This window comes from Paenibacillus sp. FSL H8-0048 (genome assembly GCF_038002825.1).
In the GTDB taxonomy this organism is placed as follows: Bacteria; Bacillota; Bacilli; order Paenibacillales; family Paenibacillaceae; genus Paenibacillus_AQ.
Genome location: NZ_JBBODF010000001.1, coordinates 1 through 461,373, shown reverse-complemented (window position 1 = coordinate 461,373; position 461,373 = coordinate 1). Strand labels below are relative to the sequence as shown.

The 461,373-nt window shown below is 51.6% G+C and carries 437 protein-coding genes, 1 tRNA gene and 1 pseudogene (1 of these 439 only partly in view); 94 read left to right on the top strand and 345 right to left on the bottom strand.

The window, feature by feature from the left end:
* From NSU18_RS02180 to NSU18_RS02150, 7 genes are all read right to left on the bottom strand, one after another.
* On the bottom strand, positions 1-363 hold the 5' end (the start) of the coding sequence (locus NSU18_RS02180; RefSeq protein ID WP_341022274.1) for a carbohydrate ABC transporter permease. The gene continues 486 nt to the left of window position 1, outside the view; 363 of the gene's 849 nt are visible here — the first part of the coding sequence; its start codon is at positions 361-363; the stop codon falls past the left edge of the window.
* A complete protein-coding gene (locus NSU18_RS02175; protein WP_341022275.1) occupies positions 347-1,261 on the bottom strand; it encodes a carbohydrate ABC transporter permease in 915 nt (304 codons plus the stop codon). Before NSU18_RS02175 ends, NSU18_RS02180 begins: the two co-directional genes overlap by 17 nt.
* Positions 1,262-1,279: 18 nt before the next feature.
* Complete coding sequence (locus tag NSU18_RS02170; RefSeq protein ID WP_341022277.1) at positions 1,280-1,972, bottom strand: hypothetical protein; 693 nt, start codon at positions 1,970-1,972, stop codon at positions 1,280-1,282.
* An 86-nt stretch (positions 1,973-2,058) separates the two neighbouring features.
* Positions 2,059-3,348 (bottom strand): ABC transporter substrate-binding protein, encoded by a 1,290-nt coding sequence (locus tag NSU18_RS02165; protein ID WP_341148075.1) that lies wholly within the window; start codon positions 3,346-3,348, stop codon positions 2,059-2,061.
* 130 nt (positions 3,349-3,478) lie between these two features.
* Positions 3,479-4,246 (bottom strand): response regulator transcription factor, encoded by a 768-nt coding sequence (locus NSU18_RS02160; RefSeq protein ID WP_341022280.1) that lies wholly within the window; start codon positions 4,244-4,246, stop codon positions 3,479-3,481.
* Positions 4,239-6,029, bottom strand: coding sequence for a cache domain-containing sensor histidine kinase (locus NSU18_RS02155; RefSeq protein ID WP_341148074.1), 1,791 nt, complete (start codon positions 6,027-6,029; stop codon positions 4,239-4,241). The genes NSU18_RS02160 and NSU18_RS02155 overlap by 8 nt, the downstream gene beginning before the upstream one ends.
* Positions 6,030-6,248: 219 nt before the next feature.
* Complete coding sequence (locus NSU18_RS02150) at positions 6,249-7,244, bottom strand: helix-turn-helix transcriptional regulator (protein ID WP_341148073.1); 996 nt, start codon at positions 7,242-7,244, stop codon at positions 6,249-6,251.
* A gap of 101 nt (positions 7,245-7,345) precedes the next feature.
* On the opposite strand from NSU18_RS02150, the gene NSU18_RS02145 reads away from it, so the two are divergent.
* Positions 7,346-8,299, top strand: coding sequence for a Gfo/Idh/MocA family protein (locus NSU18_RS02145; protein WP_341148072.1), 954 nt, complete (start codon positions 7,346-7,348; stop codon positions 8,297-8,299).
* A 713-nt stretch (positions 8,300-9,012) separates the two neighbouring features.
* On the opposite strand, the gene NSU18_RS02140 is transcribed toward NSU18_RS02145, so the two are convergent.
* The 5 genes from NSU18_RS02140 to NSU18_RS02120 form a co-directional block, all read right to left on the bottom strand.
* Positions 9,013-9,501 carry a flavodoxin domain-containing protein gene (locus NSU18_RS02140; RefSeq protein WP_341148071.1) on the bottom strand — a complete coding sequence of 163 codons (489 nt, stop codon included), beginning with the start codon at positions 9,499-9,501 and terminating at the stop codon, positions 9,013-9,015.
* Between the two features lie 11 nt (positions 9,502-9,512).
* On the bottom strand, positions 9,513-10,412 hold the full coding sequence (locus NSU18_RS02135) for a hypothetical protein (protein WP_341022290.1): 900 nt from the start codon (positions 10,410-10,412) through the stop codon (positions 9,513-9,515).
* Position 10,413: 1 nt separating this feature from the next.
* The gene (locus NSU18_RS02130; protein ID WP_341148070.1) at positions 10,414-11,046 is read right to left on the bottom strand and encodes a TetR/AcrR family transcriptional regulator; all 633 of its coding nucleotides are present in this window, start codon (positions 11,044-11,046) and stop codon (positions 10,414-10,416) included.
* Between the two features lie 184 nt (positions 11,047-11,230).
* The gene (locus NSU18_RS02125) at positions 11,231-12,286 is read right to left on the bottom strand and encodes a hypothetical protein (RefSeq protein ID WP_341148069.1); all 1,056 of its coding nucleotides are present in this window, start codon (positions 12,284-12,286) and stop codon (positions 11,231-11,233) included.
* Between the two features lie 33 nt (positions 12,287-12,319).
* A complete protein-coding gene (locus NSU18_RS02120) occupies positions 12,320-12,829 on the bottom strand; it encodes a GNAT family N-acetyltransferase (RefSeq protein WP_341022295.1) in 510 nt (169 codons plus the stop codon).
* 135 nt (positions 12,830-12,964) lie between these two features.
* Here NSU18_RS02120 and xerS point away from each other — a divergent pair, with 135 nt between their 5' ends.
* From xerS to map, 4 genes are all read left to right on the top strand, one after another.
* Complete coding sequence (xerS, locus tag NSU18_RS02115; protein ID WP_341023351.1) at positions 12,965-14,059, top strand: tyrosine recombinase XerS; 1,095 nt, start codon at positions 12,965-12,967, stop codon at positions 14,057-14,059.
* Between the two features lie 49 nt (positions 14,060-14,108).
* On the top strand, positions 14,109-14,978 hold the full coding sequence (locus tag NSU18_RS02110; protein ID WP_341148068.1) for a pentapeptide repeat-containing protein: 870 nt from the start codon (positions 14,109-14,111) through the stop codon (positions 14,976-14,978).
* 142 nt (positions 14,979-15,120) lie between these two features.
* Positions 15,121-15,747 carry a TetR/AcrR family transcriptional regulator gene (locus tag NSU18_RS02105; RefSeq protein WP_341148067.1) on the top strand — a complete coding sequence of 209 codons (627 nt, stop codon included), beginning with the start codon at positions 15,121-15,123 and terminating at the stop codon, positions 15,745-15,747.
* 43 nt (positions 15,748-15,790) lie between these two features.
* Positions 15,791-16,540, top strand: a complete 750-nt coding sequence (gene map, locus NSU18_RS02100) for a type I methionyl aminopeptidase (protein ID WP_341148066.1) — start codon at positions 15,791-15,793, stop codon at positions 16,538-16,540.
* A gap of 598 nt (positions 16,541-17,138) precedes the next feature.
* Here the strand turns inward: map and NSU18_RS02095 are convergent.
* The 8 genes from NSU18_RS02095 to NSU18_RS02060 all read right to left on the bottom strand — a co-directional run bounded on the left by NSU18_RS02095 (position 17,139) and on the right by NSU18_RS02060 (position 23,613).
* Positions 17,139-18,413, bottom strand: a complete 1,275-nt coding sequence (locus NSU18_RS02095) for a molybdopterin molybdotransferase MoeA (protein ID WP_341148065.1) — start codon at positions 18,411-18,413, stop codon at positions 17,139-17,141.
* Positions 18,414-18,596: 183 nt separating this feature from the next.
* Positions 18,597-19,103: a DUF4178 domain-containing protein gene (locus NSU18_RS02090; protein ID WP_341148064.1), complete on the bottom strand. Its 507-nt coding sequence runs from the start codon at positions 19,101-19,103 to the stop codon at positions 18,597-18,599.
* A gap of 41 nt (positions 19,104-19,144) precedes the next feature.
* Complete coding sequence (locus tag NSU18_RS02085; protein ID WP_341022306.1) at positions 19,145-19,555, bottom strand: DUF350 domain-containing protein; 411 nt, start codon at positions 19,553-19,555, stop codon at positions 19,145-19,147.
* 129 nt (positions 19,556-19,684) lie between these two features.
* Entirely contained in the window at positions 19,685-20,350 is a 666-nt protein-coding gene (locus NSU18_RS02080) for a PspA/IM30 family protein (protein ID WP_341022308.1), read from the bottom strand.
* Between the two features lie 68 nt (positions 20,351-20,418).
* Positions 20,419-20,769, bottom strand: a complete 351-nt coding sequence (lpdD, locus tag NSU18_RS02075; protein ID WP_341148063.1) for a prenylated flavin chaperone LpdD — start codon at positions 20,767-20,769, stop codon at positions 20,419-20,421.
* Between the two features lie 87 nt (positions 20,770-20,856).
* A complete protein-coding gene (locus tag NSU18_RS02070; RefSeq protein WP_340753374.1) occupies positions 20,857-21,789 on the bottom strand; it encodes a dihydroorotate dehydrogenase in 933 nt (310 codons plus the stop codon).
* Positions 21,782-22,486, bottom strand: a complete 705-nt coding sequence (locus NSU18_RS02065) for a dihydroorotate dehydrogenase electron transfer subunit (RefSeq protein ID WP_341022315.1) — start codon at positions 22,484-22,486, stop codon at positions 21,782-21,784. The genes NSU18_RS02070 and NSU18_RS02065 overlap by 8 nt, the downstream gene beginning before the upstream one ends.
* A gap of 86 nt (positions 22,487-22,572) precedes the next feature.
* Positions 22,573-23,613: an NADH:flavin oxidoreductase/NADH oxidase gene (locus NSU18_RS02060; RefSeq protein ID WP_341150968.1), complete on the bottom strand. Its 1,041-nt coding sequence runs from the start codon at positions 23,611-23,613 to the stop codon at positions 22,573-22,575.
* A 136-nt stretch (positions 23,614-23,749) separates the two neighbouring features.
* Here NSU18_RS02060 and NSU18_RS02055 point away from each other — a divergent pair, with 136 nt between their 5' ends.
* Positions 23,750-24,646, top strand: a complete 897-nt coding sequence (locus tag NSU18_RS02055; RefSeq protein ID WP_445321784.1) for a polysaccharide deacetylase family protein — start codon at positions 23,750-23,752, stop codon at positions 24,644-24,646.
* Positions 24,647-24,864: 218 nt separating this feature from the next.
* On the opposite strand, the gene NSU18_RS02050 is transcribed toward NSU18_RS02055, so the two are convergent.
* The gene (locus NSU18_RS02050) at positions 24,865-25,548 is read right to left on the bottom strand and encodes a 3D domain-containing protein (protein WP_341148062.1); all 684 of its coding nucleotides are present in this window, start codon (positions 25,546-25,548) and stop codon (positions 24,865-24,867) included.
* Between the two features lie 300 nt (positions 25,549-25,848).
* On the opposite strand from NSU18_RS02050, the gene ppk1 reads away from it, so the two are divergent.
* Positions 25,849-27,969 carry a polyphosphate kinase 1 gene (ppk1, locus tag NSU18_RS02045; RefSeq protein WP_341022321.1) on the top strand — a complete coding sequence of 707 codons (2,121 nt, stop codon included), beginning with the start codon at positions 25,849-25,851 and terminating at the stop codon, positions 27,967-27,969.
* Here the strand turns inward: ppk1 and NSU18_RS02040 are convergent.
* The 4 genes from NSU18_RS02040 to NSU18_RS02025 form a co-directional block, all read right to left on the bottom strand.
* Complete coding sequence (locus NSU18_RS02040; protein WP_341022323.1) at positions 27,917-29,443, bottom strand: Ppx/GppA phosphatase family protein; 1,527 nt, start codon at positions 29,441-29,443, stop codon at positions 27,917-27,919. The two genes, ppk1 and NSU18_RS02040, sit on opposite strands and share 53 nt — an antisense overlap.
* 108 nt (positions 29,444-29,551) lie before the next feature.
* Positions 29,552-30,274: an amino acid ABC transporter ATP-binding protein gene (locus NSU18_RS02035; protein ID WP_341022324.1), complete on the bottom strand. Its 723-nt coding sequence runs from the start codon at positions 30,272-30,274 to the stop codon at positions 29,552-29,554.
* Positions 30,261-30,920: an amino acid ABC transporter permease gene (locus tag NSU18_RS02030; RefSeq protein WP_339314715.1), complete on the bottom strand. Its 660-nt coding sequence runs from the start codon at positions 30,918-30,920 to the stop codon at positions 30,261-30,263. The genes NSU18_RS02035 and NSU18_RS02030 overlap by 14 nt, the downstream gene beginning before the upstream one ends.
* 135 nt (positions 30,921-31,055) lie before the next feature.
* On the bottom strand, positions 31,056-31,880 hold the full coding sequence (locus tag NSU18_RS02025; RefSeq protein ID WP_341022326.1) for a transporter substrate-binding domain-containing protein: 825 nt from the start codon (positions 31,878-31,880) through the stop codon (positions 31,056-31,058).
* 234 nt (positions 31,881-32,114) lie between these two features.
* On the opposite strand from NSU18_RS02025, the gene NSU18_RS02020 reads away from it, so the two are divergent.
* On the top strand, positions 32,115-33,878 hold the full coding sequence (locus tag NSU18_RS02020) for an alpha-glycosidase (protein WP_341148061.1): 1,764 nt from the start codon (positions 32,115-32,117) through the stop codon (positions 33,876-33,878).
* Entirely contained in the window at positions 33,871-34,242 is a 372-nt protein-coding gene (locus tag NSU18_RS02015) for a nuclear transport factor 2 family protein (RefSeq protein WP_341022329.1), read from the top strand. The genes NSU18_RS02020 and NSU18_RS02015 overlap by 8 nt, the downstream gene beginning before the upstream one ends.
* Positions 34,243-34,596: 354 nt before the next feature.
* Here the strand turns inward: NSU18_RS02015 and glgA are convergent, their stop codons facing one another.
* Positions 34,597-36,033 carry a glycogen synthase GlgA gene (gene glgA / locus NSU18_RS02010; protein ID WP_341148060.1) on the bottom strand — a complete coding sequence of 479 codons (1,437 nt, stop codon included), beginning with the start codon at positions 36,031-36,033 and terminating at the stop codon, positions 34,597-34,599.
* Positions 36,034-36,078: 45 nt separating this feature from the next.
* Entirely contained in the window at positions 36,079-37,995 is a 1,917-nt protein-coding gene (gene glgB / locus NSU18_RS02005; protein WP_341022332.1) for a 1,4-alpha-glucan branching protein GlgB, read from the bottom strand.
* Between the two features lie 216 nt (positions 37,996-38,211).
* On the opposite strand from glgB, the gene NSU18_RS02000 reads away from it, so the two are divergent.
* Entirely contained in the window at positions 38,212-39,432 is a 1,221-nt protein-coding gene (locus tag NSU18_RS02000; protein ID WP_341022334.1) for a glucose-1-phosphate adenylyltransferase, read from the top strand.
* Positions 39,433-39,539: 107 nt separating this feature from the next.
* On the opposite strand, the gene NSU18_RS01995 is transcribed toward NSU18_RS02000, so the two are convergent.
* The 5 genes from NSU18_RS01995 to NSU18_RS01975 all read right to left on the bottom strand — a co-directional run bounded on the left by NSU18_RS01995 (position 39,540) and on the right by NSU18_RS01975 (position 44,965).
* The gene (locus NSU18_RS01995; protein WP_341022336.1) at positions 39,540-40,961 is read right to left on the bottom strand and encodes a sensor histidine kinase; all 1,422 of its coding nucleotides are present in this window, start codon (positions 40,959-40,961) and stop codon (positions 39,540-39,542) included.
* Positions 40,958-41,656, bottom strand: coding sequence for a response regulator transcription factor (locus tag NSU18_RS01990; protein ID WP_076079320.1), 699 nt, complete (start codon positions 41,654-41,656; stop codon positions 40,958-40,960). The genes NSU18_RS01995 and NSU18_RS01990 overlap by 4 nt, the downstream gene beginning before the upstream one ends.
* A complete protein-coding gene (locus tag NSU18_RS01985; protein WP_341148059.1) occupies positions 41,649-42,956 on the bottom strand; it encodes a hypothetical protein in 1,308 nt (435 codons plus the stop codon). The genes NSU18_RS01990 and NSU18_RS01985 overlap by 8 nt, the downstream gene beginning before the upstream one ends.
* A 33-nt stretch (positions 42,957-42,989) precedes the next feature.
* Positions 42,990-43,715: a phosphonate ABC transporter ATP-binding protein gene (locus NSU18_RS01980; protein WP_036726471.1), complete on the bottom strand. Its 726-nt coding sequence runs from the start codon at positions 43,713-43,715 to the stop codon at positions 42,990-42,992.
* A gap of 89 nt (positions 43,716-43,804) precedes the next feature.
* The gene (locus tag NSU18_RS01975) at positions 43,805-44,965 is read right to left on the bottom strand and encodes an MFS transporter (RefSeq protein WP_341150966.1); all 1,161 of its coding nucleotides are present in this window, start codon (positions 44,963-44,965) and stop codon (positions 43,805-43,807) included.
* Positions 44,966-45,125: 160 nt separating this feature from the next.
* Between NSU18_RS01975 and NSU18_RS01970 the strand changes: the two genes are divergently transcribed.
* From NSU18_RS01970 to NSU18_RS01960, 3 genes are all read left to right on the top strand, one after another.
* Entirely contained in the window at positions 45,126-46,043 is a 918-nt protein-coding gene (locus NSU18_RS01970; RefSeq protein ID WP_341148058.1) for an ArsR/SmtB family transcription factor, read from the top strand.
* A gap of 24 nt (positions 46,044-46,067) precedes the next feature.
* A complete protein-coding gene (locus tag NSU18_RS01965; protein WP_341022340.1) occupies positions 46,068-46,820 on the top strand; it encodes an HAD family hydrolase in 753 nt (250 codons plus the stop codon).
* A 109-nt stretch (positions 46,821-46,929) separates the two neighbouring features.
* The gene (locus NSU18_RS01960) at positions 46,930-47,667 is read left to right on the top strand and encodes a DsbA family protein (protein WP_341148057.1); all 738 of its coding nucleotides are present in this window, start codon (positions 46,930-46,932) and stop codon (positions 47,665-47,667) included.
* A 515-nt stretch (positions 47,668-48,182) separates the two neighbouring features.
* On the opposite strand, the gene NSU18_RS01955 is transcribed toward NSU18_RS01960, so the two are convergent.
* From NSU18_RS01955 to proS (NSU18_RS01940), 4 genes are all read right to left on the bottom strand, one after another.
* The gene (locus NSU18_RS01955) at positions 48,183-50,459 is read right to left on the bottom strand and encodes a type IA DNA topoisomerase (protein WP_341148056.1); all 2,277 of its coding nucleotides are present in this window, start codon (positions 50,457-50,459) and stop codon (positions 48,183-48,185) included.
* A gap of 103 nt (positions 50,460-50,562) precedes the next feature.
* Entirely contained in the window at positions 50,563-50,787 is a 225-nt protein-coding gene (locus tag NSU18_RS01950) for a hypothetical protein (protein ID WP_341148055.1), read from the bottom strand.
* An 18-nt stretch (positions 50,788-50,805) separates the two neighbouring features.
* Positions 50,806-50,976: a hypothetical protein gene (locus tag NSU18_RS01945; protein WP_341148054.1), complete on the bottom strand. Its 171-nt coding sequence runs from the start codon at positions 50,974-50,976 to the stop codon at positions 50,806-50,808.
* A gap of 64 nt (positions 50,977-51,040) precedes the next feature.
* Positions 51,041-52,321 carry a proline--tRNA ligase gene (gene proS / locus NSU18_RS01940; protein ID WP_341148053.1) on the bottom strand — a complete coding sequence of 427 codons (1,281 nt, stop codon included), beginning with the start codon at positions 52,319-52,321 and terminating at the stop codon, positions 51,041-51,043.
* Between the two features lie 527 nt (positions 52,322-52,848).
* Here proS (NSU18_RS01940) and NSU18_RS01935 point away from each other — a divergent pair.
* Positions 52,849-54,849 (top strand): methyl-accepting chemotaxis protein, encoded by a 2,001-nt coding sequence (locus NSU18_RS01935; RefSeq protein ID WP_341148052.1) that lies wholly within the window; start codon positions 52,849-52,851, stop codon positions 54,847-54,849.
* A 438-nt stretch (positions 54,850-55,287) separates the two neighbouring features.
* Here the strand turns inward: NSU18_RS01935 and NSU18_RS01930 are convergent, their stop codons facing one another.
* The 8 genes from NSU18_RS01930 to pdhA all read right to left on the bottom strand — a co-directional run bounded on the left by NSU18_RS01930 (position 55,288) and on the right by pdhA (position 64,031).
* Positions 55,288-55,569, bottom strand: coding sequence for a hypothetical protein (locus tag NSU18_RS01930; RefSeq protein WP_445321884.1), 282 nt, complete (start codon positions 55,567-55,569; stop codon positions 55,288-55,290).
* Positions 55,570-55,619: 50 nt separating this feature from the next.
* Complete coding sequence (locus tag NSU18_RS01925; RefSeq protein ID WP_341148051.1) at positions 55,620-57,107, bottom strand: glutamate synthase subunit beta; 1,488 nt, start codon at positions 57,105-57,107, stop codon at positions 55,620-55,622.
* Positions 57,108-57,263: 156 nt separating this feature from the next.
* Positions 57,264-57,755: a dihydrofolate reductase gene (locus NSU18_RS01920; RefSeq protein ID WP_341148050.1), complete on the bottom strand. Its 492-nt coding sequence runs from the start codon at positions 57,753-57,755 to the stop codon at positions 57,264-57,266.
* A complete protein-coding gene (gene thyA, locus NSU18_RS01915) occupies positions 57,752-58,546 on the bottom strand; it encodes a thymidylate synthase (protein ID WP_036726453.1) in 795 nt (264 codons plus the stop codon). Before thyA ends, NSU18_RS01920 begins: the two co-directional genes overlap by 4 nt.
* A 242-nt stretch (positions 58,547-58,788) precedes the next feature.
* A complete protein-coding gene (gene lpdA / locus NSU18_RS01910; RefSeq protein WP_341022350.1) occupies positions 58,789-60,201 on the bottom strand; it encodes a dihydrolipoyl dehydrogenase in 1,413 nt (470 codons plus the stop codon).
* Positions 60,202-60,204: 3 nt separating this feature from the next.
* Positions 60,205-61,860 carry a 2-oxo acid dehydrogenase subunit E2 gene (locus tag NSU18_RS01905; RefSeq protein ID WP_341148049.1) on the bottom strand — a complete coding sequence of 552 codons (1,656 nt, stop codon included), beginning with the start codon at positions 61,858-61,860 and terminating at the stop codon, positions 60,205-60,207.
* Between the two features lie 110 nt (positions 61,861-61,970).
* Positions 61,971-62,948, bottom strand: a complete 978-nt coding sequence (locus NSU18_RS01900) for an alpha-ketoacid dehydrogenase subunit beta (protein WP_341022352.1) — start codon at positions 62,946-62,948, stop codon at positions 61,971-61,973.
* Positions 62,949-62,963: 15 nt separating this feature from the next.
* Positions 62,964-64,031 (bottom strand): pyruvate dehydrogenase (acetyl-transferring) E1 component subunit alpha, encoded by a 1,068-nt coding sequence (gene pdhA / locus NSU18_RS01895; RefSeq protein ID WP_340753349.1) that lies wholly within the window; start codon positions 64,029-64,031, stop codon positions 62,964-62,966.
* 265 nt (positions 64,032-64,296) lie between these two features.
* On the opposite strand from pdhA, the gene NSU18_RS01890 reads away from it, so the two are divergent.
* A complete protein-coding gene (locus tag NSU18_RS01890) occupies positions 64,297-65,028 on the top strand; it encodes an alpha/beta hydrolase (RefSeq protein WP_341022354.1) in 732 nt (243 codons plus the stop codon).
* 176 nt (positions 65,029-65,204) lie between these two features.
* Here NSU18_RS01890 and NSU18_RS01885 read toward each other — a convergent pair whose 3' ends face one another.
* A complete protein-coding gene (locus NSU18_RS01885) occupies positions 65,205-65,669 on the bottom strand; it encodes a low molecular weight protein-tyrosine-phosphatase (protein ID WP_341023357.1) in 465 nt (154 codons plus the stop codon).
* A 166-nt stretch (positions 65,670-65,835) separates the two neighbouring features.
* Between NSU18_RS01885 and NSU18_RS01880 the strand changes: the two genes are divergently transcribed.
* Both NSU18_RS01880 and NSU18_RS01875 read left to right on the top strand, forming a co-directional pair.
* Positions 65,836-66,477, top strand: a complete 642-nt coding sequence (locus NSU18_RS01880) for a thiamine diphosphokinase (protein WP_341148048.1) — start codon at positions 65,836-65,838, stop codon at positions 66,475-66,477.
* Positions 66,478-66,757: 280 nt separating this feature from the next.
* Entirely contained in the window at positions 66,758-67,297 is a 540-nt protein-coding gene (locus tag NSU18_RS01875) for a C40 family peptidase (protein WP_341022357.1), read from the top strand.
* 75 nt (positions 67,298-67,372) lie between these two features.
* On the opposite strand, the gene NSU18_RS01870 is transcribed toward NSU18_RS01875, so the two are convergent.
* The 18 genes from NSU18_RS01870 to NSU18_RS01785 form a co-directional block, all read right to left on the bottom strand.
* On the bottom strand, positions 67,373-68,131 hold the full coding sequence (locus tag NSU18_RS01870) for a winged helix-turn-helix transcriptional regulator (RefSeq protein ID WP_341148047.1): 759 nt from the start codon (positions 68,129-68,131) through the stop codon (positions 67,373-67,375).
* A gap of 133 nt (positions 68,132-68,264) precedes the next feature.
* Complete coding sequence (locus tag NSU18_RS01865) at positions 68,265-68,570, bottom strand: Dabb family protein (protein WP_341148046.1); 306 nt, start codon at positions 68,568-68,570, stop codon at positions 68,265-68,267.
* A gap of 14 nt (positions 68,571-68,584) precedes the next feature.
* Entirely contained in the window at positions 68,585-69,652 is a 1,068-nt protein-coding gene (locus NSU18_RS01860) for a ThiF family adenylyltransferase (RefSeq protein WP_341022361.1), read from the bottom strand.
* A gap of 80 nt (positions 69,653-69,732) precedes the next feature.
* On the bottom strand, positions 69,733-71,289 hold the full coding sequence (abc-f, locus tag NSU18_RS01855) for a ribosomal protection-like ABC-F family protein (protein ID WP_341022362.1): 1,557 nt from the start codon (positions 71,287-71,289) through the stop codon (positions 69,733-69,735).
* A gap of 143 nt (positions 71,290-71,432) precedes the next feature.
* Positions 71,433-72,956 (bottom strand): serine/threonine protein kinase, encoded by a 1,524-nt coding sequence (locus NSU18_RS01850; protein ID WP_341148045.1) that lies wholly within the window; start codon positions 72,954-72,956, stop codon positions 71,433-71,435.
* 127 nt (positions 72,957-73,083) lie between these two features.
* Positions 73,084-74,151, bottom strand: a complete 1,068-nt coding sequence (locus NSU18_RS01845) for an SAM-dependent methyltransferase (RefSeq protein ID WP_341148044.1) — start codon at positions 74,149-74,151, stop codon at positions 73,084-73,086.
* Positions 74,148-74,930: an ABC transporter ATP-binding protein gene (locus NSU18_RS01840; RefSeq protein ID WP_341022367.1), complete on the bottom strand. Its 783-nt coding sequence runs from the start codon at positions 74,928-74,930 to the stop codon at positions 74,148-74,150. The genes NSU18_RS01845 and NSU18_RS01840 overlap by 4 nt, the downstream gene beginning before the upstream one ends.
* Positions 74,930-75,253, bottom strand: a complete 324-nt coding sequence (locus NSU18_RS01835) for a thioredoxin family protein (RefSeq protein WP_341022369.1) — start codon at positions 75,251-75,253, stop codon at positions 74,930-74,932. Before NSU18_RS01835 ends, NSU18_RS01840 begins: the two co-directional genes overlap by 1 nt.
* The gene (locus tag NSU18_RS01830; RefSeq protein ID WP_341148043.1) at positions 75,250-76,107 is read right to left on the bottom strand and encodes a deoxyribonuclease IV; all 858 of its coding nucleotides are present in this window, start codon (positions 76,105-76,107) and stop codon (positions 75,250-75,252) included. Before NSU18_RS01830 ends, NSU18_RS01835 begins: the two co-directional genes overlap by 4 nt.
* The gene (locus NSU18_RS01825; protein WP_341022372.1) at positions 76,097-76,912 is read right to left on the bottom strand and encodes an Fpg/Nei family DNA glycosylase; all 816 of its coding nucleotides are present in this window, start codon (positions 76,910-76,912) and stop codon (positions 76,097-76,099) included. Before NSU18_RS01825 ends, NSU18_RS01830 begins: the two co-directional genes overlap by 11 nt.
* A 45-nt stretch (positions 76,913-76,957) precedes the next feature.
* Complete coding sequence (locus tag NSU18_RS01820) at positions 76,958-77,746, bottom strand: TIGR01457 family HAD-type hydrolase (RefSeq protein ID WP_341022374.1); 789 nt, start codon at positions 77,744-77,746, stop codon at positions 76,958-76,960.
* Positions 77,747-78,039: 293 nt separating this feature from the next.
* The gene (rnz, locus tag NSU18_RS01815) at positions 78,040-78,990 is read right to left on the bottom strand and encodes a ribonuclease Z (protein ID WP_341148042.1); all 951 of its coding nucleotides are present in this window, start codon (positions 78,988-78,990) and stop codon (positions 78,040-78,042) included.
* A gap of 233 nt (positions 78,991-79,223) precedes the next feature.
* Entirely contained in the window at positions 79,224-82,601 is a 3,378-nt protein-coding gene (gene metH / locus NSU18_RS01810) for a methionine synthase (protein ID WP_445321843.1), read from the bottom strand.
* A gap of 169 nt (positions 82,602-82,770) precedes the next feature.
* Positions 82,771-83,157 (bottom strand): FixH family protein, encoded by a 387-nt coding sequence (locus tag NSU18_RS01805; RefSeq protein WP_341148040.1) that lies wholly within the window; start codon positions 83,155-83,157, stop codon positions 82,771-82,773.
* 260 nt (positions 83,158-83,417) lie between these two features.
* A complete protein-coding gene (locus NSU18_RS01800) occupies positions 83,418-84,203 on the bottom strand; it encodes an HAD family hydrolase (RefSeq protein WP_341022380.1) in 786 nt (261 codons plus the stop codon).
* A 35-nt stretch (positions 84,204-84,238) separates the two neighbouring features.
* A complete protein-coding gene (locus NSU18_RS01795; protein WP_341148039.1) occupies positions 84,239-84,766 on the bottom strand; it encodes a hypothetical protein in 528 nt (175 codons plus the stop codon).
* Positions 84,767-84,813: 47 nt separating this feature from the next.
* Positions 84,814-85,023, bottom strand: a complete 210-nt coding sequence (locus tag NSU18_RS01790; protein WP_036695465.1) for a DUF896 domain-containing protein — start codon at positions 85,021-85,023, stop codon at positions 84,814-84,816.
* A gap of 109 nt (positions 85,024-85,132) precedes the next feature.
* Positions 85,133-85,549: a LysM peptidoglycan-binding domain-containing protein gene (locus tag NSU18_RS01785; protein ID WP_341148038.1), complete on the bottom strand. Its 417-nt coding sequence runs from the start codon at positions 85,547-85,549 to the stop codon at positions 85,133-85,135.
* Between the two features lie 197 nt (positions 85,550-85,746).
* On the opposite strand from NSU18_RS01785, the gene lexA reads away from it, so the two are divergent.
* Both lexA and NSU18_RS01775 read left to right on the top strand, forming a co-directional pair.
* Positions 85,747-86,373, top strand: a complete 627-nt coding sequence (gene lexA / locus NSU18_RS01780; protein WP_036695466.1) for a transcriptional repressor LexA — start codon at positions 85,747-85,749, stop codon at positions 86,371-86,373.
* A 187-nt stretch (positions 86,374-86,560) separates the two neighbouring features.
* On the top strand, positions 86,561-86,899 hold the full coding sequence (locus tag NSU18_RS01775) for a L,D-transpeptidase (RefSeq protein WP_341148037.1): 339 nt from the start codon (positions 86,561-86,563) through the stop codon (positions 86,897-86,899).
* A gap of 78 nt (positions 86,900-86,977) precedes the next feature.
* Here NSU18_RS01775 and NSU18_RS01770 read toward each other — a convergent pair whose 3' ends face one another.
* From NSU18_RS01770 to NSU18_RS01755, 4 genes are all read right to left on the bottom strand, one after another.
* Complete coding sequence (locus NSU18_RS01770; protein WP_036726416.1) at positions 86,978-87,196, bottom strand: hypothetical protein; 219 nt, start codon at positions 87,194-87,196, stop codon at positions 86,978-86,980.
* Between the two features lie 110 nt (positions 87,197-87,306).
* Positions 87,307-87,528 (bottom strand): hypothetical protein, encoded by a 222-nt coding sequence (locus tag NSU18_RS01765; protein ID WP_036695469.1) that lies wholly within the window; start codon positions 87,526-87,528, stop codon positions 87,307-87,309.
* A 92-nt stretch (positions 87,529-87,620) separates the two neighbouring features.
* Positions 87,621-87,980: a DUF4359 domain-containing protein gene (locus NSU18_RS01760; protein ID WP_341148036.1), complete on the bottom strand. Its 360-nt coding sequence runs from the start codon at positions 87,978-87,980 to the stop codon at positions 87,621-87,623.
* Positions 87,981-88,007: 27 nt separating this feature from the next.
* Entirely contained in the window at positions 88,008-88,262 is a 255-nt protein-coding gene (locus tag NSU18_RS01755) for a hypothetical protein (protein WP_341148035.1), read from the bottom strand.
* A 436-nt stretch (positions 88,263-88,698) separates the two neighbouring features.
* Between NSU18_RS01755 and NSU18_RS01750 the strand changes: the two genes are divergently transcribed.
* Positions 88,699-89,952, top strand: coding sequence for a S1 family peptidase (locus NSU18_RS01750; RefSeq protein ID WP_341148034.1), 1,254 nt, complete (start codon positions 88,699-88,701; stop codon positions 89,950-89,952).
* A 28-nt stretch (positions 89,953-89,980) separates the two neighbouring features.
* On the top strand, positions 89,981-90,331 hold the full coding sequence (locus NSU18_RS01745; protein ID WP_341148033.1) for a DUF3221 domain-containing protein: 351 nt from the start codon (positions 89,981-89,983) through the stop codon (positions 90,329-90,331).
* 124 nt (positions 90,332-90,455) lie between these two features.
* Here NSU18_RS01745 and glnA read toward each other — a convergent pair whose 3' ends face one another.
* From glnA to NSU18_RS01665, 16 genes are all read right to left on the bottom strand, one after another.
* Positions 90,456-91,784, bottom strand: coding sequence for a type I glutamate--ammonia ligase (glnA, locus tag NSU18_RS01740; RefSeq protein WP_341022418.1), 1,329 nt, complete (start codon positions 91,782-91,784; stop codon positions 90,456-90,458).
* 29 nt (positions 91,785-91,813) lie between these two features.
* Entirely contained in the window at positions 91,814-92,224 is a 411-nt protein-coding gene (locus tag NSU18_RS01735; protein WP_019910684.1) for a MerR family transcriptional regulator, read from the bottom strand.
* 260 nt (positions 92,225-92,484) lie between these two features.
* Positions 92,485-93,018, bottom strand: coding sequence for an AAA family ATPase (locus NSU18_RS01730; protein WP_341148032.1), 534 nt, complete (start codon positions 93,016-93,018; stop codon positions 92,485-92,487).
* A 60-nt stretch (positions 93,019-93,078) separates the two neighbouring features.
* Positions 93,079-94,332 (bottom strand): methionine gamma-lyase family protein, encoded by a 1,254-nt coding sequence (locus NSU18_RS01725; RefSeq protein WP_341148031.1) that lies wholly within the window; start codon positions 94,330-94,332, stop codon positions 93,079-93,081.
* Positions 94,333-94,507: 175 nt separating this feature from the next.
* Positions 94,508-95,797 (bottom strand): GTPase HflX, encoded by a 1,290-nt coding sequence (gene hflX, locus NSU18_RS01720; RefSeq protein WP_341148030.1) that lies wholly within the window; start codon positions 95,795-95,797, stop codon positions 94,508-94,510.
* Positions 95,798-95,829: 32 nt separating this feature from the next.
* Positions 95,830-96,804: an AAA family ATPase gene (locus NSU18_RS01715; protein ID WP_341148029.1), complete on the bottom strand. Its 975-nt coding sequence runs from the start codon at positions 96,802-96,804 to the stop codon at positions 95,830-95,832.
* Positions 96,805-96,894: 90 nt separating this feature from the next.
* The gene (locus NSU18_RS01710; protein WP_341148028.1) at positions 96,895-97,551 is read right to left on the bottom strand and encodes a YdcF family protein; all 657 of its coding nucleotides are present in this window, start codon (positions 97,549-97,551) and stop codon (positions 96,895-96,897) included.
* Positions 97,552-97,554: 3 nt separating this feature from the next.
* On the bottom strand, positions 97,555-98,109 hold the full coding sequence (locus tag NSU18_RS01705) for a DUF402 domain-containing protein (RefSeq protein ID WP_076079356.1): 555 nt from the start codon (positions 98,107-98,109) through the stop codon (positions 97,555-97,557).
* 158 nt (positions 98,110-98,267) lie between these two features.
* On the bottom strand, positions 98,268-100,919 hold the full coding sequence (locus NSU18_RS01700; protein WP_341148027.1) for a transglycosylase domain-containing protein: 2,652 nt from the start codon (positions 100,917-100,919) through the stop codon (positions 98,268-98,270).
* 139 nt (positions 100,920-101,058) lie between these two features.
* On the bottom strand, positions 101,059-101,298 hold the full coding sequence (hfq, locus tag NSU18_RS01695; RefSeq protein ID WP_036695479.1) for an RNA chaperone Hfq: 240 nt from the start codon (positions 101,296-101,298) through the stop codon (positions 101,059-101,061).
* Between the two features lie 19 nt (positions 101,299-101,317).
* Positions 101,318-102,298, bottom strand: a complete 981-nt coding sequence (miaA, locus tag NSU18_RS01690) for a tRNA (adenosine(37)-N6)-dimethylallyltransferase MiaA (RefSeq protein ID WP_341148026.1) — start codon at positions 102,296-102,298, stop codon at positions 101,318-101,320.
* Entirely contained in the window at positions 102,288-103,067 is a 780-nt protein-coding gene (locus NSU18_RS01685) for a class I SAM-dependent methyltransferase (protein WP_341022433.1), read from the bottom strand. The genes miaA and NSU18_RS01685 overlap by 11 nt, the downstream gene beginning before the upstream one ends.
* 41 nt (positions 103,068-103,108) lie before the next feature.
* Complete coding sequence (gene mutL, locus NSU18_RS01680; RefSeq protein ID WP_341148025.1) at positions 103,109-105,211, bottom strand: DNA mismatch repair endonuclease MutL; 2,103 nt, start codon at positions 105,209-105,211, stop codon at positions 103,109-103,111.
* 552 nt (positions 105,212-105,763) lie between these two features.
* The gene (gene mutS, locus NSU18_RS01675) at positions 105,764-108,622 is read right to left on the bottom strand and encodes a DNA mismatch repair protein MutS (protein WP_341148024.1); all 2,859 of its coding nucleotides are present in this window, start codon (positions 108,620-108,622) and stop codon (positions 105,764-105,766) included.
* A gap of 295 nt (positions 108,623-108,917) precedes the next feature.
* The gene (locus NSU18_RS01670; protein ID WP_341148023.1) at positions 108,918-110,078 is read right to left on the bottom strand and encodes a putative amidoligase domain-containing protein; all 1,161 of its coding nucleotides are present in this window, start codon (positions 110,076-110,078) and stop codon (positions 108,918-108,920) included.
* A 35-nt stretch (positions 110,079-110,113) separates the two neighbouring features.
* Positions 110,114-110,287, bottom strand: coding sequence for a hypothetical protein (locus NSU18_RS01665; protein WP_341148022.1), 174 nt, complete (start codon positions 110,285-110,287; stop codon positions 110,114-110,116).
* Positions 110,288-110,465: 178 nt separating this feature from the next.
* Here NSU18_RS01665 and NSU18_RS01660 point away from each other — a divergent pair, with 178 nt between their 5' ends.
* A complete protein-coding gene (locus NSU18_RS01660) occupies positions 110,466-110,648 on the top strand; it encodes a hypothetical protein (protein WP_341022441.1) in 183 nt (60 codons plus the stop codon).
* A gap of 493 nt (positions 110,649-111,141) precedes the next feature.
* On the opposite strand, the gene NSU18_RS01655 is transcribed toward NSU18_RS01660, so the two are convergent.
* The 7 genes from NSU18_RS01655 to NSU18_RS01625 form a co-directional block, all read right to left on the bottom strand.
* Positions 111,142-111,699 carry an outer spore coat protein CotE gene (locus NSU18_RS01655; RefSeq protein ID WP_341022442.1) on the bottom strand — a complete coding sequence of 186 codons (558 nt, stop codon included), beginning with the start codon at positions 111,697-111,699 and terminating at the stop codon, positions 111,142-111,144.
* A 282-nt stretch (positions 111,700-111,981) separates the two neighbouring features.
* The gene (locus NSU18_RS01650) at positions 111,982-113,001 is read right to left on the bottom strand and encodes an HD-GYP domain-containing protein (protein ID WP_036699042.1); all 1,020 of its coding nucleotides are present in this window, start codon (positions 112,999-113,001) and stop codon (positions 111,982-111,984) included.
* A 136-nt stretch (positions 113,002-113,137) separates the two neighbouring features.
* Positions 113,138-114,127, bottom strand: a complete 990-nt coding sequence (locus NSU18_RS01645) for an aromatic acid exporter family protein (protein WP_341148021.1) — start codon at positions 114,125-114,127, stop codon at positions 113,138-113,140.
* A 95-nt stretch (positions 114,128-114,222) separates the two neighbouring features.
* On the bottom strand, positions 114,223-114,975 hold the full coding sequence (locus NSU18_RS01640) for an ABC transporter permease (protein ID WP_445321842.1): 753 nt from the start codon (positions 114,973-114,975) through the stop codon (positions 114,223-114,225).
* Positions 114,976-115,055: 80 nt separating this feature from the next.
* Positions 115,056-115,835, bottom strand: a complete 780-nt coding sequence (locus tag NSU18_RS01635) for an ABC transporter ATP-binding protein (protein ID WP_341148019.1) — start codon at positions 115,833-115,835, stop codon at positions 115,056-115,058.
* Between the two features lie 14 nt (positions 115,836-115,849).
* Positions 115,850-116,860 carry an ABC transporter substrate-binding protein gene (locus tag NSU18_RS01630; protein WP_341148018.1) on the bottom strand — a complete coding sequence of 337 codons (1,011 nt, stop codon included), beginning with the start codon at positions 116,858-116,860 and terminating at the stop codon, positions 115,850-115,852.
* A 228-nt stretch (positions 116,861-117,088) separates the two neighbouring features.
* Positions 117,089-117,733: a hypothetical protein gene (locus tag NSU18_RS01625; RefSeq protein WP_341148017.1), complete on the bottom strand. Its 645-nt coding sequence runs from the start codon at positions 117,731-117,733 to the stop codon at positions 117,089-117,091.
* Positions 117,734-117,916: 183 nt separating this feature from the next.
* Between NSU18_RS01625 and NSU18_RS01620 the strand changes: the two genes are divergently transcribed.
* Positions 117,917-118,156, top strand: coding sequence for a hypothetical protein (locus NSU18_RS01620; protein ID WP_036699054.1), 240 nt, complete (start codon positions 117,917-117,919; stop codon positions 118,154-118,156).
* Positions 118,157-118,916: 760 nt separating this feature from the next.
* Here the strand turns inward: NSU18_RS01620 and NSU18_RS01615 are convergent.
* A complete protein-coding gene (locus tag NSU18_RS01615; RefSeq protein ID WP_179090468.1) occupies positions 118,917-119,054 on the bottom strand; it encodes a hypothetical protein in 138 nt (45 codons plus the stop codon).
* 328 nt (positions 119,055-119,382) lie between these two features.
* Here NSU18_RS01615 and NSU18_RS01610 point away from each other — a divergent pair, with 328 nt between their 5' ends.
* On the top strand, positions 119,383-120,009 hold the full coding sequence (locus NSU18_RS01610) for an FMN-dependent NADH-azoreductase (RefSeq protein WP_341022452.1): 627 nt from the start codon (positions 119,383-119,385) through the stop codon (positions 120,007-120,009).
* 233 nt (positions 120,010-120,242) lie between these two features.
* Here NSU18_RS01610 and NSU18_RS01605 read toward each other — a convergent pair whose 3' ends face one another.
* The 5 genes from NSU18_RS01605 to NSU18_RS01585 form a co-directional block, all read right to left on the bottom strand.
* Positions 120,243-120,548: a hypothetical protein gene (locus NSU18_RS01605; protein WP_341148016.1), complete on the bottom strand. Its 306-nt coding sequence runs from the start codon at positions 120,546-120,548 to the stop codon at positions 120,243-120,245.
* Positions 120,549-120,635: 87 nt separating this feature from the next.
* Positions 120,636-121,727, bottom strand: coding sequence for a ribosome small subunit-dependent GTPase A (gene rsgA / locus NSU18_RS01600; RefSeq protein WP_445321841.1), 1,092 nt, complete (start codon positions 121,725-121,727; stop codon positions 120,636-120,638).
* Positions 121,728-122,267: 540 nt separating this feature from the next.
* Positions 122,268-122,939: an HAD family hydrolase gene (locus NSU18_RS01595; RefSeq protein ID WP_341148014.1), complete on the bottom strand. Its 672-nt coding sequence runs from the start codon at positions 122,937-122,939 to the stop codon at positions 122,268-122,270.
* Between the two features lie 155 nt (positions 122,940-123,094).
* Positions 123,095-123,553, bottom strand: coding sequence for a DUF3939 domain-containing protein (locus tag NSU18_RS01590; RefSeq protein ID WP_341022457.1), 459 nt, complete (start codon positions 123,551-123,553; stop codon positions 123,095-123,097).
* Positions 123,554-123,673: 120 nt separating this feature from the next.
* Positions 123,674-124,270 (bottom strand): DUF2087 domain-containing protein, encoded by a 597-nt coding sequence (locus tag NSU18_RS01585; RefSeq protein ID WP_341022459.1) that lies wholly within the window; start codon positions 124,268-124,270, stop codon positions 123,674-123,676.
* A 199-nt stretch (positions 124,271-124,469) separates the two neighbouring features.
* Between NSU18_RS01585 and NSU18_RS01580 the strand changes: the two genes are divergently transcribed.
* Positions 124,470-125,456, top strand: coding sequence for a YpdA family putative bacillithiol disulfide reductase (locus NSU18_RS01580; protein ID WP_341148013.1), 987 nt, complete (start codon positions 124,470-124,472; stop codon positions 125,454-125,456).
* A gap of 20 nt (positions 125,457-125,476) precedes the next feature.
* Positions 125,477-125,920, top strand: coding sequence for a DUF441 domain-containing protein (locus NSU18_RS01575; protein WP_340753298.1), 444 nt, complete (start codon positions 125,477-125,479; stop codon positions 125,918-125,920).
* A 106-nt stretch (positions 125,921-126,026) separates the two neighbouring features.
* On the opposite strand, the gene NSU18_RS01570 is transcribed toward NSU18_RS01575, so the two are convergent.
* Positions 126,027-127,775, bottom strand: coding sequence for an ABC transporter ATP-binding protein (locus tag NSU18_RS01570; protein WP_341148012.1), 1,749 nt, complete (start codon positions 127,773-127,775; stop codon positions 126,027-126,029).
* 119 nt (positions 127,776-127,894) lie between these two features.
* On the opposite strand from NSU18_RS01570, the gene NSU18_RS01565 reads away from it, so the two are divergent.
* Positions 127,895-128,410 carry an ADP-heptose synthase gene (locus tag NSU18_RS01565; protein ID WP_341022464.1) on the top strand — a complete coding sequence of 172 codons (516 nt, stop codon included), beginning with the start codon at positions 127,895-127,897 and terminating at the stop codon, positions 128,408-128,410.
* Positions 128,411-128,586: 176 nt separating this feature from the next.
* On the opposite strand, the gene NSU18_RS01560 is transcribed toward NSU18_RS01565, so the two are convergent.
* The gene (locus NSU18_RS01560; RefSeq protein WP_341022465.1) at positions 128,587-128,889 is read right to left on the bottom strand and encodes a HesB/YadR/YfhF family protein; all 303 of its coding nucleotides are present in this window, start codon (positions 128,887-128,889) and stop codon (positions 128,587-128,589) included.
* 519 nt (positions 128,890-129,408) lie between these two features.
* On the opposite strand from NSU18_RS01560, the gene NSU18_RS01555 reads away from it, so the two are divergent.
* From NSU18_RS01555 to NSU18_RS01545, 3 genes are all read left to right on the top strand, one after another.
* The gene (locus NSU18_RS01555) at positions 129,409-131,157 is read left to right on the top strand and encodes an ABC transporter ATP-binding protein (RefSeq protein ID WP_341148011.1); all 1,749 of its coding nucleotides are present in this window, start codon (positions 129,409-129,411) and stop codon (positions 131,155-131,157) included.
* A gap of 22 nt (positions 131,158-131,179) precedes the next feature.
* On the top strand, positions 131,180-133,273 hold the full coding sequence (locus tag NSU18_RS01550; protein ID WP_341148010.1) for an ABC transporter ATP-binding protein: 2,094 nt from the start codon (positions 131,180-131,182) through the stop codon (positions 133,271-133,273).
* A 188-nt stretch (positions 133,274-133,461) separates the two neighbouring features.
* Complete coding sequence (locus NSU18_RS01545; protein ID WP_341150965.1) at positions 133,462-134,784, top strand: DNA glycosylase AlkZ-like family protein; 1,323 nt, start codon at positions 133,462-133,464, stop codon at positions 134,782-134,784.
* A gap of 712 nt (positions 134,785-135,496) precedes the next feature.
* On the opposite strand, the gene NSU18_RS01540 is transcribed toward NSU18_RS01545, so the two are convergent.
* The 5 genes from NSU18_RS01540 to NSU18_RS01520 all read right to left on the bottom strand — a co-directional run bounded on the left by NSU18_RS01540 (position 135,497) and on the right by NSU18_RS01520 (position 139,298).
* Complete coding sequence (locus NSU18_RS01540; protein WP_036724577.1) at positions 135,497-135,961, bottom strand: hypothetical protein; 465 nt, start codon at positions 135,959-135,961, stop codon at positions 135,497-135,499.
* A 35-nt stretch (positions 135,962-135,996) separates the two neighbouring features.
* The gene (locus tag NSU18_RS01535; RefSeq protein ID WP_341148009.1) at positions 135,997-136,707 is read right to left on the bottom strand and encodes a hypothetical protein; all 711 of its coding nucleotides are present in this window, start codon (positions 136,705-136,707) and stop codon (positions 135,997-135,999) included.
* The gene (locus NSU18_RS01530) at positions 136,704-137,705 is read right to left on the bottom strand and encodes an ABC transporter ATP-binding protein (protein WP_341148008.1); all 1,002 of its coding nucleotides are present in this window, start codon (positions 137,703-137,705) and stop codon (positions 136,704-136,706) included. Before NSU18_RS01530 ends, NSU18_RS01535 begins: the two co-directional genes overlap by 4 nt.
* 148 nt (positions 137,706-137,853) lie before the next feature.
* A complete protein-coding gene (locus NSU18_RS01525; RefSeq protein WP_341022476.1) occupies positions 137,854-138,201 on the bottom strand; it encodes a four-helix bundle copper-binding protein in 348 nt (115 codons plus the stop codon).
* A gap of 95 nt (positions 138,202-138,296) precedes the next feature.
* Positions 138,297-139,298, bottom strand: a complete 1,002-nt coding sequence (locus tag NSU18_RS01520) for a CobW family GTP-binding protein (protein WP_341148007.1) — start codon at positions 139,296-139,298, stop codon at positions 138,297-138,299.
* Positions 139,299-139,481: 183 nt separating this feature from the next.
* Between NSU18_RS01520 and NSU18_RS01515 the strand changes: the two genes are divergently transcribed.
* Both NSU18_RS01515 and NSU18_RS01510 read left to right on the top strand, forming a co-directional pair.
* Complete coding sequence (locus NSU18_RS01515; RefSeq protein WP_341023359.1) at positions 139,482-139,997, top strand: MogA/MoaB family molybdenum cofactor biosynthesis protein; 516 nt, start codon at positions 139,482-139,484, stop codon at positions 139,995-139,997.
* Between the two features lie 109 nt (positions 139,998-140,106).
* Entirely contained in the window at positions 140,107-140,322 is a 216-nt protein-coding gene (locus tag NSU18_RS01510; protein WP_341022478.1) for a hypothetical protein, read from the top strand.
* 100 nt (positions 140,323-140,422) lie between these two features.
* Here NSU18_RS01510 and NSU18_RS01505 read toward each other — a convergent pair whose 3' ends face one another.
* The 10 genes from NSU18_RS01505 to miaB form a co-directional block, all read right to left on the bottom strand.
* Positions 140,423-141,022, bottom strand: coding sequence for a DUF1349 domain-containing protein (locus NSU18_RS01505; RefSeq protein ID WP_341022480.1), 600 nt, complete (start codon positions 141,020-141,022; stop codon positions 140,423-140,425).
* Positions 141,022-142,230, bottom strand: coding sequence for an MFS transporter (locus NSU18_RS01500; protein WP_341148006.1), 1,209 nt, complete (start codon positions 142,228-142,230; stop codon positions 141,022-141,024). Before NSU18_RS01500 ends, NSU18_RS01505 begins: the two co-directional genes overlap by 1 nt.
* Before the next feature lie 252 nt (positions 142,231-142,482).
* Positions 142,483-144,789 (bottom strand): thiamine pyrophosphate-dependent enzyme, encoded by a 2,307-nt coding sequence (locus NSU18_RS01495; RefSeq protein ID WP_341022484.1) that lies wholly within the window; start codon positions 144,787-144,789, stop codon positions 142,483-142,485.
* A gap of 26 nt (positions 144,790-144,815) precedes the next feature.
* On the bottom strand, positions 144,816-145,826 hold the full coding sequence (locus tag NSU18_RS01490; protein ID WP_341023361.1) for a 2-oxoacid:acceptor oxidoreductase family protein: 1,011 nt from the start codon (positions 145,824-145,826) through the stop codon (positions 144,816-144,818).
* Between the two features lie 395 nt (positions 145,827-146,221).
* Positions 146,222-147,451: a glycosyl hydrolase family 8 gene (locus NSU18_RS01485; RefSeq protein WP_341148005.1), complete on the bottom strand. Its 1,230-nt coding sequence runs from the start codon at positions 147,449-147,451 to the stop codon at positions 146,222-146,224.
* Positions 147,452-147,812: 361 nt separating this feature from the next.
* Complete coding sequence (locus tag NSU18_RS01480) at positions 147,813-149,264, bottom strand: nicotinate phosphoribosyltransferase (RefSeq protein ID WP_341148004.1); 1,452 nt, start codon at positions 149,262-149,264, stop codon at positions 147,813-147,815.
* A gap of 57 nt (positions 149,265-149,321) precedes the next feature.
* Complete coding sequence (locus tag NSU18_RS01475) at positions 149,322-149,873, bottom strand: cysteine hydrolase family protein (protein ID WP_341148003.1); 552 nt, start codon at positions 149,871-149,873, stop codon at positions 149,322-149,324.
* A gap of 47 nt (positions 149,874-149,920) precedes the next feature.
* Entirely contained in the window at positions 149,921-150,691 is a 771-nt protein-coding gene (locus NSU18_RS01470; protein ID WP_445321783.1) for an NUDIX domain-containing protein, read from the bottom strand.
* Positions 150,692-150,833: 142 nt separating this feature from the next.
* Positions 150,834-151,286, bottom strand: a complete 453-nt coding sequence (locus NSU18_RS01465; protein WP_341148002.1) for a RicAFT regulatory complex protein RicA family protein — start codon at positions 151,284-151,286, stop codon at positions 150,834-150,836.
* Between the two features lie 25 nt (positions 151,287-151,311).
* Positions 151,312-152,862 (bottom strand): tRNA (N6-isopentenyl adenosine(37)-C2)-methylthiotransferase MiaB, encoded by a 1,551-nt coding sequence (gene miaB / locus NSU18_RS01460; protein WP_341148001.1) that lies wholly within the window; start codon positions 152,860-152,862, stop codon positions 151,312-151,314.
* Positions 152,863-153,030: 168 nt separating this feature from the next.
* Here miaB and NSU18_RS01455 point away from each other — a divergent pair, with 168 nt between their 5' ends.
* Both NSU18_RS01455 and NSU18_RS01450 read left to right on the top strand, forming a co-directional pair.
* Positions 153,031-153,810: a MerR family transcriptional regulator gene (locus tag NSU18_RS01455; RefSeq protein ID WP_341148000.1), complete on the top strand. Its 780-nt coding sequence runs from the start codon at positions 153,031-153,033 to the stop codon at positions 153,808-153,810.
* Entirely contained in the window at positions 153,803-154,279 is a 477-nt protein-coding gene (locus tag NSU18_RS01450) for a hypothetical protein (RefSeq protein ID WP_341147999.1), read from the top strand. The genes NSU18_RS01455 and NSU18_RS01450 overlap by 8 nt, the downstream gene beginning before the upstream one ends.
* Positions 154,280-154,357: 78 nt before the next feature.
* Here the strand turns inward: NSU18_RS01450 and NSU18_RS01445 are convergent, their stop codons facing one another.
* The 5 genes from NSU18_RS01445 to NSU18_RS01425 all read right to left on the bottom strand — a co-directional run bounded on the left by NSU18_RS01445 (position 154,358) and on the right by NSU18_RS01425 (position 160,413).
* Complete coding sequence (locus NSU18_RS01445) at positions 154,358-155,452, bottom strand: NADH:flavin oxidoreductase (RefSeq protein WP_341147998.1); 1,095 nt, start codon at positions 155,450-155,452, stop codon at positions 154,358-154,360.
* 119 nt (positions 155,453-155,571) lie between these two features.
* Positions 155,572-156,417, bottom strand: a complete 846-nt coding sequence (gene rhaD, locus NSU18_RS01440) for a rhamnulose-1-phosphate aldolase (RefSeq protein WP_341022499.1) — start codon at positions 156,415-156,417, stop codon at positions 155,572-155,574.
* Between the two features lie 71 nt (positions 156,418-156,488).
* Entirely contained in the window at positions 156,489-157,745 is a 1,257-nt protein-coding gene (gene rhaA / locus NSU18_RS01435; protein ID WP_341147997.1) for an L-rhamnose isomerase, read from the bottom strand.
* A gap of 15 nt (positions 157,746-157,760) precedes the next feature.
* Positions 157,761-159,233: a rhamnulokinase gene (gene rhaB, locus NSU18_RS01430; RefSeq protein ID WP_341147996.1), complete on the bottom strand. Its 1,473-nt coding sequence runs from the start codon at positions 159,231-159,233 to the stop codon at positions 157,761-157,763.
* Between the two features lie 28 nt (positions 159,234-159,261).
* The gene (locus tag NSU18_RS01425; protein WP_341147995.1) at positions 159,262-160,413 is read right to left on the bottom strand and encodes an iron-containing alcohol dehydrogenase; all 1,152 of its coding nucleotides are present in this window, start codon (positions 160,411-160,413) and stop codon (positions 159,262-159,264) included.
* Between the two features lie 264 nt (positions 160,414-160,677).
* Between NSU18_RS01425 and NSU18_RS01420 the strand changes: the two genes are divergently transcribed.
* Positions 160,678-161,433: a DeoR/GlpR family DNA-binding transcription regulator gene (locus tag NSU18_RS01420; protein ID WP_341147994.1), complete on the top strand. Its 756-nt coding sequence runs from the start codon at positions 160,678-160,680 to the stop codon at positions 161,431-161,433.
* 53 nt (positions 161,434-161,486) lie between these two features.
* Positions 161,487-162,542 carry an ankyrin repeat domain-containing protein gene (locus NSU18_RS01415; protein WP_341147993.1) on the top strand — a complete coding sequence of 352 codons (1,056 nt, stop codon included), beginning with the start codon at positions 161,487-161,489 and terminating at the stop codon, positions 162,540-162,542.
* Between the two features lie 30 nt (positions 162,543-162,572).
* Here NSU18_RS01415 and NSU18_RS01410 read toward each other — a convergent pair whose 3' ends face one another.
* The 7 genes from NSU18_RS01410 to NSU18_RS01380 all read right to left on the bottom strand — a co-directional run bounded on the left by NSU18_RS01410 (position 162,573) and on the right by NSU18_RS01380 (position 170,354).
* Complete coding sequence (locus NSU18_RS01410) at positions 162,573-163,865, bottom strand: L-cysteine desulfidase family protein (RefSeq protein WP_341147992.1); 1,293 nt, start codon at positions 163,863-163,865, stop codon at positions 162,573-162,575.
* Positions 163,866-163,965: 100 nt separating this feature from the next.
* Complete coding sequence (locus NSU18_RS01405; RefSeq protein ID WP_341022512.1) at positions 163,966-164,160, bottom strand: hypothetical protein; 195 nt, start codon at positions 164,158-164,160, stop codon at positions 163,966-163,968.
* Between the two features lie 555 nt (positions 164,161-164,715).
* A complete protein-coding gene (gene gnd / locus NSU18_RS01400) occupies positions 164,716-165,609 on the bottom strand; it encodes a phosphogluconate dehydrogenase (NAD(+)-dependent, decarboxylating) (RefSeq protein WP_341022514.1) in 894 nt (297 codons plus the stop codon).
* A gap of 68 nt (positions 165,610-165,677) precedes the next feature.
* Complete coding sequence (zwf, locus tag NSU18_RS01395) at positions 165,678-167,216, bottom strand: glucose-6-phosphate dehydrogenase (protein WP_341147991.1); 1,539 nt, start codon at positions 167,214-167,216, stop codon at positions 165,678-165,680.
* 174 nt (positions 167,217-167,390) lie between these two features.
* On the bottom strand, positions 167,391-167,621 hold the full coding sequence (locus NSU18_RS01390) for a hypothetical protein (RefSeq protein ID WP_341022518.1): 231 nt from the start codon (positions 167,619-167,621) through the stop codon (positions 167,391-167,393).
* A gap of 5 nt (positions 167,622-167,626) precedes the next feature.
* Positions 167,627-168,844 carry a Ger(x)C family spore germination protein gene (locus NSU18_RS01385; RefSeq protein WP_341147990.1) on the bottom strand — a complete coding sequence of 406 codons (1,218 nt, stop codon included), beginning with the start codon at positions 168,842-168,844 and terminating at the stop codon, positions 167,627-167,629.
* A gap of 1 nt (position 168,845) precedes the next feature.
* Positions 168,846-170,354, bottom strand: a complete 1,509-nt coding sequence (locus tag NSU18_RS01380) for a spore germination protein (protein ID WP_341147989.1) — start codon at positions 170,352-170,354, stop codon at positions 168,846-168,848.
* A 181-nt stretch (positions 170,355-170,535) separates the two neighbouring features.
* On the opposite strand from NSU18_RS01380, the gene NSU18_RS01375 reads away from it, so the two are divergent.
* The 3 genes from NSU18_RS01375 to NSU18_RS01365 all read left to right on the top strand — a co-directional run bounded on the left by NSU18_RS01375 (position 170,536) and on the right by NSU18_RS01365 (position 173,829).
* Positions 170,536-171,642 (top strand): GerAB/ArcD/ProY family transporter, encoded by a 1,107-nt coding sequence (locus NSU18_RS01375; RefSeq protein ID WP_341147988.1) that lies wholly within the window; start codon positions 170,536-170,538, stop codon positions 171,640-171,642.
* A 98-nt stretch (positions 171,643-171,740) separates the two neighbouring features.
* Positions 171,741-172,604 carry an AraC family transcriptional regulator gene (locus tag NSU18_RS01370; protein WP_341147987.1) on the top strand — a complete coding sequence of 288 codons (864 nt, stop codon included), beginning with the start codon at positions 171,741-171,743 and terminating at the stop codon, positions 172,602-172,604.
* 118 nt (positions 172,605-172,722) lie between these two features.
* Positions 172,723-173,829 (top strand): glycoside hydrolase family 88 protein, encoded by a 1,107-nt coding sequence (locus tag NSU18_RS01365; protein WP_341147986.1) that lies wholly within the window; start codon positions 172,723-172,725, stop codon positions 173,827-173,829.
* A gap of 820 nt (positions 173,830-174,649) precedes the next feature.
* Here the strand turns inward: NSU18_RS01365 and NSU18_RS32340 are convergent.
* Positions 174,650-174,805: a hypothetical protein gene (locus NSU18_RS32340; protein WP_445321840.1), complete on the bottom strand. Its 156-nt coding sequence runs from the start codon at positions 174,803-174,805 to the stop codon at positions 174,650-174,652.
* Between the two features lie 50 nt (positions 174,806-174,855).
* A complete protein-coding gene (locus NSU18_RS01360; RefSeq protein ID WP_341147985.1) occupies positions 174,856-176,973 on the bottom strand; it encodes a glycoside hydrolase family 52 protein in 2,118 nt (705 codons plus the stop codon).
* Positions 176,974-177,147: 174 nt separating this feature from the next.
* Here NSU18_RS01360 and NSU18_RS01355 point away from each other — a divergent pair, with 174 nt between their 5' ends.
* Positions 177,148-178,095 carry an AraC family transcriptional regulator gene (locus NSU18_RS01355; RefSeq protein ID WP_341022535.1) on the top strand — a complete coding sequence of 316 codons (948 nt, stop codon included), beginning with the start codon at positions 177,148-177,150 and terminating at the stop codon, positions 178,093-178,095.
* Between the two features lie 23 nt (positions 178,096-178,118).
* Here NSU18_RS01355 and NSU18_RS01350 read toward each other — a convergent pair whose 3' ends face one another.
* Positions 178,119-178,292 (bottom strand): hypothetical protein, encoded by a 174-nt coding sequence (locus NSU18_RS01350; RefSeq protein WP_341147984.1) that lies wholly within the window; start codon positions 178,290-178,292, stop codon positions 178,119-178,121.
* A 564-nt stretch (positions 178,293-178,856) separates the two neighbouring features.
* On the opposite strand from NSU18_RS01350, the gene NSU18_RS01345 reads away from it, so the two are divergent.
* Together NSU18_RS01345 and NSU18_RS01340 are read left to right on the top strand one after the other, a co-directional pair.
* Complete coding sequence (locus NSU18_RS01345; protein ID WP_341022539.1) at positions 178,857-179,609, top strand: YdcF family protein; 753 nt, start codon at positions 178,857-178,859, stop codon at positions 179,607-179,609.
* 61 nt (positions 179,610-179,670) lie between these two features.
* Entirely contained in the window at positions 179,671-180,492 is an 822-nt protein-coding gene (locus NSU18_RS01340) for an aminoglycoside phosphotransferase family protein (protein ID WP_341147983.1), read from the top strand.
* A gap of 91 nt (positions 180,493-180,583) precedes the next feature.
* Here NSU18_RS01340 and ybaK read toward each other — a convergent pair whose 3' ends face one another.
* The 4 genes from ybaK to NSU18_RS01320 form a co-directional block, all read right to left on the bottom strand.
* Positions 180,584-181,054 carry a Cys-tRNA(Pro) deacylase gene (gene ybaK, locus NSU18_RS01335; RefSeq protein WP_341147982.1) on the bottom strand — a complete coding sequence of 157 codons (471 nt, stop codon included), beginning with the start codon at positions 181,052-181,054 and terminating at the stop codon, positions 180,584-180,586.
* Positions 181,055-181,066: 12 nt separating this feature from the next.
* Positions 181,067-181,339 (bottom strand): YolD-like family protein, encoded by a 273-nt coding sequence (locus NSU18_RS01330; protein WP_268748447.1) that lies wholly within the window; start codon positions 181,337-181,339, stop codon positions 181,067-181,069.
* Positions 181,340-181,424: 85 nt separating this feature from the next.
* The gene (gene aspA / locus NSU18_RS01325; RefSeq protein WP_341147981.1) at positions 181,425-182,849 is read right to left on the bottom strand and encodes an aspartate ammonia-lyase; all 1,425 of its coding nucleotides are present in this window, start codon (positions 182,847-182,849) and stop codon (positions 181,425-181,427) included.
* 238 nt (positions 182,850-183,087) lie between these two features.
* Positions 183,088-184,767: a hypothetical protein gene (locus NSU18_RS01320; RefSeq protein ID WP_341147980.1), complete on the bottom strand. Its 1,680-nt coding sequence runs from the start codon at positions 184,765-184,767 to the stop codon at positions 183,088-183,090.
* A 190-nt stretch (positions 184,768-184,957) separates the two neighbouring features.
* Between NSU18_RS01320 and kduI the strand changes: the two genes are divergently transcribed.
* The 3 genes from kduI to kduD are packed head-to-tail and all read left to right on the top strand — an operon-like array spanning position 184,958 to position 187,375.
* Positions 184,958-185,791 carry a 5-dehydro-4-deoxy-D-glucuronate isomerase gene (kduI, locus tag NSU18_RS01315; RefSeq protein WP_341147979.1) on the top strand — a complete coding sequence of 278 codons (834 nt, stop codon included), beginning with the start codon at positions 184,958-184,960 and terminating at the stop codon, positions 185,789-185,791.
* 34 nt (positions 185,792-185,825) lie between these two features.
* Positions 185,826-186,581, top strand: a complete 756-nt coding sequence (locus tag NSU18_RS01310; RefSeq protein ID WP_341147978.1) for a DeoR/GlpR family DNA-binding transcription regulator — start codon at positions 185,826-185,828, stop codon at positions 186,579-186,581.
* 38 nt (positions 186,582-186,619) lie between these two features.
* The gene (gene kduD / locus NSU18_RS01305; RefSeq protein ID WP_341022554.1) at positions 186,620-187,375 is read left to right on the top strand and encodes a 2-dehydro-3-deoxy-D-gluconate 5-dehydrogenase KduD; all 756 of its coding nucleotides are present in this window, start codon (positions 186,620-186,622) and stop codon (positions 187,373-187,375) included.
* Positions 187,376-187,478: 103 nt separating this feature from the next.
* Here kduD and NSU18_RS01300 read toward each other — a convergent pair whose 3' ends face one another.
* Together NSU18_RS01300 and NSU18_RS01295 are read right to left on the bottom strand one after the other, a co-directional pair.
* Positions 187,479-188,903 carry a hypothetical protein gene (locus NSU18_RS01300; RefSeq protein ID WP_341147977.1) on the bottom strand — a complete coding sequence of 475 codons (1,425 nt, stop codon included), beginning with the start codon at positions 188,901-188,903 and terminating at the stop codon, positions 187,479-187,481.
* Positions 188,900-189,649 (bottom strand): ABC transporter ATP-binding protein, encoded by a 750-nt coding sequence (locus NSU18_RS01295; protein WP_341147976.1) that lies wholly within the window; start codon positions 189,647-189,649, stop codon positions 188,900-188,902. The genes NSU18_RS01300 and NSU18_RS01295 overlap by 4 nt, the downstream gene beginning before the upstream one ends.
* Before the next feature lie 169 nt (positions 189,650-189,818).
* Between NSU18_RS01295 and NSU18_RS01290 the strand changes: the two genes are divergently transcribed.
* Together NSU18_RS01290 and NSU18_RS01285 are read left to right on the top strand one after the other, a co-directional pair.
* Entirely contained in the window at positions 189,819-190,040 is a 222-nt protein-coding gene (locus tag NSU18_RS01290) for a helix-turn-helix transcriptional regulator (protein WP_340940141.1), read from the top strand.
* On the top strand, positions 190,027-190,479 hold the full coding sequence (locus NSU18_RS01285) for a hypothetical protein (protein ID WP_341147975.1): 453 nt from the start codon (positions 190,027-190,029) through the stop codon (positions 190,477-190,479). Before NSU18_RS01290 ends, NSU18_RS01285 begins: the two co-directional genes overlap by 14 nt.
* A 259-nt stretch (positions 190,480-190,738) precedes the next feature.
* Here the strand turns inward: NSU18_RS01285 and NSU18_RS01280 are convergent, their stop codons facing one another.
* Positions 190,739-191,269 carry a hypothetical protein gene (locus NSU18_RS01280; RefSeq protein ID WP_341022566.1) on the bottom strand — a complete coding sequence of 177 codons (531 nt, stop codon included), beginning with the start codon at positions 191,267-191,269 and terminating at the stop codon, positions 190,739-190,741.
* A 236-nt stretch (positions 191,270-191,505) separates the two neighbouring features.
* On the opposite strand from NSU18_RS01280, the gene NSU18_RS01275 reads away from it, so the two are divergent.
* Positions 191,506-192,129, top strand: coding sequence for an NUDIX hydrolase (locus tag NSU18_RS01275; RefSeq protein ID WP_341022568.1), 624 nt, complete (start codon positions 191,506-191,508; stop codon positions 192,127-192,129).
* A gap of 411 nt (positions 192,130-192,540) precedes the next feature.
* Here the strand turns inward: NSU18_RS01275 and NSU18_RS01270 are convergent, their stop codons facing one another.
* Positions 192,541-194,619 carry a beta-galactosidase gene (locus tag NSU18_RS01270; RefSeq protein ID WP_341022571.1) on the bottom strand — a complete coding sequence of 693 codons (2,079 nt, stop codon included), beginning with the start codon at positions 194,617-194,619 and terminating at the stop codon, positions 192,541-192,543.
* Between the two features lie 190 nt (positions 194,620-194,809).
* On the opposite strand from NSU18_RS01270, the gene NSU18_RS01265 reads away from it, so the two are divergent.
* Positions 194,810-195,682: an AraC family transcriptional regulator gene (locus NSU18_RS01265; protein WP_341147974.1), complete on the top strand. Its 873-nt coding sequence runs from the start codon at positions 194,810-194,812 to the stop codon at positions 195,680-195,682.
* 582 nt (positions 195,683-196,264) lie between these two features.
* Here the strand turns inward: NSU18_RS01265 and NSU18_RS01260 are convergent.
* Positions 196,265-198,004 carry an ABC transporter ATP-binding protein gene (locus NSU18_RS01260; RefSeq protein WP_341147973.1) on the bottom strand — a complete coding sequence of 580 codons (1,740 nt, stop codon included), beginning with the start codon at positions 198,002-198,004 and terminating at the stop codon, positions 196,265-196,267.
* Positions 198,001-199,740, bottom strand: a complete 1,740-nt coding sequence (locus NSU18_RS01255; RefSeq protein WP_341022576.1) for an ABC transporter ATP-binding protein — start codon at positions 199,738-199,740, stop codon at positions 198,001-198,003. The genes NSU18_RS01260 and NSU18_RS01255 overlap by 4 nt, the downstream gene beginning before the upstream one ends.
* 161 nt (positions 199,741-199,901) lie before the next feature.
* On the opposite strand from NSU18_RS01255, the gene NSU18_RS01250 reads away from it, so the two are divergent.
* Entirely contained in the window at positions 199,902-200,771 is an 870-nt protein-coding gene (locus NSU18_RS01250; RefSeq protein ID WP_341147972.1) for a LysR family transcriptional regulator, read from the top strand.
* 177 nt (positions 200,772-200,948) lie between these two features.
* Here NSU18_RS01250 and htpG read toward each other — a convergent pair whose 3' ends face one another.
* Positions 200,949-202,832 (bottom strand): molecular chaperone HtpG, encoded by a 1,884-nt coding sequence (gene htpG, locus NSU18_RS01245; protein ID WP_341147971.1) that lies wholly within the window; start codon positions 202,830-202,832, stop codon positions 200,949-200,951.
* Positions 202,833-203,065: 233 nt separating this feature from the next.
* Here htpG and NSU18_RS01240 point away from each other — a divergent pair, with 233 nt between their 5' ends.
* Positions 203,066-203,521 carry an AraC family transcriptional regulator gene (locus tag NSU18_RS01240; protein WP_341023366.1) on the top strand — a complete coding sequence of 152 codons (456 nt, stop codon included), beginning with the start codon at positions 203,066-203,068 and terminating at the stop codon, positions 203,519-203,521.
* A 540-nt stretch (positions 203,522-204,061) separates the two neighbouring features.
* Here NSU18_RS01240 and NSU18_RS01235 read toward each other — a convergent pair.
* Positions 204,062-204,958, bottom strand: coding sequence for a LysR family transcriptional regulator (locus tag NSU18_RS01235; RefSeq protein ID WP_341147970.1), 897 nt, complete (start codon positions 204,956-204,958; stop codon positions 204,062-204,064).
* Between the two features lie 119 nt (positions 204,959-205,077).
* Between NSU18_RS01235 and dapA (NSU18_RS01230) the strand changes: the two genes are divergently transcribed.
* Positions 205,078-205,983, top strand: coding sequence for a 4-hydroxy-tetrahydrodipicolinate synthase (gene dapA / locus NSU18_RS01230; RefSeq protein WP_341147969.1), 906 nt, complete (start codon positions 205,078-205,080; stop codon positions 205,981-205,983).
* Between the two features lie 110 nt (positions 205,984-206,093).
* Here the strand turns inward: dapA (NSU18_RS01230) and NSU18_RS01225 are convergent, their stop codons facing one another.
* The 19 genes from NSU18_RS01225 to sleB form a co-directional block, all read right to left on the bottom strand.
* A complete protein-coding gene (locus NSU18_RS01225; RefSeq protein ID WP_341147968.1) occupies positions 206,094-207,626 on the bottom strand; it encodes a DEAD/DEAH box helicase in 1,533 nt (510 codons plus the stop codon).
* 220 nt (positions 207,627-207,846) lie between these two features.
* Complete coding sequence (gene pduL / locus NSU18_RS01220) at positions 207,847-208,419, bottom strand: phosphate propanoyltransferase (RefSeq protein ID WP_036692683.1); 573 nt, start codon at positions 208,417-208,419, stop codon at positions 207,847-207,849.
* A 161-nt stretch (positions 208,420-208,580) separates the two neighbouring features.
* Positions 208,581-209,567 carry a dipeptidase gene (locus NSU18_RS01215; RefSeq protein WP_341022588.1) on the bottom strand — a complete coding sequence of 329 codons (987 nt, stop codon included), beginning with the start codon at positions 209,565-209,567 and terminating at the stop codon, positions 208,581-208,583.
* Positions 209,568-209,726: 159 nt separating this feature from the next.
* Positions 209,727-209,987 carry a stage V sporulation protein S gene (locus NSU18_RS01210; protein ID WP_019910496.1) on the bottom strand — a complete coding sequence of 87 codons (261 nt, stop codon included), beginning with the start codon at positions 209,985-209,987 and terminating at the stop codon, positions 209,727-209,729.
* A gap of 203 nt (positions 209,988-210,190) precedes the next feature.
* Positions 210,191-210,985, bottom strand: coding sequence for a TIGR00282 family metallophosphoesterase (locus NSU18_RS01205; RefSeq protein WP_341023368.1), 795 nt, complete (start codon positions 210,983-210,985; stop codon positions 210,191-210,193).
* Between the two features lie 223 nt (positions 210,986-211,208).
* Positions 211,209-212,750 (bottom strand): ribonuclease Y, encoded by a 1,542-nt coding sequence (gene rny, locus NSU18_RS01200; RefSeq protein WP_036692679.1) that lies wholly within the window; start codon positions 212,748-212,750, stop codon positions 211,209-211,211.
* Between the two features lie 309 nt (positions 212,751-213,059).
* Positions 213,060-213,794, bottom strand: coding sequence for a regulatory protein RecX (locus NSU18_RS01195; protein ID WP_341147967.1), 735 nt, complete (start codon positions 213,792-213,794; stop codon positions 213,060-213,062).
* A 161-nt stretch (positions 213,795-213,955) separates the two neighbouring features.
* Positions 213,956-215,020: a recombinase RecA gene (gene recA, locus NSU18_RS01190; protein WP_341022591.1), complete on the bottom strand. Its 1,065-nt coding sequence runs from the start codon at positions 215,018-215,020 to the stop codon at positions 213,956-213,958.
* A gap of 299 nt (positions 215,021-215,319) precedes the next feature.
* Positions 215,320-216,609, bottom strand: a complete 1,290-nt coding sequence (locus NSU18_RS01185) for a competence/damage-inducible protein A (RefSeq protein WP_341022592.1) — start codon at positions 216,607-216,609, stop codon at positions 215,320-215,322.
* Between the two features lie 58 nt (positions 216,610-216,667).
* The gene (gene pgsA / locus NSU18_RS01180) at positions 216,668-217,255 is read right to left on the bottom strand and encodes a CDP-diacylglycerol--glycerol-3-phosphate 3-phosphatidyltransferase (protein WP_340753219.1); all 588 of its coding nucleotides are present in this window, start codon (positions 217,253-217,255) and stop codon (positions 216,668-216,670) included.
* A 149-nt stretch (positions 217,256-217,404) separates the two neighbouring features.
* Positions 217,405-217,896, bottom strand: coding sequence for a YajQ family cyclic di-GMP-binding protein (locus tag NSU18_RS01175; protein WP_341022593.1), 492 nt, complete (start codon positions 217,894-217,896; stop codon positions 217,405-217,407).
* 231 nt (positions 217,897-218,127) lie between these two features.
* Positions 218,128-218,289: a hypothetical protein gene (locus tag NSU18_RS01170; protein ID WP_179090467.1), complete on the bottom strand. Its 162-nt coding sequence runs from the start codon at positions 218,287-218,289 to the stop codon at positions 218,128-218,130.
* Between the two features lie 83 nt (positions 218,290-218,372).
* On the bottom strand, positions 218,373-219,320 hold the full coding sequence (locus NSU18_RS01165; RefSeq protein WP_341022594.1) for a RodZ domain-containing protein: 948 nt from the start codon (positions 219,318-219,320) through the stop codon (positions 218,373-218,375).
* Positions 219,321-219,368: 48 nt separating this feature from the next.
* Positions 219,369-220,136 carry a DUF3388 domain-containing protein gene (locus tag NSU18_RS01160; RefSeq protein WP_341022595.1) on the bottom strand — a complete coding sequence of 256 codons (768 nt, stop codon included), beginning with the start codon at positions 220,134-220,136 and terminating at the stop codon, positions 219,369-219,371.
* 147 nt (positions 220,137-220,283) lie between these two features.
* A complete protein-coding gene (locus NSU18_RS01155; protein WP_036692667.1) occupies positions 220,284-220,544 on the bottom strand; it encodes a DUF3243 domain-containing protein in 261 nt (86 codons plus the stop codon).
* 132 nt (positions 220,545-220,676) lie between these two features.
* Positions 220,677-221,444 carry an elongation factor P 5-aminopentanone reductase gene (gene ymfI, locus NSU18_RS01150; RefSeq protein WP_036724753.1) on the bottom strand — a complete coding sequence of 256 codons (768 nt, stop codon included), beginning with the start codon at positions 221,442-221,444 and terminating at the stop codon, positions 220,677-220,679.
* A complete protein-coding gene (yfmH, locus tag NSU18_RS01145; protein ID WP_340753216.1) occupies positions 221,444-222,724 on the bottom strand; it encodes an EF-P 5-aminopentanol modification-associated protein YfmH in 1,281 nt (426 codons plus the stop codon). Before yfmH ends, ymfI begins: the two co-directional genes overlap by 1 nt.
* Before the next feature lie 2 nt (positions 222,725-222,726).
* Positions 222,727-224,007, bottom strand: coding sequence for an EF-P 5-aminopentanol modification-associated protein YfmF (gene yfmF / locus NSU18_RS01140; RefSeq protein WP_445321782.1), 1,281 nt, complete (start codon positions 224,005-224,007; stop codon positions 222,727-222,729).
* 146 nt (positions 224,008-224,153) lie between these two features.
* Positions 224,154-225,005, bottom strand: a complete 852-nt coding sequence (sleB, locus tag NSU18_RS01135) for a spore cortex-lytic enzyme (protein ID WP_341147966.1) — start codon at positions 225,003-225,005, stop codon at positions 224,154-224,156.
* A gap of 172 nt (positions 225,006-225,177) precedes the next feature.
* Between sleB and NSU18_RS01130 the strand changes: the two genes are divergently transcribed.
* Positions 225,178-227,157, top strand: a complete 1,980-nt coding sequence (locus tag NSU18_RS01130) for an AraC family transcriptional regulator (RefSeq protein ID WP_341147965.1) — start codon at positions 225,178-225,180, stop codon at positions 227,155-227,157.
* Positions 227,158-227,232: 75 nt separating this feature from the next.
* On the opposite strand, the gene NSU18_RS01125 is transcribed toward NSU18_RS01130, so the two are convergent.
* The 79 genes from NSU18_RS01125 to NSU18_RS00735 all read right to left on the bottom strand — a co-directional run bounded on the left by NSU18_RS01125 (position 227,233) and on the right by NSU18_RS00735 (position 308,577).
* The gene (locus NSU18_RS01125) at positions 227,233-229,908 is read right to left on the bottom strand and encodes an FtsK/SpoIIIE family DNA translocase (RefSeq protein WP_341022601.1); all 2,676 of its coding nucleotides are present in this window, start codon (positions 229,906-229,908) and stop codon (positions 227,233-227,235) included.
* A gap of 97 nt (positions 229,909-230,005) precedes the next feature.
* Entirely contained in the window at positions 230,006-230,221 is a 216-nt protein-coding gene (locus NSU18_RS01120; RefSeq protein WP_341147964.1) for a YlzJ-like family protein, read from the bottom strand.
* A complete protein-coding gene (locus NSU18_RS01115) occupies positions 230,218-231,012 on the bottom strand; it encodes a ClpP family protease (RefSeq protein ID WP_341147963.1) in 795 nt (264 codons plus the stop codon). The genes NSU18_RS01120 and NSU18_RS01115 overlap by 4 nt, the downstream gene beginning before the upstream one ends.
* 158 nt (positions 231,013-231,170) lie before the next feature.
* Positions 231,171-232,190: an anti-sigma factor gene (locus tag NSU18_RS01110; RefSeq protein ID WP_341147962.1), complete on the bottom strand. Its 1,020-nt coding sequence runs from the start codon at positions 232,188-232,190 to the stop codon at positions 231,171-231,173.
* A complete protein-coding gene (locus NSU18_RS01105) occupies positions 232,187-232,687 on the bottom strand; it encodes an RNA polymerase sigma factor (protein WP_341022607.1) in 501 nt (166 codons plus the stop codon). The genes NSU18_RS01110 and NSU18_RS01105 overlap by 4 nt, the downstream gene beginning before the upstream one ends.
* Positions 232,688-232,840: 153 nt before the next feature.
* Complete coding sequence (locus tag NSU18_RS01100) at positions 232,841-234,526, bottom strand: ribonuclease J (protein ID WP_036692641.1); 1,686 nt, start codon at positions 234,524-234,526, stop codon at positions 232,841-232,843.
* Between the two features lie 617 nt (positions 234,527-235,143).
* Positions 235,144-236,019 carry a 4-hydroxy-tetrahydrodipicolinate synthase gene (gene dapA, locus NSU18_RS01095; protein WP_341147961.1) on the bottom strand — a complete coding sequence of 292 codons (876 nt, stop codon included), beginning with the start codon at positions 236,017-236,019 and terminating at the stop codon, positions 235,144-235,146.
* A gap of 16 nt (positions 236,020-236,035) precedes the next feature.
* Positions 236,036-237,256: an aspartate kinase gene (gene dapG, locus NSU18_RS01090; protein WP_036692638.1), complete on the bottom strand. Its 1,221-nt coding sequence runs from the start codon at positions 237,254-237,256 to the stop codon at positions 236,036-236,038.
* A gap of 218 nt (positions 237,257-237,474) precedes the next feature.
* A complete protein-coding gene (locus NSU18_RS01085; RefSeq protein WP_341147960.1) occupies positions 237,475-238,071 on the bottom strand; it encodes a dipicolinate synthase subunit B in 597 nt (198 codons plus the stop codon).
* A complete protein-coding gene (gene dpsA / locus NSU18_RS01080; protein ID WP_341147959.1) occupies positions 238,072-238,968 on the bottom strand; it encodes a dipicolinate synthase subunit DpsA in 897 nt (298 codons plus the stop codon).
* Between the two features lie 179 nt (positions 238,969-239,147).
* Complete coding sequence (dut, locus tag NSU18_RS01075) at positions 239,148-239,600, bottom strand: dUTP diphosphatase (RefSeq protein WP_036724736.1); 453 nt, start codon at positions 239,598-239,600, stop codon at positions 239,148-239,150.
* Positions 239,572-240,837 carry a M16 family metallopeptidase gene (locus NSU18_RS01070; RefSeq protein ID WP_341022619.1) on the bottom strand — a complete coding sequence of 422 codons (1,266 nt, stop codon included), beginning with the start codon at positions 240,835-240,837 and terminating at the stop codon, positions 239,572-239,574. Before NSU18_RS01070 ends, dut begins: the two co-directional genes overlap by 29 nt.
* 79 nt (positions 240,838-240,916) lie before the next feature.
* The gene (locus NSU18_RS01065; RefSeq protein ID WP_341022622.1) at positions 240,917-241,903 is read right to left on the bottom strand and encodes a polysaccharide deacetylase family protein; all 987 of its coding nucleotides are present in this window, start codon (positions 241,901-241,903) and stop codon (positions 240,917-240,919) included.
* Between the two features lie 267 nt (positions 241,904-242,170).
* Positions 242,171-244,273, bottom strand: a complete 2,103-nt coding sequence (pnp, locus tag NSU18_RS01060) for a polyribonucleotide nucleotidyltransferase (protein WP_341022623.1) — start codon at positions 244,271-244,273, stop codon at positions 242,171-242,173.
* A 224-nt stretch (positions 244,274-244,497) separates the two neighbouring features.
* Complete coding sequence (rpsO, locus tag NSU18_RS01055; protein ID WP_019910460.1) at positions 244,498-244,767, bottom strand: 30S ribosomal protein S15; 270 nt, start codon at positions 244,765-244,767, stop codon at positions 244,498-244,500.
* A gap of 149 nt (positions 244,768-244,916) precedes the next feature.
* Positions 244,917-245,864, bottom strand: coding sequence for a bifunctional riboflavin kinase/FAD synthetase (locus NSU18_RS01050; protein WP_341022624.1), 948 nt, complete (start codon positions 245,862-245,864; stop codon positions 244,917-244,919).
* 36 nt (positions 245,865-245,900) lie between these two features.
* The gene (gene truB / locus NSU18_RS01045) at positions 245,901-246,815 is read right to left on the bottom strand and encodes a tRNA pseudouridine(55) synthase TruB (protein WP_341022626.1); all 915 of its coding nucleotides are present in this window, start codon (positions 246,813-246,815) and stop codon (positions 245,901-245,903) included.
* On the bottom strand, positions 246,812-247,789 hold the full coding sequence (locus tag NSU18_RS01040) for a DHH family phosphoesterase (RefSeq protein WP_341022630.1): 978 nt from the start codon (positions 247,787-247,789) through the stop codon (positions 246,812-246,814). The genes truB and NSU18_RS01040 overlap by 4 nt, the downstream gene beginning before the upstream one ends.
* A gap of 26 nt (positions 247,790-247,815) precedes the next feature.
* The gene (gene rbfA / locus NSU18_RS01035; protein WP_173133324.1) at positions 247,816-248,163 is read right to left on the bottom strand and encodes a 30S ribosome-binding factor RbfA; all 348 of its coding nucleotides are present in this window, start codon (positions 248,161-248,163) and stop codon (positions 247,816-247,818) included.
* Positions 248,164-248,181: 18 nt separating this feature from the next.
* On the bottom strand, positions 248,182-250,833 hold the full coding sequence (gene infB, locus NSU18_RS01030; protein WP_341150963.1) for a translation initiation factor IF-2: 2,652 nt from the start codon (positions 250,831-250,833) through the stop codon (positions 248,182-248,184).
* Complete coding sequence (locus NSU18_RS01025; RefSeq protein WP_036724725.1) at positions 250,826-251,149, bottom strand: YlxQ family RNA-binding protein; 324 nt, start codon at positions 251,147-251,149, stop codon at positions 250,826-250,828. The genes infB and NSU18_RS01025 overlap by 8 nt, the downstream gene beginning before the upstream one ends.
* Positions 251,142-251,450 (bottom strand): RNase P modulator RnpM, encoded by a 309-nt coding sequence (gene rnpM, locus NSU18_RS01020; RefSeq protein ID WP_036692616.1) that lies wholly within the window; start codon positions 251,448-251,450, stop codon positions 251,142-251,144. Before rnpM ends, NSU18_RS01025 begins: the two co-directional genes overlap by 8 nt.
* 30 nt (positions 251,451-251,480) lie before the next feature.
* Positions 251,481-252,578, bottom strand: a complete 1,098-nt coding sequence (nusA, locus tag NSU18_RS01015) for a transcription termination factor NusA (RefSeq protein WP_036724723.1) — start codon at positions 252,576-252,578, stop codon at positions 251,481-251,483.
* A 26-nt stretch (positions 252,579-252,604) separates the two neighbouring features.
* Positions 252,605-253,072 (bottom strand): ribosome maturation factor RimP, encoded by a 468-nt coding sequence (rimP, locus tag NSU18_RS01010; RefSeq protein ID WP_036724721.1) that lies wholly within the window; start codon positions 253,070-253,072, stop codon positions 252,605-252,607.
* A 202-nt stretch (positions 253,073-253,274) separates the two neighbouring features.
* Complete coding sequence (locus NSU18_RS01005; protein WP_341147958.1) at positions 253,275-257,606, bottom strand: PolC-type DNA polymerase III; 4,332 nt, start codon at positions 257,604-257,606, stop codon at positions 253,275-253,277.
* 178 nt (positions 257,607-257,784) lie between these two features.
* A complete protein-coding gene (proS, locus tag NSU18_RS01000) occupies positions 257,785-259,233 on the bottom strand; it encodes a proline--tRNA ligase (RefSeq protein ID WP_341147957.1) in 1,449 nt (482 codons plus the stop codon).
* 52 nt (positions 259,234-259,285) lie between these two features.
* Positions 259,286-260,560 (bottom strand): RIP metalloprotease RseP, encoded by a 1,275-nt coding sequence (gene rseP, locus NSU18_RS00995; protein WP_341022642.1) that lies wholly within the window; start codon positions 260,558-260,560, stop codon positions 259,286-259,288.
* Positions 260,561-260,708: 148 nt separating this feature from the next.
* A complete protein-coding gene (locus NSU18_RS00990; RefSeq protein WP_341022644.1) occupies positions 260,709-261,848 on the bottom strand; it encodes a 1-deoxy-D-xylulose-5-phosphate reductoisomerase in 1,140 nt (379 codons plus the stop codon).
* 23 nt (positions 261,849-261,871) lie between these two features.
* On the bottom strand, positions 261,872-262,675 hold the full coding sequence (locus tag NSU18_RS00985) for a phosphatidate cytidylyltransferase (protein ID WP_341022645.1): 804 nt from the start codon (positions 262,673-262,675) through the stop codon (positions 261,872-261,874).
* Positions 262,676-262,695: 20 nt separating this feature from the next.
* Positions 262,696-263,463, bottom strand: a complete 768-nt coding sequence (locus NSU18_RS00980) for an isoprenyl transferase (RefSeq protein WP_341022647.1) — start codon at positions 263,461-263,463, stop codon at positions 262,696-262,698.
* Between the two features lie 78 nt (positions 263,464-263,541).
* Positions 263,542-264,096: a ribosome recycling factor gene (frr, locus tag NSU18_RS00975; RefSeq protein ID WP_341022649.1), complete on the bottom strand. Its 555-nt coding sequence runs from the start codon at positions 264,094-264,096 to the stop codon at positions 263,542-263,544.
* The gene (gene pyrH / locus NSU18_RS00970) at positions 264,097-264,825 is read right to left on the bottom strand and encodes a UMP kinase (RefSeq protein WP_341022651.1); all 729 of its coding nucleotides are present in this window, start codon (positions 264,823-264,825) and stop codon (positions 264,097-264,099) included.
* Between the two features lie 102 nt (positions 264,826-264,927).
* A complete protein-coding gene (tsf, locus tag NSU18_RS00965; protein ID WP_036724710.1) occupies positions 264,928-265,578 on the bottom strand; it encodes a translation elongation factor Ts in 651 nt (216 codons plus the stop codon).
* A gap of 130 nt (positions 265,579-265,708) precedes the next feature.
* A complete protein-coding gene (gene rpsB / locus NSU18_RS00960; protein WP_036692565.1) occupies positions 265,709-266,410 on the bottom strand; it encodes a 30S ribosomal protein S2 in 702 nt (233 codons plus the stop codon).
* Between the two features lie 161 nt (positions 266,411-266,571).
* A complete protein-coding gene (locus tag NSU18_RS00955; RefSeq protein ID WP_341147956.1) occupies positions 266,572-267,171 on the bottom strand; it encodes a hypothetical protein in 600 nt (199 codons plus the stop codon).
* Positions 267,168-267,743: a hypothetical protein gene (locus NSU18_RS00950; protein ID WP_341147955.1), complete on the bottom strand. Its 576-nt coding sequence runs from the start codon at positions 267,741-267,743 to the stop codon at positions 267,168-267,170. The genes NSU18_RS00955 and NSU18_RS00950 overlap by 4 nt, the downstream gene beginning before the upstream one ends.
* Before the next feature lie 68 nt (positions 267,744-267,811).
* On the bottom strand, positions 267,812-268,120 hold the full coding sequence (locus NSU18_RS00945; RefSeq protein WP_341022655.1) for a hypothetical protein: 309 nt from the start codon (positions 268,118-268,120) through the stop codon (positions 267,812-267,814).
* A gap of 69 nt (positions 268,121-268,189) precedes the next feature.
* Positions 268,190-269,593: a DUF342 domain-containing protein gene (locus tag NSU18_RS00940; RefSeq protein WP_341022656.1), complete on the bottom strand. Its 1,404-nt coding sequence runs from the start codon at positions 269,591-269,593 to the stop codon at positions 268,190-268,192.
* 30 nt (positions 269,594-269,623) lie between these two features.
* On the bottom strand, positions 269,624-270,412 hold the full coding sequence (locus tag NSU18_RS00935) for a FliA/WhiG family RNA polymerase sigma factor (protein ID WP_341147954.1): 789 nt from the start codon (positions 270,410-270,412) through the stop codon (positions 269,624-269,626).
* Between the two features lie 78 nt (positions 270,413-270,490).
* Positions 270,491-270,901: a hypothetical protein gene (locus NSU18_RS00930; RefSeq protein WP_341022659.1), complete on the bottom strand. Its 411-nt coding sequence runs from the start codon at positions 270,899-270,901 to the stop codon at positions 270,491-270,493.
* A gap of 2 nt (positions 270,902-270,903) precedes the next feature.
* Positions 270,904-271,401 (bottom strand): chemotaxis protein CheD, encoded by a 498-nt coding sequence (locus tag NSU18_RS00925; RefSeq protein WP_036724701.1) that lies wholly within the window; start codon positions 271,399-271,401, stop codon positions 270,904-270,906.
* Positions 271,394-272,020, bottom strand: a complete 627-nt coding sequence (locus NSU18_RS00920) for a chemotaxis protein CheC (protein ID WP_341022661.1) — start codon at positions 272,018-272,020, stop codon at positions 271,394-271,396. Before NSU18_RS00920 ends, NSU18_RS00925 begins: the two co-directional genes overlap by 8 nt.
* 3 nt (positions 272,021-272,023) lie before the next feature.
* Positions 272,024-272,485 carry a chemotaxis protein CheW gene (locus NSU18_RS00915; protein ID WP_036692546.1) on the bottom strand — a complete coding sequence of 154 codons (462 nt, stop codon included), beginning with the start codon at positions 272,483-272,485 and terminating at the stop codon, positions 272,024-272,026.
* A gap of 27 nt (positions 272,486-272,512) precedes the next feature.
* The gene (locus NSU18_RS00910) at positions 272,513-274,603 is read right to left on the bottom strand and encodes a chemotaxis protein CheA (RefSeq protein ID WP_341022663.1); all 2,091 of its coding nucleotides are present in this window, start codon (positions 274,601-274,603) and stop codon (positions 272,513-272,515) included.
* Positions 274,604-274,637: 34 nt separating this feature from the next.
* Positions 274,638-276,026, bottom strand: a complete 1,389-nt coding sequence (locus tag NSU18_RS00905) for a protein-glutamate methylesterase/protein-glutamine glutaminase (RefSeq protein ID WP_341022664.1) — start codon at positions 276,024-276,026, stop codon at positions 274,638-274,640.
* Between the two features lie 35 nt (positions 276,027-276,061).
* Positions 276,062-276,943 carry a MinD/ParA family protein gene (locus NSU18_RS00900; protein WP_341022667.1) on the bottom strand — a complete coding sequence of 294 codons (882 nt, stop codon included), beginning with the start codon at positions 276,941-276,943 and terminating at the stop codon, positions 276,062-276,064.
* Positions 276,940-278,358: a flagellar biosynthesis protein FlhF gene (flhF, locus tag NSU18_RS00895; protein WP_341022668.1), complete on the bottom strand. Its 1,419-nt coding sequence runs from the start codon at positions 278,356-278,358 to the stop codon at positions 276,940-276,942. The genes NSU18_RS00900 and flhF overlap by 4 nt, the downstream gene beginning before the upstream one ends.
* Complete coding sequence (gene flhA / locus NSU18_RS00890; RefSeq protein ID WP_341022670.1) at positions 278,355-280,388, bottom strand: flagellar biosynthesis protein FlhA; 2,034 nt, start codon at positions 280,386-280,388, stop codon at positions 278,355-278,357. Before flhA ends, flhF begins: the two co-directional genes overlap by 4 nt.
* Before the next feature lie 20 nt (positions 280,389-280,408).
* On the bottom strand, positions 280,409-281,503 hold the full coding sequence (gene flhB / locus NSU18_RS00885; RefSeq protein WP_341022672.1) for a flagellar biosynthesis protein FlhB: 1,095 nt from the start codon (positions 281,501-281,503) through the stop codon (positions 280,409-280,411).
* 22 nt (positions 281,504-281,525) lie between these two features.
* The gene (gene fliR / locus NSU18_RS00880; protein ID WP_341022675.1) at positions 281,526-282,317 is read right to left on the bottom strand and encodes a flagellar biosynthetic protein FliR; all 792 of its coding nucleotides are present in this window, start codon (positions 282,315-282,317) and stop codon (positions 281,526-281,528) included.
* A 4-nt stretch (positions 282,318-282,321) separates the two neighbouring features.
* Positions 282,322-282,591 carry a flagellar biosynthesis protein FliQ gene (fliQ, locus tag NSU18_RS00875; RefSeq protein WP_036692523.1) on the bottom strand — a complete coding sequence of 90 codons (270 nt, stop codon included), beginning with the start codon at positions 282,589-282,591 and terminating at the stop codon, positions 282,322-282,324.
* Between the two features lie 22 nt (positions 282,592-282,613).
* A complete protein-coding gene (fliP, locus tag NSU18_RS00870) occupies positions 282,614-283,378 on the bottom strand; it encodes a flagellar type III secretion system pore protein FliP (RefSeq protein WP_341022677.1) in 765 nt (254 codons plus the stop codon).
* On the bottom strand, positions 283,375-283,905 hold the full coding sequence (locus tag NSU18_RS00865; RefSeq protein ID WP_341022679.1) for a flagellar biosynthetic protein FliO: 531 nt from the start codon (positions 283,903-283,905) through the stop codon (positions 283,375-283,377). Before NSU18_RS00865 ends, fliP begins: the two co-directional genes overlap by 4 nt.
* 9 nt (positions 283,906-283,914) lie before the next feature.
* A complete protein-coding gene (locus tag NSU18_RS00860; protein WP_036692515.1) occupies positions 283,915-284,280 on the bottom strand; it encodes a response regulator in 366 nt (121 codons plus the stop codon).
* A 26-nt stretch (positions 284,281-284,306) separates the two neighbouring features.
* A complete protein-coding gene (fliY, locus tag NSU18_RS00855) occupies positions 284,307-285,641 on the bottom strand; it encodes a flagellar motor switch phosphatase FliY (protein ID WP_341022680.1) in 1,335 nt (444 codons plus the stop codon).
* The gene (fliM, locus tag NSU18_RS00850; RefSeq protein ID WP_036692509.1) at positions 285,631-286,629 is read right to left on the bottom strand and encodes a flagellar motor switch protein FliM; all 999 of its coding nucleotides are present in this window, start codon (positions 286,627-286,629) and stop codon (positions 285,631-285,633) included. Before fliM ends, fliY begins: the two co-directional genes overlap by 11 nt.
* Before the next feature lie 40 nt (positions 286,630-286,669).
* Positions 286,670-287,137 (bottom strand): flagellar basal body-associated FliL family protein, encoded by a 468-nt coding sequence (locus tag NSU18_RS00845; RefSeq protein ID WP_341022681.1) that lies wholly within the window; start codon positions 287,135-287,137, stop codon positions 286,670-286,672.
* Positions 287,134-287,358, bottom strand: a complete 225-nt coding sequence (locus NSU18_RS00840; protein WP_036724671.1) for a flagellar FlbD family protein — start codon at positions 287,356-287,358, stop codon at positions 287,134-287,136. The genes NSU18_RS00845 and NSU18_RS00840 overlap by 4 nt, the downstream gene beginning before the upstream one ends.
* Before the next feature lie 73 nt (positions 287,359-287,431).
* The gene (gene flgG, locus NSU18_RS00835) at positions 287,432-288,250 is read right to left on the bottom strand and encodes a flagellar basal body rod protein FlgG (RefSeq protein ID WP_341022684.1); all 819 of its coding nucleotides are present in this window, start codon (positions 288,248-288,250) and stop codon (positions 287,432-287,434) included.
* 122 nt (positions 288,251-288,372) lie between these two features.
* A complete protein-coding gene (locus NSU18_RS00830) occupies positions 288,373-288,756 on the bottom strand; it encodes a TIGR02530 family flagellar biosynthesis protein (RefSeq protein ID WP_341022685.1) in 384 nt (127 codons plus the stop codon).
* Positions 288,753-289,286, bottom strand: coding sequence for a flagellar hook capping FlgD N-terminal domain-containing protein (locus NSU18_RS00825; protein WP_341147953.1), 534 nt, complete (start codon positions 289,284-289,286; stop codon positions 288,753-288,755). The genes NSU18_RS00830 and NSU18_RS00825 overlap by 4 nt, the downstream gene beginning before the upstream one ends.
* A 27-nt stretch (positions 289,287-289,313) precedes the next feature.
* A complete protein-coding gene (locus tag NSU18_RS00820; protein ID WP_341147952.1) occupies positions 289,314-290,789 on the bottom strand; it encodes a flagellar hook-length control protein FliK in 1,476 nt (491 codons plus the stop codon).
* A 22-nt stretch (positions 290,790-290,811) separates the two neighbouring features.
* Complete coding sequence (locus NSU18_RS00815; protein WP_341022690.1) at positions 290,812-291,756, bottom strand: MotE family protein; 945 nt, start codon at positions 291,754-291,756, stop codon at positions 290,812-290,814.
* A gap of 18 nt (positions 291,757-291,774) precedes the next feature.
* Positions 291,775-292,218, bottom strand: a complete 444-nt coding sequence (fliJ, locus tag NSU18_RS00810) for a flagellar export protein FliJ (protein ID WP_340940068.1) — start codon at positions 292,216-292,218, stop codon at positions 291,775-291,777.
* A gap of 6 nt (positions 292,219-292,224) precedes the next feature.
* Positions 292,225-293,538: a flagellar protein export ATPase FliI gene (gene fliI, locus NSU18_RS00805; protein ID WP_341023377.1), complete on the bottom strand. Its 1,314-nt coding sequence runs from the start codon at positions 293,536-293,538 to the stop codon at positions 292,225-292,227.
* Entirely contained in the window at positions 293,531-294,379 is an 849-nt protein-coding gene (locus NSU18_RS00800; protein ID WP_341147951.1) for a FliH/SctL family protein, read from the bottom strand. The genes fliI and NSU18_RS00800 overlap by 8 nt, the downstream gene beginning before the upstream one ends.
* Positions 294,372-295,388 carry a flagellar motor switch protein FliG gene (gene fliG / locus NSU18_RS00795; protein ID WP_036692485.1) on the bottom strand — a complete coding sequence of 339 codons (1,017 nt, stop codon included), beginning with the start codon at positions 295,386-295,388 and terminating at the stop codon, positions 294,372-294,374. Before fliG ends, NSU18_RS00800 begins: the two co-directional genes overlap by 8 nt.
* Positions 295,389-295,392: 4 nt before the next feature.
* Positions 295,393-296,982: a flagellar basal-body MS-ring/collar protein FliF gene (gene fliF / locus NSU18_RS00790; RefSeq protein ID WP_341022695.1), complete on the bottom strand. Its 1,590-nt coding sequence runs from the start codon at positions 296,980-296,982 to the stop codon at positions 295,393-295,395.
* 34 nt (positions 296,983-297,016) lie between these two features.
* Positions 297,017-297,325, bottom strand: a complete 309-nt coding sequence (gene fliE / locus NSU18_RS00785) for a flagellar hook-basal body complex protein FliE (protein ID WP_341022697.1) — start codon at positions 297,323-297,325, stop codon at positions 297,017-297,019.
* Positions 297,326-297,354: 29 nt separating this feature from the next.
* Positions 297,355-297,801 (bottom strand): flagellar basal body rod protein FlgC, encoded by a 447-nt coding sequence (flgC, locus tag NSU18_RS00780; protein ID WP_341022698.1) that lies wholly within the window; start codon positions 297,799-297,801, stop codon positions 297,355-297,357.
* Between the two features lie 6 nt (positions 297,802-297,807).
* Positions 297,808-298,215 (bottom strand): flagellar basal body rod protein FlgB, encoded by a 408-nt coding sequence (gene flgB / locus NSU18_RS00775; RefSeq protein ID WP_341147950.1) that lies wholly within the window; start codon positions 298,213-298,215, stop codon positions 297,808-297,810.
* A gap of 376 nt (positions 298,216-298,591) precedes the next feature.
* The gene (gene hslU / locus NSU18_RS00770; RefSeq protein WP_036724651.1) at positions 298,592-299,992 is read right to left on the bottom strand and encodes an ATP-dependent protease ATPase subunit HslU; all 1,401 of its coding nucleotides are present in this window, start codon (positions 299,990-299,992) and stop codon (positions 298,592-298,594) included.
* Positions 299,993-300,025: 33 nt separating this feature from the next.
* Positions 300,026-300,568, bottom strand: a complete 543-nt coding sequence (gene hslV, locus NSU18_RS00765) for an ATP-dependent protease subunit HslV (RefSeq protein WP_341147949.1) — start codon at positions 300,566-300,568, stop codon at positions 300,026-300,028.
* Between the two features lie 40 nt (positions 300,569-300,608).
* A complete protein-coding gene (gene trmFO / locus NSU18_RS00760; protein ID WP_341022703.1) occupies positions 300,609-301,997 on the bottom strand; it encodes an FADH(2)-oxidizing methylenetetrahydrofolate--tRNA-(uracil(54)-C(5))-methyltransferase TrmFO in 1,389 nt (462 codons plus the stop codon).
* A gap of 23 nt (positions 301,998-302,020) precedes the next feature.
* Positions 302,021-304,117 (bottom strand): type I DNA topoisomerase, encoded by a 2,097-nt coding sequence (topA, locus tag NSU18_RS00755; protein ID WP_341147948.1) that lies wholly within the window; start codon positions 304,115-304,117, stop codon positions 302,021-302,023.
* Positions 304,118-304,215: 98 nt separating this feature from the next.
* A complete protein-coding gene (gene dprA / locus NSU18_RS00750; RefSeq protein ID WP_341022707.1) occupies positions 304,216-305,334 on the bottom strand; it encodes a DNA-processing protein DprA in 1,119 nt (372 codons plus the stop codon).
* 205 nt (positions 305,335-305,539) lie between these two features.
* Complete coding sequence (gene sucD / locus NSU18_RS00745) at positions 305,540-306,469, bottom strand: succinate--CoA ligase subunit alpha (RefSeq protein WP_341022709.1); 930 nt, start codon at positions 306,467-306,469, stop codon at positions 305,540-305,542.
* A 66-nt stretch (positions 306,470-306,535) separates the two neighbouring features.
* On the bottom strand, positions 306,536-307,693 hold the full coding sequence (gene sucC / locus NSU18_RS00740; RefSeq protein ID WP_036724647.1) for an ADP-forming succinate--CoA ligase subunit beta: 1,158 nt from the start codon (positions 307,691-307,693) through the stop codon (positions 306,536-306,538).
* Between the two features lie 413 nt (positions 307,694-308,106).
* Positions 308,107-308,577, bottom strand: coding sequence for a MarR family winged helix-turn-helix transcriptional regulator (locus NSU18_RS00735; protein WP_341022710.1), 471 nt, complete (start codon positions 308,575-308,577; stop codon positions 308,107-308,109).
* A gap of 147 nt (positions 308,578-308,724) precedes the next feature.
* Here NSU18_RS00735 and NSU18_RS00730 point away from each other — a divergent pair, with 147 nt between their 5' ends.
* Positions 308,725-309,153, top strand: a complete 429-nt coding sequence (locus NSU18_RS00730) for an organic hydroperoxide resistance protein (protein ID WP_036692467.1) — start codon at positions 308,725-308,727, stop codon at positions 309,151-309,153.
* A gap of 102 nt (positions 309,154-309,255) precedes the next feature.
* On the opposite strand, the gene NSU18_RS00725 is transcribed toward NSU18_RS00730, so the two are convergent.
* The 11 genes from NSU18_RS00725 to NSU18_RS00675 all read right to left on the bottom strand — a co-directional run bounded on the left by NSU18_RS00725 (position 309,256) and on the right by NSU18_RS00675 (position 319,096).
* Positions 309,256-310,953, bottom strand: coding sequence for a YifB family Mg chelatase-like AAA ATPase (locus NSU18_RS00725; RefSeq protein ID WP_341147947.1), 1,698 nt, complete (start codon positions 310,951-310,953; stop codon positions 309,256-309,258).
* 208 nt (positions 310,954-311,161) lie between these two features.
* Positions 311,162-311,671 (bottom strand): phosphoesterase, encoded by a 510-nt coding sequence (locus NSU18_RS00720; RefSeq protein WP_341022717.1) that lies wholly within the window; start codon positions 311,669-311,671, stop codon positions 311,162-311,164.
* A 34-nt stretch (positions 311,672-311,705) separates the two neighbouring features.
* Positions 311,706-311,924, bottom strand: a complete 219-nt coding sequence (locus NSU18_RS00715) for a hypothetical protein (protein ID WP_341147946.1) — start codon at positions 311,922-311,924, stop codon at positions 311,706-311,708.
* 331 nt (positions 311,925-312,255) lie between these two features.
* Positions 312,256-312,642, bottom strand: a complete 387-nt coding sequence (locus NSU18_RS00710) for a YraN family protein (RefSeq protein ID WP_341147945.1) — start codon at positions 312,640-312,642, stop codon at positions 312,256-312,258.
* Complete coding sequence (locus tag NSU18_RS00705) at positions 312,639-312,941, bottom strand: EscU/YscU/HrcU family type III secretion system export apparatus switch protein (protein WP_036692460.1); 303 nt, start codon at positions 312,939-312,941, stop codon at positions 312,639-312,641. The genes NSU18_RS00710 and NSU18_RS00705 overlap by 4 nt, the downstream gene beginning before the upstream one ends.
* Entirely contained in the window at positions 312,938-315,355 is a 2,418-nt protein-coding gene (locus tag NSU18_RS00700) for a hypothetical protein (RefSeq protein WP_341147944.1), read from the bottom strand. Before NSU18_RS00700 ends, NSU18_RS00705 begins: the two co-directional genes overlap by 4 nt.
* 98 nt (positions 315,356-315,453) lie before the next feature.
* Positions 315,454-316,086 (bottom strand): ribonuclease HII, encoded by a 633-nt coding sequence (locus NSU18_RS00695; protein WP_341147943.1) that lies wholly within the window; start codon positions 316,084-316,086, stop codon positions 315,454-315,456.
* Positions 316,087-316,574: 488 nt separating this feature from the next.
* Entirely contained in the window at positions 316,575-317,438 is an 864-nt protein-coding gene (gene ylqF, locus NSU18_RS00690; RefSeq protein ID WP_341147942.1) for a ribosome biogenesis GTPase YlqF, read from the bottom strand.
* Positions 317,439-317,479: 41 nt separating this feature from the next.
* On the bottom strand, positions 317,480-318,100 hold the full coding sequence (gene lepB / locus NSU18_RS00685) for a signal peptidase I (protein WP_036701218.1): 621 nt from the start codon (positions 318,098-318,100) through the stop codon (positions 317,480-317,482).
* A 203-nt stretch (positions 318,101-318,303) separates the two neighbouring features.
* Positions 318,304-318,648, bottom strand: a complete 345-nt coding sequence (gene rplS / locus NSU18_RS00680) for a 50S ribosomal protein L19 (protein ID WP_036701215.1) — start codon at positions 318,646-318,648, stop codon at positions 318,304-318,306.
* A gap of 154 nt (positions 318,649-318,802) precedes the next feature.
* Complete coding sequence (locus tag NSU18_RS00675) at positions 318,803-319,096, bottom strand: hypothetical protein (RefSeq protein ID WP_341022732.1); 294 nt, start codon at positions 319,094-319,096, stop codon at positions 318,803-318,805.
* Between the two features lie 280 nt (positions 319,097-319,376).
* On the opposite strand from NSU18_RS00675, the gene NSU18_RS00670 reads away from it, so the two are divergent.
* The gene (locus NSU18_RS00670) at positions 319,377-320,324 is read left to right on the top strand and encodes a hypothetical protein (protein WP_341147941.1); all 948 of its coding nucleotides are present in this window, start codon (positions 319,377-319,379) and stop codon (positions 320,322-320,324) included.
* Between the two features lie 74 nt (positions 320,325-320,398).
* Here the strand turns inward: NSU18_RS00670 and NSU18_RS00665 are convergent, their stop codons facing one another.
* A complete protein-coding gene (locus NSU18_RS00665; protein ID WP_036701211.1) occupies positions 320,399-320,656 on the bottom strand; it encodes a hypothetical protein in 258 nt (85 codons plus the stop codon).
* A 228-nt stretch (positions 320,657-320,884) separates the two neighbouring features.
* Here NSU18_RS00665 and NSU18_RS00660 point away from each other — a divergent pair, with 228 nt between their 5' ends.
* On the top strand, positions 320,885-321,079 hold the full coding sequence (locus tag NSU18_RS00660; RefSeq protein WP_341022734.1) for a hypothetical protein: 195 nt from the start codon (positions 320,885-320,887) through the stop codon (positions 321,077-321,079).
* 349 nt (positions 321,080-321,428) lie between these two features.
* Positions 321,429-321,512 carry a putative holin-like toxin gene (locus tag NSU18_RS32335; protein ID WP_445321839.1) on the top strand — a complete coding sequence of 28 codons (84 nt, stop codon included), beginning with the start codon at positions 321,429-321,431 and terminating at the stop codon, positions 321,510-321,512.
* A 290-nt stretch (positions 321,513-321,802) separates the two neighbouring features.
* Here the strand turns inward: NSU18_RS32335 and NSU18_RS00655 are convergent.
* From NSU18_RS00655 to NSU18_RS00610, 10 genes are all read right to left on the bottom strand, one after another.
* Positions 321,803-321,876, bottom strand: a tRNA-Pro gene (locus tag NSU18_RS00655).
* 542 nt (positions 321,877-322,418) lie between these two features.
* Positions 322,419-322,547 (bottom strand): hypothetical protein, encoded by a 129-nt coding sequence (locus NSU18_RS00650; RefSeq protein WP_341022736.1) that lies wholly within the window; start codon positions 322,545-322,547, stop codon positions 322,419-322,421.
* Positions 322,548-322,799: 252 nt separating this feature from the next.
* Positions 322,800-323,588, bottom strand: a complete 789-nt coding sequence (trmD, locus tag NSU18_RS00645) for a tRNA (guanosine(37)-N1)-methyltransferase TrmD (RefSeq protein ID WP_341023378.1) — start codon at positions 323,586-323,588, stop codon at positions 322,800-322,802.
* Entirely contained in the window at positions 323,588-324,112 is a 525-nt protein-coding gene (rimM, locus tag NSU18_RS00640) for a ribosome maturation factor RimM (protein WP_341147940.1), read from the bottom strand. The genes trmD and rimM overlap by 1 nt, the downstream gene beginning before the upstream one ends.
* A gap of 102 nt (positions 324,113-324,214) precedes the next feature.
* Positions 324,215-324,445 (bottom strand): KH domain-containing protein, encoded by a 231-nt coding sequence (locus NSU18_RS00635; protein ID WP_020432321.1) that lies wholly within the window; start codon positions 324,443-324,445, stop codon positions 324,215-324,217.
* 22 nt (positions 324,446-324,467) lie between these two features.
* Positions 324,468-324,740 carry a 30S ribosomal protein S16 gene (rpsP, locus tag NSU18_RS00630; RefSeq protein ID WP_036701203.1) on the bottom strand — a complete coding sequence of 91 codons (273 nt, stop codon included), beginning with the start codon at positions 324,738-324,740 and terminating at the stop codon, positions 324,468-324,470.
* Positions 324,741-324,785: 45 nt separating this feature from the next.
* Positions 324,786-326,177: a signal recognition particle protein gene (gene ffh / locus NSU18_RS00625; RefSeq protein ID WP_341147939.1), complete on the bottom strand. Its 1,392-nt coding sequence runs from the start codon at positions 326,175-326,177 to the stop codon at positions 324,786-324,788.
* A gap of 21 nt (positions 326,178-326,198) precedes the next feature.
* A complete protein-coding gene (ylxM, locus tag NSU18_RS00620; RefSeq protein WP_341022739.1) occupies positions 326,199-326,555 on the bottom strand; it encodes a YlxM family DNA-binding protein in 357 nt (118 codons plus the stop codon).
* Between the two features lie 171 nt (positions 326,556-326,726).
* Positions 326,727-327,374, bottom strand: a complete 648-nt coding sequence (trhA, locus tag NSU18_RS00615; protein WP_341022740.1) for a PAQR family membrane homeostasis protein TrhA — start codon at positions 327,372-327,374, stop codon at positions 326,727-326,729.
* A gap of 147 nt (positions 327,375-327,521) precedes the next feature.
* Complete coding sequence (locus NSU18_RS00610) at positions 327,522-329,039, bottom strand: carboxypeptidase M32 (RefSeq protein ID WP_341147938.1); 1,518 nt, start codon at positions 329,037-329,039, stop codon at positions 327,522-327,524.
* Positions 329,040-329,271: 232 nt separating this feature from the next.
* Between NSU18_RS00610 and NSU18_RS00605 the strand changes: the two genes are divergently transcribed.
* The 3 genes from NSU18_RS00605 to NSU18_RS00595 all read left to right on the top strand — a co-directional run bounded on the left by NSU18_RS00605 (position 329,272) and on the right by NSU18_RS00595 (position 330,724).
* Positions 329,272-329,835, top strand: coding sequence for a beta-class carbonic anhydrase (locus tag NSU18_RS00605; protein ID WP_036701195.1), 564 nt, complete (start codon positions 329,272-329,274; stop codon positions 329,833-329,835).
* A gap of 164 nt (positions 329,836-329,999) precedes the next feature.
* Entirely contained in the window at positions 330,000-330,437 is a 438-nt protein-coding gene (locus tag NSU18_RS00600) for a hypothetical protein (protein WP_341147937.1), read from the top strand.
* A complete protein-coding gene (locus NSU18_RS00595) occupies positions 330,437-330,724 on the top strand; it encodes a YxcD family protein (protein ID WP_036701193.1) in 288 nt (95 codons plus the stop codon). Before NSU18_RS00600 ends, NSU18_RS00595 begins: the two co-directional genes overlap by 1 nt.
* An 89-nt stretch (positions 330,725-330,813) precedes the next feature.
* Here NSU18_RS00595 and NSU18_RS00590 read toward each other — a convergent pair whose 3' ends face one another.
* Genes NSU18_RS00590 through NSU18_RS00580 form a run of 3 tightly spaced genes read right to left on the bottom strand, consistent with a single transcriptional unit; the run spans position 330,814 to position 334,222 of the window.
* A complete protein-coding gene (locus tag NSU18_RS00590; RefSeq protein ID WP_341150962.1) occupies positions 330,814-331,773 on the bottom strand; it encodes a pectinesterase family protein in 960 nt (319 codons plus the stop codon).
* Positions 331,774-331,820: 47 nt separating this feature from the next.
* Positions 331,821-333,323: an extracellular solute-binding protein gene (locus NSU18_RS00585; protein ID WP_341022743.1), complete on the bottom strand. Its 1,503-nt coding sequence runs from the start codon at positions 333,321-333,323 to the stop codon at positions 331,821-331,823.
* A gap of 41 nt (positions 333,324-333,364) precedes the next feature.
* Positions 333,365-334,222, bottom strand: a complete 858-nt coding sequence (locus NSU18_RS00580) for an ABC transporter permease (protein ID WP_445321838.1) — start codon at positions 334,220-334,222, stop codon at positions 333,365-333,367.
* A 380-nt stretch (positions 334,223-334,602) separates the two neighbouring features.
* On the opposite strand from NSU18_RS00580, the gene NSU18_RS00575 reads away from it, so the two are divergent.
* Complete coding sequence (locus tag NSU18_RS00575) at positions 334,603-335,487, top strand: carbohydrate ABC transporter permease (protein ID WP_341147935.1); 885 nt, start codon at positions 334,603-334,605, stop codon at positions 335,485-335,487.
* A gap of 141 nt (positions 335,488-335,628) precedes the next feature.
* On the opposite strand, the gene NSU18_RS00570 is transcribed toward NSU18_RS00575, so the two are convergent.
* From NSU18_RS00570 to NSU18_RS00560, 3 genes are all read right to left on the bottom strand, one after another.
* Entirely contained in the window at positions 335,629-337,872 is a 2,244-nt protein-coding gene (locus tag NSU18_RS00570; RefSeq protein ID WP_341147934.1) for an AraC family transcriptional regulator, read from the bottom strand.
* Positions 337,873-338,054: 182 nt separating this feature from the next.
* Positions 338,055-338,423 (bottom strand): hypothetical protein, encoded by a 369-nt coding sequence (locus NSU18_RS00565; protein ID WP_341022750.1) that lies wholly within the window; start codon positions 338,421-338,423, stop codon positions 338,055-338,057.
* Between the two features lie 510 nt (positions 338,424-338,933).
* The gene (locus NSU18_RS00560; RefSeq protein ID WP_341147933.1) at positions 338,934-339,773 is read right to left on the bottom strand and encodes a DegV family protein; all 840 of its coding nucleotides are present in this window, start codon (positions 339,771-339,773) and stop codon (positions 338,934-338,936) included.
* 151 nt (positions 339,774-339,924) lie between these two features.
* Here NSU18_RS00560 and NSU18_RS00555 point away from each other — a divergent pair, with 151 nt between their 5' ends.
* Positions 339,925-340,155: a hypothetical protein gene (locus NSU18_RS00555; protein ID WP_341147932.1), complete on the top strand. Its 231-nt coding sequence runs from the start codon at positions 339,925-339,927 to the stop codon at positions 340,153-340,155.
* Positions 340,156-340,276: 121 nt separating this feature from the next.
* On the opposite strand, the gene NSU18_RS00550 is transcribed toward NSU18_RS00555, so the two are convergent.
* Positions 340,277-341,197, bottom strand: coding sequence for a phosphotransferase family protein (locus tag NSU18_RS00550; RefSeq protein WP_341147931.1), 921 nt, complete (start codon positions 341,195-341,197; stop codon positions 340,277-340,279).
* A gap of 78 nt (positions 341,198-341,275) precedes the next feature.
* The gene (locus NSU18_RS00545) at positions 341,276-341,965 is read right to left on the bottom strand and encodes a metal-dependent hydrolase (RefSeq protein WP_341147930.1); all 690 of its coding nucleotides are present in this window, start codon (positions 341,963-341,965) and stop codon (positions 341,276-341,278) included.
* 225 nt (positions 341,966-342,190) lie between these two features.
* Here NSU18_RS00545 and NSU18_RS00540 point away from each other — a divergent pair, with 225 nt between their 5' ends.
* A complete protein-coding gene (locus NSU18_RS00540) occupies positions 342,191-342,958 on the top strand; it encodes a PaaX family transcriptional regulator C-terminal domain-containing protein (protein ID WP_341147929.1) in 768 nt (255 codons plus the stop codon).
* A gap of 48 nt (positions 342,959-343,006) precedes the next feature.
* Here the strand turns inward: NSU18_RS00540 and NSU18_RS00535 are convergent, their stop codons facing one another.
* From NSU18_RS00535 to NSU18_RS00495, 9 genes and pseudogenes are all read right to left on the bottom strand, one after another.
* The gene (locus tag NSU18_RS00535; protein ID WP_445321781.1) at positions 343,007-345,109 is read right to left on the bottom strand and encodes a thioredoxin domain-containing protein; all 2,103 of its coding nucleotides are present in this window, start codon (positions 345,107-345,109) and stop codon (positions 343,007-343,009) included.
* A 432-nt stretch (positions 345,110-345,541) separates the two neighbouring features.
* Positions 345,542-347,341, bottom strand: a complete 1,800-nt coding sequence (locus NSU18_RS00530) for an ATP-dependent helicase (protein WP_341147927.1) — start codon at positions 347,339-347,341, stop codon at positions 345,542-345,544.
* On the bottom strand, positions 347,331-349,484 hold the full coding sequence (locus tag NSU18_RS00525; protein ID WP_341147926.1) for an ATP-dependent nuclease: 2,154 nt from the start codon (positions 349,482-349,484) through the stop codon (positions 347,331-347,333). The genes NSU18_RS00530 and NSU18_RS00525 overlap by 11 nt, the downstream gene beginning before the upstream one ends.
* 299 nt (positions 349,485-349,783) lie before the next feature.
* Positions 349,784-350,255: pseudogene (tnpA, locus tag NSU18_RS00520) on the bottom strand (IS200/IS605 family transposase).
* 522 nt (positions 350,256-350,777) lie between these two features.
* Entirely contained in the window at positions 350,778-354,794 is a 4,017-nt protein-coding gene (locus NSU18_RS00515) for a hypothetical protein (protein WP_341147925.1), read from the bottom strand.
* Between the two features lie 160 nt (positions 354,795-354,954).
* Positions 354,955-356,331, bottom strand: coding sequence for an ADP-ribosylglycohydrolase family protein (locus NSU18_RS00510; RefSeq protein ID WP_341147924.1), 1,377 nt, complete (start codon positions 356,329-356,331; stop codon positions 354,955-354,957).
* A 199-nt stretch (positions 356,332-356,530) separates the two neighbouring features.
* Positions 356,531-357,247, bottom strand: a complete 717-nt coding sequence (locus NSU18_RS00505; protein WP_341147923.1) for a HEAT repeat domain-containing protein — start codon at positions 357,245-357,247, stop codon at positions 356,531-356,533.
* A 238-nt stretch (positions 357,248-357,485) separates the two neighbouring features.
* The gene (locus NSU18_RS00500; protein WP_341147922.1) at positions 357,486-358,133 is read right to left on the bottom strand and encodes a hypothetical protein; all 648 of its coding nucleotides are present in this window, start codon (positions 358,131-358,133) and stop codon (positions 357,486-357,488) included.
* A gap of 81 nt (positions 358,134-358,214) precedes the next feature.
* Positions 358,215-359,156 carry a helix-turn-helix transcriptional regulator gene (locus NSU18_RS00495; protein ID WP_341147921.1) on the bottom strand — a complete coding sequence of 314 codons (942 nt, stop codon included), beginning with the start codon at positions 359,154-359,156 and terminating at the stop codon, positions 358,215-358,217.
* A 99-nt stretch (positions 359,157-359,255) separates the two neighbouring features.
* Between NSU18_RS00495 and NSU18_RS00490 the strand changes: the two genes are divergently transcribed.
* Positions 359,256-359,747, top strand: coding sequence for a GyrI-like domain-containing protein (locus NSU18_RS00490; RefSeq protein ID WP_341147920.1), 492 nt, complete (start codon positions 359,256-359,258; stop codon positions 359,745-359,747).
* A gap of 130 nt (positions 359,748-359,877) precedes the next feature.
* Here NSU18_RS00490 and NSU18_RS00485 read toward each other — a convergent pair whose 3' ends face one another.
* The 4 genes from NSU18_RS00485 to NSU18_RS00470 all read right to left on the bottom strand — a co-directional run bounded on the left by NSU18_RS00485 (position 359,878) and on the right by NSU18_RS00470 (position 363,870).
* Positions 359,878-360,414: a DUF1648 domain-containing protein gene (locus tag NSU18_RS00485; RefSeq protein ID WP_341147919.1), complete on the bottom strand. Its 537-nt coding sequence runs from the start codon at positions 360,412-360,414 to the stop codon at positions 359,878-359,880.
* 399 nt (positions 360,415-360,813) lie between these two features.
* Entirely contained in the window at positions 360,814-361,740 is a 927-nt protein-coding gene (locus NSU18_RS00480) for a hypothetical protein (RefSeq protein ID WP_341147918.1), read from the bottom strand.
* Positions 361,741-361,918: 178 nt separating this feature from the next.
* A complete protein-coding gene (locus NSU18_RS00475; RefSeq protein WP_341147917.1) occupies positions 361,919-362,557 on the bottom strand; it encodes a hypothetical protein in 639 nt (212 codons plus the stop codon).
* 26 nt (positions 362,558-362,583) lie between these two features.
* A complete protein-coding gene (locus tag NSU18_RS00470) occupies positions 362,584-363,870 on the bottom strand; it encodes an alpha/beta hydrolase family protein (RefSeq protein ID WP_341147916.1) in 1,287 nt (428 codons plus the stop codon).
* A gap of 146 nt (positions 363,871-364,016) precedes the next feature.
* Here NSU18_RS00470 and NSU18_RS00465 point away from each other — a divergent pair, with 146 nt between their 5' ends.
* Positions 364,017-364,616 carry a TetR/AcrR family transcriptional regulator gene (locus NSU18_RS00465; protein WP_341022807.1) on the top strand — a complete coding sequence of 200 codons (600 nt, stop codon included), beginning with the start codon at positions 364,017-364,019 and terminating at the stop codon, positions 364,614-364,616.
* A gap of 140 nt (positions 364,617-364,756) precedes the next feature.
* Here the strand turns inward: NSU18_RS00465 and NSU18_RS32330 are convergent, their stop codons facing one another.
* Positions 364,757-365,026: a DUF4275 family protein gene (locus NSU18_RS32330; protein ID WP_445321780.1), complete on the bottom strand. Its 270-nt coding sequence runs from the start codon at positions 365,024-365,026 to the stop codon at positions 364,757-364,759.
* A 49-nt stretch (positions 365,027-365,075) separates the two neighbouring features.
* On the opposite strand from NSU18_RS32330, the gene NSU18_RS00460 reads away from it, so the two are divergent.
* Positions 365,076-365,636 carry a helix-turn-helix domain-containing protein gene (locus NSU18_RS00460; protein ID WP_341147915.1) on the top strand — a complete coding sequence of 187 codons (561 nt, stop codon included), beginning with the start codon at positions 365,076-365,078 and terminating at the stop codon, positions 365,634-365,636.
* A gap of 5 nt (positions 365,637-365,641) precedes the next feature.
* Here NSU18_RS00460 and NSU18_RS00455 read toward each other — a convergent pair whose 3' ends face one another.
* Genes NSU18_RS00455 through NSU18_RS00445 form a run of 3 tightly spaced genes read right to left on the bottom strand, consistent with a single transcriptional unit; the run spans position 365,642 to position 368,378 of the window.
* On the bottom strand, positions 365,642-366,334 hold the full coding sequence (locus NSU18_RS00455; RefSeq protein ID WP_341147914.1) for a metallophosphoesterase family protein: 693 nt from the start codon (positions 366,332-366,334) through the stop codon (positions 365,642-365,644).
* Positions 366,335-366,348: 14 nt separating this feature from the next.
* Positions 366,349-366,882: a hypothetical protein gene (locus NSU18_RS00450; RefSeq protein ID WP_341147913.1), complete on the bottom strand. Its 534-nt coding sequence runs from the start codon at positions 366,880-366,882 to the stop codon at positions 366,349-366,351.
* A gap of 14 nt (positions 366,883-366,896) precedes the next feature.
* Positions 366,897-368,378 carry a serine hydrolase domain-containing protein gene (locus tag NSU18_RS00445; RefSeq protein WP_341147912.1) on the bottom strand — a complete coding sequence of 494 codons (1,482 nt, stop codon included), beginning with the start codon at positions 368,376-368,378 and terminating at the stop codon, positions 366,897-366,899.
* A 335-nt stretch (positions 368,379-368,713) separates the two neighbouring features.
* On the opposite strand from NSU18_RS00445, the gene NSU18_RS00440 reads away from it, so the two are divergent.
* The 3 genes from NSU18_RS00440 (at position 368,714) to NSU18_RS00430 (ending at position 371,373) form a co-directional block, all read left to right on the top strand.
* On the top strand, positions 368,714-370,564 hold the full coding sequence (locus NSU18_RS00440; protein ID WP_341147911.1) for a M28 family peptidase: 1,851 nt from the start codon (positions 368,714-368,716) through the stop codon (positions 370,562-370,564).
* Positions 370,565-370,670: 106 nt separating this feature from the next.
* Positions 370,671-370,991, top strand: a complete 321-nt coding sequence (locus tag NSU18_RS00435) for a MazG-like family protein (RefSeq protein ID WP_341022821.1) — start codon at positions 370,671-370,673, stop codon at positions 370,989-370,991.
* A 127-nt stretch (positions 370,992-371,118) separates the two neighbouring features.
* Positions 371,119-371,373 (top strand): VOC family protein, encoded by a 255-nt coding sequence (locus NSU18_RS00430; protein WP_341147910.1) that lies wholly within the window; start codon positions 371,119-371,121, stop codon positions 371,371-371,373.
* On the opposite strand, the gene NSU18_RS00425 is transcribed toward NSU18_RS00430, so the two are convergent.
* The 3 genes from NSU18_RS00425 to NSU18_RS00415 all read right to left on the bottom strand — a co-directional run bounded on the left by NSU18_RS00425 (position 371,348) and on the right by NSU18_RS00415 (position 376,884).
* On the bottom strand, positions 371,348-371,755 hold the full coding sequence (locus NSU18_RS00425; protein WP_341022826.1) for a VOC family protein: 408 nt from the start codon (positions 371,753-371,755) through the stop codon (positions 371,348-371,350). The two genes, NSU18_RS00430 and NSU18_RS00425, sit on opposite strands and share 26 nt — an antisense overlap.
* Positions 371,756-371,841: 86 nt before the next feature.
* The gene (locus NSU18_RS00420) at positions 371,842-376,401 is read right to left on the bottom strand and encodes a hypothetical protein (protein WP_341147909.1); all 4,560 of its coding nucleotides are present in this window, start codon (positions 376,399-376,401) and stop codon (positions 371,842-371,844) included.
* Positions 376,402-376,602: 201 nt separating this feature from the next.
* On the bottom strand, positions 376,603-376,884 hold the full coding sequence (locus tag NSU18_RS00415) for a DUF6809 family protein (RefSeq protein ID WP_341022830.1): 282 nt from the start codon (positions 376,882-376,884) through the stop codon (positions 376,603-376,605).
* Positions 376,885-376,996: 112 nt separating this feature from the next.
* Here NSU18_RS00415 and NSU18_RS00410 point away from each other — a divergent pair, with 112 nt between their 5' ends.
* Positions 376,997-377,221, top strand: coding sequence for a helix-turn-helix domain-containing protein (locus NSU18_RS00410; RefSeq protein ID WP_076083328.1), 225 nt, complete (start codon positions 376,997-376,999; stop codon positions 377,219-377,221).
* A gap of 150 nt (positions 377,222-377,371) precedes the next feature.
* The gene (locus NSU18_RS00405; protein ID WP_341022832.1) at positions 377,372-377,596 is read left to right on the top strand and encodes a helix-turn-helix domain-containing protein; all 225 of its coding nucleotides are present in this window, start codon (positions 377,372-377,374) and stop codon (positions 377,594-377,596) included.
* 265 nt (positions 377,597-377,861) lie between these two features.
* On the opposite strand, the gene NSU18_RS00400 is transcribed toward NSU18_RS00405, so the two are convergent.
* Positions 377,862-379,148 carry an amidohydrolase gene (locus NSU18_RS00400; RefSeq protein WP_341147908.1) on the bottom strand — a complete coding sequence of 429 codons (1,287 nt, stop codon included), beginning with the start codon at positions 379,146-379,148 and terminating at the stop codon, positions 377,862-377,864.
* A gap of 78 nt (positions 379,149-379,226) precedes the next feature.
* Between NSU18_RS00400 and NSU18_RS00395 the strand changes: the two genes are divergently transcribed.
* The 4 genes from NSU18_RS00395 to NSU18_RS00380 all read left to right on the top strand — a co-directional run bounded on the left by NSU18_RS00395 (position 379,227) and on the right by NSU18_RS00380 (position 382,561).
* Positions 379,227-380,222: a MerR family transcriptional regulator gene (locus NSU18_RS00395; protein WP_341022836.1), complete on the top strand. Its 996-nt coding sequence runs from the start codon at positions 379,227-379,229 to the stop codon at positions 380,220-380,222.
* A gap of 242 nt (positions 380,223-380,464) precedes the next feature.
* Complete coding sequence (locus NSU18_RS00390) at positions 380,465-381,277, top strand: inositol monophosphatase family protein (protein WP_341147907.1); 813 nt, start codon at positions 380,465-380,467, stop codon at positions 381,275-381,277.
* 304 nt (positions 381,278-381,581) lie between these two features.
* On the top strand, positions 381,582-381,935 hold the full coding sequence (locus NSU18_RS00385; RefSeq protein WP_341147906.1) for a hypothetical protein: 354 nt from the start codon (positions 381,582-381,584) through the stop codon (positions 381,933-381,935).
* A 26-nt stretch (positions 381,936-381,961) separates the two neighbouring features.
* The gene (locus tag NSU18_RS00380) at positions 381,962-382,561 is read left to right on the top strand and encodes an SMI1/KNR4 family protein (protein WP_341150961.1); all 600 of its coding nucleotides are present in this window, start codon (positions 381,962-381,964) and stop codon (positions 382,559-382,561) included.
* Between the two features lie 11 nt (positions 382,562-382,572).
* Here the strand turns inward: NSU18_RS00380 and NSU18_RS00375 are convergent, their stop codons facing one another.
* Positions 382,573-383,895 carry an ATP-binding protein gene (locus NSU18_RS00375; RefSeq protein WP_341147905.1) on the bottom strand — a complete coding sequence of 441 codons (1,323 nt, stop codon included), beginning with the start codon at positions 383,893-383,895 and terminating at the stop codon, positions 382,573-382,575.
* A gap of 2 nt (positions 383,896-383,897) precedes the next feature.
* On the bottom strand, positions 383,898-384,611 hold the full coding sequence (locus tag NSU18_RS00370) for a response regulator transcription factor (RefSeq protein ID WP_341147904.1): 714 nt from the start codon (positions 384,609-384,611) through the stop codon (positions 383,898-383,900).
* Positions 384,612-384,807: 196 nt separating this feature from the next.
* Here NSU18_RS00370 and NSU18_RS00365 point away from each other — a divergent pair, with 196 nt between their 5' ends.
* Positions 384,808-385,713: a S1 family peptidase gene (locus NSU18_RS00365; protein WP_341147903.1), complete on the top strand. Its 906-nt coding sequence runs from the start codon at positions 384,808-384,810 to the stop codon at positions 385,711-385,713.
* Positions 385,714-385,900: 187 nt separating this feature from the next.
* On the opposite strand, the gene NSU18_RS00360 is transcribed toward NSU18_RS00365, so the two are convergent.
* From NSU18_RS00360 to NSU18_RS00350, 3 genes are all read right to left on the bottom strand, one after another.
* Positions 385,901-386,317, bottom strand: coding sequence for a hypothetical protein (locus NSU18_RS00360; protein ID WP_341147902.1), 417 nt, complete (start codon positions 386,315-386,317; stop codon positions 385,901-385,903).
* An 84-nt stretch (positions 386,318-386,401) separates the two neighbouring features.
* Positions 386,402-386,698: a hypothetical protein gene (locus tag NSU18_RS00355; RefSeq protein WP_341147901.1), complete on the bottom strand. Its 297-nt coding sequence runs from the start codon at positions 386,696-386,698 to the stop codon at positions 386,402-386,404.
* Positions 386,695-387,273, bottom strand: coding sequence for a TetR/AcrR family transcriptional regulator (locus tag NSU18_RS00350; RefSeq protein WP_341147900.1), 579 nt, complete (start codon positions 387,271-387,273; stop codon positions 386,695-386,697). The genes NSU18_RS00355 and NSU18_RS00350 overlap by 4 nt, the downstream gene beginning before the upstream one ends.
* 169 nt (positions 387,274-387,442) lie before the next feature.
* Here NSU18_RS00350 and NSU18_RS00345 point away from each other — a divergent pair, with 169 nt between their 5' ends.
* Positions 387,443-388,429 (top strand): NADP-dependent oxidoreductase, encoded by a 987-nt coding sequence (locus tag NSU18_RS00345; protein WP_341147899.1) that lies wholly within the window; start codon positions 387,443-387,445, stop codon positions 388,427-388,429.
* 472 nt (positions 388,430-388,901) lie between these two features.
* On the opposite strand, the gene NSU18_RS00340 is transcribed toward NSU18_RS00345, so the two are convergent.
* The 9 genes from NSU18_RS00340 to NSU18_RS00300 form a co-directional block, all read right to left on the bottom strand.
* Positions 388,902-389,381 carry a DUF6756 family protein gene (locus tag NSU18_RS00340; RefSeq protein WP_341147898.1) on the bottom strand — a complete coding sequence of 160 codons (480 nt, stop codon included), beginning with the start codon at positions 389,379-389,381 and terminating at the stop codon, positions 388,902-388,904.
* 1 nt (position 389,382) lies between these two features.
* Positions 389,383-389,604: a hypothetical protein gene (locus tag NSU18_RS00335; RefSeq protein WP_341022857.1), complete on the bottom strand. Its 222-nt coding sequence runs from the start codon at positions 389,602-389,604 to the stop codon at positions 389,383-389,385.
* Between the two features lie 124 nt (positions 389,605-389,728).
* Positions 389,729-390,346 carry a CPBP family intramembrane glutamic endopeptidase gene (locus NSU18_RS00330; protein WP_341147897.1) on the bottom strand — a complete coding sequence of 206 codons (618 nt, stop codon included), beginning with the start codon at positions 390,344-390,346 and terminating at the stop codon, positions 389,729-389,731.
* A 320-nt stretch (positions 390,347-390,666) separates the two neighbouring features.
* Positions 390,667-391,893: a glycoside hydrolase family 5 protein gene (locus NSU18_RS00325; protein WP_341147896.1), complete on the bottom strand. Its 1,227-nt coding sequence runs from the start codon at positions 391,891-391,893 to the stop codon at positions 390,667-390,669.
* A 163-nt stretch (positions 391,894-392,056) separates the two neighbouring features.
* Positions 392,057-394,636, bottom strand: coding sequence for a glycosyl hydrolase (locus NSU18_RS00320; RefSeq protein ID WP_341147895.1), 2,580 nt, complete (start codon positions 394,634-394,636; stop codon positions 392,057-392,059).
* Positions 394,637-395,053: 417 nt separating this feature from the next.
* Entirely contained in the window at positions 395,054-395,608 is a 555-nt protein-coding gene (locus NSU18_RS00315; RefSeq protein WP_341022866.1) for a hypothetical protein, read from the bottom strand.
* 117 nt (positions 395,609-395,725) lie between these two features.
* Positions 395,726-396,460 (bottom strand): M56 family metallopeptidase, encoded by a 735-nt coding sequence (locus NSU18_RS00310; protein WP_341150960.1) that lies wholly within the window; start codon positions 396,458-396,460, stop codon positions 395,726-395,728.
* A complete protein-coding gene (locus NSU18_RS00305; protein WP_341147894.1) occupies positions 396,390-396,791 on the bottom strand; it encodes a radical SAM protein in 402 nt (133 codons plus the stop codon). The genes NSU18_RS00310 and NSU18_RS00305 overlap by 71 nt, the downstream gene beginning before the upstream one ends.
* 9 nt (positions 396,792-396,800) lie before the next feature.
* Positions 396,801-397,079, bottom strand: a complete 279-nt coding sequence (locus tag NSU18_RS00300) for a PqqD family protein (RefSeq protein WP_341147893.1) — start codon at positions 397,077-397,079, stop codon at positions 396,801-396,803.
* A 243-nt stretch (positions 397,080-397,322) separates the two neighbouring features.
* On the opposite strand from NSU18_RS00300, the gene NSU18_RS00295 reads away from it, so the two are divergent.
* Genes NSU18_RS00295 through NSU18_RS00285 form a run of 3 tightly spaced genes read left to right on the top strand, consistent with a single transcriptional unit; the run spans position 397,323 to position 398,778 of the window.
* The gene (locus NSU18_RS00295) at positions 397,323-397,829 is read left to right on the top strand and encodes a LytR/AlgR family response regulator transcription factor (protein ID WP_341022872.1); all 507 of its coding nucleotides are present in this window, start codon (positions 397,323-397,325) and stop codon (positions 397,827-397,829) included.
* Positions 397,772-398,077 carry a LytTR family DNA-binding domain-containing protein gene (locus tag NSU18_RS00290; RefSeq protein ID WP_341147892.1) on the top strand — a complete coding sequence of 102 codons (306 nt, stop codon included), beginning with the start codon at positions 397,772-397,774 and terminating at the stop codon, positions 398,075-398,077. The genes NSU18_RS00295 and NSU18_RS00290 overlap by 58 nt, the downstream gene beginning before the upstream one ends.
* Entirely contained in the window at positions 398,077-398,778 is a 702-nt protein-coding gene (locus tag NSU18_RS00285; RefSeq protein WP_341022877.1) for a sensor histidine kinase, read from the top strand. The genes NSU18_RS00290 and NSU18_RS00285 overlap by 1 nt, the downstream gene beginning before the upstream one ends.
* Positions 398,779-398,824: 46 nt before the next feature.
* Here the strand turns inward: NSU18_RS00285 and NSU18_RS00280 are convergent, their stop codons facing one another.
* The gene (locus NSU18_RS00280) at positions 398,825-399,994 is read right to left on the bottom strand and encodes an MFS transporter (RefSeq protein WP_341147891.1); all 1,170 of its coding nucleotides are present in this window, start codon (positions 399,992-399,994) and stop codon (positions 398,825-398,827) included.
* Between the two features lie 132 nt (positions 399,995-400,126).
* Here NSU18_RS00280 and NSU18_RS00275 point away from each other — a divergent pair, with 132 nt between their 5' ends.
* Complete coding sequence (locus NSU18_RS00275) at positions 400,127-401,041, top strand: LysR family transcriptional regulator (protein WP_341147890.1); 915 nt, start codon at positions 400,127-400,129, stop codon at positions 401,039-401,041.
* Here NSU18_RS00275 and NSU18_RS00270 read toward each other — a convergent pair.
* Positions 401,011-401,505 carry a copper amine oxidase N-terminal domain-containing protein gene (locus NSU18_RS00270; RefSeq protein WP_341022884.1) on the bottom strand — a complete coding sequence of 165 codons (495 nt, stop codon included), beginning with the start codon at positions 401,503-401,505 and terminating at the stop codon, positions 401,011-401,013. The genes NSU18_RS00275 and NSU18_RS00270 overlap by 31 nt on opposite strands.
* 200 nt (positions 401,506-401,705) lie before the next feature.
* Here NSU18_RS00270 and NSU18_RS00265 point away from each other — a divergent pair, with 200 nt between their 5' ends.
* Positions 401,706-402,689, top strand: coding sequence for a helix-turn-helix transcriptional regulator (locus NSU18_RS00265; protein ID WP_341147889.1), 984 nt, complete (start codon positions 401,706-401,708; stop codon positions 402,687-402,689).
* 89 nt (positions 402,690-402,778) lie between these two features.
* Here NSU18_RS00265 and NSU18_RS00260 read toward each other — a convergent pair whose 3' ends face one another.
* From NSU18_RS00260 to NSU18_RS00135, 26 genes are all read right to left on the bottom strand, one after another.
* On the bottom strand, positions 402,779-408,565 hold the full coding sequence (locus NSU18_RS00260; protein WP_341147888.1) for a tail fiber domain-containing protein: 5,787 nt from the start codon (positions 408,563-408,565) through the stop codon (positions 402,779-402,781).
* Positions 408,566-408,603: 38 nt separating this feature from the next.
* On the bottom strand, positions 408,604-408,786 hold the full coding sequence (locus tag NSU18_RS00255) for a hypothetical protein (protein ID WP_036701070.1): 183 nt from the start codon (positions 408,784-408,786) through the stop codon (positions 408,604-408,606).
* A 19-nt stretch (positions 408,787-408,805) separates the two neighbouring features.
* Positions 408,806-411,646, bottom strand: coding sequence for a tail fiber domain-containing protein (locus NSU18_RS00250; RefSeq protein WP_341147887.1), 2,841 nt, complete (start codon positions 411,644-411,646; stop codon positions 408,806-408,808).
* Positions 411,647-411,674: 28 nt separating this feature from the next.
* Positions 411,675-412,424: a phage tail protein gene (locus tag NSU18_RS00245; protein WP_341147886.1), complete on the bottom strand. Its 750-nt coding sequence runs from the start codon at positions 412,422-412,424 to the stop codon at positions 411,675-411,677.
* The gene (locus NSU18_RS00240; protein WP_341147885.1) at positions 412,421-413,293 is read right to left on the bottom strand and encodes a hypothetical protein; all 873 of its coding nucleotides are present in this window, start codon (positions 413,291-413,293) and stop codon (positions 412,421-412,423) included. Before NSU18_RS00240 ends, NSU18_RS00245 begins: the two co-directional genes overlap by 4 nt.
* Before the next feature lie 22 nt (positions 413,294-413,315).
* Positions 413,316-416,957: a putative baseplate assembly protein gene (locus NSU18_RS00235; protein ID WP_341147884.1), complete on the bottom strand. Its 3,642-nt coding sequence runs from the start codon at positions 416,955-416,957 to the stop codon at positions 413,316-413,318.
* Between the two features lie 11 nt (positions 416,958-416,968).
* Positions 416,969-417,364: a GPW/gp25 family protein gene (locus tag NSU18_RS00230; protein ID WP_341022900.1), complete on the bottom strand. Its 396-nt coding sequence runs from the start codon at positions 417,362-417,364 to the stop codon at positions 416,969-416,971.
* Between the two features lie 3 nt (positions 417,365-417,367).
* The gene (locus NSU18_RS00225) at positions 417,368-417,763 is read right to left on the bottom strand and encodes a PAAR domain-containing protein (protein WP_341022901.1); all 396 of its coding nucleotides are present in this window, start codon (positions 417,761-417,763) and stop codon (positions 417,368-417,370) included.
* A 15-nt stretch (positions 417,764-417,778) separates the two neighbouring features.
* A complete protein-coding gene (locus NSU18_RS00220; protein ID WP_341147883.1) occupies positions 417,779-418,498 on the bottom strand; it encodes a phage baseplate assembly protein V in 720 nt (239 codons plus the stop codon).
* A complete protein-coding gene (locus NSU18_RS00215) occupies positions 418,495-419,538 on the bottom strand; it encodes a phage late control D family protein (RefSeq protein WP_341022904.1) in 1,044 nt (347 codons plus the stop codon). Before NSU18_RS00215 ends, NSU18_RS00220 begins: the two co-directional genes overlap by 4 nt.
* A 12-nt stretch (positions 419,539-419,550) precedes the next feature.
* Positions 419,551-420,162, bottom strand: coding sequence for a CIS tube protein (locus tag NSU18_RS00210; protein WP_341022905.1), 612 nt, complete (start codon positions 420,160-420,162; stop codon positions 419,551-419,553).
* Entirely contained in the window at positions 420,162-421,712 is a 1,551-nt protein-coding gene (locus NSU18_RS00205) for a hypothetical protein (RefSeq protein ID WP_341147882.1), read from the bottom strand. The genes NSU18_RS00210 and NSU18_RS00205 overlap by 1 nt, the downstream gene beginning before the upstream one ends.
* Positions 421,712-422,188, bottom strand: coding sequence for a phage tail protein (locus NSU18_RS00200; RefSeq protein WP_036701048.1), 477 nt, complete (start codon positions 422,186-422,188; stop codon positions 421,712-421,714). The genes NSU18_RS00205 and NSU18_RS00200 overlap by 1 nt, the downstream gene beginning before the upstream one ends.
* An 11-nt stretch (positions 422,189-422,199) precedes the next feature.
* Positions 422,200-422,385 (bottom strand): DUF6760 family protein, encoded by a 186-nt coding sequence (locus NSU18_RS00195; protein WP_076083189.1) that lies wholly within the window; start codon positions 422,383-422,385, stop codon positions 422,200-422,202.
* Positions 422,382-422,750 carry a hypothetical protein gene (locus NSU18_RS00190; protein WP_036701224.1) on the bottom strand — a complete coding sequence of 123 codons (369 nt, stop codon included), beginning with the start codon at positions 422,748-422,750 and terminating at the stop codon, positions 422,382-422,384. Before NSU18_RS00190 ends, NSU18_RS00195 begins: the two co-directional genes overlap by 4 nt.
* Before the next feature lie 146 nt (positions 422,751-422,896).
* Positions 422,897-423,340 carry a phage tail protein gene (locus tag NSU18_RS00185; RefSeq protein WP_019910188.1) on the bottom strand — a complete coding sequence of 148 codons (444 nt, stop codon included), beginning with the start codon at positions 423,338-423,340 and terminating at the stop codon, positions 422,897-422,899.
* 23 nt (positions 423,341-423,363) lie between these two features.
* A complete protein-coding gene (locus NSU18_RS00180) occupies positions 423,364-424,902 on the bottom strand; it encodes a phage tail sheath family protein (RefSeq protein ID WP_341022909.1) in 1,539 nt (512 codons plus the stop codon).
* A gap of 214 nt (positions 424,903-425,116) precedes the next feature.
* The gene (locus NSU18_RS00175) at positions 425,117-425,689 is read right to left on the bottom strand and encodes a DUF4255 domain-containing protein (protein ID WP_036733350.1); all 573 of its coding nucleotides are present in this window, start codon (positions 425,687-425,689) and stop codon (positions 425,117-425,119) included.
* Positions 425,690-425,691: 2 nt separating this feature from the next.
* Positions 425,692-428,022: an ATP-binding protein gene (locus NSU18_RS00170; RefSeq protein ID WP_341147881.1), complete on the bottom strand. Its 2,331-nt coding sequence runs from the start codon at positions 428,020-428,022 to the stop codon at positions 425,692-425,694.
* Between the two features lie 179 nt (positions 428,023-428,201).
* On the bottom strand, positions 428,202-428,762 hold the full coding sequence (gene imm47 / locus NSU18_RS00165) for an Imm47 family immunity protein (RefSeq protein WP_341147880.1): 561 nt from the start codon (positions 428,760-428,762) through the stop codon (positions 428,202-428,204).
* A gap of 191 nt (positions 428,763-428,953) precedes the next feature.
* Complete coding sequence (locus NSU18_RS00160) at positions 428,954-429,409, bottom strand: DUF600 domain-containing protein (RefSeq protein ID WP_341022917.1); 456 nt, start codon at positions 429,407-429,409, stop codon at positions 428,954-428,956.
* Between the two features lie 11 nt (positions 429,410-429,420).
* The gene (locus tag NSU18_RS00155) at positions 429,421-433,461 is read right to left on the bottom strand and encodes a DNA/RNA non-specific endonuclease (RefSeq protein ID WP_341147879.1); all 4,041 of its coding nucleotides are present in this window, start codon (positions 433,459-433,461) and stop codon (positions 429,421-429,423) included.
* Between the two features lie 159 nt (positions 433,462-433,620).
* The gene (locus NSU18_RS00150) at positions 433,621-434,418 is read right to left on the bottom strand and encodes a DUF1906 domain-containing protein (RefSeq protein ID WP_341022922.1); all 798 of its coding nucleotides are present in this window, start codon (positions 434,416-434,418) and stop codon (positions 433,621-433,623) included.
* A 25-nt stretch (positions 434,419-434,443) separates the two neighbouring features.
* Entirely contained in the window at positions 434,444-434,710 is a 267-nt protein-coding gene (locus NSU18_RS00145) for a hypothetical protein (RefSeq protein ID WP_036700963.1), read from the bottom strand.
* Positions 434,711-434,820: 110 nt separating this feature from the next.
* Complete coding sequence (locus NSU18_RS00140; RefSeq protein WP_341147878.1) at positions 434,821-441,861, bottom strand: HYR domain-containing protein; 7,041 nt, start codon at positions 441,859-441,861, stop codon at positions 434,821-434,823.
* Positions 441,862-441,952: 91 nt separating this feature from the next.
* Positions 441,953-442,357 carry a hypothetical protein gene (locus tag NSU18_RS00135; RefSeq protein ID WP_341022929.1) on the bottom strand — a complete coding sequence of 135 codons (405 nt, stop codon included), beginning with the start codon at positions 442,355-442,357 and terminating at the stop codon, positions 441,953-441,955.
* 258 nt (positions 442,358-442,615) lie between these two features.
* Between NSU18_RS00135 and NSU18_RS00130 the strand changes: the two genes are divergently transcribed.
* The 4 genes from NSU18_RS00130 to cysC all read left to right on the top strand — a co-directional run bounded on the left by NSU18_RS00130 (position 442,616) and on the right by cysC (position 444,601).
* Complete coding sequence (locus NSU18_RS00130; protein ID WP_341022931.1) at positions 442,616-442,975, top strand: RNA polymerase sigma factor; 360 nt, start codon at positions 442,616-442,618, stop codon at positions 442,973-442,975.
* Positions 442,915-443,133 (top strand): helix-turn-helix domain-containing protein, encoded by a 219-nt coding sequence (locus NSU18_RS00125; RefSeq protein ID WP_341147877.1) that lies wholly within the window; start codon positions 442,915-442,917, stop codon positions 443,131-443,133. Before NSU18_RS00130 ends, NSU18_RS00125 begins: the two co-directional genes overlap by 61 nt.
* A 141-nt stretch (positions 443,134-443,274) precedes the next feature.
* Positions 443,275-444,039, top strand: coding sequence for a sulfotransferase domain-containing protein (locus NSU18_RS00120; protein WP_341147876.1), 765 nt, complete (start codon positions 443,275-443,277; stop codon positions 444,037-444,039).
* 34 nt (positions 444,040-444,073) lie between these two features.
* Positions 444,074-444,601 carry an adenylyl-sulfate kinase gene (gene cysC / locus NSU18_RS00115; RefSeq protein ID WP_341022935.1) on the top strand — a complete coding sequence of 176 codons (528 nt, stop codon included), beginning with the start codon at positions 444,074-444,076 and terminating at the stop codon, positions 444,599-444,601.
* 71 nt (positions 444,602-444,672) lie between these two features.
* On the opposite strand, the gene NSU18_RS00110 is transcribed toward cysC, so the two are convergent.
* The 3 genes from NSU18_RS00110 to NSU18_RS00100 form a co-directional block, all read right to left on the bottom strand.
* Positions 444,673-445,005, bottom strand: a complete 333-nt coding sequence (locus NSU18_RS00110) for a hypothetical protein (protein WP_341147875.1) — start codon at positions 445,003-445,005, stop codon at positions 444,673-444,675.
* Positions 445,006-445,752: 747 nt separating this feature from the next.
* The gene (locus NSU18_RS00105) at positions 445,753-446,319 is read right to left on the bottom strand and encodes a hypothetical protein (protein ID WP_341147874.1); all 567 of its coding nucleotides are present in this window, start codon (positions 446,317-446,319) and stop codon (positions 445,753-445,755) included.
* Between the two features lie 30 nt (positions 446,320-446,349).
* On the bottom strand, positions 446,350-446,604 hold the full coding sequence (locus NSU18_RS00100; RefSeq protein WP_341147873.1) for a hypothetical protein: 255 nt from the start codon (positions 446,602-446,604) through the stop codon (positions 446,350-446,352).
* A gap of 120 nt (positions 446,605-446,724) precedes the next feature.
* Here NSU18_RS00100 and NSU18_RS00095 point away from each other — a divergent pair, with 120 nt between their 5' ends.
* Positions 446,725-447,258, top strand: a complete 534-nt coding sequence (locus tag NSU18_RS00095) for a GNAT family N-acetyltransferase (protein WP_341022940.1) — start codon at positions 446,725-446,727, stop codon at positions 447,256-447,258.
* Between the two features lies 1 nt (position 447,259).
* Here the strand turns inward: NSU18_RS00095 and NSU18_RS00090 are convergent, their stop codons facing one another.
* A complete protein-coding gene (locus NSU18_RS00090; protein ID WP_341147872.1) occupies positions 447,260-448,849 on the bottom strand; it encodes a PucR family transcriptional regulator in 1,590 nt (529 codons plus the stop codon).
* 132 nt (positions 448,850-448,981) lie between these two features.
* Here NSU18_RS00090 and NSU18_RS00085 point away from each other — a divergent pair, with 132 nt between their 5' ends.
* Both NSU18_RS00085 and NSU18_RS00080 read left to right on the top strand, forming a co-directional pair.
* Positions 448,982-449,767, top strand: coding sequence for an acetoacetate decarboxylase family protein (locus NSU18_RS00085; protein WP_341147871.1), 786 nt, complete (start codon positions 448,982-448,984; stop codon positions 449,765-449,767).
* 13 nt (positions 449,768-449,780) lie between these two features.
* The gene (locus NSU18_RS00080) at positions 449,781-450,545 is read left to right on the top strand and encodes an SDR family NAD(P)-dependent oxidoreductase (RefSeq protein WP_341147870.1); all 765 of its coding nucleotides are present in this window, start codon (positions 449,781-449,783) and stop codon (positions 450,543-450,545) included.
* A gap of 364 nt (positions 450,546-450,909) precedes the next feature.
* On the opposite strand, the gene NSU18_RS00075 is transcribed toward NSU18_RS00080, so the two are convergent.
* The 5 genes from NSU18_RS00075 to NSU18_RS00055 form a co-directional block, all read right to left on the bottom strand.
* Entirely contained in the window at positions 450,910-451,524 is a 615-nt protein-coding gene (locus NSU18_RS00075) for a class I SAM-dependent methyltransferase (protein ID WP_341147869.1), read from the bottom strand.
* Between the two features lie 21 nt (positions 451,525-451,545).
* Positions 451,546-452,157 carry a pyridoxamine 5'-phosphate oxidase family protein gene (locus NSU18_RS00070; protein WP_445321779.1) on the bottom strand — a complete coding sequence of 204 codons (612 nt, stop codon included), beginning with the start codon at positions 452,155-452,157 and terminating at the stop codon, positions 451,546-451,548.
* 63 nt (positions 452,158-452,220) lie between these two features.
* Positions 452,221-452,613, bottom strand: a complete 393-nt coding sequence (locus tag NSU18_RS00065) for a VOC family protein (protein ID WP_341022956.1) — start codon at positions 452,611-452,613, stop codon at positions 452,221-452,223.
* A 37-nt stretch (positions 452,614-452,650) separates the two neighbouring features.
* Positions 452,651-453,115, bottom strand: a complete 465-nt coding sequence (locus NSU18_RS00060; protein WP_341022960.1) for a hypothetical protein — start codon at positions 453,113-453,115, stop codon at positions 452,651-452,653.
* 382 nt (positions 453,116-453,497) lie between these two features.
* Entirely contained in the window at positions 453,498-453,677 is a 180-nt protein-coding gene (locus NSU18_RS00055; protein ID WP_341147868.1) for a hypothetical protein, read from the bottom strand.
* A 113-nt stretch (positions 453,678-453,790) separates the two neighbouring features.
* Here NSU18_RS00055 and NSU18_RS00050 point away from each other — a divergent pair, with 113 nt between their 5' ends.
* Positions 453,791-454,162 carry an iron chaperone gene (locus tag NSU18_RS00050; RefSeq protein WP_341022962.1) on the top strand — a complete coding sequence of 124 codons (372 nt, stop codon included), beginning with the start codon at positions 453,791-453,793 and terminating at the stop codon, positions 454,160-454,162.
* Positions 454,163-454,251: 89 nt separating this feature from the next.
* Here NSU18_RS00050 and NSU18_RS00045 read toward each other — a convergent pair whose 3' ends face one another.
* The 5 genes from NSU18_RS00045 to NSU18_RS00025 form a co-directional block, all read right to left on the bottom strand.
* Entirely contained in the window at positions 454,252-454,629 is a 378-nt protein-coding gene (locus tag NSU18_RS00045; RefSeq protein ID WP_341147867.1) for a YcxB family protein, read from the bottom strand.
* A gap of 152 nt (positions 454,630-454,781) precedes the next feature.
* Complete coding sequence (locus NSU18_RS00040; RefSeq protein WP_341147866.1) at positions 454,782-455,705, bottom strand: DUF7638 domain-containing protein; 924 nt, start codon at positions 455,703-455,705, stop codon at positions 454,782-454,784.
* Positions 455,706-455,723: 18 nt separating this feature from the next.
* Positions 455,724-456,902, bottom strand: coding sequence for a PTS transporter subunit EIIC (locus NSU18_RS00035; RefSeq protein WP_341150959.1), 1,179 nt, complete (start codon positions 456,900-456,902; stop codon positions 455,724-455,726).
* A 63-nt stretch (positions 456,903-456,965) separates the two neighbouring features.
* A complete protein-coding gene (locus tag NSU18_RS00030) occupies positions 456,966-458,522 on the bottom strand; it encodes an ABC-F family ATP-binding cassette domain-containing protein (RefSeq protein WP_341147865.1) in 1,557 nt (518 codons plus the stop codon).
* Positions 458,523-458,717: 195 nt separating this feature from the next.
* On the bottom strand, positions 458,718-458,906 hold the full coding sequence (locus tag NSU18_RS00025) for a hypothetical protein (RefSeq protein WP_341022969.1): 189 nt from the start codon (positions 458,904-458,906) through the stop codon (positions 458,718-458,720).
* 133 nt (positions 458,907-459,039) lie between these two features.
* Between NSU18_RS00025 and NSU18_RS00020 the strand changes: the two genes are divergently transcribed.
* The 4 genes from NSU18_RS00020 to NSU18_RS00005 all read left to right on the top strand — a co-directional run.
* Positions 459,040-459,558, top strand: coding sequence for a hypothetical protein (locus NSU18_RS00020; protein ID WP_341147864.1), 519 nt, complete (start codon positions 459,040-459,042; stop codon positions 459,556-459,558).
* Between the two features lie 80 nt (positions 459,559-459,638).
* Positions 459,639-460,169 carry a GNAT family N-acetyltransferase gene (locus NSU18_RS00015; RefSeq protein WP_341147863.1) on the top strand — a complete coding sequence of 177 codons (531 nt, stop codon included), beginning with the start codon at positions 459,639-459,641 and terminating at the stop codon, positions 460,167-460,169.
* Between the two features lie 417 nt (positions 460,170-460,586).
* On the top strand, positions 460,587-460,901 hold the full coding sequence (locus tag NSU18_RS00010) for a helix-turn-helix domain-containing protein (RefSeq protein WP_341147862.1): 315 nt from the start codon (positions 460,587-460,589) through the stop codon (positions 460,899-460,901).
* A gap of 5 nt (positions 460,902-460,906) precedes the next feature.
* Positions 460,907-461,373, top strand: a 467-nt coding sequence (locus tag NSU18_RS00005; RefSeq protein WP_341147861.1) for an IS3 family transposase, incomplete at its 3' end; no start/stop codon positions are given.

The window sequence follows — 461,373 nt, the reverse complement described above, 5'->3', positions numbered from 1 at the left end:
GATCATCATGGCACTGAGCAGCACCAGAAATACGGCATTTCTTCCTGTGAAGGGAATTTTGGCAAATGCATAGCCGGCCAGCGAAGCGAAAAACACCGTTCCCGCCACGACGACAAACGAGATATAGACGCTGTTAAAATAGAAGCGGTGAAACGGAATCAGTGTAAAGACATCCGCATAATTCTGAAACTGGAATACCGGCGGAATCAGCTGCGGCGGGTAGGTGAAAATATCCTGCGGCCGTTTGAAGGATGTGGACAGCATCCACAGAAACGGAACAAGCATAATCAGCGATACCACCGTTAACGCGGCATACACTCCTGCAGCTGACCACTTTCGGCTGGACTTAAGCGTCGCTCTCATTGAATACCCACCTCTTTCGCAGCTGCCACTGCAGCAGAGTCAAGATCAATACGACAAAGAACAACACAAATGCGAGCGCCGAAGCGTAGCCCATCTGGAACAGCTTGAACGCTTTTTCCCAGATGTAGTAGACCAGTACCTTGGTGCTGTTACTCGGCCCGCCCTGGGTCATGACATAGATCTGGCCGAACACCTTTAGGGAGCCGATTACGGTCATCACCACGGTCAAAAATACGGTTGGTGTAATCATTGGCAGGGTAACGTTGAAGAAGGATTTGAACTTACCCGCCCCGTCCAGCTCAGCCGCCTCGTAGAGCGAACGCGATACCTGCTGGATCGCAGCGATGAAGAGCACCATATTTAGCCCCACGTTCTTCAGTACACTTGTCACAATAACAGCCGGCATGGCCAGTCTCTCGTCATACAGCCAGGCTGCCCCTTTAATGTTGAACAGCATCAAGAGCTGATTGATCAGCCCGGAATCGGTGGCGAACATATACTTCCAGACGATGGACCATACGATCAGCGAAGTCATTACGGGAACGAAGATCGCAGTACGGAAGATACCGATACCCTTTAAGCTTTTCGATAACAGCAGCGCCAGCATCAGCGCCAGCACGATGTTAAACGGCACCAGACCCAGTGTGAAATAAGCCGTGTTGCCGAAGACCTTCCAGAACAGCGGGTCCACCGCAATATCCTTGTAATTATCCAGACCGACGAACCGGTGCTCTCCAAGCAGCGGCCAGTCATTTAAGCTCATATAGAGCGCTTTCCCCATCGGAAATAACAATAACAACGTGAAACCGAGCAGCATAGGCGATATAAAAAGCCATCCGGTCACCTGTGCCTCACGGGCAAGCGGACCCTTGTTTCGTCTCTTGACCTTTCTGTTCATGCCGGAATTCACCGCCCCCTAGCTCAATTTGTCTATGGCACCACGGAACGAGCTAACCGCACGCCGCAGCTCATCTTCTGTCTTGCCCGTCACCACCGCACCTAACATGATCGCTTTCACTCCCGCGCGCTGCAAGGATAGTACATCTCCTGTAACCAGCTTGCGCTGGGAAGGCACCAGTACGGGAAGACCGGAATGGTCGGCCAGATACCGGTATTTCAGCAGGTCTGCTAAGCTGAGACCCGTGCCGTATTCGCTGCCAGGCACAATGGATGCTTCAAGCGCCGTGATCCCGAACCGCACCCCCGCCAGAACTTGATTGAGATCATAGGTATCATTAATGGCAAAGGTCCGGTCCAAGCCGTGATCCTCCAGCATGAAGGACGGCAGATGATGGGCATAGATCGAATAGAAATCGAACCCGAGCGGAGCAAGCCGCCTAATCTCTTCTTCCGACACACCTTCTAAGCTGCCTGAGGGCACTACCCCAAATGGACCGTCAAAGGCAGCCCGAATCTCGCTAAAAGTATCTTCATATCTATCAAGCGGACCGAAATGCGTACCGCTGGCCCGGTGGCCGACATTAAAATGAACCTTCAAAGCATCCGCGCCCTCCTCAAGCGCTGCCTTTGCCAATCTTACGTCATTGGCAGGAAGGCTGATGATCAAGGACAGGCCGCTTTGCTCCAATCTGCGCTTTAATTTACCCATTGTATTCCGCTCCCCATATCGGGCGGTCCGTCAAGCCGGACACTGCACTTCTCTGAATGCCGGTTGACGGCCCCAAGCCCGGAGTCTTATTTCAAAATAGCCTCGACATCGCTCTGCATCTTCGCCATATTGTCCTTGGCGGATGCGGATTGTCCGAACAGGCGGTCAAAGCCTTGCAGCACCGCATTGTCGATATCCTGCCAGCGGATGTGACCCGGAATGATGCGCGCCTTCGGCATTTCATCGATAACAGCTTGCACGATGTGCTCAGCAGGCGGGTTATTCGGCTGGTTCAGGAAAGCATCGGAACTCAGAACCGATGTACGCGGAGGTACGAAATAAGTGGATGTTGCCTCAATGCCTGACTGGCTGGCGAACAGCTTGAGCAGCTTTTTGGCTTCCTCCGGATGCTTGCTGTCCTTGAACAGCGTATAGCCGGCTTGGCCCAGCATCGGAACACTGCCTGCGGAGCCCGACGGCATAGGTGCAATGCTCCATTCAAAGCCTTTAATGTCACGCGCTTTCGAGACATAGCTGTAGTTGTCGAAGAACATGCCCAGATTTCCTGCGTCGAAGCTGATCTGCTCGCCAGCTTTCGGGTGGGATTCGTCCTTATACATCATCCGCTCCAGCAGCTCCATGGTCTCCACGCCGTACTGGTCATTCCAGGTGAATGCGGTCAGATCCTCATTGAACGGGCCGCTTCCATAAGACCACGCGTACGAGGACAGAATCGCCCAGGTCTTCCAATCACGGAAAAAGTTCGCGCCATATACCCGGCCCCCAGCGTCTTTGACAGCAATTGCTTTGGCCGATTCCTCAAAGGTCTTCCAGGTCCATTTCCCTTCAGAGGCCAGCGTATTCGGGTCGGTCAGGTTCGCCTTGTCGAACAGCGTCTTGTTGTAGAACATGACTACCGGCGGTGTCGAGAACGGCAGGCCAAGTAACTGATCCCCGTCCCGGAACAAATCTAGCGTACTCGGAATATAATCGTCCAGGTTAAAGGAAGCATCGTCTTTGAAGGAGGAGACATCCGCCAGAATGCCGTTGGCCTTGAACTGCGGGATCATCCGCTCCGAGACCCAGGCAATATCCGGAAGGGATTTCCCTGCGGCCAGGACAGATATTTTCTGCTGATAATCCGTGAATGGCACCGAATCCATAGTCACCTTAATGCCCGGATTGTCTGCTTCAAATTGGCTGATCAGCTTGTTGTACACATCCATATGCCCTTGATTGCCCCACATCAGAAACTTTAACTCCACATCTCCCTGTTTCCCGGAACTCTCAGCATTTCCGCTTGCTGCGGGCTTGGCACAACCTGCCGTTAAACCCAGCAGCATGGCTGAAAGAAGCACTGCCCCTGCTTTTTTCATGAATATCCCCCTTCGATATGTTAGTTTTAATGACTCTTTTAGTATAAAGGAGACGTATTGGGTGTAGAAATCATCCAAAATACAGGAATGGTTCGTTATATTTATGTTTTACGTTAGAATAATTAACATATCATTCTTGACTATTAAATTGATTGCGGTATTCTCCACCCGTCATCCCCGTCTGCTGCTTGAACACCAGCATGAAATGCTTCGGACTTTGATGGCCGGATAGCCGGGCGACATCATAGATTTTGAGCTGGGTATGGCTGAGCAGCCATTTCGCACGTTCCATCCGGGAATCGGTTACATAGTCTGAATAATTGCAGCCCGCCTCCCCCTTGAACAGCTGGCTCAGATACGTAGCGTTCAGATTGACATGGGAGGCTACCGTCTGCAGCCGCAGATCCCCGTCAATATGCAGTCTGACATATTCCTTAACATCCCGTATGATCTTGCGTGTATCTCCTCCGCTCTCCACCCGCAGCGGGTCTGGCGTCTGTTCCAGAGAAGATAGGCCATGACGCTTATCGAGCAGCAGCCGTGCTTTTTCCATCACGCTAACCAGCTCATGGCGTTCTACGGGCTTCAACAGGTAATGAAGAACACCGTATTCAATGGCTTTTTGGGCATATTCAAATTCGCCGTATCCGCTCACAATAATGACGAGCAGTCCGGGGTACATCGACTTCACCTTTTCGGCAAGCACCAGTCCGTCCATTTCCTTCATACGAATATCGGTAATCATTACGTCCGGCAGCTCGGACTTTAAGTACAGCAGCGCTTCCCGTCCACCCGGCATTTCAGCTGTCACCTCGAAAAAGGGCGCCGACCTGCTAATCAGCTCACGCATTCCTTGTCTAATCACGATTTCGTCCTCTACGAGCAGCACTTTATACATCCTTTTCTCCCCCTGCTTCCGGTATCGTTATTGTAATGGTCACAGCCAGCCCTTGCCCCGGACTTCCGTCAACCGTGAGGCTCCCGCCTTCCCCGTACAGCAGCTTGATCCGCTGGCCGATATTGCGCAGCCCCAGACTCTCCTCCTCGCTGCGCCGGAGCGAATCCATGGAGGGATCTTGCCCGATCTCCCGGTTCAGCGCCGTGAGTTCCTCCTCCTCTAAGCCGTTCCCGTCGTCGCGTACTGTAATTAATAGCTCGTTGTCAAAACGCAGCGCGGACACCCAGATCGTCCCTGCTTCGCGCCCTGCGATCCCGTGATCGATAGCATTCTCCACCAGCGGCTGAATGGTAAGCTTCGGTATGCGCAAATGCAGTACTTCTTCTTCAATCTCGTTATGCACCGTCAGATTCCCGCCATAGCGGATCTGCTGGATACGCACATAGGAGTCTACGAACGCAATTTCCTCTCCCAGCGATACAAGCCGGCCAGCCTTGTCAATCGTATAGCGAAGCAGCTTGCCCAGTGCGGATACCATGTCCGATACCTCTTCATGCCTGCGCTGGACGGCCATCATATTGATCGATTCCAGCGTATTATAGATAAAATGAGGGTTGATCTGACTCTGCAGGGCGGACAGCTCTGCCTCTTTTTCCCGTAGTCCAATCACGAGCACCTCATGAAACAAGCGGTTAATTTCGTCCATCATCTTATTGAATCCGCGGCCTAGCTGCCCGAATTCATCTCCCCCCAGCGGACTGACCCGCATGTTGAAATCGCCCCGCTCCACCCTGGACATATTGCTCTTGAGCTCCACCAGCGGGAGGGTAATCCGGTACGATACCGCATAAGCGAGCAGCAGCACCGTCACCAGGCAAAAGAGGGCAAGCCATAACGTGAAAATCATCAACGCACGCGACTCCTTCTGAATGACTCCGATCGGAGTCAAGCCGATGACGGACAAGCCTGAATACGGAGACCTATGGCTGATAAACAAATAATCTGTGCCTCCCAGCCTCTCCCGCTCCCCTCCATGCAGCTCATCGATCCGCCCGGAGCCCATAAGCTGGCCGTAGGCCGACTGCCCGTTATCCGGCTTTTGCTCATATAGCAGCCGCTGGTCTCCATCGATAATCATCAAATTCGTGGACTCTTCAATCTTCAGCTTAGAGAAAACGGAGCCGAAGGCCGATTGCTTAGCGTCGATAAGGATATAGCCCAGACGTCTCAGCGTCCTGGGTTCCTTGATAACTCTGGCCACCGAAATATAAGATGAGGGGTCGGTTCCGGCATAATATGACGGATGATGCGGAGGAAGAATGGTCCACTCGCCGTCCGACCGCTCCAAAGCGCTGAACCATTCATCGCGTCTTGCATCCCACGATGTATTCACAGCCAGCGGTTCCACGTTGGAGAACAGAGTTCCGCTGTTGCTCAGCAGATGGATGCCGCGGATTTCCGGGCGATCGTACGCCTGTGCAGAGGTATATAGCTTCATTTTCTGATAATCTTCAGACAGCGCCCATGTGCCTGAGCCCATAGGACCATCGTATTTAGCCAGAATAGATAACACCTGTTCATCATACAGAGGCATCAGTGACAACCGCTCCAGATCCTTCAGCAGCCTGTCCAGATTGGCGTTGGCCTGTCCGGCGACATCCACTGTATATTGCTTTGTTTTCTCGTTCAGGGTGGAGGAGAAATGACGGTACGTCACCATCCCCTGCACACTTAACGGCAGTAGCGTCAGCATGGTGAACAATAGCAGCAGTCTGGTACGCATTTTACTTCTTCTCAACCGTAGGATCAGCCCCCGCAGCATCTCAAGACCTCCTTTTGTTAAGTAATCTGACATCTAAACCTGTTTACAGTTTATCGTATAATGTTCTGTAATTGAATTCTATCCTCTTATGTTTGGAAAAGGTACGGTTCAACAAAGTCAATAAACCCCAAACCTGCTGAGAAGCAAGGCCTGGGGTTTATTATTGACACTCTTCGATGGTTAAGTAAGGTTAACATAATATTGATTATTCGCCTTGATGCGATTATATAATTTCTCCCACATTCGTACTTGATTACTGACGTACTCTCTCAGCTCCGGCGGCCCCACAATTTCAGCATGAACCAATAGCGGCAGCACCCTCGCACAGGCCGAGCAATAATCATACATATTTACCGTTACAAGCCGTGCTTCTCCATCAGCTTCTGTATCCATGACCTCCAGCCCCTGCAAGATCTGCTCATTCTTATCACGGGTACGGATGACCACCGGATAGAGCTCCCGTGCTCTGCTGGTCTGAACAAAGGCTTGCTCTGCTTGACTCCAGTAGCCTTGGAGAGAGAACTGTTCAGGAATGGCATAGGTCTCGTCCAGCAAAGTAACGGCTGTGAACCTTTCGCATTTGAATGTCCGCAGACCACCTGCCCGCTCGCAATAGGCCGCAAGATACCACTCCCCCTGCTTCACGATGAGTCCATAGGGCTGCAGCTTCCGCAGCGAGCTCTCCCCATTCACCTTACGGTAATCTGCCGTAATCTTCCGCCCCCTCCACACTGCAGTGCGCAGAGTCTCAAGATACGGCACCGCTGCCTGACCGCTCCACCACGGCGTAGCATCGAACAGAAACCGGCGCTGCGCAGTACGGATATCCTCCTGGTAGGGTGCGGGCAAGCTTGTTTCCAGCTTCAGAAGCGCACTCTTGAGCAGCAGACTGGTCTCTCCTGAACCGCCCGCCGGCATGCCCATCCCTGTCAAAAAGAGCTGAACCACCTCTTCCCCATGCAGCCTCCGCAGATTCACCGTATAGCCTTCCATGAGCGAAATCCCGCCGTTCGGCCCGGTGGCCGACACAAGTGGAATGCCCGATTCCGCCAGGACATCAACATCCCTGTAGACCGAACGGACAGAGGTTTCCAGCGCTTCGGCCAGCTCCTTGGCCTTCATTTTTCCCCGGGATTCAAGCAGTAAAAGTATTGCAATCAGTCGGTGCAGCCGCATATGTCTCCCCCAAATCTCATGATTTATCAGCTATTCTTGCCACTCAGTTGTCAACAATACTGCATTAAGATGAATGTATCAAATGTAAGGAGCTGCTGCAAATGAATATTGGCATATTGGGAACTGGATTCGGGGCGTATCACGCCTCTCTGTTGAAGCACATGGAGTTTGTGGACCGGATCGTGGTCTTCGGCAGAAATGAGGCCAAGCTGCTGAAGCTGAAGGAAGAGCTCGGGGTAGAGATCACGATGAATGCTGAGGACATTCTGTCTGATCCCGCGATTGACGTAGTGGATATCTGTCTGCCGTCTGCGTTCCATAAAACCTATGCGGTAGAGGCGCTGAGACGGGGCAAGCATGTATTTTGCGAGACACCGGTTGTTCTGGAGCCTGAAGAAGGCCGGGAGCTGCTGGATGCCGAACAGCGGTATGGCCGCAGAATCCTCGTCAACCAATTCATCAAATTCGATTATGCCTATGAATACCTGGAACAGGCGGTACGTGAGGAGACCTACGGGAAGCTTCTGCATCTGAGTATGCGCCGTGAGACCGCTCCGCTCTGGGGAGATCTGGGCCTCACGGCCATCGCTGCCAATCTGATGATTCATGAGCTGGATTTCATCGCCTGGCTGATGGATTCACCTGAACCTTCTGCGGTCTGGGGGACCTCCGGGGGTAAGGATGGACAGGCGCTGGTCCTGGCCTCCTTCCTGCAGCCCGACTGGAGTGCACAGCTCACCGTCTCTTCGCAGATGTCGGGGAGTTATCCTTTTACTATCGGGTATGAAGCCTATTTCGAGCAAGCGAAGCTGGAGTTCCGTGAGTGCAGTGGTCCGAATGGGGTGATCCAGGCCAGCCTTACCGGGTACACTTCTGAGGGACAAGTAGCCCTCCCGCTGATTCCAAGTGATACTTATGCCAAAAGCTTGCACCATGCCCTCCTGAGCCTCCGGGACGGGACAAATTCTACGCTGTCGCTGCGACAGTCGCTGAAATCTCTGAACATGGCCTTCCAATTGACGAATCTGCTTACGGCGGGGACAGTAGCTTTATGATTCTGCCGGCCAGACACTGGCCAGTGCAGACTTAATGAATCGGGCCGCCCGGTACTAAGCGAAGTTTGTAGAACGGAAGTAGTTGGATTTTCTACATTTGCTAATGAACGAATCGTCCCACTTGGGATAACAGTTGGAAAAATGGCACTTCTTCAGGCACTTTCCCGGCAAATACGCAACATCGCCTCCAGTAGATGCTCATTTTCCAATTGCTTCCGCTAATCTATTGGATATTGGTGAAACAAGATACATTTTTCCACGTGCTTCCTCCCACAGCTTCACCCGGCAACCCTCTGCCGGTTCCTCCCTCACTGCCTTGCCCCAATGGATTGACAACAAACGCCCGATTTGGCAGGGTTTTTCCTCCTTTTTCCGTGTGTTAGTCGCTAAGTTCAGATCAGAGTTTGATATTAGGGGTAGTGATTAGGGGAGCTTGTATTTTTGTTTTTTCTATTGTGAATTTTTCATATGTTGAAATGTGGTTATTAGAGAATGTAGAGTTGCTGTATTTCGTTTTGTGGGTTTTTGTTTTGTTACACTATCGTTAGCGACTTTAAGTTAACATAATATTTATTATGTTCTATCGATGTATTGCCGTCGATGTTTTGCCGTCTCTCTTTTCGTCTAATTCCCCTTCAATTTAACGCATTGCCGCTTCAAAATACTGCTGCTCCACCTCATTACATCGCCGCTAACCTTCGTTCTCCTCCACCCTACCCGCCTGCCGCCATCGTATGCGCGAAGCGTTCCAGCTTATCCATGGACAGCCCGCCTCCTGTCTTGTGCTCCTTGCCTTTTACCATACGTATAACCCACTTATCCAGCGCAGATATCCGGTCCGGGTAGATCTCATCGCCCATAATCTCCCTGGCAAGCGCCTTGCTGTACATGATCCCGGGATACGCCTGCTTAAGCTCCTGCTCCCCCTTCTCCCCTGTCATTCCTGCACAGATGAACAATCCCAGACGCTTGGTTAAAAGCTCCTGCTTGTGCTGGGCTGTGAATGCAGCCATCTCTTTACGGATTTTTCCATAGTAGATGGAGCCGCCTAGAATTACTGTGTCGTAGCCAGTCAGATCCGGCAACTTGCCAGATTTCAGATTGACCAATCCGGCCCCGTCCAGCCTGGCTTGCAGCAGTAATGCGGCTTTTTCCGTACACCCGTACTTGCTTGCAAATACGATCAATATCCGATTGCTCATTGCGTCCGCCTCTATTCTATGGGTAATGGGCCTGCGGGTTGTCCAGGTTCCTGCGCATTGCGCAGTACAACAATGAGACACCAGATGACCGCCAGATTAAACAATGGAAACAGAATCAACTCTACCAAGGAGACATAAACACCGGCCCTCAGCATTCCAATAATCATGGAGGAGATGGAGGTCAGCAGGGTTGCCGCTTTTACCAGGACAACTGGAGCCAGAAGATAACCGTAAGATTGCCTGCGGACGAGTAATGTCCCTGTCAGAACCATAAGCGGAAGGAGTACAGCTAAATCCAGTGCCTGAATTACCAGCGTGGTGTAATGCTCTAGCCCAGCAGGCACGGTTCCATCCCGCCAGGCACCGGCAATCCGGCCCAGCCATAGCATGATAATCAGGAAGGCGATCAGCAGCAGGATGAAGCCAATGCTTACCGCCGGAAGCTGTGACTTCATCACTACCCCGTCCCGTTCCACCGAGCGAAAGACCATAATAAATGCAAATAAGCTGGCCGAGAACAGCATGACATAGACCAGAAACAGATCATTATACATGGCCAGAAAACAGTATGAAGCATAGGTATAGGTGAAGTACCCAAGCGCTCCGGCCAGCAGCAGCCGACCCCGGATGGTTCCTCTAAGACTCAGCAGCAGAGATACGAGCAGCAAAGGAATGCCAACCACTAGAGTAATGCCATCCTGAGCGATAGCCTGAGAAGCTGCGGACAAAGAATCATCCTTGTAGATGCCGGTACCGTACAACTCAATCTTTTCTCCCCGGATGGAGGTATAGAATGGATGACTTCCCCCCTCCTCTGCCCCTTCACCTGAAAATAGCCCGATTGCTGACGCAACAATTCCAAGCACAATCACCATCCACGTTAAAATGCTAATGGTTCGTCTATGTCTCACCTTAATCCCCCGATCCTTGTGCAATCTGCACCATGGCTTCTATGTGCCGGTTAATCAAAGCCTCCTTCTGCACCTCAGGCAGACTCCCCTCCACCATCAGCCTCATAATCAGCCCGAAGGCTGCGCTCCAGATGATTTGGGCGGTGAGTTCAAGCTCCCTCTGCTCACAGGAGGCCATCCCGCTGAATTGACGGAGCGTCTCACAGAGACCAGCGATCCCGCTGCGTTCCAGGGCTGCTCCCTGATGCAAAACCCCGGTATGGCTAAGCACGGACGGCGAAACATTCAGCATCATACTCCGGTACTGTGAGCCTTCCGCTGTTGTCACCTTAATGAACTGTCTAAGCGTGCGTCTTAAACGCTCTTCTGGAGAGGTTTCATCCGGCGAAGCTTCCGATCCGGCAATCAGTCCGCCCATTAACTCCCGGTAGCCCCGCTGAAGAAGCTGTTCTACAATATCCTCTTTTCCCTGAAAATAGTGATAAATAATACCGGCCGAATATTCCATCCGTTCAGCGATTTTGCGGATCGACAGCTGCCTGATCCCCTTCTCCGCGAGCAGCTCGCCTGCCGTAGTAAGAATCAGATTACGCATCGCTTCGCGCTCCTGCTCTTGTCTCTCTACTTTGCCCATGATTGTCAGACTCCTTCTGTTAGGGTGTTTCTGCTTCGTTTCATTGAACACTGTAATGTTTTTGAACATCGTTCAACTTAGATTATAGACGCCGGTACTTCAGAAGGTTGTGATTATTTATACAGCAAAAAAGCCTGAAACCCCGCAGGAGTCTCAAGCTTTCGAGCTTCGGCAGGTACTCTGCCTAATCAATATTAGCGATTTTCCACTCCCCCTGCTTATTCAGCAGCAGAGAGATCTCATTGTTGCTATCCGTAATATAGCCCTCAGAGGTCATCTTCGTAAACTCTACTAAGAAGGCTGCCCGTTTGGTTCCCTCGACAGGAATTCCGACTACGGTCAGTTTATGGAAGCGGTAGATATTTTTATGATCCAGCAAGAATTGCAGCGCTTCCCCAAGCTTCGGATCTATCATCGCCTTAGCGAACTTCTCCTTGTCTCCGGCAGACCAGGCTGCGATACAGTCCAGTGTCTCCTGAAGCGCTTGCTTATTGCCCGGACTAGAGCCTACATCAGGTACCTTGAAGAAGATTCCCGGCTTAATCGGCGGTTGCTTCTCCATGTACTCCATACCACTCAGCATAGATGTGAAGAGGGGAAGCAGCTTATCCCGTTGCTCGTCCTGAATATGGATCTCGGCCCGGTAAGAATCCTCGTGGGCTGTGAAAATAAAGGCCTCAACCCTCCGGTTCCCCTCCACACTGCTCCCTTCATATTCCTTGAACTTCAGCAGTCCCGGGTCTATACCGGGTTCGAACCTTCCGCCAGTTGCACCCTTCTCAGAGCTTAGCTTAATTAACGTAATATAATTATGCTTGTCCGCTGTCCCCCACGCCGTTCTGCCATCCTGTTCAAAACGGATCATCGTCTCCGGCAGAAACACCCCGAGCGGTAAAGTCTGGTCTGCGGAGTAATTCGCTTGGACATTGACGCCATCCAGTTCGTAGCCACTGCCGCTTCCTGAATACTCCCGTACTTCGGGAATCAGCGACACGGATTTAACAGCAGTCGCTGCTGTGGCCGACGGAGTCGGAACCGCGGCTTCAGGAGCAGCTGCCGTAGCTGCTGCGGGCGTAGCTGACGGCTGAGCCGTGCGCTCTGCACCCGAAGACCCCTGATCCGCAGCATTGCTGCAGCCTGTGCTGATTGTAATTGCAGCAGCTAGACAGCCCGCTCCCCATAAGCTCATTCGCTTGGACAATCTAATCACCTCAGTTACCAGACGCTGGATATAATCCAAAGTTGCGCTGAAGCCTCCCAGGAATAGGTGAATTTATTTCTTAACTCTATTAGTATTTAATGTGCTGAAGTATTGGCTGGGATTGCCTTGGCGGGAGTTGAACCGCTCCTGGAAATCACCGCCGGTGTAAGCTCCGATGACCCGGTGCCAGAAATCCCGCGCCGGGGTGTTGGCACGAATCTGCGACACCTTCCAGCTTCCGGGGAACATGTCGAACAGCCGGTGAGCCGCCCAGGTTCCTACCCCGCTGCGCCGGTAGCGCTGCATTACAAAAAACTCCGTCATATAGAACTCGCCCTCCGGGTCGCGCAGCAGACGGTCGATCAGGGCAAAGCCTGCGACATTGCCGTCTACGGTGAACAGGTAGGCGAATTTATTTTTGCCGCTGCTCCAGTAAGCCTCAAGTCCCGGATAGGACGGGAACAATCCTTCACGGTCCACCTCCAGCTCCAGGTAGCGGGTAAAGTCATACAAATAGAACTGCATCAATCTGCTGATAATCTGCTTCTGCTCTTTAGGAACCAGCTCGATTCCAAGTTCCATTAAGGTTCACCTCTGCCGTTTTCGTTTACTACCCATCATATAACTTTGTCTCATCAGGAGCAAGGTTTGCCGGAAACATGGTAAGATAGAAGCACAGCCCTCCCCCTGGGGGAAACTATAAAGAAGGTGAAGCTCATCAGTATTCAAAAAGCTACCGACCGGGCAAACCTGGATCAGCGGCTGCCGCAGATGCCCTGGTTCGTCCAGCAGTTTATCGACTATAAACGGCCGGATCTGTCCCCCTCCACGCTGCTGGAGTATATCCGGGACTATGAATCTTTTTTCGGCTGGCTGCGGGGTGAAGGTCTGTCTGTTGCGGCCAGCAATGCTGACATTACTCTGCTTGAGCTGGAGACCCTGCATATGGACAGCATTGTCGGCTACCGTCTGTACTTAACCACCCGGGCTGAAAATGCGAATTCGCGGGTAACCGTATCCCGTAAGCTGTCTGCGCTGCGCTCCCTGTTCCATTACTTAAGCCAGATTGCTGAGGATGAGAACTTTTACCCGCTGCTGAAGCGTAACATTATGGCCAAGGTTGAGATCAAGCGCATTCACAAACCGAAGGATACCGCCGCCAAGCTCAAAGGTAAAATTCTGGAGGACGAAGAGCTGCTGGAGTTCGTAGGCTACATTTATGATGGATATGGGACAGATGTGGAAGCCAATAAGCAGGCTTATTATTCTTGGCAGCTTAACCGGGAACGGGATGCCTGTATTGCCAGTCTGATCCTGAATTCCGGTCTGCGCGTCTCTGAGGTAGTCAACCTGAACGTGGATGATCTGGATGTCAACAACAAGCTGCTCTATGTCTTCCGTAAGGGTCATAACGATGAGACGTTCAAGACCCCGGTCTATTTCCGGGAACAGTCGAAGGATGATCTCAGCTTGTACTTGAGCCTTCGCCAGAGCAGGTACAAGACGCCGAAACGTGAAAAAGCCCTCTTCATTGCCCTGCCCAACGGCAGCAAAGAAGGTAAACGGATGACCAAACGGGCGATCCAGGAGATGATCATCAAATACGCCAAACGGTTCGGCAAGCCTTATCTGACGGTTCATAAGCTGCGGCACTCTTTTGCCACTGATTATTACCTGCAGAACGATATTTACCGGACGAAGGAACAACTGGGCCATGCTTCTACGGAGACTACCGAGATCTATGCCCATCTCACGGATAAAACGATGTCTGAGGCGATTGAACGCCGTATGGACAATGAACCAACGCAATAATCTGCGTGAACCGCTATGTTAATCCCATTCATTTTTTGGAGGAATACGTTTGTTAGACAATCATTCATTTCCTGAATCCCATACTGCGAATCCCGGACTGCCGGAGCTGCAATCGGATTGTCTGAACTGCTTCGGTCTATGCTGCGCAGCGCTTCATTTCTCTGCTTCCTCAGACTTCGCTATTGACAAGCCTGCCGGACAGCCCTGTCCCAATCTGCGGGCGGATTTCCTTTGCGGCATTCATACGGAGCTTAGAGATCGCGGCTTCCGGGGATGTACGGTATACGACTGCTTCGGGGCCGGTCAGAAAATCTCCAATCTAACCTATGGCGGACGCGACTGGCGTCAGGCTCCTGAGACTGCGGGACAGATGTTCGAGGTTCTTCCTGTGATGCGCCAGCTGCATGAGCTGCTATGGTATCTGCACGAGGCACTGACACTGCGCGGGGCCGAGACCCTGCATGATTCGCTTGACAAAATGCTGGAGCAGACGCAAGCCCTCACCCTGCTCAGCCCGGAAAAGCTGCTTCAGCTCGATGTGCCTGTACACCGCGCTGACGTCAATGAGCTGCTGCTGCGTGCCAGCGAGCTAGCGCGCACCGCTGCCCGCAAGCAACTCTTCCCGGCTCCAAAGCGCCAGAAGAGCTATGGGCGCGGAGCCGATCTGATTGGGGCAAGGCTACGCGGGGCCGACCTCCGCTGCCTCAGTTTACGCGGCGCTTATCTGATCGCTGCAGATCTGAGCGGCGCTGACCTGCGGTTCGCCGATCTGATTGGCGCAGACTTCCGCGACACGAACCTAAGCGGAGCCGATCTGCGGGGCAGCCTCTTCCTCACTCAAGCGCAGCTGCAAGCTGCGCAAGGCAACCCGTCCACCAAGCTCCCGGAATCCTTAAGGCGTCCGGAGCACTGGGTCTAAGGAGAATAAACCGGATGATGTTCTATCCGGTTTATTTGTAATTTTCAAAGGGGTGGTTCAGATATTTCCCCTTGCCATATGACTGCCGTTGTTTTATATTGACATGACAGCAGGTCTAAAATAAATGAGGTGAACGGATAAAATGACTCCCCGCACGAAGGAACAGAACGAAGATATCCGGCTGCGGCGGCTGGTGCAGATCCGCAAAGCAGCAGCGGACGTATTTTTGAATAAAGGGCCTCTATTAGAAATCCGGGATGTGGCTGCGGAGGCAGGTCTCGGTTATGGTACGGTCTATCATTATTATAGCAATAAGGGCGATTTGCTTCACGACCTCTTATGGGATGCGCTCGACCGGGCAGCGGAATGGCTGAAGTCCCCGCCTATGGCAGAACCGGAGCTACCGTTAAAGATCCCGCTGGAGAGTTCTGCCGCCGGGGTGCGGCTGTTGCAGCTGTGGGCGGAGGATCATGCTATCTATCTGCTGTGCAAGCAGGCGGGTGAGGGATTCCCTACCCTGCCTGAAGCCCGCTCTTCCCCGCTCATTGCCGAGTTCCGCCGGGAGGTGCTGACCCCGCTGTCCACGATGCTTGGCACCGGACTTATGGAGAACTCACTGATTCCTGGAGGGATGGCAGACGACGCGCAGCATGAATTGCAGTACACGGAGATGCTGTTAGCCGCTCTCGTTGGCTGTGCTGCATTGTCCCTCCGCAGAGGGCAGCTGAATGAAGATGCAACGGAGATCGTCAGAGTTCTGAAACTATAAAAGACAGACACTATTGAAAGAAGAAGGAGTGGCTACAGTCAACATGCTTATTCTAAAATCCCCCAGAGAAATTGAAGAGATGAAAAAAGCCAGCCAAATTGTGGCCGACTGCTACCGTGAGGTGTCCAAACATATTGTACCTGGAATCACAACGCTTGAAATTAATGATCTTGTGGCCAAACATATCACCAAGCTCGGCGGCAAGCAGTTCACCAAAGGCTATAACGGATTCCCTGCCGAGACCTGTATATCTATTAATGATGTGGTGGCACATGGGATTCCATCCAGCAGACGGGTCGTGAAGGAAGGTGACTTGCTGAAGCTGGACATAGTGGCGCAATACGGGGGCTGGTTTGGAGATTCGTGCATGAGCTACGCTGTCGGTGAGATCAGCCCGGAGGCACAGAGATTAATGCAGGTAACGAAGGAATGCCTTGATCTGGGGATCGCCCGGGCTGTTCCGGGAGGACGGCTGGGTGACATCACATCAGCCATCCAGCAGCATGCCGAAGCACACGGTTATTCCGTCGTACGCGATCTGCTGGCGCATGGCATCGGACGAAGTCTCCATGAGGAGCCGAGCTACGTACACATCGGCACTGCTGGCAAAGGCATCCGCCTCAAAGAAGGCATGGTATTTACGATTGAGCCGATGATTAACGAAGGCACATATGAGATCACCATCGACGATGATGAATGGACCGCGAGAACAGCTGACGGCAAGCTCTCTGCTCAGTATGAACATACCATTGCAATTACTGCAGATGGACCGTTGATTTTAACGGCACAGTAATCATTGTAGTAGAACCCTCCCGTTTCTATTTAGGGACTGTCCCCTAATAGAGAACTGGAGGGTTTTATTTATTACCCTTTTAACCGGGTTTTCCGGATACGGCGATGGATGCTGCCGCAGGATAGGATGGTATTGCTTGCTGGTTGGTGTTTTGGGGTTAGGTTTTGAACTTACTATTATGAATTTTTCATGTGTTGAATTTTTAACTAATTTTGAGTTCAAAGCAGCAGTTAATCGGGTGCTGTAGACGCTGGAACGATAGCAACTGTATTTTGTACAATAGAACGCGGTAGAAACAGCTTCGAAAAAGAATCTATTGTATTCCGTGCAATTGAATGTTGAACAAATGCCATTTTTCATCCAAAACACAACATTCTACTGTATGAAGTACAATAGAATCTCCTTTCACGGTCAATTATGCGTTTTCTATTGCAGGAAATACAATCAGCTACCGTTATCAGATAAATGACCGGGTTTTGCGGTTCTATTATGAATTTTTCATATGATGAAATAGCATAATAAAAATTTAGTTGGTTAGTCCTTTGACTTACCGGTTTGCTGGCCGGCCGCTAATAGACATGCTTAGGCTTGCCGTGTCTCATCCCCTGATCTCACCCGGCAGCTTCAGCACAGTTACCTTATCCCCGGCAGATAATTGTCCACTGTCCGGCGGGATGACGATCAGGCAGTCGCTGTCTTTAATCGTAACCGTGACGGATGACTCGTCTACGGCGGCTGGATAAGCATAGAGCACTGCTTCGCGGATCTCCAGGCGGGCGCGGACATAGCGGGTGAAGCTGTTGGTCCGCTTATAATCTTCACCCAGCACCGCTGTCCACTCCGGCAGATACGGCCGGGCTGCACCCTGCATCAGCCCGATGACCGGGCGGGCAAACAGCTGGAATCCTACGAAGCAGGCGCCCGGGTTGCCGGATAAGGCAAGGAGGATGCTCCCGCCGCGAACGGCTGCCGTGGTAACGCTGCCGGGGCGCATGGCTATTTTATTGAACAGCAGCTCTCCGCTCTGCTCACGGACCAAATCACCCATAATATCATAATCCCCGACAGATACGCCGCCTGTAGTGATCACCAGATCATAGCTTTCCAGTGCCATCTGCACCTTACTGCGGGCCAGCTCCAGATCATCGATGATCGCTCCCAGCATCACGGGTTCTCCGCCCGCCTCCCGGATTAGCGCCTCAAGCATGGGCGAGTTGCTGTTGCGGATTTTACCCGGGACTAACGGCTCGTCCACCTCCAGCAGCTCAGTTCCGGTGGCGAAGACCGCCACCTTGGGTCTGCGGCGGACAGGAACCTCCGGCACCCCGAGCGCTGCCAGAACAGCAATTTCGCCAGCGCCGATTAGAGTCCCTTCACAAAGTACCAGGTCACCCGTTCTAAGCTCAAGTCCGCAAGGGGTGATATGCAGCCCCCGCTCTTGCAGCTTGCGGATACCGACATAGGTGACTCCGTCCTCTACCCGGCTCTCCGTAGCTTCCATCATAATCACGGTGTCTGCACCGCGTGGAATCTGCGCCCCTGTCATAATGCGCGCAGCAGTGCCAGCCGTAATCTCTCTGGAGGCTACTGCGCCGCAGGGAATGACATCGACGACTTCAAGCCACACCGTGTCAGGGGCTCCTGCCGCGAAAGTATCAGCCGCTATCACGGCGAACCCGTCCATACTGGAGCGGTCAAATGCCGGAAAAGGATGCGGTGCATGGACAGACTCAGCCAGATAACGCCCGCTGCTGAGATGCAGGGGTACAGCTTCCTGCGCAAGCAGCGCAGCATAAGGCTTCAGCCTGCCTTGCGCCTCTGCAACTTGAAGCGCTGCGCGCTGAAATTTATCATTATTGTATTCGTTAGTCACTTTTCAATTCACTCCTTCTGCTTCATCCGCTGGGTTGCTGCTCATTAAGCCAATTACGCCCTATTTTAACATGAAGACATGGCAAAAGGGATGCACAGGCCTGTAACAAGCGCATGCATCCCTTATTCAATCCCGATTCTATTCAGCTGTCAGCAGCGCAGCCGCAGCCTTGCTACATTCAGCTTAAGACGCGCGGATCACTCTTACATCAGCCGACAGGACGCTTTCACCCTCATAGAGCATGAACCGTCCATTCTGCCATTCCACCCGCAGCAGACGCGAATCATCCGACTGGTATTGCCAGACATGCTGCTCTCCGCCGTTCATGTAAGGGGTCTGCCCGGTAACGGCGGCATATCCTTCATATTCTTCCTCCAGATAAAAGGTCCGGTCATCCAGCTCCAGGGTAGCCGGAACCTCAGAAGGGCTGTCCAGACGTCCGTCTATCGGGTGATACAATCTGTATTGCAGCTCTTCCCGCTCTTCTATATACAGATAGGCGATCCGGCTCCCGTCGCGCAGTGTCAGTACAACGGCATTCCGGCCGCTCGTCTTCGTCCGGCCCGTCACTTCATAGGTGACCAGGGAGACCTCACAGATATCTCCGAGAGACAGGGTCAGCATGCTTGCGGGCGCTTTAGGCGCCTCCGGCTTCGAGAACAGATTGCCGATTCTTTTCCAAAGACCCAAAGCCATCATCCTCCTACAGATTGGTACGCTAATCCTTCTTCTTATCCGCGGATAAAGGCCGCAATAATCAATGCTCCCGTCACATGCAGCGAGCCTGCCATCAGGCCGTAGCCGACCTTGCCAAGCTGGGTGCCATGATCCAGTTCAAGGTTCCCCCACCGGCTCAGGAGCTGCTCTACCGCCTTCTCCAGCACGAATAACAAGACAAAAGATACTATTGAGACTATAAGGGCGGTCCCGAGCCGGTTCGCCGCAGCAATGGATGCCGATAAAATATAGCCTTGTGACAGCAGCTTCAACACCAGCCGGGTAGTCACAGCCATGTTCCCCGCCTTCAGCTCTTCCATATCATTATAACGGGTAAACAGCGAATCCACGAGCATCAGCACACACAGCAGCACTGCGCCGCTGACCGTCCATACTACCATGGACACCAGGGTATCGAAATCCATTACTCCAGCCCCCGCTTGTTCATATTTCCTAACAGGTAAGACAAACATAAAGCGAAGGGGAAACCGCGCGTTCTGTCTCCCCTTCGCCTGTGGACAATTGCCTAAAGTCCGGCTTCTGCCAATATGTTATTATTTCTCGTATTGCTTCATCAGCGCAGCCAGCTCATCTTCAACCGCCTGGTCTTTGCCCAGCTTCTCGAACTCATCATCCAGCGATTTGTTGCCCGAGCTCATCTCGTTGCTGGCTTCAGCCTGTGCTTCGGCCTGCAGCATCTTGTCTTCCATCCGTTTGAGTCCGGCAGAAGCAGAGTCGGAGCTGAAGCCGCTCATCGCTTTGTTGATTTCGGTCTGCGCCTTCGCAGCGTTGTAACGGGCAACGAGTGTCTCCCGCTTGTTTTTCATCTGGGTAAGCTGTTTGCGCATTTCGTCGAGCTTGCCGCGCAGGTTGTCTGCGGAAGCCTTGTTCTGGTCGAAGCTGGCCTTGTACTCTACAAGCTTGGCTTCTGCCGATTTCTTCTCTTCAAGGGCACGGCGGGCCAGATCGGCGTTACCGGCCTGAGCGGCTGCATGAGCTTGCTGATTACGCTTGTTCACCAGCGCTTCCTGCTCTTCGTACAGCTGTTTGAATTTCTTCTCAATAGCGATCTGGGCAGCTACCGCTTTCTCGGCATCCTCCAGATCCTCCGTCATGTCACGAATGTACTGGTCGGTCATTTTAACCGGATCTTCTGCTTTATCAATAATCGCATTCACATTGGACATGGTCAGATCACGCAATCTTTTAAATATAGACATGGTTCATTCCTCCAAAAGTAAAGTTAGTGGTTCAATGGTATCTTTTACGCAGGGAGATGGGGATCGTTTCAAAAATTTGTTCCGGCCTTCTGCACTAAATATCGCTCCACCTTATCATTCACAATATTTACGACCGCAAGAATGCCCTCTTTGCTCAGATCGTCATAGTGAATGCCCATCACAACCGTGACTGTCCGGTTCAATGCGGCAGCAGCCTTCAGCGCAATGGCTTCACTGATCGTATGCTCCTTATGATGGGGAACGGCAGAGGTCATCACCCGCGCGAGGTCTCCGTCCATGTACGCCGTGCTTGCCGCACCAATATGGCGTACTCCCCCGGTAATCAGCAGCAGCAGATCGCGGCCTACCTCGGTCTCGGACAGCACAATATCATCAGCATGCACCGGATTCGTCGTCAAGCTGAACTCCCCTCCCTTTATATTAACCATAGGCTGTAGAGATCTCTCATTCTGCGGCAAAAAGATCATTGTATACAGGCCTGCTGCCTATACAATACCACGGATCTCATCCAGTGAGGAAATATTCTCTTCCTTCATAAACTGCTGCAATTCTTCTACAAGCGTACTGCCCGCCCGCAAATTCATGAAGTTGTAGGTACCAACCTGTATTACAGTCGCCCCCGCCATAATAAATTCAATAATATCCGTAGCCGAAGTGATGCCTCCCATGCCGATTACCGGAATGGTAACCCTGCGGGATACCTGGTGCACCATACGCAGAGCCACCGGCTTAATCGCCGGTCCGGACAGTCCCGCATAGAGGTTATTGAAGACACTGCGGCGGCGGCGGACATCGATCTTCATCCCGGAGATCGTGTTGATCAGAGAGACGGCGTCCGCGCCCTCTGCTTCGCACATCACAGCCATCTCTGCGATATCCTCTGCATTCGGCGACAGCTTCACGGCCAGCGGCAGGCTTGTAGCCGCACGGACCGCACGGACCACTTCCTGTGCCGCAGGAGTCTTCACGCCAAAAGCAATCCCGCCCTCCTTCACGTTCGGGCAGGAGATATTCAGTTCAATCATATCCACGGCCGGCTTCCCGGCCAGAAGACGGGCATCCGCATCCCGCTGGATCAGCTCCGCACCCAGTACATAATCCGCCAGCGTGTTGCCGCCCAGATTCACGATACGTGCGGTATCCAGCGTCTCCCAATATGGCAGCTCCTTGGCCAGAAAGGCCTCTACTCCCGGATTCTCAAGCCCTACACTGTTCAGCATCCCGGAAGGGGTCTCATAGACGCGGATTCCGGGATTACCGGCTTTGGCATGAAGCGTAAGACCCTTGCCGGAGATACCGCCCAGCAGGGACACATCGTATAACCGGCCATATTCACGGCCGAAGCCGAAGGTGCCGGAAGCCATGACAATCGGGTTCTTGAAGGACACACCGGCAATCGTTGCAGTTGTATTAATCATGGAATAATACCTCCTCAGCCAGGAAGACAGGACCGTCCGCACAGGCTTTGCGTTGCCCGTCCTTACAAGAGACGCTGCAGACCAGGCAGGCGCCGATGCCGCAGGCCATCCGGTTCTCCAGGGACAGATAGACGGCGGGGCGCTTGCCCCCAGAATCTGGAGCAATGCCCTTGAGCTGTGCAGCCTTCAGCATCGGATGCGGGCCGCAGACGAAGATATGGTCATACGCCGAGAAATCCACGCTGTCCAGAATCAATCCGCCTACATCGACGGTCAGCTCAGCAGCCAGAGGACGGAAGGCTTCGGTACGGAAAGGCTCGCGGCTGAAGCCGAGATAGATATCACTTCCCGGAAGCTTTTGCGCACAATAATACAGCGGAGCAATTCCGATCCCCCCGCCCACTAGCGCTACCTTGCCTTCGACCTGCGGGAAGCCTGTACCGAACGGTCCCTCCAGCTCCAGCGGATCGCCCGGATTCAGTGCGGCAAGGATCTCTGTTCCTTCGCCCACTACGTGATACAAGAATTCAACACCGTTATCATTCACCTGATGTATGCTAAGGGGTCTTGACAGCAGCGGATAGGCTCCCCATGCCCGCAGCATGTAGAACTGACCCATCTCCCCGCTGTTTCCCCCTTCAACTACCAGGTGGTACACTCCTTCAGCCAGCCGCTCATTACTAATCACCGTCGCCACGTTATCAAGCTCCTTCAAATTTAATCTTATTAACCATGCCTTAGAAGGAACTTAAAATCTGTGACATTATTCACAAATGATGCCCTCTATTTCTTGTTCCAGATTCCGCGTACATAAGGTGCGGGCAGATCGGACGGATCAATACCGTCCAGTGCCTCAGCAGCATGAAGCGTCCAGTACGGGTCACTGAGCAGGCCTCTGCCTACAGCTACAAGCTCTGCCTTCGCCTCCGTTATCACCGCCTGCGCTTCCTCATAGGACTCCAGACGGCCTACAGCAATAACGGGGACCTGTAATCCGCTGCGTATGTATTCGGCAAGCCCCACCTGATAAGCTGACCCTGCATTCGGGCCGCCATTCGAGCCAATCGGCCCCTCCCCGCCCGAGGATACATGGAACAGGTCTACGCCTGCCTCCTTATAGCGGCGGCAGAATTCCAGCGCATACGCTTCATCATAACCGCCCTCCACGTATTCCTTGGCGGACACCCGCATGATTAGCGGCATTTCAGCCGGCAGCACCTCACGCACTGCCTCTACCACCTGTTCCCCGAACAAGATGGGGTCTTGTCCATACTCATCATCCCGGATATTGGAGAGCGGGGAATGGAACTGGTGGATGAGGTATCCATGGGCTCCATGCAGCTCAACCGTATCGAACCCCGCTTCAACCGCACGCCGCGCCGCTTCCCGGAAGGCGATAATCAGCTCCGTAATCTCTTCACGGCTAAGCGCCTTGGGCATCGCATAGGTATCATCGAACGGGATGGCCGAAGGTGCAACCGGCGGGGCAGCATCGACGGCCTTACGGCCGGCATGTCCGAGCTGGATGGCAATCTTAGCTCCATGGGCATGAACGGCATCCGTCAGCCGCTTGAACGCCGGAATCTGCCCGTCATCCCAGATCCCGGTGTCCCGGCTCGTAATCCGCCCATCAGGGTGAACTCCGCTCATCTCTACAATAATGAAGCCGCATCCCCCGACAGCCCGGCTGACATAATGCACATAATGCCAGTCATTGGGAATACCGTCCTGCTTCTCAACCGCATACTGGCACATCGGTGGCATGACCACGCGGTTCTTCAGGGTCAGAGCCTTCAGTTCATAAGGTGCAAACAAATCGGTCATTCTTGTCTCCATCCTTCCCGTATCTATGATCCATTTCAGTATACAACGATTCACGGCATAATTTCATGGCTGCTTGGAAATAACAACCCTTATATTCTAAAATAACCGGACCGTGGTTGGAGGAGGCTTCGTTCTGATGAAACTGGCAATATTCCGCCGAATTGTGCTGTTTATATCCGTCATTGCCCTGGCCCTGTCTGCACCGGCTGCGGAGCTTGTACCTGTCTCTGCAGCCGCGGCAGATAGTCCTGCGCCAGTGCCGGCACAAGAGATCCTGCCATCCTCCCGGCCAGAAGCTTCTATTGAAGAAGAAACGGCAGTACCTGCCGGATCAGCGGCCTCCCCTTCTTCAGTAAACCGCCATAAAAGAAGCAAGGGCCTCTCCCTCAGCCAATTACTGCGCAAATACCCGGAGACACTCAAGACCCAGGGACCACGCCATAAAATGATCGCTCTTACCTTCGATGATGTGCCTGATCCCCGCTACACCCCGCAGCTCCTGGATGTGCTGCGCAAATATAAAGTCAAAGCCACCTTCTTCGTGGTCGGCAGCCGTGCGGAGAAGCATCCCGCCCTGGTAGCACGCATGATCCGCGAAGGCCATGCCATCGGCAACCACTCCTATAATCACCCCCAGTTCAGCAAGCTGAGTATGAATGCGTTCCGCATCCAGATTATCCGTACGGAGAATATTCTGCAGCTGCTGGCCGGATACAAGCCGAAGCTGATCCGCCCGCCATATGGCGATATCAATGAGCCGCAGGTTAAATGGGCGAAGTCGCATGGCTATAAGCTGGTGAACTGGAACGTCGACTCCCTCGACTGGAGAGGCCTGTCCAAAAATCAGGTCAAGCACAACATTCTCTCCCAGGCTGGCAGAGGGGCCATTATTCTTCAGCACGGGGGCGGCGGCAGAGGCAGTAACCTCCAAGGGACGCTGCAGGCGCTGCCTGAGATCATCGGCATTCTGCGGCAGCGCGGATACAGCTTCGTGACCGTTCCCCAGATGCTACAGGTCAGCAAGAGCAAATAACCGCTTGATCATTAGAGTCCTAATGCAAGTGGAAACGGCTTTGCCGTCCTTTGAAGGACGGTACCGTTTCAGCGAGAAATAGAAGGATCATGTATAGCGAAAAACATATAAATCCTTATATTTTAAAAAGGAAACAAAACCGGCGGATGCTGCCTGGTTTTGTTTCCTTTTCATGATTACGTATTGTGCTTGATATGGTACAAAGGTTCATTATTGGTTTATTCAATAATATATAAATTTACATACTGAAAACCGAAATCGGCTACAAAGCTCTGGCTGCCCGGAATAAAGATATCGATCCGGTTGCCCTTAATCGCACTCCCCATATCCGTCGCTGTCGCTACGAAGGCTTGCTTCGGAAGGCCCGGATGGGTATACCCGGTTACGAGTACCTTCGTTCCCAGCGGAATCACGCTCGGATCAACGGCGATGGTTCCGAGCTTCAGCGCATTGCCGAAATAATCGACTGCGCCCCACTTGCCATTCTCGCTGGCTGCCGAGGAATAGGCGGAAGCCTTGACCTGCAGCACTTTGGCGTAATTGAATTCTTTGCCCCAGGCTTGAACGGTATTGGTCGCCGGCTGCACACTCAGGGCTTGAACTTCTGCTGCGTCCACAGCTTCTACTGAAGCTGCTGCAGTATTGGCTACTGCCACAGTCTTGGCTTGAACATCACCCGGAATGGTGAATTTCAGCCCGGGATAGATATTTAGCGCTGAAATCTGCGGGTTCGCATTCATAAGCTCATCAACGCTTATGCCATAATGATTGGATAGAGTATAATAGGTAGTAGTATCTCCAGCGATATGTACGCTGTCAGCTTGAACGGGAGCTGCGTGAAGCAAGGTGCCGAGTCCCAGTACGGCCGCCAGGGCGGTGATGGCTCTGATCTTGAGTTTCATGAATTGCCTCCTTCAATGGTGACGCCAGGTTTGTAAACTAACAGTAATGAATATATCACAACTTTGTAACCATTGGCTATGTTTTTGTGGCAATTGGAAATAATTATCCCAAATAAAGCGTTACCACCGATATAAATATTACATATTCTTAATCATTATTAAGGGACTCGGCATAAATATGCCATGTTTCCTGAATTTTCGCAAAAATTTTACACAGTTTTAACATTTCTCACGCAAGCAAATAGTAGAATGAAAGAACACGATATCTTAACTAGACATTGAAGCAACCTTGGAGGGTCCATGAACGTGAATACAGATGAGAAAAAAATCAACAATATTAGTCCTGCAACAGCCTATCTTAACCGTGACCTCAGCTGGATCGAGTTCAACCGCCGGGTGCTCGGCGAGGCACAGGACCCGGAGAACCCGCTGATTGAGCGGGCTAAATTCCTGGCCATAGTGTCCAGTAATCTGGATGAGTTCATCAGTGTCCGGGTAGCGGGCATTCAGGATCAGATCCGGGCGGGATATTCCAAAAAGGATTTCACCGGCTATACGCCCTCCGGCCTCTATAAACGCCTCAGCAAACGGGTGACCAAAATTGTCGCCGACCAGTACCGCACCTTCAAGGATATTTCTCGCAGCCTGCATAAAGAGGGCATTGTGTTCGTTGATTATGAAGACTTAACACCGGCACAGGAGCAGGCAATTGAGGAATACTACCGTGATATTATTTTCCCTGTGCTGACTCCGATGGCCGTCGACCAGAGCCGTCCGTTCCCGCTGGTCCACAGCCAGTTCATCTATCTGGCTGTCGTGCTGACAAGGAAGAACAGCCAGGAGGAGGAGCCTTACTTCGCCATTCTGCAGATTCCGTCCAATCTGCCGCGCTGCATTCCCTTGCCGCACCGCTCGAACAGCAAAAAACGGCAATTTGTATTCATTGAAGATGTGATCCGCCATCATATTCAGACCTTGTTCAGCGGTTATGATCCGGTAGCCGTCAGCGAATTCCGCCTGACCCGCAACTCCGACCTGACGATAGATGAAGAAGGCGCGGAGGATCTGCTGGAGGAGATCGAGAAGGAGCTCCGCAAACGCCGCCGCGGTGTGCCTGCCCGTCTGGAAGTACAGAAAGGTATCCATCCCTATGCACTTGAGCAGCTACAGGCTGAATTCGAGCTGGAGGACTTCGTCTTCGAGATCGAAGGTCCGCTTGATCTCGGCTTCCTGCGCAGCTTCACCAGCAGTCTGAAGGGCTTCAGCTATCTGCTCAATCCGCCTGTCGAGCCGATGTACCCGGCGGAATTCGATGAGAATGAAGATTTCTTCGAAGTGCTGAGCCAGCGTGATGTGCTGGTCTATCATCCGTACGAATCCTTCGATGCCATGACGGATTTCATTATCCAGGCCTCCGAGGATGAGCAGGTGATGGCCATCAAAATGACGCTGTACCGGGTCAGCGGCAATTCTCCGCTGATAGCAGCCCTCGCCAACGCAGCCGAGTCCGGCAAGCAAGTTACGGTGGTTGTGGAACTGAAGGCGCGCTTTGATGAGGAACGCAATATCGCCTGGGCGCGTAAGCTGGAGCAGTCCGGCTGCCATGTGGTTTATGGTCTCGTCGGTCTCAAGACCCATGCCAAGGTAACGCTGATCGTACGCCAGGAAGGCTCCGAGCTGCGCCGTTATGTTCATGTGGGAACAGGCAACTACAATGACAGTACGGCCAAGGCCTATACCGACCTTAGCCTGTTCACCGCCAATCATGAGATTGGCCTGGATGCGTCCGAGCTGTTCAATCAGATGACAGGCTACTCTGCCAATTACAATTGGAACTCTTTCATCGTAGCACCGACTAACATGAGCCTGTCGCTCCAGAAGCTGATTCTGCGTGAGGCGGAGCATGCGGCCGCAGGCCGGCCTGCACGGATTATCGCCAAGATGAACTCCCTGTCGAACCAGGAGGTCATTGATTATCTCTACAGCGCAGCCCAGGCGGGAGTGTCCATCGACCTGATCGTCCGGGGAGTCTGCTGCTTGCGTCCGGGAATTGAAGGCCTCAGTGAGCGCATTACGGTGCGCAGTATTGTGGACCGCTTCCTGGAGCACTCACGTATCTATTACTTCGAGAATGGCGGCGATCCCGAGGTCTACCTGTCCAGTGCCGACTGGATGACGCGCAACCTGACCCGGCGGATCGAATTGATGTGTCCGGTCAAGGATAACAGTATCCGCGATCAGATTGTCAAGATTCTGGAGCTGTCGCTGATGGACAATGTCAAATCCAGCTTCCTGCAGCCGAACGGATATTATGAACGGATCGACGACAAAAAGGCCCCGCTCCGGAGCCAGTTCGCCGCTATGGATGTTACCCGCTGGAAGGGAAGCCGAGCTTTACCTTCACCGACCAAGCATTCCTGAAGGCTTTGAGCGCATTCTCAATGTCCTCCAAGCCGATAAGCACCTGTCCGCCCTGAAGCTCCAGATCCAGCGTATGATTATGCAGACGGGACTTCAGCCCGCTGACAATGCCGATCTCGGTGCTGTCCAGCGCAATGCTTAACTGCACTAATGTACCCAGCTTATGAATCCATTCCTCGTCGGAAGGCAGCAAAATGTCCTTATGCATCAGGGACAATTTCTGCTTCCGGCTTTTTGTGCTGTAAGAAGCGATGTACGCGCTAAGAATCAGCTGGCGGTGCGTCAATCCGCGGATGGGTGAATTCATGAGCCAATAGTGGGTGTGCCGCTTGGATTGATAATAGTTAATGTTGGAGCCTGTCCGGTGCAGCATAATCGCCACATAGATTAGCATCTTCTGCTCGTCCCGGTCCCCTTCCGGCTCAAAGGCTCCCAGCAGGCTCAGCGCCAGCTTGTTGATATGGTCGAGATGCCGCTTAGAGGTGCGGATATCGAAGCGGATAATCGTATCCAGGCTGTATTCCAGCGCGCTGTCACGCACCGGCTGCTCCGGCTCCAGCAGATCATGCAGCATGCCCTCACGCAGGCCTTCCCCGCTGATCAGCGCCCGGCTGGCACCAATGTAATGATAGACGGTATGGAAAATAATCAGCCCGGATACGATGATATCCGCCCGGCTTTTGGACAGACCATCCAGGTCCTTACGCTTCTCAAAGGGGGTTACGGGCAGAACCTCCATAAACCGTTCGATCGTCTCGTTCTCCAGAACATAGCCATGGGAATTAGGCAGCGAATAATCGCGGTTCCGCTGATCGAGCTTCGCCAGTGAGCGCAGCGTTCCTCCCAGCCCGTATAGCGGAAGTCCTGTGCCCGCCGATAGCCAGTCATGCTCCACCAGCCTGCCGGTTACGTATAATTGCAGCTTGCGGATCTGCTCCGCGTTCCAGTTGCCGCCCTGGCTGAACATCTGATTCGTGTTAACCGCACCGAACGGGAACGAGATACTCTGCTGATAACGCCGTCCGCGGAATAAGGTCACCTCGGTACTCCCTCCGCCGATATCAATCACGAAGCCGTCCTGGACATCAAAAGCATTGATCACCCCAAGAAAGCCGAAATACGCCTCCTGATATCCGCTGACCACTTCAATAGGAATGGACGAGGCCTCGGACAGGTAGCTGATGATCTCTGCAGAGTTCGCTGCATTACGGATGGCGGCTGTGGCGCCTGCGCGGATTTTCTCTACTTCAAAATCATCACAAATCTCCTTGAACTGCTGAAGAACAGGTATGATCGTATTCATATCCTTCTTCTCCAGCCGGCCTTCCTTCGTAATCTTCTCGCTCAAACGGGCAGAGTACTTACATTCCTTGATGATTTTGTAGCCGCCTGCCTGTGTCGTGTCATAAATTACAAGTCGTATGGAGTTGGAACCAATATCAATAATGCCGATCCGGCAAAGATCATCTCTCATCTGTATGTACTCCTTTTCAAGTAGATTGATCATTTGTATACTATATCAAACATTGTGCACTCCGCCAAAATAAAATAACCCCATACGGTGGGGTTATTAGCCGGCCTGCTATAATACCTTGCTGAGAAAATCGCGCGTGCGGGCATGCTTGGGATGACCGAACACCTCTGCCGGTGTCCCCTGCTCCACAATCACTCCGCCGTCCATGAACAGGATACGGTCCCCCACTTCACGGGCGAAGCCCATCTCGTGCGTTACAATCACCATGGTCATGCCGTTCACCGCCAGCTGCTTCATAACCTCAAGCACTTCACCGACCATCTCCGGGTCCAGTGCCGAGGTTGGTTCGTCGAACAGCATAACATGCGGCTGCATAGCCAGCGCCCGGGCGATGGCGATCCGCTGCTTCTGTCCGCCGGAGAGCTGGGCCGGATAAGCATCGCGCTTGTCCTCAAGGCCTACCGTACGCAGCAGCTCCATCGCGAACTTCTCCGTCTCCGCCGCCTGTTGCTTCTTCACCTTAAGCGGGGCGAGCATTATGTTCTGCAGCACCGATTTGTGCGGGAACAGGTTGAACTGCTGGAACACCATGCCCATTTTCTCGCGGGTCACGTTGATGTCATGGCGCTTCGCGGTAATGGATTGACCCTCGAAGCTGATCTCGCCGCCTGTGGGCTGCTCCAGCAGGTTCAGACAGCGCAGAAAGGTGCTTTTGCCCGATCCGCTGGGGCCGATGACTACAACGACCTCGCCCTTGTGAATATCCAGATCAATGCCCTTCAGGATGTCCAGCTTCCCAAAGCTCTTCCGCAGGTTCTTAACCTCGATCATCCGTGTTCAGCCTCCGTTCCAATATACCCAGCAGCTTGGATAGTGTGAATGTCAGTACGAAATACATGATGGCAATAATAACATAGGGTGTCAGGCCCTCATACGTAATCGTTGTAATGGTCTTCGCCTGAAAGAACAGGTCTGCAACCCCGATCATAGACACAATTGAAGATTCTTTGATGATGGTAATAAATTCGTTACCGATGGCCGGCAGCACGTTCTTAATCGCCTGCGGCAGCACGATGTAGCGCAGCGTCATCCCCTGCTTCATTCCGAGTGAACGCGCTGCTTCAACCTGACCGCGGTCTACACCCTGAATCCCCGCGCGGAAAATCTCCGCCAAATAAGCTGAACTGTTGATGGTTAATGTAATCGCACCGGACTGGATCGGCGTAAACTCAAGTCCAAGCTCCGTTAACCCGTAGTGTATCAGAAACAGCTGTACCAGCATCGGCGTCCCGCGTAAGAATTCGACCCATGCGGTTGCGATAAAGCGCAGTATTCTCCATTTGGACATCCGCAGGAGCGACACCAGGATGCCGAGTACGAAACCGAAGAATACCCCCAGCACTGCAAGCAGCAGTGTGTACTGCAGACCGGATAAGAATAAATTGCGGTACTCATAAGCCATATCGAATACATTCATTGCCCTCAGACCCTCCTCTTCTCAAAAAAATAGAAAACGGCGGATCACCGCCATTTTCTTAATGGTAAAGCATGATCCCGCAGCCAGCTGCGGGCCTATCCTGATCTCTGCTATCCGCATACGCGGCTTCGCGTATTATTTGCTCTCCGCAAGCTCGCTTGCTGCCGCTACGAATTCATCAATCTTGCCTTCGGAGTTCAGGCGTCCGAGTGTCTTATTCACTTGATCGAGCAGCTCGGTGTTGCCCTTCTTCACGCCGATGGCATAGCCGTCATCTTCAACCTCAGGCTTGGCATCGGTGATTACAAGGCCCTTGACGTTCTTCACAAAGGACTTGGCCACAGGTCCTTCCATAATGGAAGCATCTACCCGGTTCGACTGCAGCTGCAGGACGATTTCGGAGATTTTGCTGAGGGAGGTCAGCTGTGCGCCTTCGATGCCCTTAGCGATACCCTCCTGGATGGAACCGGTCTGAATTCCGATCTTGGCGCCCTTCAGTGCGTCCATGGTAGCGAATTTGTCCTTGTCTGCTTCACGCACTACGACAGCCTGCTCTGCCTTATAGTAGATATCCGAGAGGCCTACAGCCTCAGCGCGTTCCGGTGTAGGGCTAAGTCCCGAGATGACCATATCGATCCGGCCGCTTGCCAGCTCATTCAGCAAAGAGTCGAACGGAAGATCCTTAATCTCCAGCTCCTGGCCGAGATCAGCGGCAATCTCCTTGGCAATCTCGATATCGAAACCAACAATCGTATCCTTACCTTCAACCATCTTGTGGAATTCATAGGGAGGAAAGTCAGCGCTTGTGCCCATAATCAGCTTCTTGGCCGGTGCCTCTGTGCTTGCAGCACCGCCATTCCCGCTTGCTGCGGTGTTGTTCTTATCGTTATTAGAGCCGCATCCGGCCAAGAGTCCTGCTGCCAGCAGCAGTCCCATTGAAAGTTTACCCCATTTGTTCATTTGTCCCGTCTCCCCTATTCTATTTATGTTCTCTCTACTGTTCCGTCTCATTGACCGATTTATTATAAATCACTTCGTATGAATATGCAAAGACAATTTTGTGACAAAAACCTGTTACAGCGACAAAAAAATGCACATCCTAAGAAGGTGGTATATAATACTATCTACTATAGATTATCTCCAATTACCGCATGAATCATTACAGCTTCCACCCAATTTGCAGGAGGTGCTACTATGCTGCTTGAAGCGATGTACCATGTTCCCCGTGACAAATGGGCCTATGCCTATGATACTGAAACGATTCATCTGCGTGTGCGCACCAAACGTGATGATGTGGACTACGTAGTCGCCCTTACCGGCGACAAGTACGATTGGCAGCATACTTCTTATGACATTATCATGGAGAAGGCTGCCTCCGATGACAAATTCGACTACTGGGAAGCAGCGGTCCGGCCCAAATATAAGCGGCTTAGCTATACTTTTCGCGTGAGTAAAGGTATGGAGACGGTCTATCTGCTTGATAACGGGATCCGCTCGGAATGCCCGCCCCCGCCGAATCACTTCTACGAATTCCCCTATATCCACGGGATCGACTTGTTCCGGGTTCCTCCCTGGGCGAAGGATGCGGTGTTCTACCAGATCATGACCGAGCGGTTCGCGAATGGCAATCCCCTGATTAATCCGGACGGCACGCAGCCCTGGGGCGGCAAGCCCGAGCTGAATAATTTCTTCGGCGGCGACCTTCAGGGCGTGCTGGACCATCTGGATGACCTGCAGGAGCTGGGCGTCAATGCCCTCTATTTCACCCCGCTGTTCGTCTCGCCTTCCAATCATAAATATGACATCGTGGATTACCGGAGAGTCGACCCGCATTTTGGCGATAATGAGCTGCTGAAGCAGGTCGTCGAAGAATGCCACAGACGGGGCCTGCGCGTCATGCTTGATGCCGTGTTCAACCATTGCAGCGACCAGTTCCCGCCCTTCCAGGATGTTCTGGCCAAGGGGGAATATTCGGTCTACCGGGACTGGTTCCATGTGAACTCTTTTCCGGCTGAGATTGTGGACGGCATTCCCACCTATGATACGTTCGGCTTCTATGGCAATATGCCGAAGTTCAACACCGCCAATCATGAAGTAAAATCCTATCTGCTGGAGGTGGCCGAATACTGGATTAAGGAGATCAAGGTGGACGGCTGGCGGCTGGATGTGGCCAACGAGGTGGACCATCACTTCTGGCGCGATTTTCGCAAGGTGGTCAAAGCCGCGAACCCGGATGCTTACATCGTAGGCGAGGTTTGGAGTGATTCCTTAACCTGGCTGCTCGGCGACCAGTTTGATTCGGTGATGAACTATCCCTTCTCGGGGACGGTGCTGGAATTCTTCAACGGCGGGATGGACGGCATCACCTTCGGTCACCGGATCGGCGGCCTGCTCATGCGTTATCCGCAGCAGACGAATGAGGTGGTCTTCAATCTGCTCGGCAGCCATGACACCCCCCGCCTGCTCACCGTGCTCGGTGAAGACAAACGGAAGCTGAAGCTGACGGTCGTCTTCCTGTTCACCTTCATGGGCACTCCCTGCATCTATTACGGCGATGAGATTGGCCTGACCGGCTATGAGGACCCGGATTGCCGCAAATGTATGGAATGGGAGCAGAGCAAGCAGGACCGTGAGCTGTATGACTTTTACCGTAGGATGATTAGTTTGCGCAAGGAGCATAAAGCCCTCCGCGAAGGCCGCTTCCGGATTCTTCAGGCCGGCGAGCATGACCCGTGCATCGTCTATGAGCGTGCAGATGAGCTGATCCACTTCACGGTCTGGATGAACAACTCACCGCAGCCACGCACACTCAGCCACCCCATGGAGACCAGTGACTGGCTGGATGCGCTAACAGGTGAAGCGGTTGCTCCCGAACGCGGGATGATGAACGTGGCGCTGGAGCCGTATGAGTACCGGATTCTTTTCCGGCATATTGTGGAGGTGGAATCAAATGATTGAACGTGAGCGGCGGATCAGGCAATATTTCGATTCATGGATTAACAAGGACAATTCTATATTAAGTACCATTTTTGATCCCAACATTGTATATACCGAAAGCTACGGCCCTCAATATCGGGGATTTGACACCCTGTTGTTGTGGTTCGAGGACTGGAATACGCGTGGTACGGTACTCAACTGGACGATCAAGCAATTTATTCATCAAGGCCATATGACTGTGGTGGAATGGTACTTTAAGTGTGAGTATGATGCTGTGACCGATGCGTTTGACGGAGTCTCTATAATCGAATTTAATCCCGGGAACCAGATCGTGAGCCTAAAAGAATTCCAATCCAAAATTCCGCATACTTATCCGTATACATGACTTGAATTTTGTTATTTCTTTAATGCTACTTGTTTAGTTGGAAAAACGTATCTTAATTTCGCCAATTCCAAGCGCTGGCAGTAAATAGTTGGAAAAAAGCATCTATTTTCGCTGAATTCCTTAAAATGAGGAAGTTTGGGCTAATTAAGTGTCTTTTTTCTATTTGCTTCGGAGGATGAGTTATTCCTTCCGTTAACAAGTGCCTAAAATCCAACTGTTCCCTCTGCCTATAGTACAATCCCCCTTGTAATTATAGTTCTTCATTATGTTAGGGAGCCATGTGCGACAGAAAAAGGCATCCCTTAGTTCCTGATGAACTGAGGGATGCCTTTTCCCATCTAAACCTTACTGCCCCTATTCCTCCGCAGCAACCGTAATCTTTTTATAAATATCAATGTACTGCTGTGCGGATACGTTCCAGCTATAGTCGCCGGAGAATGCGTTTTTGGCTACTTTTTTCCAGTGCTCAGGCTTGTGGTAGAATGATACGGCGCGGCGGAGCGTGTGCATCATATCATGGGCGTTGTAATCCTTGAAGGTGAAGCCGTTGCCCTCTCCGGTATATTCGTTGTACGCCTGCACGGTGTCGTTCAGTCCGCCTGTCTCACGGACCACCGGAATGCTGCCGTAACGAAGCGCGAGGAGCTGGCTAATGCCGCAAGGCTCGAATTTGGACGGCATCAGGAAGATGTCGCTGGCGGCGTAGATTTTGCGGGACAAGGCATCACTGAAGGTAATCTGTGACGACAGCTTGCTCGGATAACGCCACTGCGCCTCGCGGAACCAGCGTTCGTAGACCTCATCCCCCGTTCCCAGCAGCACGAACTGAATATCATCATAGTACAGCAGCTCATCCAGCACACGGGTCAGCAAATCCAGTCCTTTGGAATCCACCAGACGCGTAACCATAGCTACCATGGGAATATAAGGAGCCACCGGCAATCCAAGCTCCTGCTGGAGTCCCAGCTTGTTCTCGGCCTTTTTGGCCAGGTTGGAGCGGTACTTGGTGAAGATTGCCGTGTCACTGGATGGATTATAGCTCTTGGTATCAATTCCGTTCACAATGCCGCTCAGCGCGTCAGAACGCGAAGTCAGGAGACCATCGAGGCCATAGCCGTAGTATGGGGTCCGAATCTCATCGGCATATGTCGGGCTGACAGTAGTGACATGATCACTGTAGACAATCCCGCCCTTCATATAATTCACATTCCCGTAATACTCTACGCCCAGGAAATAGCTGTCATCCAGACCCAGCAGCTCACCCAGCACCGTATATGGAAAGACTCCCTGATACAGGAGATTATGTATGGTGAATACCGTACGCATCTCACTGTAGAACGGATTATGACGGTAGTGCGCCTGCAGCAGCAGCGGGACAACCGCAGCATGCCAGTCATGGCAATGGATCACATCCGGCTGGAAGCTAATCGCCGGCAGGCATTCCAGCACCGCCCGGTTGAAGTACGCGAAGCGCTCCCCGTCATCCATGTAGCCATAAATCCCGTCACGGCCGAAGTAATACTCATTGTCGATGAAATAGACGGGAATCCCTTCAAACACCACCCGTTCGATCCCGCAATACTGATTGCGCCAGCCAATCGGGACCTCCAGCGTAGCGACATGCTCCATCTGTGCGGAATACTTCTCAGGAATTCCTTTGTATTTGGGCAGAATTACCCGGACATCGACCCCAGCCGCCTTCAGGGCCTTCGGCAAAGCGCCGATGACATCGGCCAGTCCGCCTGTTTTGATAAATGGATGGGCTTCCGCTGCGGCAAATAATACTTTCATTCCATCTCCCCCTTATATAGTGGCTTTTTAGAATACTTCCTGACCTTAAACGGTCTTGCGGCCGGACTTCTTTAGCACCAAAAAGCTCAGCGGGGACAGCGTCAGCTCTATACTGTTCACCTGATTATGCCACTCCGTCTTGGTGCTCTTCTGCGGCTCATTATGGAAGCCCGATCCGCCGTATAGGGTGCTCTCAGAGCTGAATAATTCCTCATATACGCCCGGGCGCGGCACGCCGATGCGGTAATGGCGGCGCTCCACCGGCTGGAAGTTGATGATAATGAGCAGTGTATCTACCGGACGTTTGCCTCTGCGGATATAGGATACGACACTCTGCCCGCTATCATCGGCATCAATCCACTGGTAGCCTGCCATGTCATGATCGAGCTCCCACAGTGCTTTTTCGGCAAGGTATAGCTTATTCAGCGCAGCTGTATACGCCTGCATCTGCCGGTGGCTCTCATAATCCAGCAGCAGCCAGTCGAGCTGATCCTGATCCTTCCATTCAATGAATTGCCCGAACTCTCCGCCCATGAACAGCAGCTTCTTGCCCGGATGGCTGATCTGATATCCGAGAAGCTGGCGCAGACCGGCGAATTTCTGTTCATAGGACCCCGGCATTTTGTCCAGCAGCGATTTCTTGCCGTGAACCACCTCGTCATGTGACAGCGGCAGAGTATAGTTCTCGGCATACGCATAGCATATCGGGAAGGTCAACAAATTATGATGATACGGGCGTGATCCGAAGTCCCGTTCTATGTAGCCCAAGGTGTCATTCATCCAGCCCATATTCCATTTGTAGTTGAAGCCGAGGCCCCCTTCATGCACCGGTGAGGTTACGCCCGGCCAAGCACTGGATTCTTCCGCCATCATGAGCGCCTTCGGATAATACTGGAAAATCGTCTGGTTAAGCTGCTGAATGAACCGGATGGCTTCCAGATTCTCCAGCCCGCCATGCTCATTGGTCCGGTACTGATGGTGCTCCTTCTCGAAATCAAGCCGCAGCATACTCGTAACCGCGTCCACGCGCATGCCGTCAATATGATACTTCTCGAACCAGAACAATGCGTTTGAAATTAGGAACGATGAGATTTCCGGCTTGCTGAAGTCAAAGGACAAGGTGCCCCAGCCCGGCTTCTCCGCCAGCATCGGATCGGCATACTCATACAGCGGCGTTCCGTCGAAGAGGCGAAGACCATGGGCATCCTTGGCAAAATGGGCCGGAACCCAGTCCAGAATGACCCCGATGCCTGCCTGATGCAGCTGATCGATCAGATACATGAGATCCTGCGGTTCTCCGAAACGGCTGGTAGCGGCAAAATAACCGGTTCCCTGGTAGCCCCAGGACAGATCATAAGGATGTTCAGCCAGGGGCATGAACTCCACATGGGTATAGCCCATTTCACTCAGGTAAGGAATCAGCAGACTGCTGATCTCAAGGTAAGTATAGAGTTCGCCGTCTTCCTTTTGCCGCCAGGTGCCCAGATGCATTTCATAAATGTTCATGGGTGCCTGATACGGACCTTTACTCTTCCGCCGCCATGCCGCGTCCCCCCATTTGTAGCCGTCCAGATTCGCCACAACGGATGCTGTAGCCGGACGCACTTCTGCGTGGAAGGCATAAGGGTCAGCTTTGAGGAAGCTTGTACCATCTGCTCCTGTAATCCTGTATTTGTAAAAAGTTCCCGGCTCCATTCCCGGGAAAAAACGACTCCAAAATCCTGAATCGGGTATCTTATATAACGTATCAAGATCAGATGTTCCATCCCAGCTGTTATGATCTCCCGCCAGTCCTACATATGCCGCATGAGGAGCCCACACGGTAAAGCGAACGCCGGCCTGCCCTTCTTGGACGGCAATGTGCGCGCCAAGCATCGTATAGCTGCGATAATTCGTGCCCTCATGGAACAGATAAATATCTTCAGCGGACGGGAGGTTTTCTGTTTTTGTTAAATCGGCCAAATCATCACCACCTTAGGATATAGGATGCACCTATTACATTACCCGAATATATAGATTTTGAAAATGATTTTGAGAGAAGTCCGGGCAATTTCTGAATATTGAAAATAAACATGTAATTTTTCCACAGATGCAGCAATATAATTCACCTATGTCGTTTCAAGCGCTTGTTCTGAGTGTATATTACAAGCATTGACAAAAAAATGGGAGGGATAACAAATGAGTAAGAAAGAATGTATCGCCATGCTCCTGGCGGGCGGGGAAGGCCGCAGATTGGCCCCCTTGACTTCCAGCATGGCTAAGCCTGCAGTCCCTTTCGGCGGACAGTACCGGATTATTGATTTTCCCCTCAGCAACTGTGTGAATTCCAAGATTGATACCATCGGAGTACTTACTCAGTACGAAGCAGAATCCTTGCATCAGCATATCGGTGAAGGCGAGCCTTGGGGGCTGCATAGCCGCAGTGACCGGGGTGTAAGGCTGCTCCCTTCAGGGATTGAAGGCAGAGACAGCTATACAGGCACCGCTGATGCTATTTATAAGAATATTGAATATATAGACAGTCAGAGCCCGGAGCATGTACTTATCCTGTCTGGAGATCATATTTACCACATGGACTACCGCAAAATGCTCGATTACCACATCGCCAAATCTGCAAAAGCAACAATTTCGGTTATGGAGGTTCCTTGGGATGAAGCGAGCCGCTTCGGTGTGATGAACGTGGATGAAGATCTCAAGATCTCCGAATTTGCCGAGAAACCAAAAGCTCCGAAGAGTAACCTGGCGTCTATGGGCATCTATCTGTTCGAGTGGTCCTATTTGAAGGCTCATTTACTGCAGGATGCTGCGAATGCGGAGTCTGGTCATGATTTCGGGAAGGATGTTATTCCGTCCATGCTTGATGCAAGCGACGAACTGTTCGCTTACCGCTTCGAAGGCTACTGGAGAGATGTGGGTACCGTTGGCAGCCTCTGGGAAGCTCATATGGATCTGCTTCAAGAGGACGGCTTCCAGCTTGATAACTCCCGCTGGCCGATGTACAGCCGCGCACCACGCACCAAGCTGGCTGCGATCAGACCCCGAACTCAAGCTGCTTCAGCGGATTGCCTGATCCACGACACCTGCCTGCTCGAAGGCAGCCCGCAGCGGTCGGTCATCTTCAGCGGTGTGGAGATCGGCAAACAGAGCAGAATCAAACAAAGCGTGGTAATGCCGGGTGCCCGCATTGGACGCGGTGTGCTGATTGAACATGCTATTATCGGTGAAGGTGCTGTGATCAAGGACGGGGCTGTAATCAAAGGCAGTGCAGACAACATCGTGGTTGTCGGCCCTCATGAGATTGTAGCTGCCAAGCCGCTGGTCCGTACTCAGCCTGCCCGCCTGCTTCAGGAGGTCTATGAAAAGGCCGGCCGCCTGCGCGCGGAAGGAATGCCTTCATAAACAATCGTTCAGCAACATCACTCAGCCCTAAGGGCTGCTACATACAAAGGGATACAGCTCCGGTCCGCCCGGACGATAGCTGTATCCCTTTTGTAAAATATAAGAAATTATAGGTTACCGGGACGGGCGTTCCCCTGCTGGCTGTCATCCAGCGGCAGAATGACGGTAACCTGAGTACCCTTACCCAGCTCGCTGTCCATTTCCAGCTTGCCGTTATGAAGCTCTACAATCTGCTGGGAGATCGCCAGCCCGAGGCCTGTCCCCCCGTTCAGGGCATCGACCTGGAAGAAGCGGTCCCGGACTCTGGACAGATGCGCTTCACTAATGCCAATACCACTGTCACGAACAGTGACTGCCATCTCGGTACCGGATAGACGCTCTGCCGACAGCACGATACTGGAATCCTCCGGCGAGAACTTCACTGCATTATCCACCAGATTGAGGAAGACCTGCTTGAGACGGTTGGCATCCCCCTTGATAAAGATCGCCTCCTCGCATTCCAGCTGCAGATGAATCCGTTTCTTCTCAGCCTTCGCCCAGATATTAAGCAATGTCTCCTGCAGAAGAACCTTAATATCCACCTGCCCCATCGATAACTTCATTTGGTTCTGTTGCAGCTTCGAGAAGTCGAGGATTTCTTCCACCAGCCCGATCAGCCGGTCACTCTCCCTGGAGATAATTCCGACCCCAAGCTTGGTTTCTTCGGGGTCATAGCCTCCGGAAACCAGCGTCTCGCTCCAGCCCTTGATGCTGGTCAGCGGAGTGCGCAGCTCATGAGAGATCGAGGAGATGAAATCATCCTTAATCTGGTTGCTGCGGACAATCTCGTCCGCCATATAGTTGAGCGTTGAAGCGAGTTCGCCGATCTCGTACCGGTAATCGCCTTTGATCCGGGTTGTGAACTTGCCCTTCGCCATCTGAGCCGACACGGCCCTGATATTATTCAGCGGACGCACAATCGAGTTGGCGAGCCCGAAGCTTAGCAGCAGCACGATCGTGAGGACTGCCACCCCGATGCCAATGGAGAGCAAAGTAAGGTTAAGCAGATTACTGTTCACACCTTCCATCGACGTCAGATAGCGCAGGACATAAGTATCATGGGCGGTAATCTGCACCATTTTGGATACCGCCATGACATTCTCATTGGTTCCGGCCTGGCGCCCCACCCAACGTCCGATACTGCCGCCTACTGCCTCGGGAACATCACTGGTGGTAATCGTCCGGTCCGGCTGGAACCCGGTTGAGCTGGTAATAATATCCCCTTTAAGGGTCAGGACCTCCAGCTCGGTAAACTCCACATTGAACAACCTAAGCAGCTTCTGCAGCTGGGCCTGTGAGCTGTCTCCTGAAAATTCATATTTCACCAATGTCTCGGCCACACTGATATGCGTGGTGATTTTGCTGTAGATACTGTTGTAATAATAGGTGCGGATCGACAGCAGGAAGATCGTTTCGACCAGGAGAAGCGCTACAAAGACTACAAGAATATAGTGCAGTACGATCTGTCTGCGCATCCCCTTCTTAATCATTGTACCTGGCCTTTCCATTTATAGCCGTGTCCCCACACCGTCTGCAGGTATTCAGGCTCCGATGGATTATTCTCGATTTTTTGGCGCAAGCGGCGGATATTGACGTCAACGATCTTGGGGTCCCCCATATATTCCTTGCCCCAGACATGATCAAGCAAGGAGTCACGGCTGAGCGGTGTATTCTCCTTCTCCAGGAAAAACTGCACCAGCGAGAACTCTGTTGGGGTAAGCTCAATGGCTTCCCCGCTCCGCTTGAACTGCTTGGAGATCAGATCCAATGTGAACGGACCCGACTGGAACGAAACCTTGGCCGACTGCTCGCGGTGAACATTGACCCGGCGCAGCAGCGACTGGATACGTGCGATCAGCTCAGTGGGACTGAACGGCTTACTGACATGATCATCTGCTCCCACGGACAGCGCATAGACCTTATCCTGCTCCTGTACCTTGGCTGTCAAGAAAATAATCCCCAGCCGTTCATTGGTCTCCCGGATGCGTCTGCATACCTCAAAGCCGTCGATGCCGGGCACCATCACATCCAGCAGTGCGATATCAATATCATGTATAGTGGTCAGCTTGTGCAGCGCCTCGTTACCGTCTGCCGCCTCCAGCACCTCAAAGCCATTGCGCTTCAGGTTAATGACAATAAAACTGCGGATGGATTCTTCATCCTCCAATATCAGTACTTTACTCATCGATTCCCTTCCTTTCAATTGAGGATTTGATTCGTCCGTCCTCTCCTCCGATTGTACTCTGTTCCAGTTCTCCCCGGTATCCAATCATCTTATCCAGATCGCGTCCGAGCAGCTTCCAGCCGGTGTTCTTCACATTGTCCCATTCCACAGGCGAGAAGAATTTCACTTCAGCGACCGTCTCTCCGGTATCCGTCATGATGAATTTGAGTGATTTGTTCTGAACCGACTTCGTGTCCACCGTCACCCGCTCCTGCCATTCGGGGGCAAAGTTAATGGTGAACCGGTCGAGCGGATCATTGTAGAGCTGGGTACTGAAGGTCAGGCCGTCTTTCCCGTCCCATTTGTAATAAGAATTGAAATAAGGAATGGTCTCAGGATCGAAATACTCCCAGCCCTTGGGGGGCACCAGCAACCCTATCTCTATAATTCCATCCGAATCAATATCCTCGCTGACAATTCTGCGGTCCTTGAAGGTGTGGCTATCCCCTGGAATAGCGACACGCAGCTTAGTATTCTCCATTACAACTAAGGTTGTATAAGCAGAACGCGCATCCACAGCAGAATCCAGAACTATACCTTCTTTATTTGCAGCTACTTTTCCTGAGACAATATTGTAATAACTATTGAAATAGGGGTCCAGATCGTCGAGTTCATCCAGCACCTTGAAGCCGTCATTATACTGATAGGTAGTTATTGTAGCGAATTCATTACGCTTGAAGTACACCACGGTAATATCCACGATCCCGTCTTCATTGAGATCATCGATGATATATTTGGTATATGGCTTGGTCAGAATCTCTTCCAGCACTCCCCCGGAATAACTGTAGACAACCATGCCCTTCACACCCTTATCTTCCGTGCGGGAATAACCGGCAATAATGTTAAGCTTACCATCACCAGTTACATCCTGAAGATCTACAGAATCAAGGGCGTTGCCAACACCATCGAATGTAAGCTTCTTGACCCAGGTGTCCCCCTGCTTCTCCAGAATCATCCCGTGATTAACCACGGCCTCATTCTTCGTCTGGTAGAACACAAGCGTCTCCATCACGCCATCCCGGTCCAGGTCCTCTGTAAAAATAGAGCTGTTATCATCATTGGCCGGACGGATCAAGGTGCCATCCAGCGCCTTCAAGGAAGAGTTGATGGCTGCCATCAGCGAAGCCTTGTCCGCAGGCAGCTGGGGCACCCTCATCTGGGATACCGGATCGCTGATGAAGGTGCAGCCTGACAAGGCAAACAGCGACAGGGCGGCTGCGGCAAGTCCTCCCAGAACACGCATACGCATATTCAACTTCATTTACGCTCTCCTTACTGAACACCTTGCCTTAGTTCACAGATGCAGCCGCTCCTGTGAGGTCAGCCGGCGTCCTTTGACATCATGCTTAATTCTTCCGTCCTCCAGTACCCACAGACGGCTGGCATAACGCTCGGCCAGCTCAATCGGCAGCACCGTAAGCACGGTAAGTCCTGTCTCCTTGCACAGATTGCGGAGGGTCTCCAGCACATTCTCCGCAGTCTTGGGGTCAAGGCCCGTCACCGGCTCATCCGCCAGGATGACCTTGGCTCCGTGAACCAATGCCCGGGCAATAGCTACACGCTGACGTTCACCGCCGCTGAGCTGGCCGGACTTCAGCTTAGCCTTGTCCAGCAGACCGAGCAAATCGAGCTGGTCCATCGCCCCCATATAATCATCCGAACGGACCATGCCTGTAGCCATCCGCCACAGCGGCGTCTGGGAGGCCTGTCCGATCAGTACATTCTTCAGTGCAGTGCGGTTCGGATTCAGCTCCGCATTCTGCTCCAGATAGGCCCATTCCCGGCGGATTTTACGTTTGCCGGCGAAGGGGCTCTTCATAATATCCTGCCCATCTACCCTGAAATTCCCTCTGTCCCACTTCTCACGCAGGGCAAGGCAGCGCAGCAGTGTTGATTTCCCGCTGCCGCTGGCTCCCAGCAGCGCTACAAATTCTCCCGGTTCTAATTGAAATCCGATATCCTGAAGCACCGGTGTTTTATCTTCCCCGACCGCTTTGGCCAAATGTTCAACTGTAATCATAGGTCAGCCTCTCCTGTCTTCGACTCTACTCTATAGTGTACTCTGAAAGCGGGATCAAATTCCATGCGAGCATTCGTTCTTATTCTACCTCATATCGTCTTCCGTGGCGAGAACAATAACCCTGCCAGCCCAAATACAATATACAGCCCGCCCATCACGGCAAACACACTGCCGCCCCAGCCGAATTGCAGCAGCAGCCCGCCGATGCCCGGACCCGCTATACTTCCCAAACTATAATGGAAGGAAGCAACCACGTTGGCAGCGGGAAGCAGCTTGCGCGGCAGGATATCGGCGGCATAGCTTAATCCTAGCGAGAAAAAGGAGCCGACAAGTCCCCCGGCCACCATCAGCACTAGCAGGGTGAGCAGGAAATGGTCGCCGGTAAGCGGAAGCAGCGTGAAGGCCAGGCCTCCTCCTGTCCCCGCAGCAATCAGAATGGCCTTGCGGCCAAAGCGGTCGCTCCATATGCCAAGCGGCAGCTGGAGCAGCAGGCCCCCGATGCCTGCAAAGGGCAGCAGAGCGGCAATCTGGTCTGCACTGAACCCGGTGCGCAGCCCGTATACAGGGAAGCTGCTGTTCAGGCTGGCTTCCATATAGCCGTATAGCAGCGCCGGAATCAGTGCATACCAAGCAAGCCGGTAGCTCCGGCCGAACCTGCTCGCCTGGCCTTCTCTATGATCCATAGCTTCCGGCCGTGAGTCAGGCAGCTTGAAGCCGACAATCAGCAGCACGATCACGAACAGCAGAGCTGTAATCAGGAACGGTGCGGACTGTCCGAACCGCAGCAGGCTGATGCCCAGCGGTCCGAGGCTGAAGCCCAGTCCGTAGGACATCCCGTAGAGCGACAGGTTCCGTCCGCGGTGCTCCGCCGGTGTCATGAGCAGCACCCAGAGCTGCGCGGCGTAGTTCACTGCCGAATCGCCGATCCCGACAAGCACGCGGAGCACGAACCAGATCTTCACGCCGGTAAGAAGCGGGAACAGCAGCAGTGATACCAGCACAAGCGCGAGACCGGCGGCGATCAGCTTCTTGAAGCCGATGGCGCCAAGCACCCGCTCCGCAATCAGGGTCATGGCGAATGAGCCTACATACAGCGCAGCCGCATTAAGTCCGTTCAGCGAGGATGATACGCCTTCCTGCTCCAGCAGAATAGATAAGACCGGCAGCAGCATCCCCTGGCTCAGCCCTGCCAGAATAATCACAGCAATCAAAATCGAATAATTCATTCTGCCGCTCTGTCCATGCGGCATCGGTGTGGAATCTGACACAAATAAATCCTCCTATGTAATTCATTGATGTTCGTAACCTGATGTCCATGCGGCAAACACCGAACATTATAGTAGACAACCCTCTTCAAAACAAGAGATAATATATAGAAGTGACTGATTTTCTGGAGGTGACCCGGCTTAAATGAAGTATGAACTGAGCATTGATGTTTCCCCCGTATACGAACTGCTGGACAGTTTCATGTTATATGTAACCAAGAAATGGACCTCCAACCTGGACATCGGCACCGACTGGATCAGGGATGTGGACGGCCGCTTCACCACCGCGCAGCTTGCTGCACTGAAGCAGGCCGCCGAATGGCCGTTCGAAGATTATGATGTACTCTACGCCTGGGCCTACAGCCGGGGCGAGGCCTCCAAGGTGCTGCAGTTCCTGGCTGAGCTGGAGAACTCTTCACTTGAGGATTGCCTCCGGCGGACCGAGCCGTTCTTCCATAACTTCACGGCCGGGGAATGCGCGCGGATCAAGAACGGATATACGCCCCTTTTGCGGATATGGTATGAGCATTATTTCCGCCATGTGGAGCATACCCTGCTGCCGCTGCTGATTGAAGACGCTTCTGAGAAAAAAATGCTGGAGAGCAAAATGGACATGGTCCCGCTGATCGAATATGCTTCCGGCGGAATTGTCATTGAAGACATTCCCGGGCTGAAGACGATCGTGCTGCTGCCTACCGTGCATAACCGGCCGATCAATACGTATTGCTTCTTCAAAAATCTGATGCTGGTGCAATATCCGGTAGATGTCCCTTCAGACAATGAGGAGGAGCCGCCCACAGTCCTGCTTCGTTTAACACAGGCTCTCTCTGACCCAACCCGGCTGAGACTGCTGCGCTTCGTGGCCAATGAACCGAAGACGCTGTGGGAGATGCAGTCCGAGCTGAATCTGTCCCGGGAGATGCTGATGCATCATCTGCTTAGTCTGCGGGTCGCAGGGCTGCTGCGGGTCCATCTGCGCGGTGAAGGCACCGAACGCTACAGTATACGCCCTGACGGGGCCTCGGAGCTCCAGATGTTTCTGGAGTCTTACATCCGAATCTAACAGACCAACTTAGGAGTGAACCTCATGAAGTATTTGACCCAACAAGTGATCTTTGATCTTGACGATACCCTGGTGCATTGCAATAAGTATTTTGACCTCATTCTTGGCCAGTATTTCGAGCTGATGTCAGACTGGTTCAGCGATTATCAGCCCACCATCGGCGAACTGCGCACTAAGCAGGTAGAGATCGATGTCGAGACCGTTAGCACAAGCGGCCTGGCCAGCGACAATTTCCCGAAATCACTGATTGCCACCTACCATTATTTCTGCAGCAAATATAACCGCAAGCCGGACGCGTTCGAGGAGCGGCAGCTGATGAAGCTGGGGATGAGCGTGTACGACCAGGAGGTGGAAGCTTATCCCGGCATGGTGGAGACGCTGGATACCCTCAAGCAGGAGGGCCATTCCCTCTATCTCTATACCGGCGGCGACGACACCATCCAGCAGCGCAAAATCGCCCAAATGAAGCTGGACGCCTATTTCGATGACCGCATCTATATCCGCCAGCACAAAAATGTGGAGGCGCTTGAGAAGATCCTGACCACTTACCCGTTCGACCGCAAAATCACATGGATGATCGGCAACTCCCTGCGTACAGATGTACTGCCCGCGCTGACTGCCGGGATCAACAGCATCTATCTGAAGCAGCCGAATGAGTGGCTCTACAATCTGATTGAGCTGGAACGGGAGATGCAGCAGTCTGTCCTGACCATCTCTGCCATTCACGAGGTACCTCCGGTGATCCGCACCGCTGCGCTGCGGGAGCATCACGGCTGATTGACTGGCATCACAAGAATCAGGCAATTGTTACAAATGGCATAGGCAGCCTGCGGCGTGTATGATTATACTATTTGAGTAGATTTTCACACCGTTCAGGAGGCTGGCCATGAATAATAAAGCTAACCGTTCCAGAAACACACCAAGTCACGGGCGTCTGCTCCCTATGCTGCTTGCAGTGATTGCCGTGCTGCTGATCGCCCTTCTTGCCTTCTTCCTTACACAGGACAAATCGTCCGGCACCGAGACGCTCGATAATCTCCCTAACTACACCGATGTGAAGGGCAAGATCGTGGTGGACGGGCTTAAATACGAGAAGCAGCCGCATTTGGGCAGCGGAGACGCCAAGGTGAAAGTGATCGAATTCGCCGATTTCAAATGCCCTGCCTGCAAAAGTTGGACCGCCTCCTACCTCGATACGTTCATCAAGGACTACGTAGACAGCGGGAAAGTCCAGTTCTACTTCATGAACTTCGCCTTCATTGACCGGGATTCTTACCTGGCCGCCAGTGCCGGAGAAGCTATCTATCAGCAGAATAACGAGAAGTTCTGGGAGTATCTCCACAAGCTCTACGAGAACCAGGGTGACGAGAGCAAGATCTGGGCAACCCAGAAGTTTATCACTAAGTTCGTGAAGGACAATATTACAGGAATTGACCAGGAGCGGTTCGAGCAGGATCTGAAGAACCATACGTATATGTACGATGTCAAAGAGGATTTCAAAATCGCCGGAGCCTACGGCGTCAACGGCACACCAAAGTTCATGGTGAACGGCATCCTGCTGCCGGATTCCTCCTATGAAGGCTTAAGCGCCGCTATTGAAGCAGCCTTAAGCGAAGCTAATTAATTTAGACCAAAAACGCAGAGCAGCGATTCTCCAATAACGGTAGAATCGCTGCTTTTTTGAATGTTAAGCTTTTGAAGATAGAGGCCTGTCTCCGCTAGTACCTTATCAGATTTAAAATAGTGGAGTAGAATAAATCACCCTTCAAATTACATATTTTCAATTGACGGTTGTTATTTGGGGGCGCTAAGCGTAACGGACACAGGGGCTCTTATCCGTGAAGAAAGTCTTCACTTGGGCGATTAGCGGACCGCAAGGACCTTATCCCCTGCAATTCAGCTCCAAAACGTCTCTCAGAAAGACGATAAGCTCCACTGAGTCCGTTACGCTGCAAAAGGTGGTGTTCTCGTGGGGATAAGGTCTCTTCGGTCCGTTAGATTTTTCGGGATGATAGGGTTTCATTACACAAACCCCTGAGTTTCACAAGCATATCCACTCTTTTAAATCTGAAACTGCCTTCTTTTACAAAAGCGCCCCGGCCGGGAAAAGATGGCCGGGGCATTCTTAGTATGAATGAATTATTCCACGGCCAGCTGGCCGGTATCCATATTCTGCAGCACCAGCTTGCCTTCAAGCGGCGCGCCGTCCTCACCGGTCAGCTTCAGCTTTCCGGTCCGGCCTTTCTCAATCAGGGCCTTCACCTGGGTGTCGGTGAGCGTACGTCCGTGATTCTCCTTCCAGATCACGAAGCCGCAGCCCTCCTTATAATGGGAGCAGCCGTAGCCCTTGCGGCCCATGAAGATCATACCGCCGCAGCCGGGACGCGGGCAGGAGCCGATGACCTTCGGCCCGGTATCCACGTTCTTCCCGGCTGCGTCCGACGCCGCGCGGCGCGGCCCAGCTGCTGCGGACGTACGCCCGGCTGCCTTGGATTCAGCGGCCTTGCGCGGTGCAGCAGCCGGACTGCGGCCCTTGCCGCCGCTGTTCAGCGAAGGGGTATCCCCTTCGAAGGAGGTCTTCGCGGCACGCGACTGCACGCGCACCTTGTCCACAATCATCGCAGCGAACCGCTTGACGTTCTCCATAAATTGTCCGTCCGCTGCGGTGCCGCGGGCAATTTCATTGAGACGGCGCTCCCACTGCCCGGTCATTTCCGGGGAGGTCAGCAGTTCCACGCCTGCCCCGCGGATCAGCTCAACCGCCGTCCGCCCCTTTTGGGTGATGGCGATCTTTTTCCCCTGCATCTCCACATAGCCGACATTCTTCAGCCGTTCAATCGTAGCTGCCCGGGTCGCCGGAGTGCCCAGCCCCGAGTCCTTCATGGCATCGCGCAGCTCTTCATCCTCAATCTGCTTGCCTGCACTCTCCATGGCCTTCAGCAAGGTTCCTTCGGTGTAATGCTTCGGAGGCTGGGTATCCTTCTCCTTCACAACCGCATCGCTGCAGATCACTTCCCCCTCTGCTTGAACCGAGAACGGCTCGTTCACCTCAAGCTCTTCTTCCTCCTCGTCCTCCTTGCCTTTGCCCTTGGACGGTCTGGACTTGTCCTTCTTCTGGTCAGCGTAGATCACCTTCCAGCCGAGGCTGAGCAGCTCCTTGACTGTAGTCTTGAACTTCTCGCCTTCCACTTCGGTCATGACTGTATGCACCTTATATTCCGCAGCCGGATAGAACTGGGACAAGAAACGGCGCACGATCAGATCGTACAGCTTGGCCTCGTCCGCGCTCAACCCGTTCGCCTTGCGGTTCGTCGGCAGAATCGCATGGTGATCCTCGACCTTGGATGGATTACAGATGAATTTGTTGCCTTTATGAACCAGGTTACGGTTCGCACCCTTCACCCAATCGTCGTACTGCGTGCCCTGAAGGGACGACAGCGTCTTATGCATTTCAGGAATATTCTGCTCCGTGACATAGTTGGAGTTGGTACGCGGATACGAAATTACCTTATGCTTCTCATACAGCGCCTGGGCGATATCCAGTGTTTTTTTGGCGGAGAAGGCATATTTCCCGTTCGCCTCACGCTGCAGCAGGGTCAGATCGTACAGCTTGTTCGGATATTCCTTGGTTTCTTTGACCTCATAGAGAATAATCCGGGCGGGCTTGCCTTTGACCTTGGCCGCAAGCGCCTCTGCCTTCGCACCATCCGTTAACCGGTCGCCCTGCCACATTCCCTTATACGTCTGCTCATTCTGGGTGAAATGGCCCTCCACCTCAAAGAACTTCAGCGAGGAGAATGCTTCAATGGTCTTCTGACGGTCATAGATCAGCGCAAGCACCGGGGTCTGCACCCGGCCTACAGAGAGCAGCACATTATGCTTGGTCGTAAAAGCGCGCGAGCCGTTCATCCCGATCAGCCAGTCCGCCTCGCTGCGCGCCCGGGCCGCTTTGGTCAGATTCTCGTATTCTGACCCGTCCTTCAGCTCCTGGAAGCCCTTGCGGATCGTCTCCGGCGTCAGATCGGAGATCCACAGCCGCTTCACCGGCTGGTTAAGCTCCAGGTAACGCTGAATCAGCGAGAAAATATGCTGGCCCTCACGCCCGGCATCGCAGGAGTTCACCAGCAGATCGCTGCGCTTCGCCAGCTCCCCGATCACCTTCAGCTGATCCATAGTGCGTGCATTAGGCAGCAGCTTGAACTCCTCGGGGATAATCGGCAGATCGTTAATGTTCCACTTTTTATATTTATTGTCGTAGGCTTCGGGCTCTGCCAGGCCAATCAGATGCCCAATCGCCCAGGTGATGATGTACTGCTCCCCTTCCAGATAGGAACGGTAGTTTTTGGCCTTCGGTTCTATTGCGGCGGCGATATTCCGCCCCATGTCCGGTTTCTCCGCAATAATGAGTGTCTTCAACAATAATCGCTCCTTACCCTTGGTTCATTACAAAAGTTGTCCAGTAGTCTATTATACCATTCCTGAACCTCAAAATCCGCTTCGCATTATTCAGACCTGTAACCTACAGGCGGAATATTGCCATCAGAATGAGCAGCGCCCCGATGATCAGGCTGAATAACTCAAGCACATCTCCCGTGGACCAGTGCGTGCGGAAAAATACGATTGCAGGCTGGGCGAGACCCGCTATCAGATACAGAATGGCCAGCAGCAGACCAAAGGAAAGTATGGAGAAGACAGGCGCATCACTCTTTGGCCCCCCGATGGAGGCAATCAATACAATTAGCACGGACAGAATATACAGTATTCACCGGAAGAAGATAATCCACGGCCCGGACTTTGCGGGTGCAGGCTCTGCCGGGACCTGCTGTTCCCTGGCCCGCTCTTCCAGCAAGCGGCGAATCTCTTCTGGATGCTCATTACGTATTTTCTGCATTTGTCTGGCATTGTCAAGCCTGCGTCTCAGGCGTCCAAACATGGCTTCCCCTCCTCTCCAAGGCGGCGATTCATACGGTATTCCCCTATTTTACCAGAGCTTCAATTCAAGCAAAAGCAGTATCCGGCGCGGACTTCAGACCGCTTACGCGCAGCAAGGCCTCGCCAATATCAATTACTTCCTTGTTACCCGTTCTGCGGTCCATGTATTCAATTCTTTGCTCTGCGGCCAGCTTGCCGACCACAAGTACGACCGGTATACCAAGCAATCCGGCATCCTTGAATTTAACCCCGGGCCGCTCATCGCGGTCGTCCAGCAGGGTATCGATGCCCAAGGCGGTCAGCCTTGCATACATGGCTTCGGCCAGCTCACGCTGCGCTGTATCCTTGACCGACATCAGCAGAATATGAACCATATACGGAGCCAGACTCTGCGGCCAGATCAACCCCTGGTCATCGTTGTGCTGCTCAGCGACTGCGGCCAGCAAGCGGGAGATGCCGATGCCGTAACAGCCCATTACCATAGGCCGGGTACGGCCGCCCCGATCCAGGTAGCCTGCCCCCAGCTTCTCGCTGTAGACCGTGCCCAGCTTGAAGACATGCCCTACCTCGATGCCTTGATGGAAATCAAGCTCCCCTTCGCCGCACTGCGGACAGCAGTCGCCCCTATGCACTTCCGCCTGCTCCAGATTCGCAGCATATCCGCACAGGGAGCACACAGCTATCGTATCCTCGCCTATCTCTGACAGGGCCATGAATTCATGATTCTGGCCTTTGCCGCCAATGGCTCCGGCATTCGCCTGCACCGCCCGGTACTTCAGGCCGCAGCGGTCAAAGATCCGCTCATAAGCGCTGTACATTACCTTATAGGCCAGGTCCAGGCCTTCCCAGTCTGTATCAAACGAATAGGCATCCTTCATCAGGAATTCCCTGCCCCGCAGAAGTCCTGAGCGCGGACGACGTTCATCCCGGAACTTCGTCTGGATCTGATAGACGGTCACCGGCAGCCGCCGGTAGGAGCTGATCTCTCCGCGCATTAGCGCCGTAACCACTTCCTCATGGGTCGGACCCAGCACGAACTCACGGTCGTGACGGTCGCGGAGCTTCATCAGCTCTTTGCCGTACACCTCATAACGTTCCGATTCTCTCCAGAGCTCTGTCGGCTGCATGGAAGGCATAAGAACCTCCTGCGCACCGGCGGACTCCATTTCCTGGCGCACGATCTGTTCTATCCTGCGCAGCACCCGCCGTCCGAGCGGCAAATAGGTGTATACCCCGGCGGCCACCTGCCGGATATATCCGGCACGCAGCAGCAGCTGGTGGCTCCTTGTCTCTGCTTCGGCAGGAGCTTCGCGCAGAGTGGTAACTAATAGATTGGTTTGACGCATACAAATCAGCCTCTTTCGTCGATAAGTGTGTACAGATCCAGAACATTTCACTGCCATAATGAGAACGCAAAAAAGACGCATCCGTCAGGGACGAATGCGCCGTGTTACCACCCTGTTTCAACCTCAAGACTATCCAAGCTTGCGGTCCTCTCATCCGGATAACGGCCGGGTCCGGCAGAATTATGCCCATCTTCAGCATAAGCTGCAGCTTCCAAGGCAGGATTGGTGTCTTACGCACTCGGGGGATCTTTCAGCCGGTGAAACCCTCGCTGTTCCGGCGCTTACAGATACCGGGTCCTTGGTCAACGCTGTTACGTTATAAATGTTGGTACTTAATCTATACGATATTTCGGGCTGCGTCAAGGCGGCGATGAATAGATCGTGAATGCAATTAAATATTTTGCAGCAAATATCTTCAGATATGACAAGAATGTGTCGATAAATCCAATAGGATAAGAGGTATTCAGAGAGAAACGGCTAGCGATACTACCAGTCGATTTCCATGTACCAGAGGGGGAACCGTTCCGATGTTCAAGTCAGTCAACCGCTTCATCAGCAAGCTCAGATCACGATCACTGCAAAGGCAAATGATGATGCTTTTCACCATTATGCTGGTGATCCCGATCCTCTTGGTCAGTTATTTCTCCTACTCCAGTGCTAAACGGGAATTAGAGAATAAAATGCAGAAAGCCACGCATTCCAGTGTCGATCTGGTCGCCGGGACCATTCAAGAATATGTATCCGCCGCTATGCGGAATGTGGATTTGCTCAGCCGCCAGATTGAGTCTTCCGAGGTCGATGTTAAGGCTCCCGGCACACGCACGCTCATTGATCAGTTCATGAAGGCACATCCTGAGCTGGAGATTCTTACGGTGGGCAACGAACAAGGTGCCTGGATGAAGGCCCCGGACCCCGGCAAACAGGATTATGATCCGCGTACGCGGGACTGGTATAAGGCGTCCATGCAGAATGCCGGTACCACAACAATCATTGATCCTTTTGTCTCGGCAACTACCGGCAACTATACGCTGTTCCTCTCCCATTCGCTGGAGGATGGCAAAGGAGCTGTCACCACCAGCCTCAACCTCAAGGCAATGAGTGAAAGAATCCATACCACCCATCCGGGTGAGACAGGCTACTTCTACATTGTGGACCGTAATCATAAATTCGTCTCTTATCCCGGCAAAGCTGCAGGTGAGGATGTAGCAGATTATATAGTGAAGCTGCTGGCTAACGACAGCGGGGACCTGCATTATACCAATCCGGACACGAAAATGGATATGCAGGGTTACTATACAACTGATCCGAATACCGGGTTCAAAATTGTCGGCATCCTGCCCACCCAAGAATTCTCGGATGCCTCACAGCCCATTATCTATACAGGCCTGGTCGTTCTGGCCATTGCTCTGCTTATCGCCCTAACCCTGATGTTCCTGATTGTCCGCTCAATCACGAAGCCGATCCGCAGTCTGAACCGTTCTGCACAGCGGGTAAGCGAAGGCTATCTGAATGAACAGATCGAGATAAACCGGGTGGATGAGATCGGTCAGCTGGCACAGAATTACAACCTGATGGTAGGCTCTCTGCGCGGCATCGTCTCGGATATTTCGGACACTTCGGGACAATTGGCAGCCTCCAGCCAGCAATTGAATGCCACCACTGAAGAGAACTCCACAGCCACCGCTTACGTGGCTGAACTGGTGCAGGACTCCTCTGAGGGTGCGCAGACACAGACCTCGGCTATGGCAGAGACCTCGCGCGCGATGGAGGAAATGTCTTCCGGTATTCAAAAGATTGCCGAAGCCGCGGCCTCCATCGTCGATTCTTCTGCAAGCACTGAAGCAGATGTGCGCGGCGGCAGCCTGAAGATGGAACAGGTCAGCCAGCAAATGGATGCCATCCGGACCTCTACTCAACACTCTTCGCAGCTAATCGGGCAATTGAACGGCTTGAACGATGAAGTCTCCGCAATGAGCAGTGCAATTTCGGCCATTGCCGTACAGACGAATCTCCTGTCGCTGAATGCCGGCATTGAAGCAGCCCGGGCCGGAGAGCAGGGCCGGGGCTTCGCCGTTGTGGCTTCCGAGGTGCGGAAGCTGGCTGATCAGTCGAAGAATACCGCCGGGGATATTCAAGATACCCTCCAGCAGATGACACAGTTGATCGACCAGACCTATGAAGCAATACAGCATACGGTCGCAGCCGATGTGGAGCTGGGGATTCAGGTTACCGCCGAAGCCAAGCAATCCTTCATCAGCATTGAACAGTCTACCGCCAAAATCAACAGCCAGCTGCATGACATCTCGGCTATTACCGAGCAAATGTCAGCGGGAGCGCAGGAGGTTGCCGCTTCCGTACACGAAATCTCCGGCATCTCCCATTCCGCCTCAGACGCTTTCCAGAGTGTAACGGCAGCTACAGAGGAACAGCTCGCTTCCATGGAAGAGATCTCCGCCTCCTCTACGGAGCTGTCCAGAATGGCTGGCGATCTGCAGCTTAAGATTGAACGCTTCAAGCTGGAAGACTAATCCCAGTGATCTTTTGAGCATTGAGGACCATTGATTCTCATGGCCGCATAACAAAGTCACCTGCGGTTGAATAGGACTACCTTCACGCCAGCACATTGCAGATTGTATGCTGTTTTCCACATAGATTCGGGCCATGCGCCTGCATGCGAGCACAATGTATGCTGTTTTCCGCATACATTAAGGCCATGCGCCTACATTCGAGCACATTGCATGCTGTTTTCCGCATACATTCGGGCCATGCGCCTGCATGCGAGTACATTGTATGCTGTTTTTCGCATACATTCGGGCCGTGCGCCTGCATGAGAGCACAATGTTTCCTTGTTCTCCTGTTGAAGATACAGCGCGTATCCAGCTACGCATCTCCAGTGGTCCTCGGATTCGTTGTATGTCCAATTCTCGATTTTTCCGACATCGGCTTTCCAGGCCTTGCTCTTTTCTTTATGATAGGTGCTGTATTTTACGACTGCCCGTATCTCTCTTTTCCAGATAGGCATAGTACGCCACAATAAACTGGCTTTCGGTCCCGATCTGTAGATTATAGCCTATCTTCAGTTGGCCATTGAGCATGTGATCTTCTTTCATTCGCATAAAAGTCGCATCGGGATCGGTCTTACTGAAGCTGTTCCGGTAACCCAGCACCTGCTCATACTGCTCGTACTTCAGGAGCCGGGGCAGCAAATCCTTACGTAAGCTACCTACTACAATAAAGAGCTGTCCCAAGCAGCCATTTCATGGCTTTTGGGACAGCTCCTTTTTCGTGCATATCGGATTTAGGCAAGTACAGTCGAACCCATCAGATATTTATCCACTTCGCGCGCGGCTTCGCGTCCCTCGTTGATGGCCCAGACGACCAGACTCTGTCCGCGGCGCATATCGCCGGCTGCAAATACTTTATCCACATTCGTGTTGAATTTGCCATAACGGGCCTTCACATTGCTGCGGCGGTCCGTATCCAGCTTAAGCTCCTCAATGATATCCTGCTCCGGTCCGTCGAAGCCAATGGCAATCAGCGCCAGCTGGGCCGGATAGACAGCCTCGGTTCCCGGAACCGGCTGGTAGATCTTCCGTCCTGTCTCGTCCACCGTCCGGCGGATCTGCACTGTATGCAGCTCCTTGAGGTTGCCTTCTTCATCGCCGACGAACTTGGTCGTCATGATAGAGAATTCACGCGGGTCTTCACCGAAGACCGCTTTGGCTTCCTGCTGCGCATAATCCAGGGTGTAGACATTCGGGAACTGCGGCCAAGGGTTAGCAATCGGATCACGTGTAAGCGGTGCTTTGTCGTGGGTACCGAACTGGGTGATGCTGCTGCAGCCATGCCGCAGGGAAGTCGCGACACAGTCGGAGCCGGTATCGCCTCCGCCCAGCACGATTACGTCCTTGCCTGCGGCGGATACATAGTTGCCATCCTCCAGATTGGAATTCAAATAGCTCTTGATCGTGCCGTTCAGGTAATCCATGGCATACATAACCCCTTTGAGGTCATGGCCCTCCACATTGAAGCGTCTAGCCTTGGTCGCACCGCCGCAGAGGACAACGGCATCATATTCATCCACCAGCTGCTGTGCCGGAATGTCTTTACCGATCTCTGTATTTACCACGAACTCGATACCCTCTGCTGCCAGCAGATCAACGCGGCGCTGTACGACACGTTTGTCCAGCTTCATCGTCGGAATACCGTACATCAGAAGGCCGCCGATCCGGTCACTGCGCTCAAAGACCGTTACCGTGTGACCCGCTTTATTCAGCTGGGCTGCTGCGGCCAGTCCTGCCGGACCGGAGCCGACAATAGCAATCCGTTTGCCTGTACGCTTCTCCGGCGGACTCGGAACGACCCAGCCCTCTTCAAAGCCCTTGTCCACAATGGCCAGCTCGATCGTCTTAATCGTAACAGGCTGTCCAATCAGACCGACGGTACAGGAGCCCTCGCAGGGAGCAGGACAAATGCTGCCGGTGAATTCAGGGAAGTTATTCGTCTTGTGCAGGCGCTCTAGCGCTTCCTTCCACAGGCCGCGGTAGACCAGGTTATTCCACTCCGGGATCAGGTTATGCACGGGACAGCCTGAAGTACCGCCGCTCATATCCATACCGGTGTGGCAATACGGTGTGCCGCAATCCATACAACGGGCACCCTGAGTCCGAAGCTCCTCCTCGGTCAGATGCTCGTGGAATTCTTCCCAATCCTTCACGCGCTGCTCGGGATCGCGGTCCCCTGGGAGCTGGCGCTTATACTCCATAAATCCAGTAGGTGTAGACATATATACGTTTCCCCCATCCGTTCTCTTCGTGTTGATGTATAGTACACCATTTCTAATTTTAATTATATTAGCATTCAATACTTTCGCACTGTAATGGACTAATCTGCTGATTATTTGTACTATTTCACATCTTGTGTCAGAGAAAACGCTTCATCGTCACTCCTTGCGGTCATACACCATAAAACGATAATCATAAGGATTCTGCTCATTCTTGAGTCCCGGGGAATTGGAAACTTCCTTCCACTGGCTCCAGTCTACCTCAGGGAATCGCGTATCACCTTCAATCTCCGCCTCTATCCGTGTAACACGTAGCTTGTCGGCATACGGCAGCATCAGGCTGTAGATTTCGGCTCCGCCAATCACCATCAGTTCATCCTCCTTGCGCCCCTCAGCCAGCGCCTCAGCCAGCGAATGGATGACCTCAGCCCCTTCGGGTGCGAAGTCCTTGTCGCGCGTCAGAATCAGGCTGGTACGTCCCTTCAGCGGCTTGCTGCCCAGCGACTCCCAGGTTTTACGGCCCATCAGCATCCGTTTGCCGAGTGTCTCAGCTTTGAAATACGCGAAATCCAGCGGCAAATGCCAGGGCATATCGTTATTTTTGCCAATTACGCCATTCGAGGCCATCGCCCATATCATGGTAATACTCATATAGCAACCGGCGCCTTGATTCCCGGATGGTAGACATAGTCGGTAAATTCAAAATCCTCAAAGGTATAATCAAAAATACTGTCCGGCACTCTGCGAATGTTAAGCTTCGGCAGCGCATAAGGCTCGCGTGCAAGCTGTGTAGCTACTTGTTCCATATGATTTGTATATATATGCACATCTCCGCCGGACCAGATGAAATCTCCGACCTCAAGCCCCGTCTGCTGCGCAACCATATGGGTAAGCAGCGCGTAGCTGGCAATGTTGAATGGAAGCCCAAGGAATGTATCCACCGAACGCATTGTAAGCATGCAAGAAAGCTTGCCGCCGGCTACGTAGAACTGAAAAACGAAATGGCAGGGCGGAAGCTTCATCTGCTCAATCTCGCCTACATTCCACGCACTAACAATATGGCGCCGTGAATCGGGATTATGCTTAATCGACTCAATCACATTCGCAATCTGATCGATATGCTGCCCGTCCTTACTCTCCCAGGCCCGCCACTGCGAGCCGTACACCGGTCCCAGCTCCCCGTTTTCATCGGCCCATTCATCCCAGATCGAGACGCCGTTCTCCTTCAGATACGTTGTATTGGTATCCCCTTTGAGGAACCATAGAAGCTCATGTACCACCGACTTCAGATGAATGCGCTTGGTGGTCATCAGCGGGAAGCCCTTCGACAGATCGAAGCGGAGCTGACGCCCGAAGACGGACACTGTACCTGTACCTGTCCGGTCGCTCTTAGCTGTACCGTTGTCCAGAATATCCTGTAATAAATCCAAGTAATTACGCAAGCCGTATCGCACCCCACTCTCTTTTTTCTTCTACCAGTTTACCATGAGCTGACGGTCGTTGTAACTTCCCTGATGATAAAAAAACGCAAAAAACATACATTTCACTACCCAAATTGGGCTGTCTTCCAGCTATTTCCGAACGTTCAGGACAGTATCTTCAGTCAAAAGAGGATGCTCCCTGACCATCTGCATGGCTTCGGGAACATCCTCCTATGTTCTTACCGCATAAGCTTAGGCGGTTATTATTTCATTACGTGGATCGGGTGGCCTTCTACCAGCTCAGCCGCTTCCATGACGATCTCGCCAAGGGTTGGATGCGCATGGATGGTCAGTGCGATATCTTCAAGCGTTGCGCCCATTTCGATCGCCAGACCCAGCTCAGCGATCAGGTTGGAAGCCTCGATACCGACGATTTGCGCGCCAAGCACCTGATTGTTGTCGCTCTTCGCTACAATCTTGATGAAGCCTTCAGGAGCATTCAGGGATACGGCACGGCCGTTGCCTGCGAACGGGAACTTGCCGGCTTTCACTGCATAGCCCTTATCCTTCGCTTCCTTCTCGGTCAGACCTACACTGGAGCATTCTGGATCTGTGAATACTACAGCCGGCATTACCTTGTAATCCACCACCGATTTGTGTCCGGCAATGGCTTCCGCAGCAATCTTACCTTCGTAAGAAGCTTTGTGTGCCAGGGCAAGACCCGGAACGATATCGCCGATTGCGAAAATGTTAGGAATGTTAGTCCGTCCCTGATGGTCTACCTTCACCAGACCGCGGTCATCCAGCTCAACGCCGATCAGATCCAGACCCAGCTCTCCGTCAGTATTCGGACGGCGTCCTACTGTTACCAGCAGGTATTCAGCAGTAACTTCTTTGGACTCTCCGCCAACGGAGTATTTCACAGTAACTTCCTTGTCGTTCTGAACCGCAGATTCTGCTTTGGCGTTGGTTACAATTTCAATGCCAGTCTTAGCCATATTCTTAGCAACCAGACGGGTCATGTCTTTGTCAAAGCCAGGCAGAACGGTATCCAGACCTTCAATGATGGTCACCTTGGTGCCGAATTTGGAGTACATCTGACCCAGTTCCGCACCAATGTAGCCGCCGCCGATAACGATCATGCTCTTAGGGATTTCAGGCAGATCCAGCGCTTCCGTGGAGGACAGGATGCGTCCGCCGAACGGGAATGGCTTCAGTTCAATCGGACGGGAGCCCGTTGCAATAATGCAGTTATTGAACTTATAGCGCGGGGATTCATGATCATTGAACAAACGGGCTTCGTTTGTGCTGATGAACATAGCTTCTCCGCTGAATACTTCGATCTTGTTACCCTTCATCAGGCTGGTAACGCCGGAAGTCATTTTCTTGACTACGCCGTTCTTGAAGGCCTGAGTCTTGGACCAGTCTACCTTCACGTTCTCGGCAGTAACACCGAATACATCACCGTGCTGGGCAGCCTCGAATTGATGAGCAGCTGAGATCAGGGCCTTGGAAGGAATACAGCCGCGGTTCAAGCACACGCCGCCGAGTTCCGATTTATCTACAATGATGACCTTTTGGCCGAGCTGGGCGGCACGAATTGCCGCCACATACCCGCCGGGACCTGCACCAATTACCAATGTGTCGATTTCGATTGAAGCGTCTCCGACTACCATTAATTACACCTCCATAACTAACATATCAGGATTTGCAAGCAGGGTCTTAATGTAATTCATGAAATTCTGTGCTGTTGCGCCGTCAATAATCCGGTGGTCAAAGCTCAGGGACAGAGCCATTACAGGTGCGGCAACGATTTCGCCGTTCTTCACAACAGGCTTCTCAGTGATACGTCCGGTTCCGAGAATAGCAACTTCAGGGAAGTTGATAATCGGAGTGAAGAACATACCGCCGGCAGAGCCGATGTTACTGATCGAGATCGTACTGCCCTTCATTTCATTCGGAGCCAGCTTGCCGTCGCGTCCGCGTACTGCCAGATCTGTAATCGCGCTTGCGATCATCCAGATGCTCTTGCGGTCAGCGTCCTTGATGACAGGAACGATCAGACCGTTGTCTGTATCCGTAGCAATACCGATGTTGTAGTACTTCTTGTAGACAATTTCGTTAGAAGCTTCGTCAATCATTGCGTTAAGCGCAGGGAACTGACGGGAAGCGGCTACGAGTGCCTTTACGATGAACGGAAGATAAGTAACCTTCACGCCCTTCTTCTCGGCTACCGGCTTCATGCGGGCACGGAAGGCTACAAGCTCAGTAACATCCACTTCGTCCATGATGGTAACATGCGGTGCAGTGTAAGCCGATTTAACCATAGCATTGGCAATCGCTTTGCGGATACCCTTGAACGGTACGCGTTCTTCTTCCAGACTTGTATTGCCGGAAGCTGCTGCCGGTGCTGCTTCTTTGGCTTTGGTTTGAGGTGCTGCTGCCGCCGCTGGTGCAGAAGCTGCCGGAGCCGCTGCCGCAGGAGCTGTAGAGCCGCCTTTCAGGAAGGCTTCTACATCTTCAAGTGTGATCTTGCCGTTCTTGCCGGAGCCGTTCACCTTGGAGATATCCACGCTCTTGTCACGGGCATACTTGCGCACGCTCGGTGTTGCCAGCACTTCACGGTCAGGGGCTGGAGCTGCCGCCGCTGCCGGAGCTGTACCTTGGGAAGGAGCCGCTGCCTGGGCACCGGATGCTTCAGCATGGCCGCCCTCATCATGAGGAACATCACCTTCTGCAGCAATGATAGCCACAACTTCACCTACACGGCAGATCTGGCCGTCTTTGGTGAACACTTCGACTACAGTACCATTGACTGGAGAAGGAACTTCCACCACTGCTTTATCATTCTGAACTTCCATAATGATATCGTCGTCGGTGATTTTGTCTCCAACCTTGATGTGCATCTTGATGATTTCCCCTTCATGCAGGCCTTCGCCCAGTTCAGGGAACTTGTATTCGAAGTTCGTTGCTCCGCCAGTAGCCGGGCTGCTGGTTGCCGGAGAAGAAGTAGTATCCGCTCCGCCCTTGGCTGCATCAGCTTCCTGGGAAGCATGCTCTGCCGGATGGCCGCCCTCTTGTTCAGGGATGTCGCCTTCGGCATCAATAATTGCTACAACTTCGCCTACACGGCATACTTGGCCGTCCTTGGTGAAGACTTCCAGCACTGTGCCATTGACCGGACAAGGCACCTCTACTACCGCCTTGTCATTCTGAACTTCCATTACGATATCGTCATCGGTTACTTTGTCGCCGGCTTTGATATGCATTTTGATAATTTCGCCTTCATGCAGACCTTCGCCCAGCTCAGGGAACCGGTACTCAAATTTTGCCACCTTGATAACCTCCTATAATGTTATGTTGAGTTAATTCAACAGCTCTGTTTAGCAAAAGACAGAAACGGCTGCCGCCCTTAAATACAAGGACGGCAAGGTCGTTACTTATCCTAGAATTCCATAACTTTCTTAACTGCCGCAATAACACGTGCAGGGGTAGGAATCCAGGTATCTTCGATTTGAGCGAACGGGAAAATCGTATCAGGACCTGCTACACGAAGCACAGGGGCTTCTAAGTGCAGCAGAGCTTTTTCGTTAATCTGGGCAATAACCTCAGCGGCTACGCCGGAGCTCTTCTGAGCTTCTTGTACAACAATCGCACGGTTGGTCTTCTTGATGGAAGCCACAATAGTGTCGATATCAATCGGGCTAACGGTACGAAGGTCGATAATTTCGACTTTGATGCCTTCTTTTTCGAGCTGGTCAGCTGCCTTGGTCGCTGTATGTACCATTAGACCGTAGGTAATGATAGATACATCCGAACCCTCGCGAACTACATTCGCTTTGCCGAGTTCAACGGTATATTCACCTTCAGGCACCTCTGCACGGAAAGCATGGTACAGGTTCAAGTGCTCCATGAAGAATACAGGGTCATTGTCGCGGATCGAAGCGATCAGCAGTCCCTTCGCATCGTATGGGTTAGAAGGAATAACTACCTTGATCCCAGGACTCTGGGCAATCAAGCCTTCCAGAGAATCGGTATGCAGCTCAGCTGCCTTAACGCCGCCGCCGAACGGAGTGCGGAACACTACAGGAGCATTGTATTTGCCCCCGGAACGCCAGCGCAGGCGCGCTGCCTGAATAACGATCTGATCAAGAGCTTCAAAGATGAAGCCTACGAACTGGATCTCAGCGATCGGGCGGAAGCCCTGTACGCCGAGACCGAAAGCCAAACCGCCGATAGCAGACTCTGCCAGCGGTGTATCGAAGATGCGATCCTCGCCAAATTCCTTCTGCAGCCCTTCTGTTACACGGAACACGCCGCCTACATTACCAACGTCTTCTCCGAAGATAAGGACATTGGGGTCACGAGTCAGTTCAACGCGCATTGCGTCACGAATTGCTTCTTTCATATTCATCTGTGCCATTGCGTGATATCCCCCTTATTCAAAATCGGCTTTTTGTTCTTCAAGATGTTTCGGAGTTACCTCGAACATGCTGTCGATCAAGCCGGGAATGGTCATTTTTTCGGTCTGTTCTGCTTTCTTAATCTGCTCGTTCACAGTTGCTTTCGCTTCTTCTCTTACGCGCAGAGTGTCCTCTTCAGTCCAGAGGCCCTTCTTCTCCAGGTACTTGGCAAGACGGGCAATCGGATCTTTCTCATTCCATTGTCCTTCTTCTTCCTTTGTACGGTACTTACTGGCATCATCGGACAGGGAATGCGGACGGAAACGATAGGTTACCGCTTCGATCAGTGTGGCGCCTTCGCCTTTGCGGGCGCGTTCAGCAGCCTGCTGTACAGCAGAGATTACTGCAAATACGTCCATGCCGTCAATCTTGATTCCGGGAATCCCTGCGGCAACCGCCTTGTGGGCGATGGATTTCGCTGCTGTCTGCTTCGAGAACGGAGTGGTGATAGCATAGCCGTTGTTCTGAACGAAGAAGATCACCGGCAGCTTATATACTCCTGCATAGTTAAGGCCTTCATAGAAGTCGCCTTCTGACGAACCTCCGTCACCTGTGTATGTGATTGCAACGTTCTGCTGTTTCTTCAATTTGAAGCCCATTGCAATACCGGTAGCATGAAGGATCTGTGCTCCGATAATGATCTGCGGCATCAGTACATTCACGCCATCAGGAATCTGTCCGCCATGCTGATGTCCGCGGGAATACAGGAACGCCTGATATAATGGAAGGCCATGCCATACGAGCTGTGGAATATCGCGGTAGCCCGGGCAGACGAAGTCTTCCTTCTGCAAAGCATACTCGCTGCCAATCATTGTAGCTTCCTGTCCGGATACCGGCGCATAGAAGCCGAGACGGCCTTGGCGGCCCAGGTTAACAGCACGGTCATCCCAGGTACGGGTAAATACCATACGGTACATAATTTCTTTCAATTGATCATCGGTAAGGTCAGGCATCATTTCCTTATTGATAATTTCTCCATCCGGGGAAAGAACCGTAAGGGCTTCAACGTCCTCTGTATACACTTCATAAGGAACTCTAGTCATTATCTTCACCTCAATAAAAAAATTTGAATATCAGTGGTCTCTGTTATAGAATTATTATACACCTGTTGTATCTGTTTCGTCAAAGAAATACGCATAAAATTTATGTTTCCATAAATTTTGTATGTATAACAGGCGTTTAAATATCCTATAACAGATTTAAGGATATTTCTCAAGTAAATGATATATCCCACATTTGCCGCTTGGCTAATTTTAACGTAACACTAAGTCTTAAGCAAAATTCGACATGAAAGGTGACGATTTGACAATGAGCGAACCTGTTTTTCTGAAACGTACAATTGTAAAACAAACACTGTGGAGCGAACACCTGCAGGAAGAGCGCAAGCTGCGTATCTATCTTCCCCCAGGATATAATGAAGTACTCAGCTATCCCGTCATCTACTGTCAGGACGGTGAAGAATTCTTCAACTTCGGCCGGATTGCCACCTTAGCCGGGCAACTGATTCTGGAGCAGGATGTTGAACCCTTCATTATAGTGGGCGTCGAAGTGAACGTGGCCGTCCGCACCGCTGAATACGCTCCGTTCGGCAGCCGCTTCAAGCAGTACCTCGCATGCTTCGCCGAAGAGATTATTCCCTACATTGAACATAATTATCCTGTCCGTCGTACACCCGGGGAACGGATCGTAGCCGGTGATTCTCTGGGCGGCAGTGTCTCCCTCCACCTCGCACTGGCGTATCCGGGATTATTCAGCCGAGTGCTTAGCCTCTCCGGCGCTTATTATCCCGAGACCCGCGAGCTGCTCTCACAAGAGGAGGATCTCTCCTGGCTTCAGATCAATATGGTTGTAGGGCTTCAAGAGCGGGACTACAAGACCGATACCGGCGTCTATGATTTCGTAGAGATGAACCGTGAGACCAAGGCCATGCTTGAAGCCAAAGGAGCCACGGTATCCTACCGCGAGAAGGACGGCCAGCATCTTTGGGGTTTTTGGCAAAAAGAGCTCCCGGAATCATTACTCTATTTCTTCCGCTCCTGAAACAGCAAATAGAACCATAAAAGTGAACATCTTACGAACTTATGTATCCCGGCACGATTGACTACGCTTTCATGATCAGGCGGCTGTCCGGTGCCGTTCCTTAACAACTAAGGACGGTACCGTTTCAGCGAGAAATAGAAGGATAATTTATAGCATAAACATAAAATTCTTATATTTTAAAGCTTCTCCCCAATAATCCGTTCCAGCAGCACATCACAACCGGCGTTGATTAAGTCATAGACCTGCTCGAAATTGCCTGTAAAATATGGGTCAGGCACCTCACGCAGCTCCTCATCCGGCAGCAGATCCATGAAGAACAACAGCTTGGACTGCTCACCGCCGGGAATTTTGCGAACATTCTCCCCGTTGGACTTGTCCATGCAGATAATATATTCGAATCTCCCGAAATCCTCACTGGCAACCCGTCTTGCTCTCATATTCTCATAGCTGATGCCATGCAGATCAAGGATACGCCTTGTCCCTTCATGCGGCGCTTTCCCGATATGCCAGTCTCCCGTTCCTGCAGAATCCACTGTGATCTGATCCGCAAGCTGACGCTGTTCAATCTTACTGCGCAGCACAGCCTCCGCCATCGGCGAACGGCAAATATTCCCCAGACATACAAACAACACGTTAACGATCCCTCTCACCTCCTGCGCACATGCATAACTTATCATCCTCTATGGATGGGTGCGGCCAGCCGCACTAACCCTATTTTAGCGTCAGTGCGGCAATTGTACAACTTTTGAAACTGCTATATACTGTTCAGGATGATGAACTTAATTCAACTACAAGGAGGGGGAGCTATTGCCATCCGGGCGTATTGTTATTGTTGCAGGCGGTAAACTGACAGCGGAATGCCTGCGCTTATTAGATGAAGAGGATTATATTATCGGCGCTGACCGGGGAGCGCTGTTCCTGATTGACCATGGCTTCACCCCCCAGCTTGCCGTCGGTGATTTCGACTCTGTCTCTCCTGAGGCACTGGAGCGGATTCAGGCGGGAAGCAAGGAGACTATCAGCTGTGATCCGGTCAACAAAGACCTTACCGACAGTGAAATGGCCCTGGATCTTGCCCTGAACCTCCAGCCGCAGTCTATTCTGATGATCGGGGTAACGGGAACACGCATGGACCATACGCTGGCCAGTATTCAGATGATGACAAGAGCACTGCAGCGGCAGGTAGCCTGCTCCATTATGGATGCGAACAACTACATTACGCTTACCGGCTCCCAGGCGGTTGTAGAGGAACGGGGATATACCTATGTCTCCTTGCTGCCTCTGACTCCCGAGGTAACGGGCATCACCCTTCAGGGCTTCCAATATCCTCTGGAGAACGCCACCCTCAAGCTTGGCCAATCCCTGGCCGTGAGCAATGTGCTGCAGGAGCACAAGGGAACCGTTCATATCGAGAGCGGACTGCTGCTGATTATTCAGAGCAAGGACTGAATACATAGATCTTTGGAGACATCGCTGTAACCTTTGGTTCAAAATCAAAAAGCCGGGAATCCCCTTGCATATCAAGGGTTTCTCGGCTTTTTTTGCTTAAAATCTCGTTTAAATATTAATATTTTGTAACTTTTAATGCGATTTTAATATAACGCTTACATTGTATATACCGCCTGCATTTAGCCCATCTCTTCCATAATTTAGGCCTGTCATAACCTGCTATACTACGAATCAGAGAACGAAACTGCTAGAATAGATTACAACTTTGGAGGTATACAACATGAATAAGCAAAAATGGTTCAAGCAAGCAATGACAATCGGTCTGTGCACAACAATCGGGTTCAGCGCCTTACTGGCAACCGGAGCAGGAACAGCCCCTGCCGCCGCATCAGCTGTATCTGCCGATTCTGTAAGTGCCGATTCCGTATCCGCATCTTCCACCGGCTCCAAAGTGGTCAGCTTCGGCAAAAAGTATCTGGGTACGCGTTACCAGTTCGGTGCCTCTACTTCAACTACACGTTATTTTGACTGTTCCTCCTTTACTCAATACATTTTCAAAAAATATGGTGTAGATCTGCCCCGTACGTCCGTAGCCCAATCTAAAGTGGGTACATCGGTCAGCAAAGCCAATCTGCGTGTCGGCGATCTCGTGTTCTTCTCCAGCGGAAGCCGGGCCAACGGCAAGAACGTCACCCATGTGGCTGTATATGCCGGCAACGGCAAGATTCTTCACACTTACGGCTCACCCGGCGTGACCATTTCAGATCTGAATTCGGGGAACTGGAAAAAAACCTACCTGAAATCACGCCGCGTACTGTAACAGTGCGAAGCTTAAATGTAGCGTGTGCCAAAGAGTATAAATCCAAATAACCGGAGAGCTGCTTCGCAGCGGCCGTCAGCTTGTGGCCCCGCTCTCCGGTGTCCGCAGTACATATCCGGTTCCACGCACCGTATGAATCAGTTTATTCCGGCGGCCTTTATCCACCTTGAGCCGCAGATGCCGGATGTACACATCGACCACATTGGTGTCCGCATGAAAATGATACCCCCACACCTGCTGCAAGATCTCAGCCCGGGGACAGACTTCATTCAGATTCTCTGCCAGATAATACAGCAGATCGAATTCCTTGGGGGTCATCTTCAGCTCGGCTCCATCCCGGCTGACCTGCCGGCGTCCGGGATCAAGAATCAATCCGTCCACTTTAAGCAGCGTGGCCGCCTCTCTACGACGGCCCGTCAGCTTAAGTAAATTCAATAATCTGCGCTTGAACTCACCGGTATGTACAGGCTTCTCCATATATTCGTTGCCTCCGGCATCGAATACGGAGACAGCCGCTTCCCCTCTCTCTTCAGGTGTTCCTTCGGATAGGACCATTACCGGCAGAATCATCCCCTCCTTCCGCACCTCCAAGACCGCTTCCCAGCCCGCCCAGTCTCCGGGTTCATCCAGCTCCGCGAGCAGAAGCACAGGCTCACCGCCTGACAGCAATAAGCGAAGACTATCCAGGTCTTCGCTTATTGCTGCTGTCATCCCAAGGCTCCGGATGGCCTCCTCAAGCCCGGTATGGCCGGCAGCCTTCTCCTCTTTGTCTGCATCTGCTTCATGGCTGTCCCGGTGCGGACCGGGTATGTACCATGCGATCTTTTCATTCACCGGGATCTTCCCCCTCCACCAGTCTTGCACCGGCTGTGCCGCCGCAGATGATGCTTAGAATTCCCGCAAAACAAAGAGACCATTCGGAGGAATGGTCTCTTTGCGGTACTAATCTTGTGAAACATGTAATTTCTTATAATTGTACGAAATCGATCTCCTGGAACGCAGCCACCTGGGTGTCCCAGCGCTCTGCGACAAAAGCCTGATGCGCCGGATGATGATTATAGGCATCATAGGCCGCCTGATCGGCGAACTCCATCGAGAAGGCGTACTGGTGCTCACATTTGGCACTGACCTGACGCAGCACCTCGAAATTCCTGACCACCGGAATCGCGCTAAGAATCTCAGATCCATCCCGCAAGAAAGCTGTAGTCTCCTCTGAATCGGGGGCGGATTTCAGTGTAAATACCGCCATGTGACGGATGGCTCCCTTGTTCATTGTGATCTCCTCCATTATCCGAAATACCGGTGATAATAGCTGCGGGCGGCAGCGATATCACTGGTTCCATGTATTAAGGCTCTCCCGTCTGCGAACACAACCATCCGGTACGGCTCCTCTGTAAAAGAAACCAGATACGGGTTGCTCTCCACCTTGCCGCTATTCAGTCTGGACAAGCGGGCAGCCGTCTCCTCCAGATCCAGACTTCTGCGGTGTGCCGGACGGATCTGCACTGTATCTCTGCCGCACAGCACATCGCTGCGCTCTGTGCCCGAGGCAGACAGATACGGATAGCTCCGTGATTCACCGCATGAGGGACAGTCAGACTTCTTCGCCGTCCGGACTCCAATCTCCTGCTGCTCATTACGCCAGATATCGAAGGTCAGCAGCTTGCCGCGCAGCTTATCCTTGAATCCGCCAAGCAGCTTCAGTGCTTCAGCAGTTCCATTCGTAGTAACCATCTGCACCGCTTGCGGAAGAATGCCTGCTGTGTCGCAGGTATCCCCGCCGAGCGGGATTGTGCCCAGCAGACAATTCAGACAAGGGGTTTCACCCGGCAGAATCGTATACGTAATCCCGTAGCTTCCGACACAGGCCCCGTAGATCCAGGGAATGCCGTGCTTTTGGGCCAGATCGTTGATGATCAGCCGGGTATCGAAGTTATCGGTCCCGTCCATAATCAGATCCACGCCGGGAAGCAGGCTCTCCAGCTCCTCAGCACGCACATCAAGCACGTGGGCCTCGATCACAATCTCCGAATTGACCGCCAGCAGCCGGGTACGCGCTGCTGCAGCCTTGGGCGTCCGCACACGCGCATCTTCTTCCGAATACAACTGCTGGCGTTGCAGATTGCTCCATTCCACATAATCGCGGTCAACGAGAATAAGACGTCCTACCCCGCAGCGAGCCAAGGTCTCGGCGATCCCTGTCCCCAGCGCCCCCATGCCAACGACCAGCACACAGGAACGCGCCAGTCCCTGCTGTCCTGCTGCGCCGAACGGCGCGAAGCGGACCTGTCTTGAATATCTGCCATCCCTGCCGGCTGCTGAAGCCGGAACCGGCGTGTTTTGATCAGGACCCATCTCTGAACAGCCCCCTATGTATGTAGTTTTTGGTAAAAACCAGGAAAAGCGCGAACCTCCACTTTTCCCGGACTCCATTGCTATACGGTCTGTGCGGACCACTGCTCCACATTCCAGACCTTCGTTACCCAATCCTCGTAAAATTCCGGTTCATGGGATACCAGCAGAATTGTACCCTTGTATTCCATAAGCGCCCGCTTAAGCTCAGCCTTGGCCACAATATCAAGGTGATTCGTAGGCTCATCGAACAGAATCCAGTTGCTCTCACGCATCATCAGCTTGCACAGGCGTACCTTCGCCTGCTCGCCGCCGCTCAGCATGTTCATCGGACGGGTGATATGCTCGTTTTTGAGACCGCAGCGGGCCAGATGTCCGCGCACTTCATTCTGGGTCAGACCGGAGAATTCATTCCACACGTCTTCAATAGGTGTGATATTCTCTGCCTTCAGCTCCTGCTGGAAATAGGCTGAACTCAGGTAATCTCCCAGGTAGGTTTTTCCGCTGTAAGTAGGAATCACGCCTAAAATCGTTTTGAGCAGCGTCGATTTACCGACCCCGTTGTAGCCGACAATCGCAATCTTCTCTCCGCGTTCAATCATCATATTCAGCTTGCTTGGCAGCAGCGGACGGTCATACCCGATCTCGAAATCAACGCCCTCGAACACCGTCTTTCCGCTGGCCCGGCTCTCCTTGAACTGGAACACAGGTTTCATCGCTTCTTCCGGCTTGTCAATCCGCTCCATCCGTCCCAGCTGCTTCTCGCGGCTCTTGGCCCGTCCTGAGGTGGAGGCACGCGCTTTATTGCGCTGGATGAAATCCTCCTGCTTTTTGATGTAATCCTGCTGCTTCTCGTACGCATCAATATGCTGGGCCTTGTTCATCCCCGCCATCTCCAGGAACTTCTCGTAATTGGCCGAATAGCGGGTCAGCTTCGAGAACTCCAGATGATAGATTACATTGACCACCTTATTCATGAATTCCGTGTCATGGGAGATCAGCATGAACGCATACGGATATTGCTTCAGATAGTTCGTCAGCCAGTCAATATGCTCCACATCGAGATAGTTGGTAGGCTCATCGAGCAGCAGTACATTCGGTTTCTCCAGCAGCAGCTTCGCCAGCAGAACCTTGGTCCGCTGTCCCCCGCTCAGGGAAGTGACATCCCGGTCCAGACCGATTGCGGTCAGGCCCAGTCCGTTCGCCATCTCTTCAACCTTCACATCAATGAGGTAAAAGTCGCCGATATCAAGCTGCTCCTGAATGTCGCCCATCTGCTCAAGCAGCAGGTCCAGCTCCTCGGGAGCCGCCTCACCCATTCGATCGGTAATCGCCATCATCTCATGCTCCAGCTCCAGCAGCGGCAGGAAGGCATCCTTAAGCACATCACGCACGGTTTTACCGGCAGTAAGCAGCGTATGCTGATCCAGATATCCGTAACGGACCCGCGGCGTCCACTCCACCTTGCCGTTGTCCTTCAATAATTTGCCGGTTAAAATATTCATCAGCGTCGATTTACCCACGCCGTTCGCACCCACGATCCCCACGTGCTCTCCATCCAGCAGACGGAAGGACACATCCTTGAACAACACCCGGTCCCCGAAATTATGGGAAACGTCTTCCACACTAAGTAAACTCATAAATTCTCTGCAAGCTCCATTCTATATTGTAAATACCACGAGGTTCAATAATTATAGATATCACTCCATTCTAGCACACCTGCACCTTCACTGAAATAGAAACAAAGCCCGATTTCTGAAAACCGTCAAAAAACTCTGAGCGTTCATCTATTTTTCTGAAACAACCTCCTATTCTTTGCAGGAAAACGGGCACCCTTTAGCGGTCCAAGCAGCCCCCTAACGGCCTGAACCAGCCTCCCTTTACTCTGAAAAGGGTCCTGTTGAAGCGGCAGACTGCATACACTGGCAGGTTCAAGGAGCGAAGCCAGCAGCTCCACAGTATGTTCCCCGGCCAGCGGCAGACCAATCCGCCATTCCGGCCGGGGACTCAGACCTCTGCGGCGCAGCCAGTGAAGGATATCCTCCAGCCGCCAATCCGCACCGGAGGCAATCAATAACGGGATGCTGCTGCGGGTAAACACCTCCAGTGCTCCCTCACCGCCGCCGGTTCCAAGATCCAGGACAATATAAGCATAGGCCCGATCCGTCACCTGCGGAAGTCCCTCCAAAAGGGGAAGCTTCCAGTAGTCCACCCCCATCCAGGTGAACGGCTGCTCCTGAGTCCGCTGAACACCGCTTATTTCAGGGCTCCCCGCCATTTCCTTCATACGGTTAAATACTTGAGAACCGGGATTACAATCCACCCAGGCCGTCCGTCCTGCGGGTGACAGGCAGCGGCTGACAGCAAGCGAGGTATGTGTGGTCCCAATCCCGGGTGACACCCCTAATATGGCCACCATCACAGCAGATAGATGCAACGATTGCTTGGCATCCGCAGTCTTGCGTATATTCGTCCACTCATGTCCAGCTTGCCCCACGCCGCCAATATCCAGCTGCCGGAGGGCTGCCCTTACCTCCTCAGCACTGCCATACCGTTCCTCCGGGTGATGCCGCAGCAGACGTCTGATGACCGGAATCATCCGGCCCGGGAGACGCCCCTGCAGCTTCCGCTCCATCCCTGGCTGCCAGGCGCTGAATTCACCGCCGGAGGCCATATACAGCAGCAGCGCGCCAAGCCCGTACAAGTCCGACACCGGGCTGCTTTGCCCGCCGCCATATTGCTCCGGGGCTGCGAAGCCGGCTGTCCCCAGCTTCTCGGTGTCCTCACCGGAGCCGCTTCTCAGCCTGCGTGCAATCCCGAAGTCAATGACCTTCAGCTCATGCTCCCCAGTCAGCATGATATTCGAAGGCTTGAGATCCCGGTAGATAATTGGCGGCTCATGGCTGTGCAAATAATGCAGCACCTCCAGCAGCTGCTCCGCATAGCTTAGGATTCGCTTCCCCGTCATTGCAGCAGGCTGCTCTGCCATATACTGATGCAGGGTGATACCCGCAATATAATCCATCACCAAGTAGGTGTAGCCGTCAGCGTCCGGCGGGAAGAAGTCCGCAATCAGCGGCAGCAGCGGATGACGAAGCGAGATTAACAGCTCTGCTTCTGCCTGAATTGCGCCTGCACCATAACTCCCCTCCCGGATGACACTCTCTTTAATGGCCCGCAGCATACCCGGCAGACGTATATCCTCCGCCAGATATACCCGGCTCATTCCGCCTGTTCCGATCAGCCCTTTTACATAATAGCGCCCTCCCAGCATCTGTCCGGGACTTAGCTTTCCTGTGAATTCCATCTCTTTCCCGCCTGTTCTTATAGATTGATGTATAACGCAAAAAAAGCACCCACTGTCTTGCACCAAACCGGCATGAAGCTGGAGGTGCAGACTGCGGGATGCTTTCCCTTAAATCCTGCAATATGAATTAATACTTAATCATATAAAGTGTAATCTCGTCCCGGTTGTGGAACAGCTGCTTCGCGCGCTGGACCTGCATCCGCTGGCCTTCAAACATGGTGATGATCTCCTTGATCACCGCCATTGGCTTCTTGTGCATCAGCTTCACCGTAACAATTGCACTGCCACCCGGTGTCAGGCTGTGCAGCAGCTCTGTGACCAGCTTAGCCATCAGCTTGGGACTCCAGCTCATATCGCAGACCAGCAGATCGAATTCATTCTCACGGAATTTGACCTCACCGGCATTTTTGCGCAGAATCTTCAATCCCGGATGCTTGCGTAAGGATTCGTGCATAAGTGCAGGATCAACAGCGGTAACCTTGAGGCCACGCTCCAGCAGGAACGAGGTCCAGCCGCCCGGAGAAGCGCCGATATCGACCGCATTCTTGAAGCTGTGAAACGGAATGGCGAATTCCTTCTCCGCCTCCATCAGCTTGAATTTGGCCCGCGAGATCTGTCCGTCCTCCTTGCGGAAGCGGATCATGCCGCCATTCCAGCTGGACAGGTTCTCCTCCGGCCGGGATACCCCGGCGTACAGCGCATCACCGTCCGCATAGACGGAGATCACCCAGGCGGGCTCCTGCACCGTGAACTCGGCGCCTAGACTGTCAAGCCTGGCTTGCAGCCACTCACGCAGCTCGCCCGGACTCTGCTCCCAGAAGGAGGACGGGCCTTTACGGACATGCAGCGACACCTTCTCGCCTTCCAGCTCCGTACGACGGCTTAAGTATACTGCCAGCCGTTCAATAGCCGGCAGATCGCCAGTGTCCTGGAAATCAACGGGCTGGATGTGACGCAGGAAGACCGGCAGATTCTGTGCCAGCCGCTGTGTTACCTCCTCCGGCTCCGCTTCAAGCGTGGCCAGGAAGATTTCTCCCGGCAGCAGCAGGGTGCTTTTCACCGCTCCGAACAGGCGTCTAAGCTCCTCCTGCGCATAGGGGGCGAAGCCATGGTTGGCCGTGCAGATATATCTTGAGAGGATCTTATCCTGTGTAGCAGTATCCTGCTCCGGTGTAACTTCTGTGAAATCGTTCAAATCGCTTTGCCTCCAGAACTTATTTTAATCCAAGGACGGCCATTGTCCCAGTCAACCGTCACCGGAAGATCGTAGGCAGCCATCAGCATCTCCTGCGTCAGCACCTCTTCCTTGGGACCAGCACCTGCCAGCTTCCCGTCACGGATCAGCGCCACGTGAGTGAAGAGCGGAACAATCTCCTCCACATGATGGGTGACATACACCACTCCAACATTATGCTGCCGCAGCTTGTCGATCTCGGCGAGCATTTTCTCCCGTTCATATAGATCTAGACCGGCGCAAGGCTCGTCCATAATCAGCAGCTTAGGCTCTGCAATCAGGCAGCGGGCCAGCATAGCCTTCTTGCGCTCCCCCTGCGATAACAAGCCGAAGGGATGAAAGGCAAGTTCGCCGAGATTCATCTCCTCCAGCAGCTTAAGCGACCGGTCCTTCACACTTTGCGGAATCTCCTCATAGAAGCGTAAAAACGCATAAGCGCCCGTAGCGACAACCTCCCAGACAGGGTCGGTAAGCGAGAGCTTTTCCATCAGGGACGGGCCGATATAGCCGATTCTCTTACGTACCTCTCGCAGATCACACTGACCGTACTTGTACCCCAGCACTTCAACAGAACCCTTACTGGGGAACAGGTAGCCGGTCATCATTTCCAGCAGGGTGGTTTTGCCGGAGCCGTTACGTCCGAGAATGACCCAGTTCTCCCCCTGCTTCATGGTAAGCGATACGTCATCAAGAATCAGGCTCTCCTCCCTGCGCAGGGACAGATGTTGTAATGATATCATTATAATGTCACTCTCCTTATGTATGCCAGCACCCGTTCAACCGAGTGTATAGAGTAGATGATGTCCGGTTCAGCGCTGCGGCCAGCAGATACGGCCAGCAGAGCGGGCACACTTGAGATTTGATAGGTGTTAACCAGCTCAGGGAGCCTATTCACATTCCCCTCCGCAATCAAAAGGCCAGGCGGAAGCAGATGCTCCGCCACCTCAATCATCCGCCGGGCTGCCTTACAGGTTCCGCATAGCGGGGTATGCAGAAACAGAATAAGCGGCTCACCCTTCGTGGCCAGCAGCTCCAGCAGCTCCGGCTGATTCATTTCCTTCATTCTTCATCATCCCCCGCCTCAAACCAGGTCCTTACAGCAGCAATTTCCGCTCGGTGCGTGCTATCGGGCCCCTTTTCTGTTTCCATAACGATCACTTTATCAGCCAGGGCCTCCGTCTTCAAAAGCCTGCTAAGCGCCGCTCCCCCGATATATCCGCTGCCGATTCCGGCATGTCTGTCCCGCCGGGAGCCGTAGGGGAACCGGGAGTCATTCAAATGCACCGCCGTCAGATTCGCCCAGTACCCCAGCCGCTCACCGCGTACGATAAGCTCCTCCGTCTGCTCCGGATTCCAGATCCCCGCAGCGAAAGCGTGGCAGGTATCGAAGCAGAAGCCGATCTTCTCCGGGTAGCGGCACAACTCACGAACCTTGACCAGCTCTTCAGGAGCCATGCCCTGATGACCATGATTCCCTGCCATATTCTCAAGCAGCAGCTTGGTATGTCCCGTCCAGTCTGCCAGCACTTCGTTCATACATTGTATTATATTGTGATAACCCTGCAGTGGCTCCATCCCGGCAAAGTGTCCGAAATGCACTACAATGCCCGCCGATCCGCACGCCTCAGCAATCTCCAGATCGTTGCGCAGGGAGGCAATCATCACCTCTCTGTCGCCCGGGCCGGCAGCCAGATTCGTCGGATACGGGGTATGGGCAATGGAAGCCATTCCCTGCTCCCGGCAGTATGCAGCGCAGCTGCTTGCATCACGGTAATCTACCGGCTTCAGCTTCAGACTGCGCGGGTTCTTCGGAAAATACTGAAAACATGTAGCACCGCTCTCCCTGGCGGACCGGGCAGCCTGCCCATACCCGCCGCGTATGCTGACATGCGCCCCTATGAAAGGGCTATGCGTCATGCTGACAGTCCGGGCAATAGAATACCTTGCGTCCCGACAGCTCTGTCTTCACTATGGTTCCCCCGCCGCGCAGACAAGGCTCGCCTTCACGGTCATACACTTTACAAGCATCATTATAAGAACCGGTTACGGTGTCGCCGGTCATGAACGGCATTTCCATATACCCGCCGATTTCAGTGGCTTCGGTTAATACCTTACGCACACTGTCGTACAGCCGGGTCACCGCTTCCGGTGACAGATTCTGAACCAGCGTAGACGGAAGCAGACGGGCTTCATAAGCAATCTCGTCGGCATAGCAGTTGCCGATTCCAGCCATTACATGCTGGTTAACGAGCAGACTCTTCAGCGCTCCGCGCCGTCCCTTGAGCAGTCCGGCGAAGCGTTCGGCCGTCATCCGGCGGTCCAACAGCTCGGGTCCAAGCTTCCCCATTGCCGCTTCGCCTTCCTTGACAGACAGCAGATGGAGATATCCCAGCCGCAGCCCCATGAAGTAGAGGATATGCTCACCGAACGCCAGCTCAACCTGTGTAGTACGGTCAGGACGTTCTTCCTCTGTACCATAGAACAGTAGTCCGCCCAGCATCAGATGCAGCAGTAGTCTGCGGCCGTCATGCAGGTGGAAAAGGATATGCTTGGCACGGCGTTCCACGAATACAATTCGGGCACCTACCAGCCCCTTCACGAATTCTTCAGTCTCCATATTGATGGTCTTGGCTCTATTTACGGTTACCCCTGTAATGGGTACGTTGATTAGATGTTGGCTAAGCAGCTTTCGGTAGTTCTCCATTTCCGGCAATTCCGGCATATTGTCATCTTCCCTTCTTGGATGGTCAAAAGGTCACCTTTGTCATTATACACCGAGCAGTACCATAAGTTCAGCTAAATCAGCACAAATTTCATCAGGCTTGACTCCGGTCAGCTGCTGATAATGCTCCAGATTATCCCGGGTGGTAAGTCCCGTAAGCACCAGCACAGTCCGGCAGCCCGCATTAGCCCCCGCCAAAATATCCGTTCTCATGTTGTCGCCTACCATCACCGCATCCTCCGGCTTGATGCCGAGCAGAGATGTCGCATATGTTACCAGGTGCGTTTCGGGCTTGCCGATGACCACCGGCGCTACCCCGCTGGCCGCTTCAATAGCTGCACCTATCGTACCTGCACCAGGCATCACTCCATCATCGGAGGGAAGCATCAGGTCGGGGTTGGTCAGGACGAATCTGGCCCCTTCCCGGATCCAGCGCGAAGCCCGGGTCAGTGCTTCATATGTAAAAGAACGGTCGATTCCCTGCACGACAACCTGCGGATGCTCGGTGACCAGAGTAAGCCCTGCCTCCGTGCAGGCTTCCACCAGCCCCTCTTCTCCAAGTATCGCCACGGATGCTCCAGGAGATTCTCCGGCAATATAACGGGCCGCAGCCAGGGATGAAGTGCAGACCTCCTCAGGTCTTGCTTCAATACCCATTCCGCGCAAATGTGCAGCTACACTGGCTGGTGTTCTTGATGAATTGTTCGTCACATACAGGAACGGAATCTCCGCTGCACGAAGCGCAGCGATCAGCCCCTGGGCCCCGGGAATCATTCTTCCGCCATGATACAGGGTGCCGTCCAGATCAATTAACAAGCCTCCGATATTGTTCATAACTCCTCCTGTCGACTTGAACTAAATAGTTCATCTTATTTATCATTAATCCTATGAACTATATTTCAGAGCAGCGGCAGCTTCTCATGGAAGCGCGCTGCGAAGGGATTTATTACCCGCCTGCCTGCGATTTTTAACCGCTTTATTTCGGCATTTTCTCTACTGCTTCGTACGCTTAATCCTCAGCTTTTACTTTAAATTTAACATTCTTCGTCGAACGCTAGCGAACGCCTGCAGCCCCCGGCTATTTTTGGCACAGGCCTGTCATTTCCTGCGCTTTCCCGGAAAATAATTCAGTCCCCAGCGTCATTTCCCGGGGTTCTCCGGTAGACCGGAAAGGTGCAGAATTCCTCTGCAAGCAGTGTATTCGGGAAGATCTCCTGCGCTTCCTTCAGCAGCGGAGCGAGCTCCTCCTGTGAAGTATACCGCGAGCTGAAGTGGGTCAGCAGCAGCTCAGCCCCGCCTGCCTTCCGCGCCAGCTCCGCAGCTTGCCGTGCTGTGCTGTGATGATATTGATAAGCCATATCCGCCAGTTCATGGGCAAATGTGGCCTCATGAATAATCAAATCGGCATCCTGTGCCAGCGGCAGTGAACCCGCACAAGGCCGGGTATCTCCCAGAATAACTACGATACGTCCGCGCTTAGGCGCATGAATCACCTCAGCCGCCCGGATCAGCACACCTTCATCGGTAGTGATATCCTCGCCTTTTTTTAACCGGCCATACAGCGGTCCCGGCTTCAGTCCATAGCTCTTCAGCAGCTCCGTATTCAGGTTACCCGGGCTGTCCTTCTCCGTAACCCGGTAGCCATAGCTGTCAATCCGGTGCTCCAGCAGCCCTGCTTCCACCTTAAAGGTCTCGTCCTCAAAAATCAGCCCGCCGCTGTGCTCCACAATCTCCAGCTTATATGGAATGCGGGACTGGCTGACGGACAGCGATATGTCCAGATAGGCCTTGAGCCCGGGAGGTCCGTACACCGTAAGCGGTGAAGTTCCGCCCTGGTAGCCCCTGCTGGAAATGAGTCCGGGCAGTCCAAACAGATGATCACCGTGCAGATGGGTGATAAACAGCTTCTCCAGCTTACCCAGCCGCAGCGGCGAGCGCAGAACCTGATGCTGCGTCCCTTCCCCGCAGTCGAACATCCAGAAGGTACGCCGTTCTTCAAGCAGCCGGAGTGCAACCGACGTCACATTGCGCTGCAGCGTCGGCACCCCGGCATTCGTTCCGAGAAAATAGATTTCCATTATGCCCCTCCTCTCTCTCCCTGATGTCTTTAATATTTTTTGTGATCTTGACCATTCTTATGACAAGAATTCTACTCTGTTTTGGCTGCAAAAGCATCTTTTCAAGCGGAAACGGCTTTGCCGTATAGCGTGAACATATACATTCTTATATTTGCAGCAAAAAACCTCCCGGTAACGGGAGGTTCCGAAAAGTCGGGGCAAGGCCCCTTCCGGCCGGTTAATCTGCGGAAGGCTTAGAGCTTCTCCACATTGAAATACTGCGCTTCCGGGTGGGCAAAGACCATCGCCGAGACCGAAGCCTCCGGCTCCATCATGAAGCCCTCGGTAAGCTGCACGCCGATATCCTCAGGCTTCATGAGCTTGAATAACGGCCCCTGATCCTCCAGATCCGGGCAGGCCGGGTAGCCGAAGGATACCCGGATACCCTGGTAACGTGCACCGTGTCTTTGCTTCATGGTCATATCTGCCGGGTCCGGGAACCCCCAGGTGTCGCGCATCATATGATGGACACGTTCAGCCAGGCCTTCCGCGACCTCAAGAGCGACTGCCTGCAGAGCATGCGAACGGAGATAATCTCCCTTATCCTTAAGCACCGTCGATAATTCACGGACGCCATGGCCCGCAGTAACCACCAGGAAGCCCACATAGTCCATGACTCCACTCTCCACTGGCTTCAGGAAGTCTGCAAGGCAGAGATGCGGCTCCACATTCTGGCGCGGGAAGGTGAAGGTATGCAGCACCTTAGCCTGATCCTGCGGATCATAGATCAGAATGTCATTCCCGCGGGACTGGGCCGGGAAGAACTGGTACATCGCATGCGGTACGATCGTGCCTTCGAGCATCGCCTGATGCAGAATATCATCCACAGTCTCTTTCAATTCTACCGTACGCGGGTCACGCGCTGCCAATTGCGCCTCTACAGAGCCGCGCAGGCCGAGATGATGGCCGAGCAGCATCTGCATATTCACATAAGGAATTACATGTCCCAGCGGATAATTCCGCAGGACATGACGCTCCAGATCAGGCGGGGTGAACACAGGAGCATCCGCCGAGATCTTGGAGCGGACTGCACGGGTCAGCTCGGGAAGCGGAGCTTGCGGAGCGACAGCTACGGCAGCCTCAGCCTCCTGGCGGACCTCCTCCTCAATCTTCAACCGCTCCAGCGGATTCATCAGCCGGTTGGCGATATCCAGACCGTCCATGGCATCCTTCGCGTATAAGACGAGACCGTCATATTCGGGACGGATTCGGGTCTTGGTGAATTTGCGGGTCAGCGCTGCGCCGCCCACCATAATCGGCACATCAATACCGGCGGACCGCAGATCCTGCGCAGTCAGCACCATCTGCTGCGCGGACTTCACCAGCAGTCCCGACAAGCCGATGGCATCAGCCTTTTCCTTGCGGAAGGCTTCAATAATATTCTCTGGCGGAACCTTGATCCCCAGATTGACAATCTCATAACCGTTGTTGGAGAGAATAATCTCGACCAGGTTTTTGCCGATATCATGCACATCACCCTTGACGGTCGCAAGCATGATTCTCCCCTTAACCGAAGTCTCATCCTTCTGCATGAACTGCTCCAAATGGCTTACAGAGGCCTTCATAACCTCCGCACTCTGGAGCACCTCTGCCACGATTAATTCATTGTTATTGAACAGCCGGCCAACCTCAGACATCCCGGCCATCAGCGGTCCATTAATGATCTCCAGCGGAGCCGAGGTCTTCAGTGCTTCATCCAGATCAGGGATCAGACCCTCCTTAGTGCCTTCTACCACATAGGAAGCTAGGCGCTCCTCCAAAGAGAGATTGGAGATTTTCTCCTTCTTCTCCACCTTTTTGCCTCTAAAAGCTGCTACGAACGCAGACAAGGTATCGTCATTCGTATTATAGATCAGCTCTTCAGCGAGCTTGCGCTCCTCTTCAGGAATCGATGCGTACCGCTCCACCTTCTCGGTATTCACAATGGCATAATCCAGCCCGGCCTTGGTGCACTCGTACAGGAATACCGAGTTCAGCACCTCGCGGCCGGCTTCCGGCAGACCGAAGGAGACATTGCTGATGCCGAGAATCGTATGAACAGCAGGCATGGCCTCCTTGATCAGACGGATACCGTCAATCGTCTCCTTCGCAGAGCCGATATACTGCTCATCCCCGGTTCCAACAGGGAACACCAGGGTATCGAAAATCAGATCCTCGGGAGCCAGACCGTATTTGTTGACCAGCAGATCATAGGAACGTTTGGCAACCTCCAGTTTGTCTGAAGCCAGGATAGCCTGGCCGGTCTCGTCGATGGTGCCTACAACAATCGCCGCTCCATATTTATGAATCAAAGGCGTAACATGCTCGAATTTCTCTTCACCATCTTCAAGGTTAATGGAGTTAATGATCGCTTTGCCCTGACAATACTGCAAAGCTAAGTCAATGACCTTCGGGTCCGTCGTATCGATCATCAACGGCACCTTGACCTTCTTCACGACCAGCTCCAGGAACCGCATGATATCTTCCGTCTCATCCCGGTCCGGGTCCTGCACGCAGACATCGATAACCTGTGCACCGCTCTTCACCTGGGCACGGGCAATCTCCGAAGCTTCCTCATATTTCCCCTCAACGATTAGACGCTTAAACTTCCGGGAACCGAGGACATTGGTCCGTTCACCGACCATATATGGACGGTTCTCACTCTCCACATACACCGGCTCAATCCCCGACAAAGCCGGAGGATGCTGGCCGTCCAGCTTACGCGGCGGGTAGGCCGCCATGACTTCAGCCATAGCCCGGATATGATCCGGAGTCGTTCCGCAGCAGCCGCCGGCAATGTTCAGCCAGCCCTTCTCTGCGAAGCCGCCCAGCTTACGGGCCAGGGAATCCGGGGATTCATGATAATTCCCGTTCTCATCCGGCAGCCCAGCATTCGGGTAGCAGCTGACGGCTGCTGATGAGATCGCGGACAGCGAACGGATGTGGTCACGCATGAATTCCGGTCCGGTAGCACAGTTCAGTCCGATGGATACCGGCTTCAGATGCTCCAGCGAAATATAGAAGGCTTCTATATTCTGTCCGGCCAGCGTGGTCCCCATAGGCTCAATGGTCCCCGAGATCATCACCGGCAGCGTAATTCCGCTCTTCTCAAAGGCGTTACGGATGCCGATGCTTCCAGCCTTCACGTTTAGGGTATCCTGGGATGTCTCCAGGAGCAGTGCATCCACCTTACCGTCGATCAGGGCAACCGCCTGTTCTTCATAGCTGTCTACAAGCTCCTTGAATGTGACTCCCCCGGTGACAGAGAGTGTTTTCGTGGTCGGACCCATAGCTCCTACCACATAACGCGGGCGCTGCGGTCTATCATATTTATCAGCGGCATTACGGGCAAGTCTCGCGGCCGCAAGATTAATTTCCCGGGCACGGTCCTGAATATCATATTCAGCAAGCACCACTGACGTGGCACCGAAGGTATTCGTCTCGATCAGATCCGCACCGGCCTCCAGGTATTTCTCATGAATATCCTGAATAACCTCCGGCCGGGTCAGGACAAGCATTTCATTACAGCCGTCCAGATCATCCCCGCCGAAATCCTCGCCGGTGAGCGGCACCTGTTGAATCATAGTACCCATAGCTCCATCCAGTATCAATATGCGCTGCTGCAAGCTCTCAGCAAGTGTGTATTTAGCCACTTTCCATCCCCCCAGTGAAACATTAGAGTAATTTTAGCAGAATAAAGGGATTTCGGAAAGCCTTCCTTTCCACCCTGCATTATTTGTATTTCTATTGATTTCATTTCTATTACGGCGCTACAACAAGTTTCTTGCTTGGCATGGAATGCTGCGTCCGGGCAGTCACATGTGAAGTGACGCTGAATTCGCCCGCCTCATCAAAGGTATGTTCCCCCACATAAGCCCCTTCTCCGGCACTTTCACCCTTGATTTCAACCTTCTTGGTCTTATCTGCGGCCTCATTGACCTCAAACATTACTTCTCTAGCGTCATCTACCGGTTCACCGTCCTGTGTCACCACAGCCTTGAAGCTGACTGCCGTCCCTGCGGTTACTTCTTCCGGGGTCCAGCTCAGCTCCACCTTAATCGGTGACATGGAGGAATTGGCCGCACCATGCATCTGCATCGTCATCTCATCTTCCTTATTCCCCGAGCATCCGGCTAGCGTTATCCCCATCAATATGCATATAAGTCCCCTGCGCATCCTTGGCTTCATCATCTGAAGTCCTCCCGGTTCATAGGTAGATTTTTCTTCATTCATGAAACATATCATTTTTATATTACAATGAAAGTCAGATCGCTGCTCTCCTTATTATACACATTTTATTCAATTTGCCTTAAAGAAGCTGCATGATTCACTTGTTAATATGAGAATAGTCATATCTATATAAAAAAGCCAATACCCACTAAATAGGATACTGGCTTCATAGAATTCAATTACAGGGTGTCTACCAGCGGCAGAAGCTCGGAGAGATGGCTGATCTGGTAATCCGGCGTAATCTCCGGGTCCGATGCTTTCGCATTTCGGTTGATCCAAACCGTGGTCAGTCCGGCAGACAATCCGCCAAGAATATCTGTCGTAAGCTTATCGCCCACCATGATCCCTTGCTCTGGAGCAATATCCAACAGTCCGAGCGCGTGCTCGAAGATTCCCTTGTCCGGCTTCCCTTTGCCGAAGCTTCCCGAAATCACAACATGGTCAAAATACGGAGTAAGCTCCGGCACACCGTCCAGCTTCTCCTGCTGAAGTGCCGGGCAGCCGTTCGTCAGCAGCAGCAGCTTCACCTTACCGCGCAGCTCGTCCAGCACCTGAAGCGTCTCTTCATAGATATAGGGACGGCTGCGGCGCTCAGCGGCGAACTTGTCAGCCAGCTGTGCAGCCAGCGCTTCATCCTCTACTCCGAGTGCGGCGAGGCCGCGGCGCCAGGATTCCTTACGGTAGACAGGGGCAAGCTGTTCGAGTTGACGGAACTCCGGCTGTTCACCGGCAGTGAAGTTCGCCCACAGCGCTTCATAAGGGTTAATACCGATCAGCTTCGTGAACGGATACGTCTCATAGGATTCATAGAGTGCACGGGCTTCTCTGCGTACAGCAGCTTCCAGCTCCTGCGGATCAACGGAATCTCCAGCAGCCTCACAAGCATAACGGAAGGCTTCTTCCACGCTGCGGTCATCCCACAGCAGAGTATCGTCAAGGTCAAATAGTACGGCGGTAATCGGCATTAGTTCTCCCACTCCCTATATGCTGGTCTGTCTTCCTATTCCTGCACAAGTTCAATATTGTTGTTCTTCGCGAACTGCTCCAGACGTTCCCCCATCGCAGCGGTGTCATAACGGTTAATCAGCTTGGAGAAAATCCACTGCTTGCGCTTACCCTTATACTTAATGGTTACTACACTGCGTGATAAAGTGATTTTCTCAATATCCGCCGCAGCAAGGAAGCGTTCGCGGTTGTATTTAATAGTAGAGATACGCGCACGCTCAACCTTAAGAAACGGACGGCGGAAGAACAACAGCGCAGCGAGCAGGAAGTACAGCACTACCCCCAGCCAGTTAGCCAGAATTCCGCTTCCTTTGGCTTCGTCAATTGAGCCGACCACCCAGAACATGATGCCCAGCAGCATCAGTACAACGGGGAATACAATATTGCGGCCTTTAAAAATATCGATGCTTTTCGCAGCAGTCTTAGTACTGGAAGTGTAAATGGAGTCCTTCCCCTGCTTCTTTCTTTGCTGGTTAACTTGCTTCGTGTTGCGTTGAACCATTCTTTCCCAAGAACGGGCCATGTAAGTTCCCCCTAGTCATCCTGTATTATCTATGAAAAGGCAACCGGCTAATGCTTAAGTCCGTTGTTGCCCTCTTCATGCTCCGGATTGTCCACAATTTCGATGGTATCAAGCTGGGCCCGAAAGTTAGTGCGGATGTTCCCCAGATAAATCTCGCGGAGCTTGGCACGTTCAGCCAGTTCCTCTTCATTCAGGCCGCCGTTCTTAGCTTTGCGTGCCAATTCATTGATGCGTGCGACCAATTCGTCAATATTCAATACGTTTCCCTCCCTCTAAATTCATTTTAACTTTGCCATGAGAAAAAGAGCTTGTCAAGGTCTACTCCCTGAAAGCTCTCCGAGTCGATCATTAGTCTGACACATTCCTTCAGTATAAAGGTAAAGTCAGAATATCTCCGGCCTTAATGACGCTGTTCTCCAAATGATTCGTCTTCATTATTCCTTCTATATATACGGCAGTCTTCATGTCCTCAGGTTTGTTGCTTACAGCAATACTCCATAAGGTATCTCCGCGTTCGACTACGATCCGCTTATCCGGCTTCAGCGAAGAGACCGAACCGGCAAAAACATTCCCCACCACAGTAAATCCCGAAATAACAAGCATCAGCACCAGAACCATCTTCATCAGGCTGACCTGACGGAATAGTGATGATAGCGCAGCGAGACTATGAAGAACCGATTCCTTGATCTTGGTTACATTAGTATGAGCAGTTGGATTACCGGGAGCGGACACCTTGATATCGTCATTATTGTAGATGCTGTTGTAGGTACTATACTTTAACATGATCATCATCCTCCAAACACATGTTCTTGCTTTCGAAAATAATATAACACGAACATGTGTTTCGATCAATAGTTTTTTCGGAACGATTGTTCTCTTTATTTCCGTTCTCTTATTTTTCTCATTTTAGAACTTATGTTTGTACGAACGGAAGTTCTATGTTATAATTTTCCCAAACATAGTATATGGGGTTGATACCGATGTCAAAGATTTCTAGTCGTCAGCTGGCGATCCTGGAATTTATACGTAATGAAGTCCGCAGCAAGGGTTATCCTCCGTCCGTCCGCGAGATTGGCGAGGCTGTCGGCCTGGCCTCCAGTTCTACCGTGCATGGTCACTTGGACCGGCTTGAGAAGAAGGGCCTGATCCGCCGTGACCCTACGAAGCCGCGTGCGATTGAATTACTCGGCCAGGAAGATTCAGAGAATGTGCATCAATTCGTCCAGACCGTTACCCGCATCCCTGTAGTGGGTAAGGTTACCGCTGGTGTTCCTATTACAGCTACAGAGAATATTGAGGATTACTTCCCGTTGCCTGCTCATTATGTAGGCGATAACAAGGTATTTATGCTATCTGTCCTTGGTGACAGTATGGTGGATGCCGGAATTATGAACGGGGATTATGTCATCGTACGCCAGCAGCAGACTGCCGACAATGGCGATATTGTTGTAGCGATGACCGAAGAAGATGAAGCAACTGTGAAGACCTTCTACAAGGAACGGGATCATATCAGGCTGCAGCCGGAGAATCCGGCGTACGAGCCTCTCCGCCTTAACCGCGTTACGATTTTGGGACGGGTCATCGGATTATTCCGCGATATCCACTAATTTACTCCCCGCTTAAGAACAGGCTGCTCCGCACCAAGCGAAGCAGCCTGTTTTCTGTTCATTTGTATTCCTGAAGTGGCCAAAAAGCCGAATGCAAACATTTGTTCGCATTCGGCTTTTTGGCCACTTTTCCGTGAACCGCTGCATAGCTCCGCACATATCCTGTTACAAAGGAGTGCTGATCTATATGCCCAATTATCGAATTATCGTCGATCTGTCTCAGCGCATGCTGTACCTGCTGGATAATGACGTTGTCACCAGAGGCTTCCCTGTCGGCATCGGCAAAATGTTAACCGACTCACCTGTAGGCGAATACACCATCATTAACAAGCAGCCCAATCCGGGCGGCCCGTTCGGTGCCTTCTGGATGGGTCTATCTAAGCCGCATTACGGCATCCACGGAACCAATGATCCTGCTTCCATCGGCCACATGGTCTCCCATGGCTGTATCCGCATGTATAACGCAGACGTTCTCACCCTGGCCGCCCTCGTTCCCATAGGTACCCGTGTTACCATCCGGGAATAGAAAAATCACAAAAACCCTTGAGACGCCAGATTGCGCCCAAGGGTTCTTTCGATTCATATGAATTAGAGCGGATACAGACTACAGTACACTTCTCAACAGACGAATAGCCACCGTATTCAAACGGATAGCCTCGCGGATCGATTCTCTGGCTGCCAGCAGCTCTCTTCTGGCCCGCGAACCTCTAGGCACTCTGCGCAGATTCTCATTGATTTCTTCCAGTCTCTCGAGCAGGATAGCCCGCTGCGTTAACAGGACATTAATGGCTCTGCGAATCCGGTTACGTTCTCTTTGGCTCATCTTTACACCTCTTTTACACTTGGATAGTATAAGAGATGCCAGGAATTGCTCCAAAGCTTGTGTGATTCGGCAGTAATGTTAGAGCTGAAGGCAGCGGGCAGGTAAACTGCTTACTTTTTGTTCAGCCTTACCCGGAATTCAAATTCATCGCGTCTATAAGTCATTCCGGCCAGTACTATGTACTCCGGTGTCCATTTCTGTACAGGTCCGGCATAATCAGCAATCACATGCGGTTTGCCGTCAACCAGCTGAACGACGTAGACCTGTACCTGTGCCAGTGCGGCAGCGAATAGATCAGCATCACTGGACAGTACTTTATAAGCCGTATTCAACTTCGTTCCTCCTTGTTCCACAACCATGATAAAAGATTCCGACAACCATCTATTTAATTATACCGGGTCATGGAACAATATGTAAACCATATTTACAGCTTGATAAAAAGGATTTTGAACAAACCTATATACTTCTTTGTGGCCCCGCCATCCCCGGTAAAAAAATCGGTATTTTTAAGATCCGGTACACTGAATACCGAGAACAAAATGTAATTATCCCTCTTGGTTAAAGACTCAATTACAGGCTGTGCTACCAGCTTGCTAATTCCGTCGCCTATTTCCTGATCTAGCGTATTCTCCAGATTCTTTACAGAATATTTACTGAATGCTTCCTTCCCCGGATTCGTAACAGCCATCACAACCAGAACAAGGATAAGAACCAGTAACGACTTACCGCCCGATCTTCTGCGGACTCTGCGTGCATGACTTGGCGTATCATAACGCGAATTCATTCTTTTCCCCCTCAACTACAGAATTTCCTAGATGATACATCCGACCGGATTCACCATAAATCGGCCCAGCCACAAAAACAGATCAGTTTCTCCCAAGCCGCTTATCTCAAAATCAATTCCAACCCTACTGGGACCCGTCTGAGCCAGCAATTCTAGCCTGTACTGCTCGATAATTCGTTCCTTCGTCTCCGCAGGAATAGCGCTCCCTTCAGCACCTGCTTGCGAACTGGCCAGCACCAGGATGAGCATCTTGGCAAGGATAACCTTATATGTAATTTTCATTGGCTACTCCTATGAGTAAGATTTTTCATCATACTTGTCTTTCGCCTTGCAATCGCAGTAATGATGAGCATGCTTTATATACAGTTTGAAGCCGTCCCTCCTAACTCCCTTCTATTATGGTTAAGTATATATTAGATTGTATGCTAATGAAAACCAATATAACCACCGACTGGAATCCGACCTCCCGGTACATATTGACGATGGAAAGAAAGTAAACTTCTCGGCTAAGCATTGCACTCCTTGTTGTAGAACCTAAACATCTGATTTTGTCTCGAATTAGTTAATTGGTACTCATTGTTAAAATTTTATCAAAATTATCATCATTTTAAAATTATGAAGGAAAAAATTTCTAAATACATATTGAAACATCATGTTTTAATAGTAAAATTTAGTTATTATTTTCATTTCCTAAAAAATAAAAAGTTAGAGGTGACTTATGAAACTGAAAGTAAGAATTGTTTTGATGTTAACCGCAACTATTTTTTTGTGCTCCGGAAATGTAAGCGCTTCATCAAATTTCGAACCTTATACTTACACAAACGACGAACTCTCTTTTAGACAGCAATTCGGTTTAGACACTGATATCAGTAAAGTTATTGAGAACAAATCCAAGGAAGATAATCTAATGGTTAACTCTAAATTCGGAGTTAGGATGACAAAGCTCGAGGAAGTACGTCTGACAGAACGTATTAATCATCAAACGACAAAGCTGCCTCTAATTAAGGATTATCTAGATAAGCGCACTAAAGACGGGATTGTTTTCATTGACCAAAAGTCTGGAGGAATTGTTAATATAGGTATAAAGAATAGTACTAATATAGATCAATACGAATCTGATTTCAGAAATATATATGGTGACTCTCATTTAATAAATGTCTTTATTGCAAAGTATTCTGAAAAGGAATTAAATGAACTTAATGATAAGTTAATTTCTCTTATGGATACTACTTTCAATGGGGTTACAATAACTGACACATTAGTAGACTTAGCAGAACAAAAAGTACAGGTGGGCATAAAGGACTTTGATGAAACAAAGAGATCTATACTCGAAAAAACCTTTAATGCTGACATGTTGTCTTTAAGAAATTCCGCTGTGGTATCAGATGATCTTGACAGAAATTCAACATACAATCCTCTTCAAGCAGGGACAAAAATAATTAACAATTCTACTGGAGGTTACTGTAGCATTGGATTTTTAACATCCAACTTCATTGTTACTGCTGCCCACTGCGGTTCAGCGGGAAACTCCTTTAGTCAAGGTTCCAATGGTGTTGGCAGTATGGGAGGACGAACCTACGGAGGAAATGTTGATGCTGCAGTTATTGGAACGACAAGCCTATCCTATTCAAATGATCTTTATACCTCTTCAAGTAGAGCAGGATATTTTGATACTGTTCAAGCAAACGACTTTGTAGGAAATATGGTCTGTATGTCTGGAGCTTCATCAGCCACTAATCCAGTATCATGTGGAACATTATTAAGTAAATCTGTATCATATAGTGTTGATGGTGTAGGCTTTTCTGGATTAAGATCCGCTAGTTACACATCTGCACCTGGTGATAGTGGTGCACCAACATATTACAGTACTGTGTTAATGGGAATTAATAAGGGCCGGTATAACGGAAATGCTGTTTATTCGTATATCGGTAATGTAATGAATTCTTTATCTGTTCAACCCCTTTTAAAATAATGTCGCACCCGTTCAAAGGAGAACACCTATGTTTCGAAAAACTAACACGATCACAAAATGGACTCTAACTATTATTTTCTTGCTATTCGTCACTGCCTGTAGCAAAGATGATATCCATTTTAAAGGGATTATACACACAGTAGACTTAGAGAACAAAAGGATTTTAGTAATATCCCAGTTGAAAGAAGATGATTTGGGTAAGAATTACAAGGAAGTTCTGGAGTCTAATGATTACTCTCAGGCCATTTGGGTAAATAAAATTACTCCTTCTAACTATAATAAGGGTGATGCGGTTGAAGTGATCTATACTGCAAGTGATGATTCATTTCCAGCACAAGTTACCGCCAAAAAAATTGTAAAGTCAAGCATAGAGCGATGAAACATATTAAATAGCATGAGCAAGCGCCATTCCCTAAAAAGAACGGCGCTTTTTGGTGTATAATCCTATAAAATCGAGGGACAAAAAAGCCCCCGGCGCTATGCGCGCCGGGGGCTGCTGTATCCTAGTAAAGCGTCATGTACTGATCTCTTTCCCACTCGTGAACCTGGGTGCGGTAGATATCCCATTCGATTTCCTTCAGCTCGTAGAAGTGGGCCAGAGCGTGTTCGCCGAGGGCTTCTGTGATCACGTGGCTGCGGATCATTTCGTTCAGGGCTTCCTTCAGATCGGCTGGCAGACTTGGGATGCCTTCTTCGATCCGCTCTTCTTCGGACATCACATAGATGTTACGGTCGATAGGAGCTGGAAGATCTAGCTGACGCTTGATTCCATCCAGACCTGCCTTCAGCATAACAGCGAGTGCAAGGTAAGGGTTAGCTGCAGGGTCCGGGTTACGAACCTCTACGCGTGTGCTGAGTCCTCTCGAAGCCGGAATACGGATCATCGGGCTGCGGTTACTTGCAGACCAAGCCACATAACAAGGTGCTTCATAGCCAGGCACCAGACGTTTGTAGGAGTTGACAGTCGGGTTAGTGATCGCTGCAAAAGCACGTGCGTGCTTCAGAATCCCCGCCATGTAATAACGGGCAGTCTTGCTAAGGCCCAGCTTATCGCTCTCATCGTAGAACATATTCTCTTTGCCTTTGAACAGGGATTGGTGAGCGTGCATACCAGATCCGTTCATACCGAACAGCGGCTTAGGCATAAAGGTTGCATGCAGGCCGTGATGGCGGGCTACCGTCTTCACGACAAGCTTGAAGGTCTGAATCTGATCCGCTGCCTTGATGGCATCGGCATATTTGAAGTCAATTTCATGCTGGCCGGAAGCCACTTCATGGTGGGAGGCCTCAATTTCAAAGCCCATTTCTTCCAGTGTCAATACGATTTCGCGGCGGCAGTTCTCCCCAAGATCCATCGGCGCGAGATCGAAATAACCACCCTGGTCATTCAGCTCTGTAGTCGGATTGCCCTTCTCATCTGTTCTGAACAGGAAGAATTCCGGCTCTGGTCCAACATTCATAGCGGTGAAGCCCATTTCTTCAGCTTCCTGCAGACAACGCTTGAGGATACCGCGCGGGTCTCCGGCAAACGGCGTGCCATCCGGCATGTACACATCACAAATCAGACGTGCCACACGGCTATCAGTCACCCAAGGGAAGATAACCCAGGTGCTCAGGTCCGGATACAGATACATGTCGGATTCTTCGATCCGCACATAACCTTCGATGGAAGAGCCATCGAACATCATTTTATTGTCGAGTGCTTTTTCAAGCTGGCTTACCGGAATCTCTACATTCTTGATCGTTCCCAGCAAATCGGTGAACTGCAGGCGAATAAACCGGACGTTCTCGTCCTTGGCAATGCGCAGAATATCTTCTTTAGTAAAACTCACGTTACCCTCTCCCTTTCAACAGCTCTATATTATTTATTAAAAAACCGGGATAGCTCACCTTGGATTAGAGACACTTGTCCCGGTCTTTTACCGGAAACCAGCTCCTGCTTCAGCAGACGGTGAAGCTGCGAATCAGACAACTCTCTACGTCTCACCTCTGTATCAGGGGTAATAACCGTAGCTTCTTCAGATTCCTTCGAGACAGGATTCATCACCTGCTTGATGCCGGCAATATTAACACCCTTCTCAATCAACGCCTTAATCTCAAGCAGACGTTCCACATCATTAAAAGAGAACAAACGCTGGTTGCCGGAGGTACGCGCAGGTACAATCAGGCTGTGCTGCTCATAATAACGAATTTGTCTGGCGGATAGATCAGTTAACTTCATTACGATTCCAATAGGAAATAATGCCATATTTCTGCGGATTTCATCACCCATGACTCATCCAACCTTCCAATGATCTTTTTCTCATCTCATTGTACATTTCCTTATATGGCGTGTCAATGGTATGTGAGTTTTTCTCACAAGATTTCTTTCACCCATTGTGAGATTAAGAGATCCAAGGGTCAAATGCATGGGCTTTGGTTTCCCGAAGTATATCACAAAGAACAATCCTCACGCAAAATCACAGGCTGCGGCGAAGGCTGCAGCAAGCCAATATTCAACAATACAGCTCCTGTGTCCTGCTTCATGTCATGTTATGCTTCAATGATCCATTCGCCTTCACCCGCCGGCGTCTCGAATCCGTTCAGGAAACGGGTCAGAATCTCCACTGTAATAGTGAATGCCGCATTGGCGTCAAACCGTGCGCTGCGGATATGGAGCCTCCGGCGCAGCTCTACCGGCTGTACCTTTAGATGAACCAAGACCCATAGTCCGCCGTGCTGCTCAATCAATTGTTTGTATTCGTCACGTCTTCGCTTCTGCCAGAAGCTGAAATCCACCACAACATGACGCTTACCGGCAAGCAGCTCTATTAACTCCTTACGCAGCTTGTGTTCCGACTCCTCTTTGAAGGCTTCATAAGCCTCTTCAGGGTAATCAATCCCATAACGGCCATGGGTGCTCCAGATATCCTCATCGATGGACAGCCGGACAAATCCCTCCTGCTCCAGCTTGAGCGCAAAGGTCGTCTTACCCGATCCCGCTACTCCACACATTATTACAGCAACCGGAGCTGCATTCTCCTGCTTTCTCTGCAGCAAGCTTTCAATAGCTGTTGCTTCCTCCAAAGTCCGCCCTCCTCTCCAAGCCTGATATATGAACTTAACAGCTTCTATGTTGAACAGGCACTACAGCAGCTTACGCTCTCTCATACTCTGCAAGGCCATCAAGACCCCGTATTTGACATGGGAATAGGTTAATCCGCCTTGCATATACCCGATATACGGGGCGCGGATGGGCGCATCTGCCGACAGCTCCAGGCTTCCACCCTGGATGAAGGTCCCGGCCGCCATGATGACTGGATGCTCATATCCCGGCATGTCCCAAGGCTCAGGCACGACGTGGCTGTCTACCGCTGCTGCGCGCTGGATACCTTGTACGAAGGCAATCAGATGCTCGGGTCCGTCAAAAGCCACCGCCTGGATCAGATCCGTACGCGGCTCATTCCAGGCAGGCTTAGTGGTGAAGCCGCAGCGCTGGAACACCGCCGCAGCGAAAATACTGCCCTTCACGGCTTGTCCCACTGTATGCGGGGCCATGAACAGACCTTGATACAGGCCGCGTGTCGTGCCCAGCATCGCCCCCACCTCACCGCCGATTCCAGGGGCAGTCAGGCGGTATGCCGCCAGCTCCACCAGATCTGTGCGGCCGCAGATATAACCGCCGGTCTCGGCGATTCCGCCGCCGGGATTCTTGATCAGCGAACCGGCTACCAGATCAGCGCCAACCTGCGGCGGCTCCAGTGTCTCGGTGAATTCTCCGTAGCAATTGTCCACGAATACGATGACATCCGGCTTAATGGCTTTTACCCGTGCTGCCATCTCGCCAATCTCAGCGACCGTGAAGGACGAACGCCAGTCATAGCCGCGCGAACGCTGGATTCCGATCACCTTGGTCTTGTCATTTATCGCTAAGGCGACCTCATCCCAGTCGACCTTCCCCTCTTCTGTCAGCGCTGTCTCCCGGTAGCCGATGCCGAAATCCGCCAGTGAGCCTGTCCCGTCTCCTGGTTTGCCAACTACCTTGTGCAGCGTATCATAGGGGCGTCCTGTAATATATAGCAGTTCATCCCCAGGCCGCAACACGCCGAACAGAGCTGTAGAGATCGTATGCGTTCCTGAAGCGAAATGCGGCCGGACCAGCGCAGCTTCCGCACCGAATACTTCAGCATAGACCAGATCAAGCACCTCACGCCCCCGGTCATTGTACGCATATCCGGTAGAGCCCGCGAAGTGAAAATCACTCACATGCTGGCGCTGGAAGGCTTCGATCACTTTCCACTGATTATGATCCACAATCCGGTCCAGTGTCTTCACCGCCCCTTCGATTTCCAGCTCTGCAGCTTCCGCTGCCTGTAATAAATCCTCTGCAAATCCTGCCATGTCCTATTCATCTCTCCTAACATTCCTATATAATGATCTCCCGCTACTGCATCAGTGAAAACCCGCACAACAAAGCCTGCCTGGATCAATCTCCAAAGCAGACTGTTGCAATGCGGGGATATAGACGCTTCATCTCTGACCAGCCAAATCAGCTTCCACTGGATCAGATAAGCAATTATTGCGGCTCCACGAATTCAGCCAGCTTATAGCTCCATTTATCGTAATCCTCTTTGTTCAGCCGCACGTTATAGAGTACATCGCTTCCGTCATAATCCTGTTCAAGCACCTCGCCCACACGGTAGAGCAGAGAGGAAAGGTCCCCCCGGTCCCCGGGAATGCGGAAGATTAGCGTATCCCCGGCAAGCTGGTCGCTGATGATCTCCGTAATCCGTGAGAGGTCGTCCTCATTAAAAGCACTGATCTTCAGGAAGCCCTCACCGGTCGGGAGCATCTCCAGCTGCTGCGGCTGACACAGATCGATTTTGTTAAATAATACAACCTGCGGCTTGCCTGCCGCGCCCAGATCCTGCAGAATCGTCTGAACGACCTCCATCTGCTCCTCACGCATCGGAGAAGAGGAATCCACCACATGCAGCACCAGATTGGCTTCATTCACTTCCTCCAGCGTAGCGCGGAAGGAGGCTACGAGATCATGCGGCAGATTCTGAATGAAGCCGACGGTGTCCGTAAGCACGACCTCCTTGCCGCCCGGAAGCTGAAGCACACGTGAGGTAGGGTCAAGGGTAGCGAACAGCTGGTTCTCGATGTACACATCGGCATCGGTCAGCTGCTTCAGCAGCGTGGACTTACCCGCGTTGGTATAGCCTACCAACGCCACCTGAACCGCACCGCTCTTACGGCGGTGTTCACGGTGCAGCTCACGGGTCTTGACCACCTCGTCCAGCTGGCGCTTCAGCTCGGTAATCCGGTCACGGATATGCCGGCGGTCCGTCTCCAGCTTGCTCTCTCCGGGACCTCTCGTACCGATTCCGCCTCCCTGACGCGACAGATTTTTGCCTTGCCCGGACAGACGCGGCAGCAGATAAGACAGCTGAGCAAGCTCTACCTGGATAATCCCTTCACGGGTCTTCGCGCGTCCGGCAAAGATATCGAGAATCAGCTGCGTACGGTCAATGATTTTGAGATCCAGCGCCTCTTCCAGATTACGTACCTGTGCCCCGGACAGCTCCTGATCAAAGATCGCGGTATTTGCGCCAAGCCCGTCAGCGGCCATTCGAAGCTCTTCCACCTTGCCTTTACCGATAAACCACCTGGAATCCGGGGTCTCCTTGTTCTGCCGCAGTACATCCAGCACCTCTACCCCGGCGGTCTCTGCTAATTGTACCAGCTCCTGGAGCGAGAGCTCAGGGTCGATCCCGGTGCGTTTGATCTTATCAGTCACCAGGCTGACGAGAATCGCCCGGTCCTGCACTTCTGTCTCTGTGTCATGTGTTGTAGTTGCCATTCATTCCATGCTCCTCATCTATTCTTGCTGGACTATCCTTTGAAATCCTCGGTCCGCAGCGTCATTAACTCCTGCTTACCCGGACTTGCGCTCTCATACTGATTCAAGAGCCGCACAGCCTGTGCGCGTACCGCCTTCTCAATACTGTTGCGAACATACCTTGCATTACTGAAAGCATGCAGACTCTCTGTCTTCTCCGTAAGCAATTGCTGCTTGAGTCTGAGTATGGCCTGCGGCATCAAAATATAATCACGGTCCTTGGCCATCAGCTCGGCAATCTGCAGCAGCTGGTCGATGGTATAATCGGGAAATTCAACCTGGATCGGAAATCGCGAGGGCAGACCCGGATTGCTCATCAGAAAATAATCAATCTCGCCGGAATACCCGGCCAGAATCAGGACAAACTGGCTGCGGTGGTCCTCCATCGATTTGACTAATGTGTCGATGGCCTCCTTGCCGAAATCCTTGTCTCCGCCACGGGCCAGACTGTAAGCTTCATCGATGAAGAGAATGCCACCGAGCGCTTTTTTAACCAGATCCCGCGTCTTATGGGCAGTATGTCCGATATATTCCCCTACCAGATCTGCGCGCTCTACTTCAATCAGATGCCCTTTGCTGAGCACACCCATCCGCTGGAACAGCTTCGCCACAATCCGTGCAACCGTGGTTTTGCCTGTTCCGGGATTGCCCTTGAATACCATATGATAGGCCTGGCCTCCGGTGGCAAGTCCGGCTTCACTGCGCATCTGGGCCACCTGCAGCAGGGCATAGATCTCGAAGACCAGCTCTTTGATGTTATCCAGACCTACAAGTGCATCCAGCTCCCGGCTCAGCTCCTGGAACAGTCCGCTATGGCTGCCGGGCTTGGGAGTTGCCGTGCCGCCCGCGCTATCAGCCGGCAAGCCGGACACCGGGGCCGGAGCCTGATTATTCAGCACTATGTTAATCTGCCTGGACGGTCTGCGTTCTTCCCGTCCGCTGCTTGCCGCCGCTACATGTCCGTTCACCTAGTTCACCTCATTATACAGGTCTGACTTGCTCTAACCAGTCTATTCCAGTATAAAAGGCGTTATTAGCAGTTTTGGAAATTAGCAGATTTACAGCGACAGCTCCTGCAATTTCCATTTGGTGTAGGCCAGAATCTCGCGGGACTTATACTTAAGCATCGACATCACCTTAGACTCTGTGACACCAAGCTCCGGGTTCTTATACCCCAGCTTACGCGCAGTCTCCAAAGCGCGGCGGCCATGGAAATCATGGGTAATGACGACGGCCGAAGACAATCCCTCTTGCTGCATGATTGTCTTACTGAACAGCAGGTTCTCGTAAGTGCTGGTAGACTGGTCCTCCAGGTAGATCAGCTTGTCCGGTACTCCATGGGCAACCAGATACCTCTTCATCCCTTCGGCTTCCGTGTATTTGTAGTCCGGCTGATCCAGTCCACCAGAGACAACAAAATGGCTGAACGCACCAGACTTATACAGCTCAAGCGCATAATCCAGCCGTTCCTTCAGCCCGGGACTCGGTTCATCCCCCCACATTGACATCCCCAGAATAACTCCGGCGTCCGCTTTCACCATAGGCGTGGTGGTTGCCGCACTGTTAATTCTGTTAAACACTACCCCGCACCAGATGAATCCGGCTGCAATCAGTACCAGCAGCGATACCGTCAGCACCTTCTTCGTACGATGGTGGCGCTTGCGTGATACTTTGCGGATCGGGGATGAGCCCCGTTGATAAACATACCAATCCATGATCTACTTCCTCCTAAATTCTCCGTGATGAAACAATTCGGCACGATGCTTCAGTGAAAGGGAGAAATACGGAAAGGCATGAGCGTCTATCGCACGCAGTATTGCATTGGCTGTTGACCAGGCTAACTGATAATCACTGTCCGTGATATCTTCCCGCTCCAGCGCTTCCTCCAGTTCATCCTCATCCAGCAAAAACACTTCACCATTCCACAGCACTACAACATCCAGATACAGATCGTCGAACCAGGGAACCCCTTGATCCGTCACGCCCTGGACCTTGCAGGTGTCAATGTACCACTGCACAATATTTTGCCGTTCATCAAACATGGCCGTCACAATATAGTGGCTGTCCTTGGGAAAATACTGCAGCCATGAATATCCCTTGTCCGCAATGCGGTATGTATGCCTGCCGTAACTCTTCCACAACGGCTCCTTCAGCCCGTATATAGTGTAGAGTGTGATATAACCGCTGAACTCCCGGGTCTCCACATAGCGGCAGGCAAAATGGCGGCGGGTAATCCTGCGCCAGTTGGCCCGGTCTCCGAATTTACGTTTCATATGAATAACCCTCTTCTGATAATGGTGCATTCAGCTTAACACATTTTGCAGAGACACTCAAAACAAGAAAACCCCGACATCCGGCAATTCTGCATCGTGCAGAGCTCCCGGAGCTGTCAGGGTAATCGTTCATGCTATGAATTTGACTTCATGCCAGTCTAATGCACATTGCCGGGGCCTTCAACAAAACCGCTGCCCGGATCACTTGCCGGATCGGTTCCGGCATTCGGGTCAGGGATGATTCCGGGATCGACAGTACCGCTCGTCGCCTCCGGTGCCGGTGTTGGTAATGGCTCTGGCGTAGCAGGCGGCGGTGTCATCTCAGGAGGGGATGTGGCTGCTCCACTGCCGCCCTCCCCTCCTTGACCATTGCCGTTATTACCTGGACCATGGTTGCCCGGTCCATTATTACCGGAACCATTATTACCCTGTCCATTATCCGGCGGATTGCCGCCGTTCTCTCCATTTCCCGAATTGCCGCCGTTATCGGGATTATCCGTAGGCATATTCGGGTCAGGCGTTGCCTCTGGCTCAGGGGTCTGAAGCTCATCCTGAACGGACACGGTTACTGTCCCCGACGGCTCGCTCTCCTGATCAAGCTCCTGATAATATGCAGTCACATAATATTCATAAGACAGTCCCGGCATCGCACTGATGTCCCCGATATTCGAGGCCATGGTGTTCATAATCGATGTGAAGTCCGTCTCAGAGGTCTCACGGCGGTAAATACGGTATTCTACCCCGCTGGCCGCAGCAGGATTCCAGCTCATATTCACCGTCATCGTAGAAGGATCATAAGCAGCCTGGAAGCCCGTTACCGCCGATACCGCTTCAGGTATCGGTGTAGCCTCCACCTCTGGAGCCGCGCCCTTCGGTACCGGGAACTGCTTGGCAGGTACACCTTCCAGCGCCTTCTCCATGACCTTGCCCCAGAAGGCGGCGGCCAGCGGACTGCTGTTCTTCAGCAGATGGGTCTTGCTCGGCTTGTCATAGCCCATCCATACAGCAGCCGTCCATTCCGGTGTATAACCCACGAACCAGACATCGCGGTTCGAGCTGATGCCCTTATACCCGCTCTGCGTCGTACCGGTCTTACCGGCTACCGGACGGTTGATTTTCGCTTTTTTACCTGTACCGTCCTGTACAACACGCTGCATCATCTCTGTCATCTGATAAGCGGTCTGTTCACTCATCACGCGCTCAGGCTTGGTGTTCGCCTTGTAGACCGTCTTATCGTCTTTGTCGTCAATCGACTTGATGGAGTATGCCTCCCGCAGCTCTCCGCCATTGGCGAAGGCACTATAGGCCTGGGCCATCTCCATCGTGTTCGTTCCCTCACTCATCCCGCCGAGGGCGAGCGACAGGTTCTTGTCTTCATCCTTCAGGTTGATCCCCAGCTTCTTGGCGAACTGGAAGCCGGTATTCACACCGATCTCATTCAGCAGCCAGACCGCCGGAATATTCTCCGACTTCGTCAGCGCATCGCTCATACTGATCGACTTCGAGTACCCGTGCAGGTTGTTCGGGCAATATTTGCCGAAGCACTGCTTCTCATTGCTCAGCATGGAATCATTCGTGAATTTGCCGGATTCCAGTGCCGGGGCATAGGATACAAGGGGCTTGAAGGCAGAGCCCGGTGAACGGCGGCTGCCGTCGATCCGGCTGTAGCCTTTTTTCTCATAATTGCGTCCGCCCATCAAGGCCACGACACTGCCGGTCTCCTGGTTAATAATGGTCATCGAGCCTTGTACCAGCTCATCGTCCACACTTTTCTCAAAGTTGTCACTGTCGGCAAAAGCATCCTCAATCGTCTCCTGGGCATGCTTATCCATGGTTGTATAAATCTTGTAACCGCCGATGTTGAGATCATCCTCGGTCAGCCCGAATTTGTCCTCAGCCTCACCAATCGCATAATCAATAAATGCCTGGTAACGCTGCTTCTTCTCAGGCGGCTTGTAGTTGTAATCCACGGCCTTTGCCTCGTCCATCTGCTCCTTGGTTATCAGCTTCTGCTCATACATGAGTTGAAGCACTACGCCGCGGCGTTCCTTCGACAGCTCGGGGTTACGCAGCGGATTATAGCGGGACGGCCCTTTGGGCATTGCAGCCAAGGTCGCTATCTCCCACAGCTCAAGTTTATTCAGATCGCTTTTCCCGAAATAACGGATCGATGCTGCCTTGATCCCGTAAGTGGTACCGCCGAACGGAATCCGGTTCAGGTACATCTTAATGATTTCTTCTTTGGTTTCTGTTTTCTCCAGTGCCACGGCAATCGAAACCTCAGTCGCTTTGCGGAAGAAGGTCTTATCCCGGGTCAGGAAGATATTCTTCGCCAGCTGCTGGGTAATCGTACTGCCGCCTTCAACCATGCTGCGTGCTGCAATATCCTTGACAGCCGCGCGTCCGATGGACCAGAGATCCACCCCGTTGTGCTCGAAGAACCTTTTGTCCTCGGTGGCTACGAATGCGTCAACCAGCAGCTTGGGAATATCCTGGTATTCCACCGGGTCGCTCTTCTCCAGCGATAACTCGCCGATCAGGTTCTTGTTCCGGTCAAAAATCTGCGTCGGCGGGTTCACCGTCAGCTTGTCCCGGTTCTCCTCCAGCAGCTTCTGCCCGTTCAGCATGATGAACAAGTAGCCGCCCAGCGCACAAAAAATAGCCAGCGCAACTGAAAAAAACAAACTCCACAGCACACGTTTTTTGGTTAAGAATCTTTTCTTTTTTTTCTTCGGCTTCCCTTGGGAGCTGGACGGCTGACTTCCTCTGTTTCTATTGCCGCCGCTCCGGGTTAGTTGGTCTCTGGACATGCTGCCTCCTGACTCCCTTAACGGAAAAAACATAAATGATGTTCACGAATGAAAAGAACAACCTTCTCAGGTTGCTCTCTCGCACTCTCTATTCAAACGATTTATAAACAAAAAGGTTTCGCTTCAAAACAGTAAAATCTTAATTCTCGTTATTGTTGTCCTGCATCAGTGATACGCTTCGCTGCGGCGTAAACGTGGAAATCGCATGCTTGTACACCATCTGCTGGCGCCCGTCACTGTCGATGACAATCGTGAAGTTGTCGAACGCTTTGATAATTCCCCGGATTTGAAAGCCGTTGGTCAAATATACTGTAGCAGGGATATTCTCTTTGCGCAGCTGGTTCAAGAACGTATCTTGAATGTTAATGGACTTGTTCATATGACGTACCCCCAATGGTTCAATTAGATTGTTCAGAAGTATATTCAAGACCTGTAAGAAACTTTCCTGCTATTATACCATTTAATTTCGCAAAATTCTCAGAAAAGTTTTGGCTCTCCAGGACGTCCATCCACTGAATCTCCTTCATGTGGCGAAACCATGACAACTGCCGCTTGGCAAACCGGCGGGTATCACGCTTCAGCAGCACCACGGCTTCCTCAAGCGTCATCTCCCCCTCCAGGTAGGCGGCAATCTCCTTGTAGCCCAGACCCTGCATAGACACAAGACTCCTGCCGTAGCCTTGATCCAGCAGCCGCTGCACCTCAGGCACGAGGCCATCCGCCAGCATCTGATCGATTCGCTCTTCAATACGTTTATATAGTATTTTCCGGTCCATTGTCAAACCGATCAGGCATAAATCATAGGGAGACTCCTTGTTCTGGCCGGCCAGCGAGTCGGATAAAGGGACATTCGTCTGGTGAAAAATCTCCAGCGCGCGGATGATCCGCCTGCGGTCATTGGGGTGCAGCCGCTCCGCGCTGGCCGGGTCTACCGCTGCCAGGCGGGCATGCAGGGCATCAGCCCCATGCTCTTCGGCGTAAGCCTCCTGCTGCTCACGGAACGCCTCGTCAGCCACCGCTTCAGAGAAGCGGAAGCCGTAGCACAACGATTCAATATATAGTCCAGTCCCGCCGACAATAAAAGGCAGCTTGCCCCGCGCGCTGATCTCCTCGATCAGCCTGGCCCCCTGCTCCTGGAACTCAGCCGTGGAATACGCGTCCTGCGGATCATGAATATCAATCAGGTGATGAGGGATGCCTTTCATCTCTTCAGGGGTAATCTTGGCCGTCCCGATATCCATCCCGCGGTAGACCTGCATCGAATCTCCGGAGATGATCTCGGCTCCGTGCGCCTCAGCCAGCTCCAGGCTCAGCCTGGTTTTTCCGACCGCAGTCGGTCCCAGCAGTACAAGCACCTTGCGTTTCGTCTCAGTTGTCAATGGTAATCACCCCGTACGATGTTTTGGCATTGGCCCGCAGCAGCTCCTTGAAGCCGAGGCGGGTGAATTCTCCGCTCAGCGCCTTCTCCTTGAGCAGCACGGTCTTGCGGGCCACCCTGGTGGCCTCAGCCACACTGTCAGCCGACAATGCAGCAGGATTGGCGAATTGCCGCAGCGGCGAGATGGCTGCCGAGTCCGTCAGCGGCACCCGGAACATCGGATCGAAGTAGACAATGTCGATGCTCTTGTCCGGCTGGGTCCGCAGGTATTCCAGATGGTCCCCGTGCCGCACATCAATACGCCGCAGTGCCTCATTCACCTTCACCTGGCCGGATACATACCCGCTCATCCCTTCCACCAGAAGAGCATACAGCGGCAGTGAGCTCTCCAGCGCCGTCACCTTGGAGGTCTCCCCTCCAGTGACTGCGAACAGCAGCGAATCTGCTCCGAGTCCGGCCGTGCAGTCCAGCACGCTGTCGCCGGGGAGCATGCCTGCGGCATCGATCATGGGGTCCGGTTCACCTCTTAAAATTCTTTTGGCACGGACAAAGCCCATGCTGGGATGGAATTCCATCGGCGGCATTCCAGGCGTAATCAGCCGGACCGCCTCCTGCAGCACCACCAGAATCTGTTCGTCCCCGTAATGCTCCACCAGCTTGCCCATTGAGAACTTCGCTCTCGGAGCATAAGCGCAGCCTGTGCGGTCTGCAAGCTCCCGAGCCCGGGCCGCCACTTGCGGTATCGGGTCAAAGCCCGTGGTTATAATCATGTTGCCTCCGTTCTGCACTCTATAAATGTACAATATAGCCACTACATAACGCGCTTAAACAGCTTCTCCAGATCATAGGCCGAGAACGACACAACGATCGGGCGTCCATGCGGGCAGGTATAAGGCTGACGGCAGGCTGCGAGCCTGGTGAGTAGCGATTCCACTTCCAGCTCTGTAAGCTTCTGGTTGGCTTTGATCGAAGCCTTGCAGGAGCAGAGAATGGAGGATTTCTCGCGCAGCTTGGCGAGGTCAATCGACCGTTCGCTCAGCACCCACTCTGCCATCTCTTCAATGACCGCCTTCTCGTCTCCTTCCGGGAACCAGTACGGCAGGGAACGGACCAGGAAGGTCTGGCCGCCAAAATGCTCCAGCACGACCCCGGCCTGCTCAAACCAGTGGAGCCGTTCGCTAAGCTGCCTGCTCTCCGAAGGCGTGAACTCCAGCGTAATCGGCAGCAAAAGCTCCTGCGAGGCATCTTCCGGCTTGCCGAATTTCTCATAATAAAATTCATAATTCACCCGCTCATGCGCAGCGTGCTGGTCAATTAAGTACAGCCCGCTGTCATTCTGGGCGATGATATAGGTACCGTGATGCTGGCCGATATAATTCAGCTCAGGAAACTGCGGAAGACCAGTGTCAGTCTGCTCAACAGGTGCGTACAGCTCCCCGGCCGCCTGCTGCTGCCCCCGGCCAGCGGTGGCTGTCTGAGGACGATAGCTGTCGCGGAGGCCGTTAAACGGCTGGCGGTAGGAACCCTGGGTGGCGTTACCGCCGCTGTATGCAGCGGCCGTCTCTCTGGCCTGCTGATCCTGTGCATTGCTTCCGCTATAAGGCCGGGTATTCCCGGATGCTTGGGAAGCAGCGTAAGTGCCGCCAGCGGCAGGGTTGGCAGCTTCCGTTAATGGACCAGCACTGCCAGAGAACGGGACGCCGCTCCGTCCGCTGGTAGGCGGCTGACTGCCCGCAGCAGCGCCACCACCGCCAGGCATTCCCTGGCCGTAGCTGCTCGGAGCTGCTGACTTTTCTGTACCTCCCGCTTCCGTAGCTTGCTGGAAATTGCCCGGAGCTGCGCCTTTGGAGAAGGCGAATTGCTCCTGAATGAATGAGCTGCTATTCTTGCCGCCGATGATCTCCTTAGTAGGGCGTGGAATCAGGCTCTGGCCCATCAGCAGCGAGCGGAGCTGCTGTTCTATGAACCCGTACAGCTCCGGTTCTTTGCTGAAGCGCACTTCAAGCTTGGCCGGATGCACGTTAACATCCACCAGTGACGGGTGCATCTCCAGCTTCAGGACCAGCAGCGGATAACGGTTAATCGGCAGCAGCGTGTGGTAAGCACGCATGATGGCCGCATTCAGTCCGTTGCTGCGGATGTAACGGCCACCGACCAGCGTCGTAACCGCATTGCGGTTCGAGCGTGTCCATTCAGGACGGCTGATATAGCCGGAGATCCGGAAGTCCGGATCTTCCGCCGTCACCGGGAGCATGGCCTTGGCTGCTGAGGTGCCGTATACAGCAGCAATCACCTGCAGCAGGTCTCCATTGCCCAGCGTATGCAGCAATTGGTTGCTGTTATGCTGGAGGGTGAAGGAGATATCCGGGTGAGCCAGTGCCATCCGGTACATGGCATCCGAGATATGGCCCAGCTCGGTCTGGATGCTTTTCATATACTTCAGGCGGGCAGGCGTATTATAGAACAGCTCCCGCACCGTGAGGTCACTGCCTTGGCCGGAAGCCGCATCTTCATTGCGGATCAGCCTGCCGCCCTCAATGTCCAGCACCCGTCCCTTCCCGTCGTCTCCGCTGGCCGTCAGCAGGGTCAGCTTCGATACCGCTGCGATACTCGCAAGCGCTTCTCCACGGAAGCCGAGACTGGTGATCTGGAAGAGATCACGGCCGCTGGCAATTTTGCTGGTCGCATGGCGGTAGAAGGCAGTCTCGCAGTCCTCCGGCTCGATCCCCGAGCCGTTATCCTTCACCCGGATGCTCTGCAGTCCCCCCTCTTCCACAGAGACTTCAATACGGGTGCTGCCCGCATCGATCGCGTTCTCGACCAGCTCCTTTACCACAGAAGCAGGACGTTCGACTACCTCCCCGGCAGCAATCTGGTTGGCAATATGCTCATCCAGCACATGAATTTTAGCCATATTCGTTCACCCCGCATTTATTTAATTTATAAATATTATTTAACATTTACGGACTGTAACATTCGGGCCGTGTGCCCGCTTGCGAGTACAATGTATGCTGTTTTCACATACATTCGGACCGCGTGTCTGCTTGCGAGCACAATGTATGCTGTTTTTCACATACATTCGGGCCGTGTGCCCGCTTGCGAGCACAATGTATGCTGTTTTCCATATACATTCGGACCGGGTGTCTGCTTGCGCGAGTACATTGTATGCTGTTTTCCACATATATTCGGACCGGGTGTCTGCTGGCGAGTACAATGTATGTTGTTTTCCACATACATTCGGACCGGGTGTCTGCTTGCGAGTACATTGTATGCTGTTTTCCACATATATTCGGGCCGCGTGCCCGCTTGCGAGCACAATGTATGCTGTTTTTCACATACATTCGGGCCGCGTGTCTGCTTGCGAGCACAATGTATGCTGTTTTTCACATACATTCGGGCCATATTCCGCTGTACAGCCAATTGTATTCGGTTTTAAGCGTACCTTCACGGCAGCAGTTCCGCTGAACTACAGCTCTCTTGCCTTCAGCTTCAGTTCGTTCAAGAGGCCCATCGCTTGCAGCGGGGTCATATTCATCAGATCTGCGCCTTGCACGGCATTGATTAGCTCTTTGATCAGCGGATTGTCTTTGACGGCTGGTACCGCTGCCCCACCCTTGCGGTTCTTGCGCGGCTCCTCCTCACCAAAAATAGACAGCTGCACTACTTCATTGTCCTCTTCCTCTGCAGGAGAAGCAAGGGATGCAGCAGCTTCCCGCTGTCCGGCAGCCATAGAAGCTGTTGCTTCGGGATACGCGTCTGGATATGCCGGAGCTTGTGTGGTGCGTTCAAGCGAATAGGAATGGCTTCCTGTGGCAGCTCCTTCTCCGGTATCCGGCATCTGCGCAGCGGTAGCCTGATGCTCTTGTATAACCGTTCCGCTCCCGCTCCGCTCACTGTAACCCGTGCCGTAATTCAGCGCTGCGACGCCCGGCGGAGAAGCCTGTTCAATGCTCTGAAGCAGCCCGTAAGCCCGGTCGATAATTCCTTCCGGCAATCCAGCCAGCCTTGCACAATAGATCCCGTAGCTGCTGTCCGCAGCTCCCGGCACCAGCTTGCGGAGGAAGTTCACCTTGTCGCCGCTTTCCTGGACCGCCATGGAATAATTCCGCAGACCGCTAAGGCTCTGCTCCAGATGGGCCAGCTCATGGAAATGCGTGGAGACCAGTGCCTTGCAGGCAATGGTATCATGCACATATTCGATCACCGCCTGGGCAATCGCCATCCCCTCGCTGGTCGAGGTCCCCCGCCCCAGCTCATCGATAATGATCAGGCTGCGGGCGGTTGCTTTCTCGGTCATGACTTGAATGTCGGCCATCTCGACCATGAACGTGCTCTGGCCGCCGATCAGGTCATCCGCTGCACCGATCCGCGTGAAGATACGGTCGATCAGTGCTACCTCAGCACTGGCCGCAGGCACGAAGCAGCCGATCTGGGCCATGATGCAGATGAGCGCCACCTGGCGCATATACGTGCTTTTTCCGGCCATGTTCGGTCCTGTGATCAGCAGGATATTGCCCTCGTCCTTACTGAGTGTGCTGCCGTTGGCAATGAAAGCCGAATCCTTCAGCACCGCTTCTACGACTGGATGGCGTCCGCCTTCAACCCGCAGATCGTAGCTGTCGGACAGCTTAGGCTTCACGAACCGGTGCTCCGCGCTGACCGCTGCGAGGCATTGATACACATCAATCTCCGCCACCTTCTCAGCCAGCGCCTGCAGGCGCGGAACCTGGCTGCTGATCCGCTCGCGCAGCTCGGTGAACAAACTGTACTCCAGATCTGTCATCTTATCCTGGGCTTCCAGGATGAGCGCTTCTTTCTCCTTCAGCTCAGGAGTGACATAACGCTCAGCATTGGCCAGTGTCTGCTTGCGCTCGTAACGGCCTTCCGGCAGCGAGGACAGATTGGAGCGGGTAATTTCTATATAATAGCCGAAGACTTTGTTGTAGCCGATCTTGAGGGATTTGATCCCCGTCACCTGGCGTTCCTTCGCTTCAAGCTCGGCAATCCAGCGCTTGCCGCTGCTGCTGGCTTCCCGCAGCTCATCCAGCCGCTCATGGTAGCCCGCGCGGATAATTCCGCCGTCACGCACGGACACCGGTGCATCCTCCACAATCGCCCGTTCAATATCCTCTCGAAGCTCCGCGCATTCATCCATGGATGCGCCAATCTCCCTTAAGGTAGAAGAGCCGGAAGTCAGACACATCTCCTTCAACGCAGGAATCTGGGCCAGAGACAGTCTGAGTGCATTCATATCCCGCCCGTTCGCGCTGCCGAAGGCAATCCGTCCGACCAGCCGCTCCAGATCGTAAATCTCCTTCAGCGCTCCGCGCAGATCCTCGCGGACGATGAACTGGTTATACAGATAATCGACGGCTTCCAGACGGCGCTCAATCGGCGCGCGCTGCAGGAGCGGCTTATCAATCCGGCGGCGCAGCAGACGTCCGCCCATCGAGGTCTCGGTGCGGTCCAGGAGCCATAGCAGCGAGCCTTTCTTGGAGCGTTCCCGCACGGTCTCGGTCAGCTCCAGATTCCGCCGGGTGAACGGATCAAGAATCATATAATTCCCCGGCTCGTAAGGTGAGATCTGGGTAAGCTGTCCCAATGAACGGCGCTGGGTCTCGCTGAAATAGGAGATCAGCAGCGCCAGGGCACGGCCGCGCTCCTTCTCCAGCCGGACCCAGGCCGCTTCGCCGAACTGGCGGCGGGCCAGCGCTTCCTCCTGCTTATCCCACGGGGTATAGACCACAGGCTTGGCCAGCAAGGAAGCCTCACTGCGCAGCTCCTCCAGGAGGGCTGAATCCCCGATAATCTCCGCAGGCTCATAGATGCCAATCTCGTCGCGCAGCCACTCGGTGCTTGCGAGTACCGAGGTGACATACAGCTCACCTGTCGTCAAATCGCAGGCGGCCAGCGCCATCATCCCGTCTTCCTCTGTTACACAGACGAGGTAGTTGTTGCTTTTGTCCGAAATGATCTTGCCGTCCATCACCGTACCCGGTGTTACGACCCGGACGATATCGCGGCGGACCATCCCTTTGGTCACCGCAGGATCATCCAGCTGCTCGCAGATCGCGACCTTGTAGCCCTTCTCGATCAGTCGCTGTATGTACCCCTCGGCGGCATGATACGGCACACCGCACATCGGAATTTTTTCCCCAATGCCGCCATCGCGGCCTGTTAAAGTAATCTCAAGCTCTTTGGATGCAAGCAGTGCATCCTCGAAGAACATTTCATAGAAATCGCCCAGACGAAAGAAAAGGAAAGCGTCTTTAGCCCCTTCCTTGACTTTGAGATACTGCTGAATCATCGGCGTATAGTTTGCCATCGTCTACCTCCATACCTACTTCATACTGTCCTCTATTATAGCAGAAACTCCGCTCCCCGGGTTACCCCCGGCACACACGAAGCATGTGCTAAAGCTGGGGCTGGTGTTTAGGGCGCTGGCAAACGGCGAATCTGCTGCAGTAAATGCAATTGCTATGATAATTACTTCGTTATTTAGAGTAGTCATTGAGCATAGTAGTTTGTTAAAAAATAGCCGCCATACTAACAGCGTCCTACACCTAGCGGTGCAGAAAAGCTGTAAACGGCGGCTATCGGGACTTGACGGACGGCAGGCTCTATTGAAAAGCATCCGCCCGCCCGGACGGCAGCGCCCCGGAGTCCGGCGGGGCGCTCCGTACCCAGGAGCCGCGGATATCCCGCGACTCATCCCAGCTCTGCTGCTCCGCTATGGCGCGCAGCAGCGGATCAATCCACCGGGCGGCGGCTGCGTAGCCGCCCAGTGCGCGCAGCTGCGCCTCCAGGGGAGGCCAGGCTGTGCGCAGAAGGTCTTTGCCGCCGCTGTAGAAGGCGGCATGCAGGTCTTCCCGGTCGAGCGGGCGCAGCGGCAGGTCTTCATAATGGCTCACGATCAGGTGAGCCAGGCAGACCGCGCCTTTGGCGATGACCGGGGAGACCAGGAAGCTCGGCAGGGTCCGGTACTCGAAGCCGCCATGCGGCTGAGGACGGAAATCGCCGAGCACGCCATAGCGGGGACGCCGGGCCGCAGCCCGGATGTCCTCCAGCAGGAACAAGGGCAGCGCTAGATAGTTATCTAGCGCACGCAAGAGCGGCGCACACAGCGTGACGCCGCTGAAGTGCAGGTGGCCGCCGAGGGCCCAGCCCCGCAGCGGCATACCTCCCGCCCGCCAGCGCAGCGAGCGGTCGGCAATGAGCCGGTCCGCCTCGCGTGCGGCGGACATCAGCTGCGCCAGCAGCGCGCGCGGTTCCCCGCGCGGCGCAGGGCGCAGCTCCGCCACCGGGAACACGCCGTGCGTTCCCGGGGGTCCGGCGTCGCAGCCCGCGACGCCGTCCGTGGGCAGGTACCGCGACGCCGGCACGACGCGGCCCGTGGATTCCCGGAGCAGCAGGAACTCCGGGTCCATGCCCATGAGCAGCCCGGGCCGGCCCGGCTGCTCACTGTCAAGCATCCGCGCAAGCGCTGCGGATGCTGACTGGTATGGCTCAGGCAGTGTTCCTGCGGGATCAGGCACCACCGGAGTGATGCCTGTCACCATGTACCGCCGCCCGCCCATAGCCCGCAGCTCCACCTCACCGCTGTCCAGCCCCAGACTATACAGTGCCCGCACCGCTGCCGTCCGCAGAACCCCCGCAACTCCCCGCAGCTCCATGCCCCCACCACCTAAGCCGCCAATCTCATCCACGCCACTCCCAAACTCCCCTTGCCCTCCAGCTCCCACTCTCCCGCTCCCATACTCATCCTGCCCCCCAGCTCCCACTCTCCCGCTCCCATACTCCTCTTGCCCTCCAACTCCTACTCTACCGCTCCCATACTCACCATGCCCTCCAACTCTTCCCCTGCCACCCCCATACTCCTCTTGCCCTCCAACTCCTTCTCTACCGTTCCCATACTCACCATGCCTTCCAACTCTTCCCCTGCCACCCCAATACTCCCCTTGCCCTCCAACTTCCCCACCATCACTTCCATACTCCCCTTGCCCTAGCGCCCCTCTCCCGCCACTCCCATACTCACCCTGTCTTACAGCTCCTAACCCGCCACACCGATCCCCGCCCAGCCCTCCAACCCCCAGCGCCCCGCCCATCGCCGCTCCCGCTCCAAGCGGCTGGCAGTCCAGCACAGCCAGATTGAAAATGAGCACGCGGTAGTGCTGCCTGTAGCTTACGGGGTCTTGTCCATGCGGGTGGGTCTGGGGAACTCTTGTATCTTGTCGCCTCGCCCCTCTAGCGATAGAGTCAGAGTCGGCCTCTATCCCGCAGCGCCGGAGCCTGCGCTTAATCTGCTCCGGCGCAAGCTGCCGGAATATGTTCAGCCCTTCATTCATGTCTAATGCCTCCGCCCATACGAAAATCCCTCAGGGCCATATCCCCTCGCGCACCGTCCAGTAACCGGACAATACCCTTTGAGCGATAAGCCGCTGAGGAAAACAGACCCCCAAATATTCAAGTGGAAATAGCACAATTATCCTAACGAAACTCTACCGCATGTACACGAGAACCCGAATACAGATCACAAATATAAGTCCCGCATAAAAATTGAACCCGAGTCTTGATCGCCGCTGCGGTGTTTAGTTGGACAGCCGAACGCCGCCCTATTTAAACTTCCTGATGACTGCCGCTTCTCCGGCGCAAGCCTCCCCTTCCGCATCCCTGTACCTTGAAGGATAATTTATCATGTGGAACATATAAATTCTGGCGTAATATTTTCAAAAAAATATATTGGCATTTTAAAAAAAAGAGGGCATTCGCCCTCTACGCCGCTGCCCTCTCATCATATAATGGATCATAACCCACACAGTACTTCAGGCAGCGGCGTATTCGTTCCTACAACTCATCATCCAGAGCGTCAGGGTCCAAATCATCGTAATCATAATTCTCGCCTTCAAAATCATAATCCTTGTCTTCCAGATCGTCACTCTGATCACTGACATACACGCGGACCTTGGTCTCAGCCACCAGTTCCGCCTCGAACTCGCGTTCCACCCGGAGTGTCACACTGCCTCCGCCCGGCGATACCCCGGCTTCCACACAATTGGGTTCCTGCGTTGCCTCCGCAGAGACCTGTGCCGTGGAAGCACGGTGTCTCGGGTCGAGGTACGACAATGGAATAAGCTCCACATAGGAGACCGTTTCCTTGGCAACCTCGGTCTGCTTGTTTTTGTCGTACGAATACCAGATGTTCACATCATAGGTACCGATTACTTCGATTCCGTTCCCGGCGGCAACCGCTTCGTACTGGTGGTTAATGATCCAAGCCCCCAGAATACTAGTCGGATGATGTGGCGGAGTCACGGTATGGGTTGCTGTAGAGAACTTACGACCTTTGCCGCAAATTGCCTTCGTAATGATCTCCCTTGTTTGACGTTTATGGCTTAATGACATCTTTGAACCTCCTCCATACAATCATTCACTATCAAGTGTATGCACGTTCTGGGCATTTGTTGATTGTTAGAGTAGAAATAAATTTGGGTAAGCCCTCAGATGCCGTAACTGAAGCCCTTTGCTTCATTTTATTGCCGGATTTAGTCCATTATGAGTCGTAATGTATGATGCAAAGCCTATAAATTTTTATATTTAACAAAAATAGCGGCTCCCCCGAACCGGGAAAACCGCTACTTTTTGTTGTGCCAACATTCTTATGCCGGATAGGGGTAAAGGCCCCTGCTAGGAAAGTACACGTACGATGCCAAGCTGCCGGTGGCGGCTGAGATCGATGAAGTCCTCACCGATGTTCACCAGCGGACGCAGCGGGTCATGGGCCAGAATCATAATGATTTTGCCGATCTGCCCGTCCGTCAGGAGCACCTCATTGCCGATCATCGACTGCATCAGCTTATTAATGAACACACTGCAGATATACGGGTCCAGCTTGCCGTAGACATTCTCGTCCATCTGCTTAAGCACCTCATACAGCGGCGCGGCTGTACGGTAGAACCGGTCCGAAGTCATCGCGTGGAAAATATCCGCCACCGCTACGATCTTGCTGAAATCCGTAATCCGGTGGCCCAGCACGCCGAAGGGATAGCCGCTGCCGTCCATCCGTTCGTGATGCTGCAGCGCCACGAGCGCCTGCATATGATTGGTGCCCACCGTATCGCGGATCATCTCATAGCCATAGGTCGTGTGCTTCTTCATCAGGGCATATTCATCCTCACTCAGCGGACCCGGCTTGGTCAGGATTTCGGCCGGAATCATAATTTTGCCGATATCATGCAGCGTCGCAGCAATCGTCAGCATACTCAGCTCGTCCGGCTTCAGCTTCAGCCATTTGCCGAGCAGTGTAGAGATGATCCCTACCGCCACATTATGCCTGTATGTATAATCATCCTTAGTCTGCAGCGCAGACAATATTCCAAAGAAATCATTCTTCTCGCTCACCTGCTGGATGAACGGGATCACTTCATTCCTGAGCTCAATCATCGGCAGACGCTTCGTCTTCGTATAGCGCAGCTGTTCAAAAATACTCTCCATTGCCGCCGTACAGTCATCCACAGCCAGCTGATAGAATGCAGCGCTGTCGACCTGGACCACATCCTGCGGCTCCAGAACGATCTTGTGCTGCGTAATCAGGCGGATATGCTCTCCGGTGAGCAGGGTCAATGCCGGCAAGACAAATACACCGCTATGATTAAAAAGGTTCGCTACCAGCTGTTTGCCGATATATTGATCATTGCTGTTATTCATATTCCTCACCTGCCAGACCAAGATTCTTGGGTTATGGACATCACTTAAGAGACAAGCTCACTTGAGGTGCTTATGATTCTTATCGTTATTTTACACCGGAATGTGAATACCTGACACCTAATTTACATGGATTTGCTTACGCTTTGCTCTTCGCAGGCTGCTTGTCCTTCGCCGGACGCAGCTCCACCGGGCTTTTATAGCGCTTGGCGATCTTAAGATACAGCGCCAGCTCGCGGCATAATTGCAGAATCGCGGAGCGGATCTCGAATTCCTCACGCGAATCCGGCAGCTCCATCTCCTGGAACTCCTGCTGCAGCTCCTCCAGCAGCCGTTCGGTCCGGCCGGTATATTCCTCAGCCAGCACATCGCCGCTAAGCTGGTCGAACAGTTCTGCCACCATATCTCCGTGCGGCAGCTGCCGGTAGACCTGCGAGAGCAGCTGCATCATATTCTGGATGGACTCCAGCTGCTCCTTACGCATATAGAAGTACACATTCCAGGCTTCATCCGGGTGGATCACATGATTCTCCATTTCCCTGGATGCCGCGCTCAGCCCCTTCTGCACAGCCTCCCCTGCCCCGATCAGCTCTTTCCCATCCCAGATATAACCGGGATCACGGAGCGTTCTGGCCATTTGCCGGAAGATAACCGAGAAATAGCCATCCACCTCTTTGCGGATGCCTGCAATGATCCCGCCGGTCTGCGGCATATAGATGAAGTTCACAAGTCCGGCCGAGCCGAGGCCGATAATCAGCAGCTCCACCTGCTGCAGCAGGATATGGACCGTGATATCAGCTTGTCCAAATACACGGAACACGATAACCGAGCTGGTGACGATCCCTTCCTTGAAGCCGGATTTGACAATCAGCGGGAAGCCGAACAATACATACAGTCCGAGTACCCAGTAATGAAAGCCCAGGGCCCAGAACAGAATACAGCCCAAAAAGAGTCCCACCAACGAGGCGAAGAAGCGCGCCGTAATCGTGCGTAGACTCCTTTTGCGGGTCGTTTCCACCCCGAGAATAGCCAGCAGTCCCGCGCTTTGCGCATTAGGGATACCAGCGGCGGCTGCCAGCAGAATAGACAGCAGAGTTGCAGCCGCCGTTTTAATAATACGAAATCCCATGTGAATATCTCTCCTACACCGTTAAGCTTCAACATTCAGATAAAGATATAGTCATGGTACAAGATTTTGCCGAGAGACACAATATGACATGGTTCTTACCGCCCTGACAGCAGCAGCTTCTCCACATACACCACCAGCTGGTACATAGCCGTAGCCACAGCCGCAATAATGAGCAGGCTCGACATGACCAGGGTGAAGTTGAACACCTGAAAGCCGTAGATGATCAGATACCCCAGCCCCGATTTCGCCACCAGAAATTCACCGACAATGACGCCGACCCAGGACATGCCGACATTCACCTTAAGGGTGGAGACCACAGCCGGGAACGACGCAGGGAGAATGACTTTGCAGAACTCCTGGCTCTTGGAAGCGCCGAAGGAGCGCACCACCTTGACCAGATTCGGGTCCACGCTGCAAAAGCTGTTGTACACTACCAGAGTCGTGATAATCACGGTAATCGATAAGGTAGTAATAACGATGGCAGTGAAGCCTGCCCCGAACATGACAATGAAAATCGGCCCGAGTGCCACCTTCGGCATACTGTTGAATACAACCATATAAGGGTCCAGAACGGCGGACAGAAAAGGTGACCACCAGATGACGACAGCCAGCAGCGTCCCGATTAAGGTACCCAGAATGAAGCCCACCGCTGTCTCGCCCACGGTCATTCCCAGATGCGGCCACAGACTGCCGCTGACCATGTCCTCCCAGACCTGCCCGAACACCTTCGTCGGATAGCTGAACAACAGCTCATCAACCCAGCCCATTCGGGCCCCGGCTTCCCAGAGCACGAAGAACACCAGCAGCAGGCTGCTCCGGACCATAATCACCTGACTCTTGCGGCGCAGCTTTTTCCTCCTGTAATCCGCATGCTTCTGTTCCAGCCACTGCGCACGGGAGGCCGTCTCACGGGGCTGCGCTTCTGTATTCACATCTCTTCCCTCCCTGCCAGCTCCATTTCCTTCCATACCTCGTGAAAAAGCTCCGCGAAGCCCGGCAGGTCCCGCGCATACAGCGGCGGGGTGCGGCGGATCGCTTCCGGAATCTCAAAAATCCGGCGGATTCTGCCCGGATTCGGCTGGAGCAGAATGACCCGGCTGCTGACCGCAATCGCTTCAGACAGGTCATGCGTAACCAGAATCGCCGTGGTTCCCCGGCGCATCAGCGTCTCCGATACCAGATCCTCCAGCTGCAGCTTAATCTGGTAGTCCAGTGCCGAGAACGGTTCATCAAGCAGCAGCAAGCCGGGGTCGGTAGCCAGTGTCCGCACGAGGGCAACACGCTGGCGCATCCCTCCCGATAGCTGTGCCGGATAGGCTTGCTCCTTGCCTTCCAGCCCCATATCGGCCAGCAGCTGCAGCGATTTGGCACGAGAGCTTCCGGTGAGCCTTCCGGTCAGCTCCAGCCCGAGCAGCGCGTTATTCTCAATCGTCCTCCAGGGAAAAAGATAGTCCTGCTGGAGCATATAGCCGACCTCCGGCGAAGGACCCGCGGCCTTACGTCCGCTGAGCAGCACCTCACCGCGTGAAGGCTGCAGCAGCCCGGCGATGATCGACAGAATCGTTGTTTTGCCGCAGCCGCTCGGTCCGACCAGACTGACGAACTCGCCTTGGCCGACGCTGAGATTCAGATCTTCTATAGCAAGCGAAGCCTCGCGGTCTCCCAGATAGGCGTGCGTGACTTCCTTCAACTCGACTACTGGAAGCATAGTGGCCAGCCCCCTCACTCCTTAATGGTGCTCTCTGCCTGCTCTGCCAAGCTGTTGTTAACAATTTTAGCGGCAGGAATTCGTTCCTTCAGCTCACCGGCATGGTCAATGACATCCAATAGATTATTCCATTCCTTGTCATCGATCACAGGATTGACGGCATAGGTATCCTGCTCTTTATAGCGGCTGATGGCAGAGACCACAATGCCCCGGTCAATCTTTTCAAAATACGGCATTACCGCGTCAGCAATCTCCTCAGGATGATGAGCCTTCACCCATAACTGGGCACGCTGGACCGCATTGGTGAATTTCTGCACCGTATCCTGATTCTTAGTAATGTAGCTCTGCTTGGACATGAATACTGTATACGGCAGATAACCGCTCTCCACCCCGAAGGAAGCGACCACCTGGCCCCGGCCTTCACTCTCGAAGATCGATGCCTGAGGCTCGAACAGCTGCACATAATCCCCGGTCCCTGAAGCAAACGCCCCGGCAATGTTGGCGAAATCAATGTTCTGGATCAGCGTCAGATCCTTCTCCGCATCAATCCCCTTGCTGCGCAGCGTGAATGCGCCCGCCATCTGCGGCATGCCCCCTTGCCTTTGCCCCAGGAAGGTCGAGCCCTTCACTTTGTCCCATGTAAAATGGCTGTCCGGTGTACGCGCGAACAAGAACGTTCCATCCCGCTGTGTAAGCTGGGCAAAATTGATTACAGGATCATCCGCCCCCTGCTGGTACACGTAAATGGAGGTCTCCGAACCGACCAGCGCCACATCGATTGCCCCTGAGAGCAGGGCCGTCATGGTTTTATCTCCGCCAGGTATCGTCTGCAGTTCCACGTCCAGCCCTTCATCCTTGAAAAAGCCCTGTGATAAGGCCACATATTCAGGCGCATAGAACACGGAACGGGTAACTTCGCCGATCTTCACCTTGACATCACCGGATTTACTGCCGCAGCCTGCGAGAACAGTGCCGAGCACAAGCATTAGCAAGAACGGCAATGACAGTCTTTTGAACCCTTTCATCCCTTCCACTCCTTTCCTCCCGGGTCTTTCGCCCTTGCTCTATGCATATGCGGGAGTCTGTGGAAAGGTTAAAGCACAATAAGTAAAGCGCTTTCATTTTGTTCGTTTCATCAATTCCGCCCGCACGATGAGTGATCGCAGCGCCGTATTCACGCTGTACCAGACCAGCGAACCAGACTCATCGGAGTTGGACGGTGCTTCCGCCAAGGCTATTTTGCCAGAACAATTTTAATAGAGCAGCCATTCTTCAAAAGCATGACACAGCTCCGCCCGGGTCAGCGGGAACGCAATGATATATCCGTCTTCCTGCTCACTGCTGGTGCGTAGAAGCCATCCACCTGAGGAAGCTTCTATGTAAGAGATCTTCTGCAGGCTCCAGCCTTCCCCATTCCTCGCACATAACCGCAATTCACCGGACGCTGTCTGGTTCTTAAGTACTTTAGCCAATTCAGCAGAGCTGTCAGGATCACCCGTCTCCGCTTCCAGTGAAGCCGCCAGCACACACAAGGTCCATGTTCCGGCCTTCTCATGAATCGCCTCATAACTCCGTCTGGACAGGAATAACGCGGGAGAGGACTGGTTCCGGGGCTGCTCACACTCGAAGCAATTGAACAGGTAATAGCAGGCTCGCTTCACCTCTGCCGGCTCCTCCAGCTTGTAGGCGAAATCGTCCGCTTCCGTTAATCCTGTCAGGAGGATCTTATCCTTATGTACTTGCAGGCATACATCCTGCATATATTCACGCTCATTGAATTTCATTCTGCAAATCCGCTTGGAGCCGGAGGCTGTGTGCAGGAGCTCTGCCACCACTCTACGCTGGGTCTCACCCGGGAACAGATACTGTGCCAGACAGATGCAATCTTGCTTATTCACATTCTTTATCCCTTCCTCTATAACATACATGTAAGTATAACTGTAAATGAGTGGCTTTCAAAAAAACAGCAAAACTATAAAACTTGCAATCTTTATGTTATCATAAGCTAATTTTAAGGTAAAATTAAGAAAGACAGGGTAAGATCAATACCATGAAATACTTTTAGCGAGGTGGTTTTCAAAATGAGAATGCTCATCACATTTCAAAACAAGCTTGTCCCTGTATATTTCACAACAGAAAACAAACAGCCGACCCAAAAAGTACTTCGACTGCTAAACAGTACTCTTGAACTCAAAATTCAAAAAGGCAAAAACGCCCTGCAAACCTGTTTGAATTCCCTGATCAGTATCGAAATTAAAGGCTCAGAAGCTATATTGCACAGTTACAGTGAAAATGATTCATTGGCCTTATCCCTCTACTAAACAGAGGGATATTTTTTTGCGGAAGAATAAGATTACCTTCGCGGGAACTGTTTTTGACATACATTTGGTCCATATGCCTGCTTGCGAGTACGATGCATGCTGTTTTTGACATACGTTTGGTCCATATGACTGCTTGCGAGTACGATGTATGCTGTTTTTGACATACGTTTGGTCCATATGACTGCTTGCGAACACAATGTATACTGTTTTTCACATACATTCGGCCTTGAGTCACATTCAGTATCAAAGTCACACTACGATTCTTTCCAAGAATTCTTATTCACAAATGTACGCTCACCTTTTCAGCAGGAGGGGCTGTCTCAAAGGCCATGAAATGGAGGCTTAGGACAGCTCTTTATTGCGGAGTGGGATCAACGTGAGCACTTGGATGGACGCTCCGCAAACGGAACGTTGTTACAATCGCTGTTGTGTCCAGATTTTTTTCATTCCCGTTAGCGGTGAAAATCCGGACACAAAGGCGACCGCTGCCGCTGTTCCACATTCGTTCCGTCCGCTCCGCTGTATGAGCGGGAAACGACTCGCCTTCTATAAAAAAGAAACAAAAAAAATCGCTCATTTTGGTAAAATGGAGGTAGCACTTTGGGTTCCGGAGATTTCTGCAAATGACTGTCACCGCTCATAGAATTCACTTTTGAGACAGCCCCTATAATGTAAAAAAGCACATGCCCGCAAGTGAGGGATGCGCTTAGACTATGGTATACAGTGGGTTAGCATTCAACATTATACCGGATACCGGCAGTCAGCCAATCCGGAGGTTTCGGTTCTCTTCTTTCTCCGCCTTTTTAATTCGCAATTTGAACAACTTCACCAGGTTACGCCGGGTATGCTCTTCGTGACAGCTGTCCAGTTTCTTCAGGATGAAACGGTCGATGGACATGTCAATCGCTCCTTTAAATGGGGGCTTAGTCCCGTGATCTGGAGAGGGAATCATTTCCTCTACTCCTTATATCACCTATATAACCGGGCCGCTGATGCCTTAAACTTGTCCATGTCCACACCTGCACCGCTTGCAAAATTAGGCATACTACATATAGACCGTTCCCGGACGGTTCAGAACGCAACTATAGAAGATATGGTATATTTGCGAAGGATAGCAGCTTCTGTAGGCAGAATAAAAATTTTATCCGACGGATATTTACAAACTAAAAATTAAATGCTATATTATCGATAGTTAATATTAAATATATATCTAAGGAGAAATCATAATGTCGAATGTACTGTTTATCAAAGCTAATAACCGCCCTGCCGAGCAATCCGTAAGTGTTCAGCTCTACAACGAGTTCCTGGCCAGCTACAAGGAAACTCATCCGCAGGACCAGATCACTGAACTCGACCTGTTCGCTGAACAGCTTCCTTACTACGATAACACACTAATCACTGGTATATACAAAGCCGCTCAGGGCTTCGAAGCTACTCCTGAAGAAGCAGCAGGCGCAGCACTTGTGAAGAAATATCTGGACCAGTTCCTGGCCGCTGACAAAGTAGTATTCGCCTTCCCGCTCTGGAATATGACCGTTCCGGCTGTACTGCACACTTATATCGATTACTTGAACCAGGCTGGAACTACCTTCAAGTATACTGCTGAAGGTCCTGTAGGACTCTTGACTGGCAAGAAAGCAGCTGTTCTGAACGCCAGAGGCGGCGTGTACTCCGAAGGCCCGGCCGCAAGTGCTGAAATGGCTGTTAACTTCATCATGGGTAACCTGAACTTCTGGGGCTTCAAGGAAACTACACAGGTAATCATCGAAGGACACAACCAGAACCCGGACAAATCCGCTGACATCATCGCTTCCGGCCTGCAACTGGCTAAGACAGCAGCAGCATCGTTCTAATCTGCTATTACTTGAACCAGCATACGTAAAAAGGGGATGTCCCATAAGCCATGAAAAATGGCAGGGACACCCCTTGTTTTAGATTTGGATGGACGTTTGCGCTCTGTGTGGACGCTCCGCGAACGAAACGTTGATACAATCGCTGTGCTCGTAAGAATTTTTTTCATTCCCCTTAGCGGTCAAAATCCGGAGACTGCTGATGCTTCCGAAGCGAGCTTTCCTGCGGAAAGCTTTCAGGCGACCGCTGCCGCTTTTACGCGGGTCGTTCCGTCCTCTCCACTGTTTAAGCGGGATGCGAACATTCTTTTTAAAAAGCCAAAAACGGAAAGCAGCGATTCCCAATAACGGAGAACCGCTGCTTTTTTAATGCTTGAAGCTTTGCCACTTTTATCACAGTTGCTGAAGCAGATGGATTTTCTCCACTTGCTATTTAATAAGCCACCTAATTCCCCGAAATACTCATGTGTCACCAAATTAAGATACGTTTCTCCAACTAATCTCCAGGGTGACGTAGCTCCTGCTTGCACAATGCTCAGCATCCAGCAAGCTTATTCCGTTATGCAAACTTTCATCTATTCCCAAGCTCGCTTCCATGCTCCTACAACGCCCTGCAATGTCATCGCTGCTTAATATTCGTCCAGCACCCGCTGCCAGCTGTTGCCCTTAGCGCGGGGCGGAGTGCTTCTGGTAGAGGCCGCGGCTGTCTTGCGCTTCTGTCTCGCTTCCTTGCTGTTCTGGAATTGCAGCTCCTTCTGCGTCTTGTGGTAATTCTGCAGCCGCTTCCCGTCCAGTACACCGCTCGCGGCAGCCTCAAGCACGGCGCAGCCTTCCTCCCGTGTATGCGTGCAGTCACTGAAGCGGCATTCCGCCGCAAGGGTACTGATCTCACCGAAAGCCAGGTCCAGTCCTCCGTCATCCTCCCATAATTGCAGCTCGCGCATTCCCGGCGTATCGACGATGATTCCGCCGTCCGGGAGGACGAACAGCTCGCGGTGTGTAGTCGTATGACGTCCCCGGCTGTCCCCTTCCCGCACATCCTGGGTAAGCTGCAGATTGCGGCCGCTGAGCCAGTTGACCATCGTCGATTTGCCGCAGCCGGACGAACCGGTCAGCGCTACCGTCTGGCCGTTGCCGATGTAAGGCTGGAGCTCCTCCCGTCCGTCGCCCAGTAAGGCGCTGACCACATGGACCGGGACACCGGGAGCCGCCTGCTGCATTTCGGCCATTTTCAGCTCCGCATCTGTACATAGATCTGCCTTGGTCAATAGAATGACCGGATTCGCTCCGCTGTTCCAGGCCATAATCAGATAACGTTCCATCCGCCGCACATTGAAATCATCATTCAATGCACTGACCAGGAATAGAGTATCTACATTGGTAGCCACGATCTGCTCCTCCTGAGTCGGGCCCGCCACCTTACGCGAGATGACACTGTGACGGGGAAGCACCCCATGAATTACTGCATGCGCTCCTCCATCCTGCATCGCCAGGACCACCCAGTCGCCTACCGCCGGATACTCGCCGGACCCGCCGAGCGAATGCCGGAATTTGCCTGACAGCTCACCCCATATTTCACCTGCTGCGGTAATCACCCTGTATTTACTGCCGAAATCTCCGGCAATCCGGCCCGCTGCATAGTCCCTGTCGTCCAGCAGCCGCAGCTTCTCTGTCCATTTTCTGTTCCATTCTTCATTCCAGCCGTACTGTTCAAGCTTCATATCGATATTCATGCATTTTCCTCCTGAATGGGTATTATTTTCTCATATCTCCGCTTACCACACATCCATGTATCTCCGGGCAGCATTGGCTCCACATCCGTACACAAAAAAACCGCCGGAACCCAAAGGTTCCGGCGGCAGAGGCAGACCCGGCAGCGGGCTGGCCTATGCTGCTCTGCAGCAAAGAACCGCCCGCCGGGCAGAGTCATTCCAGAATAGCGGTGGCTACTCACTCCCTCTTAGGAAGAAGGAGCAGACACCGCTATTTCGGGCGTGAGCAGCAGACCTGCGCACGCAAAAAAGCCGCCGGAACCGATACGGTTCCCGGCGGCTCTAAAAGGCATCATAGAGCTTGCTCGTGAAGCTGGGATTGATTATTACTCCACAGCCGCTTTTCCCGGAAGACACGTATCCACAACAGTAGCAACCAATCCTGAACCGCTAGTATAAACTGCCATTTGACATCGTCTCCTTCCGAAATAATATGCTGTTATAATATACGGCCCGGATGCCGTTTGTCAACAGCAGGCCCTAACTTTCTTAAATAATGCCCCGCAGCTCATCCAGCTCTTGAATAACCCCGACCGGCTTCACATTCAGTGATTCATCCCAAGGGTGATTGCGTTTCAGCCAGATCGTATCCATCCCGCTTCTAGCCGCCCCCCAGATATCATTCACGGGATGATCCCCGATGAAGATAGTCTGTTCCGCCGTGGAACCCAGACGTTCCAGGGCTAACCGGTAGATCGCAGGATCAGGCTTGCTGATCCCAACTTCGCCCGAAATGACGATCGTGCGGAAGTAGCTGCGGAGTCCGAGCAGATCGATTTTGCCATATTGAATAGCTGTGCCGCCGTTTGTGACCAGTCCCAGCGGATATCCGCGTTCCCGGCAATACTCCAGCGTCTCCAGTGCATGCTTCATTATCGCCCCGTGGCGGATATAGGTCTCGTCATAATAGGCCCGGATGTCCGCAGCGGTCAACGCCTTCTCCCAAGGCAGAACCTCGCTCAGTTCCGCGAAGAACCCGTCCTTATCCCGGTATCCGTCGGCATCCCTGATAATCATATCCTCCACCACCTGCACAGCCTGCTCCCCGCTAAGATGTCCCAGGAAATCCTGCACAAACTTCATGCTGAAGCTGCGGAAGGTCTGATCACGGTCCATCAGGGTGTTGTCCAGATCAAACAGTAAAGCTTGTACCTCTCTCATGTCTACGCTCCCCTTCTGTCGTCCATTTCTGCGATAAAACACCAGATGCTTATTGTACTACGCCCCGTAGCGCAAAATAAAGACCATTCCGTCCGGAAAGACAACCTCTCCTTCGTCAGAATGGCCTGTATAGGGGAATCAGATAGGCTGAGCTGTCAGGATTCAAAATGCTCTGCCCGGTGCGTAAGCATCATTTCCTCGTCGGTAATATAGAGCGGAAACGGCGGTGTCTCCTTCAGATAACGCTCAGTGGACAGCAGCCGGTAATGAACCTCAGGGAGCCAAGCGTCTTCGAGCAGCGGCAGCTTGCCGGTGTCACTGATATAATTGTCTACCGCCGATTGAACCATGTCGAGGTAATATGGCACCAGCTTGTCAGATTCTTCAAAAATCTCAAAGGTCTCGCTGGACATATAGAATTTCTGCTGCGGGACTCCGCCTAAATATCGTTTGAGCCGGTTCAGGTCAATACTCTTATCTTCCTGGATCAGAGCGGTACGGTTAATGGGAGCGGGCATATCTTCTTCAAATTGCCTTACAGCCTGCTTGATCTGCGGCAAGGTAACGGTAGGATGATCGGGTTGCAATTTTTTTTTGGCACGTTTGAATATCATACTGAAGGTCTCCTTTCGAAGCTTATGTCAGATAACGCTTACAATACCATTTTATTCGTTATTTGAACAATTAATCAGCAGTTTCGCACTTGTCATAAAAAATCCCCATTTATTAGATCATTATTTGACATTTTCCCAGTGAGTCCATAACTCCGGGGGGTTAAGCTCGTACTTATCATTCTCCCGGTACATGAATTGGTGCATGATGAACTCACGGCGGATTGTGGCGTAATCATCATGGAACGGCTTAATGAACTCGTTGATCTCTTTCTCCGAATAGACTGTGCCCGGTTCGAGCTTCTCCACCATATATTGCAGCGCAATTAGTTTCTTCTTGTATTGTGCGGGAATCTGGCGCAGGCGTCCGTCTTTGGCAAAAAAATTACGGAGCACCGACTCCTTCAGACTGTGTTCAGGCGACTCTTCCTCCATCTCCTCCACCCCCTTTGCAAAAATAAATTTCAGCGAGGCCTCGGAGCCTGCCTGGATAAACTCGGGATTCAGCTTGAAATATACGGTATTCTTGTCTCTGCGCTCCAGAATCAGCGCGGCTTCACGCAGCTTGGCTGCATGATGGGTCACTGTAGGCTGTGACAGATTCAGCTTCTCGGCTAAGGCGTGACCGTGAACCTCGCCCCGGGACAGGAGCAGAAGAATGCGCAGCCGGGTGGGATCGGATAAGGCTTTGTGATAGGCGACAATTTTGTCGAGTTGCAAGCGGGATCACGCTCCTACGGATATTCGTCAGGCAGTCTGGGGGACCTGCCAATACATACTTTAGATATATATCTAATTATATACCCATCTTGTCATCTGATCAATCCCCAATTTGCGGAATTCACCGGCCATGGCAAAAAACAAAAATATAAGGTACCATTTACTGAATAGAATACTACCTTAGGAGGACATAGATATTATGCTAGACGTTATTATTATCGGCGCCGGTCCCTGCGGACTGTCTGCAGCCATCGAATGCCAGCGCCAAGGGCTCTCCAGCCTGATTGTAGAAAAGAACTTCATTGTCCATTCGATCTACCTGTATCCGACCAATATGCAGTTCTTCAGCACCACTCCGCTGCTCGAGATTGGAGATGTGCCCTTCACCTCTCCGAACGACAAGCCCTACCGCCATGAGGCTCTGGTCTACTACCGCCGCGCAGCCGCGCAGCATCAGCTTGAGATTGCCGCTTATGAAGAAGCGCTGTCCGTTCTGCCGCAGGAGGATGGCAGCTTCATTGTACATACGGTCAACAAGCGAGGCGAGGAACAGCAGCGCTACGCTGCGAACGTAGTCATCTCTACCGGTTACTTCGATCAGCCTAACCTGATCGGGATTCCCGGGGAGGAGCTGCCGAAGGTCACGCATTATTTTGGAGAGGCACATCCTTATTCGGGCATGAAGGTGGCTGTAATCGGGGGGAGTAATTCAGCGGTGGATGCTGCACTGGAGCTGCTGCGGGTAGGCGCCAAGGTGGATATGGTCTACCGGGGAAGCAGTATCTCGGACAATATCAAGCCTTGGGTGCGTCCGATCTTCGAGAGTATGGTGCAAAAGGGGAGCATCACGCTGCATCTGGAATCGCGCGTGACGGAGATCACCCCGGCCTCGGTTCTGATAACCTCGTCCGTGAACGGGGATACTACTGAGCTGGACAATGACTTCGTGCTGGCGATGACCGGGTTCCGCCCCAGCAGAGCCCTGCTCACCTCGGCCGGGGTGCAGATGGATGACTCTATGGATAAGCCAGCCTTTAATCCCGCAACAATGGAGAGTAATATTCCGGGTATCTATGTCGCCGGAGTTATCGCTTCTGGACGGAATGCCAATGAGGTATTCATCGAGAGCGGGCGGGGGCACGGCAAGCTGATTGCCGATCATATTGTGAGCACAAGGCTTACTTAGAGAAGGAGTGTATCCAAGCTATGGATATCACCTCGTTATTGCTGCTGGGTCTGGCAGCGCTCGGTGTCATCAGCAGCAACTCACCGATTACCATTGCCATGGTCGTGCTGCTGCTGATCCGTGTGCTGGGACTTCAGCAGGCTTTTCCCTGGCTGGAGAAATACGGGCTGACCGTCGGCATTATCATCCTGACCATCGGGGTCATGACGCCGCTGGCCAGCGGGAAGATCTCCCTCCAGACCGTCGGCCAGTCGTTCCTGCACTGGAAATCCCTGGCCGCCATCGGAGTCGGTGTCCTGGTCGCTTACCTGGGCGGACGCGGAGCCGTGCTCATGGGCAGCCAGCCGACCATCGTCGCCGGGCTCCTCATCGGAACCGTCCTAGGCGTGGCTCTGTTCAAAGGCGTTCCCGTGGGACCGCTGATTGCCGCAGGCATCCTATCGCTGCTGATTGGCCGGATGTAAGTCCAAAGCCATTTTAAGACCAAGGTAAAACTAAACAGGCTGCAAGTCCACTTACGCATGTGGAACTGCAGCCTGTTTGATTTAGATACGAATAGTATTAGTGACATTAAGCATCCAGCCGTTGAACGTTGAACAGCCGGGCGTAGCTCCCCGCAAGTCCCATCAGCTCTTCATGGGTGCCGCGTTCGGTGATCTCCCCGTTCTCCAGCACGATAATCTGGTCGGCATGGGTAATCGTAGACAGCCTGTGGGCCACAATCAGCGTCGTCCGCTCAGATGCGAGGGATTGCAATGCCTGCTGAATCAGATGCTCGGATTCCAGATCCAGCGCGGAGGTCGCTTCGTCCAGAATCAGCACCTTGGGGTCCTTCAGGAACACACGTGCAATCGCCACGCGCTGCTTCTGCCCGCCGGACAGCTTCACCCCCCGCTCCCCCACCTCGGTGTCATAACCTTCCGGCAGCTGCATGATGAAGTCATGGGCATTCGCGGACACCGCCGCCTTCATGACCTCCTCTTCCCCCGCTTCCGGGTTGCCGAACCGGATATTGTCGCGTACCGAGCCGCTGAACAGGAAATTATCCTGCAGCACCATGCCCACCGTCCGCCGCAGACTCTCCTGCGTCAGTCCTCGGATATCGTAGCCGTCCATGCGCAGACTGCCTTCGCTAATATCATAAAAGCGCGGGATTAGGCTGATCAGCGAGGATTTGCCGCCACCGCTCATCCCGACAAAAGCCACCGTCTGGCCCGGAGCGATACTCAGACTAATGTCCCTCAGCACCCACTCGTGCTCGTCGCTATACTTGAACCACACATTGCTGAATTCGATCTTCCCAGCTGGCTTCAGCAGCGGCTTCGCGTCCGGAGCATCGACAATATCATACGGCTCATTCAGCAGCTCCAGGACACGCTCAAGCGAGGCCGAGGCTTGGGTCAGCACGGTTGAGGAATTGATCAGCCGGCGCAGCGGCGCATACATCCGGTCCAGGTAGCCGAAGAAGGCCACGAAGGTTCCGAGGGTCAGATTGCCCTGGATGACCTGGTATCCCCCGTATCCGATGACAAGCAGCGGAGCAATATCGGTCAGGGTGTTGATAATTGCGAAGGTGAAGGCATTCCACCGCGTTTGCGCCAGCGCTTTTTGCAGAAACTTGCCATTGATCTTCTCGAACTGCTGCAGGTCTACCCGTTCCATCGTGAAGCTGCGGATGACCGCAATCCCCTGAATTCGTTCATGCAGATAGCCCTGTATGACGGCAAGCGCCTGTGACCGGTCTTTGGTCAGCACCTTTAGGCGTTTGTACAGCGTATTGACGGCAATGCCATACAGCGGCAGAATGGCAATTGCCACCAGCGTCAGCACCGGATTCAGATAGAGCATGAAGCCCAGGGCGAAGAGCAGGGTGAACATATCCAGCCAGACATTCATCATTCCGACCTCAACCAGGTTCTTCGACTGCTCCACATCGTTGATGAAGCGGGAGATAGCCTCGCCCACCTTCGTATTCTGGTAATAACGCAGCGACAGACGCTGTAGATGCCCGTAGAGCTTATTTCTCATATCGAATAGCACCTTGCTCGTAATCAGCTGGGCGAAATACTGGCGGTAATACTCCACCGGCCCGCGGACAATCACGAATAGAATAAGGCCCCCGCCTATCACCGTCATCAGCTTCGAGACCCGCTCCGCTATTGTCAGTGCGGGATTACCCAGCAGCTCATCGACCACATATTTCAGAATCATCGGAAGCGTGAGCGGAATGCTGAATTTGACCATCCCGATGATCAGAGTCAGCACAATCCATTTCATATACGGCCGAACAAAGGTATAATAAGATTTCCAGGATTTCACGGCGTGTCAGGTCCTTTCCAATTCATTCTTCATCAGGGTACAGTTGACATTTGCACGCTGCAGTGTTTTATTATTTTTAAACAGATACGGTTGCAGTACCGAAATTCAGGAGGATAATGATGCCCAGACAATTTGTGACGGAAGCCGTCATGATGGCGATTTACGGCCAGCTTCTCATCCCGCGGAGCCCTGTAGAATATATAGTCCCTTATACCACCATTATGGAGCTGTACGAGCTGCGGGACAGCGAAGAGCCGGTGATGAGCCAGGCGGATGATGACAAGCATGTCAGACTCAGAATCCGCGAGCTGATCAACTATTTCGAGGAGCCGCTGAATGCCAAGAAGATTAACCGCTGCCTGAACATCCCCTGGGCCAAAAGCTCCGGCATCCTCCTCGGCGGACACGCGCAGATCACCATCATCAACAGCATCGACAATGCCTCCTACGGCGAAGCCTTCGATCCGATTGAGACAGAGCTGCTGCTGGCGTCCCAGCGTGAGAAGGTGCCGATTCTGACCGACCAGTTCGAGCTGATCCAGCGCATCATTGAAGGCGGGGTTCCCGTCCAGGTGTATGACATTGATGATTTCGAGTTCGCCATGGAGGAAGAAACCTTCCGCAGCTCGCACTAGGGGGCGCTCTGCAACAGAACGTTGTTCCCACCGATGATATTACCTGCGTTCAGCAAATGTATGCTGTTTTTCGCATACACAATTCCCACAATAAAAGGGGCTGTCACTTTTGGGACAGCCCCTTGTTCAGCATCCCGGCAGCGCGCCGGGATCTGCCATTCACTCCAGCTCTCCCCTTATGTCACCGGCACAGGCTCATACTTATATTCGATGTCATCCTCTGCTTCAGCATAGACAATCGACAGATTGTACCCCTCCATATACCACAGATCCTGCTCTTCCATGTAGAAGGTCAAGCCGCCCTCCATGAACTGCACAGCAGGACGTCCCGGCTGCTCGGTGGCAATGCCAAGCGAGAAGCCGGGATGCAGGCCCCCGCCTGAGCTGTACCGGGGGAACAACCGGATATATGCGCCCTCTTGGAGGCTCAGCTCTCTTAGGAACCAGGCGGCTGCTTCCGGACTAATTAATATGTTCATCTCTCCACTCCTCCCCTCTACCCCAATCATACCCAAAAAACTTCAATTCACCAAATCATTGCAGCAATGCAGCCAGATATCCTGCCGCCCCGCAAAATTAAGTTTGACAATTCTTAAAGTGTGATGATAAACTCGGAACATAACGAAACGTCTTCAAGTAATTACCAAAATGAAGAAAGGGTGATCTCGGTGTTTAACATGGATATGGTATACCTCGCCACTATTGTAGAAAACTATACCCAACTGAATACCGAAGCAGCCCGAGCAGTGGAGAATTCCTGAGGTTCATGCGTATTACGCGTAACGTATGAGAACAGGCTTAACTTATCTCTCACATGTCTCTGTGCTGCTTATAGCACCGTGGACATGATAACCGCAATTACAGGCGTATCATCCGTTTTCGGATGGTACGCTTTTTCGCGTGCTATGAGGTTATGATCCGCTGCAAAGTGTCCGTAAATGTTCCGTTAACCAAGCTAACTTAGTAATTACTCCAAGCACGAAAGGAAGGGATTTACCTTGTTCTCCGTACTCCGAAATCTCGGCTGGTTCTTCCGCCGGGAAAAAAGGCGCTATACTATAGGCCTCATCCTTCTTATTGTGGTAGGTGTGTTAGAACTCCTGCCCCCGCGCCTGCTAGGCAACGCCATTGACGAAATCGTTACCGGTTCCATCACCGCAGGTTCACTTATGAAATACATTGGCCTGATCGTACTTATGCTGCTGATCATTTACTGGATCACCTACATATGGATGCACAAGCTGTTCGGGGGATCGAATCTGGTGGAGCGTCTGCTCCGCTCGCGCTTCATGAACCATCTCATGACGATGACCCCCGCCTTCTTCGAGCGTAACCGCACCGGGGATCTGATGGCCCGTGCCACCAATGATATCCGCGCCGTCTCCGCCACCGTAGGCTTCGGGATGCTCACCCTTGTCGACTCCACCGTATATCTCACGGTTGTCCTGTTCGCCATGGGATTCCTGGTCAGCTGGAAGCTGACACTGGCCGCCGTTATCCCGCTTCCGATGATTGCGGTAGCCATGGTGTTCTACGGCAAAGCGATCCACGACCGTTACAGTCTGGCGCAGGATGCCTTCGGTGATATGAACGACCAGGTACTGGAATCCGTATCGGGTATCCGTGTCATCCGCGCTTATGTGCAGGAGCGGCATGATGAGAAGCGCTTCTCTGACATTACAGATGATGTGTACCGCAAGAATATGGCGGTCGCCCGGGTCGATGCCTTCTTCGAGCCGACGATCCGCTTGTTCGTGGGACTCAGCTATATCATCGCCCTGACCTACGGAATCTATCTCGTATTCCGTAACCAGATTACCCTTGGTGATCTGGTATCGTTCAATATGTATCTCGGGATGATCGTGTGGCCGATGTTCGCCATCGGCGAGCTGATTAATATCATGCAGCGCGGCGGCGCTTCACTGGAGCGGATCGACGAGACGCTGAATGCGAAGCCTGATGTCAAGGATGTGCCTCATCCGGTTCCGGTAGCGCAGCCGACCACCATTGAGCTGAAGGATGTAACCTTCCGGTATCCGACCTCTGCCATCGATAATCTCAGCGGAGTCAGTTTATCCCTCTCCCAGGGCCAGACGCTTGGCGTGGTCGGACGGACCGGCAGCGGCAAATCGACGCTGCTGAAGCAGCTCCTGCATGAATATCCGGCCGGAACAGGCGAGATTCTAATCTCCGGGGTGCCGATTACCCAGATTGCCCTCGACCAGCTTCACAGCTGGATGGGCTATGTGCCGCAGGAGCAGATTCTGTTCTCCAAATCCGTGCGCGAGAATATCCAGTTCGGATATTCCGGGGCCAGCGATGAGCGGATCATGCAGGCGATTACCGCCGCTGCCTTCCAGAATGACCTCGGCACCTTGTCCGACGGGCTGGATACGATGGTTGGCGAACGCGGCGTCTCCCTCTCCGGGGGGCAGAAGCAGCGGGTCTCGATCTCCCGGGCCTTCATCGCGAATCCTGACATTCTGATTCTGGATGATGCTCTGTCTGCCGTGGACGCGCGGACAGAAGCGAAGATCATCGAGAACATCCGCGAGGAGCGCAGCGGTAAAACCACGCTCATCTCGACCCACCGCCTCTCGGCGATTGAGCATGCCGATCTGATCGTTGTCCTCGAAGACGGGCATATTACAGAACAAGGCACACACCAGGAGTTGCTGGAGCTCGGCGGATGGTACCGTGAGCAGTTCGACCGCCAGCAGGTTGAGAATAATCTGACGAATGAATAACCCCATACAGGAGGTGTCACCGTTGACACAGAGTACAGGCAAACGTCTGCTGCAATATGCACTGACCGCCAAAAAGACCTTCATCGCCGCCCTTCTGCTCCTGACCATCGGAGTAGCGGCTGAGCTGGCAGGGCCTTTTATCGCCAAGAGCATGATTGACAATCATCTGCTTGCGATTGAGAAGCCCTACTTCCAGACAGCCTCGCCGGAGGATGCTGCGGAATATAACAACACTTATTACAAACGCGGTGACCGTTTTGCCGCAGATGAAGCCAAGGGCCAGGAAGTCCGTCTGCTTCAGGCAGGCAGAAGCTTCTACTTCATCAATGAAGCGGTAGCGAAGACGGAAGGCGAGCGCTCCTTCGCAGACGGGAAGCTCCAGATCAAATACGGCGGGCAGACGACGGTCTATCCGGCCGTCAAGCTGTCGGCTGGTGATTTGTTTTCCTTTTACAAGCCGGAGCTTCCGGGAATCTATCAGTTAGTCGCTCTATATGCCATGTTCCTTGTGATCTCCATTATTGCTGAGTTCGGCAAAACCTACTGGCTGCAATCGTCTGCCAATCAGGTCATCCGCAAGCTGCGGACCGATGTCTATGCCCATATCCAGCGCCTGCCGGTCTATTTCTTCGATAATCTGCCTGCCGGTAAAGTAGTCTCCCGGGTAACTAATGATACGGAAGCAGTCAAGGATCTTTTCATTGCCGTGTTATCCAACTTCGCTACAGGGATCATCAATATCACCGGTGTCTATGTGGCCCTCTTCCTGCTCGATGTGAAGCTGGGACTGGTCAGTTTGTTCGTCGTACCGATTATTATTCTCTGGATCGTGCTGTACCGCAAAATCGCTACCAAATACAACACGATCATCCGCTCGCGGCTGAGTGAGATTAATGCCATTATCAATGAATCGATTCAAGGGATGTCAATCATCCGGATTTTCCGCCGCCAGAAGCAGAGTAGTGCAGAATTTGAGCAGCTCAATGACGACTATCTGAAATATCAGAACAAAATGCTCAACCTGAACGCCTTCACCTCCCACAACCTGGTGAACTCGCTGCGCAGCCTCTCCTTCGTACTGGTGCTGTGGTACTTCGGCTTCGGCAGCCTGGACGGTTCAACCTTCGTATCGCTTGGCGTTCTCTATGCCTTTGTCGATGTACTGGGCCGGATGTTCCAGCCGATTACGGGCATGGTCAACCAGCTGGCGAATCTGGACAGCTCAATGGTCTCCGCCGGCCGCGTGTTCACGCTGATGGATGAGCCGGGAGAGCCGGTCACTGACGGATCGATGCCGCGTTACAAGGGAAATGTCGTATTCAAGGATGTCTCCTTTGCTTATAAAAAGGACTTCGTCCTGCGCGATATCTCCTTCGAGGCGCGCCCGGGCGAGACTGTCGCCCTTGTCGGCCATACCGGCTCCGGCAAAAGCTCCATCATCAACCTGCTGTTCCGCTTCTATGATCCGCAAGCCGGAAACATAACGATCGATGGGCAAAAGGTCAAGGACCTGCCGAAGCAATGGCTGCGCAGTCATATGGGCATCGTGCTTCAGGACCCTTACCTCTTCACCGGTACCATTGCCTCCAATGTCAGTCTGGGTGACGAACGGATCTCTAGAGAGCGTGTCGAACGCGCCTTGCGTGAGGTAGGAGCCGATAAGCTGCTGGCCCATCTGCCGCAAGGCTTCGATGAACCGGTCATTGAGAAGGGCAGCACCCTGTCCGCCGGACAGCGGCAGCTGATCTCCTTCGCCAGAGCGTTATCCTTCGATCCGGCGATCCTGATTCTGGATGAAGCAACGTCGAACATCGATACCGAGACGGAGAGCATTATCCAGCAGGCACTGGAAGTGCTGAAAAAGGGCCGGACCACCTTCATCATCGCTCACCGGCTGTCGACCATCCGCAGTGCGGACCAGATTCTGGTGCTGCACCGGGGTCAGATCGTTGAACGCGGCAGCCATGATGAGCTGATGGCACAGGGCGGCCGATACTTCCGCATGTATCAGCTTCAGCTGGGTGCAGGTGCCGGGAACGGCCCGGGCGAGCCGGCTCCGGAGTCCGGGGCCCCTGCTTCTTCCGCCGGACTCCGGCCATCGCTGGAACAGATCTAGTTTGGCTGCTTAAGTCCAGTGGCTCTAGTACAGTAATTTAAGGCCACTGGCGGCAACCGCTTATTCCGGACATACATTGCAATAAGAACACCCTCTGACGCAGCAAAGCATCAGGGGGTGTTCTTTCACTTGATATCAGAACGTTTGTTCTGTATAATGAAACAATACATATTATGGATGGAGTGAAGATGATGATAACCTACAGTCTTAGCAAGCGGCAAGCCCGCCTGTTCCTGCTGCGCCATCAGCGGCTCGTCCCGGGCGGATTGCCCGGCGGTAAGCAGAGTATCTATGACTTCGTCCGGCATGTAGGCTGTATCCAGTATGATCCGCTCAGCATAGCCGGACATAATCACGAGCTGGTGCTTCAGGCAAGAATCCCCGGCTTCGTGCCCGAGATGGCCAATGAGCTGCTATATAAGGACAGAACGCTGATTGACGGCTGGGATAAGAACATGTCGATCTACTGCACAGAGGATTGGCCGTATTTCCAGCGGCGCCGGGAAGCTGCCGCCAGGCATCAGCATAACGAGGCCATGGCGGCCATGATTACCCATGTCCGTGCGGGGCTGGATGCACGCGGACCGCTCTCTTCACTGGACCTGGAGAGTACGGAGAAGATCGACTGGTCCTGGGCTCCGGCAAGACTCTCCCGGGCTGCCATGGAGAGCATGTACTTTTGGGGCGAGCTATCCATCCATCACCGGGTGCACACCCGCCGTTATTATGACTATACGGCCAAGCTGCTGCCTCCTGAACTCCTAAGCGCAAGCGATCCTAACGAGACGCTGGAGCAGCATCATGACTGGTATGTGCTGCGCCGGATCGGCAGCATCGGCCTGCAATGGAACCGGTCCGGGGACGGCTGGCTTGGCATCGCAGGTCTGAAGAGCAAGGAGCGGACAGCGTCCGTACAGCGGCTGCTGGAGAAGGACCTGCTCCGCGAGGTACAGGTGGATGGACTGAAGCTTCCGCTATACATCCGCACAGCAGACGTCCCTGAGCTTGAAGCCGTATTGCTTGTAGATGATACTACGGCAGCTGCAGATGAGTCCGCAGCAGGGCCTCGGGCTGGTAATGAGAGCGGGGCCCGTTATGCTGAACAAGCTGCCTCCTTCGCGGCGGCACTGGCCCCGCTGGACAATCTGCTGTGGGACAGAGAGCTGATCCTCCAGCTGTTCGGCTTCCAATACCGCTGGGAGGTCTATAAGCCAGTGCTTGAACGGGAATACGGCTACTATGTCCTCCCCCTCCTCTACGGCGACCGCTTCATCGGCCGGCTGGAGCCGGTGATGAACAAGAAGACCGGCGTCCTGACCATCGTCCGCTGGTGGTGGGAGGACGGGGAGACACTTGAACACTCCATGCTCCCCGCACTCGCGGGGGCCTTGACTTCGCTGCAACATTCGACCGGGGCCACCGCGATCCGCTTCGCGCCGGATGTCGTGCACTCCTGCGGACTGCAGGAGTTGGAGGAGGCGCTGTCTGCTGCGCCTGTACAAACTAATTAATTCAATCACCTGATCCCCCAGCGGGTGGAGGATGTCGGGACTTATGCGGTGCGTCCGCACAGTTTGTGCGGACTCCCTCCATATTGGTCATCCGCCCACTTCTGGGCAATCGGCGAATTCAGGGGCACTAGTGCTCCTCATTCGGGCGTTTGGCTCGCATCCGCTGAATTCAGGTGCACTAATGCTCTTCACTCGAGCGTTTGGCTTGTATCCGCTGAATTCAGGGGCACTAATGCTCCTCATTCAGGCGTTTGGCTTGTGTCCTCTGAATTCAGGGGTACTTCTCCCCCTCTCGTCTCTCCGTCTGCAAATCCCACCACGTACACCCCGCCAACCAATCGTGTTCAGTTTTCCGCATACATTCGGCACACGTACACCTACCTGCCCCAATGTATTCGGTTTTTCGACTACATTTCATCCACACGCCTCCATCACGTCAAATGTAATCGGTTTTTCGATTACATTCCGCTCGCGCGCCTCCACCACGTCAAATGTAATCGGTTTTTCGACTACACCCCGCCAACTAATCGTATTCCGGTTTACATATACATTCGGTCCACTCCCCCCTCCTAACCCATTTCATTCAGCTTTCCTTATCCTTCCAGACACTACTTACGCTCAGCTTATGTATCCAAAGAAAACTCCCTCTGACGCAGTCTTGCTGCGATAGGGGGAGTCCTCTAGTAAGTGTAGATATATTTCATTAGATGCCTCATTGGATATGCTCTTCCTCAAGGCCCAGCTTGCTGTACATCTCTGTGCAATAACCCTGCAGCTTAATCTCCAGCCGGCTTGCCTTGTTCTTGAAGCGCTTCAGTTCACGGATCATATGGGCCCGGCCTGCTGGGGTGAAGGTCTCTTGAATTCGTTCCTTGAAGTAATCATGGACAATATGATTGCGTTCCTTCCATACGGCCTGCAATTGACTCGTCTCTTCCTCAGAGAAGGGGAAGTGGTGCTGGATTTCTTTGATGAGTTGGCCGAGTGAATTGCTTAGCTTGCGTTGATACAACTCTGCGATTTCGGCATCGGTTGGCGTCTTGCCCTGCGACAGCTTCGTCAGCAGCAGCAGATTTGTTAATTGCTGCTCCAGTGCCTGGCAATAGTACACAGCCAGCCCGAAATAGGCAAATAGCTCTTTGGATTGTTCACTCTCCGGTATTTGTGTATCCTTCATCGTTCCTCCCGTCCTTAATCTGATCATATTTGAATTTATATTGTTTTGCTATAGTCCATGCGGCCGGAACGGTAAATGTAGAATCCGGCAAGCAATATTATGTACGCCAACGCGTGGGCATAGGCTCCGAGCACGGAGGAAACCGGCAGAGTCTCTGCATTCATCATTCGATCCATAACCGGATATACCGGCGGCAGGAGAATGGATACAACGGGCCCAGGCACCACTTCAGCCACTTTACCGGCACTAATCGATAGAATGAGGAGAATCAGCATCATTCCGGCCGCATAACCAGCCCGCGGTACCCACGAGGATTGCAGGTACAAGGAGAGCGTGATCCCTAATAACCCCATTAGAGCATGTCCGGCCAAGCTAAGCAATATCCGCTGAAGTCCAGCTGGCTCTTGGAAGCTTCCGGCCAATACAGGATAGATTACAATGATTACATCCAGCAGAAGCGTAAGCAGAATAAGGGTCAGCAGGCTTCCGATACTGTAGCGGCGGGCACTGCGGAGCTGAACAATAACCACCTGCTTCTGCACTGCCTGCTCATGGTTAAGGAAGCTTAAGCCAAGCCACGCACAGGCTACGAATAGAAAGACTGCCGTTGCCGAATAGCTGCTCATGACCGGGTTAGGCTTGTAAGAATACAGAATTAATACCGTAATCATAATGCCGGCCACGGGTCCGAAGAACCGCTGGGAAACTGTATAACTGTGCAAAAAATAACCAATTAGCCCCTTCACGCGCGTTCACTCCCGCTCTGATTCTTGGGGTCCATCCACTCGGCGAGGTCGCTTACTCCCCCGAGAGGCTTCACCGAAACTATGGAACCGCCCGCCGCAAGAATCTGCTTCAGGCAGGTATCTGACATTTGCTGATCTACAGTCAACTCTGTACAAGCTGTACCGGCGAAGTCCCGCTCCGGCAACATGTGAATGACTCCAGGCAAGGCCTCCAGAGCCTGCTGGGCTTGTCCCGGGAGTGCCGTATAGACGATATTCACTACTGGAGCACTCTTCAGCTTCTCCGCTCCATGAATCGTCCGAATGTTCTGCCCTTGATGTAATACATATACTGTATCCGCGACAGCTTCGATGATCTGCGGTTCATGAACGGACAAGACGAGCGCCGTGCCCTCCGCCTTCAGCTCCAGCAGGATATCGATAAGCGTATCTTGTGCCGGCAGATCCAGTCCCGACATTGGCTCATCAAGCAGGAGCAGCTGCGGCCGGAGGAGCAGGCTCTGGATCAGGTTGACTTTCTGCAGCATCCCCTTGGAGAAGCCTGCCAGCTTGCGGCTGCGTGAGGATTCGAGACTGAACAGCTGCAGCAGTTCGTTGATCCGGGATGCCGAAGCCGCTTCAGGGAGCCCGGCAATCCGGCCCATGCAGCGCAGATAGTCTTCGGCGGTGAGCTTCAAGCCGGGAAAGGCTTCAGGTGCATAACCTGTGGTTATCACCTGGCGGTCGCAGATAAGAGCGCCGGAGGACAGCTTGAGCAGTCCCGCGAGGATGGACAACAGTGTACTCTTGCCGGACCCGTTGCGGCCAATCAGAGCCGAGGCCGTGCCAGGAAGAACCGTCATCGATATTCCGGTCAGTACCGGGCGGCCTCCATACCGCTTGCTGCCTTCAGTAATTGTAATTAGAGGTGATGCATTCGTGGCTTCCAGGCCTCCTTCCATTCGTGCATGCCTATGGGCCGCACCGGACGGCAGCCTGATTATTCTCTTATGTAACATTCGCCGGAATGCCTTTATTCTCCTTTTTAATTTCCCGGTTCCATCCATTTCACATCGAAAAAACCAGAACTGTGCAGAATAAAGTCTGCAGCCGCCCTGGTTCCTGTTAAGTATTCAATGCAGTATATGTTAGTCCTTAAGGGTGATGTCAGGCGTAGACTTCAACAGCTTCACTGACCCTTCTGCAGGCCATGGCTGCATTGCGGCAGGTATCGATGCAATCCTGGCAATGGTTATGCTTATGACGGCTGCTTGTGTCGGCGCAGCGGTCACAGATGTCAGCACATAATTTGAGGATTTCGGCCACGAACGGGCTTCGGCGGGTCATCGCTTGAATAGCGAAGGAGCAGATGTCTGCGCATTCACGGTCCAGCTGGATGCTCTCCCGCAGATCGGCCAGATCATATTCCTTGAGGCTTGAGACATAGCTATAGTTACAGGCATCCATACATTCAATCAAAGCATTAATGCATTCCTGATATTGAATTCGGGTCATAGCCTTACAACCTCCTGCAATTAGTATAGGGTATGCCTATGTATTAACCTGCAAGAATAAGAACGAACCATTCATAAGGAACGGCAGATGGTTAACTATAGGCTTCGTTTGACCGCTGCGGGTCTGGTCAGCAGTCGTCCCTCCAGGCGCAGAAGCTCCCTGCGCAGCTCTCCGGAGGAGAAATGCTCACCGATGAATACCGCAACATCCGGCACCTCTCCCTGGGGCGTAATTCTCATGAAATCCGCTTCCCTGTAGGCATACTGAAACAGAAACCGGCTGGAGGTATCGGTAAAAGTTACGATCCCCTTGGCCCGGTATATATCGCGCGGCAGCTCCTTCACAAACCGTTCAAATTCCTCACTGTTCACGGGATTCTGGAAATAATGGGTGTAAGCCATCACATGATCATGGGAAGCATGCATCGCCCCCTCAGGTCCGCTCTCCACCTGCTCTCCGCCCGCAGACCGGTCTTCCGTATGGACGGCTCCCACACTGCCCAGCAGCACTTCCGGCTCCAGTTCACAGCGTACCGCAGGCAGAATCTCCGCGTAGGCGTTCCACTTGCGTAATACCTCTGAGATTTCTGCAATCTCTGCGGCTTGAATACGGTCCGTCTTGTTCAGGATCAGGACGGATGCACAACGGATCTGCTCCTGCATCAGGCGGTACGTAGCCCCTTGCTGGGAGCGGTAGAGCTCCAGCAGATGGGCGGCATCGACGACGGTAATCAGCCCCTTCAGCTCTACCTGCTGATATAGAGAGGTCTCCGTTACCGCATCCACAATCTCCAGCGGGTTGGCTGCGCCCGTTGCCTCGATGATAACTACATCCGGGGATTCTTTCTTGACCAGCGTGGTCAGCTCGGTGCTCAAATCGCCCCTGCTCGTGCAGCAAATGCAGCCGCCCAGCATCTCTGCCATCGGCACAGACTGCTCCACCAGCAAGCCGTCCAGGTTCACCTCACCCAGCTCATTCATAATTACAGCCGGCCGCAGGCCCTGAAGATTCCAATGATCCAAAAGACGCTGTAGTAATGTGGTCTTGCCGCTGCCGAGAAATCCCGACAAAATATATACTGGTAGTGACTGTTCCAAGTTTGCTCTCTCCCTGCCTCAAACGGTTATGGTAGCGAGTGTACTACAATGACCGCCTCTGTGCAAGGCAGTACTGCCTATGTAGGCCTACAGCAGCTTCCCCCGGAGCTTGTTATTACTGCTTCCATCCCCTATCATGAGAAATATAAGCTGCACAGCAGATATTAAAAGGAGCTGGTTCGTATATCATCCGTCGAAGAACACCGGAGCGAAGCCCCGGATTCAGTCGCTTGCTACATCATAACGGTCTCAGATACCCGGACCATCGATACGGACACCGGAGGGCCTCTGATCCAGAGTCTGCTGGAAGGCGCCGGCTATACCGTGACCGGACGCACCATCGTCAAGGATGATTATGAGGATATCCGGGAGCTGGTCTACAAAAGCTCCGTCCATTCCGGCATCGAAGCTGTGCTTCTGACAGGAGGGACCGGTATTTCCCCCCGTGACACCACCTATGAGGCCGTAGCCTCTCTGCTGGACAAGTCGCTGCCGGGCTTCGGGGAGATTTTCCGGCTGCTGAGCTTCACCGAAGATATCGGCTCAGCCGCTATGCTCAGCCGGGCCATTGCCGGCACGATCGGCAGCACCGCTGTCTTCTCCATGCCCGGCTCCACCGGTGCGATCAAGCTGGCCATGGAACGGCTGATCCTGCCCGAGCTGCGCCACGTCATGCGCGAGATCTACAAGCGTTCGTGAGCTGCAGCATGGACGGACACCTATTTTGCCGGAAAATAGACAAATGAACAAGCAGGCTCCTGCATAACGCGTATACTGGCATAAGTCCACTGCGAAGGAGCTGAGTGTAATGAGAAATTGTCCGAAATGTCCTACTGAAACGGTTACAGATCCCACACAGGTTGTATATGAAGATTACTATCATCCCCAGGTGGTCCAGGTGGTCCACCATGTCGAGGTCGTCAGACGCCACCACTGTGTTCCGGTCCCTCACCATATCTACACTTATTCCGTCCGGGATGAAATGTGCGGGCCTACCGCAATGGTGCGCAGCAGAAGAAGATAGTCTGCCTCTCCCGTAAGTAGGATAGTATATTGCAAAAAGCAAAACCGCCGTCTGCGCTTGAAGATACGCGCAGCGGCGGTTTTGCTTTTGCCGGGAAAGCCTATACGATTGGCGGGTCTGTATGAACGTCTGCATCGGGTGCTGTTGCCGCCCAGCGAGTGAAGGTGACCTCAAAGCCAGCCCGCGTCGGAGCACACAGGAATGGTCCCGCTTGGCTGCCAGTCTCATACGGGAACCGGGCAACTCGGATGGTCCGCCATGGATGATTCTCAGTTCGCGCTCTGAGGATTACCGCATCCTTCATCCGCGAAGCCCGCAGGGTAATCACCTCGCCCTTCCATTCAGGAATAGGGGACAATGACCAGTCAGAGTAACCGTCCGTCACAACTGCACCTATATGGGGAACACCATCATTCAGCTCAATACCGGCTTTGATCCATTGCTCACTGCTGTGCCATAGCATAATGCCTGCCTGGTCATACAGCTCCGTGAACCCGTCCAGAACAAAGCTGATCTCTATCGCCTCTGCCTTATCCCAGGGGGCAAGCAGCGCATGACCGCTATCATGCTGGAAGCCGTACATCGTTTTTTCCCAGTAGTCGCTGCCCTCCGCTGAAAGGGTCACCAATTGACCGTCCACGGTTCTGCTTGACACCGGTTTATTGCTCCATGCTCCATCCTGCCAGTCTATGAATCTCATTACAGGCTCACCTCTCCTTGTCGTTTGCTCATATTCCGGTTAATGATTTCAGAGCTTACTATCATCACTAGGATATACCCGATCATTGCCGGCGGGAGAATCATGAAGGTGCTCCGCGCCGCCGCCCAGCCTAGCAGTGGAGGCAGAAACGCACCGCCGGTGTAAGCCAAGGCCATCTGATACCCCATAATCTTCTGCGAATGCTCTGCTCCGAACCGGGCGGGCGTCTCATGCAGCATGCAGGGGAAGATCGGTGCCGAGCCAAGGCCAATCAGAATAAAAGCGACCAGTGAATACACCGCCGGAAGCGGCAAGGCCAGCAGCAGCGCACCCGCGAGTGAAACCGCCAGTCCGCCGCGAATCAGCGTACGGTTGCTGAACCGGAAGGTAATGAAGCCGGTAATCAGCCGCCCGGCCGTGATTCCGCCATAATAGAGCGAGACCCATCCGGCCGCCGTTGCCGGGGATACCTCCTTGACGTTCACCAGATAACTGCTGCCCCACAGCCCTACCGTAGCTTCCACTCCGCAATAGAACAGGAAGGTAAGCATCGCCAGCTTCACGCCTTTGATCCGCAGCACCTTACCCTCAGCGGGAACGGCCGCCGGCCGGGAATCTGCCTTCTCAGACATCTCTACAGGCTGCTGTCCGCCCTGTTTGCTTACCCTTGTCCACAGCGGCAGACTGAAGAACAGTACCACGACTAGTGCAAACTGAATCATGCTGACCGCGAAAAATCCTGTTCTCCATGACTCACCATTCGCAATATACCGCGACATCAGGATCGGCCCCAGCATAGCCCCTATCCCCCAGAAACAATGCAGCCAGCTCATATGATGCGCTTTGTAATGAGTTGCCACATAATTATTCAACCCTGTGTCGATCGAACCGGCCCCAAGACCCAGCGGCAAGGCCAGCAGAGCCACCCACAGGACAGAGGAGGAATAAGAGAAGCCGAGCAGGGCAAGAGCCGTTACCGCCACGCTGATAAAAGTAACCATTCCCGTTCCGAGCCGCTTCAGTACCACACTGCTGGCCAAGCTTGAGATAATCGTCCCGGCGACCACTATCATTGACAGCAGTCCGGCCAGCTCGACCGGAGCCCCGAAATCCAGCCGGATAATCGGCCAGGCTGAGCCAAGCATCGAATCCGGCAGTCCCAGGCTGATGAACGCCAAATAAATAATAATTAAGAATACCGTTGCCATGCTACCCCCGCCTAACCTTCTAATGATCGCTGAATTCCTCCACCTGCAGCGGTGGTGGCTTGACCTCAAAACCACTTTTTAACTATCAGTCGCCTCGTTACTATATTACTTTATAAAAGTATTATAATAAATAGTTTTTTCGGGCTATTTGTGGTTACAAAATAGCCCGGCAGAGTGACTCTGCCGGGCGGGTACTAGCTTTAGCTGTTTCTTATGCTTATGAATACCAAGCTTCCAATAAGATCCTACACCTTACAAGTCTGGATGCTCATGCTTCGCTTTGAGGCGGCTCCAGCGGCGCTGAACTTCACCCTCGAAGCTGCGCAGAGCCGGTTCATTCTCCGGCTTCAGCAGATGGCGGGTCTTGCCCATCGTCTTCAGCCAGGCGGATACTTCTATCCGTTTGTCCTTATCTTCCGGGTTGTAAGTGATACTTGTAATTCCCTGCTCAACTTCATAGAGCGGGAAGAAGCAGGATTCGACAGCCAGGGACACGATATCCGTGCCGTCCTTGTCTTCACTCATCCAGTTCAGCGGACAGGCAATGAGAATCTTGCCGTAGACCAGGCCTTCATTTTGCGCATACCACTGGGCTTTTGCTGCCTTCTTCAGCATATCCTGCGGATAAGCTTCACAGCCGGTGAAGACATAAGGAATGTTGGTAGCCGCCATAATCTGTGCTGTATCCTTGTGCTGGGTTACCTTGCCCTGCTGGGTTTTGCCGATGCTTGAGGTGGAAGTCCGGTGTCCGAGCGGTGTCGAATAGGACTGCTGTGCACCTGTGTTCATGTATCCTTCGTTATCATATTCTACGATAATCATCTTATGGCCGCGCAGCGCTGCACCGATTGCAGGTCCCATTCCGATGTCCATTCCGCCGTCGCCGGTAACCATCACGAACGTGAAGTCTTCCTTCAGCCCCAGCCCGTCAAGCTCACCCCGGCGTTTGCGTTCCCAGAACATCTCAACCACACCGGACAGTGTAGCCGCACCATTCTGGAACAGATTGTGGATGAACGTCGATTTATGGGAGGAATACGGATAACCTGTAGTCGTTACCATCGCACAGCCGGTGTGGTAGAGCGCTACGATATCGCCTTCGATCCCCTTGAAGAACAGCTCCAGCCCGGAGAAAATCCCGCAGCCCGGACATGCTCCGTGCCCTGGAGACAGGCGTCTTGGCTTCTTCATCAGCGAACGCACCGGCGGAACTCTGACACTCAGCTTGCCGGTCTCTTCGTTCTGGGTTACCGTGATCAGGCCGGTCTTCAGCTTATCGAAGTCCATCGGCTTCAAGAGGCGCTTCGGCGCATTCTCCGGCGCTCCCGGATTGTGGCCGTAGTAATCGAACGGAATCTCGACACGGTCTGCAACAACAGCATCCATAGCCAGCTGGAAGAAGTGGTGTCCGTCTTCGGCGTAGAAGTCTTTACCGCCCAGTCCGTAGATCCGGCTGATAACCTTAGTCGTGGTATTACCGTAAGTGAACAGTGCTGCCTTAATCTCGTTCACCATGTTACCGCCGTGTCCGCCAACCGAATCTGCACGGTCACCTACAGTAATGGCTTTGACATTCTTCAGCGCTTCGGCAATCTGCTTCTGCGGGAACGGGCGGATCATGTTCGGGGAGATCGCTCCCGCCTTGACTCCCTGCTCGCGAAGCTGATCGACTACATCCTTAATGATCTCCGAAGCGGAGTTCATCAGGAAGACTGCGACATCGGCATCCTCCATCCGGTACTGCTCGATCATCTCATAATGGCGTCCGGTCAGCTCTGCGAACTCCTGCGCGATCTCTTCGAACACTTCACCGGCATTGTACATCGCAACGGATTGCTGATAACGGTTGTTAATGTAATCCGGTTCATTCATGTAAGGTCCCACAGTGACCGGGTTATTACGGTCCAGGGTATCAGTGAAGCCTGCAGGCGGCTGTTCGCCAACGAACTTGTGAACATCCTCACGGTGGGCAAAAGCCTGTACCCGGCGCTTCTGGTGCGAAGTGAAGTAGCCGTCAGAGGCCACCATCACCGGCAGCCGGACCTTGGCGTGCTCCGCCAGCTTCAGGGCCATCAGGTTCATATCATAGACCGACTGCGGATCACGGCACATCAGGATCGGCCAGCCGGTGTTCAGGGCAAAGTACAGATCCGAATGGTCTCCGTGAATATTCAGCGGTCCCGAGATCGAACGGCAGACCAGGTTCATGACCATCGGCATCCGCGTACCTGCTTGTACAGGCAATTGCTCCAGCATGAACATGTAGCCTTGAGCGCTCGTTGCATTGAACACACGGCCGCCCGCTGTAGAAGCGCCATAGCAGATCCCGGCGGAGCTGTGCTCGCCGTCGGACGGTACCAGCATGATATCGTGCTGGCCGCTGGCCTTCATCGTATCGAGGAACTGGGCCACCTCAGTCGATGGGGAGATCGGGAAATAACCCATGACATGATAGTTAATCTGATGCGCGGCATAGGCCGCCATTTCATTGCCGGACTCGTATAGGAATTTCTGCTCCACCTTGGCGGAGCCTAGTTCTTTTTCATAATCAATAGCCACAATGTATTCCACCTTTCTTCCGGGTTTTAGACTGGAGTTACCAGATCGAACTGATGCTTTACGGTATGACTGTCTGCGAAGCCTTCCTTCTCTCTCATGCTGGATAATGCTGAGGTCGGACAGGCACCGATACATTTCAGGCAGCCTTTACAGTACTGGTAGTCAATACCGAGCAGGAACATCTGCGAACGGCCCTTGCGGTCCAGACGCTCTTCCCACACGAAGCACTGGTCAGGACATACCGTGTCACACTGTGCGCAGTTAATGCAGGACTCCATTTCATAGACCGGAAGCATACCGGAACGGGAGATGCTTAGATTCTTCAGGAAGCTGCCGCCAGGATTCGTAATCGTTCCGCCCATCGGCTGCGTCTCATAACCGAGAGCCGAGATATCGGAACGTACATATTCCGGCATGCTGTCTCCGGCAGCCAGCTCGAACTGCATGAACTTCACTTCATTGTAGCCGCGCTCGAAGGTTGTAATAGCGGACTGGACAGCCTGCGGATATTTTTTGCCGAGGGACTTTTCAATGACGCCCTTCATAATTTCAGTGTCAAGGAACGGGCAGAGCCGGAAAAGCGCCCCCAGCATGGCCATATTGACGCGGTTCTTCTCCTTGAGCGCGATGCTGGTAGCATCAATCACTGCAATCGTGCCGGCCTTCATCTTCAGCAGCTCTCTGAGTTCTTCCGGCGTCTTGGCCGAGTTCACGAGAACGGTGCTGTGTTCATGAATTCCGCTGGTTACATTAACGGTCTTGGCAAGTGCTTCGTGAAATACGCCGACAACATGCGGACGCTCGACCGGCGAAGTATCGCGGATATGGGTATCCATATCACAGAAACGGATGTGAGCCTTAACCGCAGACCCCTTCTTCTCCGAACCGTACGATGAGAAGCTGACGCCGTTCAGCCCTGCGCCGACCACTCCTGCTTCCGCCAGCATTTTACCTGCCAGGTTCGCGCCCAGGCCTCCAATGGATTCCAGACGAATCTCAAAGAATCCCAGTTCATTTACTATTGGCAATTGTACCACCGACATAACCCCTTTCTTAGTACATCCTTTTGACTTTTTCAACGATTGTAACTTGATTTTGTAAGCCGCGAAGTGACATATCTTGCATTTTCCACGCTCAGGAAATCACAATTCTTTATAGATTTATGCAGGTTTCTTTATACGCGACAGTGCGGTGTTATTTCAATAGAAGGAAAGCTTCCATGAAAATGACAAAATGTGAAGTTTCTGTGTAATTCCGCACTTTCCTAAGCAAACTGTGGATGAGATGTCATCCTTAATTTAGCAATAAAATTAAAAATTAAGATGTTAAAAATATCACAGAAATAATGATATATATCACAGGTGCCTGGTACCAAAAGAAAGAAACTCCTATCCATTCAAGGAAGGAGTTCCATCTTCATTACTATTCCTGCTTAGTAAGCCCACCAGTTGCCTGACATGACAATCATCGAGAACAGCTTGAGGCTGTCTTCATAATAATTCTCCGGTGCGCTGTTAGCCGTATGGCTCCAGAGGGAGTTCAGCCAGCTCTGGTTCGAGGATGAGGTCATTGCGCCCACTCCGAAGGGGCCGTAGAAGGCTCCGCTGTTGTAGCTTCCGAAGGTGGTTCCGTCCAGCTTGTAGCCATCCTTGATATTGCCTGGCGTGCCTCCTGTCTTGGTCTTAATCCAGGAGTTGAGCTGAGTCAGCTGGGATAAGGCGCGATTGTCGCCGGTAAGCAGATAATCGGTGGTGATCCGCCATGGAACCCGGCACGAATTATAGTTGTAATCCCCGTCACGCTGAGATTCCAGGAAGTTCGCAGCAGCAGGCTGATACGTATTGTTAGAATAGACTACGAAGTCAGGAAGCAGACCGGTTGTGGAGCTATAGCCGCTATACAGGCTGTTGATTAAGGTATAAGTCTTGTTCGTTACGTTCTGCCAGCGGGCATCCCCCGTAGCGGCCTGGAAGGCTTTGAAATGATTCACCATGAAATCCGAAGGGCGGGTGGCTGTGTTATAAGAGCCGCTGTTCGCCCAGTCTCCGAGACGGATTGTCCATTGGGACTGATTGATGTCATTATTCATAATGGCGTTGATAATATTGGTCGCAGCCTGCAAGTAGTTAACCGTTCCGCTGCTTCCCCATTGCTTATGAGCGAGCAGCAGAGAGTAAGCGATATCCAAGTCGCCGTCTGTGGCCGAGTTCTGGCCTTCGACATTCTGAAAGCTGCTGTTCTGCTTCCAGGACATCAGGTAAGGATTAATAGAGCTGGGATGCTCGGTGTAATAATTATAGAGTCCATTGTAATAGGTCTGCGCATTGCCGTCATAGCCGGCCATCAGGACGGTGAACAGCATTCCGTAGCCCTGCGCTTCAGATACGGTCTCGCCATTCGAATTATACTTCACATAGTATTTCCCGGTGCCTGCCGGCTTGAGGTATGTCCCCTTCCAGGCATCCCATTTAGTCTTCACCGCATTATCCAGTGCAGTCTGGCTTACATGATTCGGCTTGATAGTTCCGCTGGTGTAGGTCGTGTGCTGCGGGAACGGCTTGTTGACAGCGGCGAAGGCGGACCCCGCAGGCAGGATGAAGATGGCTAAACAAAGAAGCAGCAGACTTGCCCAGTGCAGCTTGCGCTTGGTTGGCTTGTTCATGAATCATTCACTCCTCAACAGTTATTGGATTGATAATGTTATAGAATTGCTTGTCTCATAGATGGGCAATGGCAGGTTAAGCTCACCTCCTACATCGAGAGTGGCGGCTACAATAAAGAACGCAGCAGTTATAATGAGCTGGATGGCTGATTTTAGAGCGCTTACACTTTTGCCGCAAAAATCGATCTCTTTCTTCCAATTCTGTCATTTGTAACATATTCAATATATGATTTCATAGACTTGCTGTCAATAAGCAGATGGTTGGCCGCTCACACAAAAAGCCCTCTCAAACCGCGGAATTCATACGGCAGGCCTGAGAGGGCTGACTATATTCTTGTTCTAATGAAATGCGGACCAGGTTCTACTCCACATCGGTGATCATATGCTCTGCAATCAGCTGCTGCTTGCGGTTCCATAGCTGCTCGCTGAGATTCACGCGGAAGACCTCCGGGTTCAGCTTACGCAGGTACTCCGGCCAGAAGAGGTCGAGCTGCTCCTGATGGTAACGGCGGATCTCCGCCAAATCCGGCAGGGTATAGACCTGGAACCCGTTCACCACAACCGGCTCCAGCATCCGCACTGTGTCGTAACGCTCCACATGCTTCTTCATATAAGGATGCAGCGGGTTGAACAGCTTCAGCCGGACACCGCTGCGGGGCGCAGGCTCATCCGCGAAGCTGATATAATCAGCCAGCGCCTTGCCGTTCTGCCCGATAATGCGGTAGACTTCCTTTTTGCCGGGCGTAGAGACCTTCTCGGGGTTAGAAGAGATCTTGATTGTAGGAATCATCTCACCGCTTGGCGCTTCAATCTCAACCAGCTTGTAGACGCCGCCGAGTGAAGGCTGATCCGAAGCGGTAATGAGCTGAGTTCCGACTCCCCATGTGTCAATTGCCGCCCCTTGCGACTTCAAGTTCATGATAGTATTCTCATCCAGATCATTGGAGGCCACAATCTTCACATACTGCAGTCCGGCTTCATCCAGCATTTCACGGGCCTTGCGGGACAGATAAGCAAGGTCACCGCTATCCAGCCGGATACCGTTCATCCGCTTACCTTGGGCTTCCAGCTTCTTGGCGGTGTTGATCGCGTTCGGCACACCGCTGCGCAGGGTATCGAACGTATCTACCAAGAGTGTCACGCCGTCCGGCATCACTCTCGCATAAGCGTCGAACGCCTCCTGCTCGCTCGGGAAGCTCTGCACCCAGGAATGGGCATGGGTGCCCTTCGTAGGGATGCCGAACTTCTTGCCGGCCAGCATGTTAGAGGTCGCATGGAAGCCGCCGACATAAGCGGCGCGGGCGCCCCAGACTGCGGCATCTGCTTCCTGCGCGCGGCGCGTTCCGAACTCCAGCAGCGTGTCGTTAGGGGCCACCTGCTTGATCCGCGACGCCTTGGTAGCAATCAGCGTCTGATAGTTCATGAAGTTGAGGATCGCAGTCTCAACCAGCTGCGCCTCCATAATTGTGCCTTCGACCCGGATCAGCGGCTCATCCGGGAACACAAGTGCCCCTTCCTTCATGGAATGGAGACTGCCCTGGAAATGGAACTGCAGCAGCTCCTCCAGGAAGGCCGGCGCATAATTCTCCTCCTGCTCCGACAGGTAGCGGATATCCTCTTCAGTGAACCGCAGCTCCGCGATGTACTGGGCAATCCGCTCCAGTCCGGCGAACACGGCGAACCCGTTGCCGAAGGGCAGCTTGCGGAAGTAGGCTTCGAATACTGCCCGGCGCTTATGCGTACCGTTCACCCAGTGGGCATACATCATATTAATCTGGTATTTGTCTGTATGTAGAGCAAGTTCTCTCCTCAAGTCCTCATCTCCTAATCATTACACTGCCTGTAGTTGGATGCTGCCTCTGCTGATGTGTTACTGCTCTCCTAACGCCGTGACGACTTTTGCGCCAAGACTGCCGCGGAAGTGTCCGAGCGCCCATACATGACCGTCGGGATTGAAGCTGGCGACGGCATCCTCATGCACTGTAATCCCGAAGCCGTGGTTGTAGGCATCTACGGCCGTATGCAGCACACAGATATCCGTGCAGACTCCGATCAGATGCACCTCGGTAATGCCCCGCTCACGCAGCTTCAGCGCAAGATCCGTGCCGCAGAAGGCGCTGTAACGCGTTTTGTCCATCCAGTAGATGGCTTCCCGGTTCTCTTCGTAGACAGCCTTCAGGCTGCCGTACAGCTCACGCCCCTGGCTTCCCCGCAGATTATGCGGCGGAAACAGCTTGGTCTCCGGGTGGTACGGGTCATCCGCTTCATGCAAATCTACAGCCATTACCACATAGTCCCCGCTGCGTACGAATTGCTCCGTCAATTCACTGACTCTCTTCGCAATATCGATGCCGGGCTGGCCGACAGGCAGGTTCCCGTCAATGAAATCATTCGTGAAATCAATTACAATCAGTGCTCTCATGGTATACAGCCTCCTAAAAGGTTAATGGGCCTGCATTTCCCGGCAGCTTACGTATAAATCGATAATAACGGCTCATGGTCCGTGAACATATAGAGCTGTGCCGGGCGCTGGGAGTATTGATTGGAGCTGAGCGGATTGCCCGCTTCATCGCTCACTTCTTTTAATATACCCTGACGGCTGCGTGTTGACGTGATTTTGCGGATAAAATTCGGTTCTTTGAATTCAGGCACTACCGTCTGGATCACCTGGTACAGCTCGCTCAGCGTGAAATGGCGCGGCAGGAACTGCCGGGCAATCGTCGTCTGCAGCATCTGCTGCTGAATCCGCAGGTAGGCATCGGTAATAATATCATGGTGGTCAAAAGCCAGTTCCAGCTCCTCCAGCGCTTCCTGCAGGGTGAACAGCCCAACCTCGCCTGCATCATCGGAGGCCTGCCGCTGCTCCAGCATCCACTCCTCCACCAGTGCAAAGAAGGCATGGCTGATAATCCAGCCGCGCGGATCACGGCCCGGCTGGCTGTAGACGCCGAGATATTCCAAATGTCCGCCGTCCACGCCCGTTTCTTCCTTCAGCTCGCGCGTAGCGGCATCGTAGATCGATTCATCCTCCTGGCAAAAGCCGCCCGGCAGAGCCCACATGCCCGCACACGGCCATTTTTTGCGCCGGACCAGCATCACCTTCAGCTCGCGCAGCGGCAGCGTCTTCGTGACAGTCTTCCGCTCGCGCTTGGTTAGTGTAAACATGACAATATCCGCCGGAACGCCATCCGGAGTGCGGTACTTCTTGGCGTTATAGGCTTGTTCCGCGTTCTCAGTCACTATAGATCATCCTTTGCCGTGCTATTGTTTGTTGTTCGTATCTTTTAATGTACCAAACCTGTCCGCCCAAAATCAACCGGAGCCGGCTTGCCGGCTTATGTAAAAAGGGACGGATTCACATCCGCCCCCGGGGTGTTCTGCATTAATCTCCGCAGGTGGAGGGCGGCGCCTCGGTGCCTGCTTCCACATTGATTTTATCCGAAACGGTATCCCTGATCACTGAAATCACCATCTGCAGCAGATAATTGATATCGCTCTGGCTCTGCTGGAACTCGTTCACAACCGGGATACTGTCGATCTCATCCTGCAGCTCTTCGATCTCACGTTCAATCTTCTCGACCATGGCCTGATTCTTGAAGCTCTCGAATGCCACGATCTCCTTCTGCTTCTTCTTAATCGTAGCAATGAGTCCCTGCACACGCTCGTGATTCAGAATCTTCTGCTCGGCCTGCTGAAAATGACGGACCTCCTCACTGGTGGAGATGAGTGCCGCCAAGTCCTTCGCCTTGCCCATAATATCCTCCCGGACAATTAAATCGCGGGTATTGTGGGTCTGCATGCCATATTCATTCCGTCGTGCTTCTTCCTGGCTCATTCTTCTCGCCCCATTTCTCTATAATTTAGAGGACCGCTGCGGCTTCCGCCTGATAGCCCCCCTGGATGTACCAAGTCTTCGCGCCGGTAATGCTCACCTGCACCAGCGTGCCGATCAGAGAGGGCGGGCCTTCAAAATGCACCAGCTTACTGTCTCGGGTACGTCCCGCCAGCATCCGGGCATTATTCTTGCTCTCGCCTTCCACTAATACCTCTACCCGCCTTCCCAGCATCCGCTCATTTCCCAGACGGCTCTGCTCCTTGATCAGATCATTCAGACGCTGGAGACGAGCGCTCTTGACCTCTGGCGGAACATTATCGTCCATCCCTGCTGCCGGAGTCCCTTCTCGCGGAGAATAAATGAAGGTATACGCCATATCATACCCTACTTCGCGCACCAGGGACAGTGTCTCCTCGAACTGCTCCTCCGTCTCACCGGGGAAGCCGACGATAATATCGGTAGTCAGCACCGCATCCGGGACGCCTGCCTTAATGTTACGGACCAGCTCCAGATAGGCTTCACGGGTATATTTGCGGCTCATGCGCTTCAGCACGGCTGTGCTTCCCGACTGCACCGGCAGATGGATATGCTCCACCAGATTGCCGCCTTTGCCCAGTACATGAATTAACTTATCGTCAAAATCACGCGGATGCGAGGTCATGAACCGGATACGCGGAATATCGATCCCCCGCATGTCGTCCATCAGGTCGCCGAAGGTATAATCGATGTCGGTAAAATCCTTGCCGTACGCGTTCACATTCTGCCCCAGCAGCGTTACTTCCTTGAACCCCTGGCGGGCCAGCTCACGCACCTCGGCAATCACATCCTCAGGGCGTCTGCTCCGCTCCTTGCCCCGGGTGAACGGCACAATGCAGTAGGTACAGAACTTGTCGCAGCCGTACATAATGTTCACCCAGGCGCGCAGCCCCTCCCGCTTCTTGGGCAGATTCTCAATGATATCGCCTTCCTTGGACCAGACCTCAATGACCAGTTCGCGGCTGAATACCGCTTCCTTGATCAGCTCCGGCAGGCGGTGGATATTATGTGTGCCGAAGATCAGATCCACGAAGCCGTACCGGCTCATAATCCGGTTGACCACGCCCTCCTCCTGGGACATACATCCGCAGATCCCCAGGAGCAGGCCGGGCTTCTCCAGCTTCAGTGTTTTGAGATGGCCCAGCTCTCCGAATACCTTATCCTCCGCATTCTCGCGGATCGCACATGTATTAAGTAAAATAATATCAGCTTCGCTCCGGTCTTCAGCCGCCCGGTAACCGAGCTGCTCCAGCATTCCCTTCATCGTCTCCGTGTCATGCTCATTCATCTGGCAGCCGTAGGTGGTAATATGATAGCTTTTGCCTGCACCGAACTCTGCCATCTCCGGCGGAATGTCGAAATGATACAGCACCTCAATCTCTTCCTTGCCCCGCCGCTTGCCCTCCTTGTAATCGGGCTGGCTGTTGATCTGCACGTTTCTGCCTTTGATCCGGTAGGTGGTCTTGCCTTCAGTCTCGCTGATGATCTTGGCATCTGTGAAATCGAAATACTGCCCGTAATCCTTGCTCCCCTTCGCCATGCTAACGTCACATCCTCTGCTGATGTCCCCATATTTTCCGTGCTTTTCTAATGTCAAATTATATCATACCGCTCCCAAGATAATCCATTCTGTTCCTTCAGCATCTAGGGGCTTTACAGTAACGTATACGTTATAGTTTATAGTGTTAATCAGGAGGGGGCCGTAACTATGATCCGTATTGGAGATTTAGCGAAGACCGCGAATATCAGCAAAAGAACACTGTACCACTATGAGCATATAGGATTGCTGCTGCCCGCAAGGGTCTTAGAGAACGGTTACCGCTACTACGATAACCAAGCTCTAATCCGGCTTCAAAAAATTCTGTTGTTGAAATCTATCGGCTACACTTTAGAGCAAATAAAAGAGCTGTTACAGAATCAGAACCCTGCAGAGGAATCCGACAATTGGATAGCATCCTTGCATGAGCAGATCGAGCTGATCGAACGAAAAAAAGAAGAGTTAAGCCGTAAGCAGTATTATCTCAGGTCCACCCTTCATACCGTCCGGCTCAAAGGTACAGAGCATCTGCAGGATTTAATGCAGGTCCTTGCGGCCATGAATGACCGTTCTCTAAGCGATGGAATCATTCCCGCCGAATTCACGGAGGAGCCGGCACTAACTGCTGAGGAGGTTGAGCAGCTTAAGCGTCTCCCTGTCCTGGGCAGCAATAAAGCGGAGGAGCTTGTACACCTTTTAGAGCAAGCCGTATCAATAATGCCATCGTCTCCTTACTCTTCAGAAGCTCAAGCGCTGGCTGGTCGTTTGTATGACAAGGGGCTGGACCTTTTTGTGGGTGATGAGAAGTTGCTTGATAAATATTGGGAACTGATCCGGCCCGCTGAGGGTGCAGCTCCTGTCGTGATGGGCATGGATAGCGCAGTAATGGCTTTTGTAGATGAGATGATCGGATATTATCTTCAGCATAGAGAGGAGAATCGGCATGAATAGAGGACAACAAGCACTGGGCATTCTTAAAAATCCTTGGCTGCTGGCTATACTGGCAGGAGTACTGATCCTGCTGTCAGCCTGTGGAACAACTGAAGATGCAAACCCTGGAAAGAAGGCTGCGGAGTCAACAGCAACGGTTGAACCGGAAGCGGACGGGATACTCGTAGAGGTGCTAATTGAAAGTGATGGTGATTCAGCACTCAACCTGGAGGTGGAAGTCAATGCCCGCGAACATCCGCAGAGTGTATATTCCGATGCTATCGAACTCCCTTACAGAGAGGAATTTGCTGTCCCCAAAGACACGTTCATACCACTAACCTCAACTAAAGTACAAGCAGAAAAGGATGCCGATGCCACTTGGATAAGCTGCACGATTCTGTATGACGGAGAGGTGGTAGCGACTCACAAATCCAGAGGAGATCGCGCGAAATCAGTATGCGAGAGGAAGTTCCGTCTGGGGCCGGGATAAGGGGTTGGGATGGGGTGGCCGGGCAAAAAGAAACGCCCTATGCCATAGACACAGGGCGCTATCTATTATAGTAATCTATTAATACAAAGTCTTCGTGGCATCGGAGGTAAAATGATTAATCTCATTGATCTTGCCCGCCTGTACCTTGGCAGGCCAAGCCGGATCACTGATCAGGGCTCTGCCGACCGCCACCAGATCGAATTCTTCCTTCTCCAGCCGCTCCAGCACGCGGTCGATGTTGTCCCCTTGATTCTTCTCCGTGACCGGGCTTGGAAAAGCGCTGTCCAGGCCGACAGAACCCACGGTGATCGCCGGTTTGCCTGTAATCTTCTTGGTCCAGCCTGCCAGATTAAGCTCCGAGCCTGCGAATTCCGGCTCCCAGAACCGCCGGGTTGAGCAGTGGAAGATATCCACGCCCGCATTGCTGAGCGGGGTCAGGAAGCGGGCCAGGTCTTCGGGAGACTCTGCCAGCTTGGCATCGTAGGCCCCGCCCTTCCACTGCGAGAAGCGAAGGACGATCGGGAAATCCGGTCCTACTGCCCGGCGGCAGGCATCGATCACTTCCACCGCGAAGGTGGTGCGTGCCTCCAGATCGCCGCCGTATTCATCGGTCCGGCGGTTGGTCTTCTCCCAGAAGAACTGGTCGATCAGATAGCCGTGGGCTCCGTGCAGCTCAATGCCATCAAATCCGATGGCCTTGGCCGCCTTCGCTGCCTTAGCAAAGGCACTGACGATAGCTTGAATCTCGCTCTTAGTCATCGGCTCCGTAACCTGCTCACCAGCCAGATTCAGCCCGGACGGACCAATCGGCAGCGCCGAAGCGTTAGGCAGTTCACCGATCTTACGGGCCATGCCGACATGCCAGAGCTGAGGCATAATCTTGCCCCCGGCGGCATGCACCTCACGCACGACTTGCGCCCAGCCCTCCAGAGCCGCTTCTCCATGGAAGTTCGGGATATCCTGATGGCTGACTGCCGCCGGATGATCGATGGCTGTGCCTTCGGTAATGATCAGGCCCACCCCGCCTTCCGCACGGCGGCGGTAATAGGCCGCCACCTCAGGACCTGGTACGCCTCCGGGAGAATGTACCCGGGTCATCGGCGCCATTACCACACGGTTACTGAGGGACAAGCCTCCGTATTCAAAAGGTTCAAACAATGCAGCAGCATTCATAATCCATTAGCCTCCCCTTCATACGATTGATTACTTGATGATTACTTTAAGTAAGCATAGTATGACGGTTCCCGGCAGCAAATGCAAATGACTGCCAGTATGAGAGATTAGGAGTAACCTTATAAGTCCAGAATGCCGGGTCTCGGAGTCACGCGGAAGGCAGCGGCCAGATCTGCCAGCTGCTGATCGGTAATCTTCTGCCGGATCTCTCGTCCGCCGATCAGGTTATAGACAATCGCGGCCTTCTCAATCGTTTCAACCAGTCCGAAGGTGGCATCCATCGTCGCCCCGGTAACAAAGATCCCATGCTGCGGCCAGATGACTACGCGGTACTCCTTCATCCGGTCGGCGGTAGCCCGGCCGATCTCGCTGCTCCCCGGCACCATCCAGGGAATAACGCTGACACCATCCGGGAAGACCACCAGACATTCTGTGCACATCTCCCACAGCGTCTTGGTGAATTTCAGCTCATCCAGCTCATGGGTGAAGGTCATAGCAATCACATTCGTTGCATGGGTATGCAGCACAATCCGGTGCGCCGGATCTACCTTCAGCCGTTCGATATGGCTCATGAAGTGGGAAGCCAGCTCACTGGTCGGAACAGCGCCGTTACGCAGTCCCCATAGCACCTCTACACTCTCGCCGCTGCTGCTGACACGCAGCACACCCAGATTGGCCTCCGGGTCCTTGATCACATTACGGAAATACTTGCCCGATCCGGTAACGATGAAGTATTTGCCCGCCAGCTCCGTTACAGGGAAGGTAAGGCTGATCGTGCGCAGCGGCTCGCGGATATTGATATACTTGGATACCTCTTCTTCATCCAGGAGGTAACTGACGTTGCCCCCGTTCAACTCATCCCAGCCCAGCGACCACATATGATGGGTAATTTCGGACATTTCCTCGATAAAAGGCGCGGTGACGCCGGATATATACCCCTTGGATTCAATTACGGATGTACTCATTAAGCTCTCTCCTTCTATATGCACCTTCTGCATGCGGGTACTTGTTATTGTGTGAGTTCAGCAGCCTGATTCTATCTTAAAGCCAATACTTCCTGCTCATAGCGCTTCACTTCAGTCAGCCAGCCCTCGCGGACCGGGGTTCCCTGCGAAGCGCAGTAGTAATCCCAGACTGCACCGAACGGGTAAGACTTGAATTCTTCCACCAGGGCCAGCCGCGAGGTGTAATCTCCGGCCCGTTCTATGGCCCGAAGCTCCTCTATCGGCTCCAGCATAGCGCGCAGCAGAGCCTTGATCGTATTGCGCGTACCGATGACCCAAGCTGCCAGGTGATTGATACTGCCGTCGAAGAAGTCGAGGCCGATATGCGTGCGCGGCAGCAAATCTCCGCGCACCAGCTCGCGGGCAATCTCCAGCAGCTCATCATCCATCGTAACCACATGATCGCTGTCCCAGCGGACCGGTCTGCTGACATGCAGCAGCAGCTGCTCGCTGAACATCAGAATGGAGCTGAGCTTGTTCGAGATTACTTCCGTCGGATGGAAATGCCCGGCATCCAGGCAGATAGCCTTACCGCGCGTCAGGCCGTAGCCCATGTAGAACTCATGCGATCCGACCACGTAGCTCTCCGAGCCGATACCGAACAGCTTGCTCTCCACGGCATCGATGTTGTACTGGGGATCAATCTCCTCGCTGAAGATTTCATCCAGCGATTCCTTGAGGCGCATGCGCGGTGCCAGCCGGTCCACCGGCGTATCCTTGTAGCCGTCCGGCACCCAGAAATTCGTGACACACGGCTGGCCCAGCTCGCGGCCGAAGTGCTCGGCAATGCTGCGGGCAGCCTTGCAATGCTTAATCCAGAAGCTGCGGATCTCTTCGTCCGCATGGCTGAGGGTGAAGCCGTCAGCCGCCTTGGGATGCGAGAAGCAGGTCGGATTGAAATCAAGGCCTAAGCCCTGCTCCTTGGCCCACTCCACCCAGTTCGTGAAATGGCGGGGTTCCAGCTCATCCAGATCCACCTGCTCCTTCGTATCGGCATAAATCGCATGCAGATTGACCTTATGCCTGCCGGGAATCAGCGAGAGGGCCTTCTCCAGATCCTGACGCAGCTCCTCCGGTGTACCGGCCCGGCCAGGGTAGCTGCCGGTCACGGCAATGCCGCCGCTCAGCTCCTTATCCTTGAACAGGAAGCCCCGTACATCGTCACCCTGCCAGCAGTGCAGCGATACTTTGATCTGCGCCAGCTTCTCTAATACCTCATCCGTATTAATGCCATGAGCGGCATATAATTTCTTGGCTTCGTTATAGCTGTTGATGATGCTCTGATCCATGCTGTGGCCTCCTAATTACGTATTGTGAACATTCGCTTCCGGTTGAAGCTGCTCCCAGCGTTCCAGCAGCTCCGCCAGCTGAGGAACCGGCTGCGGAAGATAAAACTGAATGGCGAAGGACTGGGAGATGATCTGCCGGGCTTCATGGATGTCAGCCATGCGGCCCGCCTCGATCATCTGTACAGCCAGATTACCTAAGGCTGTAGATTCGGCCGGTCCGGCCAGCACCTCCCTGCCGGTCACATCCGCCGTCAGCTGGCATAGCAGCCTATTGTTAGCGCCGCCGCCGACAATCTGCAGCACTTCGGTATGCTCCCCGGTGAGGTCTTCCAGCTCAGCCAGATAGCTGCGGTAGGATAGCGCCAGACTGTCGAAGATACAGCGGGCCAGCTCACCCGGAGTCTGCGGCACAGGCTGACCGCTCTCCAGGCAGGCCTGGCGGATCTCCTGAATCATATCCTCCGGGTTCAAAAACCGCGGATGATTGCAGGGAATCAGGCTGCGGAAGCCTCCGCATTCGCCGGCGTGCTCTGCCAGTTCTGCGAAGCTAAATCTTCCGCCGTCCAGCCTGCGCACTTCCTGGATCAGCCAGAGGCCCATAATATTCTTCAGGAACCGGTAAGTCCCGTAAGCGCCCCACTCGTTCGTATAATTGGCTGCCATCGCTCTGCTGTCATTGAGCGGGTGATCCAGCTCTACTCCCAGCAGAGACCAGGTCCCGCTGCTAAGGTAGGCTGACGCACGGTCCTTCTGAGCAGGAACACCAAGCACCGCAGAGGCCGTGTCATGTGTAGCCACGCAGATCAGGCGGCACTCCGGCAGATCATACCGTTCCACCAGCTCCGCTGAGAGGAAGCCAAGCTCTTCCCCGGGCTCAGTCAACGGAGCGAACTGTTCACGCCCAAGACCCAGGAATTCCAGCAGCTCAGGATCGTAATCACGGGCTGCAAGATTGAGTAGCTGTGTCGTGGATGCATTGGTCACCTCGTTCATCTTCCGTCCGCCGAGCCGGTAGTAGAGATAGTCCGGCACCAGCAGAATCTGATCGGCCGCCTTCAGCTCTTCCCGGTCATGTGCGTATAGCTGATACAGTGTATTGAAGGTAAGCTGTTGAATTCCGGTCTTGGCGTATACCTTATGCGGCGGGAGCTGCTTCGCAACCTTCTCCATCACCCCGTCCGTCCGGCGGTCACGGTAGGCATAGACCTCATTGATCCGCTTACCTTCGGCATCCAGCAGCACATAATCTACCGCCCAGGTATCAATGCCAAGGGTGCACTTGTGAATTCCAGCCAGCTTCGCTTGATGAAGCCCCTTAATAATCTCATCTATTAAATAATCCATATCCCAGAAGCAGGAGTCTTCCTGCTCCGTGAAGCCATTGCTGAAACGGTGAAGCTCCGCAAGCTGGAGGCTCCCGTCCACGAGCTGTCCGAGTACCAGCCGTCCGCTGGAGGCACCGATATCGACGGCAATATGATAGGTCATAGGGAATCTCCTATTCTATGGGAGTGATTTATAGAATTTTGCGGAATAATGCGATTACTTCATCTTTAGTTGGAATAAAAGGATTACCGGGTGCGCAGGCATCCTTCATCGCATTCTCAGCAAGCAGATCGAGATCTACTTCAGCAACACCAAGCTCAGACAGCTTGGCAGGAATGCCAACCTCCTTAGACAGGGCTTTGATCGCCTCAATGACGTAATCCGCACATTCCTTGTCGCTTCGCCCATCGGTCTGCAGCCCGGCCGCTCTGGCGATCGCTCTGAATTTCTCCGGCACATGCTTGGCATTCTCTTCCTCCACGTAAGGCAGCAGCATCGCATTGCATACACCATGCGGCAAATCATAGACCCCTCCGAGCTGATGGGCCATGGCATGCACGTAGCCTAAGCCTGCATTATTAAAAGCAAGACCGCCGAGGAAGATGGCATAGACCATCTGCTCACGCGCTTCAATATCGTGTCCGTCCGTCACCGTCCGCGCCAGATTGGCGAAGATCAGCTCCACCGCAGCCAGTGCGGTAGCATCGGTTACCGGATAGGCGCCTGGAGTGACCAGCGCTTCAATGGCATGCGTCAGGGCATCCATGCCCGTAGCTGCCGTAAGTGCGGCAGGCTTATCAACCATCAGCTCCGGATCATTCACCGAGATGGTGGCGATGCTGTTCTTGTCTACCATGACCATCTTGATCTTGCGCTCTTCATCCGTAATCACGTAGTTGATCGTCACTTCACTTGAAGTCCCGGCCGTCGTGTTCACCGCGACAATCGGCAGCGATTTGTTCTTGGATTTGTGAACGCCTTCATAATCGGCAATATGCCCGCCGTTGGCGGCAACAATGCCGATGCCCTTGGCCGTATCCTGCGGCGAGCCGCCGCCGATAGAGATCAGATAGTCGCATTCGTGCTGCTTCAGAAATTCCACGCCGTCATGGACGTTTTTGCAGGTAGGATTCGGCTTCACTTCATCATATACCACATACTGAATTCCCGCTTCATCCAGCACAACCAGCAGCCTTCCGGCGATCCCGCTCTTCATCAGGAACTTGTCTGTGACCACAAGCGCCTTGTGCAGATTCAGCTCTTGAATGTACGGGGCGATGTCCTTCAGACAGCCCTTTCCCATAATGTTAATTGACGGCACATAATAGACATGAGTACTCATTGCTTAACCAGCCTCCCGGGCGCATAAATAGTTAATGGACACTGTATGCGCACATCTCTCTGTTGACCTTTTCATCGTACTGCCGTTAATCTGTGTTGTCAACATATTAAACACAAAATAAGTTGTTTTTATTTGTTTATTGTTTGTTTTGTGGGAAATAAACGATTATTATTGTGGTTTTCAGAGCAAATCCGGCTGTTTATGTTGTACAACACAGAAATAACAGTCTATATTAAGACTATCAACTCTGGAAAGGTGATACGTATGCTCGCTGCCGAAAGACGCAAAAAAATAATCGACCTTGTCCATCAGGACAAACGGGTGCTGGTGTCCGATCTGAGCCGGATGTTCGAGGTGACAGAGGAGACGATCCGCAGAGACCTGGAGAAGCTGGAGAAGGACGGCATTGTAAGCCGGACCTACGGCGGAGCCATGCTGAACAGGCATACGAATGAGGACCTGCCTTTTCTGACCCGGGGAGCACTCAATACGGATATCAAGCGCAGAATAGCGATCCAGGCGCTGGATCTGATTAATGACGGGGATACACTGATGGTGGACCCCAGCTCGACCTCGTTTGAATTCCTGAAGCTGCTGGGTAATAAAAGTAATCTGACGATCATCACCAATTCGATTAATATTCTCCATGAGTTCGCAAGTTCGAGTCACAGCATTATTTCTACAGGCGGCTCACTCCGCCACCGCTCCCTGTCGCTAGTCGGCCCCGTAGCCCATGAGACCATTCAGCGCTACAATGTGGACACCGCCGTAATCAGCTGTAAGGCTCTGGATATGGACCGCGGGGTCACCGACTCCAATGAACCGGAATGCGAGCTGAAGAAATACATGCTGCGCCAGGCACACAAGGTTGTGCTGCTCGCGGACCATACCAAGTTCGACCAGACAGCCTTCGCCAGGCTCGCAGAGCTAAGCCGGATCGATGTGCTGATTACCGACCGCAAGCCTTCGGAAGCGTGGCTGAAGCTGTTATCCGAGAGGAATGTGGAAGTATTGTATTAAGGTCATGAACGATCTATCATGGTAGATTCATCTTAGGGAGGAGAATTAAGCAAATGGGCAAAAAGAGAAAAACCTTACCTGCCGACTTCGGCGAGCTGATGAAAACAGGGGATATTGATCTGCTAAAGGCTGTGTTTGAGAAATGTGACTGGAACGCAACCTCGGGATACTACAAAGAACCCGCGCTCAGCATCCGGCAAATTCCGGATGAGCTGGTCCGCTGGCTGGTGGAGCAGGGTGCTGACATCAACGCCAGGGATAAATATAAGCGTACTCCGCTGCATTCCCAGGCCGGACACTGGTCGGGTAATATTCCGCTGTTCCTTGCACTTGGCGCTGAGCTGGAAGCCCTGGATTATCAGGACGAGACCCCGCTGCACGCTGCTGCCAACTACTACCGGACCGGGGCGATCCGTGATCTTATCGCTCACGGCGCCAACATCCATGCTGTGAGCAAGCGCGGGAATACTCCGCTGGGGAAGGCCTTGATCAACTGCCGGAATGCCGATATCACCGGCATGGCTGAGATCGCGCAGATGATGCTTGCGGCCGGGGCAGAAGTCACACCGGAGATGAGGGAATCCGTGACGAAGATCGGCAAGAATTTTGAATTCAGCAGAGCTAATTTCAATAAAGACTACCTGGATGATACCGTAGCGGCCCTGGACAAGCTGTACAAGCTGTTCGGTGTGGAGCCTGTAGCCGCGCGGGTGATGCATGACGGCGTTTCTAAGATCGGGGTTAAGAGCACAAGGTGGCAGGATCAGCATCAGGAGCTATGGGAGGCGCTCATCCCCGGCTCAGGACCCGCGCTTACCGTACAGGGGGAGGTCATTCGCATCACCGGGCGGATCTCTTATGAAATCATGAATAACGGCGGCGGCAACTGGGATGCGGATTTCCGTAAAATGCTCAGTGCGCTGCTTCTGCACTTCGCCTCAGGCACGCCTCTGGACCCTGCGCAACTGAAGGAAGCTGCGGAATTAGCCGGTTATCTGCGCCATGGCAACGGCAATGACGAACCGGCCAGATTATGCGAATTGGCCGTGAATTGGGTATTAGCTAATCCACAGCCCGTTTCCTTGCCGCAACCAGATTACAAGCGCTAAACGCTGAACATCCGGTGCTTATCCTGATTCCTATGAAGAAGCAGCTCCCTTGGAGAGCATGATATTCAGAATGGCCTGGTCTGTGGCGGCAAGCCCCTCCTGAACCAGGGTCTCCATATTCTTGATCGTATCCTCTACCTTCTCGAAAATGACACCGTCATTCAGACTCGCGGAGATATTGTTCATGGCGAGGGTAGCGGATTGAATAGCCGCGTTGGTGGCCGTGGAGATTTTGAGTGCACAGGTTGGCTTGGCACCGTCGCAGATCATGCCTGAAGTAGAGGCAATCGTGTTCTGGATGGAGTGCTTGATCTGCGCCAGCGTCCCGCCCATCAGATAGACAATGCCGCTGCCCGCCCCTACTCCGCCGGCAATGCCTGAGCCGCAGAGCGGGGACAGACGGCCAATGTAATGCTTCACATGAATGGTAATCAGATTGCTGAGCGCCATCGCTCTGGCCAGAGTCTCCTCATCCTTGCCGAGGAGCTCGGCCAGGGCAATGACCGGCATAGTGCAGGCAATCCCCTGATTGCCGCTGCCCGCCGTAGTCATTACCGGCATAGCACTCCCGTCCATCCGTGCATCGGATGCCGCTGCCGTTGCAGCGATGATCCGGTTCGCCACATCCGCGCCGAACAGATTGAGAGCGGATTGCTGGCTCATTTTCCGGCCCACCTGGAGGCCATACTCCCCGCGCAGCCCTTCCTCCGAGATCGCCTTATTCATCACCGCTCCCTCCAGCAGGAAGCGAAGATCCTCGAACGGTGTATTCTGAACGAAGGCATAGATATCCTCGAGGGAGACCGAGTATACCTCAGGGTCCAGGCTAAGCGGGTCGCCGCAGTCGGCCTTGTCCAGCTTCGGCTCAAGCCGCCGGCCATCCTTCGCAAGATACTGCACATTCGTGTGCTCTTTTACCAGGATCGCTGTGGCGGTATGGTTCTTGCTGTGTACTCTCGCTTCTATATATAGCTTCTCCGGCGTATCCTTGAGCTCAACCTCCAGCAGCTTCCGCTCCAGCAGTCCCTCTGCACTTGCCAGCTCCTCCGGGGTCAGCCCGGACAGAATCTCCAGCTTTCGCTCCGAACGGCGCACCACCGCACCCAAGGCCGCCGCTATCGGCAAGCCCGTCTGGCCTGTACCGGGAATCCCTACGCCCATCGCATTCTTGATGATATTGCCGCTGAGCAGCAGCTGAATCGCTGTAATCTCCTCTTCCACCAGTTCAGCGGCCAACGAGACGGCATAAGCTACCGCTATCGGTTCGGTGCAGCCTTCTGCCGGCATAATTTCTTTGTGCAATACTTCCAGTAGGTTAACCATCTGTGCATCACCATTCCCTCTGTCTGTCGATCTGTGTCTATATCTGTTTCTATATATAGTACATCAGATAGACGATCCGGGGAATCCCCGTTATTACCCATCACCCGTCCAGCTTCACCAGCCGCTTCAGCCCTTCCGTACAGGCCCAGCCCCCTGCCCCCGCCAGTATTGTATTATGAAACAAGCTCCAGGCCAGCGAATACGTCATACTGCCAACAATCACCTCGACCACAATAAACCGCAGGATATCCCGCTTCGTGATGAGATAGACTCTGAATTCCTGATTACGGGACACCTGCCATCTCCCCCGTCTATTTTCATGCTTCTGTACTTATATGCTTCTGGCGGGTTGTCTGATGAAAAGTACTGCTCTTTTGGTTTGGGGCAGATCTTTATTGAGGAGTGAGATCAACGTGAGCACTTAGATGAACGCTCCGCTGTTTAAACTGGAGGCGAAATACATAACATTCTATAAAATACAAAATATTAATCTCAATGATACGAATTTAGTAACGCTCAATTTTAGCATGGACCAACTGACTCTGAATTTACTGAATGCAGCCCAAAAGAGCTAATGTAGTGTATAAATACACTTGAATTCACCAAAAGTGAGCAAAACGAGCAAATATAGTGTATAAGTACACTTGAATTCCAAAAAGTGAGTAAAAATGAGCAAATGTAGTGTATAAGTACACTTGATTCAAGGGGATGTATCCCTTTCACTTCCCGTACGGCCAACGTACGGCCCGGCTTCCGGCCAAAGCCAAAAAAGAAGAGGCTGCCCATTCAGCCATTGCATGGCTACGGGACAGCCCCCCCTAATATCAATGCTTCAGTTAATTGCTGCTGCTTACTTCGACTCCACCGCATGGCCGCCGAATTCGTTACGCAAGGCGGCGACGACTTTGCCGGTGAAGGTGTCGGTCTCAAGCGACCGGTAGCGCATGAGCAGAGCCATGGCGATGACCGGAGTCGCTGCCTGGAGGTCGAAGGCTGTCTCCAGGGTCCAGCGTCCCTCGCCGGAGGAATGCATGACGCCCTTGATGTCCTCCAGCTTGGCATCCTTGGAGAAGGCGCGCTCGATCAGCTCCATAAGCCAGGAGCGGACCACCGAGCCATTGTTCCAGACGCGGGCCACCTGCTCGAAGTCAAAGTCATATCCACTTTTCTCCAGCACCTCGAAGCCCTCGCCGATCGCAGCCATCATCCCGTATTCGATCCCGTTGTGCACCATCTTGAGGAAATGTCCGCTCCCGGATTTGCCGGCGTACAGATATCCGTTCTCTACCGCAGTGTCATGGAACAGCGGTTCAACGACTGCCCACGCTTCCTCATCGCCCCCGACCATGTAGCAGGCCCCACTCCGTGCGCCTTCCATTCCGCCGGAGGTTCCCGCATCCAGGAAGTGAATTCCATGGACACCGAGCTCCTCATGACGGCGGATTGACTCTTTATAATGAGAGTTTCCGGCTTCAATGATAATATCTCCCTTGGATAATAGCGGCGCCAGTTCAGCAATTACCGAATCTACAAAAGTGTGGGGAACCATGATCCAGAGAACGCGCGGGGCATCCAGCTTGCCCGTAAGCTCCTCCAGGCTGGCTGTCCCGGACGCGCCGCGTTCGGCCAGTTCCTGCACCGCAGCAGGATTCACATCATACGCTACCACCTCATGGGCATGCTCCAGCAGGTTCTGGCCGAGATTGAAGCCCATTTTGCCAAGTCCGATTAAACCGACTTTCATTAGAAATCCCTCCGAATAGTGATGTGATATCTAACCTAACTCTGTCTGTTTGCTGTTACTACCGCTGCTTACGCTCCCGGCCGGATGACTTCCGGCTCTATCCCTGCTGTCCGGCGGACGCGTGCAGGCTCTGTATTCTCCGGTTCATCCAGCCACCAGTGAAATTCGCCAAGAAGCTGGTCCGCCGCCGCCGGGCCGTTAGATCCGGCAGGATACAAGTGCAGCGGCAGACTGCCTTCTTCTGTTGCTTCGATTATAGGCTGAACCCATTGCCAGGACAACTCTACTTCCTCCCAATGGGCGAAGAAGGTGGCATCGCCGAGCATCGCATCATAGATCAGATTCTCATAAGCTTCCGGCACATCGGGATTGCCCGGCTCATGCTTAATGCTAACCGGCTCAAGCTCCCCGTGCTGAAGCGGATTCTTGGTATTTAGAGTCAGGGAGATGCCCTCATGCGGGCCAATATCAATCACCAGCAGGTTAGGGTCAAGCGGCAGCTTGTTACGGTTCTTGTTATGCACATCATTAAACGGCTCTTTGAATTCTATAACAATCCGCGTGGACTTCTCCTTCATGCGTTTGCCTGTACGGATGTAGAACGGCACATCCTTCCACAGCGGATCATCGATCCACAGGCGTGCAGCAATATACGTCTCATTCTGTGAAGCGGCTGCGATTCCCGGTTCAGCGGTATATGCAGGCACTTGCTGTCCGCGCATCTCCCCCGCTGCATACTGGCCTCGCACTACATGCTGCACTAGCTCTTCAGTGAGCAGGGGGCGGACGGAACGGATGACATGCCGCTTTTTGCTGCGGACGTCCTCTGGTGTGCTGCCCTTCGGAAGCTGCATCGCCATCATCATGAGCAATTGGAGCATATGGTTCTGGAACATGTCGCGCAGCGCGCCAGCCTTATCATAGTAACCCGCACGCTCTTCCACCCCCACCGTCTCACTGGCGGTAATCTGGACATTCGCGATATACCGGTTCTGCCACAAGGCCCGCAGCACAGGGTTAGAGTATTTCAGCACCTCCAGGTTCTGTACCATTGGCTTGCCCAGGAAGTGGTCAATACGGAAGATTTCCTCCTCTGCAAAAGCTGCGCTCAAGCTCTCATTCAGCACCCGTGCCGACTGCAAATCCCGTCCGAACGGCTTCTCGATAATCAGACGTTTCCAGCCCTTGGTATCCCCAAGGCCGCTGGCATGGATGCCCGCCGCAATCTCCCCGAAAAATTCGGGACCGACCGACAGATAGAACATCCGGTTCTGCGGAAGCCCCAGGTCTTCCTCCCGGCGCTGTACATGCCCAAGCAGCTTCACATAATCCTCAGGACGTCCGACGTCCAGCACACTATATTCAAAAGCCCGCAGGAAATTCTGCAGCACCGCTGTATCCTCTACCGGACGGCGTGAGAAGGTACGCAGCGAATCCAGCACCTGACGCCGGAACGTCTCGTTAGTGAGCTCCCTTCTGCCCAGCCCAATGACTGAGAGAGGACCCGAAAGCTTGCCATCAGTGAACAGGTTGTATAGAGCGGGGAAGATTTTCCGCTTCGCCAAGTCCCCGGTTGCGCCAAAAAGTACAAATGTAGATGATTCCACTTTCATTCCTCCCGTTGTTATCATTTTATTATATAGTTACTTATTATTACTCAGGAACTTTATAACACATCATACGACTATAAAATCAATTCGTCAATCTCAATTCGACATTTACGATAATTAACCAAACATGCCAAATAGCAGGCCTTCTATTTAGAAGACCTGCTGCGTTACTCAGAACCATGAGGCTACGAGATCATTGAACGGCTTGTAGATTACAACCAGAAACAGCAAGGGGCTGGGAACCTGAATTTTCAGAATAGTACAGCCCGCAGCAGCGAACCCGCCGATCCAGAGGATGAAGTACACCCAGCGGTCCCGCCGCTTCTGCCTTCCCTTCAGGTTAGGGAGATCAATCAGCATACAGCCCGCAGCGATGAGAAGAAAAACAAACATCATCAGCATTGTGTTCACTCCTTGATTTCATCAACAAAAGAATTATCAATCGTACCGATCCGGTTAATGGTTACAGTGGCTTTGTAGTGAATAGGAAGGTTTGCAAGATAATTCTCCTGTTCCTGCAGCTCGTACCAGGCTTTGGGACTCTTTCGGTAGACGGATTGGCCGAATCCAAAGCTATCCACATTATAGTTCTCGGTAATATTCTTTACCGCCCCTTCCATCCGCTCTACAATCCGCTCCTGCGTCTTCAGCTCCAGCTCATGAATTTTGCCCTCGGTATCAATCTTGTCCGGCCCCTCGATCTCCTCCACGTTGCATAAGGCTTCCACACTCAGAAAAATATGCGGCTTGCCGTCAATGATCTTCACCTTTCGTTTGGTAGTAGTTGTCAGCGCCTCCATCACGACCAAGCTTCCATTCTTGTCTTTGAAATATCCCGTGTTCTTGGTGACATTATCAATCACATAGTTGTAACCCACGGTAACAGAATCATCCATCCAGCCGATCAGCTTGTCCTTTCGGAAGATCGCTACGCTTTTATAATTAAGCCTTGCATTCGGATCCGTCCGTTCCACATTGGCCTTCTCACCGCCTGCCTCAGGGTCTCCATCCAACTCAACGCCGGTTAGAACGGGGTTCCTTCCTTCATAGAGCAGATCCTCGATGAAATCGTCCAGCGTAACCACAACCGTCTTGGAAGAGATTTGGTAGGATTTGTCCAGTGAATTGAACAGCTTGTTCGCCGGCAGCCGGTCCAGTGGAGTTAGCACCTTAAGCACTTTCTCAGCAGTCGTCTTTCGCGCCACCATAACATAGAAATCCATACGCGGCTCCCGGCTTCTTTTCATTACATCCAGCGTCTCGGCAAGGCCGTCACGGGCCAGCTCTTCACCGACAACAAGCACACGGATATGCCCCATATAAGGAGAACGGGGGGCGAACAGGTTGAACTTGCGGAGTGATTCATAGATCGTTTTGACCTTGAAGCTATAGAGCACGACCGGTACACCGCTTCCCCCTGAACCTCCCGCGCTCTGTGAGGTGATGGAGGAAGGAATAACTACCTGCATGGAGACCTTGTAGCCGTCCTCCGCCTTGTCCAGACCCAACCCCAGCACAAAAGCCAGCTCATTCAGCTCCTTGCGCTCCCAGCACCCGCTGAGCAGCATGGGAAGCAGCAATAACGGGATACAGGCAGCCAGCGCCTTCGCCATCCTCTTCCTCATATTAAGACCCCCCACGCTTGGGCGGAGCCTGCCGCCTAAGGTTCTGGGTGCGGTTCTGCTTGGGTCTGGTCCGCAGCATCGGCCAGGTCAGCCTGAAGATCGAATCCTTAAGATCTTCCTGAATGTAGGGACCGATCGGACTCAGATAGGGAACGCCGAACGAGCGCAGGCTGACGAGATGCAGCACCAGCATGAACACGCCGCATAGAATTCCGAACAGTCCCATGAATCCAGCCAGGCCGATCATCACAAACCGCATAATTCTCGCCGCCACCGCCATTCCTGCTTCCGGGATGACAAAGCTGGAGATTGCTGTAATCGACACAATGATGACCATGGCCGAAGAGATGAACCCGGCGGCAACCGCCGCTTGCCCGATGACCAGCGTACCGACAATGGAGACCGCCTGGCCGACATTCTTGGGTATCCGCACGCCTGCCTCCCGCAGAATCTCATAGGTCAGCTCCATAATCACCGCTTCAATGAAAGCCGGAAACGGCACTGTCTCCCGCTGGGCGGCCAGACTGATGACCAGATTGGTCGGAATCATCTCCTGATGGTAGGTGGTAACCGCCACATAGAAGGCAGGCGCAAACATCGTCAGGAAAAAGGCTAAAAAACGGATTCCACGCAGAAGCGTGGAGATATCCGCCCGCTGATAATAATCCTCCGCTGACTGAAAGAAGGAGACAAACACCGTCGGTGCCAGCAGTACAAACGGGGTCCCGTCCACAAGAATGGCGACTCTCCCCTCCAGAATCCCTCCGGCAATGGTATCGGGGCGGTCACTGTTATAAATAGTGGGAAACGGCGTAACCGCTGTATCCTGAATGAACTCCTCAATATACCCGCTCTCCAGAATACTGTCGGTATCGATAGCATTCAGGCGGCGCTTAACCTCAGCGACCAGATCGGGATTGGCAATATGCTTCAAATACATGATAGAGACACTGGTTTGCGTCACGCGGCCGATCTGCAACGTTTCCAGCCAAAGCTGGCTATCTTTGATTTTGCGGCGGATCAGAGCCGTGTTCGTCCGCAGATTCTCGGTGAAGCCCTCCATAGGGCCGCGCACCACCGACTGTGAACTGGGTTCACTGACGTTGCGGTCCTCCCAGCCGGGCAGGCCGATCCGCAGCGCCGCCGCCGAGCCCTCCACCATAATCATTACGTTACCGGACAGCAGGTCATGAATGAAAGGACTGTAGTCCCGAACGATGGTAATGTCGCCGGCCAACAATACGCGCTTGCTGAGAATCTCTATTTTCTGCTCAGGATTCTCCTCCTTCAGCAGATCACAGATCCGTCCTTCCTGAAGCGAATACAGAATGGAATTATGCAGCAGTTGATTGTCGATCAGACCATCTATATAGAAAACAACAAGCTCCGTATGCTCTCCCAGCTGCAGCCTTTTACTGACCAGATCTGTGCTCTGGCCGAGCAGCTGTGACAGTTGTTCCGCGTTGACCTCCAGGCGTGCAGATAATTTGCCGTTCGCTTCATCCTTCATGCGCTCTACCCTCTTCTCCTGAACAATTCGGTACCATGATAGTTTGGTTGGAGGGCTAGTTAATTATTCCGAAGCTAATATAAGGCATATAACACATATTTTTTGGAAGGAGCTGTCATACTAAGAAGATTGCAGTAAGCCAGATTTATGACTCTTGGAACAGAAGGGAGGCCGCTTAGCAATGGGCATCGAAAAGGAACGGATCAGCACCGCGCAGATGGTCATACTCGGTCTGTTCACCTTCATCGGGGACATGGCCCTGGTCTATCCGACCACCATGACAACAGAAGCCCACCAGGATGCCTGGATCGCCGCATTGATAAGCTTACCGCTCGGCATGGCCCTTATCTACCTGCTAATCACTGTAGCCAACATCAGTCCAGACCGGACCATTATTGAAATCAGTCAGCAGGTGCTGGGGAAATGGGCTGGCATTGCCGTGGGCATATTTTATCTGAATTTCTTCATCCTTGCCTCCTCGACGTATGCCCGGGAAATGGAGGATTTCCTGACGACTCAAATCTATGAAGGGACGCCCGGCGGAGTCATCCGGTTCATGAGCTTGGTGATCCTGGTGTACGGGCTGCGTCTGGGGCTGGAAGCAGTCGGCAGAGCGGCGCAGGTGTTCTTTCCGCTGTTCACTCTGTTTCTCGTCTCGCTGATGGTACTCTTATTTCCGCAGGTTCAAATAGACCGGCTGTACCCGATCATGACCACGCCTCTGCCAGGAATGCTGCATTCCATCATGTTTGGGGTCTTTTACCCGTTCGGGGAACTGTGCGTGTTCTTGATGATTTACCCCTTCACCCGCAAGAGCAGTAAGATTAACCGCAACATCTTCATTGCACTCTTCACAGGAGCCGTAGCGCTGAATCTGATACTGTTCCTCTCCCTGACCGTGCTGGGCGTCTATTTCTCGGAGCATAATTTCTATGCCGCCTATATCCTGGCCCAAAAAATCAATATTGCCAACTTTCTGCAACGGCTGGAGGCTCTGATGGCGACCGCCTGGATTATTACCACTTATTTCAAAACAGCGCTGTATTTCTATGCCTTTGTCCTGGGCACTGCACAAATGTTCAAGCTGAAAAACCACCGTCCGCTGATCTTCCCGGTTGCCTTCCTAATCTATGGACTCTCACAGCTCAGCTCCAATGATATTGTTTTCTATGTAAAAGAAATTCCGGCATATTGGGTCGATTGGAACCTCACAGTCTCCTTCGTTCTCCCAATGACGATCCTTATCGTCTATAAGGTTAGAAAACGTAACCCTGCCTCACAAAGATAAAAGAAGGAGCTGTTACTGTAGCGTTCTCCCGGCAGGTCCCCTATAATAGGAAGCAATGAAATGTTTCTATTTTGTCATTGTAGGGGATGAACTGCAGCATGATGAAACAGTTGTTCGAGCCTGTGCTGTTCGATAACCGGCAGTCGCTGATCTGGGACTACCGGATCTATACCGGCGACCATTATAAAGGGTATTACCATTGGCACCAGTGCTGTGAAATCATGTTCGTGCACCGGGGTCAAGGCAGTATTGTGGTCAACCAGCAGATGTATGATATTCGTCCGGGGATGCTGTTCTTTTTCCAGCCCTATCAGCTGCACCGGACCTATTCGGAAGTCTCTCCGGAGCGTCCGTTCGTACGCACGATCTTCTATCTCGATCCGCATACTGCCGAGCAGCTGCTCCAAGGCTTCCCCAAACGCAGGGCTGTCTTCTCTGCGCTCTGGCAGGGCAACAATCCCTCTTGCGGCTTCGATCTCAGTGACTGTATGGAGACCATGGAATGGATCTGCGCGAATTATAACCAATGCCGGAGCAGGAGCACCGTGGAAGAGACGGAGGATATCTCCATGCTCCTTCTGCAGCTCCTCAGCTGTCTGGGAACAGGAGAACAGTCGCTGATCCACACCGCCGGAGACAAGCGCCAGCTTCGCTATTCGGAGCAGATCATGAACTGGATTGAAGCCCATTACCACGAGGAGATCAGTCTGGAGCAGCTGGCCGCCGAGACCCATCTGTCGAAATCTTACGTGTCGCGGATTTTTCATCAGGAGACCGGCGGACGGCTCGTGGATTATCTTACAGCCCGGCGGCTGAAGCAGGCCTGCCGGCTGCTCGAGACCACGGACCTGACGGTGGAGCGAATCGGCAGCGCTGTCGGATTCCCGAATCCCTCCTACTTCAACCAGCTGTTCAAACGGGTGCTCGGCCTTTCTCCGCTGCAATACCGCAAGGGAGCCTGAGCACTGCTTGCGGAGAACAGGACAAAATAACAACATTTCGTGATATTAAATGACAACTTCCGGTTCGCCAGAGGCATTATACTGAGGCCATAATCTAATTCATGTGGAGGCTTCAGGGATGACTACAGCTTATTGGCAGGAAGTAATGAACAAGCTGGATACGAAGGTATCCAAGATGATAGAGCAGCTAGGCGGAAAAAGCCCGCATATGGCCGGAGAAGACGGCCTGTTCGACAATCCTGCTACAGACTGGTGGACCTCCGGCTTCTGGCCGGGAATGCTGTGGGTCATGTATGAGATGACCGGCAATGAAGCCTATAAGAATGCCGCCTGGCCTTGGGATGACACCATTGGACAATGGTTCGCGAAGCCGACCGAAGAGCTGCATCACGACGTTGGCTTTCAGTTCCTGGCTACTGCCGTGATCAAGCATACGCTGACCGGTGATGCGGAGGGCCTGCGCCGGGGGCTTGAAGCGGCGAACTATCTGGCTGCACGTTATAATCCTGCAGGCCGGTTCATCCGCGCCTGGAACGGGGACAAGCACGGCTGGGTGATTATCGACTGCATGATGAACATCTCGCTGCTGTTCTGGGCCAGCCGGGTGACCGGTGATCCGCGCTACAGCCATATTGCTGTGAGTCATGCCGAGACAGCAATGACTTATGGTGTCCGTGAGGATGGGTCCACCAAGCATATCCTCTCCTTCGATCCTGCGACCGGTGGCTATCTGGAGAACTTTGGCGGGCAGGGCTATTCGCCTGAATCCTGCTGGAGCCGGGGTTCAGCCTGGGGGCTGTACGGCTTCACGAACACCTACCGCCACACCGGAGACGTGCGCTTCTTGAATACCGCCAAGCGCATCGCCCATTACTTCATCGCGGCTCTCCCGGAAGATCACGTGCCGCACTGGGACTTCCGGCTGGCAGATGACAAGCGCATGGCCAGAGACAGCTCGGCCGCAGCGATCGCCGCCTCTGGCCTGCTGGAGCTGGCAGAGCTTGTACCGCCGGGCGAGAAACGCGTGTATGCGGATGCCGCAGAGCGCATTCTGCGTTCGTTGACCGAGAGCTACGCTACCTGGGAGCAACCAGGGCATGAAGCCATCCTGCTGCACGGCGCAGTCAGCGGCGACTCCCACATGGATGTGTCGCTGATCTACGGCGACTACTTCTACGTTGAAGCTGTAGCAAAGCTGAACGGCTGGAAGCACCGGGTGTTCTAGTCTGGCTGGCAGCAGGCACAGAGAGCTTGCTTGGACGCGCGAGCCGAATGTAATCGGAAAACCGATTACATTTGGCGCTGCGCAGGCGTGTGGGCCCGATGTAATCGGAAAACCGATTACATTCGGTGCTGCGCAGGCGTGTGGGCTGAGTGTAATCGGAAAACCGATTACATTCGGTGCTGCGCAGGCGTGTGGGCCCGATGTAATCGGAAAACCGATTACATTCGGCGTTGCGCAGGTGTGTGGGCCCGATGTAATCGGAAAACCGATTACATTCTGCGTTGCGCAGGCGTGTGGGCTGAGTGTAATCGGAAAACCGATTACATTCTGCGTTGCGCAGGCGTGTGGGCCCGATGTAATCGGAAAACCGATTACATTCTGCGTTGCGCAGGCGTGTGGGCCCGATGTAATCGGAAAACCGATTACATTTGGCGCTCTGCGTAGGCGTGTGGGCCCGATGTAATCGGAAAACCGATTACATTCTGCGTTGCGTAGGCGTGTGGGCTGAGTGTAATCGGAAAACCGATTACATTCGGCACTGCGCAGGCATGTGGGCCCGATGTAATCGGAAAACCGATTACATTCGGTGCTGCGCAGGCGTGTGGGCCCGATGTAATCGGAAAACCGATTACATTTGGCGCTGCGCAGGCGTGTGGGCCCGATGTAATCGGAAAACCGATTACATTTGGCGTTGCATAGGCGTGTGGGCCCGATGTAATCGGAAAACCGATTACATTTGGCGTTGCATAGGCGTGTGGGCCCGATGTAATCGGAAAACCGATTACATTCGGCGCTGCGCAGGCATGTGGGCACAGTTGTTTTATTCACATAGATAAATTTCGATTCTTTCTTTCCCTCTCCCGATATTGTTACGCTTCAACTTCATTTCTCCTACTTCACCTATTTTCTTCAAGTGAGTTCCGCCGCAGTTATACAAAAATAACAATATAAAAAAAACAAACAGCGAATCCCCCATGGAAGATTCGCTGTTTAAGTCAACACCGCCGGACATCCGGCTTCAACTACCTAAGCCCGCTGTTCCTCCAGCCACAGAATAGCCGTTACCCCGCGCGGGTAGTATTTGCTGCCGGTGATTTCGCCGGAGATAATCTGGTCGCTCCAGCTCCAGATCGAGAGCTGCGGATGCGTAAGCCAGGCGGTATGGGCCTGATCTGCTGCGCGCCCCTTCTCATCCCATTCCAGGCCGAGTATTTCTCTGGCGATGAACTGGGAGAGATAGATTTTGCTCAGCCAGCTGTTATTGCTGGTGGAGGAGATTTTCCAGCCGCCGTCCCCGAACAGGCAGACTCCCTCTACAAGCACAGCCTTCAGATGCGTGTCCAGTGCCTCGAGATATTCGCCGAACCGTCCTCCGCGCTCCAAGGCTTCTTTGCAGCCGGTGAAGTAAGGGAATACCAGGCCTTCGATGGCCGGGATAATCTTCGAATCATTGCCTTCGCCGATGACCGCCGGAATATATCCGCCTTCGGTCACACTCGCCACAATCGTAGCCGCACAAAGTTCCGCTTGCCGGCCGGCAGTCTGGGACAGCTCCGTATTGCCGTTGTCGCGGAAAATCCGCTCCATAGCCAGATAAGCAGCCCAGCATTTTCCCGCCAGATATATATTGTTGCGTGCCTGGCCCAGGGAGACATCCAGACTGTCATAGGTCGTAATCTCTGCACCGCCCATCGTCCGTGAGCTGTCGAGCGCCATCACACCGTTGCGCTTCGCCGGGTCCGGATGATCCCGGTTCAGCATGCTCTGCAGGCAGCTCTCCAGTACCGTCAGATTGCGCTCCATCCAGCTGCGGTCGCCCGTGTGCTCCACATAGGTTGCCGCAGTGAGAATCCAGTTGACCAATTGCTCGTGGGTCATATGCGAGAAGCAGCCATCAATGCCGTACAGCTCATATGAGGAATATCCCGGACGCGACACAGCGTTGGCTACTCCCATATCATGCGTGAAGCTGAGTCCGCCCGGATACTCGGCCTGGTCTCCCGGGAAGCGGACGGTGTCGACATAACTGAACCGGTCTACGAACATATCGAGCTCATTGCGGACGGTCCACGGGTTCATCTTCAGCTCGAAGAACAACTGGTCTACCGTAAGATCGAACGTGTTCATCATCCGGTATTCGCCTTCATTGACGACCCAGAACGGCTGGCCTTTGTAATCCAAGAGCTCGGTAGAGCCGTAATAGCTGCGGATGGCGTGAGCAAGCATGAAGGTCTGGTCGTCACTTAAGGCCGTTCCCTCCAGCATTCCGTTCGCTTGTTCAGCCTGCTGCTTCAGCGTGTCGAACCGGGATAACGCATATTCCGCAACAGCTTCCACATTGCTGTAATAGCGGTTATAGTAATAGCTCGCATCCATTCCTGATGTCACATAACCGGAGCGGTGGAAGCAGACCGCGAACTGGTACACCTTGCGTTCACCGGCAGGCACATCCATAATAAGCGCGCCAACCTGCCCCAGCCCGAATGTCCAGTTCTCCTCCAGCTCCGCTGCAAGAATATCCTCCATCGTAAAATGCATTGCCGCCTTAACACTTCCCTGCTTCGCGGCAATCGCCAGGAACCGGCCCTGGCCCACACCCGTCAGATCCTCCTTGCCGCCATCGAATCTTCTCAGGGCGCTATACGGGTCATTCCCCTGGAAGCCAAAGAACGCACGGCGCGAAGAGCTGCCCGCAGTATTATCGACTTCAAGCTCGACCAGCACGGCTGGCAGCAGTACTTCCTTCAGCTCTGCATCGGATGCCGTCTCCGGGTCAGGAACAGGCCGGACGGGGGACAGAATCCGGAAGGTCAGATCACCCGCCTGCCAGCTGTCGGTGGTTAGCCGGAAATCGCGAGTAATCTCGTCTTCCCCGAAGTGAAAGAGAATTTGCGGCTTATCCGGGCTAGGGTCCGGGTTCTCGATGTCGTAGCGCTTGCTCTCATCGTCGCTGCCCTGCTCATGGAAGGGCAACGTGTCATAACCGCGGCCGTCCTTGCGCGCAAGGCCGACATATATGTTCTGTCTCGGCGGTCTGCCGAGTTCGAGGTCAAAGCCGCCGGATGCTCCTTGAAATCCGAGGGTGAAGCTTGAGAATGATCCTATCGGTGAATGATGGGCATTGAAGAATTTGTTCGTTGGCATACAGTAAATACACTCCCTCCAGCTGTGTCCCGGCAGTGCCGGGCTCTAGCTCTATGTTAGCGCTACCCTCCCTTCAGGCAACAGGCGCAAAGCCGCCAATTATTTGGACAAATCAATCGGACGCAGCAGCCTATGCTATAATAGATCCATCTTTTAACAAAGAAGAGGTTGAACATGAACGTATTAGATCCCGGCACACAGCATTCCATGGACGGACGCATGTCCCCCGATGTTCAAGCCGCCTTCCATCTCTTCGCCGCCCACTGGCGCAAGGTGAACAGAGAGTGGCAATATCCGGCACACACTCACCCGATGTTCGAGATCAACATCGTTCTGCAGGGCTCGCAGCACATGGCCGTAGGCGGACAATCTTACATCCAGAAGAGCGGCGACATTCTGTTCATCCGCCCCGGTGTGCAGCACTCCAGTCTGGGCGCAGCCATAGGGGATGAGATGTCTTATTACTGCCTGCACTTCGACATTGACGATCTGGTTCTGCGCCGCTCCTTAATGACGATGGATACTGTCAGTCTGAGCGGAGACACCCCGGAGCTGAAGGCGATCCGCGCTTCCCTGGACGACATCATCCGCTCGACCATTCTTCCGGAGGCCAGCGATGCCCAGCGGGGCCGGCTGGTGATGCTGAACGCGTCACTCCAGTTCTTCACCGCCCTTACCGGCTGGGTGCTGGCTGCCCTGCCTTCCCCTGCCCGGAGCACCCTGCCGGGAGTGACGGAGAAGACCGTCGCCCTGGCGAATGCCATTGAAGGGCTGCTGCAGGAATCCGTCTTCACAGCTGCGGCATCAGGCAGCAGAGCCGGAAGCATCGAGGAGATCGCAGCCAGGCTCGGCTATAGCCCGAGCCACTGTAACCGCGCCTTCCGGCAGATCTACGGGCTGCCGCCCAGGCAGTATCTCTCCGATCTCATTATCCGCCATGCCAAGCTCCTGCTGCTGGATAATGGCCTGTCTGTAGAGAGCATCGCCTACCGGCTGGGCTACCGCGATGTGTCCCATTTCAGCAAGCAGTTCAAACGCTGGACCGGCCTGCCCCCTAAGGGCTACCGCCAGCTTACGGAGGAGCCGGGCATGACGGACGATGGGGCGCCCCTCCCCCCATAACCGCCTTCAATTCCGCTTTCACCCTATCCCGGATTATCCAGACTGAAGAGAAGACGCATATCGGCTGCGTATACCTTGGACCCCTGGGAGTAATCGGTTTTCATCAGACGGCCTGTCCGCAGCTGCTGCTCATTGTGAACGGTGAAGGGTATGTGCGCGGAGAGGAAGCTGAATTTACAGCTGTGTGTGCAGGTCATGCCGTCTTTTGGGAGCAAGGGGAATGGCATGAGACCCGGACGGAGTCAGGATTGACTGCGATTCTTATTGAAGGTGATTCACTGAACCCTGGCGCTTACATGACTCTCTAACTTGCATTGAAGAGGACTGAGATTCAGCTGGAAGATAACCGTCAGAGTGAATGGAGTTCAATCGTGAAGCGCGTTATAGCTTGCTGTTCCAAGTAGGCATTAAGTGATAGTTGCATAATGTACACGTAAAAACAGCAAAAAAGAAAGCTTACCTCTTGTAGCTGTAATTTGTACAACTAAATCTGCCCCAAAGAGTGGAAACCAGTGAAAACAGGAATTTTAATTGTACGAAATACAACTAAGGTGAGAAGAAGGAGTAAAACAGACGTTTTAGTTGTACAAAATACATTTAAACCTTCCGCCGATGAGCAGGGACAGTAGTCGGGGCGCTGCAAACCCACCGCAAGCGATTTTTCACTAATTTAATTCTGATGCTGTACTAGCTTCAAGCTGCTATGCAGACGGATTTTTGGTGAAATATCTATTATCCTATTTGTAAAAGTTGGTGACCGTATGATCTATCTCATTAAATTCGTATACAGCTTTGTCCTGCCGCCCGGGATATTCGTTCTGCTGCTGCTGGCCATGGTGGTCTGGCTGTGGAAAAATAGCCGCCGGCCTGCAATCGTGCTGCTGGCGGTCACGCTTCTGCTCTATCTGTCGATGACCTCTGCCGTCAGCGACACACTGATCGGGAGCCTGGAGCGGAAGTATCCTCAGCCTGCCGCCGCAGAGGGGGATGTGATCGTTATTCTCGGCGGCGGAGCCACCTCCGGCACCCCGGATCTGGACGGGCTGGGCAATATGTCCGGTCCGGCGGCGAACCGGCTGCTGGCGGCTGCGAGGCTGTACCGTGAGACCGGGCTGCCAATCATTTTCTCCGGGGGACAGGTATTCGCCGACAGCGGCAATGAAGCGGATATCGCCCGGCGGCAGCTCATCGGCCTCGGTATCCCCGCAGAGGACATCCTGCCGGAGAACCGCTCGCTCAATACAGAGCAGAATGCGGTCAACACAGCGAAGCTCATGCAGGAGCATGGATTAAGCCGTCCCGTTCTGGTGACCTCCGGCTTCCATATGCCGCGCAGCATGGTCCAGTTCGAGCATGCCGGACTTACGCCGCAGGCTTTTCCAGTAGACTTCCAGGCGAGCCGTCCGATGTCACTCTATGTAAGCAAATTCACTCCGTCCGCCGGAGCCGTCTCCACAACCGGGCTGGCGCTGAAGGAGTATCTGGGGCTAATAGCTGCGAAGCTGCTGCCTTGACCCCTGCAACTGGCGGCACACGGCCGTACGCTCATCAAAGAAAGCGAGGTACACTTAACCAATGAACCCGTACGATGAAGAGAAATTAACCGGCGGAAATGTAAATGAAATCATCCGCAAGGCAGACACTGTCCGCCGTCCCACCGGGAGCTGGAGCACGAGTATTCATGCACTGCTTCAGCATTTGGAGCAGCAGAATTTCGCTGGAGCCCCCCGGTTCCTGGGCGTAGATGAAGCAGAGCGCGAGATTCTATCCTTTCTTCCCGGCGAGGTTCCGGGCAACGCTTATCCTGAGCTGGAGCCGTACATGTGGTCCGAAGAGGCCCTTACGGGGCTGGCGCGCCTGTTACGCAGCTATCATGATGCAACGGAGGGTTTTGTAGCGAATAGTATACATACGGAGTGGCAGCTCCCCTATGCCGATCCTGCGGCACATGAAGTGATCTGCCATAATGACGCGGCGCTGTACAACGTGGTGTTTGAGCATCGTGTGCCTGTGGCGCTGATTGATTTTGACATGGCCGGTCCGGGCCCGCGCCTATGGGATATTGCCTATACCCTCTACACCTCGGTTCCGCTCGCCCGTTTTGCTCCTGACTATCTGACAGGCTCCACGGTACCTTACCAGGCAGACCTGCATGCGGCAGACCGGCAGCGGCGGATTGAGCTGTTTTTTGAAGCCTATGGACTCGCGGTCCCGGAAGATCTGCATGACTGGCTGACCCGGAGGCTCACGGCTATGTGCCATACGCTGAAGAAGGAGGCCGAGGCGGGCAACCCTGCATTTGTCAAAATGGTAGAGGAAGGCCATCTGGCCCACTATGAGCGCGAGCTGCAATTCATCGCTGACCATTATAGCGAATGGACTACTGCAGCTCTTTGAAAAAGAAAAAAGCAGCAATTCTCACTCATTACTGAGAGAGTTGCTGCTTTTATTTTTGCCGGTCAAGAGTGAGTTTCGCATCCCGCTTAATCTACTCTTTAACCAGCTCCGTAAAAACCGCAGACACCGCTTCAGCCAGCAGCTTCGGCTCAAGCTCCATCTGAACGCCGATCCGGCCTCCGCTGACTGCAATGACCTCAAGCTCCGCCGCACTGCTGTGAATGAACGTAGGATAGAGCTTCTTCATGCCGACAGGGGAACAGCCCCCGCGCACGTATCCCGTATGCTTCAGCAGCTCCTTCAGCGGCAGCAGCTCGATCTTCTTCACTCCGGCGGCTCTGGCGGCTCTCTTCAGATCCAGCTCCTCAGCAACCGGGATCACATAGACGTACGGCTGCGGCCCGCTGTGTGCGACCAGTGTCTTGAATACTACTTCAGGAGGCAGGCCAATCTTCTCAGCAACCGCTGTTCCGTGAATGAGCCCGTCCTCATTGTCGTAGCTATGAATGGTGTAGCTTATCTTCCTTGCATCCAGTATGCGCATGGCATTCGTTTTGTTCATCTGCCGCTCCCCTTAATCCCGGGGGTAATTGATTTGCATAATGTCCATGAACGGCACCTTAATAATCTCTTCGTTATTTCTGACATGCACTCTGCCGGTACGCGAATCCATCTCTACAATCACCCCGCGCACCTCTTCTTCCTTCCCCCAGACGGTCAGCAGAATCTCAGAATCCTCCTGCTTCGCCTCTACCAGCTGGTTGCCCAGCTCCTCAAGCACGAATTCGTCGCGGGTTGGACGTTTTGCCACTTTTGCCTTCGCCACACTTTGCCTCCAGTAAGCCATTACAGAATATAGGATCATGCCCGGTGTAAATGCTCCTGTCTATTATACCATGAGAGGAAGCCTGATTTTACACAAATCACGATTATTATTCATGATTCAAAAGCGCCGCCCCCGCGATGCCGGGATGGGTCATTTCATACGGGTCCAGAATCAGGTTCAGCTCCTCTTCGCTCAGCACATTGTACTTCAGACACAAGGCCCGCACCGATTCTCCGGTCAGAATAGCTTCCCTGGCAATCCGCGAGACGACCTCATATCCCAGATGCGGGTTCACTGCGGTAATGATGCCGACGCTTCGCTCCACCTCACGCGCAAGCTTCTCCTTATTGGCTTCGATCCCTGCCAGACAATAGTCGGTGAACACCCGGAAGGAATTGTTCATGATGCTAATCGATTGAATCAGATTGAACACCATCACCGGCTCCATCACGTTCAGCTCCAGTTGACCGGCCTGAGCGGCGAGGCAGATCGTATGATCATTGCCAATCACCTGAAAAGCCACCTGGTTAATCACCTCGGCCATCACCGGATTCACCTTGCCGGGCATGATGGATGATCCCGGCTGGCGGGCCGGCAGCGTAATTTCATTGAAACCGGAACGCGGGCCGGAGGCCATCAGGCGCAGATCATTGGCGATTTTGGACATATTCATCATGCAGACCTTCAGGGACGCTGAGACTTCGGTATAGGCATCCGTATTCTGCGTAGCATCCACCAGATGCTCCGCGCTGACCAGCGGCAGACCGCTGATCTCAGCCAGCAGCTCAACGACCCGCGTAATATACCGGGGATCGGCGTTCAGTCCGGTACCTACGGCGGTCGCGCCCATGTTCACCTCATAGAGATGGCCCCGCGTATGCTCGATCCGCTGAATATCACGCTCCAGCACCCGGCTGTACGCCTCGAATTCCTGTCCCAGACGGATCGGCACCGCATCCTGCAAGTGGGTCCGCCCCATTTTTATCACAGAATCGAATTCAGCCGCCTTCTGCAAAAACACCCCGTGCATCATCCGCATCGTGATCAGCAGCTGCTCCAGCAGCGATAGCGTGGCAATATGAATCGCCGTCGGAAACGCATCGTTCGTTGATTGCGCCATATTCACATGAGTGTTCGGACTAAGCTGCAGGTAATCCCCCTTGGCCTTGCCCAGCAGCTCCAGCGCACGGTTCGCAATCACTTCATTGGCATTCATATTCAGCGAGGTGCCCGCGCCGCCTTGAATCGGATCGACGATGAACTGCTCATCCCAGTTCCCCGCGATCACCTCGTCTGCCGCTTGCACGATGACCTCACCAAGGCCCTTATAGAGGCGGCCGATTTCCATGTTGGCGAGCGCAGCGGATTTTTTGACAATCCCCATCGCCTTGATTAATTCATGATGTACACGGTAGCCGGTAATCGGGAAATTCTCCACCGCCCGGAGGGTCTGTATCCCGTAATAGGCCTGATGCTCCACCTGCTTGCTGCCCAAAAAATCCTTCTCCAGCCGATATTCTGTCTCTGTCATCCTGCTCTCCCCCATGTCTTCAGTAGTAGATCCCCAGCTGCAAATAAGTCAACTTATTCTTTCCTTGCAGCCCTAAAGATATTACCTTCATTGCTGCTCCATGCTCAGGCCCTATGCGGGTAGCGCAAAGAACCCGGCAGCCATTACTGACCCCCGGGCTCTCTGTCATTGTAGCTTAAAATTTGAGATAGTTCCAATCTGAAAAAATCTTAATATCCCTGGGAGCGAAATCTCCCGTTTAGACCTTATAATGTTCAAATGATACCGGTTTGCCGTTAATCTGCGAAAGTATTCCCAAATGCTTATTGTCTAGGCTGAGCTGCAGGTGTTCATTCCCGCTCCAGGCCGTATACACTGCCGAGAGGCTCTCTCCCTCCGTAAATTCTGGTGCCCGCTTCATAGCGGCTGCGGCGAATTCCTCAAGCCCGTATATCCCCAGCTCTGCCGCCTGATCAGTGCTAAGCGCTTCAATCACGACACCTCCAGGCATGTTCCGGCATGTTACCTCCAGATAGGATGGCCGCTCCAGCAGTTCATAGTCCTGTGATACATAGACGGCAAAATACACATTGCCCGCGTAGCCAAACAGCGCCTTGGGCTGTCTGATCCATTCGCCTGGCGGAAGCACCCCCACGATGGCCGCATCCTCTCCTTCGGGCACCGGGAACAGTGACAGGATCGTGTTCCGGTGATACAGCACCTCCATATAAGGACTCTGGTGCCGGGGATCGCCCGGCTGATAGCCATGACCCGGATGGAAAAAGTAAAGCCGGTTCACGCCTGCCGCCGCCGGAACCGGCAGCGAGAAGGCCCAGCGCAGCTGCTCATTGTCGAATTCCTCCACCCGCTCCCACATCCCGCCTGCCGCGTAATCCTTGCAGATATAGGCGTAAGAATGCAGCGCCGGCTGGCGCTCCGGGGAACCGGGAACCACCTTCTCAGTCTTCTTGCAGACTTCTGCCGGTAACTGGCGGTTCAGCGCAGTAGAGCGCACCTCTTGCGGCGCTTCATAATAGAGGAACCCTGCGTATTCGGTACGGGGCATCTCCGCAGGGAGCGCGATATCCCCGAACTGCACATAGTCGTGCAGCACATTACCGTCTGCCGGTACATCATGCGGCCAGCCCCGGGAATGCGCGCCCGCCCACGCCCCTTGCAGATACCACTGGCTCCGCTCGGCCCACAGGAAGTCCAGCATCTCACTAAGGGTCAGCTTGACACTGCTGTCCTCTTCAAGCTCCCAGGCACAGGTGAACGCCTGCACCCAGTGCCAGAACCACGGCAGGCTGCCATACTCTGGCATGCCCTTCGCACGGATATGCGCCAGCGTGATCTCCAGGCTGTGCCGCCCGTCTTCCCTTAACAGATCATCCCCGAACAGCTGGCCGAAGATCAGCTTCGCTGCCGTATATTTCGCTTCATGGTGGCCGAAGGTCGCTACCTGCTTGCGAAAGAAGCCGCTGCGGTAGATATGTCCAATTGCCGTATGGAACGCTACGCGCAGTCCCGCGCTGAACCGGGCGGAATATCGCTTGCAGAACCAGACCATCAGGCTGCCCATGATCTCCACCGGCAGCTCATGCGGTGCAGCTTCCTGAGGCGCGGGACTTAGGCCCAGCGGCCAATGTCCATACAAGGGTGTTCCCGGCATCCGGTTCTGAAGTCTAACCGTCTCTAAAAGTACAGCTTCGGCCTTCCGCTTGGCATCCTCCCGGCTGAACGGCAGCTCCAGGTTATCCTCCACCGCAGCGGCAAATAAGTAGGAAGCATAATAGAAGTTGTTGCGTACATCATCATGGAACCAGAGCCCGCTGAACAGCAGCGGAAGGCGCTCCGCCTCCACGGCGACCGAATACATGATCTCCCGCTGGCGTATTTTATAAGAAGTCTCTTGCTGATGCTTAGGCTGGTCTGTCATATTGTTCACCCTCCAATCCAATCTCTCCAGCTCTATTGTGCACGCTTTCAGTTCAGATGGCAATCATTTCGCGGAATAAATGCACTAAAATAAACGTACTAAAAAAGATTACGCTTGATAAATGAACGTAAATGAATTAAATTGTACCTATACGAACGAAAATATGTTTTCTAAGGAGACTGAATATTCGATGGAAAGACGTTTTGCATCACATCCGAATGAAGTGAAGCAGTTTGACACTGAGCGCCTGCGCAAGGAGTTCCATATCCCGGTGATCTTTGCACCAGACGAGCTGAAGCTTGTGCTGACGCATGAAGACCGCATGATCGTTGGCGGAGCGAATCCGGTGAACGGCGAGGTGGTTCTGACTACGGACCTCAAGGAGCTTGGCGTAACTTACTTCCTGGAACGCCGTGAGCTGGGAATCATCAATGTCGGCGGCCCGGGTTCGGTGGTTGTGGACGGGACTGAATATGAGGTTGATTTCAAGGAATGCCTGTATGTGGGCCAAGGCTCGAAGGATGTTATTTTCAAGAGCGCGGACAGTGCTAAGCCGGCAAAATTCTATCTGAATTCCGCTCCGGCGCATCAGTCCTACCCGACTACGAAGACTACGCTGGCTGAATCCGAATCCGGGGCTATGGGCGGTCTGGAAAATTCCAACGAACGGACAATTCATCGCTTCATCCACACGAACGGCGTGCAGAGCGCACAGCTTGTAATGGGGATGACTCAGCTGAAGCCGGGCAGCATGTGGAACACCATGCCATCGCACACACATCCGCGCCGGATGGAAGCCTACTTCTATTTCGATCTGCCGGACGATTCCATCGTCTTCCACCTGATGGGCGAACCGACCGAGACCCGCCATATTGTCATGCACAATGAACAGGCTGTCATCTCGCCAAGCTGGTCCATTCACAGCGGTGTAGGCACACATAACTATACCTTCATATGGAGCATGGCCGGTGACAACAAGCGTTACGATGATATGGACCCCGTAGGGATGAAAGAATTACAATAGAAGCAAATCAACTACGGAAAGATGAGGCAGGCGGATGAACCCGATACGGCGGCACGAGATGATTATGGAAGTTATGCTGAACCAGAAGGATGTAACCGTGAACGAATTGAGCGACAAGCTCCAGGTCACCGGCAAAACGATCCGCGAGGACTTAAGCAAGCTGGAGGAACAAGGACTGATTATGCGCGTCCATGGCGGCGCCGTGCTGGCCCAGAGTGATCAGTTCGGCATTCTGCCCCTGCGCAATCCGCTGGATAAATACGCTGAGGAGAAGACGGAGATTGCCCGGCGTGCGCTGGCGCATATCGCTCCGGATGACATCATAGCCCTGGACGGCGGAAGCACAACGCTTGAGATTGCCCGGCGGCTGGACAATATCCCCCTTACGGTCATTACCAATGATGTCTACATCATCAGTGAGCTGGTTCCCAGAGACAACATCCGGCTGGTCGTTCCCGGCGGTTATCGTGTCCGCAATATGCTGGCCGGTCCCGAAGCGGTGTCCTATGTACAAAAGCTTAATATTCAAAAAGCCTTTCTCTCGGCCACAGCCGTTCATATTGAACATGGCCTGTCCATCTATACCGGCGATCTCATAGATTTCAAACAGGCGTTAGTCTCCACGGCCCGTCAGGTGTTCGCCGCATGCGATCATCACAAATTCGGTCAGACCGCACTGCGCACCTTCGCTTCTCTGCAAGAGGTCGATGTGCTGCTGACAGACAGCGGGCTTGCCCCGGAAACCGCCGAGCTGTTCCGCAAGGCTGGCATTAATATTGAATGCGGGTAACTATACAATTCCAATAGCTCAAAGGAGAGATTAATCATATGTCATCTTTATTCAGCTTGGCAGGCAAAACAGCAATCGTAACAGGCGCAGCGCAAGGTCTTGGACAAGGCATTGCCATCGCCTTCGCAGAAGCCGGTGCAGACGTAGTCTCCGTATCTCTTAATTCCAGTGACGAGACCGTAGCAGCCTGTGAAGCTTTTGGCGTCAAAGCACTGAGCATCTCCGCTGACCTCAGCGATCATTCCAAGCTTCAAGGCATGTTCGACGAAGCCGTTGCCTTCACCGGCAAAGTGGATATCCTCGTTAACTGTGCAGGCATGATCCGCCGCACTCCGGCCAAGGACCATAGCGAGAAGGACTGGTTCGATGTTATTAACCTCAACCAGAACACCGTCTTCCTGCTGTCGCAGATTGTCGGACGTCACTTCCTGGAACGGGGAAGCGGCAAAATCATCAACATCGCCTCCATGCTCTCCTACCAGGGCGGCATCAACGTGCCGGGCTACACAGCAAGTAAGCATGCCGTAGCCGGTCTGACCAAAGCCTTCGCCAATGAATGGGCAGGCTCGGGCCTTAACATCAATGCGATTGCTCCAGGCTACATGGCTACCGAGAACACCGCTCCAATCCGTGCGGACCAGAGCCGCTCCGACTCCATCCTTGACCGTATTCCGGCCGGACGCTGGGGAACTGCCGAAGATGTGAAGGGCCCTGCCGTATTCCTGGCCTCCGCCGCTTCCGACTACCTGAACGGCCACATTCTGAATGTGGATGGCGGCTGGTTGGCCAGATAAGGAACGACAAATAGAAACGGGGGCCGTCCTTACAGAGACGGCCCCCGTACAAAGAACCCCCGGTTGCTTCTCAGGAAGCATGGCCGGGGGTTTTGTATGTTCCTTATAGTCTGCTCATGAGCTGAGGACGGGTTATGTTGTCCGATATTCTTTTTAGACAGATCAGATTGCCAATTACAAGAATCACGAGATAGATTATGGCCCCCACTAGCATGTCCGGAACCAAGTATATAATCACTAATACCGGAAACACAAACACAACCGAAAGAAAGCTTGTCACATACAAGCCCTGACGCGGAGTTCTGAGCCGCAAAGAAAGAATAGCCGCTATGAACATCATAGCGATGGATGAGAGCAGACTAACGGGAAACAGCAGGATAAGCTGCGCAGCCGTATAGCCTTGGATAGAGACAAGCTCAGGACTGATCATCGCTGCAATACTTACGCCCGCCAATGTCAGCAGGGATGAGAGCGTTAGCATGACCGCCGTTACAAGCACTGGAATCATACATTTAGCCAGAAATACCGGCCGGATCTGCAGAGGAGTAGACAATAAGGCTTCCCCCGTCTTATATACTTTTTCACCGCCTATGGAATACGCTATTAAGTTAGTCGGCACTCTCGGGATCATTAGCACGGTTAGCAGTACGGCATAGTTGAGGTCAAACTTTCCCGTAAAATACAGCAGCAGGCACACCATAGCAACCGGCGAGAAGCACAGAAATCCAAAGCTCAGGAGCATTCTTTTCAAGGTCATTAGCATCTTCCATTCCAATCTCAACACTATGCCAAACTGAGATCCCGGGAGAGCTAATGACATACGCTGCTGATGCCCTCTCTCCGGCTTCTGGATGGCTATCGGCTGGAACAAATCCGGCTGCTTCATCCTCCTGATCTTCGCCGCGAACACCGATATAACCCAAAGGTAAATCAATGTACAGATACAACTTACAATCAGCGCCGATAACAAGTCCGCAGTTCCTATAACTGACAGACAGATGACCAGGAGAAAGCTCAGAGGATAAGCCATTATCGACACCCTATGGTTGGCAGCCCGTAGATCCCCTGATCTGGAGGAAACATACACCCCGCCCATGCATATTGAACTATAATTCAATGCAGCTACAATCATCATGCACATCCATTGCCAAGGAATCAACGCTGCTCCGCCGCCGGCAAGATAGCTCGTTAACGCAGAGCAGAGGACGGTTATAGTGAAGTAGCCCAGCGCAAATAAGAAGCAGAATTCAAACTTCCTCCAAAGTATACTTTTCCCATGGATGGGACTGGAGAGGAGTGTCTCCAAAGTTCGGTGCTCCCGTTCTCCCGCGACGCTGTCAGATAACATGGGTCTCAGTAAGATTGCCGTAAGTAATGCTGCGGTGGTTAAGGAGACTTCTACCCCATGCATGTACAACGGAAGGATTATACCAGTAATGCCTATGGACAGGCCGTAAAAGAAGAGCATCCCTTTTTCACTTGTAAACTCTGCGCACTGCATACGAAAAACGGGATAAGATCTGTTCATCGGTCTCCCCCCTGCTCTATCTCCATGTATAGCTTCTCAAGACTGAATTGTCCGTTCTCCATGTAATGCTCGCTGTCCCGGAGCGCTAAGATGGAATCGGTAAAAATACTCCGCCCGTGCCTCAGAATCGTGATTCTATCGCACAGCTTTTGGACCTCTTCCAGGTGATGCGTGGTCATAATGATGGTGGTCCCCTCATTCTTTGCCAGCCGCAATAACATCTTCCTTAGATCGGTTGTATTGACAGGGTCAAGCCCATTCGTCGGCTCATCCAGGATCAGAAGGCGCGGTTTATGCAGTATGGCCCGGATCAGGGCAACCTTTTTCTTCATGCCGGTAGACAAGCCCTTAATCATCGTTCGTTTCTTCTCATGCAGTTCAAATGTCCGCAGCAGCTCGTCAATACGGCTACTAGATTCTACACGGCTCATACCATAAATATCAGCGTAATACATCAGGTTATCCCAGACGGTCAAAGACTCGTACAGCCCTGTATCTTCAGATAAAACGCCACATAGCCCGCGCACGCTATGCCCCTCCTGTATAGGATTCCGCCCAAAAACATTGACCTCCCCGCCGTCAGGCTCCAGCAAACCAAGCAGCAGGCGAAGCGTTGTGGTCTTTCCCGCTCCATTATGCCCCAGCAGTGCGTAAACCTCGCCCTCCGCAATACTCAGATCCAGCCCGTTTACGGCAGCGACATCGCCAAAGGACTTTCTGACCCCTTCGAACCGTATATTCTCCATGCTTCCCACACCATCCTTTAGGTTAACATATGTATAGCTTACTGCACATATTTAGTGTAGTCAACTATACATAAATGGTATAGTGAACTTGACTAAGCTTGTATCTGTGCAACATAATAACAGAAGAGTTGAGGCGCAGAAGCATTACTTCAGGGGAGGTGGCCGATTAGTGAAGACAAGAATACGCGAGCTGCGAAAAGAGCGGCGGATTTCCCAAGAGGAGTTGGCTAAAGCACTGCGCGTCACACGCCACACCATCACTTCCATTGAGAATGAAAAGTACATCGCCTCCCTCCCGCTTGCCTATAAAATTTCAAAATTTTTCGGTTTGCCGATCGAGGATATTTTTGATTTTTCAGATGTGGAGGAGATCGACTATGAAGTCTTTTGAACAGGAGCTGCGGCGGCGGATCGTTATCAATTCCTTCTACGCGGCAGGTATGGGGATAACCGTTATTGTGGCGTTTATACTCAAAGCTTTCGTGTGGGACAGGCTCGACATGCTGGACAGCTGGGATATAGGGATTCTCGCCGGTTTATTGTCCGGTTCGTGGATTTCTGCCGCTCTCCGTATGACCAGGCTCCGCAAGGTGCTTAAAGACCCTGAATTGTTAGAAGCGTTACATATTGCCGAACAAGATGAACGAAACCGGATGATCGCCTTAAAAACGGGCAGGGCTGCTATACGTCTTTTCCTTCTTGTATTGTCTCTTTCCGCTGTCGTCGCCTCTTTGATTAACCAAACCGTGTTCTTAACGATTGCTGTTACCTTGGTTACACTTCTGTTGTTATACCTTCTGTTATCGGCATACTACTCCCGGAAAATTTAACACTTATTGGGTACTGGAGGCGAACTGTATGGACGAAGAGTTATTAGCTACATTTGATGAACAAGGAAATCGTACGGGGACGGCTCCTTCAGATTCCACCTCACGATGGACACCCTTGCCTTCAGCTAACGGTAGGCGCTCGCAAGCCCCGTTCGAGGCTTTTCACCCTAAAGATAACGCCCCTGCTGGGTGTACCCTTAACCCCCGGATGCTTTATTAGCTCCCGGGGGTTTTTTGTACGTCTGAATGTATGGGTTGGTTAAGCTTGTTCGTTACTGAAGACCACGAATTCTTCGGGCCTCTCTCGGATATAATCCGCTATGATCTGCAGACTGCTTGCTGTAATCTGCTGATACCGGGTGTAGAGTCCGCTTACCGCTGTTTGAAGCTCACTATCTGCGTTCAGGTCCGGGATCGCTGCCTCGCCCCAGCCTCTTCCTAACCGCCGATTCCTCGCTGCGAATATCTCCTTAGACTCTTCCAGAAGCTGAATCAGCGCAGAGTCTCCAAAAAACTGCAGTCCCTCGAGCACCCCGTCCCAATACCCTGGCTGATCCAACAGATAGCAGATCCAGCCATAGTATTCTTCAGCAGAGTTAGAACTATGGCCATACAGAATCCGGAACATACAGAGTGCCTTCTGTCCTCTTCCAAGATGCGAGAATGCCTCATTCTTCACCTCCGGAGATTGTGCGCGGATCTGCTGGAAGGTCGGCTCCATACAGGCCCAGCCGAGCCGCTCGGCGCTTAGGGAATCGAAAATAATACGGTCCATCGTTACCAGCTTCAATAATGTTCCTCCTCAATTGTTATACATATAGGACAGGAATCCGGCCAGAGCGAAGCCGAAACCACAGCCTTCATGGCGCCTCCCGTTCATCCATCAAGCGCTCTAGGGTTCTATCCTCAAATCTACTGGATATTATTATTTTTCCTTATTTATGGTAAGCTGTTTATAAATTATCGTCAACTCCTGCGAGGTATTGTGCGCGGGATCAATCGGCATTTTGTGAAGGAGCAACTATTATGGTCCAGGAAATATTGACTACCTTTGATGAGCATGGCAATAGAACCGGGACTGCTCCCCGGGACGAGGTTCACCGCCAGGGCCTCTGGCATGAGACCTTCCACTGCTGGTTTGTCCGTAAGGATGAGAGCGGGCTGATGATCTGCCTCCAGCTACGCAGTCAGCAAAAGAAAGATTATGCCGGTCTGCTCGACATCACCGCTGCCGGACATCTGCTGGCGGAGGAGACGGCTTTGGACGGTATCCGCGAGGTGCAGGAGGAGCTGGGGCTTGCGATAGCTTTTGACGAGCTGCAGCCGCTTGGGGTCATCCCTTACCAGATGGATTCTGCCGGATTCTTGGACCGTGAACGGGCGCATGTATATGTCTATGAGAGCCGCTATGCACTCAGTGCATTCACTCCACAGCTGGAAGAAGTGGCAGGCATCGTAGAGGCCCGCTTCGCTGACTTCCGCAGCTTCATCTCGGGAGCAGACAACAAGCTTCATGTGCAAGGCTTCCAGATTAACGGGAACGGTGAACGAACGGACATCGATGAACTGGTGGACTTCACGCGCTTTGTGCCGCATGAGCGTGAATATTTTAGGCGGGTGATTGAGGGGATTGAGCGGTTGTACGGTTAAAGCTGAAATTTTGCTTCCTGATCATCCGACTCCTTTATAGCAGATGGATTTTGTACATTTAATTGATATAGAGTAAGCCGATTTTTGGAATTAGGTGGATAAACAGCATCTAATTCGTTCCCTTTAGCTATTTGAGGCGATAGGAGAGGGATTAAATGTACTTTTTCCAATTAAATTCCTGATATTAGCTAAACGAGAAAAAGTAAGTGCTCTTTTTCCAACTATGTCCCACTCGCCGGAACAATACCGAGATGAAGCGCCTTAGGCAGATGTAGAGCCACAACCTAAGGCAGCTGCACAACCAGAACCTAAACTAAAAGGCAGAACCCCATCGGGGCTCTGCCTTCTTTTGTAACTCAATGTGTATTTACCTGATACATGTAACTATATTAAGCGATTTAGACGCTTCACTTATGCTTTAGCCGCTGCACGCTTCAGAATTGCAAGTCCGTTCACTGCCAGCTTCAACTCGGCCGGAGCTGCTGCGCCGGATTCTACATCAGTGTAGGCTTGTCCGTCCAGCGTCACTACTTGCTCGGAGCCGCTGAAATTCTGCACGAATACATACTCATGCTCGCCGTCGGAACGCAGTTGGGCGGTTACTCCGGTCGGAAGCTCAGCGTTCAGGGTGCGGCTGATCCGCTCTTTTCCGGTAATTGCAGCGTACAGATCCACATAGAACTGCGCGTCCTTCACACGTGTTGCCAGATGATAGGCCTTACCTGCTCCCAGCTTGTTCACAGTGAGTGCAGGACGTCCGGCGTAGAAGTCGCTGCGGTAATGACCCAGCGCCTCAGCGCCTTCCAGGTGAATCAGCTCGGCGATCTCATGTGCATCGTATTCCCCGCTCAGCTTCAAGCTGTTGCCGGGGTCAAGCACCAGACCGTTCAGGTCGCGGCTGTGCAGGCCTTCTGTCTCTTCGGCCCAAATGCCCAGTGTTCTGCGCAGCGGTCCCGGGAAGCCGCCCAGGTGACACAGATCGGTCTCGCCGACCACTCCCGACCAATAGGTAGCCAGGAAGGTTCCGCCCTGCTCAACGTATTTCTCAATCCGCTTCCCGTTCTCTTCGCTGATCAGATACAGCATTGGAGCAATCACCAGCTTATAGCCGGACAGGTCATCGCCTGAGCCTACCACATCTACCGGAATTCCCAGTTCCCACAGTCCCCGGTAATGCTGAAGCACCGTCTCTTCATATTTCAGGCCGGAATTGCGGATACCTTGGGCATCCTTCACCGCCCAGCGGTTATCCCAGTCGAACAGAATGGCCGTCTCAGCAGGAGTTGTAGTACCTACAACTTCCTCCAGTCCCGCCAGGGTACGGCCCACCTCAGCTACATCCTTGAAGACACGGGTCTCCGTATGTCCGCTATGGTCGATCACTGCACCGTGGAATTTCTCACTGGAGCCGCGGCTTTTGCGCCACTGGAAATATTGTACGGAATCAGAACCATGCGCAACTGCCTGGAGTGAGGACAGCTTGTGCATGCCCGGACGCTTCAGCTTGCTGACAATCTGCCAGTTCGTGAGGGAAGGCGTGCTTTCCATGAGCAGGAACGGCTTCTTTTTGAAGCTGCGGTACATGTCATGATGCATCGCTGTCCAGGCGGCCAAGCGGGCGTCATCATCGTCCTCGGTATATCCCCAATCCGGGTAAGCATCCCAAGATACCACATCAAGGATCTTAGCCATATTGCGGTAGTCCACGCCGTCAATCATGTGCATGTTGGTAGTCACCGGCAGGTCAGGGTTGAAGCCGCGCACCGCATCAATCTCATGCTGGCAGAAGTTGATTGTCTGATCGCTTACGAACCGGCGCCAGTCCAGGTTAAGCCCATGAACCTGTGTCTCACCATGCGGAGCAGGGGATTCGATCTGTTCCCATGAAGTATACGTATGGCTCCAGAAGGTAGCCCACCAAGCGTGATTCACCTCATCCAGATCATTATTGTATTTCGCCTTAAGCCAGTCTCTGAAGGCATCCTGACAGTAATTACAGTGACATTCGCCGCCGAATTCATTAGAGATATGCCAGCCGATCACTGCCGGATGATGCGCGTAACGCTCAGCCAGCTTGGAGTTGATCAGCGCTGTTTTTTCACGGTAGACCGGTGAAGTGAAGCAGTGATTATGACGGACGCCGTGCAGGTTGCGCACCCGGTTCCGTTCCACCCGCAGCACTTCAGGATACTTCTCGGACATCCATGCCGGACGCGCACCGCTCGGAGTCGCCAGGAAGGCGTAAATTCCATTCTCGGCAAAACGGTCCAGGAGCTGATCCATCCACTCAAAGTTAAATACCCCTTCTTCGCGCTCCAGCGATACCCAGGAGAAAATTCCGACAGACATGACATTGCAGCCTGCCAGCTTCATCATGCGGATATCTTCTTCCAGCACCCCCGGATATTTCAGCCATTGCTCGGGATTATAGTCGGCACCGTGAAGCATTACAGGAGCCTTGCTGCTGATTGCAGGAACTTTGCTGCTCATATGATTTCATCCTCTCGTTTATGTGTGATAGCAGATGTCAGGATGGGACTTTTCTCGGATACAATTTCTTCTGTAGTGCTGTCCCTCTTGCTTGTATCGATTTATACTATTTATAATAAAGGATAACCTGTGATCAATGGTAGGATAATAATAGCGTTTGCATAGCACAAAATGAATATGAGGTGTTCGCATGCTCCCCTTCTCTCTGATTGAAATGCCGCGTGACCTGCGTGCTTTTCCTCTATACCCGTATTCGGTCGGCCGTCATATCCAGTATCACCATGTGCGTCCTGCCGGATTCCCGGTGCATCAGATTTTTCTGATCCGCAGCGGCAGCGGGCGGTTCCGTGATCTGGAGGATGGCACCGAAACGGTGTTGCAGCCGGGGATGGCCTATGCCTTTCCGCCCGACCGCGGGCATGAATATTATCCGTTATCCCACGAACCATGGCATGTCGGCTTTATCGGATTCCACGGCAGCCAGTCTGCCTCTGTTCTGGAGGGTCTCGGCCTGCTGCCTTCGGCCCCGTTCCGCCCCGAGCGGTTCGAGGAATGCTGGGACATGCTCAGCGGGATCTGGCATACGGTGAACGGGAACAGCTCGGCGCGTCAGGAGGAACAGCCGATGCAGGAGTTGTCGGTGACGCTGTACCGGCTGCTGCTGATGCTGCGCAAAAGTGAAGTCGCAACAGTTCCAGCAACCCGGCTGGAGAACGAAAACGTCCGCAACGATGCGCTTAATAAAGCGGTCAGTCTGATTAACGAGCATTTCACCGAACCGCTGCTGATCACCAACCTGGCGGCGGCTGTCGGTTATTCCGTCCAGCATTTCCAGCGTCTGTTCCTGCAGGAATACAGCGTCACTCCGCATAAATATCTGCAGAACCTGCGGCTGCAGCGCGCCATGCAGATGCTGACCGAGGACCCGGAGCGTCCCGTGCAGGATATCGCCCTCAACCTCGGCATGGAGACCAATTACTTCATCCGGGTCTTCCGCAAGGCCCATGGAGTGACTCCCGGGGTGATGCGCAGCCGGCTGCATCCGGGCAAGGATCAGTATTGAGCCCGCTGGGCAAAAATAGGGGGTGCCCCATAAGCCATGAAATGGCAGGGACACCCCTTGTTTTGAAGTTGGATGGACGTTTGCGCTCGGTGAGGACGCTCCGCGAAAGCGGAAGAACAGGCTACGGCCGCTATCCAAGGAAAAAAGCTGCAAATTCCCAAAAACACAGAGCAGCGATTCTCTAATAACGGAGAATCGCTGCTTTTTTGTATGTTCAGCTTTTGAAGATACGGCCTGTCTCCTGAAAATCACTTTAACTAATGGCTTGCTGAGAGGTTACCTCCCCCCGATTAGGGTGCAAGGGGGAGGCTTAATTGTAATTCGTACAACTAAATCGTCCGATGTGCCGCCAAATCTCCCTTTAGATGTACTTCGTGCAATTAAAATGCCCTTATACCTGGATTTTTGCCCATTCCAGCAAATTTAGTTGTATGGAATACAGTTAGGATAGGAATGCCTTCCTTTTCACTGTTTTTAGTTGCACAGAATACACTTATCCCTGTTTTTCGCTAAGAATGCAGCTTCATACCTTACCGATTTTATGGAACGAAATCACTTGTTTAATCCTGATGGTATACCTAGTTACACCGCCGTAAACTGGCTGTTGTACAAGCGGGCGTAGTAGCCTCCGCTCTCCAGCAGCTCATCATGCGTTCCGCTCTCCACGATATCTCCATCCTTCATGAACAGGATGAGGTCCGCCTCGCGGATCGTGGACAGCCGGTGCGCAATGACGAAGCTGGTCCGGCCGGTGATCATTGCCAGGAAGGCCTTCTGTATCCGCGCCTCTGTCAGCGTATCAATACTGCTGGTCGCCTCATCCAGAATGAGCATCGGCGGATCAACCAGCATGACACGTGCAATGGTGAGCAGCTGCTTCTGGCCCTGGGAGAGATTATCTCCCGAGGTACTGATCTTGGTGTCATAGCCTTCAGGAAGGCGCTTGATGAAGCTATGCGCATTCGCGGCCTTGGCGGCTGCAATCACCTCCGATTCGGAGGCCTCCGGCTTGCCGTATGCAATATTGTCACGGATGGAAGCCCCGTACAGCCAGGTCTCCTGCAGCACCATACCGAAATTGCGCCGCAGACTGTCACGGGTGATGGAGGTAATATCCACCCCGTCAATCCGAATCGTTCCGCTATCTACCTCATAGAAACGCATCAGCAGGTTAACCAGCGTGGTCTTGCCCGCCCCGGTCTGGCCGACGATCGCCACACGTGTGCCCGGCTTCACCTCCAGACTGAAGTTCTTGATCAGCGGGCGCTCCGGTGTATAAGCGAAGCTTACCTTGTCGAAGGTAATGGTTCCCCGGCTGTTCTCCATTACAAAGGCATCCGGCTGGTCCGGGGCCTCCTGCGGGAGATCCAGAATGGTGAAGATCCGCTGCGCCGAGGCTGTGGCAGATTGCAGTTGTGTAATAACGCCAGTAATCTCATTGAACGGCTTCGCGAACAGACTGGAGTAGATCAGGAAGCTGGACAGATCCCCTACGGAGAACAGGTCTCCGATAACAAGCACACTCCCGATCATCGCTATCAGCGAGAAGGTGATATTATTGACCAGCCGCGTAGTCGGATTCGAGAGCGAGCCATAGAACTGCGATTTCGTCCCTGTCTTGTACAGCTCATTATTCCGCTCGGCGAAACCTGCAAAAGAGCGGTCCTCGTAATGATAAGCCTGCACCACCTTCTGCCCGCCGACGATTTCCTCAACATAGCCGTTCAGGCCCCCAAGAATCTTGGCCTGCTCACGGAACAGCTGCTGGGAGCGCATTGTAATGAAGCGGGCGACGAAGAAGGTGGCCGGAGCAGACAGCAGCACCACCAGCGTCATTATAGGACTGATATAGAGCATGAGCCCTATGGCTCCGGCAATGGTTACGATCCCTGTCAGAAGCGTGGAAAAGCCCTGCAGCAGCCCGTCAGAGACGGCATCCATGTCATTCACGAACCGGCTGATGCTGTCTCCCTGAGGATGGTTATCATGGAACTTCAGAGGCAGGGCGTCCAGCTTGTCAAACAGCTCGCGGCGCAGGTCATAGACTGTACGGAACGCCAGCTTATTCGTGTAGTAAGTGAGCAGCCAGCCGAAGAAGCTGCCGACCAGATACACACTGCCCAGAATCAGCAGGAGGCGCAGAATCTCAGGGAACTCCACCCGGTCCGGTCCGATCATATGGTCAATGGCGCGGCCGATCAGGAGCGGCCCGATCAGGATGGCAACAACGCTCAGGATGGCGCAAAAAACAGCTCCATATGTTATTTTCCGGTACTCACGGGTATATTGAAACAGACGTTTCCAGGTCATTGTACTGGTCATTGTAGTGCCTCCTCGCTTGAGAGCTGTGACATACAGATTTCCTGATAGACTGCGCAGCTCTCCAGCAGTTCCTCATGCGTACCGATTCCGGCAATCTTGCCTTCCTCGAAAACGATAATCTGATCGGCCTGCCTTACTGTACTTACGCGCTGGGATACCAGCAGCACGGTCATATCCGCACTGTTCTCGCTCAGCGCACGGCGCAGTGCCGCATCCGTAGCGAAATCCAGCGCACTGGAGGAATCATCCAGGATAAGGATCGGCGGACGTCCTACGACAGCCCGGGCAATGGTCAGCCGCTGCTTTTGTCCGCCGGACAGGTTATGCCCGCCGCGTACGACCAGCGTATCCAGCCCTTCCGGCAGCCGGGTGATGAACTCCTCAGCCTGGGCAACCGCCGCTGCAGCCATGATCTCATCCCGTGTAGCAGACGCCTTGCCCCAGCGGATATTCTCAGCAATCGTGCCGGTGAACAGCATCGCCTTCTGCGGCACAATACCGATTCTGCTGCGCAACTGTTCCAGCCGGTAGTCCCGTACATTTACGCCCTCGACTCTAACTTCCCCTTCCACAGCGTCATAAAAGCGCGGAATCAGATTTACGAAGGTGCTCTTACCAGAACCGGTACTGCCGATTAATCCAACCGTCTGCCCTTTGAGGATATCTACAGAGATATTTTCCAGGGCCAGCTCTCCGGTCGTGTTATAGCCGAAACAGACATTGCGGAAGGAAATCACCGGTGCTGCACCGTCCGGCTTCGCAGCAGGTGCTTGAGCAGGCACTTCAGCAACCGAAGCGGTCATCGCCAGCACCTCATTGATGCGGCTGGCAGACGACGAGGCTTTGGTGAACAGAATAACCAGATTGGAAACCACGATCAATGCCAGTAGGATCTGGGTTACATAGTTAATGAATGCAATAATCTCACCCTGAGACAGACTCCCGGCTTCGATGTGAATGCCGCCCACCCACAGTATGGCAATAATGGCCGCGTTTACTACCAGTGTCGTCATCGGTCCCAGCCAAGCGGAGATCCGTCCGACACGGATGGCCGTCTGCGTCAGATCCTCAGAGGCTTCATTGAAGCGCTGCTTCTCGCGGCGGCTCTCGGCGAAGGCCCGGATGACCCGGATGCCCGAGAGATTCTCGCTGAGCACCAGCGCCAGCCGGTCCAGCTTCGCCTGATATTTGCGGTACATTGGCGAGCTCCGCGTAATGATGAAGTACAGAATGATTCCGAATACAGGAGTAGCGGCAATCAGGATCAGCGACAGGCGGAAATCCAGGATCATCGCCATAATAATCGCCCCGATACAAATAAACGGCGCACGGATGACCAGCCGGATCAGCATGGCTACTGCCACCTGCAGCTGGTTAACATCGTTGGTGATCCGGTTGATCAGCGAAGGTGTGCCGATGACATCAAGCTCCGCATACGATAGCGAAGAAATATGCTTGAACATTTTATTGCGCAGCGTGGTCCCGAACCCCTGAGAGGCCCGCGCCGCATAATATTGACATACCAGAGAGCAGCCGAAGCCCAGAATAGCCATTGCCACCATCAGGGAGCCCATCTTGTAGACATAGCTGCTATCCTGCTTGGCAATTCCGTTGTTGATGATCAGGGCTACTATGGTCGGCAGCAGCAGCTCCAGAATTGCCTCCAGCAGCTTGAAAATCGGCCCGATCGTCACTTCTTTTTTGTACGGTTTTAAGAAAACTGCAATTTTGCGCACATTGATCCTCACCTAACTTAGCGTATTATGTACTCCCTCTTGAAAAAAACAAAAGACCCGTTATGATTATGTCATACCTGCTTACATATTCATAATATTGGTTTCGTATCTATCCCATATGAATAGCATATGTCATAACCCTTAAGAACGGAGGCTGCACCATGGATATCCGCCAATTAAAATATTTCCTGGCCATTGCCGAGGAAGGACAAATTACATCCGCAGCCAGGAAGCTGAGGATGGCCCAGCCGCCGCTCAGCCAGCAGCTGAAGCTGCTGGAGGAGGAGCTTGGGGTCAAGTTAGTGGAGCGCGGACCGCGCAGTATCCAGCTAACGGATGCCGGAATCATTCTGCGTAACCGGGCCCAGCAGATTCTGGAGTTAACGGACTCCACCGCCCGGGAGATCAGCGATTATGCCAAGGGGCTGAAGGGCAGCCTTACCATTGGAACGGTCTCCTCTTCAGGCGCTACCTTGCTTCATGAGCCGCTCACAGCGTTCCATAAGAGCTACTCGGGCGTAACCTTTGAAATCCATGAAGGCAACACATTCATGATTATCGACCTGCTGAATAGGGGCATTGTTGAAGTGGGCATTGTCCGCACCCCGTTCAGCACCAGCAACCTGGAGTGTCTGTATTTCCATTCAGAGCCGATGATTGCGGTTATGACCTCAGATTATGACTGGGCCACGAGTCAGACTGCCGCCCAACTGGGCGAGCTGCAGGACAAGCCGCTGATTATCTACCGCCGCTTCGAGCAGCTCATCCGCGAGACCTGTCTGGAGCACGGCTTTGAGCCACAGCTCTTCTGTATGAACGATGATGCCCGGACCACGCTGCTCTGGGCCAATGCGGGACTCGGGATCGGCATCGTACCGAGGTCGGCTTTCGAGCTGGCTAATCACAGCAACCTGATCTACAAAGAGATCCTCTGCGAGACTCTGCGCACCCGCGTGGCTGCCGTATGGATGAAGGATAAATATTTGTCGTCCATGGCGACCAAGTTCATCGAGACCTTCAAGTCCATTTGAACCGGCCGCGCACCACTTCCAGCCTCCGCATTCAGGAGGATGTCCAATCCCGGCGGCATTCATCCGCAGGCTGCCCGGACGCCATATTCTCTAATCAACACAAATACCCCGCTACCGGTCAGCACCAGTAGCGGGGGTTGTTATTCTCTCAGGTCTGCGCCCGGCGCTACGCCGGTGTTAGACCATAATTTTACAAATATCGTTCGTAAACTGTACCGGATCATTAACCTGCAAGCCCTCGATCAGAAGCGCCTGATTGTACAAAAGGTTGGTGTACAGTCCCAGCTTCTCCTTGTCGCCTTCGGCAGCTGCCTTCAGTGATTTGAAGACATCATGGTGAATGTTGATTTCCAGCACCTTATCCGCTTGCACATCCTGGCCGCCGTTAGGCATGGCCTTGAGGATTTTCTCCATCTCGATTGTCAGCTCGCCCTCGGTGGACAGGCAGACCGGATGGGATTTCAGCCGCTTGGAGGCTTTGACTGCCTTCACTTTGCCGGACAGAATGCCCTGCATGGCTTCGAACAAGCCCTTGTTCTCATTCTCTTCCTCTTCGGATGGCTTATCCTCAGCACTCTCTTCAATCCCCAAGTCACCGCTGGAGACATTTCTGAACTCCTTCTCCTTATATGCCATGATCATCTTGATTGCGAATTCATCGATATCATCGGTGAAGTAGAGAATCTCATAGCCCTTATCCAGCACCATTTCGGTCTGTGGCAGCTTCTCAATGCGCTCTACCGATTCACCGGAAGCGTAGTAGATATATTTCTGGTCTTCCGGCATTCTCTCTACATATTCAGCCAGCGTTACCAGCTTCTTCTCTTTGGAAGAATGGAACATGAGGAGATCCTGCAGTGTTTCTTTTTCCATGCCGTAGTCGTTATAGACTCCGAACTTCAGCTGTCTGCCAAAAGACTTATAGAACGTCTCATACTGCTCGCGCTCATCCTTCAGCAGGCTCAGGAGCTGGCTCTTGATCTTGCTCTTAATGTTCTTCGCGATCATTGTCAGCTGGCGGTCATGCTGCAGCATCTCACGGGAGATATTGAGCGACAGGTCCTCGGAATCGACCATCCCCTTGACGAAGCTGAAGTAATCCGGCAGCAGGTCGGCGCATTTATTCATAATCAGCACGCCGTTGGAGTAGAGCTCCAGGCCTTTTTCATATTCCTTGGTGTAGTAGTCGAACGGAGTATTCTCCGGGATGAACAGAATTGCATTATAGACCACTGCGCCGTCGGCACTGATATGGATATGCTTCAGCGGCTTGTCGAACCCGTAACGCTTCTCTGCATAGAAGTTGTTGTAGTCTTCGTCGGTCAGCTCTTTCTTGTTCTTGCGCCAGATCGGCACCATGCTGTTGACCGTCTGCTCTTCGGTGACATCGATGAATTCATTCTCGGCGCCCTCTTTGGGCTGTCTGCCGGTAATGTCCATCTTGATCGGGAAGCGGATGAAGTCCGAATACTTCTTGATGATCGATTTCAGACGGTATTCTTCGAGGAATTCATCGTAGTTATCGTCCTCGGTGTTCTCTTTGATTTTCAGCGTAATTTCGGTACCGACCGCATCCTTCTCACAAGGCTCAATCGTGTAGCCGTCCGCCCCCTGGGATTCCCACTTGAACGCCTGCCCGCTGCCCAGCGCCTTACTGATTACAGTCACATCGTCAGCCACCATGAATGCGGAATAGAATCCGACCCCGAATTGTCCGATGATGTTGTGTCCGTCCTTGGCTTCATTATCCTTCTTAAAAGCAAACGACCCGCTGTTCGCGATAATACCCAGGTTGTTCTCCAGCTCTTCCTGTGTCATCCCGATGCCGGTATCGGCAATGGTTAACGTGCGGCTTTCTTTGTCAGCGGTTACTTTAATGTAGTAGTCCTCTTTATTGAACACCAGACTATCATCGGCCAGTGCCTTGTAATAGATTTTATCGATGGCATCACTTGCATTTGAGATCAGTTCCCGCAGAAAAATCTCACGCTGCGTATAAATCGAGTTAATCATCATTTCCAGCAGTCTTTTGGATTCAGCTTTAAACTCTTTTTTAGCCATGAATAAATAAATCTCCTTTCAAAAGTAACCTTCGGATTGCGGAGCATCGTTTAGCACTCCACTCACTTGAGTGCTAACACTCCCTTTTATATAACATATTCTCGTTTTTGATGTCAATATCTTGCTGCATATAATAGGCGCCGAAAAAAGATATGCATTCTATTTTAGTCCATGTTAGCATTCGGATTGTACTTCATTTGACCACTTAACTACAGAAAGGATAATGAATCTTGATGAACATTCAACTCGAAAGCATTCCGGCAACACGCATAGCTTATGTACGGCAGACAGGTCCCTACGGTCCCGCAAACGCTCAGGCGATGGAACATTTGAAGCAGTGGGCGCGCGAACAAGGCTTGCTTCAAGGCTCGGCGGTGCTGTTCGGCATTCCGCAGGACAACCCTGAGACCACCCCGCCTGCGGAGTGCAGATATGATGCCTGCATCAGCCTGCCTGAGAATCCTCCCACCGAGGACTCCGTACTTTACGGCAAGCTTCCCGGCGGAGCCTATGCAGTGGTAACCCTCCAGCATACGGCAGAAGCTGTAGGGCAAGCCTGGGCTGAGATTCTCCCGGCGATGTCACGCAGCGGCCATCAGCTTGATCCCGGGCGGCCGGTTATGGAGAGATACACGGAGGACATGGTCAGCAGGCATCTATGTGAGCTTTGTTTTCCTGTGTTAGGGTAAGAGCGGGAAGGCGCTTTGAAAAGCGGATGTGCCGAAATCCATGAATGGAGCAAGATCAACGTGGGCCCTTGGGTAGACGCTCCGCAAACAGAACGTTGTTACACAATATTGTTGCACATTTTGCAGGACTTCACTAAAAAAGTTACTGGCTACAGTACATTGTTGCATTATTTGCAGGAATTCCGGTGCTTGGAGCAAGTTAGCGCTGGCATTGTTGCAATTGTTGCAGGATCTCAGCATCAGTCGCTTCTACCGGACACTATTGCTGCACTTCATGCAAGATTTCTCTACGATGTTACAAGCTGCGGAGCACGAGGCCTGTCCTTCATCGCAGCAACACCAATTGTATTCGAATTTCCGCATAGATGGGGTCCGATTATCTTCGTGACAGCATTGTGTTCGGTTTTCCGCATCCATTGTTACACTTTCCTTCACAACGAACAAGAGCGCTGCCACACCCTTCATGAGGGTGTTACGGCAGTGCTCTTCTAATGGTATGAATCTGCTAAACGACGGCCAGACGCTGCGCGCACGTTACCATCATAGCGCAACAGTCCTCGACTTTGCATCCTCAAGCAGCATCTGAATCAGCGACTGGAGCGGCAAAGACCTCCACTTCTTCGGATGCAGCAGCAGCTGCAGATCGAAATGAATCTCCGGGTGGGCAAAAGACAGCTCAGACAGGTTGCCCCGCTCGATCTCCTCCTCCGCCACAATCCGCGGCAGCAGCGCTATGCCCAGGCCATTGCGTACACAACGCTTAATCGCTTCCAGATTCGACAGCTCAAAACCAATCCGGAACACGATCCCGTGGTCCCGGAGCAGGTTCTCGAACAGGCTGCGGTAAATGCAGCTCTCCTCGGAGACAATCAGCTCGCAGTTGTTCAGATCCTGAAGCGTCACCTGCTCCAGCCGGGCCAGCGGATGGCTGGCGGGTGCCACCAGGACAAGCGGCTCCTCGCGGATGATCGTCCGGGTAAGCGCGCTATCCACCGTGCTGCGGTCCAGCAGAAGGCCGATATCGACCTCGCCGTCCCTGATCTTAGAGATCAGATTGGCCTCCTGCTCCGTCTGCAAATGAATATTCAGGCCAGGGAACATCGTCCGCAGCTGCTGCAGGAACGGCGGCAGATAGAAGGCTGCGAGTGAATCAATCGTTCCAATTGTAATCGTTCCGCCGATCTGCTGGGCGATCGTTTCCTTAGAGCGGTCATAGAGCTCCAGAATCTCCACGAACAGCTTAAGCAGCTCCTCACCCGGCGGTGTCAGACGCAGGGCGCGGCCGTGACGTTCGATGAGCGGTACGCCATATTCCTTCTCAATCTTCTGTATCTGCATCGTGACACTGGACTGTGCATAGCCCAGCTCTTCAGCCGCGCGCGTGAAGCTCTGCCGCTTGGCCACTTCGCGGAAGGTCCGCATATACGTTAAGTCCATCGTCTCACCCTAACATCAATATTATTGATAACCCACATCATTTATTATAGCTAACAACGATGCAATAATCCATGGTACAGTAGAACAAACGGATTTTACATTTTTGGAGGACGATATTCATGTTAACAGAAGAACAGATTTATGGAATTTATGTTCCCGTGGTCACCCCGTTCCATGCTGCTGGTGAGCTTGATCTGGAATCGTATCAGCGTTATGTGAGCAACATCATCAAGAACAATATTCATGGTCTGGTCGTCAATGGAACCACTGGAGAATCGCCGACAGTCAATATACAGGAATTACAATCGCTCGTAGATACCTCACGGGAACTTTTGAAGTCCAGCTCGATCCCGCTCGTGGTGGGCACAGGTACGAATGATACATACTCTACCGTAGCCCGTACTGAGCTGGCGGCGAATGCAGGTGCCGATGCCGCACTGGTGGTTGTCCCTTATTACAGCCGTCCGTCTCAGGAAGGCATCATCGCCCATTTCCGCAAGGCGGCAGAGGTAGGTCTGCCTATTATGGCTTACGATATCCCGGGCCGCACTGGAGTCGGCATGACACTGGACACCGCCCGCACGATCCTGGAGATGAATAATGTCGTAGGGTTAAAAGACTGCTCCGGCTCCCCCCTGCTCGTCTCCGAGCTGTCGAGAAGCGGTGGCAAGCCCGTGCTCTGCGGCGACGATCTGCATTTCTTCGAGATGCTGGGCTACGGAGCCGCCGGAGGCATGCTGGCCTCAGCCAATGTACATACCGGCCGCTTCCTCAGCATCTACGAGCAGTACAGAGCCGGTCAGGTTGAGGCTGCACAGGCCGCGTATGATCGGCTGGTGCCGCTGATGAAGCTGCTGTTCAAGGAGTCCAACCCGGCTCCGATCAAATGGCTGCTCAGCGAACTCGGTGAGCTCGCCTCGGATACGCTCCGCCTGCCAATGACCTCCATCAGCGCCGCGCTGCGCGAAGAACTTGGCGCCTACCTTGCAGGAGAAGCTGTCATGGGCAGACAAGAAGCGATGTAACAGATAAGAGTCATGTAACAGACAAACACCCGGCATTTTCAGTAAGGTACTGAGAATGTCGGGTGTTTGCGTTAAATAAGATCAAGCATTACTGCACATTGCAAAGCCAATTACGAGCGGCCCGCTTTAGCCGCTGGACGGCTGGAAGGACGTCCGCCCTGATTGCCGCCAGGTCTGCTGCCCGGCTGGTTTGAACGGCCGTATGAGCCGCCAGACGATTTCTGGCTCTGGCTGCCGCCTGGACGCCCGCTGGCATTAGCCTGGCTCCCCGAAGCACCTCTCGCTCCACCGCCAGCATACCCGCTGCGGGGTGCGCTTCCGGCTCCACTGCCTGCATGACCGCTTCCAGATGCGCCTTTAGCGCCGCCTGTGTTGCCCCCGCTCTGCTGTTTGCCTTGCACGAACCATTCCGACTTTGGCTTGCGGGGCGGATTCGTCTTGGCTTTCTGCGACGGTTTGACCGGGGCTTTGCCGGGACGGTCTGCCAGCAAGGCCAGATTGCTCTTAGACATCGGGTACGCATGGTCCTTGATCTCCGGAATTGTCTTGCCGATCAGCTTCTGGATATCCTTCAGATATGGAATTTCCTCCGCTTCGCACAGCGAGATGGCAATGCCGCTCATCCCCGCACGGCCGGTCCGGCCAATCCGGTGAACATAGGTTTCCGGGATATTCGGCAGGTTGAAGTTAATGACATGGGACAGCTCATCAATATCAATTCCGCGCGCAGCGATGTCTGTAGCTACCAGTACGCGTGTCGCTCCGCTCTTGAAATTTCTCAGCGCATTCTGGCGCTCATTCTGTGATTTGTTGCCGTGAATGGCCTGTGCAGTAATATTAATGCGGGTTAAGTCCCGGGTTACCCGGTCCGCGCCGCGTTTGGTGCGTGTGAATACCAGCGCCGATACAATCGACGGGTCCTGCAGCAGACGGTTCAGCTGATTCTGCTTGTTTCCGTTCTCCAGCAGATAGATCGACTGCTCAATTCTGTCTACCGTAGAGGATACCGGAGTAATCTCGATTTTGACCGGATTGACAAGCAGTGTCTTCACCAGCTGGGAAATCTCCGCAGGCATAGTTGCCGAGAAGAACAAGGTCTGCTTCTTGACCGGCATCTTGGCGATAATCCGCTTCACATCATGAATGAAGCCCATATCCAGCATGCGGTCCGCTTCATCCAGCACGAGAATCTGCACATGCTGCAGATCCACACGCTTTTGGCTGATCAGGTCGATTAGACGGCCCGGTGTAGCAATCAGAATGTCGGCACCGATGGCAAGCGCCCGTTCCTGCGCCTTCTGTGATACGCCACCGACAATGGCTGTCGAACGGATCGTTGTGAACTTGCTGTAGGCCTGAATGTTCTCCTGAATTTGCAGCGCCAGCTCACGGGTAGGCGTAAGAATCAGGGAACGGATGCGCTTGCCTCCACCGGTTCTGCCCGGCTGCTGGCTCAGCAGCTGAATGATCGGCAATGAGAAGGCCGCCGTTTTACCGGTGCCGGTCTGTGCACAGCCCAGGATATCTCTGCCGGCTAAGGCCGCAGGAATAGACTCTTCCTGAATAGGGGTTGGGGATGTATAGTTTTCCAGGCTAAGCGCCTTAAGAATCGGGGGGATCAGGTTCAAATCGTTAAATGTCATTTTATCTCCTTCATTGGGCATACATATATTGGTGAATCCTTAATTCCAGTGCTGTATATTCCTTTTGCGGCGTCTCCACATAGCGCTCAGCAAAGTCATAACACATAATGATAACACAGAAAAGCGAAGTTGAAAACTTTCATTTCCTATTTTTCAAAAAAATCTATAACAAAAAAGCAGAGGATAAGTCCCCTGCTCTTGTCTTCACTATAATAAAATACTAGTCTAGGATTTCAGCGGTATCGCCATTGTTGGCACCGGCAGCGTTAGCTTCATCGGTATCGATATGCATATCCAGCTTGAAGCTGTCGGATACGCGTGCAATCACGTTCTCCAGCACAAGGCCGCGTTCGCCGCCCAGACGTACCTTCAGGAGCTGCTTATCGGCAATGCCCCAAGCTTCTGCTTCGGAAGTGTGGAAGTGAATGTGACGTGCTGCAACAATAACGCCAGTCTCCAGCTCAACTTCACCGGCAGGTCCTTTAATCGTAATTCCTGGTGTTCCTTCAATATTGCCGGATTCACGGACAGGTGCCTTCACCCCGAGGCTGAAGGAGTCTGTGCGGGATACTTCCAGCTGCGAAGCCGGACGGGCAGGTCCGAGGATTCTTACTTTGTCGAACTTCCCTTTCGAACCAATTACAGCTACCTGCTCATTCGCTGCGAATTGTCCGGGTTGGGACAGGGGTTTGAACTCGGTCAATTGATAACCTGGGCCGAACAATGCTTCTACGTGCTCCTGCGTAAGGTGAATATGCCGGGCCGACACACCTACGGGTACAGTCTTGCTCATTTTTAAGTCACTCCTTGTATTTTCTCTAGTATCTGTACAAGCCACTGAACATTATACATCTATTTACCCGAAAATAAAAAGACCCGCATCACAATGCGAGGCTTTTTTCCGGGCATATTACGATTCTGTGAATGCTTCATCCTGGTTTTTCCAATTCATAGTCATTTACTGGCGAGAACTGAGGCGCTTCCTGCGGAAGAAGGCAACTGCTCCCTCAAGAACCCCAGCGCATTCTCATACAGCCAGCCCCGCACATCCGCCTCCGGATAATATTTCAGCAACATATCAGCGAACTCCGCATATTTTCCCGGATGCTCCAGCCCTTCTACCCATGCTTCAATCCCGTCAAAATCCGAGCCGAACATCAGCTGTCCGCTCCCGCCAAGACCACAGACATGCTCAATATGCCTCCGCATATCCTCCCGCCGGGCCGCTCCTTCATCCCGCACGAACCAGGGGACAAAGGTAAGCCCGATTCTCCCGTCCTTGGCAATCAGTGCCTTCAGCTGATCATCGCTCAGATTGCGGGGATGACTGCATACCGCAGCGCAATTCGAATGCGAAGCAATGAACGGACGGGTACTGTGCTCCACCAGCTCCCAGAAGCCTGCCGGGGCCAAATGCGACACATCCAGCAGCATTCCGCTCCCGTTGCACCAGTCGATCAGCTTCCGGCCATGCTCAGTGAAACCGCCGTTCCGCCGCTCCAGCACACCGTCCGCCGCCCAGTTGGCATAGTTCCAGGTAATCCCCAGGCAACGCACACCCAGCTCGAAGCATAACTGGGCATAGAACAGATTGCCTTCCAGACCGTCCACGCCCTCCAGAGAGAGCATTCCATAGGTCGGTCCAGTTAAGCTGCCTTCCTGCACTTCTTCCTTCCAGCGCAGCCACTGAAGCCCTCCAGGACAAGCAACCTTTTGATGAAAGCACTCGATTTGCCCCAGAATATCCTCGAATTTGGCCCTTCCGCGCACCGCAGACAAGTAGATGGCAAAAACCTGCAGTCCGACATTCCCCTCTGCCAGCCGCTCTGCGGTCACATCCAGCCGGGGGTCATTCCTGAAGTCTATCCCTGGATTCGCCTGCAGCTTACTCAGAGCATCACAATGAAAATCCGCTACCTTCAGCTTCCTGTTCTCCACCATAGGTCCGCTCTCCTTCTTTCTTCACCTGCTGAATTTCCGAATGAATTATTGACGGCCCAGCGTCTATTTCATGTATATGCGCCTGACTGAAGCAGCAGTCAGCACAGCAAAAAGCCTGTTTACAGTGTAAACAGGCTTAATCTAAATGATTCACTTGAGTTATCTAGGTTCTACAATAAGTTTAATTGCCGTCCGGTCTTCCCCATCAATCACTATATCCGTAAAAGCCGGAATACAGATCAAGTCCACTCCGCTGGGTGCGACAAATCCCCGGGCGATGGCAACGGCCTTAACGGCCTGGTTCAGTGCTCCTGCTCCAATAGCTTGTAGCTCGGCCGATCCACGTTCGCGAAGAACACCTGCTAATGCGCCAGCAACGGAATTTGGATTGGATTTAGCTGATACTTTTAATACATCCATAGTAAGTACCTCCCCTGGGAAAATGATGGTGTTCTTCTTCCACTACAGTAGATGTTATTCGCTTCAGAAGAATTAATTCCTTCTTTTTGCGGACCTCTCCGGAGAAAATAGTTCAAAAGATACTCTTTTTCGATATAATAAATATCACACTTTACCCAAAACAAAATGAGTCTTACCGAATTACCTATTTGTACGAAAACCTTCTAGCTCATCACCCATTCATCTTCACGCAGCCGGATCTTCTCCAGTCGTGTCGCTTTGCCTGTAGCTTCATCAAGTTCTGCGAATAGACCATGCAGCTGCCATTTGCCTTCGTCGACTACAAACCGGGAGGGAAGCTGAGTTGTAAATTTATAGATGATCGCATCCTTTTCCATACCCAGAATCCCTTCTCTTGAACCAACCATACCCGCATCTGTAAGATACGCTGTCCCTCCAGGCAGGATCACATCATCATTGCTCTGCACATGAGTATGTGTACCGACCACAATCGAAGCCAGTCCATCCATAAAATAACCCATCGCTATTTTCTCTGAGGTTGCTTCTGCATGGAAATCCACCAGAATGCACTTATGCTCTCTGCGCAGTTCCTCCACAATCTCCTCGCCTACCCGGAACGGATCATCGATCGCCGGAAGAAAGGTACGGCCCTGCAGATTCACAATCGCCAGCTGCTTACCGTTCCCCTTAACAACGGTATATCCCCGGCCCGGTGTCCCCGGCGGAAAGTTAGCCGGACGGATGATCCGCGGCTCGTCGTCGATGAACTCGAAGATATCCTTGTTGTCCCAGGTGTGATTGCCCATCGTAATACCGTGGATACCCCAGTTAAAGAATTCGTTAGCGATAGCAGCGGTGATCCCTCTGCCGGCAGCGGCATTCTCACCATTGGCAATAATGATATGCGGCTGATATTTGCTTTTCAGGGAAGGCAGCATTTCACGCAGCGCTTTTCTGCCTGTGTTGCCTACAATGTCTCCGATAAATAAAACTTTAATAATCTTCTCCTCCTAAATTTTTGGTTTGTGTATGCTCTGCCCACCATAAATCGCTGCTTAAGTATAATTTCACCTATTCTGCTTCATTCCAAACTCAACGCCGCTTGTGGCGCAGGATAGAGCATATTAGATTGTTCAGCAGGCTCCAGTGTGAATGGATATACCAACAGCTCACGGCTTTCACGCAAGAAAAAAGGCCCCGAAAGGGGGCCGATTTCCTTATTTATTTCGCATATTCTACAGCGCGTGTCTCGCGGATTACCGTAACCTTGATATGACCCGGATAATCCAGCTCACTCTCAATCATCTTCGTAATATCGCGGGCCAGACGGAAGCTTTCGGCATCATCAATCTTCTCAGGCTGTACCATTACGCGAACCTCGCGGCCCGCCTGAATGGCATAGGATTTCTCGACACCCTCGAAGGACTCCGAAATTTCCTCCAGCTTCTCCAGACGTTTGATGTACGTTTCCAGGGTCTCACGGCGTGCACCCGGACGGGCAGCCGACAAAGCGTCAGCAGCTCCAACCAGCATAGCAATAACCGAGGTAGCCTCGCAATCTCCATGATGGGACGCGATACTGTTGATAACCACCGGATGTTCCTTGTACTTCTTCGCCAGTTCGACGCCGATTTCAACATGCGAACCTTCCACTTCATGATCAAGCGCTTTGCCGATATCATGCAGCAGTCCGGCACGTTTTGCAAGCACGATGTCTTCCCCAAGCTCACCGGCCATAAGTCCAGTCAAATAAGCAACCTCCATGGAGTGCTTCAGTACGTTTTGACCGTAGCTCGTGCGGAATTTCAGGCGGCCCAGAATTTTGATCAGATCCGGGTGCAGACCGTGAACGCCAACCTCGAAGGTAGCTTGTTCACCGTATTCGCGAATCCGTTCATCCACTTCTTTGCGGGATTTCTCCACCATTTCTTCAATACGTGCAGGATGGATACGTCCGTCTGCCACCAGCTTCTCGAGTGCCGTACGGGCCACTTCGCGGCGGATCGGATCAAATCCTGACAGAATAACCGCTTCCGGCGTATCATCAATAATAAGATCAATCCCGGTCAGAGTCTCCAGCGCACGGATATTCCGGCCTTCACGACCGATAATCCGGCCCTTCATCTCTTCATTCGGCAAGGTAACGACAGATACCGTAGTTTCCGCCACATGATCAGCCGCACAGCGTTGAATCGCCAAGGTGATAATCTCACGGGCTTTCTTGTCCGCTTCTTCCTTAGCCTGCTGTTCGATTTCCTTGATCATCTGAGCAGTTTCATGGCGAACTTCCTGTTCTACATTGCTGAGAATGATACTTCTGGCATCATCGATGCTCAGATTGGAGATACGCTCCAGTTCAGTAACCTGATTCTTGTAAATCACATCAATTTGCTGTTGGGTTTCATCAATTCGTTTCTCTTTGTTAGCTACTTGTTCTTCTTTTCGTTCAAGCGATTCCATTTTTTTATCCAGCGATTCTTCCTTTTGCAGCAAACGTCGCTCTTGCCGTTGGATTTCATTCCGACGTTCACGAGTTTCTTTCTCAGCTTCGGTACGGATTCTATGAACTTCGTCCTTAGCTTCGAGTACCGTTTCCTTCTTCAGCGCCTCCGCCTCTTTCTTCGCGTTCTCCACGATGACTACGGCTTCTTTCTCTGCGCTGGAAATCTTAGCTTCTGCAAGGGATTTACGAATAAAATAACCGAATCCAAAGAATGCTGCAGCTACAACGAGAACGATAATGACCCAGATCAATGGTTCCATCTGTTCACCTCCTCGTTGATATCCTCCAAGGTGCGTCCCTTGGGTATTTGTGCAGTTGTTAAACTATCCGTTCATCACCATACAAAAAACCGGTAATACACCGATTGCCATACTGCACATGCTGCACATGCACATTGCCCGCCTTATCCGGCGATTACATTTCATATGAGTTGTACGCGAACCGGAACATAAGAGTCTGCTTTTTGGGAAGGAAAAAGGATTCTTAGTTTATGCCGATTCATGTTATATTTTATTATTTATAAAAAGACCTTGTCAAGAGAGTCGATAACCGCATTAAAGTCAAGAGAATCAATCCGGGAAGTAAAACTCCTCTTCTTCCCCCTCAGAATCCTGCTCATCCCGCAAAATCCCGATCACCTGGCGCACCATTTCCCCTGAGAATCCCCGGCGCATCAGGAACGCCCCTGTCTTCCGGCGTTTGTCGTTCACATCTCCCCGGATCGTATTCCACTTCTTCCGTCCGGTCTGCAGCGCGCTATCCAGCTCCTGCTCGGGTGTGATCTCATCCAGTGCTTCCGCAATCAGCGACTTATCAATGCCCTTCTCCCGCAGCTCCTGCCTGATCCACATCTTGCCCTTACGCTGGTTCACAATCCGCTGCTCCGCCCACTGCTTGGCGTACAAGGGATCATCCAGCAGACGTTCCTCCTGCAGACGGAGCAGAACTTCGGAAATAACAGTCTCCCCTATTTCCTTCTCCCTTAAACGGCGGGCCATCTCCTGTGCGGTTCTGGGCTTGCGCTCCAGATACCTAAGCCCCTCCACATATGCCCGCTGGCGCTCGTCTGCGGCAACAATATTCTCCAGATCCGCTTTGACAAAAGTACTCCCGGTAATCATACGGTATTTAATCATGACATCTTCATGTACAGTCATGTTGTAGTCTCCGAAATGAATCAGATAACGATAGTTAGACTTCTTGATCCGCTCTACCCGTGTAATTACCAGTTCTTGATCTGCCGGGAAATCCGCCAGCACCTGCTCATCCTGTTCTTCGAATTCCTCATCCAATTGTATAACCATCCTGCCAATCACCTCGTTAAGCTGGAAATAATATAGAAGCTTTTTACTAATATCCTTTACGCTTATTATTGATCACTTGCGAAAAGGCACCCTGTTATATCCTCACAGGGCGCCTATCCATCTTGACTTCATTATTCAATTAGAAGTAGACGAGTAGTTAATTACTCGATCTCAAGCAACAGCTTTTCTTCTTCCTCTTGCTCCGCAGCCACATCTGCTTCAGATGGCGCCTCAACCAGAGTTGTCAGGTTGCTGGCCTCACGGATCTTATTCTCGATCAGCAGGGCAATATCCTGATGTTCCTTCAGGAACTGCTTGGAATTCTCACGTCCTTGACCCAGACGTTCGCCTTCATAGGAATACCAGGCACCGCTCTTGTTAACGATATCCATCTCTGTACCGATATCCACAAGGCTTCCTTCTCTGGAGATTCCTTCGCCGTACATGATATCTACATCCGCTTGCTTGAACGGAGGCGCTACCTTGTTCTTCACAACCTTGATCTTCGTGCGGTTACCCACGACATCGTTACCCATCTTGATGCTCTCTACCCGGCGCACATCCAGACGGACCGAGGAGTAGAATTTCAGAGCGCGTCCACCCGGAGTGGTCTCAGGGTTACCGAACATTACGCCGATCTTCTCACGAAGCTGGTTAATGAAGATCGCAATGGTATTGGATTTGTTGATGGCACCTGACAGCTTCCGCAATGCCTGAGACATCAGACGGGCCTGCAAGCCTACGTGGGAATCACCCATGTCGCCTTCAATTTCTGCCTTTGGTACCAGTGCTGCTACAGAGTCAACTACAATGATGTCTACTGCTCCACTGCGTACAAGCGCTTCAGCGATTTCCAGGGCCTGTTCACCTGTATCAGGCTGGGACAGCAGCAGTTCATCAATGTTAACACCAAGCGCCTTAGCATACTTAGGATCAAGCGCATGCTCAGCATCGATGAAGGCAGCTTGTCCGCCCTGCTTCTGTACTTCAGCAATCGCATGAAGGGCAACCGTCGTCTTACCGGAAGATTCCGGTCCATATACTTCAATAATACGTCCTTTGGGAAGTCCGCCAATACCTAGTGCAATATCAAGTGCCAAAGATCCGCTAGGTACAACTTCCACTTTCATGTGAGTGGATTCTCCCAGTTTCATTACCGAACCTTTACCGAATTGTTTTTCTATTTGACGAAGCGCCATATCAAGCGCTGCACGACGATCTGACAATCAGACCACTTCCTTCACTGTTTATAGTATTATAATAACGTGTTTTGAAGGTCTTGCCAAGTCTTTTTTAGAACATACATTCGTTTTTTTTGCTCCCAGGGATAATACTCCCTTTTATTGTAAGATACTAACCTCCTTCCGGATGCAAGGACTTAGCAGGCAGCTTCTCTTCCGCTTCTTACGTAAACAGGAACAATCATAGGATAATTTGTTATACCTGATATAAAACAAAAAACCGCAGCATGATTGCTCAAGCCACGGTTCTTCCGCATACCTAAATTATATACTGCCTTGAACCGTTATTGCAAGGCCGAGCCTTCCAGCGGAGTGGCTACCTTGCGTTCTTCCAGCCGTCGCCACAAACGGTACAGCAGCGCCTTGACTGTGCGCAGGCGGATGTTCTCACGGCTGCCCTTCAGATTCAGCTCATATACCTCTGTTTTGCAGCCCCGCTCAGCCAGACCCACGAACACAAGTCCGACCGGCTTACGCTCGGAATATCCCGGACCGGCTACACCGGTAACCGATAAGCCGAAGTCCGTGTCACCGATCATACGCACCTGCTCAGCCAGCACCTCCGCCACCTCGCGGCTCACCGCTCCCGGGGCATCCGGGCCTTCAAGCATAGCGGAAGGCACATTCAGCAGTTTCTTCTTAATATCATTGGAATAACAGACGATGCCCCCGGCAAACATGGAGGCGCTGCCCGGGATATTCGTAATGCTCTCCATCAGCAGCCCGCCCGTACAGCTCTCGGCAGCACTCAGCGTCAGCCCCGCATCCGCCATCCAGTCCACAATCAGCTGCTCCAGCGGCACATCAATGTTGGCATACAGATTCTCCGGCAGAATAGCAGCAATCTTCTTCTCAAGTGCATCAAGCTTAACCATAGCTTCCCGCTCGGACGGCGCTTTGGTAGAGATGCGCACGGTCACTTCGCCTTCCTTGGCATACGGGGCAATCGTAGGATCGCTCTGGCTGCGGATCAGATCAATCAGCTTGTCCTCCAGCAGCGACTCGCCAATCCCGGCGAACTTAAGCATCTTCGAGTAGAGCGGCATTTCACTAGTAAGTGCATGCTGCTGAAGCCATGGCTTGGCCTTATCCGTGAACATCGGCTTCATCTCCCGGGGCGGGCCCGGCAGCACAATATAATATTTGCCCTCTTCTGCAAAAGCAATTCCTACCGCAAGGCCGGTATCATTGGACAATGGGGTCGTCCCTTCAATGACAAGCGCCTGCTTGCGGTTATTCTCAGTCATTACAATCTTGCGGTCATCGAAGAAGCGCTGCACATGATCCATGGCCAGCTGGTCGATGTGCAGGGTCCGGCCAAGCGCCGCAGCCAGCGCATCCTTGGTCAGATCATCCTCGGTCGGACCGATGCCGCCGGTGAATAATATAACATCCGCCCGGCTCTGAGCAATCCGGATCGCTTCCAGCAGACGGTTTTTGTTATCTCCCACAACGGTCTGAAAATAAACGTCAATGCCTAATGCAGCCAGCTCTACCGATAGAAACTGGGCATTGCTGTTCACGATTTGTCCAAGTAAAAGTTCTGTTCCAACGGCAATTATCTCTGCTTTCATAGCTGACGTTCTCCTCCTGATTGTAGGTATCCTGCAAGGCTTAGCCTGTTTCAGCATCTCAGGCTTTGTTCAAATCCAGCAGCTCCTTATTCTTCACGAAATAATCAATGCCAGAGTAAATGGTAATGATGGCTGCAGCCCAGATTGCAATGTCATCCACGGGGATGCTGACGAACTGGAACGGGAAGTTGTTAAGCAGCAGCAGTGAAATGGCAACAATCTGAATCACTGTTTTTACCTTACCCCACTTGCTTGCAGCCACTACCTTCCCTTCCAATAGTGCCACCTGGCGCAGTCCGGTCACGGCAAACTCACGGCTGATGATGACAATGGCAATCCAGGAATCGCATCTTCCCAGCTCAACCAATGAGATCAGTACGGCTGAGACCAGCAGCTTATCCGCTAAGGGATCGAGCAGCTTACCCAGATTGGTGACCATGTTATATTTTCTGGCTATGTAACCGTCAATTCCATCGGTACTGGCTGCCAGCAGAAAAATAACTGCCGCTACCAAGTGATTAATTGAAAGCTGAAAGGAGCCCCAATGTATCGGTTCCGGATAGAAGCTGAAGTCCACCAGCAGAAAAAACATCATGATTGGGATAAGGCAAATACGCGCTAATGTGATGCGGTTGGGTAAATTCACTGAAGGTTCCTCCCCTAGTCCATACGAATCCGTTATTCCAGCATGTTCTTCAAAACTGCTTAGCTAGTATATTATAGCCATAAATAAGTGTCAAAAAAACATGAAGCACCCCGCAAGTAAGGTAAGTATACACTGCGGGGCACATGATCTTACTTTAAATTGTTAAACTGTAAATCAAGCGGCAAATCAGCCTTGCGTAAAAGCTGAATAATCTGCTGGAGGTCGTCGCGGCTCTTGCCGGTCACACGAATCTGATCACCCTGAATCGTGCTCTTGACCTTCAGCTTGGAATCGCGGATCAAAATATTGATCTTCTTCGCGTTCTCCTGGTCTATTCCTTGCCGCAGTCCCAGCCGCTGGCGCACTGTGCCGAGCGAAGCCGGCTCCACTTTGCCGAAATCCATATTCTTTAGCGTGATTCCCCGCTTCACCATCTTGGTCTGGAGGATATCGATTACTGCATTCAGCTTGTATTCATCCTCAGAGGCAATGACAAGCGCATCCTTCTCCAGCTTCAGACTGCTCTTGCTGTTCTTGAAATCAAACCGGTTCTCGATTTCCTTCTCGGTCTGATGAACCGCATTGGTCAGCTCCTGCATATCCATCTTGGATACGATATCAAATGAACTTTCTGAACTCATGGTTCCACATCCTTTAGTTACAATTAGTCTGTTCCTATTATATGAGATAGGCGCTGCTAAGTCTAATACTGGAAAAGAGTCAAGTGAAAACGGCATTCCGTCCTTTGTAAGGACGGTAACGTTTCAGCGAGAAATAGAAGGATAATTTATAGCGTGAACATATAAATTCTTATATTTGCACCTAAAAACACGCCTCCCGGAACCTGTCCGGGAGACGCTCACCTCTAGATATTATCTGCTGCGTGCAGGAGCCCGGAACATATCCAGAATCCCCAGCAGAACATGTGCCAGTCCAAAGCCCAGAATGCCATATCCCCAGGCGCCCGGTGTTAAATAATACCCCAGGAGACTGACAATAATGCCAAGCCCTGTTACAATCCAGCTGACGGTCATGAGAGAATACACCTCACTTTGGCGAGAGAACTGTTAAACACTTCTAGGTTCTCCAATCCGCCAAAGACTATACATGGGATGTACTATTCTCCGGTAGTACTCCCGCCAGTAGCGCCGTCAGTCCCGTTATCCAGTTCAAGCAGCAGACGAGAGGAGGTTTTGCCGTCGGTGATCGCCTGTCCGTTAACCGAAATTGCCGTAGCCGGTGAATAGCCTGACTTGATATACATGCCTTGGCTGTCCAGCGTGAAGCTGAGATTATCGCCGGCCTTGGTGTTCCCGAAGCTGAGCTTCTCCCCCTTGGAGTTCTCACCCTTGTACACTTCAAGCCAACTGACTCCGGTGGAGGCAATCACGACCTGAACTTGGCTTCCAGCAGGCGCGGAGACCTTATAGATCGTCGTCTTGCCTGATTTACGGTCCTGAGTAACTGTGACCGCTCCCGGAGAAGCCGATGGAGACGGCTCTGGAGTTGCAGAAGGCGCAGTAGTAGCTGCGGCTCCTGCATCAGCTGTAGCTGCCGCATCCGCTGTCGCAGAGGGCACTGCTCCCCCGCCAGCGGCCGTAGGTGAAGGCTTCACCTTGGCCGGATCTTGCGTTGCCTCAGTCAGGCTTGCGTTATCCGCTTTCTTCGGCCCCGAATCATTTATCGTGGAAGAAGCATATAGGTAGATGACTACCAGGATCAGCACCGGGAAGGTCCACATCAGCAAGGTCGGCAGCCACTTGGCATTACGCTCCGTTTCAGGCTTTCGGCTCCGCTTCTGAATTACGGTCTCCATGGTAGTATCGACGGGAGCGGCAGGCACATTGCCATGCTCCTCCATCAGCTCATCCGGGTTAACACCGACCGCCTCGGCATAGGTTTTGATAAAGGCCCGGACATAAAAGCTGCCCGGAAGCACTTTATAATCCCCTGCTTCGATGGCTTCCAAATATTTTTTACGGATCTTTGTTACTTCCTGGACATCATCAAGACTCATCCCCTTTTGCAGACGAGCCTCCTTCAAATGCCGGCCCAGTTCCGACATACCATCACCTCCTGAATGTTGTGTGAGCAATGCTCTAAATGAAATATATTAAAGATCTTCACTGTAGCTTGTCGTAAACGACTCGTACAATATCTCTTCGTTCGGTGCGTTGCGCAGCTCAATAATAATATCGAAGTCATCGAAGGTGAATTCGGACTCCCGCACAAAAATATCAGGATGCTCAATCACCTTGGTGCTTGCCATACTCATGACATTCTGCAGCAGGTTATAATGCTTCTCGTTTGAGCGGATGGTGCTGACGATCCCGTCAATGATAAATACATTATGCGGATTCATCTCGTCTTCAGCGAGCTGGCTGCGGACGGTCTGGCGCAGCAGCGTAGAGGAGACAAACGTCCAGCGCTTCATCGCACAGACACTGCCGGCAATAATCGATTCTGTCTTGCCTACCCGCGGCATGCCACGTAGTCCTATAACCTGATTGCCTTCCCTCTTAAACAGCTCACCCAGGAAATCCACCAGCAGCCCGAGCTCATCGCGGGTGAAGCGGAAGGTCTTGCGGTCATCCGAATCACGGTCGATATACCGTCCATGCCGGACGGCCAGCCGGTCGACAAGCCGCGGTGTACGGAGTGCCGTAACCGTTATATTATCAACTTTCTTGAGCATCTCGCCCATCAGCATGATCTTCTCATCGTCGCTGGTTTCCAGCAGCATTCCGCGCGTCTTGCCTTCTACGCCGTTAATCGTCAGAATATTGACTTCCAGCATCCCCAGCATAGAAGCGATGTCGCCTAACAGACCGGGTCTGTTCTTATGTATCTTATACTCCATATACCATTGTTTATATTCCACTTGTGCGCACCTCATAGATTCCTTTTCCCTGCATGTTGTTTCAGATACACGGGTCATGTTAATGATATAGAAAAAAAAATTGAAAGGCAAGGACACGATTGTAATAATTGCAGAAAAGCTCCCGCTAGGGGAGCTTCTTCTGCGTACCTATGCGTTTTTCTTCGCCAGTTTGACCATGAGTCCGGCAATGGTATGCTTCTCATCATCCGTTCCGACATCCCACAGCTCTTTGATGGCCCGGTTGGAATAGTTGCCCGGATCGACCTTCTTGTCGAGGAATTCCCCGATTTCGAACGCCAGCTTGGTGATGGTCTCGTCGCTCATCCCCATTTTTTCGGCCTGAATGACCCGGTCGCCCAAAAAGCTTTTCCAGGTATCAAAGTTCTTCACTACGGAATCTGTTGACATCTTAAATCCTCCTCAGGTTTGTGATGATATTGAGATTTAGAAGCAACAGTTATAATATGTCTCAAGCCGGAAATTCTTATGCTGGAGCATTTCTCCAGAGCAGACTCATGATTCCTGGTGTCATACAAGTTATTAAGTAATCCAGCCGCCGTTCGGACTGATGACCTGTCCCGTAATATAACCGGATTCAGGCAGCGCCAGAAAATAGACAAGCGAGGATATATCTTCAGGGGTAGCCAGTCTCCCCGCAGGGATCTCCTCCTCCAGCATCTTCAGCTCATCCGCCTGCAGATTGGACAGCATGGCCGTGTGGACCGCTCCAGGCGCTACAGCATTCACAGTAACCTTGGAGGGGGCCAGCTCCTTGGCGAGCGCCTTGGTAAAAGCATTCACTCCGCCCTTGCTGGCCGAATACGCCACTTCACAGGATGCGCCCGAAATCCCCCATACGGAGGAAACATTAATGATCCGGCCGTAACGCTGCGTGACCATATAAGGCATGAAAATCTGGCTGCACATAAAAGTACCCTTCAGATTCACCGCCATGATATCGTCCCACTCCTCCTCGGTCAGATCGGCTAACATGCCATAATGTGCTTTCCCGGCATTATTGACCAGGATATCCGGCATCATGCCGCTGCTCTCCAGCCTTTCGGCCATGCGTACGAGCTGACTGCGGTCTTTCATGTCCGCCGCTACGGTCATAACCTTCGCTCCCAGCGCCAGACAGCGCCGGGCCACATCATTAGCCGCTTCATGCGAATTCATATAATGAATCACAATGTTCATTCCCACCGAAGCAAAACGTTCAGCGATCGCGCCGCCGATTCCCCCGCTGCCTCCGGTAATGAGCACTGTCATTTCACCAATCGGTTTGCTGTCCTCTCCCGGTAACATCATTAAGGACTCACCACCAGCGACACGGCCAGCTGCTCCCAGTTCACATGGGCATGGAGCCGGGCATTCACTTCATCCAGAGTGATCGATTCATACAGGGGAAGCACTTCAAACAGATCTCCTCCACGGAACTGGTAACGGGTGAACTCATGGGCAATGCTCTCCGGCGAATTCAGCATCCGCAGGAAGCCGCCGATTTTCTTTTTGCGGGCCCGTTCGAAATCCTTCTCCGCGAAGCCCGTCTCCAGAATACGTCCTACCTCTTCCTTAATCCGTTCAAGCAGCAGTCCCGGATCTTTGGTATCGCCGCCGATCGCCGAGAAGGCATACTCCGCAGAGCTGTTAAATTCGTGGCCGAAGCTGTCCGAGATCAATTCCTCGTCATAGAGCTTCTGATACAATGCCGTACTGCTGCCAAACAGCAGGTCCAGCATCAGCTTCGTGGTCAGATCACGGCGCACCGCCGCTTCACCGCTCAGACCATCCACCTTTTCCTTGAAGCCGAACATCATCTTGGGAATGGAGACAGCAAGCCTGCTCTCCACATGCTTCGAGGCCACCTGCTCAGGCTCCTCCGCGAAGATACGCGTAATTTCACCCTGCTTCTCATAGCTCTTACCCTGCTGATTGCTGCGGATCAGTTCAAATACCTGCTCAGGGTCCACCCCGCCGACCACGAACAGCAGCATATTGCTGGGATGATAAAAGGAATTGTAACAGGTGTACAGCGTTTCCTTCGTAATGGTTGAGATCGATTCGATCGTTCCGGCGATATCTATATGAACCGGGTGGGTAGCATACATGGCTTCAATCAGCCCGAAATAGACGCGCCAGTCTGGATTATCGGCATACATATTGATTTCCTGCCCGATAATCCCTTTCTCCTTCTCCACATTCTCATCCGTGAAATAAGGACGCTGCACAAAATCTACCAGGGTGCTGAGATTCTGCTCAATATTCTCCGTGGCCGAGAAAAGATAGACCGTCTGGTCAAAGCTCGTGAAGGCATTCGCCGATGCGCCATTGGACGCAAAGGTGGCAAAAATGTCGCCTTCCGGCTCCTCGAACATTTTATGCTCCAGGAAGTGGGCAATGCCATCCGGCACTGTAGTCTCCTCGCCGCCCGCCACCTTGAAGTGATTGTCTACCGAACCGTATTTCGTGGCAAAGGTGGCGTAGGTTTTGAGAAAAGCTGGCTTCGGCAGCACATATACCTGAAGACCGTTATCCATAACCTCGTGATAAAGTGTTTCTTGAAGCCGTTCGTAATGGAGCTTCTCCATCCTTATTCCTCCTTCCCTGTCAGGAAATAAATCGTATCCAGCTCAAAAGTATCTGCCGCCGCCTTCACTTCAGCCGCTCCCATACCGTCAACCTGGTCCATCAACTCCTGGGCAGAACGGTCTTTGCCGGATAGCTGGCGGTTGAAATCAAAGGAGATCATCTCAAACGCTGAATCCTGAATCTCGGACAGCAGGTTGCGGATCATCGCCTTGGTCTGGCTAAGCTCCAGGTCAGTGATATTGCCGGCTTTCAGCTCTTCCAACTGCTTGCGGATAATATCAACGGCTTTGCCGTAGTTCTGGGTCTCGATCCCCGATTGAATCGTCCCGATGCCCTTATGCCCGTCATAACGGGAGGAGGCGTAATACGCCAGACTCTCCTTCTCACGCACATTGACGAACAGCTTGGAATGCGGGTAACCGCCAAGGATACCGTTGTACATCAACGCGGAAGCATACCGGTCATCCTTGTAGGTAATCGAGGTCCGCAGCCCCATATTCAGCTTGCCTTGATTCACATCCAGCTTCTCTTCCACCGTCCGCACTTCCGTAACCGTTACCGGAGTGAAGTCCGAGGTGTAGCCTCCTGCTTCGGAGTGATGGGCGCGGCCGAAATGAGCGGTTACCAGCTTCTCGACTTCTTCAGGTGTGGTATCGCCGACTACATACAGATCAAGCGTTGCGCCGTTCAGCCAGGAGGTATAGCTCTGGTACAGCGTCTCGGGCGTAATAGCATCCAGATCTGCCCGCTGGCCGAGGGGATGAAGACGGTAAGGCTCGTTGCGGCACATTTCTTCAATGCAGCGTTCTGCTGCGTAGCGGATTTTGTCATTTACAATGGATTCCAGCTTCTTGCGGATCGTCTCGCGTTCGGTAGCCACATAAGAAGCCCGGAAGCTTCCATTCTCAAGCAGGGGACGGGTCAACACCTCTCCCAGAAAAGCAAAGGATTCCCCAAGCAGGCTCTCCTTGCTCTGCACAAAGGAATCATTGATCGTATCCATCCTGAACTGGACAATCTGGTAATCCCCGCGTTTGTAAATATCGAAGCCGAAGCCTGCACCGTACAGCTCCTCCAGACGCTCGCGGAATTGGGTCGTCTCCGGGTAGGACGCTGTCCCCCGGCGGAGTACAAACGGAACCAGTGCGGTAGAGGTTACTGTACTCTCTTCAAGCGGAACGCCTGCATACAGTGAGATGGCGAACGTCTTGAACGCCTTGGTCGGCAGAACATGTATACGCATGCCTGCGGCATGGCCATGTTGAAATCCATTATTAGTCAAGTCCAAAACTCCTTTGCAGCGTGGATTGATGCTCTATAACATGTTTATGAAGTATTATCCATTCTAAACCATTCCAAAGTAAGGAAGCAACCGGAGGACACGCGTACCGGTTGCTCTTACGGAGGGTTGTATACAGACACAGTAAGCTACATGCAGAAAATATGCTGGCCGATCGTCTTCACCTGCGGACGGGACCAAATCCACTTGGAGGTCGCCGTCTTGGGATTGAAGTAATAGATACAGCCGCCCGACGGGTCCCAACCACTCAGTGCCTGCTGTACGGCCTTGCGTGCCTGTTCATTAGGCTCCAGATAGATCTGGCCGTCAGCTACGGCGGTGAAGGCTCCCGGCTGGAAAATGACGCCCGAAGGCGTGTTCGGGAAGCTTGGCGATTTTACACGGTTGAGAATAACGGCCGCTACGGCTACTTGCCCTTCAAAGGGTTCGCCGCGTGACTCGCCGTATACCGCATTAGCCATGATCTTCAGATCGTTCTCGGACAGGCCCATCGTATTGCCGGAGGACAGCTCAGCCGTATTGGATTTGGCCGCAGCTGCGCCGGAGGGCGCTTTTTTCTGGGCGGTAGACGTCTCAGGTGCTGTCGGCTTCCAGGCTGTAGTCGCATTGTATAACTTAAGCTTCGTCTTGGCCCCGACCACCCCGTCGGATTTCAGGCCGAATTTCCACTGGAACCAGGTCACGGCATTCTTCGTCTTGGTCCCGAACTGGCTGTCAATCTTCCCGTTAAAATAACCCAGGTATTTCAATCTTCCCTGCAGCTCATAGACATCCTGCCCGGAGGAGCCCACCTTAAGCGGTGTTGTGCCGAATACAGGCATGGCTTCCTCCTCTACATCAGGGAGGTCCGAGTCAACCTGTTCTGCTGCATAGGGCTTGGCATAGATCAAATCATGATCTTTGAAGACTGCACCGGCAAACGGCGCAGCTGCAAGGGCAAGGGTAACTGCGGCAATGATCCACTGCTTATGTTTTATCATGGGATTCGCTCTACCTTTCTCTTGGAAGTTCTGCATGAATGGCTAAAGTTATTATGACGACTGGCTGGACTTCCTATTCATGACCGCAAAGCTTGGAAGCGTAAATCCATTGCAGCTGAGAACGATTATCAACTATACTTGGGTTATGAAACAACAGGAGTTGAGAAGAAACATGGATTTTAACGACCATATTGTACTGTGGAACCATGCTACTGTAGAAGTTATTGATATCCGCAAGGCCTCGTTCACTTATGGACAACCTCCGTTGAAATACCGCCTTCCGGCTAGCACATACCTGTATATCGTCCGCGGCAGCGCAAGTGTGCTTATAGATGACTACCCCTATGAAATCAACGGCGCAAGTGTCTTTCACGGGGGTAAAGGTGCTATTATCAAATTGCTGCAAACCCAGGAAATTCTGGATTATTTCCTTATTATGTACCGTTCAACGTTAACCCTGCCGACCCGGCGCAACCTGACAGCGCTTTTGGAACGCAGCAAGCCTTTTAGCGGAACCTATCATTTCATTCCTGTCCATCCCCTGCCGCTGTATGAGATTCTAGACCAGATGTATGGGGATTGGCAGACACGCCGCGCCTTGGAGCATCTGCATGTCAAAGCCCTGTTCTATCAGTGGGTCCATGAGCTGCTTCATCAGATGCAGGGGCAGGAGCTGAACCCGCTCAGAGCAGATGTGCTGGACCAGGCTGTACGCTATATGCATGATTCTTACAGTATGCCGTTCACCCTGGACACACTTGCCGGCACTCTGGGCACCAGCCCTAGGACGTTATCGAGGTTATTCCGCATGCGGCTTCAGACCAGCCCTGCCCAATATCTGGTTCAGATTCGCATGGACAAAGCCCGTGAGCTGCTATTGGGCACAGAGTCCACACTGCATGAAATTGCTGCTGCTGTAGGCTACCCGGATGCATACTCTTTTGGTAAAATGTTCAAGAAGCACTTCGGAAGCCCGCCGGTGAGGTACAAAAATTCTGTACAGGCCGCTTCACCGTGGCAGGAAATGCCATCTGTGCTGTCTGCAAATGACATTGCCCGTGAAGGTACTCTCCGATATATTGATGATGATAATCATTATCAATATACTTTAGAAGGAGCGTCATCCATGTCCAGAACGGCCAAGCCATCCCTAATGTTAACCTTGTTGTTATGCTTCACCATAGTGTTAAGCGCCTGTTCCTCAGGGAATACCGGTTCTAACTCAGCAGGCAATGCCAGCCCCTCGCCGGCCTCTTCTCCTGCAGCCACCTCCCTCGCCACTCCCTCTCCAGACCACACTGCAGCCGAGGCACAGACCCGGACAATTGCTACTGTAAAAGGAGACATTGAGGTGCCCGCCGATCCTCAGCGTGTCGTTGTGCTGTACTTGCTGGGCGATGTGTTGGCGCTGGGCATCATGCCCGTAGGTGTGTCTAGTGTAAATGAAGGCGCTGCGTTCGAGAACGAATTGAAGGATGTACAGAAGCTGGGAAGTTGGTTCGAGGCCAGCCCGGAAGCTGTCTTGTCACTTGATCCCGATCTGATTATCGTTCCATCCGAGGAGACCTACAATGCATTGCATGACATTGCACCTACTGTGTTAGTACCTTATGAGAAAATGACAACTGCTGAGCGGGTCAGCTTCATTGGACACACTCTTAACAAGGAAAATCAGGCCACCACCCTCTTAAACGACTTCAATTCCAAGGTGGAGAACAGTAAGCAGAAGCTGCAGGAAGCGGGAATTCTAGATTCAACCATCTCCATCATGGAAGGCGGCGAAGACCGCAGTATGTTAGTGATTATGAGCAAACAGTATGGCCGGGGTTCACAGGTCTTATATGAATATCTTGGCATGAAGGCACCGGAGAAAATTCAGCAAAAAATAGATAGCAAGACCGATGTAGGCGGCGAGCCTGTATCCTTCGAAGTCATTGCCGATTACAGCGGGGAGTACATCTTCCGTTCCGCCTATGACGGGATGACTGACCTGACAGGAGACCCGCTCTGGAACAGTATTCCGGCAGTCAAAGAAGGCCGACTGATGAACATCGACTTCGGATTATCCTATTACAATGACATCTACTCACTGAATGCACAGCTGGATTACATTGTTAATGCACTGCTTGCAGCACCCCGGGTGAAGAAATAGGAGTTCAACCCTTTCGTTTCATAACTTATCTTCCGCAAAAAAAGAGATGGCCCAAGTATTGGGTCATCTCTTTGTTTAAGAACTCAATCTGTTGTGCTGATACTGCTCCAGCGACATCAGCACCTCACGCGGCTTGCTGCCCTCGTAAGGGCCGATTACGCCTCTGGCCTCCATCGAGTCGATCAAGCGTGCAGCACGGGTGTAACCGACACGCATACGCCGTTGAAGCAGCGACACAGAAGCCTGCTTGGCTTCCAGAACAATCTGGACAGCCTGTTCATACAATTCATCCTGCGGCTCCTGATCCTCGCTCAGGGTGTCGTCTACCTCAGGCACAAGCGACTCATCATAATTCGCTTCCCCCTGGCTGCTGACATACTGCACAATCGTCTCCACTTCCTGATCGCTCATGAAAGCGCCCTGGACACGGATCGGCTTGGAAGCCCCCATCGGCAGGAACAGCATATCGCCGCGTCCGAGCAGCTTCTCGGCGCCCGGCATATCCAGAATGGTCCGGGAGTCCACATTCGAGGAGACGCCGAAGGCAATACGCGAAGGAATATTCGCCTTAATTAGGCCGGTGATAACATCTACCGAAGGACGCTGTGTGGCGATAATCAAATGAATTCCGGCCGCCCGCGCCATCTGGGCAAGCCGGCAGATGGCATCCTCCACATCATTGGCCGCAACCATCATCAGGTCGGCAAGCTCGTCCACTATGACCACAATATACGGCAGCACTGCTGCCGGATTATCCTTCATCAAGTTGTTGTAGCCTTCCATATTGCGTGTGCCTGATTTGGAGAACAGCTCATACCGCTTCTCCATCTCCACCACGATTTTCTTCAAGGCCAGACTGGCACGCTTCGGGTCTGTAACTACAGGAGCCAGCAAATGCGGAATGCCGTTATATACATTCAGCTCAACCATCTTAGGGTCAACCATAAGGAATTTCACTTCATTGGGCTTAGCCTTATACAGAATGCTGGTAATAATACCGTTGATGCAGACCGATTTACCGGAGCCAGTAGCTCCTGCAACGAGCAGATGGGGCATCTTGGCGAGATTGCCGATAATCGTCTGTCCGGAGATATCCCGTCCGAAGGCAATGGACAGCCGCGAATCTGCCTCCTGGAAAATCTGTGTCTCCATCACTTCCCGCATAGTGACGACTGAGACTTCTGAATTCGGCACTTCAATGCCGATGGCTGACTTGCCGGGAATCGGCGCTTCCATACGGATATCCTTGGCAGCCAGTGCCAGCGCAATGTCATCGGTTAGATTGACAATCCGGCTGACCTTCACGCCGATATCCGGCTGAATCTCATACCGGGTTACTGCCGGTCCACGAACCACTTCAAGCACCTTCGCCCTTACACCGAAGCTCTCCAGCGTAGCCTCCAGCTTGCGTGCCGTCTGCATATAATCATTCTGATCGCCCGCCTTCGCCCCGTTATTAGGCTTAGCCAGCAAACGGAAGGAAGGCAGCTTGTAAGGCTTGGGAGGAGGCGGAGGCGGTATAAACGGAGCCGCTTCGCCCTCCTCGGCCGTTCCCAGCAGCCCGTCCAGCTCCACAGGCAGTATATCCTCTTCGGATTCCCCTGACGGTGTAGAATCTGCTCCCGCTCTTGTAAGCTCAGCAGCTCCGGTTCCGTTGGCAGCACCACCGCGCGCAGCCGGTGAGAATTCGCTCCATTCCTCACGGTCCTCGGCATTCAGCCCTTCAGAGCGGATATGCTCGAAGAAGTCCCGGATGATCGGTGTAACAGGCTCAAGCTCCTCATCCGGGAAGTCCTCCTCGCCATACTCCTCCAGAGGAACACCTCCGGCTGCGGTCATACCGGAGATGACCGGACCCGTGCGCGGATCAGTAATGATGATATCCGGCGGCAGCTCTTCCTCCAGATCATCCATAGCTTCCGGATGATTCTGGCGGGCAGACCCGCCGAACCATCCGGTAATTCTCCCCAGCAGCTTCGACTGTCCGCGTCTTGGCAGCTGCTGACCCGATCCGTCATCCTCTTCAAAGTAATCGTCATCATCCGCAGGTTCCGGCGTTGTCACTCTACTGGCTCTAACCGGTCTGCTGTTCACCACCGGAACAGCAGCCGGGCGGTTCGCCGCCCGGAGCTTAATTCCTTCAATCAGCTTGACGGCCCTTACCCGGAGTAAGGTAAACAGCTCTACATAGGACAGATTGGTAATCAGCATGAAGCTGATCGCCAGCAATACAATCATCAGCAGCTTAGCGCCCAGATTGCCGAACAGCCACAGAAGCGCAGCATATTCAAGCGCGCCGATGTACCCACCGCTGATATCCTTGCCCAGCATGTATACGCTGCTGTCACCCGCGCCCGGTGAGAGAGCGCCGGATAGATCATTATGTATTTGAGACATCACATTGCCCGGATGCAGCATCCCAATCGGACCCAGCTTCTGCTGCATAGCCGATATGGTACTCATCAGGCACATGGACAACAGCAGGAGCAGGCCGCCGGTATAGCGGCTGTTCCAGGTGGACGGCCATTTCCTGTGAATCATTACCATCAGGCCGTAGAAGATGCCCGCCAGCGGCAGCACAAAATAGAATCTGCCAAGCAAATAACCCGCCATGCTTGAGAGCGTGCGGCCGACAGCCGCTTCCCCTGACAAAGCAATGACGGAAATCGTAATCAGCAGAATTCCGTAGATTTCATATTTTAAAACACTGCCCAGCAGTGCTTTCTTCTTCTTTCTTCTCCGTTTAGCCACGCCAGCCACCCCCGAGTCAACATTATACCATATAATGGCGTGGCGTACCTATGTTCTCTTTTGTCAGAATATGCATCTTTAGGCGGTTTGTTCGCACTTAGCGGTCCAACTGAATGATTGCACCCGGGGAGAAGGCCGCATCCAGATATTTATCCAGTGGACACTGCAGCAGCCGGACCACCTTCGCCTGGCCTCCATCCAGCAGTTCAACCTGCATTAGCATGCCCTGAATTGTTATCTCCTGCACGGGAGAAGCATAACTCAGTGCCCCCTCGAACACCTGCTCCATCGGCAGAACGGTATAAAAGGTCATTGGGTCAGCCCTCCTTGCGGAAGCGTATCGTTCGTCTGAGAAGGAGCAGCGGCAATCATCCGGTTCAGGTGGGCCAACGCGGCACCGATCCCGCCCACTTCATCCATCAGGCCGAATTTGACGGCATCCTGACCGCCCACTGCGGTACCGATGTCCCGGTTCAGCTCTCCGGTCTTGAACATCAGATCCTTGAACTGTGATTCCGTGATCCGGGAATGAGAGGTCACGAATTTCACCATCCTCTCCTGCATCCGTTCCATATACTCGAAGGTCTGCGGGACGCCGATCACCAGGCCGTTCATCCGGATCGGATGGATCGTCATGGTTGCACTTTCAGCAATAATAGAATATGTGGAGGATACTGCTATGGGTACGCCGATGCTATGACCGCCGCCGATGACAACTGTGACCGTAGGCTTCGACAAGGAAGCGATCATCTCCGCAATGGCCAGTCCGGCCTCTACATCCCCGCCAACCGTATTGAGAATAATCAGCAGCCCCTTGATGGTCTTATTCTGTTCGGCGGCAACAAGCTGAGGAATAATATGCTCGTATTTCGTGGTCTTGTTATGCGGCGGCAAGACGAAGTGCCCTTCAATCTGTCCAATAATCGTCATACAAAAAATATCCGGCTCCCCTGTCGGAACCGCTGTCTGGCCCAATTCCTTAAGCACGCCCACAGGTCCCGGCATTGCTGGTGGAACCGGCTCATTCACTACCGGCTTTATCTCCCCTGGCAGGATTTCTTCGTTACGCTCTCCGTCCGCCTTGCTTGCTTCTGTAATTTCCATCGTACACAGCGCTCCCCTTCTGCCTGTAACACCCGTGTGCTTCAGGATTCTGATTTCTGTTAGTATGACATTCCGGGGGACTCTCTTATACACCATTAACTTGAACTATCACATAGAGACGGCGGCCGCTCCTCAGAACGTCCGCCGTCATTGACCGGTTAATATTTATCCGCCACGGCTCCTAGTACAGCTCCGCGCACATAAGTCTGGCCCTTCAGACTTTTCAAGCTGTCAGCCGTGCCGGTCACAACTACGCCCAATATCCGGACATCGCTGGCCTCCGGCGCCGCTTTGTCCTTTTTCAAATAGTTGTATATCCGTTCGTACTCGCTGTGGTATTTGTCCTTTTTGTCCTTACCAATGGTCACGGCTCCGATGAAATCCTCAGGGTCTGCCTGATCCCAGTCCGGCTGGACGCCGAAACCGTAGACTCCGTAATTCGCACTCATCGGGTTCGGATAGTTCATTTTAGCGGGATCATTCCCACTAGGAAACGGCTTGAAGCTGAACCCCCCGCGGTCATCATACGTATCGACCCAGTACCAGACTGGCTTTGCGCCTGCGGGCAGCAGGCCTTTCACCTCTTCGAACGAATAATCCTTGTCAAAAGATATGGCCAGCTCCACCCGTTTATCCCCGTTCATCTGATTCAGCTCGGAAAGATCATTCAGGATCTTTCCGTTATAATCAACCCCGGGTACATAGAAGGCCATCTCTCTCTGTCCATTATAGGAATTATATCCCCGGTAATACTCATAGCCTTCCTGCTTCATCTTGGCATCCTCTACAGTTAGATTATTAGAGCCTCCATAGGCACCGGTTGTGAAAGGGAACCACCGAGCGTTGTAGTTCAGCCATCTGTTCTTCCAGGGGATAGGCACATCGCCGATAATTTTGTAGGTTTGCATTTCCAGAACTCCCGACAAAAAACCTCTGCTATCCTTATAGCCTGCTCCGTATTCATTAGGGCTGCTGATCCTCATATACTGTTCCTCACTAAATAACGCATTGGAGGACATCCGATTGACCAGTTGTGCCGCGCCAATGAATACAGCGGTCAGTATTAACACACTTACAGTAACTGAAATCAGAATACTGCGAATCAGGCTCTTCCGTTTGGTTTTCTTCAGGGTCTGGATAATACTCTGATCCTCTGCTTCTTCCCATGGGGCTGTCATTCGCCCTCACCTCCGTATAATTGTTGAAATTGCTGTCTGGCCCGGTAGAGCGAAGCCTTCACTCTTGCTTCAGAAATGCCGAGCATGGCGGAGATCTCCTTGTAGGATAGCTCCATTTCATATTTCAGCAGAATCAGCTGCTTATTCACCGGATTAAGCCGTGCTAATACTCCCTCAATCTCTTCCTTCCGTTCCCTGCGCAGCAGTACCGCCTCCGGTAACTCCTGTTCGCGTGCCGGATGTTCCTCCACTTCTTCACCGCTATACTGATATCTCTTCTGACTGCGGCAATGGTCAAAATACCGGTTAATTGCGACCTTGTACAACCAGGCGCTGAATTTGCGCTGATCGATCGCATCCAGATACAGCAGCGCCTTGTACACCGTGTCCTGCACAATATCCTCTGCATCTGAGGCCCCGGCGCCGAGGCGGATTAAGTAGCGGCGGATCTCCGCCAGTTTGGGTTGGAGCACCTTCTCCATGTCTCTTGGCTCCATGCTGCACCTCCTTGCCTGTATAACGGTCAGGTTGCCCAAATGTTGTTTTGAGCAGCGAAAAAAACATGAAAAAGCCCCTTTCCCCAGGAAACCGTCCAATATTTCCGGGAAAAGAGGCTATTGCCAAAGCTATATTGTTAAGAAATGCTTCTCTTAGACTTCCATAATAATCGGCAGGATCATCGGTCTGCGGCGGGTCTGCTCATAGAGGAAACGGCCGAGCGAGTCTTTGACACTGGTCTTCAGGGAAGCCCATTCATTGACCTTCTCACTCATCAGACGCTGCAGCGTTCCTGAGACAATGCGGTTCGCTTCATCCAAGAGACCTTCCGATTCCCGTACATAGACGAATCCGCGTGAGATGATGTCAGGACCGGAGACAATCGCTCCGTTCTGCTTGCTAAGGGTAACCACAACCACCAGAATACCATCCTGCGACAGCAGCTTACGGTCACGCAGTACAATGTTACCTACATCGCCGACACCCAGCCCGTCGATCAGTACGTTACCGGCAGTTACCTTACCCGCTCTGCGTGCAGCTCCTCCGGAGATCTCAATCACTTCACCCAGCTCGGTGATGAAGATATTGCTTGGCTCTACGCCAACTGACTCTGCCAGAAGTGCATGCTTGCGCTGCATCCGGTATTCACCGTGGATAGGCATGAAGTATTTCGGCTTCATCAGGTTGAGCATCAGCTTCAGCTCTTCCTGGCTGCCGTGACCGGATACGTGAACGCCGGAGTTGGAGCCGCTGTAAATAACATTGGCACCCAGACGGAACAATTCATCAATGGTACGGCCTACATATTTCTCATTCCCCGGTACCGGTGTAGCTGCAATAATAACAGTGTCGCCCGGCATAATATCTACCTTGCGGTGGCTGGAACGCGCCATGCGCGTTAGCGCCGACATCGGCTCGCCTTGGCTGCCTGTGCATAGAACTACCACACGGTTGCCTGCCATTCTGTTCATCTCTTCAGGCTCAATGAGCATGCCGTCCGGGATATGCAGATAACCAAGCTCGGAAGCAATGGATACTACGTTAACCATGCTTCGTCCAATAACAGTGATTTTGCGTCCCGTTGCTTCAGAAGCGTTCACTACCTGCTGGATACGATGCACGTTGGAAGCAAAGGTCGCCACTACCACACGCTGTTCAGCTTTGCGGAAAATATCCTCCAGCACGATGCCGACATTCTTCTCCGAAGGCGTGAAGCCCGGCTTCTCGGCATTGGTGCTGTCTGACAGCAGGGCCAGAACGCCCTTCGATCCGATCTCAGCCATGCGGTGCAGATTGGCAAATTGACCGTTGACCGGCGTGTGGTCGAATTTGAAGTCACCGGTGTGGACAACGTTGCCCTCTGGTGTCTCAATGCATACCCCGACAGAATCCGGAATACTGTGATTCGTTCTGAAGAAGGTCACCTTAAGCGATGTGCCCAGCTCAACCTCGGAATCCTCGTTAATCAGAATCCGCTTCGTTTCACCCAGCAGGTTCGCTTCCTTGAGCTTGTTCTCCACAAGGCCCAGGGTCAGTCTTGTTCCGTATACCGGAACATTCAGGTTCTTCAGCACATAAGACAATCCGCCAATGTGATCCTCATGGCCGTGGGTAAGTACAATCCCTCTTACCTTGTCACGGTTCTCAGTGAGGTAGGAGATATCCGGTATTACAATATCAATACCCAGCATATCCTCTTCAGGGAACTTCAGACCGGCGTCTACGACTACAATGTCGTTGCCGTACTGAACTACGTACATGTTCTTACCAATTTCACCGACTCCGCCAAGTGCGAATATCGTCAGTTTGTCGTTGTTGTTATTGTTTTTTTTGGACAAATGAATCTAACCCTCCTATGATGTTGGACGTCATACTTTTTATTTGTTAACAATGAGCTTCAATATTTCAGCGGCGCTGTAATATACATCAAATTGCTGTTAACTCCTTATTTCGACAAGGAATTCCCGGTAAGTCTGTATACTTGCGCAGATCTAAACTCCCGAATCCGGGCAGTAATATCCTCTTGAAGCGGGCAAATGCCCTCAAAATTCCACCACCGCGCCCCTCGCGCGTAAATCCGGCATATTTAGCACAGACTTATTCAAGGACCTATCCTGTCTTACAATGCAACAAATCCGCATTGCCGGAAGATTACCGCATATTCAATTAACCGCACCAAGTCACTTAAGTTCATTATACATGATTTTTTTGGCAAAAGACAAGTCACCCTGGACCTGGTCCTATTCTTTCCTTAACAAACAGCCAATATTTGAGGAAAAGACAAGCAAAAAAACGCTGCAACGCCTGACTTTTTTAACATAGAGTTAATGCAGGAGAAATAAATACCAAATATGATGTGGCTGATTAAACGGCCAGACATGCAAAAGAGCGGTCCTCCAATAACGGAGAATCGCTCTTTACACATGTTAAGTTTTGAAGATGATACTAGTCTAGCTTATCTTAGCAAGGCAGCAATGAAGGCCGCCTCTTCCTCTGTCGGTGAAACCAGCGGCAGACGGACCGATCCGACATCCATCCCGCGCAGCCCCAGCGCGTACTTCACAGCTGAGGGATTGGGCAGCGGCTGCGGACACTCAAACAGCCCCTTGAATACTGGAAACAGCTCCCGGTGAAGCTCGCCTGCACGGCGGACATCGCCGGAGTTGAAGGCCTCGATCATCTCCGACATCTGCGCTCCCACAACATGGCTGGCCACACTGATGATACCGTGGCCCCCCACAGCAAGCGTCGCGAGGCCGGCGGAATCATCTCCGGTGTAGACATGAAAGTCTTCAGGACAAGTTGCGGCAATCCAAGTAATCTGGTCTACCGAAGCACATTCCTTGGTGGCCACAATATTAGGAATCTCCGCCAGACGCAGGGTGGTAGCTACACTCATGCTTACTGACGTACGTCCAGGCACATTGTACAGGATGCAGGGCAGCGAAGTCGCGGCAGCAATGGCAGAGAAATGCTGATAGAGCCCTTCCTGATTCGGTTTATTGTAATAAGGGACGACCAGAAGCACACCGTCCACGCCGATTTGTTCGGCTTCCTTAGTGAGCTCGATGGAATGTCTGGTGCTGTTGCTGCCGGTACCCGCAATAATTTTACACCGTCCGCCTGCCTGCTGCTTCACGAAGGAGAACAGCTTCAGCTTCTCCTTATCGGTTAAGGTCGGCGATTCGCCGGTGGTTCCGCATACGACTAGCGCAGCGGACTTTTGTTCCTCGATCAGATAATCGACCAGCCTTGAAGTTGCTCCCCAGTTGATTTCTCCTTCCCCGTCAAACGGGGTTACCATTGCGGTGATCAGTCTTCCGAAATCCACTTTGAATTCCTCCTTGTCAGCGGTGCAATTCAAACTTGGCATGCAGGGCGCGAACCGACTGCACCATATCTTCTTTTTTCACGAGAACCCAGATGGTTGTGTTGGAATCGGCAGACTGCAGAATCTGGATGTTCTGCGAGCTGAGCGCCTCGACGATATGCGCCATGATTCCCGGAACGCCGTTGATGCCTCCGCCGATGACGGAGACCTTGGCACAGCCGGACAAGCTCTTGGGACGCAGACCCAGTTCTTGCAGCGCAGCAATCGCCTGCTCTGATTTGTCATCGAACACGGTATATACAGCCTCGGTCGGTGTCACATTGATGAAGTCCACGCTGATTCCGTTATCGGCCATACTCTTGAAAATCTGCAGCTGCACGCCCGTTCCGTTGCCCTCCGGACATTCTACCGAGATCTGTGTAATATTGCTGACATAGGCAACCCCTGTGACAAACCGGTCTACGACTCCATGGGATACATCGCTGAAGCCCTCAGGATGGGTCACAAGCGTCCCTTCCGCTTCGGAGAAGGTCGAGCGTACACGCACCGGAATCTGGGCCTGCATGGCAATCTCTACAGCCCGCGGATGAATGACCTTGGCTCCCTGATACGCCATGTTGCAAATCTCGGTGTAGCTGACATAAGTAAGCTGTCTTGCATCTTCAACAATTCGCGGATCAGCGGTGAGAATTCCGTCCACATCCGTGTAGATGTCTACCATGTCCGCACGGAGCGCCGCCCCAAGGGCTGTAGCTGAGGTGTCGCTTCCACCCCGCCCAAGTGTGGTGAAATCACCCGCTTCAGTCTGGCCCTGGAAACCGGTTACTATTACTACTTTATGCTCACGCAGTTCCCGTAGAATGCGTTCTGTCCGCACATCCAGGATTCTGGCATTACCATAGCTGTTGTCGGTCAGGAATCCGGCTTGCGCCCCTGTCAGCACCGTCGAACGAATGCCCTCCTGCTCCAGCAGACCGCACAGATTGGCCGCCGAGATAATCTCCCCGCAGCACATCAGCAGATCCCGTTCCCGGTCCGGCAATGAATTCCCGCTCTGAACCGCCAGATCAAGCAGTGTATCGGTAGCATAGGGTTCCCCCTTGCGGCCCATAGCCGAGACTACAACCACCAGGCTGAACCCGCTGGCGAGCTCCCGTTTGACATGACGGATTACGTGTTCTCTGGCCACTGGTGTGGAGAGTGAGGTTCCGCCGAATTTTTGCACCAAAATACCCATGTATAATTCCTCCATTGCTTCTCTCAGCAGAACTACTGAACCCTACGTGAAATAAATCACCCCGCGAGGCAAAAGTGTCCGTAGCCGCGATAACCTGACTCTTATTATAGCGTAAAATTGTTTGTGCCGCCCCCGGGATGAGGACGGCAGAAATGAAGCTTATGGGTCCGTCAGCTAAAATTCGCTCTTCCGGGACAATCCTGTGCTGTTTATATAAGCTATGCAGAATGAATTCGTTGTACTAACATAGGCTGTAACTGGTGACCCTGCAGGGCGGCGTAACAGGCTTCAGGAATAAGATCCATCTGCGCCACCAGCGAATTTGGCTTACCCTCCGGATTATCCTGTCCGAACGGGACGAAATAAATATGTTTGGCTACCAGGAGCTTCGCAATATTCGCGGCGTTAAGCCCAAGTCCGTCATTCGTCGAGATCGCCAGCACCAGCGGACGCCCGTTGCGCATCTGTGATTTGGCTGCCATCAGCACCGGACTGTCCGTCATCGCGTTCGCCAGCTTGCTTGTTGTGTTCCCTGTGCAGGGAGCAATCGTCAGCACATCCAGCAGCTTGGAAGGACCCAGCGGCTCCGCTTCAACAATTGTAGAAATGATATCATTCCCTGTTATATCTTTCAACTGTTTTAGCCAATTTTCCGAGGTTCCAAAGCGGGTATCGGTATTCAGTACCGAAGCAGATACAATCGGCACCACATTCGCCCCTCCATCCATGAACCGCTGAATCTGCGGCATCACCTCAGCGAAGGTGCAGTGTGAGCCGGTAATGGCATAACCTACTGTTTTTCCGTGCCAATCCATTCATTCATCCCCCCTGATTAAAGTCTCGTCCGATATCGACTGTACCAGTGCACCTGCCATAATGATTCCGGCGCTCTTGGGGGCAACAATCCCGGGCAGGCCCGGTGCCAGCATCGCCTTGATCCCGCGCTTCTCGGCATAACGGAAGTCGCATCCGCCCGGTGCGGACGCCAAATCAATGATCACGCAGTGCGGCTGAAGCCGGGACAGGACCTGAGCGTTGATAATCATAGCGGGTATGGTGTTGAAGATCAGATCCGCCTCTGGTGCATGCAGCAGCAAATCCTCTGTCATAAAAGGCTTCCAGCCCATTTCCGCCGCTCTTGCAAAGTGCTCCTGCTTCCTGACGCCTACTTTGACCGTTGCTCCCATTCCCTGGAGCGTTCTGGCCATGGTGAACCCGGTCCGGCCCATTCCCAGCACCATCGATGTGGAGCCGTGTATGGTAAAGTCCGTGTTCTGTACGGCCATCACCAAAGCTCCCTCCGCTGTCGGAATAGAGTTATAGATCGCCACATCGTCCCTGTTCAGCAGTTCCACCAGCTTCAGCGAATGTCCGGCACACAGGCTGCGCAAATAGCTTTTAGCCATGCCGGTGTACACGATTGCCCGGGACGGCAGTGCCGCGATATGCTCCTCCCGCAGCTGGAGACGTTCAGAAGAATATAATGCGTTAATGAAACCCTCATCATCGCAGCCGACCGCCGGCAGCACCAGCACATCCGCTTGACCCAGCAGCTCAGTCGACAGCAGTTCCAGGCTTACCCCCGGGCATGGGGCATCCCATGTATCGAATCCGGCAACGCTTACGGCCGCATCCAATTCCACACATTTCCGAATCACTTCAATTTGTCTCGCGTCCCCGCCCAGGAACACGATCCTGATGCCAGTAAGCATAGGGATGACGCTCCTTTCCACAACCACATTCGACTATAGAGCATCTTATGCCGGAAGCCGCCGATGGGTGAAGAGCGGAGAGGAATTCCCGTTTCACGACAAAAAAAGCCTGCAGCCGCACACCCGAAGGCGCGTGATCCGCAAGCTTTTATTAAATTCTCAAATAAGATTCCCGTATGCTATTTGCCGGTATGCCCGAAGCCGCCCGCTCCGCGCGCCGTATCAGACAGCTCATCCACTTCCACCAGAGTCACTTCCGGCACAGCCTGGAATACCATCTGGGCAATCCGCTCATTGCGGGCAATTGCAAAAGGCTCCTGACCCAGATTAATCAGCAGCACCTTAATTTCACCCCGGTAATCCGCATCGATGGTGCCCGGTGTGTTCAGGCAAGTGATGCCATGCTTCAGAGCCAGCCCGCTGCGCGGACGGATCTGCGCCTCCAGCCCGCCTGGCATCGCCAGGGATATGCCGGTGGGGATAAGTGTACGCTCGCCCGGAGCAAGCACCACAGGCTCCCCTACAGCGGCATAAAGGTCATATCCAGAGGCCTGTTCGGACATTTTGCAGGGCAGCAGAACATCCTCATTCCCCGGCAGTTTGTTAATTTGTACGTAATGAGGCAAGATCATCTCTCCTAACATTGGCTATCGCTTTATCTGTGGAACCAACCATTGCCAAGGACAATGGCTGTGCGAACATAAAGTCCAGCAGCGCATCGATATCCTCCATAGTTACAGCTCCGATTTTGGCTATCATTTCATCCAGCGTATCCTGACGGCCGAGCATCAGCTCATTTTTGCCCATCCGGTTCATCCGGCTGCCCGTGCTCTCCAGACTGAGAATCAGGCTGCCCTTAAGCTGCTCTTTGCCTTTACGCAGTTCGTCTTCGCTCAAACCGTTCACAGCCAGATCACGCAGCATCTCTTTAATAAGCTCAGTTACTTCCTTGGTCTGCTTTGGCGCTGTCCCGGCATAGACGGTGAACAAGCCGCTGTCAGCCTGGGCGCTGTGGTACGAGAAGACGGAATAGGCCAGACCGCGCTTCTCACGGATCTCCTGGAACAGCCGGGAGCTCATGCCGCCGCCGAACGCATTGTTAAGGAGCGCCATCGGATATTGTAGCGGCCCGCCGCTGCGGACACCCGGCAGGGAGATGCAGATATGATTCTGCTCCGTCTTCTTTTTGTGGAATACCAGTTCCCCCTGATATGCAGGCTCAGTCAGCACCGGCGCTTCACCATGATTCGTAAAGGAACCAAAATGCTGCTCCAGCAGCGGGATCAGCCCGTCATTAATATTACCGGCTACGCTGATCACTGTATTCTCAATGGTGTACTGCTCTTTCATGTAAGCACGCAGATCATCCGGCGTCATCTCCAGCAGGCGTTCCTTGAGCCCGAGGATCGTATAGGCCAGCGGGTGCTCGCCGTAGGCGGCAGCACACATCAGCTCATGGACAAGATCGTCCGGGGTATCTTCGCACATGGCGATTTCCTCCAGGATTACGTTCTTCTCCTTAGCCAGCTCTTCGGCATCCATCCGTGAGCGGAAGAACATATCTGCCAGCACATCCACGGCAATCGGCAGATGCTCATCCAGCACCTTCGCATAAAAGCATGTATATTCCTTCGAGGTAAATGCATTGACATTCCCGCCAATGGCATCGAACTGTTCGGCAATATCCTTGGCGCTGTAGCGGTCAGTTCCCTTAAAGAGCATATGCTCGATGAAATGGGAAATCCCGTTGTTCAGCGGGTTCTCATTGCGGGAGCCCGTCTTGACCCAGATTCCGAAAGATACGGACCGGCCGGTCGGGATCTTCTCGGTCACCACCCGGAGTCCGTTCGATAATAATATTTTGTCCAATGTGTAATCCTCCTGGCACAGCTCCTGGTTCTGTCTGTATTTGTTATTCGCGCCTTTTATCCTATCAGAAATAAGGCGTTCACTCAACTTCCGGCGGTATGATACGCTCAGGAGAGAGCGTCTGACTGACGGTTCCGAGCTGCAGGCCTTTGGCTTTGATCCCCCGGATCATCCCTCTAAGCGCTTGCGAAGAGGACGCCGTCGGATGCATCAGAATCAGGGTTCCCGGCTCTACCCGGCTGCTGATCTTGGCAACCACCGATTCCGGGGACGGATTGCGCCAATCGACTGTATCCAGCGTCCACAATACCGTCTTCAGCCCCAGTGAGGCGGCGATCTCCACCGTCTGCTGGTTAAAGTCTCCTGACGGCGGAGCAAACCACTTATTCGTCACACCCAGGCTTTCCTTCAGCAGCTTCTGCGTCTTCTCAATCTCGGCAGTGGCACGCGTCCGGCTGAGAATACTCATCTTAGGGTGCGTATACGCATGGTTCTCTATCTCATGCCCGCGCTTCAGCATCTCAGCTGCAAGCTCCTGGTTGCGGCTTAACCAGCTTCCGTCCAGAAAAAAGGTGACCTTCACCTTCTCCGCATCCAGAATGTCCAGCATCGGACGGATATACTCATTCCCCCAAGCCACATTAATCATCAGCGAGACCATCGGCTTCGCCGGATTCCCCCGGTAGATCGGCTGCGCCCCCAGATCATCAAGTGATACCTTAGGCTTAAGCTGGCGGTACATCAGTTTGAGGCTTGCTTCGGGTCCACGTAAAAGCGCGCTCCGGTAGGTTGCCTCCACATCGACCTCCAGCCCGTTATACCCCGGTATGGCCTTCCATACCCGGTCCACAACAGCATTCACCGGCTGCGCATTCAGCGCCTCGGCCCGGCGGGTAATCTGCGCACGCAGATCATCCTCCGCCTGATTCAGTGCATAGCTCATTACGGCTGCATCCGCCTGAGGCTTAAGCCCGGCAATCATCTCTTTCACGGGTCCGTTCGTGCTGCCAATTCCAATGACTACTGCGATGCAAGCCAGCACAAGCGCTACCTTGTCCGTCTTCATGACGTTATACCTCCCCGGCACACACGGTCTGTTCCGTCTCCGCACCAGGGTCAAGCCGTGCGGGGACGCTTTGTCCCAGCCTATGTATACAGAGGGCAAATTATGCATACTCCATCTATGCTGCATGCAAGCGGGTAAGGTATAACCGTCCGTCAGGACGGTACTGCAGCGTACACTTTTCCAAAAAAAAGAGCCAGAACCGTACTGCTTCTGTCTCTTCTTCTTATCTATAGTTAGGATAACGGTGAAGCGGCAGCGTAATGCTTCTTACGCCTTCGCTCCGCTCTCTGAAGTCAGCACCGCTTTGCGTGACAGGTTGACACGGCCCTGCTGGTCGATCTCCGTTACCTTCACGGTAATCGTGTCGCCAATCGCCACAACATCCTCAACCTTCGCTACACGCTCTGTAGACAGCTGGGAAATATGCACAAGGCCGTCTTTGCCAGGGATCAATTCCACGAATGCGCCGAATTTCTCAATGCGTCTGACGGTACCCACATAAATCTCACCAACCACTACTTCCTTCACAATACCCTCAATGATGCCACGGGCCTTCTGGATCATAGCTTCGTCAGAAGAACCGATAAATACGCGGCCATCCTGTTCGATGTCGATCTTCACGCCGGTTTCTTCAATGATCTTGTTGATGATTTTACCGCCGGCACCAATTACATCACGGATCTTATCCGGGTTGATATTGATGATGATGATCTTCGGAGCATATTTAGACAGGCTCGGTCTTGGAGCTGCGATCGCTTCATTCATTTTGCCCAGAATGAACATCCGGCCTTCTCTTGCCTGCTCAAGCGCCTCCTGCAGAATCTTGCGGTCGATGCCGTCGATTTTGATATCCATCTGAATCGCCGTTACGCCTTCTGCTGTACCCGCAACCTTGAAGTCCATATCGCCGAGGTGATCTTCCATCCCTTGAATATCGGTCAGGATGGATACATGCTCTCCGTCCTTGATCAGACCCATCGCTACACCGGCTACAGGCGCCTTGATAGGTACCCCTGCATCCATCATCGCCAGAATACTGGCACAGATACTTGCCTGGGAGGTGGAGCCGTTGGATTCAATCGCTTCGGATACCAGACGGATGGTGTACGGGAATTCAGTCTCACTTGGAATAACCTTGGATAATGCACGTTCACCTAGTGCCCCGTGGCCGATTTCGCGGCGTCCCGGTGCTCTTAGCGGGCGGGCTTCCCCTACGCTGAACGGAGGGAAGTTGTAGTGGTGCATGAAGCGCTTGGTTTCAGCCGGATCAATACCGTCCAGAATCTGCACATCGCCCAGTGCGCCCAGTGTACATACGCTGAGAATCTGTGTCTGGCCGCGTGTGAACAGACCGGAACCGTGCGTACGCGGCAGCAGCGCTGTATCACATTCGATCGGACGGATCTCATTCAGCTTACGCCCATCTGGACGAACCTTGTCATGCGTGATCAGACGTCTTACTTCATCCTTCACGATATCATGCAGAGCTTCCTTAACATCCTTAAGAAGCTCTGGGGTTTCTATGTATTTCTCTGCGAAATACGCCACCGCTTCGTTGTTCACCAGATCGATAGCATCCTGACGGGCATGCTTCTCGGCAATTCTTACGGCTTCCACCAGACGGTTCTCAGCAAAAGCACGAACCTCTGTATTCACATCCGCATTAACCGCATGCAGCTTAACTGCCATCTTCTCTTTACCGGCAACGGCTACGAGCTGTTCAATTACAGCCACAATCTTGCGGACTTCGTCATGTCCGAACATGATCGCTTCAAGCATCACTTCTTCAGTCACTTCACTCGCTTCTGCTTCTACCATCATGATAGCGTCCTTCGTACCGGCCACTACTACATAGATATCGCTGATTGCCTGCTGGGCTTGATCAGGGTTAATGATGAATTCTCCGTTAATCCGGCCGACAGCCACACCGCCGATCGGTCCGTTGAACGGCACATCAGAGATACTTAGCGCAGCGGAGGTACCGATCATGGCCGCAATATCAGGCGCACAGTCCTGATCCACACTCATCACCAGGTTCAGAACTTGAACGTCATTGCGGAACCCTTCCGGGAACAATGGACGAATTGGACGGTCTGTCAGACGGCTGGACAGAATGGCTTTCTCGCTAGGACGTCCTTCCCGTTTGATGAATCCGCCAGGAATTTTGCCTACTGCATATAATCTTTCCTCATAGTTCACTGTAAGCGGGAAGAAATCCAGATCTTTTGGCTCACTGGATGCTGTAACCGTACACAATACTGAAGTATCCCCGTAACGCACCATCACGGCTGCGTTTGCTTGCTTGGCCAGACGGCCTGTTTCCAGCACAAGGCGTCTTCCGCCCAGCTGCATTTCCACACGTTGTTCCATAAAACCCCTCCTTGAATGGTAATAATACGTTCTTGTATGTTCTACAAGCAAAAACGGCTTGTCCTCCGCAGAAGTGCTATAGCCGTTTTTGCGAATGCTATCAACTTGTCAATTGTAAAAGTTTACCCTAAATTTTCAAAAAGCAACCCGGCTGTCCCGCTGTCGCTCGTAAGAAGGACATACGGTATACAACCAGGCTGCTTTTGGGCTTAACTTATGGAAAATTAACGACGCAATCCCAGTTTTTCGATCAGGGCGCTGTAACGTCTGATGTCTTTGTTCTTCAAATACGCCAGCAGTTTACGACGTTGTCCAACCATCTTCAGCAGTCCGCGGCGGGAATGATGATCCTTCTTGTGCGTACGCAAGTGGTCAGTCAAATTAACGATGTTCTCCGTAAGGATAGCAACTTGCACCTCAGGGGATCCAGTATCGGATTCGTGAGTTTTGTGCTCGTCGATCAATTGGTGTTTACGTTCTTGAGTCAATGCCATCCTGTTCACCTCCTTCATTATAATCGCCAGTAGCCTCGTCACCGTCGGTGAGAACAAGTAACCAAGCTAAGGTTCACATGCTGTCATTCCAGCAACGTTAATCAGTATAGCACCTTCACAGGCAAAAGTAAACGGCTTGTCCGGAAAGATTAGGAATGATATCCCAGCATCCCTTTGGCCGTCTCAGCATCTGCGCCGATCTGTGCAATCAAAGCATCGATGGACCCGAACTTGCGCTCGGAGCGGATATAGGAGACCAGTTCCACCTTAAGCTCCTGTCCATAAATATCTGAGGCAAAATCAAACAGATGAACCTCAAAGCTCGGAGTGGTCACGCCTTCGTGGAACGTTGGCTTCACTCCGACGTTCATCACCCCGTACAAGACCTCATCCCGGTAAAAGACCTTGACGGCGTATACGCCCTTGGCCGGAATAACATAGCGGTCTTCGAGCTGCAGATTGGCTGTCGGAAAGCCGATGGTCCGGCCCCGCTTCTCTCCGTGCCCTACGGTACCGCGCAGGTGATAACAACGTCCAAACCAGGCATTAGCCTTATCAAGTTCCCCGCTCAGCAAGCTCTTGCGGATACCTGAGCTGCTGACCTTCTCTCCATCAAGCAGGAACGGAGCGACCGTCTCTACCTTCATCGCACCTTGTCCCAGCTCTGAGAGCGTGTCCGCATCCCCCTCGCCTTTATAGCCGAAGCGGAAGTCGAACCCTACAACTGCAGTTACAATCTGCAGCGGCAGCAGCATCACAGAGACAAAGTCCGCCGGACTCACCCGGGAGAGCTCTTCATTAAATTCAATTATATATAAAAGCTCAACACCCATCCCGGCAAGCAGCTCCTGCTTATCCTTAGAGGGGGTCAAATATCCCTCATAATCCCCTTTGCCCATGACATCCTTGGGATGGGGGTAGAAGGTCATCACCGCTGCGGGTACACCTGCCTCACGGGCAAGAGCAACAGCTGATGTGATGACACTGGCATGCCCGAGGTGCAGTCCATCGAACTGTCCCAGGGCAACTACTTGAGGCTGCGCGTACTGTGCTGCCGCCTCAGGCAGCATCGGATAGCTTAATGTTACGGTTCTCACGCTGTTTCTCACCTACATTCGCAAATAAATTAAAGTTTAGGCCTGGGCAAACACCTTGACCGGTGCAATAGCTCCGTTAGCCTCCAGAGCATAAATACCGAGGAATTCCCCTTGCTGATCATAGAGACGGAAATCCCCGGCCTGCTTCACTTCCGGCATTACAAACCGGGCCGACAGACGTTGTCCTTGCAGGGCTGCTTTTTTCTTCTCTGCGGCAACGGTATGTCTGGGCAAATGTGAAATCGCCTCGTCGGCAGCAATCAGATGCCCATCAAGTGTGCCGCCTTCCTTGTGCTCGGCAATTTGCTCCAGAGTCAGGCAATGACTGGCCGAGATCCCGGCCGACATCGTCCGCTCCAGCTTCACCATCACACCGGGAAGACCCAGCTTACGTCCGATATCTACACAGAGGGTTCGGATATAGGTCCCCTTGGAGCATAACGCCCGAAAAGTGATCTCCGGATAGTTGCCATTCCATACCATTCGCTGCATCTCAATCTCATAAATCTCCACTTCACGGCTCTTGCGCTCCACGGTCTTGCCTTCCCGGGCCAGCTCGTACAGACGCTTCCCGTCCACCTTCACTGCGGAATACATAGGCGGCACCTGTGAGATTACACCCTGGAAGGAGTTCAGCACAGCCAGTACTTCGGCTTCCGTGACATGAACCTCCTCAACGGATTCCGTAATCGTCCCGGTCAGGTCCTCAGTATCGCTGGCCATTCCCAGCCGCAGTGTGGCAACATATTCCTTGGGCAACTCCTGGATATACTCCACTACCCTGGTAGCACGGCCCAGACAGAGCGGCAATACTCCAGTTACCTGAGGATCAAGGGTCCCGGTATGTCCAATCCGCTTCATGCCCAGAATGCGCCGCGCCTTGGCCACAACATCATGTGAAGTGAACCCTGCCGGCTTATATACAGCCAGAACTCCTGTAAGCTCACTCATAAATGACGTTTAACCTCCTCCAGCACCTGTGCCACAGCTTCTTCCAGACTTCCATTAATACGTGCGCCCGCTGCCCGGGTGTGTCCGCCGCCGCCGAAGGCTTGCGCAAGCAGCGCCACATCTACCTTACCTGCTGAACGCAGACTGGCCTTCACCGCATGGTCATCAATGACCTTGAACAGAATGCCTACCTCTACCCCGCGGATATTCCGGGGATAGTTGACAATCCCTTCAAGATCCTCATTGGCCGCTCCACAGTCCAGCATATCCTGAGGTGTAACGTATACCCACGCTATATCTCCTTCAGGACTAAGCTGTAATGTGCTAAGTGCACGGTTAAGCACCTTCACCTGGGGAAGCGTCATCTCTTCCAGCAAGGTCTCTGCCAGGTCCGGTCCATTCACACCCAGTGCCAGCAGCTCGGATACCGCCGCCATCACTTTAGGAGAAGTATTGCTGTAACGGAAACCGCCGGTATCCGTTAACAGCCCGGTATAAATGGCTGTGGCAATATCAATGTCCCACTTGAGTTCAAAGGTCTTCAGCAGGTCGAACAGAATCTCTGCTGTCGCTGCCGCATCCGGCTTGATAAGGTTCACCGCGCCGTAGCCGTTGTTCGTTGGGTGATGGTCTATATTCAAAATTAGGGCATCACTTGCGAAATGCTGCTGGGTCAGTCCTACACGCTGGAAATCCGCACAATCCACACATATCACATGGCTGTACTGGCGGGGCAACGAACCCTCAGACAGATTGACAATCTGATCGGCATGCCATAAGTATTCCATTCGCTGCGGAATCTGGCCTTCATTCAGCATCAAATATTTTTTGCCCAGACATGAGAGAAGCCAGCCCACCGCGAGGGTGGAGCTGACTGCATCTCCGTCCGGCTGAACATGCGACACTACAAGATAATCGTCGTGTTCCAGCAGAAACTTACGCGTCTGCTGGAGACTTTGTTCATAGCTCTGCATTCGCCGTCTCCTTTATGTTCCGTAGCCTATTCGTTTTTGCCGATTTCGCCGAGCAGCTTCTCAATATGACTTCCGTAAGCAACGGATTCGTCAATTTTGAAGATCAGCTCTGGCGTATGGCGCAGGCGGATCGCTTTGCCAAGCTCCGAGCGGAGAAAGCCATTGGCTTTCTCAATCGCCTTAAGTGAGTCTGACTTCTGCTCCTCGTCCCCGAATACGCTCAGGTATACCTTGGCCTGTGACAGATCGTTCGTCACATCAACGCCAGTTACAGTTACGAACCCGACACGCGGGTCCTTCAGTCCGCTTTGGATGAGCTGGCTCAGCTCTTTCTTAATCTGCTCGCCAACCCGTCCCGCTCTGATTTTAGACATCTTATTTCACCTCTTCGCTTAGCGCTCTACCGTTTCCATGATGAATGCTTCGATAATGTCGCCTTCAACGACATCATTATAGCGTTCCAAAGTTATGCCACATTCATAACCCTGTGCCACTTCTTTTGCATCATCTTTGAAACGCTTCAAGGTGTCGATTTTGCCTGTGAAGACAACGATACCGCTGCGGATCAGGCGCATTTCAGCATTGCGGGTAATTTTGCCGTCGGTAACCATACAACCTGCGACACTGCCCACTTTGCTGATTTTGAATACGTTGCGCACTTCGGCATGGCCGATAACGTTCTCTTTATAGATAGGATCAAGCATGCCCTTCATGGCACTTTCGATCTCTTCAATGACATTGTAGATGATGTTATGCAGACGCACATCCACCTTCTCCTGCTCGGCTGCCGCTTTCGTCTGGGCATCCGGACGAACGTTGAAGCCGATCACGATAGCATTGGAGGCTGCTGCCAGGGTAATATCGGATTCCGTGATCGCACCGGCACCGCTGTGAAGGATCTTCACGCGAACGCCTTCGACTTCGATCTTGGCCAAGGAGCCTTTCAGCGCCTCTACCGAACCTTGAACGTCACCCTTGATGATCACGTTGAGATCCTTGATCTCGCCGTCCTTGATGTGCTTGAACAGATCATCCAGCGTAACGCGGGTATTCGTGTTCAGCTCGGACTGGCGCTGCGTTGTGGAACGTCTGTCAGAGATCGCGCGTGCTTTACGCTCATCTTCGAAGGCCATGAACGGATCACCCGCCTGCGGCACCTCGGTCAGACCGGTAATTTCCACCGGAGTGGAAGGTCCCGCTTCCTTGATTTTGCGTCCCTTGTCATTCACCATGGCGCGTACGCGGCCGAAGCAGTTACCCGCTACAAATGCGTCTCCGACCTTCAGCGTACCGTTCTGCACGAGAATACGGGCAACAGGTCCACGATTCTTGTCAAGCTCAGCTTCTATAACAGTACCGCGTGCCCGTTTGTCCGGGTTCGCCTTGTACTCATTCACTTCGGCAACGAGCAGGATCATTTCCAGCAGCTCTTCAAGGTTAATACGCTGCTTAGCCGACAGGTTGACGAAGATCGTATCGCCGCCCCACTCTTCCGGCACCAGCTCATAGTTGGTAAGCTCCTGCTTCACCCGGTCAGGATCTGCGCCCGGCTTATCAATCTTGTTAACTGCAACAATGATTGGAAGTCCGGCTGCCTTGGCATGGTTGATCGCTTCTACCGTCTGAGGCATTACACCGTCATCGGCAGCTACAACGATAATCGTCATATCTGTAACCTGGGCACCACGGGCACGCATGGCGGTGAACGCTTCATGGCCCGGAGTATCAAGGAATGTGATTTTCTTCTGATTAATCTCAACCTGATAAGCACCGATATGCTGCGTAATTCCGCCAGCTTCGCCGCCGGTTACATTCGTGGAACGGATGGCATCGAGCAGGGTTGTTTTACCATGGTCAACGTGACCCATGATCGTTACAACCGGTGGACGGGTCATCAGATCCTCTTCGGAATCATTCTCTTCCATGGTCTCGAAGCTGTCTTCGTCGACTGGAATCTTCACTTCTACTTCTACGCCGAATTCACCGGCCAGCAGCAGAATCGTATCGATATCAAGCTCCTGATTGATGGTGGCCATAACTCCCATCGAGATCAGCTTCTTGATCACTTCCGAAGCATCCTTGTGAAGCAGCTTCGCGGTTTCACCCACGGTCATGCTGCCACGGACAATGATCTTCTTAGGCGTGTTGTCAATCTTCTCACGATATACGGTCGGCTGGTTTCTGCCGCGGTTGTTCTTACCGCCACGGCCGCGATAATTGCCGCCCTTGTTGTCGTCATAGCGTTTCTGGCCATTGTTGTTGCTGCCAGGTCTGCCGCCAGTGGTATTCTTCTTAGGGCCGTCGTTACGTGAAAAGCCTCCGCCCCCATTGCCTTGACCTTGCGGACGGTCACCTGTACGCGGTGCGCCGCCTTGTCCTTGCGGACGGCTGCCAGCAGAGTTGCCCTGTGGGCGGCTTCCGCCAGTAGAGCTGCCTTGCGGACGGCTGCCGCCAGTCGAATTGCCCTGCGGACGGCTGCCAGTGGAGCTGCCTTGCGGGCGGCTGCCAGTGGAGCTGCCCTGCGGACGGCTGCCAGTAGAACTGCCTTGCGGGCGGCTGCCAGTGGAGCTGCCCTGCGGGCGGCTGCCAGTGGAGCTGTTTTGTGGACGGCTGCTGCTTGAACTGCCCTGCGGGCGGGAATTCTGAGCGGAGCCTGATGTTTGTGTTCTGCGGGAATCTTGTCCGCTTTGGGGCCTTGGGGACGTCGTCGATTGGTTGTTGTTTTGGTTACTGTTCATACCTACCTGCTTTTCCGATTGAATTTTGTTGGTACTCTGAGCACTGCGCGCTTCGGCGTTTACCGCACCGGTAGTGACTACCGGACGGCTGCTGGTGCCGTTGTCCCGCTTGGCTGCAGCGTTTGACTTGATGTCCTTGAAGAACTGTTCAACTTTGTTCACGGAGCCATTCTCCATGACACTCATATGATTATTCACCGGGACATCCAAACGCTTCAGAATGGTGATAATTTCTTTACTGCTCATGTTCAAAGACTTGGCGTATTCGTATACGCGCAGCTTATCCTTATTATCTTCTTTAGTCAATAACTCCACCTCCGACAGTATCTCCAAGCGTTCTGGAGATCATTTCCGCGAATCCTTTATCCGTAACGGCCAGCACAACGCGCTGATCCTTACCAATACTTGCACCGAGTTCATCCCGGTGAAATGCGATTACTAGTGGAATATCGTAGGTCCCGCATTTATCGCGGAACTTCTTCTGGGTATTATCTGAAGCGTCACCTGCCAGGACGACCAGCTTCGCCTCTGAAGACCGTACTGCCTTAAGCACAGCCTCATCGCCGGTGACAATCTTGCCTGCTCTCATCGCAAGCCCTAAATAAGAAAGTGTCTTACTCATTGTCCTCACTATCCTTCGCTGCCAAAAACTGCTCCTCCACGGATGCAAAATCCCGGGCAAGCTGGGCATAGATTTCAGGACTGACCTGACATTTCAATGCCCGGTCAAGTGCTTTGGTCTTCTGTGCTAGCTTAAAGTATTCCAGTTTACCGCAGATATAAGCGCCACGGCCCGACTTCTTGCCTGTCAGGTCGATCAGCACCTCGCCTTCAGGCGTTCTCACCACGCGAATCAGCTCTTTCTTGGGCATCATCTCCTGGCTGGCAACGCATTTACGCAGCGGCACCTTTCTTTGCTTCATAACAAAGCACCTCCCGTCAGTCAGCATTCATTAATCGATGGAGACGGAATCCTGATGCATTTCATCATTGGACGATCTGGGTCTGCCGTATTCCTGCTCCGCCTGCGTCTCGCTCTTGATATCGATCTTCCAGCCGGTCAGCTTGGCGGCAAGACGGGCGTTCTGCCCCTTGATACCGATAGCCAGCGACAGCTGATAGTCAGGAACAATGACGCGGGCCATTTTCTCAGCTTCAAAGACTTGAACCTCAAGCACCTTGGACGGGCTAAGCGCATTGGCTACGTACTCCTGCACCAGCTCGGAATATCTGACGATATCAATCTTCTCACCGCGAAGCTCAGTCACGATGGTCTGTACACGCGTGCCTCTCGGGCCTACGCAGGAACCCACCGGGTCCACTTCGGGATTGCGTGAGAACACGGCGATCTTAGAACGGAAGCCGGCTTCGCGGGCAACGGAACGAATCTCCACCACTCCGTCAAAAATCTCCGGCACCTCCAGCTCGAACAGACGCTTCAGGAGACCCGGATGACTGCGGGACAGCATGATCTGCGGCCCTTTGGTCGTGTTCTCCACCTTGGTGATATAAGCCTTAATACGCTCGCTCTGCTTGAACTTTTCTCCAGGCATCAGCTCGCTCAGCGGAAGAACCGCCTCGATTTTGCCAAGATCCACATAGATGTTGCGCATATCCTGACGCTGTACAAGGCCGGTTACAATATCATCTTCCTTGTCGATAAAAGCGTTATAGATCAGGCCGCGTTCCGCTTCGCGGATACGCTGGGTAACCACCTGCTTCGCAGTCTGGGCGGCAATGCGGCCGAAATCACGCGGCGTGACTTCCTGCTCGGCGATATCCTCCAGCTGGAAATGCGGGTTGATCTCCCGTGCAGCCAGGAGCGAGATCTCGGTCCGTGCATCGAGAACCTCCTCCACAATCAGCTTGCGGGCAAACACCTTGATTACGCCGGTGTTGCGGTTCATATCCACACGCACATTCTGCGCCGCATTGAAATTGCGTTTATAGCTGGAGATCAGCGCCGCTTCGATGGCTTCGAACAGCACATCCTTGCTGATGCCTTTCTCCCTTTCCAGTTCATTCATAGCTTCAATAAACTCCATACTCATGAAATTCCGGTCCCCCTTTCAAGACGTTAAAAAATAATGGCCAATCTCGCACTGGCGACCTTGGCGTAAGGTACCACATGTTCTTTTTTGCCCGCGGAGATGAGCAGTTCCTCGTTCTCGAATGATAGCAAACGGCCTTCGAATTCTTTGAGTCCTTGAATCGGCTCATAGACCGTTACATATACGTCCTTGCCTACCGCCTTGGCGACATCCGCAGCTTTCTTGAGCGGACGCTCAGCTCCCGGCGAGGAGACTTCAAGGAAATACGCTTCGGAGAACGGATCATTCTCATCCAGCTTCTGGCTGATATATTCGCTGATGGTACCGCAGTCATCGATATCGATGCCGCCTTCTTTGTCTACGAATACGCGCAGAAACCAGTTGGAGCCTTCCTTCACGTATTCAACGTCCACCAGTTCGAAACCATTGTCCTCGAGATAGGACCCGAGCAGCTGCTCTACCGTTTGTTTAATTTTGGATTTGGGTGTGCTCAAAAGAAGATTACCTCCACGAACTTGTCTTTTGCTATATACCAAAGATAAAGAGTGGGTTTCCCCACTCTTTACACAACGGACTTATCTCATTATTACCAAAAAAATTATACCATAGTGAGGCAGCACTGACAAGTACCAGCCCTTGACTCCCCTTTCTAAGAGGTCAATAGAGGGCTGTACATCCTGCCACTTCGGGCAGCCGTCAGAACAGCGAAAGCTGGTTGCTCTCCGGCAATCCGCGGAAGCAGCCCATTCCTGTGAGCAGCTCTATCACCGTTTTACTGGCCTTGGATTTCTGCTGAAAATCCTCAATGGAGAGGAACTCGCCTGCGTCCTTGGCAGCGGCGATATTAATGGCAGCATTATCCCCAATCCCGGCAAGCGAAGAGAACGGAGGAATCAGGCTGGTACCGTCCACCGTGAATTTGGTAGCATCTGAGCGGTACAGATCAATGTTCTTAAAGGTGAAGCCGCGTGCCGTCATCTCCAGGGCCATCTCCAGCACCGGAAGCATGGCTTTTTCCTTAGGCAGCGCCTGGAAGCCCTTGGCTTCAATCTCTACCAGCTGGCGCGCAATGGCTTCGTAGCCTTTGCAGCACAGCTCGATATCGAAATCCGCAGCACGGACAGAGAAGTAAGTTGCATAGTATTCTATCGGATGATACAGCTTGAAGAAGGCAGTGCGCACCGCTGAAATAACATAAGCCGCGGCATGGGCCTTCGGGAACATGTACTGGATTTTGAGACAGGAATCAATGTACCACTGCGGCACCTTGCAATTCTTCATCTCCTCGATCCACTCCGGCGGCAGGCCCTTCCCTTTACGCACGCTCTCCGTAATTTTGAAAGCCAGACTGGCATCCATGCCCGCCTTATAGATCAGATAGAGCATAATATCGTCACGGCAGCCGATTACCGTCTTAATGTTGCAGGTATTGTTCTTGATCAGCTCCTGAGCATTTCCCAGCCATACGCCGGTTCCGTGGGACAGCCCGGAAATCTGCAGCAAGTCGGCAAAGCTGGACGGCTTCGCTTCCACAAGCATCTGACGGACGAATTTCGTCCCCATCTCCGGCACCCCATAAGTAGCTACCGGGGTTCGGATCTGATCGGGCCTCACTCCCAGCGCATCTGTGGAGTTGAACATGCTCATGACCTTCGGATCATTCATCGGAATGGTCGTCGGGTCTACGCCGGTCAGATCCTGCAGCATGCGCATCATGGTCGGATCATCGTGGCCGAGAATATCGAGCTTGAGCAGATTGGCATCGAAGGCGTGATAGTCGAAATGGGTAGTCTTCCACTCAGCTGTAACGTCATCCGCCGGGAACTGCACCGGAGTGATATCTTCAATCTCCATGTAGTCCGGCAAAACTACGATACCGCCGGGGTGCTGCCCCGTACTGCGCTTCACACCGGTACAGCCGGCGGCAAGCCGTCCGACCTCCGCACCGCGCCAGCGCTTCTGGTGATGCTCTTCATATTTCTTGGTGAAGCCGAAGGCGGTCTTCTCCGCCACCGTACCAATGGTCCCCGCACGGAATACATTATCAGGACCGAACATCGTTTTGGTAAAATTATGGGCGTTCGGCTGATACTCCCCGGAGAAGTTAAGATCGATATCGGGAACCTTGTCCCCTTTGAAGCCCAGGAAGGTCTCAAACGGAATATCCTGGCCCTCTCCCTTAAGCTTGCCGCCGCAATCCGGACAGTCCTTATCCGGCAGGTCGAAGCCGCTTGGCACACTTCCGTCCAGGAACCATTCGCTGTGCCGGCATTCCGAATTGGCACAAATATAGTGAGCCGGAAGCGGGTTAACCTCCGAGATGCCAAGGAATGTTGCCACTACAGACGAGCCTACCGAGCCACGGGAACCGACGAGATAACCGTCCTGGTTCGACTTTTTGACAAGCCGTTCCGAGATCAGATAGTTGGCGGAGAACCCGTATTTAATAATCGGGGCAAGCTCCTTCTCCAGACGGGCAACCACAACCTCAGGCAGCTCCTCTCCGTAGATCGATTTGGCTGTGTCATAGCAGGTATTGCGGATCTCATCATCCGCCCCTTCAATAATAGGCGTGAAGAGATCGCTTGGGAACAGATCGTATTCCTCGAACCGCTCAGCCAGCTCAACCGTATTCGTGACCACGACCTCCTTCGCTTTGGCTGCACCCAGGTATTCGAACTCGGCAAGCATCTCATCAGTTGTACGGAAGTGGGCATCCGGCTTGTTCTGGTCCTTCAGCGGACTGAATCCGGTAATCCCGTGGATTGTAATATCGCGGAACAGCTTATCGCGCGGCTCCAGATAGTGCACATTCCCGGTGGCTATCACCGGCTTGTTCATCTGCTCGCCGATCTCACAGATTTTGCGTACAACACCCCGAAGGTCCTCTGGACTCGCTACGAACCCTTTATCCACCAGATGCATGTACATGGTCAGCGGCTGGATTTCCAGCACATCATAGAACTGGGCAACCTCAATCGCCTCTTCCACGGTTTTGTTCAGCACAGCCTCGAAGAACTCGCCCCGCTCACAGCCGGATATGACGAGCAGTCCGTCACGATGCTCTTCAAGCTTCGATTTGGGAATGCAGGGTACCCGCTTGTAGTACTCGGTATGCGACATAGAAATCAGCTTATAGAGGTTCTTTTTGCCGGCCGGATTCAGTGCATAGATGCCGCAGTGAAACGGACGTACATTCGACAGGTCATTACCTACATAATCATTCAGCCGGTCCAGCCGGGTTAAGCCCTTCATCTTCTCCGCATCAGCCAGCAGACCGTTCAGAATACCGCCCAGTGCAATCGTATCATCCACCGCACGGTGATGGCTCTCTAGCAGTACCTTGTACTTGTCAGCAAGCGTATTGAGCCGGTGATTCTTCATACTCGGGAAAAGCAGACGCGCCAGCTCCAGCGTATCGAGTGATGGATTCGGCAGCTCAGGCTGTCCCAGCCTTTTCAGGGAAGCCTGAATGAAGCCCATATCAAAACGTGCGTTGTGCGCAACGAGAATGCTGTCTCCTACGAATTCCACGAACTCCCCCAGTACCGGTTCCAGATCCGGGGCATCCTTGACCATTTCATCCGTAATGTTCGTCAACTGCTGGATGTGGTAAGGGATTTTCTCATGCGGGTTGACAAAGGTAGTGTAACGGCCCAGCTCCTTGCCTTCGCACATCTTGATCGCGGCAAGCTCCGTGATGTTATTGCGTGTGATCGACAGGCCTGTAGTTTCGATGTCGAAGACGACATAGGTTGCTGTCTTGAGCTCCAGCGGCTGCGCATTCTCCACGATGTTAACCGCATCATTGACGACATTAGCCTCCACACCGTAGAGCATCTTGAGCTTATGCTTATGGGCGGCGTGATTCGCATCCGGGAAGCTCTGAACATTGCCGTGATCGGTAACTGCAAGCGCCGGGTGGCCCCATTTCGCCGCTGTTTTGACATAGGCATCAATCGGTGCTACCGCATCCATCGTGCTCATAGTCGTATGCAAGTGGAACTCCACACGCTTCTCCTTGGCATTGTCCTTACGGGCAGGCGGCGCCGACACCTCGGCCAGATCCGAAGGAATCATCACCAGCTCGGGAATCTGCATGAACCGGTCATATTCCACTTTGCCGCGCGCCCGGACCCATTTGCCGTTAGCCAGCTGCCCCATGATCTTCAGCTCTTCCTTGGTCTTGGCGAACATCTTCATCTGCAGGGAGTCTGTAAAGTCCGTAATGCAGAAGGTGAACAGCGTATTTCCGTTACGCAGCTCCTTGCGGTCCAGCCCGAAGATCGTCCCCTGGATCGTAATCTTCTTCTCTTCATCCTGAATCTCCAGAATGGAGACGGCCTGCTCTTTGATGTCATTCCCTACCTGAAGCTTAATGACCTCATTCGGGTCCCCGGCTTCTTCAGGCTCGTCCGGCTCGCTATTCATCATCATGAGCTCTACCAGTTCACGCTGCTCCTGCTGGAGCTTCTGCTGGAATTCCTCATAGGCATCCGCTTTGCTCTTACTCTCGTCCTCGGCCATTTGCAGCTTAACCTTGAGGGGAAGTGCGAAATATTTATCATAATATTTAATAATGGCGGCTTCGATACCCTTCTTGCGGGCCAGCTCAAGTGACATGGTATCATTCAGACTCAGGATGAGCGTACCGTCCCGCAGTTCCTGACTGGAACGCGTCAGCCAACCGTTGACGGAAGGAATCTCACGCTGGACCCACTCGAGGAACATGCTCCAGTACTCCTGCACAATATCGGCTCTGCTTACAGTATCATCATATAGGAACAAGAAGCTGACCTTGGCAATATGCTGCAGCTTCTCACGCATTCTTAGGATAAAGGCCCGGTAGGTCTGGGCGGGAATCAGGGTTGTCTTCGCAATCACGATATGCCAGTCATGGTTGCCGCGGCTAATCTCCACCCGTTCAATCTGTCCGTCTACAAAATAAGGATCAATCATGGCAGGCGGAATCTCCCCCTGCTTCATCAACAGCTCAAATCTCTTTCTTCTCTCCACGTTCTGCTCCATGCATTCCCCACCTAACTCGGCAATAATTGGCGTAAGACTTTGGCGTCAGTCTAATATAATCACTCGCTCACTCAATTGTAAGAAAAAGCCTCCGGCTTGAAAAGCATTGGGTACTTGCGGCCCGCCGACTCCTCTCGCCAGAAGCTGATATAAAAATTAACAAATATATGTCTGCCGATTAATACGCTTTGGCAAATACAACCGTGTGCTGAGCAGGTTTGCCGCAGCAAATACAGGTCTCTTTCGTTTCTGACGGGTGGAACGGAATATTACGGCTGCCTGCACCGGTCTCTTCCTTGACCTTATCCTCACATTCTTCAGAGCCGCACCAGCCTGCAAGCGCAAAGCCGCGTTTCTCCTCCATAGAATCCTTCATCTGCTCAAGTGTATCTACGGAATAGAAATGGTCCTCACGGAATTTCAGTGCCCGCTCGTACATTTCCTGGTGGACCTGTTCCAGCATAGCATTCACTTCTTCAACCAGGTTCTCCTGCTGAATGACCTTCTTCTCGCCGCTGATCCGGGATACGAGCACACAGACTCCATTCTCCATATCACGCGGTCCAAGCTCCAGACGGACAGGAACGCCGCGCATTTCATATTCATTGAACTTCCAGCCCGGGGTTACATCGGCACGGTCATCTACGCGCACACGGATTCCGGCACTCTTGAGTTCACCAAACAGTTCATCGGTACGTCCGATGACCGCTTCGCGGGTCTTAGGCGGTCCGATTGGAATCATAATCACCTGCGTAGGCGCTACCTTCGGCGGCAGAGCCAGTCCGCGGTCGTCACCATGCACCATGATGAGGGAACCGATCAGACGCGTGGTAGAGCCCCATGAGGTGGTATGTGCATGTTCCAGTACATTCTCCCGGTTCAGATATTGGATATCAAAAGCAACTGCGAACTTGGTGCCCAGGTAATGCGAGGTAGCGGCCTGAACGGCCCGTCCATCCTTCATCATCGCTTCAATGGAATACGTATCCACCGCACCGGCGAACCGCTCGGATGGCGTCTTCTGTCCGGTCACTACCGGAATAGCCAGAAAAGTCTCCACGAAGTCGCGGTAGTTCTCCAGCATCTTCATCGTTTCTTCGCGTGCTTCCGTCTCATTCTCATGCGCGGTATGGCCTTCCTGCCAGAGGAATTCCGTCGTACGAATGAACGGCAGGGTACGTTTCTCCCAGCGGACCACGTTGGCCCATTGGTTAATTAACACCGGAAGGTCACGGTAAGACTGAATCCACTTGGAATACATATGGCCGAACATGGTCTCGGACGTAGGACGGATGGCCAGACGTTCTTCCAGCACATCGCCTCCGGCCTCAGTGACCCAAGGCAGCTCCGGGTTGAAGCCCTCCACATGCTCCTTCTCCTTCTGGAAAAAGCTCTCGGGAATGAATAACGGGAAGTAGGCGTTCCGGTGGCCGGTAGCCTTCAGGCGGCGGTTCATCTCCTCCTGAATATGCTCCCAGATTTCATAGCCGTCCGGTTTGAATACGATACAGCCGCGGACCGGTGAATAATCCATCAGGTCCGCTTTTTTGATAACATCGATATACCAGCGTGAGAAATCCTCGCCCTGCGGCGTGATCTCTGTAACGAACTGCTTGTCTTTGGCCATGTGAAGAAATCCTCCTATTAATTATCACGGGATAAAAATGATATGACATCCGTCAGCCGCTTATGAGGCGTAAAATATCATTATACGTAACAGCGATCATCACCAGGAACAGCAGGGCAAAGCCTACAAAGTGGACCATGCCTTCCCTGCTCGGGTCTACCGGCTTGCCGCGCAGTGCCTCAACGCCCAGGAATACAAGCCGGCTGCCATCCAATGCAGGAATCGGCAGCAGATTAAAGATCCCTAAGTACAGGCTGAGAATTGCTGCCCAATAAGTCAGATATTGAATTCCCTGCTGGGCAATCTGTCCGGTCAACTGGAACGTGCCTACCGGCCCGGAAATATCATCCATATTAAATTTGTTGATCAGCTGCTTGAAGCCGACAAAGATTAACTCCGTGGTGTCCACCATAGCCTTGCTTGACTTGGTAATCGTCTCGCCCACTCCGGCCTTGCGGGTAGGCAGCTCCGGCGTAATTCCAACCTTGCCGCCTTGCTCCCCTTCCATTCCCCGGGGAACCATGGTCACACTGAAGGTCTCTTCACCGCGTTTCAGCGTCCAGTTCATTTCTTTGCCTTTGGAGGCCGAGGTCAGCTTGATCATCTTCTGGTAATCTCCGCCGATGGCCTGCCCGTCCACAGTGACGACGATATCGCCCTTCTGAAGACCAGCTTCCTGCGCAGGCATGCCTAAGCTGACATCACCGATCTTCACATAGGTGGGATTCTCCACCGGAATTCCAGCCATCTGCAGATGAAGGGCAAACAGCACAAACGCCAGAATGAAGTTCATCACCGGACCGGCCAGGATGGCTATCGCCCGCTGGCCGACGGTTTTGCTGCCGAACTGGCGGTCCCTCGGCGCAATTTGTGTCTGCTGGGTGCCCTTGATCATCATCGCCTGCGGATTCACATCATAGGTGGTCACTTCACCATCTACATCAAGGCGGATCTTCAGTTCATTCTCCAGATCCGTGAACTGCGCTTCGCCGCGTATAACATTTCTGCGCGTATCCAGGGAATCAAGGTAAATATTCTTCACCTTATTATCCTGGCCCAGCCGGACGGCAATGGTCTGCCCGGGGCCGATCTCAACCATCTCCGGGTCTTCGCCGGCCATACGGGCATATCCCCCGAAGGGCAGCAAGCGAAGCGTGAACTGGGTTTCACCGCGTTTATAAGAGAACAGTTTCGGACCGAAACCGATCGCAAATTCCCGTACAAGAATTCCGGCGCGTTTGGCAAAATAATAATGCCCCCATTCATGGACAGTCACCAGAACAAAGAACATAAACACCGTTAAAAAAACAACTCTTACCATCTCCATAGCGCAACATTCCCCCTTAAGGTGTAAGACCGAAGTATGTCCTCTTAATTTATCATTATTCCAAGGCAGGGCACAAGAGAATCAACAGTCCACACCTATTTTTCAGGGTACAGCCATATTCACCGTTTATAAAGTGCCTCTTATCCCTTTACAGGAAAGCCGCAAGCTCCCGGGAAGCTATATCGCTACTGTGAATCTGTTCCAGACCAGGGTTCGCCTCATTCTGATGGCGCTGAAGCACTTCATCAATAATCTCATCAATCCGCAGGAAGGGAATCTCACCGCGCAGGAAGCGGGCTACGGCGACCTCATTGGCTGCATTAAAGGCTGTTGTAAATGTGCCGCCCGCAATACCGCAGTCAATGGCCATCTTCAGTGCCGGATAGCGCTCATAATCCATCTCCCGGAAGGTCAGGCTGGCCACCTGAGCCAGGGACAAGCGCTTCGCAGGAGACGGCCAGCGGTCAGGATAGGTGAGTGCATATTGAATGGGAACCCGCATATCAGGAGTCCCAAGCTGAGCAATAATGCTGCTGTCGCAGAACTCCACATACGAGTGAATGATGCTCTCCGGATGCAGCACCACATCAATCTGCTCATAGGGAAGGGCGAACAAATGGTGGGCCTCAATAACTTCCAGGCCTTTGTTAACCATGGTTGCCGAGTCAATAGTAATCTTGGCCCCCATGCTCCAGTTGGGGTGACGCAGTGCGTCCGCTACGGTAACATTCGTAAGCTGTTCACGCTTATAATCACGGAACGAGCCACCAGAGGCTGTAATGGTAATTGAAGCTACATCATTACGGTTCTCGCCATTTAAGCATTGAAAAATTGCTGAATGCTCGCTGTCAACTGGCAGCAGCTTCACGCCTTTGCGTCCAGCAAGCTCTGTAACCAGATGTCCGGCGGTCACCAGTGTCTCCTTATTAGCCAGTCCAATATGTCTGCCGGCTTCAATCGCCGCAAGTGTGGACTGAAGCCCCACACTGCCTACAAGCGCAGTTACGACCGTCTGTGCATCGCCTCCGGCAGCAATCTCCACCAGACCTTCACTTCCGCTATACAGCTCCACACCGGCAGGCAGACTGGATCTGATCTCCTCTGCAAGCTCCTTCGTGGAGACCGATACACGGCGCGGCCTGAAGCGGCGGACCTGTTCCAGCAGCAGCGAAATATTACTTCCCGCCGCCAGTCCATCGACTTCAAAAGCTTCCGGATGCATAGCTACCACATCCAGCGTCTGGGTACCGATGGAACCCGTGGAGCCGAGAATACTAATTCTTTTCACAGTTGCTTTCCTTCTCCCTGTCGTTAATAGTAAGGCATCAGCATTACGATATGTACGAAAGGAAATACGATGATCCAGCTGTCGCAGCGGTCCAGGATGCCTCCGTGACCCGGCAAAAGTGAGCCTGAATCCTTAATACCGTACACCCGTTTATAGGCAGATTGTACAAGATCTCCGAGTTGACCCAGCACCGCGCAGGCAATTCCAATTAGCAGCGCGCGTAGGATGGTCAGCAGATCAGGAACTACTATGGCAAACACAATTGATATGACAGCAGAAATTACCACTCCACCAAGAGCACCCTCAATAGTCTTGTTAGGACTGATTGCAGGCCACAGCTTGTTCTTTCCGAAGCTTCTGCCGACAAAATAGGCTCCGGCATCACTGCCCCATATACAGCACAGCAGCAGGATCGTCCAGAAGAGGCCATGGCCATCACCCGCACCGCGGGCGATTCCCATATACGAGAACCCCATCCCTATGTAAACAATGCCTGTGAACATCATTGCGGTAATTTTGATATCCAGCTTATTCTTGCTGAACACAGTGACCAGCAGGAACAGCAGCAATACCAGCCATATCCCCTGTTCCCAGGAGAATAGTTTTTTCATTTCCAGGAGGTCCCATGGAATCATAAAGCCTACAACAGAGGCATAACCAAATACAGCCGTCAGTCCGAAGGTTGCTGTACCTGTCATTTTCACAAATTCATAATAGCCGATGAGGGCCATGGCAGTCAGCATCAGCTGATACGGCCAGCCGCCCCAATAGCATAACCCTAAAAACAAGGCCCCGGCAACAATTCCGGTAATCAATCGCTGCTTCAAAGAATCCCTCTCCCATCAGGCTACTTCAATCCACCGTAACGGCGTGTGCGGCGCTGATATTCAGCCACAGCCTGCATCAGATGCGACTTGTCGAACTCCGGCCAGTAAGCATCCGTAAACCAAAATTCACTATACGCGACCTGCCACAGCATAAAGTTACTTAGCCGCATTTCACCGCTGGTGCGGATCAGCAGGTCAGGATCAGGTAACCCCCCGGATAACAGCCTGCTGTCAATCAGCTCTGAAGTAATCTCTTCAGGAGACAGGACTCCTGCCTGAATATCCCTGCCCATGCCGCGCATACAATCCTCAATTTCTTTACGGCCGCCATAGTTAAGTGCAAAATTCAGAATAAGTCCGGTATTGCTCTGGGTACGGGCCACAGCTTCTTCCATCGCCTTGCGCGTATGGGAAGGCAGCGAGTCGGTATCACCCATAACGCGAACCTGCACATTCTTTTCAATTAATTCGTCCAGTTCAATCGCCAGGAATTCAACGGGGAGACGCATCAGGAAATCCACTTCATCCTTCGGCCGGCTCCAGTTCTCCGTAGAGAAAGCGTACAGAGTCAAAAATTCTACTCCGAGGTCGTTCGCTGCAATCGTAGCACGTTTGACTGCCTTCATCCCGTTCTGATGGCCTACAACCCGGGGCATACCGCGCCGTTTCGCCCAGCGACCGTTGCCATCCATAATTATCGCTATGTGCCGGGGAATATTATCCGGTGAAATCTCGACTGGCTCCTGCCTGTCTTTACGGCTCAGCCATTCTTGAATCCGTTTGATCATTTCCGTTTCCTCCAAGCTCTTATCAGAAAGAGACAAACCCCACCATTAACGGAGGGGCCTGAAGTCTCATGAATTTCGTTATACTTCCATAATCTCTTTTTCTTTGGACAAGAGCACTTTGTCGACTTCAGCTATGAACTTATCCGTTGTTTTCTGGATATCTTCCTGATGTCCATGGGACTCATCTTCAGAAATGCCGTTCTTCTCCATCTTCTTGATGTCATCGTTGGCATCGCGGCGGATGTTGCGGATCGCTACCTTAGCTTCTTCACCGAACTTCTTGGTGAACTTCACCAGCTCAGTGCGGCGTTCTTCAGTAAGCGGAGGAATCGACAGGCGGATGATTGTACCGTCATTAGCAGGTGTAATCCCGATGTCGGATTTCATAATCGCCTTTTCGATGTCTGACATTGAGGTTTTGTCCCACGGCTGGATCAGCAGGGTCCGGGAATCCGGTGTGCTGATGTTAGCCAGCTGATTGATCGGAGTTGGAGCACCGTAATATTCAACCTGGATGCGATCCAGCAGCGACGTCGAAGCGCGTCCTGCCCGCAGTGTTGCCAAGTCGCGTTTCAGCGAGAGAATCGCTTTTTCCATACGCTCTTCGGCATTCTTCTTAACCGATTGTGGCATTTAATTTACACTCCCTTTAACGATCGTCCCGATTTTTTCACCGAGAACGACGCGTTTAATATTGCCTTGCTCTGTAATAGCAAACACAATGAGCGGTAGATTATTATCCATGCAGAGTGAGGAAGCGGTAGAATCCATAACCCCCAGGTTTTTGTTCAGAATATCCATGTAAGTCAGCTGCTCGTATTTGACAGCCGTGCTGTCCTTGAACGGATCTGCTGAGTAGACGCCGTCTACCTTATTCTTGGCCATGAGGATAACCTCGGCTTCAATTTCGGCTGCTCTAAGCGCTGCCGTAGTATCAGTCGAGAAGAACGGATTCCCTGTCCCTGCGGCAAAAATAACTACGCGGCCCTTCTCCAGATGCCGGATCGCCCGGCGGCGGATATAGGGCTCAGCGATCTGCTGCATGGCGATAGAGGTCTGAACCCGGGTAGGGACATCAATCTGCTCCAGAGCGTCCTGTAATGCCAGCGAGTTCATCACAGTGGCCAGCATCCCCATATAATCGGCCGTTGCCCGGTCAATACCGCTTGCACTTCCGGCGATTCCGCGCCAGATGTTGCCACCGCCGCATACAATCGCAACCTGAACTCCAAGCTCCACGACTTCCTTGACCTGCTCTGCAATAGAGATGATCGTATCGGCATCGATGCCATAGCCATTCTGTCCGGCGAGCGATTCACCGCTTACCTTAAGGACCACTCTCTTAAATACCGGTTGTTCCAATTGTATACCCTCACTTTCTGCAAAAGACGGAACACTACTTGTATGTGTTCCGCTCTTTTGATGCTTGCCTGTATTCAGTTCTTATTCAATGACCTGCAGTTATTATTGTTTTACTTGTGCCATAACTTCTTCTACAAAATTGTCGACTTTCTTCTCAAGACCTTCACCCAGTTCGAAACGAACGAAGCGGCGGATGGTGATGTTCTCGCCGATTGTGCTGATTTTTTCATTCAGCAGCTGGGAGATTGTCTTATCCGGGTCTTTAACGAAGGATTGCTCCATCAGGCAATATTCTTCATAGAACTTGCTGATGCGGCCTTCCACCATTTTTTCAACGATCTTCTCAGGCTTGCCTTCGTTCAGCGCTTGTGCCTTAAGAATTTCTTTTTCCTTCTCAACGTCTGCAGAAGGTACTTCTTCACGGCGAACATACAGCGGGTTCGCTGCTGCGATCTGCATAGCGATATCGCGTGCGAATTCTCTGAAGGAATCCGTTTTGCCTACGAAGTCAGTTTCGCAGTTAATTTCCACCAGAACGCCAATACGGCCGCCAGCGTGGATATAGGATTCTACAGTACCTTCAGTAGCAATACGTCCTGCTTTGTTTGCTGCTGCGGACAAACCTTTTTCACGAAGCAACTCAGCTGCTTTGGTGATATCGTTGTTTGCTTCTTCCAGAGCTTTTTTACAATCGAGCATTCCTGCCCCTGTTCTTTCGCGAAGTTCCTTCACTGCTTTTGCATCTACTGCCATTGTTATTCCCTCCAGGGTCATATTCGTTGTCATGCACTTGCTTGCATTTTAAAAAAAGGGCAGTGAGAGGTTATCCACCTGCCAACCACCCTTTTTCATTTAAGTTCTTATTTTATGTTCCGGTTGCTACTTAAGCTGTAGTTGTGTCTTCGCCCTGATGAGCTTCAACAACAGCATCAGCCATTTTACCAGTCAGGAGCTTCACGGCGCGGATAGCGTCGTCATTGCCTGGAATTACGTAGTCAATTTCATCCGGATCGCAGTTAGTATCAACGATAGCTACGATAGGAATACCCAATTTGCGAGCTTCTGCTACTGCAATGCGCTCTTTACGCGGGTCAATGATGAACAGCGCGCTTGGAAGACCTTTCATGTTCTTGATACCGCCCAAGAATTTCTCAAGACGATCTTTCTCTTTGCGGAGAAGGATAACTTCTTTCTTAGGCAATACTGCAAAGGTACCGTCTTCTTCCCATGCTTCCAGTTTCTTCAGGCGGTCAATACGCTTCTGAATGGTCTGGAAGTTAGTCAGGGTACCCCCGAGCCAACGCTGGTTAATGAAGAACATACCCGAACGTTCAGCTTCTTCTTTAACGGAATCCTGAGCCTGCTTCTTTGTTCCTACGAATAGGATTGTGCCGTTGTCTCCAGCGACGCTCTTTACAAAGTTGTAAGCTTCCTCTACCTTCTTGACTGTTTTTTGCAAGTCAATAATGTAAATTCCGTTTCTTTCAGTGAAGATATAACGATCCATCTTTGGATTCCAACGACGAGTCTGATGACCGAAGTGAACCCCAGCTTCGAGAAGCTGCTTCATGGAGATTACTGCCATCTTCACACACCTCCTAGTTTTGGTTTATTGTGTGTCTCCTCCGCCGCGCGTCATCTTTCAGCAAGACTTTCTTCAGAAGAAAGCACCCCTTACCGAAATCAACCGGCGTGTGTTTTAACACCGTCAATTAATATATCATAATAAAACAACCTATGCAACGATTACTTTTTTACGGTAATCAGCTTGTCAATGATGGAGTTGATGCTCTCTCCCTTGGTGAAGCTGTAGCTGCCGTATTGAATGATAGTGTTCACCTTACGGCCGTTTGCCGTCTGGAGAAACTTATTCTTGTCCTCAATTACCCCGGCTTCCGCAAGTAAATCTGCCGTCTGAGAGAGGGTAATTCCAGTAGGAATCTTCAAAGAGATTACTCCGTCTACCGCAGCCACAGGTGCTTCAGGCGTAGCCGGAGCTTTGGTAACAGGTGCTGCGGTGCTCTGCGGCTGTGCAGGAGCTGAAGGCTTGCCCGGAGTCGCTGCGGCGCTTGGCGCTGCGGCCGGCTTGGGCGGAACACCAGGCGTAGAGGCCGGTGTTGCTGCTGGCTCACCGGAAGCCTTGGCCCGGGCACCCTCCTCCGGCGATGGCGTTGCTGTTGCAGCAGCTTCTGCCGGATCTACAACGGTCAGGTTCAGGCCAGCCGCTTGCCGGATCAGTTCTTCTTTGGTCAGCGGCGCCGTCCGCCCGGCTATCATCAGCTGCAGCAGCAGCGCTCCGGCTATAAGCCCGATCCCTAGTCCCAGCATAAAGAACCGGTTCTTCATGATACGGATTCCTCCTGCTGGGCAAGCTGCAGGATCAGCTGCACCTCGCCCCGCTGAAGACCGGCGGTCTTAGCGATAGAGTCGATCGATTTCCCCTGCTCATGCAGCTCGAACAGCCGGGGATACCGCAGCTTAATGGAGCTCACGGGTCTTGGCTTAACAGGAGGTACTGCCTCAGTTGCCTGCTCTGTGCCCTGAGGCTTCTCCGCGTGGCCGGGCGAAGCCTCCCGCGAGAAGGTGGCGGCCAGCTGAAGCAGACCCTTCTCTTCCGCAGTCAGCCGCGCATCCATCAGCAGCAGGCTCTTCTGCAGCTCGCCCACCTGCTCCCGCAGTACAGCGATTTCTTCCTGGAGGGCTGCCTTATTGCTCTGTGACTGTGTCTTAATGCTGCCCACCAGCTTCAGCAGCTCGGAGTTCTCATGCTCGATATCCGCCATGTAGAGCTCCAGAGCTGCCTCCGTCTCCTTCAGGCTCTTCTTCTCTGAGTCTTCCTTGCCCGTCCTGGCCGGCAGCCGCAGGGCATAAACAATAGCAACTGCACCTACCAGCACAATATATACCCATGGTTCCAAGTGTGTAATCTCCTTCTGCGTTTAATTCATAAGATGCCTTAACTGCATTTGAGGTTATTCTGTCCCAATCAGAGACTGAAATCTATACGGTGCCCCTTATAGGGATGTTCGGCATCATGGGTGTTCTCCTGCTTATCCGGCTTGCGGGGTTGAGGCTGACTGCCAGAACCGTTCCCTTTGCCGCCGTCCCGCAGGGCCGATTCGGCAGACTCGTCAACCTCAGTGCTGCGCAGCGAGATTTCCTGGCTATGCTTGACATTCTGGCCTGCCAATTGCTGCTGGTCGAGTGCAGGTCGCTGCTGAAGGTTGTTCTGAACTTTGGCCGCATCATGGGTACGGGGCAACGCAATTTGCAATTCCACCGGTTTCAGACTCATAAGATCCCTCTTCTCCAGTCATTGGTTTCAGAATCAAGGAATAGCAGGCCGCCTCGGCTGCCTGCCTGATTATACATACGGTATTATGGATATATCCCCTTCACTATAAATGAAGGATACCCGCTCCGTCGGGTCTTTGACAAACCTGGTGTACCTTCCGATTACGATCTTAGAGCCTCCATAGATCGTTTTGACGACATCCACCTTAGCTCTGCCGGTGTCCTCCAGCATACGCTCGATCTCCAGTACACGCTCTTTAATTCTCTTTTCATCACGCATATGGGATTGCTTGGTTGCATTAAGCTTGACGCGAAGCGCCACCTTATCCGGCGACAGCTGCCCATTGTTCGCCAGCTGATTAAGCAGATACAGCGCCTTATTGGTCTTGTCCTCATTCTCTAGAAGCTGCCGGAGCTCCTGGCGCAGTTCGTTGATCTCATTTCTCAGCTCTGGAACAACGCCCACTTCAACCGCTGTAGCTGTAGACATGGTATTGCCGATGGTACGGGCGATCACACGCTCCCCTGCCTGTACGATCCCCCCGACGATTAAGCCTTTGGCCCCGTTGCACAGCACATCATGACCTGCCCGGATGCTGGAATGCATAATGCTTTGGGAAACGATAATATCCTCCCCGGCCACAACATTGCCGTCCTGGATGAACGAGACCTTAACATTTTTACCGGCGCTTACGAGGCCTTTATTATAACCGATGATACCGCCCGTAATCTCGATGGACCCGCCCGATATCAGTTCGGCTCCCTCTACCCCGCCGACCACCCGGATATCTCCTGCGGATTTGACGGTGAAGCCGGTAAGCACATTGCCGCGGATGACCACCGTACCCACGAAATCAATATTGCCTGTGCTGTAATCCACATCCCCATTGATTTCATACACCGGAAAAACATTGATTTTGCCCTTGTCTGTCAGCGTAACCAATCCGTCAATCGCCGAATACATGGAGGTCTCTTCCTGATCCACCACCACATTCTTGCCTACCTTGAAATGAGCCTCCTTCCCTGCCCGGAACGGAAGCTCTTCACCTGTTACCATTTTGCCGCTCACGCCGTTCTCTGCCGGAATAACCTTGGCAATAAGCTGGCCCTTCCTTACGTTATGCAGCCGGACCAACTCCTTGTAATCCACCTTGCCGTCCTCTTTCTCGAGAGGCTTGCGGTCCTCCTCCATGTCAACGGTCAGCACAACCCGGCCGTCCTTACCGTTGACAGCAGGCTGTCCAATCGCGATAGGCACCCGGTTCCAGAAATATTCTTCCGGGTTACTGCTAATCCGCTGAACAATATCATGCTGTATACCGAAACGAATATTGTGACTGAACAGGAAGCTCTCAAGGTCCTCGACCGAACAGGTGAAATTCTCATCCTTCTTGGTGAACTGAAGGTAAGCGATCCCCTTATCCTCCGAAAAAGTAATGCTCAGGTATTGGCTCAATACATATTGACCGATCAATTTCTGCTCCCCCTTGTCACCGTCACCCGGTTAATCATTTTGCATTAGAAGGTCCCGGTTCTTCTCAAGTGTGCCTCTTAGCCGCAAAATAGCTTTGGAATGAAGCTGGGAGATTCGCGAAGGAGACAGTGACATCACTTCCGCAATCTCGCTTAAAGATAAATCTTCATAATATAAAAGGGACACGACGGTCCGTTCTTTCACTGTTAGTTTCTCGATGCCTTTGGTTAGCGTATCCCGCAGATAGAACTCATTCACTTTACGGTCCGGATTCTTGGCCTTGTCATCTACCAATATGGACATTCTTGTCTCTGATTCCTCTTCGCGTATAGGATCTTCCAATGAACAGAGCGACATGACTGCGACATCCTGCAGCATCGTCTGAAACTCCGTTTCCGAAATATTCAGATATTGGCTCATTTCATCATCAGTTACTGATCTCAAATACTTCTGCTCCAGCTGCTGGTAGGCATCCTCGATTTTTTTCGCTTTTTCGCGTACGGATCTGGGAACCCAGTCACTTTGCCGCAGAGAATCAAGGATTGCTCCCCGTACCCGCCACGATGCATAAGTCTGGAATTGAAGCCCCCGCTTGTAGTCGAATTTTTCGATGGCATCAATGAGTCCCATAACGCCGTTGCTGGCCAAATCGTCCTTGGAGACGTTTTTAGGCAGTCCTACTGCCAGACGGCTGGACACATAATCAACAATGTGGAGATAACTCTCAATCAGCTTTTTTTTAGCTTCAGGATCGCCGTGCTCTTTCCACTGCTCCCAAAGCATATCTGTATCCGACTGAGCTGCTTTACGCTCGTTCAACGGCTTTCACCCTTCCCAAAGTTTAGTCAGCGGGCAAACATGCGGCGCAAGATGACGGACTTTCGCCGCAACACTCGCTTATTCTTCTTTCAGGTGACGAACGGCCTTGGCCAATTCTTCAGGATCTTTCATAGAGACTAGCTTCGGAGGCTGCAAAGGCGTGAATCCCCCTGGCTCTTCACTGGCCGCCTCCCGTTTTGGGGTAAGCAGGTCCTTGAGCTCCTGATCCTCTTCAGGTGTACTAATATCAAGCTTCACGCCAAGAGACTCTCCGTTATCGAACAAACCGGCTTCCGGGTCTGAGGATTCTTTTCCGATAATAAAACCCAATACCCATCTCAGGCAAAAAGCAAGCACAAACCAGATAATAAATCCGTACATGCCCCGGATCAGGCTGGTACCCAGCAGGTTCTGCCCGTTGTTAGCAAGGAAGGTTAGTACAAATCCGATCAGTCCGGCCACAATATTCAGCAATAGTTTCCTGCTCATGGCTAAATTTCCTTCGGGCCTTTTTGAACGCTGCGGATAAAAATCACTCCGGTATTGCAGGAGATTTCTATCGTGCGCCCATAATTGCCGCCCGTATCCTCCGCGATAAGCGGAATATGAAGGCTCTCAAGAGCAAGCTTGCAGGATTCCACATTCCGAGGCCCGATCCTCATGGTGTCACTCCCTCCGGCAAAAGCAAACATCTGCGAGCCTCCGGCCATCTTGGCCACAATCCGGCTTCTAACCGCTCCCAGCCCCAGCAGGCGGGCCAAAAGCTCAGGTACAGCAGTATCTGCGAACTTGGCGATATTCAGCTGTCCCTCCCGGGCAATCTCTGACGAAGGCAGCATGACATGAGCCATCCCCGCCAGCTTTTTACCAGGATCAAACAGAGTTAGACCTACGCAGGAGCCAAGACCGGTCGTACGGATAAGGCTGTCCTGGCTGCCTACGTTCAAATCCGCCATCCCTACTTTAATGATGCTCTGCTCTTCAATCATTGTCGAACGGTACTCCTAAAGCCTTGAATATTTTGGGGAACGATTCCGGATCGGGAATGAGGAAGAATTGTCCTTCAATTTCATTTTGGCCTTCTAAAAAAGTCGTATCGATCAGCAGCGCATCATCACCCATCTGACCGAACTGCAGCAGCCCGTAGCCAAGAATGGCTCCGGCCATATCCATCGCAAGCGCCGGCACTGTCGGATACATGCTCAAGGAGGTGAAGTCCGCCAGGGAAGAGAGATAAGAGCCGGCCAGAATATTGCCGATCTCGCTTAGTGCGGATAATTCCATTTCACTCAGCTCATCGCCGCCGGAGACTTCAATGCCGGCAATCCGGCTAAGCAGGTTGCTTGCCGCTTCCGGGGTAAGAATGAAGAACAGGTTCCCCGGGGCTTCACCTTCCACACGCAGGAATACCGCGTATACCAGCTCCTCCGCTCCGCCCACCTTATCGGTGATTTCCTCGAAGCTGAGCAGCTGTACCTTAGGGACGGCCATGTCAATCGGCTTATTGAGCAGTTGGGATAAGGCGGTGGCTGCGTTGCCGGCCCCGATATTCCCTACTTCCTTAAGCACATCCATTTTGAAGTCTTTGAAATTCTTGAATAGCTCCATAGGCTAGCCCTCCAGGCTTTCCAGCTGCACGATTTCACTCTTGTTCAGCACTTCAGACAGGTTGAGCATAATCAGCAGACGGTCATCCCCGATTTTGGCGACCCCGTCCAGATACTTCGCCTTGATGCCGCCAACAACATCCGGCGGTACATCGATAATGTCACGGTTCAAGTCGATGACATCGTTGGCTGAATCGACAATGAAGCCCACTTCCATCTCATTCACATTGACGATAATGATCCGGGTCTGGTCCGTGTGTTCCGCTTCCTCAATGCCGAAGCGTCCGCGCAGATCAATAACCGGAATCACGACGCCGCGCAGATTGATCACACCTTTGATGAAGGAATAGGTCTTCGGTACGCGGGTAATCGGCATCATACGTTCAATCGTCTGGACCTTCTCTACTTCAATGCCGTATTCTTCAGTGCCAAGCTTGAATACAATTACTTTGATATCTTCAGCCATGGAATGAGCCTCCCTGTTCTAACCTGATTATTTGATAAAAGCATTCGGATCGATAATAAGCGCTACCTGTCCGTCTCCAAGAATCGTGGCTCCGGAAATTCCCTGCACCTCAGGCAGATACTTGCCGAGGTTCTTGATTACGATTTCGTTCTGGCCAATGAAGTCCTGCACAGCCAGGGCAACCAGCCGTTCTCCTTTGCGGACAACCACGATCTCTGTCTCCTCTTCCGTGCTTTCATCATAGTCCGGAACGGAGAAGATCTTGCTCAGGGAGACCAGCGGAATATGGCTGCCCCGGAACTCCAGCATCCGGTTGCCGTGAATGGTGCGGATCTGGGCTTGCTTCACAATTCCTGTCTCTACGATGGAAGAGAGCGGAATGGCATATTTCTCAGAACCAAGCCGGACCAGCATCGCTGCAATGATTGACAGGGTCAGCGGAAGCTGAACAGAGAAATTCGTACCTTTGCCAGGTGTTGAATAGATGGTGACGTTACCGCCCAGCGAAGAGATTTTGGCTTTGACCACATCCAGACCTACGCCACGGCCTGATACGTCGGAGATTACCTCAGCTGTACTGAAGCCCGGCGCGAAGAGCAGCTGGTATGCTTCATCATCAGACATTGTATTAGCCTGCTCCTGGGTAATCGCACCCTTTTTGACGGCAGAGGCCAGTACATTCTTCGGATAGATACCTTTGCCATCCTCTTCAATCTCAATGAAGACATGATTGCCGCTATGGAAGGCCCGCAGCTGCACAGTGCCTGTCTCCGGCTTCCCGGCAGCAACCCGGTCCGCGATGGATTCAATCCCGTGGTCTACTGCATTGCGCAGCAGATGCACCAGCGGATCGCCAATCTCATCAATCACCGTACGGTCAAGCTCCGTATCGGCTCCGGTGATGATTAAATCCACCTTCTTGTCCAGCGATTTCGCCAGATCACGGATCATCCGCGGGAACCGGTTAAATACGGTATCCACCGGAACCATGCGGAGCTTCATGACTATATTTTGCAAATCTCCGCTCACCCGGCCCATATGCTCGACCGTTTCGGTAAGATCGCCGTTCTGCACCTCTGAGGCCAGCTGCTCCAGCCGGACACGGTCAATCAGCAGCTCGCTAAACAGATTCATCAGCACATCCAGCCGCTCAATATCAACACGGATGGTCCGGGAAGGCGACGGTGCTCCTCCAGCCCGGGCCGGGGCAGCTTTGCCGTTCTCTTCCTTGGGATGCAGAGAAGCCGCAGGGGAAGCATTACCCGCAGCTGCCGGAGCAGCCTCCTGCACCGGAGCAGGGGCAGGCGCTTCGGCTGTAGCTGCTGCAGTGTCTTGTCCCATCTGGCGAAGTGACTCCTGATCAAGCGCCACAGCGGTGACCGCTTCAATCTCCGACAGATTCAGAATCATCTTCTGAATTTCACTTGCATCCTTTTGGGTTATGTAGTAGAGGGAGAATCCGTAATCGAATTTCTCCTGCTCTATGTCCTGAACCGAAGGGAAGGATTTCACGACTTCTCCTGAACGCTCCAGAAGGTCGAAGACCATGTAGGCACGTACGGCTTTGAGCTGACAGTCCTTCCGGATCGCCACATCTACATAGAGCACCTGATGGCCTTCCTGAAGGGATTGCTCCAGCACAGAGTACTGGAATTCATCCAGGAACACCTGGGCCGCGCTGGCATTGCCGGATGCAGCAGCAGTGACTTCAGCAGAGGCATTGCCGGCAGAGGGAACCTCTCCGCGTACGATGGCCTGCAGTGATGAGACAATGGCTGTTACATCGGCCTTGCCCGCTCCACCGCCGGTAATATCCTCCACCATGGATTCCAGAGCGTCAATACTTTTGAACAGGGTATCAAAAATGAAGTCTTGCATCCGCAGTTTGTTATTGCGCACCAGATCGAGCACATTCTCCATTTGGTGCGTAAGCGAAGCCAAATCTTCAAAACCCATTGTAGCCGCCATACCTTTCAAGGTATGGGCGGAGCGGAAAATCACCTGAACAATACTCAGATCCTCCGGATTCGCTTCCAGCCCCATCATGCTCTCGTTCAAAGACTGCAGATGATCATTTGACTCATCAATAAACATGGATAAGTATTGGTTCATGTCCATGAGCGGGTACCTCCCCTTCGAGTTCGCTATTCCATTATTTAACGGCTTGTACCAGCCTTGGAGCAATTTCTTGCAAAGGCAGGATGTGTCTTACACACTTTAACTCTACTGCAGACCTCGGCATTCCGTAAACCACACAGGTTTCTTCACTCTCTGCAAAGGTAGATGTCACCCCCGAATCATAGAGTGCTTTCATCATCCGGGCTCCGTCGCTGCCCATCCCCGTCATAATGACGGCATGACGTTCCAGCGAGGTAAGCTGCAATACCGATTCAAACAGTGTATCTACAGAAGGACGATGTCCATTGCGGACCTCTTCCTTAGTAAGCTCTATCATGTATTGGCCGCCAGGCGCAGGTACCACTGTGAGGTGATAGCCGCCGGGGGCAATATACGCCGCACCCTGCCGGAGAACCATACCCTGTTCCGCTTCAGCGACTTCCAGTGCGCTAAAGGTATTCAGGCGCTGGGCCAGCGATTTGGTGAAGTTAGGCGGCATATGCTGGACAATGACAATCGGTGCCGGGAAGTCGCCGGGGATGTTCTCCAGGAACGCCTTCAGCGCTCTCGGACCTCCGGTTGAGCAGCCTACAGCTACCAGCTTGCGCACGCCCCTGCTTCCGCTTGCCTGGCCTCCTGCTGCAGGAGGTTCCGCGAATGAGCCGGCAGCCATTTCAGCAGCCGCCCGTTGTCCAGCCCATCCGGCACCCTGCGCCTCCTGGGGACGGCCTTTGAGCCTGTCGGGAGCCGGTTTGGGCGCTGCCGGCGCAGGCTTGACCACCCGCTTCGCAGTGGGCGGCTCAGTGCGGGCTTCCGGCTTGCGTTTGTCAGCCGGCGGTTCAAGCGGTGCCCTGACCCTCGGCTTCTCCGTGCCCTGAAGCGGCGCTTTATCCGCTTCCTTCTTGGACGGCTCCAGCTTCCGTCTCACCGGCTCCACAACAGCCCGTGGAGCAGACGATTCAGCAGCGGGAGGAGGAGGCTCAGGCAACTTGACGGAGGAGGCGCGGGCTTCGCGCCGCTCGCGCGCCATCATCGCCTCCTTCATCTGCTCCCGGAGGGATTCTCCGACAGCGATGATATCCTGGGAGTTTGAAATGGACGGCTTTCGGATGAAATCGAAAGCCCCCCACTCCAAGGCCAGAATCGTCTCCTTCATCCCCTCTTCATTGATGCCGGACAGCATAATTACCGGGAGCGGATGCTGGGCCATGATACTTTTGAGCGCCTCCAGGCCATTCATCTCAGGCATCTCCACATCCATGGTTACGAGATCCGGACGAAGCTCGTTAACCTTCTCAATCGCCTCGCGTCCGTTGGCAGCTGTCGCTGTGACTTGAAAGTCGGCATCATTCTCTATTAAATCGGAAATGATCTTGCGCATGAATGCAGAATCATCAACAACCAGAACTTTATATGGCCTCATAGCTTTTCCACCTCTGTCCCTTAAATTCAGAACAATTATCTGTTTCGTTTCAACCACTTGCTGATGAATCCCTTGATGCCTTGTACTTTAGCGGTTTCTACTGAATCCGCAGCCAGATAGCTCTGCGCAAGCCTCTGCACATCCCTGGCTGCAATACTGTTCGGAAAAGCCACTGAGAATGGAATTTGTTTCTTAACAGCCTGTACTACATGCGGATCACTGCTGATGTAACCGAGGAAGGGAAGCTCAAGCTGCAGGAAGCGGCTGGCTGCCATCCGGATTTTGTCACTGGTGGCCCGCGCCTCCCGTTCATCCCCTGCCTGATTGACAATCAGCCTGAATGAGACCTCCGGATGCGTATTATGAACAACCTTCATCAGTGCATACGCATCTGTAATTGCGGTAGGCTCTGGCGTGGTCACCACCAGGCAGTCGTCGGCAGAAGTGATGAATTTCATCGTTTCCTTGGACAGCCCCGCCCCTGTGTCAAACAGGATAAAATCCATGGTATCGGCAATGCTTGCAATCTGTGTGGTAAAGTAGTTCAGATCCGCCTCAGAGAGTGTGAACAGCTCGTCCATCCCGGAGCCCCCTGCAATGAAGGGTAAGGCTTGCGGTCCGAGTTGAATAATCTGTCCGATCTCCGCCTCCCGCTTGAGCAGGTGGTACAGATTGTATCTGGAGGAGACTCCCATCAGGACATCAATATTGGCCATGCCGATATCGGCATCGAACAGAAGCACTCTCCGTCCCATGGCCTTCAGCGCAAGCGCGAAGTTAAGGGTGAAATTCGACTTCCCGACTCCCCCCTTCCCGCTGCATACCGTGATGATCCGGGCGGAGGCACCGCTTCCGGGAGCCTGCCTTGTATCCTGGCTGGAAACCAGCCGTCTTAATGCCTGCGCCTGGTCCATCACCCGCCCCCTGTTCCCAGCAGCATGCCGCCAATCTGCTCCCCGGTGGCCATCAGAAGATCATCCGGAACATTTTGTCCGTTGGTAATATAAGAGAGCTTCAGCGGATAATCATTCAAGACATTGAACAGCGGGCCAAAGCTGCCCGTTTCATCCAGCTTCGTGAATACTACCTTGTCCAGCTGATATCTGCCGAAGTGCTCTGCAATCTTTTTCATATCACGGCTCTTCGAGGTCAGGCTCAGCACCAGCAGTGTCTCGCTCTTAAGCTCCTTGGCGAGCAGACTCTGCAGTTCAGCCACCAGGATTTCATTGCGGTAATTCCGTCCGGCAGTATCCATTAACACCAGATCACAGCTCTCCAGCCGGAACATCGCCCGCTGCAGATCGCCCGGTGATTGCACAACCTCCAGCGGCATGTTGAGAATGGAGGCGTAGGTTCTAAGCTGTTCAACGGCCGATATCCGGTAAGTATCCGAGGTAATCAGCCCAACCTTGCGGCCTTGCTTGAACAATTGCTCCGCTGCCAGCTTGGCGATCGTTGTTGTCTTGCCGACCCCAGTCGGCCCCGCAATATAAACAATCCGCGTATCCGGGGCAATACCGCCGGCAATGCGTCCCGCCAGAAAGCCGTCAATCTGCTCTCTGAGCACAGCCTCAAATTGCTCCGGCCCCCAGCTGCTTCCTTCCTCACGGTAACGCTCCAGAACATATCCGATCCATTCCTCTACGAGAACAGCGTCAGTCTCCTGGTCAATCAGGCGGCTGCGTAAGGATTCCAGCGCATCCGGCAGCTCGGCAGCCCCTGAGGAATAACGTGCGATACGTTCCATCCATTGCTTCATATCCCGGATTTCCCGCAGGACATCACTCTCAGTGGCAGCGGCACTCTCAGGTTCAGGCTGTTCTGCCGCAAGCGGATCATAGATGGCTGCAAGCTTCCTCCGGCTCTCCTCCGGCTGTGTTACAGACGGCTGGCCTGCTGTAATATCCTCAGTGCGGATATCCGGCGGCTCAGTCTTGGCTAAAGGCGGCATCACCGCTACACCTCCGCCCTGCTCCAGCGGATCAGCCAGCGCTGCGGCAATCTCGGCAAACGACTTGGCTGCTGCCGCCTCCCTTACCGTCACAGGCGGCGGGAGAGGAGGGGCAGCTGCTGAAGCAGCCTTCTGATAGGCCTCCGGCACTGCATTTCGCGGTATGTTCAGCGGCGGTGCAGGAATCTTCTCCTGCGCAGCCGCCTTTGCACCGTTCTCCACTGCAGCTACAACCTCGATCTTCTTTTTCGTGAACATGCCCATGAATCCGCCAACCTTTATTTCTTTGGTGCTTAAAATAACGGCATCGCTTCCAAGCTCGCTGCGGATCGAATGCATGGCGTCAGGCATCGTATCGACCACATAACGCTTCACTCTCATAAGTTCACCACCCCGACGCTTTGAATTTCAATGTTTGGCTCCAGCTCGCTGTAGGACAGCACAGGGATATCCTGCATGGTCCGCTCAATCACCTGGCGCAGATACATGCGAATCGTTGGAGAGGTCAGTACAATCGGCTGCTGGCCGGATTGCAGAAGACGGTTGATCTGCTCCGTAAGCCGCTGATAGACGGTTTGGGTAGATACCGGATCAAGCGCCAAGTAGCTGCCCTGCTCGGTCTGCTGCACGCTCTCGGAAATCTTTTTCTCCAGCCCGGGACCTACTGTAATAACACGCAGGGTCTCCCCCGTCTGAGAGAACTGCTGGGTAATCTGTCTGGAGAGGGATTGCCGCACATATTCAGTCAGAATATCCGGGTCCTTGGTATACGTGCCGTAATCGGCAAGCGTCTCGAAGATGGTGACGAGGTCGCGGATCGATATTTTCTCCCGCAGCAGCTTGCCCAGTACCTTCTGAACATCCCCGACAGCAAGAATGGAGGGAATCAGTTCATCCACCAGCACAGGGTAATTCTCCCTCAGATTGTCGACCAGCTGCTTCGTCTCCTGACGGCCCAGCAATTCGTGTCCATGCCGTTTGATCAGCTCGGTCAGATGCGTGGCTACTACGGAAGGCGGATCTACCACGGTATAACCGGATAACTCAGCCCGCTCCTTCACCGACTCATCGATCCATAGGGCAGGCAGCCCGAAGGATGGTTCAATAGTCTCAATCCCGCTAATCGACTCGTCATCATAACCGGGGCTCATGGCGAGATAGTGATTAAGTAATAATTCACCGCCGCCAACGTTATTTCCTTTAATTTTGATGACATATTCATTCGGTTTTAGTTGAATATTGTCGCGAATGCGAATAACAGGTACAACAAGACCCATCTCCAGTGCACATTGCCGTCGAATCATGATGATACGGTCAAGCAGATCGCCGCCCTGCCCCGTATCCGCCAAAGGAATCAGACCATAACCAAATTCGAATTCGATCGGGTCCACCGTAAGCAGATTGATAACACTTTCGGGACTTCGTACCTCTTCGATCTGCTTCTCCTCGACCAGTTGTTCATCGGCAATCTGCTGCCTGCTGGCCTTCTGTCCCATACTGTAAGCCGCATATGCCATCAGCCCCGCCAAAGGAAGCGTGGACATGACGGTAATCGGGGTAAAGAACCCCAAAAACGCAATGGTCGCAGCCACTATGTATAGAAGCTTCGGATAGGACAGCAATTGTCCCGTCAGATCCTCGGCCAGATTGCCCTCCGAAGCCGCACGGGTAACGATCAGACCCGAAGCCGTGGAGATCAGCAAGGCCGGAATCTGGCTGACCAGACCGTCACCGATGGTCAGCACAGAGTAGGTTGAGAGTGCTGTCTGGAACGACATCCCGTGAACGGTCATACCGATGATGAAGCCGCCGATCAGGTTGATAATGAGGATGATGATACTGGCAATGGCGTCCCCTTTGACGAACTTACTCGCACCATCCATGGCTCCGAAGAAATCCGCTTCGCGTTCGACATTACGGCGGCGTTCCCGTGCCTGCTGCTCATTGATCATCCCTGCATTCAAATCCGCATCAATACTCATCTGCTTACCGGGCATTGCATCCAGTGTGAAGCGGGCGCCTACCTCGGCCACACGCTCCGAACCCTTGGTGATAACAATGAACTGAACCACAACCAGGATCAGGAAGACAATGAACCCGATAGCGATCTGTCCCCTGGCAATCCAGCTTCCGAAGGTCGCTACGACCTCCCCGGCATGGCCATCAGCCAGAATCAGCTTGGTGGTTGACAGGTTCAGCGCTAAGCGGAACAGCGTTGTGATCAGGAGCAGTGAAGGAAATATTGAGAACTGCAGCGGATCTCTGGTATTCATAGCGACCAATATAATGGTCAGGGCTATCGAGATATTGATAATTAACAGTACATCCAAAAGCCAGACAGGGATGGGCAGAATCATCATAAGCACGATACCGATAATGCCCAGTAGAACTGTTAGATCTTTAGCTTTCAATGTCCTTAACCTCCCCCGGCTTATCTCCTCTTGCCTTTAAGCTTATATACATAGGCCAGCACTTCGGCAACTGCCTGGAACAGATCGGCCGGCACTACATCACCGATCTCCGCTCTCTGGAACAATGCCCGTGCCAGCGGCTTATTCTCCATCGTTACAACACCATGCTCCTTGGCCAGTTCCCTGATGCGGAGTGCCACATAATCCTGGCCCTTGGCTATAATCTGAGGAGCCTCCATTGTGGAACCGTCATACTTCAAGGCAACTGCAAAGTGGGTCGGGTTCGTGATGATTACATCGGCCTTGGGGACCTCCTGCATCATCCGTTGCATCGCCATTCTGCGCTGACGTTCCCTGATCTTGCCTTTGATGATGGGGTCGCCCTCCATCTTTTTGTACTCATCCTTAATGTCCTGCTTAGACATTTTCAGACTCTTTTCATGCTCGTATTTCTGATAGATATAGTCCAGTACAGCCATTATAAAAAGAGCCGCTGCAATCTTGATGCCCAGGCTCATGGTCAGCTTCGCAACGAAGGCATATGCCCCTTCCGCATCGACATGCGAGAGGCGTGCAAAGCTCTCCTTCTCTCCCCAAAGCGTACTGTAAACCAGATAGGCAATCAGGATGAGCTTGAAGATAGATTTGAGGAACTCTACTACGGAACGCATGGAAAAAATATTTTTGAAGCCTTTGATGGGGTTGATCTTGCTGAACTTCGGCGTAATTCCTTCGCCTGAAGCCATGAAGCCTACCTGGGCGAAGTTAGCCACGAGCGCCAGCAGGAAGGTGATGCCCAGCAGCGGAGCGAGCAGAATGAGGATCTGCAGCCCGTACTGGTTAAAGAGCGTAGAGATATTCTCCGGTGTTACCTCAAGCATCATCCGGTTCTGGAATACATCTGTGTAGAGCTTGATAAACCGTTCTTTCATGAAGCCGCCGAAGACGCTCAGTGACAGCAGCGCCGAGAAGAGGACCACTGCACCTGACATTTCAGCACTTTTTGCAACCTGCCCCTTCTTGCGGGCATCCTGCCGTTTCTTCGGAGTAGCTTTCTCTGTCTTATCTCCCCCAAAGAGCTGTAGATCCAGTTTGTATCTTGCCTGTTTTGCCAAGACAATCTCTCCTTACCGTAGCCTAAGGACTCTTCCCAATGAGGCCAAGCAGATTGTGCATGGACTCGAACATAATCTCGAAGAGATTCTGGAACAGCGCAGCCATCCCCGGCATCAGTATAAGAAGCAGCGCCAGACCGATAATGATTTTGAGCGGAACACCGATGACAAACACATTATATTGCGGAGCCGTTCTCGCCAGGAAGGCCAGGCCTACATCCGTCAGGAACAGTGCAGCGACCAGCGGTGCCGACATTTGAAAGGCCAGCATAAAGGATTGAGCAAAGGTGCGGATCAGAAACTCAGATAAGCTTCCGCCAATCATTTTGAGGAACAGATCATTATCTATCGGCACCCATTTATAGCTATATACGATAGCATCCAGCAGGTAGTGGTGGCCATTCATGCTCAGGAACAGCAGCAGTGCAATCATATACTTGAAGTTACCGATAATCGGCGCCGAAGCCCCGGTCATCGGGTCAATGACGTTCGCAATCCCGAACCCGATCTGAATATCGATAAAAGAGCCCGCAGTCTGAATCGTCATAAACATCAGGTAGGCGATAAACCCAAGCAGCAGCCCGATTAAAGCCTCCCTGATAATCAGGAGGATAAACCCCAGATCCTGCGGAACTGTAATATTCATGCTGCCTGAGCTGAAGATGACCATCGATACAAAAAAAGACAAACCAATTTTGAACGTTGTCGGCACGCTCTGCGACGAAAAGACAGGAACGACAACAAAAAAGGCGGTAATTCGACAAAAAATCAACAAAAAGACAGGAAAACTTTGCATTAGGGTCTCTATATTCATAGACTCAACCGATATACATATAGAGACTGCCCAGAATTTGGCTGGTGAAGTCCACCAGCTTCGTTATAATCCACGGACCGAACAGCAGTAGAGCAAGCAGTACGGCAACGATTTTGGGAACAAACGCCAGGGTCTGCTCCTGAATCTGGGTTGTGGCTTGAAAAATACTGACGATCAGTCCTACCACCAGACCAAGAATCAGCATGGGGGCGCTGGTCTCCAGCACTAAATATACGGCTTGGCCGGCCAGGCCGATAATAAACTCCGCATTCATCCCATGTACCTCCTCTTACAAGTCAGGTGTTAAAACTCAGCAGCAGTGATTTGACTACTAGGTACCAGCCGTCCACCAGCACAAAGAGCATAATTTTGAAAGGCAAAGATATCATTACCGGCGGCAGCATCATCATCCCCATGGCCATCAGGGTGCTGGACACCACAATATCAATAATAAGAAAAGGAATAAAAATCATAAAGCCCATGGTAAATGCCTTTTTCATCTCGCCGATTGCAAAAGCAGGTACCATTACTGTTAAAGGAATATCATTATAGCTGGCTGGCTTCACTGTAGCGTTATTGCCGGTATAGTTCATGAACAGCAGCAGGTCCTTCGTATTCGTTTGCTTGAACATAAACTCCTTAATCGGCTCCTGCGCTTTGTTCAGTGCTTCGCTCTGGGTCAGAGTGCCCTTCATATAGGGCTGTAAGGCCGTCTCGTTCACCGTTGCCAGCGTGGGCGACATAATGAACAGGGTTAAGAATAAAGCCAGTCCTACAAGCACCTGGTTCGGAGGCATCTGCTGTGTACCCAGTGAGGTTCTCACGAACCCCAGTACGATTACAATCCGCGTGAAGCTGGTCATCAGCACCAGGAATGAAGGAGCAATGCTAAGCACCGTTACCAGCAGCAGGATGGAGATGGAGCTCGTCCCCCCGCTTGAAGCATCGTTGTCCCCTACCGAGATATTGATATTAGGAATCGGGTCAGCATGAACCGGATGCAGGAGCAGCACGCTGAAAATACCCAGCAATAGAAAAGAAAGAATCAGCTTTTTTTTCATAAATCCTCCGACTCTTTCCTGAGATCCTCATCCCTGCGCAGTTCCTCCAGCTTCTCCTTGCGCTCTGGCGCCAGGGCAAGCTTGGATTGCAGCGTCTCATAGAAAGACGAAGTCTCATGAATCTCGATTTCCTGGGACGGCACCTCACCGCGCAGCTTGGCCTTGATTTTGGCGATAAGCGGTGCAATGAAGTTGTCCGTTCCTGAGGCCTGGTCTTCAAAAGAGGATATAATCAGCGCCACCTCTGCCGGATCGGTGATCTTATCCATCATGGTGATGTCCTCGCCCACTCCGATCAGATAGAGGCTGCCGCCTAGCTCAATGACCTGAACCGACTTATTCGGACCCAGCCCCAGCGCACCCAGCGTACGGATGGAACGGCCGCTCATCAGAGTCTGATTGCGGCGTCCCAGAAAACGGATCAGCAGCACGATAAGAATAACAATGACTGCCAGAACAAAAACAACCTTCAATAAATTCAGCAGGGCATTACTACTGTCTCCGAGCGTTCCGGAAGCAAATAACATACCTCGTTCCTATATACCCAGCGTTTTGTTGATGGCTTCAATGACACGGTCTGCCTGGAAAGGCTTCACAATAAAGTCCTTGGCACCGGCCTGGATTGCATCAATAACCATAGCCTGCTGACCCATGGCTGAACACATAATGACTTTGGCATTGGCATCTACTTTTTTGATTTCTTTAAGGGCGGCGATTCCGTCCATTTCAGGCATGGTGATATCCATCGTGATCAGATCCGGACGCAGTTCCTTAAATTTCTCTATAGCCTGTGAACCGTCCTGGGCCTCACCCACTACCTCAAATCCGTTCTTCGACAAAATGTCCCGGATCATCATTCTCATAAATGCTGCATCGTCCACGATTAGAATTCGGTTAGCCATTTTTACAAAATCCTCCCTAAGTATGCTTATTGTAATTTTTGTATACGGTCCCACTGGCTGACGATATCCGTAACGCGGACACCGAAGTTCTCGTCGATAACTACGACTTCCCCCTTGGCAATGAGCTTGTTGTTAACCAGAATGTCAACAGGCTCACCTGCCAGCTTGTCCAGTTCAATAATTGAACCTTGCGACATTTCCAGAATATCTTTGATCTGCTTCTGGGTCCTTCCTAATTCTACGGTTACCTTCAGTGGTATGTCCATCAATAAATTTAAATTATTTTCGTCAATATTGCCAAAAGCCCCTGCACTCAGATTTGCAAATTGTACAGGCTGCACATTTACATTACGGCCCTGTGCCGGATTCTGCGGCTGAGGCTGCGGATAGGGCGTGCCCTGCGGCGGCATTCCGTAAGGCGGCATGCCCTGCATGCCATACGCCGGCATCCCTGCGGGAGGATAATAATATCCCCCTTCCGGCATTCCCGGATAAGGCGGCATGCCCTGACCCTGCGGCGGATATTGCGGCGGGTACCCTCCCGCCTCCGGCGCAGGCATCTGCTGCTGGGCTGTAGGCGGTGCCTGCGGTGGTTCCGGTGCAGGCGCTGGTGCGGCTGCCTGAGGCGGAGGCGGCGTTGCTTCCGCAGAGGAGACGGCCGCTTCCTGGTCAGCCTGGCTGACATCGCCCAGCAGCATGGTCACCATATCCTTGGCGAATTGTACAGGCAGCAGTTGCATGATGGTGGAATCAATCAGATCGCCGATCTTGAGGCGGAAGGAAATCTGGATGAGAGTCTCATCATCCGGCAGGCTGCCTACACCTTCTCCGCTTGACATGTTAAGAATGTCAATGCCTGGTGGTGAAATGTTGACGAATCTGTTGAAGATCGTTGACATTGAGGTAGCGGACGAGCCCATCATCTGGTTCATCGCTTCCTGCACTGCACTGATATGAATCTCGTTCAGTTCCTCGTCTTTAGGATCTCCTTCGCCGCCGAGCATCAAATCGGCAATGACCTGTGCATCCCTGATCTTGATAACCAGAGAATTAATGCCCTGGAAACCGTCAACATACTGTACGTGAACAGCTACATGAGGTTTGGGAAAGGCTTCCTCGAACTCTCCGCGTGTAATAATGGATACCTTAGGGGTAGTAATGTCTACCTTCTTACCCAGCAGGGTAGAGAGTGCCGTTGCCGCACTTCCGAAGGTGATATTGCCGATCTCTCCCAGTGCATCCTGTTCAAAAGGTGTTAAGTAATCATCCACGGTCTTCGGTGAAGGAGCCAAATTGCCTTCCGCAGACTGTCTAAGAAGAGCATCTATCTCTTCCTGGGACAAATAATCTTTACTCGTCAAACTCTTCAACCCCTTCGCTGACAATCTCGTCTATTTGCACAGCCACACGTTCTTTGATCATCCCCGGACTTCCAATGAATTTCAGCTTGTCCCCCACCTTAATCGACAGACCGGAATCCACCGTCTTGTTAAGAGAAATCACGTCGCCGATGCTGAGCCCGAGAAATTCAGCAATGGATAAATTCGATTCGCCCAGCTCAGCCACGATTGGAAGCTGCGCCCGGTGAACTCTTGCCCGGATGGCTTCGAGCTCCACCTCATCCCGCACCTTTTTCTCGGAGACAAACCACTGGTGCACGGAGAGCCTTGACATAATCGGCTCCAGCACAACGTGCGGGATACAGAGGTTGATCATCCCCGTCGTGTCTCCTATTTTGGTACTGAGGGAGATCAGAGCAATCGTTTCATTGGGCGATACAATTTGCATAAACTGCGGATTCGTTTCCAGCGCCTCCATCCGGGGATGGATATCAAGCACTGTCTTCCAGGCTTCCTGCAGACTTTCAAAGCATCTGCTGAAAATCCTCTCCATAATGGTCGTTTCGATTTCAGTCAACGCATTGATTTTGGAAGGTGCCGTTCCGAAGCCGCCAAGCAGACGGTCCAGCATGGCAAAAGCAATATTCGGATGCACCTCCATCACCATTCGGCCCTCCAGCGGCTCGGCCTCAAAAATATTCAATATCGTCATTTTGGGAATGGAGCGGATAAACTCGTCATAAGGGAGCTGCTCTACTTGAACGACATTGATCTGCACGAAGGTGCGCAATTGGGCCGAAAAGTACGTTGTAAGATAGCGGGCAAAGTTATCATGAATCCGGGTTAAGCTGCGGATATGATCTTTGGAGAAGCGTACGGCCCGTTTGAAATCATAGGAGCGGATCTTTTTAGTGGTTTCTTCTTTTTTAAGTTCGTCGGCATCCATTTCACCGGATGAAAGTGCGGCAAGCAGAGCATCAATTTCGTTTTGTGATAGTACATCAACCAATTTCAATCACCCCCCCATCAAAGAATTGACCCGCCTGCAGCTACATTTGTGCCAGTATAAATTTGGTGAATTCAATCTGGGTGATAGAACCTTCAGTCAAATTCTTGTTGATGATGTTCACCAGCTTGCTGCTGAACTGATCTTTGCCGCTGGCCCCATTCAGCTCCTCGGGTTTGGCATCGGCAATCGCTTTGATAATCAGCGGTGTTATTTTAATAGATTTTATCTTTTCGAATTCTTCCTTGGACGACGCCGAGTCTAATTGCAGCGCGATGTCAACTGAAAGGATGTAATCGGGATCGGCAAGGTTGGTTTTGATATCTTTGATTTCGGCTGTCATCTCAACAATTTGATCAGCCGTCATCTTCTTCGTCTCCACATTCTGGACAGCCTTGTTCACTGCATTCCCGTCACCAGGGAAAAATTTGTCCATCAATAAGAATGCAGCGACTACGATAAGTGTAACGGCCAGCAATATCGTGATGAGCCATGGCAGCATCTTTTTCATGAAAGCTCCTCCATTGACTGGACTTTAATGGTGGCAGCGTGTGTGCCTATGTCCCTGTTATATTCCTTGATCTTGCTAATGACTTCATCGGCCTTTTCAAGCACGATCAGCCTTTTGCCGGTTACCAGCGTAATGTACGTGTCCGGTGATTCCTCAACCATTTCAACCAGCAGGGCATTCAGCCACATCCCCGCCCCGTTCAATCTTGTTACCGAAATCATGACAGGCCTCCTAACCTAAATAGGGGGAGGAGCTCCTCCCCCACGACTGCAAGTTACATATTAAAATTCAAGCTTAACGCTTCAGATTAACTACTTCCTGCAATACTTCATCGGAAGTAGTGATAATCCGCGAATTCGCCTGGAATCCACGCTGGGTAACAATCATTTCTGTAAACTCGCCTGTCAGATCCACATTGGACATTTCCAGCTGGCCGGCAACGATAGTACCTGTTCCCACTTCTGCATTATTGGCAGTTGTCGGCTCCAGCGCACCTTCAGCATTCGCATTTAAGGACATCCGGTACAGGTTGCCGCCTATTTTTTCAAGTCCCTGCGGATTGCTGACTTTACCAATGCCGATTTGAACACCAGCTGTTGTAGTACCGTCTGCCATAGTCTGCACAATCGTTCCGTCACTGGAGATAGAGAATGCCGTAACGTCATCAGCGAGCTGAATGACTTCACCTCCGGAGTCAACGACATGTAAGCCATCCGATGTAATCAGATTGCGGCTGGCATCCACATGGAAATCTCCAGCGCGGGTCAGGAACGGTACATCCTGGTCACCCGTGAGCTTCACCAGAAAGAACCCGTCTCCGTCGATCCGCAGATCTGTAGGATTATTGGTAGTCATCGCACTGCCAGCTGTATGCATGGTGTCGACAGAACCGATGGACACTCCAAGACCAATCTGCTTGGCATTGACGCCGCCTTGACCACCATCCACGGGTGCTGTAACGCCCGAGACGGTCTGGCTCATGATATCCTTGAACATCACGCGTCCTGACTTGAAGCCGATGGTGTTAACATTCGCAATATTGTTACCAATCACATCGAGCTTTGTCTGAAATCCGCGCATACCTGAAACCCCTGAATACATAGATCTTAACATTATTAATCGTCCTCCCGGTTTTAGAGTCTTCTGACTCTTAAGATTTAAAAGATGAAGCTGGAGCGGTGGCCGCGTCAGTCGGTCGGCAGCCACTTTCGGCTCTCCAGTAAGGACCAGCCGAGTTAAGATATAATTACTGCACTGTCAATCTGCGTGAATACATTATCTTTCATTGAATTACCGTCCATCGCTGTAACCACTGTCCGGTTCTTTACACTCACAATCAATGCCATATCCTTCATAAGAATCAGAGATTCCTTGCTGCCCTTAGCGGCTGCTTTGTCTACTGCCGAAGAAATCTGATCCAGCTGGCGGCTGCCAAGCTCAATTCCCCGCTGCTCCAGGCGTTTGGCTGCATGATTGCTGAACTTCAGCATATTCTTCTGCAGCACGCTCTCGAACGATGCTTCAGGACTTGTGGAACCCTTAACAGATTGCTGACGCTGCAGAACGGAAGGATGGACAGCTGCCGGATATAACTGCCCGATAGTTATTCTGTCACTCATGATGTCTCCCCGCTCTCCCCGCTTGCGGCAGTCTCACTGGCTGCGGGAGTCCCACTGGCTGCCGGTGTCTCGCTACCCGCAGGTGTCTCGCTGCCCGCTGGAGGTGTAGTGCCGGCATTCTGAATTTGCGTAATATCCGTTAAAGCAATCCGCTCCTTGCCTACCACTGCGTATTGTACACCGCTGCTGACAACAATCGATTCAACATTGCCTGATTTCGGCAATTTTGTCTCGGCATCCGCCCAGGTGATATCCTTCCCAATCAATCCTGACACCGAGCCAAGAGACTGATTCAATGCTGTAAGCTGGGTGGAGATGTTCATAAGCTGCTCTACGGATGAGAACTGCGCCATCTGAGCGATGAATTCCTTATCCTCCATCGGCTGCATCGGGTCCTGGTTCTGCAGCTGGGTAATCAGTATTTTCAAGAATTGATCCTTCCCCAGTGTAGAGGTGCCTGTAGTTTTGGGTGTCTTATCATTCGCTACATAATTCCATTGGTTGCTGTTAGACACGGGAGTCGTTGCCATATCATTTCACCTCACTTGTTATCATCATCAAATCTTGGTCGAGAATCCGCCGCTCTGGTTGCTGTCCTGCTGAGCTGCTGACACCCAGTCCTTCCATTCTCCATTAAGTTCTGCGGCAAGCACGGCATCTGCCGATTCTTCCTGGCGTTCACGCGAACGTCTGCCTTGCTGCTGTCCGCCCGTCCCGGTCTGCTGGCCCTGTCCTCCGGTCCACTGCGACTGAGGGGAGTTGTTGTTCTGCGTCACTTCGAGGCGCTCTACCTGAAGTCCCTGGGACTGCAATGCCATACGAAGCTGGCTCATCTGCTGCTCAAGCATATCCTTGGTTCCGGCATGCTGGGTCATGAACTGTGCCACCAGATTACCGTTTTGCATGGTAATCTTCACATCCACTTGTCCAAGATTCTCCGGGAACAAGGTAATCGTAGCTTCAGCTACTCCGCCCTTCTTGACAATCTCAAGCTTACCGCTGATAAAGGTGTTCATCTCCTGGGCAAATTGCTGGACTGGCACTGGCGCGGCTTCCGCCTTGAGCGGTGCAGTAATTCCGTGACGCAAAGATAATTGGCCGGCCGTTACAACCTCCGGCTCCTTAGTCGTCCCATCGCCAGCGAGCAAAGGATCTTCGGCAGGCACTGTCCCCTTCAATGCGGCAGGCACTACCGTGGCACTAGGAGTGGAACCCTCAGGTACAGTTACAGCTTCGGAATTGCCAGCTGCAGCCGCTGCATCCAGCATAGAACGAGTGCTCGCTGAAGCTCCCAATAGCCTACGGACATCCGCTGCCAAATCTGCTTTGCTATACATTTCCGCCTTGGGCTCGCTTCCCGTTGCCTGCTTAAGCAGCACCGCTGGAGCATCAACAACTGCTGGAGCCTTGTTAGCCATGGACTTGTGATTAACAGGCGCACTCTCCGCCATAATAGCCGAGAATTGATTCAGAAGCGCCGCTCCTTTGGCAGCAGTCTCCTGATCGCCGCTGACAGCTGCCGTCTGAACCCGTTGAACCAGGCTGTTCAGTTCATCCTGAACGGCAAAGCGCAGGGTTTCTGGGTTCTGAGCAAGCGGTGACAAGCCGACTGAAGCTTTAGAAGCAGTCGATCCAGCATCCTGCGAACCTGTAGAGGGATTACCCGACACAAGAGCAGATACTTGAAGCAGCCAGCCTTGAAGCGCTGCAATTAACGCTGGATCAGCTTCCAGACTGGTGTCCAGCTTCTCTATATCCTGCACCAGACCTTCCAGCAGATTCGTTTGCTTGACATCTGTACTGCCTGCCTCTTCTCCCTTAGCCTGAACAGCACTCAGAAGTCCTTGTAATAATGAAGCCAAATTACTGGCTACAGGAGTCTCAGTGCCTTTGACAGCCGTAACTCCTACCATGCTCTGTACAAGCGTCTGGGCAAATGGCGTAGCCGGATTAACCGTCCCGGTATTTCCCTGCGTGGTTCCGCCTGAAGCAGCCAGATTGCCTGCGGTTAAGGTTTGTAGAATAATACTCATCTTTTTCACCTCCCTTCAAAGTTTATTTTCCGCCCATCAGACGGTTGACGATTTTGGCTGTCTGCTTGCTGTCTTTCTTGGTCATCTCCCCCAGAATGGAGGAGCGGACCGAGTCACTGACCGTATTCAGGACCGTAATGACTTTATCCGGACTAAGGCTGTACATGGAACCGAGCAGTACTGCTGCATCCGCAGCGGGCATGCTGGTGAACGTCTGGCCTAGCTTCTCCTGATCCAGATTAGCTGAAGGCTTGGGTGTAGCCGTACCCGCCTCCTGCTTTAGCCGGGATTGCAGGGCTGCAATAGCCATATCGGTTGAATTTGTGGTTTCTTTTAGCTTTATGGAGACATCTGCCGCTTTCTTGGCATCCATTTTTTCCAGGATGGCCGATTTGCTGGCATTATTCATCACACTGAAGATTTGTACCATCTCTTCGGTAGTCAAATTCTCCATAATCGGTGCCGCTTTGGAGGCCTTCATCCCGGCATACAGCTTGGCCAGATCCGTCACTTTCTTCAGATAAGGATCTTCCTCATCTTCGGGGGCTGCGACTGTTTCAGCAGCAGTCTTTAACTCATCAACCTGCTTTTGAAGCGCTTCGGCCTTGGTGACCTCCGCTGCCTTGTCTTCCTCCGCCTTCTTCAGCTTCTCCTCCCCGGCAGCAAGCTGAGCTTTGAGTTCTTTAATCGTGCTGGCAGAGCTGGCAGCCTGTTCTTTGCTCTCTGCCGGTTTCTCTGCGGCATCACCCGGCGCTGCCGGGTCCGCAGGCGGATCAGGCACCCATTTTTCTACAATAGGAATTTTGTTAGCAATCGCCAGCACGTTATTGCGGATATCCATATTAAATAGGGTCAACAATACCCCAAGCAGTACAAGCGTGAAAATGATTGGAATCATCAAGAACAAAAAACGCTCAAATTTGCCTGCCGACCCTTCATCTTCAAATTCCATCTGATTATTTGCCACTGGCGGAAACCTCCCGGGTTAGAGGGATTTCATCGCGAAGCGGACGGTAGCCATCTCATCCAGTTCGTTTTGTTCCCGTAAACTCATATTCTGCAGAAATGCGGTTTGTGCTTTGTCTTTGGCTTTGAGCCATACCTTCTCATCCAGAACCTTCGTACTCAGGTGGTCCTGCTTATTCTGAACCTCAACATGTGCCCGGCTAATGTCAGAATGCTTGCGGGCAATACATTTATCAAGATAATCCACGTAATCCTGCATTTCGCGAAGCTTAGCCATCGGTGTCTTCTGCTGTGCTGCACTTTGCAGGGACAACATCAGCGTGCTGCGCTGGCCGATTAATTCATCAAGGCTTTTTTCCTGTGCCTGCAGTTCTCCGAGCGCGCTTGAGAGCATCCACTCTGCCTGTGTTTTTTCGTTACCCTTCAAGTCCACCACTTTTTGAAAAGTATAATGGAATCTCATGATCAATCAACTCCTCGAGAACTGTGAAATTAAAGTCTGCTGCACTTCGCTAAGGGTTACCTTCTCGTTCACCTTCTGCTTGGTGAACTCCCAGATGCTGTCGATGTAATGCATCGACTCATCGATTTGCGCATTCGAGCCCCTCTGGTAAGCCCCGATGTTAATGAGATCCTCGGAATCCTTATATACCGCCATCAGGCGCTTCACATTCTCGGCTGCAGCAATCTGCTCCTCCGGGGCGATATCCTTCATCACCCGGCTGATGCTGGCGAGGACGTCAATCGCCGGAAAATGTCCTTTGTTGGCTATATTCCGGTTCAGAACAATATGCCCGTCCAGAATACCGCGAACAGCGTCTGCTATCGGCTCGTTCATATCGTCACCGTCAACCAGCACCGTGTAGAACGCGGTGATAGAGCCTGTAGGACCGGTTCCAGCCCGTTCCAGCAGCTTAGGCAAACTGGCGAATACAGAAGGTGTATACCCTCTCATCGCCGGAGGCTCACCGACTGCCAGCCCTACCTCACGCTGCGCCATCGCATAACGTGTTACCGAGTCCATCATTAGCATGACATTCAACCCACGGTCGCGGAAATACTCGGCAATTGTAGTGGCGATCAGCGCCCCCTTGATCCGAATCAGCGCAGGCTGATCGGAAGTGGCCACAATGACCACCGAACGCTGTAGACCCTCGGGTCCCAGATCGCGCTCAATGAAATCAAGCACCTCTCTGCCCCGTTCACCGATCAGCGCAATTACATTGACATCTGCCGACGTGTTGCGGGCAATCATGCCCATCAGAGTACTCTTCCCCACACCCGAGCCGGCAAAAATCCCTACCCGCTGCCCCTTGCCGATCGTCAACAGTCCATCGATAGCCCGGACTCCAATGCTGATCGGTTCGGCGACCCGCGGACGGTTAAGCGGATTGGATGGAATATTGAACGTGGAGCTATGCGGCATTCTGGCCGGTATCAGCGAACCGTCCAGCGGCTGTCCCAGACCGTCAAGAACCTTCCCGAGCAGCTCCGAGCCGACTTGAACGCTCAGCGGTTTGCCGGTGCCCACTACATCACAGCCAGGCCCGATAGCCTGCAGTTCTCCAAGCGGCATTAACAGTACCTTGTTATCACGGAACCCTACAACCTCTGCCTGAAGCGGCTTACTGCCTTTGGCAGGATAGATATAACACACATCACCGATGCTGGCGTCAGGCCCTTCCGACTCCACCATCAGCCCGATAACCTGTGTAACCTTCCCGTTAATCCTTACCGGATCGAAGTTACGCAGCTGATCTTTGTATCTTCTGCTGTCAAGCATCGTCGTCCCCATTTCTGTGTTCATCCGAGTCCAGAGCGATTCTTAGCAGTTCTTTTTTGATCTCAGCAAGCTGGGTATCGACACGTGCATCGATGCTGCCGAAGGAAGACCGGATCACACACCCCAGATCTCTGACCGTTGAATCCGGGAGAATCTGCAGCTCAGCCTGTGAGTCCACTGCAAGCGAGAGCTCTTCCCGGGCCGCATTGACAAAAGCAAACTGTGCAGGAGAGACACAGAGTGAAATCAGCCCCTGCTCGCGTTTGCGGGCCAGATTCTTACGGATCAGATCCATGGCAAATTGCGGTTCTACGGTGAGCTGCTTGTCCACGATTTTCTCAGCAATATCGCAGCTCAGCTCTACAAGAAACGGTTCCGCCTCCTGAATAATTACATCTCTAGCCCGGTACGCTTCCTGAAGCACGGTCCGCGCTTCTTCCATCATCTCGGCAAGGCGCCGGGACATCTCCTGCTCTGCTTGAGCGAGACCTTCCTGATACCCCTGCTGATAGCCCTCGGATTTGACGGCTTCAATCAGCAGCTCATCCTGTTCCCTGCGCTCACGCCACCATTCTTCAGCTTCAGTCCGCGCTGATTCCACAATATTCTCCGCTTCCTCGGAGGCGCTGCGGACTTGACTCTCCGCGAACTCCTGAGCATCCTTCAGCATTTGCTTGCGTGACTGCTCCGCTGCCTCCCTGGCGGGGTCCTGGTAGTGGACTTCACCCTGAGGCTCTTCAGGAGCCGGCTCTTCAGTCAGGCCTGCATGATGCCTGGCCTGTTCAAGACGCTTCAGCACATCTACCGGAATATATTGAGAATGTTTGATCAGCTTAGACAATAATGTCATCTCCTCCGCCACGGGCGATGATAATTTCACCAGACTCTTCGAGTCTGCGGATCGTGCCTACGATGCGGGTCTGTGCTTCTTCCACATCACGCAGCCGCACGGGTCCCATGTACTCCATTTCCTCGCGGAAGGTCTCGGCCATACGCTTGGACATATTGCGGAAGATAACATCCCGCACTTCCTCGCTGGCCACCTTGAGCGCAAGCTGCAAGTCGGCGTTGTCGATATCCTTGATAATCCGCTGAATCGAGCGGTTGTCGACATTGACGATATCCTCGAAGACGAACATCCGCTTCTTGATTTCCTCGGCCAGCTCCGGGTCCTGAATTTCCAGGGAATCGAGAATAGTACGCTCTGTACCGCGGTCTACGCCGTTCAGAATCTGTACAATCGATTCGATACCGCCTGCATTCGTATAATCCTGGGTGACTGTAGCAGACAGCTTCTGTTCCAGTACACGTTCTATCTGGGTGACCACCTCTGGAGAGGTGCTGTCCATAATCGCTATTCTTCTGGCTACCTCCGCCTGCTTCTCCTGAGGCAGGGAAGACAGAATGGAGGCCGCCTGTTCAAATTGCAGATACGAGAGTACAAGGGCAATTGTCTGTACATTCTCGTTCTGAATGAAGTTGAGAATCTGGTTCGGATCTGCCTTACGGGCAAAATCGAAAGGTCTTACCTGCAGCGTTGCTGTCAGGCGGTTGATGACTTCGAGCGCCTTGGCCGAACCGAGAGCTTTCTCGAGGATCTCCTTGGCGTAATTGATACCGCCCTGCGAGATATATTCCTGAGCGAGACAGATCTGATGGAATTCGGACATGATCGACTCTTTTTCCCCGCTGTCCACTTTGCGTACATTCGCAATTTCCAGCGTCAGCTGTTCGATTTCCTCATCCCGCAGATGCTTGAATATTTGTGCCGATACTTCAGGCCCTAGTGTGATAAGCAGGATCGCCGCCTTTTGACGGCCGCTGAGTCCCTGCTGGCTAGCTTTTGCCATTTCTTCACCTCTGTTCTTCAGCAAGCCAGGTGCGGAGCAGATTTACGAATTCATCCGGCTTCTTCTTCGCCAGACTTTCCAGCTGCTTGCGGACCTGACTCTCATTCGTCACGCTATCCATATTAATTGAAGGGAACTCGGTAGGAACCTGCAGCGGAATATCTTCTTCCACCTCTTCCTCCTGCTTGTTCTTCCGGCTGCGGTAGATCAGATAACCTCCGCCTGCACCGACCAGCAGAGCAGCAGCACCAATCGCCCAGATCATCCAGGTTGCCAGTCCGCCGGTTGTATTCTCGGCAGTGGCACCTCCAAATTGTTGCGAGAATACCGAAACTTTTTTGGTCAGGTCGGCGTCTGTATAAGTAATACCTGAATCTGCCAGGGACGCACGGACAATGTTGACCAAGATGTTCTGTATGGCTCCTGAAGTAGCCTCGTCCAAAGTTGTTTGTCCTGCAGGTGGTTCAACCGCGACATTTATGGTTAAATCTTTTACAGTATATGGACTTGCGATGATATCCTTAGTGATTCTAGTAACTTCATAGTTCCTTGTCTCCGATGATTCCTCAGAAGAAGAAGCACCTGTGTCAGCCCCCGCAGGATAACCTGCAACATCTTCAGATCCTGTACCTGCGACTCCTCCGGAAGTGTTCCCTTGGCCCGAGAATGTTTTGCTGATAATCTGCGAGCTGATCTCAATCCCCTTCATATTCTCAGCATCCACCGGTACTACGACATCTTCCTTCCTGTTCTCCTTATCGAAATTAAGCTTGGAGAACACCAGGACATCGACCTTATCGGGACCTGTGAGGGTACTCAGGAATTGCTTCACATCCCGCTTCACATCATCTTCGAATTTCTTCTTGAGTGCGAAGTTCTCTTCAACCTGGCTTGCAATCCCCGCCTGGCCGCCCCTGGCCGTCGGTTTTAGCTCCACCTCGTTACTGGTAATTGTAATGTTCTCGATAGGAAGATTAGGCACAGCGGTCTTCACCAGATTGAAGTAAGCATCAATATTCTCCTGGGAGGGTCTGAATCCCGGATCAAAGCTCATCCCCACGGAAGCCTGTGCTTTCTCCTGATCCTCCTGTGCGGCAAATACTGTCTCCTTCGGCAGGGTAATAAGCACCTTGGCGTCTTTTATCCCCTGCATCCTTCTCAGCAGCTGTTCCACTTCACCATTAAGCGCATTGTTGTATTTAACATTAAATTCACTGTCTGTAGTCCCGATCATGGACGAGGATTCATTGAACACCTTGTATCCGATCGAGCCCTGCTGAACGATTCCCTGAGAACCAACAGCTATCTTGATACGTGCAGCATCCGTGCTGGGAACGGAGATACTTTTGCCATCCGGGCTTAAACGGTAAGACACCCCCGATGAATCCAAATAACTCATAACTCCCGCTGAATCGGTACTGTCCAGGTCCTGAAAAGCTACCTCGTATTCCACCTTCGATAACTGCATAGTTGTAACTACGATTACTATAATGATAATAAACAGAGTGGAGAAAAATAGTATCTTCTGTTTACCGCTGAATCTGTTCCAATACTGGGTTATCTTCTCCCGGTACTGGGCCAATCTTTCATTCACAGTGTCACCCCATCCGAAACGTAGCTAGGATTATTTAGATTTGAGTTCTCATAATTTCCTGATAGGCTTCAATCACTTTGTTCCGGACTTGTGTAGTCAACTGCAAACTCAGCAATGCCTGTTGGGACGAAATCATAGCCTCATCAATGTTGACCTCTCCCAGTACAAATTTGTTACTCATGTCTTTCGCCTGCTGTTCCTGATCTGCCACCTGGTTAAGCGCATTCTCCAGGTATGAACCGAAGCTCTGTCCCGGCTCCTGCACGGCCGATGATTCTGCAGCTGCAGACTTCATAGCGAGCGGCTGAACCGCCTGGTTCCCGATCAATAAATTCTGTATCAATTCTTCTCCTCCTAGACAGTCAATTCATTCTACCGGCCGATTTCAAGCGCCTTGGTCACCATGGATTTGGATGCGTTCAGCATCGTAACATTCGCTTCGTAAGAACGCGAGGCAGACAGCATATCCACCATTTCCTTGGTCACATCCACATTAGGCATGTATACATAACCTTCAGCGTCCGCATCAGGGTGGCTCGGATTATATACCGGCTTGAGCGGAGAAGAATCCTCGATAATCGATTTCACCTTGACGCCATCATTCCCCCCGCTCATCTTGGAGCCGAGTATATTTGCGAAGCTGTCAGCCTGGGTAGTTTCCAGAACTGTGAGCTTACGGCGGTATGGTACGGCTTTGCCGTCCACCACGGAGGCTCTTGTGGTCTCGGCGTTTGCTATGTTGGAGGAGATCACATCCATCCGTAGACGCTGGGCGGTTAAAGCCGAGGCGCTAATACCAAAGCTGCTGCCAAAGTTCATTATTCATTACCCTCCCTGTACAACTGTACGCATCATTGTGATCTGACTGTTCAGCTGTTCTACATAAGAGTTGTATCTCAGCTGGTTCTCGGCGCTCAGCGCCTGTTCACGTTCCATATCCACATTATTGCCGTTGTTATTCATAGATGTAGTCTCATCGGTAGTGACCACAGCAGCCGGCATGCCGGTCACTGTCCCGAAGCGGAAATGGCGGGAGTCTGATACCTTCGCACCCAGAGTGGCTTTAAGTCCGCTCTCCTGATCTCTCAGGAAGCTCTCAAAGCTAACATCTGAACGTTTAAAATTTGGTGTATCATTATTTGCTACATTATTAGCCAGAACACTTTGTCGTTTGGTGGCGGCATCTAGGCCTCCTTGTAATCTTTGAAAACTGACACTGTTCAGCAAACCCATAGTAATCCCCCTTCCAAACCTATCATAATGAAAAGAATTCCACAACTTTGTTCAAATCCCTGCTTTTTTTCGACAAATAAAGTCATTTTTTTCACAACATATTCGCCTTAAAGTCGAACCATGTCGATGAATGATTCTTATGTCAATCTCACATACATTGATTCTCTTAGAATTTGTATATTATTACAATAAGAAATAAGCCCTATCTTTTCAGAAAAGAGAGGGCTTAAAGCATGTTTTTACAATTATTTTCCTTTTTTATTACATTTTCTGCTTTATTATAGATTTTTTTAACTTTTAATGCATGAATTTAGAATCAAATTTATATAGCCTTAATTCTAATTACCTATATTGAAGATTTTGTGGCTCTGTGAGCTTAAAGGATATATTGGCTTAAGTCGCGGTCCTGCGCGATTCCTGCCAGTTTTTCGCGAACATACTCCGGCGTGATGACCATGGTGTCCAGTGTCAGCTCAGGTGCCTCGAACGATAGATCCTCCAACAGCTTTTCCAGGATCGTATGAAGACGCCGCGCCCCGATGTTCTCCATATTCTGATTCACGGAAGCTGCAATCTTGGCAATTTCCTGAATAGCTTCCTTCTGGAACTGGATTTCAATGTTCTCTGTCTGCAGTAAATGGACATACTGTTTCGTAAGTGCGTTCTCAGGCTCCGTAAGAATAGATACAAAGTCCTCAAGTGTAAGACTGCTCAGCTCCACACGGATCGGGAAACGTCCCTGAAGCTCAGGGATCAGATCGGAAGGCTTAGCGATATGAAAAGCACCTGCAGCGATGAACAGCACGTAGTCTGTCTTCACAGGCCCGTATTTGGTCATGACAGTCGATCCCTCGACGATGGGCAGAATATCACGCTGCACGCCTTCGCGGGATACATCGGGACCTGAGCCCTTGCCTTGGCTGGCTACCTTATCGATCTCATCGATGAAAATAATCCCGGATTGCTCTGCGCGGGCTACGGATTCCTGAATCATGTCGTCTGTGTCTATCAGCTTGGCCGCTTCATCCTGGATCAGCACCTTGCGGGCCTCACGGATCGGCAGCTTGCGCTTCTTCGTGCGTTTCGGCAGCAGGTTACCGAACATCTCCTGCATATTCATGCCCATCTGGTCGTTGCCCTGGCCCGCGAACATATCCATCATGGATGGCGTCGTGTCCTCGACATCAATCTCAATGACGTCATCCTCTAACTGGCCGGCAAGCAGCTTGAACTTAATCCCTCTTCGGCGTTCGCTCAGGCTTCCGTCCTCCGGCTCTTCCTTGGATTCTTCGGCCCCGCCGTTGTTTCCGCCAAAAATCATCTCAAACGGATTGCGCTGCGATTTGCCCTTCGAGGAGGATGGAACCAGAATCGCCACAATCCGGTCATTCGCCAGTTCTTCTGCGCGGTCCTTCACCTTTTCGGTCCGCTCCAGCTTCACCATACGGATAGAGGTCTCCACCAGATCACGGACCATAGACTCCACATCGCGCCCCACGTAGCCGACTTCCGTAAATTTGGTGGCTTCTACTTTGATGAACGGGGCATTAACAAGCTTAGCCAGACGCCGGGCAATCTCTGTTTTACCTACACCGGTAGGTCCAATCATCAGAATATTCTTCGGCACGACCTCATCCCGCAGCTCCTCGGACAACAAACTGCGCCGGTACCGGTTGCGGAGGGCAACGGCCACTGATTTCTTGGCCTGCTTTTGACCTACGATATATTTGTCAAGCTCTGTTACGATCTGGCGTGGCGTAAGCGATTGATTCACCATTGTGACTTCCTCCCTTTATATATGGCACCTTGCCTATAGCTCTTCGACAATAATATTGGAATTGGTATATACACAGATCTCGGAGGCAATTTGCAGCGCTTCTCTGGCAATGTCACCGGCCCCCAGTTGCGGAGCATGGCGCTTAAGTGCCCGCCCGGAAGCCAGGGCAAAGTTCCCGCCGGAGCCGATCGCCAGCACATCATCATCCGGCTCGATAATTTCACCGTTGCCGGAGATCAGCAGCATGCCTTCCTTATCCATTACGATCATGAGCGCCTCCAGCTTGCGCAGAATGCGGTCCTGACGCCAGTCCTTGGCCAGCTCCACCGCCGCCCGCTGCAGATTTCCGTGATGCTCCTCAAGCTTGCCCTCGAACTTCTCGAACAGCGTAATTGCATCAGCCACAGAGCCCGCGAACCCGGCAATGACCTGACCTCTGTATAGGCGGCGGACCTTCTTGGCCGTCGTCTTCATAATGACACTCTCTCCGAATGTAACCTGGCCGTCCCCGGCAATCGCCGCATGGCCGTTATGTCTTACCGCACAAATCGTAGTTGCATGAAAGCTGGGTAACATGATGGGCACCCTCCTCAGATTAGGTGATACAGGTCTGGACCTATTGAGCCGGTTGTGCCGGACTATCCGCTTCTGCCGGATCAGCATCCACCGGCTCCGGCTCTGTATACGTCAATTCATGGGCAGCAGCATAAGCAGCAAGACTGTCAAGTGCCCGGTATGCCAGACGTTCGTTTTTCTCTTTTTTGCTGCGGAACCGGGTCTCAAGCTTCGGGAGCAGGCCGAAGTTGGCATTCATCGGCTGGAAGTGCTGCGGATCGGCCGAAGTGATATAGGCGGGCATGCTGCCCAGCACCGTATCCTCGGGGAAGATCAGGCTCTCTTCGCCAAGCGCAGCTCTCGCTGCATTCATACCGGCGATCATACCGGAAGCCGCAGATTCAACATACCCTTCCACCCCGGTCATCTGGCCGGCAAAATACAGTCGCTCCCGGCCCTTCATCTGGTAAGTGGGCTGCAGCAGCTTGGGAGAATTAATGAATGTATTGCGGTGCATGACCCCATAACGCACATATTCAGCTTGTTCCAGACCCGGAATAAGTGAGAATACCCGTTTTTGCTCGCCCCACTTCAGATGCGTCTGGAAGCCGACCAGATTATACAGCGTACCGGCAGCATTGTCCTGGCGCAGTTGCACAACCGCGTAAGGCAGCTTGCCCGTGTGAGGATTGAGCAGTCCCACAGGCTTCATAGGGCCGAACAGTGCCGTCTGCTTGCCGCGTCTCATCATAATTTCAATCGGCATACAGCCTTCAAAGTAAATCTCTTTCTCAAAATCTTTGAGTGCAGCCGTCTCGGCAGAGATCAGCGCATCATAAAAAACATCGAATTCCTCTTCTGTCATCGGACAGTTCAGATAGGCGGCTTCACCTTTATCATAGCGGGAGGCCAAATAGACCTTGCTCATATCGATGCTGTCTTTCTCTACAATCGGAGCTGCTGCATCATAGAAATAAAAGTATTCCTCGCCAAGCAGTCCCTTAATCTCCGAAGACAGGGAGGGTGAGGTCAGCGGCCCGGTGGCAATAACAACAATCCCTTCCTCCGGTATATGCGTAAGTTCTTCATTTATGACTTCCACCAGAGGGTGGTTATGCAGCATGGACGTAATTTCACCGGAGAATCCGTCCCGGTCAACAGCAAGAGCTCCTCCTGCCGGAACGGCATGTCGGTCGGCTGCACCCAGTACCAGGGAGCCCAGGCGCCGCATTTCTTCTTTAAGTACACCCACTGCATTCCCGAGGCCATTCGCCCGCAGTGAGTTGCTGCAGACCAGCTCAGCGAACTGATCTGTATGATGCGCCGGTGTCTTCACGACCGGACGCATCTCATACAATCTGACTGGAACTCCGCGCGAAGCGATCTGCCAGGCGGCTTCACTTCCGGCCAGACCTGCTCCGATAACGGTTACTTGTGCTTTTTCTGTCAATTTCCGTTCCTCCTGTAACCCTATTATTCTGCTAACTCATCGTTCTCGATTACAGCTTCTGTATGATCGCATGAAGTACACTGCAGCTTGGTTCCCTGCTTGTTGCGTTTCTCTATCATCCAGGAGCCGCAAGCCGGACACGGCTTCACTGACGGCTTATCCCAGGAGACAAAGTCACAGCCCGGATATTGGTCGCAGCCGTAGAAGACACGCCCCTTCTTGCTGCGCCGCTCCACTACCTTGCCTTCATGACATTTTGGACAGCTTACACCGATATCCTTAATGATTGGCTTGGTGTTGCGGCATTCCGGAAATCCGGAGCAGGCCAGGAATTTGCCGAACCGGCCCAGCTTATAGACCATCGGCTTGCCGCATTTCTCACACAGCTCATCAGAGACTTCATCTTCAATCTCGATTTCCTTCATTTCTTCTTCCGCATATAGGAGTCTTTTCTCAAAGGATTCATAGAACTCGGCCAGTACCTTCACCCAATCCTCCGCACCTTCCTCCACATGGTCAAGGTCCCCTTCCATATGGGCGGTGAATTCCACATTGAGAATTTCCGGGAAGAACTCTTCCATTTGCTCTATGATCAGCTCTCCAAGCTCGGTCGGCATGAACTTCTTCTCTTCAATCGCCACATACCCGCGCTTCTGGATTGTCTCCAGAGTCGGCGCATACGTACTTGGACGGCCTATGCCCAGTTCCTCAAGCGTCTTGACGAGACGGGCTTCTGTATATCTTGGCGGCGGCTGTGTGAAATGCTGCTTCGGCTCAATCTCGCGCTTCACCAGCTCATCGCCTGCCTTCAGCTGCGGCAGGAACTTCTCTTCGTCTGTTGTGCCGTCGTCATTGCCTTCCACATACACCTTCATGAAGCCCGGGAACGAGACCTTGGACCCTACCGCTCTGAATATCGCTGTTCCGACTGTAATATCTACCGACAACGTATCCAGCAGCGCGGAAGACATCTGACTGGACACAAAACGCTCCCAGACCAGCTTATACAGCCGGAATTGATCACGGCTCATGTATTCCTTGACCATGTCCGGCTCACGCAGCGCAGAGGTCGGACGGATCGCTTCATGCGCATCCTGTGCGCCCGCAGCCTTCTTGGAATATTGGCGCGGCGTCTCGGGAATGAACTTCTCACCGTATTTGGCTTGGATCAGCTCCTTGGCTTCATCCTGGGCCGTAGTGGATATACGCGTGGAATCCGTACGCATGTAAGTGATTAACCCCACAGTGCCTTCCTTGCCCAGCTCGACTCCCTCATAGAGCTGCTGTGCGACAGACATCGTCTTGGACGCGCGGAAGCCCAGCTTGCGGGCAGCCTCCTGCTGCAGTGAGCTTGTCGTGAACGGAGCGGATGGATGACGCTGTCTCTCCTTCTCTTTCACTTCTTTGACCTGGAAGGCAGCGTTCTTAATCGCTTCCAGCACTTCCTGCACATCGCTCTCCTGGCCCAGCTCCTTCTTCTCGCCGTTCAGCCGGTGAAATTTGGCTTCGAATTCAGAATCCCGAATCGCTAGCCGGGCAGTAATGCTCCAGTATTCTGTAGGAATGAATTCGGAAATTTCATTCTCCCGGTCCATTACAATTTTGACCGCTACCGATTGTACACGTCCGGCGGAGAGGCCTTTTTTGACTTTCTTCCATAATAGAGGACTAATCTTGTAACCGACAAGCCGGTCCAGAATCCGCCGCGCCTGCTGGGCATTCACCAGATCCATATTAATCTTGCGCGGCGTCTTGAAGGCATCCTTCACCGCCTGCTTGGTAATTTCATTGAAGACCACCCGGCATTCCTGAGTGTTGTCCAAATTCAGTGCATTTGCCAAATGCCAGGCAATGGCTTCCCCTTCACGGTCCGGGTCAGCTGCGAGATAGACTTTCTTGACTTTTTTGCTGGCATCCTTAAGTTCCTTCAAGATAGAACCCTTGCCACGGATCGTTATATATTTGGGATTGAACTGATTCTCCACATCCACACCGATCTGGCTTTTTGGCAAATCTATGATATGCCCCATGGATGCCTTAACAATATATTTGCTGCCCAGATATTTACCAATCGTTTTCGCTTTTGATGGTGACTCTACAATAACCAACGCATCTGCCATAGGTTTTCCTCCCAAAAGTTCGTAAGCAGGCTACCTCCTGAACCCGTCCTCGGACCGGCCCGACCAGGAAGTGCATGCTTACCACAGTTACTTCTATATTAAATTACCTTATAAATTGCACCCGGTAATTGTGTTACCGCTTTTTTTATGATTAAAGATAACAGAACTGAATGCAAATGTCCAAAATCCCACCTCGTTGACGCCAGCAGCTCATCGAGTGTAAACGGCCCTTGATGCAGTATATGGTAAAGGTGCAGCTCCTCACTTGTCAATTTCTTTTCCATCAGATCGGCCGGACTCTCCTGCTCTAATGCTCCTGCTGAGGCTATTCCAGTCCCCTTAGAAGGCAGGTAGGATACGTATTCTTCCACAATATCTGAGGCGCAGGTTACCAGCTTCGCACCTTGCTTAATCAGCTCGAGTGCCCCTCTGCTCTTGGGAGAGGTCAGCGGCCCTGGCACGGCAAACACATCCCGGCTTGCTTCAAGTGCAGCATCGGCGGTGATCAGGGACCCGCTGCGGCTGTCTGCTTCTACCACCAGTGTTCCCAGTGACAGGCCGGCAATAATCCGGTTGCGCTGCGGGAATAATCCGGGATGGCTCGGAGTTCCGATAGGATATTCGCTAAGAACCAGTCCTTCGCGCGAAATCTGCCGCTCCAGCTCACGGTTCTCTGGAGGATAGACCTTATTTAGGCCGGTTGCCACCACAGCGATGGTCCCTCCTGCTCCGCCTAGCGCTGCTTCATGACAGACACTGTCTATCCCCCTCGCCAAGCCGCTTACTACCGTAAGACCGGCTGCACTTAGCTGTCCCGCCAGCATCTCCCCCACCTTGCGCCCATAAGCGGTAGGCACCCGTGTCCCAACCATAGCAACAGAGGGACGGGAAGCAAGCTCCAGACGGCCACGATAGTACAATACCCAGGGCGGCTGAGGGGTCTCCCGCAGCTGTGCAGGATAGTGTTCGTCCAGCAAGGTGACCATCGCTACACCGCTTTCTTTCATTAAAGAGCAGCGCTTCAGCACCCATGCTTCATTAAAGTCTGCTGCCAGCCGGGCGGCTATCACACTGCTGATTCCAGCCCGCTCCCATTCCTCAGCAGAACAGGAGAAGACAGCATTCGTCAAAAGACCCGCCCGGCGGATCTTGTCGATACTTTTCCATCCAATCCCCTCCATCTCATGCAGACCGAACAACAGCTCGCGAATTTCCATATGTATTCTCTCCCCGTGCGGAAGGGCCAGCCTTCCTTATTGTCTTAAACCAAACCTGGCTTAAACCAAAAAAAGCAACCTTTCATCCGCGTCATCCGGGACAAAAGGTTGCTTACCTTCAATATTTATTATACCTGCTTCAGCAGGAAAAGCTGTGACAAAATAACCCCACAACATTTCGAATTACAACTAGCGCAGAAACGCTCTAGTGTGTGGTGAAGGCATTCAGGATGCCGCGTTCCTCAAGCACACTGACAAGGGTAGAGCCCATTTCAGCAGGCGTTGGGGCTACCTTAATCCCGCAGGACTCCAGCACAGCGATCTTCTCGCTCGCCGTCCCTTTACCGCCTGAAATGATTGCCCCGGCATGGCCCATCCGTTTGCCCGGAGGTGCCGTAACCCCGCCGATGAAGCCCACCACAGGCTTGGTCATGTTCTCTTTGATCCACAGCGCAGCTTCTTCCTCTGCCGTCCCGCCGATCTCACCGATCATAATGACAGCCTTGGTGCCCGGATCTTCATTGAACAGCTTCAGGATGTCGATGAACTCCGAGCCCTTCACCGGGTCGCCTCCGATGCCCACCGCTGAGGATTGGCCGATTCCGCGCTCCGTCAGCTGATGTACAGCCTCATAGGTCAAGGTTCCGCTTCGGGAGACTACACCGACATACCCCGGCTTATGAATATAACCCGGCATAATGCCGATTTTGCATTCTCCAGGCGTGATGACACCCGGACAGTTGGGACCGATCAGCACCGTGGAGCGGCCCTCCATGTATCTGGACACTTTGACCATATCAAGCACCGGAATGCCTTCTGTGATACAAATGACCAGGTCCATCTCCGCGTCCACCGCTTCCATAATCGAATCTGCGGCAAAAGCTGGCGGTACGTAAATGACACTTGCAGTTGCACCAGTGGCTGCTTTGGCGGCAACAACCGTATCAAAGACAGGCAGACTCTTTTCCGTGCCGTTCTCCAGGGTAATCTGAACCGTAGTGCCCCCCTTGCCCGGCGTTACACCCCCAACCATCTGAGTACCGTAGTCCAGCGCGCCTTTTGTATGAAATAAACCTGTAGCGCCGGTAATTCCCTGGGTGATGACTTTCGTATTTTTATCTACAAGAATGCTCATGCGATAGGTCACATCCTCACTTATATTGTCGAATACGAGACTGGCTCCCCACAAAGGCAGCTATGATTACACAAGAGCAACGATTTTGCGGGCACCGTCCGCCATGGAATCTGCAGCGACGATATTCAGTCCGGAGCCGGCGAGAATCTCCTTACCCAGTGCCACATTCGTGCCCTCAAGACGTACGACCAGCGGCTTGGTTAAGCCAAGCTGTCTTGCCGCTTCGACTACACCGGTGGCGATGACATCACAACGCATAATGCCGCCAAAAATATTAACAAAGATACCGTTCACCTTGTCATCGGACAGGATGATTTTGAAGGCTTCTGTTACCTTCTCAGTCGTCGCACCGCCCCCTACATCGAGGAAGTTGGCCGGTTCGCCGCCATAATATTTAATGATATCCATAGTTGCCATCGCCAGGCCCGCACCGTTCACCATACAGCCGATGTTGCCGTCCAGTGCGATGTAGCTGAGGTCGAATTTGGACGCTTCGATTTCTTTGGCATCCTCTTCGTCCAGATCACGCAGCTCCAGGATATCCTTGTGGCGGAACAGACTGTTGGAATCGAAGTTAAGCTTGGCATCAAGCGCCATGACATTACCGTCAGCAGTAACGACCAGCGGGTTGATCTCCGCAATCGAGCAATCTTTATCCACAAAAGCCAGATATAGCGCTTGCATAAACTTGACCGCTTTGTTCACCAATTCGGGAGGAATAGCGATACTGTAAGCCAGCTTACGCGCCTGGAAGGTCTGAAGCCCCACCGCCGGATCAACGATTTCCTTGAAAATCTTCTCGGGATGTGTCGCCGCCACCTCTTCAATCTCCGTACCGCCCTCTTCGGATGCCATCATGACGACCCGTCCGGAAGCGCGGTCCACAACCAGACCGATATAATATTCTTTGACAATCTGACAGCCCTCTTCAATCAGCAGCCGCTTCACTACCTTGCCTTCGGGTCCCGTCTGATGGGTCACCAGTGTCTTGCCGAGGATCTCGGACGCATACGCGCGAACCTCATCACTGTTCTTCGCCACCTTAACGCCGCCGGCTTTGCCGCGACCGCCAGCATGAATCTGCGCTTTGACTACAACCACAGGTGTACCCAGCGCTGCGGCAGCTTCCACTGCTTCGTCCACTGTATAAGCAACTTTTCCGTTCGGTACGGCTACGCCATACTTCTTAAGTACTTCTTTTCCCTGATACTCGTGGATATTCATTCCGGAAGCCTCCTAAAGTGTTGCGGTGACCGTGTAGCAGGCAGCCTGCGGTCATTCCGCATTCCGTTTTGATTGTCCAAAGCCGGGCCAGACCGGTTGTTAACCGGCAATATCCCGGTACAAGCAGAGCGCTGGCACCAGAAGCATATGCTGCAAAAGGTACAGTTCTCTGCCAGTAGCATATAGTTCCTATCACAAGGTGATATCTATAATTACCTATATGCCAGAATGTGAAACCCAGAATATTGTAACATGTTTTAAAAACGCTTTCCTTAAAAACTTTCACTATTTATACATACATTTTCGCTTGGTTTCATGCCGGAATGCGAACGATTGCATTGACATCCATGCTTAAACGGCTTAACCGCCCTTATTCAGGACGGCGAAACCTATATTCTTATATGGGAGCGAGACTACGATTTCGAATTGCTAATATTTGCTTCATGCACCCGGTTCAGGAGATTTTTGAATTGTCCCAGCAAATCTATGAACTCTACCGGGGAGAGCATCGTGCCTTCTACCATTTTGCCGGGAATGCCCATTGCATCCTGCTGCAGCGCCAAGCCTTGGGGCGTTAATGAAATAAGCACCTTCCGCTCATCCTGCAAAGAACGTTCACGCAAAATTAGTCCTGCAGCCTGCAGACGCTTGAGCAGCGGAGTCAGCGTGCCTGAATCGAGGAACAGAGCTTCACCCAGCTCCTTGACTGTACATTGCTGTCTCTCCCACAGGACCAGCATAACCAGATACTGCGAATACGTTAATCCGATCTTATCCAGATGAGGCTGGTATAGCTTAGTAAATTCACGCGAACAGGCATAAATCGTAAAGCAGAGCTGGTTCTCCAGCATAAGCTCAGGGGTTGTAGTGGGTTCTTTTTGCATTTCTTCTTCACCTGCCTTTGTGACATTAGTTTATCACAATTCATACATAATATCATGTTAATAGCGGAAAATAGATTGACTTTTATTTTAATTGTGTTAAATTAAGTTGTGTACAATACATTATGAAAACGAACGGGAGCGATTTATATGATGACCATCCAACAGAAAATGTACGAAACAACAGTAAAAGCCGTAGGCGGCAGACAGGGTTCTATCGAATCCGACAGCCCTAAGCTGAACCTTGCGATCAGCACACCACGAGAAATGGGCGGCGCCGGCGGTGAAGGCACGAATCCTGAGCAGCTGTTCGCAGCCGGATATTCCGCTTGCTTCGACAGCGCGCTGAACATGGTGGCACGTATGGGCAAGGTGAAGATCGAAGGCTCTGAAGTAACCGCTACTGTCAGCTTCGGTAAAGTGGAAGACGGCGGGTTCGGCATTGCTGTGAAGATGGATGTTCTGGTCAAGGGTGTTGACCGTGAGACCGCCAAACAGCTGGTAGAAGCGGCTCATGGCGCATGTCCTTACTCCCGCGCGACGCGCGGCAATATCGAAGTTGAACTGAACGTGCTGTAAGAATAACTTCAATATGTTAAAACGGTTCTATCACCCCTAACACATGCCGATACCGTTTCAGCATCCCCCTGTCCGGCGGCCCCGGACGGGGGTTTTGGTGTTTCAGGCTTCCTCCTCCACCATGACCTGCCTGTCCAGATTGCGGTATTGTACTGCTTCGGCCAGATGGGCAGCGCCAATCTCCTCCGTTCCTTCCAGATCGGCAATCGTGCGGGCCAGCTTAATAATCCGGTCATGCGCCCGCATACTGAGTCCAAGACTCTCCAGAATACTGCTGAGCAGCAGCTCCTCTTCCGGCCGCAGCACAGCATAACGGCGAAGCGCCGCCCCGGACAGCTCGCTGTTCCAGGAAATCGGCAGAGTCTTATATCGCTCCGACTGAATGGTCTGAGCCCGCAGTACCTCAGAACGCATCTGTGCCGTCGTGACCGGAGGCACATTCCTGTCTCCTTCCCTTGGGCGCGGCACATCGACCTGCATATCCATCCGGTCCAGCAGCGGGCCCGAGATTTTGCCCCGGTACTGGGCGATTTTGGCCGGACTGCAGCTGCACCGCTGCTCTGCACTGCCGCTGCCAAGAAATCCGCACATGCACGGATTCATGGAGCAGGCAAGCAGGAACTGGGCAGGGAAGGTGAAGGATGCCCTCGCCCGGCTGATGGTGACAATCCCGTCCTCCAGCGGCTGGCGGAGCACTTCAAGCACAGTCCGGGAGAACTCGGGCAGCTCGTCCAGGAAGAGAATGCCGCGGTGAGCAAGGCTAACTTCCCCAGGCTTCGGAATTCCGCCCCCGCCGATCAATCCGGCCGCCGAGATCGTATGATGCGGGGAACGAAACGGGCGCTCGCGCAGCAAGCCGCCTCCGCCGTCTCTAAGCTTCCCGGCAGCACTGAATATCTTCATCACCTCAAGTGATTCTTGATCATTAAGCTCGGGAAGAATTCCGGGTAACCGCTTAATCAGCATGCTCTTCCCGGTGCCTGGAGGGCCGATCAGAATAATATTGTGCATCCCCGCAGCCGCAATCGTAAGCGCCCGCTTCACATGATTTTGCCCGATAACATCGCTGTAATCTTCGTTGAAGAACTGCTCCCCCCCGAGCGGGGAGGGAATATTCTCCACTGGCTCAGTATGATATCTCAAATGATCCAGGGACAACGCCAGAACAGGCGGACGCTTCCTGGAAGATGCTTCAGTACTCACAGATACAGATACCGGAAACGGCAAATCAGCCTGCGGCAAGGGCGAGTCTGATCCGGCTGCTTCAGACCATTCAACCGGAGTCGGCGGAGGAAGCTGCCCCGGCTGAGGCAGCTCCCGCAAATGTCCGGCAGTGTATACCTTCATTCCCGCGATTAAGGCAGCTTCAGCCGCATTGCCGGGCGGCACCAGAACAGCATGAATTCCGGCCTGCCGCGCAGCCTGGGCCATGGATAATACCCCATTTACCGGCCGTAGACTTCCGTCGAGCGCAAGCTCACCAATCAGCAGCATCTGTCCGGCTTCCGGCATGACAAGTTGGCCGCTTGTCGTCAGTATCCCGAGGGCAATTGCCAGATCAAACGCAGAGCCCTCCTTGCGCAGATCGGCCGGGGCCAGATTAATCGTCACCCGCTGCTGGGGATAGCTGTACCCGCAATTTTTAACGGCGGCCCGTACCCGTTCTACCGCTTCCCTGACTGCCGAATCCGGCAGACCGATAATATGGGTCTGCGGCAAGCCGTTAGCCAGATCCACCTCCACTCCAATCATTACACCTTCAATGCCATACAGGCATGCGCTATGCATTTTTCCATACACAAATAAGCACCTCTTCTCCAGAAATACACCCGCAGCGGGTGTTCATTTCCAGGAAAAAAGGTGCTTCCTCTTTTTCCGTAAGCTCAATTACACTCAGTATACCCACAACCCTACACAACATGCAAGGTTATTGCGCATAAAATGCTGCACAAAATTCAGAATTCAATCATCTTGCATAATCATGCAACCATGACCAAAGAATCATTTTTTAGCCTTCTTCACTGGCTACCACTGAATCCCTGATCTGTTCAAAGGACAACGGAGTGTAATTCCAATGCTCCACACAAATATTAAAATGATGATTGCCTTCATATTTCTGTCCATGAATATGTCCGTGCACATTCACGTAAGGCATATGCTTGTTCATATACATTGGCTCATGCGAGAGCAGAAAAAACTCCTTGTATATCAGCGGATACTCACTGACCTCATCAAACCCGGCTTCCAGCCACCAGCCCCGTCCGCGTCCACGGTCATGATTGCCAAGTATCAGAATTTTGTACCCGTTCAGGGCAGCCACAATGCTCAAGGTATCCTCTTGATTCCTGAAGGAAAAGTCTCCAAGATGAAAAACCGTATCCTCCTTGCCTACCACAGCATTCCAGTTCGCAATCATCACCTTGTCCATCTCTTCCGCACTGCTAAAAGGCCGCGATTCAAAATCAATGATCAGCTTGTGGCCAAAATGATGATCTGAGGTGAAAAATACTTTGGACAAGACCGTTCCCCGCTTTCGCTAAGTGCTTTATTCCTTAATCATTCCACTTCCGCTTGGCTGCTCGCCGGTTCACATCCATTTGTATTAATTCCGCCACCGGCGGCGCTTCCTCATGCTCGATCAGCCATTTGCGCATTTCCTTAATGGCCTCCACTTGTCCGTTGCCCTTGTCGCGCCAGGTCAACAGCTCGATCACATTGATGACCAGTGACAAGAGACTGCTGTTGCTGTCTTGGGTTTTCTCAGCACGCATCTTGTGGAATAACGCTTCATTCTCCCAGTCAATCAATATCTCTTCCGCTATTGCAGGCCGCATAACGGTAAATGTCTTATTACAATTACTGCAGCATACAACGGATAAGGGCTCTGCGCCAAGTTCCGCTACTATATTATGCTCACAATTTTGGCAAGTAAAGCTTACTTGTATATTCATTGGTTGATTCCTCATTCCGGCAGCCCTCCTCATGGTGGCATTAAAAGTTACACTAATGTTTACCCACTTCTTTTGAGAAATGACCCATGAAGTCCGGCATCTGTCAAGGATAATTGTTAAATTCTACCCGTTTTTCGCAAAACAGAAACCACTAAAAGGCTTCCCGGAGATGCCGCAGAGAGGCGATGCTTAAATCCGGCTGAAGCTGTACAGCAATCACATCGAATGCAATTGCAGCCGGCTGGAGTCCCTGCATGTGCAGGTACACCAGGGCCGTCTCTCTCACCTGACGGATTTTGCGCGCATCGACCGACTCCTCCGCAGTGCCTTGTACAGTTGATCCGCTCCGGCTGCGCACCTCAATGAAGACCAGAGCGCCTTCATACTCCGCGACAATATCCAGTTCTCCGCTCCGGCAGCGCCAGTTATACTCCCGGATGTGGTAGCCCCGTGAAGTCAGATACATTCGGGCCGCCTGCTCGGCAGCAGCGCCTTTTTCCTGGCGGGTGTAGGTTCTGCCGTCCCCGTTAAGGCTCACTTCTGTCTCCGTTCCCCGGCTGTCCGGTCACTCTGGTATACATAGCTGAGAATCTCAGCCACCAGTTGGTAGAGCTGAGGCGGAATCTGCTGGTCGAGATCGAGCTTCGACAGCACCTCTACCAGCGCAGCATCCTCCTGGACCGCTACTCCGTTTTCCTTTGCCTTTTGCAGGATGATGTCCGCAACCGAGCCTTGCCCCTTAGCAACAACCACCGGCGCTTCGCTCTGGCCCGGAATATATTTGAGCGCCACTGCCTTCTTGAGATTCTGAGGAACCTTCTGTTCAGACTCACTCATATGCGGTAATCTACTCCTTTGTACTCCTGCGGAGCATAATCGGACGGCTTCACCGCAGCAGCGGCCACGCTCCGCTCCGGCAATGCCTCCGTGCGCAGGCTGGACAGCTGATAGCCTATCCCTTCGACCGCCGCCTTCATCTCTTCGCGGCGGCCCTCCAGCAGCTCCAGTACCCAAGGTTCATCGTTATGCAGCTTCAGGCTGACGATGCGGTCCACCACCTGCACATCGATCATCGTCTGGCCGAGCTGCTTCATGTCCAGATCGAACCACAAGCGGCAATTCGCCGCGTCGAGCTCTCCTTTGCTGCCGCGCCGCGACTGGATCTGGACGGAGGCCGTCTCCCGGCCATCCGGTCCGTGCAGCGGCAGGAACATCGTCACCTGCGCGAACGGCGCGGTGCGGTCTGTATTCAGCAGCAGCTGCTGGCCCGTCAGCTGCTGCACCAGCTGGCCCGCGGCTTCCTTGACCGCGGGCGGGGCCTCGCTGCTGCCCAGTACCTGCAGCAGCACGCCCTTGAGCGTACCGGCGGCATCTTCCGCGCCGCCGGACGCTGCCTGCGCAGCGGCGGTATGCGCCCCGCCGCTGCGCAGGAGCTGCTGCTCGTGCTCCGCACCGAGCAGCTTCAAGATCCGCCCCACCCAGGGGTCAATCCCCTGGGTGGCGGCGGATTCCCCCTGCGGCTGCGCCGCCGCAGGGGCTGCACTGCCGCCCGCCGCGCCGGAGGCGGGCGGCGCTTCGGCGAGCTGCGGCAGAGCGCCGCGCAGCTCGGAGAGCACGCCCTGCAGCTTCGCGAGCAGGGCAGGCCCCGCAGCGCTCTGCGCCTGCGCGGCAACGCCCGCGCCCTCACGCACTCCAGCTGCGTTCCCCGCACCTTCGCCACGCGCTCCTGCTACATTCCCCGCACCTTCGCGCGCTCCAGCAACAGCTCCCGCTCCTTCACCACGCGCTCCTGCTACATTTCCCGCGCCTTCACGCGCTCCAGCCACGCTTCCCGCACCTTCACCACGCGCTCCTGCTACGTTCCCCGCACCTTCGCGTGCTCCAGCTACAGCTCCCGCGCCCTCACGCACTCCAGCTGCGTTCCCCGCACCTTCGCCACGCGCTCCTGCTACATTCCCCGCACCTTCGCGCGCTCCAACAACAGCTCCCGCTCCTTCACCACGCGCTCCTGCTACATTTCCCGCGCCTTCACGCGCTCCAGCCACGCTTCCCGCTCCTTCACCACGCGCTCCTGCTACATTCCCCGCACCTTCACGCGCTCCAGCCGCAGTTCCCGCTCCTTCACCACGCGCTCCTGCTACATTCCCCGCACCTTCGCGCGCTCCAGCAACAGCTCCCGCTCCTTCACCACGCGCTCCTGCTACATTCCCCGCACCTTCGCCACGCGTTCCTGCTTCATTCCCCGCTCCTTCACCACGCGCTCCTGCTACATTCCCCGCTCCTTCACGCGCTCCAGCCACAGTCCCCGCACCTTCGCCACGCGCTCCAGCTACAGTCCCCGCTCCTTCACCACGCGCTCCTGCTACGTTCCCCGTGCCTTCGCCACGCATTCCAGCCACGCTCCCTGTACCTTCACGCGCACCCGCAGCATTCCCGCTTCCTGCCGGTTCTGCGTCTCCCGCTGGCACTAATGCAGCTTGTCCATTTGCACCCAATGCCTGAGAGGTGCCAGCATTACCAGTCTGTCCCGCCTGAGCATTCGCCCCGGCAGTCCCTCCATTGCCAGCCAGCCCGGCATTTGCTCCGCCTGTCAGCAGCCCTGCCATAAGTCTGCTATTCCCCGCAGCTTGACCTGATCCGTCGCCGTCCACACCTTGCTGCAGCCAGACGTTTACCGCAGTCTCCAGCTTTGCCAGCAAATCATGCAGCTTCGGCCCGAATACAGCCTGCTGCAGCCCCTTCACCGTCTCCGCCGTTACAGGCAAGCCGCGCTTCACTGAGATTACAGCCGCTTCCAGCCATTCTGAGGCAGGGACACCGGGAGGTTTGGCATTCATTACAGCATCCAGCTTCGCCGCAGTCTCCTTAGTGAAGGCGAGTCCTCCGGCTTGCATCGCTTGAACAATCTCCCGTCCCGCCTTGGAATTGGCAAGTCCAAGTGACTCCAGCGCCTCGCCCATACTCTGTGGTGAGACCATAGCCGCCTCCCCCAGAGAGACCGGCTTAAGCACCGGCAAGCCGCCTTCTCCTGGTGCCCCCACCTGCAGGTTAAGCGTCTGACCGGCTGCCAGCGGTGTTTCCAGTTCAGCCCGTACCGGCGTCCCCTGAATCTGCACCACCGCTTCTTTTCCGGAATCGGATACGCTTAGCACAACGCCGCGAACAACCTGACCTTCCTTAAGCTCTACAGATTTGGCCTCTCCCGCCTTGCTGTCGCCAAGCAAACCGCGAACCAGTGACCCGATGTTCATGTTGTCCGCCTCCCTTCTTTTTATTTATATCGGTATTTCACCTACAATTGTGATTATCCAGATTACACGCCAATTGGAAACTGCTATGCCATCCTTTTTTAGAATAAAGTCAGCTGTTCCTGCTCCGCCAGAATATTGCCGATAAAACTGCGCCGGTGCATCGGGGTTACACCAAGTAGCTTGATCTGCTCACGATGCAGCTTGGTAGCATATCCTTTATGTACTTTGATCCCGTAATCCGGGTATAATTCCTCCCACAAGCCCTCACAAAGCCGGTCACGGGTCACCTTGGCTACAATGGAGGCGGCAGCAATCGACTGGCTGTTGGCATCACCTTTGATGATGGCGCGCTGCGGCAAGGGCAGGTCCACCTTTTCCGCATCAATCAGCATATAGTCCGGCTGCTGGCTTAATCCTTCAACCGCCAGGCGCATCGCCAAACGCGAAGCCTGTTTAATATTAATTTCATCGATTATAGCCGCCTCTACATGCCCTAAGCTTACTGCCAGCGCCTGCTCCATAATGGTCTCATACAGAGCCTCACGCTTTTTGGCCGTCAGCTTTTTAGAATCATCCACACCCTCAATAATCAGCCCCATTGGCAAAATTACAGCTGCAGCCACTACATCTCCGAACAAACAGCCACGGCCTACTTCATCCACACCCGCGATGTGACGGAAGGATTGTCCCCAGCCTTCTTTTTCATACCCAAGCATATCTGTCTCACTCATCGTCTCTCCACCTGCCCACTAAAAATAAAATAAGCTACATCTATGATCTTCTTACGAATATATGACATAATGCGAATTCTAAAAAAGCTTCAAACTCGCACTTACTTCCATCCATTCCCAGTCTCCGATTCTTAAAATTCTGCACTAAAGACAACAATCCCTTCATTAATACTGCGAAAATTCAAAAAAGTTGTATGAAAAACAGCATTTCTACTCCCCCAAGCCGCCAAAACGAGGGCATTCCTGCATTTCATACAACACTTCTGGTACTCCGTTCAATATCAATAGAGAAGAGTTGTAATTCTTACAAGATTACTTCGCGCACCCTCTCATCCCCCCATTCTCAGCAACTTTCACAATATCTGTTTGCTCCTTCTCACACCACCCAGCACTAACGCCTTCTAGATCTATCTTCCTCAACCCTCTACACGCAAAAAAAGAACCACCCCACATTCACGGATGGCTCTTCCATTCCATACTACAGTCTACTATTCAGGTGTCTCCAGTGTGAAGCGTCCAAGCTTTCCGGCACGAAGCTCATGCAGCAGCGCGCGTGAAGCCTTCTCCAGGTCTACACGGCCGCCGCTCATCAGACAACCGCGCTTACGTCCGACCGCTTCCATAACGGCCACAATTTCGTCCGGGTTCTCTAAGTCCTCCGGCAGCTTACTGATATCAAAGCGCTCCTGGAACCGGCTTCCGTAATCCTTCACCAAATATTTCAGCGCATAATAAGCGATATCCTCGATATTCAGGATTTCTTCCTTAATGGCCCCGGTTACTGCCAGCTTATAGCCTACCGTCTGGTCCTCGAACTTCGGCCAGAGAATCCCCGGCGTATCCAATAGCTCCAGACTGCCGCCGGTCTTTATCCACTGCTGGCCCTTGGTAACCCCCGGACGGTCACCGGTAATCGCAATACTTTTTCCAGCCATCCGGTTAATGAGAGTCGATTTGCCTACGTTGGGAATGCCCACAATCAGTGCCCGCATCGCACGCGGATTCATGCCCTTGGCAATTTGCCGGTCGATCTTGTCCTTCAGCAGCAGCTTCACCTGCTCCGGAATCTCTTTAATCCCAGTGCCAGTAGAAGCATCTACCGGATAGGCAACATGCCCCTGCTCCTTGAAATAAGCCAGCCACTTGCGCGTAACTTCCGGATCGGCCAGATCTGCTTTATTTAGAATAATCAGTCTTGGCTTGTCCCGCAAAATATCGTCAATCATCGGATTGCGGCTCGAAATCGGCAGACGGGAATCAAGCAGTTCTATCGCAACATCAATCAGCTTCAGCTTATCCTCGATTTGTCGTCTAGCCCTCGTCATATGACCAGGAAACCATTGAATGGCCAATGCCGTCACCTCCTTTGACTTCTGTCAGCTTCATAAATGAATTAATGATTTATTAATGAGATATTCTTCACCGGCCAGAAAATAAGGTCTGCACGGCCGACAATATCCCCCAGCGGCACATAACCGATCATCCGGCTGTCCGTACTGTCAGAGCGGTTATCCCCCATTACGAATACATGGCCTTCCGGCACCTTATTGTCCGTAAACTGCTCATTCGGGAAGTTCTTATTGTTGTACAAAATGTTGTTATTATGCGCATCATCAATCGCGCCCTGGATATACGTTTCGTTCACAGGCTCTCCGTTCACTGTAACGACATCCCCTTCAACCGTGACTGTATCGCCCGCCACACCAATGACACGCTTAATGAAATCCCGGCCCTCTGAGGGCACATGGAACACAATGACTTCCCCGCGCTCCGGCTTGCGGATATCGTAGAGAATTTCGTTAACAATCACTCGTTCGCCGGTATGGAAGTTAGGCTTCATGGAAGGGCCGTCTACGATAAACGGTTTGAACAAAAGCCAGCGTATTAGAATAACCAGAACCAATGCAATCGCTATCGCTTTAATCCATTCCAGGACTTCATTCTTTGGCTTCCGGGGGCTCTGGCCGTTAGAATCAATCACTTCGCCTTGCCCTTGCTGCAAATCCTGCTGCATAGTTCACCGTCCTCTCCAATAATTGTTATCTCCACTATACAATACAAAAAAGCTCCTGCCAAAAACTCCCCCGCGATTACTCCTTCAGGAGGCCTTTTCGGAGAAGCTGTTCCTAAGGCACATATGTCTGAAAACCCGATTCTTTAATTACAAGAAATAAACGAAAGGGGCTTGAATTCAAGCCCCTTTCCTTTGTCACTATTCTAGCGACGAATTTCTTTAATTCTTGCAGCTTTACCGCGCAGGTCACGAAGATAGTACAGCTTCGCACGACGAACTTTACCGCGGCGAGCCACTTCGATTTTCTCGAGTTTAGGGGAGTTGACTGGGAATGTTCTTTCCACACCAACACCATAAGAGATTTTACGAACCGTAAAAGTCTCACCGATACCGCCGCCGCGACGTTTGATTACAACGCCTTCGAACAACTGGATACGCTCACGAGTTCCTTCGATAACTTTTACATGCACCTTCAAAGTGTCACCCGGGCGAAAACTCGGGATATCTTTACGAAGTTGCTCTTGTGTAATTGCTTGTAGGATATTCATTAAGGACTTCCTCCTTCCGTACAGGTGTTCTTGCCTCTTCCGGAGAGCCATTGCTCTCCCTCATTATCCGCAGAGGACCACCGTATTCCACACAACAGAAGTAATTTTATCACAAACAATAGGCGTCTGCAATAGTTATTTTTAGTTTATAGAATTAAAGCGGCAGCATATCCCGTTTCTTCGCCTTCACCTTACAATCCTTGCAGAGTCCGACCACACTTCCGTCATCCTGGGCATAAAAGATCAGCTTGCCGTTCTTCTTCTTGCAGGAGGAGCACTGCTGATCCGCAGCATTCTGCTTGGCCTTACGGTGCCCTTCCATAGAAATTACGTTACTCGCCTTCCCCTGCTTCGGCGCTTCAGACTGTTCTTGGCTCATCCGGCTGCGGTACACGGTATAGACAACTGCGCCCACCAACACAACGATCAGGAATGCTGCATACTGCATTTGGCTCATCCGCCCCTCTGACTTATTCAGTCAAAATAGTAAACAGACCGTCTCCCGGGTCTGCTTCCGTACCGGCCCTCCAGCTGTCACATTTCATTCTTCCGGTCCTTCATCTAACGCAAGTGTACCATAATGCAGGATTGAAATGTAGCCGAACGCTTACTGGACTATAGTCTAGTAGAACAACCCGCCGCCAGGCTGTTATCCAGTGTTTTCCCATAATATATAATACCCAGTATACATAAGCAAATAATCATGCCTTTAGGAGGGCCTATATAAAATGAAGAAACATCACAGTACAGCAATTATTGCAGCCATGGCCGTATTTTCTATTGCACTTACCAGCTGCCGGGAGCTTCCCGGCAAGGAAGCGGCGGATAATCAATTGGAGCAGACGATCTCCGGCAGCTTCACACAAGAGGCAGCCGAAGCCGTGAAGCAGAGTCTCAGCGATGCCAGTGCTGCTGTAGGTGACGCGACCCAGAACATAACAGGCATGATTGAAGATCAAATGAACACTAGCGGAATTAGCCGGGAATTCTCCACCTCCCTGCCTATTGCTTCGGCTTCCGTGCTTAAGCTGGACAATGCAGTGGGTGAAGTGGAAGTAGTGCCAGCTTCAGGTGATGAGATAACTGTCCAGGCCACCGTCATCGTGCATGAGCAGACAGGCCACAAGCTGGTATCCGGCGTGCTGGATCATACGGAAGTTTCTATCGAACACAAAGGAGACGCTCTAATCGTCTCTGCTCATGGTGAAGGCAATGCGAAGAAGGACCTCTGGGAATGGGCGCAGCATGAGTACGGTGATTCCAACTTCAGCATTAATTATGTAATCGGGATTCCAGAGACCGTTGACCGGTTTGAGATTGATAATAATGTAGGCACTGTTCAGCTCCGCGGGCTAGAGGGGACTTTTGAGATTAACAGCAATGTGGGCAGCATCATCCTGCAAGACACCGTGTTCACAGGCAAGTCCAGTGTAGAGTCAAATACGGGAAGTATTGAGCTTGGAGTATCCAGCATGACAAAGGGCAGCAGCCTCAAGGCTAAGAGCGATATCGGAAGAATCTCCGCCGATCTGTCAGCATCAACCGCATGTACGGTCAAAGCCCGCAGCGAACTCGGCCATATCTCCGGCACCGACAACGGTACATCAAAGGATTATAACGGCGGCGGTCCGCTGGTATCGTTAACCACGCAGATCGGAGCCATATCCGTTAACTAAATCAACCTGTCATTACGCCAAAAGTGGGCCTTCCTGACTTCCAGGAGCCCACTTTTGTCTTGTTCAGCCTATCGTCAGATTAGTGCAATTGCCAAAAGCGTGAACAGGCTCAAGGTAAGGATCTGACTGCCGTAGCCATAGTAGCCGCCATAGTAGTTTCCCGCACCGCCCGGGTAAAAGGCCGAGGTTTGCATTCTGCCATTGCCCTTTGTTTTAAGATACACATTGTTCCGGTCCACATCCACAATAATTCCTTCATGGCGTTTGCCGTCAGAAGTCATAATACGTACACGCTTATCTTTGCAATGGAGACAATTATAATAAGCTTCCATCTGCTGTTTCCTCCTTAATCGTGGTTCTGTATCTTATGAGGGGAGGGATAAGCCGGTAACGGCTATCGTCACGCAGCAGCTGTCTATAAGTAAAATAGCTGTGAAATGAAGAACTTGTGAACATTGTGTATCAATTTTGTGGAAAAAGGGGTAATATTAAAGTAACAAAAACAATTAACCGCTTACGGTTGTGAACAATCTTCTACAATCCATAAGGAGGCAGGAATCATGAGTACAGCAGGCAGACGTTTTATTAATGAAGGAGTACTGCGGATCGCCTGGTTTATCATCTTCGCTTCGCTCACCTACACGGTGCGCAATTATACTTGGGCCATTGTATTGCTTATGGTTGTTGCCTTGTATTCCTTGGTCACGGGAGTCATCATGCTTACCCGCCGGGATGGAGACAGGGGCAGGTATTAACTTAACCGCACCTGGGTCTTATCCTCAAAATAAAAACACTTCCTACAGAGCGTAACACGCTGACGGAAGTGTTTTTTTATGTAAGTTATTTGTAACGTCTCATCAATACTAATAGTGTTTGTTTGTGTTGTAATGTTAATTGGACGGCTCAACTCTTTTTGTCGCTAAAAACACATCTGAAAATTTGTCTTGTGGTATACGTCTGTTCATACCTTTTTTGACTTTAAAACAACGCAAAAAAGAGTGGAAATATCTGCCACTCATCTAAAAAATATGATATAATCACAGAAGCAATAGAATAGGCTTATAGGGGCGTGTCGGCTACCTCTCTAGAAGGGAGGGATGCCTTGTGGAAGTTAAAGACACTTTAACGCTAATGATCTCATTTGCGACTCTGGTTGTTCTAATACTTTCATTCCATAAACGCAAATAGACCGCGCCCCGGTTAGGAATCGGTCTATTTGTATCCGTCATTCCACTAAAGCTGACCGCCCTTAAAAGCGGCTCTATTGCGCAGGGGAGTCGTGTTGACCGCACGGCTCTTTTTGTTGACTATAGTATATCACGTTTTGTTTTACTTTGTAATACAAGTATTACACCTTTGTATTACAGTTTGTATTATAATTCGAGACTACTAGCATCCTCTTCTGCGTCAAACAAAATTTTAACAACAAAATAAAGCTTCCTTTAAAAAGTGGCTAGAACCTTGATACATTAGAATAATCGGAGTAACAGGATTTGAACCTGCGACCTCACCCACCCCAAGGGTGCGCGCTACCAGGCTGCGCTATACCCCGACATTTCAAACAGAATCCAATACAATACAGCGGCCTTACGTTTACCGCGTACCTATGATTAAGATACGTTCACCCGATGTAAAATATGCCGGTAAGCGGTTACTTGCTGCTTATACTATAAATATACCCTACTCGCGCAGCCGTTTCAAATAGAGTTCAGTATTTTTATAGAGTTCAATATTTTTTCGGATGTTATTAAAATTTAATGGATTTTCCGTAAAGGCTGTGCTATACTCTTGGCACAAGGAAAGGAGGTGCGTTCACATCAAGCATGACATGCTGAACGTATCCCTTACCCGGACCAACGGCTGAATGTTGTAGCCTTGGTGGCGCGGGATACGGATCAAAGTTACAAACTAGCGCCTCGGGTAGAGAGACCGTCTTCGGACGGTCTTTTTTTATGTGGTATCATCTTAAAAATAACCACTTGAGCCATCAGGATCTTACGTCCTTCTGCTCAAGCGGTTATTGGTGTAATCTGCTGTATTACTGAGGCTATGGAACCTGATACCAGGGTCTAATTCATTCCTTGCATATCTTAGTTATGATTTACGATTCTTATAGAAATCGATAATATCACTCACTGTGCGGAGCGGCTCCGCCTCTTTGTTGTGGACTGTGTCCACGGCTGGCTTGAATGGTTCATGCGTATTCGTAGTCACTTCAGTCATTCCTTTCGATAGTTAAGCTAGCTGTGTCTTAAGCTGCATCTACTCTTGCGGCGCCTCTTATTATTACCCTTGCACACGGGTACCGACACACCCCTGCTTCTATTTTCAAAATAAAAATCTACTCTTCCTGCCTACCTGTCACCTTCATGAAACATGTCTTACAATCCCCAGCACACAGCAAAAAACGCCTCCCTAACGTAATATACGTTAAAAAGACGCCAGCTATGACTCTATTCAGGCCCAAATTTACAATTAATTATTTTTGAGGCTTGCCTGCTCCTGCAGCCGCTTCAGCGTCTGCTTGTCCTTCACCGTCAGCTCAGCCGTCTCCAGCAGATCCGGTCTGCGTTCAAGGGTACGCTGAAGCGCCTGCTCTCGCCGCCACACCTCGATATTGGCATGATGCCCGCTGAGCAGCATGTCCGGCACCTTCCAGCCCCGGAACTCTGCCGGGCGGGTATAATGCGGGTACTCCAGCAGCCCGGTGCTGAAGGAGTCGGAGATGGCAGAGGTCTCGTTACCCAGGGCCCCTGGCTGCAGCCGCACGATCGAATCTATTACGGTCATAGCAGGCAACTCACCGCCGGTCAGCACATAGTCGCCAATTGACAGCTCGTCCGTCACCAGATGCTCACGGATTCGCTCGTCATAGCCCTCATAATGACCGCAGATGAAGATCAGGTGCTGTTCCTGTGCCAGCTCTTCGGCGATCTGCTGGTTATAGGTCCGGCCCTGAGGGCACATCAGAATAATACGCGGCTTCACTGCCTCTGTATCCCCGCTCTCACCTTGCTCCCCTCCGGCAGTACTCTGAGCCAGCACATGCTCCACCGCTGCGAAGATAGGGTCAGGTTTCAATACCATCCCTCCCCCTCCGCCGTAAGGCGTATCATCCACGCTGTTATGCTTGTTGCCCGAGAAGTCGCGGAAGTTCACAGTGTTCAGTGAAGCAATGCCTTTCTCACGGGCCTTACCGAGAATGCTGGTGCCGAAGACGCCTTCACACATATCCGGGAACAGCGTCAGCACGTCGATGCGGATCATGGGAGCAGCCCTTCCATAAGGTGCACAGTAATTTTTTTGGCTGCAATATTGACGTCCAGCACTACATCGTTAATAACCGGAATCAGAATATCCTGGCCCTTCTTCGGCTTCACTACCCAGACATCGTTGGCCCCAGGCTGCAGAATCTCTGTAATCGTTCCCAGCGGCTGGCTGGCATCTTCATCTGTGTAGACTTCACAGCCTACGATCTGGTGGAAGTAATATTCGTTCTCCGGCAGCTCAACCAGATTATCACTAGGTACCTTAAGCATACTGCCTTTATACTTCTCAATCTCATTAATGTTCGTATACCCCTTAAGCCTCGCGATATACATCCCTTTATGCTCTCTCGCCGCTTCGATCGTAACCTCGAATTTCGGGCTTCCGTCTGCGGGAATCAGCAGCAGCTTCTTGCCGGGTGCAAACCGCACCTCCGGGAAATCGGTATGCGACAGGATTTTGATCTCCCCGCGAATACCGTGCGTATTCACCAGTCTGCCTACGGTTAACTCTTGTGTCATGTGTTCATCTCCTTCACTTTAATTATTCAGCTTATAAATTCTTATATTTTCAACAAAAAGGAGCCGGGATATACTATCCCTAGCCCCTCCTTGTGCGCATCCTTAAGATAAAATATCCACGGTAACGCGTTTATCACTTTTGACTGCTGCAGATGTGACTACGGTACGAAGCGCTTTGGCGATCCGCCCCTGCTTGCCGATAACCTTGCCGACATCATCAGGATGCACGGACAACTCATAGACTATCAAGTGATCCTTCTCCACGGTCCGTACGGCCACATCCTCCGGATGATCCACTAAAGCCTTAGCAATAACACCAACTAATTCTTCCATAGAGGACCCTCGCAATCAGTCATTATTTCTGAAGCTTTGACTCATGGAACTTCTTCATCACGCCAGCTTTGGAAAGCAGGTTGCGGACGGTATCAGATGCTTGTGCACCTGTCTGAAGCCATTTAAGAGCCTTCTCTTCGTCAATCTTAACGACTGCCGGTACTTCGATCGGATTATAATAACCGATTTCCTCGATAAAACGGCCGTCACGAGGAGACCGGGAATCGGAAACCACTACACGGTAGAAAGGCGCTTTATGTGCTCCCATTCTTTTCAAACGAATACGTACTGCCACGAAATTCACCTCCTTAAAAGAATATCGAAATATAGGGAAAGAAGATCAACGGAACGGGAACTTCATGCCGCCTTTGCCGGCAAGGCCCTTGAGCTGCTTCATGGCGTTCTTCTTACCGCCCTTGCCGCCTCCGCCGCCCATCATGCCGGAGAACTGCTTCATCATCTTGCGCATTTCATCGAATTGCTTGATGAGCCGGTTCACTTCAGCGACGTTGGTACCGCTGCCTGCTGCAATACGCTTGCGGCGGTTATGGTTGATAATCTCAGGCTGGGCTTTCTCGGCCTTGGTCATGGAATGAACAATGGCTTCAACGCGGCCCATCTGCTTATCGTCCACCTTCAGGTCCTTCATGCCCTTGGCCTTGTTCATGCCAGGCAGCATATCAAGAATCTGATCGATCGGGCCAAGCTTCTTCACCTGATCCATCTGCTCCAGGAAATCATCGAACGTGAACTCTGCATTACGCATCTTACGTTCCATTTCCTTGGCCTTCTCGGTATCGATGTTGGCCTGAGCCTTCTCAATCAGCGACAGCATGTCGCCCATGCCGAGAATCCGCGAAGCCATCCGCTCCGGATGGAACGGCTCCAGCGCATCGATCTTCTCGCCCAGAGCGGCGAATTTGATCGGACAGCCGGTGACCGCCTTGACGGATAACGCAGCACCACCACGGGTGTCGCCGTCAAGCTTCGTAAGCACTACGCCGGTAAGCTCCAGCTGCTTGTTGAAGCTGTCCGCCACATTCACAGCATCCTGACCGGTCATAGCATCGACTACCAGAAGCACTTCATCCGGAGTTACAACGTTATGAATCTGCTTCAGCTCTTCCATCAGCTCTTCATCAATATGCAGGCGGCCTGCCGTATCGATCAGGACATAATCCAGGTTATTATCCTTCGCATGCTGAACACCTTGTCTGGCAATCTCTACCGGACTGGTCTGATCACCCAGCGAGAAGACAGGAACCTTAATCTGTTCTCCGACCACCTGCAGCTGCTTAATCGCAGCCGGACGGTAGATATCGGCAGCTACGAGCAGCGGGCGGTGATTGCCCTTCTGCAGCAGCTTCGCCAGCTTACCGGAAGTGGTCGTCTTCCCTGCGCCCTGCAGACCCGTCATCATAATGACTGTCGGCGGCTTGTTCGACTTAGCCAGCTTCGCCTGGCTTCCACCCATCAGCTCGGTCAGTTCCTTGTTAACAATATCGATGATGACCATGCCTGGCGTGAAGCTGTCCATCACTTCCGTGCCAACAGACTTCTCTTTCACCTTGGACACGAAGTCCTTGACGACCTTGAAGTTAACATCGGCTTCCAGAAGGGCCAGCCGCACTTCACGCATCGCTTCGTTTACGTCATCTTCGGATACTTTCCCTTTGCCGCGCAGTTTGCTGAACACATTCTGCAATCTTCCGGTTAATCCTTCAAATGCCATAGGCGGCTCGCTCCCTTCTTCCTACTCTAACTTCTGCAGCCGGTCCATGAGTTCCATGAACTGCTGTTTATATTGCTCAGGCAGCATTGCCGTATCCTGCAGTCTGCGCATTTCTTCTAAGTATTTGTTACGGTCTTCATGCTTGGACAGGAGTCCAAGCTTCTCTTCATAATTCTCAAGCACTTGCTCCGCCCGCTTGATATGCTCATACACAGCCTGGCGGCTAATTTCAAATTCCGCTGCGATCTCCCCCAGGGAGAAATCATCATGGAAATAATATTTGAGAAACGTCTGTTGCTTGTCAGTAAGCAGCCGTTCATAGAAAGCGAATAACAGGTTGATCCGGTTGGTTTTCTCGAGCCTATTCTCCTGACTCATTAAGGGCACTCCCTTCGTCAAGGAAAAACACTTTACAGCTTCACAACGTCCCTTATGATACCGAAAACAAAGAAAGATGTCAAGTCTTTTTACTTGTCATCTTTCACTTTGTCCAAAACCGGCATTCCTGCGCTGAAATCCGGCGCCATTCCTGCCTCATATATTCCGCTTTTAATGAATAGGGAGAATATATAACAATACAACGAAGAAGTGCAAGACGGTTCCGGCAAGCACGAATAAATGCCAGATCGCATGATGATACGGGAAGCCCCGCCATACATAAAAGACGGTGCCGAGCGTGTACATCAGCCCCCCTGCTACCAGCAGTGTCATCCCGCCGCTGGCAACAGCCTGGGACAGAGGGCTCCAGGCGATTACGATCATCCAGCCCATCGCAATATAGAAGATGGTGGACATGAACAGGAATTTTTTGACGAAAAAGGCCTTGAAGAAAACACCGAATACCGCCACGCCCCAAGCGATACCAAATAAAGTCCAGCCCAGCGGTCCGCGGATCGCCACCAGCATGAACGGGGTATACGTTCCGGCAATGAATAAATAAATTGAGGAATGGTCAAGAAATTCAAAGAAATCCTTCGCTTTCCCCTCCCTGAGACTATGCACCATCGTTGAATTAAAATACAGCAGCAGCATAGTAGCGCCATAAATGGAGAAACTGACTACATGCCAGGCTGTGCCATTCTGAGCAGCGTATACGACCAGCAGCACCAATGCAGCAATGCTTAAGACAGCGCCGATCCCGTGAGTAACCGCATTAGCAACTTCTTCCTTGCGGCTGTAAGTGTGAGTATTAGCCATACCACGATTCCTTCCGTTTGCGGTTTCCTTCTATTATAGCCGTTTCTCCGAAGTCCTTCCAGCTTACGGATGCCGCAGGGCAGGCTGCTGCTGTATCATTCAATCGCCTAAGCAGCCATCATTAGCTGTTGCTGCAAGTCTTTTAGCTTATAGCTTATAGAGCTCCGCATACTTCGCTTCCAGATAATCTGCCAGATAATCGGGATTAAGCGGTTCGCCTGTGACTTGCTCAATAATCTGCGAAGGGGTCAGGCTCTGGCCGTAGCGGTATACCTTGCCCGTCAGCCATTCCTTGATCGGCAGCAGGTTACCGGCGGCAATCAGCTCCTCGAACTCCGGCAGCTCCTTACGCAGGGTGTTCAACATCTGGGCTGCATACATGTTACCCAAGGAATAGGAAGCGAAATAGCCGAAATCTCCACCGGACCAATGAACATCCTGGAGCACGCCAAGCGCATCCGTCGGTGGTGTAATCCCTAAGTATTCCTGATACTTCGCGTTCCAGGTCTTAGGCAGGTCCTTGACTTCAAGCCCTTCATTGAAAATCAGCTTCTCAATCTCATAGCGCACAATAATATGCAGGTTATACGTTAGTTCATCAGCTTCGATCCGAATGAAGGAGTTGCCTACACTGTTGATCGCCCGGTAAAAGTCTTCCATCTCCACGTCCGCAAGCTGCTCCGGGAAATGCTGCTGCAGATCGCCATAGTAACGCTGCCAGAAAGCCCGGCTGCGGCCGATCATATTCTCCCACAGCCTGGACTGGGATTCATGAATTCCCATGGAAGCACCCTGTGCCAGCGGTGTACCAATCAGCTCTTCTCCGAAATTCTGCTCGTACAGGGCATGTCCGCCCTCATGCAGCGAGCTGAAGATGGAGCTGGTCACATTGTCTAGCAGATAGTTCGTTGTGATGCGTACATCGCCGGGGTTCAGGCCGGTAGCGAACGGATGCACACTCTCATCCAGACGTCCTGCCTCGAAATCATACCCCATCTGCTCAAGTAAGAAGAGGCCGAATTTCTCCTGTTGCTCCTTGGGGAAGATCTGGCTCAGAAATCCGGTGTCCGGCTTGTTCGGCGAGGCATTGATCGCTTCGGCCAGCGGTACAAGACGGCTGCGCAAACGGGTGAAGATGGCATCCACCTTCTCAACCGTCAAATCCGGCTCGTACATATCCAGCAATGTGTCATAACGCGAGCCTTGCACACCCCAATAATCAATGAATTCTTGTTTGAGGGCCACAATCTTGGTCAGATACGGCTCGAAGGAGGCGAAATCATTCTCATCCTTAGCCTCTTCCCAGACGGTCTGCGCATGGGCGGTGAGCACCGAATATTCCTCGAAGGTCTTGGACGGAATGCTCTTACTGCGCTGGTACTCCTTGCGGGTATCCTTCACAATCTTATTCTGATTGCTATCCAGTTGCTCCGCTACTTCGGGGCGGCTGAGATACTCTGTGAACGCCCTGATCTCTTCCGATACCTGGAGTTTGAACGCCTCTGCACTCAGCATACCAAGCGTGGCGGAACGGATCTCTACGCCTTTGCGGGGCGCACCTGTACGCAGATCCCAGCCCAGAAGTCCAATTGCTTCATAATAGCCTTTGATTTTAGATAATAACTCGCTGAATTTATCCCATTGTTCCCGGACCTGCTGTTCCATGTCTGAGCACCTGCCTTGTCATTTTTTTCTACTCCTCTTGATGATACTTTTTATAATCGCTATAATCAAATTCGGGCGATATCTCTTCAAATTTGAATTAGTTAACGGCTCACAGGCGCGGAGACAGGCTCCGCTTAGATTTTGCAAAATTTGATTACAGGAAGCCCTTTATGTTCACGGCTAGACGCAGTACAATGGATTACAGTTTAATCAATTAAGGAGGCGCATGCTCATGAGTCAGATTACAGACATTATGGAGTTCAACAAGCATTTTGTAGAGGAAAAGGCATACGAGAGCTATCTGACCAGCCGCTTCCCGGATAAAAAAATGCTGATCATCACCTGCATGGACACACGGCTTGTTGAGCTTCTGCCCAAGGCCATGAATTTCAAGAACGGTGATGTCAAAATCATCAAGAACGCCGGAGCCGTCATCTCCCAGCCGTTCGGCAGTGTCATGCGCAGCGTCATGGTTGCGCTATACGAGCTGGATGCAGACGAAGTCATCGTCGTCGGGCATTATGAATGCGGCATGGCTTCCCTGAACGCGGACAAGATGATTAACTCCATCAAGGAGCGCGGCGTCTCCGATGAAGTGCTCAGCACGCTGGAGAATTCGGGAATTAAGCTGACGAAATGGCTGCGCGGGTTTGACAATGTCGAGGAGGGGGTAATTCAGACTGTGGAGCTGATTAAGCGCCATCCCTTACTCCCCCCAAACGTACCTATTCACGGCATGATCATCGATCCGGCTACCGGAGCGCTTGAGCTTGTCTCGGACGGATACGCGGACTAAGGCAACTCTCTGATACTGCTGTTTGCGCGGGTCCCGGACCCGCGCATTTTTTATGTAAATTCTTATTTATTAAAATTTGAAACCTCAGCCTCCGCTCTGCGTATTACCGGGCAACAGCCGGGTAAACTGGGTGTTACCAAACTTCTAGGAGGTTCTTGTACTCAATGAAACCAATGAAACGTGTAATGATGATCGTTATGGCCTTCACGCTGTTCTTCGCTGTCACTGTTCCTGACTTCGCAGATGCCCGCCGCGGCGGCGGGGGCTTCAAATCAGGAAGCCGGGGATTCACGACGACCCCGAAGAAATCAACCACAAATAATGTGAAACAAAGCGATAGCACCAAAAGCAACACCAACGGAACTGCAGCGAACGCGAACCGCGGCTTCTTCAGCGGCGGCAGCCTGATGAAAGGCCTGATGATCGGCGGGATCGCCGGCTTCCTCTTCGGCGGAATGTTCGCCGGCATGGGCGCTTTTGGAAATATCATCGGATTCCTGATTAACATGCTGGCCATCTACTTCGTAATTACGCTGATTATGTCCTTCTTCAAGCGCAGACAGGAGCGGCGCCGGCTGGAAGAAAGAGACGGACGCTACTAATGGGTGTTACTGTTCTCAGCATGGACGAGATTATCAATGCGATCTGCCTGCATATGGCGGAACGTAAGGCTGTGCGGGTGGAGGAAGTCCAGGTGGAACTGAGCTGGGACGAGGACACCGGCTACACCGCAGAGGTCTGGATACAGGGAAGAAGCCAGTACCTGGTGGAGTCCAACATGATTGAGTCTATTCTTCGCTACGTACACAGCGAATACGGCATCCGTGCCTACCGTGAAGATGTACGGCTGGAGCTGGACGAAGAGATTACAGCGGTTGTGAACACGTAAGTGTTGCAAGACTTGACTCGAATAAAGGGATGGCCCCGTGTAGCGGGGTCATCCCTTTTATTGTCACTGCCTCATAATCACAAGATAACTTATCCTTCCGGCGGATGGAACCCGGCCAGTACATCGTCCCTGCCGGCCCGCGCAGTGCCGCTTCCATGCAGCTCAGCCCAAGGCACACGCTGCTGCCGCAGAATCGCCGCAGTTCCTTCAGAAGTGTACTCCGCATACCTGACCATTTGCTCATTGGCAGGCTCGCCCCAATGAGTCCAGCCTTGGGGGTGGATATGCTGGCCCATCCGGCAATCCACAAAGGCAGTCTTGGCATGCTCCCGCCATGGACGGCCCAGGAATACCGGGGCTGTTCCCGGCTCAGCGCTCAGATAACATTGATTGAACACGTAGCCGTAGGCCTGCCCTTCGGGAGTGGAGGCTGCCGTGATGTAGCCTGCATGGCCTCCGCTATTCCGCAGGCTGTGCAGCGTGCAATGCTCGAAGCAGGCCGTTGCTCCCCCAAAAATATAATCTACCGTTCCCTCAATATAACAGTACTGGTATAACTGGCGGTACTGTGCGTGATGCTCCCGCAGCGGAACGCCGCCGAACAGCAGACGCTCTCTGGGGGCCGGCGGCAGCGGGCCGGTGAACAGCGTGTCCTGATGGCCCTTGAAGGTACAATTTCGGAATACCGTCTCATCACAATGGGCGTACACCGCTACTGCCTGCCCTACCTCGCTGCCTTGCCCCGCTGTATTGGAGACGGTCAGATTCTCCAGGACCAGCTTCCGGCCGCCAAGGAACAGGGTGGGAGTCGCAAAGGTCCCGATCTCCTCCCCCTGCTCATCCAGCTCCCGGGCATAGCGGTTCATCGTGATCTCCACTTGTCCGATGCCGATGATACGGAGAAGGGAGCGGTAGACCCGCACCTCCTCCTTATACACGCCCGGCATAATGTAGAGCGTGGCCTCTATCTCCGGGTCCAGCCGTTCCAGGGCATCGACTGCCGCCTGAATGGTAGAGTAATCGCAAAAGCCCTCTTTGCCCACCAGCATTCCTTTTCCCATCCTCTCTCGCACTCCGGACTTCGTTTATAGCTTGCTTACTTCTTGGTCAGTTTATATGCAGCTTCATATTCTTCGGTGATCTTGGTTCCGCCCGAATCCTTCCAGGTCTGTACGGCTTTCTTGAAGGCCGCCTCATCCGATTGGCCCATGATATATTTGAAGGTAGCATCTGTAATGATCTTTTGCAATTCCGTTCCCTGCTCATTATTGGTTGCCGAATCCAGCGGAACGGTTGGGTCAAGCACGGCGAACTTGTCATTCTCGCGGATCAGCTCATTGGCCAGCTGCTTCTCAGGGTTCGCATCCTTAAGCGTATAGGCAATTTCACTAGGTCTGCTGGAGGAGAAAGGCTGCACATCCGCCTGCCACAGCTCGGTGTTCAGAATTTTGAAGGCCCCGTTCTCATCATATTCATAGTGGGTGCCTTCGATCCCGCCGGTCATCAGCATGAACGCCTTCTCATCGATCAGGTCATTGACGAACTTCAGCAGCCGCTTGAGCTCTGCTTCAGTCTTCACCTCAGATTTCGGAAAAGCCATCAATCCGCCGATCCCGCTGCCCTCGGACCAGATATGATACTGTCCATCTCCATTAGAAATCTTGTTCACCGGCACCAGCTCCATGCCCGGCTGCAGATCCTGCGCTAATGTTCTCAGACTGGTGATGTCCACCATCCCGGTATAGATCCCGGTCTTCCCTTGCGCGAATTGCTGCTGCTGGTCCGTTTTGGCTGTAACTGCGAAGTCCTGCGCCAGATATCCGTTCTCGTAGAGCTTTCTGGAGTAATTCATCGTGTCGATATACTCTTGGGTATCGAATTCAGGGGTAAACTTGCCGCTATCATCCACCTTCCAGCCATTCGGCGTGCCGAAGTAGGAGCTTAGTGTTTTGAAGCTGCTGTATTTCAGCTCTGATCGATCCCCGAAGCCTGTCGTATCCTTCACACCGTTGCCGTCCGGGTCGTCCTCTGTGAACGCTCTGGCCACTTCATAGACCTCATCAAGCGTCTTCGGAACCGGCAGACCCAGCTTATCCAGCCAGTCCTTGCGGAAAATCAGACCGGAACGCGCCAGATTCTTCTGGAAGGGAACGCCGTACAGCACGCCTTCAATCGAAGCCGCTTCCTTCAGCTCAGGAGCAATCTTCGCCAGATTACTGAACTCTGCGAGGTACGGCCCCACATCCCAGAACAGTCCTGATTTCAGTGAGCTTCTAACCGATGAATTGGTCATCATGGTCAGGGTGACAATGTCTGCAAGCTCCCCGGAGGCCAGCGCCGTAGTGATCCGCTCTTCCTTGGAAGCATCGGGCACCCAGTTGAAGGTGATTTTGCTGTTGGTGTATTCCTCAAGCAGAGATTTGATCGTATCGGTCGGCGGCGAAGCGGTGTGCAGAATATTCAGCCAGGTTAATTCCAGTGTCGAGTTCAGATCCTCTGCAGCGGCAGTCTTCTTCTCTTCTTTGTCTCCGCCGCATGCCGAGAGCACAGTGGTAGCCATTGTAGCGATTGCAATTAGAGTGACCCATCTTTTGTTCATAACACTTCTCCTTTGGTAGATAGAAATAGTTAGCCTTAGCTTTAATACACGCCGTCTTCGCCCATTCTTTTGGCCAGCTTGTTGGAGAGCATCACGAGAATCAACCCGACAACACCCTTGAACAAACCTATCGTGGTGCTAAAGCTTAATTGCCCGTTCTTGAGGCCCGCCGTATAGATATAGGTATCGAAAATCTCGGCGACACTCCGGTTCAGTGAATTCAGCAGCAGATACATATGCTCGAAGCCAAGATCCAGCGTGCTGCCGATTTTGAGGATCAGCAGCGTAATAATCACGGGACGGATGGCCGGCAGTGTAACATGCCAGGTCTTGCGCAGACGGCTTGCCCCGTCCATCTCGGAGGCTTCATAAAGCTGCGGGTCCACTACAGTGATGGCTGCCAGATAAATAATGGTCGACCATCCAAGCTCCTTCCAGATAATCTGCAGGATATAGATCGTCCGCAGCCACTCGGAGGAGGTGAGGAAGCTGATCTTTTTGCCGCCAAGACTTGCGATCATCTCATTGATAACCCCGCCATCCACCGTCAGGAACACATACGTAATGGAGACAATGATGACCCAGGACATGAAGTGCGGGATGTAGATAATCGTCTGAATCCAGTTTTTGAGATAACGTCCCTTCAACTCGTTCAGCATCAAGGCTACAATAATCGGCAGCGGGAAGAAAATCACAATGTTCATGGCAAACAGAATCAGGGTATTGCGCAGCAGCTGCATGAACGTAGGCTCCGTAAATAACCGGATGAAATGCTTCAGGCCGACCCACTCACTCCCGGTAATCCCCTGGAACGGCTGATAATTCTGGAACGCAATGATCAGCCCGCCCATGGGCAGATATTTAAAGATGATGAAATACAGCAGCCCGGGCAGGATCATCAGATACAGCAGCTTGTATTTGTTCAGAGCCGTTAGAGCGCGTGCGCCTTTCCCCTTTTCTATGGTCAGATTTGGTGTTGCGGTGATGCTTGTTGCTTTCACATGTCAGCCTCCTTTGCTCGTTCCTGTTACGATTCCAGCGTAAGAAATTTCTTACATTACGTATATAATCATTATGTGATAGCGTTTACAGAACCCCCGCGGCTGCGGGGTTAAGGCCGATCAGATCTCCTCTGAGGATTACCCGCCTAGGCTAATGATTATTCTGCGGAGACGGGCTGCACGGGGCTTAACTGCGAACACCTCATGCCCGGATTATATACGTAATTTCTGCTCCTTGTTACAGTGAAGAGGTACTGAAAACCGAGGAGGATCACAGAATGAACCATAGCTCACGTAGAAAAGAATCGGTCGGCGGAAGGATTTTCACCTTCGTTAATACAGCCATCCTCATTCTGATTGCGCTTGTCTGCTTATTGCCCTTCATCAATATCATTGCCAGCTCCTTCGCTACCACCCAGGAGGTGATGGCCAAGCGGTTCATCTTATTCCCGACCACGTTCTCCCTGGACGCGTACCGCTACATTCTCTCAACGCCGACCATCTTCCGGGGACTCGGGGTATCCGTGGGTGTCACTATTGCAGGAACCGTAGTGAGTATGCTGCTTACCGCGCTGATGGCCTACGGCTTGTCCAGGAGATACCTGCCTGCCCGCAATACGATTAACTTCATCGTCGTCTTCTCCATGCTGTTCAGCGGCGGAATGATCCCCACCTTCCTGGTCGTCAAAAGCGTCGGCCTGATCAACTCGTACGGGTCCCTGATCTTCCCGGTTGCCGTCAATGCCTTCAACATGATTATCATGCGCAACTTCTTCCAGGCGCTGCCTGACAGTCTGGAGGAGTCCGCCAAGATCGACGGAAGCAATGACTTCGGAATCTTCATGCGGATCATGCTGCCCCTGGCCCTGCCTTCCATCGCCACCATCTCCCTGTTCTACGCGGTTGCTTACTGGAACACGTACATGAACGCGATCCTCTACATGAATGATTCGGCAAAATGGCCAATCCAGGTGCTGCTGCGCCAGATCGTCATTGTCTCCAGCGGGATGCAGGCCGAAGGAAGCTCGGTCGATATTGTGCCGCCGGCTCAAACGATCAAAATGGCGGTCATTGTCATCGCCACTGTGCCGATGCTGGCCGCTTATCCTTTTGTACAGAAGCATTTCACTAAGGGCGCTCTGCTCGGAGCGGTCAAAGGCTGACGGCCCGCCGTTCAGCGTCCATCCAAATGTATAGAGCATATGCAGAAACGGTACCGCCTTGAAGCAAGGACGGTACCGTTTCTCTATGAACACCTGATACAAGCTCCTATGCCAATCCCCTGTTCCCGCTAAAATCCACTGCTATTCGCCCTGCTTCAGCTTCCGGTAAGCGCCAGGCGTAACCTGCTCCTTCTTGCGGAAGGACCGGATGAAATTCTGCGGATTATGATACTGCAGCCGTTCCGCGATCTCCTTGATCGTCATATCCGTCTCTGTCAGCCACCGTTTGGCCATCTCCAGGCGGTAGTTCATGAGGTATTCGCTGAAGGCGGTGCCGTACTCTTTTTTGAAGATGCTGCTTAGATAATTCGGATTGTAATGCAGCCGCTCGCCAATCCCCTCCAGCGTAAGCTCACGGTCATATTCCGCATGCACAATGTCTGTGATCTTATCCGAGAGACAGCGGAACTGCTGGCTGGTCTTGTCCTTCATGCTGTACATCATGGGGTAAATAACCTCCTGCACCAGCATCCGCTCCATCTCTTCGGGATTGCGGATGTCCAGCAGGCGGTGATACAGCTTATTGTTATCCTGGGTCAACAGGACGCTAACTCCCAGATGCTGCTCCAGCTGAATCAGGTTGTTCACGAGCCGCACCAGCATGACCTCGAATTTCAGGGTGCTCTTGTTCTTGCCCATCAGCTCCGCCAGGAACGGATAGAGCGCAGCGGTGACTTGCTCCTTGTCCCCCAGCCGGATGGCATTGAACAATTGCGTCTCCAGCTCTGCCGGATAATGCAGCGACACCGGACCGGAGACAACCATGGATATATCCTCATAGAAGATAATCGATTCCTTACCCAAGTTCAGCCGTTGATGCAGCGCCTGCTTGCTCATCTCCCCGGCTTCCTTGCTCTCTAACAAATTGCTGTAAAAGTTGCTGATGCCGATGCTGATCGACACCTTCAGATAATCGCGCACTGCCTTCAGCAGGGCTGCCGCATAATCCGTCACTTCCTTGTTCATCGCAGCATCACTGTACCCGGCGAAGGTCAGAATCGTGGCCTGGGTGTCATCATTCAGGATAATAGGCAGCAGCCGGTGACCAGCCGGGATCAGCTCCTCCACCATCTTATTGACGGCCAGCAGCAGGACATCCTTGTCCGAAGCCTCCCGGTCGCCCAGACTGTCCAGCTGAATCAGCATCGCCGCATAACGGTGCTTCTCTGACAGGTTGTACCCGAACCGGAGCAGACTCTGCTCCAGCTCCTCTGCCGAGACACGGCTGCGGAACAGATTCAGGATCAGCTGCGTCTCCAGCCGCGGCATTTCCGATTCGATCAGACTCTCAAGCGAAGCCTTCTCCGAGATAATCGTATCAATCGAATGGCGGATATATTCCAGCTCATTCCTGGAATTCACCTGCGGAATAACAGGCAGACTGCGCTTCAGCTGCTCGATCGGCTTGGTGAAATATTGAGAAATCATATATGCCACCACCCAGATCAGGAGAATCGACAGCAGCCCCATCGCGGAGATCCCGAACTTGGTCATCTCCAGCGAGCGGGTAATCTCCGCCTGGTCCAGCACGGTCAGATAGATCCAGTTATTATACGAGGACTTGGCATAGATAAGCTTCAGACTGTCGCGGCCGGAGACCTCCTGCTGGACTGTCCCCTTGTCCTCCATGTAATTGATCGTTCCGGCAAGCTGGCCGAATTGCTCAGGGACTAACAGCCCTTTGCCGGGATCGGATTCATACATCAGTTCACCATGCTTGTTCAAAATGTAGACATAGGCGTCCTCCCCGCTGTTTATCGTGGCATTCAGGGTATGTAATGAAATGTCGGATAAGGCAATCGCCTGCTTCTTAGTGGAGAACACCGGCAGTGTGTTCACGAACCGGATGCCCTTGTCCGTCTTCATCCAGAAGAGGCTCTGCTCCTGATTCTCAATGTACTGCTCCCGGAGCTGCTGAACCTCACCGGCACTGAGATTGCTGAGCTTCTCATTCAGAATCTGCCAATTCTGCACCAGACTGATTAGCGAATATTCCGTCCCTTCGGCCGCCATGGAGGCGATATAATTCAGCTGCGAGTTCACATTCCGGTAAGCAATGAAGTCCTGCTCGGTAATCGGATGGGTCACGACCTCCTGAAAAGAGCTGGTGGTGCTGTAGGTGTTGAACGCGTATTCTATCGTTTGAATCTTATGCTCCAGATTGTTCTTGATCTGCTCAATATAGCTCTGCTTACTGCTGGAGAACCGCTCGACCACAGAATCGATGGTACTGATGTAAATATAGCTTCCGAAGCCGACCACCAGGCCCACGCCCAGAATTAATATAGGAATAAAGATGCCGTAGAACATTCTTCCTTTGCTCATTGTGTTTCCCCTTTGATTTGATAGACTCCATTAAATTATAGCGTTTTCATGAATGCGGTTCCATGATTATTTTCACGTGTGCAATTTGCAGACCGCACGGTGAATACCGTTCGCGCAGCTAAAAAAACGGACCAGCGATAGGCTGATCCGGTCCTGTTCACATCCTGTGTCATGAGCCTTGCTTAGAGTAACGAAATCGCCAGCAGCTCGAACAAAACCAGCGGCATAATCACATTGCTGTTCACCGTACCGGGGTACGGATAACCCGGGCCCGGATATCCCGGACCTGGATAAGGCTTGTAATACGGATTGTAATATCCGCGGCCCATATCCGTGGCTATGGTTACAGCCAGATACATATGCTTGCTGTCCATACCGGCAATCGTACCCTCATGCATCTGACCGTCAAGGGTCTGCACCTGCACTTTGTGATTCAGATACGGCTTACAGGACTGGTGAAGCGAATCGCGGACCCCGTTCAGTTGCTGGACCACCGCCGGGTCTGCCTGATAGATTACCGGCGATTGCGTGCCGGAAGAAGTTGTCGACATAGGTGTATGACCTCCGTGTAATTGGATTTGCTTCATACTATGCACCTGCCCAGCCCAGTGTGCCTAGCCTGCTACCCGCCGTACCTTCTACCCGCATACAGACCAAACAGCCGTACACCGGAAAGTCCGGTATACGGCTTAGTGATCACTCATCTATAAGTGCTGTGCTCTCGGAATAAGGACAAAATTACCCTTCGAGCGAATAAGATTACCTTCGCGCGAGCACAATGTATGCTGTTTTTGATATACATTGGGGCCATACGCCTTGAGCGAACCGATTATATGCTGTTTTCCACATACATTTAGGCCATGTGCCTTCACGCGAGCCAATTGTATGCTGTTTTCAACATACATTGGGCCCACACGCCTTTCGCGAGCCGATTGTATGCTGTTTTTGACATACATTGGGCCCACGCGCCTTTCACGAGCCGATTGTATGCTGTTTTTGACATACATTGGGTTCAACACACCTTTTCGACAGCAGCAGGAAACTATAGTTTCCTAATATAATTAAAAAGCCACGCCGATTCCACCCTGGCCGGCATAGGTTCCCATTACGGGTCCCATCGTGGACAGCAGAATCTCCTTGAAGGGATGCTTCTCGAGAATACGCCGCTTAATCTCCAGCGCCAGCGTCTCACAATTGCTATGAACAATCGCGATTACCGCCTGCTCATAATCATGCTGCTTCTGGTCCAGCTTGGCCAGCAGATGGGTCAGCGCCTTAGGCAGTCCGCGCGTCTTCTCAACCACTTCAACGATACCCTCGTCGCTGATCTTCAGCAGCAGCTTAATGTTCAGCACAGATGCGACAGCCCCGGAGATCCGGCTCAGCCGTCCGCCCTTGATCACATTCTCCAAGGTATCCAGTGTGAAGTATGCAGTCGTCTCTTCGACCTTCTTCAGCACTCTGTCCTTCAGTTCAGCCAGACTTGCTGCGGTAAGTGACCATTTGGCCGCCATGGCGACAATCAGGGTCAGGCCGCCGGAGAACAGCTTGGAATCTATAATTTCAATCGCATTCGGATGTCCTTCTTCCTCGTACATCTCCTTCGCGATCATTGCGGTCTGATAAGTACTGCTAATATTAGAGGACATGCAGATGACCAGAATGTCAGTGCCTGCTTCCACTTGCTTGAAGCTGTCCAGGAAGGTCTGCGGACTGGGGCTTGCAGTCGTCGGCAGCTCCTTCGATTCATGCATTTTGTCATAGAAATCCTTGGCATTCATATCATCCGGCATCAGCTCATGGCCGAAGTGAACCGGCAAATGAACAATGGAGATATCATACTGCTTCGTGTATTCAGGGGGTAGATCCGAACCGCTATCCGTAATTATCTTGATGGGCATCAGAATGCTCTCCTTTCAATTCTATACTATTATAGTTACCCTTTCCCGAAATCAATAGTACAATTTATAACTTGTCAAAATCGGGGTTTTGTGCTTATCCCTAGTTGTGATATGGTTGAAGCATATGGTTACAGAAATGGAGTGTACTAAGATGAGCAAGAATAGAGTATGGAACCGCGGCAAGCATAATGGGGCCGGCCTGTCCAAGAAAACCCCGGCCGCCGCAGAATCCGAGGGTGTTGCGGAGAACGCTACGGCAGAGGACCACAGCGCCGGGGTAATTAACGAGCGGATTGATACGGTCAAGCCGATGAACCGCAGCAACTGGGTCACCCGGCCCGCCCGCGTGAAGCCGCAGAACCCGGATCGTAATAAGAAGTAACTTAACCGCTTTCCTTGGAAGATACACACAAACGGCTACGCTATCCTTTTAAGGACGGCGTAGCCGTTTGTGTGTGAACTGGATGAAGAACCTATGACCAAGAAATCCGGCTGGGTATCAGTTACAGGGATTCAGACAGACTATCCGGCAAATACCGGTTCTCCCGTATTAACGTCCGGATCGCCTTCAGCGTGTTCCGCTGAACCGGGACGCCCGTTGTCCGGTGCAGCTGAAGCCAGCGCAGAGCAGCCAGTGCCTCGAACAGCTCCAGCTCTGCTTGGCTATAACTGCTCTTGGCGGCAAAGGCTGACCGGTAGACGCTGGCATTCCGCTCCGTCAAATACACTCTAAAGAGCAGCATAGACCACGCGATATCATACCTCGGATCATCAAGCTGGACGTTGGTCCAATCGATAATAATGAACCTCCCGGAATCCTCCAGAATATTGCCCAGATGATAATCACCATGAATAAGCTGGTGGGCGGTCAGCTTGCCCCGCTCCGCCAGCTCCTGCGCCAGTGTTTGGATCTCCGGCTGCTCCGCCCAGGCTGGGAAGAAGTAATCTGCGAAATCATATGCAGGAACCTTCAAGCTGCCGGAAGAATCGATCTCCAGCTTATGTACATCGAGCAGATTGGCTGCTATGGCTGCAAGGCTCGCGGCATTCACCTTTTTGACAGGCATACCACCCGAGCTGGTTAACAGCACCTGATGACCCTCAGCGTCGAGCCCCCAAGCATAGGGCCGTGAGACCGCGCAGCCCTGCCGGAACAGCTGCTCCAGCACTTGATACTGGATCGGGACGTCCGGCCGGGACTCGCGGTTCCAGATTTTCAGCACAAGCTTCGTATCCGGCAGTGTAATGCTGCACACCTCCGCTTCCAGTCCCCCCTTCATCGGGGCAACGGCCGCCTCTTCCAGCCTTGCCAGCAGCGCTTCACTCTCTGTGCTCTGCTCTTGCCAGCGGATACCGCTCAGAACATTATTCATAATGATATAATCCCCTTTCACATATATAGCGATTATATCAATGATATCCATTCACTGGCATCCACCTTAATGACAAAAAACCGCCTAAGGCCTGAACCAGCGCCCTAGACGGTTTTAAAATAAATAGTCTTACAGCTCCAGCGTCTCTCCATAAGCAAGTGCCGAGCCGCGTATTCCCGCCTCTTCCAGCGCCTGAACAAAAGCCCCTGCATCCTGCTTGATTGGCGGGAAGGTATTGTAGTGAACCGGAAGCACCTGTCTTGCCCCCAGCCACTTCGCCGCGATAAGCGCATGCTCCGGTCCCATGGTGAAATGTCCGCCGATTGGCAGGATTGCGAGGTCGATCTCATACAGTTCCCCGAACATTTTCAAGTCGCCGAACAGCCCTGTATCCCCTGCATGCAGCACCGTATGTCCGTCCGCCTCAATAATGAAGCCCGCCGGGGTTCCGCCATAGATCCTCTGTCCATCCTCCAGCGTGATGCTTGAGGTGTGGAAGGCATGAATCATCGTCGCCTTGGCAAAGCCAAGGTCCACCGTCCCTCCGATGTTCATCCCGATGGTCTTTTTCGCTCCCTGGCCCTCCAGATGACCCGCCAGTTCCACGTTGGCAACAACCACCGCCTGATTCTGCTCGGCAATCGGCAGAGCGTCCAGGATATGATCCATATGAGCATGAGTCAGCAGGACAGCATCTGTCTTAATATCCTCTACCTTCGTCACCGCCTCAGAGTTACCGCTAATGAACGGGTCGACGATCAGCGATTTGCCGTTCACCTCAATTTGAACACAGGAATGGCCGTGGTAGGTAATTTTCATAGAATTCCTCTCCTCTTCTTGATTAGTTTCAATAGGTCCTAAGGAATGCATCGTGCAAAAACCCAAGCTTTACGATACAATGACACCAAGTTGCTCTACATCCAAATCCGGCAGTGCGATTGACGAATATAACATAAATAATAACGTTCGTTGGTTTTTATGATATATCTATTCCTGTTAGCTGTCAAGAGAGGTGTGAAGAAGTTGCTGTCCGTTGAGAAAACAATGCTGTTTCTGTTATCTAAGGTGAAGCAGATGGGCGCCCAGCAGATTGTCGAGATCTATGAACAAAGGGGGTACACCTCCACCTATATCCGTAATGCCCTATCCCGCTTGAAAAAAGAGGGCTATATCGCTTCCCCGGCACGCTCCTGGTATAACGTCACTGCCGAGGGCCTCGCCTACATTAAGGCGATTAACAGCAAGCCGGCCCGTTATCAGGAGCAGTGGGATCATACCTGGGATGTGGTGATGCTGGAGGTGCCCGAATCCGAACGCAAGAAGCGCGATCTGTTCCGCTCAGCACTCGGACAGCTGGGTTATGGGCTTTTATATAACAGTGTGTACATCTCACCGTGGAACTATCAGGACGAGGTCGCAGCCCAGATCCAGAAGCTGGAGCTGGAAGGCAAGGTGTCCATCCTGCAAGGCCAATTCCAGGAAGGCGCGATTACACCGCTTAAAGCGCGGGCCATCTGGCACCTGGACGACATCGAAGCCTTATACCGGAAAAAAGCGGTCTGGCTAAAGGAAGAATTCGCTCCGCGATTAGCGGATACCCTTCGGGCAGGGCAACCGTTACAGCTGTTCCTGTTATATTTGCAAATGGGCGAGGAGTTAAGCGGACTTTTCATGGCCGACCCCTATCTCCCGGATGAGCTGCTGCCGGACCACTGGCCGGGCAAACAGGTCCTCTCAGACATGAGAGAATACATGGTTAGAGCCGCTCAGGCGATACCTGCGGATTCGTTTTATGCACCCTTCGTTCAATAAGGTATGGCAAAGAGCAGCCCGGACTCCGGGCTGCTCTTCGTATGTGAACTACTCCTCACGGCTGCCGGAAGCCAGCAGCTCCCGGACAGCTTCCTTATTCGTAAGCGGGGCCCGGCAAGCGAAGTTGCGGCAGACATAGGCCGTTGCTTCGCCGCGGATGGCCGGTTTGTCAGCCAGATGCGGCAGCAGGCGGAGCATCTCTCCGCTGTCCCCTTCCCAGTTGACGATGAGCGCTGCGTCCGGCAGATAGGTCTGCTGGACCTGGGCGAGCATGGCGTGCAGCGCGGGATCTTCTTTTTTGCCGGCGAGGACCCATTCTCTGCCGCCGGAGACCATCCCCAGATGGGCCTGCAAATACATCGAATAGCCCGGCGGATACTCCGAAGCAGCGGAAGCAAGCACCGCAGCGGTGCGCTCCGCGATCTCTTTTAACTCCATATCCTGAGTAATCACCGACAGCTTCCATAGAAGCTTCGCAGCCACCGAATTCCCCGACGGAATCGCCCCGTCATACAATTCCTTCGAGCGGACCGGCAGCTTCTCCCCGTCATGACCCGTGAAGAAGAACCCTCCGCCTTCCGTATCATGGAACAGCTCCAAGAGTCCGTCCTTCAGCACCAGCGCCCGTTCCAGGTAAACCGCTTGACCAGTAGCTTCATATAATTCGCTGAAGCCCCAGATCAGGAAGGCATAATCATCCAGATATGCCGGAATCGCCGCCTCCCCGTCACGGTAACGGGCCAGCAGCCGTCCATCTTCACGCCGCAGCTTGTCCCAGATGAAGTCCGCTGCACGTTCGGCGGCCTTGGCGTATTCCGGCTTCTGGAGAGCTTTGGCCCCCAGGGCCAGCGCAGCAATCATCAGCCCGTTCCATGAGGTCAGCACCTTATCATCCTTAAGCGGGTGAATGCGCTGCTCCCGGTACTCGAACAGCTTCTCGCGCCATTCGTCCATCCGGGTCCGCAGGCCCAGCGGATTCATGCCCATGCGCTCCGCAATCTCCTCCGGTAGCCCCTGTAGCAGATTCGGAATATTCTTCCCTTCGAAGTTACCTTCCGGCGTAATCCCGTATACATGACAGTAGGAATGCATATCCTCCAGCCCCAGAGCTTCCTCAATCTCCTCGCGGGAGAAGACATAGAACTTGCCTTCCACCCCTTCGGAATCGGCATCCTCCGCAGAATAGAAGGCACCTTCCAGCGAAGTCATATCGCGCAGCACATACGTGAAGATCTGCTCGGCAATCTCCGCATACAGCGGCTTCCCGGTAAGCTGGAAGGCTTCCAGATAGACATTGGCGAGGAGAGCGTTATCGTAGAGCATTTTCTCAAAATGCGGCACCAGCCACTCCCGGTCAGTCGAATACCGGGCGAAGCCGAAGCCCACATGGTCGTACATCCCGCCCTTGTACATCGACTCCAGCGTATGCTCCACCATCCGCAGCGCTTCCGGCTGATCATGCAGCTGGCTGTACGCCAGCAGGAAAGACAGATTATGCGGTGAAGGGAACTTCGGCGCATTGCCGAACCCGCCATACTCCTCATCGAACTGCCGCCGGTACAACTCATACGCCTCATGCAACAGCTCCGCTCCGGGAATACCGCCCGCAGTTTCAGGATGGTACGCATTCTTGCGGTCAAGCGTGTGCAGCTCAGCCAGCAGATCATCGCCCAGCTTACTGAGCGCCTCTCCATCTTGCTCCCACTTCGTATGAATCTGCTCCAGCACATCCATCAGCCCGATCCGCCCGAACATCTGCCGCTTCGGGAAATACGTCCCGGCATAAAACGGCTTCTTCTCCGGCGTCAGCAGCACCGTCAGCGGCCACCCCCCGCTCCCCGTCAACGCCTGACACACCGACATATACAGCGCATCAATATCCGGCCGCTCCTCGCGGTCCACCTTGATCGCTACGTAGTGATTGTTGAGGAGCTGCGCGACTTCGGCGTCCTCGAAGGATTCGCGTTCCATTACGTGACACCAGTGGCAGGTCGAATAGCCGACTGATAAGAAGATCGGCTTGTTCTCCGCCTGCGCCTTGGCAAAGGCCTCTTCTCCCCATGGATACCAGTCCACGGGGTTGTGGGCGTGTTGTAAGAGGTAGGGCGATTTTTCGTTCGCTAATCTATTGGGTGTATTATGAGTCGTCACCAGGCGTCCCCTCATTTCGGATAATTTGGGTAAAGTGTTGTCTAGGGATAGTTTACCCAATTTGGTGGGGGAGGGCTCAGGGAGAAGAACAAAATCCCCCTACTGAGTGACTATCTTTCTAGCTAGTGATTATTTATCCGCCGGCTTCTCTTTTCGCACCAAAGATCCGTTAAAAGCTAGGCAGGCAAACTCTGGGGATTCTCCATTTTCAAAAGTCGTAGACACCAACTCTTCTACTATTAATTCGAACAGGATCTACCTTATTACATTATACACAGACATAGTCAATCCATACTTCTGCTTCTTCCTGCCACCAAAAAGCCCACACCTTGAAGCAACGGTGAGGGCCGTTTGAGGCTTACTTATCAAACAATATAAAAAACATTTTTCCAAAAGCTTCTGCCACTATTAAGTACTCATCGATATGTAATTCTAGATTCCATAAACTAATGATTTCTCAAAATCATTATACTCAAAATTCACCCTTCCTAGTTGTCGATTAACTTCATAATCATTTCCACTTTGAGTTAACCTACCTTTTTCTGCAAATAAATAAAGATTTCTTTTGGCACGTGAACCAATAACATATAGTAGCTTTTTTGATTGCTCTTCTTCTACCATATAGTGTTGATTTATTATACTGTTCCAGTGTGGCACAAAACCTCTTAGTAGTCCAAATGCAATGACTGTGTCAAATTCCTCACCTTTTACACCATGACAAGTATTTACAACAACTCCTTTAGAAATTTGAAACATCGAACGAAAATAAGATATATCCTTTGGTATGGTTTCAAAGTCAGGTTTAGAATACCTTCTCTCAATCCCATAAAAAAAAGACTCCCAATGTTCGTTTAGAACTTTATGTTCTTCTGAGTCAATATTTAATAATGAAAATAACAATGTAAATGCTTGTTTTAAATATAGAATACCATTTGATTCGTCTATTTTTATTCCGTTAATTAACCTTAAAAACTTACGGGATTGGTTACTATTAATTTCATAATTCATATTTGTAAAAATATTAATTTCTTCGAGCACTTGCTTACTCCATCTCATTCTAGTCATATACATCTTTGAAGATGGCTCAGTTAATAATAGTCTTGCAAGCTTATACCAAAAATTATCTAGAGAACGAGGAAGAGGGGTTAATCCAGGTGCTTCAAATGGCACATCTGGCAGTAGTGACTTTAATCTTCTTGAAATGGTAGTTAAATGATCCCAACGAGGAGCAATAACACATATTTCGTTTGGCTCAGTTCCTTTATTAAGATGATGACGAATAATAGTCGCTAATTCTTGATATAATTTATCTTTATGTGTTGTATTATTAAACTTCACTATTCCTTTATCTCTTCCATCATCAATCATTGATTTCACATTTGTCTCATGCCATTGAAATAATGTATAATAATTAATTATCCTTTGAATTGAACGATAATTCCCAGATAGCTCTAACTTTTTTATCTCGCATCCTATTTCTTCTGCTATTTCAGAAACCTCTTTCGCTGTTCCGCCTAACGAACTATAAATTGCCTGGTTGGGATCACCCACTAACAACAATTTACAATTTCTTTGACTGGCTTTTATAATTTGACCCACTACGGCGTACTGTAAGTCCTGTGTATCTTGAAACTCATCTATTAAAATATATGTGAAAATTCTCCCTAGATGTAACGAAATTTTAGGATATTTCATTAATAGTTGAAAGGAGAAATATAGTAAAAGGTCAAAATCAATCATCCGATTTTTTAATAACCGCTTATGTAGCTCTTCTGCTGGATTATTACCAGCACCTATAAAATCATAACTTCCCTGCCTATTTATCCTAGTATTTATCTCAGTGTATCCCGGCAAATTATACTCTTCAATTATTTGTTCCTTTAATTCGTCTACCATAAATTCATCTGCAATACTAAAACCATATTTAAGCTCTGATAAATAACTTGAATATGGACTTAGAATCCACTGAAAACAAAAAGAATGTATTGTCCCAGCCCAAAGTTGCTCAGTTAATATACCCATTTCATCAATTCTTTTGCTTATTTCCTCAGCAGCACGATTAGTATAAGTCAGAGCGACAACCATCTTCTTTTTTGTAGTCATTTTTTCTAATTCATACGCTATTTTGGATGTTAGTACACGCGTTTTCCCACTACCAGGACAAGCTATGACTAATGCATTCTCTTGAAACTTAACAGCTTCTCTCTGTTGAGGGTTTAGTTTACTCAGCATATTGAAGTTCCCTTTCCTTACTAACCATCTTATAGAACCTGAATAATTGATTTTCCGAATCTAGTTTATCAAGAGCACTTAAGATATCAGCAAGAATTGCATCGTCTTCAAGAGCCTCTACTTTTGCTTGTTCAAGTAGTGCCTCAAATAAAGACTTATCTAACCTATCCTCCGTGATATGCTTTGCCATTTTTATAAAGTGCTTTGTAGTAATATGACTAGAAGCAAAAGCAATAGCTTCTAAAATATACGTTGGGATTAGTGTCTTTGGAGACAATCCTTCTGCCATTAATAGAGCGAACCAACCTTTCCCTTCTTTTTCTGCAAGTCTCAGAATTTCTACACCTTTAGTTCGTGAATCAACAGACGTTAACTTTAATCGTGAATTTGTCTTATCTGCCTCTCTTGTATAGATTTTATCCAATGTAGAAATTGTTTCATCTTCGTTACCACTAAGAATGAATTCAACCTCAAAAGTATGCTTTGCATAAAAAGGCCGAACCCATTGATTATCCTTATAAACTGTATCAAGCTTGCTTCTTCTTTCAATACCCTTAGTTTGAGAATCCCTTGCTTTTTTCTGCTCCTTGTTGTCTGTAAAAGAATCTTCTGGAAGGTCGATTAAAGACATGTCGTTATCTGTAATAACAGAACACCTTCTATGAATTCTTTCATCGTGGAATAGCTTAGCTATATGTTCAAAAACAGTACTACTCATATTAATTATACTAACTCCTATTTCATCAAGGCTTATTCCAAAAACTTTTTTAAACATCTCTGGAATAAGAATAAGTTCAGAGTCACCTTCTACTAAAATTACACCTTTTGCAAACAATAAAGTAGATCTAGTAGCATCAAGGTAGCGCTCAATTCTCATACATTCTTTTGGTAAGAGCGATTTACTCGGATTACAAACGTACGTTTGGTTCTTATCTTTACTGAGAACATTTACAGCACTAATTTTACTAGCGGATGAAATGTGTGTCGAATGAGTAGAAGCAATAACCTGTGTATTTTCAAATTGATACTTATCAAACAAAGTTTTTTGAATATGAGTATGAATGTGAGCCTCTGGTTCCTCAATTAAAAGAAAATGTGCAGCCTTTTCTTCCTTTGGTTTTTTATACTCATATTCTAATAACTTCAAAGTTATATAAATTAAATTTGCCCCACCTAAGCTAAGATCTTCTAACTTGCCTTCTTGATCTTCTTCGCCATCACCTACCCATAATGTTAAAGAAGTTAGGAGTTTATTTATCTCCTCTGGCAATTCAGATTTAATATTTACACTTGGGGCATATGTAAAACCTAATGTATCATTCAATGAAGATTTTACTTTATTGGTTAGCTGCTTGATTTCTTCTAATTCACTTATTGTTGCATTCAATTCCACTACCTTGTTTGTAATGGATTGTGAATCTTTAACTTTAATGTCATTTGCAGTCCCTCTTAATAAGTTTAATAAAGGACTATGTTTTATTTGCTTTAAATCACCTACTACGTTTCGTAATGCCTTGATAAAGGTGCAAGCAATTTCATTGCGAATTAAAAATGTTTGAGAAGTTGGATTTCCTAGCTCATCCTGATCATCTTTTTCAGGATCAGAAAATTCTATAGTTTCAAAATCCCCAACTATTTTTTTGTATACTAACTCATCATTTAAGTCTACGTTTCCTCTAAAACAATATACCGTTTCATAGTCATTTATAGTTATTTCAGACAATATTATCTTAAGAGCTTCAGCGTTTTTATCTGAACTCTCGGATAATTCATACAGTAATTTTCTTAATTTCTTATTTGGTCTAAAGTACATAATATACGTACCTTTAGATTCCTCTTCCAGAACATTTTCCATTTTATGAGCTAACATGGTTGTAGCCTCACTAGAATCTAAATCCTTAAATTCTAATTTAATTGCGATCCAGTGTCCTCTCCAATCATTAAGTCCCTTATTAAAGTCTGTCTCAATAAGCTTTGAAGCATTAATTGGTAAATTTCCATCTAACATAAGTCGTAGTGCATAAAATGCATTTGTTTTCCCGGCTCCATTTTCACCAATTAAAGTATTAATTCCTTTTTTAAAGATGAAATTACTATTTTTAAAATTCCTGAAATTTGTAATCGAAAGGTTTGAAATGTACATAATTTCACATCCCGCATTTAAATTATTAAATCTTCAACATATACATATTTCGACATAATTTAGATATTACCTCCAACAAAAGTTGTCTTTGAGATTAATTATTATTTCCGTTGAAAGAACGTTTATATACATCATTATCTTTCAGAAAACAGAGGTCCTCTTACATCAAAAATCAGGACCACTCGTCTAATAGGTAGTTTGGTATAACCGCTTATTGCCAAAGTGCGCCTAAAAACGCTAGCCTGACAGCAATTGTGTTCAGGCTCAAATTTATCTTTTTACTTACCCGTTAAACGGGTTCATTTCTTTTTGTTTCTTTTCTCGCTAAATGGATCTTCATACTCTTTTACACTCAGTCTATCGATTGCCTGGTCATGTGCCTCTTGTTCACGAATATATTTGGCTACCGTGGCCTCTTTCAGTCCTACTGTACTTACATAGTAGCCTTCTGCCCAAAATTTTCGATTTCCGTATTTATACTTGAGTTGGGCATGCTTCTCGAAGATCATCAGCGAACTTTCCCCTTTAGATCCCCCATACATGTCGAGACTGCAATTTTCGGTGGCATCGCTACCAGTATGTGAACATGATCGGACATCATGTGGCCTTCTAGAATTTCGACTCCTTATACTTACATAGTCGTCTGAAAATTTCGATTAAATCTATTCTCACTTGATTATAGATTTCTTTGCGTCTATACTTCGGGGTGAACACGATATGATATTTGCATATCCACTTCGTGTGAGCTAGACTATAGCTTTTGTTTGCCATCTTTGACATTCCTTTCGATTGAGCCTGAACGTCTCAATTCTATCGGATTGGTCTTAGTGGTCAAACCCTCGCTCCCTCCACCCGCATAGCGGGTGGTTTTTTGTTTCCCGCGTTTCACGCGCTCAACTGACTAAAGCAATAATCAAAAAAGCTACCTTCATAAGGCAGCTTTAATAAATATATGTATAATGTTTTGATTTCAATGGTAAGTTGACTAGCCAGCGGATAGAAGGATCTACTTGTTCTCCGTATGCACATTGGCCTCCCTCCCCCATGGTTACCAATCCACAAGGTTCTGGTTTTGTTGCAACATGTAGAGCGATTTTTCAATCGTTAATCTAATAGGTGTTTTGTGAGTTGTCACTGGGCCTCCCCTTATTTTCGATAATTTGGGTAAAATGTTTTCTAGGGATTAGGTTATCCAAACTGTTGGGGGAAGGCGTAGGGAAATTGAAAAAGGTAATGGTATATGAAATGAGTTACCACCCATAATTATCATCCTCCCTACCTTTCTTTTATATTTTAATCGCTGCCACTCTTTAAATATGGCGTAACTTGAATCAATTCTATTAATGATTGAAGTAGGGCCTCAGGAATTCCTTCTACCACCTGCAATTCACTAACGAAATCATTTAGAAATTCTAGAGAACCTATATTTTGTAATGCATTATAAATTAACTCAACTGCTTCATATGATTCTTTTGAACTCAATAATTTCATGACCTCTAGAATTATAGTGTTTGCCGATTTTATATTCCCTGAAATTTCGGATAAAAAATCCTCCAAATAGTTTTCTAGAGTTTCTTTAATGATATTGTCATCTAATGAAATTAGAACTTCAATAATTTGATTGTACTGGAGCAACCTCAGTCTTATAGAACCGATTTCTCCCAGCATTTCTCTCCACTTTTTGTATATTATTGAATTTATATTATAAAAATCATATACTTTTTCTGAAAGTATTACAGGAAAAAATATGTTATTTGATTCCATTTCATACTTACCAATTAGTTGATATAAGGGTACTTTAAAACCACCAAGTATTGGAAGCCCATTAAGTAGAGGGACAAAAACAATATCTGGCCAACTAGTCTCCACTATCCACCTTGAATTATTAAAGTTCCTAGCTTTTTTTAATAAGTCTTTGAACTCTAAACAAAAATGATAATACTGATCTTCAACTGTTGATGTTTCAGATATTATTCCATTATAAATTACAAATCTAGTATTATCTTCGTAGGTATCTATTATTGTAATATCCGGTTTAAAATGAGAAACTTTATCTTGAAAATTTTGAAGTATCAAGTCGGGTGTTATTTTCATTTTCTCTCTAGCACTGTAAATCAAACCGACACCTCTAGGCTTTTGTTCTAACACACTTTCCCACATATTTAAATTGATTAAGAATTCATCAAGTTCTATTTTCGCGAATTTGAAATAATCATTATTTAGATAAGGGCGAAAGAGTTTTTCGAATTCAACCTGCAAAAAAAACATGGATTTTGAAGCTTCGTAAAGATTAATTAATGATAAATTTGATTCAATCTCTTCACCTTTTTGTCTTGCAACTATTACTTCGTGAAATTGTGCAAAGAAATTACCTACCGCAGATATAACTCCCTGCAAATGTTTTCTGTATTCTTTATATGGATGTGTGGAGATACTAGTAGAAATATGAGAACTTGGAACCTCTTTAAAACCTTCACTACTTATTCCAAAGTTATCTACAACAATAATCGGCAAAAGATATTCTTTACGCATTAATAATTTTAGATTATCTAATTTAGAGAAAAAAGATTTAGATTTTGAAACATTCCAATACTTATGCTTATAAAAAAATTCAATAAGATTTTTAAAATCACTTAAGGTCTCAAAGACTGTTTTTCGTAAAGAAATGATTTCCTTTATATAAACATCCCAATTATCATGCCGATGCTTCAAATTCACTCGCATAAGTAACCAAGAATTTACTTGAGTAATCCACCAATCTCGACGGTTTTCTTTTGATATTCTTCGTTTGTTATCAAATGAGTTAATTCCAAAATCTCTAAATATATCAACTCCTAATAATTCAACCGTAATAAATTCTTTATTAGGATATAATCTATCTAAGAGCCCAACCATATTTTTTGTCCAATAATGATTAGATTGTTCAATAACTTCATTAGCTTCTGGGTTTTGAAAGTATGGTGGAATAAAGTAACATATAACTTCTTCATCAGTAATGTCCAATAACAATATATTATGCTGATGGATAAGTCTTTTTCTCAAGATAATTTCACATTCATCGTATAATTTTAAATAGCCCTGTTTGAACAAGCCAAGAGTGGCATCAATTTTACTCTCCGTTTTCCCCTCAATCATTGCAGATAATAATTCATTATAAGAAAATTCCATTTCACATTTCTTTTTTCTTAAGCTAGCCCAATATAATACGTATCCAAAATTCGTCCATTCTAGATCACTCATGGGAATTTTTTTAGGGGCAACTGACATATCCAACCATTTATCAGTGATTAAATATGATAATACATGACTATGTAACGACTCTTTTACCATTTCAAGATGAGTAAACATTTCCGTTTTTGAATAAACATATTCTAATAGATCAAATGCAGCAAACTTTCCTGGAGCAATTTCTCCAGTAATGTCCATAGGAACAAACATAGGCCATCCAGAACCATTTTCTTTGAACACTAAATCAAACACTTCTTTATTTTGATCTACATATTGCATTACGTCTAACCAAAGCATTGCATTCAATGTTCTACCATATGCTACCCAATCAGAATATCCAACACCTGCTATTTGGCCTATCAACCCCATTTCAATTTCGTTATTCGTAAAGTAGTAAAAAAGAAGAACTTGAGGTACATTTCCATCTACACAAGCCAAACTTTTAAGGAGCACCTCATTTTCTTCCAATCTCATCTCTTTTATTAATATAGAATATAAGATTTCTGCTCTTATTGAATGCAATGACTCAATATATTTCCCATCTACTGAGCTTCTAACTAAATATTCATCACTCATTCGCCGTAAAGCACTTATAGTATTTGAACATTGTACTATTTTTTTTGCTCTTTCAAATAGAATAGAGCCATCTACCCTGCCAACATAACATACAAGCAACAATAGATCCAACCAAGAGTCTTCTACACTCTCATCAATTAATCTATTAATTTGAAAAGTTAAACGTTGTTTTAAAGTTTGGTGATTATTAAGTAAATACATAAATTCCAACAGGGGGCCTTCCCCACCAAATTTTTGCCAAGCTTCATCAAAAGTACGATAAAGTTCATGAGGCTTGTTTGCTGTTAGTTTATCATATATTTTTTGCGCTTCTTTTTGGGTTAAAGACAATTCAAGTATTTCAAAAGATACAACATTTTGATCTACATTTGACTGTTTAAAATCTTCTTCACGAATTGATATAAGAAGTGGTATGTAAATCCCTCTAATTTGAAGCTCCCTAATTAACCAAGTCCAATATGTTTGTCCTGGATTAACATCAATATATAAAATAATATTTGTTGAATGTTTTGATAGTCCAAATATTGCTTTCACTAAATTTTCAGCTTGCCCTTGTGTTTGAAGTTGTCTTATACAAAACACAAGTTCTTCAGCATAATTTTTTATCAAATATTTATAACATAATGAAGTTTTCCCTTGTCCAGAAGCCCCTTTAACAATAACAACTTTATCTCCAACAAGCGCAGCTTCAATTTTTTCCAGCCAGTGTATCCGTTCGAAATCCAGTGAAAAGCGTATATGAGCAGGATGCGCAGAAATACCTTGTTCGTATTCTAATTTCATTTCTTCAAAACTTTTAAAATTCTCAATATCAGATAACCTTATAAGAGAACTTCCATATTCTCTAAAATATCCATCTATTGAAGCCATATCTCTACCAATTTGATGTATTTTTTCTTGCCAAATACTTTTAGAAGTATAACCCTTATTTTTTGATAAATCAGAGATATACTGAATTAATAAATCCTGCATTATAGATGGGGCAATCATTGTTGGAATATGACTTTTAATTTGTTCAGCTATTTTAAGTTGAAGAACCTCTTTATCAACTTTCTCAAATATCATTCTTTCCGTAATCCATTCTACTTCTTCTAACAATAGATGGTGGTTCCTTACAAGTTTGTGCTTAATACTTTCTAAAGAACTAGTGACCCCATTTATAAAACCTTCCAATTCATCTCCCAATTCCCCAAAATGTACAACCTTTACGACTATTCTTTTTGATTCTGGCTTTCGCAAACTTAACACTCTCCGAAAGAAACCTTCATTTTTCAATGAAGCACTAGTAGAAGCAAGACTTGATATACACAAATCAGAGCCTAAGTCTTTAATCTGTACTATTTCTGAAACTTCATCATCACTTTTAATAAGTAAATCTTCAAGGTGTTCCGGAAAATACTCTAGTGAGTTTATATCCGCAACTACTCGAGAAGCAATATATAAAGTTTGGGAAGAATAACCTTTCCATGAGGCTTGTGCTCCTAAATCAGATTTACTAAATGGCATTATTTATTCCTCCCAAGTTTAAGTCATCGAAAGTACTGACGAATAAAATCTATTACTTTTATATCCAACGAGAATCCTAATTAGTTATGGGATTAGCAGACGTTATTCCAATGGCTTCTGTTATTTCATTTCTTATATTTCGCTATGTTACTCACATCGTTCATACATTCAGCTCGCTAGGTTGAATTCGGTGCTGGCCGCTGTGCAACACCTCTGGCAAACGCCCTATGCGCTCAGCCAAGCGGGAGAGTTGTTGCTCATGAAAATAAGATAAGCCCGTATGAATCCTGTCCTGGAAAGGTTCAAGCCATCTCGGTTCCAAGCTGCCCGGGCCGAAATACACCCCGAGCAGCGAGCCTGCTGTTGCTCCGAAGCTGTCGGTATCGTTGCCTTGCATGACCTGTTTGCATATTCCGTCTCCGGTATTCTTAGCAAATCGAAATGTATTAATCAAGGTGCCAATCTCCTGATACACCTGACAGTGGCAGTAATCCGCGTACTTCTGATGAATCCCCTGATAAGCCTCCGACCAGTTATCTGCATTCGCTACGATCTGCAGGCAATCCGCAGTAATCTCATAGAATCGGCTCCTGCTAGGGACGAATTGCAGTGCAGTACTTATAATTTCAAGCGGATCGCGCAGTACGTGTGCGGCAGCTATTGCAGCGGCAATGAACATTGTGGCATAGATTCCCGTCCGGCGATGTGTAAAACTGGCATCACGCCAAGCCAGCTCAGCCGCAAGCGCAGGTTGACCAGGGCAGGCATAACCGTAAGCATCTGCACGAATTGCCGCCCCGCATAGTTCGGTATCTTGCACCAGGAAGTCGGGCCAGGCCTCAATTTCAGAATGATTGAATAATTCCCGGTCATGCTCCAAATAGCTAATTCCCGACCGAACCAGGATGGCCCTCTCCGGCCCCCAGGTTGTACTGATCGGAAGATGATTTATCCATAAATCTCTTAGGTTTCTTTTCGTAAAACCCTTACCGAATTGCTCTAACGCCATCATTCCCATTAAGGTGTAATTGATATCATCGTCAGGCGCCACATAGTGAATCCGCCCCCGCGTAGTCTCGAACCAGGACCAATGACGACGATCCAACGCATGGAGAGCTTCTTCCGAAATATAATCATTCAGCGGCCATTCCCCGACAGACGTTAACGCTTGACGTAATTCAGACAAAGTAGGGTTAACCTCAATAGGCTTGCCCAGCATTAAACCACAGACTGAAGCGAGGAAGCCTGCCTCCACACGCTTTGAGCTGTCTTTCAGATTTAATACACCGATCTGGCTTAGAGGTCTATCCGGGTCGCATTCCCGCCATATCTCCTCCAAATCGTCCGGCTCGTAGTAAGGCCAATTGTCCCGCATTGGAATGTCAGCCAAGCTATGGGCGAATTCCAGATAAGCATCGTAGCTTGCGGGAAGCTGTTCCAATCGGGCTAAATAACCGGAGGTTTGGTGCCCCTGTGCAAATTTATTACGCAGAATCCCCTCTAATTGATGTCTCAGAAATGCTAGTGATGGCAGCATGTTATATCTCCTTTATCCTGATTATCACAAAACCCCAACAACTTAGAAAAATAAACAGATTTCAAAAGTTCACCGTTTATCGCTTCGATCTCCTTAATTAATTCCATAATTTTAGTTCTTATCTCATTTATATATAAATTCACTTTTGTGTACTCTATTTCCTAGTAGTTCGAGTCGATTTACGAGCAATTCAGAGCTTTTAAATTTCATTTTTTCGGTCTTCCCTTATCCTTTCTAATGCTCTTTTGGCTGCTATTTTCCCATTATGCATTCCGTTTTTGGAGATCTTCACCAGCTTTTCCTTAGCAGGTATATAAGTATGAAATCCAATAATCTCACATGCTCTTTCTTGAACAAACATATCTTCATCGTCTAGATATTTTATGATGGAATTAAGATTTCCTTTTGGCGTTAATGCCATAATCGAAAAAATATACTGACAGCGAATATCATCGCTTATAAGTTGGTCAGAGCTTATCATTCGATTCAACTCGTCAATACAAGCGAGGTCTTCATTCATTTCAGTTTGACTAACTTCAAATTCTGCTGGATAGTCTTTATTCAAATCATGCCAATCCAGATCAGGATATTCTTCGATTTTCGTTATAAATGAACGTATACTTCTAAAGGCCGGAGATACATCCGTTTCCTCATGATCGATATAACATATCCTGTATTTGCATGTGCCTTGTACGTACAAGCCAATATAGTTTGAATGATCGTCACTCCACAAAGGAATCATATCCCGATAAGCCTCTATTTTGGACAAATAATCAACTAATTCAACAATTTCGTCAGCTTCCATTAATCTTAAAAAGTAGTTTTGATCCTTTTGTTTCTCCTTGTGCAGCTCCAACTCCTCAACTAATGCAACAGGCAATGTAAGGCCAAGTCTGTGAATAAGATCTGTAAACATGCGACTACTCCTCATAAAATAGTTTTTCACAACCTAGTGTCACTTTATGATTGACTTTTGTGGTACTTTTTCAGAATGAGATAGTTCATAACTCACCACTAACTAATAAATGTGCAATTACCTCTTCAATCCGCTTACGACTGCATTCGTCTAGTTCCATTCCCCTTCAGCCCATTCTTCAGCTTCAATCCAAATCGAATACTTCATTCCATTCACCCTAGCCCCTCCCAATCCTACCTCACAAAACAAACACAACCGCAATCACCAAATACGAATACCGCACATTCTTTCTCAACATTATGTATATCGTTCCATATAAAATGGACATGAAGAACGCATAAATCCCCGTTGCCCCGCCCTGGAGCAGAATGTGGATCAGGCCCCAGGTGAGTGCGAGGAACATCCCGCCGTAGGGCAGACCGCCCCGTTTGAAGAGCGTTTCACCGAATTTCTGCCCAAATGCAATCGTTAACAGAATAAGCGCAGCTTCGAACAAATAATAAATATTCTGAAAAACGAATCTCACCACATCCTTATACTCCTGAACCGGCTTGAAGCCCTCCCATACAATAGTTGTCGCTGCAATAGCGATTACCGATACCACCACCGCAAGCAACCATCCCTTGGCATCTGGCTCTGCATTTAACTTCATCATGTCGAAATCGTATTTGCGCTTGGAGAGCCTGATCAGGAACAGGGCCATGCTTCCCCACAACAAGCAGGTAATTCCCCAGTGTATACATTGATGCAGCAACGTATATTCGGAGCTTTTAACGCCTAAGATTGAAGGCAAGACCATCGACAATACCACTTCCAGGCCAAACCCTGCAAACGCATACAATGCTAAAGACAGGTAATCGCTTGCTCCAATATTCTTTTCTGCCATTACGGTATCCCCCATTATACCAATCCTCCAGTTAACTTAATTTCTCCTTCATTTGCCAAAAACTCATCCATCCCGCCACGCTCACCAATCCACATCGTTATTCCCCTCATACTTACTCATAATCCCCCGCACATATTCCTTGAACCCGCTCCGTATCTCAGGCGGCCCCAGCACTTCACATTTGTCTCCAAAAGCAAGCAGCCGGTCGAAGCCATAGTCATTCGCAATAATGGGATACTTGGCCCAGCAGTGGTGTTCATCCACCCGCAGGATATGGTCGGCGCCGAACCGTTCGATCACGCGATCCATGACGGAGCGGTCCAGCCGGATGGTAACCTCGACCCAGCCTTGGCTTAGCCAATCGCCTCCGTCCATGGGGAGGGGTGTGAACACTTTTGGAGCAAACTGTTCCTTCGTCACTTGAAGACCGCTCATCCTCGCCAGCTTGAAGATCCGGTAGTCCTGCTTGACCAGACAATAGGCTTGCAAGTACCAGCTACTCTCCTTGAAAACTACCTGGTACGGCTCCACCCGCCGTTTACTGATCTGCCCCCGCGCATCCGTATACGCAAAAGCCAGCACAGCGTGCTCATTCATCGCCGTCTCAATCATCCCGAACAGGCTGCGCAGCGACTCGTTTCCTTGATTCAAGGACAGATCCATGATGAACGGCGCACTCGGCCTGCCCACAGCATTGTCTGGATAGAGAGCGTTCAGCTTCTCCGCTACATACACTATTTCCCGTCTTCCAAAAAGCTGCTTGTAGCTGTGTAATCCATTCATCAGGTTCTGGATTTCCTGCGGGGTGAATACGGTTTTGCCGACTTTGTAGGACTTCATCAAGCCGACACCGCCCCACGCCCCCATCAGCGTATAGATCGGCAGGCCGGCCCTATTTAGCGTATCAATATCGCGGTAAATCGTTCGTCTGCTGACTTCGAGCCGCTCCGCTAACTCGCGCGCACTTATCTGCTCATGCTCCAGCAGGATCATAATGAGCGCAATCAAGCGATCCATTTTCATGATGACCACCTCAAATCAAGTATGCCATACAGCTGTCACAGTTGGTAGATTATGCTTGCTTGGAATACACCAATCCCACAATATAGGAGGTACATTGTCATGATTTCGACCAGAATTGAAACGAAGGCAGCATTCCGCATCATCGGGTACAAGACCACTCTAAGTGAAGGTGGGGCGATGCACAATCCGGCGTATTCTCCGCTCAAAACGGCTTTTTTCAAAAGCACGCTGGAGAACGGCTCCATGGCCGCCCTGCGTCCCCTGTCTGAGAGTCCCTACGGCTTCGCCGCGATTGCCCGGGAGGATGGGAAGATCCTGTATGTTGCAGGCGTTCAGTCATCAGGGCCCCTGCCGGAGGCGGCAGTTGAAGTACTTTTTCCGGGAGGAGAGTATTTGGTGTTGTCGGGTCAGGGCGGGTTGTCGCGTCTCGCATTTGACCGGCTGGAGGATGAGGCATTCGGTGGTATCCTGAACGATGAATATGAGTATGAGTATACCGGACATCCGATTGCGGAGGTACTGACCAATGGCAACCCGATGGATGCCGAAGTTGAAGTATGGGTGCCGGTGAAAAAGCGGGATGCGGTTTGAAGACTCCACTATGAGGAAATAACGTTTACGCTATAGGTAGAAGCAGCTTCGTTACGTTGTAGCGCGTTGGATCAGCGGCATTTAGAGTTTGAGGTGTGGCTGATCCAGCGCGTAGGCCATCTGCTCATGTCTAGCGGCTGTCGCGCTGACCCGCCCAGTACGTTAAGGTGCAGGCGTATAGGATGGTAAAGGCAATGATGCTTAGGACAACGGGGGCAACAAAATTAATGTTAAGCAGAGACATCATATTTAGCTGTACGACAGATAAGAGAATAACGAACAAGAAACATGCTGTAATCATAAAATCCGACCAGGCACGGCGGTAAGTTTCGTCTTCTCTAAGCTGCTTCTTCCCTCTGCGGATACTCCAATACTCAAATATGAACAGAAGGGTTCCTAACACCTGCATGATTGTAGGTATAAACACAATACTATAAGATTTATCTGCATAGCGGTCTACGGTAAAGCTGCCGTCGAAATGGACCGGAAGCTGGTCAGGAATCAGATCGTAGTTGCGCAGCACTGTTAGAATACTAACCACAATAATAACAGCATGAATGAGAAACCAATGACTAGGCAGGCCAACATTCCCTTTACGTAATCCAGGTTCCATCTCCATGACCAGTGATTCGGGAGCAGAAGGCAGCGTAGGCAGTACGCTTTTCATTTTCGTATGATAGCTAATGTTAATAACCAGAGAGATTACGAGCATGACGAGTGAACACAAGATAATGATCCAGCTTATTTGCTTCGTATGTTCATCGCTGTAGATTAGGCATAGGATGCCGATAGTGAATAGAATGATATGTAAGGTTGTACTAATCCTGCCATATGACCTCCGCATCTGGGTTGAAGCTGACTTAGTGATACTCGAAGTTGAACTTCCTTTCTCAACTAAATCAAACTTCGATAATCCATAAAATATCACTACATTTACTGTTAATGAAACTGTCAATAAAATAAATAAAATCTTAACCTTCATTATGTATGCCACCCTCAATTTCCGCGTAATGCAATAACCCTACCATAATATGGGGTACGTGTCACTTCCCCGCACCCCGCATCATCAGAGCAATTCACTAACCGATACCTGATACAACTTATGATCTGCACAGAACAACACGCGGTCTTCCCGGAAATCTTGCGACATCAGTTCAAGCGGCTCCGATTTTTCATTAAGGAACTGTATCTTATGTCCTTTGGTCAAGCTTGATTGTTCAAGCTTCTTGATAACATATTCTCCGTGTTTGCCGTAACCGCCATCGAACAAGAAGTGATAACCATCCGTGCAGAACCCGGCCGAACCGGAAATCTCAGGATTCATAAACGTGACCTTGGGCTGACCGGTTCCGCCTGAGACGCAGCCGAGCAGAAAGTCTGTATAATAATAGAACCAGACCTGCTCTTCACGAACCACATTCAAAGCGTAACAATCGGCAATATCAGATACATGATCTTCGTATAATTTGTTGCCATGCTCATCCCAGGCCACAAGGCCGTGTTCACCGACAGGCTGATCCCACCCGTTGTTCCCGAACACACCTTCGTCAAAATAACTGGTCCAAATGGTGCCCTTTTCGGTCACTTGAACATTCTGAATTCCGTCTCCAAGCAGGAACTCACGGACAGTGCGTCCTGTGTAATCACATACCTTGGCATTCAGATCATATTTGCCTGCACCATAATACGAGCTGCGCGCTCCAACCAGCAGCAAATGTCTGCGAAGCGGCTGAACATAATGATAATTGAACTGCTGATCCGGAAATGCAATTTCATCGATATAATCTTGACTTTCTACCATCAGAACCTTGTAGGTATGCGGTTGATTCAGAGCCGATTGGACGAACATTCCGCGTTTGCGTTCCGGGATCTGATTAATCAGCAGGACATATATGCAGCCATCTCCACCTAATTGAGCTGAGACGATCTTGAACCCTTCAGTGTACCCCGAAATGTCTGCAAAAGGCTGCAGCGTCACTGTTTTATGAAACATGCCAATTCCTCCTTAAGCGCTGGTGTGAAACCGTCCTCTGTTCTATTACCGTATTATGGCAGAGTAGCTGGAACCGGAACATGGCGGAAGTATGGCGAAGCTTAGGAACATACGAAAAAGACACTAACATGGAGTCAGCGCCTTTTTCCATTCAACTCAATTTAAACCGAATCAACTCTTATTTAAAAAAGGGCTTGCCTACAGGTATGCCCCTGCTTCTGCCGCCAAGCAGCAGGCCGTTGATGCAGCTATACAATCCGGTGATAGTGACGATAAGCCCAAGCCACTGGAGGAGCAAATTCCAATGGGTGTTTAGAATATTCAGGCTCACTAACCCGGTAAAAGTAAGAAAGCAAGCCGCCGCCATATAGCATATAACCGTCACTTTATCCGCGCTTGCGCGATTAATCCATACCACAGGCAGGATGGAAATCCCACCCAGGATGAAGGGAAGTGCTGTCATCTGCGTAGAGATCGGCCAACCCATAATTTCTGAGAAGCCAATTGTTATATTGGTAAGACCTCCTACTCCCCCGAAAAGGGTAGCAAAGATCAGGAACACATTGCCGTTGGTGGAATCACCTTTACAATAGTACAGTATTGCACCTATCAGATAAGGAATAAAGCAAGCGATCTGCACCATTCCAACTGCCATGATCGTAGGCCCGGTAAAAATCCCGGCGTAGATTCCCCAGAACTCCATAGTAAGCATAGTGAAAATAAAGGTTAAAGCAGGTCCGGGATTCCCGAGCTGATCTTTTTTATCTGCAATCCTGATTTCTTTAATTGGATGATCCTGAATGTCTATTTGCTGCATATTCGCCCCTCTTCTCAAGCTGGAATTTACTGTCCTGCATATCCTAAGACTTCATCAAGCCAGTCCATTTCAAGCTGGTTCTTGAGCAGCAGATTATTCTCCGTGCAATGCTGTTCCCCGCCTTCATAAGCCATGGTCAGATTGAATCTGTTCTTAGGGTTCTTCAGCATGGCAAAATGCTTCCGTTCCTCCTCAAGCTGTTCAGGACCAAATTCCCCTTCGCCGATCATGTTCAATACAGGGCAGGTGATTTGCTCTTCCAGGCCCAACAAGGAGCCTTGCCCCAAGTAATCCATCCACTCCGCAATCGTCGTATTCTTATGCCCGCATCTTGCCCGGAAATCGCCTTCCAGGACGAATTGCGCCGTCGTGTTGGCCGGATCAATCTGGGATTCCATGTCACGGGGGTAGGGTTTACTCGCATCGAACCCTAGAATCTGCAGGATTTCAGGCTGCATGGACCAAATTACAGGACTGGCAATACAAGCAGCAATCCGCCTCTCGAAGCATGCTGCTCTCATGACGTAGTACCCGCCAAAGCTATGTCCAATTAGGGCAATCCGGTCTGGGTCCACTTCCGGACGGGTTAACGCATAGTCAACCACATAACCAACCGGGACTTCTGCGTCCATGCGGATGAAGAGGTCTGGATTTTCCCATATCGCCGCTTTCTGGCCCGGAACCTCAAAGATCAGAAGATTGTAACCGCGGCGGACCGCTCCAGCACACTGGAAATAGATCTCTTCCAAATAGTTCTCACCGCCGCCCATCCCCAGCAGCGTTGGTCTCTTCTCACCGGAGGCGCCTCCAGCGATGAAATAGCCTTTCATCACCTTGCCGTTCTCATAGGGGATATCCACCGGCTCCATAATCGGATCGGACAGCTTGCCAGCTTCTTTCCACAGGGCACGTGTCCGCATACACGATTCTCTAGTAAGAGGGTCTGAATCACTTGTGTACATTCCCACGCAACCCCAATATACGGCCGCACGCATGAAGGCTTCACGCGCACTCACTTTGTGCCCCTTCTTGAGGCAGTCCCAGCCTTTGGCCTCCATCCGCTCAGCTACCGGCTGCCACGCTGGTGCATAGGTTGAGAAATCGCCGTCCACGATGTGTGAAGCAGCTTCGAAGCATTCCCCGGTAGATACACCGCCATAAGCTTCCTTCGCCAAAGTACGGGTGAAATGAAAATCCATATGCGACACGAACTTGTTGACCATGCCGACGGAGTGGCGAAAAATCGACTCGTTTTCGGCCACTGCCTGGCCTGCGAGCTTTCCTTCCGATTGTTTTCTTTCTTGATTAGTCATGTCTTTCTCTCCTTTTCATTCATCTTTATATTTAAGGTACTTTAGTACCTTATTTGTTTATAGTATACTTGATTCGGACAAAATGCAAATAAGTTTGTGGTAAGATAAGATGGTGTAATGATGTGCATCTAAAGGGAGGTTGTAAGATGACTGAAAGCGGGAGCGGAAGCCGGCGCCGGGGTGCTGCCCTTGAACATGCAATTTTAGATGAGGCCTGGCGGTTGCTGAATCAAATGGGATATAGCAAGCTGACCATGGACGACGTAGCCCAGGCCGCAAAAACCAATAAAAATGCAATTTATCGCCGCTGGCCCCAAAAATGCTACCTGATTCAGGCTGTTATAGGACGACAGGCACCAGCATTAGAAGGGAGTATTAGCGATCAGGGTTCATTAAAGGAGGATTTAAGGGCACTATTTAGGGTTCTAGATCCCATCTTTGAAATCATCAAACCTGATGATCTGCGGGGTGTGATTTCGGATATGTTTTCGTATACGACCTATTTTAATTTATTCAACTTCGTGAATCAGGACAATGATATCCGTACATCCTTGGAAGCTATTATTACGAGGGCTAATCAGCGCGGGGAAATATCACTTACCGTAGATAGGATTTCTGAAAAGGCTCTAAATTTACCGTTTCTGCTTATGATCAATGAAATTATACTGTATGGAAGGCTTAATGAAGCTGGCAGCGAGGATATTATTGATAATATTTTGCTGCCTATCTATGAGGTAGATAAATAGTCTTTCTATGTTGTTCCTTGTATTGTAGAATATAAAAATCAACCCATAGGGAACTGAACTTGATGGAATACAATATGACAAGATAATTATTAAAGTCTTCAGCCACAATGTTCTTTGCATTCTCTATAGTTAATGCATAATCAGAATGTTGGTAAAATACAAATACACCGATTCTTCGATTCGTTGTTAAGTGCATTATTGGCATGGTCCTTCTCGAATGCCTCCACTATTTTGTAGCTGAACAGATGCCATAAAAAGTCATGCAAATATATTTTCCTTTTCGCTTCGCTGCTTATTCTCTCAGCAAACTCCTTCTCCCACACGCCTCTAAGGTACGTCCCCCATTTACCAACCTCAGTATATTGAATGTTTCGTTTATGTAGTATTTCTGTAAGCTTTGTCTTTGTCATAGAGTATCATCATCTCTTTCATAATTTTCTGGAAAGGAGCAGTGTATGTATGAACGAACTCAATCTTAACGATGAAACCATCCTGACATTATCCGAAGCGGCACAGAAGTGGGATTTAAGCGCTTCAAGCATACGACGCAAAATCAAGGACTTCCCGGAGGGTACCGCCCGAAAGTTTGGAACGCAGTGGGTCGTCCTTGAGGCTGGGATGTTAGAGGTATTTGGCCCCATTATGATTGAAGAGGAAACAAATATGAGGAAATTAAGGGCTGTTTACAGGGCTGTTAAGCGTATGGCTGATGAAGCAGGGCTTTCAGTGGAACGCACCTTCTCTTCCCATGCGGTCTTGGTGGGCGGGCTCTTGCTGGTCTGGCTGGATAATATGCACTGGAAAGAGCTTAAGTTAGGCGCTTCTGATTACGTAAACCGTGACTACGGCGGCAAAGAATCTTTACAGGCTAAAATGCTAGATTTAAAAAAAGAGATTGATGAGCACCACGAAAATGTCAAATGCGGACGGCCGGTATTGGATAAATTCACTGTGAGCGATAAAGTTATTAATTATATGATCGATCATAGCATCAAAGTCAGAAAGTCACGGGTCACATAGAAACGTTATACAATCCTTACCCTGTCCTCATATAGCAGGATCTGCTCCTCCGGCAGCTCTGCATTATGATGATAATGCCCAAAGTACCATTTCCCATAGTCCAGCCTGAACTTAATTTCGTTGAAATACGTATGCATACGGTCAACTTCCACATTCGTACGATAGCGCTCTTTGATCCACTGAAGCGCATCATAGGAGCACGTGTGGGTCAATACATAGTCAACCTTCCACTGGTTCTTGTCCAGATTGCGGATGCCTTCCTGGTACTCTTCGGGGCTGGGCATTTCGCGTTCCCACCAGGAGACGCCAGCCTTCCTGTACTCCTTGTCATGTGAAGCCGCTCCGCCAAAGGTGAAAAAGCTCTTCCCTTCGATCTCAAAAACTTGTCCGCGCATTAGATGAATGATACTGGGAGTAATGTGATGTACCTGACCCCCATTCCATTCGGAGACAGGATAGGCTTCGAGCAGATCAAAGTTCTCATGATTCCCGTCAATGAACAGGGTGGTCCATGGTTTCTCCGTCAGCCATTTTAGCCAAAAGCGGTCCTCCGCATCATCTGCCCACAGCAAGCCGAAGTCACCGACGATAATAACGTAATCCTGCTTCGTCAGCGCCCTGCCCTCAGGGAAGTTCTTAGAATTGAACCGGCTGGCCACACTGATGGAACCGTGAATGTCGCCTGTTATGTAGATCATGGGATCTCCTCCTATCAGAGGGCGTTTGATTGGACTGCAAAAGCATATTTCTTCTCCTGCTTCTCCCAGGTTGCATTTATGATAAACCCTCTTAATTCCTTTTTATCTTGTTCATAGTGAGAGCTTAAATAAGAAGCGATGTGCGTATCTAAATTGAAGCTATACACGCCTTTCTTTGTAACATAGGGAACATCGGTGATTTCTTTGGATGTATATAAGTAATCTCCATTATCATCAAGTAATCCATCGCTTATAGAAAGTGTGTCAGGCGGATTCGCTCCAAAATCAATTGAAATCTCCTCGCCATTTTTCAAATATGGAATGTCTGAAGGATTCTCTTTCTCGAATGCAAAGGAAAACGGTGAAGCTGTCTGACCGGATAAAGATGCCTTTTGATCACTGTTTAGAGTCGCAAATTTAATATTTTCTTTTCCGCCAAGAATGGTAACGCTACTCTTAGGATTACCATCACAGCCGGTAAATGCTACAAGTAAGGAACCTAAAAGCATACTCGATATTATTTTTTTACAGCGATTAATAAGGATCATCCCCTTTGATATAGTCACCGCCAATGTCTGCCTGTCAGAATCATAGACAATACGCAGCTAAGCGAAGCCAGCCCCATCCACAGCAATACAGAATAGGACATCCATACACTAATCATAGTGTAATTATAATTTACCAAAAAAGGCCAGCCCAGCACAAATAATAGCAACAGTGCTCTGATAAGCAGCGTAACACGCGCCTTGATCTTTTGACGGCGGATTCCCTTCCCCTCCATGGTGTATGCGCTTCTCCCTCCCGCCAGCCTGATGAGCTTAAACGCAATCCCGATCACAGTTAACACAACGAGAAACGAAGCGATCCCGTCCATTAGGATATAGGTGTCGTCATACTTGAAGGCCTTCATCGGCTGCCCTTGCATCTGGTCATAGATATTCTGGGCAATGAGCGTGGGTGCGGTAGAGTTCAAGTTAGCCAGTACGAACACCCCCTCCTTCCGCTGTGGATCGATGATTACCTGGGAGGAATAATTCGGGTTGCTGCCACTATGACGGATTATATGCGTCTCCGAGTTGTGGCTCCAGCCGAAGGCATAGAATAGATTCTCACTTTCTTGCCCCGCTGTACGGAGGTCAGGCTCATGCGATTGCTTAATGGCCTTCTGCAGATCATCCGGGATCTGACTGATTCCCAGTTGGGCGTTGACCCAGTGCTGCAAATCGTTCAGACTCGTCACCAGATACCCCGCGGCTATATTTCCGTAGTATCTGGGAGCATCGTAAGCCCTGCTTTTGCCAAAAAACACCCGATACCCCTGTGTAAGCTGCTCCGGCTTCCGTTCCCGCCCTGTAGAGAAATAGCTGTCGTTCATCCCCAGCGGCTGCAGAATATACTCCGTCACATAATCCTGATAGCTCATCTCTGTAACTTGTTCAATAACCGCTGCCAGAATATCGTAATTCACTGTTGCGTACTGATAGGCACTTCCCGGCTGGGTATCCAGCGTTAGGCTGGACATCTTATGTATGGTCGCTGTAAGCTGCTCCTTCCCTGAACCTTCAGGGATCAGGCGAATGCTCCACGATGGTATTCCGCTAGTATGTGCAAGTAGCTGGTTAATTGAGATCTTGGCCTTCTCCCCCTTATAGGTTGGAGCAAACTCTGGCAGATAATGCGAGACATCATCGGTAAAAGCCAAGTCCCCTTGATCCTGTAGCATAATCATAGCCAGCGCTGTAAATGCCTTGGTCGTTGAGCCTAGTTCAAAAAGCGACTCCGCTGTAACTGGCCTTCGCTTCTCCTTATCGGCATAGCCGTAGGTTTGGAAATCGGTCTTACCACCTCTGGCGGACAAGATCGCTACACCTGGGGTCGCTGTCTTGTCCATGATGCTCTGCACCATGCCGGACTCACTGTCAATCTTCCCTGCGGCCAAAAGAGTTCCAAGCTCATGCCAGCATGCAGCCGCAGCAATGACTACAATCAGCAGCATCGCAATGCCTTTTAGCAGTATTTCTGTTCTCCGCGTTGTTCTCTTCATGGTTATGCTCCTTCAAGTTGGGTCATCTGGATTAATTACACATATCTAGTATGACGGCTTGCAGCAGCCTTTCCCTGCACAATGGGTGATTTCAACGAGACCGTTATTCTCCCCGACTTTGGTCCAGGCAAACTTTTTCTATTTGACCTTGCAGTATAGTTCAACCCTTATAGTGAAATATAGTTAGTGGTACACCAAGTGGAAACGGCTTCGCTGTCCTTTTAAGGACGGCTTCGTTTCAGCGAGAAATATAAGGATAAGTTATTGTGTGGAACATATAAATTCTTATATTTTTAAAAAACGGGCAAATATGCTTCGAACGAAAGAGGTAAATGATGAGAAATAAATTATATGGAGAACTGTCAGGGATTGTATTCCTGATTCTGGCGCTTGGTGCTTCTGTATTGATCGGGAAAGAAATGTTATTCGCTGTACTGGCAATAATCATGCTATTGGCACAATTAGGTATCCATACTTTTCTCCTCAAGAAAAGAACTAAACTGTTTTGGGTCTATGCAGCTGCACTGGCAGCGGAGATTTTACTATTAGTAACTAATGAGTTTTGGATATTTGCACTTGGTATTTTACTGCTGCTAGTAGCAGGGGTATGGAATGTGTTTTTTGCTGGTGAAGTGCGTAAGAGCGGGAAGGTCTTTCTAGTGGTTCGGAGAGTGTTGTACGGTATTGTCACTTTAGTTGCCAGTGTGGTTTGGATCATTAACCTATATGTTCAGCCTATTACGGGGCCTGTTACTTTGCCGGCTGAATTAACTGCTGAAATCAACCATGACCAGCTTGATTCTCCAACCACCATGCTCGAAAATATTGAAAAAATGAATTCCTTTGGCAGCCGTACAACGGGTTCTGATGGTCACAATCAGTTCATTACATGGCTACAGCAGCAGGTGACGGATATGGGGCTTACTGTGTACCGTGATAAGTATACGTTTGACCGCTGGGAAGAGAAGCGCAGCTCTGTGACCATCGATAACGAGGATATTCATGTATCCTCTGCGTTTCCTTACTCTGGCGAGACCGATAGCAATGGAGTTACCGGAGAGTTCGTCTACACCAAACCTGGTGAGTATGAGGAAGCCAAGGATAAAATAGCCGTCGTTGAAATCAAGAACTTTAAGAAATTCCCTATGGCACTTGTAATGAATATACGCGGAAAATTTGGGGCGCCGGGCGGTATTCCTTCGGATGAAGGCGATCTGGTCCTTACCACAGCTTTGAAGCATGCTAAATTGGATGAAGCTAAAGAACAAGGCGTTAAAGCAGTCATTATTGTCTGGGATGGCGTTTCAGATGACAAGGCTGAAAAGCAATACCTCCCCTTCACTGAGCATTACTTCGGAATTCCGGCAGTCTGGGTCAATAAAACTGAAGGACACAAGGTGATCAATGCAGCTAAGGCCCATAAGGCGGGCACAGTGATTTTAGAGGCAGAAAAACAGGAACATGCGCCAACCGAATCTTTTTATGTAACAATTGAAGGAAAGAATAAAAAGGAATCTATCATCGTAAATACGCATACCGACGGTGTGAATGTGGTAGAGGAAAACGGTGCGATTGGCATGCTCTCTATGATTCGTTACCTGCAGCAGCAGGAGCAACCCGAACGGACTCTGATCTTCACCTTTGTAACAGGACATTTCAGATTGCCCGAATTCAAAGGTACCTCGCAGGCAACCTCAACCTGGCTGCAGGCTCATCCTGAGCTGTGGGATGGTAAAGATGGACACCTGAAAGCCGTGGCAGGACTCACTGTAGAGCATCTAGGCGGCTTGGAATGGAAAGACAATGCTTCTGGACAATATGGACCGACTGGAGCAATAAGCACAGAATTCACCTACGCAGGAAACGAGATCATGGAAGCCATTTGGATGAAAGCTGTTGAAGATAGAAAGAACACCCGGACCGTTATGCTGCGCGGACATAATAACTTCCAATTCGGTGAGAGTCAGCCCCTGTTCAATGCCGGGATTCCAATGATTGGACTGATCCCCATCCCAGACTATCTCCTGGTAGATAGCGCAGACAGAGAAATGGATAAATTCGATGTGAACCTGATGCACGAACAAGTCGGGTCTTTATTAAGAGCATTACAGCTTATGGATGGTATAGAGACTACAGAGCTGGGGATGGCGGACCGGTATTCGTTTTTCTTGGGGCGGACGAAGTAGTTGAAGGATAACAGCTAACACCGATGCCAAAGAACAATGAGCGTAATTATGGTATTATTATATTCGAGTTTTTGAGTCGATCAATCTTCTTATACCGGAGGGAAACATGGATATCACTGAATTTCAACAATGGGTTAAGGAATATTACAAGAATCGGAACTGGTCGGACTTAGATATTTTTGTTCGTATTGGATTTCTTGCTGAAGAAACTGGGGAAGTCGCCCGCGCAATTCGTGCATTAGAGATTGGCAGGGATCGTCCAGACGAGGTTGCAGGCACATTTCAAGAGAATAAAGCTGAATTAACAGAAGAACTTGGAGATGTTCTAGGAAATCTCATTGTCATCGCGAATAAATATGATATATCGCTTGAAAATATCCTGATAGCGCATAAACACAAGCTTCAGGCACGCTATTCAGAAAATTAAAACAAACGCAAAAAAAGGAAGAAGGTATAGGTATGAAGCTTTGTGGAGTCTGCATCCTCACTGACAATGCGCCGCGCCTGGCTGAATTTTATGAAATTGTGCTCAAGGAGTCTCCGGTTGTGAAGGAATGCATTACGGATTCGACAGCGCCCAGCTTGCGGTCTACAATCCGGGCCAAGTGAACGTGGTCAAAGACAAAAATATGTCGCTAATGTTCTACGTCCATGATGTCTTGGCTGAATATGACCGTCTAATTCAAGCCATCCCCGGCATTGGGATCACCTCTCCACCTGAGCGCAGACCGTGGGGGGCTTATTCGTTCTGGTTCCTTGATCCTGACGGGAATACAGTGAGCTTCATTGAGAAGAAGGATCTACAGTGATATACCAGTACACACCAAACTTATCGACAACTTCAGCACAGCAGGAGCTCCAGGGAAGGGCGCCTAACGGAACTAACACCGTGCCGCCCTTCGCTAGCATTTCGTATGCCTCCTTCACTTCTTCTTCACGCTCAAAGTTAATCCCATAACTCATAGTTGGGCGTGATCTCTCTAGTGATGATGAGAGCATCATATTAACCAAGCTATCATTGCGCGATTCGCTGACAGCAAATATTTCTTCCCCATCTCTAAGTAAAGACGCATGCATAAATGTGCCATCCGGGAACTTCTCATGGTAACCCAAGGTAAGTCCGAAGGCTTCTGAATAAAACGCTACAGCCTGAGTGGTATTCTTGATGTATAAGGTTGCTCCTAGTTTCATCGTATGGACCTCCTTTCAAATTAAGCTTTCCTTATCTCAAAGATTTGGCCGCAAATTAAGTGTAAGATAATAAGGTCCGACTTCCTCTATCTTTCCATCATCTCTCTACTCAACTGTCGAATCGGCCCTATCTGCTTCTCAAACATCATATCCCAAATATCCAGGCATTCACGCGAGATCATTTTTAAATTTGGATTGTTAGATCCAGATGTTTCATCATATAATCCAATAATTAGTTTGGATAATTCATCTTGCACACCCCATAAACCTTGAAGATTATCGGTTTGATTATTTATTAAATGTCGACTCATTGATAGGACAACGTCCTTATACTCGATAACTGATTTTGATTCCTCCTCCAAATATTGTACAAAAGCATACATTAAATTTCTGTTAAAATTTGAGTTCGTTATCTCAATTAAGAATTCCCTATCTCTACTTAAATCTATCAAATTATCATAAAACAACCTTGAGATAGGGATTTCCAGGTCTAAATCGCTTTTTTTAAATCTACGAATAATATCTTTAGCTAAGTGATTATAGCTTTCCTTATTAAAATAGATAGTAACCATATTTAATACATTTTCAGCTTGTACCTTGCTCATAACTTCAACATTTGTCATTTCATTTTCAAATTCATTCTTAAGGATAAACATTTCAGCCAAGCAGTGCGCACCCATCTCTATTAATTCTTGATCATCAGAGGTATAGCACTGGTTTATAAGTTGTAATACTTCTTGACGATATTTGGGATATAGTAAAAATAACATATCTTTTGTACCACGAAAGCCTGCAAAGCGATAATCTTGTTTGTATAAACTAATAATTCTTTCAGATGCCCAATTTTTATCTACATTAAAAGAAGGCCATAATGCAAAGAAGCTTGCAAGCCTTACTGCTGGATTTTGATCCGATACCATTTGATCAAGCGTGACTTTTAATTCTTCAAAAAAACCATAATTCCTCCAAATTAATCGAGCAATTGATTGAGCTGCTCTCCCTCTTACACAATTTAATGCGTTACTTTGTAACATGTTGAACGTATGCATTCCCTTGTCTTCATTATTAGTCACATCAGGTTTTCCCATTATTGGATTATTATGATTAATTGCAATATCTTTGATAATATCAAGGATTTCATGGGACCATGCAATATTATCTCTCTTCTCAATAATCGTGCATAAGGAGCTTGCCCTACTATAATTGTCATTATCATATAGATACTTCAATATCATTTCTTCTAATAATTCTTGAGGAATATTATTCAAGTAACTGCTATGTGCAACACCATTATAAAGTGAGTCAATATATGCGTCAGAAACCTCTTCACGAATAGATAACAATAACTTGATCATCCTTGTAGGGTTTTCAGTTACAGCATCATTAAAACTACTTGAAAATGTTGAAAGAGAGTTTTCGATAAAACCTCCTGGAACCTCTGTCCAACGTTTTCTCTGTTTGTCATTTAGCTTTTTATTTGTTAATAAAGTTCTCCACGTTCTATTATTTAAATTCTTACCTTCTATAGGGGAATTTACCGAACCACCATGTCCATTTGAATATTTGTAAATTGAGGATTCATTAAGGGATTTTCGTTTCAAAATCAAGAGTAATTCCTTGGCTTTATTACTTAAACGATTACTTGGGAGAGCTTCTAAAATATCTCTCTGAAAATCCCCCCAAAAACTCCAGTAAGCTTTATAATCTTTATTTCCTTTATTGTATTCAATTCTTCTACGATACATATCTTTTGCTCGTGGAGAAATGTAGCTTATTACCTTATATTCTAGCATCCCAAAAACCTCTTGTTTGCATGTTTCAGAATGTCTGATTAATATCCTTTTGGCTAATAATAACTCATCACCATTACCACTTGTTTTTTCAAAAACGTTATTATCAAAATCAATACTTAAGTATTCAATAATAAAATCACTATACGTATGTGGGAAATTACAAATTCCATCTAATATCAATTCATTAAAGATTGCTTTGCCTTTCCCCATATATTCATCATAGCGATTTAAAAATAAGTCCGGATCATTAGCAATTATTGCTGAATTAGCTTTTTTAATAATTCCAATACTTGCTCTCTCTAAGCTTCTTCTATAATTACTTCTAGCAGACCAATCACTATAATTTAGCATCCCATCGTCTGACGTAGGAATATACGGCAATAATATGTTGATTACATCCATTCCATTTTTTATAAATATTTCAGAATCTTCTTCTAGGAATTCATCCACATATCTATATATACTTTGACTCTGTCGCTTGAGTTGATTATTCAATAAAAATGCTAAAACTCTTATTGTTCTCATTTCACATTTTTTCAGCATTGCCTTAATGTCCATATGCGTATCAGCCAGTTGAGGATATTTGTTATAAAACTCCATACGAAGTTCAAACATCTCATCTGAATCATAATTTATATTGTGTGAAAAGCATCGAAAAAACTCCATATCATCTTCTTCTGATTTAAATAAATGTTCTACTATAAATTCAACATCTTTGACTTCATAATTTGGAGAGAGATTGATTACAAGCTTTAATGCAATATTCTTTTTTTCAGGATCACTAAACCATTTATCTAAATACCCATGATCTCTAAGTAGTCTAATATATTGTGGTTTAGTGTAAACGACATTATTTATTATATGCTTACTGTATAAGTCACTTTCACAATTTTCTAATATATAAGTTTGAATATTTTCGTCTATAGTGTCTAACTGATTTAATATTTCAAAAAAGACAAATTTAAGACTATATCTAACCTGATCAGAAGATAACATTGTTTGACCTGCTTTAAGAAAATCTTCACTACACTGTTCGTTAAGATTCTGCAGTAGCATCTGCACCTGATATCTTTTTCCAGGGGTCTGCTGTTCTTTACCTCCAATAGCCCCTAATATATCTTCAGTTTCATAATACTCAGTTAACATCTTTTCAACCAAGAAATAGTCTAATATGGACTGGTGAGCAAATGAAATCTTATTGTCTTGTATTACCAGAAAACCGTTAGAAGATAAATGATCCAAAACTGATATATTATCATGTAGAAGCATTCGAGGAATTGAAATTCGTCCGATTTTATTAAAATGACTTACTAACCTTTCTTTTGTTATGTTTACCTCTGTTTCACTAATACCTAGTTGATTGCAATTTCTTTTTAGTTGTAGCCACCAAGCAGTTATTAAATGATTCGCTGTTGAAAACTCATTGTAAATATTCCCTTTGTCTAATTTACTCCAAATAAAAATATTGCTTGGTATTTTAAGTATTTGTTTCAATTTGTTTGTTAACCCACTGTACTCTGTGCCAATAATATTTTGAACTGTTTCCTCATTTAATTCATTAATTCTAATCTTTTTCCACTGAATTTTATTCTTATTATCGCTGTTCAAAAACAATGATTTGATATTATTATCGTTTTCCAAGTCGTATGTTCTGCAAACAAAAACAATAGATATTTTATTACTTCTTTCAAGGTTTAATTGCTCTACTTGATTAATTATCTGATTACATACCAACAGGGCATCTCTTGAATGCGCTTGAGTCCAACGTAGAGCATCCAATTGGTCTAGAATGACCACTGACCTTTCTGTTTTGGAAACACTATGAATACAATGAGCAATAGAGGCCGGTAACCCTAAATTTTCTCCCCATTTTTCGGCATTGTTACTTGGAATGCGTTTGTCTAACTTTATAGCTAGATATGGTATTGTATTCTCTAAGCAGTAATTAATGATATCTTCAGTGCAACCACTTTTTCCATAACCGGCTTTTCCATGTATTAATATTGAATTTCCAAAATCTATTTGTTCTCTACATTTTTCGAATTCCTGTCTATTTATTAACTCTCCTTTAAATGGAGTAAAAGATGACCTATACTCCCTATTTAGTTCTTTAATTCTAGGAATAATTCGAGTATCCTTTGCAAGTTCTTTTAGTATTATTCCTCTTTCTTCAAAAAATTTATGTAATACAGATGAATTGATCTCTTTACCATACATAGTCCCTTCAACCATCCAAGACACTAAAGTATCGTATATCTCTTCTTCATTTCCAATGAACAACAAACTTATTTTTGATATCATTATTTCCTTTAATTGAGTGTCTGGAAATTGTCGATAATGTATTCTCCGTAAATATGCTATACATTTCTTAAGATCGGAATCAAGATTAGGATTTATCCCCATTGCTTTACAGAAATTTTCGAAAAAATTATTAACCTCTTTACTCGCATCAGGAATACGACTGTGATAAAAGTCTTTTGGTGAACTACTAGTACTCTTTGCCCTAGTTATTAAGTCCTCTAATAAAGTAAAAGCTAAGGGAGAGACTAGGGATACCGAAATTGTTGCATCTCTTTCTAATTGAAGTTTCCAATTTGCAAAGATTCCTTTGGCATTTGCAGTGCCAAACTCCCAATATTCTTTACTTCCACTTCTTCCTTTACACTGTTGGCCTTCTCTACTCCCATTCTTGTAACCAACCCATATATCAATGCCTTGCTCATCGTCACCGAGGGCTTCTAGAATTAAATAATCAATCTTTTCATCTAACACCTGAAGTATTTGGTACACTGCATATCTATATTCATACCTGTTACCAAGTTTATCTCCCCTGCCCCCGGTTGGATACGGCATACATTAGCCCCCAATCAATTAATTCAATAAATTACCATAAAGCTATTCTATCATTTGATGTATATATTTTAAAGAACGTTTGTTTGTACTTAAAAGATTAATTTAATGTGCTTATCTCAAATAACCCCGTTGGGTTTCTGCACAAAAAAACCGAAGCTTAACTTCGCTCCGGTTTACTTACTTATCATTACATGACTAGTATTATTCAACTCCCTTCTCCCCACCAAACACCTCAATCATCATTAACGCACCTATTTTATAACCTTGGATAAAAGATAAAGCTGACTGTAAAGAATTTGAGTCACTTTGTAAATCATATAGTTGCTCCACTTGTTTAAATTCTTCTTCGGGTAGTCTTTCTTTGAGCACCTGCAATAAATCAATAATGTTCTGATCAATCTTCTGTACCTCAGGATTACATGTATTGTTCAATTCATTCGGGCGCAATTTGCCGTAATAAAAATCCTCCAAAATAATGATCATCAGACCTCCTTCTGTGGACTTTCCCCCTAACATGAATTAATTTTATGCGAAAACCGCATAAAATACAATATGCAATTTTCGCATAAAGTACACTTAGCTTGGGTGATGAGCATTGTATTTAAAGATCCGTGACTTACGCGAAGATAAAGATCTAACACAGCAACAAATGGCTGAGTTATTACATATTACACAAACCACCTATTCTCGCTATGAGAATGGGAATTTGGACCTTCCTAGCGCTGTTCTGATTAAGCTAGCTAATTTCCATAATGTTAGTGTTGACTATATTCTAGGACAGACCACCACCCCTACGCGTTATCCTCCTGCATATGATTAAACTGGAACAGAAGCGAACTCATATGAATAGCCTCTCCCTACCAACACGTTCGTACTCTAAAACTCAGTCATGCATAATTTTTATGCGAAAATCGCATAAATAACAATATGCAACTTACGCATAACGTAAACTTGGCTTGGGTGATGAGCAATGTACGAAAGAATCCGCGGCTTACGCGAAGACAAAGATCTGACACAACAACAAATGGCTGAACTTTTAAAAATTACACAAGCCACTTATTCCCGATACGAGAATGGGAATTTGGATGTTCCTAGCGCCGTATTGATTACGCTGGCTACTTTCCATAATGTTAGCATCGATTATATCTTGGGGCAGACTGATAGCCCTAAGCGTTATCCTACAAAAAAAGAATAATCTGCAATCTAAACAAGTTCATGCTAAGAAGCACATGAACTTGTTTTTATTTTTAGGGAATAGACCTTCATGAAAAGAAGCTATTACCTATACAAATTGAACTTTTTCAAATAAAAAGACAGTGAGAAGTGATGGAGTGAAATTTTGAAACTGTCGGAGCGGTTAACAGAGAAATCTGGGGACAACAGCGGCCTGAAGCCCAAATATTCTCTGTAGTTACAGTCTATCCAGAAACATAAAAATCATTATTCATTCTGTATAGTAATTAAATGCCTTCAACGATACGCTTAGAGCGCAGCGACACTTGCTCCAATAACTCGTCTTCATCAATAGTGAGCAGTTGACGGCCTTGCATCAACACTTTTCCGTTAACGATGGTGGTGTCCACGTCCGCTCCGTTAGCGCTGTATGCGAGCAGTGAATGGATGTTGTGTATAGGCTGCAAGTGCGGTTTTCTCATATCAAGCAAGATGATATCTGCCTTCTTCCCGATTTCAAGCGTGCCCACCTCATGGGCGATGCGCAGCAACTCTGCACTTCCGGCCGTCGCCATGCGAAGAGCATCCAGAGCAGGAAGCTTCGTAGGGTCGCCGTAATCCAACTTTTGCAGCCATGTTGCCGCCCGGATCTCCTCGAACATATCTAACGTGGTGGCGCTACCCGCCCCATCTGTGCCTAAGCCTATCGTAATCCCTTGGTCAGCCATATCCTTGATCGGCGCTATGCCGCAGCCAAGCTTGAGATTGCTCACTGGATTATGGGACACTCCGCCCCGCATACTCTTCAGATAACCGATATCACGGCGATTTAGATGCACGCTATGTGCGAGGAGCACATGCGCTTTTTCAAATAGACCGAGGTGATATAAATATTCGGTTGGGGTCTGATTATACTTTTCCCGAATCTGAAAGACTTCTTCTTTCGTTTCGGCCAAATGAGTATGTAACGGTATGTCCTCCTGCTCCGCCCAATCGATAATCTCTCTAAAGGGCTGCGGAGGAACAGTGTAAGGGGAATGCGGACCTAGCATGGTCGTAATTCTGCCTTCCGCTGCACCGCTCCAGTGACGAACGAGATCAAGCGCCTCCGACATTCGCCGCCCTCCGTCATTTTCGAGAAAGGTGAGCCCCCGTGTTAAAGAAGCCCTCATACCGACCTCTTCTACCGCTGCCGCGATTTCATTCATGTGGATGTACATGTCGGCGAAGGTAGTCGTACCCGATTTAATCATCTCCGCCATCGCGAGCTTCGCTCCCCAATAGATATCCTCTGGCGTCATTCGCGCTTCAGCAGGGAGCATTTTCTGGTTCAACCAATCCATAAGCTTCAAATCGTCGGAAAATCCCCGCAACAAGCTCATAGGTGTGTGTTGGTGAGCGTTGATTAGCCCAGGCATTGCTGCCATCCCCCCGCCATGAATGACCACATCTGCCCCGGTGGATATGATGGACTGAATGTCCGCTATGAGGTCCCCGTCGATGAGAATATCTCCGATATAGGGCTCCTCGTTCCCCATGCTTAAGATGGTCGCGCCTTTGATTAACGTCTTCATCGTGACAGCCTCCTTTTCTAGGGTTTATACTAAACCTTGACGTTGAGTGAGGGTCAAGAACATAAAGGGGTCTGTCTCATGAAAATAAAAGAAGTCGCTGATATGCTGAAAATATCGCAGCGCGCGATTCGGTTTTACGAAGAAAAAGGGCTCATAGCTCCTTCCAAACAAGCTGACAATCAGTACCGGAGGTTTGACGAAGAAGACATTTGGCGCTTGCAGACGATCATTGCACTCCGGGAATTAGGAATGCCAGTTAGTGATATTAGGACTGCACTATTGGATATTGAAGCCAAAGGAAACAGCCAATTACGATATTTGTTGGAACTCCAGCGATCCGTCATGTTCACCAAATGGGTCGAAATGCAGCAGATTATCGAGACAACAGACCAAATGATTGAAACCCTCAAGCAGGACCATACCCTTCCGCTTGACGACATTTACATACTGGCGGAGGGTTCGAGAAGACTGAGAGAACAACGGACATGGAAGGATAAGTGGGGGTATGACCGTTTGGCCGGCGTTCACGATCAGTTGGTTCAAGAGGACACACGGAAATATGGGGACTATGATGAGGCGCTGCGGATCGTCGTGAAGTGGGTCTCGCCCATCCTTGGGGAAAGGGGTTTGGATATTGGAACAGGTACGGGAAATTTAGCCGGCCGACTGATCCATGAAGGCGTGGTGATGGCTGGGGTGGATCAGTCCAACGAAATGCTAAAGGAGTGCCAGCGTAAATTTCCTGAGATGGAGACCAAGCTTGGCAATTTCCTGGCATTGCCGTACCTTGACGGGAAGTTTGATTTTATTGTTTCGAGCTTTGCCCTGCACCATCTGACGAGCGACCAAATGCTGCTCTCTATTCAGGAGATGCGCAGGGTATTAAAACCTCACGGAAGGATCTGCGTCGCGGATTTGATGATTGACGGGGAAGGAAGCACACCACATGAAGGTGATGAGGATTCTATTCTACTCCCCAAGCTCATTGATTTATTAGAGGAAAGCGGATGCATCACGAAACACGTTAAAGTAAATCGATTGTTGCATGTTGTTTTAGCAGTACCTATTCGGTAAAAAACCTCCCCCCTGCGGCAAGGTTCACCGTATTGTATGTGTACCAAACGAAGCCAGCGTTCAACTAGCCGGAAACGGGTGATTATCTCCCCCCTCCTCCTGCGTGACCATCTGATCCCGAAATGCTAGTTCCAAACAGTAAAAAACGAAATTAAAACCTTAAGATGGGATGTAATATCGAGTCACGAATATGATCTATGTCTGAAAAAAAATTACGCACTGCAAGGAGGAATGGGAACGAAATGAAGTTCGACCTTCGAGAATTAGCGTTGTTTGCAGAACAGACCGTAACCAAAGCAGGTGACAGAATTTCCGATCTGCGTAACCGTGAAAAAATTGAAGTGAATTACAAGGATGCAGGTGAGCTCGTAACATCGGCTGATTTGCTATCGGAAAGAATTATTCAAGAAGCCATACAGGTTACATTTCAAGGTCATCGAATCCTTTCGGAGGAAGATGGAGTACATAGCTGGGATAAGTTCAATTTTGATGGTCCGGTTTGGGTGATTGACCCTTTAGATGGAACCGTTAATTTTGCCCGGAACCTGCCGCATTACGGAATTTCGTTAGCTTTTGCCCTTGATGGCGTAGTGCTGGCAGGAGCCGTGTATGCGCCAGATTTGAACTGTACCTATGTAGGTATAAAAGGGCAAGGCTCGTATTGCAATGGTGAGCGTCTAGGAATTCGTACATGTACTTCCCTACTAGATGCTGTCATTGGTACGGGCTTCCCGCATGATCCAGCCCAAGTACAGCCAGCAATCGAAAGAGTAAACCGGCTCAGAAGCAACTGTCGTGACATTAGGCGTTTTACCGCTCCAACAATAGACATATGTTATGTGGCTTCCGGAAGGTTAGATGCTCATACAGAAAGTCTCTCACCGTGGGACGTAGCCGCTGCTGGTTTGATTGCACGGGAGGCGGGAGCATTGACTTGCCATGTACAAGCGGTGCCAGATAACATCCCTGTAGAACTTTATGGTGAAGAGGTTGTATTCACGACACCTGGAATCTGCGAGGATCTCTTGACGTTATTGCGGATGGAATCGGAATAACAGAATTGTGTGTTCTTCAGGGGCGTTTGGCTTAGCGTAACGGACTGAGGTACTCTTATTTGGGAAGAAAGTCGCCAATTGGGCGAGTAACGGACTCTACAGGCCTTATACTTTGCACTTCAGCTCCGAAACGTCTCATAGAGAGACTATAATGTCGTCTGAGTCCGTTAAGCTGCAAAAAGTGGCGTTTTCGCGGAGATAAGGTCTCTCCGGTCCGTTAGATTTTGGGTTGATAGGGTAATATGGCATAATAAAGAGGATATAAGTTCTTGAGTGATTATTTTTTATAATGGAGGAATGTAGCATGGGGATTTCTGTTTATTACACATGTACGAGAAATCATAACCTTACGGGCAGTGAGAAGCAAGAGATTACGGCCATTATTGATAAATACAATGCGGATTTTGAGATGAAGGATATTGGAGAAACATTTCATGTGTATGACTATGACCAGGATGAACCAACAGTAATCTTTGCAGGTGCAACAAAACTGCCCCTATCAGACAATTTTGAAGATACATTGCATGCGCTGTTTTATTGGTTGACCTGTTTGACGGATATTAGAAGAAGTATTTCTAATGGAGATTGGCATGTGCATCTAGATGATACGGATGTTATTTGGGATGAGGGCACGGGTTGGCACATGCCCGGCGATTAGTATTCTAAGGTGTAATCTATTTGGAGGTGAGTAAGATTTCTCAAATCGATGAATTACATACAAAAATAGAGGAGTTATTAGCTGAAAAAGTTGTGGATGAAGACATTGAGTACTTTAAAGATTACAAGAAGATAACTGGAGTAACGGATAAACAGATTGACGACTTTGAAAGAGATTATAGCATTTCGTTACCAACAGATTTCAAGGCGTTTTATGCAATTAAGGATGGCAGCGGTTATCCGCTTAATCTTTTGTATACTTCATATGGAGATAGTGTTATTCCATTCACCTTGCTTTCCTTTGATGATATTAGAGACACTAAGAAATTTTTCTGCGATCGTGATAATTTAATGAGCGAATATTACAGCGATGAGGAAATTAGTAAGCTCGATTCACGTATTAAGCCCTATTTATTTAACAAGCGTTGGTTTCCTTTTGCACAGGTTGTAGGTGGGGCAATGTATTTAATGTTAGACTTGGACCCAACAGAACATGGTACTGTTGGGCAAGTTATCTTTTATGTGCATGACCCTGATTTTGTATATTTTATAGCTCCAACATTTTCAGATCTTTTATTGGATACTATTCAAAATCTTGAAGATGATTGGTATGAAGAGTGCCGGTGAAAATAATGCTGTTACCCAATCTTCTTCCTAAAACTAAACCGCGCACCGCCCAGCTCTGAGCGGGAATAGGTCAGCTCCCCGTTCAGCCGAGCCGCAATCTGGCGGCAGATGGCCAGGCCAAGGCCTGTTACTCCGTTCGCTCCAGTGTAGAAACGTTCGAAGACCGCTTCCCGCTCCTCCTCCGCCAGCCCCGGGCCGTTATCTTCAATATGGATAGCCCACGCTGCTCCAGGAGCTTCCGGGTCCACCCGGATAACCACCTGATCTATGGTATGCCTAACCGCATTCTGCAATAGATTGACCAGGATACGGAATAGCTGCTCGCCGGGAATCGTAACTTGCAGGCTCTCCCCTTCCACGGTGAGCTTCAGTTCCCTCCGGTTGGCCTCCGGCATGAGCAGCATAGCGGCTTCTTCAGCCATGGTCCGCAGGTCAACGGTGGCGGCGGGCCAATGCTCGTCAACGGCTTCCAGCCGGGAGAGCTGGAGCAGCTTGTCTACCATGTCAATCAAACGTTGCGATTGGTTGGTAATGACCTCAAGCCCCTCCTCCTGCGTGACCACCTGATCCTGAATGGCAAACACGAAGCCGTGGATGGACATCAGGGGGGTTTTGAGCTCATGGGAGATATTTTGCAGGAATTCAATCTGGTTCCGCTGATGCTGCTGGATGCGCCCCGACATGGATTGGAAGGTGGTCATCAGCTCCCCAATCTCGGTCCGGTCCCCCTGCGGAAAAGGATTGCCCAGCGCATAGGAAGGCTCATATCGTCCAACGGCTTCCTTCAGCCGGTTCAGCGGCCGCACCACCCGTGAGACGGCGAACAGCCCGATGGCGAGAATCACCACAAAGCTCGCTCCGATGGACAGCAAGGTGGTTCGCATGAGTGAGCCGTATAAGGCCCTAAGCGAAGATAGCGGCGAGTAGATGAAGATTTCATCGGACAGCCCTCTCAGCTTTTCTTGCGCATAAAGAACCTTCCTGCCGTGCAGGAGGGCAATTCCATTTTTCCCCGTAGGCGTGTAATGTAGTTCCTTCCCTTCCTCCTTCTCATCACTGGCATCAACGATCCTCTGATTGCCATTCAGAATCATATAATCTGCGTTCATCATCAGTCCCTTGACGACATACTTGAACTGTGTGCTGCTCAGATTGTTGAGGTCGCCATCGCTGAGCAGCTTCTGCGCCTTCCCTACCTGCCCGTGCAGCTCAGCCTTCACCTGATTCATCAGGATGTCGTCGATCAGATGTACGAACAGCATCACCGTAATTGCTACAGTGATGAGCATGGCAATGCAGAGAGAGAACAGCATTTTACCGCGAATGGTCCGCATGGCTACACCTTCCGTACGGCTGCACGGTATCCGAAGCCCCACACCGTATCAATTAGCAGCGTGGAGTGGTGCTCGGCGAGCTTTTTACGGATTCTTTTGACCACATCATCTACAACCCGGACATCCCCGAAAAAATCATATTCCCACACCTGCTGGATCAGATGCTCACGCCCGAAGGGCCGTTCCAGATGGGAGGCCAGAAAGAGTAAAAGGTCGAACTCCCGTGAGGTTAGGCTTACTTCCTCTGCATTCACTGTGACTTTACGGTAATCCGCATCAATCTCCACATTTCCGGATTTGCAGACTTGCTTCGCTGCCGCCAATGGCGGGGTCTCCTCCGCAGCTGCATTGCCTGCTCTGGCCAGACGCAGCATAGACTTCACCCGGCCCACCAGCTCACGCGGATTGAACGGCTTGCTCAGGAAGTCACTACAGCCCAGCTCCAGCCCCTGAATCCGGTCACTCTCTTCGCCCCGCGCAGAGATCATAATAATAGGAAGCTCGGTGAAGGTGCGCAGTTCGGTGAGCAGTGCCAGTCCGTCAATCCCGGGCATCATAATATCGAGAATCAGGCAATCCGGGTGCTCTGTGCGGACATGCTCGACCAGCGTGCGGCCATTCGAGAATGAAGTTACGTCATACCCCTCCTTGCGCAAATATTCAGAGAGCAGCTGTAAAATGAAAAGATCGTCGTCTACGACTACTATTTTGGTCATCATGTATACCCCTTTACCGTCCTAATCTAGCTCTATCATACAGGGTTATATAGGCAGATAAAAGACAGGACCCGTCTTAAGCCCCGCCTTCCCCTTCTTCGGAAAGAGATGTGAAACTCTGTTCTTACATATCCGCAGACTGACCGTCACAACATGTCTCACTCCTCAATAGTATAAAACTAAAGGGGGAGTGATTATGACTCGCAGGGTTAGCAGATTCCTCTCATGTCTACTGGCTGTTGCGGTTCTAACATTGGGCATCCATACCGCCGCAGCTTCTGCCATCAGCAAAGTGTCTATTACATCTGTGACGGCCACCAAATCCGGTATCACGGTCCGGCCTTACACCAGCAACCCCGCATTATCCAAAGAAGAGCAAGCCAAAGCCTATCGTGATTATAAGAATCTGACACGTGTCGTTATGATAGACAAGTATGTACTGTCCGGTCAAGGGACCAAGACAAAGATTGGCATTGGTGCTGGCTTCATGCTACCTGGAGGATACATTGTCACTAACAATCACGTGGCTCCCGCCAGCTATAATGGAAAGAAATTGCGATTCCAAATTACCTTTTATGCGCAAAAATCGGACGGGTATCTGCTTGGCACATTAGTGGCAACAGATCTTAAGGAAGACCTCTCACTGCTGAAGATTAATGTTAACAAAATCCCGAAAGCCTATCAGGACAGCTACTTCAAGGAGTTCAATCTTGTGCCAACGGCCAACGAAACGGTAACGGTCATCGGGCACCCTACCAAGCCAACAGGAAATTCAGACACTGTGACTACCAAGAGATACCCCTGGACACCGCTCTACGGAACATTCACCGCCGATGATGTGGCCGTTATCCGCAAATCGAAAAATGCATCAACACCCGATGTGTACACGCACTCCATGGAATTCAAAGTACAGACCTGGCCTGGAAATAGCGGCAGTGCTGTCATAGATTCGAGCGATAAAATAGTCGGCGTAATCTCCTCAACGATCCTTGGTGAACCCCGATCCTTTGCCACCAGTTCGAAGCTTATCTTACAGTTCATAGAGAACAACCATTTGTCAGAAGCTATTTTTGGACACGCCGAGGACGGAGATCAGAGTTAGTTAGGTGAATCAAGTGGAAACGGCTTTGCCGTCCTTTTAAGGACGGTATCGTTTCAGCGAGAAATAGAAGGATACTTTATCGTGTGCAACATATAAAGTCTTATATTTAGATCAAAAGCGGGACTCTTCACGAGCCCCGCCTTCTGTGGTTATAAGTATGCTGCTGCGGAAGACTGCAATGACTGCATTATTTCTTCTTTGGTTTCACAGGTTTGGCTGCCGTTTTTTGTTTGGCATGTGGGGCTGCTGACTTTACTGTTGCTTTTTGTTTGGCGGCTCTGACTGTTTTTGCAGCAGCTTTGTGTTTAATGGTTACAGCTGTCTTAACTGCTGCTTTGTGCTTGGCTGGAGTTATAGCCTTGACCGGACTCTTAGTAGCTGCTGTACTCTTCACAGAGGTTACTGCTTTGGCAGGAGTAGATGCTTTTACAGGAGTTACCTTGGCTGGGGTAGCAGCTTTCACCGCTGGTGCAGTCACCTTCACTTCTTTCACTGGCTTTACTACAGGCGCCGTTGCTGCGAATGCGCTCGTGGAGCCGCCCACTACACTTACTACTGCTAATACTGCGATTACTCTTCTTGTCCATTTGATCAAATCAATCACCTCTTCTTTGAAAGTATCTTCATCTTAGCAGGCGATTGCGGGAATTCTGTGGCACAAGTATGAGTAAAGTATATGAAAATAGTGTTATAAAATGTGAACGGTGGCAACGTCCTTGCCTGCCCACAAGTTGAAGCTGTAACCCGGTACCCACAAATGCCACGGTGCACCGTCCACAATAAAAGCCACATCCGCATACGTATCCCAGGTATCCTCCAATTGACTTGTAATCCTGACCAATACGGTCCAGGTATCCCCATGCATGAACCCGTCTATGATCTCCCCATAGTTAACAACGATATCGCGGATCCATTCATTTCTTGAAAATTTGCCGGGGTCTCGATGCCAGGTTATTAGAGCTTGTGCGTGTCTAATAGCGTTCATGGGGTTACCAGCCCCAGACCATTCATTACATAGGGACTAGCAATATCTACAAGCACTCCGGTCCGATTCTTATCATCGGCATTTAACCAATAATGCGCAGCGCCATAGATGGCTGAACCGGTCATGGCCGCCATGATTTTGATATGATGAATGTCCACTCCAGGGTAGGCATTGCCTTTCAGAAAAATGCTTTCTATGGTTTGCTGCAGCAGTTTTTTTATTTTGTCATCGACCAGCTTAGCCATCAGATTTGAATCTATTCTGCAGATCCGGTAAAAATCTATGATGTATTGGTGTGTCATTATGATTAACTGGTCACATATATCATCCGTAAACTCCTGTGCATCCGCCACTTGCTCAGGAATCCTCTCATGAAAAGCCTGTTCTGTGACTTCGTCCAGCAAAGCATATTTATCTTCAAAATGGGCATAAAAGGTGGCGCGGTTAATGGTTGCCTCCTGAGCGATATCTTTAATGGTGATTGCATCAAAGCCTTTTCTTTGCAGCAAATCTCTGAACGCTGTTCGAATTAACTGTCGTGTGCGCAATACCCTCGGATCTTCCTGATTTACCATTCCTATATCTCCTTATTAAACATCAATATTCACAATGTGTTGCCTATGCAACTTTCCTCTAACTCTGCCGATTGAACTCTCAAGCACGCAATATTATTATTTTATCAGTCAGGTGTTGCTTAAACAATCCGTGAATCATACTTATGTTCAATTTATGAGGAGGATCATTATGAAAGCTATTGCTTTGACAAGCTTTGGAATTCCCGAAACGCTGGAAGAACTGGAAGTACCGGTCCCCGCAATCACCGGCACACAGGTTCTCGTCGAAATGCGCGCCTCATCCATCAATCCCGCAGATGCTCTGTTTCGCAGCGGTGCAATTCTTGAGGGTCCGGTGGCCGATAAATTTGCGGATCAATTTCAATTGCCGCTTATTCTTGGTAATGAAGTAGCTGGTATTGTTAAAGAGGTTGGCGTGAAAGTCCGGCATTTCAAGCCGGGGGATCGTGTCATGGGAATGATTCCGCGAGGTTCCTACATGGACTATGTTGCCGTGGAGGAAGATCTCCTAGCCGTTATTCCTGAGAGTGTCTCCTTCGAAGAGGCCGGCGCTGCGCCTGCCGTTGCCTTGCCAGCCTGGCAAGCGCTGTTTGAGCATGGCCAGCTTCAACCGGGACAACGCATCCTTATTCAAGCTGGCGCTGGAGGAGTAGGACATGCAGCAGTCCAGTTAGCCAAGCAGCATGGAGCATATGTAATCGCAACTGCGAGAGACTATAATCACGATTTCGTCAAAGGACTCGGTGCTGACGAGGTGATCGATTATACGAAAACCGACTTCACCACCCAAATCACAGAGCCTGTTGATTTCGTGTTGGATTCCGCTATGGACCCCGCCACTTTCGGTACCGGGTTACCGGGAGACATCGGAACGAAGAACTACTCGGTCATCAAGGATGGCGGAACCTATATTTCAGTGGTGGCATTCGCGCTCAATGAATACCCGAAGGTTCGCGGAATTAACGCCTATTTCTTCCAGGCAAGAGCTAACCGTACTGATTTTGAATCCATTCTCCGCCAGATGCAAGAGAAAAAATTGAATATTCATATCCATGAGGCTTATCCCTTCACTGCCCAAGGCCTGCTCCAGGCGTATCGCAAAAGTGAAGAGCCAACCAAACGGGGGAAAATCATCATAACGAAAAATCTTGGATAAATGCCATGCCTGGCGGGATGGGAATTTGTAATCTGCATGAAGAAGGGGCTGTCCCAGAAGCCATGAAGCGGCTGCTTGGGATAGCTCTTTATGCTGGAGTAGATTCGGTGTGAGCACTTGGGGGAAGGGGGACGCTCGATTCAGGCATCAGGCCTGCGTGTGTGCAAATGTATGCTGTTTTCCGTATACATTTGGCCCCACGCGCCTTCAGCGAGCCCATTGTATGCTGTTTTCCACATACATTTGGCCCCACTCACCTTCAGCGAGTCCATTGTATGCTGTTTTCCACATACATTTGGCCCCACGCGCCTCCAGCGGGCCCATTGTATGCTGTTTTCCACATACATTTAGCCCGCGCGCCTTCAGCGAGCCCATTGTATGCTGTTTTCCACATACATTTAGCCCACGCGCCTTCAGCGAGCCCATTGTATGCTGTTTTTGGCATACATAATTCCCGCAATAAAAGGGGCTATCACTTTTGGGACAGCCCTTCATCTCTCCTCCATCGGTCAATAATCGGCTGGCCGCTCAAGTGGAGTATGTCATGGTGGTCTTCGCAGAGGAGCCATTGAAGTTTTTTGGAGATTAAGTAGTATTCATTGAGGTGGCATAACTCAGGGATCACTTGAAGAATTGCCGCCGTCTTCCCCTCATACAGCCACAGCTTATCATAACAGTCCTCCGCAATGAAACAGATGGATTCATCTTGGATGATGTCTCTTAGTTTGGCATATTCTTTGTCTGTGAAGCTCGCACTATGCCGGGGTTCCTGGAACCGGTTCCAGCCCCAGTGTAATCCCTGTGTATAGTGGGTCTTCACCAAAAACCGTTCCTCGATTTCACGCAGTATACGCATCCACTGATCTTTGCGAACTTCATGTAGCCCGCTCCGGTCCAGCTTCAGCGACTTGATTAATTCTTCGATCTCTGCGCGAACAGATAGGGAATCCATTCTACTCCCCCACCTTGTTCTCTACGAATTTCAACCGTTGTGAATAGTAGTCCTCTGCAACCTTATTCTCCAGCAGCCCAAACGTCGTATGATCCATACATACAGGCATAGAAAATCGTAAGACCGGCATAGTTTGGCGGGATGGAGTATCCTCATGAGCAATCACAAATTCTACTCCTTCCAGATTCAGATCAGAAGGTTCGGGAGCCTCATAATTACTCAAGACCTGCTCCCCCCGAAGGTGTAACTTGTTGCCTTCCGCCGTCCAATGAAAGGTCTCAATCGACATCGAGTCCCAGGCCCATACATACAGTCCACCGACCAAACTCCTATCAGTTTATTATCCATTACCCCTTCTCCCCTCTCATAGAAATCACCTTATATTTGAACAACAGCGTAATCCCCAGATTCATCAGAAAATGCACAAGCAGCGGGACCAGCAGATTATGCGTCTGCACATACACCCACCCGAAGACCAGACTCGGGATGGTGATGTTCAACAGCATTAGCGGCTTAGTATAATACTGGACATGCGTTCCCACAAACAGCACGGTGGTGACTGCAATAGCGGTCCAGGGGCCGGGAAGGTAGAGGTTCAGTACATTTTGAATAATTCCCCGGAACAGCAGTTCTTCAAATAATGCCGCAGCTAACGTGAAGGCAAGGATTGCCGCAAGCGAATACTTTTGATAGCTCTTGTTCGTCTCGTCAATATAGCTGGCAGGCGTAAGCAGGGTCAGGATGATCCCGAACAACAGCAGACTGATTGTAGGAAGGACAGAGTACATTGCCAGCTGCAGCGGATTCTCAAAGGATAAGAGGTCCTCCAGCGTCAAGACATCGTAGATAACAAGGGCAAAAAGAACGGCTGCACTGATCAGGGCGAAAGCGAAAAAGACTAGTATAGCGTCTTTGGGATTGAATGGTTTTGGGCCAGGTGGAGGCGTTTGGGCTGAATGGTTCATAACTTTCCTCTCTTCCCCTCTTCTTGAATAACTATGTAAGTTACAATCTTCAAAGGCTAAAATAACATAACAGACATTATTACCACAAGAATGAGCCTGTTACGCGCCGCGCAGAGGGTAAGATCCTCAAGACTTATCTGCTTTAGCACAAAATCATCCTAATGGATGATAAGATTACCTTCGAGTGAACACAATGTATGCTGTCTTTCATATACATTCAGGCCGTGTGCCTGCCAAGCACAAGCAAGCTCCCGTGAACACCACAGGAGCTTGCTTCATTTTACAGACAGATTGTGATCCGCCGCTTCACGCTAAATTGCTTATTGCATCCCCTGCATAATGGCATTGATAATGCCTTGCTGGGTGACGGTGTTGTTATAACGGTTGAACAGGGCGAAGCCATGCTGGCCGTTATAGCCATTGTCCCAATAGACAGGTACGGCCTTGTACTTCTTGGCGGTTGCGGTTACGGCTTTGGCATAGGCGGCGCGGTAGTTGTTATTGCTTGAGTCATAGGACGATTTGTCAATCGAACCGAATTCTCCGATCACCACCGGATAGCCTTGGGTTGTGAATTTATTGTACATAGATTGGAGCTGCGAGTTCAGATAGTCCTCCTGTCCCCAGGTAGATTTCTTGGCAGGGTTCGTCGCTGACGCACCCCACTGCGTAATATTCCCCGATTCCTCGCCGGCAAAATCCCAAGGGGAGTAGTAGTGGGCGGAGATCATGATTCTTTTTTCCGCGCTGGGTATGGCAGATGATCTGTAATTGTCAGTTGGAAGTACGAACCCGTAATTGCCTGCTGTATAGTCGATATTCGTATTCCAACCCGGAATCAGCAGCCATCTGGCGCTATTGTTGCCGCCTGTCTGTCTGACCGTATCCACAAAGATCTGATTGTAAGCATTCAGGTTGGCGTAGTACGCCGGATTCGGATTGCTGTAGTTGCCGTCAAACACCTCGTTCATCGACTCCAAAATCAGCCGCTCGCCATAATTTGCGAACTTATTCGCGATCTGCTGCCATACCTTCTGGTACTTCTGCTTAATGGCGGTCTGGTTGCCGCTGTTCACGAGGAGCCAGCTGCCCTGAACGGAATTGAAGCCGTCCCCGTGAATATTAATGACGACATACAGGCCTTCATTGTAGGCGTAATCCACGACTGCTTTCACACGGTCCAGCCATGCCGAGTTAATTGTATAATTAGGAGCGCTGCCGATATAATTCAGATAAGAGACTGGGATGCGGATCGTTTTGAAGCCTGCTGCTTTGACCTTTTGGATCAGCTGCGGCGTAATGGTTGGGTTATTCCAGGCCGTCTCGCTGGGTATTCCATTCACTGAAGCTTCGAGCGAGTTGCCCAGATTCCATCCGGCCCCCATCTCGCTGACGATCTGCGAAGCCTGCAACGATCTGAAGTCCGGGGTCAGCGCGGCTGACGCCTCTTCCGCAGAGGCACGTGAACCTGAGCTGCCGAACAGGGTGGAAGCCAGTAATACTAGAGCGACGCTGTATACTCCGTATTTTTTGATTTTGGCTAACATATTTGAACCTCCATTCTTATAGTAATTGTGTCACACGAAAACGGTTACAAGCTTATTTATGAACGACGAAATTGCTTGGATTGCATTCTTATTATCAGGCAAGACAGAAGCATCGCTATAGAAATTCCGAACATCAAAATGTATCCATTATAAAACCGAGTGCCTAAGGCTCAATCCCCCACACCAGCTGCCCGTTCACATATCCGGTAACCTGCTCATGATCCGCGAACTGGGTGCCGGCGGCATTAAAGGAATAGTCGTTGGCCTGATTGTAATTGGACCAGTTGACCTTAGCGAAGCGGGTCTGGATCTCGGCGCTCTGGCCGGGGTTCAGGGTGCCCGCAGCACTGGTGAAGCCAATCTCCAGCGCATAATCGGCACCGGCCGCCGGGGTGTCCAGCTTCACGAAGGTCCCGGTGACATTCGCATTTCCGATGCTGGCCCAGTCGGTCCAGAAGCTCTGCTGCTGCTCGCCGTCAATCGTGTAGTAATACCGGAGCTTCACATCGCTGAGCTGGACAGGTGCATTCCCGGTGTTGATCACTTTGAATTTAGGTGCGATTCCATTGGTCGAAGCACCGGTGCTGCCATTGTAGGATTGAATGGTCAAGTCACCTGAAGGCAGCGGAACACTGCTATCCTCTACATTCACATTAAGTACAACCTCAGATCCGCCGCTGAAATGAAAGGTAATCGTATTCTGTCCCAGCGGCAGTGTGGAGAGGTATGCTTTTCTCAAGACCACTGCAGTGTCTGTTGCCGTAAAATCCTGGCCGGATACAAGTGTGTAGCTTCCGCTCTTCAGGCTTGTCAGCTGATGCCCCTGTAAGGTAAGCGCTACGGAAATATCCTGCGCAAGATTCGCCGCCCGGTCAAATACCGCATGGTCTGGTGAGATGGCAGCGCCTGGCGTTGTATCGGTGACTTTTACTTTTAACACGGGGTCTTGGCCCTGATTGAAATCCAGGATGATCGAATGCTCACCAACCGGCAAAGTTGCCAAGAACGCCTTAGTGAGCAGCAGTGTGTTCCCGTTTATGGTATAGTCCTGGTTCTCAGTCAACACGTTGGTACCCGAACGAAGGGCCGTTAACGTGTTGCCGTTCAGATTCATAGTCACGGTCTGATCGGTCTGATGCGCCGGAGCTTTGTCAAATTCGACCATAGATGGTGTAATGGTGGCGCCCGGATGAGGGTTATTCCCCTTCAGATCAGGCAGCTCGTCCAGCGTAATGACATAATCACTCTGATACAGAGTGGTCAGCGTAGCCGGATAATTGAACGCCGTGCTCATCAGATGCTCTCCGTACCATGGCAGGAAGTAGAGCCAGCCAGTCCGCTCTTCGGTCAGATTCTGCACACTGGGAACGGTGTCGTTCTCGGTCATGGCTACCATCTTCTTACCGCCAGTCAGATCCACCAGCTGATAAAAGGTCGAGCTAATCGCGTCCTCATTCGGCACGCCGGACAAGCCGTCATAACGGTTGTAGATGGTGTTGTATTTATCGTAGCCGACAATATCCACCTGATCATCCCCTGGATACCAGGCCGGAGAAGTGCTGTACACATAGCTGTTATAGGTCCAGATCAGGTTATGCAGGCCGTAGGTCTCTGTAAGCTCTGTATAGAGCTGGTCCCAGAGCTGCTTGTACACCTCTGCCCCTGCTGAAGCCCACCAGAACCACGCCCCTTCTCCATTCAGCCCGCCGTTGCCTTCTGCCTCATGGTAAGGACGGAAGATCACGGGCACATTGTTGTCCTGCAGAATCTGTAATTGTTCCGCCAGATCCTGGATAGCAAGCTGCAGATACTGGTACTCTTTGGTCCCTGGAATCACAGCATTAGCGGTATTGAAATTGGTCTCGGTTGGTTTATAGGTCGCCTGCTTCCAATCCACAAATTCCCCTAGCTGATAGGCGGTGAAGTCACGGGGAACGGTAAGGTGCCAGCTATTAGTCGCAATCCCGCCCTTATTATTCACCCAGTCGATCATGCGGGCCGTAGTGCCGTCCTCCCAGCCATACAGCGGATTGTAATTCATGAGGTCAAACCCGCGGACTGCCGGATATTTCCCGGTTAGATTGTGAATCCAGTCGAATTCCAGCTCGGAGTTGCCGTCATTCCCTCCACCGTAAATCTCCTGCTGGCCCGAGAGCATATGCTTACCGTACACCTCCGTCAAATAATTCATCAGGAGCTGGGTTTCGGGCGTAGCCTGAGCGTCAGAGAGAACGGGCTGTACAATCAGGGGGTCCAGGTTCGCATGATCCACCGTGAAGGTGTCGAAATAAGCGAAGCCCCAGCCTGCTTTTACCTGAATGGTATTGCTGCCTTGAGTCAGCTTGTGATAGCCGAAGTTGAAATCCTTCCATGTAGTGGTGTAGGGCAGCATATACGAACCCTTCGCAGCACCGTTAACGATTAGCGCCTGCTGTCTGCCATCCGGACTCAGCTCCTGCATATAACGGGTCGAGATCGTATACATGCCGGTTGCCGGGACAGTTACAGTGTAGGTTAGCGTACCGGAGTTCTGCATCCAGACAAAACCGCTTCCCGAATAGCCGGGCTTCGGCGTTCCGTAAATCTGGGTCGTCACTTGCAAGTCCGGGGTGAGCTGGGCATCCTCGCTTTCGATGGTAATCAGTGCGGGGTTAGCGCGGGCGACAGGCGGTGCAGTAAGTCCTCCAAGAAGCAGCGTACACGCCAGCAGCATTGTTCCTGTTCTTTTGAGCCATTTCTTCATTTTCCTCTTTCCTCCCCATCAACAAAATGGTAAAACCTTGGTTAACCTATCAGATCATGGTTGCGCTTTCATAGCAAAGATAGCATGTATTCCATATTTTGTAAATACAAATTAGCAAGTATGCCCAGTGGTATGAAATGCAGGAGGGAGAGAAGGTGCAGTTCATCGCGCGCGGAGGGAGTGCGGAGGAAATGCGAAGGGAATCTAGTGGAAAAAGTACAATTAATTCGAGCGCTAACGGGGGAGTTGCGGGTAGCAGTTGGATAAACAACACTTCTTCATTTGTGCAAATCCAGCCGATTTCATAGAATCGGCTGAAAGAAGTGACTTTTTTCTAAATATTGCTTGAAAGGAGTATGATTCGGCGGGAATAAGTGCCTTTTATCCAAGCTTAGTTTCCTTGTTGATTGGCAATGCTCAAGGTGCAAAAACCTCCGGGTTGTCGCTCGTCCAAGCACCGATGCAGCCGATCAGGCAGGCTGTGCAGCTTCTCAGCACCCGCCCGCTCAGGCTGTCCTCATACTCTAAGACGATATTGATGCCCTGCCCCCGCCAAGCGAGAATCCGGCCGGAGAAGCCGGGCCACTCACATTCCTCATCCATCGCGGGCTGGCCGTATGCCGCCATCGCCTGTACCGGAGAGGAGCTCATTGCAAGGCTCCCGGGAAGCAGCCCGGGATAAGGAGTCTTGACCCGGTCATCCGCTCCGGGTGCGAGGAATTGAACAGCACCGATAATCCATTCTTGCGGGTCTGGATGCCGGAGTCCGGTCAGATTCTCCAGCTTGGGTCCGCGGTACAGATCAATGCGTAGTGATGATTTCGCTGTCCAGACGATTTCGTCGTTGAAATAGCTTTTTGGCGTGGGCAGTCTCCGGACACCGTAAGGTTTCAGCAGGGCCTGGATACGCTTGGGATCATATGGCTGGCCCAGCATTTCCACCAGTTGCTCGGAGGGTTCATTCGTGGTCATGCCTTTCCTCTCCCCTTCACTTGTTCTTCTGTAATCCGCTCTTATTATAGCAAAAGCGCACTCCCAGATGAAGCTTAAGGAAGCGCGCTCACTTGCAGGTGCCATCCTAACGAAAGCTTAGTTGGCGTTGCTGAATTTCAGGCCCTCCTTGCCCAGTTCAAAGCCATACGCCTTGGCCAAAGCCTGAAGCTCACTGTCTTCCAGCAGCTTAATCTCCTTAACAGCGTTGTCCTTGTCTCTGATGACCCGGAAATCAGCTGAGCCGTTCCCGTCATAATAGAATTTATTGAACTTGCCTTCATGCTGAAGGTCAGGGTCCATGAACAGGCGGATATGCTTGCCGTTGTACAGGAAGCGGTCCTGGGCCTTGTCATACGTCAGTCCATAGGTCATGTAATCCTTCAGCGCATCATAGTTAAAATCGGTTACTGCCGCTCCATCCTCCGAGGAAGCTGCCGCTGCGGCAGAATCAAGCCCGCTGTTGTCGTCGCTCTCCTGTGCATTCATTTCCGCAGAATTCACTGTATTGTCACTGCTTACCGCATCGCTGGACTGCTCCGCGAACGCGGACACCGCTCCTGCGATCAGCATGAGTGAAATGGCCGCCGTCAACACCGTCAATTTTTGCAATTTCATGATCGACACGATCCTTTCCTTTGTCGCATTTTTACTGAAGCCTGTATACAGGGGTGTGAACCCCCTCTGTTGCTCCGCCACCTCCAAGAGACATAACGCATAATCCGCCTTGTGCTCTGCACCCAGCTTACGGATGACTCTGGCATCACAGACCATCTCCAGCTCCCGGTTCAGATAGAAGACCATCAGCCAGACCAGCGGATTGAACCAGTGCAGGCATAGAGCTACGGACGCAGCCAGCTTCCATACTGTATCGAAATACCGGATATGCAATTACCAGCACCATGCCGAACTGCTTCTTCTGCAGCGCCTCCATGAAATCCCAGAATTCAGGATGCGATGTCGGCTCTCCCCCGGAGATGGTAATGCTTGTATCAGGATGATCCGGCAGATCATTAATGATGCTCATGAAGGTAGGCATATCAATCTGTCCCTGCTGAACGCCGGATTCGTTATAGCAATGCAGGCAGCGCAGGTTGCAGCTCGAGGTGATTTCCAGATAACAACCGCCTAATCTAAAGCTCTTGGCTGGGGATAACAATTCCACACTAGCACCTCATTTCCTTATTTTCACAAAACCTCTCTGCTCCAGCTCTTCAAAAGCGCCAATACAGTCCGCAATAATATCACTTAACTCAATCTGGTCCTTCTCCAGACACTGGTCATGGAGCATACCGGCAACCTCGGATATCGTTCGTCCATTACAGTGCTCCCACAAATACTTGGCGGTCTGATTCAAGAAGAACATCTCATGATTACGGTCCATCACCAGTGATTCCTCACCTAAATCCTCATGGATAACATCGACTTTGGACAATAATGTACTTGCGTCCATTCACTCACATCCTTACGGGAAATAAAAGATTGTTGTTGCTGGATAGCCACGGCATAACGTGATTTGTTTCACATATGAATCTATCAATGATCTCTTGCATCTCTCGAATTCAATATAACGCATCCTTTCACTTTATGGAATATTATGTATGATAATGGTATAATAAGGAATGCAAACGCATTCCACGGTTCATTTTACTGTCCATCTATGAGGAATGAGGCCACATTAAAAGGAGAGATAGACTTGTTTCATATAGGCGTGTGCGATGATGATGCCAACGTTCTGAGCAAGGTGAAGCAGTATTTCAAGCTGCTGTCACTGTCGACTAACTATTCATTTGATGTCCACTGCTTCTCTTCCGGCGAACAGCTGCTGCAGGATTACAAAGCCATGCAGGGAGAATACACCTATCACCTGTTGATTTTGGATGTCGAAATGACCGGAATCAGCGGAATTGAGACCGCTCAGGCTATCCGGTCTTTGCCTGACCGCGATGTGCAGATTATCTTTTTGAGCAGCTACCCTGAATATATTATGGACAGCTTTGACGTTCAGACCTTCCAATACCTGCTCAAGCCGGTTCCTTATGAATTATTCCAAGAAAAAATACTCAAGCTGTGCAGCTATATTCATTCCAGCCCGAACCGCTTCTTCACCATTAAGGTAGAGGACGACGATCAGGTGGTGCTGCGATGGTCCGATATTATTGCCATTATCAAAATCAAGCATCCCTCGCACAAAACAAGCTGAAGCTCATCACTGTCTCCCCGGAATACTTCATTAATGGCACCTTGCAGAGCTATTCGGACAAGCTGGGCAATCCGTTCCTGCTGATTCACCGTTCCATTATTGTGAACTTGGAGCATGTCCGCAGGTTCAACGCGAACTCCGTGGTCATGTCCAATAATGAAGAATATCCTATTGGTCGCTCCCAGTCGAAGTCCTTCAAGGATGTCTATGCCGGATATGTACTGGAAGAAATTCAAGGGAGAGGATAATGATGGTCTTATGGTTCAGGAGGAGGAACGAGGCTGCGAGGCTGGCTGAGGTGAATGGCCGTCTGCATAGACAGCTTGAAGCCCAGGAGCTCAGCTATCAGGATACCTTACATTCCTTCATGGACATCAAGCGAATTATTCATGATATGAATAAGCAATTGGTATACATACGCACCTGTATTGAAGCAGGCCATGCGGCAGAGGGCGCTAATCATATTAATGGGATTCTGCACCAGATCGAGGCTTCCTGTAACACTATCACTACCGGCAACCTGGCGGTGGATGCCTTGGTCAGCCATGCGCTTAACCTCGCTTCTGACCTGAATATTGTCATGCAGCATAAGGTACAGCTCACCGGTGCACCTGTTAACATTGAACGCTATGATCTGTGCATAGTACTTGGCAACCTTCTGGATAATGCCATAGATGCAGCGAGACAAGTCCGGCCGGCTGAGAACAGGTCTATTCAGCTTCATATCCATTCGAACAACAATGCCCTCTTTATCTATATCGGCAACTCCATGGCCGCTCCCGCCAGCACAGCAGCGCCATGCCGCCGGGACCATCCGGAATTGCACGGAATCGGCTTAAGTACTATTCAGCAGGTTACGGGCAAATACGGCGGGCATCTGAGAACGACGGTCAAGCCCGGAAAGTACGAAACGGTTGTTGTTCTGCCTTATACAAAGACCGGCAGCTAAATACAGGTTGCCGTGCCAGCACATATGGATCAGGAAATCCACACCGTTAATTTAACTGTTCCTTATTGCGTTGCCCTTCGCCGGAGCTTCTGCCTATCATCAGCTGCACCGCGATCATGAGCACAGTGACTACAGCTAGGCCGGTTAAGGCAAGCTGGAATGAGCCCGAGGCATCCAGGATGCGGCCCACTGCGAGGGGACCCAAGGCTCCGAGAATATAGCCGCCGCCCTGGCTCAGTGAGGACCAGGCGCTGGCCTCTTCCGCCCGCTGCGTCATGAGCAGCGGCAGCATGAGCGCCAGCGGGAACAAGCCTCCGGCACCGATCCCGAGCAGGACTGCGCTCAGGATTGGAGAGCCTGATCCGAGGAGCAGCAGCAGTCCGCTTAGCTCGAACAGACTGCACAGCACCAGCCATAAGGTGCGCCGCCGGAATCTGGCCGTAAGGATTGGCACCAGAATACTTACCGGAATCTGAATCAGGGTGAAGAGTGTGAGCAGGTTACCCGCATCATGACGGCTGTAGCCCATAGACATAGCTATCGGGGCCAGCCAGGCCGTCAGGGAATAAAAGACACTGGCCATCAGGCCGAAGAACACAGTCAGCAGCCAGGCCCGCTTGCTGTTCAAAGGCAGCTTGGCGTGCACACTCTTAGCCTCCGGCTGCAGCGGCCTCGCTGCAATTCTCCACCAGGCCGGGAGAGCTGCCAGAGAGAGTACCGCCCATACAGCCAGAGACAGCTGCCAGGAACCGTCCAACCAGGTGAACAAGGGGACAGACAGCCCTGCTGCCAGGGATGCTCCCACCACTAATGCGGCAGAATATACACTAACCATCGCCGAGCGTCCGGGAAAATAACGCTTGATGAAGCCTGACAGCAGCGGACCGGCGATTCCGATTCCCACACCTGCTGCAAGCGCGGTCAGAATGAGGCCAAAGGCCGAGGATAAAACGCCCCGCGCGGCAGTTGCCGCCCCGATGAGCACCATCGATGCAAAGATTGTACGCTCCATCCCGAAGCGGCGGCTGATGCTCACTGCAACCGGGGCGAACAGGCCCATACACAGAACAGGCAGCGTAGTCAGCAGACTCGCTTGGAGGCTGCTCATTGCCAGGTCCCCCTGAATATTGCTGAGCAGCGGTGAGACCGACGTAATGACGGGACGCATATTTAATGAGGCAGCCAGTAGGGCGATGAATAATAACAGGAAAGGCAACGATATCAACTCCAAGTAGTATAATTTGTGTCATTCTTGTACAACCCGAGTATAAATGCGCATCTATTATTGTTCAATACTATTATTTCTATTATTATAATAGTATGTAACTATGATCTTCCTCTGAACGGAGTGATTCATTTGGAAACCCGCCATTTACATTATTTTCTGGCTGTGTGTCAAGAACTGCATTTCACACGGGCCGCCGAGAAGCTGGGAATCAGCCAGCCCACGTTAAGCCAGCAGATCAAGGTGCTGGAAGGTGAGCTGGGGCTCCCCCTCTTTGACCGGATCGGCAAAAGAATTGCCCTTACCGAGGCCGGTGCACTCCTGAAGGACTACGCAGTCCAGATGGTGCAGAATGAACAAAGTGCCAAGGCGGCCATGGATGAGCTGCGTCTGGACAACCGCGGCACCATCCGGCTCGGGCTGCTGCCTTCCGACCTTGATTACCAGTTAACACCGCTGCTGGTTAAGTTCCACGAGGATTATCCCAATATACGGCTTCAGGTCTTCGCCTCGACGGTCATTCAGCAAGAGGTGCTGGATAACAAGCTGGACATCGGGATCTGTCTCCAGGGGCCTCGCGATGAACTGTTAACCAGAATTGATCTCGGCTGGGAGCCGTATCATCTGATTGTCCGCGGGGATCATCCTTACGCTGCCAAGAATCATATCGAGCTATCTGAGCTTCAGCACATCCAGCTTGTAATGTACCCGCGGAATTTTATTGGCAGAGAGCTGGTCGAGAACACCTGCCGGGAAGCCGGCTTCGCGCTGGAACCGATCATGGAGACCGGATCAGCCACCTCGCTGATCCAGCTGGTCCAGGCCGGAATCGGCGGCACCGTCCAGCCGGGAAGTCTCATGGACGCCATGAAGAACAGCGGACTGTGCTCCATTCCCATCCTGGATTCGCCGCCCGTCCGCAAGCTCAGCTTAATCTACCGGGCAGACCGTTATATCAGCAAGGCAACCCATACTTTTATCGGCTATCTGAAGGAGTTCTGGATGGATCATTTGGACAACCCGGCAAGTTCAGGATAGCTGATGTATGCTTCACGGTGGACGGCATCCCACTCCAGTGACCCGCCAATCGCATCATTCACGAAGCGCAGAGGAATATAGAGCTGCATATTCACCTGCTGGAAGGCAGCGGAATAGGTGATCGGCTTCCCGTTCACAGAGGCGTTAGTGCTGCCGATCTTCATACTGCCCTGCGTGAGCGGATTCTGAATGGTGAGCATTCTGGAATGCTCGTCATATGTAATGGCCGCCCCTCGCACATACAGCTTATCCAGCGAGAGCATGACTGTATTGTTGATGAGCGTAGCGCCCCCTGCGGATGAAGTAATCTGCTCATTGTTCAGATAGACCTGAATCGCGGGTGCCCCGGCTGTGGCGGACCGGGTTGTAGCGGAGGCAGCAACAGCCGGGGCAGGAGAATGAGTCACGCTCGTGACAAGAACACTAAGTCCGATGATCTGCATGAGCTTTTTGAATGTAATCATAACGTACTCCCTTCATTTCTCAGAAAATACCATATTTCCTATAATAGCATATTACAGATGGAACAGCTGAATACTAAATGGTAGACTAAGCAGAAACGGCTTTGCTGTCCTTGTAGGGACGGCACCGATTTAGCGGTAAATATAAGGGAAATACGCGACTCAACCGTTAACGAATTGAGAACTTAGGAGAGAATAACCCGATGGCCAAATGGGATAATATGCTCGCAATGCTGTGGATGCTGAGGTCCGGCAAGAAGCTTACTGCCGCTCAGATCGCAGACCAGCTGGAGATCAGCGTCCGCACGGTGTACCGGTATATCGATGCCTTATGTGTCAGTGGGGTGCCGGTGGTCGCCGAATCAGGACATGACGGCGGGGTACATATTCTGGAGAGCTTCAGTGAGACGCCCCTGTTCTTCAGCTCTTTGGAGCTGAGAGCGCTGCTCGATGCCTATAAATTCGCGCAAAGCGCTGGCTATCCCTTCGCCCTGGAGCTGGAAAACGCACTCAAAAAGGTAGAGAATGGACTGCACGATGAACAGCGCCAAGACCTGTCGCTGCATACAGGCAGTCTCGATGTGATCGCTCCGTCCCGCCCCCCGTCTGTCGTCCCATTGCTGCGGGAGCTGGAGCAGGCTGTGAAGGCGGGCCAGACGGTCCGCCTCACCTACCGGAAAGTGAATGCTGCACAGAACGAGGAGCGCACAGTCGATCCGTATGGTCTGGCATACGACCGTTCGGAATGGTATATAGTTGGGTTCTGTCACCGTTCAGAGGCTATGCGGACCTATCGTGTGGACCGCATTGTCAAGCTTGCGTTAACGGAAGCCAGCTTCCCTAAGCCGGAGCCCTTCTCGGTATCTGATTATTTCCGCAGCCAGCTGGAGCCGGAGCCCGAAGAAAATGTCCCTCTGCTCGTGATCCGTATCGAAGGAGAGCCGGATGCGCTGAACAAGCTATGCGGCAACTGGCATCTGCGGCACTACCTGACGGAGCGGACGGACCGGGAGGCGAGCTTCCTGCTGGATGCTCCCTCTATGAATAAATACCTTCCCCAATATCTGCTCGGCTTCGGCACTTCCATACGTATTCATGAGCCTCTGGAGCTGAAGGAGCAGATTCAGGAATTGGCCTGTGCGATTAGCAGACATTACAGAAACGATGGGGAATGCAGCAAGAAATGACTAGGGTATTCTGCCAAACGAAGCAGCTCCTGCGGCATATTTGCTGCAGGAGCTGCTTTTTCACCTTATGTGCTGAGGAGTTGTTGCCATTAAGCGCCGGCCAAGGCTGTGACCTGAACCTTGAGCTCATTTACCTGCTTGCGCATGTCTTGAGCTTCCTTCTGCTGCTTCTGAACTACTGTGGTCAGAACGCCGATAATGTCCATCAGTACTACAGACTTGTGATCCGCAGTAGAGAAAATCTGCGGCACATCCTCGGCGATGAAGCCGATATTCTGCTGCTTACCGTTCTCCGTCTTGTAGTTAAAGGTCACCGGCTTCAGCTTGTTCAGCAGCTCCAGTGCCTTCTTCACCGGCAGGCTGGCAATGTTCTCCTTGTAGGTCCGGGAGGAGGTCTGTGCGAAGTTCGTTGCCCGCAGGTTGCCGTTCACATCCAGCTTGTAGTTATCTGCGGGCGCTTTGCCAATCCCGATATTACTGCTGGAATCCAGCGTTAATGCGCCCGCCACCTGGACCAGTTCATCATAGACGGAATCCTGGCAGACCAGCTTCTGCATACTTCCCTCAATGCCCGCCTGCCAGGCATTTGCCGTAGTATCCCAGAGAATCTGTGCCTTCTTATCCTTGCCCCGGTCCAGCTCGATTCCCCGGGTAACCGTCAGGCTGCCGCTGATCTCGGCATCCTTCACATTCAGCGTATCACTGAGCTTCAGTTCCTTCGCTGACAATGTGCCTGTGAAGGCGGCGTCCCTCGCGGTGAACGTTCCTGTAATTTCGGTATCCGCTGCCTGTAGTAATGTATCGATCACTGCGTTCTTCGCGGTTAAGGCCCCGTTCACAACAGCGTCAGTGACGGTTAATTTCCCGGATACCGCCGCATTACCGTTCACATCCAGCTTGGCGGCTGGCGCGGCGGTGCCGATGCCGATGTTGCCGGAAGCCACCTTCAGCACAGCGTTCAGATCTGTAAGCTCCTTATGCGTATGACCGCTGTACGAGAGCTGCTTCAGACTTCCTGCAAGCCCTAGCTGCCATTCAGCCATCGCTTCGTTCCATACAATCTGTGCCTTGGCACCTGTACCCCTACCCACATCAATCCCCCGGCTGAGCGTAAGGCTGCCCGTAACTTCAGCATCCTTCGTGCGGAGCATTCCGCTACATTCGGCATCCGCAGCCATTAATTTGCCGCTGACTGCCGCGTCTGTAACGGTCATACGGCCGGATACCGCCGCATTGCCGTTCACCTCAAGCTTGGCTGTTGGCGCGGCGGTGCCGATGCCGACATTCCCGGAGGCGATCTTCAGCACCCCGGTCAGCTCCGACAACTCCTGGTGTGTATGACCGCTGTAGGATAGCTGCTTCATGCTTCCTGCAATACCCGCCGTCCAGACCTTCTGGGCATCATCCCAGAGCAGCTGTGCCTTCTGATCCGTTCCTCTGTCCACTGCAATTCCCTTGCTGACCGTAAGATCGCCGGTGATGGCAGCATCCTGTGCTGTGAAACCTCCGCTGACAGTGACCTCCTTAAGTGCAGCCAAGCCGCTGATCGTTGCACTTGCTGCTGCCAAGCCGCCGCTTAATGAAGCCTCTGTAACCGTCAATGATCCGCTGACCACGGCATCCCCTTTGACCTCCAGCTTAGCGGCCCGGGCATCCGTACCAATCCCGACATTGCCTTCGTCAACAGTGATCGCCTCCGCCAGAGCAGCATACTCGGGGTGGATATGACCTTTGAACTCTATGGCCTTCAGGGTATCTGAGACTCCGGCCAGCCATTCATCGGCAGTCTCATCCCACAGCAGCTGGGCTGGAAGAGCGGTGCCGCCGCGGAATACCTCCAGACCGGCATTTTGGACAATGTGATCACTCTTAGGATCATACTTGTTCACTCTTATAATATTGTCCTCAACCTCAAGCTGAGCCGCATTGATCGTCACGACGTCCCCATTCACCGTCAGATTGCCGTTCACAGTCAGATCCTTGGCAATGGAGGCGCTATCTGCACTAAGTTCCCCACGGATGACTGTGTTGCCTCGAACATCAAGCTTGGACTTAGGGTCCGGGCTTAAGGTTCCAATGCCGACCTCTCCGTTCTTGGTAATACTGAACAAGCTGTCTCCGCCAGTTGCTCTAACATCCAGCAGGGCCAGCGGAACTGTGGTTCCGATGCCGATATACCCCTTTGCATCCGAACATAAGGTAACCGCATTGCCTAGCGGATTGAACAGCTGATGCTGACCGCCCTTCCCGGTACCGAACTCCGCGAACTTCTCCCCATCGCCATAGAACCAGGAATTCAGCTCATTATTCCAGTAGATCCGGGCATTCGGCAGAAGATTTCCGTCTTTATTCAGTCCGCGGGGAGCTTCGAACCCTCCGGCAGTCACATTCCCGGATATCACCGCATGATTGCTAATCACGGCACCCGCTGCATTAATCCCTTTGTTAAAAGAAGCTGCGCCTTCGAATACAGCATCACTATGAGCGGTCAGCTTACCTGAGAAGGATGCCGCGCCAGAGACCTCTGTCTCCGTCCGGAAAACCGCCTTGCCTGCCACATCCAGGACTTCAGTCGGATTATCCGTGCCCACTCCCATCTTGCCGCTGCGCGTCAGGCTGAGAACCGTTCTGCCGGCAGTACCCAGCTTCCAGCGGTCCTTAGCCCACTTGATCTGCGCATTAGTCTCGGTGCCTTGCAGCACCTCAATGCCGTCTCCGACCGTCACTGTTCCTGCAATTGCCGCGCTGGCGGCAGTAACGGGTCCTGTAATCGCAGCGCCCGCAGCCTTCACTGCACCGGACGCCTGGATATTGCCGGATGAATCGACTACGACCGCTGCACTATCCGCAGGTGTTGCCAGCTGCCACTGGTCCTTGACCTCATCCCAGGCGAGCTTGACCGGCTTCTGATCCGGGCCGCGATAGATCTCAAGCCCGCCGCCCGCAAGCGACTTGACTGTTCCACCGTCCTTGTTCAGGGTAATCCAGGGACTGCCGATATCCAGCTCATCTGTGGCAATTTTGGCCGAGGTCCCCCGGATCTCCAGCTCTCCGGCTACCGTCAGATTGCTGCCCACCGTCAAGTCATGGTGAATATCCACATTCCCTTCGGCGCTGGCGCTGAGAGCCAGGATGTCACTTTTCGGATTGTACAGCTGGCTATGAAGATGCAGAGCATCCGCACTCGCCATCTGTGTCAGCTTGTCCCAGGAGCTGCCGCTGGCGACATTCTCCAGGGAATTTCCGATACCCACCTTCCACTTCCGCTCGCTTTCGTTCCAGAACATCCGGGCAGGCGGCTGCGATTCTCCCCGGTACACCTCGATGCCGCTCTCGGCGGCTGGCGGGGTATCCCCTGCGAATTTATTGATCTCAATGACGTTATTGGTAACGACCAGATCTTCACGGTTAAGCGTGGTCGTGGTGCCTTTGACGATCAGGTTGCCGTCTACCTTAACCAGTCCTTGAACCGCCAGACCTCCGCTGACCTCCGCCCCGTTATTGACGGTCAGGGAGCCCTGTACCTCAGCATCATTGATCATTTCAAAATCACCGTCTGCAGTAACCTGCACAGCCGTGTTGCCTGTGCTATCGCTGAGGGAGTTGTGCCGGTGCAAGCCGTCGGCATCCGAGCTGACCCCTCCGGTCAATGCGTCCCAATTACTTCCGTAGGCAATATTGGACAGTTCATCGCCAAGTCCCAGCTTCCATCTGCCATCCGTTTCGTCCCAGAGCAGCTTGGCGCTCGGGTTCAGCTTGCCCCGGTAGACCTCAATGCTGCTCTGCTTCAGGGAGGAACTGTTCCCCTCGAATTTATTGAGCTCAATCCGGTTGCTGACCACCACCAGATCTTCCTTTTTGACGAAGGTAGTGGTGCCCTTGACCGTCAGATTGCCTTCGATCGTGGCAGATCCTCCGACACTCAGGTCGGACTTCAGCGTTGTACTGCCCTTGGCCAGCAGCGTACCGCCGAGCTCCACATTCCCGGATGCGGACAGCCGCCCCTGGGCGTCTGCCGACAGAACCGTTCCGCCGGACGGTGTACTCAGTGTGCTGTGCTTGTGGGAAGCATCCGCCACAGCTCCGCTGGTCAGCGTGTCCCATTTGTTCCCGTAGGGAATGTCGAACATGCTGCCTTCAAGCCCGATTCTCCACTTGCGGTCCGCTTCATTCCACTCCATGCGTGCTGCCGGAAGCTGGCTGCCCCGGTAGACATCCAGCCCTCCCTTGTTGCCCAGAGCTGTGTGGTCTTCCGCCTTATTGACCGTAAGGAAGCTGTCTGCCACCTCCTGCTCAACCTTCCGGATGACCACCTCTTCTTCCCGGACGATCAGCTTATTCACGGTCAGAGTCTCGCCGACCATCAGCTCATGGGGGATATTCACATTGCCGTCCGCACCGATCTCCAGCGCAAGCAGGCTCTTGTCTTCATTATGGAACTGCCTGTGGGTATGCAGAGCATCTGCATTCCGGTTGCCGCCGGTTAGCTCCTCCCACTGCTTCCCGTCAGGAATATTGGTCATATCCCCGTTCACGGTGCCAGTCTGCCAGGATTTCGCAGCTTCATTCCAGGCTATCTTGGCATTGGGCAGCGTAGCTCCCCGGAAGACCTCCAGGCCGCCCTTCTGGGATACCAGTGTCCCGGATACGCTCATTCCCCGGTCAACCAGGACCGTCCCCTCGTTGTCCGTGCGAAGTGACGGCTTGCCATCCGCAGCCATCAGCTGGCTATGGCTATGCAGACTATCCGCATTCGCACCGTGGTGCAGCTGCTCCCAGTCTGCTCCATAAGCCACCTTGAACAATCCGCTGGCATCGTCACCCGCCTGCACTTCGGTTCCAATCATCCAGCTCTTATTCTTCTCATCCCATTGCAGCTTGGCGCTGGAATGATCCTTGCGCAGGATCTCGATCCCCATCCGGTCATCTTCAGCCGCATTCTGATTCAAGGTGACCTTGCTTCCGCCGATGATAACCTGGGGAACATCCAGCATCGCCATCCCCCCGCTGACTTCAATCCCTTGCTTCGCGGAGAAAGGCCCCTCCATGGTTGACGCGCCGGAGACCTCCAGATCGCCGGACTCATTCACCTTGAACACTGCTGCGCTGCCCGAGGTTACAGATAATGCGCCGTCTATATCCACTGATCCATAAGTGCTGATGGCCCCGGCCTTGATGTCGCCAGTGAACTCTGTCAGCACAGCGTGAACATTAAGCCGGCTCCCCTCCTCGCCGTCCAGGTCCTTCGAGTTGCTGAGGAAGGGCGTTTCGGGCTTCTTCTCTTTGCCGATAATGATCTGATCTGCCTTAAGCACCGTCCCGCCAGCGGCCCTGGTCACTAGCTGAGACCCGTCCACATCTGTCTCATAGATCCCGCCGATCGTTAAAGTGCCGTCCTGGGAATGCTTCAGAGTCACACGGGCCAGCAGGATATTCTGGTGTACATCTGCGGGCTTCCGGGAGCTTACTTCTATTTTGGCCTGCTCCAGCACATGGATGGGATTGTCTCCTCCCTTGAGCACTTCGGTGTCAGTTAGCTGCTCCTCATAGCTGATGGAAATATAGATCTGATCCGAAGTGCTGTACCCCGAGAGGTTAATCACCCGACGCGGGTGAGCGTCGCTGACCATAATTTCCTGGCTGATCTCCTCATTGTGCTCCGGTTCGGTGACACGGTTGAGAGCAAAGCCCGGAGCAACCTCAACGGTTATTCCGTCCCGCATGGTGACCTTAAGCCCATCCACGACTCCCCAATCATGGAAATGACGGTTATGCAGCTGCCGCACACGCTTATGATAATTCTGATCCAGTGTCAGATCCTCTTCCTTCAGCAGCAGCCCGTTGAAATAATTCATGCGTTTCATATCCTTTGGCACAATCCCACTCCTCCCGGCTCTTCATAGTTACAGCTTACTTAGGCCTGAACGGACTCCTCTTCTGCGGCAGCCAGCTCCTCCAGCACCTGAATGGCCCCGCTGATGCGTGTCAGGGTATATCCCAGATTGGTACGCTTCTCGTCCAGCTCCTGGATCATCTGCCGCCCGGATTCCAGCTCTGCCTTCAGTTCATTCATACGTGCTTCCAATTGTTCTTTCATAAGTTTATCCTCCTAAGGTTTAGGCACCCTGCAGGGTGTCGATTTGTTTTTGCATTCTTGTGATTGCTTTCTGCTGATCCTTCATGACGCTGGTCAGAACCGCAATGATATCCATCCCGCTGATCGCCCGCTGCTCCGGATCGGCCAGAACAGCCGGTACTTCCTCCGCAATGAAGCCGAGGGTCTTTGGCTTGGTACCTCCTTTGTATTTAAAAGAGACCGGATTTAGCCCGTCCAGCAGCTGCTTCGCTTCCTTGACCGGAATATCCGCAATATTGTCCTTCAGCTCGCGCGAGGACCACCAGTACATGCTGCCGTTGGCATAGACCCCGCCGCTGGCATGAAGATAGATGCGGTCGCCGGCATCATTAGAGACTCCGATGTCCAGCACGCAGTTCTCTCCGCTGGTCGGATAGTACTTGATCCAGGCCGAGTCGCCGCTGCCGCCGCCGGGATCGGACGGGAAGATAATCCCGTTGTTGCCGCTGCCCGCGCTCGGGATCAGGGCATTTCTCACTTCCAGGCTGCTGTGGACAGAAGCATAGGACCAGTCGTTGCCGTAATTGAGCACCAGATGGTTGCCATTGTCGACAAGTGCCCGGCCAGGAGCCCCCCGGCGTCCGGGATAACCGATGCAGAAATCAGCGCAGCGTACTGTGGCTGCGAAATCCTCAGCCACATCCAGCTTTTTGAATTTGCCGGTGAAGTTGAATACCTCAGTCTTGATGCTGCCTTTGATCTCAAGGTCACCGCCAATATAGGCGCCCCCCTTCACCTGCAGAGAGCCATTCACATCCAGATTGTCCCAGATGGAGACTCTGCGGACTCCCGATATCCCGTTACCCGCGATCATCAATGAATTGTAGTTCGTGGTATCGTTACTGATCTCGGCATTCTTCTTCGATTGGCCCGTGAAGCCTGTCCATCCTGAGGTGAAGCGGACCGGATTCTGCCCGCTCAGGATACGCATTTCGCCTGCCACATCCAGCTTGTCCGCAGGCTCCAGTGTGCCGACGCCCACATTGCCGGATGCTATCAGAGAAATATGGTCACTCCTGTCATTGGAGGTACCGATCTCCAGTGTGCAATCCTCGCCTGCACGGGGATAGTACTTGATCCAAGCCTGATCATACCCGCCTCCGCCCGGATTGGCCGGGAATATAATGCCGCTGTGCTCCCCGTTCCCCGCACTTGGTATAATCTCCTGGGAGGCCTGCATTGTCCCGTTCACATACAGAAATCCGTTCACATCCAGCCGGTCCCAGATGGCGACCTTTCGCTTCTGCCCGGCAGAGTTATTGCCGACAATCATCAGTGCCTTGTAGTCTGTAGTATCATTGCTGATCTCCGCACCGTTCGTCTGTTTGTCGGGAAAGCCCGTCCAGGCGGAGGTGAAGCGGAGCGGGTTCCGGCCGCTGAGCAGGCGTACGCTGCCCTCGACATCCAGCGAATCCTCCAGCAGCTTCTGCGGGCCGATGCCGACATAGCCATTCTTGCTCCAGGAGAGCGCCTGCTTATCTGTATGGGAGCCGTCAGCGTTAACCGTCCGGGTACCGAGTGCCCCGCCGCTGCCGCCGAATAATACCGGACCCTCTATCTCTGCCGCAGCAAAGGGCTTACCGGCTCCGAACCAGCCGAGGCCATGCGAATGGTCAACCGTGTCCGGGTTCGTGCCTTTCAGCAGCAGGATTCTCTCATCCTGAAGGGCAAGATCGGCATCACTGTACAGCTTGCCCGCCCCGGTGAAGCCGAAGCTTAGGCCTGATGGCGAAGACAGCTTGCTGTGCCGGTGCAGCAGATCAGCGAATTCAGACTTGATCAGGCTGTCCCACTCATTGCCGTAGGCGATTGCCTTAAGATCTTCACCGATCCCCGCCTTAAAGCGTTTCTCCTTCTCCACCCAGACAATCCGGGCGTCTTGCTTGCCCCCGTCACCCCGGTATACCTCCAGACCGCCATCTCGTGCACCTGGGAATACATACTTCGGATCGTCTGTGTTGGGGCTGTTCACCTCTACGAAGCTGTTCATAATCCGCATCTCGCTCTGGGCCTTGTCCTTGCTTTTCAGAATCAGCTCGCCCTCAATTGTCAGTGCTCCGGCAACACTCATCCCCCCGGTGAAGCGGGTCTCGGGAGCTTTGATCTCCAGCACTTTACCGGCCTGCAGTGCAGACATGGACGGCATCGCTGCCAGAACGGCTTCACTCAGCCCCGCGCTGTCCATACTGTCTTCACTCTGAACCGGGATCACCAGCTTCTCCGTGACCAGCTTCTTGCCGGCGGCACCGGCATAGGTTCTTAAGGGCGTCCGGGCCGCATCGCTGTCGTAATCGTATATACATGTACTGTCGATAGTAATACCCGCCCCATCGGTACGGGGAACCACCCGGGCCAGAAGGATTGTATCCGTCCCCTCAGGCTTGGTGGTCCCATGACTGATTTTTCCCCGCTCCCACATATGGATCTGATTCCCTTGACCACGCTCAATGCTGTAGTCGGCCTTCACCTCCTCATAGCTCACCCAGATGTAGATATTCTCATTGGCGTTATACTCGGAGAGATTGACCGGATTATCCGGATGCCCCTCATAGATCAGGATTTCCTGGCTGATGCTCTCATACTTGTCACCGTTCTTGACCAGCACCAGATTCAGGGCCAGCCCCTCCGCAATGTTCACCTTCATGGATTCGCCCGGCTTCGCAGAGGGCAGTACCTTGAGCCCGCAGACAATTCCCCAGGTATGCAGATAGCGGTTATGCAGCCGCTGCAGGCGCAGGTGAAACTCCTGATCGAGCATGTAATCCTCAGCATTCAGGAAGAGCCCGTCAAAGTAGCGCATTCTTCTTAATTCTTTTCCCATGATTCGCTTGCCTCCCGGTCTATAATCTCTATTGCTCTGTCATACCCCCGACTAAGGTCTCCATCCCCACACGCCCATAGACACCCAGACGCATAGACGGGACTTCAATATTCAAGCTGGAGTTGGTGTAAAAGGGCCGCTCCTTCCGGATTACCTCCTGCAGATTCCGCACCTTCTGCTGCAGCAGGCTCCGGCTGTATGCCGGGAGGATGATATGGACGGTGAAGTAGCTCGGCTCGGCCGCCCCGACCATCGTATTGACGCCTATACGCCGGGCATTACCGAGACGGACAGGCTCCTCGTAGCTATAGATACGGATGGCCGCCTCTTCACCGGCGTGAACCTGCAAATATTCAGCCAGACCGCCCAGGGTTCCGCGTTTCTTATAGAGCTGGACGATGCTGCTGATCAGCTTGCGGTTAACGGTGCTGCGGGTGTCCGCAAGCGGAAGAATCTGCGCAGGTGCAAGCGTGCGCTCCAGATTATCCTGCTCGCCGTCATACTCTACGCCTTCGGCCAACTGGAGACCCACCCAGCTTGCAAGCCAGGGTAGAAACTGTGAGGGAGCCGTCTGCGGATCGAAATATTGATGCAATCCGTCCAGCAAAGCCTCCATGCCCACAGATTCCGCGCCTGCCGTCCCCGTATTGCCGGAGAGCATGGCTTCGAAGGCCTTCAGGAACCGTCCCAGAAAAAACTGTTCATCCGGCTCCCCCGATTTCTGCTGGAACACCCGGGGGAGATACTCGACATAACTGTACCCGTCTGTCTTGCTCATGCTTCCACCTCAATCTTCAGGTCCTTCAGCTTAAATAACTGGAACGGCAGCAGGTCAGGCGTGTCCAGAGTCACGCTAGTGACATGATCAATGCCGGCGATTCCCTCTACCAGATGATACAGATCCGAGGCGTACAGCTTCCTCCCCGGAAGCCAGCCCTGTCCGTGCTCTCCCCCGTTAACCGGGTCCAGGAACCGTACAATGCTGTCATGCACGATGCTCCCGATGCTCTGATTCCCGGCGGCAACCGTCATCTCAATCACAACATCCCGGTAATCCGGCTCAACGACATGGACCCGGGTCGTCAGCAGCTTGCTCTTCTCCAGAACGGCTTTAACCTGTTGCTTGATCTCCGCCATGTCTCTGCGCAGATCCTGCTGATTCGCGGTCTGGAGCACCAGTACTACGGACACATGCCCGAAGGCTTCTTTATCCCGCCCGGTGCCGTTCTCCATATCCGTATTAATCAGACAGAGTGTACGGACCGCAAGGTCGGGATACGTGGTCCGAATCTCCGGGATATCCAGCAGGCTCTGCCTCGCCAGCAGCTGGTAATCTTCTGCGGTCACAGCCCTGTAGCATTCGGAGAACTGCTTCGCCCCGCGGGCTATTCCGCTGGCCAGCTCCTCCCCGTCCTCCAGGGTGATACCCAGCAGCTTGAGGAACTGCTGCCTGCTCTCATCAGTCACCTGGTCAAGTCTGTAGAGAACCATTTCCGTGAAATAGGCGAACAGCTCCACCAGGGTAATGCCGGGATCGGAGGGATTATAGTTCGTCCATTCCGGATCATAGAGCGGAATCAGCGCAGTGGCATCGGCCACAAGCTGGTCAAAGCCAAGATCATCCAGCTTCAATACTGGAAGCGGCATAGGTTCTTCCTCCTTTCTGTAGTTACGGCTCCAAGGCATTACAATGCGGACACCGCACCACTGTGTCCGGTATACCGGGCAGCCCCGTCAGATATCTCCGTTCTTCCCTGCGGATAGTCTCCAGCCTGCACGCAGCCGTGGTTGCGGTCAAATCATGCAGCAGGCCCGCCCGCTTATCCATAAGATAAGGAAAGGGATGCTCCTCCGGCTTGTTCACCAGATGCAGCCCGCCGCAGATCAGCTCATCCTCTTCCAGATGAATATTGCCGCTGCCAATGGTGCGGATCTTGAGCGGTGTGGTGTTGATGTATTCATCCGTCCGGCTCAGGAAGACAATATCCTTCTCCTCGAATACGGCGGTCTTCACTACAAAGGTCACCGCCCCCGATTCCAGCCTGTTGAGGATATACGTCCGGACCGTCAGATCATCCGTAAGTCCAAATTCCAGATCACTGCCCTCGGGATAGCTCTCCGCAAGCGGTTCTTCGTCAAGGGTCTGGCATTCGAGCATATCACCGTCGATGGAGAGGACAATCAGCTCTACCGGCTTTCGGGATCTGTAGCGGAGCCTGATGATCCCCTTCTCCTTGAACCCTCTGAGCACCAGCGACTTCACTTCATCCCCGGCATCCACCGGCTCGGCAAGGGCAAATTGAAGCGCGTTGTCCTCAGAGCGGACCAGGCTGTATTTCGGATAGGCGGCCTGAGGCTTATACGGCCCGTTCTCAAGCGGCTCCAGCTTCAGCGTGAAGCATTGCACTGAAGCCTTGACGACTACATCCGATACATAGTCAACACCCGGCGTATTCTTAATCACGGCATAGACCTCGGAGACATACAGGTTCTGTCCCAGCTCCCAGCCCGTATTCCCGTCTGCGCCCTTAAGCGGATGAAAGAACTGCTTCAGGTTGTCGATGATCCGGCCCTCAGCTACCTTCCGCTGGTCCGGAGAGATAAAGACTACGGTTGCCTCTACAGCCGTGCGGACATAATCCGGGCCAATAACTTCAATCCCCGGCTCGGCGGTGTTCAAAGGGGCCGAGATGCGTTCACACAGATAGGCTTCAATCTCACTGCGCAATTCCTGGCTCGGGAACGGCCTCGGCTCATCCGTCTCCGGCACCACGATCAGGGTAGCTCTACCCGGAGTGAACTCCAGCTCCCGGTTCATAGCGCTTAGACATTTCACCTTGGCGATCTGAGGCATCGCCTCACGCACCAGCCATTCCATATCCTCAGCGGTTACGCCCCTGTTCCAGCTCTTCAGCGTATGCGGCCCGCGAAGCTCAGCCTGCTCTGCTTCCTCCTGATCGAAGCCGCCGTCCGCCGCCACCGGATTGGTTACGGAATCCAGCCAGCTGTAGCTGTCCCATATCCGTGATACCGAGCCTGCGGCAACATTCCCGGACGCCCCGCCGCCATGCTTGTAGTCACACAGGATGTTGTCTGTACCCATTGGCGGAATCATGCCGCTCCGTCCATCCCCGAACATGATCATGCCGGTGCTTCTGTCCAGCATATAGTGCCTTGAATCTGAACCGGATACGGAGAATGTGTCGACTTCCTCCCAAGGTATCCATACTCCTTGCCCGGTGGCTTCCCGGACCTTGAGCAGCTGGCCGGGCAGCACGGGTATTTTGGACAACTGTACGATCTGATTCTCCTCACCGTTGCTGGAGCCCAGAAGCTCTGCCGAAACGGTATTGGAATTGCGGGCCCAGACCGCGTTAGCAAGAATGGCATTCACCTGCGGGACAATCTCGAACCGGCCTTCATCCAGCCGGGCACGTATCCAGAACTGCTCCGTACCGAACAGCGGCCGCTTCGCGATATCTCCCGGCACGGCAAACTGCAGAATCTCCCTGCGGGTGAAGCCTCTGATCTCATCATTCACGCTCAGCGTCAGCCATCTTCTGCCGTCCCAATACTCCCACGCCACTACCGGACGTCCCAGCTGTTCACCGGTTAGCGGAAAGAAGAGCGACACAGGCAGATCGCTGATATCACGGTCAAAGCCCAGATAGAAGGTCGGCTCCGTCTCGGTGCAAGGATAGAAAGGCTTGAAATATTCGCCTTCGTTGCGGCAGGCCGCCGACTTGTCGGCAAAGCTGAAGTTATTCTCTGTAAGCACGGTCTGCGGGTGCGCCTCCAGCGTGTAGCTGTAGGCAATGCTGAGCTTACGGATGGAAGGCGGCGCGTAAGTCGCCTGGGTCACCTTGAGTTTGGCTACATTAATGCTCCCCTCCCCCAGCTTGACCTCTTCATCCTGATATTCGTATTTCGCATCCTCACCGTAATTCCCGCCGGTGATGCGGGCCCGGACCCAGTACTGCTCTTCACCGCCCAGCGTCAGCTTCCGGATACCCGGACAGACGAAGCTCAGCGTTCCGCTGGCAGTAAGGCTGCTCACCGCACGGAGGGCTGCACCGCCATTAGCTGCACCGCTTTCGTCCGTGCTCTCCTCAAGACCGGTAATCGCAAGCCATTCCTGCCCGTTCCAATATTCCCAGCCGAGTCTCACATACGGTGTGTCCGGCAGCTTGCTAATCTCCGGCTCTGACAGCTCCACCCTCAGCGTAATCCGGGCACCCGGCTTCGAGAAGGCTTCCCCGCAGGCGATATAGAACGTATCGTTGATTCTGGGCTTGTCCCCCAGCGGATAATAATCCTTGCCCATATCCAGCAGGTTCCCGTTATTGACCGTCACATCCGGCGGGAGCGGCTGCGGACTCACCATGTTAAGCTCCAGGCGGATATCTTCGATATCCGGCATTCGCGTACCGGCGGTTATAGGCTTCTTCAACTCCGCGAAAATCCACTTGCCAGGCCATTCCCGCAGCGCCCCGGACGGCTCGTACCCGGCCAGCGTCTTCGTATGCACGCCAGTCAGCCGGTCGAACCGGACCACCGCCCTCCACAGAGCATCCTCTTCCTCTTCCGCTTCGGCGATTGAGGAAGGATACAGCTGCACCGCATTCCCTTCTTCATCGAAACAGAACCAGTCGATATGGTTCAGCAGCTCCCCGGTGCTGTCCTGCCCCGGCGCGGCCTTGCTCAGCGCGGCTGCATCCGGCTTGTTGAAATAGACCGATAAGCTGCTGCCCGCTTCCTGGAATCCGAGCAGCTCTGTATGTCCCAGATACAATCTGTGGACAACTGTCGAATCCCCTCTGAACAGCCTGGCAGATCTGCCGGCAGCTCCCCCGGCTAGCAGATGATCCTGATTGCTCCACTGGTCCTCCTGCGGATCGAGACTCACCGCCCGGACCGGCTGCGCCATAATGACGGTCAAATCCTTGTCCGTCTCAAAAACCACCTCCGCCCCCTGCTCCGGCTGGGCGGATACCCGGGTTCCGGCCGGAACCGTGTTATAGCTGCCCGAATCCGGCTTCAGCCGGAAGAGCAGCGGAACTTTGGCAGCACGGGGCGGAGTAGGATGAATGCCGATCAGATTCAGGAAGGAGGTGAAGTTCTTCGCAGGCGCCTGATTCAGCCGGCTGATCACTTTGCCCATCATCCCGGTGAAGATATGGACCAGGGCATCTGCCTTCTTGTCTGCCTCAAGCTCCGTCACATCCGTCCATTCCCGGCTGCAGTATTGGTAGATTAAGCGTCGTAGCTCGGGAACCAGCTGTTCCTGGCCCCGTTTATCAATAATAGGCATTTGGTTTGGCATTATTTCCCCACGCTTTCAAGGAAGAATGGATAGACCAGATTATATTTGCTGTTGCTGGCCCTGATTGAATAGTCAATGGACACCTCAAGCTCAGAGCGGTCTGAGCGCGGGGTGACCGTAATGTCGTCCACTTCAATGCGCGGCTCCCAGTTCTGCAAGGCTTCTTCAATGAAGCTTCGCAGCAAGGTCGCAGTGCTCATGGTATTGGGCGAGAACACCAGCTCGTTCAGTCTGCAGCCGAAATCCGGCCGCATGACCCGCTCGCCGCGGGCCGTTGACAGAATCAGAATGATTGATTCCCGGATGGAGTCTTCTCCACCGGAGGAGCGGACGCTGCCCCGCTGGACAGCGGGCGGATACGTCCAGCCCCGTCCCAAAAAATCTACAACTTCCATCTCTCAACCTCCTAATAAGACCGTCCCCGCAGCAGACACTTTCCCTGCCGGAAGGTCGGCCGGATCATTGCATGTAAGCGCCGGATCACCGTTTCTGGCAGCCTTTTTCCCGTTGATGAATACCGTTGCGCTTCCCGCGCTGATGGTCCCCTTATTGGTCGGCGGCTTCTGAAACGGGCCTCCCTGCGGAACATGGGCCGGCATATTCGTAGCCGTCGAATCCATAGTGGCTGCCGGCTGCCCCATAATCTTGACGTTCGTGCTCAGCGCACCGTCCAGAATCCCCGTGAAGGGATGCGGCAACGGGGTGGGTACCAGCCCTCCTCCGGCCGGAAGCATCACGGTATGCGTATCGGTCGCCAGAATCCGGTCTCCTTGCTTCGCTGCTGGCTGTCCCATAGAGGGCACCCCTCTCTAATTAATGTTGACCACAGATCCTTTGATCGTCATACTGGCGGCGGCTTTGACCTCCATCCCCGCCGAAGCTTCGATGGCGGTGCCCGCCGATGATTTCATGTCAATGGATTTGGCGGACAGGGACAGCTTGCCTCCCGCCGAGATTTCAATATCCGCACCTGCGGATACCGACACCTTGTTGGCCTTGGCATCCAGGATGATCCGGTTCTTGCCTGATTTGTCGCTAATCCGGATCTGCTCCGCGCCGCCCTTGTCATCCAGCCTGATTACGTGACCCTTGGCGGAGGTAAGCGTGATGCTCTCTTCCCCCTTGGTATCGGCGAACCGCAGAACATGCCCGCTGCGGGATTTGAACAGGCGGATATTATTCTTGCCGTCCTTGTTGGTCTCAGGCGGCAAGTCTTGTCCATTCCACAATGAGCCTATGATATAAGGGCGGTTGACATCCCCGTTCTCAAAAGCTACCAGCACCTCATCCTCCACCTCCGGCAGGCAAAAGGCCCCCCGTTCCTTCCCGGCCATCCAGGATGCCATACGCGCCCAGTTGGATTCCGGCATCCCCATCAGCGGGATCTTCACCTTCACCCGTCCGGGGCCCGGCTTGTCCGCATGGTTCGCAGAGTCATTATTGATGACAATCCCCACCATTACACCGAAGATCCGTCCCTCGTTCATGATGCTATCCATAAAATTGCTAATTCCGGGTCCTTCACTCATAGGCCAGTCCTCTTCACCTTGAACGTCGTGGTATAGCCCTTGCTGTCGATCTTGTGAACGGTAGCTACAATATAATAAATTCCGCTGAAGCGCTCGCCCAGACCCATCAGCTTCACCGTCTGCCCTGCCCGGAGCTTAGGGTTCCCCCAGCACATGCCTTCCCCGGCAATGAACTCGCGCAGGCGGCTGTTGTAAGCGGCGGCGGCCAGCACCTTGGCTTCGTTCATATCCAGCAGATTCTCGGCCATAATGACAATCGGTGATTCCCCGACCGCTGCGGTGCTGATGGTGAAGCCGCCTTCCTTCCCGCCCATTTTGGTCGTCTCTTCTCCGCTCTTAGCGATAGCCTCAAGCTCCTTTTTCTCCTTCACATCCCAGCCCTTAAGCGTCACCTTACTCCCCCGGGTAAGGGCCCTCAGCTCCAGGTTCAGCCGTTCGAAATCCTTCTTGAAGCTCATCTCAGGCAGCACCGGGGCCTTCACGGACCGCGACTTGACGAAATGCAGCTGCTTATCTGCCGCGAACAGCTCATAATCGAGCAGGGCTGCCCGCTCCAGCAGAAATTCGTAGTTGCTCTGATTATTCTGGAAGAGGTAGGGATACACCGTTCCGGTATCCTCCACCACAGGGGTCAATCCATGCTCCTTGGCAATTTCTCCCGCAATATCACTATCCTTCTTCTTCAGAAAAGCTTTGCTCCTCGTCCCCGTACGCAGCCTGTGCAGCAGATCATATCCGCGGATATCCAGCACCGAGTGCTCCGCAAAGTTCAGATCCAGCGAGGTAATCTCTCCGCTGATCATCGGCTCCGGCTGGTCGAGTCCAAGGGAGAGCTTCAGCTGGTCGCCCGGCTTCAGGCTCGTCAGATCCGTTCCCCGCCACATGCCGCTTCCGGCATTCACCATATTCATCTGGATGGAAAATACCGCCGGCAGATTAAGCTCATCCTCCAAGGTGACGCCTTCCACCGCCGCTGTCAGTTCAGCGGACAGCTTGCTTCCGTTCAGCTCAATTTTGTAATTTGCTACACTGGTGCCCATGCAATCCCCGCCTTAATCCGGGATAACCAGAGTTCTCCCGATATCATTTTTGCCAGGAAAGCCAACCGGATTGGCGATCCTGTTCAGCTCGGCAATTCTGCGCCAGGCCAGCGGCTCCTTCAGCGCCGCATTTGCAATAAGGTCAAGCCGGTCCCCGCTTTTGACCACCCACAGCTTCCGGCAGGCATTCAGCCCCTGGCTGTCCTCCACCGACTTATCCGGCTCATCTGTAATGAAGGTCACATCCAGCAACGAGCGGACAGGCGTGCCGTTATCCATGAACATCGTGAATTTCTGCTCGATCTTGCTCAGCAGGCCGCGGTAGGTGAAGCCGCCCCAGACGAACATGCACACCGGCGGTTTTTTCGTGCTTTTGCCGCTGACCTTGGGATCAAGCAGCGAGGTCAGCTGCCGGGTCTTCTTGCGGACATCCTTGCGCTGCTCATAGGTATCGTAGAACAAGGAGACCTTGAACTCCGGTGTCTCTGTAATCTGGAATTGCTTGTTGTTCTTCTCCCCCGTATATTTGCCTTCAAAAGAAACGGTGTACTCATTGGGATTGAACATCACCTCAATGGCTCCGACGGGCATATCCAGAGGAATGATCTTCGCTTTCTCCGCCATTATCTTAGCCCCCTCCGATCCTTGCGAATGGCCATTCTCTTCTCCAGCACCTGATAGACCCGCTCAGCCAGCTGATTCAGCTCTGCTGCATTCATGCCCGGCGGCGGAGCGGCCTTGGTGAAGGTCTGCGCCGGAGGCAGGGCCGCTTGTTCCTGCAGCACCCGCTCCAGCTGCTGCTGCATCGGCTCCGGCAGAGCTGCGCGCGGCGTTTCAGGCTTCCGCAGCACCAGGCGGCTATGACTGGCGGAAGGCTGAAGATCCGGTTCATAAGCCGGGTTATCCGACCTAAGCGGACTGCCCGGCCTTCTATGCTGCGACGTGGACGGAAGCTCTGTCCGGTCTACAGCATAGATCAGGCTGGCCTCCACCGGCGCCGCTGGCCCCGGCCCTCTTGGAGCAGCCCGTCCTGCGGCTGCGGCCATTCGAGCGGTAGCCGCCTGCCCGGCCGCTTCTGGTGCACCTGACGCAACCCCAAGCGGCTGAAGGATATGCGGCAGCGTAAGCTGTAATGATTTCATTGGCTGCCTCTGATGAACCGTACCAACGGCAGCGGGCAGCGGGCTCAGAAGCTCCTGCCTGCTCTCCAGCTGCTCAAGCGTTGCCGTAAGCTGCTGACCTAAGCCGAGCTGAAGACTGGAACTTACGCTTGAATGCGGAATCAGCAGACTACCGGGCTTGAAGCTTCGGCTAGGAGTCTTAAGCTGTGCTCCCACAGCGGTCCCGGCTGAGCCTGGGACGGTCTCCCGTTCATTCTTCAATGCCTGCGCGCGTACCGGATGCCCTAGCTGCTGCCTCAAGCGCTGCTCTTCCGCTCCGGTATCCCATTCTTGCTTAACGCCATAGGTCCGCAGCAGCTGCATCACCTGCACCAGCTGCTGGTGATGGACTGCATATGACGGTCTGCCAGTCATCCTGTCTTGCTGCCCTGGAAGGACAGAAGCAGCCGGCAGATCGCCTCTGTCCTGCCTGTCTCCCTGGCTTCTTTCACCTGTAGCGCCTGAAGGCAGCGGCTTCGGAACAGACAACCCGGACGGTGCAGAGACTTGCGCCGGTCTTGATCGGGCAGGCTGAACAGCTACAGGTTCAGCCGGATGAAATGCTGCATTTTGTATGCGATACTCCGTTGTTACCTGATGAAGATTGCTTCTATGCTGCCAGACTCTCTCTTGCAACACCTGTACCGAATTAAGCCGTCCGGCTGCTGAATGAAGCCCGCTCCGCAGATCCTCAGCTTGACCAGGAGAAGCAGATGGAGCGCTTAGTCCAGGCCTGATGCCGCTTTGAGTCACCAACAGGATGCGGCTTGCCGGTCCCGGCTGTTCCTTCTCTGATACTACCGGATAATAGAATGTCTGATGGATATGGTTGGTTACCAGGTCCGTACGCTGCAATGTCTCCGGCTGTGCAGCAACTAGCGGATTGTGCCGCAGGATCAGGCTCTTCAGCTTGCTCCGCCAGCGGGTCAAGCCGTATTTTGCCAGAATCGACTGAATGAATCCGGTCTGCTTCTGATTCGCAGGAGCCGCCGCGCTCCGAATGCTCCGGCTCATTAACGGTACCTGTACAGCCCGTTGTGCGTCAGAACCAGGCTCTCGACGGCTACCGCGCTGCTGCTGGCGTTGAACGCCGGCCCTTCCCATTTGATGGGACAGGCTTCGATGAAGTTCCACCACACCTTGGGCGTGCCGGAATGATCCAAGAGACAGATGGACCCGCTGCGCCGCCGGATGACTCCGTTCACCACATTCTGATACCAATTCCACAGATACTCATCATTCGTGACCCCGTTTTTCAGCGTCAGATCCGAGTACTTGGTCGGTCCCAGGAACACAAATTCCTTATGATTCTCGCCGCCGAAGGTTTTGCGCTCCACCTGTGTCTCCACGCTAAGGCCTGAGACCTCAGAGAATCCGGCCACGGAGATCCCGTCAATTTCCACGATGAAGTTATAAGCAAGAAAGGGATCTTCCCGGTACCCGGGCACCCAGCTTCTTTTGGCGCCGATATTTAGCATATTTGCCTTCATGTTATCCTCTCCTAAGCCTCAAAGAAGTTCTTCTTCTCTTCCCCGCCACTCAGCTTCTGGTTGATCCGGCTGACTTCACTGCACCAGCGGTCCCGTTCAGCATGCTCCAGGTTCAGCACCGCCGTATAGTCCCAGTGCAGATAGTAGGTCAGAAAGGCTACCTCCTCGTAGAGGCGGTCAAGGGGGTAGCCGACTATTCCCCCGGCGGTTCCAGTTCAAGCTCGAAGCGCTGCTCGCACTTGGGACACTGTGCATGAACCGCATTGCTGCCGTTCTGGTTAATCCGGTTGTACAGATCCTGCAGATAGGCAAAATCCGAGGTATACAATTCTTCGATCACTCTCGGCGTAATCATGCCCAGTCCACCCAGCCCGGTGACCACTCTGGAGAGCAGAATGACTGTCAGATACGCGGGATTCTGCTGAACCCGGGAATCCCGGAGCGGTGTAATCTCATCCGCTGCGGTAGCCAGACGCATGGTGCCCTGCTTATGCAGCGTGCCTGCTTCATCCACGTACCCTTTGGGCAGAGTGAAGCTGAATTCGGTTTGTAATAGTTCCATGTTCTCCCTCACTTCCTCATCAAGACCATCCTCTTGCCTTCGCTTCCTTCCGGCATCCCCGGCCGTGAATATGATGTCCATACCGTCCAACTTATGTTTTGGCGTATTGCATCACATCCACAGTGACGATGACGATAAGCGGGAAGCTATTTCACTCTGCGAACCCCTTCATGCACCAGCTCCATCGACTCGACAGAGACCTCGTTGCCTTTGGCGCTAAGGGCGCTGACATCATATTTGATCGGCCAGGCTTCGAGGATATCCCACTGCGCCTTGTCATTGCCTTCTTCATCCACCAGGATGATGGACAAGCTCTTGCGGTTCTTCAGCGCGCCTTTGTCCTCAATCGACTTGCGCCAGTTGTAGAGCTCCAGGGAGTCGGTCAGCCCTTTTTTCAAGGTAATGTTCCCGAATTTGGTCAAGCCCGACAGCTTGCGCGCATGCGGGGCATCTATACCCTCCCGGTAATCTACAGCCTCTGTGGATGTATCCGGAATCGTTGCGTCCGCAAAGGCTGCGGTCTGAATGCCGTCAATTACAACACGGAAGCGGTAATTGCGGTAGGGGTCCAATCTTTTGCCGGTTGCCATAGCTTAAATCTCCTCTCAGTCTCTTATTTGGATAAGGTCTTCTGGCTGACCCGGATGACTACGAATTCAGCAGGTTTGACCGGGGCTACGCCCACTTCGATAATCAGCTGTCCGGCATCCCGCACGGCAGGCGGATTGTTCTCCTCGTCCACTTTGACGAAAAAGGCTTCTTCCTGCGTGGTTCCGTAGAGCGCACCGTCTCTCCATACGCGGGTCAGGAAGGCGGTGAGATTGCGCTTAACCTTCCCCCACAGACTCGGATCATTCGGCTCAAATACGACCCACTGGCTGCCCTCATCCAGCGACTCTTCAATGTACATCATCAGCCGCCGGACGTTGACGTAACTCCATTCCGAATCGGCGGACAGTGTTCTGGCTCCCCAGACACAGATGCCCTCCGGCAAGGAACGGATTACGTTGATGCCGCCGGGATTCAGCAGCTCCTGCTCCGCCTTCGTGATGATCTTCTCAATCCCGACTACGGAATCCAGATAGCCGTCGGTGGTGCCTGCAGGTGCTTTGTGGACACCGCGAACGGCATCGACATACGCATACGTCCCGGCAATTGCCCCGGACGGCGGCACAAGCTTCTGCTTTCCGGTCAGCGGATCATTAATGTAGACCCAAGGATAGTACAAAGCGCCGTAGGACGTATTGAATGAATTGCCCGAATAATCGCCCGCCCCCTCCTTGAAATCCTTGACCTCCATCGGACTTAAGCCATGCGGAGGATCTACGATGAAGATGCAGTCTTTTCTCAGCTTGCAGTAATTCAGCATGTCCAGGATGGTGCCCCGGCTGTACGGCATATCTGCAAGGTCTGGAGCCGCTACAATGTTGATGCCGTCAATCGTATCAAATGCGTGGATACCGGCCCGCTTGACCGCATCCCCCAGGAAGTCAATCGGGGACATCCCGTTCACACCGCCGCTCAGAGACAGAGCTGCTTCATTGAACGCCGGCGTTTTCTCCATATTCTCCAGAATGGTCAGGTCCACCAGCGGCTTTACACTGACAAAGGCGGATACCTGATTCACCTTTTCTTCAAAATTGATCAGCAGCATGTTGTCGAAGATTTCGACGATTTTGCCCTCTTCGTCTTCTCCGCTGTATTCATTATTGAAATCACTGTCCAGCAAATACTGCACAATCATCTTGAAGCCGAACTGCTGCTTGTTGGAGGACGGACCGATCTTGACCGAAATGCGGTTGCCCCACTCCCCTTCCGAACGTGCAACTACCTTGAACAAATCGAGATTATCGGTATCGCGAACCGCAAGCGAAGCCGGCCGGATGTCGGTGGATGCGGCTCTCACTACATAGCAGGAGGTGCCTCCTTCTGCAAAAAAGTTATACACGGCATAAGCGAGATAGCCATTGGGGATAAACTGGCCGAACTCATTGACGAACTGGCTCCAGTTGGTGACCAGTACCGCTTTGCCGATGACCCCTTTTTCTGCGATTCCGACGAAAGCCCCGACTGAGGTGCCCACACCGGCAATCGGCTTAACCCCGCTTGAGACTTCCTCCACATACACACCTGGCGATAAATAATTTGCCATCTCTTACCCTCCTAAAAAAGTTAAATTAACATCTGCTTCTGAGCGAAACCTTCGGCACATCTGGCTAAGGAAGCATAAACTTAGGTTCATCAGCTTACACAATCCGCTTAGGCGCAGCTGCCATTGTCTGCGGAATATCCGCTGGTACGGGTGCCTTGCATGTCATTCCTCCATGAATCACTCCCTTCACAGAAGCAGTCATTGCCAGCTGTGTCTATAGAGGATGAACGCCCAGCTCTTTCACCTCAACCCGCGGAATCAGGATCGTCTTATCCGCAGGCAGCCGCACCGGAGACACCAGATAGGACAGGCTCACCTTAGCTGGCTTCCCTGGGAACACCTCCCACAGCTGCTTGATATCCTGAATCGTCAGGTTGTTATAGGAGATCCGGATCTTCTCATTGCCGCATTCAGCCAGGTTGCCCCGCAGATCGCTGCCGCTAAGCACCGGATGCTCATGGAACAGCTGAAAGATCCGGCCCAGGATTAGCTGCTCGGTCTCCCTGTCCTTGGCGTATGGTGTGAGCAGATAGTACAAGTCCAGATAAGCCGGCGGATACATGAACTCATTCTTACCGCCGGTTTCTTCCTTCTCACTGTTGCGCATACTCGGGCTATGGCTCAAATAGTACAAACACATGGACAGCTTCATCGTTGAGCTGTCAATGTCACTCGGAGAGCCGAAGCTGATGAAGCTGTCATCGTTCAGCTCAGGCACATGTGCTTTCAATAACGCCTTCAGGCTGGTGCTGACATCTCTTATTACCGTACCTGTATCCACAGCCATGCTTATTTCACCTCGATCAGTGTGTGATAGGGCGCATAATCCGATGGCAAAAAGGTTCTGCCCAGCTTCAGATACTCCCGTTTGGCTGCCAGCATGATCTGCTTCATCCCGATGGAACAGCCCTCATGCGCCGCATAAAAGGCTGCATTCAAGGCAATGTTCTTGATGTTGCCTCCGGCCAGAATGAACTTCTCCGCCATGAAACCGAAATCCAATCCAGAATCAAGCGGTGCTCCCGCCGGGAACATTCCCCGCCAGATCCGGCCGCGCTGCTGCTGCTCCGGGAACGGGAATTCCAGCTTGAAGTGCAGCCTGCGGGCAAAAGCATCATCCAGGTTCTGATTCAAGTTGGTCGCCAGAATCACAATCCCCGTATACTCCTCCATCTTCTGCAGCAGGTAGCTGATCTCCACATTCGCGTACCGGTCATGCGCATCCTTGACCTCAGAGCGCTTGCCGAACAAGGCATCCGCTTCGTCGAACAAGAGAATGGCATTCGAGGTCTCCGCCTCATCAAAAATCCGCGACAGATTCTTCTCGGTCTCCCCGATGTACTTGCTCACAATCTGCGAGACATCGATCTTGTAGAGCTCAAGGCTCAGCTCAGTCGCAATCACCTCAGCGGCCATCGTCTTCCCGGAGCCCGGCGGCCCCGAGAACAGGATGTTTAGCCCTCTGCCGAGCGACAGCCGTCCTGCAAAGCCCCACTCTCCATAGACGAGTGCGCGGTATTTCACCTGACGGCAGATTTCCTTCAGCTGATTCAGCTGCTCTTCGGGAAGCACCAGCATGTCCCAGGTATACATGGCCTGGACCTTCGAGGCCAGTGCCTGGATTCTGCGGCTGGATTGGAAGTAACAGGCTTCGTAGAGATCCTTCGTGCTGATCCCGCTCTCCCTGGAGCCGTTCCAGACGGCGATGTTCTCACCACCGTTCAGAGCGGCCCGGATCTGGCTTGCCGTGAAGCGGAAGCTGCCGCTGACTTCATCCAGTTCCATCTGCGGAGACAGCTTATACTCCTGACCCATGGAAGTCCATGCAGCCTTGCGGGCCGCCGCATCCGGAAAGGGCAAGTCGATCTGCATGAAGTTCATAGGAATTCCGGTGAAGCTGAATCCCCACTGCGCTTCTCCAAGAATGAACGTCAGTGATGCACAGTCTGCCAGCATCTCCATGAGGAGACGGATCTGCAGACTGTAACGGTCATCCTCTGTCACCAGGCTGTCGAAGCCAATGAAGCAGAGGGCTGTCTTCATCAGCAGCGCATGCCGTCCAAGCAGTCTCAGCAATTCGCTGAAGTCAGCCTCCGGGCGCAGCAGCTTCTCCAAGTCGGCAACCAGCACTGAGAGTCCCAGAGTGCCGCAGACCTCGCGGATACCGCCCAGCTTCACGCCCTCATCCGTGCCGCTGATGTATAGCAGACTGCCGGAGCTTCCGGGCCCGCTGCGGCTGTAATGCTTTGCGAACCTCAGCAGCTTCTGCTCCAGCTCAGCCGGGAAACGGGACTGCTGCGGAAGAGGCACCGTGCTAAGCTTCGCCGCCTTCGTCAGACGCTCATCCAGCACCTCATAGCCGAGCAGCAGATTCACCGCCCAATCCTCCAGCTTCAGCGGCCGGGCGATTAAGGGAATGCGGCTGTCGCCGTACTCCCCTCTTCGCTCCAGCAGCAGCTTCATCAGCGGCGCACGGACATCGAACAGCAGGCGGGCCGCCTGCCGCTCCTCCTCTGCCCCGGCGAATACCCTCAGGACCCAACCCACCGTAGGGCGCTTGTCCGACATATCATTCTGCAGGTAGGCATAGATTCGCCCGTACTTGCCATCCAGCTCAGGCGCCAGACAAGCGACCAGGATGCTTACCTCCAGCCCTGACAGGTTTAGTGCAGAAGCCACCTCCGGGAGAATGAGCCTGGGAGCGGGACTGGGTGCCTGCCCTGCTGACGGGTGGAAGCTAGTCTTCAGTCTGGCAGCGATCTTCCGTTCCAGATGAGCAATTTCCGCTGTTAAGAGATTGATGTAATGCTCATCTTCAGACTGGACATCCAGCAGACTGCGGATCTCCCCGTCCACAAGCTCCAGCTCTGCATGCGGCTGCGGTCCTTCAAGATACCTGAGCTTAAGCCGGAGCTCCAGCAGTTGCAGCTCTTCTGCAAGATGCTCTTGGTTCGAGCTGTAGGGCGGAGCGGGTTCGCCGTTCTCCTCTCGGGGAGCTGCTGGTTCGTGAGCGGAAGCAAGTGCAGCAACATAAGCAGCGGCTGCGCCAAGCTCGGCAGCTTCGACCCGTTCCACATCATCAGCAGACTCTGCTGTTTCCTTTCGATAGCTTCTAGCCAATTTTTTGAATTTCATCGGCAGTTCTGTCCTCACTCTATATTTTCTTGTTCATATATAAAGTAAGTTTTAGGAGGGGGATTACAACTGGGGGAGGGGGAATACAGAAAAAAAAAAAAAACAAAGCACTCCTATGATTTAATAAGAGTGCTCTGTTTTTTACTTTGTAGTGCTTATTAGACTTAACGAACTCTATTTCCGTAAAAGTACTTCGCTCCGACTTCCCAATCCATCTTAGATATTTCGTCGACATACCCATATACATCTTTAAGCAGTTCAGCATCTACGATAGTACCATATTGAACCGGGCATCTGACACCACTCCAAACGGAAAGTAAGGATGGATAGACATTCGTTAGTACAGGAGTAGATTGGTTTAGAGATATCACTGACTTCTCTATAATTTTTTTAGCTATAACTCCTGGAAAAACAGGTTCACCGAAGTAATAATAGTTTTCAGGGTCTACACTCTTTATGAAATCCATATAAAAGTGTCCAATCTCATCTACAGTTGCATCTTCACTTAATTCTTCAGAATAGTCTAAAAAAATATCTAATGAATTCCTTATCGTTCCTTCAACGCTCGTATCCTCCCATTCTTCCAGCATTGCTAGCAGATAAGGAATTGCATCATAGGATAAAGTACTAACAGCGCTTGCTGCAAAAGTATTTGCATTTAATTCAGATAAGTTGCTTAGGAACAATAAGTCCTCACTGTTCAACAAATCTTTATGTGCTGCCACCCCATCTTATCATTTGAAACCTGAATCACGTCTAGCAAATATATATACTTTTTTTCTGATATAGGTTTTAAAAAGAGGCCTGGGAAGAAAATCACAAACAGTCAGAGAGGTTTCAGGAAACTCATTAATAATAAATATAAAAAAAGCCGATTGTTCAGTCAATGGCTGAATTCGGCTTAGTGTAGTATCAATTACGATAATTTCCCCATCTCTTCGAACCACTCTTTAAATACGTGATCTGATGTCTTTTCGGGATCATTCGAGTAAATTAAATTGTAGTTGTAGGTTGCATTCAGTTTATTATTTGCTACATCATAAACAAGCTTCATCTCTGTCGGCATTTCTCTTTTGTATTCTTTACAAATATTATATAACTTTAGAAGGTCTTCATTACCCGCATCGAGAAGTGCAATCTGGCGATTTCTCGAAACATCATATAAAATTTCTGAATGCTCTAACGCATCATTTATCTTATTTTTCTGCACAATCTTATTATTAATCTTGTAGAAGACATCAAATCCGTAATCTCCAACTTCATAAGTTGCGTAGATAAAAATCATATCCGCTCTATTATTAACATACTCTATACAAGTCGAAACCATATCTGCTTGTAGTTCCGAAAAATAATCTTCAAATACTTTTGCCATACATCTTCCTCCTAATTTGATAAATTCTTAATTGTAATATTTCCATCTATTTCGTAGATTACTTTAAAACCTGAAGGTCTGAGAGAATCAATGTCATATAATAATTTCACTTCAACTGATACATGCTTTGGTGGTATTTCTTTTAACGCTTTCGCCCATAAATTCTCTAATTTTTTGTATTTACTTAAATTAACTGCACTTGCTTGAGAAACAATGTTATCAATTTGTGCTGATCCTCCAAACCTATCCCCTGCAAGATGGCCTGCATGGTCACCTTTCGCTTTCCCTGGGGTATTCGAATCATGCGGTAATCTTTGCTCTCTTGCAGTTAATTTCAAATCATCTGCTTTAAAAGTTTCAATTCTTCCAAAATGATCTGTTTCATAGTCATATTGAAATTCACCAGTTTTGTATTTCACATTAGCTTTTAGTTTACCTGATGCATCGTATGGTGTTGAGACGAATGTTTTCTTCAATGCTGATTTTTCAGAAACCTTAATACTATCAAAATCAATCTTCCCGTCTTTTCTTGCAACTGCAGCATTATAGAAATCATTTCTTTGGGACTCAGAAAGGCTCTTAATCTTATCGAGCTCTGCCTGAGTATTAATCCCTGCTTTTCTTCCATCCAGACTATCAACTTCTTGAATCGTCCCATCAGCCAGCAACACCCAAGGATTAACCTCGCCGTAAAGACGAATATGCTTGCCCTTGCGCACCAGCTTAAACTTCTTGAACTTGAACTTTTGCAGAATCCGGTCCAGCAGGCCCCGGAGATTTTTGGCCCCCTTCACGAGCCCCTTTTGCAGGCTCTTGATCACGATTTTACCATTACGTATAATCATGCTGCCGCTCTTGGAGGCCAGCTTGGCTCCGGATTTCAGCAGGCTCTTGATGCCTTTGGCTCCTGCGCCTACAACGTTCTTCACCCCGCTGGCTGCCGCTCCGACGCCCTTCTTGACAGCTTGTCCGGCTTTCTTGAGGTCAGCTCCGACAGCTTTGAAGCCACCCGCCATCGCCAGCTCAACCAGCCCCATCGCCAGTGCAGTAGCGAGCGCAATTGCGGCAGGTTCGATCATCTTCTGCCAGCCCTGGCTCAGGTAGGTGCCGATGTAACCGGCGGCTTGCGCTAAGGTTTGCGCAATAGACACAATTGCCTGAGCCTGCATCACAACCGTGATAATATTAATAATAGGGGGAATAAGAACAGTAATGGCACCGCCACTGATGACAAAAGCTGCGCCAACAGCAACCAATACTCCCGCTATGCCCGCAAGCAGCTGTAATCCATGGGCCTTCATCCATTTTATTACAAATGATTTAATTTGGTCAAACAACATTTTCGCATTATTCGCACGTAGCTTGACACCATCGGCTATTTTGCCGCCAAGGCTCTGGTTGGCTGTTCCGGTGTCGAATTCCGCCATAATACTGTCCATGGTAGCCGGGTCGCGGCTGCCGGACATCTCTTTGGTTTCTCCGTCCTTCAGGTTCGCCTCCTGCACCAGTGCAGGGTCCATCTCGCCCTGCTCCACCGACTCCATCTCGATATCCTCGGCGCTCAGCTTCTCGCCCGCTGCCGCACCAGCGCCAGCTCCCTCAGCCTGCTCTACAGCTCCGCCTTCTGCTGCTCCAGCGCCCATTGGCTTGGAGATGTCTACCCCAAGCAGATACTCCCACATCTTCCCTTCCAGATGGCTGAACGAACGCTTCGCCGCCTTCCCGAGCGCTCCTATACGGACGAGCACATCCAGGAAAGTCGCAATCAGCAGATTGCCGAGCGTTGAGATCAGCTTGGAATAGAAGTTCTGTACTGCTGCCAGCGCCTGATCCACCTTCGAGGCCAGGAAGTCCATAACTTGAGTAACCTTGGTCTTGAGCTTCTGGGCCAGCTGGTTGACCGCTTTAATGGCCTTATTGACAACTCCGTCAATCTTGCTGCATATCTTGGCTGCAATGCCGGGGAACTTGGCAAATACAACGGTTACCAGCTTTTTCAGCAGCACACCCAGTCCCTTGATCAGAGTTGTAATCAGCTTGCGGCCCAGTTCAATGATGCCCAGCACAGCCTGCTTCGCTTTGTCAAAAATAAACTTAACCGCTTTGCGGAGACCCTCAAAAATGAAGTTGACTGCTTTCTTAACGACTTCGACGACAGCTTCCAGCTTATCCTTCACCCAGCCGAGGAAGCCGCCCTTCTTCTCTTCCTTGGCCTTCTCCTGTTCATGCTTGCCGTCTGCTTCCTTCTTAGCTTTACTGTAGGCCTGCGTCGCTTCCCGCTCCGCTTCAGACTGCTTCTTCTGAGCTTCCCGCTCTTTGTCTGTGCGGACGCTGTTGATCTCCTGCTTCTTCTGCTGGGCGGCTGACCCGGCCTGTTTGGTATAGTCCGTCTCGGCAGCATCCAGCTCCTTTTTCCACTCGCCCTGCAATTGGGTGACTTCTGCTTTGGCTCCAGTCTGCTGGCTGATCTGCTTGTTCTTCGCCTCGGTCTCGGCCTGCCGGATTTGTGCCTGGCTGTCGGCTTTGGAGCTCAGCACTTTACTGTCGAATTTTGCTTGTTCCTTCTTATATTCCGCCTGCTTGGTACCAAGCTGCTTCTTCATCTCTGGAGCCAGACTACGGTTCAGTCCGGCAGTCATATCTGCAGGCAGTGTCAGTGCAGGCAGCTTTTTGGCTCCGGGCGCCTGCCCGCCTTTCAGCCCTGCAGCGGCCTTCACCACGGTGCCATCCGGCTCGGGATAGATCTCATTCTCCCCGAACGGCTGCTTGATCTGGCCCATCTCCGCCTGCTTGGCTGTGCTCACCTGCTGAGAGGCCTCCTGATGAAAACCCTCCAGTTGGGAGGGATCTGCCTCCCCGGTCATGCTGATTCCCGGCGGCTGGGCGGCTGCGGAACGGATCTCGCTTAACATCGCCTCAGGATTGCCCCCGGAACCGGATGAACTAATGTTCATTTTGTCCAGCTTCCCTGCACTAACAGCCCCGCCGGTACGCTCGCTTTTGAAGCCTTCCTTCACAGCGTGCTTCAGTGCTGCCGGTTTCTTCCGGGCCTGCAGGACCTTCCCTTTCAAGCCGGTCGGTACAGGAACAGCAGGCAGCCCTTGTTTGGTCTTCTGCGCCTGCTTCGCGAAAGCACCGGAGGATACATTCACCGCCTGGGCATAGGCATCCCCCAGCTCTGTAGGCTGAACCTGTGTCAGCTGATCCAGAATCTGCCCCGGATCTTCACCGCTGATCTTCACCGTCTTACCCTTCGCCGGCTTCTCCTTCCCATCTCCTGCCAAGGCACCGAGTGCTGCTCCAAGCGATGGCTCCTTGGCTGCTTTCTTCGGTGCATCTGCTCCTTTGGAGGCGGCGGACTTCTTGGCTGGCTCCGGCGCATCCTCTCCCTGAGCTGCTGCGGACTCCTCCGCCTTTCCGGGATTCAAAGGTTCCGCAGACAGCTCTTCCCTGGCTTCTTCTGCAGACGGAGCGTCTTCCTCTCGTTCTGCCGTTTCAGCTTGCCCCTCTACAGTGGCCTCTGCTCTCCCCTTCGTCCGGGCAGGTGCTGGCGTCTTTTTGACGGCTACGGGACCTGAAGAACTGCCGCCACTAGCAGGCTTAGTTTGTGTGACAGACGCATTAGCGCCTCCTGCCTGCCCCAACGGCTCCTGCTTACTCTGCATCTTAGCTTCAGCCGGAGCGCTGGCTTGCTCTGCTTCTGCTTGCACCGGTTCCGGTGAATCCTTATGCTCTTCCACTTGAGCTTCTGCGGCCACGCTGTTACTTGGTCCAGCCGCCTGTGTTCCATTGTCTGCCTGCTCTTTCTTCTTCCCATCCTCCTTCAGACTCGATAACAACTGAACTACAGCCCGGTTGCCGAGTGTGCGCTGAAGTGCCAGCTTGTCTTCACGGCTTAAGGAAGCCGGATTCTGGCGGACACGCCGGATAATCTCTACCGGGTCTGGTTGTTTCGCGGCTGCCGGGCGAATGAATACCTGCGGATTGCTGTATGGTTTATGGCCGCCGGATGTTTTGTCTTTCTCCTTACTTACGGTTGCTTGGGTCTGCAATGGAGTCCCCCCTCTGTAAAAAATCGATCCTATAGATAAAGTAAAATCCATAGCGCTTTTTACAGCTGAAGTTATAAATAAATCCATTTATTCTAATATTTATGTATAATTACATGTCAAAAAGGCCGCCCAAAGGCAGCCTGTAACCCTTCCTCCTGATTAACGATTATTCGGGTCTGCCGCTTGGCCCGAGGCTTTGCGCAGCTCATTCGCCAGACGGTGAAATTCTTTTCCAGACTCTGCATTACCTGCTGCCATATAAGCTGCTTGAAGAAAAGCAATGATTTTGCCCGCATCCTCTTTCTTCATCATATAGTCTTTCCCCTCTCCGTTTGCATTGCCTGGTACAGGAACCGCGGCAGACTGTGTGCTCCACCAGCCGGCTTCTCCGCTGGACTGGTTGAGGTCTACATTCACTCCGTGAACCGGTTGACCTAGTCCCTTGGGACCGTTGTCATATTGATACAAGTGGATACCCTCTGCTTTCCGGCCTTTACTCCAGGCATACGTCTGCCAAAAGCCGGTGCAGGCCTTAGCGGCCATTGCAGCTTCAATAACCGTAACGCTCCCGTAGACACCCGACTGGTAATTCCGGGCGGCTTCTCCCGCTGCCGTAATATACTGGATCACCGTGTCCATCTGCTTCGCTGAAGCGTCGAAATCAACGGCAAAGTAGATCCGGCTCCCGGCAGGTTGTCCAACCGCAAGAGCCGTCTGTGCGGCAATCGCCCCGTCTGTCAGACCGGCTGCACGGCCTCCCAGCGCACGGCTGGCGGTCGTTTCATACACAGAGACAATTTGCAGCCCCGCAGCGCTGATAGCAACCGCCTCTGCCTGGGTTAACCTTTTCCAGCCGGAGGGCACGAGGTAACGGCATACGAATTCGTAGCCATCCTCCTTGAATTTCTTTGCCAGTGTGCGTGTTAGCGGTGCTGCGCAATCAAAGCCTTTGGCCATTCCCCCATCTCCTTCTTCCTGTCTGCTACCCGATTAATATTTTCATCAAAAGTCCCGCTGCGGCAATGCACATCCCCACGCTGCTAATGATCGTGCCCACCAGCCAGCGCTGATTCTCCCCTTGCCTGAGCTTCAATCTGGACAGCTCATCCCGCATCTCATCCATCCGCAAATGCGCTGACTTGCTGCTCTGCATGGCCTCAAGCGCAATATCCCTTGCACTGTTCATGATGTCGAGCTTGGTTTCCACCCGGGTCAACCGTTGAAGGATTTCATTCATGTCGTCTGGCATATCGTACCCCCGCTAATGGAGCTGGTTGATCTCCCGTTAATGAATAGCTCCAAGCTGCAACCACTGATCCGGCAGCAACCTGGAAGCTGTGCAATGCTGTACTTAGCCGCTTACGGTTCCATTCCTGCAATCAGATTGCCGTAGGAGTAGGCCGTAATCTTGCTGGTATCAGTGAAGCCCGTTGCCAGTCCATTGAAGGAATAATCATTAGTCTGATAGTAATTAGAGAAATCCGATTTCCAGAATCTGCACTGAATTTCTACACTTTCTCCAGGCTTAAGACTTCCGGCACCGCTGGTGAAGCCGACTTCCAGGTAATAGTCACTGCCGGTTTTGCCTGTTGTCTTCTGGAAGCTTCCTGTGACGTAAGGTTGGATCACCCTCGTATTCGAGCCTGCTACTCTGGCATAATCCGTATAGAAGCTCTGGAATCTCTCGCCATCGATAGTGTAGTAATATCTAAGCTTGATGCTGGAGAGCTGCAAGGTCGACTTGCTGGTATTCTCAAAGGATATTCTCGGGAAAATCGTATTCGTCAGGCTGCTTCGGCTCGCATTAAACGATTGAACCTTGAACGTCTGTGTAACAGTTACATTCTGCACCGCCGTCGATACATTACCGTTCACATCCGTAGCCGTCCAGGTGACCACTGTTTTCCCTAACGGGAAGCCGTCAGCCGGAGCATCATTCTTCAGCACAACTCCGAAGATGTCGCTCGCTGTAGCTTGGCCCAGGTTCACAAGCGTTTTGGTTCCGGTTGCCGGAACAGCAACATCTGCTGGAGCTTTCAACACTGGCTTCGTGGTATCCACCACCGTAATCTTCTGCACACCCGTGCTAACATTGCCGTTCGCATCCGTAGCGGTCCAAGTAACCTCAGTGGTTCCTAGCACATAGTTTTCAGGGGCATTACTGGTTACTGTTACCTTGAAAATGTCAGTCCCCGTTGCCACGCCGATCTCCACCGGAGTTTTCAGCGCCGTTGCCTCCACCGTTTTGTCAGCCGGAAGCTTCAACACTGGCTTCGTGGTGTCCACTACCGTAATCTTCTGCACACCCGTGCTAACATTGCCATTCGCATCCGTAGCGGTCCAAGTAACCTCAGTGGTTCCTAGCACATAGTTTTCAGGGGCATTACTGGTTACTGTTACCTTGAAAATGTCAGTCCCCGTTGCCACGCCGATCTCCACCGGAGTTTTCAGCGCCGTTGCCTCCACCGTCTTGTCAACCGGTAGCTTCAACACTGGCTTCGTTGTATCTACCACCGTGATCTTCTGCACGCCCGTGCTGACATTGCCGTTCGCATCCGTAGCGGTCCAAGTAACCTCAGTGGTTCCTAGCACATAGCTTTCAGGGGCATTACTGGTTACTGTTACCTTGAAAATGTCCGTCCCCGTTGCCACGCCGATCTCCACCGGAGTTTTCAGCGCCGTTGCCTCCACCGTTTTGTCAGCCGGAAGCTTCAACACTGGCTTCGTGGTGTCCACTACCGTAATCTTCTGCACACCCGTGCTAACATTGCCATTCGCATCCGTAGCGGTCCAAGTAACCTCAGTGGTTCCTAGCACATAGTTTTCAGGGGCATTACTGGTTACTGTTACCTTGAAAATGTCCGTCCCCGTTGCCACGCCGATCTCCACCGGAGTTTTCAGCGCCGTTGCCTCCACCGTTTTGTCAGCCGGAAGCTTCAACACTGGCTTCGTGGTGTCCACTACCGTAATCTTCTGCACACCCGTGCTAACATTGCCATTCGCATCCGTAGCGGTCCAAGTAACCTCAGTGGTTCCTAGCACATAGTTTTCAGGGGCATTACTGGTTACGGTTACCTTGAAAATGTCAGTCCCCGTTGCCACGCCGATCTCCACCGGAGTTTTCAGCGCCGTTGCTTCTAGAGTAATGTCAGCTGGAAGCTTAAGCGCAGGCTTGACCGTATCAACAATAGTCACCTTCACGATGCCTACTGCGGAATTTCCGCTGCTATCTATAGCAGTCCATTTCACAATCGTAGTACCGATAGGGAAATTTGCAGTTAAGGTCTCCTCTGAAGTGATCGGGCTATGCTCTCCCGGAGCATCTGTCGTTAGAGTAACCGGGAAGAAATCCAGCGCCGCTGGCACTTCCAGTTCTACCGGGGTTTCCAGAGCCGTTGCTTCCTTGGTCAGCTGCAGGGGTCCTTCGAATTTCAGCAAAGGCTGTGTCGTATCCACTACGGTAATCCGCTGTACCCCGGTTACCTCGTTACCATTGATATCTTTGGCCTTCCAGGTAACGGTCGTTGTTCCCAGCGGATAAGCAGCTGGAGCATCCGATGTCACCGTCACCTTGAAAATATCCGTAGCAGACGCTTGCCCGATCTCCACCGGAGTCTTCACTGCCGTTGCTTCTACGGACAGATCCTCCGGTACAGTAAGCGTTGGCTTCGTTGTGTCCACGACCTTAATCTTCTGCACCTTCGTAGTCACATTGCCGTTCGCATCCGTTACCGTCCACACTACTTCTGTTACGCCCAGCGGATACGCTTCAGGGGCATTATTCTTCACTGTCACCTTGAAAATATCCTTGGCCGCTGCCACGCCGATCTCTACCGGAGTCTCTACCGCCGCCGCTTCTACAGTAATATCTTCCGGTACAGCAAGCACAGGCTTCGTTGTGTCCACGACCTTAATCTTCTGCACCTTCGTAGTCACATTCCCGTTCGCATCCGTTGCCGTCCACACTACTTCTGTTACGCCCAGCGGATACGCTTCAGGGGCATTATTCTTCACTGTCACCTTGAAAATATCCGTAGCCGCTGCCACGCCGATCTCTACCGGAGTCTCTACCGCCGCCGCTTCTACAGTAATATCTTCCGGTACAGCAAGTACAGGCTTCGTCGTGTCCACGACCTTAATCTTCTGCACCTTCGTAGTCACATTGCCGTTCGCATCCGTTGCTGTCCACACTACTTCTGTTACGCCCAGCGGATACGCTTCAGGGGCATTATTCTTCACTGTCACCTTGAAAATATCCGTAGCCGCTGCCACGTCGATCTCTACCGGAGTCTCTACCGCCGCCGCTTCTACAGTAATATCTTCCGGTACAGTAAGCACAGGCTTCGTCGTGTCCACGACCTTAATCTTCTGCACCTTCGTAGTCACATTCCCGTTCGCATCCGTTGCCGTCCACACTACTTCTGTTACGCCCAGCGGATACGCTTCAGGGGCATTATTCTTCACCGTCACCTTGAAAATATCCGTAGCCGTGGCCTCGCCGATCTCCACCGGAGTCTCAACCGCCGCCGCTTCTACAGTAATATCCTCCGGTACAGCAAGCACAGGCTTCGTGGTATCCAAGATAGTAACCTTTTGCTTGCGCGTGGATACGTTGCCGTTCACATCCTTCGCTGTCCAGGTGACTTCAGTCACGCCCAGCGGATAGGAAACCGGAGCATTGCTGCTCACTGCGGCAATTCCGAAGATATCGGTGACCGCAGGCACCGGCAGCTTAATCTGCATTGTCTGCCCGGTAGCTTCTGCAATGTAGTCCGGAATATCAGCGATTACCGGGGCCGTTGTATCTTTTACCGTAATCGTCTGGGTGCCGGTGCTGAAGTTGCCGTTCGTATCTGTCGCCTTCCAGGTAACAATCGTCTTGCCGAGCGGGTAGCTGGCCGGAGCATTGCTGACCACCGTGACCGGGAACAGATCCGTAGCCGTAGCCTTGCCGATTTGCACCGGAGTATTTACTGCGGTAGCCTCCACACTGATATCCTGCGGAACCGTCAGGATTGGCAAGGTGGTATCCACTACAGTCACCTTTTGCTTGCCGGTAGTTACCAGACCGTTAGCATCCTTCGCCGTCCAGATAACCTCGGTAACGCCCACAGCATAATTCTCGGGAGCATTGCTCGTTACAGTAACCGGGAAAATATCCGTGGCCGTGGCCTCTCCAATCACAACTGGAGTTCTGATAGCTGTAGCCTCTGCCTTGACGTCTGCCGGGATAGACAGCTTAGGCGCAGTCGTATCTACAACAGTCACCTTCTGCTTCGCGATTGCCACATTGCCGCTTGGATCACTGGCCATCCAGGTAACCAGCGTGGTGCCGACCGGGAAATCAGCCGGAGCATCGTTAATGATCTCAGTCTCGAACAGATCGAAGACCACCGGCTCGCCCAGAGCGACCTTGGATCTGACCGCCGTTGCCTCTACCGTTAGATCCTCCGGTGCTGTAATGACCGGTTTGGTCGTATCTACGATCTTGACCTCTTGCGTACCTTTAGTTGCATTGCCATGCTCGTCCGTAATCGTCCATGTTACCTTGGTGAGTCCGAGCGGGAATTCCGCCGGAGCATCATTCTTAACTGTCACGGCAAAAATTTCCGTAACCACCGGCTGGCCGATGTCTACCTTTGTTTTTGCTCCAGTGGCTTCTGCCGTTATACCGCCTGGCAGCGTAACCAACGGCTTCGTCGTGTCTACGATCTTCACGGTCTGCGTTGTCTTGGTGGTGTTGCCATTCTCATCTGTAGCCGTCCAGGTAACGACTGTTGTCCCGAAGATGAAGCGTTCCGGGGCGTTATTGGTTACAGTAACACTGAAAATATCCTTGGCCGACGCTTCCCCCAGCTCCACTGGAGTCTGAATGCCGGTTGCCTCGGCGGTGATGTCTCCAGGCACAGTTAACTGTGGAGGCGATGTATCTGTAACTGTAATCTTCTGCACTTTCTCGGTGACGTTGCCATGTTCATCTGTGGCAGTCCAGGTAACCTTGGTTACACCCACCGGATAATCCGCCGGGGCATCCTTGGTTAGCAGCACATCGAACAGATCGCTGGCTTCGGCTTGTCCAATATTCACCTTCGTCCGTCTAGCCGTAGCTTCTACGGTAATATCCTGCGGTATTGTCAGTACAGGCTTGGTGGTATCGGTAATTCGGATCAGCTGATCTGCTGTAGTGATATTTCCATTCTCATCCTTAGCCGTCCAGCTTACCTTGGTTACGCCCACCGGATAATCCTCAGGCGCATTATTCGTAATATTTACCTTGAAAATATCTGTCGCGGCGGCCTTCCCCGGATCTACCACAGTTCTCCGGCCTGCAGCTTCCTTTGTAATATCGGCTGGAACCGTCAGTAACGGCTTAGTTCTGTCTACTACGGTGACCTTCTGGGTTGCTGTAGTCACATTGCTGTTGGCATCGGTCGCCATCCAGGTGACGGTAGTCGGGCCAATAGGGAATTCCTTCGGTGCGTCATTCACCACAATAACCGGGAAAATATCCGTAGCCGACGCTCCGGTGACCACAAGCGGCGTCTTAACCGCTGTAGCTTCCACAACCATATCTCCCTGCACGGTTAGTACCGGCTTTGTCGTGTCTTTTACAGTAATTTTCTGCACCTGTGAGGAGGTCAGTCCTACCGGGTCCACCGCTGTCCATTTGACGGTAGTTGTCCCCATTGGATAGTCTGCAGGGGCATCATTTGTCAGGAGAACATCCGGGATGGAGATATCCTGAACGGAGGCTTTACCAATATCGGCTGGGGTACGAACGGCCTTCGCTTCCATTGTAATATTCGCCGGAACCGTAATGACCGGGACCGTCTTGTCAATCTTCACTTCGGTCTTCTGTACAGCGGTCAGGTTGCCTGCATGGTCAACGGCCCAGAACTCCAGAGGGATAATGCCCTCCACCGGGACGTCAAAAGCAGCCGTGCTGCCTGCCAGAGTCTGTTCTTCGCCATCCGCTCCGAGTCTATAATGGATCTCCTTCACTCCGGAGTGGGCATCTGATGCGGTAAGAGAGACCGTAACATCCGTGCTGTTCCAGCCCTTCTCATTTGCTTCAGGGCTGAGAATACTGGCGATCAGCGGACCGCTCTTGTCAATTTGTACCACTACCGTGCGGGGAGCTTCTGCATTCCCGGTTCTGTCCACTGCCCAGTAGCTGACGGTAGTCGCTCCTTCCTGTTCCAGCTCCACGGCCGCGCTGGAGCCGGAAGTTCTCACTGCTGCATTCTCACCCAGCTTGTAATACACAGCGTCCACACCGGAATATGGATCTTCAGCGGTAAAATGCAGCGCAATCTTCCCCCGGCTCCAGCTGCCGGATTCAGCGCCTGTTACAGCTGCTTCTGTAACCGGAGCGCTTTTATCAATATGAATGGGACCGAAGGTTGCGATGGAATAGTGGTTCTTATCCTCATCACTGGTAGCCGCACTGTCAACAGCCTTGCCCGTTGCCGTCTGGCCTGCTCCTTCAGCGGTAAATTTCTGATCCGGGGTCAGTGATTTGATCGCTGACAACGTGTCCTCTGCCGTATAATGTACAGTCACGGATTGACTCGTCCACGTTCCGGCAATGTAAGGCGCACCGTTCTCCGTCACCGCCGTGGCTTTAATGGAAGGCGGCGTTGTATCGATCAGGTTAGAGCCTACGGCTCCGACCTCTACCTTGAAGGTAACCGGCTGAAGACCGGGAACGGTAGCTTTTACCTCCATGGTCTTAATGACCCCGGTTCCCTTCGAATAGACCTGATAGCCTTCACCTATATAACCTGTATAGTTGTTAGCCGCAGATGCATATCCGTTTGCATCCGACACCACTGTAATTCCGGTACTGTTGAGCCCGCGCATGACCGCAGTAATTGTACTGTCCTCCGAGACGGTGAAGGTGACGGGAATACCCGGCAGCGGATTACCCGCCAGATCCTTGACCGCCACCACCTGCGGAAGCATGAAGCCGCGCCCTCCTGGAATCACACCCGAGGCCTGCGACAACCGGATCTGCTGCAGCAGCGGCGATACCGGGCTCATCGAGCCCTCGACATTGCTGAGTGCCATCAGACTCATCTGATAGGCTCCATGATTCAGGATGACTCCCAAGGTAGGATCTATCTCATACACCGATTGATACACGGAGCTATAGACCGAATCCTTAACCGTTGCCCCTTGATGAAGCTGCGGCTCCGGTATTGGCGGCTCTGCCTCATACACTGCTGCAGATGCGGTGTCCGCTTCGGGCCCTGGAAGAATGTTGCGGGCTATTTTCCCCGACCCGAACACCGCTCCTGGCGCCAGCATCAGAATCAGTAGCGAGAGACACAGCCATCTGCTGATGATGCCTAACCGTCCTTGCTGCACAAGCTTGCATTTCCTTTTTGAATGTTTCATCATACATCCCCTAACTTTTTAGTAATGAGCACAGTAATCATGGTGAAGCCTGGACCTCCTTTACTAATCAAAGGGAAACCCGGACAGGTTTTTACAACTGTTTATTGCGGTTCACACAAACTTCGATTTTTGTTTCGAGCCATGCCTCGAGGTCGCCGATCACAACACTCAGCTCCTTCCGGGCGGATTCCCCCAGGATCGCCATCGCTTTCTCTTTGGCCAGCAGAAAAGATTTCTTCATCGCCTCCGTGTCGAACTCGCCTTGTTGCTTGAGCGTCTCCACGAACGTCTGATTGACGGCAATCACGGCGGATTCAACAGCATCCCCTGCCCGCTGAAGCAGGCTGTTCAATGCCTCACTCTCGATTCTCTGCTCAAGCCCGGCAATTTCCCGCTTCATATAAGCAATTACGGACCTCGCCAGCAGCCCCAGCAGTGGAATAATCAGCACGGTCATTAGGGTGCTCATCATCTGTGGTGTTACATAGTCACTCATCGCCATCGCCTCCTAAATGGATAATTCGACAATCTATTGTTCTTTATTCTCGTAATACTAGGTAATCCCGAAATAATTTTTACAACTTTCGCTAGAAATATAGTAATCATGTAAATTTTTGTTTTTGTCAGTTGTGGAATCTATGGAATATTTTACTTGTTATATGAGGGGACTTGCGATGGGTTAGACCCGGCCTGGGGGAACAGGCTCCGCTGGACCCGAGAATGAAGGTACTACTGAACATGGGGAGGAAAATTCATGGTTACCTGTGATGACGAACTAGTTGAAACCTGCAGGAAATTATTAAAACGCTCAGCATGGAGAATCCAGTACAAGACTCGCATTCAGCTTATACGGGAAAGTAATCCGCTCTACGATAATGAAATCTACGATAACAGCTTTGAAAGTATGGTCGTATCTGAGTTGTTCGTCGATGAGCTTCTGGATATGCTGCCTTGGGAAAAATGCAGATATATCATCAAAAAAACAGTCATCGAAGGAATGCCCGAACAAGAAGTAGCAGCCGAGCTGCAAATGACTCAACAGGGGGTTAGCAAATGGAAGCGCAAGGGACTGGAAGTCCTGAAGGAAAACCTTACCCATTCATCGAGACCGTAAAAAGGGCGCAAAGCGGCGATAAAGCGTCCATGGAGGATATCCTTAGCCTGTTCTCGGTGGACATCGAATATTTATCACGGTTCATTATGCTGCCGCGGGAGGAAGCGATTCAGACCTTAAAGATTGAACTCATAAATATTGTTTATCAGGACTTGTAAATTCAGCAGGAGCACCGCTTGGACATACATATTTCCCCTTGCTTTTTATGTATACTGTCTAGTCAGCAATAGCCGGAGCTTCATATGATAAACAGAGGAGTATGACTAGCAGCTATTTCAGAGAGAGGAACGCAGGAGAGTATGAATACATTCGATCCTTCGGTTGAATATCCTATAGTATTTCTGAACTCGGTCCCCAAGAGCGGTACCCATCTGATGAAACAGATCTTAGAAGGCATTCCGGGAATGTCGCAGAATCCTCATGAATTCTATGAAGGCTATCCGGAAGACTCCGGCCTCCACTACCAGCGGCTGCAGCTCGTCCGCAGCGGACATTTCACAGCAGGACATGTGTACTATTCACCCCGGTGGTCAGGTATGCTTCGGGAGCTGAAGATTAAGCCGTTATTTCTTAACCGTGACCTAAGAGATGTTGTAATCTCGTATACGTATTTCATAACAGACAAATATCCTAATCATCCGCTGCGCCCCTATCTGCTCTCTCTACCGGACCGGAATCAGCAATTTCTGGCCTTAATCCAGGGAATACCAGAGCTCCAATACCCGAGTATCGCCGCATGGTATCGGCAGTTCGCCGGATGGAGCGTGGAAGCGGACTGTTTACAGATCGCCTTTGAACATTTGGTAGACAGCCACAGCTCACGCCGCCGGACGATGGAACAGCTGATTCATTATCTCTGGGCTGACAAGCCGCTGCCATTACCGCTAGACACAATCCTGGACGCTATGGAGCAGAATATTAATCCTAAGGCCTCCTATACCTTCCGCACCGGCACAACCGGGAACTGGCGGACCGAGTTCAATGAAGAGGTGAAGACTTGCTTCAAAGAGGTGGCAGGCCATCTGCTCTTCCCGATGGGCTATGAGACAGATTACAACTGGTAACCTAATCGTTTGACAAGGAAGGTGGGGCTGCACATTGCATACCGGAGTAACACTATGGTTCACCGGCCTGTCCGGCTCTGGAAAAACCACGCTCTGCCGCTGCCTGAATCAGAGATTGCAACAAATGAACGTGAGGACAGAACTGCTCGACGGTGATGTCTTGAGGAATCAACTGTTCCGGGGGTTAGGCTTCTCCAAAGAAGACCGGTCGCTGAATGTAAGAACCGCAGCCTATCTGGCGCAGCTCCTGACCCGTAACGATATCATCGTCCTGGCCTCCTTCATCTCCCCTTACCGGGACATGAGGGAGCAAATCCGGCAGAGCATCCAGCCTTTCGTGGAAATCTACGTCAAATGCTCCTTCGAGGAATGTGCAAGACGGGATGTCAAAGGCTTATACCGCAAAGCGCTTTCCGGAGAGATTCCGCATTTTACCGGCCTGACTGCCCCCTATGAGGAGCCGCTCCGGCCCGAGCTTATTGTGGATACCGAGCAGTATAATGAGGATCAATCCACCGGGCTGATTCTCGCCTACTTGAAGAACCATGGTTATATCTATTAATTCCATCCGTTGTTACATGAAGAAGCCCCTATCCTTCATCCAGGAAAGGGGCTTCTTCATGTACAGCTGGCTTATACCTTGAACAGAATAACAATCTCCGTAAGCAGAATCAGTCCAGCCGCCGACACGCCCAGTGAATTAATAATAGTCAGCGCATCCGGGTAGTTCTCCTTACGGAACTGGGAGCAGAGTGACACTGTCCATAACACGCTGAAAAAAAGTCCGGTGCCTCCACAGCCCCTCTCGCTCAGAGCCCGCCTTCTGCGCCGAAAGAATCTGCCGAGCCCGGCAAAGGTAAGCAGCATATAAATGATAAGCTCAGCGGATGAAATCACAATCACCTCACCTGCAGACAAGAGATGCATCAATGCATACTGAAGGCTAAAACCCATAAAGACTAGCATGTTAAAGGAAACCTTCGGGACGCTCAAGCCGTCTTCCTCCTTTTACATCTAAATGTACACCGTTAATAGATAACGCTTACATTATATTCTTAAATACTTACATGATCTGTGACATATGATGCTTCAGACCTATAGGATCATATGTACTCAGGGTCTAATCAGCCAGACCACACACATAAATCACCCTTGGGTGATAGGTTACTTGTCCTTTGATCATCTTAAGTTTTACCTCACTTATATTTGCTCATTTGCTAGCTGGCTGGAGGAGTAGCCATGAGGAGCATTAAATTGTAATCGATTTTTCGATTACATTTGGCTCACACAGCTTGCGGGTGCTTATTGTAATCGGTTTTTCGATTACATTTGGCCCACACAGCTTGCGGGTGCTGATTGTAATCGGTTTTTCGATTACATTGGCCCGCACAGCTTGCGTGTGCTGATTGTAATCGGTTTTTCGATTACATTTGGCCCACACAGCTTGCGGGTGCTGATTGTAATCGGTTTTTCGATTACATACCTGTCCCCTCCTCCGTAAAGAGCACTTATCCACTTGCAGACGTAAATCACAAATTCCTAAACAAGTGGAAACGGCTTTGCCGTCCTTTAAAGGACGGTACCGTTTCAGCGAGAAATAGAAGGATAAGTTATCGTGTGAAGCATATAAATTCTTATTTTTTAACCAAAAAACCGGAGCTGCATGGGTAAGCAGCCCGGTTCCTCTAATACAATTATAATGGCTCCTTAAATTTACAAGGCTTTCAGATAATCAATAACAGCCTGTGTGCGCTTATCGCCATTCTCCATCACAAGCAGCAGGAAATCATCCAGCTCCGTCAGCAGCCTGCTGCCCTCAATTCTCTCCGGGCCTGCTTCCGACAAAGTATTCTCGTAAGCTATCGCCGCTTGTTCCAGCATGACCTGTGTCTTCTTGTCGAACAGCGGAGTCTTGGGCGTGCCGTTGAACACAATTCTCTTGGCGCGTTCCAGCGCTTCCGTCATCGCCGCAACGCGGTTAGAGGTCTTATATGTCTGCACAAAATCCTCGTATTGCACGGTCCGGTCAATGACCTGGTACCAGTCCACCATCAACCTTTCACCAGCTACCATCGGCTGCTCCGACTCTGTCGCCATCAAGTCAATATAGACCTGCAGATCCTTACTGACATAAGCTGTAAAGACTTTGAAGCTCTTATAAGGAATAGCTGGTACGAATCCCCCATCCTCCACCAGCTTGTAGCCCATGCCCTCCAGATCCTGGAGGACCATTCGGACCTCAGCCTGTTTCACCTTAGAGCGTGCGAGCACCATAGGCATGCCAGGCTTATATATGTTCTTGATATTGAGTTAAACGACAGGCGCATTCATAAGTGTGGTTGCCGTGGGCAGGTAAGCCTTCAGTGCGTTCTCCAGATGCAGCACAGCGAGGTTCGCCTCTGTCTGTGTCATTTGGCCGATCCGGTTAACCAGTGTAGCCTGGGCCAGGCCAAGGGAAGACGGCTTTTGCAATCTCTGTTCGAATAAAGTAAAGGCTGTTGTAGGCTTCACCGCCGCTGCCTCGATCTTCTGCGGGAATGCGCCCCATAGGCACACCCCTTTCAATGGTTATAGCATTTTAGTATTTTACCACACATTAACATCAGGTTCATGATCATAGACAGCCCGATGATATGATCGCATAATGACAATATGAAATATTGCCCATGAATAGGAGAATCAACAATGAATCTAATCGAACCCTTTAACACTACACGATTACACTTTCGCCTACTCAATCAGTCTGACATCGATGCAGTCTACCGGCAATTCTCGGACCCGGACATGTGCCGATACTTCAGTGAGCCGCCCTGCGATTACAACGAAGCTGTGGAGATCATTGAGCATTACGCCCAGCCTGAGGGCAAAGGCCATCACCGCTATGGGATGTTTGACCGGGAGACCCATGCCTTCATTGGCACCTGCGGCTATCATTACTGGGACGCAGAGCGGAAGCAGGTGGAGATCGGGTATGACATCTGGAAGGATTATTGGGGGCAAGGTTATATGTCGGAGGCTCTGCCCATACTTCTCGACACGTGCTTCACACAGCTTGATGCGGACTCTATCTATATCCTGACCCATCCGCAGAACGCTGCTTCGATGGCAACGGTGCGTAAGTTCGGGTTCGAGGGGTGCGAGCCTTGCAGAGAAGTGGAGGATGAGCCTCAGACGTGTATGAAGCTGATGCGGGAGCACTGGTCCCCTGCCCTAAAGTGAATCAGGAGCAACAAGGGCTCTCTCCCCCACCCAGCTTTTCCAGATAGTCCGTCATTTGATAGGACATATACAGCCTCAGCACATGATCGATCTTGCTCAAATCAAGCTGGATCAATTCGTCGATCTGGCGTAAGCGGTACCGCAAAGTGTTGCGGTGTACGAATAGCTCGTCTGCGGTCTTTTGCAGCTGCTGATTGTTCTTCAAATAGGAATAGAGGGTATGGTACAAGTCCGCATGATGCTTCTCATCGAATTCACGCAGGACCGTAAGCGCCGGATGGCTGACATCCCGGGAATCACGCTGCGCATGCGGGGATAACAGGTCATACAGCTGCACATCAGCGTATAGCACACGCGGCTCCGCCGGCCAGACGATCCGCCCGATCTCCAGCGCTTTGAGCGCCTGTAAGTAATATTTGCGGCAGTCCGTGAGGTCGGTGAATTCCCGGCTGATTCCCAGGCGGATCTGATGGCTGACGAGAAATTCCCGCAAGCTTGGATCAACCTCTCTTGACCTGGACGATGCAGACTCACCTTCACTTACCCCCACCATATACTCATGGTAAAAGATCAGCCGCTCCTCACCGAAATGCAGATGCAGCTGATCTCTTAAATAACCGGTGTGTTTACCGGAAACAGAAACATCATACCCCGCAAGCTCCAGCACCAGAACGGACAATCTGCCCTTGGGCAGATGCATACCGCTCCGCAGACTCTCCTGAATAAGTAGCGGTCCGTTCTCTTCATTCTCCAGTAATCCATAGATTAGCTCTTCATATTCCGCCTGACTGGAGTTCCGGTAAAAGCTATTCTTCGCCAGCTCCGCCGCTACCAGCCCGGCCGTAAAACCCGCCAGCTCATGATCACTCTGTTCAATCGGGCGTGTGTCGCCCAGCACAATTACATTGCCGACTGGCTTGCTGCCAATTCTGATCTTGGCGACCAGCTTGGTCACCTGGCTTCCGCTGCATTCCACTTCGTAAGCCTCCAGCGACTCTATGCCGGTCTGTACGCTCTTCAGTTGATGGACGGCAGCTATGAAATCATAGGAGCAGTATCCTTTGTGCAGATTATCGTTCCAGATGGGATCGGTAACCCCGCTACAGTCCGAAGCAGCCAGAATCTTATAGCTTACATCGATGATAATCACCGGATTGCCCATCAGCTCCGCTGCCGCACAGACGATTGCTTCCAATCCTTTGCCGGCGACACAGGCCTCAAGCATCCTGCCCTTAGTCTGCTCCCGTTCAGCTTCTTCCAGGAACAGCACCCGGATCTGATTATAGAGCTCGAATACATCCTCCTCCGCCCCGAATTCCATACGGTTCTGTCCGCTGTACATCTGCTGCTGCCGGCCCGAAGCTGGCTCCACCATGTCGTTAATTAGCATCAGGCTGGCTTGCTCCACCCCTTCTGCGTGATCCGGCAATCCGGACTGGTAGCCCACATAGATATATTCAGGTGCAAAATGCTTCAGGCTCTTCGTAATCAGCATCGTATCTGAATAAGCTGTCGTTAATGCTTTGTTCCACTGGATATGTACGGCTTGCTTACTAAAATGTCTGCTTATCTGTTCAAAGGTAACACTCATCGCTCTCACCCCCTGCTTATTATAGTGCGCCGCGCACAAGATTCCCATTTATTTTTATATTTTCCATATATATAATCACTGGAATAGTCATGTTACATTATTCGTGACCCTATAACACAGGAGGAAATTCAGATGAGCAGCTTCGTAAAAGATGTGAATGAGATTACAAAAAGAGTAAATACACCTACGACCTTCTATAATGCCGAGACACTAACCGTCTATTGGGAGACTTCGCCCGAAGTGATCCGCAGCATTCTGCCCGCCCCGCTTACACCGGGTCCTAGGCCGCTTGTGCACGCTTTTGTAGCTAACTATCCCCGCACCAGCTTCTGCGAGCCTTACCGTGAAGCCGCAGTCTTCGTTCTGGCAGCCTACAACGGGCAACCGGGCACCTACTGCCTGTCCATGCCGATCAGCGATGATATCGCGATGGGCCTGGGGCGTGAGATTTACGGCTTCCCCAAGAAGATGGCCGACATCAGTCTCCAGAAGGAGGATCAGCATGTGGCAGGCAGCGTCTCCCGGCGGGGCACTGAATTCTTCCATGTAGAGGCTGCGCTTAGCGGTAAAATGAATGCCGCAGACGGACAGCGTATCATCTCAGAGCATTACGGTAAGGGGCTGCCTGTCTTCAACATGAAGTATTCCAAGTCCCCGGATGGCCGCGGCTTCGATCTTGGACCGCTGCTGATCCGGCAGACAGCCTCTATGGATGTCAGCGTGCGTACAGCGGCAGAAGCAGAGATTCACCTGCATGACTCTCCGCATGACCCCTGGGCCGAGCTGGAAGTCGTCCGTATGCTGGGCGGCATCTACACGGTCAGCAATACCGTCCTTGAACGAGGTGAGGTGCTGACTGCTGTAGATCCTGTAGAGTTCCTTCCTTACTCCAACTTACGCTGGGACTGGTGGAATTAATGGAGGTGTACCGGTGAGAAAGCCATTTGATTTGAGCGGAAAAGTGGCGGTGGTGACAGGAGCAGCCGGGGGGATAGGCACAGAATTAGTCCAAGCTCTGTCCGGGCAAGGGGCGGATGTTGCCCTGCTGGATGTAAGAGTGGACGGGCTGGAACCGGCGCGGCGACAGATTGAAGCCCAGGGCCGCCGGGTGCTTCCGCTCCAATGTGACGTAACCTGCGGGGCAGAGATTGAATCGGCGGTAGCGAGCATTCTGGAGCATTTCGGGCAGCTAGACATCCTGGTGAATAATGCCGGAGTCGCCTCCGCAGGCTCTGTCGAGGAACTGGACGAAGCGGAATGGGACCGGGTGATGGATACCAATGTGAAAAGTATTTTTCTCATGTCCAAAGCGGTGATCCCGGCCATGAAAGAACGTGGGCAAGGCCGCATTATCAACCTTGCTTCCATCTGTGGTGTGAAGGGCAGCAAGCTCGCTGCCCTGCATGCCTATAATGCCTCCAAAGGTGCTGTCGTGAATCTGACCCGCGGCATGGGCGCGACACTCGCTCCTTACGGAATCACAGTGAATGCAATCGGACCCAGCCTGTTCCCCAGCGGGATGACACGCGCGCTCTATCAGGACCGCTTCCTGGAGCAGTATAATACGCTATGCCCCATGGGCCGTCCCGGCAATCCCGATGAATTGAACGGCGCTGTCCTCTACTTCGCCTCGGATGCCTCCAGCTACACGACAGGCCAGACGCTGTATGTGGACGGGGGCTGGACAGCCGTCTGATTCTGGAATAAAGAGCTGTCTTCCAAGCCATGGAACGGCTGGAGGACAGCTCTAGTTCTGCATCAGATTTAAAATAGTGGAGCAGACGCACTCCTCCTTAAGATCACATCTTTTTCCAAGCGAGCCTTGTTCTTCAGGGGCGTTTGGTTTAACGTAACGGACTGAGGTGCTCTTCTTTGGGAAGAAAGCCGCCAATTGGGCGAGTAACGGACTCCACAGGCCTTATCCTTTGCACGTCAGCTCCGAAACGTCTCATAGAGAGACTATAAGGCCGCCTGAGTCCGTTACGCTGCAAAAAGTGGCGTTTTCGCGGGGATATGATCTCTCCGGTCCGTTAGATTTGGGGTGGATGGGGTTTAACAAGTCATAGTTGTTGTTCCTCAGGCCCCGCCCAGATCAAATGCACCATATTCAGCGAATAGCTCTCCACTCTAGTGATCTGCATCCCCGACTCCCGGACCAGTCCGAGAATATCCCGGGTCTGATGGCAGCCGTATATACGATAGAGCAACGGATTCAGCGCCCGTTGCAGCGTAGTGACCAAGAGGTTAGAACCAATTCCATGCTCCAGAAGCAGGATGGTGCCGTCCGGCTTACACCAGCGGTTAAGCTTCTCCAGCAGGTTCAGCGGGTTCTTATAGCTGCATAAGGACAGCGTGGAGACAATGGTATCGAACGAATGCGCAGCAAAGCTCATGTCTTCGATATCCGCACATATACAATCCGCGTCCAGCCGGTACTGTCCGGCGGCCCGTCTGGCCTTCTCAACCATGGCTCCGCTGAAGTCCGCAGCCGTGATCTTGACGCCTTGAGGATAGAATGGGAAGTTCGCCCCGGCTCCGACGGCAAGCTCCAGTACCTCACCCTTCGCAGAACCGATCAGCTTCTGGCGCCAGCGCCGCTGTTTTGGATCTTCTCTTTTACGGTCATAGTCCGTGGCCTGCCTGTCAAAAATCCGTATCAGCCGCTCTGTATCCATCCCCGCCATTCCCTCCCCTTCTTAATACAGCCGCTTCTCGTAGCTCTCCTCTATACCGCGCCGCACCACTTCCTCCGTGAACTCCGCTGTATTCACATGCGCCGCAATGATGGCCGGAGCAGACGGGAGCAAGTCTTCAGCAGGCCAAGTCCCGGGGTTCCAGACCTGCGATCTTTTGAAGGCCTTGGCACAGTGCATATAGCATTCCTCCACCTTCACTCCAATTCCCAGCGCAGGCCGCTTGCCTCTGGCCCGCATCCGGTCCAGAATAGGCTCATCTTTAATGATATAGGCTTGCCCGTTAACCCGCAGGGTCTCTTCAAGTCCCGGGATAATAAAAATCAGACCGATCTGCGGATTAGCCAGGATATTCAGCAAAGAGTCCAATCTGCGGTTCCCCGGCCGCTCCGGAATGACCAGATGCCCTTCATCCAGCACAAGCACTGAGCCGGGTGCATCCCCGCGCGGAGAGACATCGCAAGAGCCGTGTTCATCTGCTGTGGACAAGAATAACAGAGGGGACATCGCTATATAATCACGACAGTGATGATCCAGCTGATGAATCGATTTGCGTTTCACCACTTCACTCGGATAACCCAGAAGCTCTCTTAGCTCATTTTCCGATGTCAGCATTTCATGAAAAGGTTTATTCATCCCGCATCCCCGTTTCTCATTATTATGGTAACTGTACTCCGCTTAACGCCAGACCTGCATCCGTTCATCCAGAGTGGAAGTATGCAGCTCCAGCTGAATCCTATCCGGGTCCAGGAAATTCACCGACCAGCCGGTTCCCCGCTGCACAGGTCCTCTGACGATCTCAACTTGATGCTTCTGCAAGATGCCGACAGCTTCCTTGAAATCATCCTCTGCGATATAAAAAGCTACATGATCCATCCCGGCGAATCCGCCCGGCTGCTCTTCGGCTTCCGTCCGTTCCACGAGACAGACCCAAGCGCTGCCCCACTCCAAATAGGCATCTATTCGGCCGTGATGTCTAACCTTCATCCCCAGGATACCGTGATAGAATTCCAGGGACATTTTAAGATCGCTTACCAGAAGTGTAATATGACTGAATCCGGTGACTTTCATATGAGCAGCTCCTCCTGTCTCGTATTACCTTGGTTACTTACAGCCATCTAACAAACTTCTTATGTACCACTTCGATCTGGTGATGCTCCGCCCATTCTGTTAGCGCCCGTATCCCCTGATCTTCCTGCTCGGCGTAGCGAAAACAATATTTATAAGTAACCAGCAGATAAGCTCTGGGCTTAACTGCGATCACGGGCATGAAGTAGCCTTTGATGAAAATACGCTTAATAGCAGAGGCTTCAATCTCTATATCCTTGATCTGCAGAACTTCCGGCCTTATTTCTATGTTGAACGCCCGGTTAAAGGTCAGAAGACGATAGATCATAATTCCTATATTAACGATAGCGATCCCGCTGACGAGATAGACCAAAAAATGCTCCAGTGGAGTAGTTCGGTCAAACCGAAGGATATACCCTATCCAGAATAACATCAGGGCAATCACGCTTATAGTGGCCAGTAATTCAGCAGGACGCTTGCCCTTGAACACGATCATCTTCTCCATCCCATAACCCCCTTATCATTTATTTTGAAGAACAACAAGCTTCTTCTATCATACAGGGAAATGTTGGAATGAGGAAGGGAATGGACTTTTCCTATTTCTGACCAATTCTAAGGGTTTATTCTCCCATCGACCGCTTGTATTGAGTAACATTGTTGCACTTCTTACAAGATTTATATGGAAATGTCACTGGCTTCGGTACATTGTTGCATCATTTGCAGTATTTTCGGTATTTAGAGCAAGTTAGAGCTGGCTTTGTTGCATTTTGTGCAGGATTTCAGTATGGGCACCTTATATTAGGCAGCAATGTTGCAATTCTTGCAGCAATTTTCTAAGCAACAATGAAAGAGAGCTATCCCCCACAGGATGCTCCCTCATGCATTCATTATTTTTGCAAGTCATTGATCTCCTGCTTCGTTAACCCCGTGGCTTTTACAATTGTCGCTATATCGATACCCATACCAAGCATATTTTTAGCCACTTTTTTTATTCCAGCCAACTTCGCACTTTCCAGCATCGAGGCTTGATCATGTAAGTACTTCTGTCTGTCCAGCTCCTTCATCATTCAACACCCCCATTGTAATATAATCATTTTTATTCATTAAAATTTTTGACTATCCTCCATCTACAAGATATTATGAATGGCATAAGCGCGGCTACTGATCTGGAGGGATAACTATGGATGTGTTTGCAGAGTATCTGGCGAAGATCGATAATCCGGTTCACCGGGATACGGTAGAGGAAGTACTCGCCTGGGTGTTGCAGGAGTTCCCGCAGCTCGAACCGAGAATTGGCTGGAACCAGCCGATGTTCACCGATCACGGAACGTATATTATCGGCTTCAGTGTAGCCAAAGGGCATATGGCTGTCGCCCCGGAAAAGGCAGGCATGGATCATTTCGAGGAGGTCCTCAAGCAAGGCGGAGTAGATCACACCAAGCTGCTGATCCGCATGAAATGGACGAATCCGGTGGATTACGGCCTGCTGAGACAGTTAATCGAGTACAATATTGCCGACAAGGCAGATTGCACAAGCTTTTGGCGGGTGTAGCTACGGCTAAGTACCTGCTACGACGATCCCAGATGCAGAAAAGGACATGCGCGGGATAGCATGTCCTTCTTTCATATCCGTCTTACTTGTCACCAAATCACACCACTGACAATCTTGCGGTGATCTGACACATACGCTCTGAATTTATGCTCCTGTGCGGCATCCTCGAACGATTGCTTCGCAACGAACCAATACTCCTGTGGCCCATGGAACAGCAGATAATAGCTCTGGTTCTCCCATACCCGGGTGAAGGAGCCCCATGTCATGACAGACGCGTCCTTCTCCGGACTGAAATTGATCCCCTCTGCATCGAAAAGATATTCAAATTCCTTATTATACCTTGTATCTGCCGACAAGATCTTCGGTAAAAGCAGGGTACGCATCACGATTGACATTCCCATGGTCAGAACCAGCGTAATCGATATGCCGAGCAGAATGACCGACGGGTTCTGAGTATACAGAATCATGCACACCGCTATAAATACCGCTTGAACTCCAATGGACAGTATAGATTTCCACGAGTGGAAATATAATGCCCGTGCCACCTTGGAAATATGCCGTCCATAATGAAAGCTGATTGTCTCCATCCTGCCACCTCTATCTCTTCACTTTAATAAGTTCACACTTCCCGTGTCTCTTCAGGATGATACAGAATCCGCTGGTAATCCCAATCCTTCGTATCCATATCGCCCAGATACATCCGTTCATGCTCCGGCACAAGCTCATATTTGATTCTAAGCTGCTCCCGGTAGTACTCACTCGGATTCTCCAGATAAGCATAATAGGCAGCCCGGCACGCTTCATGCGCCGTTTGCTCGCCGTTTAGCTGCTTGTGGAGGTTGTGCAGCTCTTTGAGCTTCTCTTCCGCTTCCGCAGAATACAGCGAAGCGCCAAGCGTCACCTCGCCCAATTGCAGTATATGAACCAGAGTGGAAGCATCCAGGGTGGTAAAGAACGTCCCGTCCGCAAAAAGCCCGTCCAGCTCCTCCAGCGTATAGTCAGCTTCTGCAGGCAGGTTATAGACCGATACCTTTCCGTCCTTATAGATCACAACATCGACCAAATATACTGCACCGCTATTCTTCATGAACAGATGGACACTTTTGCCCTCCGTCGTCTGGTAGAACATTTCGCTGTTAACATAGAATTCCGTAGCTGTTGGCGAAAGGGCGATCCGGCGCGCTTCATTGCGCTCCTGCTCCCGCTCTGAAATCTCATAAATATTCGTAAGCTCAGGATTCAGGCGGGTAACCGTATCCTTCACATGCTGATAATAGCTTTCAGCGTTGTAAGTCCACTTCGCCGACTCCACAGTATACGCCCCCAGACCGTGAATGGACAGCTGCTCTCCTGCCGGGGCTGCTGGCGTCAGCCAGCCCGATTGTATTTTGCCGGATAAGCCCGCAAGGTCGGTCAGCTCCCAGCAGTTCACCATGCCGTCTTCATAGACGTCTACATTAATATAGAAGTAACTTCCTCCATTTTGGATGATGCCGGGAATGGAAGTCCCTTCAACGGTCTTCGTTCTTCTAATGGCTCTCATGCGAAATCCCCTCCTATACTATGACTTGGCAGGTTCCCCCACCACCGGCTCCGGTCCCAGCTTCACCGACAGTGTGGCAATCAGGGCAATCAGGAACCCGGTGGCACATGCGATCAGGAAGCCGCCAAATCCGTCCCCGAGATAAGCAGGCAGCGTAGCCAGTCCCGGAAAAGCAAACGAGATCGCAGAGGAGCCAAACGCTCCAACCATTCCCCCGCCGATTGAGCCGGCAATACAGACGATAACCATCGGCTTACGCAAAGGCAGATTCACTCCGAACATCGCAGGCTCCGTCACACCGAATAAGGCCGAGATAGATGCCGACAGGCTTAAGGTACGGAACTGTTTGTTTTTGGCTTTGATGAATACCGCAAGTGCAGCCCCGGCCTGGGCAAAGGCAGCAGGTCCCATCAGCGCGAGGATCGTGTCTGAACCGCCCGTGCTGATATTGTTGATCGCCAGCGGCACCAGACTCCAGTGCAGCCCGAAAATCACCATTGGCTGAATGACTGCCCCCAGCACCATACCGGCGCCGACTGAACTGAAATTGTACACAGTGCGGTACCCGTCTGCCAGGGCATCCCCGGCCAGCGCCCCCATCGGTCCGAATACCAGCAGCGTCACCGACGAGACGACGACCACAGAGATCAGCGGAGTGAAGAAGCCGCGGATGACCTCCGGCAATATTTTAACACAGAACCGCTCGACATAGACCAGCAGGCCCACCGCCAGAATGATGGGAATAGCGCTTGCAGGATAATTAACCGGCCTGATGCTCATGCCCATAAACTCAATGTTTTCGTTGTTCGCAAATAGTGTAGTCAGACTGGGATATAGCATAACCCCGCCTATCACAACCGCCGTAAAAGGATTGGCCCCGAATTTACGGGCTGCCGTAAACGCCAGCAGCAGCGGAAGGTAATGGAACAGGCTGTCCGCCATGGCATTCAGCACCGTATAGGTGCCTTCCGTCTTGCTGACGAGCTCCAGCGCAACCGCACCAGCGAGCAGCCCCTTCATGATTCCTGCCGCGCTCAATATATTCACTATGGGAAGAAAAATACCAGAAATGCCGTCAATAATGATATTGACCAGACTGCGTTTGGATGGCTTCACGACTGTCTCCTCATTCACTGCGTTCATATGATCCCCCTGCATTCTTACTCCACTGTAATACGAATGACCCGCAAGAGTCACTTTTTGCAAAGTGCCCCTCCTACGGGTCAAGCTCAACACCGGCGTTATTGCCGGTTCAGTTCTCTAGAAGACTTTGGTCGTCCATGATTCGCAGTTCCAGGTATCGGTCACGATATCACGGTAGAATTCAGGCTCATGGGAGATCAGCAGAATGCTGCCTTTATAGGCTTTGAGCGCACGCTGCAGCTCTTCCTTCGCATCCACATCGAGATGGTTGGTAGGCTCATCCAGTACCAGCAGATTGCTCTCCCGGTTAATCAGCTTGCACAGACGTACCTTTGCCTTCTCACCGCCGCTCAGGACAGCAATTTTACTCTCAATATGCTTGGTGGTCAGGCCGCACTTCGCCAGCGCTGCACGAATCTCGAATTGGGAGTAGGACGGGAATTCGTTCCAGATCTCCTCAATACAGGTGTTGTAATTCGATTCCTTCATTTCCTGTTCGAAATACCCGATCTCCAGCAGATCGCCAAGACGGGCTGTGCCTGAGATGGGCTGAATCTGGCCGAGAATGCTGCGCAGCAGTGTGGTTTTACCGATACCGTTCGCACCGACGAGGGCGATCTTCTGTCCCCGCTCCATGCTGAGGTCCAGCGGACGCGACAATGGGGAATCATACCCGATCACCAGATCCTTGGTCTCAAAAATCACTTTACCGGAGGTCCGCCCCTGCTTGAAGTTGAACTGCGGCTTCGGCTTCTCCTTGGCAATCTCGATGACCTCCATCTTATCCAGCTTCTTCTGCCGGGACATGGCCATATTGCGGGTAGCTACACTGGCCTTGTTGCGGGCCACGAAATCCTTCAGATCGGCAATCTCCTGCTGCTGGCGCTTGAAGGCGGATTCCAGCTGCGACTTCTTCGCTTCGTACACCTGCTGGAAATACTCATAATCGCCCACATAACGCGACAGCGACTGGTTCTCCATATGGTAGATCAGGTTGATCACGCTATTCAGGAACGGAATGTCATGGGAGATCAGAATGAAGGCATTCTCATATTCCTGCAGGTAACGCTTCAGCCAGTTGATATGCTGTTCATCCAGATAGTTCGTAGGCTCATCGAGCAGCAGAATATCCGGCTTCTCCAGCAGCAGCTTCGCCAGCAGCACCTTGGTCCGCTGACCGCCGCTGAGGTCGTTGACATCCTTGTCCAGACCGATGTCGGTCAGGCCGAGTCCGCGCGCGGTTTCATCGATTTTGGCATCGATCATATAGAAGTCCTGGCTGGTCAGCATGTCCTGAATTGTTCCGACATCCTCCAGCAGCTGCTCCAGCTCCTCAGGGGTCACATCCCCCATCTTGCCGTACATGTCGTTCATCTCTTGTTCCATATCGAACAGATATTGGAAGGCCCCGCGCAGCACATCCCGGATGGATTGCCCCTGCTGAAGCACCGCATGCTGATCCAGATACCCGGCGCGCATCCGCTTCGCCCATTCCACCTTGCCTTCGTCCGGCTGCAGCTTACCGGTAATGATGTTCATGAAGGTTGATTTCCCCTCACCGTTGGCGCCGATCAGACCGATATGCTCACCCTTCAGCAGACGGAAGGAGACATCGGTGAAGATGGCCCGGTCGCCGAAGCCGTGACTAAGCTTTTCTACATTTAATATACTCATGAAGTTACACCTTTTCCTTTATTCTATATTCTCGTCATATTATAAAGGCTAACGCGTCACAACTCCAGAAGGTTTCTGAAAAAAGTGTCTTCATTTACTCTTTCTCCACATGTCCAGGTAATTTGGAGGGAAATTATGCTGCTCGTGTCCGTTTAAATGTTTGTATCCTACAAGCTTAACTTGTGATGATGAGATTCACTCTCCTTCCATATAGGGCAGCAGTTGCAGCACAAGCATGTCTTGCAGCTGCAGCTCCCTTGAATCCGCCTGAGGATTCTGTAACTGTGATGGCGGTTCTGCTGCGGTGCATGGAGCCAGTGCAAGCCCGTTGATGATTAGAGCGATCATTAGCAGCGTGGTCATGACTTGAAGTTTTCTTTTCACCAAATTCTCCCCTTGGTCAATAGGTATAGTATTAATTTGCCTAAAGGGGGAGGAAGTATGTGAGTTCTAGTATTATATTAATTAAAAGTGATAATAAACATCTGAAGGATAACCCAAGTAAGCGGAGGTAAGGATGGAAGAATTCAAGGGAATAGGAATCAGTGCTCTTAAATACGCACTCCTGAATTTCATGCTGGTCCTAACAAACTTATTGTTTTATGCTTCAGGACCGGATGGAGGCGGAACCGGGGACCGGGAGGAAGGGCTAATGTTCTATCAGATGTATTTCATCTGCCTGCTTGCGGGATTTGTCATCTATGGAGTATGGTCCGTTACAGCAGGCAGATATGAGAAAAAGATAAGAGGCCTAACGGCTATTCCTGTGTTATTCTCCTCAGGTTGTATCACCAGTATATTAATTTATGCTAACAGCAGATATAAGAATCTGTACGATGGTGAGTTTGTAAATGACGCAGGGTACAAGGACTTGACGCTCTACGCCGACACTTCCCTGTACCTGGTATACTTCCTTCTGCTGACCGCTATTTGCATTAGTGTGCTTGGAATTGTTAAGCGGAACAAATTATCTATACTGGGGCTGTTGCTGAATCTGTCGCTGCTGGTGCTCTTAACCCTTGTACAATTTGAATAAAACAATGCTCTCCATTCTCGTGGAAATTATGGCATGTTACGGTGAAGCCAGGCTAATCTGGAGTCATGGAGGTATACAAAATGTATATGAAGCAAGGAAATTTGGTTATCCGAGATGCAACTGTAGCCGATGCAGAACTGCTATGCAAATGGTGGAACGATGGAGAAGTCATGGAGCACGCCGGATTTCCTGAGGGGTTAGGAATCACTGAACAAGAGGTGTTAACCCAATTGCAGACCGGGACAGATTCTGAACGTAAAGGACGTCTGATTCTGGAAATCGATGGTGTTCCTGCTGGAGAAATGAGCTTCAATGCGGTTTCTGGACATGTGACGGAGATTGGCATCAAAATCTGTGATTCTAGCCAACAAAACAAAGGGGCAGGCACACAGAGTTTAGAAATGCTGATCCTTTATCTTTTTGAATCACAGGGGTTTCACAAAATTATACTGGATACGAACCTTAAGAACACCAGAGCACAGCATGTGTATGAGAAACTCGGCTTCCGGAAAATAGCAGTGCGAAAGAATGCCTGGGCAGATCAGCATGGGGAATTACAGACTTTTATAGACTATGAGCTATCCTTAGCAGAATGGACTCAAAGTTCCTGAGCCTGACTGGTTACATTGTATTCAGTTTTTCGTAACAAGTGGAAACGGCTTTGCCGTCCTTTTAAAGGACGGTACCGTTTCGGCGAGAAATAGAAAGATAATGTATAGCGTGAAACCTATACATTCTTATATTTGAACAAAATCATCCTAACTGATGAATAAGATTACCTTCGCGCGATCACAATGTATGCTGTTTTTCACATATATTCAGGCCGTGTGCCTGCTTGCGATCAAAATGCATACTGTTTTCCACATACATTCAGGCCATATGCTTGCTTGCGATCACAATGTATACTGTTTTTCACATACATTCAGGCCATGTGCCTACTTGTGAGCACAATGCTCCACAGCCCCCTAAAGAAGTTGGAGTCCTCCCCCACAAAAATGTAGACTAGAAACAGGAGGAGGATGAACGGTATGGGACACTTAACAGGAACAAGAGAGAAAGCCGCGCAAGAGGTGTTGTCTGGCATTAAGGCAGCGGTGGTTGCCCGAAAGTATGGGGTGACCCCATCGACGGTGAATCAGTGGGTGAGAGATTACCGCGAAGCCCATGGGGAACAAGAGCATCCGTATCCCCAGGAGCAGGTGGAGGAATTGAAGCGCCTCCTGGACGTGGAGCAGAAATACGAGAAGGCGGTCAGGATCCTCGGCGAAAAGGAGCTAGAGATCGAAATTCTGCGTGAACTGCTAAAAAAGCCAACCCCTGCTTATCCGAAAAAATCGAGGTAGCCGACATGTTCATTAAGCAGGGGAATACCGCAGCGTTGGTACTCCGTCTCGTGGGGCTCGCAGAGTCTACGTATTACGACCGTAAGAAACGCAAGAAGCAGGAGGCACAGGCCGTACCTCAGGGACGCGGAAGACCCGTACCCGGCTACTCCCTGATCGAGTCTGGAGAGAAGATTAGCGACGAGGAAATCCAGGAATGGCTGCTGGAATTAATCGCTGGAGAAGAGCATGTGTACGGATACAAACTGCTGGCCAAGTGCTTGTGGAACCAGCGCGGGCTGAGGCTCAATCACAAGAAAAGCTACCGGCTGTGCCAGGCGCTGGATATCCTGCAGCCGCAGCGCCACAAACGCTTTAAGCATCCCCGGAAGCTGCCGGAGAACCGGGTCATTACCGGAGCAGGCCAGCTCTGGCAGATGGACATTAAGTATGGGTACGTGGCGGGCCGGGACCGGCATTTCTTTGTCCTGAG

Bases quoted from the DNA above. Each gene is read 5' to 3' on its own strand.
- NSU18_RS02175 (WP_341022275.1), bottom strand. From the start codon at position 1,261: ATGAACAGAAAGGTCAAGAGACGAAACAAGGGTCCGCTTGCCCGTGAG.
- NSU18_RS02170 (WP_341022277.1), bottom strand. From the start codon at position 1,972: ATGGGTAAATTAAAGCGCAGATTGGAGCAAAGCGGCCTGTCCTTGATC.
- NSU18_RS02165 (WP_341148075.1), bottom strand. From the start codon at position 3,348: ATGAAAAAAGCAGGGGCAGTGCTTCTTTCAGCCATGCTGCTGGGTTTA.
- NSU18_RS02160 (WP_341022280.1), bottom strand. From the start codon at position 4,246: ATGTATAAAGTGCTGCTCGTAGAGGACGAAATCGTGATTAGACAAGGA.
- NSU18_RS02155 (WP_341148074.1), bottom strand. From the start codon at position 6,029: ATGCGTACCAGACTGCTGCTATTGTTCACCATGCTGACGCTACTGCCG.
- NSU18_RS02150 (WP_341148073.1), bottom strand. From the start codon at position 7,244: ATGCGGCTGCACCGACTGATTGCAATACTTTTACTGCTTGAATCCCGG.
- NSU18_RS02145 (WP_341148072.1), top strand. From the start codon at position 7,346: ATGAATATTGGCATATTGGGAACTGGATTCGGGGCGTATCACGCCTCT.
- NSU18_RS02140 (WP_341148071.1), bottom strand. From the start codon at position 9,501: ATGAGCAATCGGATATTGATCGTATTTGCAAGCAAGTACGGGTGTACG.
- NSU18_RS02130 (WP_341148070.1), bottom strand. From the start codon at position 11,046: ATGGGCAAAGTAGAGAGACAAGAGCAGGAGCGCGAAGCGATGCGTAAT.
- NSU18_RS02120 (WP_341022295.1), bottom strand. From the start codon at position 12,829: ATGGAACTTGGAATCGAGCTGGTTCCTAAAGAGCAGAAGCAGATTATC.
- NSU18_RS02105 (WP_341148067.1), top strand. From the start codon at position 15,121: ATGACTCCCCGCACGAAGGAACAGAACGAAGATATCCGGCTGCGGCGG.
- map (WP_341148066.1), top strand. From the start codon at position 15,791: ATGCTTATTCTAAAATCCCCCAGAGAAATTGAAGAGATGAAAAAAGCC.
- NSU18_RS02085 (WP_341022306.1), bottom strand. From the start codon at position 19,555: ATGGATTTCGATACCCTGGTGTCCATGGTAGTATGGACGGTCAGCGGC.
- NSU18_RS02080 (WP_341022308.1), bottom strand. From the start codon at position 20,350: ATGTCTATATTTAAAAGATTGCGTGATCTGACCATGTCCAATGTGAAT.
- NSU18_RS02070 (WP_340753374.1), bottom strand. From the start codon at position 21,789: ATGATTAATACAACTGCAACGATTGCCGGTGTGTCCTTCAAGAACCCG.
- NSU18_RS02060 (WP_341150968.1), bottom strand. From the start codon at position 23,613: ATGACCGATTTGTTTGCACCTTATGAACTGAAGGCTCTGACCCTGAAG.
- NSU18_RS02055 (WP_445321784.1), top strand. From the start codon at position 23,750: ATGAAACTGGCAATATTCCGCCGAATTGTGCTGTTTATATCCGTCATT.
- NSU18_RS02050 (WP_341148062.1), bottom strand. From the start codon at position 25,548: ATGAAACTCAAGATCAGAGCCATCACCGCCCTGGCGGCCGTACTGGGA.
- ppk1 (WP_341022321.1), top strand. From the start codon at position 25,849: ATGAACGTGAATACAGATGAGAAAAAAATCAACAATATTAGTCCTGCA.
- NSU18_RS02040 (WP_341022323.1), bottom strand. From the start codon at position 29,443: ATGAGAGATGATCTTTGCCGGATCGGCATTATTGATATTGGTTCCAAC.
- NSU18_RS02035 (WP_341022324.1), bottom strand. From the start codon at position 30,274: ATGATCGAGGTTAAGAACCTGCGGAAGAGCTTTGGGAAGCTGGACATC.
- NSU18_RS02030 (WP_339314715.1), bottom strand. From the start codon at position 30,920: ATGAATGTATTCGATATGGCTTATGAGTACCGCAATTTATTCTTATCC.
- NSU18_RS02025 (WP_341022326.1), bottom strand. From the start codon at position 31,880: ATGAACAAATGGGGTAAACTTTCAATGGGACTGCTGCTGGCAGCAGGA.
- NSU18_RS02020 (WP_341148061.1), top strand. From the start codon at position 32,115: ATGCTGCTTGAAGCGATGTACCATGTTCCCCGTGACAAATGGGCCTAT.
- NSU18_RS02015 (WP_341022329.1), top strand. From the start codon at position 33,871: ATGATTGAACGTGAGCGGCGGATCAGGCAATATTTCGATTCATGGATT.
- glgA (WP_341148060.1), bottom strand. From the start codon at position 36,033: ATGAAAGTATTATTTGCCGCAGCGGAAGCCCATCCATTTATCAAAACA.
- NSU18_RS02000 (WP_341022334.1), top strand. From the start codon at position 38,212: ATGAGTAAGAAAGAATGTATCGCCATGCTCCTGGCGGGCGGGGAAGGC.
- NSU18_RS01995 (WP_341022336.1), bottom strand. From the start codon at position 40,961: ATGATTAAGAAGGGGATGCGCAGACAGATCGTACTGCACTATATTCTT.
- NSU18_RS01990 (WP_076079320.1), bottom strand. From the start codon at position 41,656: ATGAGTAAAGTACTGATATTGGAGGATGAAGAATCCATCCGCAGTTTT.
- NSU18_RS01985 (WP_341148059.1), bottom strand. From the start codon at position 42,956: ATGAAGTTGAATATGCGTATGCGTGTTCTGGGAGGACTTGCCGCAGCC.
- NSU18_RS01980 (WP_036726471.1), bottom strand. From the start codon at position 43,715: ATGATTACAGTTGAACATTTGGCCAAAGCGGTCGGGGAAGATAAAACA.
- NSU18_RS01975 (WP_341150966.1), bottom strand. From the start codon at position 44,965: ATGCCGCATGGACAGAGCGGCAGAATGAATTATTCGATTTTGATTGCT.
- NSU18_RS01970 (WP_341148058.1), top strand. From the start codon at position 45,126: ATGAAGTATGAACTGAGCATTGATGTTTCCCCCGTATACGAACTGCTG.
- NSU18_RS01965 (WP_341022340.1), top strand. From the start codon at position 46,068: ATGAAGTATTTGACCCAACAAGTGATCTTTGATCTTGACGATACCCTG.
- NSU18_RS01960 (WP_341148057.1), top strand. From the start codon at position 46,930: ATGAATAATAAAGCTAACCGTTCCAGAAACACACCAAGTCACGGGCGT.
- NSU18_RS01945 (WP_341148054.1), bottom strand. From the start codon at position 50,976: ATGTTTGGACGCCTGAGACGCAGGCTTGACAATGCCAGACAAATGCAG.
- proS (WP_341148053.1), bottom strand. From the start codon at position 52,321: ATGCGTCAAACCAATCTATTAGTTACCACTCTGCGCGAAGCTCCTGCC.
- NSU18_RS01935 (WP_341148052.1), top strand. From the start codon at position 52,849: ATGTTCAAGTCAGTCAACCGCTTCATCAGCAAGCTCAGATCACGATCA.
- NSU18_RS01925 (WP_341148051.1), bottom strand. From the start codon at position 57,107: ATGTCTACACCTACTGGATTTATGGAGTATAAGCGCCAGCTCCCAGGG.
- NSU18_RS01920 (WP_341148050.1), bottom strand. From the start codon at position 57,755: ATGAGTATTACCATGATATGGGCGATGGCCTCGAATGGCGTAATTGGC.
- lpdA (WP_341022350.1), bottom strand. From the start codon at position 60,201: ATGGTAGTCGGAGACGCTTCAATCGAAATCGACACATTGGTAATTGGT.
- NSU18_RS01900 (WP_341022352.1), bottom strand. From the start codon at position 62,948: ATGGCACAGATGAATATGAAAGAAGCAATTCGTGACGCAATGCGCGTT.
- pdhA (WP_340753349.1), bottom strand. From the start codon at position 64,031: ATGACTAGAGTTCCTTATGAAGTGTATACAGAGGACGTTGAAGCCCTT.
- NSU18_RS01890 (WP_341022354.1), top strand. From the start codon at position 64,297: ATGAGCGAACCTGTTTTTCTGAAACGTACAATTGTAAAACAAACACTG.
- NSU18_RS01875 (WP_341022357.1), top strand. From the start codon at position 66,758: ATGAATAAGCAAAAATGGTTCAAGCAAGCAATGACAATCGGTCTGTGC.
- NSU18_RS01865 (WP_341148046.1), bottom strand. From the start codon at position 68,570: ATGAACAAGGGAGCCATCCGTCACATGGCGGTATTTACACTGAAATCC.
- NSU18_RS01860 (WP_341022361.1), bottom strand. From the start codon at position 69,652: ATGGGTCCTGATCAAAACACGCCGGTTCCGGCTTCAGCAGCCGGCAGG.
- abc-f (WP_341022362.1), bottom strand. From the start codon at position 71,289: ATGAGTTTACTTAGTGTGGAAGACGTTTCCCATAATTTCGGGGACCGG.
- NSU18_RS01850 (WP_341148045.1), bottom strand. From the start codon at position 72,956: ATGGAATTCACAGGAAAGCTAAGTCCCGGACAGATGCTGGGAGGGCGC.
- NSU18_RS01840 (WP_341022367.1), bottom strand. From the start codon at position 74,930: ATGATATCATTACAACATCTGTCCCTGCGCAGGGAGGAGAGCCTGATT.
- NSU18_RS01835 (WP_341022369.1), bottom strand. From the start codon at position 75,253: ATGAAGGAAATGAATCAGCCGGAGCTGCTGGAGCTGCTGGCCACGAAG.
- NSU18_RS01830 (WP_341148043.1), bottom strand. From the start codon at position 76,107: ATGACGCATAGCCCTTTCATAGGGGCGCATGTCAGCATACGCGGCGGG.
- NSU18_RS01825 (WP_341022372.1), bottom strand. From the start codon at position 76,912: ATGCCGGAATTGCCGGAAATGGAGAACTACCGAAAGCTGCTTAGCCAA.
- NSU18_RS01820 (WP_341022374.1), bottom strand. From the start codon at position 77,746: ATGAACAATATCGGAGGCTTGTTAATTGATCTGGACGGCACCCTGTAT.
- rnz (WP_341148042.1), bottom strand. From the start codon at position 78,990: ATGGAAATCTATTTTCTCGGAACGAATGCCGGGGTGCCGACGCTGCAG.
- metH (WP_445321843.1), bottom strand. From the start codon at position 82,601: ATGGGTACTATGATTCAACAGGTGCCGCTCACCGGCGAGGATTTCGGC.
- NSU18_RS01805 (WP_341148040.1), bottom strand. From the start codon at position 83,157: ATGGGGATAACGCTAGCCGGATGCTCGGGGAATAAGGAAGATGAGATG.
- NSU18_RS01800 (WP_341022380.1), bottom strand. From the start codon at position 84,203: ATGCCGATTACCGCCGTACTATTTGACCTTGACGATACTCTGCTGTGG.
- NSU18_RS01795 (WP_341148039.1), bottom strand. From the start codon at position 84,766: ATGGCCCGTTCTTGGGAAAGAATGGTTCAACGCAACACGAAGCAAGTT.
- NSU18_RS01785 (WP_341148038.1), bottom strand. From the start codon at position 85,549: ATGTTAAAGTATAGTACCTACAACAGCATCTACAATAATGACGATATC.
- lexA (WP_036695466.1), top strand. From the start codon at position 85,747: ATGTCAAAGATTTCTAGTCGTCAGCTGGCGATCCTGGAATTTATACGT.
- NSU18_RS01775 (WP_341148037.1), top strand. From the start codon at position 86,561: ATGCCCAATTATCGAATTATCGTCGATCTGTCTCAGCGCATGCTGTAC.
- NSU18_RS01770 (WP_036726416.1), bottom strand. From the start codon at position 87,196: ATGAGCCAAAGAGAACGTAACCGGATTCGCAGAGCCATTAATGTCCTG.
- NSU18_RS01760 (WP_341148036.1), bottom strand. From the start codon at position 87,980: ATGAATTCGCGTTATGATACGCCAAGTCATGCACGCAGAGTCCGCAGA.
- NSU18_RS01755 (WP_341148035.1), bottom strand. From the start codon at position 88,262: ATGAAAATTACATATAAGGTTATCCTTGCCAAGATGCTCATCCTGGTG.
- NSU18_RS01750 (WP_341148034.1), top strand. From the start codon at position 88,699: ATGAAACTGAAAGTAAGAATTGTTTTGATGTTAACCGCAACTATTTTT.
- NSU18_RS01745 (WP_341148033.1), top strand. From the start codon at position 89,981: ATGTTTCGAAAAACTAACACGATCACAAAATGGACTCTAACTATTATT.
- NSU18_RS01735 (WP_019910684.1), bottom strand. From the start codon at position 92,224: ATGGGTGATGAAATCCGCAGAAATATGGCATTATTTCCTATTGGAATC.
- NSU18_RS01725 (WP_341148031.1), bottom strand. From the start codon at position 94,332: ATGGCAGGATTTGCAGAGGATTTATTACAGGCAGCGGAAGCTGCAGAG.
- hflX (WP_341148030.1), bottom strand. From the start codon at position 95,797: ATGGCAACTACAACACATGACACAGAGACAGAAGTGCAGGACCGGGCG.
- NSU18_RS01710 (WP_341148028.1), bottom strand. From the start codon at position 97,551: ATGGATTGGTATGTTTATCAACGGGGCTCATCCCCGATCCGCAAAGTA.
- NSU18_RS01705 (WP_076079356.1), bottom strand. From the start codon at position 98,109: ATGAAACGTAAATTCGGAGACCGGGCCAACTGGCGCAGGATTACCCGC.
- NSU18_RS01700 (WP_341148027.1), bottom strand. From the start codon at position 100,919: ATGTCCAGAGACCAACTAACCCGGAGCGGCGGCAATAGAAACAGAGGA.
- hfq (WP_036695479.1), bottom strand. From the start codon at position 101,298: ATGAACAAGTCCATTAACATTCAAGATACGTTCTTGAACCAGCTGCGC.
- NSU18_RS01685 (WP_341022433.1), bottom strand. From the start codon at position 103,067: ATGATTATAACCACGGGCTTTGACCCGATACCGCAAGTGGCGGCCCGG.
- mutL (WP_341148025.1), bottom strand. From the start codon at position 105,211: ATGGCTAAAATTCATGTGCTGGATGAGCATATTGCCAACCAGATTGCT.
- mutS (WP_341148024.1), bottom strand. From the start codon at position 108,622: ATGGCAAACTATACGCCGATGATTCAGCAGTATCTCAAAGTCAAGGAA.
- NSU18_RS01665 (WP_341148022.1), bottom strand. From the start codon at position 110,287: ATGGAAGTGATGGTGGGGAAGTTGGAGGGCAAGGGGAGTATTGGGGTG.
- NSU18_RS01655 (WP_341022442.1), bottom strand. From the start codon at position 111,699: ATGTCATTAAGCCATAAACGTCAAACAAGGGAGATCATTACGAAGGCA.
- NSU18_RS01650 (WP_036699042.1), bottom strand. From the start codon at position 113,001: ATGAATAACAGCAATGATCAATATATCGGCAAACAGCTGGTAGCGAAC.
- NSU18_RS01645 (WP_341148021.1), bottom strand. From the start codon at position 114,127: ATGGGATTTCGTATTATTAAAACGGCGGCTGCAACTCTGCTGTCTATT.
- NSU18_RS01635 (WP_341148019.1), bottom strand. From the start codon at position 115,835: ATGCTTCCAGTAGTCGAGTTGAAGGAAGTCACGCACGCCTATCTGGGA.
- NSU18_RS01630 (WP_341148018.1), bottom strand. From the start codon at position 116,860: ATGAAAGGGTTCAAAAGACTGTCATTGCCGTTCTTGCTAATGCTTGTG.
- NSU18_RS01620 (WP_036699054.1), top strand. From the start codon at position 117,917: ATGAGAATGCTCATCACATTTCAAAACAAGCTTGTCCCTGTATATTTC.
- NSU18_RS01615 (WP_179090468.1), bottom strand. From the start codon at position 119,054: ATGTCCATCGACCGTTTCATCCTGAAGAAACTGGACAGCTGTCACGAA.
- NSU18_RS01610 (WP_341022452.1), top strand. From the start codon at position 119,383: ATGTCGAATGTACTGTTTATCAAAGCTAATAACCGCCCTGCCGAGCAA.
- NSU18_RS01605 (WP_341148016.1), bottom strand. From the start codon at position 120,548: ATGCTGAGCATTGTGCAAGCAGGAGCTACGTCACCCTGGAGATTAGTT.
- rsgA (WP_445321841.1), bottom strand. From the start codon at position 121,727: ATGAAGCTTGAACAGTACGGCTGGAATGAAGAATGGAACAGAAAATGG.
- NSU18_RS01595 (WP_341148014.1), bottom strand. From the start codon at position 122,939: ATGAGAGAGGTACAAGCTTTACTGTTTGATCTGGACAACACCCTGATG.
- NSU18_RS01590 (WP_341022457.1), bottom strand. From the start codon at position 123,553: ATGATATTCAAACGTGCCAAAAAAAAATTGCAACCCGATCATCCTACC.
- NSU18_RS01580 (WP_341148013.1), top strand. From the start codon at position 124,470: ATGCTAGACGTTATTATTATCGGCGCCGGTCCCTGCGGACTGTCTGCA.
- NSU18_RS01575 (WP_340753298.1), top strand. From the start codon at position 125,477: ATGGATATCACCTCGTTATTGCTGCTGGGTCTGGCAGCGCTCGGTGTC.
- NSU18_RS01565 (WP_341022464.1), top strand. From the start codon at position 127,895: ATGCCCAGACAATTTGTGACGGAAGCCGTCATGATGGCGATTTACGGC.
- NSU18_RS01560 (WP_341022465.1), bottom strand. From the start codon at position 128,889: ATGAACATATTAATTAGTCCGGAAGCAGCCGCCTGGTTCCTAAGAGAG.
- NSU18_RS01545 (WP_341150965.1), top strand. From the start codon at position 133,462: ATGATGATAACCTACAGTCTTAGCAAGCGGCAAGCCCGCCTGTTCCTG.
- NSU18_RS01540 (WP_036724577.1), bottom strand. From the start codon at position 135,961: ATGAAGGATACACAAATACCGGAGAGTGAACAATCCAAAGAGCTATTT.
- NSU18_RS01530 (WP_341148008.1), bottom strand. From the start codon at position 137,705: ATGTTACATAAGAGAATAATCAGGCTGCCGTCCGGTGCGGCCCATAGG.
- NSU18_RS01525 (WP_341022476.1), bottom strand. From the start codon at position 138,201: ATGACCCGAATTCAATATCAGGAATGCATTAATGCTTTGATTGAATGT.
- NSU18_RS01510 (WP_341022478.1), top strand. From the start codon at position 140,107: ATGAGAAATTGTCCGAAATGTCCTACTGAAACGGTTACAGATCCCACA.
- NSU18_RS01505 (WP_341022480.1), bottom strand. From the start codon at position 141,022: ATGAGATTCATAGACTGGCAGGATGGAGCATGGAGCAATAAACCGGTG.
- NSU18_RS01500 (WP_341148006.1), bottom strand. From the start codon at position 142,230: ATGGCAACGGTATTCTTAATTATTATTTATTTGGCGTTCATCAGCCTG.
- NSU18_RS01485 (WP_341148005.1), bottom strand. From the start codon at position 147,451: ATGAACAAGCCAACCAAGCGCAAGCTGCACTGGGCAAGTCTGCTGCTT.
- NSU18_RS01475 (WP_341148003.1), bottom strand. From the start codon at position 149,873: ATGAGAGCACTGATTGTAATTGATTTCACGAATGATTTCATTGACGGG.
- NSU18_RS01465 (WP_341148002.1), bottom strand. From the start codon at position 151,286: ATGAGCCAGGAAGAAGCACGACGGAATGAATATGGCATGCAGACCCAC.
- miaB (WP_341148001.1), bottom strand. From the start codon at position 152,862: ATGGCGAAGGGGAGCAAGGATTACGGGCAGTATTTCGATTTCACAGAT.
- NSU18_RS01455 (WP_341148000.1), top strand. From the start codon at position 153,031: ATGATCCGTATTGGAGATTTAGCGAAGACCGCGAATATCAGCAAAAGA.
- NSU18_RS01450 (WP_341147999.1), top strand. From the start codon at position 153,803: ATGAATAGAGGACAACAAGCACTGGGCATTCTTAAAAATCCTTGGCTG.
- NSU18_RS01445 (WP_341147998.1), bottom strand. From the start codon at position 155,452: ATGAATGCTGCTGCATTGTTTGAACCTTTTGAATACGGAGGCTTGTCC.
- rhaD (WP_341022499.1), bottom strand. From the start codon at position 156,417: ATGAGTACATCCGTAATTGAATCCAAGGGGTATATATCCGGCGTCACC.
- rhaA (WP_341147997.1), bottom strand. From the start codon at position 157,745: ATGGATCAGAGCATCATCAACAGCTATAACGAAGCCAAGAAATTATAT.
- rhaB (WP_341147996.1), bottom strand. From the start codon at position 159,233: ATGACCTATCATATTGCCGTCGATATCGGTGCCTCCAGCGGACGGCTG.
- NSU18_RS01425 (WP_341147995.1), bottom strand. From the start codon at position 160,413: ATGAGTACTCATGTCTATTATGTGCCGTCAATTAACATTATGGGAAAG.
- NSU18_RS01420 (WP_341147994.1), top strand. From the start codon at position 160,678: ATGCTCGCTGCCGAAAGACGCAAAAAAATAATCGACCTTGTCCATCAG.
- NSU18_RS01415 (WP_341147993.1), top strand. From the start codon at position 161,487: ATGGGCAAAAAGAGAAAAACCTTACCTGCCGACTTCGGCGAGCTGATG.
- NSU18_RS01410 (WP_341147992.1), bottom strand. From the start codon at position 163,865: ATGGTTAACCTACTGGAAGTATTGCACAAAGAAATTATGCCGGCAGAA.
- gnd (WP_341022514.1), bottom strand. From the start codon at position 165,609: ATGAAAGTCGGTTTAATCGGACTTGGCAAAATGGGCTTCAATCTCGGC.
- NSU18_RS01390 (WP_341022518.1), bottom strand. From the start codon at position 167,621: ATGCTGATGATGTTTGTTTTTCTTCTCATCGCTGCGGGCTGTATGCTG.
- NSU18_RS01385 (WP_341147990.1), bottom strand. From the start codon at position 168,844: ATGAGGAAGAGGATGGCGAAGGCGCTGGCTGCCTGTATCCCGTTATTG.
- NSU18_RS01380 (WP_341147989.1), bottom strand. From the start codon at position 170,354: ATGAAGGATGAAGCGAACGGCAAATTATCTGCACGCCTGGAGGTCAAC.
- NSU18_RS01375 (WP_341147988.1), top strand. From the start codon at position 170,536: ATGGGCATCGAAAAGGAACGGATCAGCACCGCGCAGATGGTCATACTC.
- NSU18_RS01370 (WP_341147987.1), top strand. From the start codon at position 171,741: ATGATGAAACAGTTGTTCGAGCCTGTGCTGTTCGATAACCGGCAGTCG.
- NSU18_RS01365 (WP_341147986.1), top strand. From the start codon at position 172,723: ATGACTACAGCTTATTGGCAGGAAGTAATGAACAAGCTGGATACGAAG.
- NSU18_RS32340 (WP_445321840.1), bottom strand. From the start codon at position 174,805: ATGGGGGATTCGCTGTTTGTTTTTTTTATATTGTTATTTTTGTATAAC.
- NSU18_RS01360 (WP_341147985.1), bottom strand. From the start codon at position 176,973: ATGCCAACGAACAAATTCTTCAATGCCCATCATTCACCGATAGGATCA.
- NSU18_RS01355 (WP_341022535.1), top strand. From the start codon at position 177,148: ATGAACGTATTAGATCCCGGCACACAGCATTCCATGGACGGACGCATG.
- NSU18_RS01350 (WP_341147984.1), bottom strand. From the start codon at position 178,292: ATGACCTGCACACACAGCTGTAAATTCAGCTTCCTCTCCGCGCACATA.
- NSU18_RS01345 (WP_341022539.1), top strand. From the start codon at position 178,857: ATGATCTATCTCATTAAATTCGTATACAGCTTTGTCCTGCCGCCCGGG.
- NSU18_RS01340 (WP_341147983.1), top strand. From the start codon at position 179,671: ATGAACCCGTACGATGAAGAGAAATTAACCGGCGGAAATGTAAATGAA.
- ybaK (WP_341147982.1), bottom strand. From the start codon at position 181,054: ATGAACAAAACGAATGCCATGCGCATACTGGATGCAAGGAAGATAAGC.
- NSU18_RS01330 (WP_268748447.1), bottom strand. From the start codon at position 181,339: ATGGCTTACTGGAGGCAAAGTGTGGCGAAGGCAAAAGTGGCAAAACGT.
- aspA (WP_341147981.1), bottom strand. From the start codon at position 182,849: ATGACAGAGACAGAATATCGGCTGGAGAAGGATTTTTTGGGCAGCAAG.
- NSU18_RS01320 (WP_341147980.1), bottom strand. From the start codon at position 184,767: ATGACAGACCAGCCTAAGCATCAGCAAGAGACTTCTTATAAAATACGC.
- kduI (WP_341147979.1), top strand. From the start codon at position 184,958: ATGGAAAGACGTTTTGCATCACATCCGAATGAAGTGAAGCAGTTTGAC.
- NSU18_RS01310 (WP_341147978.1), top strand. From the start codon at position 185,826: ATGAACCCGATACGGCGGCACGAGATGATTATGGAAGTTATGCTGAAC.
- kduD (WP_341022554.1), top strand. From the start codon at position 186,620: ATGTCATCTTTATTCAGCTTGGCAGGCAAAACAGCAATCGTAACAGGC.
- NSU18_RS01300 (WP_341147977.1), bottom strand. From the start codon at position 188,903: ATGAACAGATCTTATCCCGTTTTTCGTATGCAGTGCGCAGAGTTTACA.
- NSU18_RS01295 (WP_341147976.1), bottom strand. From the start codon at position 189,649: ATGGAGAATATACGGTTCGAAGGGGTCAGAAAGTCCTTTGGCGATGTC.
- NSU18_RS01285 (WP_341147975.1), top strand. From the start codon at position 190,027: ATGAAGTCTTTTGAACAGGAGCTGCGGCGGCGGATCGTTATCAATTCC.
- NSU18_RS01275 (WP_341022568.1), top strand. From the start codon at position 191,506: ATGGTCCAGGAAATATTGACTACCTTTGATGAGCATGGCAATAGAACC.
- NSU18_RS01270 (WP_341022571.1), bottom strand. From the start codon at position 194,619: ATGAGCAGCAAAGTTCCTGCAATCAGCAGCAAGGCTCCTGTAATGCTT.
- NSU18_RS01265 (WP_341147974.1), top strand. From the start codon at position 194,810: ATGCTCCCCTTCTCTCTGATTGAAATGCCGCGTGACCTGCGTGCTTTT.
- NSU18_RS01260 (WP_341147973.1), bottom strand. From the start codon at position 198,004: ATGACCAGTACAATGACCTGGAAACGTCTGTTTCAATATACCCGTGAG.
- NSU18_RS01250 (WP_341147972.1), top strand. From the start codon at position 199,902: ATGGATATCCGCCAATTAAAATATTTCCTGGCCATTGCCGAGGAAGGA.
- htpG (WP_341147971.1), bottom strand. From the start codon at position 202,832: ATGGCTAAAAAAGAGTTTAAAGCTGAATCCAAAAGACTGCTGGAAATG.
- NSU18_RS01240 (WP_341023366.1), top strand. From the start codon at position 203,066: ATGAACATTCAACTCGAAAGCATTCCGGCAACACGCATAGCTTATGTA.
- NSU18_RS01235 (WP_341147970.1), bottom strand. From the start codon at position 204,958: ATGGACTTAACGTATATGCGGACCTTCCGCGAAGTGGCCAAGCGGCAG.
- dapA (WP_341147969.1), top strand. From the start codon at position 205,078: ATGTTAACAGAAGAACAGATTTATGGAATTTATGTTCCCGTGGTCACC.
- NSU18_RS01225 (WP_341147968.1), bottom strand. From the start codon at position 207,626: ATGACATTTAACGATTTGAACCTGATCCCCCCGATTCTTAAGGCGCTT.
- pduL (WP_036692683.1), bottom strand. From the start codon at position 208,419: ATGAGCAAGACTGTACCCGTAGGTGTGTCGGCCCGGCATATTCACCTT.
- NSU18_RS01215 (WP_341022588.1), bottom strand. From the start codon at position 209,567: ATGGTGGAGAACAGGAAGCTGAAGGTAGCGGATTTTCATTGTGATGCT.
- NSU18_RS01210 (WP_019910496.1), bottom strand. From the start codon at position 209,987: ATGGATGTATTAAAAGTATCAGCTAAATCCAATCCAAATTCCGTTGCT.
- rny (WP_036692679.1), bottom strand. From the start codon at position 212,750: ATGGAACCATTGATCTGGGTCATTATCGTTCTCGTTGTAGCTGCAGCA.
- NSU18_RS01195 (WP_341147967.1), bottom strand. From the start codon at position 213,794: ATGGTTATACAATTGGATGAGGAATTCGAAGAACAGGATGAGCAGGTG.
- NSU18_RS01185 (WP_341022592.1), bottom strand. From the start codon at position 216,609: ATGAAAGCAGAGATAATTGCCGTTGGAACAGAACTTTTACTTGGACAA.
- NSU18_RS01175 (WP_341022593.1), bottom strand. From the start codon at position 217,896: ATGAGTTCAGAAAGTTCATTTGATATCGTATCCAAGATGGATATGCAG.
- NSU18_RS01170 (WP_179090467.1), bottom strand. From the start codon at position 218,289: ATGACCGTCAGCTGGATTGTAACAGGGCTTGGCATTATTGTCAGTCTC.
- NSU18_RS01165 (WP_341022594.1), bottom strand. From the start codon at position 219,320: ATGTCGGAACTGGGCCGGCATTTGAAGGAGGCTCGTCTGCAAAAGGGG.
- NSU18_RS01155 (WP_036692667.1), bottom strand. From the start codon at position 220,544: ATGTCAACAGATTCCGTAGTGAAGAACTTTGATACCTGGAAAAGCTTT.
- ymfI (WP_036724753.1), bottom strand. From the start codon at position 221,444: ATGATGTTACCGGGAGAGGACAGCAAACCGATTGGTGAAATGACAGTG.
- yfmH (WP_340753216.1), bottom strand. From the start codon at position 222,724: ATGGAGAAGCTCCATTACGAACGGCTTCAAGAAACACTTTATCACGAG.
- sleB (WP_341147966.1), bottom strand. From the start codon at position 225,005: ATGATAAAACATAAGCAGTGGATCATTGCCGCAGTTACCCTTGCCCTT.
- NSU18_RS01130 (WP_341147965.1), top strand. From the start codon at position 225,178: ATGGATTTTAACGACCATATTGTACTGTGGAACCATGCTACTGTAGAA.
- NSU18_RS01120 (WP_341147964.1), bottom strand. From the start codon at position 230,221: ATGACCTTTTATACCGTTCTGCCGATGGAGCAGGTGTTCGAGGGGGCA.
- NSU18_RS01115 (WP_341147963.1), bottom strand. From the start codon at position 231,012: ATGGAAATTACAGAAGCAAGCAAGGCGGACGGAGAGCGTAACGAAGAA.
- NSU18_RS01110 (WP_341147962.1), bottom strand. From the start codon at position 232,190: ATGACAGCCCCATGGGAAGAAGCAGAGGATCAGAGTATTATCCAGACC.
- NSU18_RS01105 (WP_341022607.1), bottom strand. From the start codon at position 232,687: ATGGAGCCAAGAGACATGGAGAAGGTGCTCCAACCCAAACTGGCGGAG.
- dapG (WP_036692638.1), bottom strand. From the start codon at position 237,256: ATGGGTATTTTGGTGCAAAAATTCGGCGGAACCTCACTCTCCACACCA.
- NSU18_RS01085 (WP_341147960.1), bottom strand. From the start codon at position 238,071: ATGGATTGGCACGGAAAAACAGTAGGTTATGCCATTACCGGCTCACAC.
- dpsA (WP_341147959.1), bottom strand. From the start codon at position 238,968: ATGCTTACTGGCATCAGGATCGTGTTCCTGGGCGGGGACGCGAGACAA.
- dut (WP_036724736.1), bottom strand. From the start codon at position 239,600: ATGATCTTGCCTCATTACGTACAAATTAACAAACTGCCGGGGAATGAG.
- NSU18_RS01065 (WP_341022622.1), bottom strand. From the start codon at position 241,903: ATGAAGACGGACAAGGTAGCGCTTGTGCTGGCTTGCATCGCAGTAGTC.
- pnp (WP_341022623.1), bottom strand. From the start codon at position 244,273: ATGGAACAACGTGTGGAAATGCAGCTGGGCGGAAGACGCCTTGTGCTG.
- rpsO (WP_019910460.1), bottom strand. From the start codon at position 244,767: ATGGCATTGACTCAAGAACGTAAACACCAATTGATCGACGAGCACAAA.
- truB (WP_341022626.1), bottom strand. From the start codon at position 246,815: ATGAGTGAGCTTACAGGAGTTCTGGCTGTATATAAGCCGGCAGGGTTC.
- NSU18_RS01040 (WP_341022630.1), bottom strand. From the start codon at position 247,789: ATGCAGAGCTATGAACAAAGTCTCCAGCAGACGCGTAAGTTTCTGCTG.
- rbfA (WP_173133324.1), bottom strand. From the start codon at position 248,163: ATGTCTAAAATCAGAGCGGGACGGGTTGGCGAGCAGATTAAGAAAGAG.
- NSU18_RS01025 (WP_036724725.1), bottom strand. From the start codon at position 251,149: ATGAGTAAGACACTTTCTTATTTAGGGCTTGCGATGAGAGCAGGCAAG.
- rnpM (WP_036692616.1), bottom strand. From the start codon at position 251,450: ATGAAGCAAAGAAAGGTGCCGCTGCGTAAATGCGTTGCCAGCCAGGAG.
- nusA (WP_036724723.1), bottom strand. From the start codon at position 252,578: ATGAGTATGGAGTTTATTGAAGCTATGAATGAACTGGAAAGGGAGAAA.
- NSU18_RS01005 (WP_341147958.1), bottom strand. From the start codon at position 257,606: ATGGAGCAGAACGTGGAGAGAAGAAAGAGATTTGAGCTGTTGATGAAG.
- proS (WP_341147957.1), bottom strand. From the start codon at position 259,233: ATGGCCAAAGACAAGCAGTTCGTTACAGAGATCACGCCGCAGGGCGAG.
- rseP (WP_341022642.1), bottom strand. From the start codon at position 260,560: ATGGAGATGGTAAGAGTTGTTTTTTTAACGGTGTTTATGTTCTTTGTT.
- NSU18_RS00980 (WP_341022647.1), bottom strand. From the start codon at position 263,463: ATGATCAAACGGATTCAAGAATGGCTGAGCCGTAAAGACAGGCAGGAG.
- frr (WP_341022649.1), bottom strand. From the start codon at position 264,096: ATGCCACAATCGGTTAAGAAGAATGCCGAAGAGCGTATGGAAAAAGCG.
- tsf (WP_036724710.1), bottom strand. From the start codon at position 265,578: ATGGCAGTAGATGCAAAAGCAGTGAAGGAACTTCGCGAAAGAACAGGG.
- rpsB (WP_036692565.1), bottom strand. From the start codon at position 266,410: ATGGCAGTAATCTCCATGAAGCAGCTTCTCGAAGCTGGGGTTCACTTC.
- NSU18_RS00955 (WP_341147956.1), bottom strand. From the start codon at position 267,171: ATGAAGAACCGGTTCTTTATGCTGGGACTAGGGATCGGGCTTATAGCC.
- NSU18_RS00945 (WP_341022655.1), bottom strand. From the start codon at position 268,120: ATGAGTCTGAAACCGGTGGAATTGCAAATTGCGTTGCCCCGTACCCAT.
- NSU18_RS00930 (WP_341022659.1), bottom strand. From the start codon at position 270,901: ATGAGCAGGAAACTATTGCTGAATATTGTGGCCGGACTGATCGGATTT.
- NSU18_RS00925 (WP_036724701.1), bottom strand. From the start codon at position 271,401: ATGATTGAAGAGCAGAGCATCATTAAAGTAGGGATGGCGGATTTGAAC.
- NSU18_RS00920 (WP_341022661.1), bottom strand. From the start codon at position 272,020: ATGGAGCTATTCAAGAATTTCAAAGACTTCAAAATGGATGTGCTTAAG.
- NSU18_RS00915 (WP_036692546.1), bottom strand. From the start codon at position 272,485: ATGGCTGAAGATATCAAAGTAATTGTATTCAAGCTTGGCACTGAAGAA.
- NSU18_RS00910 (WP_341022663.1), bottom strand. From the start codon at position 274,603: ATGGACATGAACCAATACTTATCCATGTTTATTGATGAGTCAAATGAT.
- NSU18_RS00905 (WP_341022664.1), bottom strand. From the start codon at position 276,026: ATGAGGCCATATAAAGTTCTGGTTGTTGATGATTCTGCATTCATGCGC.
- flhF (WP_341022668.1), bottom strand. From the start codon at position 278,358: ATGAGAGTGAAGCGTTATGTGGTCGATACGATGCCTGACGCCATGCAT.
- fliR (WP_341022675.1), bottom strand. From the start codon at position 282,317: ATGAATATAGAGACCCTAATGCAAAGTTTTCCTGTCTTTTTGTTGATT.
- fliQ (WP_036692523.1), bottom strand. From the start codon at position 282,591: ATGAATGCGGAGTTTATTATCGGCCTGGCCGGCCAAGCCGTATATTTA.
- fliP (WP_341022677.1), bottom strand. From the start codon at position 283,378: ATGAAAAAAAAGCTGATTCTTTCTTTTCTATTGCTGGGTATTTTCAGC.
- NSU18_RS00865 (WP_341022679.1), bottom strand. From the start codon at position 283,905: ATGTTATTTGCTTCCGGAACGCTCGGAGACAGTAGTAATGCCCTGCTG.
- NSU18_RS00860 (WP_036692515.1), bottom strand. From the start codon at position 284,280: ATGGCTAACCGAATTCTAATCGTGGACGATGCAGCATTTATGAGAATG.
- NSU18_RS00845 (WP_341022681.1), bottom strand. From the start codon at position 287,137: ATGAAAAAGATGCTGCCATGGCTCATCACGATATTGCTGGCCGTTACA.
- NSU18_RS00840 (WP_036724671.1), bottom strand. From the start codon at position 287,358: ATGATTTCGGTAACAAGATTGAACGGGGCGGGGATGTGGCTGAATGCC.
- flgG (WP_341022684.1), bottom strand. From the start codon at position 288,250: ATGTTAAGATCTATGTATTCAGGGGTTTCAGGTATGCGCGGATTTCAG.
- NSU18_RS00830 (WP_341022685.1), bottom strand. From the start codon at position 288,756: ATGAGTGACAGAATAACTATCGGGCAGTTATATCCGGCAGCTGTCCAT.
- NSU18_RS00825 (WP_341147953.1), bottom strand. From the start codon at position 289,286: ATGGCAACGACTCCCGTGTCTAACAGCAACCAATGGAATTATGTAGCG.
- NSU18_RS00820 (WP_341147952.1), bottom strand. From the start codon at position 290,789: ATGAGTATTATTCTACAAACCTTAACCGCAGGCAATCTGGCTGCTTCA.
- fliJ (WP_340940068.1), bottom strand. From the start codon at position 292,218: ATGAGATTCCATTATACTTTTCAAAAAGTGGTGGACTTGAAGGGTAAC.
- fliI (WP_341023377.1), bottom strand. From the start codon at position 293,538: ATGCTTGACAGCAGAAGATACAAAGATCAGCTGCGTAACTTCGATCCG.
- fliG (WP_036692485.1), bottom strand. From the start codon at position 295,388: ATGGCAAAAGCTAGCCAGCAGGGACTCAGCGGCCGTCAAAAGGCGGCG.
- flgC (WP_341022698.1), bottom strand. From the start codon at position 297,801: ATGAACTTTGGCAGCAGCTTTGGTATTAGCGCCTCGGCTTTAACCGCC.
- flgB (WP_341147950.1), bottom strand. From the start codon at position 298,215: ATGGGTTTGCTGAACAGTGTCAGTTTTCAAAGATTACAAGGAGGCCTA.
- hslU (WP_036724651.1), bottom strand. From the start codon at position 299,992: ATGGTGAATCAATCGCTTACGCCACGCCAGATCGTAACAGAGCTTGAC.
- hslV (WP_341147949.1), bottom strand. From the start codon at position 300,568: ATGTTACCCAGCTTTCATGCAACTACGATTTGTGCGGTAAGACATAAC.
- topA (WP_341147948.1), bottom strand. From the start codon at position 304,117: ATGGCAGATGCGTTGGTTATTGTAGAGTCACCATCAAAAGCGAAAACG.
- dprA (WP_341022707.1), bottom strand. From the start codon at position 305,334: ATGGAAATTCGCGAGCTGTTGTTCGGTCTGCATGAGATGGAGGGGATT.
- sucD (WP_341022709.1), bottom strand. From the start codon at position 306,469: ATGAGCATTCTTGTAGATAAAAATACGAAAGTCATCACCCAGGGAATT.
- sucC (WP_036724647.1), bottom strand. From the start codon at position 307,693: ATGAATATCCACGAGTATCAGGGAAAAGAAGTACTTAAGAAGTATGGC.
- NSU18_RS00735 (WP_341022710.1), bottom strand. From the start codon at position 308,577: ATGCAAAAAGAACCCACTACAACCCCTGAGCTTATGCTGGAGAACCAG.
- NSU18_RS00730 (WP_036692467.1), top strand. From the start codon at position 308,725: ATGATGACCATCCAACAGAAAATGTACGAAACAACAGTAAAAGCCGTA.
- NSU18_RS00715 (WP_341147946.1), bottom strand. From the start codon at position 311,924: ATGCGTGCTGAGAAAACCCAAGACAGCAACAGCAGTCTCTTGTCACTG.
- NSU18_RS00705 (WP_036692460.1), bottom strand. From the start codon at position 312,941: ATGAGTGAGTCTGAACAGAAGGTTCCTCAGAATCTCAAGAAGGCAGTG.
- NSU18_RS00700 (WP_341147944.1), bottom strand. From the start codon at position 315,355: ATGAACATCGGGTCACTGGTTCGCGGTTTGCTTGGCGACAGCAAGGCG.
- NSU18_RS00695 (WP_341147943.1), bottom strand. From the start codon at position 316,086: ATGAGTGAGACAGATATGCTTGGGTATGAAAAAGAAGGCTGGGGACAA.
- lepB (WP_036701218.1), bottom strand. From the start codon at position 318,100: ATGCAGCAGGATTTGCAGCAAGGGCAAGGCGAAGTGATTGATTCTAAC.
- rplS (WP_036701215.1), bottom strand. From the start codon at position 318,648: ATGAATATCCTACAAGCAATTACACAAGAGCAACTTCGTAAAGATATC.
- NSU18_RS00675 (WP_341022732.1), bottom strand. From the start codon at position 319,096: ATGCAGTATGCAGCATTCCTGATCGTTGTGTTGGTGGGCGCAGTTGTC.
- NSU18_RS00670 (WP_341147941.1), top strand. From the start codon at position 319,377: ATGAAGAAACATCACAGTACAGCAATTATTGCAGCCATGGCCGTATTT.
- NSU18_RS00665 (WP_036701211.1), bottom strand. From the start codon at position 320,656: ATGGAAGCTTATTATAATTGTCTCCATTGCAAAGATAAGCGTGTACGT.
- NSU18_RS00660 (WP_341022734.1), top strand. From the start codon at position 320,885: ATGAGTACAGCAGGCAGACGTTTTATTAATGAAGGAGTACTGCGGATC.
- NSU18_RS00650 (WP_341022736.1), bottom strand. From the start codon at position 322,547: ATGACTGAAGTGACTACGAATACGCATGAACCATTCAAGCCAGCCGTG.
- rimM (WP_341147940.1), bottom strand. From the start codon at position 324,112: ATGACACAAGAGTTAACCGTAGGCAGACTGGTGAATACGCACGGTATT.
- NSU18_RS00635 (WP_020432321.1), bottom strand. From the start codon at position 324,445: ATGGAAGAATTAGTTGGTGTTATTGCTAAGGCTTTAGTGGATCATCCG.
- ffh (WP_341147939.1), bottom strand. From the start codon at position 326,177: ATGGCATTTGAAGGATTAACCGGAAGATTGCAGAATGTGTTCAGCAAA.
- ylxM (WP_341022739.1), bottom strand. From the start codon at position 326,555: ATGAGTCAGGAGAATAGGCTCGAGAAAACCAACCGGATCAACCTGTTA.
- trhA (WP_341022740.1), bottom strand. From the start codon at position 327,374: ATGGCTAATACTCACACTTACAGCCGCAAGGAAGAAGTTGCTAATGCG.
- NSU18_RS00610 (WP_341147938.1), bottom strand. From the start codon at position 329,039: ATGGAACAGCAGGTCCGGGAACAATGGGATAAATTCAGCGAGTTATTA.
- NSU18_RS00605 (WP_036701195.1), top strand. From the start codon at position 329,272: ATGAGTCAGATTACAGACATTATGGAGTTCAACAAGCATTTTGTAGAG.
- NSU18_RS00600 (WP_341147937.1), top strand. From the start codon at position 330,000: ATGAAACCAATGAAACGTGTAATGATGATCGTTATGGCCTTCACGCTG.
- NSU18_RS00595 (WP_036701193.1), top strand. From the start codon at position 330,437: ATGGGTGTTACTGTTCTCAGCATGGACGAGATTATCAATGCGATCTGC.
- NSU18_RS00590 (WP_341150962.1), bottom strand. From the start codon at position 331,773: ATGCTGGTGGGCAAAGAGGGCTTTTGCGATTACTCTACCATTCAGGCG.
- NSU18_RS00585 (WP_341022743.1), bottom strand. From the start codon at position 333,323: ATGAACAAAAGATGGGTCACTCTAATTGCAATCGCTACAATGGCTACC.
- NSU18_RS00580 (WP_445321838.1), bottom strand. From the start codon at position 334,222: ATGATCCTGCCCGGGCTGCTGTATTTCATCATCTTTAAATATCTGCCC.
- NSU18_RS00575 (WP_341147935.1), top strand. From the start codon at position 334,603: ATGAACCATAGCTCACGTAGAAAAGAATCGGTCGGCGGAAGGATTTTC.
- NSU18_RS00570 (WP_341147934.1), bottom strand. From the start codon at position 337,872: ATGAGCAAAGGAAGAATGTTCTACGGCATCTTTATTCCTATATTAATT.
- NSU18_RS00565 (WP_341022750.1), bottom strand. From the start codon at position 338,423: ATGTCGACAACTTCTTCCGGCACGCAATCGCCGGTAATCTATCAGGCA.
- NSU18_RS00560 (WP_341147933.1), bottom strand. From the start codon at position 339,773: ATGCCCATCAAGATAATTACGGATAGCGGTTCGGATCTACCCCCTGAA.
- NSU18_RS00555 (WP_341147932.1), top strand. From the start codon at position 339,925: ATGAGCAAGAATAGAGTATGGAACCGCGGCAAGCATAATGGGGCCGGC.
- NSU18_RS00550 (WP_341147931.1), bottom strand. From the start codon at position 341,197: ATGGATATCATTGATATAATCGCTATATATGTGAAAGGGGATTATATC.
- NSU18_RS00545 (WP_341147930.1), bottom strand. From the start codon at position 341,965: ATGAAAATTACCTACCACGGCCATTCCTGTGTTCAAATTGAGGTGAAC.
- NSU18_RS00540 (WP_341147929.1), top strand. From the start codon at position 342,191: ATGCTGTTTCTGTTATCTAAGGTGAAGCAGATGGGCGCCCAGCAGATT.
- NSU18_RS00530 (WP_341147927.1), bottom strand. From the start codon at position 347,341: ATGCTGAGTAAACTAAACCCTCAACAGAGAGAAGCTGTTAAGTTTCAA.
- NSU18_RS00525 (WP_341147926.1), bottom strand. From the start codon at position 349,484: ATGTACATTTCAAACCTTTCGATTACAAATTTCAGGAATTTTAAAAAT.
- NSU18_RS00515 (WP_341147925.1), bottom strand. From the start codon at position 354,794: ATGCCATTTAGTAAATCTGATTTAGGAGCACAAGCCTCATGGAAAGGT.
- NSU18_RS00510 (WP_341147924.1), bottom strand. From the start codon at position 356,331: ATGCTGCCATCACTAGCATTTCTGAGACATCAATTAGAGGGGATTCTG.
- NSU18_RS00505 (WP_341147923.1), bottom strand. From the start codon at position 357,247: ATGTTTACAGATCTTATTCACAGACTTGGCCTTACATTGCCTGTTGCA.
- NSU18_RS00500 (WP_341147922.1), bottom strand. From the start codon at position 358,133: ATGGCAGAAAAGAATATTGGAGCAAGCGATTACCTGTCTTTAGCATTG.
- NSU18_RS00495 (WP_341147921.1), bottom strand. From the start codon at position 359,156: ATGAAAATGGATCGCTTGATTGCGCTCATTATGATCCTGCTGGAGCAT.
- NSU18_RS00490 (WP_341147920.1), top strand. From the start codon at position 359,256: ATGATTTCGACCAGAATTGAAACGAAGGCAGCATTCCGCATCATCGGG.
- NSU18_RS00485 (WP_341147919.1), bottom strand. From the start codon at position 360,414: ATGAAAAGCGTACTGCCTACGCTGCCTTCTGCTCCCGAATCACTGGTC.
- NSU18_RS00480 (WP_341147918.1), bottom strand. From the start codon at position 361,740: ATGTTTCATAAAACAGTGACGCTGCAGCCTTTTGCAGACATTTCGGGG.
- NSU18_RS00475 (WP_341147917.1), bottom strand. From the start codon at position 362,557: ATGCAGCAAATAGACATTCAGGATCATCCAATTAAAGAAATCAGGATT.
- NSU18_RS00470 (WP_341147916.1), bottom strand. From the start codon at position 363,870: ATGACTAATCAAGAAAGAAAACAATCGGAAGGAAAGCTCGCAGGCCAG.
- NSU18_RS00465 (WP_341022807.1), top strand. From the start codon at position 364,017: ATGACTGAAAGCGGGAGCGGAAGCCGGCGCCGGGGTGCTGCCCTTGAA.
- NSU18_RS32330 (WP_445321780.1), bottom strand. From the start codon at position 365,026: ATGACAAAGACAAAGCTTACAGAAATACTACATAAACGAAACATTCAA.
- NSU18_RS00460 (WP_341147915.1), top strand. From the start codon at position 365,076: ATGAACGAACTCAATCTTAACGATGAAACCATCCTGACATTATCCGAA.
- NSU18_RS00455 (WP_341147914.1), bottom strand. From the start codon at position 366,334: ATGATCTACATAACAGGCGACATTCACGGTTCCATCAGTGTGGCCAGC.
- NSU18_RS00450 (WP_341147913.1), bottom strand. From the start codon at position 366,882: ATGATCCTTATTAATCGCTGTAAAAAAATAATATCGAGTATGCTTTTA.
- NSU18_RS00445 (WP_341147912.1), bottom strand. From the start codon at position 368,378: ATGAAGAGAACAACGCGGAGAACAGAAATACTGCTAAAAGGCATTGCG.
- NSU18_RS00440 (WP_341147911.1), top strand. From the start codon at position 368,714: ATGAGAAATAAATTATATGGAGAACTGTCAGGGATTGTATTCCTGATT.
- NSU18_RS00435 (WP_341022821.1), top strand. From the start codon at position 370,671: ATGGATATCACTGAATTTCAACAATGGGTTAAGGAATATTACAAGAAT.
- NSU18_RS00430 (WP_341147910.1), top strand. From the start codon at position 371,119: ATGCATTACGGATTCGACAGCGCCCAGCTTGCGGTCTACAATCCGGGC.
- NSU18_RS00425 (WP_341022826.1), bottom strand. From the start codon at position 371,755: ATGAAACTAGGAGCAACCTTATACATCAAGAATACCACTCAGGCTGTA.
- NSU18_RS00420 (WP_341147909.1), bottom strand. From the start codon at position 376,401: ATGCCGTATCCAACCGGGGGCAGGGGAGATAAACTTGGTAACAGGTAT.
- NSU18_RS00415 (WP_341022830.1), bottom strand. From the start codon at position 376,884: ATGATCATTATTTTGGAGGATTTTTATTACGGCAAATTGCGCCCGAAT.
- NSU18_RS00405 (WP_341022832.1), top strand. From the start codon at position 377,372: ATGTACGAAAGAATCCGCGGCTTACGCGAAGACAAAGATCTGACACAA.
- NSU18_RS00400 (WP_341147908.1), bottom strand. From the start codon at position 379,148: ATGAAGACGTTAATCAAAGGCGCGACCATCTTAAGCATGGGGAACGAG.
- NSU18_RS00395 (WP_341022836.1), top strand. From the start codon at position 379,227: ATGAAAATAAAAGAAGTCGCTGATATGCTGAAAATATCGCAGCGCGCG.
- NSU18_RS00390 (WP_341147907.1), top strand. From the start codon at position 380,465: ATGAAGTTCGACCTTCGAGAATTAGCGTTGTTTGCAGAACAGACCGTA.
- NSU18_RS00385 (WP_341147906.1), top strand. From the start codon at position 381,582: ATGGGGATTTCTGTTTATTACACATGTACGAGAAATCATAACCTTACG.
- NSU18_RS00375 (WP_341147905.1), bottom strand. From the start codon at position 383,895: ATGCGGACCATTCGCGGTAAAATGCTGTTCTCTCTCTGCATTGCCATG.
- NSU18_RS00370 (WP_341147904.1), bottom strand. From the start codon at position 384,611: ATGACCAAAATAGTAGTCGTAGACGACGATCTTTTCATTTTACAGCTG.
- NSU18_RS00365 (WP_341147903.1), top strand. From the start codon at position 384,808: ATGACTCGCAGGGTTAGCAGATTCCTCTCATGTCTACTGGCTGTTGCG.
- NSU18_RS00355 (WP_341147901.1), bottom strand. From the start codon at position 386,698: ATGAACGCTATTAGACACGCACAAGCTCTAATAACCTGGCATCGAGAC.
- NSU18_RS00350 (WP_341147900.1), bottom strand. From the start codon at position 387,273: ATGGTAAATCAGGAAGATCCGAGGGTATTGCGCACACGACAGTTAATT.
- NSU18_RS00345 (WP_341147899.1), top strand. From the start codon at position 387,443: ATGAAAGCTATTGCTTTGACAAGCTTTGGAATTCCCGAAACGCTGGAA.
- NSU18_RS00340 (WP_341147898.1), bottom strand. From the start codon at position 389,381: ATGGATTCCCTATCTGTTCGCGCAGAGATCGAAGAATTAATCAAGTCG.
- NSU18_RS00330 (WP_341147897.1), bottom strand. From the start codon at position 390,346: ATGAACCATTCAGCCCAAACGCCTCCACCTGGCCCAAAACCATTCAAT.
- NSU18_RS00325 (WP_341147896.1), bottom strand. From the start codon at position 391,893: ATGTTAGCCAAAATCAAAAAATACGGAGTATACAGCGTCGCTCTAGTA.
- NSU18_RS00320 (WP_341147895.1), bottom strand. From the start codon at position 394,636: ATGAAGAAATGGCTCAAAAGAACAGGAACAATGCTGCTGGCGTGTACG.
- NSU18_RS00315 (WP_341022866.1), bottom strand. From the start codon at position 395,608: ATGACCACGAATGAACCCTCCGAGCAACTGGTGGAAATGCTGGGCCAG.
- NSU18_RS00300 (WP_341147893.1), bottom strand. From the start codon at position 397,079: ATGGACGCAAGTACATTATTGTCCAAAGTCGATGTTATCCATGAGGAT.
- NSU18_RS00290 (WP_341147892.1), top strand. From the start codon at position 397,772: ATGGTCCGATATTATTGCCATTATCAAAATCAAGCATCCCTCGCACAA.
- NSU18_RS00285 (WP_341022877.1), top strand. From the start codon at position 398,077: ATGATGGTCTTATGGTTCAGGAGGAGGAACGAGGCTGCGAGGCTGGCT.
- NSU18_RS00270 (WP_341022884.1), bottom strand. From the start codon at position 401,505: ATGATTACATTCAAAAAGCTCATGCAGATCATCGGACTTAGTGTTCTT.
- NSU18_RS00265 (WP_341147889.1), top strand. From the start codon at position 401,706: ATGGCCAAATGGGATAATATGCTCGCAATGCTGTGGATGCTGAGGTCC.
- NSU18_RS00255 (WP_036701070.1), bottom strand. From the start codon at position 408,786: ATGAAAGAACAATTGGAAGCACGTATGAATGAACTGAAGGCAGAGCTG.
- NSU18_RS00250 (WP_341147887.1), bottom strand. From the start codon at position 411,646: ATGGGAAAAGAATTAAGAAGAATGCGCTACTTTGACGGGCTCTTCCTG.
- NSU18_RS00245 (WP_341147886.1), bottom strand. From the start codon at position 412,424: ATGAGCAAGACAGACGGGTACAGTTATGTCGAGTATCTCCCCCGGGTG.
- NSU18_RS00240 (WP_341147885.1), bottom strand. From the start codon at position 413,293: ATGCCGCTTCCAGTATTGAAGCTGGATGATCTTGGCTTTGACCAGCTT.
- NSU18_RS00235 (WP_341147884.1), bottom strand. From the start codon at position 416,957: ATGCCTATTATTGATAAACGGGGCCAGGAACAGCTGGTTCCCGAGCTA.
- NSU18_RS00230 (WP_341022900.1), bottom strand. From the start codon at position 417,364: ATGGAAGTTGTAGATTTTTTGGGACGGGGCTGGACGTATCCGCCCGCT.
- NSU18_RS00225 (WP_341022901.1), bottom strand. From the start codon at position 417,763: ATGGGACAGCCAGCAGCGAAGCAAGGAGACCGGATTCTGGCGACCGAT.
- NSU18_RS00220 (WP_341147883.1), bottom strand. From the start codon at position 418,498: ATGAGTGAAGGACCCGGAATTAGCAATTTTATGGATAGCATCATGAAC.
- NSU18_RS00215 (WP_341022904.1), bottom strand. From the start codon at position 419,538: ATGGGCACCAGTGTAGCAAATTACAAAATTGAGCTGAACGGAAGCAAG.
- NSU18_RS00210 (WP_341022905.1), bottom strand. From the start codon at position 420,162: ATGGCGGAGAAAGCGAAGATCATTCCTCTGGATATGCCCGTCGGAGCC.
- NSU18_RS00205 (WP_341147882.1), bottom strand. From the start codon at position 421,712: ATGAGCCGGAGCATTCGGAGCGCGGCGGCTCCTGCGAATCAGAAGCAG.
- NSU18_RS00200 (WP_036701048.1), bottom strand. From the start codon at position 422,188: ATGAAGGCAAATATGCTAAATATCGGCGCCAAAAGAAGCTGGGTGCCC.
- NSU18_RS00190 (WP_036701224.1), bottom strand. From the start codon at position 422,750: ATGGAACTATTACAAACCGAATTCAGCTTCACTCTGCCCAAAGGGTAC.
- NSU18_RS00185 (WP_019910188.1), bottom strand. From the start codon at position 423,340: ATGGCAACCGGCAAAAGATTGGACCCCTACCGCAATTACCGCTTCCGT.
- NSU18_RS00180 (WP_341022909.1), bottom strand. From the start codon at position 424,902: ATGGCAAATTATTTATCGCCAGGTGTGTATGTGGAGGAAGTCTCAAGC.
- NSU18_RS00175 (WP_036733350.1), bottom strand. From the start codon at position 425,689: ATGGCTGTGGATACAGGTACGGTAATAAGAGATGTCAGCACCAGCCTG.
- NSU18_RS00160 (WP_341022917.1), bottom strand. From the start codon at position 429,409: ATGGCAAAAGTATTTGAAGATTATTTTTCGGAACTACAAGCAGATATG.
- NSU18_RS00150 (WP_341022922.1), bottom strand. From the start codon at position 434,418: ATGGCCAAAGGCTTTGATTGCGCAGCACCGCTAACACGCACACTGGCA.
- NSU18_RS00145 (WP_036700963.1), bottom strand. From the start codon at position 434,710: ATGCCAGACGACATGAATGAAATCCTTCAACGGTTGACCCGGGTGGAA.
- NSU18_RS00140 (WP_341147878.1), bottom strand. From the start codon at position 441,861: ATGAAACATTCAAAAAGGAAATGCAAGCTTGTGCAGCAAGGACGGTTA.
- NSU18_RS00135 (WP_341022929.1), bottom strand. From the start codon at position 442,357: ATGAGTGACTATGTAACACCACAGATGATGAGCACCCTAATGACCGTG.
- NSU18_RS00130 (WP_341022931.1), top strand. From the start codon at position 442,616: ATGGTTACCTGTGATGACGAACTAGTTGAAACCTGCAGGAAATTATTA.
- NSU18_RS00125 (WP_341147877.1), top strand. From the start codon at position 442,915: ATGGAAGCGCAAGGGACTGGAAGTCCTGAAGGAAAACCTTACCCATTC.
- NSU18_RS00120 (WP_341147876.1), top strand. From the start codon at position 443,275: ATGAATACATTCGATCCTTCGGTTGAATATCCTATAGTATTTCTGAAC.
- NSU18_RS00110 (WP_341147875.1), bottom strand. From the start codon at position 445,005: ATGCTAGTCTTTATGGGTTTTAGCCTTCAGTATGCATTGATGCATCTC.
- NSU18_RS00105 (WP_341147874.1), bottom strand. From the start codon at position 446,319: ATGCCTATGGTGCTCGCACGCTCTAAGGTGAAACAGGCTGAGGTCCGA.
- NSU18_RS00095 (WP_341022940.1), top strand. From the start codon at position 446,725: ATGAATCTAATCGAACCCTTTAACACTACACGATTACACTTTCGCCTA.
- NSU18_RS00090 (WP_341147872.1), bottom strand. From the start codon at position 448,849: ATGAGTGTTACCTTTGAACAGATAAGCAGACATTTTAGTAAGCAAGCC.
- NSU18_RS00085 (WP_341147871.1), top strand. From the start codon at position 448,982: ATGAGCAGCTTCGTAAAAGATGTGAATGAGATTACAAAAAGAGTAAAT.
- NSU18_RS00075 (WP_341147869.1), bottom strand. From the start codon at position 451,524: ATGGATACAGAGCGGCTGATACGGATTTTTGACAGGCAGGCCACGGAC.
- NSU18_RS00070 (WP_445321779.1), bottom strand. From the start codon at position 452,157: ATGCTGACATCGGAAAATGAGCTAAGAGAGCTTCTGGGTTATCCGAGT.
- NSU18_RS00065 (WP_341022956.1), bottom strand. From the start codon at position 452,613: ATGAAAGTCACCGGATTCAGTCATATTACACTTCTGGTAAGCGATCTT.
- NSU18_RS00060 (WP_341022960.1), bottom strand. From the start codon at position 453,115: ATGGAGAAGATGATCGTGTTCAAGGGCAAGCGTCCTGCTGAATTACTG.
- NSU18_RS00055 (WP_341147868.1), bottom strand. From the start codon at position 453,677: ATGATGAAGGAGCTGGACAGACAGAAGTACTTACATGATCAAGCCTCG.
- NSU18_RS00050 (WP_341022962.1), top strand. From the start codon at position 453,791: ATGGATGTGTTTGCAGAGTATCTGGCGAAGATCGATAATCCGGTTCAC.
- NSU18_RS00045 (WP_341147867.1), bottom strand. From the start codon at position 454,629: ATGATTCTGTATACTCAGAACCCGTCGGTCATTCTGCTCGGCATATCG.
- NSU18_RS00040 (WP_341147866.1), bottom strand. From the start codon at position 455,705: ATGAGAGCCATTAGAAGAACGAAGACCGTTGAAGGGACTTCCATTCCC.
- NSU18_RS00030 (WP_341147865.1), bottom strand. From the start codon at position 458,522: ATGAGTATATTAAATGTAGAAAAGCTTAGTCACGGCTTCGGCGACCGG.
- NSU18_RS00020 (WP_341147864.1), top strand. From the start codon at position 459,040: ATGGAAGAATTCAAGGGAATAGGAATCAGTGCTCTTAAATACGCACTC.
- NSU18_RS00015 (WP_341147863.1), top strand. From the start codon at position 459,639: ATGTATATGAAGCAAGGAAATTTGGTTATCCGAGATGCAACTGTAGCC.
- NSU18_RS00010 (WP_341147862.1), top strand. From the start codon at position 460,587: ATGGGACACTTAACAGGAACAAGAGAGAAAGCCGCGCAAGAGGTGTTG.